General features: G+C 60.3%; 448 protein-coding genes, 9 tRNA genes, 1 other RNA gene, 4 pseudogenes and 1 riboswitch (2 of these 463 running past the window's edge). Of the genes and pseudogenes, 194 read left to right on the forward strand and 268 right to left on the reverse strand.

Going from position 1 to position 445,204, the window contains the following annotated elements; all coding sequences use genetic code 11:
- The 6 genes from ACR0DO_RS01665 to ACR0DO_RS01690 form a co-directional block, all read right to left on the reverse strand.
- A protein-coding gene (locus ACR0DO_RS01665; RefSeq protein ID WP_480556328.1) for a potassium channel family protein crosses the window boundary here: on the reverse strand, positions 1-487 show its 5' portion. 284 nt of this gene lie to the left of the window's left edge; the window shows 487 of its 771 coding nt (coding positions 1-487); the start codon lies at positions 485-487; its stop codon lies off the left edge, out of view.
- 112 nt (positions 488-599) lie between these two features.
- Positions 600-1,109 carry a CarD family transcriptional regulator gene (locus ACR0DO_RS01670; protein ID WP_170381457.1) on the reverse strand — a complete coding sequence of 170 codons (510 nt, stop codon included), beginning with the start codon at positions 1,107-1,109 and terminating at the stop codon, positions 600-602.
- Positions 1,110-1,393: 284 nt separating this feature from the next.
- A complete protein-coding gene (gene fdxA, locus ACR0DO_RS01675) occupies positions 1,394-1,732 on the reverse strand; it encodes a ferredoxin FdxA (RefSeq protein ID WP_170324594.1) in 339 nt (112 codons plus the stop codon).
- Between the two features lie 66 nt (positions 1,733-1,798).
- Positions 1,799-2,164 (reverse strand): RNA-binding S4 domain-containing protein, encoded by a 366-nt coding sequence (locus ACR0DO_RS01680; protein ID WP_480556330.1) that lies wholly within the window; start codon positions 2,162-2,164, stop codon positions 1,799-1,801.
- Between the two features lie 6 nt (positions 2,165-2,170).
- Positions 2,171-4,966: a helicase-related protein gene (locus tag ACR0DO_RS01685; protein WP_480556331.1), complete on the reverse strand. Its 2,796-nt coding sequence runs from the start codon at positions 4,964-4,966 to the stop codon at positions 2,171-2,173.
- A gap of 22 nt (positions 4,967-4,988) precedes the next feature.
- On the reverse strand, positions 4,989-5,597 hold the full coding sequence (locus ACR0DO_RS01690; protein WP_170441925.1) for a tetratricopeptide repeat protein: 609 nt from the start codon (positions 5,595-5,597) through the stop codon (positions 4,989-4,991).
- A gap of 30 nt (positions 5,598-5,627) precedes the next feature.
- Between ACR0DO_RS01690 and ACR0DO_RS01695 the strand changes: the two genes are divergently transcribed.
- The 3 genes from ACR0DO_RS01695 to ACR0DO_RS01705 all read left to right on the forward strand — a co-directional run bounded on the left by ACR0DO_RS01695 (position 5,628) and on the right by ACR0DO_RS01705 (position 8,798).
- Positions 5,628-5,918, forward strand: a complete 291-nt coding sequence (locus tag ACR0DO_RS01695; RefSeq protein ID WP_170441922.1) for an SCP2 sterol-binding domain-containing protein — start codon at positions 5,628-5,630, stop codon at positions 5,916-5,918.
- The gene (locus tag ACR0DO_RS01700; RefSeq protein WP_480556332.1) at positions 5,918-6,895 is read left to right on the forward strand and encodes an alpha/beta fold hydrolase; all 978 of its coding nucleotides are present in this window, start codon (positions 5,918-5,920) and stop codon (positions 6,893-6,895) included. The genes ACR0DO_RS01695 and ACR0DO_RS01700 overlap by 1 nt, the downstream gene beginning before the upstream one ends.
- Before the next feature lie 82 nt (positions 6,896-6,977).
- Positions 6,978-8,798 carry a M3 family oligoendopeptidase gene (locus ACR0DO_RS01705; RefSeq protein WP_480556333.1) on the forward strand — a complete coding sequence of 607 codons (1,821 nt, stop codon included), beginning with the start codon at positions 6,978-6,980 and terminating at the stop codon, positions 8,796-8,798.
- Positions 8,799-8,855: 57 nt separating this feature from the next.
- On the opposite strand, the gene ACR0DO_RS01710 is transcribed toward ACR0DO_RS01705, so the two are convergent.
- The 4 genes from ACR0DO_RS01710 to ACR0DO_RS01725 form a co-directional block, all read right to left on the reverse strand.
- Positions 8,856-9,527 (reverse strand): Crp/Fnr family transcriptional regulator, encoded by a 672-nt coding sequence (locus ACR0DO_RS01710; RefSeq protein WP_480556335.1) that lies wholly within the window; start codon positions 9,525-9,527, stop codon positions 8,856-8,858.
- A gap of 554 nt (positions 9,528-10,081) precedes the next feature.
- Positions 10,082-10,957: a DMT family transporter gene (locus tag ACR0DO_RS01715; protein WP_480556337.1), complete on the reverse strand. Its 876-nt coding sequence runs from the start codon at positions 10,955-10,957 to the stop codon at positions 10,082-10,084.
- Positions 10,958-10,970: 13 nt separating this feature from the next.
- The gene (locus ACR0DO_RS01720) at positions 10,971-11,240 is read right to left on the reverse strand and encodes a DksA/TraR family C4-type zinc finger protein (RefSeq protein ID WP_480556338.1); all 270 of its coding nucleotides are present in this window, start codon (positions 11,238-11,240) and stop codon (positions 10,971-10,973) included.
- Between the two features lie 59 nt (positions 11,241-11,299).
- On the reverse strand, positions 11,300-12,274 hold the full coding sequence (locus tag ACR0DO_RS01725; RefSeq protein ID WP_480556339.1) for a Gfo/Idh/MocA family protein: 975 nt from the start codon (positions 12,272-12,274) through the stop codon (positions 11,300-11,302).
- 153 nt (positions 12,275-12,427) lie between these two features.
- Between ACR0DO_RS01725 and ACR0DO_RS01730 the strand changes: the two genes are divergently transcribed.
- Together ACR0DO_RS01730 and ACR0DO_RS01735 are read left to right on the forward strand one after the other, a co-directional pair.
- Positions 12,428-13,606 carry a dipeptidase gene (locus tag ACR0DO_RS01730; protein ID WP_480556340.1) on the forward strand — a complete coding sequence of 393 codons (1,179 nt, stop codon included), beginning with the start codon at positions 12,428-12,430 and terminating at the stop codon, positions 13,604-13,606.
- 206 nt (positions 13,607-13,812) lie between these two features.
- Positions 13,813-14,892, forward strand: a complete 1,080-nt coding sequence (locus tag ACR0DO_RS01735) for a fasciclin domain-containing protein (protein WP_480556342.1) — start codon at positions 13,813-13,815, stop codon at positions 14,890-14,892.
- Positions 14,893-14,939: 47 nt separating this feature from the next.
- Here the strand turns inward: ACR0DO_RS01735 and rpoH are convergent, their stop codons facing one another.
- A complete protein-coding gene (gene rpoH, locus ACR0DO_RS01740; protein ID WP_170441897.1) occupies positions 14,940-15,836 on the reverse strand; it encodes an RNA polymerase sigma factor RpoH in 897 nt (298 codons plus the stop codon).
- A 146-nt stretch (positions 15,837-15,982) separates the two neighbouring features.
- Complete coding sequence (locus tag ACR0DO_RS01745; RefSeq protein ID WP_480556344.1) at positions 15,983-17,017, reverse strand: RluA family pseudouridine synthase; 1,035 nt, start codon at positions 17,015-17,017, stop codon at positions 15,983-15,985.
- Here ACR0DO_RS01745 and ACR0DO_RS01750 point away from each other — a divergent pair.
- Positions 17,016-17,321, forward strand: coding sequence for a DUF6476 family protein (locus ACR0DO_RS01750; RefSeq protein ID WP_480556346.1), 306 nt, complete (start codon positions 17,016-17,018; stop codon positions 17,319-17,321). The genes ACR0DO_RS01745 and ACR0DO_RS01750 overlap by 2 nt on opposite strands.
- A gap of 3 nt (positions 17,322-17,324) precedes the next feature.
- Here the strand turns inward: ACR0DO_RS01750 and ACR0DO_RS01755 are convergent, their stop codons facing one another.
- The 6 genes from ACR0DO_RS01755 to ACR0DO_RS01780 form a co-directional block, all read right to left on the reverse strand.
- A complete protein-coding gene (locus ACR0DO_RS01755; protein WP_480556348.1) occupies positions 17,325-18,308 on the reverse strand; it encodes a hypothetical protein in 984 nt (327 codons plus the stop codon).
- A gap of 31 nt (positions 18,309-18,339) precedes the next feature.
- Positions 18,340-19,338, reverse strand: coding sequence for a glycosyltransferase family 2 protein (locus ACR0DO_RS01760; RefSeq protein WP_480556350.1), 999 nt, complete (start codon positions 19,336-19,338; stop codon positions 18,340-18,342).
- Between the two features lie 137 nt (positions 19,339-19,475).
- A complete protein-coding gene (locus tag ACR0DO_RS01765; protein ID WP_480556351.1) occupies positions 19,476-21,464 on the reverse strand; it encodes a hypothetical protein in 1,989 nt (662 codons plus the stop codon).
- Entirely contained in the window at positions 21,461-22,396 is a 936-nt protein-coding gene (locus tag ACR0DO_RS01770) for a hypothetical protein (RefSeq protein WP_480556352.1), read from the reverse strand. The genes ACR0DO_RS01765 and ACR0DO_RS01770 overlap by 4 nt, the downstream gene beginning before the upstream one ends.
- 5 nt (positions 22,397-22,401) lie before the next feature.
- Positions 22,402-23,385: a glycosyltransferase family 2 protein gene (locus ACR0DO_RS01775; RefSeq protein ID WP_480556353.1), complete on the reverse strand. Its 984-nt coding sequence runs from the start codon at positions 23,383-23,385 to the stop codon at positions 22,402-22,404.
- Positions 23,386-23,533: 148 nt separating this feature from the next.
- Positions 23,534-23,620 (reverse strand) — tRNA-Leu (locus tag ACR0DO_RS01780).
- Between the two features lie 141 nt (positions 23,621-23,761).
- Here ACR0DO_RS01780 and ACR0DO_RS01785 point away from each other — a divergent pair.
- Together ACR0DO_RS01785 and lipB are read left to right on the forward strand one after the other, a co-directional pair.
- Positions 23,762-24,421 carry a DsbA family oxidoreductase gene (locus tag ACR0DO_RS01785; RefSeq protein WP_480556354.1) on the forward strand — a complete coding sequence of 220 codons (660 nt, stop codon included), beginning with the start codon at positions 23,762-23,764 and terminating at the stop codon, positions 24,419-24,421.
- Positions 24,422-24,460: 39 nt separating this feature from the next.
- A complete protein-coding gene (lipB, locus tag ACR0DO_RS01790) occupies positions 24,461-25,117 on the forward strand; it encodes a lipoyl(octanoyl) transferase LipB (protein ID WP_480556356.1) in 657 nt (218 codons plus the stop codon).
- Positions 25,118-25,405: 288 nt separating this feature from the next.
- Here the strand turns inward: lipB and ACR0DO_RS01795 are convergent, their stop codons facing one another.
- Positions 25,406-26,338: a cation diffusion facilitator family transporter gene (locus tag ACR0DO_RS01795; protein WP_480556959.1), complete on the reverse strand. Its 933-nt coding sequence runs from the start codon at positions 26,336-26,338 to the stop codon at positions 25,406-25,408.
- A gap of 81 nt (positions 26,339-26,419) precedes the next feature.
- On the opposite strand from ACR0DO_RS01795, the gene ACR0DO_RS01800 reads away from it, so the two are divergent.
- A complete protein-coding gene (locus ACR0DO_RS01800; protein WP_480556358.1) occupies positions 26,420-26,845 on the forward strand; it encodes a MerR family transcriptional regulator in 426 nt (141 codons plus the stop codon).
- Here the strand turns inward: ACR0DO_RS01800 and ACR0DO_RS01805 are convergent, their stop codons facing one another.
- Positions 26,846-27,265, reverse strand: a complete 420-nt coding sequence (locus ACR0DO_RS01805; RefSeq protein WP_480556360.1) for an HIT family protein — start codon at positions 27,263-27,265, stop codon at positions 26,846-26,848. It abuts the gene before it with no gap.
- A gap of 304 nt (positions 27,266-27,569) precedes the next feature.
- On the opposite strand from ACR0DO_RS01805, the gene ctaD reads away from it, so the two are divergent.
- From ctaD to ACR0DO_RS01820, 3 genes are all read left to right on the forward strand, one after another.
- The gene (ctaD, locus tag ACR0DO_RS01810; protein WP_170441858.1) at positions 27,570-29,228 is read left to right on the forward strand and encodes a cytochrome c oxidase subunit I; all 1,659 of its coding nucleotides are present in this window, start codon (positions 27,570-27,572) and stop codon (positions 29,226-29,228) included.
- 141 nt (positions 29,229-29,369) lie between these two features.
- Complete coding sequence (locus ACR0DO_RS01815; RefSeq protein WP_480556361.1) at positions 29,370-29,969, forward strand: DsbA family protein; 600 nt, start codon at positions 29,370-29,372, stop codon at positions 29,967-29,969.
- Positions 29,970-30,013: 44 nt separating this feature from the next.
- Complete coding sequence (locus tag ACR0DO_RS01820; protein WP_170441852.1) at positions 30,014-30,505, forward strand: DUF2244 domain-containing protein; 492 nt, start codon at positions 30,014-30,016, stop codon at positions 30,503-30,505.
- A gap of 25 nt (positions 30,506-30,530) precedes the next feature.
- Here ACR0DO_RS01820 and ACR0DO_RS01825 read toward each other — a convergent pair whose 3' ends face one another.
- Positions 30,531-31,016 (reverse strand): GatB/YqeY domain-containing protein, encoded by a 486-nt coding sequence (locus tag ACR0DO_RS01825; RefSeq protein WP_170441849.1) that lies wholly within the window; start codon positions 31,014-31,016, stop codon positions 30,531-30,533.
- Positions 31,017-31,199: 183 nt separating this feature from the next.
- Here ACR0DO_RS01825 and carA point away from each other — a divergent pair, with 183 nt between their 5' ends.
- Positions 31,200-32,366 (forward strand): glutamine-hydrolyzing carbamoyl-phosphate synthase small subunit, encoded by a 1,167-nt coding sequence (carA, locus tag ACR0DO_RS01830; RefSeq protein WP_480556362.1) that lies wholly within the window; start codon positions 31,200-31,202, stop codon positions 32,364-32,366.
- 84 nt (positions 32,367-32,450) lie between these two features.
- Positions 32,451-34,325 (forward strand): glycosyltransferase, encoded by a 1,875-nt coding sequence (locus tag ACR0DO_RS01835; RefSeq protein ID WP_480556363.1) that lies wholly within the window; start codon positions 32,451-32,453, stop codon positions 34,323-34,325.
- 3 nt (positions 34,326-34,328) lie between these two features.
- On the opposite strand, the gene ACR0DO_RS01840 is transcribed toward ACR0DO_RS01835, so the two are convergent.
- On the reverse strand, positions 34,329-34,976 hold the full coding sequence (locus ACR0DO_RS01840) for a GntR family transcriptional regulator (protein WP_170441840.1): 648 nt from the start codon (positions 34,974-34,976) through the stop codon (positions 34,329-34,331).
- A gap of 100 nt (positions 34,977-35,076) precedes the next feature.
- Here ACR0DO_RS01840 and ACR0DO_RS01845 point away from each other — a divergent pair, with 100 nt between their 5' ends.
- The 3 genes from ACR0DO_RS01845 (at position 35,077) to ACR0DO_RS01855 (ending at position 37,331) form a co-directional block, all read left to right on the forward strand.
- Entirely contained in the window at positions 35,077-35,721 is a 645-nt protein-coding gene (locus ACR0DO_RS01845) for a pyrimidine 5'-nucleotidase (RefSeq protein ID WP_480556364.1), read from the forward strand.
- An 88-nt stretch (positions 35,722-35,809) separates the two neighbouring features.
- Positions 35,810-36,058, forward strand: coding sequence for a hypothetical protein (locus ACR0DO_RS01850; protein WP_170441834.1), 249 nt, complete (start codon positions 35,810-35,812; stop codon positions 36,056-36,058).
- 76 nt (positions 36,059-36,134) lie between these two features.
- A complete protein-coding gene (locus tag ACR0DO_RS01855) occupies positions 36,135-37,331 on the forward strand; it encodes a UbiH/UbiF family hydroxylase (protein ID WP_480556365.1) in 1,197 nt (398 codons plus the stop codon).
- A gap of 22 nt (positions 37,332-37,353) precedes the next feature.
- On the opposite strand, the gene ACR0DO_RS01860 is transcribed toward ACR0DO_RS01855, so the two are convergent.
- Positions 37,354-38,481: an aminotransferase class V-fold PLP-dependent enzyme gene (locus ACR0DO_RS01860; protein WP_480556366.1), complete on the reverse strand. Its 1,128-nt coding sequence runs from the start codon at positions 38,479-38,481 to the stop codon at positions 37,354-37,356.
- 232 nt (positions 38,482-38,713) lie between these two features.
- Here ACR0DO_RS01860 and ACR0DO_RS01865 point away from each other — a divergent pair.
- Both ACR0DO_RS01865 and ACR0DO_RS01870 read left to right on the forward strand, forming a co-directional pair.
- Positions 38,714-38,866, forward strand: a pseudogene (locus ACR0DO_RS01865) (GntR family transcriptional regulator); the annotation flags it as partial.
- 27 nt (positions 38,867-38,893) lie between these two features.
- A complete protein-coding gene (locus tag ACR0DO_RS01870) occupies positions 38,894-39,415 on the forward strand; it encodes a GntR family transcriptional regulator (RefSeq protein WP_480556960.1) in 522 nt (173 codons plus the stop codon).
- A gap of 6 nt (positions 39,416-39,421) precedes the next feature.
- Here the strand turns inward: ACR0DO_RS01870 and ACR0DO_RS01875 are convergent, their stop codons facing one another.
- Both ACR0DO_RS01875 and ACR0DO_RS01880 read right to left on the reverse strand, forming a co-directional pair.
- Positions 39,422-39,880: an Lrp/AsnC family transcriptional regulator gene (locus ACR0DO_RS01875; protein ID WP_170397816.1), complete on the reverse strand. Its 459-nt coding sequence runs from the start codon at positions 39,878-39,880 to the stop codon at positions 39,422-39,424.
- The gene (locus tag ACR0DO_RS01880; RefSeq protein ID WP_170441822.1) at positions 39,877-40,332 is read right to left on the reverse strand and encodes an Lrp/AsnC family transcriptional regulator; all 456 of its coding nucleotides are present in this window, start codon (positions 40,330-40,332) and stop codon (positions 39,877-39,879) included. The genes ACR0DO_RS01875 and ACR0DO_RS01880 overlap by 4 nt, the downstream gene beginning before the upstream one ends.
- A gap of 131 nt (positions 40,333-40,463) precedes the next feature.
- Here ACR0DO_RS01880 and ilvC point away from each other — a divergent pair, with 131 nt between their 5' ends.
- Together ilvC and ACR0DO_RS01890 are read left to right on the forward strand one after the other, a co-directional pair.
- The gene (ilvC, locus tag ACR0DO_RS01885) at positions 40,464-41,486 is read left to right on the forward strand and encodes a ketol-acid reductoisomerase (RefSeq protein WP_170441820.1); all 1,023 of its coding nucleotides are present in this window, start codon (positions 40,464-40,466) and stop codon (positions 41,484-41,486) included.
- A 78-nt stretch (positions 41,487-41,564) separates the two neighbouring features.
- Complete coding sequence (locus ACR0DO_RS01890) at positions 41,565-42,467, forward strand: DMT family transporter (protein WP_480556367.1); 903 nt, start codon at positions 41,565-41,567, stop codon at positions 42,465-42,467.
- Here ACR0DO_RS01890 and glmM read toward each other — a convergent pair.
- From glmM to ACR0DO_RS01930, 8 genes are all read right to left on the reverse strand, one after another.
- Positions 42,464-43,807, reverse strand: a complete 1,344-nt coding sequence (gene glmM / locus ACR0DO_RS01895; RefSeq protein WP_480556368.1) for a phosphoglucosamine mutase — start codon at positions 43,805-43,807, stop codon at positions 42,464-42,466. The two genes, ACR0DO_RS01890 and glmM, sit on opposite strands and share 4 nt — an antisense overlap.
- 34 nt (positions 43,808-43,841) lie before the next feature.
- Positions 43,842-44,840, reverse strand: a complete 999-nt coding sequence (gene folP / locus ACR0DO_RS01900; RefSeq protein WP_480556369.1) for a dihydropteroate synthase — start codon at positions 44,838-44,840, stop codon at positions 43,842-43,844.
- Positions 44,837-45,757 (reverse strand): dihydroneopterin aldolase, encoded by a 921-nt coding sequence (locus tag ACR0DO_RS01905; RefSeq protein ID WP_170441807.1) that lies wholly within the window; start codon positions 45,755-45,757, stop codon positions 44,837-44,839. Before ACR0DO_RS01905 ends, folP begins: the two co-directional genes overlap by 4 nt.
- A 258-nt stretch (positions 45,758-46,015) precedes the next feature.
- Positions 46,016-46,657: a cell wall hydrolase gene (locus ACR0DO_RS01910; protein WP_480556370.1), complete on the reverse strand. Its 642-nt coding sequence runs from the start codon at positions 46,655-46,657 to the stop codon at positions 46,016-46,018.
- Between the two features lie 186 nt (positions 46,658-46,843).
- A complete protein-coding gene (locus ACR0DO_RS01915; RefSeq protein ID WP_170441804.1) occupies positions 46,844-49,384 on the reverse strand; it encodes a pyruvate, phosphate dikinase in 2,541 nt (846 codons plus the stop codon).
- Between the two features lie 64 nt (positions 49,385-49,448).
- Positions 49,449-51,560 carry a glycine--tRNA ligase subunit beta gene (gene glyS, locus ACR0DO_RS01920; protein WP_480556371.1) on the reverse strand — a complete coding sequence of 704 codons (2,112 nt, stop codon included), beginning with the start codon at positions 51,558-51,560 and terminating at the stop codon, positions 49,449-49,451.
- Between the two features lie 9 nt (positions 51,561-51,569).
- Positions 51,570-52,784, reverse strand: a complete 1,215-nt coding sequence (gene gltS, locus ACR0DO_RS01925; RefSeq protein ID WP_480556372.1) for a sodium/glutamate symporter — start codon at positions 52,782-52,784, stop codon at positions 51,570-51,572.
- Positions 52,785-52,791: 7 nt separating this feature from the next.
- Positions 52,792-53,313 carry a DUF6446 family protein gene (locus ACR0DO_RS01930; protein WP_480556373.1) on the reverse strand — a complete coding sequence of 174 codons (522 nt, stop codon included), beginning with the start codon at positions 53,311-53,313 and terminating at the stop codon, positions 52,792-52,794.
- A gap of 97 nt (positions 53,314-53,410) precedes the next feature.
- Between ACR0DO_RS01930 and ACR0DO_RS01935 the strand changes: the two genes are divergently transcribed.
- Positions 53,411-54,037, forward strand: coding sequence for a MarC family protein (locus tag ACR0DO_RS01935; protein ID WP_480556374.1), 627 nt, complete (start codon positions 53,411-53,413; stop codon positions 54,035-54,037).
- A gap of 8 nt (positions 54,038-54,045) precedes the next feature.
- On the opposite strand, the gene ACR0DO_RS01940 is transcribed toward ACR0DO_RS01935, so the two are convergent.
- Entirely contained in the window at positions 54,046-54,975 is a 930-nt protein-coding gene (locus ACR0DO_RS01940; RefSeq protein ID WP_480427121.1) for a glycine--tRNA ligase subunit alpha, read from the reverse strand.
- A 205-nt stretch (positions 54,976-55,180) separates the two neighbouring features.
- Here ACR0DO_RS01940 and ACR0DO_RS01945 point away from each other — a divergent pair, with 205 nt between their 5' ends.
- Positions 55,181-56,920, forward strand: a complete 1,740-nt coding sequence (locus ACR0DO_RS01945; protein ID WP_480556376.1) for a serine protease — start codon at positions 55,181-55,183, stop codon at positions 56,918-56,920.
- A gap of 51 nt (positions 56,921-56,971) precedes the next feature.
- Here ACR0DO_RS01945 and ACR0DO_RS01950 read toward each other — a convergent pair.
- The 5 genes and pseudogenes from ACR0DO_RS01950 to metZ all read right to left on the reverse strand — a co-directional run bounded on the left by ACR0DO_RS01950 (position 56,972) and on the right by metZ (position 63,685).
- Positions 56,972-58,545: pseudogene (locus tag ACR0DO_RS01950) on the reverse strand (thiamine pyrophosphate-binding protein).
- A complete protein-coding gene (locus ACR0DO_RS01955) occupies positions 58,545-59,993 on the reverse strand; it encodes a TrkH family potassium uptake protein (RefSeq protein WP_170441781.1) in 1,449 nt (482 codons plus the stop codon). Before ACR0DO_RS01955 ends, ACR0DO_RS01950 begins: the two are co-directional and overlap by 1 nt.
- A 50-nt stretch (positions 59,994-60,043) precedes the next feature.
- Positions 60,044-60,943 (reverse strand): hypothetical protein, encoded by a 900-nt coding sequence (locus ACR0DO_RS01960; protein ID WP_480556378.1) that lies wholly within the window; start codon positions 60,941-60,943, stop codon positions 60,044-60,046.
- 277 nt (positions 60,944-61,220) lie between these two features.
- Positions 61,221-62,324 carry a GTP cyclohydrolase FolE2 gene (gene folE2, locus ACR0DO_RS01965; RefSeq protein WP_480556379.1) on the reverse strand — a complete coding sequence of 368 codons (1,104 nt, stop codon included), beginning with the start codon at positions 62,322-62,324 and terminating at the stop codon, positions 61,221-61,223.
- 170 nt (positions 62,325-62,494) lie between these two features.
- A complete protein-coding gene (metZ, locus tag ACR0DO_RS01970) occupies positions 62,495-63,685 on the reverse strand; it encodes an O-succinylhomoserine sulfhydrylase (protein WP_480556380.1) in 1,191 nt (396 codons plus the stop codon).
- Between the two features lie 65 nt (positions 63,686-63,750).
- Positions 63,751-63,828: riboswitch (SAM riboswitch) on the reverse strand.
- Between the two features lie 402 nt (positions 63,829-64,230).
- Here metZ and ACR0DO_RS01975 point away from each other — a divergent pair.
- The gene (locus tag ACR0DO_RS01975; RefSeq protein ID WP_480556381.1) at positions 64,231-64,920 is read left to right on the forward strand and encodes a glutathione S-transferase N-terminal domain-containing protein; all 690 of its coding nucleotides are present in this window, start codon (positions 64,231-64,233) and stop codon (positions 64,918-64,920) included.
- 51 nt (positions 64,921-64,971) lie between these two features.
- Here the strand turns inward: ACR0DO_RS01975 and ACR0DO_RS01980 are convergent, their stop codons facing one another.
- Both ACR0DO_RS01980 and ACR0DO_RS01985 read right to left on the reverse strand, forming a co-directional pair.
- A complete protein-coding gene (locus tag ACR0DO_RS01980; protein ID WP_480556382.1) occupies positions 64,972-65,913 on the reverse strand; it encodes a hypothetical protein in 942 nt (313 codons plus the stop codon).
- Between the two features lie 94 nt (positions 65,914-66,007).
- Positions 66,008-66,388, reverse strand: coding sequence for an OB-fold nucleic acid binding domain-containing protein (locus ACR0DO_RS01985; protein ID WP_480556383.1), 381 nt, complete (start codon positions 66,386-66,388; stop codon positions 66,008-66,010).
- Between the two features lie 127 nt (positions 66,389-66,515).
- Here ACR0DO_RS01985 and ACR0DO_RS01990 point away from each other — a divergent pair, with 127 nt between their 5' ends.
- Both ACR0DO_RS01990 and ACR0DO_RS01995 read left to right on the forward strand, forming a co-directional pair.
- Entirely contained in the window at positions 66,516-66,839 is a 324-nt protein-coding gene (locus ACR0DO_RS01990) for a 2Fe-2S iron-sulfur cluster-binding protein (RefSeq protein WP_170324526.1), read from the forward strand.
- Positions 66,839-67,585: an FG-GAP repeat domain-containing protein gene (locus ACR0DO_RS01995; RefSeq protein ID WP_480556385.1), complete on the forward strand. Its 747-nt coding sequence runs from the start codon at positions 66,839-66,841 to the stop codon at positions 67,583-67,585. Before ACR0DO_RS01990 ends, ACR0DO_RS01995 begins: the two co-directional genes overlap by 1 nt.
- A 91-nt stretch (positions 67,586-67,676) precedes the next feature.
- Here the strand turns inward: ACR0DO_RS01995 and purD are convergent, their stop codons facing one another.
- Positions 67,677-68,939 (reverse strand): phosphoribosylamine--glycine ligase, encoded by a 1,263-nt coding sequence (gene purD / locus ACR0DO_RS02000; protein WP_480556387.1) that lies wholly within the window; start codon positions 68,937-68,939, stop codon positions 67,677-67,679.
- Positions 68,940-69,014: 75 nt separating this feature from the next.
- Between purD and xseA the strand changes: the two genes are divergently transcribed.
- Complete coding sequence (gene xseA / locus ACR0DO_RS02005; protein WP_480556388.1) at positions 69,015-70,508, forward strand: exodeoxyribonuclease VII large subunit; 1,494 nt, start codon at positions 69,015-69,017, stop codon at positions 70,506-70,508.
- Between the two features lie 7 nt (positions 70,509-70,515).
- Here xseA and ACR0DO_RS02010 read toward each other — a convergent pair whose 3' ends face one another.
- A complete protein-coding gene (locus tag ACR0DO_RS02010; protein ID WP_170441748.1) occupies positions 70,516-70,911 on the reverse strand; it encodes a hypothetical protein in 396 nt (131 codons plus the stop codon).
- Positions 70,912-71,037: 126 nt separating this feature from the next.
- Between ACR0DO_RS02010 and ACR0DO_RS02015 the strand changes: the two genes are divergently transcribed.
- The 5 genes from ACR0DO_RS02015 to ACR0DO_RS02035 all read left to right on the forward strand — a co-directional run bounded on the left by ACR0DO_RS02015 (position 71,038) and on the right by ACR0DO_RS02035 (position 75,321).
- The gene (locus ACR0DO_RS02015) at positions 71,038-71,676 is read left to right on the forward strand and encodes a lysoplasmalogenase family protein (protein ID WP_480556389.1); all 639 of its coding nucleotides are present in this window, start codon (positions 71,038-71,040) and stop codon (positions 71,674-71,676) included.
- 58 nt (positions 71,677-71,734) lie between these two features.
- A complete protein-coding gene (ftsY, locus tag ACR0DO_RS02020) occupies positions 71,735-72,886 on the forward strand; it encodes a signal recognition particle-docking protein FtsY (protein ID WP_480556391.1) in 1,152 nt (383 codons plus the stop codon).
- 88 nt (positions 72,887-72,974) lie between these two features.
- Positions 72,975-73,877 (forward strand): EamA family transporter, encoded by a 903-nt coding sequence (locus ACR0DO_RS02025; protein WP_480556393.1) that lies wholly within the window; start codon positions 72,975-72,977, stop codon positions 73,875-73,877.
- A gap of 16 nt (positions 73,878-73,893) precedes the next feature.
- The gene (locus tag ACR0DO_RS02030) at positions 73,894-74,499 is read left to right on the forward strand and encodes an inner membrane-spanning protein YciB (RefSeq protein WP_480556394.1); all 606 of its coding nucleotides are present in this window, start codon (positions 73,894-73,896) and stop codon (positions 74,497-74,499) included.
- Between the two features lie 153 nt (positions 74,500-74,652).
- Entirely contained in the window at positions 74,653-75,321 is a 669-nt protein-coding gene (locus ACR0DO_RS02035; RefSeq protein WP_170670979.1) for a Crp/Fnr family transcriptional regulator, read from the forward strand.
- A 212-nt stretch (positions 75,322-75,533) separates the two neighbouring features.
- Here ACR0DO_RS02035 and ACR0DO_RS02040 read toward each other — a convergent pair whose 3' ends face one another.
- The 6 genes from ACR0DO_RS02040 to rpiA form a co-directional block, all read right to left on the reverse strand.
- A complete protein-coding gene (locus ACR0DO_RS02040; protein ID WP_480556961.1) occupies positions 75,534-76,970 on the reverse strand; it encodes a DegQ family serine endoprotease in 1,437 nt (478 codons plus the stop codon).
- A 185-nt stretch (positions 76,971-77,155) separates the two neighbouring features.
- Positions 77,156-77,350, reverse strand: coding sequence for a DUF2065 domain-containing protein (locus ACR0DO_RS02045; protein WP_170441727.1), 195 nt, complete (start codon positions 77,348-77,350; stop codon positions 77,156-77,158).
- Positions 77,350-78,246 carry a protease modulator HflC gene (hflC, locus tag ACR0DO_RS02050; RefSeq protein ID WP_170441724.1) on the reverse strand — a complete coding sequence of 299 codons (897 nt, stop codon included), beginning with the start codon at positions 78,244-78,246 and terminating at the stop codon, positions 77,350-77,352. Before hflC ends, ACR0DO_RS02045 begins: the two co-directional genes overlap by 1 nt.
- Positions 78,246-79,388: an FtsH protease activity modulator HflK gene (hflK, locus tag ACR0DO_RS02055; protein WP_170441720.1), complete on the reverse strand. Its 1,143-nt coding sequence runs from the start codon at positions 79,386-79,388 to the stop codon at positions 78,246-78,248. The genes hflC and hflK overlap by 1 nt, the downstream gene beginning before the upstream one ends.
- 72 nt (positions 79,389-79,460) lie before the next feature.
- A complete protein-coding gene (gor, locus tag ACR0DO_RS02060) occupies positions 79,461-80,819 on the reverse strand; it encodes a glutathione-disulfide reductase (RefSeq protein ID WP_480556397.1) in 1,359 nt (452 codons plus the stop codon).
- Positions 80,820-80,967: 148 nt separating this feature from the next.
- A complete protein-coding gene (rpiA, locus tag ACR0DO_RS02065) occupies positions 80,968-81,753 on the reverse strand; it encodes a ribose-5-phosphate isomerase RpiA (protein WP_480556398.1) in 786 nt (261 codons plus the stop codon).
- 167 nt (positions 81,754-81,920) lie between these two features.
- On the opposite strand from rpiA, the gene ACR0DO_RS02070 reads away from it, so the two are divergent.
- Genes ACR0DO_RS02070 through ACR0DO_RS02080 form a run of 3 tightly spaced genes read left to right on the forward strand, consistent with a single transcriptional unit; the run spans position 81,921 to position 84,430 of the window.
- On the forward strand, positions 81,921-82,622 hold the full coding sequence (locus ACR0DO_RS02070) for a glutathione S-transferase family protein (protein WP_480556963.1): 702 nt from the start codon (positions 81,921-81,923) through the stop codon (positions 82,620-82,622).
- 1 nt (position 82,623) lies between these two features.
- On the forward strand, positions 82,624-83,997 hold the full coding sequence (locus tag ACR0DO_RS02075) for an L-serine ammonia-lyase (RefSeq protein WP_480556399.1): 1,374 nt from the start codon (positions 82,624-82,626) through the stop codon (positions 83,995-83,997).
- A 22-nt stretch (positions 83,998-84,019) separates the two neighbouring features.
- A complete protein-coding gene (locus ACR0DO_RS02080; RefSeq protein ID WP_480556400.1) occupies positions 84,020-84,430 on the forward strand; it encodes a GFA family protein in 411 nt (136 codons plus the stop codon).
- Here the strand turns inward: ACR0DO_RS02080 and ACR0DO_RS02085 are convergent.
- On the reverse strand, positions 84,427-85,101 hold the full coding sequence (locus tag ACR0DO_RS02085; RefSeq protein WP_480556401.1) for a thiamine diphosphokinase: 675 nt from the start codon (positions 85,099-85,101) through the stop codon (positions 84,427-84,429). The genes ACR0DO_RS02080 and ACR0DO_RS02085 overlap by 4 nt on opposite strands.
- A 235-nt stretch (positions 85,102-85,336) precedes the next feature.
- On the opposite strand from ACR0DO_RS02085, the gene ACR0DO_RS02090 reads away from it, so the two are divergent.
- Positions 85,337-86,857, forward strand: a complete 1,521-nt coding sequence (locus tag ACR0DO_RS02090; protein ID WP_480556403.1) for a hypothetical protein — start codon at positions 85,337-85,339, stop codon at positions 86,855-86,857.
- A 177-nt stretch (positions 86,858-87,034) separates the two neighbouring features.
- Positions 87,035-87,496, forward strand: coding sequence for an N-acetyltransferase family protein (locus ACR0DO_RS02095; protein WP_480556405.1), 462 nt, complete (start codon positions 87,035-87,037; stop codon positions 87,494-87,496).
- A 126-nt stretch (positions 87,497-87,622) separates the two neighbouring features.
- On the opposite strand, the gene ACR0DO_RS02100 is transcribed toward ACR0DO_RS02095, so the two are convergent.
- The 5 genes from ACR0DO_RS02100 to nthA all read right to left on the reverse strand — a co-directional run bounded on the left by ACR0DO_RS02100 (position 87,623) and on the right by nthA (position 90,996).
- Positions 87,623-87,865, reverse strand: coding sequence for a DUF2842 domain-containing protein (locus tag ACR0DO_RS02100; protein WP_170397687.1), 243 nt, complete (start codon positions 87,863-87,865; stop codon positions 87,623-87,625).
- Entirely contained in the window at positions 87,865-89,160 is a 1,296-nt protein-coding gene (locus ACR0DO_RS02105) for an adenylosuccinate synthase (RefSeq protein ID WP_170330931.1), read from the reverse strand. The genes ACR0DO_RS02100 and ACR0DO_RS02105 overlap by 1 nt, the downstream gene beginning before the upstream one ends.
- A gap of 212 nt (positions 89,161-89,372) precedes the next feature.
- A complete protein-coding gene (locus ACR0DO_RS02110) occupies positions 89,373-89,711 on the reverse strand; it encodes a nitrile hydratase accessory protein (protein ID WP_480556407.1) in 339 nt (112 codons plus the stop codon).
- Positions 89,708-90,385: a nitrile hydratase subunit beta gene (nthB, locus tag ACR0DO_RS02115; protein WP_480556409.1), complete on the reverse strand. Its 678-nt coding sequence runs from the start codon at positions 90,383-90,385 to the stop codon at positions 89,708-89,710. The genes ACR0DO_RS02110 and nthB overlap by 4 nt, the downstream gene beginning before the upstream one ends.
- Complete coding sequence (gene nthA, locus ACR0DO_RS02120; protein ID WP_480556410.1) at positions 90,382-90,996, reverse strand: nitrile hydratase subunit alpha; 615 nt, start codon at positions 90,994-90,996, stop codon at positions 90,382-90,384. The genes nthB and nthA overlap by 4 nt, the downstream gene beginning before the upstream one ends.
- 151 nt (positions 90,997-91,147) lie before the next feature.
- Here nthA and secG point away from each other — a divergent pair, with 151 nt between their 5' ends.
- The 10 genes from secG (at position 91,148) to ACR0DO_RS02170 (ending at position 99,382) form a co-directional block, all read left to right on the forward strand.
- Positions 91,148-91,513, forward strand: a complete 366-nt coding sequence (secG, locus tag ACR0DO_RS02125; protein WP_170325501.1) for a preprotein translocase subunit SecG — start codon at positions 91,148-91,150, stop codon at positions 91,511-91,513.
- Between the two features lie 159 nt (positions 91,514-91,672).
- Positions 91,673-93,316, forward strand: a complete 1,644-nt coding sequence (locus tag ACR0DO_RS02130) for a CTP synthase (RefSeq protein ID WP_480556411.1) — start codon at positions 91,673-91,675, stop codon at positions 93,314-93,316.
- Between the two features lie 103 nt (positions 93,317-93,419).
- Positions 93,420-94,193, forward strand: a complete 774-nt coding sequence (locus ACR0DO_RS02135) for an isocitrate lyase/PEP mutase family protein (protein ID WP_480556413.1) — start codon at positions 93,420-93,422, stop codon at positions 94,191-94,193.
- A 122-nt stretch (positions 94,194-94,315) separates the two neighbouring features.
- The gene (locus ACR0DO_RS02140) at positions 94,316-94,765 is read left to right on the forward strand and encodes a tellurite resistance TerB family protein (RefSeq protein ID WP_170442938.1); all 450 of its coding nucleotides are present in this window, start codon (positions 94,316-94,318) and stop codon (positions 94,763-94,765) included.
- A 20-nt stretch (positions 94,766-94,785) separates the two neighbouring features.
- Positions 94,786-95,223 carry a tellurite resistance TerB family protein gene (locus ACR0DO_RS02145; protein ID WP_170441677.1) on the forward strand — a complete coding sequence of 146 codons (438 nt, stop codon included), beginning with the start codon at positions 94,786-94,788 and terminating at the stop codon, positions 95,221-95,223.
- A 5-nt stretch (positions 95,224-95,228) separates the two neighbouring features.
- On the forward strand, positions 95,229-95,951 hold the full coding sequence (locus ACR0DO_RS02150; protein WP_480556416.1) for a phosphate/phosphite/phosphonate ABC transporter substrate-binding protein: 723 nt from the start codon (positions 95,229-95,231) through the stop codon (positions 95,949-95,951).
- 146 nt (positions 95,952-96,097) lie between these two features.
- A complete protein-coding gene (locus ACR0DO_RS02155) occupies positions 96,098-96,874 on the forward strand; it encodes an ATP-binding cassette domain-containing protein (RefSeq protein ID WP_170441672.1) in 777 nt (258 codons plus the stop codon).
- Positions 96,875-96,907: 33 nt separating this feature from the next.
- Positions 96,908-97,621 carry a transporter substrate-binding domain-containing protein gene (locus ACR0DO_RS02160; RefSeq protein ID WP_170670951.1) on the forward strand — a complete coding sequence of 238 codons (714 nt, stop codon included), beginning with the start codon at positions 96,908-96,910 and terminating at the stop codon, positions 97,619-97,621.
- Between the two features lie 70 nt (positions 97,622-97,691).
- Entirely contained in the window at positions 97,692-98,579 is an 888-nt protein-coding gene (locus tag ACR0DO_RS02165) for an ABC transporter permease (RefSeq protein ID WP_170442937.1), read from the forward strand.
- The gene (locus ACR0DO_RS02170) at positions 98,576-99,382 is read left to right on the forward strand and encodes an ABC transporter permease subunit (RefSeq protein ID WP_170441666.1); all 807 of its coding nucleotides are present in this window, start codon (positions 98,576-98,578) and stop codon (positions 99,380-99,382) included. The genes ACR0DO_RS02165 and ACR0DO_RS02170 overlap by 4 nt, the downstream gene beginning before the upstream one ends.
- Positions 99,383-99,484: 102 nt before the next feature.
- Here ACR0DO_RS02170 and ACR0DO_RS02175 read toward each other — a convergent pair.
- Together ACR0DO_RS02175 and ACR0DO_RS02180 are read right to left on the reverse strand one after the other, a co-directional pair.
- Positions 99,485-99,561 (reverse strand) — tRNA-His (locus ACR0DO_RS02175).
- A 47-nt stretch (positions 99,562-99,608) separates the two neighbouring features.
- Positions 99,609-100,091 (reverse strand): GNAT family N-acetyltransferase, encoded by a 483-nt coding sequence (locus ACR0DO_RS02180; RefSeq protein WP_480556417.1) that lies wholly within the window; start codon positions 100,089-100,091, stop codon positions 99,609-99,611.
- 77 nt (positions 100,092-100,168) lie between these two features.
- On the opposite strand from ACR0DO_RS02180, the gene ACR0DO_RS02185 reads away from it, so the two are divergent.
- The gene (locus ACR0DO_RS02185; protein WP_170670945.1) at positions 100,169-100,357 is read left to right on the forward strand and encodes a DUF6324 family protein; all 189 of its coding nucleotides are present in this window, start codon (positions 100,169-100,171) and stop codon (positions 100,355-100,357) included.
- A 4-nt stretch (positions 100,358-100,361) separates the two neighbouring features.
- On the opposite strand, the gene ACR0DO_RS02190 is transcribed toward ACR0DO_RS02185, so the two are convergent.
- Positions 100,362-100,793 (reverse strand): MmcB family DNA repair protein, encoded by a 432-nt coding sequence (locus ACR0DO_RS02190; protein ID WP_480556418.1) that lies wholly within the window; start codon positions 100,791-100,793, stop codon positions 100,362-100,364.
- 114 nt (positions 100,794-100,907) lie between these two features.
- Between ACR0DO_RS02190 and ACR0DO_RS02195 the strand changes: the two genes are divergently transcribed.
- Positions 100,908-101,228, forward strand: coding sequence for an ArsR/SmtB family transcription factor (locus ACR0DO_RS02195; RefSeq protein ID WP_480556419.1), 321 nt, complete (start codon positions 100,908-100,910; stop codon positions 101,226-101,228).
- Complete coding sequence (locus tag ACR0DO_RS02200; protein WP_480556420.1) at positions 101,225-101,650, forward strand: SRPBCC family protein; 426 nt, start codon at positions 101,225-101,227, stop codon at positions 101,648-101,650. Before ACR0DO_RS02195 ends, ACR0DO_RS02200 begins: the two co-directional genes overlap by 4 nt.
- 166 nt (positions 101,651-101,816) lie before the next feature.
- On the opposite strand, the gene ACR0DO_RS02205 is transcribed toward ACR0DO_RS02200, so the two are convergent.
- From ACR0DO_RS02205 to ACR0DO_RS02230, 6 genes are all read right to left on the reverse strand, one after another.
- Positions 101,817-103,241, reverse strand: a complete 1,425-nt coding sequence (locus tag ACR0DO_RS02205; RefSeq protein ID WP_480556422.1) for a PIG-L family deacetylase — start codon at positions 103,239-103,241, stop codon at positions 101,817-101,819.
- A 145-nt stretch (positions 103,242-103,386) separates the two neighbouring features.
- Positions 103,387-103,683 carry a hypothetical protein gene (locus ACR0DO_RS02210; protein WP_170670936.1) on the reverse strand — a complete coding sequence of 99 codons (297 nt, stop codon included), beginning with the start codon at positions 103,681-103,683 and terminating at the stop codon, positions 103,387-103,389.
- Between the two features lie 59 nt (positions 103,684-103,742).
- Positions 103,743-104,225 (reverse strand): transcription antitermination factor NusB, encoded by a 483-nt coding sequence (gene nusB, locus ACR0DO_RS02215; protein ID WP_480556423.1) that lies wholly within the window; start codon positions 104,223-104,225, stop codon positions 103,743-103,745.
- Positions 104,222-104,773 carry a 6,7-dimethyl-8-ribityllumazine synthase gene (locus ACR0DO_RS02220; protein WP_480556424.1) on the reverse strand — a complete coding sequence of 184 codons (552 nt, stop codon included), beginning with the start codon at positions 104,771-104,773 and terminating at the stop codon, positions 104,222-104,224. Before ACR0DO_RS02220 ends, nusB begins: the two co-directional genes overlap by 4 nt.
- A gap of 2 nt (positions 104,774-104,775) precedes the next feature.
- Positions 104,776-105,897 (reverse strand): 3,4-dihydroxy-2-butanone-4-phosphate synthase, encoded by a 1,122-nt coding sequence (gene ribB / locus ACR0DO_RS02225; RefSeq protein WP_480556426.1) that lies wholly within the window; start codon positions 105,895-105,897, stop codon positions 104,776-104,778.
- A 110-nt stretch (positions 105,898-106,007) separates the two neighbouring features.
- Complete coding sequence (locus tag ACR0DO_RS02230) at positions 106,008-106,595, reverse strand: riboflavin synthase (RefSeq protein WP_480556427.1); 588 nt, start codon at positions 106,593-106,595, stop codon at positions 106,008-106,010.
- Between the two features lie 137 nt (positions 106,596-106,732).
- On the opposite strand from ACR0DO_RS02230, the gene ACR0DO_RS02235 reads away from it, so the two are divergent.
- From ACR0DO_RS02235 to ACR0DO_RS02245, 3 genes are all read left to right on the forward strand, one after another.
- Complete coding sequence (locus ACR0DO_RS02235; protein WP_480556428.1) at positions 106,733-108,031, forward strand: capsule biosynthesis protein; 1,299 nt, start codon at positions 106,733-106,735, stop codon at positions 108,029-108,031.
- A 124-nt stretch (positions 108,032-108,155) separates the two neighbouring features.
- Positions 108,156-109,253: a polysaccharide biosynthesis/export family protein gene (locus ACR0DO_RS02240; protein WP_480556429.1), complete on the forward strand. Its 1,098-nt coding sequence runs from the start codon at positions 108,156-108,158 to the stop codon at positions 109,251-109,253.
- On the forward strand, positions 109,253-111,253 hold the full coding sequence (locus ACR0DO_RS02245; protein WP_480556431.1) for a capsular polysaccharide biosynthesis protein: 2,001 nt from the start codon (positions 109,253-109,255) through the stop codon (positions 111,251-111,253). The genes ACR0DO_RS02240 and ACR0DO_RS02245 overlap by 1 nt, the downstream gene beginning before the upstream one ends.
- Here ACR0DO_RS02245 and ribD read toward each other — a convergent pair.
- The 6 genes from ribD to ACR0DO_RS02275 form a co-directional block, all read right to left on the reverse strand.
- Entirely contained in the window at positions 111,250-112,350 is a 1,101-nt protein-coding gene (ribD, locus tag ACR0DO_RS02250; protein WP_480556432.1) for a bifunctional diaminohydroxyphosphoribosylaminopyrimidine deaminase/5-amino-6-(5-phosphoribosylamino)uracil reductase RibD, read from the reverse strand. The two genes, ACR0DO_RS02245 and ribD, sit on opposite strands and share 4 nt — an antisense overlap.
- Positions 112,347-112,817: a transcriptional regulator NrdR gene (nrdR, locus tag ACR0DO_RS02255; RefSeq protein ID WP_170324479.1), complete on the reverse strand. Its 471-nt coding sequence runs from the start codon at positions 112,815-112,817 to the stop codon at positions 112,347-112,349. The genes ribD and nrdR overlap by 4 nt, the downstream gene beginning before the upstream one ends.
- Before the next feature lie 121 nt (positions 112,818-112,938).
- Positions 112,939-113,352, reverse strand: a complete 414-nt coding sequence (locus tag ACR0DO_RS02260) for a secondary thiamine-phosphate synthase enzyme YjbQ (RefSeq protein ID WP_480556434.1) — start codon at positions 113,350-113,352, stop codon at positions 112,939-112,941.
- Positions 113,353-113,371: 19 nt separating this feature from the next.
- A complete protein-coding gene (locus ACR0DO_RS02265; protein ID WP_480442588.1) occupies positions 113,372-113,761 on the reverse strand; it encodes a hypothetical protein in 390 nt (129 codons plus the stop codon).
- A 90-nt stretch (positions 113,762-113,851) separates the two neighbouring features.
- Positions 113,852-114,400, reverse strand: a complete 549-nt coding sequence (locus tag ACR0DO_RS02270; RefSeq protein ID WP_480556436.1) for a DUF4166 domain-containing protein — start codon at positions 114,398-114,400, stop codon at positions 113,852-113,854.
- Positions 114,401-114,838, reverse strand: a complete 438-nt coding sequence (locus ACR0DO_RS02275; RefSeq protein WP_480556437.1) for a thiol-disulfide oxidoreductase DCC family protein — start codon at positions 114,836-114,838, stop codon at positions 114,401-114,403.
- Positions 114,839-115,162: 324 nt separating this feature from the next.
- Here ACR0DO_RS02275 and ACR0DO_RS02280 point away from each other — a divergent pair, with 324 nt between their 5' ends.
- Positions 115,163-116,182 carry a helix-turn-helix domain-containing protein gene (locus ACR0DO_RS02280; RefSeq protein WP_480556439.1) on the forward strand — a complete coding sequence of 340 codons (1,020 nt, stop codon included), beginning with the start codon at positions 115,163-115,165 and terminating at the stop codon, positions 116,180-116,182.
- Positions 116,183-116,367: 185 nt separating this feature from the next.
- On the opposite strand, the gene rpoD is transcribed toward ACR0DO_RS02280, so the two are convergent.
- From rpoD to ACR0DO_RS02300, 4 genes are all read right to left on the reverse strand, one after another.
- On the reverse strand, positions 116,368-118,356 hold the full coding sequence (rpoD, locus tag ACR0DO_RS02285; RefSeq protein WP_170441606.1) for an RNA polymerase sigma factor RpoD: 1,989 nt from the start codon (positions 118,354-118,356) through the stop codon (positions 116,368-116,370).
- A 114-nt stretch (positions 118,357-118,470) separates the two neighbouring features.
- On the reverse strand, positions 118,471-120,420 hold the full coding sequence (dnaG, locus tag ACR0DO_RS02290) for a DNA primase (RefSeq protein WP_480556441.1): 1,950 nt from the start codon (positions 120,418-120,420) through the stop codon (positions 118,471-118,473).
- A gap of 80 nt (positions 120,421-120,500) precedes the next feature.
- Positions 120,501-120,797 carry a hypothetical protein gene (locus ACR0DO_RS02295; RefSeq protein ID WP_480556443.1) on the reverse strand — a complete coding sequence of 99 codons (297 nt, stop codon included), beginning with the start codon at positions 120,795-120,797 and terminating at the stop codon, positions 120,501-120,503.
- 132 nt (positions 120,798-120,929) lie between these two features.
- Positions 120,930-122,360 (reverse strand): Glu/Leu/Phe/Val family dehydrogenase, encoded by a 1,431-nt coding sequence (locus ACR0DO_RS02300; protein ID WP_480556445.1) that lies wholly within the window; start codon positions 122,358-122,360, stop codon positions 120,930-120,932.
- A gap of 334 nt (positions 122,361-122,694) precedes the next feature.
- On the opposite strand from ACR0DO_RS02300, the gene ACR0DO_RS02305 reads away from it, so the two are divergent.
- The 3 genes from ACR0DO_RS02305 to ACR0DO_RS02315 are packed head-to-tail and all read left to right on the forward strand — an operon-like array spanning position 122,695 to position 125,579.
- Positions 122,695-124,431 carry a pilus assembly protein TadG-related protein gene (locus tag ACR0DO_RS02305; protein WP_480556447.1) on the forward strand — a complete coding sequence of 579 codons (1,737 nt, stop codon included), beginning with the start codon at positions 122,695-122,697 and terminating at the stop codon, positions 124,429-124,431.
- The gene (locus tag ACR0DO_RS02310; protein ID WP_480556449.1) at positions 124,428-124,958 is read left to right on the forward strand and encodes a TadE/TadG family type IV pilus assembly protein; all 531 of its coding nucleotides are present in this window, start codon (positions 124,428-124,430) and stop codon (positions 124,956-124,958) included. Before ACR0DO_RS02305 ends, ACR0DO_RS02310 begins: the two co-directional genes overlap by 4 nt.
- On the forward strand, positions 124,959-125,579 hold the full coding sequence (locus tag ACR0DO_RS02315; RefSeq protein WP_480556451.1) for a TadE/TadG family type IV pilus assembly protein: 621 nt from the start codon (positions 124,959-124,961) through the stop codon (positions 125,577-125,579).
- On the opposite strand, the gene ACR0DO_RS02320 is transcribed toward ACR0DO_RS02315, so the two are convergent.
- On the reverse strand, positions 125,527-126,021 hold the full coding sequence (locus ACR0DO_RS02320; protein ID WP_480556453.1) for a hypothetical protein: 495 nt from the start codon (positions 126,019-126,021) through the stop codon (positions 125,527-125,529). The genes ACR0DO_RS02315 and ACR0DO_RS02320 overlap by 53 nt on opposite strands.
- A 156-nt stretch (positions 126,022-126,177) precedes the next feature.
- Between ACR0DO_RS02320 and ACR0DO_RS02325 the strand changes: the two genes are divergently transcribed.
- Positions 126,178-127,089 (forward strand): pirin family protein, encoded by a 912-nt coding sequence (locus ACR0DO_RS02325; protein ID WP_480556454.1) that lies wholly within the window; start codon positions 126,178-126,180, stop codon positions 127,087-127,089.
- A 5-nt stretch (positions 127,090-127,094) separates the two neighbouring features.
- Here ACR0DO_RS02325 and ACR0DO_RS02330 read toward each other — a convergent pair whose 3' ends face one another.
- Positions 127,095-127,682, reverse strand: coding sequence for a TetR/AcrR family transcriptional regulator (locus ACR0DO_RS02330; RefSeq protein WP_480556456.1), 588 nt, complete (start codon positions 127,680-127,682; stop codon positions 127,095-127,097).
- 99 nt (positions 127,683-127,781) lie between these two features.
- Here ACR0DO_RS02330 and ACR0DO_RS02335 point away from each other — a divergent pair, with 99 nt between their 5' ends.
- The 6 genes from ACR0DO_RS02335 to ACR0DO_RS02360 all read left to right on the forward strand — a co-directional run bounded on the left by ACR0DO_RS02335 (position 127,782) and on the right by ACR0DO_RS02360 (position 132,605).
- Positions 127,782-128,030, forward strand: a complete 249-nt coding sequence (locus tag ACR0DO_RS02335) for a hypothetical protein (RefSeq protein ID WP_480556457.1) — start codon at positions 127,782-127,784, stop codon at positions 128,028-128,030.
- 128 nt (positions 128,031-128,158) lie between these two features.
- Positions 128,159-129,445, forward strand: coding sequence for a homoserine dehydrogenase (locus ACR0DO_RS02340; protein WP_480556459.1), 1,287 nt, complete (start codon positions 128,159-128,161; stop codon positions 129,443-129,445).
- A gap of 69 nt (positions 129,446-129,514) precedes the next feature.
- Positions 129,515-130,498, forward strand: a complete 984-nt coding sequence (glpX, locus tag ACR0DO_RS02345) for a class II fructose-bisphosphatase (protein ID WP_170441569.1) — start codon at positions 129,515-129,517, stop codon at positions 130,496-130,498.
- 94 nt (positions 130,499-130,592) lie between these two features.
- Positions 130,593-132,335, forward strand: coding sequence for a single-stranded-DNA-specific exonuclease RecJ (gene recJ / locus ACR0DO_RS02350; RefSeq protein WP_480556460.1), 1,743 nt, complete (start codon positions 130,593-130,595; stop codon positions 132,333-132,335).
- Positions 132,336-132,433: 98 nt separating this feature from the next.
- Positions 132,434-132,508, forward strand: a tRNA-Glu gene (locus tag ACR0DO_RS02355).
- A 22-nt stretch (positions 132,509-132,530) separates the two neighbouring features.
- Positions 132,531-132,605, forward strand: a tRNA-Glu gene (locus ACR0DO_RS02360).
- Between the two features lie 8 nt (positions 132,606-132,613).
- Here the strand turns inward: ACR0DO_RS02360 and ACR0DO_RS02365 are convergent.
- Genes ACR0DO_RS02365 through ACR0DO_RS02395 form a run of 7 tightly spaced genes read right to left on the reverse strand, consistent with a single transcriptional unit; the run spans position 132,614 to position 140,000 of the window.
- Positions 132,614-134,455 (reverse strand): V-type ATP synthase subunit A, encoded by a 1,842-nt coding sequence (locus tag ACR0DO_RS02365; protein ID WP_480556461.1) that lies wholly within the window; start codon positions 134,453-134,455, stop codon positions 132,614-132,616.
- Positions 134,452-135,144, reverse strand: a complete 693-nt coding sequence (locus ACR0DO_RS02370) for a hypothetical protein (RefSeq protein ID WP_480556463.1) — start codon at positions 135,142-135,144, stop codon at positions 134,452-134,454. Before ACR0DO_RS02370 ends, ACR0DO_RS02365 begins: the two co-directional genes overlap by 4 nt.
- Position 135,145: 1 nt before the next feature.
- Positions 135,146-135,823 (reverse strand): hypothetical protein, encoded by a 678-nt coding sequence (locus tag ACR0DO_RS02375; RefSeq protein ID WP_480556464.1) that lies wholly within the window; start codon positions 135,821-135,823, stop codon positions 135,146-135,148.
- A complete protein-coding gene (locus ACR0DO_RS02380) occupies positions 135,823-136,266 on the reverse strand; it encodes an ATP synthase subunit C (RefSeq protein WP_170441555.1) in 444 nt (147 codons plus the stop codon). Before ACR0DO_RS02380 ends, ACR0DO_RS02375 begins: the two co-directional genes overlap by 1 nt.
- Positions 136,263-138,059 (reverse strand): V-type ATP synthase subunit I, encoded by a 1,797-nt coding sequence (locus ACR0DO_RS02385; protein WP_480556466.1) that lies wholly within the window; start codon positions 138,057-138,059, stop codon positions 136,263-136,265. Before ACR0DO_RS02385 ends, ACR0DO_RS02380 begins: the two co-directional genes overlap by 4 nt.
- Positions 138,056-138,661, reverse strand: a complete 606-nt coding sequence (locus tag ACR0DO_RS02390) for a V-type ATP synthase subunit D (RefSeq protein ID WP_480556467.1) — start codon at positions 138,659-138,661, stop codon at positions 138,056-138,058. Before ACR0DO_RS02390 ends, ACR0DO_RS02385 begins: the two co-directional genes overlap by 4 nt.
- Positions 138,639-140,000, reverse strand: a complete 1,362-nt coding sequence (locus ACR0DO_RS02395; RefSeq protein WP_480556468.1) for a V-type ATP synthase subunit B — start codon at positions 139,998-140,000, stop codon at positions 138,639-138,641. Before ACR0DO_RS02395 ends, ACR0DO_RS02390 begins: the two co-directional genes overlap by 23 nt.
- Before the next feature lie 243 nt (positions 140,001-140,243).
- Here ACR0DO_RS02395 and ACR0DO_RS02400 point away from each other — a divergent pair, with 243 nt between their 5' ends.
- The 8 genes from ACR0DO_RS02400 (at position 140,244) to ACR0DO_RS02435 (ending at position 147,808) form a co-directional block, all read left to right on the forward strand.
- On the forward strand, positions 140,244-141,983 hold the full coding sequence (locus ACR0DO_RS02400; RefSeq protein WP_170441544.1) for an ABC transporter substrate-binding protein: 1,740 nt from the start codon (positions 140,244-140,246) through the stop codon (positions 141,981-141,983).
- Positions 141,984-142,067: 84 nt separating this feature from the next.
- Complete coding sequence (locus ACR0DO_RS02405) at positions 142,068-143,117, forward strand: ABC transporter ATP-binding protein (protein ID WP_480556470.1); 1,050 nt, start codon at positions 142,068-142,070, stop codon at positions 143,115-143,117.
- 1 nt (position 143,118) lies between these two features.
- Entirely contained in the window at positions 143,119-144,192 is a 1,074-nt protein-coding gene (locus tag ACR0DO_RS02410; RefSeq protein WP_480556472.1) for an ABC transporter ATP-binding protein, read from the forward strand.
- Entirely contained in the window at positions 144,192-145,055 is an 864-nt protein-coding gene (locus ACR0DO_RS02415) for a carbohydrate ABC transporter permease (RefSeq protein ID WP_170670891.1), read from the forward strand. Before ACR0DO_RS02410 ends, ACR0DO_RS02415 begins: the two co-directional genes overlap by 1 nt.
- Positions 145,052-145,849, forward strand: a complete 798-nt coding sequence (locus tag ACR0DO_RS02420) for a carbohydrate ABC transporter permease (RefSeq protein WP_170346512.1) — start codon at positions 145,052-145,054, stop codon at positions 145,847-145,849. Before ACR0DO_RS02415 ends, ACR0DO_RS02420 begins: the two co-directional genes overlap by 4 nt.
- Before the next feature lie 8 nt (positions 145,850-145,857).
- Complete coding sequence (locus ACR0DO_RS02425; protein ID WP_170441532.1) at positions 145,858-146,262, forward strand: DUF2160 domain-containing protein; 405 nt, start codon at positions 145,858-145,860, stop codon at positions 146,260-146,262.
- Between the two features lie 66 nt (positions 146,263-146,328).
- Positions 146,329-146,724 (forward strand): BlaI/MecI/CopY family transcriptional regulator, encoded by a 396-nt coding sequence (locus ACR0DO_RS02430; protein ID WP_480556473.1) that lies wholly within the window; start codon positions 146,329-146,331, stop codon positions 146,722-146,724.
- Positions 146,711-147,808 (forward strand): M56 family metallopeptidase, encoded by a 1,098-nt coding sequence (locus ACR0DO_RS02435; protein WP_480556475.1) that lies wholly within the window; start codon positions 146,711-146,713, stop codon positions 147,806-147,808. Before ACR0DO_RS02430 ends, ACR0DO_RS02435 begins: the two co-directional genes overlap by 14 nt.
- Positions 147,809-147,813: 5 nt before the next feature.
- On the opposite strand, the gene ACR0DO_RS02440 is transcribed toward ACR0DO_RS02435, so the two are convergent.
- A complete protein-coding gene (locus ACR0DO_RS02440) occupies positions 147,814-149,217 on the reverse strand; it encodes an MATE family efflux transporter (protein WP_480556476.1) in 1,404 nt (467 codons plus the stop codon).
- Positions 149,218-149,316: 99 nt separating this feature from the next.
- Complete coding sequence (locus ACR0DO_RS02445) at positions 149,317-149,919, reverse strand: TetR/AcrR family transcriptional regulator (RefSeq protein ID WP_480556478.1); 603 nt, start codon at positions 149,917-149,919, stop codon at positions 149,317-149,319.
- Positions 149,920-150,031: 112 nt separating this feature from the next.
- Between ACR0DO_RS02445 and ACR0DO_RS02450 the strand changes: the two genes are divergently transcribed.
- A complete protein-coding gene (locus tag ACR0DO_RS02450) occupies positions 150,032-150,733 on the forward strand; it encodes a PspA/IM30 family protein (RefSeq protein WP_480556479.1) in 702 nt (233 codons plus the stop codon).
- Positions 150,734-150,781: 48 nt separating this feature from the next.
- Positions 150,782-151,072, forward strand: coding sequence for a YiaA/YiaB family inner membrane protein (locus tag ACR0DO_RS02455; protein ID WP_480556480.1), 291 nt, complete (start codon positions 150,782-150,784; stop codon positions 151,070-151,072).
- On the opposite strand, the gene ACR0DO_RS02460 is transcribed toward ACR0DO_RS02455, so the two are convergent.
- Genes ACR0DO_RS02460 through ACR0DO_RS02480 form a run of 5 tightly spaced genes read right to left on the reverse strand, consistent with a single transcriptional unit; the run spans position 151,069 to position 156,122 of the window.
- The gene (locus ACR0DO_RS02460; protein WP_480556481.1) at positions 151,069-152,043 is read right to left on the reverse strand and encodes a nitroreductase family protein; all 975 of its coding nucleotides are present in this window, start codon (positions 152,041-152,043) and stop codon (positions 151,069-151,071) included. The genes ACR0DO_RS02455 and ACR0DO_RS02460 overlap by 4 nt on opposite strands.
- Entirely contained in the window at positions 152,043-153,149 is a 1,107-nt protein-coding gene (locus ACR0DO_RS02465; protein ID WP_480556483.1) for a GNAT family N-acetyltransferase, read from the reverse strand. The genes ACR0DO_RS02460 and ACR0DO_RS02465 overlap by 1 nt, the downstream gene beginning before the upstream one ends.
- A complete protein-coding gene (locus ACR0DO_RS02470) occupies positions 153,146-154,330 on the reverse strand; it encodes a hypothetical protein (protein WP_480556484.1) in 1,185 nt (394 codons plus the stop codon). Before ACR0DO_RS02470 ends, ACR0DO_RS02465 begins: the two co-directional genes overlap by 4 nt.
- Positions 154,327-155,202 (reverse strand): ThiF family adenylyltransferase, encoded by an 876-nt coding sequence (locus ACR0DO_RS02475; protein ID WP_480556486.1) that lies wholly within the window; start codon positions 155,200-155,202, stop codon positions 154,327-154,329. Before ACR0DO_RS02475 ends, ACR0DO_RS02470 begins: the two co-directional genes overlap by 4 nt.
- Positions 155,199-156,122, reverse strand: a complete 924-nt coding sequence (locus tag ACR0DO_RS02480) for a hypothetical protein (RefSeq protein ID WP_480556488.1) — start codon at positions 156,120-156,122, stop codon at positions 155,199-155,201. The genes ACR0DO_RS02475 and ACR0DO_RS02480 overlap by 4 nt, the downstream gene beginning before the upstream one ends.
- A 225-nt stretch (positions 156,123-156,347) precedes the next feature.
- Between ACR0DO_RS02480 and ACR0DO_RS02485 the strand changes: the two genes are divergently transcribed.
- The gene (locus ACR0DO_RS02485) at positions 156,348-156,812 is read left to right on the forward strand and encodes a putative molybdenum carrier protein (protein WP_480556489.1); all 465 of its coding nucleotides are present in this window, start codon (positions 156,348-156,350) and stop codon (positions 156,810-156,812) included.
- A gap of 139 nt (positions 156,813-156,951) precedes the next feature.
- Here ACR0DO_RS02485 and ACR0DO_RS02490 read toward each other — a convergent pair whose 3' ends face one another.
- From ACR0DO_RS02490 to ACR0DO_RS02510, 5 genes are all read right to left on the reverse strand, one after another.
- The gene (locus ACR0DO_RS02490; RefSeq protein WP_480556491.1) at positions 156,952-157,404 is read right to left on the reverse strand and encodes a hypothetical protein; all 453 of its coding nucleotides are present in this window, start codon (positions 157,402-157,404) and stop codon (positions 156,952-156,954) included.
- On the reverse strand, positions 157,401-159,464 hold the full coding sequence (locus ACR0DO_RS02495) for a glycosyltransferase (protein WP_480556493.1): 2,064 nt from the start codon (positions 159,462-159,464) through the stop codon (positions 157,401-157,403). Before ACR0DO_RS02495 ends, ACR0DO_RS02490 begins: the two co-directional genes overlap by 4 nt.
- Complete coding sequence (locus tag ACR0DO_RS02500; protein ID WP_480556495.1) at positions 159,461-160,543, reverse strand: glycosyltransferase; 1,083 nt, start codon at positions 160,541-160,543, stop codon at positions 159,461-159,463. The genes ACR0DO_RS02495 and ACR0DO_RS02500 overlap by 4 nt, the downstream gene beginning before the upstream one ends.
- Positions 160,544-160,548: 5 nt before the next feature.
- Positions 160,549-160,860, reverse strand: coding sequence for a hypothetical protein (locus ACR0DO_RS02505; protein ID WP_170441490.1), 312 nt, complete (start codon positions 160,858-160,860; stop codon positions 160,549-160,551).
- 82 nt (positions 160,861-160,942) lie between these two features.
- Complete coding sequence (locus tag ACR0DO_RS02510; RefSeq protein ID WP_480556497.1) at positions 160,943-162,748, reverse strand: hypothetical protein; 1,806 nt, start codon at positions 162,746-162,748, stop codon at positions 160,943-160,945.
- Between the two features lie 341 nt (positions 162,749-163,089).
- Here ACR0DO_RS02510 and ACR0DO_RS02515 point away from each other — a divergent pair, with 341 nt between their 5' ends.
- Positions 163,090-164,049, forward strand: coding sequence for a radical SAM protein (locus tag ACR0DO_RS02515; protein WP_170441484.1), 960 nt, complete (start codon positions 163,090-163,092; stop codon positions 164,047-164,049).
- A 20-nt stretch (positions 164,050-164,069) separates the two neighbouring features.
- On the opposite strand, the gene ACR0DO_RS02520 is transcribed toward ACR0DO_RS02515, so the two are convergent.
- Positions 164,070-165,560: a radical SAM/SPASM domain-containing protein gene (locus ACR0DO_RS02520; RefSeq protein WP_480556499.1), complete on the reverse strand. Its 1,491-nt coding sequence runs from the start codon at positions 165,558-165,560 to the stop codon at positions 164,070-164,072.
- A 436-nt stretch (positions 165,561-165,996) separates the two neighbouring features.
- Positions 165,997-166,086: transfer RNA gene (locus ACR0DO_RS02525), tRNA-Ser, on the reverse strand.
- Positions 166,087-166,288: 202 nt separating this feature from the next.
- On the opposite strand from ACR0DO_RS02525, the gene ACR0DO_RS02530 reads away from it, so the two are divergent.
- The 8 genes from ACR0DO_RS02530 to ACR0DO_RS02565 all read left to right on the forward strand — a co-directional run bounded on the left by ACR0DO_RS02530 (position 166,289) and on the right by ACR0DO_RS02565 (position 173,739).
- Entirely contained in the window at positions 166,289-167,464 is a 1,176-nt protein-coding gene (locus ACR0DO_RS02530) for an SPOR domain-containing protein (RefSeq protein ID WP_480556501.1), read from the forward strand.
- 17 nt (positions 167,465-167,481) lie between these two features.
- Positions 167,482-168,648: a D-alanyl-D-alanine carboxypeptidase family protein gene (locus tag ACR0DO_RS02535; protein ID WP_480556503.1), complete on the forward strand. Its 1,167-nt coding sequence runs from the start codon at positions 167,482-167,484 to the stop codon at positions 168,646-168,648.
- Positions 168,645-169,268, forward strand: a complete 624-nt coding sequence (tmk, locus tag ACR0DO_RS02540; RefSeq protein ID WP_480556505.1) for a dTMP kinase — start codon at positions 168,645-168,647, stop codon at positions 169,266-169,268. The genes ACR0DO_RS02535 and tmk overlap by 4 nt, the downstream gene beginning before the upstream one ends.
- A 10-nt stretch (positions 169,269-169,278) precedes the next feature.
- On the forward strand, positions 169,279-170,397 hold the full coding sequence (locus ACR0DO_RS02545; protein ID WP_480556507.1) for a DNA polymerase III subunit delta': 1,119 nt from the start codon (positions 169,279-169,281) through the stop codon (positions 170,395-170,397).
- Positions 170,394-171,200: a TatD family hydrolase gene (locus ACR0DO_RS02550; RefSeq protein WP_480556509.1), complete on the forward strand. Its 807-nt coding sequence runs from the start codon at positions 170,394-170,396 to the stop codon at positions 171,198-171,200. The genes ACR0DO_RS02545 and ACR0DO_RS02550 overlap by 4 nt, the downstream gene beginning before the upstream one ends.
- Positions 171,197-171,994 (forward strand): MBL fold metallo-hydrolase, encoded by a 798-nt coding sequence (locus tag ACR0DO_RS02555; RefSeq protein ID WP_480556511.1) that lies wholly within the window; start codon positions 171,197-171,199, stop codon positions 171,992-171,994. The genes ACR0DO_RS02550 and ACR0DO_RS02555 overlap by 4 nt, the downstream gene beginning before the upstream one ends.
- Before the next feature lie 42 nt (positions 171,995-172,036).
- A complete protein-coding gene (locus tag ACR0DO_RS02560) occupies positions 172,037-172,969 on the forward strand; it encodes an AEC family transporter (protein ID WP_480556513.1) in 933 nt (310 codons plus the stop codon).
- Between the two features lie 71 nt (positions 172,970-173,040).
- The gene (locus ACR0DO_RS02565) at positions 173,041-173,739 is read left to right on the forward strand and encodes a CbiX/SirB N-terminal domain-containing protein (protein ID WP_480556515.1); all 699 of its coding nucleotides are present in this window, start codon (positions 173,041-173,043) and stop codon (positions 173,737-173,739) included.
- Positions 173,740-173,794: 55 nt separating this feature from the next.
- Here ACR0DO_RS02565 and ACR0DO_RS02570 read toward each other — a convergent pair whose 3' ends face one another.
- The 5 genes from ACR0DO_RS02570 to ACR0DO_RS02590 all read right to left on the reverse strand — a co-directional run bounded on the left by ACR0DO_RS02570 (position 173,795) and on the right by ACR0DO_RS02590 (position 178,172).
- Positions 173,795-174,784, reverse strand: a complete 990-nt coding sequence (locus ACR0DO_RS02570) for a GGDEF domain-containing protein (protein ID WP_480556517.1) — start codon at positions 174,782-174,784, stop codon at positions 173,795-173,797.
- Positions 174,781-175,368: a heme NO-binding domain-containing protein gene (locus ACR0DO_RS02575; RefSeq protein ID WP_480556519.1), complete on the reverse strand. Its 588-nt coding sequence runs from the start codon at positions 175,366-175,368 to the stop codon at positions 174,781-174,783. The genes ACR0DO_RS02570 and ACR0DO_RS02575 overlap by 4 nt, the downstream gene beginning before the upstream one ends.
- A 121-nt stretch (positions 175,369-175,489) precedes the next feature.
- The gene (locus ACR0DO_RS02580; protein WP_170441435.1) at positions 175,490-177,049 is read right to left on the reverse strand and encodes a trimethylamine methyltransferase family protein; all 1,560 of its coding nucleotides are present in this window, start codon (positions 177,047-177,049) and stop codon (positions 175,490-175,492) included.
- A 120-nt stretch (positions 177,050-177,169) separates the two neighbouring features.
- Positions 177,170-177,862, reverse strand: a complete 693-nt coding sequence (locus ACR0DO_RS02585) for an HAD family hydrolase (RefSeq protein WP_480556521.1) — start codon at positions 177,860-177,862, stop codon at positions 177,170-177,172.
- A gap of 25 nt (positions 177,863-177,887) precedes the next feature.
- The gene (locus tag ACR0DO_RS02590) at positions 177,888-178,172 is read right to left on the reverse strand and encodes a DUF3572 domain-containing protein (RefSeq protein WP_170441429.1); all 285 of its coding nucleotides are present in this window, start codon (positions 178,170-178,172) and stop codon (positions 177,888-177,890) included.
- 87 nt (positions 178,173-178,259) lie between these two features.
- Here ACR0DO_RS02590 and ACR0DO_RS02595 point away from each other — a divergent pair, with 87 nt between their 5' ends.
- The gene (locus tag ACR0DO_RS02595; RefSeq protein WP_480556523.1) at positions 178,260-179,660 is read left to right on the forward strand and encodes a diguanylate cyclase; all 1,401 of its coding nucleotides are present in this window, start codon (positions 178,260-178,262) and stop codon (positions 179,658-179,660) included.
- 5 nt (positions 179,661-179,665) lie between these two features.
- Here ACR0DO_RS02595 and ACR0DO_RS02600 read toward each other — a convergent pair whose 3' ends face one another.
- The 4 genes from ACR0DO_RS02600 to ACR0DO_RS02615 are packed head-to-tail and all read right to left on the reverse strand — an operon-like array spanning position 179,666 to position 181,564.
- Positions 179,666-180,139 (reverse strand): periplasmic heavy metal sensor, encoded by a 474-nt coding sequence (locus tag ACR0DO_RS02600; RefSeq protein ID WP_480556525.1) that lies wholly within the window; start codon positions 180,137-180,139, stop codon positions 179,666-179,668.
- Positions 180,136-180,486 (reverse strand): hypothetical protein, encoded by a 351-nt coding sequence (locus ACR0DO_RS02605; RefSeq protein ID WP_480556527.1) that lies wholly within the window; start codon positions 180,484-180,486, stop codon positions 180,136-180,138. Before ACR0DO_RS02605 ends, ACR0DO_RS02600 begins: the two co-directional genes overlap by 4 nt.
- Positions 180,479-181,090, reverse strand: a complete 612-nt coding sequence (locus tag ACR0DO_RS02610; protein WP_480556529.1) for an RNA polymerase sigma factor — start codon at positions 181,088-181,090, stop codon at positions 180,479-180,481. Before ACR0DO_RS02610 ends, ACR0DO_RS02605 begins: the two co-directional genes overlap by 8 nt.
- A gap of 6 nt (positions 181,091-181,096) precedes the next feature.
- Positions 181,097-181,564, reverse strand: a complete 468-nt coding sequence (locus ACR0DO_RS02615) for an EF-hand domain-containing protein (RefSeq protein ID WP_480556531.1) — start codon at positions 181,562-181,564, stop codon at positions 181,097-181,099.
- A gap of 200 nt (positions 181,565-181,764) precedes the next feature.
- Here ACR0DO_RS02615 and ACR0DO_RS02620 point away from each other — a divergent pair, with 200 nt between their 5' ends.
- Together ACR0DO_RS02620 and ACR0DO_RS02625 are read left to right on the forward strand one after the other, a co-directional pair.
- Complete coding sequence (locus tag ACR0DO_RS02620) at positions 181,765-182,160, forward strand: DUF983 domain-containing protein (protein WP_170441408.1); 396 nt, start codon at positions 181,765-181,767, stop codon at positions 182,158-182,160.
- A gap of 28 nt (positions 182,161-182,188) precedes the next feature.
- Positions 182,189-182,890, forward strand: a complete 702-nt coding sequence (locus tag ACR0DO_RS02625) for an NUDIX hydrolase (protein WP_480556964.1) — start codon at positions 182,189-182,191, stop codon at positions 182,888-182,890.
- A gap of 3 nt (positions 182,891-182,893) precedes the next feature.
- On the opposite strand, the gene ACR0DO_RS02630 is transcribed toward ACR0DO_RS02625, so the two are convergent.
- The 35 genes from ACR0DO_RS02630 to ACR0DO_RS02800 form a co-directional block, all read right to left on the reverse strand.
- Positions 182,894-184,561: a ribonuclease J gene (locus tag ACR0DO_RS02630; protein WP_480556533.1), complete on the reverse strand. Its 1,668-nt coding sequence runs from the start codon at positions 184,559-184,561 to the stop codon at positions 182,894-182,896.
- On the reverse strand, positions 184,558-185,337 hold the full coding sequence (locus ACR0DO_RS02635; protein ID WP_170441402.1) for a type III pantothenate kinase: 780 nt from the start codon (positions 185,335-185,337) through the stop codon (positions 184,558-184,560). The genes ACR0DO_RS02630 and ACR0DO_RS02635 overlap by 4 nt, the downstream gene beginning before the upstream one ends.
- Before the next feature lie 11 nt (positions 185,338-185,348).
- Positions 185,349-186,098 (reverse strand): biotin--[acetyl-CoA-carboxylase] ligase, encoded by a 750-nt coding sequence (locus tag ACR0DO_RS02640; protein ID WP_170670854.1) that lies wholly within the window; start codon positions 186,096-186,098, stop codon positions 185,349-185,351.
- Between the two features lie 54 nt (positions 186,099-186,152).
- Positions 186,153-187,595 (reverse strand): NADH-quinone oxidoreductase subunit NuoN, encoded by a 1,443-nt coding sequence (gene nuoN, locus ACR0DO_RS02645; RefSeq protein WP_480556536.1) that lies wholly within the window; start codon positions 187,593-187,595, stop codon positions 186,153-186,155.
- Positions 187,596-187,610: 15 nt separating this feature from the next.
- Positions 187,611-189,155, reverse strand: coding sequence for an NADH-quinone oxidoreductase subunit M (locus tag ACR0DO_RS02650; RefSeq protein WP_480556538.1), 1,545 nt, complete (start codon positions 189,153-189,155; stop codon positions 187,611-187,613).
- Positions 189,155-191,335, reverse strand: coding sequence for an NADH-quinone oxidoreductase subunit L (gene nuoL / locus ACR0DO_RS02655; RefSeq protein ID WP_480556540.1), 2,181 nt, complete (start codon positions 191,333-191,335; stop codon positions 189,155-189,157). The genes ACR0DO_RS02650 and nuoL overlap by 1 nt, the downstream gene beginning before the upstream one ends.
- Before the next feature lie 6 nt (positions 191,336-191,341).
- Positions 191,342-191,647 carry an NADH-quinone oxidoreductase subunit NuoK gene (gene nuoK / locus ACR0DO_RS02660; protein ID WP_005984024.1) on the reverse strand — a complete coding sequence of 102 codons (306 nt, stop codon included), beginning with the start codon at positions 191,645-191,647 and terminating at the stop codon, positions 191,342-191,344.
- The gene (locus ACR0DO_RS02665) at positions 191,644-192,183 is read right to left on the reverse strand and encodes a hypothetical protein (RefSeq protein ID WP_480556542.1); all 540 of its coding nucleotides are present in this window, start codon (positions 192,181-192,183) and stop codon (positions 191,644-191,646) included. The genes nuoK and ACR0DO_RS02665 overlap by 4 nt, the downstream gene beginning before the upstream one ends.
- Positions 192,183-192,785, reverse strand: coding sequence for an NADH-quinone oxidoreductase subunit J (locus ACR0DO_RS02670; RefSeq protein ID WP_170441385.1), 603 nt, complete (start codon positions 192,783-192,785; stop codon positions 192,183-192,185). The genes ACR0DO_RS02665 and ACR0DO_RS02670 overlap by 1 nt, the downstream gene beginning before the upstream one ends.
- Positions 192,782-193,192, reverse strand: a complete 411-nt coding sequence (locus ACR0DO_RS02675; protein WP_480556544.1) for a carboxymuconolactone decarboxylase family protein — start codon at positions 193,190-193,192, stop codon at positions 192,782-192,784. Before ACR0DO_RS02675 ends, ACR0DO_RS02670 begins: the two co-directional genes overlap by 4 nt.
- The gene (gene nuoI / locus ACR0DO_RS02680; RefSeq protein WP_170400323.1) at positions 193,189-193,683 is read right to left on the reverse strand and encodes an NADH-quinone oxidoreductase subunit NuoI; all 495 of its coding nucleotides are present in this window, start codon (positions 193,681-193,683) and stop codon (positions 193,189-193,191) included. Before nuoI ends, ACR0DO_RS02675 begins: the two co-directional genes overlap by 4 nt.
- Before the next feature lie 2 nt (positions 193,684-193,685).
- Positions 193,686-194,723, reverse strand: coding sequence for an NADH-quinone oxidoreductase subunit NuoH (gene nuoH / locus ACR0DO_RS02685; protein WP_480556546.1), 1,038 nt, complete (start codon positions 194,721-194,723; stop codon positions 193,686-193,688).
- A gap of 204 nt (positions 194,724-194,927) precedes the next feature.
- Positions 194,928-196,949: an NADH-quinone oxidoreductase subunit NuoG gene (gene nuoG, locus ACR0DO_RS02690; RefSeq protein WP_480556548.1), complete on the reverse strand. Its 2,022-nt coding sequence runs from the start codon at positions 196,947-196,949 to the stop codon at positions 194,928-194,930.
- Positions 196,950-196,956: 7 nt separating this feature from the next.
- The gene (locus ACR0DO_RS02695; protein WP_480556550.1) at positions 196,957-197,394 is read right to left on the reverse strand and encodes a DUF5333 family protein; all 438 of its coding nucleotides are present in this window, start codon (positions 197,392-197,394) and stop codon (positions 196,957-196,959) included.
- 3 nt (positions 197,395-197,397) lie between these two features.
- Complete coding sequence (locus ACR0DO_RS02700) at positions 197,398-197,802, reverse strand: DUF5333 domain-containing protein (protein ID WP_480556552.1); 405 nt, start codon at positions 197,800-197,802, stop codon at positions 197,398-197,400.
- A 98-nt stretch (positions 197,803-197,900) separates the two neighbouring features.
- Positions 197,901-198,296 carry a hypothetical protein gene (locus ACR0DO_RS02705; protein ID WP_480556554.1) on the reverse strand — a complete coding sequence of 132 codons (396 nt, stop codon included), beginning with the start codon at positions 198,294-198,296 and terminating at the stop codon, positions 197,901-197,903.
- Positions 198,296-198,712 (reverse strand): MAPEG family protein, encoded by a 417-nt coding sequence (locus ACR0DO_RS02710; protein ID WP_480556556.1) that lies wholly within the window; start codon positions 198,710-198,712, stop codon positions 198,296-198,298. The genes ACR0DO_RS02705 and ACR0DO_RS02710 overlap by 1 nt, the downstream gene beginning before the upstream one ends.
- 51 nt (positions 198,713-198,763) lie before the next feature.
- Entirely contained in the window at positions 198,764-199,042 is a 279-nt protein-coding gene (locus ACR0DO_RS02715; RefSeq protein ID WP_480556558.1) for a hypothetical protein, read from the reverse strand.
- A gap of 1 nt (position 199,043) precedes the next feature.
- Positions 199,044-200,342, reverse strand: coding sequence for an NADH-quinone oxidoreductase subunit NuoF (gene nuoF, locus ACR0DO_RS02720; RefSeq protein ID WP_421599401.1), 1,299 nt, complete (start codon positions 200,340-200,342; stop codon positions 199,044-199,046).
- 9 nt (positions 200,343-200,351) lie between these two features.
- Positions 200,352-200,573 (reverse strand): DUF5337 domain-containing protein, encoded by a 222-nt coding sequence (locus tag ACR0DO_RS02725; RefSeq protein WP_170441366.1) that lies wholly within the window; start codon positions 200,571-200,573, stop codon positions 200,352-200,354.
- A 33-nt stretch (positions 200,574-200,606) separates the two neighbouring features.
- Positions 200,607-201,725, reverse strand: a complete 1,119-nt coding sequence (gene nuoE, locus ACR0DO_RS02730) for an NADH-quinone oxidoreductase subunit NuoE (RefSeq protein ID WP_480556560.1) — start codon at positions 201,723-201,725, stop codon at positions 200,607-200,609.
- On the reverse strand, positions 201,725-202,093 hold the full coding sequence (locus tag ACR0DO_RS02735; protein WP_170441361.1) for a hypothetical protein: 369 nt from the start codon (positions 202,091-202,093) through the stop codon (positions 201,725-201,727). The genes nuoE and ACR0DO_RS02735 overlap by 1 nt, the downstream gene beginning before the upstream one ends.
- Positions 202,090-203,313 (reverse strand): NADH-quinone oxidoreductase subunit D, encoded by a 1,224-nt coding sequence (locus ACR0DO_RS02740; protein ID WP_170441359.1) that lies wholly within the window; start codon positions 203,311-203,313, stop codon positions 202,090-202,092. The genes ACR0DO_RS02735 and ACR0DO_RS02740 overlap by 4 nt, the downstream gene beginning before the upstream one ends.
- Entirely contained in the window at positions 203,313-203,441 is a 129-nt protein-coding gene (locus ACR0DO_RS02745; RefSeq protein WP_480442603.1) for a hypothetical protein, read from the reverse strand. The genes ACR0DO_RS02740 and ACR0DO_RS02745 overlap by 1 nt, the downstream gene beginning before the upstream one ends.
- A 1-nt stretch (position 203,442) precedes the next feature.
- Complete coding sequence (locus ACR0DO_RS02750) at positions 203,443-203,616, reverse strand: hypothetical protein (protein WP_170433422.1); 174 nt, start codon at positions 203,614-203,616, stop codon at positions 203,443-203,445.
- A complete protein-coding gene (locus ACR0DO_RS02755; protein ID WP_480556562.1) occupies positions 203,616-204,221 on the reverse strand; it encodes an NADH-quinone oxidoreductase subunit C in 606 nt (201 codons plus the stop codon). The genes ACR0DO_RS02750 and ACR0DO_RS02755 overlap by 1 nt, the downstream gene beginning before the upstream one ends.
- 11 nt (positions 204,222-204,232) lie before the next feature.
- On the reverse strand, positions 204,233-204,766 hold the full coding sequence (locus ACR0DO_RS02760; RefSeq protein ID WP_010442777.1) for a NuoB/complex I 20 kDa subunit family protein: 534 nt from the start codon (positions 204,764-204,766) through the stop codon (positions 204,233-204,235).
- Positions 204,757-205,122 carry an NADH-quinone oxidoreductase subunit A gene (locus ACR0DO_RS02765; protein ID WP_170325678.1) on the reverse strand — a complete coding sequence of 122 codons (366 nt, stop codon included), beginning with the start codon at positions 205,120-205,122 and terminating at the stop codon, positions 204,757-204,759. The genes ACR0DO_RS02760 and ACR0DO_RS02765 overlap by 10 nt, the downstream gene beginning before the upstream one ends.
- A gap of 188 nt (positions 205,123-205,310) precedes the next feature.
- Positions 205,311-206,099, reverse strand: a complete 789-nt coding sequence (locus tag ACR0DO_RS02770; RefSeq protein WP_480556564.1) for a crotonase/enoyl-CoA hydratase family protein — start codon at positions 206,097-206,099, stop codon at positions 205,311-205,313.
- Between the two features lie 6 nt (positions 206,100-206,105).
- Positions 206,106-206,960, reverse strand: coding sequence for a hydroxymethylglutaryl-CoA lyase (locus ACR0DO_RS02775; RefSeq protein ID WP_480556566.1), 855 nt, complete (start codon positions 206,958-206,960; stop codon positions 206,106-206,108).
- A 72-nt stretch (positions 206,961-207,032) separates the two neighbouring features.
- Positions 207,033-208,961, reverse strand: a complete 1,929-nt coding sequence (locus ACR0DO_RS02780; RefSeq protein WP_480556568.1) for an acetyl/propionyl/methylcrotonyl-CoA carboxylase subunit alpha — start codon at positions 208,959-208,961, stop codon at positions 207,033-207,035.
- Positions 208,954-209,457, reverse strand: a complete 504-nt coding sequence (locus tag ACR0DO_RS02785; protein WP_480556570.1) for an O-acetyl-ADP-ribose deacetylase — start codon at positions 209,455-209,457, stop codon at positions 208,954-208,956. Before ACR0DO_RS02785 ends, ACR0DO_RS02780 begins: the two co-directional genes overlap by 8 nt.
- Positions 209,458-209,459: 2 nt before the next feature.
- Entirely contained in the window at positions 209,460-211,064 is a 1,605-nt protein-coding gene (locus tag ACR0DO_RS02790; RefSeq protein ID WP_480556572.1) for a carboxyl transferase domain-containing protein, read from the reverse strand.
- Positions 211,061-211,639 (reverse strand): hypothetical protein, encoded by a 579-nt coding sequence (locus ACR0DO_RS02795; RefSeq protein WP_480556574.1) that lies wholly within the window; start codon positions 211,637-211,639, stop codon positions 211,061-211,063. The genes ACR0DO_RS02790 and ACR0DO_RS02795 overlap by 4 nt, the downstream gene beginning before the upstream one ends.
- A complete protein-coding gene (locus ACR0DO_RS02800; RefSeq protein WP_480556576.1) occupies positions 211,636-213,162 on the reverse strand; it encodes an AMP-binding protein in 1,527 nt (508 codons plus the stop codon). The genes ACR0DO_RS02795 and ACR0DO_RS02800 overlap by 4 nt, the downstream gene beginning before the upstream one ends.
- 136 nt (positions 213,163-213,298) lie before the next feature.
- Between ACR0DO_RS02800 and ACR0DO_RS02805 the strand changes: the two genes are divergently transcribed.
- Positions 213,299-213,901 carry an OmpW family outer membrane protein gene (locus ACR0DO_RS02805; RefSeq protein WP_170441329.1) on the forward strand — a complete coding sequence of 201 codons (603 nt, stop codon included), beginning with the start codon at positions 213,299-213,301 and terminating at the stop codon, positions 213,899-213,901.
- A gap of 50 nt (positions 213,902-213,951) precedes the next feature.
- Here the strand turns inward: ACR0DO_RS02805 and ACR0DO_RS02810 are convergent, their stop codons facing one another.
- The 3 genes from ACR0DO_RS02810 to ACR0DO_RS02820 all read right to left on the reverse strand — a co-directional run bounded on the left by ACR0DO_RS02810 (position 213,952) and on the right by ACR0DO_RS02820 (position 217,182).
- Entirely contained in the window at positions 213,952-215,115 is a 1,164-nt protein-coding gene (locus ACR0DO_RS02810) for an isovaleryl-CoA dehydrogenase (protein ID WP_480556578.1), read from the reverse strand.
- Between the two features lie 165 nt (positions 215,116-215,280).
- Entirely contained in the window at positions 215,281-216,471 is a 1,191-nt protein-coding gene (locus ACR0DO_RS02815) for a DegT/DnrJ/EryC1/StrS family aminotransferase (RefSeq protein ID WP_480556580.1), read from the reverse strand.
- A gap of 39 nt (positions 216,472-216,510) precedes the next feature.
- Positions 216,511-217,182 carry an HAD-IA family hydrolase gene (locus tag ACR0DO_RS02820; protein WP_170670815.1) on the reverse strand — a complete coding sequence of 224 codons (672 nt, stop codon included), beginning with the start codon at positions 217,180-217,182 and terminating at the stop codon, positions 216,511-216,513.
- A gap of 134 nt (positions 217,183-217,316) precedes the next feature.
- On the opposite strand from ACR0DO_RS02820, the gene glmU reads away from it, so the two are divergent.
- From glmU to ACR0DO_RS02840, 4 genes are read left to right on the forward strand one after another with little or no spacing between them, the layout of a single operon-like run.
- A complete protein-coding gene (gene glmU / locus ACR0DO_RS02825) occupies positions 217,317-218,669 on the forward strand; it encodes a bifunctional UDP-N-acetylglucosamine diphosphorylase/glucosamine-1-phosphate N-acetyltransferase GlmU (protein ID WP_480556582.1) in 1,353 nt (450 codons plus the stop codon).
- A gap of 3 nt (positions 218,670-218,672) precedes the next feature.
- Positions 218,673-220,493: a glutamine--fructose-6-phosphate transaminase (isomerizing) gene (gene glmS, locus ACR0DO_RS02830; protein ID WP_170441312.1), complete on the forward strand. Its 1,821-nt coding sequence runs from the start codon at positions 218,673-218,675 to the stop codon at positions 220,491-220,493.
- Positions 220,494-220,496: 3 nt separating this feature from the next.
- Positions 220,497-221,036, forward strand: coding sequence for a pyridoxamine 5'-phosphate oxidase family protein (locus ACR0DO_RS02835; RefSeq protein WP_170441309.1), 540 nt, complete (start codon positions 220,497-220,499; stop codon positions 221,034-221,036).
- 4 nt (positions 221,037-221,040) lie between these two features.
- Positions 221,041-221,727: a DNA alkylation repair protein gene (locus tag ACR0DO_RS02840; RefSeq protein ID WP_480556585.1), complete on the forward strand. Its 687-nt coding sequence runs from the start codon at positions 221,041-221,043 to the stop codon at positions 221,725-221,727.
- On the opposite strand, the gene ACR0DO_RS02845 is transcribed toward ACR0DO_RS02840, so the two are convergent.
- Positions 221,715-222,080, reverse strand: coding sequence for a hypothetical protein (locus ACR0DO_RS02845; RefSeq protein WP_480556587.1), 366 nt, complete (start codon positions 222,078-222,080; stop codon positions 221,715-221,717). The genes ACR0DO_RS02840 and ACR0DO_RS02845 overlap by 13 nt on opposite strands.
- 141 nt (positions 222,081-222,221) lie before the next feature.
- On the opposite strand from ACR0DO_RS02845, the gene moaA reads away from it, so the two are divergent.
- Together moaA and ACR0DO_RS02855 are read left to right on the forward strand one after the other, a co-directional pair.
- Positions 222,222-223,229, forward strand: coding sequence for a GTP 3',8-cyclase MoaA (gene moaA, locus ACR0DO_RS02850; protein WP_480556589.1), 1,008 nt, complete (start codon positions 222,222-222,224; stop codon positions 223,227-223,229).
- A gap of 1 nt (position 223,230) precedes the next feature.
- Positions 223,231-224,553, forward strand: a complete 1,323-nt coding sequence (locus ACR0DO_RS02855; RefSeq protein WP_480556591.1) for a 3-deoxy-D-manno-octulosonic acid transferase — start codon at positions 223,231-223,233, stop codon at positions 224,551-224,553.
- A gap of 42 nt (positions 224,554-224,595) precedes the next feature.
- Here ACR0DO_RS02855 and ACR0DO_RS02860 read toward each other — a convergent pair whose 3' ends face one another.
- The 7 genes from ACR0DO_RS02860 to ACR0DO_RS02890 form a co-directional block, all read right to left on the reverse strand.
- Positions 224,596-225,759, reverse strand: coding sequence for a M20 aminoacylase family protein (locus tag ACR0DO_RS02860; RefSeq protein ID WP_480556593.1), 1,164 nt, complete (start codon positions 225,757-225,759; stop codon positions 224,596-224,598).
- 55 nt (positions 225,760-225,814) lie between these two features.
- Positions 225,815-226,957, reverse strand: a complete 1,143-nt coding sequence (locus tag ACR0DO_RS02865; protein WP_480556595.1) for an MFS transporter — start codon at positions 226,955-226,957, stop codon at positions 225,815-225,817.
- 69 nt (positions 226,958-227,026) lie between these two features.
- A complete protein-coding gene (locus ACR0DO_RS02870) occupies positions 227,027-228,304 on the reverse strand; it encodes a DUF3422 family protein (protein WP_480556597.1) in 1,278 nt (425 codons plus the stop codon).
- 107 nt (positions 228,305-228,411) lie between these two features.
- Positions 228,412-228,768 carry a VOC family protein gene (locus ACR0DO_RS02875; RefSeq protein ID WP_480556599.1) on the reverse strand — a complete coding sequence of 119 codons (357 nt, stop codon included), beginning with the start codon at positions 228,766-228,768 and terminating at the stop codon, positions 228,412-228,414.
- A gap of 178 nt (positions 228,769-228,946) precedes the next feature.
- Complete coding sequence (locus ACR0DO_RS02880) at positions 228,947-230,401, reverse strand: NAD(P)(+) transhydrogenase (Re/Si-specific) subunit beta (protein WP_480556601.1); 1,455 nt, start codon at positions 230,399-230,401, stop codon at positions 228,947-228,949.
- Between the two features lie 13 nt (positions 230,402-230,414).
- The gene (locus tag ACR0DO_RS02885; protein ID WP_480556603.1) at positions 230,415-231,986 is read right to left on the reverse strand and encodes a Re/Si-specific NAD(P)(+) transhydrogenase subunit alpha; all 1,572 of its coding nucleotides are present in this window, start codon (positions 231,984-231,986) and stop codon (positions 230,415-230,417) included.
- A gap of 129 nt (positions 231,987-232,115) precedes the next feature.
- Entirely contained in the window at positions 232,116-232,565 is a 450-nt protein-coding gene (locus tag ACR0DO_RS02890) for a methyltransferase family protein (RefSeq protein ID WP_170441286.1), read from the reverse strand.
- A 172-nt stretch (positions 232,566-232,737) separates the two neighbouring features.
- Here ACR0DO_RS02890 and kynU point away from each other — a divergent pair, with 172 nt between their 5' ends.
- Positions 232,738-233,931, forward strand: a complete 1,194-nt coding sequence (kynU, locus tag ACR0DO_RS02895; RefSeq protein ID WP_480556605.1) for a kynureninase — start codon at positions 232,738-232,740, stop codon at positions 233,929-233,931.
- Here the strand turns inward: kynU and ACR0DO_RS02900 are convergent.
- The gene (locus tag ACR0DO_RS02900; protein ID WP_480556607.1) at positions 233,924-234,502 is read right to left on the reverse strand and encodes a TetR/AcrR family transcriptional regulator; all 579 of its coding nucleotides are present in this window, start codon (positions 234,500-234,502) and stop codon (positions 233,924-233,926) included. The genes kynU and ACR0DO_RS02900 overlap by 8 nt on opposite strands.
- Positions 234,503-234,602: 100 nt before the next feature.
- Here ACR0DO_RS02900 and ACR0DO_RS02905 point away from each other — a divergent pair, with 100 nt between their 5' ends.
- Entirely contained in the window at positions 234,603-235,067 is a 465-nt protein-coding gene (locus tag ACR0DO_RS02905) for a (2Fe-2S)-binding protein (RefSeq protein WP_480556609.1), read from the forward strand.
- Positions 235,068-235,070: 3 nt separating this feature from the next.
- Positions 235,071-237,311 carry a xanthine dehydrogenase family protein molybdopterin-binding subunit gene (locus ACR0DO_RS02910; protein ID WP_480556611.1) on the forward strand — a complete coding sequence of 747 codons (2,241 nt, stop codon included), beginning with the start codon at positions 235,071-235,073 and terminating at the stop codon, positions 237,309-237,311.
- Between the two features lie 46 nt (positions 237,312-237,357).
- Here the strand turns inward: ACR0DO_RS02910 and ACR0DO_RS02915 are convergent, their stop codons facing one another.
- From ACR0DO_RS02915 to ACR0DO_RS02925, 3 genes are all read right to left on the reverse strand, one after another.
- Positions 237,358-238,137 (reverse strand): gamma-glutamyl-gamma-aminobutyrate hydrolase family protein, encoded by a 780-nt coding sequence (locus ACR0DO_RS02915; protein ID WP_480556612.1) that lies wholly within the window; start codon positions 238,135-238,137, stop codon positions 237,358-237,360.
- 209 nt (positions 238,138-238,346) lie between these two features.
- Positions 238,347-238,772 carry a GlcG/HbpS family heme-binding protein gene (locus ACR0DO_RS02920; RefSeq protein ID WP_480556614.1) on the reverse strand — a complete coding sequence of 142 codons (426 nt, stop codon included), beginning with the start codon at positions 238,770-238,772 and terminating at the stop codon, positions 238,347-238,349.
- A gap of 24 nt (positions 238,773-238,796) precedes the next feature.
- The gene (locus tag ACR0DO_RS02925) at positions 238,797-240,968 is read right to left on the reverse strand and encodes a malate synthase G (protein ID WP_480556616.1); all 2,172 of its coding nucleotides are present in this window, start codon (positions 240,966-240,968) and stop codon (positions 238,797-238,799) included.
- Positions 240,969-241,172: 204 nt separating this feature from the next.
- Between ACR0DO_RS02925 and pepN the strand changes: the two genes are divergently transcribed.
- The 5 genes from pepN to ACR0DO_RS02950 all read left to right on the forward strand — a co-directional run bounded on the left by pepN (position 241,173) and on the right by ACR0DO_RS02950 (position 247,681).
- Positions 241,173-243,725 (forward strand): aminopeptidase N, encoded by a 2,553-nt coding sequence (pepN, locus tag ACR0DO_RS02930; RefSeq protein ID WP_480556618.1) that lies wholly within the window; start codon positions 241,173-241,175, stop codon positions 243,723-243,725.
- Positions 243,722-244,150 carry a hypothetical protein gene (locus ACR0DO_RS02935; RefSeq protein WP_480556620.1) on the forward strand — a complete coding sequence of 143 codons (429 nt, stop codon included), beginning with the start codon at positions 243,722-243,724 and terminating at the stop codon, positions 244,148-244,150. The genes pepN and ACR0DO_RS02935 overlap by 4 nt, the downstream gene beginning before the upstream one ends.
- 197 nt (positions 244,151-244,347) lie before the next feature.
- Positions 244,348-245,541 carry a hypothetical protein gene (locus tag ACR0DO_RS02940; RefSeq protein WP_480556622.1) on the forward strand — a complete coding sequence of 398 codons (1,194 nt, stop codon included), beginning with the start codon at positions 244,348-244,350 and terminating at the stop codon, positions 245,539-245,541.
- Positions 245,542-245,611: 70 nt separating this feature from the next.
- On the forward strand, positions 245,612-247,123 hold the full coding sequence (gene gatB / locus ACR0DO_RS02945; protein ID WP_480556624.1) for an Asp-tRNA(Asn)/Glu-tRNA(Gln) amidotransferase subunit GatB: 1,512 nt from the start codon (positions 245,612-245,614) through the stop codon (positions 247,121-247,123).
- A 141-nt stretch (positions 247,124-247,264) separates the two neighbouring features.
- Positions 247,265-247,681, forward strand: coding sequence for a DUF4177 domain-containing protein (locus ACR0DO_RS02950; RefSeq protein ID WP_480556626.1), 417 nt, complete (start codon positions 247,265-247,267; stop codon positions 247,679-247,681).
- Between the two features lie 6 nt (positions 247,682-247,687).
- Here the strand turns inward: ACR0DO_RS02950 and ACR0DO_RS02955 are convergent, their stop codons facing one another.
- Together ACR0DO_RS02955 and ACR0DO_RS02960 are read right to left on the reverse strand one after the other, a co-directional pair.
- Positions 247,688-248,371, reverse strand: a complete 684-nt coding sequence (locus ACR0DO_RS02955) for a M23 family metallopeptidase (RefSeq protein ID WP_480556628.1) — start codon at positions 248,369-248,371, stop codon at positions 247,688-247,690.
- Positions 248,372-248,456: 85 nt separating this feature from the next.
- On the reverse strand, positions 248,457-248,711 hold the full coding sequence (locus tag ACR0DO_RS02960) for a BolA family protein (protein WP_480556630.1): 255 nt from the start codon (positions 248,709-248,711) through the stop codon (positions 248,457-248,459).
- Positions 248,712-248,818: 107 nt separating this feature from the next.
- Between ACR0DO_RS02960 and ACR0DO_RS02965 the strand changes: the two genes are divergently transcribed.
- The 7 genes from ACR0DO_RS02965 to ACR0DO_RS02995 all read left to right on the forward strand — a co-directional run bounded on the left by ACR0DO_RS02965 (position 248,819) and on the right by ACR0DO_RS02995 (position 256,353).
- Complete coding sequence (locus ACR0DO_RS02965) at positions 248,819-249,445, forward strand: J domain-containing protein (RefSeq protein WP_480556632.1); 627 nt, start codon at positions 248,819-248,821, stop codon at positions 249,443-249,445.
- A 133-nt stretch (positions 249,446-249,578) separates the two neighbouring features.
- Positions 249,579-250,121, forward strand: coding sequence for an NYN domain-containing protein (locus ACR0DO_RS02970; RefSeq protein ID WP_480556965.1), 543 nt, complete (start codon positions 249,579-249,581; stop codon positions 250,119-250,121).
- Positions 250,122-250,306: 185 nt separating this feature from the next.
- Positions 250,307-251,293 carry a cobaltochelatase subunit CobS gene (gene cobS / locus ACR0DO_RS02975; RefSeq protein ID WP_170325720.1) on the forward strand — a complete coding sequence of 329 codons (987 nt, stop codon included), beginning with the start codon at positions 250,307-250,309 and terminating at the stop codon, positions 251,291-251,293.
- Between the two features lie 3 nt (positions 251,294-251,296).
- Positions 251,297-252,025 (forward strand): sulfotransferase family 2 domain-containing protein, encoded by a 729-nt coding sequence (locus tag ACR0DO_RS02980; protein ID WP_480556634.1) that lies wholly within the window; start codon positions 251,297-251,299, stop codon positions 252,023-252,025.
- A 194-nt stretch (positions 252,026-252,219) separates the two neighbouring features.
- Positions 252,220-254,097, forward strand: a complete 1,878-nt coding sequence (cobT, locus tag ACR0DO_RS02985; protein ID WP_480556636.1) for a cobaltochelatase subunit CobT — start codon at positions 252,220-252,222, stop codon at positions 254,095-254,097.
- A 73-nt stretch (positions 254,098-254,170) separates the two neighbouring features.
- A complete protein-coding gene (locus tag ACR0DO_RS02990) occupies positions 254,171-255,952 on the forward strand; it encodes an aminopeptidase P family protein (RefSeq protein ID WP_480556638.1) in 1,782 nt (593 codons plus the stop codon).
- Between the two features lie 59 nt (positions 255,953-256,011).
- Positions 256,012-256,353, forward strand: coding sequence for a DUF427 domain-containing protein (locus ACR0DO_RS02995; protein WP_480556640.1), 342 nt, complete (start codon positions 256,012-256,014; stop codon positions 256,351-256,353).
- Between the two features lie 101 nt (positions 256,354-256,454).
- On the opposite strand, the gene ACR0DO_RS03000 is transcribed toward ACR0DO_RS02995, so the two are convergent.
- Positions 256,455-258,080, reverse strand: coding sequence for a PQQ-dependent sugar dehydrogenase (locus ACR0DO_RS03000; protein ID WP_480556642.1), 1,626 nt, complete (start codon positions 258,078-258,080; stop codon positions 256,455-256,457).
- A 246-nt stretch (positions 258,081-258,326) separates the two neighbouring features.
- Here ACR0DO_RS03000 and ACR0DO_RS03005 point away from each other — a divergent pair, with 246 nt between their 5' ends.
- On the forward strand, positions 258,327-259,691 hold the full coding sequence (locus ACR0DO_RS03005; protein ID WP_480556644.1) for a DUF3179 domain-containing protein: 1,365 nt from the start codon (positions 258,327-258,329) through the stop codon (positions 259,689-259,691).
- Here ACR0DO_RS03005 and ACR0DO_RS03010 read toward each other — a convergent pair.
- From ACR0DO_RS03010 to ACR0DO_RS03095, 18 genes are all read right to left on the reverse strand, one after another.
- Positions 259,688-261,373 carry a chloride channel protein gene (locus tag ACR0DO_RS03010; RefSeq protein WP_480556646.1) on the reverse strand — a complete coding sequence of 562 codons (1,686 nt, stop codon included), beginning with the start codon at positions 261,371-261,373 and terminating at the stop codon, positions 259,688-259,690. The genes ACR0DO_RS03005 and ACR0DO_RS03010 overlap by 4 nt on opposite strands.
- A 100-nt stretch (positions 261,374-261,473) precedes the next feature.
- Positions 261,474-263,123: a DNA repair protein RecN gene (recN, locus tag ACR0DO_RS03015; RefSeq protein ID WP_480556648.1), complete on the reverse strand. Its 1,650-nt coding sequence runs from the start codon at positions 263,121-263,123 to the stop codon at positions 261,474-261,476.
- 35 nt (positions 263,124-263,158) lie between these two features.
- Positions 263,159-264,001, reverse strand: a complete 843-nt coding sequence (locus ACR0DO_RS03020; RefSeq protein WP_480556650.1) for an outer membrane protein assembly factor BamD — start codon at positions 263,999-264,001, stop codon at positions 263,159-263,161.
- A 127-nt stretch (positions 264,002-264,128) separates the two neighbouring features.
- Positions 264,129-265,049, reverse strand: coding sequence for a UDP-3-O-acyl-N-acetylglucosamine deacetylase (gene lpxC / locus ACR0DO_RS03025; RefSeq protein ID WP_170441210.1), 921 nt, complete (start codon positions 265,047-265,049; stop codon positions 264,129-264,131).
- 213 nt (positions 265,050-265,262) lie between these two features.
- On the reverse strand, positions 265,263-266,897 hold the full coding sequence (gene ftsZ, locus ACR0DO_RS03030) for a cell division protein FtsZ (RefSeq protein ID WP_480556652.1): 1,635 nt from the start codon (positions 266,895-266,897) through the stop codon (positions 265,263-265,265).
- 48 nt (positions 266,898-266,945) lie between these two features.
- Positions 266,946-267,122: a hypothetical protein gene (locus ACR0DO_RS03035; protein WP_480556654.1), complete on the reverse strand. Its 177-nt coding sequence runs from the start codon at positions 267,120-267,122 to the stop codon at positions 266,946-266,948.
- Between the two features lie 124 nt (positions 267,123-267,246).
- Complete coding sequence (locus tag ACR0DO_RS03040) at positions 267,247-267,663, reverse strand: hypothetical protein (protein ID WP_480556656.1); 417 nt, start codon at positions 267,661-267,663, stop codon at positions 267,247-267,249.
- On the reverse strand, positions 267,650-268,984 hold the full coding sequence (ftsA, locus tag ACR0DO_RS03045) for a cell division protein FtsA (protein WP_480556658.1): 1,335 nt from the start codon (positions 268,982-268,984) through the stop codon (positions 267,650-267,652). Before ftsA ends, ACR0DO_RS03040 begins: the two co-directional genes overlap by 14 nt.
- 8 nt (positions 268,985-268,992) lie before the next feature.
- Positions 268,993-269,994 carry a cell division protein FtsQ/DivIB gene (locus ACR0DO_RS03050; RefSeq protein WP_480556660.1) on the reverse strand — a complete coding sequence of 334 codons (1,002 nt, stop codon included), beginning with the start codon at positions 269,992-269,994 and terminating at the stop codon, positions 268,993-268,995.
- Positions 269,982-270,899 carry a D-alanine--D-alanine ligase gene (locus ACR0DO_RS03055; protein WP_480556662.1) on the reverse strand — a complete coding sequence of 306 codons (918 nt, stop codon included), beginning with the start codon at positions 270,897-270,899 and terminating at the stop codon, positions 269,982-269,984. The genes ACR0DO_RS03050 and ACR0DO_RS03055 overlap by 13 nt, the downstream gene beginning before the upstream one ends.
- 108 nt (positions 270,900-271,007) lie before the next feature.
- Positions 271,008-271,934: a UDP-N-acetylmuramate dehydrogenase gene (murB, locus tag ACR0DO_RS03060; protein ID WP_480556664.1), complete on the reverse strand. Its 927-nt coding sequence runs from the start codon at positions 271,932-271,934 to the stop codon at positions 271,008-271,010.
- Entirely contained in the window at positions 271,931-272,224 is a 294-nt protein-coding gene (locus ACR0DO_RS03065) for a hypothetical protein (protein ID WP_421599343.1), read from the reverse strand. The genes murB and ACR0DO_RS03065 overlap by 4 nt, the downstream gene beginning before the upstream one ends.
- A 24-nt stretch (positions 272,225-272,248) precedes the next feature.
- Positions 272,249-272,515, reverse strand: a complete 267-nt coding sequence (locus tag ACR0DO_RS03070; RefSeq protein ID WP_480556666.1) for a DUF2484 family protein — start codon at positions 272,513-272,515, stop codon at positions 272,249-272,251.
- Positions 272,512-272,757, reverse strand: coding sequence for a DUF2484 family protein (locus ACR0DO_RS03075; protein WP_480556668.1), 246 nt, complete (start codon positions 272,755-272,757; stop codon positions 272,512-272,514). Before ACR0DO_RS03075 ends, ACR0DO_RS03070 begins: the two co-directional genes overlap by 4 nt.
- A gap of 66 nt (positions 272,758-272,823) precedes the next feature.
- Entirely contained in the window at positions 272,824-274,233 is a 1,410-nt protein-coding gene (gene murC / locus ACR0DO_RS03080; RefSeq protein ID WP_480556670.1) for a UDP-N-acetylmuramate--L-alanine ligase, read from the reverse strand.
- Positions 274,230-275,327: a UDP-N-acetylglucosamine--N-acetylmuramyl-(pentapeptide) pyrophosphoryl-undecaprenol N-acetylglucosamine transferase gene (locus ACR0DO_RS03085; RefSeq protein WP_480556672.1), complete on the reverse strand. Its 1,098-nt coding sequence runs from the start codon at positions 275,325-275,327 to the stop codon at positions 274,230-274,232. The genes murC and ACR0DO_RS03085 overlap by 4 nt, the downstream gene beginning before the upstream one ends.
- A complete protein-coding gene (gene ftsW / locus ACR0DO_RS03090) occupies positions 275,327-276,490 on the reverse strand; it encodes a putative lipid II flippase FtsW (RefSeq protein ID WP_170325742.1) in 1,164 nt (387 codons plus the stop codon). The genes ACR0DO_RS03085 and ftsW overlap by 1 nt, the downstream gene beginning before the upstream one ends.
- Positions 276,491-276,658: 168 nt before the next feature.
- Positions 276,659-276,952 (reverse strand): antibiotic biosynthesis monooxygenase family protein, encoded by a 294-nt coding sequence (locus tag ACR0DO_RS03095; protein WP_480556966.1) that lies wholly within the window; start codon positions 276,950-276,952, stop codon positions 276,659-276,661.
- A 126-nt stretch (positions 276,953-277,078) separates the two neighbouring features.
- Here ACR0DO_RS03095 and ACR0DO_RS03100 point away from each other — a divergent pair, with 126 nt between their 5' ends.
- Positions 277,079-278,257 (forward strand): BaiN/RdsA family NAD(P)/FAD-dependent oxidoreductase, encoded by a 1,179-nt coding sequence (locus ACR0DO_RS03100; RefSeq protein ID WP_480556674.1) that lies wholly within the window; start codon positions 277,079-277,081, stop codon positions 278,255-278,257.
- Here the strand turns inward: ACR0DO_RS03100 and ACR0DO_RS03105 are convergent.
- From ACR0DO_RS03105 to mraZ, 10 genes are all read right to left on the reverse strand, one after another.
- Positions 278,254-278,628 carry a glycine zipper family protein gene (locus ACR0DO_RS03105; RefSeq protein ID WP_480442620.1) on the reverse strand — a complete coding sequence of 125 codons (375 nt, stop codon included), beginning with the start codon at positions 278,626-278,628 and terminating at the stop codon, positions 278,254-278,256. The two genes, ACR0DO_RS03100 and ACR0DO_RS03105, sit on opposite strands and share 4 nt — an antisense overlap.
- 105 nt (positions 278,629-278,733) lie before the next feature.
- Positions 278,734-280,134, reverse strand: a complete 1,401-nt coding sequence (gene murD, locus ACR0DO_RS03110) for a UDP-N-acetylmuramoyl-L-alanine--D-glutamate ligase (RefSeq protein WP_480556967.1) — start codon at positions 280,132-280,134, stop codon at positions 278,734-278,736.
- Between the two features lie 149 nt (positions 280,135-280,283).
- Complete coding sequence (gene mraY, locus ACR0DO_RS03115) at positions 280,284-281,366, reverse strand: phospho-N-acetylmuramoyl-pentapeptide-transferase (protein ID WP_170441181.1); 1,083 nt, start codon at positions 281,364-281,366, stop codon at positions 280,284-280,286.
- A gap of 24 nt (positions 281,367-281,390) precedes the next feature.
- Positions 281,391-282,785, reverse strand: coding sequence for a UDP-N-acetylmuramoyl-tripeptide--D-alanyl-D-alanine ligase (locus ACR0DO_RS03120; RefSeq protein WP_480556676.1), 1,395 nt, complete (start codon positions 282,783-282,785; stop codon positions 281,391-281,393).
- Entirely contained in the window at positions 282,782-284,263 is a 1,482-nt protein-coding gene (locus ACR0DO_RS03125; protein WP_480556678.1) for a UDP-N-acetylmuramoyl-L-alanyl-D-glutamate--2,6-diaminopimelate ligase, read from the reverse strand. Before ACR0DO_RS03125 ends, ACR0DO_RS03120 begins: the two co-directional genes overlap by 4 nt.
- A 32-nt stretch (positions 284,264-284,295) precedes the next feature.
- Positions 284,296-284,601, reverse strand: a complete 306-nt coding sequence (locus tag ACR0DO_RS03130) for a hypothetical protein (RefSeq protein WP_480556679.1) — start codon at positions 284,599-284,601, stop codon at positions 284,296-284,298.
- 21 nt (positions 284,602-284,622) lie between these two features.
- On the reverse strand, positions 284,623-286,410 hold the full coding sequence (locus tag ACR0DO_RS03135) for a peptidoglycan D,D-transpeptidase FtsI family protein (protein ID WP_170441173.1): 1,788 nt from the start codon (positions 286,408-286,410) through the stop codon (positions 284,623-284,625).
- Complete coding sequence (gene ftsL, locus ACR0DO_RS03140) at positions 286,407-286,775, reverse strand: cell division protein FtsL (protein ID WP_170441172.1); 369 nt, start codon at positions 286,773-286,775, stop codon at positions 286,407-286,409. Before ftsL ends, ACR0DO_RS03135 begins: the two co-directional genes overlap by 4 nt.
- Positions 286,772-287,764, reverse strand: a complete 993-nt coding sequence (gene rsmH, locus ACR0DO_RS03145; RefSeq protein WP_480556681.1) for a 16S rRNA (cytosine(1402)-N(4))-methyltransferase RsmH — start codon at positions 287,762-287,764, stop codon at positions 286,772-286,774. The genes ftsL and rsmH overlap by 4 nt, the downstream gene beginning before the upstream one ends.
- Positions 287,765-287,768: 4 nt before the next feature.
- Entirely contained in the window at positions 287,769-288,272 is a 504-nt protein-coding gene (gene mraZ / locus ACR0DO_RS03150) for a division/cell wall cluster transcriptional repressor MraZ (RefSeq protein WP_170441167.1), read from the reverse strand.
- Between the two features lie 905 nt (positions 288,273-289,177).
- On the opposite strand from mraZ, the gene ACR0DO_RS03155 reads away from it, so the two are divergent.
- Positions 289,178-289,402, forward strand: coding sequence for a DUF1127 domain-containing protein (locus ACR0DO_RS03155; protein WP_480556682.1), 225 nt, complete (start codon positions 289,178-289,180; stop codon positions 289,400-289,402).
- A 408-nt stretch (positions 289,403-289,810) separates the two neighbouring features.
- Here ACR0DO_RS03155 and ACR0DO_RS03160 read toward each other — a convergent pair whose 3' ends face one another.
- Positions 289,811-292,357: an ATP-dependent helicase gene (locus ACR0DO_RS03160; RefSeq protein ID WP_480556684.1), complete on the reverse strand. Its 2,547-nt coding sequence runs from the start codon at positions 292,355-292,357 to the stop codon at positions 289,811-289,813.
- Positions 292,358-292,536: 179 nt separating this feature from the next.
- On the opposite strand from ACR0DO_RS03160, the gene ACR0DO_RS03165 reads away from it, so the two are divergent.
- The 4 genes from ACR0DO_RS03165 to ACR0DO_RS03180 all read left to right on the forward strand — a co-directional run bounded on the left by ACR0DO_RS03165 (position 292,537) and on the right by ACR0DO_RS03180 (position 299,552).
- Positions 292,537-294,330 (forward strand): sensor domain-containing diguanylate cyclase, encoded by a 1,794-nt coding sequence (locus ACR0DO_RS03165; protein ID WP_480556685.1) that lies wholly within the window; start codon positions 292,537-292,539, stop codon positions 294,328-294,330.
- A 39-nt stretch (positions 294,331-294,369) separates the two neighbouring features.
- On the forward strand, positions 294,370-295,527 hold the full coding sequence (locus tag ACR0DO_RS03170) for an alpha-hydroxy acid oxidase (RefSeq protein WP_480556686.1): 1,158 nt from the start codon (positions 294,370-294,372) through the stop codon (positions 295,525-295,527).
- A gap of 124 nt (positions 295,528-295,651) precedes the next feature.
- Entirely contained in the window at positions 295,652-299,089 is a 3,438-nt protein-coding gene (locus tag ACR0DO_RS03175) for a pyruvate carboxylase (protein WP_480556688.1), read from the forward strand.
- 79 nt (positions 299,090-299,168) lie between these two features.
- On the forward strand, positions 299,169-299,552 hold the full coding sequence (locus ACR0DO_RS03180; protein ID WP_480556690.1) for an MAPEG family protein: 384 nt from the start codon (positions 299,169-299,171) through the stop codon (positions 299,550-299,552).
- Between the two features lie 15 nt (positions 299,553-299,567).
- Here the strand turns inward: ACR0DO_RS03180 and ACR0DO_RS03185 are convergent, their stop codons facing one another.
- Positions 299,568-299,720, reverse strand: a complete 153-nt coding sequence (locus tag ACR0DO_RS03185; protein ID WP_480556692.1) for a hypothetical protein — start codon at positions 299,718-299,720, stop codon at positions 299,568-299,570.
- A 148-nt stretch (positions 299,721-299,868) separates the two neighbouring features.
- Here ACR0DO_RS03185 and ACR0DO_RS03190 point away from each other — a divergent pair.
- The 3 genes from ACR0DO_RS03190 to ACR0DO_RS03200 all read left to right on the forward strand — a co-directional run bounded on the left by ACR0DO_RS03190 (position 299,869) and on the right by ACR0DO_RS03200 (position 301,004).
- A tRNA-Gly gene (locus tag ACR0DO_RS03190) sits at positions 299,869-299,943 on the forward strand.
- 34 nt (positions 299,944-299,977) lie between these two features.
- Positions 299,978-300,052, forward strand: a tRNA-Gly gene (locus ACR0DO_RS03195).
- Positions 300,053-300,137: 85 nt separating this feature from the next.
- A complete protein-coding gene (locus tag ACR0DO_RS03200) occupies positions 300,138-301,004 on the forward strand; it encodes a GNAT family N-acetyltransferase (protein ID WP_480556693.1) in 867 nt (288 codons plus the stop codon).
- On the opposite strand, the gene ACR0DO_RS03205 is transcribed toward ACR0DO_RS03200, so the two are convergent.
- Entirely contained in the window at positions 301,001-301,240 is a 240-nt protein-coding gene (locus ACR0DO_RS03205) for an Lrp/AsnC family transcriptional regulator (RefSeq protein WP_074735480.1), read from the reverse strand. The genes ACR0DO_RS03200 and ACR0DO_RS03205 overlap by 4 nt on opposite strands.
- Positions 301,241-301,394: 154 nt before the next feature.
- On the opposite strand from ACR0DO_RS03205, the gene hisB reads away from it, so the two are divergent.
- Both hisB and hisH read left to right on the forward strand, forming a co-directional pair.
- A complete protein-coding gene (hisB, locus tag ACR0DO_RS03210; RefSeq protein ID WP_170325762.1) occupies positions 301,395-301,982 on the forward strand; it encodes an imidazoleglycerol-phosphate dehydratase HisB in 588 nt (195 codons plus the stop codon).
- The gene (gene hisH, locus ACR0DO_RS03215; protein ID WP_480556695.1) at positions 301,983-302,621 is read left to right on the forward strand and encodes an imidazole glycerol phosphate synthase subunit HisH; all 639 of its coding nucleotides are present in this window, start codon (positions 301,983-301,985) and stop codon (positions 302,619-302,621) included. It abuts the gene before it with no gap.
- A gap of 3 nt (positions 302,622-302,624) precedes the next feature.
- On the opposite strand, the gene ACR0DO_RS03220 is transcribed toward hisH, so the two are convergent.
- Positions 302,625-303,023: a DUF2147 domain-containing protein gene (locus ACR0DO_RS03220; protein WP_480556697.1), complete on the reverse strand. Its 399-nt coding sequence runs from the start codon at positions 303,021-303,023 to the stop codon at positions 302,625-302,627.
- 134 nt (positions 303,024-303,157) lie between these two features.
- Between ACR0DO_RS03220 and hisA the strand changes: the two genes are divergently transcribed.
- A complete protein-coding gene (hisA, locus tag ACR0DO_RS03225; protein WP_170441145.1) occupies positions 303,158-303,880 on the forward strand; it encodes a 1-(5-phosphoribosyl)-5-[(5-phosphoribosylamino)methylideneamino]imidazole-4-carboxamide isomerase in 723 nt (240 codons plus the stop codon).
- Between the two features lie 17 nt (positions 303,881-303,897).
- On the opposite strand, the gene ACR0DO_RS03230 is transcribed toward hisA, so the two are convergent.
- Together ACR0DO_RS03230 and ACR0DO_RS03235 are read right to left on the reverse strand one after the other, a co-directional pair.
- On the reverse strand, positions 303,898-304,269 hold the full coding sequence (locus ACR0DO_RS03230) for a hypothetical protein (protein ID WP_480556698.1): 372 nt from the start codon (positions 304,267-304,269) through the stop codon (positions 303,898-303,900).
- 117 nt (positions 304,270-304,386) lie between these two features.
- Entirely contained in the window at positions 304,387-304,779 is a 393-nt protein-coding gene (locus ACR0DO_RS03235; RefSeq protein WP_480556700.1) for a DUF302 domain-containing protein, read from the reverse strand.
- 766 nt (positions 304,780-305,545) lie between these two features.
- Here ACR0DO_RS03235 and ACR0DO_RS03240 point away from each other — a divergent pair.
- The 4 genes from ACR0DO_RS03240 to ACR0DO_RS03255 all read left to right on the forward strand — a co-directional run bounded on the left by ACR0DO_RS03240 (position 305,546) and on the right by ACR0DO_RS03255 (position 308,577).
- Positions 305,546-306,757, forward strand: a complete 1,212-nt coding sequence (locus ACR0DO_RS03240) for a polyamine aminopropyltransferase (protein ID WP_480556701.1) — start codon at positions 305,546-305,548, stop codon at positions 306,755-306,757.
- Positions 306,758-306,861: 104 nt separating this feature from the next.
- The gene (gene hisF, locus ACR0DO_RS03245) at positions 306,862-307,623 is read left to right on the forward strand and encodes an imidazole glycerol phosphate synthase subunit HisF (RefSeq protein ID WP_480556702.1); all 762 of its coding nucleotides are present in this window, start codon (positions 306,862-306,864) and stop codon (positions 307,621-307,623) included.
- The gene (locus ACR0DO_RS03250) at positions 307,620-307,937 is read left to right on the forward strand and encodes a phosphoribosyl-ATP diphosphatase (protein WP_480556704.1); all 318 of its coding nucleotides are present in this window, start codon (positions 307,620-307,622) and stop codon (positions 307,935-307,937) included. Before hisF ends, ACR0DO_RS03250 begins: the two co-directional genes overlap by 4 nt.
- A gap of 73 nt (positions 307,938-308,010) precedes the next feature.
- Positions 308,011-308,577 carry a hypothetical protein gene (locus ACR0DO_RS03255; RefSeq protein WP_480556705.1) on the forward strand — a complete coding sequence of 189 codons (567 nt, stop codon included), beginning with the start codon at positions 308,011-308,013 and terminating at the stop codon, positions 308,575-308,577.
- Here ACR0DO_RS03255 and ACR0DO_RS03260 read toward each other — a convergent pair.
- From ACR0DO_RS03260 to rlmB, 4 genes are all read right to left on the reverse strand, one after another.
- Positions 308,574-309,044, reverse strand: a complete 471-nt coding sequence (locus ACR0DO_RS03260) for a CoA-binding protein (protein ID WP_480556706.1) — start codon at positions 309,042-309,044, stop codon at positions 308,574-308,576. The two genes, ACR0DO_RS03255 and ACR0DO_RS03260, sit on opposite strands and share 4 nt — an antisense overlap.
- Before the next feature lie 198 nt (positions 309,045-309,242).
- Positions 309,243-309,653, reverse strand: coding sequence for a YHS domain-containing (seleno)protein (locus tag ACR0DO_RS03265; protein ID WP_480556707.1), 411 nt, complete (start codon positions 309,651-309,653; stop codon positions 309,243-309,245).
- A 148-nt stretch (positions 309,654-309,801) separates the two neighbouring features.
- Positions 309,802-310,116 carry a hypothetical protein gene (locus tag ACR0DO_RS03270; protein ID WP_170670745.1) on the reverse strand — a complete coding sequence of 105 codons (315 nt, stop codon included), beginning with the start codon at positions 310,114-310,116 and terminating at the stop codon, positions 309,802-309,804.
- A complete protein-coding gene (gene rlmB / locus ACR0DO_RS03275; RefSeq protein WP_480556709.1) occupies positions 310,097-310,870 on the reverse strand; it encodes a 23S rRNA (guanosine(2251)-2'-O)-methyltransferase RlmB in 774 nt (257 codons plus the stop codon). The genes ACR0DO_RS03270 and rlmB overlap by 20 nt, the downstream gene beginning before the upstream one ends.
- Before the next feature lie 116 nt (positions 310,871-310,986).
- Here rlmB and ACR0DO_RS03280 point away from each other — a divergent pair.
- Positions 310,987-311,070: transfer RNA gene (locus ACR0DO_RS03280), tRNA-Tyr, on the forward strand.
- Positions 311,071-311,104: 34 nt separating this feature from the next.
- Here ACR0DO_RS03280 and ACR0DO_RS03285 read toward each other — a convergent pair.
- From ACR0DO_RS03285 to ACR0DO_RS03300, 4 genes are all read right to left on the reverse strand, one after another.
- Positions 311,105-312,223 (reverse strand): alanine racemase, encoded by a 1,119-nt coding sequence (locus ACR0DO_RS03285; RefSeq protein WP_480556711.1) that lies wholly within the window; start codon positions 312,221-312,223, stop codon positions 311,105-311,107.
- On the reverse strand, positions 312,220-313,467 hold the full coding sequence (locus ACR0DO_RS03290) for a D-arabinono-1,4-lactone oxidase (protein ID WP_480556713.1): 1,248 nt from the start codon (positions 313,465-313,467) through the stop codon (positions 312,220-312,222). The genes ACR0DO_RS03285 and ACR0DO_RS03290 overlap by 4 nt, the downstream gene beginning before the upstream one ends.
- An 87-nt stretch (positions 313,468-313,554) precedes the next feature.
- The gene (locus tag ACR0DO_RS03295) at positions 313,555-314,076 is read right to left on the reverse strand and encodes a DUF2478 domain-containing protein (RefSeq protein ID WP_480556968.1); all 522 of its coding nucleotides are present in this window, start codon (positions 314,074-314,076) and stop codon (positions 313,555-313,557) included.
- Between the two features lie 70 nt (positions 314,077-314,146).
- Positions 314,147-314,812: an NnrU family protein gene (locus ACR0DO_RS03300; protein WP_480556715.1), complete on the reverse strand. Its 666-nt coding sequence runs from the start codon at positions 314,810-314,812 to the stop codon at positions 314,147-314,149.
- Positions 314,813-314,962: 150 nt separating this feature from the next.
- On the opposite strand from ACR0DO_RS03300, the gene ACR0DO_RS03305 reads away from it, so the two are divergent.
- Both ACR0DO_RS03305 and ACR0DO_RS03310 read left to right on the forward strand, forming a co-directional pair.
- Positions 314,963-315,625, forward strand: a complete 663-nt coding sequence (locus ACR0DO_RS03305) for a DNA-3-methyladenine glycosylase I (RefSeq protein WP_480556717.1) — start codon at positions 314,963-314,965, stop codon at positions 315,623-315,625.
- 59 nt (positions 315,626-315,684) lie between these two features.
- The gene (locus tag ACR0DO_RS03310) at positions 315,685-316,353 is read left to right on the forward strand and encodes a hypothetical protein (RefSeq protein ID WP_480556719.1); all 669 of its coding nucleotides are present in this window, start codon (positions 315,685-315,687) and stop codon (positions 316,351-316,353) included.
- Positions 316,354-316,356: 3 nt separating this feature from the next.
- Here ACR0DO_RS03310 and ACR0DO_RS03315 read toward each other — a convergent pair whose 3' ends face one another.
- The gene (locus ACR0DO_RS03315) at positions 316,357-316,761 is read right to left on the reverse strand and encodes a c-type cytochrome (protein ID WP_170441115.1); all 405 of its coding nucleotides are present in this window, start codon (positions 316,759-316,761) and stop codon (positions 316,357-316,359) included.
- Positions 316,762-316,853: 92 nt separating this feature from the next.
- Here ACR0DO_RS03315 and ACR0DO_RS03320 point away from each other — a divergent pair, with 92 nt between their 5' ends.
- On the forward strand, positions 316,854-317,291 hold the full coding sequence (locus ACR0DO_RS03320) for a DMT family transporter (RefSeq protein ID WP_170441113.1): 438 nt from the start codon (positions 316,854-316,856) through the stop codon (positions 317,289-317,291).
- Here the strand turns inward: ACR0DO_RS03320 and ACR0DO_RS03325 are convergent.
- The 4 genes from ACR0DO_RS03325 to proS form a co-directional block, all read right to left on the reverse strand.
- A complete protein-coding gene (locus ACR0DO_RS03325) occupies positions 317,275-317,961 on the reverse strand; it encodes an ABC transporter ATP-binding protein (protein ID WP_480556721.1) in 687 nt (228 codons plus the stop codon). The two genes, ACR0DO_RS03320 and ACR0DO_RS03325, sit on opposite strands and share 17 nt — an antisense overlap.
- Complete coding sequence (locus ACR0DO_RS03330; RefSeq protein WP_480556723.1) at positions 317,954-319,249, reverse strand: lipoprotein-releasing ABC transporter permease subunit; 1,296 nt, start codon at positions 319,247-319,249, stop codon at positions 317,954-317,956. Before ACR0DO_RS03330 ends, ACR0DO_RS03325 begins: the two co-directional genes overlap by 8 nt.
- Positions 319,250-320,094: 845 nt before the next feature.
- Positions 320,095-321,015 carry a glycosyltransferase family 2 protein gene (locus ACR0DO_RS03335; protein ID WP_480556725.1) on the reverse strand — a complete coding sequence of 307 codons (921 nt, stop codon included), beginning with the start codon at positions 321,013-321,015 and terminating at the stop codon, positions 320,095-320,097.
- A 1-nt stretch (position 321,016) separates the two neighbouring features.
- Positions 321,017-322,363 carry a proline--tRNA ligase gene (proS, locus tag ACR0DO_RS03340; RefSeq protein ID WP_480556727.1) on the reverse strand — a complete coding sequence of 449 codons (1,347 nt, stop codon included), beginning with the start codon at positions 322,361-322,363 and terminating at the stop codon, positions 321,017-321,019.
- A 167-nt stretch (positions 322,364-322,530) separates the two neighbouring features.
- On the opposite strand from proS, the gene ACR0DO_RS03345 reads away from it, so the two are divergent.
- The 5 genes from ACR0DO_RS03345 (at position 322,531) to ACR0DO_RS03365 (ending at position 328,317) form a co-directional block, all read left to right on the forward strand.
- Positions 322,531-323,895, forward strand: coding sequence for an FAD-dependent oxidoreductase (locus ACR0DO_RS03345; protein WP_480556729.1), 1,365 nt, complete (start codon positions 322,531-322,533; stop codon positions 323,893-323,895).
- Complete coding sequence (locus tag ACR0DO_RS03350) at positions 323,895-324,869, forward strand: isopenicillin N synthase family dioxygenase (RefSeq protein WP_480556731.1); 975 nt, start codon at positions 323,895-323,897, stop codon at positions 324,867-324,869. Before ACR0DO_RS03345 ends, ACR0DO_RS03350 begins: the two co-directional genes overlap by 1 nt.
- 90 nt (positions 324,870-324,959) lie before the next feature.
- Complete coding sequence (locus ACR0DO_RS03355; RefSeq protein WP_170670710.1) at positions 324,960-326,033, forward strand: AI-2E family transporter; 1,074 nt, start codon at positions 324,960-324,962, stop codon at positions 326,031-326,033.
- Positions 326,034-326,723, forward strand: a complete 690-nt coding sequence (locus ACR0DO_RS03360) for an HdaA/DnaA family protein (protein ID WP_170441096.1) — start codon at positions 326,034-326,036, stop codon at positions 326,721-326,723.
- 49 nt (positions 326,724-326,772) lie between these two features.
- A complete protein-coding gene (locus ACR0DO_RS03365; RefSeq protein WP_480556733.1) occupies positions 326,773-328,317 on the forward strand; it encodes a Ppx/GppA family phosphatase in 1,545 nt (514 codons plus the stop codon).
- Positions 328,318-328,320: 3 nt separating this feature from the next.
- On the opposite strand, the gene ACR0DO_RS03370 is transcribed toward ACR0DO_RS03365, so the two are convergent.
- From ACR0DO_RS03370 to scpA, 6 genes are all read right to left on the reverse strand, one after another.
- Complete coding sequence (locus ACR0DO_RS03370) at positions 328,321-328,695, reverse strand: hypothetical protein (RefSeq protein ID WP_480556735.1); 375 nt, start codon at positions 328,693-328,695, stop codon at positions 328,321-328,323.
- A gap of 38 nt (positions 328,696-328,733) precedes the next feature.
- Positions 328,734-329,711, reverse strand: a complete 978-nt coding sequence (locus ACR0DO_RS03375) for an endonuclease/exonuclease/phosphatase family protein (RefSeq protein WP_480556969.1) — start codon at positions 329,709-329,711, stop codon at positions 328,734-328,736.
- Between the two features lie 4 nt (positions 329,712-329,715).
- Positions 329,716-330,396 (reverse strand): TerB family tellurite resistance protein, encoded by a 681-nt coding sequence (locus ACR0DO_RS03380; RefSeq protein ID WP_170441090.1) that lies wholly within the window; start codon positions 330,394-330,396, stop codon positions 329,716-329,718.
- A gap of 42 nt (positions 330,397-330,438) precedes the next feature.
- Positions 330,439-330,930, reverse strand: a complete 492-nt coding sequence (locus ACR0DO_RS03385; RefSeq protein WP_480556737.1) for an N-acetyltransferase family protein — start codon at positions 330,928-330,930, stop codon at positions 330,439-330,441.
- Positions 330,927-331,529, reverse strand: coding sequence for a VOC family protein (locus tag ACR0DO_RS03390; RefSeq protein ID WP_480556738.1), 603 nt, complete (start codon positions 331,527-331,529; stop codon positions 330,927-330,929). Before ACR0DO_RS03390 ends, ACR0DO_RS03385 begins: the two co-directional genes overlap by 4 nt.
- A gap of 105 nt (positions 331,530-331,634) precedes the next feature.
- Entirely contained in the window at positions 331,635-333,761 is a 2,127-nt protein-coding gene (scpA, locus tag ACR0DO_RS03395; RefSeq protein WP_480556739.1) for a methylmalonyl-CoA mutase, read from the reverse strand.
- A 168-nt stretch (positions 333,762-333,929) separates the two neighbouring features.
- Between scpA and ACR0DO_RS03400 the strand changes: the two genes are divergently transcribed.
- Entirely contained in the window at positions 333,930-334,376 is a 447-nt protein-coding gene (locus tag ACR0DO_RS03400; RefSeq protein ID WP_480556740.1) for a DUF4174 domain-containing protein, read from the forward strand.
- A 76-nt stretch (positions 334,377-334,452) separates the two neighbouring features.
- On the opposite strand, the gene ACR0DO_RS03405 is transcribed toward ACR0DO_RS03400, so the two are convergent.
- Together ACR0DO_RS03405 and ACR0DO_RS03410 are read right to left on the reverse strand one after the other, a co-directional pair.
- The gene (locus ACR0DO_RS03405) at positions 334,453-336,498 is read right to left on the reverse strand and encodes an acetyl-CoA carboxylase biotin carboxylase subunit (RefSeq protein ID WP_480556741.1); all 2,046 of its coding nucleotides are present in this window, start codon (positions 336,496-336,498) and stop codon (positions 334,453-334,455) included.
- Positions 336,499-336,612: 114 nt separating this feature from the next.
- Positions 336,613-336,816, reverse strand: coding sequence for a hypothetical protein (locus tag ACR0DO_RS03410; protein ID WP_170441077.1), 204 nt, complete (start codon positions 336,814-336,816; stop codon positions 336,613-336,615).
- A gap of 701 nt (positions 336,817-337,517) precedes the next feature.
- Between ACR0DO_RS03410 and ACR0DO_RS03415 the strand changes: the two genes are divergently transcribed.
- Positions 337,518-338,618: a DcaP family trimeric outer membrane transporter gene (locus ACR0DO_RS03415; RefSeq protein ID WP_480556742.1), complete on the forward strand. Its 1,101-nt coding sequence runs from the start codon at positions 337,518-337,520 to the stop codon at positions 338,616-338,618.
- Positions 338,619-338,705: 87 nt separating this feature from the next.
- Here ACR0DO_RS03415 and ACR0DO_RS03420 read toward each other — a convergent pair whose 3' ends face one another.
- The 3 genes from ACR0DO_RS03420 to ACR0DO_RS03430 form a co-directional block, all read right to left on the reverse strand.
- Positions 338,706-339,059 (reverse strand): hypothetical protein, encoded by a 354-nt coding sequence (locus ACR0DO_RS03420; RefSeq protein ID WP_170441073.1) that lies wholly within the window; start codon positions 339,057-339,059, stop codon positions 338,706-338,708.
- 133 nt (positions 339,060-339,192) lie between these two features.
- The gene (locus tag ACR0DO_RS03425) at positions 339,193-339,678 is read right to left on the reverse strand and encodes a DUF6497 family protein (RefSeq protein ID WP_480556743.1); all 486 of its coding nucleotides are present in this window, start codon (positions 339,676-339,678) and stop codon (positions 339,193-339,195) included.
- A 97-nt stretch (positions 339,679-339,775) separates the two neighbouring features.
- The gene (locus ACR0DO_RS03430; protein ID WP_170441070.1) at positions 339,776-341,308 is read right to left on the reverse strand and encodes an acyl-CoA carboxylase subunit beta; all 1,533 of its coding nucleotides are present in this window, start codon (positions 341,306-341,308) and stop codon (positions 339,776-339,778) included.
- A gap of 183 nt (positions 341,309-341,491) precedes the next feature.
- On the opposite strand from ACR0DO_RS03430, the gene ACR0DO_RS03435 reads away from it, so the two are divergent.
- Together ACR0DO_RS03435 and ACR0DO_RS03440 are read left to right on the forward strand one after the other, a co-directional pair.
- On the forward strand, positions 341,492-342,697 hold the full coding sequence (locus tag ACR0DO_RS03435; RefSeq protein ID WP_480556744.1) for a multidrug effflux MFS transporter: 1,206 nt from the start codon (positions 341,492-341,494) through the stop codon (positions 342,695-342,697).
- Between the two features lie 65 nt (positions 342,698-342,762).
- Positions 342,763-344,160 (forward strand): helix-turn-helix transcriptional regulator, encoded by a 1,398-nt coding sequence (locus ACR0DO_RS03440; RefSeq protein ID WP_170441065.1) that lies wholly within the window; start codon positions 342,763-342,765, stop codon positions 344,158-344,160.
- Between the two features lie 75 nt (positions 344,161-344,235).
- On the opposite strand, the gene ACR0DO_RS03445 is transcribed toward ACR0DO_RS03440, so the two are convergent.
- From ACR0DO_RS03445 to ACR0DO_RS03470, 6 genes are all read right to left on the reverse strand, one after another.
- Positions 344,236-344,475: an HP1242/YdcH family protein gene (locus ACR0DO_RS03445; protein WP_170441064.1), complete on the reverse strand. Its 240-nt coding sequence runs from the start codon at positions 344,473-344,475 to the stop codon at positions 344,236-344,238.
- Between the two features lie 77 nt (positions 344,476-344,552).
- Positions 344,553-346,211 carry a choline dehydrogenase gene (gene betA / locus ACR0DO_RS03450; protein WP_480556745.1) on the reverse strand — a complete coding sequence of 553 codons (1,659 nt, stop codon included), beginning with the start codon at positions 346,209-346,211 and terminating at the stop codon, positions 344,553-344,555.
- Positions 346,212-346,284: 73 nt separating this feature from the next.
- Entirely contained in the window at positions 346,285-347,793 is a 1,509-nt protein-coding gene (gene betC / locus ACR0DO_RS03455) for a choline-sulfatase (RefSeq protein ID WP_480556746.1), read from the reverse strand.
- Positions 347,790-348,362: a choline-binding transcriptional repressor BetI gene (betI, locus tag ACR0DO_RS03460; RefSeq protein WP_170441058.1), complete on the reverse strand. Its 573-nt coding sequence runs from the start codon at positions 348,360-348,362 to the stop codon at positions 347,790-347,792. Before betI ends, betC begins: the two co-directional genes overlap by 4 nt.
- Before the next feature lie 89 nt (positions 348,363-348,451).
- Positions 348,452-349,360 (reverse strand): DMT family transporter, encoded by a 909-nt coding sequence (locus ACR0DO_RS03465; RefSeq protein WP_480556747.1) that lies wholly within the window; start codon positions 349,358-349,360, stop codon positions 348,452-348,454.
- Positions 349,361-349,400: 40 nt separating this feature from the next.
- Positions 349,401-350,000 carry a LysE/ArgO family amino acid transporter gene (locus ACR0DO_RS03470; RefSeq protein WP_170670677.1) on the reverse strand — a complete coding sequence of 200 codons (600 nt, stop codon included), beginning with the start codon at positions 349,998-350,000 and terminating at the stop codon, positions 349,401-349,403.
- 87 nt (positions 350,001-350,087) lie between these two features.
- On the opposite strand from ACR0DO_RS03470, the gene ACR0DO_RS03475 reads away from it, so the two are divergent.
- Positions 350,088-350,978: a LysR family transcriptional regulator ArgP gene (locus ACR0DO_RS03475; protein ID WP_480556748.1), complete on the forward strand. Its 891-nt coding sequence runs from the start codon at positions 350,088-350,090 to the stop codon at positions 350,976-350,978.
- A gap of 9 nt (positions 350,979-350,987) precedes the next feature.
- On the opposite strand, the gene ACR0DO_RS03480 is transcribed toward ACR0DO_RS03475, so the two are convergent.
- Positions 350,988-352,253: a permease gene (locus tag ACR0DO_RS03480; protein WP_480556749.1), complete on the reverse strand. Its 1,266-nt coding sequence runs from the start codon at positions 352,251-352,253 to the stop codon at positions 350,988-350,990.
- 140 nt (positions 352,254-352,393) lie between these two features.
- The gene (locus ACR0DO_RS03485) at positions 352,394-353,134 is read right to left on the reverse strand and encodes a YebC/PmpR family DNA-binding transcriptional regulator (RefSeq protein ID WP_170670671.1); all 741 of its coding nucleotides are present in this window, start codon (positions 353,132-353,134) and stop codon (positions 352,394-352,396) included.
- A 110-nt stretch (positions 353,135-353,244) separates the two neighbouring features.
- Here ACR0DO_RS03485 and ACR0DO_RS03490 point away from each other — a divergent pair, with 110 nt between their 5' ends.
- From ACR0DO_RS03490 to ACR0DO_RS03505, 4 genes are all read left to right on the forward strand, one after another.
- Complete coding sequence (locus tag ACR0DO_RS03490) at positions 353,245-355,017, forward strand: SLC13 family permease (RefSeq protein ID WP_480556750.1); 1,773 nt, start codon at positions 353,245-353,247, stop codon at positions 355,015-355,017.
- 16 nt (positions 355,018-355,033) lie between these two features.
- Positions 355,034-355,768 carry a glutamine amidotransferase gene (locus ACR0DO_RS03495; RefSeq protein ID WP_480556751.1) on the forward strand — a complete coding sequence of 245 codons (735 nt, stop codon included), beginning with the start codon at positions 355,034-355,036 and terminating at the stop codon, positions 355,766-355,768.
- A 72-nt stretch (positions 355,769-355,840) separates the two neighbouring features.
- The gene (locus ACR0DO_RS03500; RefSeq protein ID WP_480556752.1) at positions 355,841-356,698 is read left to right on the forward strand and encodes a bile acid:sodium symporter family protein; all 858 of its coding nucleotides are present in this window, start codon (positions 355,841-355,843) and stop codon (positions 356,696-356,698) included.
- An 11-nt stretch (positions 356,699-356,709) separates the two neighbouring features.
- Positions 356,710-358,371, forward strand: coding sequence for an FAD-binding dehydrogenase (locus ACR0DO_RS03505; protein ID WP_480556753.1), 1,662 nt, complete (start codon positions 356,710-356,712; stop codon positions 358,369-358,371).
- Here ACR0DO_RS03505 and ACR0DO_RS03510 read toward each other — a convergent pair whose 3' ends face one another.
- The 3 genes from ACR0DO_RS03510 to ACR0DO_RS03520 all read right to left on the reverse strand — a co-directional run bounded on the left by ACR0DO_RS03510 (position 358,372) and on the right by ACR0DO_RS03520 (position 361,889).
- Positions 358,372-359,118, reverse strand: coding sequence for a YbaY family lipoprotein (locus ACR0DO_RS03510; protein ID WP_480556754.1), 747 nt, complete (start codon positions 359,116-359,118; stop codon positions 358,372-358,374).
- 96 nt (positions 359,119-359,214) lie between these two features.
- Entirely contained in the window at positions 359,215-360,993 is a 1,779-nt protein-coding gene (locus ACR0DO_RS03515; RefSeq protein ID WP_480556755.1) for an SLC13 family permease, read from the reverse strand.
- Between the two features lie 80 nt (positions 360,994-361,073).
- Complete coding sequence (locus ACR0DO_RS03520) at positions 361,074-361,889, reverse strand: TIGR00282 family metallophosphoesterase (RefSeq protein WP_480556756.1); 816 nt, start codon at positions 361,887-361,889, stop codon at positions 361,074-361,076.
- A gap of 89 nt (positions 361,890-361,978) precedes the next feature.
- On the opposite strand from ACR0DO_RS03520, the gene ACR0DO_RS03525 reads away from it, so the two are divergent.
- The gene (locus ACR0DO_RS03525) at positions 361,979-362,212 is read left to right on the forward strand and encodes a putative hemolysin (RefSeq protein WP_480556757.1); all 234 of its coding nucleotides are present in this window, start codon (positions 361,979-361,981) and stop codon (positions 362,210-362,212) included.
- A 5-nt stretch (positions 362,213-362,217) separates the two neighbouring features.
- Here the strand turns inward: ACR0DO_RS03525 and ACR0DO_RS03530 are convergent, their stop codons facing one another.
- Together ACR0DO_RS03530 and mgtE are read right to left on the reverse strand one after the other, a co-directional pair.
- Complete coding sequence (locus tag ACR0DO_RS03530) at positions 362,218-362,781, reverse strand: 5-formyltetrahydrofolate cyclo-ligase (RefSeq protein WP_480556758.1); 564 nt, start codon at positions 362,779-362,781, stop codon at positions 362,218-362,220.
- On the reverse strand, positions 362,778-364,172 hold the full coding sequence (gene mgtE / locus ACR0DO_RS03535) for a magnesium transporter (protein ID WP_480556759.1): 1,395 nt from the start codon (positions 364,170-364,172) through the stop codon (positions 362,778-362,780). The genes ACR0DO_RS03530 and mgtE overlap by 4 nt, the downstream gene beginning before the upstream one ends.
- Before the next feature lie 139 nt (positions 364,173-364,311).
- Here mgtE and guaD point away from each other — a divergent pair, with 139 nt between their 5' ends.
- Positions 364,312-365,601: a guanine deaminase gene (gene guaD, locus ACR0DO_RS03540; protein ID WP_480556760.1), complete on the forward strand. Its 1,290-nt coding sequence runs from the start codon at positions 364,312-364,314 to the stop codon at positions 365,599-365,601.
- Here guaD and ACR0DO_RS03545 read toward each other — a convergent pair.
- From ACR0DO_RS03545 to ACR0DO_RS03555, 3 genes are all read right to left on the reverse strand, one after another.
- Positions 365,598-366,932, reverse strand: a complete 1,335-nt coding sequence (locus ACR0DO_RS03545) for an 8-oxoguanine deaminase (protein WP_480556761.1) — start codon at positions 366,930-366,932, stop codon at positions 365,598-365,600. The two genes, guaD and ACR0DO_RS03545, sit on opposite strands and share 4 nt — an antisense overlap.
- 116 nt (positions 366,933-367,048) lie before the next feature.
- A complete protein-coding gene (gene hisN, locus ACR0DO_RS03550; RefSeq protein ID WP_480556762.1) occupies positions 367,049-367,840 on the reverse strand; it encodes a histidinol-phosphatase in 792 nt (263 codons plus the stop codon).
- Between the two features lie 45 nt (positions 367,841-367,885).
- A complete protein-coding gene (locus ACR0DO_RS03555) occupies positions 367,886-368,257 on the reverse strand; it encodes a helix-turn-helix domain-containing protein (RefSeq protein WP_480556763.1) in 372 nt (123 codons plus the stop codon).
- Positions 368,258-368,585: 328 nt separating this feature from the next.
- Here ACR0DO_RS03555 and ACR0DO_RS03560 point away from each other — a divergent pair, with 328 nt between their 5' ends.
- Complete coding sequence (locus ACR0DO_RS03560) at positions 368,586-369,542, forward strand: NADPH:quinone oxidoreductase family protein (protein WP_480556764.1); 957 nt, start codon at positions 368,586-368,588, stop codon at positions 369,540-369,542.
- Here ACR0DO_RS03560 and ACR0DO_RS03565 read toward each other — a convergent pair.
- Positions 369,539-370,420, reverse strand: a complete 882-nt coding sequence (locus ACR0DO_RS03565; protein WP_170441017.1) for a LysR family transcriptional regulator — start codon at positions 370,418-370,420, stop codon at positions 369,539-369,541. The genes ACR0DO_RS03560 and ACR0DO_RS03565 overlap by 4 nt on opposite strands.
- Positions 370,421-370,547: 127 nt before the next feature.
- On the opposite strand from ACR0DO_RS03565, the gene ACR0DO_RS03570 reads away from it, so the two are divergent.
- Complete coding sequence (locus ACR0DO_RS03570) at positions 370,548-370,757, forward strand: YjiS-like domain-containing protein (protein WP_170441015.1); 210 nt, start codon at positions 370,548-370,550, stop codon at positions 370,755-370,757.
- Positions 370,758-370,940: 183 nt separating this feature from the next.
- Positions 370,941-371,678 (forward strand): Bax inhibitor-1/YccA family protein, encoded by a 738-nt coding sequence (locus ACR0DO_RS03575; RefSeq protein ID WP_170441013.1) that lies wholly within the window; start codon positions 370,941-370,943, stop codon positions 371,676-371,678.
- Between the two features lie 147 nt (positions 371,679-371,825).
- Here ACR0DO_RS03575 and ACR0DO_RS03580 read toward each other — a convergent pair whose 3' ends face one another.
- Together ACR0DO_RS03580 and rpmG are read right to left on the reverse strand one after the other, a co-directional pair.
- On the reverse strand, positions 371,826-372,308 hold the full coding sequence (locus ACR0DO_RS03580; RefSeq protein WP_170670655.1) for a hypothetical protein: 483 nt from the start codon (positions 372,306-372,308) through the stop codon (positions 371,826-371,828).
- A gap of 230 nt (positions 372,309-372,538) precedes the next feature.
- Entirely contained in the window at positions 372,539-372,706 is a 168-nt protein-coding gene (rpmG, locus tag ACR0DO_RS03585) for a 50S ribosomal protein L33 (RefSeq protein ID WP_005630270.1), read from the reverse strand.
- 646 nt (positions 372,707-373,352) lie between these two features.
- Here rpmG and ACR0DO_RS03590 point away from each other — a divergent pair.
- Positions 373,353-373,685, forward strand: coding sequence for a GYD domain-containing protein (locus ACR0DO_RS03590; protein ID WP_170441009.1), 333 nt, complete (start codon positions 373,353-373,355; stop codon positions 373,683-373,685).
- Positions 373,686-373,694: 9 nt separating this feature from the next.
- Here the strand turns inward: ACR0DO_RS03590 and rnpB are convergent.
- The 5 genes from rnpB to gatC all read right to left on the reverse strand — a co-directional run bounded on the left by rnpB (position 373,695) and on the right by gatC (position 377,418).
- Positions 373,695-374,092, reverse strand: an RNA gene (rnpB, locus tag ACR0DO_RS03595) — RNase P RNA component class A.
- A 123-nt stretch (positions 374,093-374,215) separates the two neighbouring features.
- On the reverse strand, positions 374,216-374,902 hold the full coding sequence (locus ACR0DO_RS03600) for an N-acetylmuramoyl-L-alanine amidase (RefSeq protein ID WP_480556765.1): 687 nt from the start codon (positions 374,900-374,902) through the stop codon (positions 374,216-374,218).
- Positions 374,886-375,599, reverse strand: coding sequence for a hypothetical protein (locus tag ACR0DO_RS03605; RefSeq protein WP_170670651.1), 714 nt, complete (start codon positions 375,597-375,599; stop codon positions 374,886-374,888). The genes ACR0DO_RS03600 and ACR0DO_RS03605 overlap by 17 nt, the downstream gene beginning before the upstream one ends.
- A 40-nt stretch (positions 375,600-375,639) precedes the next feature.
- The gene (gatA, locus tag ACR0DO_RS03610; protein WP_480556766.1) at positions 375,640-377,127 is read right to left on the reverse strand and encodes an Asp-tRNA(Asn)/Glu-tRNA(Gln) amidotransferase subunit GatA; all 1,488 of its coding nucleotides are present in this window, start codon (positions 377,125-377,127) and stop codon (positions 375,640-375,642) included.
- 3 nt (positions 377,128-377,130) lie between these two features.
- Positions 377,131-377,418, reverse strand: coding sequence for an Asp-tRNA(Asn)/Glu-tRNA(Gln) amidotransferase subunit GatC (gene gatC / locus ACR0DO_RS03615; protein ID WP_170325838.1), 288 nt, complete (start codon positions 377,416-377,418; stop codon positions 377,131-377,133).
- Between the two features lie 228 nt (positions 377,419-377,646).
- Between gatC and ACR0DO_RS03620 the strand changes: the two genes are divergently transcribed.
- Both ACR0DO_RS03620 and ACR0DO_RS03625 read left to right on the forward strand, forming a co-directional pair.
- Entirely contained in the window at positions 377,647-377,805 is a 159-nt protein-coding gene (locus ACR0DO_RS03620; RefSeq protein WP_170441001.1) for a hypothetical protein, read from the forward strand.
- Between the two features lie 144 nt (positions 377,806-377,949).
- Positions 377,950-378,513, forward strand: a complete 564-nt coding sequence (locus tag ACR0DO_RS03625; RefSeq protein WP_480556767.1) for a DUF4202 domain-containing protein — start codon at positions 377,950-377,952, stop codon at positions 378,511-378,513.
- Positions 378,514-378,516: 3 nt separating this feature from the next.
- Here the strand turns inward: ACR0DO_RS03625 and ACR0DO_RS03630 are convergent, their stop codons facing one another.
- The gene (locus ACR0DO_RS03630) at positions 378,517-379,173 is read right to left on the reverse strand and encodes a ceramidase domain-containing protein (RefSeq protein ID WP_480556768.1); all 657 of its coding nucleotides are present in this window, start codon (positions 379,171-379,173) and stop codon (positions 378,517-378,519) included.
- 60 nt (positions 379,174-379,233) lie between these two features.
- Between ACR0DO_RS03630 and ACR0DO_RS03635 the strand changes: the two genes are divergently transcribed.
- Entirely contained in the window at positions 379,234-379,926 is a 693-nt protein-coding gene (locus ACR0DO_RS03635) for a metal-dependent hydrolase (RefSeq protein ID WP_480556769.1), read from the forward strand.
- On the opposite strand, the gene ACR0DO_RS03640 is transcribed toward ACR0DO_RS03635, so the two are convergent.
- Positions 379,916-380,377 (reverse strand): nucleoside deaminase, encoded by a 462-nt coding sequence (locus tag ACR0DO_RS03640; protein WP_480556770.1) that lies wholly within the window; start codon positions 380,375-380,377, stop codon positions 379,916-379,918. The two genes, ACR0DO_RS03635 and ACR0DO_RS03640, sit on opposite strands and share 11 nt — an antisense overlap.
- A 61-nt stretch (positions 380,378-380,438) precedes the next feature.
- Between ACR0DO_RS03640 and ACR0DO_RS03645 the strand changes: the two genes are divergently transcribed.
- The 15 genes from ACR0DO_RS03645 to ACR0DO_RS03715 all read left to right on the forward strand — a co-directional run bounded on the left by ACR0DO_RS03645 (position 380,439) and on the right by ACR0DO_RS03715 (position 397,293).
- A complete protein-coding gene (locus ACR0DO_RS03645; protein ID WP_480556771.1) occupies positions 380,439-381,248 on the forward strand; it encodes a pseudouridine synthase in 810 nt (269 codons plus the stop codon).
- Between the two features lie 174 nt (positions 381,249-381,422).
- Complete coding sequence (locus ACR0DO_RS03650; RefSeq protein ID WP_480556772.1) at positions 381,423-382,337, forward strand: 5-bromo-4-chloroindolyl phosphate hydrolysis family protein; 915 nt, start codon at positions 381,423-381,425, stop codon at positions 382,335-382,337.
- 30 nt (positions 382,338-382,367) lie between these two features.
- A complete protein-coding gene (locus ACR0DO_RS03655) occupies positions 382,368-383,558 on the forward strand; it encodes a toxic anion resistance protein (RefSeq protein ID WP_421599237.1) in 1,191 nt (396 codons plus the stop codon).
- 43 nt (positions 383,559-383,601) lie between these two features.
- Positions 383,602-384,528: a DUF2927 domain-containing protein gene (locus ACR0DO_RS03660; RefSeq protein ID WP_480556773.1), complete on the forward strand. Its 927-nt coding sequence runs from the start codon at positions 383,602-383,604 to the stop codon at positions 384,526-384,528.
- A 21-nt stretch (positions 384,529-384,549) separates the two neighbouring features.
- On the forward strand, positions 384,550-385,695 hold the full coding sequence (locus tag ACR0DO_RS03665) for an SPFH domain-containing protein (protein WP_480556774.1): 1,146 nt from the start codon (positions 384,550-384,552) through the stop codon (positions 385,693-385,695).
- A 35-nt stretch (positions 385,696-385,730) separates the two neighbouring features.
- Positions 385,731-386,822: a TFIIB-type zinc finger domain-containing protein gene (locus tag ACR0DO_RS03670; protein WP_480556775.1), complete on the forward strand. Its 1,092-nt coding sequence runs from the start codon at positions 385,731-385,733 to the stop codon at positions 386,820-386,822.
- A gap of 91 nt (positions 386,823-386,913) precedes the next feature.
- Positions 386,914-387,582, forward strand: coding sequence for a nitroreductase (locus ACR0DO_RS03675; RefSeq protein ID WP_480556776.1), 669 nt, complete (start codon positions 386,914-386,916; stop codon positions 387,580-387,582).
- A 25-nt stretch (positions 387,583-387,607) separates the two neighbouring features.
- Positions 387,608-388,045: a D-aminoacyl-tRNA deacylase gene (dtd, locus tag ACR0DO_RS03680; protein WP_480556777.1), complete on the forward strand. Its 438-nt coding sequence runs from the start codon at positions 387,608-387,610 to the stop codon at positions 388,043-388,045.
- Positions 388,045-389,148: a glycerate kinase type-2 family protein gene (locus ACR0DO_RS03685; RefSeq protein WP_480556778.1), complete on the forward strand. Its 1,104-nt coding sequence runs from the start codon at positions 388,045-388,047 to the stop codon at positions 389,146-389,148. The genes dtd and ACR0DO_RS03685 overlap by 1 nt, the downstream gene beginning before the upstream one ends.
- A gap of 51 nt (positions 389,149-389,199) precedes the next feature.
- Positions 389,200-391,191 carry a CocE/NonD family hydrolase gene (locus ACR0DO_RS03690; protein WP_480556779.1) on the forward strand — a complete coding sequence of 664 codons (1,992 nt, stop codon included), beginning with the start codon at positions 389,200-389,202 and terminating at the stop codon, positions 391,189-391,191.
- 120 nt (positions 391,192-391,311) lie between these two features.
- Complete coding sequence (locus ACR0DO_RS03695; RefSeq protein ID WP_480556780.1) at positions 391,312-392,895, forward strand: ABC transporter substrate-binding protein; 1,584 nt, start codon at positions 391,312-391,314, stop codon at positions 392,893-392,895.
- Between the two features lie 15 nt (positions 392,896-392,910).
- The gene (locus ACR0DO_RS03700; protein ID WP_480556781.1) at positions 392,911-393,867 is read left to right on the forward strand and encodes an ABC transporter permease; all 957 of its coding nucleotides are present in this window, start codon (positions 392,911-392,913) and stop codon (positions 393,865-393,867) included.
- Positions 393,867-394,682 carry an ABC transporter permease gene (locus ACR0DO_RS03705; RefSeq protein WP_480556782.1) on the forward strand — a complete coding sequence of 272 codons (816 nt, stop codon included), beginning with the start codon at positions 393,867-393,869 and terminating at the stop codon, positions 394,680-394,682. Before ACR0DO_RS03700 ends, ACR0DO_RS03705 begins: the two co-directional genes overlap by 1 nt.
- The gene (locus tag ACR0DO_RS03710) at positions 394,679-396,316 is read left to right on the forward strand and encodes an ABC transporter ATP-binding protein (protein WP_480556783.1); all 1,638 of its coding nucleotides are present in this window, start codon (positions 394,679-394,681) and stop codon (positions 396,314-396,316) included. Before ACR0DO_RS03705 ends, ACR0DO_RS03710 begins: the two co-directional genes overlap by 4 nt.
- Positions 396,317-396,456: 140 nt before the next feature.
- Entirely contained in the window at positions 396,457-397,293 is an 837-nt protein-coding gene (locus ACR0DO_RS03715) for an alkaline phosphatase family protein (protein ID WP_480556784.1), read from the forward strand.
- 4 nt (positions 397,294-397,297) lie between these two features.
- Here the strand turns inward: ACR0DO_RS03715 and ACR0DO_RS03720 are convergent, their stop codons facing one another.
- From ACR0DO_RS03720 to ACR0DO_RS03755, 8 genes are all read right to left on the reverse strand, one after another.
- A complete protein-coding gene (locus ACR0DO_RS03720; RefSeq protein WP_480556785.1) occupies positions 397,298-398,221 on the reverse strand; it encodes an alpha/beta hydrolase in 924 nt (307 codons plus the stop codon).
- A gap of 13 nt (positions 398,222-398,234) precedes the next feature.
- A complete protein-coding gene (locus tag ACR0DO_RS03725; protein WP_480556786.1) occupies positions 398,235-400,124 on the reverse strand; it encodes an acyl-CoA synthetase in 1,890 nt (629 codons plus the stop codon).
- 157 nt (positions 400,125-400,281) lie between these two features.
- A complete protein-coding gene (locus ACR0DO_RS03730) occupies positions 400,282-402,102 on the reverse strand; it encodes an ABC transporter transmembrane domain-containing protein (RefSeq protein ID WP_480556787.1) in 1,821 nt (606 codons plus the stop codon).
- A 128-nt stretch (positions 402,103-402,230) separates the two neighbouring features.
- A tRNA-Gly gene (locus ACR0DO_RS03735) sits at positions 402,231-402,305 on the reverse strand.
- A gap of 96 nt (positions 402,306-402,401) precedes the next feature.
- Positions 402,402-403,538, reverse strand: a complete 1,137-nt coding sequence (gene nagA, locus ACR0DO_RS03740; RefSeq protein WP_480556788.1) for an N-acetylglucosamine-6-phosphate deacetylase — start codon at positions 403,536-403,538, stop codon at positions 402,402-402,404.
- Positions 403,535-404,563 (reverse strand): SIS domain-containing protein, encoded by a 1,029-nt coding sequence (locus tag ACR0DO_RS03745; RefSeq protein ID WP_480556789.1) that lies wholly within the window; start codon positions 404,561-404,563, stop codon positions 403,535-403,537. The genes nagA and ACR0DO_RS03745 overlap by 4 nt, the downstream gene beginning before the upstream one ends.
- 19 nt (positions 404,564-404,582) lie before the next feature.
- Positions 404,583-405,332, reverse strand: coding sequence for a GntR family transcriptional regulator (locus ACR0DO_RS03750; protein WP_170440953.1), 750 nt, complete (start codon positions 405,330-405,332; stop codon positions 404,583-404,585).
- On the reverse strand, positions 405,319-406,194 hold the full coding sequence (locus tag ACR0DO_RS03755) for a glucosamine kinase nucleotide-binding domain-containing protein (protein ID WP_480556790.1): 876 nt from the start codon (positions 406,192-406,194) through the stop codon (positions 405,319-405,321). The genes ACR0DO_RS03750 and ACR0DO_RS03755 overlap by 14 nt, the downstream gene beginning before the upstream one ends.
- Before the next feature lie 170 nt (positions 406,195-406,364).
- Here ACR0DO_RS03755 and ACR0DO_RS03760 point away from each other — a divergent pair, with 170 nt between their 5' ends.
- From ACR0DO_RS03760 to ACR0DO_RS03790, 7 genes are all read left to right on the forward strand, one after another.
- On the forward strand, positions 406,365-407,249 hold the full coding sequence (locus ACR0DO_RS03760; RefSeq protein WP_480556791.1) for an N-acetylmuramic acid 6-phosphate etherase: 885 nt from the start codon (positions 406,365-406,367) through the stop codon (positions 407,247-407,249).
- A 26-nt stretch (positions 407,250-407,275) separates the two neighbouring features.
- Positions 407,276-408,529: an ABC transporter substrate-binding protein gene (locus ACR0DO_RS03765; RefSeq protein WP_480556792.1), complete on the forward strand. Its 1,254-nt coding sequence runs from the start codon at positions 407,276-407,278 to the stop codon at positions 408,527-408,529.
- 65 nt (positions 408,530-408,594) lie between these two features.
- On the forward strand, positions 408,595-409,509 hold the full coding sequence (locus tag ACR0DO_RS03770; protein WP_480556793.1) for a carbohydrate ABC transporter permease: 915 nt from the start codon (positions 408,595-408,597) through the stop codon (positions 409,507-409,509).
- A 10-nt stretch (positions 409,510-409,519) separates the two neighbouring features.
- The gene (locus ACR0DO_RS03775; RefSeq protein WP_480556794.1) at positions 409,520-410,359 is read left to right on the forward strand and encodes a carbohydrate ABC transporter permease; all 840 of its coding nucleotides are present in this window, start codon (positions 409,520-409,522) and stop codon (positions 410,357-410,359) included.
- Positions 410,356-411,390 (forward strand): Gfo/Idh/MocA family protein, encoded by a 1,035-nt coding sequence (locus ACR0DO_RS03780; RefSeq protein WP_480556795.1) that lies wholly within the window; start codon positions 410,356-410,358, stop codon positions 411,388-411,390. The genes ACR0DO_RS03775 and ACR0DO_RS03780 overlap by 4 nt, the downstream gene beginning before the upstream one ends.
- Positions 411,387-412,379: an ABC transporter ATP-binding protein gene (locus ACR0DO_RS03785; RefSeq protein ID WP_480556796.1), complete on the forward strand. Its 993-nt coding sequence runs from the start codon at positions 411,387-411,389 to the stop codon at positions 412,377-412,379. Before ACR0DO_RS03780 ends, ACR0DO_RS03785 begins: the two co-directional genes overlap by 4 nt.
- Before the next feature lie 198 nt (positions 412,380-412,577).
- Positions 412,578-414,467, forward strand: coding sequence for a PhoX family protein (locus tag ACR0DO_RS03790; RefSeq protein ID WP_480556797.1), 1,890 nt, complete (start codon positions 412,578-412,580; stop codon positions 414,465-414,467).
- Between the two features lie 43 nt (positions 414,468-414,510).
- On the opposite strand, the gene ACR0DO_RS03795 is transcribed toward ACR0DO_RS03790, so the two are convergent.
- Both ACR0DO_RS03795 and ACR0DO_RS03800 read right to left on the reverse strand, forming a co-directional pair.
- Entirely contained in the window at positions 414,511-415,074 is a 564-nt protein-coding gene (locus ACR0DO_RS03795) for a tetratricopeptide repeat protein (RefSeq protein ID WP_480556798.1), read from the reverse strand.
- Positions 415,075-415,104: 30 nt separating this feature from the next.
- Complete coding sequence (locus ACR0DO_RS03800) at positions 415,105-415,593, reverse strand: Lrp/AsnC family transcriptional regulator (protein ID WP_480556799.1); 489 nt, start codon at positions 415,591-415,593, stop codon at positions 415,105-415,107.
- A gap of 102 nt (positions 415,594-415,695) precedes the next feature.
- Between ACR0DO_RS03800 and putA the strand changes: the two genes are divergently transcribed.
- Both putA and ACR0DO_RS03810 read left to right on the forward strand, forming a co-directional pair.
- Entirely contained in the window at positions 415,696-419,097 is a 3,402-nt protein-coding gene (gene putA / locus ACR0DO_RS03805; protein WP_480556800.1) for a bifunctional proline dehydrogenase/L-glutamate gamma-semialdehyde dehydrogenase PutA, read from the forward strand.
- A 42-nt stretch (positions 419,098-419,139) separates the two neighbouring features.
- Positions 419,140-419,883, forward strand: coding sequence for a rhomboid family intramembrane serine protease (locus tag ACR0DO_RS03810; protein WP_480556801.1), 744 nt, complete (start codon positions 419,140-419,142; stop codon positions 419,881-419,883).
- Positions 419,884-419,886: 3 nt separating this feature from the next.
- On the opposite strand, the gene ACR0DO_RS03815 is transcribed toward ACR0DO_RS03810, so the two are convergent.
- A complete protein-coding gene (locus tag ACR0DO_RS03815) occupies positions 419,887-420,717 on the reverse strand; it encodes an IclR family transcriptional regulator (RefSeq protein WP_480556802.1) in 831 nt (276 codons plus the stop codon).
- A 191-nt stretch (positions 420,718-420,908) separates the two neighbouring features.
- Here ACR0DO_RS03815 and bhcA point away from each other — a divergent pair, with 191 nt between their 5' ends.
- The 4 genes and pseudogenes from bhcA to bhcD all read left to right on the forward strand — a co-directional run bounded on the left by bhcA (position 420,909) and on the right by bhcD (position 425,263).
- A complete protein-coding gene (bhcA, locus tag ACR0DO_RS03820) occupies positions 420,909-422,099 on the forward strand; it encodes an L-aspartate--glyoxylate aminotransferase BhcA (protein WP_480556803.1) in 1,191 nt (396 codons plus the stop codon).
- Positions 422,100-422,109: 10 nt separating this feature from the next.
- Positions 422,110-423,084, forward strand: coding sequence for a beta-hydroxyaspartate dehydratase BhcB (bhcB, locus tag ACR0DO_RS03825; RefSeq protein ID WP_480556804.1), 975 nt, complete (start codon positions 422,110-422,112; stop codon positions 423,082-423,084).
- Positions 423,085-423,094: 10 nt separating this feature from the next.
- A pseudogene (bhcC, locus tag ACR0DO_RS03830) lies at positions 423,095-424,258 on the forward strand (3-hydroxy-D-aspartate aldolase BhcC).
- A gap of 39 nt (positions 424,259-424,297) precedes the next feature.
- On the forward strand, positions 424,298-425,263 hold the full coding sequence (bhcD, locus tag ACR0DO_RS03835; RefSeq protein WP_480556970.1) for an iminosuccinate reductase BhcD: 966 nt from the start codon (positions 424,298-424,300) through the stop codon (positions 425,261-425,263).
- Positions 425,264-425,318: 55 nt separating this feature from the next.
- Here bhcD and ACR0DO_RS03840 read toward each other — a convergent pair whose 3' ends face one another.
- On the reverse strand, positions 425,319-426,104 hold the full coding sequence (locus ACR0DO_RS03840) for an inositol monophosphatase family protein (RefSeq protein WP_170440918.1): 786 nt from the start codon (positions 426,102-426,104) through the stop codon (positions 425,319-425,321).
- Positions 426,105-426,200: 96 nt separating this feature from the next.
- Positions 426,201-427,106 (reverse strand): LysR family transcriptional regulator, encoded by a 906-nt coding sequence (locus ACR0DO_RS03845; RefSeq protein WP_480556971.1) that lies wholly within the window; start codon positions 427,104-427,106, stop codon positions 426,201-426,203.
- Positions 427,107-427,200: 94 nt separating this feature from the next.
- Between ACR0DO_RS03845 and metF the strand changes: the two genes are divergently transcribed.
- The 3 genes and pseudogenes from metF to ACR0DO_RS03860 all read left to right on the forward strand — a co-directional run bounded on the left by metF (position 427,201) and on the right by ACR0DO_RS03860 (position 428,938).
- Positions 427,201-428,067 carry a methylenetetrahydrofolate reductase [NAD(P)H] gene (metF, locus tag ACR0DO_RS03850; RefSeq protein ID WP_170440913.1) on the forward strand — a complete coding sequence of 289 codons (867 nt, stop codon included), beginning with the start codon at positions 427,201-427,203 and terminating at the stop codon, positions 428,065-428,067.
- A gap of 217 nt (positions 428,068-428,284) precedes the next feature.
- A pseudogene (locus ACR0DO_RS03855) lies at positions 428,285-428,461 on the forward strand (DnaJ domain-containing protein); the annotation flags it as partial.
- Between the two features lie 75 nt (positions 428,462-428,536).
- Positions 428,537-428,938, forward strand: a complete 402-nt coding sequence (locus ACR0DO_RS03860) for a hypothetical protein (protein WP_480556975.1) — start codon at positions 428,537-428,539, stop codon at positions 428,936-428,938.
- A 54-nt stretch (positions 428,939-428,992) separates the two neighbouring features.
- Here ACR0DO_RS03860 and ACR0DO_RS03865 read toward each other — a convergent pair whose 3' ends face one another.
- On the reverse strand, positions 428,993-429,511 hold the full coding sequence (locus ACR0DO_RS03865; RefSeq protein ID WP_170440909.1) for a YHS domain-containing (seleno)protein: 519 nt from the start codon (positions 429,509-429,511) through the stop codon (positions 428,993-428,995).
- Positions 429,512-429,741: 230 nt separating this feature from the next.
- Here ACR0DO_RS03865 and yghU point away from each other — a divergent pair, with 230 nt between their 5' ends.
- On the forward strand, positions 429,742-430,620 hold the full coding sequence (yghU, locus tag ACR0DO_RS03870) for a glutathione-dependent disulfide-bond oxidoreductase (protein WP_480556805.1): 879 nt from the start codon (positions 429,742-429,744) through the stop codon (positions 430,618-430,620).
- Positions 430,621-430,660: 40 nt separating this feature from the next.
- Here the strand turns inward: yghU and ACR0DO_RS03875 are convergent, their stop codons facing one another.
- Complete coding sequence (locus ACR0DO_RS03875; RefSeq protein WP_480556806.1) at positions 430,661-431,449, reverse strand: SseB family protein; 789 nt, start codon at positions 431,447-431,449, stop codon at positions 430,661-430,663.
- Positions 431,442-432,029 (reverse strand): uracil-DNA glycosylase family protein, encoded by a 588-nt coding sequence (locus tag ACR0DO_RS03880; RefSeq protein ID WP_480556807.1) that lies wholly within the window; start codon positions 432,027-432,029, stop codon positions 431,442-431,444. The genes ACR0DO_RS03875 and ACR0DO_RS03880 overlap by 8 nt, the downstream gene beginning before the upstream one ends.
- 228 nt (positions 432,030-432,257) lie before the next feature.
- On the opposite strand from ACR0DO_RS03880, the gene ACR0DO_RS03885 reads away from it, so the two are divergent.
- Genes ACR0DO_RS03885 through ACR0DO_RS03900 form a run of 4 tightly spaced genes read left to right on the forward strand, consistent with a single transcriptional unit; the run spans position 432,258 to position 436,819 of the window.
- A complete protein-coding gene (locus ACR0DO_RS03885; RefSeq protein WP_421599197.1) occupies positions 432,258-432,917 on the forward strand; it encodes an ABC transporter ATP-binding protein in 660 nt (219 codons plus the stop codon).
- On the forward strand, positions 432,895-434,469 hold the full coding sequence (locus ACR0DO_RS03890) for a KpsE/RkpR family capsule polysaccharide export protein (RefSeq protein WP_480556808.1): 1,575 nt from the start codon (positions 432,895-432,897) through the stop codon (positions 434,467-434,469). Before ACR0DO_RS03885 ends, ACR0DO_RS03890 begins: the two co-directional genes overlap by 23 nt.
- A gap of 5 nt (positions 434,470-434,474) precedes the next feature.
- Entirely contained in the window at positions 434,475-435,308 is an 834-nt protein-coding gene (gene kdsA / locus ACR0DO_RS03895) for a 3-deoxy-8-phosphooctulonate synthase (protein WP_480556809.1), read from the forward strand.
- A gap of 14 nt (positions 435,309-435,322) precedes the next feature.
- Positions 435,323-436,819 carry a phosphomannomutase/phosphoglucomutase gene (locus tag ACR0DO_RS03900; RefSeq protein WP_480556810.1) on the forward strand — a complete coding sequence of 499 codons (1,497 nt, stop codon included), beginning with the start codon at positions 435,323-435,325 and terminating at the stop codon, positions 436,817-436,819.
- A gap of 35 nt (positions 436,820-436,854) precedes the next feature.
- Here the strand turns inward: ACR0DO_RS03900 and ACR0DO_RS03905 are convergent, their stop codons facing one another.
- Positions 436,855-438,813 carry an AsmA family protein gene (locus tag ACR0DO_RS03905; RefSeq protein WP_480556811.1) on the reverse strand — a complete coding sequence of 653 codons (1,959 nt, stop codon included), beginning with the start codon at positions 438,811-438,813 and terminating at the stop codon, positions 436,855-436,857.
- A gap of 96 nt (positions 438,814-438,909) precedes the next feature.
- On the opposite strand from ACR0DO_RS03905, the gene rimO reads away from it, so the two are divergent.
- Both rimO and ACR0DO_RS03915 read left to right on the forward strand, forming a co-directional pair.
- Entirely contained in the window at positions 438,910-440,298 is a 1,389-nt protein-coding gene (rimO, locus tag ACR0DO_RS03910; protein ID WP_480556812.1) for a 30S ribosomal protein S12 methylthiotransferase RimO, read from the forward strand.
- Between the two features lie 104 nt (positions 440,299-440,402).
- A complete protein-coding gene (locus ACR0DO_RS03915; RefSeq protein ID WP_480556813.1) occupies positions 440,403-440,789 on the forward strand; it encodes a hypothetical protein in 387 nt (128 codons plus the stop codon).
- Between the two features lie 17 nt (positions 440,790-440,806).
- Here ACR0DO_RS03915 and ACR0DO_RS03920 read toward each other — a convergent pair whose 3' ends face one another.
- Both ACR0DO_RS03920 and ACR0DO_RS03925 read right to left on the reverse strand, forming a co-directional pair.
- Positions 440,807-441,163, reverse strand: a complete 357-nt coding sequence (locus ACR0DO_RS03920) for a diacylglycerol kinase (protein ID WP_480556814.1) — start codon at positions 441,161-441,163, stop codon at positions 440,807-440,809.
- A gap of 132 nt (positions 441,164-441,295) precedes the next feature.
- On the reverse strand, positions 441,296-441,484 hold the full coding sequence (locus tag ACR0DO_RS03925; RefSeq protein ID WP_170347886.1) for a hypothetical protein: 189 nt from the start codon (positions 441,482-441,484) through the stop codon (positions 441,296-441,298).
- 229 nt (positions 441,485-441,713) lie between these two features.
- Between ACR0DO_RS03925 and ACR0DO_RS03930 the strand changes: the two genes are divergently transcribed.
- On the forward strand, positions 441,714-441,956 hold the full coding sequence (locus ACR0DO_RS03930) for a CDGSH iron-sulfur domain-containing protein (protein WP_480556815.1): 243 nt from the start codon (positions 441,714-441,716) through the stop codon (positions 441,954-441,956).
- Here the strand turns inward: ACR0DO_RS03930 and ACR0DO_RS03935 are convergent, their stop codons facing one another.
- The 5 genes from ACR0DO_RS03935 to ACR0DO_RS03955 form a co-directional block, all read right to left on the reverse strand.
- Positions 441,957-442,217 (reverse strand): DUF6455 family protein, encoded by a 261-nt coding sequence (locus ACR0DO_RS03935; RefSeq protein ID WP_170670569.1) that lies wholly within the window; start codon positions 442,215-442,217, stop codon positions 441,957-441,959.
- The gene (locus tag ACR0DO_RS03940) at positions 442,214-442,486 is read right to left on the reverse strand and encodes a DUF6455 family protein (protein WP_170440882.1); all 273 of its coding nucleotides are present in this window, start codon (positions 442,484-442,486) and stop codon (positions 442,214-442,216) included. Before ACR0DO_RS03940 ends, ACR0DO_RS03935 begins: the two co-directional genes overlap by 4 nt.
- 15 nt (positions 442,487-442,501) lie before the next feature.
- A complete protein-coding gene (locus ACR0DO_RS03945; protein WP_170440880.1) occupies positions 442,502-442,753 on the reverse strand; it encodes a DUF6455 family protein in 252 nt (83 codons plus the stop codon).
- 69 nt (positions 442,754-442,822) lie between these two features.
- Positions 442,823-443,191: a YigZ family protein gene (locus tag ACR0DO_RS03950; RefSeq protein WP_480556816.1), complete on the reverse strand. Its 369-nt coding sequence runs from the start codon at positions 443,189-443,191 to the stop codon at positions 442,823-442,825.
- Positions 443,188-443,895 carry a M48 family metallopeptidase gene (locus ACR0DO_RS03955; RefSeq protein WP_480556817.1) on the reverse strand — a complete coding sequence of 236 codons (708 nt, stop codon included), beginning with the start codon at positions 443,893-443,895 and terminating at the stop codon, positions 443,188-443,190. The genes ACR0DO_RS03950 and ACR0DO_RS03955 overlap by 4 nt, the downstream gene beginning before the upstream one ends.
- 122 nt (positions 443,896-444,017) lie before the next feature.
- Between ACR0DO_RS03955 and ACR0DO_RS03960 the strand changes: the two genes are divergently transcribed.
- Entirely contained in the window at positions 444,018-444,266 is a 249-nt protein-coding gene (locus ACR0DO_RS03960) for a hypothetical protein (protein ID WP_170442915.1), read from the forward strand.
- Here the strand turns inward: ACR0DO_RS03960 and ACR0DO_RS03965 are convergent.
- On the reverse strand, positions 444,254-444,529 hold the full coding sequence (locus ACR0DO_RS03965) for a DUF167 domain-containing protein (RefSeq protein ID WP_480556818.1): 276 nt from the start codon (positions 444,527-444,529) through the stop codon (positions 444,254-444,256). The genes ACR0DO_RS03960 and ACR0DO_RS03965 overlap by 13 nt on opposite strands.
- Before the next feature lie 137 nt (positions 444,530-444,666).
- Between ACR0DO_RS03965 and ACR0DO_RS03970 the strand changes: the two genes are divergently transcribed.
- Positions 444,667-445,204, forward strand: partial view of a nitroreductase family protein gene (locus ACR0DO_RS03970; protein WP_480556819.1) — the 5' portion only. Its footprint extends 41 nt past the window's final position; 538 of the gene's 579 nt are visible here — the first part of the coding sequence; the start codon lies at positions 444,667-444,669; its stop codon lies off the right edge, out of view.

A 445,204-nucleotide genomic window follows, 5' to 3' on the forward strand; every position in this document is an offset into this window, starting at 1 on the left:
TGTCGGGGATGAAGAACACCAAAACCGCCGTAGACGTCGCGAACACGAACACCATCAGGTTGATTGCCGCGATGACCGCGTCTTCATGTGTCCGGAAAAACTGACTGTCGCGCCGCAGGTCGCGCAGCAGGTGGTACGAGTGTATCAACCGCAAGGCGCGCAGAATCCGCACGAAGGCCAGATTTCCGGGCAAGAACGGCTCCAGCAGCAACGAGGCGATCACGACGATATCGGCAAGCGTGTAGACCTTGCGCAGCAGTTTCCAGCGGTCCTTTGCAATCCACATCCGGGCCAGAAAATCCAGCAGGATCAAAAAACCGACGCATAGGCTGGCGATGGTGATCCCCGGGCCGTGCGGGATGTTTGCCGTGGCCACAAAAAACACAATCGAGGCCCCGTCGAACAGGATCAGACCATAGCGGAACCAGACCGAAACCGGCTCGTGCGCGACGTACAGAAACTTTACGGTTTGCTTTATCCCGGTCATGTATCCGCCTCTGGTTACAGGAAAATTAGCGGCAAACGCGGAATTCACCAAGACCAGAGACGAAAAAGGCCGCCCCCGGCAGGAGCGGCCCGAAACTCAAGGTTGGCAGCGATCAGGCAGCGCGCGAGGTCAGAACCTCATCCACCTGCTTGGCGGCCGAAACCTCACCAGCGCCGGATACGGCGGCCACTTCGCGGGTCAGGCGTTCAAGCGCGGCTTCGTACAGCTGACGCTCAGAATAGCTCTGCTCGCGCTGATCGTCGGTGCGGTGCAGGTCGCGGACCACTTCGGCGATCGAGATCAGATCACCCGAGTTGATCTTTTGTTCGTACTCCTGCGCCCGGCGGGACCACATGGCGCGCTTGACCTTGGCCTTGCCCTTCAGGGTCTTCATCGCCTGACTGATAACATCGGGCGAGCTGAGCGACCGCAGACCGGACTCGGTGACCTTGTTGGTCGGCACCCGCAGGGTCATCTTGTCTTTTTCAAAGGAGATGACGAACAGCTCGAGCGAATATCCCGCGACTTCCTGCTCTTCGATCGAGATGATCTGGCCCACGCCATGCGCGGGGTAAACAACATAGTCGTTCGGGCGGAACTCAAGCTTTTTCGACTTAGACATACAGGTTCATCCTTGGTTACAGAGCGAGATACGGAACGACAAAACACCCACGCCGGAGCCTTTTTCAGCTCCGCCAGGCGGCTGGTTTGTCATAAAATCAGAACTCCAAAGCAGTCATACTTACGGAGCACATCCCCATCTCATTCAACGTTCAGATTACGATTATATCACAAAATTACGGCATCTGAAAGGTCACGCCCTTTTTCTGCCTTGAAACCCTATGTTTTTCAAGGCGATGCACGCTGCTTCTACACCTGAACGAACGAGTTCAGAGAGCGAATCGCTCAGCCACCTTCGCCGGGCGCTTCCGAGAAATACTTCTCCATCTTGCCCTCTTCACCGTCGCGTTCCTCGGCTTCGGGCAGCGGGTCTTTCTTGGTCACGATCACCGGCCATTGTTCCGAGTATTTCCGGTTGAACTCGACCCACTGATCCATGCCCGGCTCGGTGTCGGGGCGGATGGCGTCGGCGGGGCATTCGGGTTCGCATACACCGCAGTCGATGCATTCGTCGGGGTGAATGACCAGCGTGTTCTCACCTTCGTAGAAACAGTCGACCGGGCACACCTCGACACAGTCGGTGTATTTGCAGGCGATGCAGTTTTCAGTGACGACGTATGTCATGGTCGGATTCCCGTTTGCGCTTTGGGCGATTAGCTAATCCAGTATTGCACTGTCTTCAAGGGAAGATCAGCCCTCTTTGGTACGAGAAAGATCAAGCGCGCGCCGATCTTTCTTGGTCGGACGACCTTTTCCCTCGAAACCCGGATTTTTGGGCGGTGCGTCCCGTTTTTCCGTCATATCAACATATAACGTCTGTGCCTCGGGCGCAGGGCCGCGGCGCTCGCCAAGCTTTTCGATCCGAACCACCCGCACGATGCGGCCCTGCGGGAAGGTCAGAACGTCTCCGGGTCCTACCGCCTGCGCCGGTTTCAGGACCCGGTTTCCGTTAAGCCGGACATGGCCGCCGCTGACCTGTTTGGCAGCCAGGCTGCGGGTCTTGAAGAACCGCGCCTGCCACAGCCATTTGTCGATCCGCAGCTTGGCCTCGGCCATCGGCGCTTAGTTACCGTCCTTCAAACCCATCAACGCAGCTGCGAACGGGTTATCAGGATCGATCGCCTTTTCCTTCTTAGGCGGACGAGACGAGAAGGACTTGGCGCCTTGCGGTTTCCCACCCTTCTTGCCCTGCGTTTTGCCGCGACCGTCCTGAGGTTTGCCGCGCGGCTTGCCTTTGCCCTGTCCCTGCCGCTGTTCACGGCGCGGGCCACGGCCTTGCTGACGCTGACGACCCCAGGTGAAGGTGTAGAATACTTCGACCTCGGGTTCCTCTGATGCCAGAGCCTCGGTGCTTTCGGTGGCCTCGGCTGGCGCCTCGGCGGGTGTGGCGGCCTCTTCGGTTACCGCCTCAGTCACCGGGGTTTCTTCGGCGGCGGGTTGCTCGGTCGCGTCGGGGATGGGTTGTTCTGCCGGGGCAGATTTTACCTTTTCACGCTCGCCGCGCTCGGCGCTGTAGCCCAAACCTTTCATCAGGTCGGCAAACTGTTCCAGCGTCATGCCGGTGATCGAGAGCATATCCGGCTTGGCTTCGAACCCGCCGCGGCTGTCTTCGGCGCGCAGCATGTCGGCCAGACGTTCCAGCATGTCGATCCGGATCGAACGGTCGCCCGCATCGCGGTAGCCGCACATGGTGTCGTAGCCCTCGGGCGCGTCCTTGGCGACCGGTACGGTGACCAGACCCGGAGGCGGCGCGTCGGGGAATTCCTGCAGGCCGTTGGCCAGCGCCCACAGCACCAGACGCAGACGCGTCGGCGCGGGTTTCAGCAGCAACGGCATGAAGATGGTGAACTGACCGAACCGAATACCATGCTTGCGCAGCGCGCCGCGGGCGTCCTGATCCAGATCCTTGACCTCTTGCGCAACGCCGGCACGGGGCAGAACGCCCAGCGCCTCGACCATGCGGAAGGCAAACCCTTTGGCGAGGCCGGACAGCTCTTCGTCGCGCGACAGGTTCAGCAGCGGTTCGAACAGCGCAGCAACCTTGCGGTCGATAAAGTGCTGCAGGCGACGCTGCACTTTCTGTTCGACATCCGGCCCTGCGGCCTCGTCCACAAAAACCTCGACCATCGGCTTGAGAGGCTCGGCCCCGGCAACCAGTTTGCCGACGGCGTATTCGCCCCACATCAGGCCACCCTGATCGGTGAAATCAATTTCGGTATCGGGCGCGTTGTAGAAGCGATCGGCGCGCAGATGGAATTGCGGCGCGAGCGCTTGCAGGGAGGCCGTTTTCAGAGCTTTCGCCTCGGTTCCTTGCGCGCTTTTGTCCGGAATGAACCGGAACCCTTCCAGACGACCGACGAATTCACCTTCGACGGTCACTTCACCCTTGTCATTTACTTCGGCCAAAAGGGCCTCCTTCTGTTTGAGCCGGCGCAGCAACACAGATGTGCGCCGGTCCACAAATCTTTGCGTCAGTCGGTCATGTAATGCGTCCGACAGCCTGTCTTCTACAGTGCGCGTTTCGTCACGCCAATGTGATTCGTCACGCACCCAGCCGTTTCGCTGCGCAACATATGTCCAAGTGCGAATATATGCCAACCTTTTGGAGAGTGCATCAATATCCCCATCGGTGCGGTCAATCCGCCGGATTTGCCGCGCCATGAAATTATCCGGGATCGAGCCGCGTTCATGCAGGTGGCCATAGATCACTTCGAGCAGGCTGGCGTGTTCGGCATGGCTGATACCGCGAAAATCGGGGATTCTGCACACATCCCAAAGTAAACGGATGGATTGCGGGTCGCTGGCACGGGCTGCGACCTCGGTCACTTGCGACAGCGATTTCAGCACGTTCAGATCATCCGCAGGCCGGGCCTTGATCAGATGTTCATCATTTGGGCTGACTTCAAGCGAGTCGATCAGCGCCTCAACCGTGCCAAACCGAAGGGCAGCATTCCGCCAGTTCAGCTTTTTCATCGGCGTGAACCGGCTGTCCATGATGGCCTGCGCCACGCCGTCCTCCAGTGGCGGGGCTTCTCCGGTCACGCCGAAGGTGCCGTCAGACATCCCACGCCCTGCACGCCCGGCGATCTGGGCCAGTTCGTTAGGGGCCAGAGGGCGCATCCGGCGACCGTCGAACTTGGTCAGCGACGAGAACGCCACGTGGTTCACGTCCAGATTCAGCCCCATACCGATGGCATCGGTGGCCACCAGATAGTCAACTTCACCGTTTTGATACAGTTCGACCTGTGCATTCCGCGTGCGCGGGCTGAGCGCGCCCATTACCACGGCCGCCCCTCCCTTTTGACGGCGCAGCAACTCGGCAATTGCATAGACACTGTCGACCGAGAACCCGACGATGGCGCTGCGGGGCGGCATCCGACTGATCTTTTTCGACCCCGCATAAACCAGCTGAGACATGCGTTCGCGCCGGACGAACTGTGCCTCGGGCACCAGCGCGGCGATGGGGCCACGCATCGTGTCCGCGCCAAGGAACAGCGTTTCACTTGTGCCGCGTGACCGCAACAGCCGGTCAGTGAAGACATGACCGCGTTCGGGATCGGCGCAAAGCTGAATTTCGTCGATGGCTACAAAATCCGCGCCCATACCCTCGGGCATCGCTTCGACCGTGCAGACCCAGTACTGGGTACGCGGCGGCACGATCCGCTCTTCTCCCGTGACCAGTGCCACAACGGATGGGCCGCGAATTGCGACGATCTTGTCATAGACCTCACGCGCCAGCAGCCGCAGCGGCAGGCCGATCACACCGGTCCGATACCCCAGCATCCGCTCAATCGCGTAATGAGTTTTACCTGTGTTGGTCGGGCCGAGTACGGCCACAATTCGGGATGACCCGCTCACCTTTGCCCCCTGCCCCGGCTCTTTAGAGGGCCGAACCCTCGACCTGAGGCTTCAGTCGATTCACCGCATTGGTTACTTCTTCATGATGCGGATGTATAGACAGCGCGCGCTCATAAGCGTCCAGCGCCTTGTCGGGCTGTTCGATAATCTCGAAGATCAGGCCAAGGCCATAGATCGCCTCGTAATTATTCGGGTTCAGCGTCAGCGCGTGTTCCAGATCGGCTGCGGCCATGCCAAAGCGATCCACCCCGAAAAACGCCGAGGCCCGCAGATGCCAGCCTTCAGCAAAGCCGGGCGCGTGGTCGGTCAGCGCGGTCAGATGTTCGATGGCGGCCAGAGTATCGCCGTCCTCAAGCGCCTCGCGCCCGCGCTCCAACAGCAAATCCGCAGAGGCCGAGCCGGATTGCGCCCACAGCGCCTTGAGCTGTCGATCCAATCCAATCGCCTGTTCCGGTGTCGCCAGCGCCAGTTGTTGCAGCAGCGCCGCCTCATCCCGCAGGTCCGCCTGTTGCGCGGCGGAACTGGTGGAAAACATGACCGTGACAAAAAGTGCCGCGACGGTACGTTTGAGATTGATGTTTGCAATGCCCATAACAATGTTCAGTGTAGCGTTGCGACCGGGGATGTCCATTCACGGCGCAGAAACAATATGAGGAACACCATGAGCGAAACTCTTGAAAAAGCCGCAGCGGCGCTGAACGAAAAACTGACCGGCGGCGATTTTGACGCTTCGGCCAAGTTTGCCATCGCTGATCTGGGCGCTATCGTTCTGGATGCAAACGGCGCGCGCGTCAGCGACGAAGAGGCCGACGTAACTCTGAGCGCCGATGCGGACACGTTTGAACAGATCCTCAGCGGCGACCTGAACCCCACCGGTGCGTTCATGTCGGGCAAGCTGAGTGTGGACGGAGACATGGGTGTTGCCATGAAACTCGCGTCGGTGCTGGCCTGATGCAGGTCTCGTCGGCCCCTTTCTATGAAGACGTGGCCGGCGGACCCGCCGGTGGTGCTGCCCATTGGGTGACAACCACGGACAATATCCGCATCCGCGTGGGCCACTGGCGCCCCGAAGGCGAGACAAACGGCACGGTGATGATATTCCCGGGCCGTACAGAATATATCGAGAAATACGGTGATGCTGCCGCTGAATTCGTTGGTCGAGGCTTTGCGTGTCTGGCCGTCGATTGGCGCGGTCAGGGGCTGGCAGATCGTCTGCTGGATGACCCGCGCGTCGGGCATGTCGAACAGTTCACCGACTATCAGCACGATGTGAAGGCCACGCTTGACCTTGCCGAAAAGCTGGAACTGCCGAAACCCTGGTATGTGGTTGGCCACTCGATGGGCGGCGCAATCGGTCTGCGCGCGGTTCTGGAACGGGATTGCTTTGCCGCCTGCGCCTTTACCGGCCCGATGTGGGGCATCTTCTTCACTCCGATCATGAAACCGCTCAGCCGGTTGACCGCCTATTGGGGGCCGCGCATCGGCTTGGGGGAAAAGACGCCCCCGACCACTTCGCTGGAAAGCTATGTTGCCTCGCAGCCCTTTGACGGCAATGTGCTGACGCGTGATCCGGCGATGTATCAGATGATGAAGGATCAACTGACGGCGCACCCCGATCTAGCGCTTGGCGCGCCATCCACGATCTGGCTGCGCGAGGCGCTGGACGAATGCGCCTGGCTGATGGAGCAGACCGCCCCTGCCACTCCCGCGCTGACCTTCCTCGGCAGTCACGAACAAATCGTTGACCGCAAAGCCATTCGCGCGCGGATGGCGGACTGGCCCGACGGTACGCTGGTCGAAATCCCCAACGGCGAACACGAGGTGCTGATGGAAGCGCCCGAGGTGCGCGGCCCCGTCTATGACCAGTTGGCAGCGCATTTTCTGGCTGCACAATCGGACGCTGCACCCGCACCTGCCCTGTCGAACTGAAGAAAACCTCACGCAAAGGCGGCTTGTGATCCGGGCCGCCCACGCCTAGATGTTTGCGAAAGCAGATATCCCGAGGTGATCCATGCGCGACCTTCCCTTTCCCGTCCGTGACGCAAACGCAGCCGGAGGCGCCGGCAATCTTGGCAACCTGCCGGAATGGGATCTGACCGATCTTTACAGCTCGGAAGAAGCGCCGGAACTGGACCGCGATCTGGACTGGCTTGAGGGCGAATGCGCCGCCTTTGCCGCCGATTACGAAGGCAAGCTGGCTGATCTGGATGCTGCTGGCCTTCTGACCTGCGTCCAGCGCAACGAAAAGATCAACTCGATTGCCGGGCGCATCATGTCGTTCGCGGGTCTGCGCTATTACCAGCTGACCACCGATGCCGAGCGCGCCAAGTTCCTGTCGGATATGCAGGAAAAGATTACCGTTTTCACCACGCCGCTGGTGTTCTTCACGTTGGAAATCAACCGCATCGACGATGACGCGCTGAAAGCCCATTTCGACACCAATGCAGATTTGGCGCGGTACGAGCCTGTGTTCCGCCGCATCCGCGCGATGAAGCCCTATCAACTGTCCGACGAGCTGGAAAAATTCCTGCATGATCTGGGTGTAGTCGGCGACGCATGGGAACGTTTGTTCGACGAAACCATTGCCGGACTTACCTTTGAGGTCGACGGCGAAGAGCTGAATATCGAAGGCACCCTGAACCTGCTGACGGAACAGGATCGCAGCAAACGTGAAGCTGCCTCGCGCGAGTTGGCTGCTGTGTTTCAGGACAACATCAAGACCTTCGCCCGTGTCCACAACACCCAGGCCAAGGAAAAGGAAATCGTCGACCGCTGGCGCAACATGCCGACCGCTCAGACCGGTCGCCACCTGTCGAACGACGTCGAACCCGAGGTGGTCGAAGCCCTGCGCGAGGCCGTCGTGGCCGCCTACCCCAAGCTCAGCCATCGTTATTACGAGTTGAAACGCAAATGGCTGGGGCTGGACGTGATGCAGGTCTGGGACCGCAACGCGCCGCTGCCGATGGAAGACACACGCATTGTCGGCTGGGAAGAAGCTGAAAAGACGGTAATGGACGCGTATAACGCCTTTGATCCTCGCATGGGTGAGATTGCGGCCCCGTTCTTCTCGAAAGGCTGGATCGATGCTGCGGTGAAACCGGGCAAGGCTCCGGGCGCGTTCGCGCATCCGACCGTGACCGACGTGCACCCCTACGTGATGCTCAACTATCTGGGCAAACCGCGCGACGTGATGACCCTGGCGCACGAGCTGGGCCACGGCGTTCATCAGGTACTGGCCGCCGGTCAGGGCGAGATGCTGTCCTCAACCCCGCTGACACTGGCCGAAACCGCCTCGGTTTTTGGCGAGATGCTGACCTTCCGCAAGATGCTGGATCAGGTCGAAACCCCGGAACAGCGCAAGGTTCTGCTGGCCGGTAAAGTCGAGGACATGATCAACACGGTGGTCCGCCAGATCGCCTTTTATGACTTTGAATGCAAACTGCACGCCGCCCGCCGCGAAGGCGAGCTGACCCCGGACGACATCAACGCCCTGTGGATGAGCGTTCAGGCCGAAAGCCTTGGCCCGGCATTCGAATTCATGGAAGGGTATGAGACCTTCTGGGCCTATATCCCGCACTTTGTCCACTCGCCCTTCTACGTCTATGCCTATGCGTTTGGAGACGGCTTAGTGAACGCGCTGTATTCGGTTTACGAAAGCGGATCAAAAGGGTTCGAGGACAAGTATTTCGAGATGCTGCGCGCGGGTGGATCGAAACACCATAAGGAGCTGCTGGCACCGTTCGGGCTGGACGCAAGTGATCCCAAGTTCTGGGACAAGGGCCTGTCGATGATCTCGGGCTTCATCGACGAGTTGGAAGCGATGGAAGAATAATCCCTCGATTCTCAAGCAAATCTACGACGCGCCCGTATACGCTTCGGGCGCGTTTTGTTATGCGACAACGCTTCTGAGCCGCTCGAGATCATGAATGATGACGGATTTGTATTCACTCTCAACGCCGATATGGCGCAGCTTGCCAAACGCACGTGACAGGCTTTCTGGCTTCATCCCAAGCATCGAGGCCAGAACGACCTTATCGAACGGCAACTCAAGCCTGCTTTGACCGCCCTGTTTACCGGACAACCGAACCAGAAAATTGCACAAGCGTTCATAGCCGGTCAGAACCTTCAGTTCTTCCACCTCGTGCATCATCTCATGCAAATGGGATGACGCCGCCGACAGCACAGCCACGGCGATTTCGTGCATTGCGTTGTGACAGGCGCACACAGCCGAGATATCAAGAAACAGAATTTCGCAATCCGAGACGGCCTCGACATTGGCTGCACTTGGCGCACCACGCAGCGCCCAGATTTCATCAAAGCTCTGCCCGCTTGTAAGCATCGCCAACATTGCCTCGTGGCCCGACGGCGAAACCCGGTAGAGCTTGACCCACCCCTCCAAAACGATCTTCAAAGTTCGACACGGTTCATCCTGCAAACAGATCGTTTGGCCTCGAGTAAAAGACTTCTTTTGAGCGCGAGATAACAGGCATTTGCGCACTTTCGGCGACAATTGCTCTAACAAGGGGCTGGACTGTTGGTAGTCTTGGCTAAAGTCAAACATGGCGGCTTCCGGCTGAGAACAAAACCGTGCTAGCGGAAACAAAAAAACATTAGTTTGATATGGATCAATTTTTAACCAATTGTAATCTTAAGATAAATTCACAATCCGGAATGTAACCCCATAAAAATTGAGCGATAAATGAACCCAAAAAAACAGCTATATCAGTTGACTACCCTTTGACCTCTGCCGGTTTTTTCGACCCCAGAATCGTGCTGCGCCATCACTTTTCTGTAGACCGCCTGGGTACAACATAACGCCCAATAAGACTAGTCACCGCTTCTCGGGAATCGGCATTTCACACTCGGCGCAATGGGCCAGAGTTTCCCCTACGAGGCGGTTTTGTGACCGCACCGGAGCTATTCCCCGGACATGGACGCCTGTGCCTGTTCACGTACCGCACCCACCCGCCGGCCATGGGCTACTCTTCTGAGCTCGAAGTATCACAAGAAACTGCTGGCGCCGATTGAGCTGAACACAAGCGATCCCAAATTCCGGGCCACGGCCCGTCGATGATATCGGGTATCATCGACGGGCTGGGTGTAGTGGAAAGGGGATCACTTTTGGCTTTTGGTCGTCAGGAATACGGCGGCCACGATCAACACGGCTCCGAGGGCTGCAATCGGTGTGATGGCCGCCCCCAGAAACAGGGCCGAGTTGATGAAGGTGAACACGACGGATGCAGCAAACATCAACGTCGCGGTCAGCGTCGACACCCGCGCGGCGGCCTCATACCAAAGATAGTAGGCCAGCGCGGTTGGCAGCACCCCCAACAAAAGCAGGAAAACCATGTCATCGACCGTTGGCACCTGCATTGAGAACAGGGCCAGAGGCAGCAGCAACACGCCCGAGCACGAGAAGATGCCGAACAGGAAATTCAACCGTTCCCCCGTCGATTCCGAGTTGCGCATCGCCCGGCTGCTGGAGATCAGAAACACCGCCCAGCTAAGCCCCGCTCCGATTTCCAGAAGATCGCCGAACAAGGGTTCTCCGCCCCCCTGAAAATCTTGGTAGACGGTCAGAAAAACACCCAGAATGGCCAAGCCGGTGGCCAGAACGTCAGTGCGAGTGACCGAGGTGTCCGCAAAGAAATACAGGAACACCAGAACAAAAAACGGTGCTGTGTTCTCTAGCACCATCGCATTTGCGGCACCGGTATGCTCGAGCCCGATATGGAACAGGATATAGTTGACTACGGTGGACAAAACAGCCAGTCGAAAGTTCCAGTCCCCCAGCCGGATCGACACAGAAACCCGCATCACCCGTAACATGCAATAGATCGCCAGGGCCGCGATAAACAGGCGCGTAACGGCGATTTGCAGCCCACCCAGATCGCTGGTCAGATACCGGACAATGACGCTGTGCGTGCCCCACAGGAATGCAGCGAGAAACCCAAGAACCAGACCGTTTTGCAGCAGGTTGGCTTTCGGCATCCCTCTGCCCCGGTTATTTCAACTGACTGTCTTTGGAGCCGCGCCGATTGATACCTGCGCGGCTTTTGTAGGACCCGTCACGCTCTTGCTGGCAATCGAGGCACAGCTTGACGCCCGGCAAGGCCAGCCGCCGTTTCTCTGGGATCGGCTCTTCGCATTCGGCGCAATGGGTCAGGCTGTCCCCGACGGGGCGCTTTTGCGCCTGCATCCGGGCCAGTTCGTCCGAAATGGACGCTTCAATCTGTTCACTCACCGCGCCATCGCGCGCCCAACCGCCTGCCATGGGCCTCTCTCCTGATCAGGTGCCCGCCAGATTAGCCCGGCTGCGCGGGACGTGGCAAGTCAGACGGGCACGGCCCCTTCCAGAACCCGATCAATCATTTCTTGCGTCCCGCGCGAGAATTCCAAGGGGCACGGATACTCTGCCCCTTCGCGTATCGAACGGCCGAATGCTTCGACCTGCAGCTTGTAGTGATCGTCGCCCGGAAAGCGTGTGACCTGAACCTCAAGCCCCGGGCGGTGCAACTCGACCCGCGCTTCGCCAAAGACCCGCGCGTTGAATGGCGCGCTCAGCCGGATCACACCGCCTTCGCCGTGAAACACCATTTCCTGATGCGGGTGCATCCGAATCGAGACATAACTGGAATAGGTGAAATCCGGGAACTGCGCGCGGATCTCGGTAAAAGTGTCGATCCCGTCTTCCCACCGGATCGCGGAGTCGGCCTGCACCGGTTCCTGTCCTGTCGCAAAGCGTGCGCCGCCGATCACATAGACCCCGATATCCCGCAACGCACCGCCACCGGTTTCCACGCGGTTGCGGATATTTCCGGTATCCGCGCGATTGTCAAAACTGAACGCACCGGTCACATGCACCAGCTTACCGATGGCCCCGTCTTCGATCAGCTTTCGCACCAGCTGCCACTGCGGGTGATGCACGATCATGTAGGCTTCGGCCGCCAGCAACCCGGTCTCATCCCGCTTTTTGATCAGCGGCGCGAACTCGGTCGCAGTCATGACCATGGGCTTTTCGCACAGCACATGCTTGCCCGCGTCCAGCGCCTTGAGGGCCCATTCCACATGCAGGTGATTGGGCAGCGGGATGTAGACGGCTTCGATCTGAGGATCGGCCAGCAAAGCCTCATAGCTGTCATAGATCGTCAGGTCGGGGCAAAAAGCTTGGAACGGTTCGGCCTTGTCCGCGCTTGACGTCGCCAGCCCTGCCAGACGTGCTCCATTGGCCGCATGGATCGCCGGCGCCATGAATTGGCGCGCAAACTTGGCGGCGCCCAGAACACCCCATTGAACTGGTTGTTGCATATGTCCCTCCGACATGGATGAATAAGGGTGCAATTCGATGGTTATCGCTAACAACCCTTTTTCCGCCCTTCTAGCAACCCGCCGACGTTAAGTCAGGCTTTTATCTGCACCGAACCGCCCTAATCTGCCCTCATCAGTCGAGAGGGAGTGAGAATGAAGAGGGTCTTCAAATGGATAGGCGGGCTGCTTGTGCTTGCCGTGATCATCGGTGCGGTGGTGTTTTTTGGGTTTCTACCGCCCTACATCGAAGCAAAGCGCAACAATGTGATCGATCATACCCCGTTTGACGTATCCGGTGACGCCGCCGCTTTGCACGAGACCCTGATTGTCGGCGACCTGCACGCAGACCCGCTGTTGTGGAGCCGTGATCTGACCGAGCGCGGCACACGGGGCCAAGTCGATATCCCCCGCCTGATCGAAGGCAACGTCGCCTTGCAGGTCTTTACCGCCGTGACCAAATCCCCCGCCGGACAGAACTATGAGGCCAACTCGGCCGAGGCGTTCGACAACATCACCCTTTTGGCAATCGGTCAGCTTTGGCCCTTGCGCACCTGGGATAGCCTGAAAGAACGCGCCGTCTATCAGGCCGAAAAGTTGCACCAATTCGAGGCAGCCTCGGATGGGCGCTTGAAGGTTGTCAAAACCCAGGCCGATCTGGACGCTGTTTTGTCCGCACGTGCAGCAGGTCAACCGGTTATCGGTGGCATTCTTGGCATCGAAGGCGCACACGCGCTGGAAGGCGACCTGAGCAATCTGGACACGCTGTTCGATGCCGGGCACCGCGTCTTCGGCCTGCACCACTTTTTCGACAATGAACTGGGCGGCTCGCTGCATGGGTTTGGCGACACTGGCTTGACCGATTTCGGCCGTCAGGTCGTCACCGAACTGGCTCAGCGCCCCGTGGTTATCGACCTTGCGCATTCCAGCCCACAGGTCGCCCGGGAAGTGATCGCCATGACCGACGTTCCCCTGATTGTCAGCCACGGCGGCCTGCGCGGGTTCTGCCCCGTCAAGCGTAACTTTCCGGACGACCTGATGCAGGAAATCGCCGCAACCGGGGGCGTCATCGGCATGGGATATTGGGCGGATGTGACCTGCGGCGACATCACTCCGACGGGTATCGCCAGGATGATCAAGGCCGCAATCGAGACCGTGGGCGAGGATCACGTATCGCTGGGATCGGACTATGACGGCTCGGTCGAGACGGCGTTTGATACCTCGGAACTGGCCGCTTTGACATCGGCCTTGCTGGCGCAGGGTCTGACCGAAACGCAGGTTCGCAAGGTGATGGGTGAGAATATGGTGCGCGTCTTCAGGCAACAATTGCACTAAGTGAAACCTGCACCATAACCGCATGATTTCACTGTTGGGTTTACCGCTTTATTGGGCGGCTTCACGCCCGATTCAAATCGCGACATCCGAATTTCGTGATCCATTTTCCGACCACCCCCGTACCAATTGTATCGCCGGTGGGAAGTTGTGCCCTTGCAGGCCCTTCCCCAACCAATGGCGACAAACAGGGTGGGAGATGAACCGAAATGCCAGACATGACAGATGGACCAACGATCACGGAACGCGTTATTCAAATTAGCGGAGACCCGGGGACATTCGACAACAACGGAGGCGATTTCGACATCCTCCGCGAAGCCGTTATCGCTGCAGGACTTGCTGGAACATTGGACAGCGACGCGGTTGACCTGACCGTATTCGCACCAACCGATGCCGCCTTCGTGGCCTTGGCTCAGGCCTTGGGCTATGGCGGCTCGGATGAGGCCGGAGCGCTAGGGCACATCGTGAAGGCACTGACACTGCTGGGCGGCGGTGATCCCCTGCCCCTGCTGACCAACATCCTCAAATATCACGTCGTCGACGGATCATTCACCAAAGAAGCCGTTGTCGGCCTTGGGGACGGCGCCCAGATCGAAACCTTATTGGGAACAAGTCTGGAACTGAACCTGCTGAGCAACCCTCCAAGCCTCGAAGACGCGGACCCCGGCATTGCGGACCCGGGGCTGATTGCCTTCGACGTCGAGGCCTCGAACGGGATCATCCACGTCCTTGACGGCGTGCTGCTGCCAGTCTCGGTCACCGGCATTCTGGGGCAGAAGAATACGGATTTCATCATTGGCGACGACTCGGATGAGTTTCACTTTACCGGGCGCGGTCAGGATTTTGTCCATGGCGGCGGTGGCAATGACTTCATCATCGCCGGGCGCGGCAACGATGTTGCCTTGGGCGGCAGCGGACATGACATCATGTTCGGCGGGCGCGGCAAGGATATCCTGCGCGGTGACGAAGGCGATGATTCCATCTTTGGCGGTCGCGGCAAGGATTTGATCGATGGCGGAGCCGGAAATGATTTTCTGATCGGCGGACGCGGGCACGACACCTTCTTCTTTGACGATGGCGACGGAGAGGACCTCATCCTCGACTTCAAAGTCGGCAAGGACAAGATCGACCTCAGCGCCTATGACGGCATTCACAGCTTCGAGGACATCGAAGACCACATCTCGGGCGGGTTCTACAGCACAACGATCGAGTTGGCGGATGGCGACAGCATAGACCTGATTGGCGTTCGGGCCGGACAGTTGTCCGAAAGCGATTTTGTCTTCGCGTAACAAAAAAGCCCGCCATTCAAGGCGGGCTGTCTCAGCTTGGGCAGGTCTCAGACCGTGCCCAGCATTCCTTTTTCACGCGCCAGTTCACGCATCTTTTTCTGCAGCTTCTCGAAGGCACGCACCTCGATCTGGCGAATGCGCTCGCGGCTTACATTGTACTGCGTGCTCAGCTCTTCCAGCGTGACGGGCTGATCCATCAGACGGCGCTGAGTCAGGATGTCTTTTTCCCGATCATTCAACACGTCCAGCGCAGCCGCCAGCAACTCGCGCCGCGCATCCAGTTCGTCGCGCGCCTCGTAATCGCCGGCCTGGTCGGCATCTTCGTCCTCAAGCCAGTCCTGCCACTGCATCGTGCCTTCGCCCTCGGACCCAACGGTCGCGTTCAGCGAGGCATCGCCGCCGGACATCCGGCGGTTCATGCTGATGACTTCTTCTTCGGTCACGCCCAGATCTTCGGCGATCTGTTTGACGTTCTCTGGGCGCAGATCACCCTCTTCCAGAGCACCGATGCGGGCCTTGGCTTTGCGCAGGTTAAAGAACAGCTTTTTCTGCGCCGATGTCGTGCCCAGTTTCACCATCGACCATGACCGCAGGACGTACTCCTGGATCGAGGCACGAATCCACCACATTGCATAGGTCGCCAACCGGAAGCCCTTTTCCGGGTCGAACTTTTTGACCGCCTGCATCAGCCCCACATTGGCCTCGGAAATCACCTCGGCCTGAGGCAAACCATAGCCGCGATAGCCCATGGCGATCTTGGCAGCCAATCGCAGATGCGAAGTGACCATTTTATGCGCGGCTTCAGTATCTTGCTCTTCAACCCAACGCTTGGCCAGCATGTATTCTTCTTCCGGCTCCAACAGCGGGAACTTGCGAATTTCCTGCATATAGCGGTTCAGACCGCCTTCCGGCGTCGGCGCGGGGAGATTTGCGTAATTTGCCATGTTTCATGTCCCTCCGACAAATGTTTAAGTCGTTAACATAGGATATGGGAATCCGTACCGACTCGTTCAAGAGGTACCGTTAACAGTTTGAAATTAACGTTCGATAAAGGAAATCTAAGAAAGCCTTATTCACGCAACTTTGCGCATTATGTCAGCGGCACGCGCAACTGTTCAATCAGTTTTTGCACGTCGTCCGGCAGCTCGGCCTCAAAACGCAGGTTTTCACCCGTTACCGGGTGTTCAAAGCCCAAAACGGCAGCATGAAGCGCCTGGCGCGGAAAGGCGCGGACAGCCTCGGCGGTCGCAACACTGAACGCTTTGGCTGCCAATTTTCGCTTCCCCCCATAAACCGGGTCTCCCACCAGACCATGCCCCGCATGGGCCATGTGAACACGAATCTGGTGCGTGCGGCCGGTTTCCAGCCAGCATTCGATCAACGCCAGGCCGGCCGGGTTGCCAAACGCCTCAACCACGCGTCCTCGCGTCACGGCATGGCGGCCACCGTGAAACAGCACCGCCTGTCGTTGCCGGTCGGTTTTGTGCCGGGCCAATTGCGTGGTCAGGCGCATGATGTTGCCGGGCTCAAAGCTGACGCCCTTCACGCCGCGCAGACGGGGGTCGTTGGCATCGGGCACGCCGTAGCAGATGGCTCGGTAATACCGCTCGACCGTGTGCGCCTCGAACTGGGCCGCAAGCCCGTGATGCGCTGCGTCCGATTTGGCAACGACCAGAAGACCGCTGGTTTCCTTGTCGATGCGGTGCACGATGCCGGGGCGTTTCACCCCGCCGACGCCGGACAGGTCATCGCCGCAGTGGTGCAGCAGTGCATTCACCAGCGTCCCGTTCGGCGAACCTGGCGCGGGATGCACAACCATGCCCGCCGGTTTGTTGATGACGATCAGGTCGGCGTCCTCGAAGACGACCTCCAGCGGGATGTCTTCAGGGCCGATATGGCTGTCTTCTGCTTCACCCACGGTGATCGTCACTGCGGCGCCTTCGGCAACTTTGGCCTTGGGATCGCGCGCCTGCGCCCCGTTAATCAGCACCGCGCCTTCGTCAATCAACCTGGTCAGCCGCGTACGCGACAGGTTTTCCTCGGCTGGCACATCGCGCGAAAGCGCCTTATCAAGGCGTGGCGGCGGATCGGCCGCAATCTGAAACTCAATCTGACGGGTGCCCATGACTGTCCCTTCCGAACCCCAAGAACCGCAGGAAACGCCACAGCTTCGCCTGCTGTGGAGAATGGTCATGCTGCTGACCGCGGTGATGATTGGCGGGGTTCTAGTGACATTCGCACTGATTGTCATCCGGCTATCGGACAGGACCCCCACCCTGCCCGATCAGGTCGAGCTGCCCGATGGCGCCACGGCACAGGCCGTGACCATCGGCAACAATTGGTATGCGGTGGTGACGAACGACAACCGCATTCTGATCTTTGACAAGACAACCGGCCGCCAGCGTCAGGAAATTACCGTCCAGCCCTGACGCTCAGTTTTCCAACGCCATGCGGAACACGATTTCGGACGCGCGACGCAGCGCGTCATATTCCTGCGCCGTGTCGCGGCGGAATTTCTGATCGTCTTCGCTCAGCTCAACTGGGTCGAACAACTGAGGCCGCTCGGGGAAAAACTCCTGCTGGAATGGCACATCGTGGCGGGCAACGAATTCGTCCAGCCAGGCCCGTTCATCCGGTTCCAAAACGTCGAACCGTCGGATCATGACCGGTTCTTCGACCACGCGCCTACGCAGACGACGGCTTGCCTGCCGGCCCAGCGCCCGTGTCACAATGCCAAAGGCCTCGCTGGCGGCCCGTGACTGAGACGGGTTCGAGGGCCGGTCAGTCACCCCGCCATCGGGCAAAGACACGCCGATATGCGACATGAAATCATCAACGACATTCCCCTGCACCATCTGAGAACGATCATACAGGAGCGGTGAAACGGCGACCCCCGGAAACGCCTGACGGATTCGATCCAATTTCGCCGAGAAACTGTAGATACCGGGGTCAGCCTTGATCCTGTCCAACAAGTTGAGGACATAGTCGGTTGCACTGCCCCCCAACCGGCCGTTCTTGGCGCGTTGCTTGTAATCCGCCTCAAGAAAATCAGAATACCTGCGGCAATAGTAGGTGATCCGCAACTCGCGCGAGGGGATTTCCGCAAAGACCTGCGCCAGCTTGGTCAGATCACAGTTATAGAACATCTCGGACGACACCAGACAGGCCTGATCTCTGTGCGCCTCGTATTCGACGGCCATAGCCTCGCGAAACATGTCCATCGGCTGATTGGTCTGGTTCATGTGGAAGGCAATGATGTTGTGGCTTATCGCAAGACGCCCCTGCCCTTCATGGCGGCGCCGTCCGGTTTCCATATAGCGCAGCCCCACATCAGCAAGCAGAGCCCTGTTCTGCTGCACAAAGCCCTGAAGCGCGGTCGTGCCGGTCTTGGGCATACCCAAATGCAGCCAGAGCATCAGATGCCTCCTGTTTCAGATGTGGTCCCGCTCATTCGTTTAGACTGGCCGCAAAATCCGTGGTCATCCGCTGCATCAGCTCCTGCATCTCGGGCTGTTCGCGCAGTTGCACAATCTTCTGTCTGTGCAGGTCACAGGACATGTGGTGCAACCGGGCTGTCTCGGGGTCCGCAAGCAATTCGTAATACTGCTCGCGCTTGCGGTCGAGGATGGCATCGATTGAACCGTCTTCCTCGACGTTGTGGTTCATCATGTCCCAATACTCCATGCCAAGGCTTTCCCCCGTATGGTGGGCACGACCGCGCAGTTTCTTGACCAGATAGCTTTCGCAGGATTTCAGCGCATAGTGGTTGATCTGCACCAGATCATAGCCAATGGAATCCCGCGCAGAACGCCAGCTGCCGGTAAAGTACCGGTCCGGCATCAACTGCCCCGATCCGTTGTACCAATGGCATTCCTCCATGGACTCGACCGTGGGTCGCTTTGGTCGGTGAACCCCCAGCGTGTCCCAAAGCTCGCGCCGGAACATCGTCTTGAAACCCCAAGCCTGCGGCGGGCGAGATTTTTGCTGCAGCGCCGCGCGCCGGAACTGATCCGACAGGAACCGGTCTTCGTACCGCACGACACCCGCATTCCCGAACAGACGCCATGTCATCGATATCATTTTGGCATCCGGCACTGCATCAGTCAGCGCCCGCAGCGTGCTGTCCCCGGTCTTGACGTTGATATGTTCGTCGGCATCGATGACAACCACCCAGTCTTGGGGCCGCGCGATCTCCATCTTCAGGAATTTCCGGTAGGCCCGTTTTTGCGGGTTGCTCTGGCGGCGTGCATTGTTGTCGACATGGGTCAGGATGCCCCTTTCGTCCAGCCGCTGCAGCAACGCATCCGTGCCATCGGTGCAGTCATTGGTCATCACGACAATCTGGTCGATACCGATCGCGCGGCAATGGGCTACCCATTCCAGCACAAAGGGACCCTCGTTCTTCATCGGGGTCACGCTGATGTATCGGGGATCGTGGTCAGACACTTACTCGCCTCGTGTTTTACCGCTTATTGAACCTGCGCCCATATTCCTGCGGTTTTCGCTCGGGCCACAGACTAGGCTTACCCGGCGCAACAGCCAAGAGGTATCCAGCATCGTTTTGAACGCCTGTGCCATTCTCATCAGGTCCGGGCCAACTGGTTTGCAAAACGCTTGAACGGCGGAAACAGGTCATTCGCCTTTTGCAGATAGGGCCGCGCCTTGCCCTTTTTGCCGCGCCGCAGGTATATCTGCCCGGCTTCACCCTGAATGACCGCCGAATTGTCATCGAGGTCAGCCGCCTGAATGATCTGGTTTTGCCCTTGCTCGGCGGCCTCATTCCGTTCCAGAAACTTCCCCATCGCAAAGACCAGAAACGGGTTTCCGGGATCGCAGGCCAAGGCCTCGGCCAGTGTCATCCGGGCGCGGGGCAAATCGCCATCCGCCTCATACAGCGTCGACAGCCTTTTGTGATAAAGCGGATTTTCCGGCCAGCCCGATGTGATTTTTCGCATTTCATCAATGGCCTGGGGCAAGCTGACGGCGCCCAAATGCCAATGCAGCATAGTTCTGCCCCCCAGAACCCCCGGATCATCAGCGGTGATACCGTCGAGGGTGTCGAACCCCTCGCTCAAACGCTCCATCCGGGCGCGATCATCATGAATTCGGCGGGCTTTTTGATCCAGGGCCAGATCAGCCCAATCCATCAAGACGAAATCGAAATTGCAGGGCTGCCGGACCAGAACCTTGTGCTGCACCAGATACAGATTGTTGAATGGTGGAAAGCGCCGCCGCCGAACCTGTCTCTGAACCTGCCAGTCCGTCGGTGGAAACAGGCGGGCGGAAATCTGATCGCGGTACAACATTCGGGACGCCAGCACCGTCACATCGGGGCGCAAGGGCTTGCCCCAGAATGCCCGCGCCAAGTACCGGCTGGCCGACCACCGTTTCTTTTGCGCCCCCAGCGTGGCCGCGCGCAACGCAAGCAAGACCGCGTAGTCCTCGGACCACAGGTTTTTGTTGTCCAACCCGCGTGCGGCTAGCTTTTCGCAGTCTTTCCACTTGGACAGGTAGAAACAGTTTATCGCCTGCAAAAGCGGCATGAAGGCATTGTCGGCCCCGGCTTCCAGAATAGGTTGGGCCAGTTCGTAGGCTTTTTCTATTTCATCCTGCGCGGACAGGTACTGCGCCGCCTTGGCATAGATATGGGCCGCCTCAGACGGGTTCAGAAAGGCAGTGGGACCTTTGGAAACGCGGTCAACCACGCGATGATTGGCTACAGAGATTTCTTCTTCAGCCAAGACATCCTTGAACACCAAACGTTGCCGCCCCGAAATTCGAGCAGCGGCCATTGAAAACGCCGATATGTACGGCGCCACCACCTGCTCGGCCCGTGACATCGTATACAACTCAAGAAAGTCGCGCTGCGCCCGCGTCATGTCCGAAACATCCGCGATGTCCGACATCTGCAACAATTCAGGGTAACGCTTCTGGAACCGGGCGATCAGTTCGAGTTGATCCGAGAACATGATGGCCGTTTGCCCGGTGGTTTTACTCAGATGCGCCTCGTACAACTCTTCCGGTTCGATCTTTGCGGGCCAGGTCGTGTGCTTCCAGGGCAATCCGTTCAGAATGTCTCCGCGGCGGATGTGATAGGCCGACACGCCCTGCCCCGACAACTTTTCATCCGCGCGGGCCATAATGGCGCGGATCTCGTCCGTGAAACCGATCTGATGGATGAACTCCCGGTATCGCGGGCGGATCGCCTCGATATCCTCCCACGGGAAGGCCAGCACCTCGAACCCTTCCTCGACCAGAACCGAGCGGCCCGCGTTGAGATGCGCAATCAGACGATCCGGGGTTTTGTCCCCCTGAAAGGCCCAGATCGGCAGGGCCTTTTGGGCAAGCCGATCGAATTCCTTGCCGCTGAGAAAGCACGCATCCATCCAGTCCCGCGCGAACAACTCCTGTGGCTGATCCAGCTCGGGCGCGTCCGATCCTTGCGGAAACCAGTTTACCTTGTAGGTAGTGCCAAAATCCTCGGCCAGACGGATGCAGGTCAGCATCATCAGCAGGCGCGCGCCCATGCGGTCTTTGCGCTGTCCGATGAACACCCCTTTTGCAGGCATCATTGAGAGCTTTCGGCCAAAGCAGCGCGACGCAACGCCCGGAACCTCTGGCGGGCCTGTCGGACCAGTTGGGGGTGACGCTCACCTGCCTGCGCCGCGATGGCGCGCATGACCATCGGCAGGCCGCGGCGCGCGCGCATCATCCGATAAAACTCCTCTGGCTGCAGCGAACCGTCCATCGCCTTCAGCATCACCGGCTTGAGGATATCCAGCTTGCGCAGCATCGGGGCCGCAAAGTGGTTCGAAAACCACGTCTTGAGCAATACCACGTTTTCGCCCTGCAGCCGCGTGACCTGCTGCCGGTCGAGGTCGAAAAACGGGTCATAAAACACATAGGCCTTGCCCGCCTTCTTCACCGTCTGCGCCGCGTCGCCCAAGGGCAGGTCCCAGTCCTGCACCTGACCAAAGCGATACCGGGTCTCCCACGGCACCAGACGTTCATCCAGCGTAGTCTGCGGGTTAAACGCGATCACGTTTGCACCAGGCACCAGTTCGGAAAAAGCCAGCGCCCCAAACCCGCCCATCGAGGCACCGGCAAAGACGACCTGATCGAACGCGTCAAAAAACCCCTCGGCCGCGCGGTTCTGGAAATACGAGATGATCTCGGGGTCGCGGTACCACGCCTTGGTGCGCGCAAAGACCCCCATATGGGACCAGCCTTCATCGCGGAAGAACTTCCAGCCCCAGGGTTCGCGCGCAAAGGACAGGTCGTTGGCATTGGCGATATTGTCGAAACTGACGACCAGTTGTGACGCAGAGCGTTGATGGAAAAGCACCGAATGGCGTTCGAGCTTTTGCAGGAACCCGGCGCCGTCACCACCGGGGTAGAGTTCGACGAACCACGGTGGCGCGGGATCGGTCAGAATACGCTCGTACCCCGTCTTGCGGTCGGGGTGTTCTGGTTTCAGCTGTTCTTTCGAAAGGTCGTCTGCCATGATCCTCAGATGAGATTATCCGCCAGCCACATCCGGAAATCCACCCAATCCGGGCGCATTTTGATTTCGGCGATTTTGGCGCGGTGCCAGTCGCAGGCCTGCCTGTGCAAGTCGCTCAGCACCGGATCTGCCTTCAACTCTTCCAGCAGCGGTGCTGCACGCCGCGCAATCGGCTGAATCGAGGCGTCGGCCTCTTTGTTGGCGTTCATGTCCTGCCAATAGGACTGCCCCTGATCCACCTTGATATGATTGGTTCGGCCCCGGTCACGCTTGATCAGAAAGCCATCCAGCGACCGGACCGAATAGTGGTGAAGCCGCCCAAGCGAATGGTCGAACCCACGCCAGGCCCGCCACCCCACCTTTTCCGCCGGGAACAGATTACCGCCGGCGTCGGACCAGGCGACCTCGCCTTCCTTGCCCTCTTCTATGCCCTTCGGACGATGCGGTCCGAAGCGGGTGAACTTGCCGTTGTTGCGGAAAAGGGTTTTCAGACCGTAGGCCCTGCCCGAGTGATAGGGAAACTCCTGATCCCCCATCTCGAAGGCTTCGGTCACCGGCCGGTCTTCAAAGCTGATATTCCCCGAGCTTCCAAACAGCTTCCACGCGAATGAGATCGCATCCACCGGCTGACCCGCGCGGGTTTCGACCTCAGAAATCAAAGCGTCAAAGCTGTTGTCGCCATGGCGGATGTTCCAGAACTCATCCACGTCCAGACACAGCAGCCAATCGGCTTCCTTGACCTTGGGCTGACGCCGCGCCCGCCGCAACATCTGATGTTGCGGGTTGCCACCCTCTTTCACCTCGTTCGAGACATGGGTGGCCAGCCCCAATTCCTGCAATCGGCGGGCAATATCATCGGTGCCGTCGTCGCAGTTATTGGTAAAGATCACAAAGTGATCGACCCCCAGCGTTTTGTGGAACGCGACCCATTCCAGCATATAAGGGCCTTCGTTTTTCATCGTGGTGAATACGGTAATGGCCTGCGACATCAACACTTCCCGATCTGTATTGATGTTCGTCATACACAACCCGGCAGACATGGGCGAGACAGGAAATCGCGATATCGATAATCCGACGTAAACTGGTGCACCTCTACCCCATCCCGAACGGGCCAATCGCCGGAATGTCTGATGAGAATGGTGCGGTCGAGAAGACTCGAACTTCCACGGGAGTTACCCCACAGCGACCTCAACGCTGCGCGTCTACCAATTCCGCCACGACCGCACTGCCAGTGACTTGGTAGAGGGGCGTATAGACGTAGATGATCGGGATGTGAAGAGGCAAAAAACGCGCCGGTTTGAATTCCCCGCCCGCGCCCATATCTATAGCTTCACATCACCCCATCACCTTGTCAGGAGTCCGGACATGACCACCCCCGATCCTCGCCCCGTCGTTCAGATCGACATTGTTTCGGACATCGTCTGCCCCTGGTGCATTGTTGGATTTAGACAGCTTGATCTGGCGCTAAAGCAGGAAAACGTGCTGGCGCATCTCAGGTGGCATCCGTTCGAACTGAACCCCACCATGCCGCCCGAAGGTCAGAACCTGCGCGCGCATATCATGGAGAAATATGGAACGACCGCCGAACAAAGCCAGCAGGCTCGGGATCGACTGACGCAGCTGGGCGCAGAACTGGGGTTCGCATTCAACTTCGACGATGACAGCAGAATGGTGAACACCTTTGCGGCGCACCAATTGCTGGACTGGGCCGAGTTTCAGGGCCGTCAACATCCGCTGAAACTGGCGCTGTTTCGGGCGTATTTCACCGACCAGAAAGACGTGTCGGATAGTGACGTCCTGCTTGATGCGGTTACAGCCGCCGGACTGGACGCCGGCGCCGCGCGATCGGCGCTCGAATCCGGTGCACATGCCGCCAAAGTGCGCCAAAAGCAGGAGTTCTGGACCAGTCGAGGCATCTCGGGCGTTCCGTCAATGGTGTTTGGTGGCAAATATCTTGTGACCGGAGCGCAGGGTACAGACACCTATGCCCAGATTCTGCAACGCTGCCTGACCGAGGCCGCCTGACCCCTTTTCCTTGCCGCATCCGCGCGATATGGAACCGTCATGGAATGGAAGATCACCGACGGGTTAACCGACTATACCGAGGCCGTCGCCTTCATGGAGGCGCGGGTGGCTGCAATCGCTGCAGGCGAGGCGGACGAATGCGTTTGGCTACTGGAACATCCGCCGCTCTATACCGCCGGAACCTCGGCCCGGATCGAGGACCTGACCGACCCTGACCGCTTCCCGGTTTATGAGGCCAAACGTGGCGGGGAATACACCTATCACGGCCCCGGCCAGCGCGTGGCCTATGTCATGCTGGACCTGAACAAGCGCGGCAAGGACGTGCGGGGTTTTGTCAAACAGCTGGAAAACTGGGTCATCGCTGCGTTGGCGGAATTCAACGTGCAGGGTGAAATTCGCGACGGCCGCGTCGGTGTCTGGGTGCGCCGGGATGACAAGCCTCTGACCGTCACCGGCCAGCCCGCCGAAGACAAGATCGCCGCCATCGGTCTGCGCCTGCGCAAATGGATCAGCTTTCACGGCATCTCGATCAATGTCGAACCGGATCTCGAGCATTTCTCGGGCATCGTCCCATGCGGTATCACCGAACACGGCGTCACGTCACTGGTCGATTTGGGCTTGCCGGTGACAATGGCGGATGTCGATGTCGCCTTGAAAAAAACCTTCTCGGATTGCTTCCAGCCGGTCAAAGCCTGACCCGGCAACGAATCGCTGACAGCCAAAATCGCGAGTAACAATCCCTTCCCGCTGGGATTTTTGTTTCCGAACCTGAACGCAATCCACCATTTTGCCCAAAAGTTTTGGGTTTTATTCGGTGAAAGCTCACTCCGGAGAATACAAATCGCGCGTTAACGGGTACTCTATTCTTACCGTTCTAGAGTGAGTGGTGTGTTAAACCGGTGATCCCGGACAATCCGGGTTTTCGGAAAAGTGTTTGGTTACGAGTCTGCCGTTCCGACCCCAAATCGGAACGGCAATTCCTTTTCAGACCTGACGCAAATCGTGATGCCCAAATCGGGGCGGTGCCGTGCAGGCCTGTTCCGCCCGTTCCAGTTCCAGCGTCACGTGGCCAATCCCGAACCCGGATTTCAGCGCTTCCTTCACAGCCAGCCGTATGTCATCCGCATCCGTCCAGTGCAGGGCACCGATCTCGAGATGCGCGGTCAGGGCTGGCTCGCGCTCCTGCATGCTCCAGAGGTGAATGTGGTGAACGCCGGCAACGCCGTCTTTCGCCTCGATGGCGGCGGCGACATCTTCGGGGATCAGATCTGATGGCGCACCCAGCATCAGAACCCGGATGGTTTCTCCGATCTCGGATTTGACGTGCCACAGGATGTAGATCGCGATCAGGATCGTGACCGCCGGATCGACCCAGGTCCAGCCGAACAGGATCACGGCGGCGCCCGCAATGATGACGGCAACCGACCCCAACGCGTCGGCCACGTTGTGAATGAAGGCTGCGCGAATGTTCATGCTGTCCTTCGCCATCGTATAGGTCAGCGCGGCGGTTATCAGGTCGACGATCAAAGCAAGGGCTGCGATCCAGACCACCATCCATCCATTGACGGGTTCGGGCTGGAAAAACCGCATGATGCCTTCGTACATCAGGTAGACCGACAGCATGACCAGCGTCGTATAGTTGATCAGCGCCGCGACCACCTCGGCGCGCCCATATCCAAAGCTCATGCGCGGATCGGCGGGGCGGCGGGCGATCTTGCGGGCAAAGAACGCGATGATCAGCGCGATGGCGTCCGAGAAATTGTGCAGCGCATCGGCGATCAGCGCCAAAGACCCCGAGAGTATTCCGCCAATGACCTGCGCAAAGGTCAACAGCATGTTGACCGCTATCGCGCCGGCAACGCGCTTGTCGCCTGTCGTGGGGTCAATGTGAGTGTGCCCGTGGTGATCGTGTGGCATCTTACCGGTGTTCCTTGCTTCGGTTGCCCACCCCATGTAATTCCTCTAGCCACTAGAGGTTCAAGGGGCGAAATAGGAAAAATGTACTCGATCGGAGAGCTTTCACGCCGCGCCGGTGTCAAGGTGCCCACAATTCGGTTTTACGAGGACAAGGGCTTGCTGCCCAAACCGCACCGAACAGCCGGGAACCAGAGGCGATATGATGATGCCGCCCTGAACCGCCTAAGATTCATTCGCCACGGGCGCGATCTCGGCCTGCCGTTGGCCGATGTCGAAGCGTTGCTGTCTTTAGAGGGCGCGCGTGGCTCCGATCTGGATCGGGCGCACGAAATCGCTGAACGGCAGTTGATTGACCTGCGGGACCGGATCACGCAGCTGCGCAGGCTCGAAGCTGAACTGACCCGTATCGCCGCAGCCTGCGATGGTGGGCACGACCATGTTTGCGCCGTACTCCACGCGTTTGGTGACCACGGCGCATGTCTGGGGCCGCATGATAGCAAAGACTGATCAGACCAGCGCCGCTTTGATCTTTTCCGCGTGCTGCGCGATCAGATCGAAGTCGCCCATCTGGCCGGGCGCTCGCAGCGACACGCCCTCGTAACGAGGCAGGATGTGGAAATGCAGGTGGAAGACCTCTTGCCCGCCCGCGGCCTCGTTGAATTGCTGGACGGTGACTCCGTCGGCGTCAAAGGCCTTGACCACTGCATTCGTCAGTTTCTGCGTTGTTGAAACCACTGCGGCCAACTGTTCGGGCGACGCATCCAGCAGGTTTCGGCAGGGTGTTTTGGGGATCACCAGCAGATGCCCGTCCGACCGCGGCATGATATCCATGAAGGCCAGCGTATCGTCATCCTCGTACACGCGGGTCGAGGGGATCTCTCCGCGCAGGATCTTGGCGAAGATGTTGTCGGGATCGTAGGCGGCCATATCAAGTCTCCGATTTCGGGTATTGAGCGTAGTTCTGCGGCCCCCACCCCCCTGGGTCAAGGCGGAACTCTGCCAAGCCGCGCGAATGATCGTTTGCCGCCCCTTGAAATAACAGAACCAATCGCCAGATATGCCCTGTTCATGGCCAGGATTTCGCGGGTTTTCCTCCGACCCGCGACAATTAATCTTGATCCAGATCAAACTCGGCCATTGAAGGCGCCTCTTTCGCATTCTAAAACCAGCAATAATACCGCGCGCCGGAGAGGTCTGGCTGCGCGGTCAGTTGCAACAGGAGGCACCTATAATGGCAGACGCAGCCATTCATGGTCACGACCATGAAGACCAGCGCAGCTTTTTCCAGCGCTGGTTCATGTCGACCAACCACAAGGACATCGGGATTCTCTACCTGATCGTTTCGGCATTGGCCGGTCTGATCTCGGTTCTGATGACCGTTTACATGCGGCTCGAGCTGATGCACCCCGGTGTTCAGTACATGTGCCTGGAAGGCTTCATGGCCGACCCATGTACCCCCAACGGGCATCTGTGGAACGTGATGATCACCTATCACGGTGTTCTGATGATGTTCTTCGTTGTCATTCCCGCCCTGTTCGGCGGATTTGGCAACTATTTCATGCCGTTGCAGATCGGCGCGCCGGATATGGCGTTCCCGCGGATGAACAACCTGTCCTTCTGGCTGTACGTCGCCGGTACCTCGCTGGGCGTGGCCTCGCTGCTTAGCCCCGGTGGGAATGACCAGCTCGGCTCGGGCGTTGGTTGGGTTCTTTACCCGCCGCTGTCCACGACCGAGGGCGGCATGTCCATGGACCTTGCGATCTTTGCCGTACACGTATCGGGCGCCTCCTCGATCCTCGGCGCGATCAACATGATCACCACCTTCCTGAACATGCGTGCCCCCGGCATGACCCTGTTCAAGGTGCCGCTGTTCAGCTGGTCGATCTTCGTCACTTCGTGGCTGATTCTGCTGTCGCTTCCGGTTCTGGCGGGCGCAATCACCATGCTGCTGATGGACCGCAACTTTGGCTTCACCTTCTTTGATCCGGCCGGCGGCGGCGACCCGATCCTGTATCAGCACATCCTGTGGTTCTTCGGCCACCCGGAAGTGTATATCGTGATCCTGCCCGGCTTCGGCATCATCAGCCACGTCATTGCGACCTTCTCGCGCAAGCCGATCTTCGGGTATCTGCCAATGGTCTGGGCGATCATCGCAATCGGTGTTCTGGGCTTCGTCGTGTGGGCGCACCACATGTATACCGTTGGTATGTCGCTGCGTCAGCAGGCCTACTTCATGCTGGCCACGATGGTCATCGCGGTGCCCACAGGCGTTAAGGTGTTCTCGTGGATCGCGACCATGTGGGGCGGGTCCATCGAGTTCAAGACACCGATGCTGTTCGCCTTCGGCTTCCTGTTCCTGTTCACCGTTGGCGGTGTGACCGGTGTGGTTCTGTCGCAGGCCGGTATCGACCGCGCCTATCACGACACCTACTACGTGGTTGCTCACTTCCACTATGTGATGTCGCTGGGTGCCGTCTTTGCGATCTTTGCGGGTGTGTACTTCTACTTCTCGAAGATGACCGGTCGTCAGTACTCGGAATTCTGGGGCAAGGTTCACTTCTGGCTGTTCTTTATCGGCGCCAACCTGACCTTCTTCCCCCAGCACTTCCTGGGCCGTCAGGGCATGCCCCGCCGCTATATTGATTACCCCGAGGCATTCGCCCAGTGGAACTTTGTGTCGTCGATTGGTGCGTTCATCTCGTTTGCCTCGTTCCTGCTGTTCTTCGGCATCGTGATCTACGCCCTGCTGCGCGGCGCGAAAGAGACCCGTCCGAACCCGTGGAACGAATACGCGGATACGCTGGAATGGACCCTGCCCTCGCCGCCGCCCGAGCACACGTTCGAGCAGCTGCCCAAGCAGGAAGACTGGGACAAGGGCCACGCGCACTGATCCCCGCCAAACCCAAAGAAACCCCGCCATTTCGGCGGGGTTTTTTCGTTGCCGCGCCGGGTGGCAACCCCAAAGTCGCCAGAACCGCCAAAATCGGCTATCCTGTCAGAGTTTGGACATCCGGCAACCCGGGGGTATCACATGCCCGAAATTGATTTTTGGTATTCTATAGGCAGTACATACAGCTTCCTGACGATCATGCGTCTGGACGACTGGTGCTCGGAACACAGCGTCTCGGTGAAATGGCGACCGTTCAATGTGCGCAGCGTAATGAAGGACCAGCAAAACATCCCGTTTGCCGGCAAGCCGGTGAAATCCGCATATATGTGGCGGGATATCGAGCGCCGGGCTGCAAAGTACCGCATCCACGCCAACTTGCCCGCGCCCTACCCGATCTCGGACCTGGCGCTGGCCAATCAGGTCGCCTTGCTGGGCATGGGCGATGGCTGGGGCAAGAATTTCACCCAGACACTGTATCGCATCTGGTTCGAGGAAAGTAACGAAGCTGGCAGCGAATCCGCCATCTCCGAAGCACTGCACAGGTGCCAGCAGGACCCGCGTCTGGTGCTGGCCCGCGCCCGCAGCCCCGATACCGTCGCAGCACTTGAGGCCGAAACGGAACATGCCGCGAAACTCGGAGTTTTCGGAGCCCCCAGCCTTGTCGTCAACGGCGAAGTTTTCTGGGGCGATGATCGGCTGGACGACGCGCTGTCATGGTCGCGCGTCGGCCATGTGACCTGATCATTTCCCTTCGACACGCACCCTTGTTGCGCTAGCTTTCAACCATGCCATACCGATGGAATCAGACCTCTGAAACCGAACAGGAGCTGCGCCTTTGGCCGCATAACTCGTTGCCGCGGCGCGGGGCGATGATCGTGATCCTGTCGGTGTTTCTGTTTGGGCTGATTCCGCTGCTGGCGGTGCTGGGATCGGTGATCCTGTGGGGCCTGCTGCCCTTCCTGTTGCTGACCGTTCTGGGCCTGTGGCTGGCCATCCTGACCAACTATCGCGCCCGCAGCGTGTTCGAGATTCTGACCCTGACCGGCACCAAGGCGCATCTGATCCACCATGACCCACGTTCGGGCCAGCAAGAATGGACCTGCAACCGCTATTGGGCCCGGCCCGAGATGCACAAACACGGCGGACCCGTTCCAAACTATGTCACGCTGACCGGAGATGGGCGCGAAGTGGAAATTGGAGCGTTCCTGTCCGAGGACGAGCGTATCGCGCTATACGACGACCTGATACAAAAACTGCGCGAACCGGTCGCGCAGTAAATGCAGTCACAACATTTGAATGTTATCAGCAGCCGCCGTTCGACGCGGCGCAGAGGTGGTCCTTGACCATCGGGCCGACCTTGCCGAAATCCATCTGGCCGGTGTAGCGGGTCTTGAGCTCGCCCATGACCTTGCCCATGTCGCGGATCGAACCCGCTCCGGTGGCAGTAATCGCCGTCTGAATGGCTTTGGAGACCTCGTCGTCATCCAACTGCTTGGGCAGGAATTCCTCGATAACCTCGACCTCGCGCAGTTCCCGCTCGGCTAGGTCCAGCCGTCCACCCTCTTCATAGGCGCGGGCGCTTTCCTTGCGCTGCTTGGTCATTTTTCCAAGGATTTCAAGAACCTCGGCGTCGCCACAACCCTTGGCCTCTTCATTGTCAGAGGCGCGCGAAGCGATATCGCGGTCTTTGATTGCAGCGTTAATCAACCGCAGCGTCGACAAACGCTCGGCATCTTTGTCTTTCATTGCTTGCTTCAGGGCAGAGTTCACCCGTGATCGCATATCCATATGATCTGTCCATCCCCATGGAAAAGGAACCCCGACCATATCGAAACAAAAAGCGCGATACAACCAGAAGTGAATATTGCTAACCCCTTGATTTCTCACAATAGCGCAAAATTTCAACAGACTTGACCCAGCGCCGCAACCCCCTTAGTTATGCGCCGATTTACCCAGCAGGAGAGTCGCCCGATGGCCCAGAACGCCCCGTCCAAGCCCACCGCATGTCTGGCATTGGCCGACGGTACACTGTTCTACGGGATGGGCTTCGGCGCCACCGGTCAGACTGTGGCCGAGCTGTGCTTTAACACGGCCATGACCGGCTATCAGGAAATCATGACCGATCCATCCTACGCCGGGCAGATCGTCACCTTCACCTTCCCGCATATCGGCAATGTCGGCGTGAACCCCGAGGATGACGAAACCGGTGATCCTGTTGCCGCCGGGATGGTGGTCAAATGGGACCCGACCGAACCGTCGAACTGGCGTTCGGCCGAAGAGCTGAAGACCTGGCTGACCCGTCGTGGCCGCATCGCTATCGGCGGTGTGGATACCCGCCGCCTGACCCGTGCCATCCGTCAGCAAGGCGCGCCGCATGTGGCGCTGGCCCATGACCCCGAGGGTAATTTCGACATTGAGGCTCTGGTCGCTGCCGCACGCGGCTTTGCGGGGCTGGAAGGTATGGATCTCGCCAAAGAGGTCACCTGCGCACAAAGCTATCGCTGGGACGAGATGCGGTGGGCCTGGCCCGATGGCTATACCCGTCAGGACGCCCCGGTACACAAGGTTGTTGCCGTGGATTTCGGCGCCAAGCGCAACATTCTGCGCTGCCTCGCCTCGGCTGGTTGTGACGTAACCGTGCTGCCCGCCACCGCGACAGCGGCGGAAGTGCTGGCTCACAATCCAGATGGCGTCTTTCTGTCCAACGGTCCTGGCGACCCGGCGGCCACTGGTGAATACGCCGTTCCGATGATCAAAGAGGTTCTGGACACAACCGACCTGCCCGTCTTTGGCATCTGCCTTGGCCACCAGATGCTGGCGTTGGCCTTGGGTGGTCAGACCGTCAAGATGAACCACGGCCACCACGGCGCCAACCACCCGGTCAAGGATATGGAGACAGGCAAGGTCGAGATCACCTCGATGAACCACGGTTTCGCGGTGGACGCGCAGTCTCTGCCCGAGGGCGTGGTTGAGACCCACCGGTCGCTGTTTGACGGCTCGAACTGCGGCATCCGCATGACCGACCGCCCGGTCTATTCGGTGCAGCACCACCCCGAGGCCTCGCCCGGCCCGCAGGACAGTTTCTACCTGTTCGAACGCTTTGCCGACGCGATGGCGGACAAGAAAGCCACCGCATAAACAGCGTTTTGATCAGAGTTAACCCGCTGTTAACCTTAATTGAGCAACCCTGACGCCTGCTAATCGCGTCAGGGTTGTTTCGTTATGGTCGAACTGAACCTGCAGCATTTCGCGCACGCCGCGCCGATACCTGCTCAGGAACGCAAGCCTTTGGGGGCTTGTCTTGTCGACCGTGGCCTGATCACAAAAGCACAGCTGGACGAGGCACTGTTTCTGCAATCCTGGCAGCGGGCGCCACTAGGTGAAATCCTGGTGGCCGAGGGCTGGGTCAACCGGCAGGACGTGCTTAACGCTTTGTCTGAGCAAACCGGCCTGCAGGTCGCCGATCTGGACAGCTTACCCCCACCCTCCGATCTGTGCCGGATCAAGCCTGTTGACTTCTGGCTGGCACATAATGTCATCCCATGGCGGCAGTTGGGGCCCATTCTGTTGGTCTGCACGGCGCGGCCCGATCTGTTCCCGGACGTGCAAACCGAACTGGGGGATACCGGCTACACAATCATCCCCGTGCTCGCCGTCGCAGATCAGATCGACGACGCAATCGCGCGCATGTTCTCTGCCCCTCTGGCCGAGGCAGCCGAAGCCCGAGTGGTCCTTGACCAGAGTTGCCGGTCCTGGACGCCGCGATCCCGTGTTGGGCCTGCGATCGCGCTTGTGGGCCTCATGACATTGTTTGGCGCCTTTCCAAGGACTGGGTTTGCCGTTCTGGTTGCGGCTGCCGTGATCAGCCTGATCCTGTTTCTGTGTCTGCGTCTGGCTGGCTTGCTGAACTACATCTGGAATCACCGGACGCGCCCTGGCAAAACACCGCCCCCCAGCCCGCCAAGGGCATTACCCCGCGTATCCATCATGGTGCCGCTCTATAAAGAAAGAGAGATTGCCGGCGCCCTGATCCGCAGGCTGCGGCGGCTGACTTACCCCAAGGCGCTGCTGGATGTCATTCTGGTGCTGGAAGAATCCGACGAGGTGACGCGGTCCACATTGGCGCAAGTCCAATTGCCCAACTGGATTAGAACCGTCGAGGTGCCCGCCCTGAACGGTCTGACCACCAAACCCCGTGCAATGAACTATGCGCTGGATTTCTGCCGCGGCGATATTCTGGGTGTCTGGGATGCCGAAGACGCGCCACAACCAGACCAGATCGAACGGGTCGTCCATCACTTTGCGCGGGCGGACGAGGATGTGGTCTGCCTGCAGGGCGTTCTGGATTATTACAACCCACGCACCAACTGGCGATCACGCTGCTTTACCATCGAATATAACAGCTGGTTTCGGGTGATCCTGCAGGGCATCGCGCGACTTCGGCTGGTTGTGCCCTTGGGAGGAACCACGTTCTTTTTCCGCCGTGACAAGCTGTTGGAACTGGGCGGGTGGGATGCCCACAACGTCACCGAAGATGCCGATCTGGGCGTGCGGCTCAGCCGAGCCGGGTACCGTACGGAAATGGTCGATACCGCCACGTTTGAAGAGGCGAATTTTCGCGCCTGGCCTTGGGTGCGGCAGCGCTCTCGCTGGCTCAAGGGGTTCATGGTCACTTACCTTGTTCACATGCGGTCACCATTGCGATTGCTGAGCGATCTCGGCCCCTGGCGATTTCTCGGCCTGCAAGCGTTCTTTCTTGGGACCGTCGGGCAGTTCCTGCTGGCTCCGGTCCTGTGGCTGTTCTGGTTGACGACCTTTGGCCTGCCCAGCCCGCTTGATCCGATCCTCTCCGGAGCCGGACTTACCGCGTTGTTCGGCCTGTTTTTGCTTGCAGAGGCCGTCAATACTCTGATCGGAGTAATCGCAGTGTCCGCACGCGAACGGCGTTTTCTGCTCCCTTGGGTGCCGACAATGCCGCTGTATTTTCCGCTGGGCGTTCTGGCTGCGTACAAGGCGCTGTGGGAATTGCTGCTTGATCCGTTCTTCTGGGACAAAACACAACACGGCCAAGCCAGCGAAGAGGGCCTGCCGCACTGACGGTCAGCTCTCGCGACGGATGGCATCCTGTTTCAGGCGCGTTGTGAAGGCGACCGAAATGTGATCCTTGAGGGCTCGTCCAGCCGCCTCTTCATCGCGGGCTGCGATTGCCTCGACGATCCCTTTGTGTTCGCTCTGCGCGATTTCGCCCCGGCCCTGCGCCGCCAGCGACGTCGTGGCCATCAGCGCCATTGTACGATGCACAAGGTCCAATTGCTGCACCAGATAACGGTTGTGCGAGGCCAGATGAATCTGTTCGTGGAACCGCCGGTTCGCCCGTGACAAGGCCACCGGGTCATCGACAAGCGCGTCATCAGCGGCAACCATATCCTGCAACACCTTGACTTCTTCTTCGGTGGCGTGCTTGGCCGCCAGTTTCGCGGCAAGCCCCTCCAGCTCACGCCGCACCACGTAAAGCTCGGCCATCTGGTTGTGATCCAGCGAGGCGACAATTAATGACCGCCCGTCGCGTTCCAGCAGGGATTGCGTTTCCAGCCGTTGCAGCGCCTCGCGGATCGGCGTGCGCGACACTCCGAACCGCTCAGCCAACTCGCTTTCGACCAGGCGGTCGCCGGGCTTGTAAACGCCCAAGTCAATCGCTTCGAGAATTAAGCTGTAGGCGTCTTTGTTGGGCTGTCTGGATTGGGGCATTGGGTGGTATGTCTCCTCGTTCGAACATGTCTATCCGTCAGTTGCCCCCCGGATCAAGAGCAGCATTGAAAACCGATGCCCCGCACCCTAAACCAAAACCATGGTCAAACCTGCCTTTTCCCATGTCACCCAATGGGTGTTCGATCTGGACAACACGCTCTATCCGCCTCACATGCGCCTGTTCGACCAGATCGAGGTGCTGATGACGGATTACGTAGTCCAGGCCATCGGCGTCGACCGGGCCGAGGCGGATCGGCTACGCTCGCACTATTGGCGGCAATACGGCACCACATTGGCCGGGCTGATGGCCGAGCACGATCTTGACCCCGATCCTTACCTGCACGCGGTTCATCAGGTAGACATGAGCCACATGGACCCCGACGCAGAACTGGCCGATCATATCCGGTCCTTGCCCGGCCGCCGCATCGTCTATACCAACGGCAGCGCGCCCTATGCCGAACGCGTTCTGGACGCGCGCGGACTTAGCGGCCTGTTCGACGCGATCTATGGCGTCGAACACGCAGGTTATAAGCCAAAGCCGGAAAAAGCCGCATTCGAGGCAATCTTTATCCAGGATGGAATCGACACGGCCAAGGCCGCGATGTTCGAGGATGACCCGCGCAATCTGGCCGCCCCTCACGCGATGGGAATGCGCACGGTTCACGTCGCGCCCGAGCCGCACGAAGCTGACCATATCCACCACTACACCGACGATCTGACCGCGTTTCTGGCCCGCCTGCGATAGGCCGTCACACTGCGACGATCTGCACATTTTGCAGGTGCAGCATCGCCCCCTATATGCGCCTCAGCGACGAACAGAACTGGAGATTCCCATGAGCGCGATCGAGATGCCTCGGCGCCTGCCCATTTGGCAGCGCCTGTTGTTTGCAATCCCCGTTTTCGGCTGGCTGGCAAAGGATGCGGCCAATGGTGAGGCCGAAGACTGGTACTACACCGCTGCCGCGATCGTCAGCATGTGGGGTTGCTCGGCCCTGCTGTTTGGCCTACCGGGGCTTTATATTCCGGCCGTGATGATGGTGCCGGTGATGTTCTTCATCCTCATCCTGATCTCACGCGGCTGACATACGGGACAGGATGTCACTTGGCACCCGCCTTGGAACCGAACTAGTTTCTACCCAAGACTCGGAGACCAAGGCCATGACAGACAGCTGTGACATCCTGATTTCCGGCGGAGGTATCGCCGGACTGACCGCTGCGGCGGCTTTTGGAACCGCCGGGTTCGACGTTGTCTGCGTCGACCCTACTCCGCCCATCACCGAGCGTGACGTGGACGGGTCGGACCTGCGGACGACTGCGTTTCTGCAGCCGGCGCATGGGCTCTTGGAACAATGCGGGCTGTGGCAGCGGCTGGATGAACACGCCGCCCCCCTGCAGATCATGCGTATCGTCGATGCGGGTGGAGACGTGCCAGAGCCCCGCGTCGTACGCGACTTCAACGCCGCTGACATTTCGGACCAGCCCTTTGGCTGGAACCTGCCCAACTGGCTGCTGCGGCGTGAAATGGTGGCCCGTCTGGCCGAGTTGCCCAATGTCGATTTCCGCCCCGGTACTGCCACCGTCAGCCTGTTCACCCGCACCGCCGAAGCGCGTGTGAGCCTGAGTGATGGCAGCCGTATCCGCTGCAAACTGGTGGTCGCCGCAGATGGCCGCAATTCACCTATGCGCGAGGCGGCGGGGATCAACGTGCACACCACGCGGTATGGTCAAAAGGCGCTGGCCTTTGCCGTGACGCATCCGGTTCCGCATGACAATGTCTCGACCGAGATTCACCGTTCGGGCGGACCGTTCACCCTGGTCCCCCTGCCCGATTGGCAGGGTCAGCCGTCGTCGGCGATTGTCTGGATGGAGCGCGGCCCGCGTGCAGTTGAACTGCTGAACACCGAACCCGAGGCGTTCGAGGCACTGATGACCGAACGGTCCTGCGGTTTGTTCGGGCCGTTGAAACTGGCCTCGCGCCGGACCATCTGGCCGATCATCAGTCAATCGGCGGAACGGCTGTCGGGCGAGCGCATCGCCCTTATGGCTGAGGCCGCCCATGTTGTGCCGCCCATCGGCGCACAGGGGTTGAACATGTCATTGGGTGATTTGCGCAGCCTGCTGGATCTGGCGCAGGCCCGCCCCGAAGGTCTGGGTGACGCGCAGATGCTGGACGCCTACCACAAGGCCCGTCACACCGAGATCGAAATGCGGGTCAAAGGCATCGACCTTCTGAACCGCGCCTCGATGATCGAGGCACGTCCGCTGCGCGATGCGCGGGCGATGGGGTTGAACGCGCTCTATTCCCTACCGCCCGTGCGCAAGACCTTGATGCAGATGGGCCTCGGCGTGCGCTGAGGCCCCCAGTTCACTCAGACGATCACAGCACCTGATCCAGCACACGCTTGAGCCGCGCAATTGTACCGTCTACATCGTACAGCTTGTCCAACCCGAACAGGCCCAGACGGAAAGTGCTGAATCCTTCGGGTTCGTCACATTGCAGCGGTACGCCAGCGGCGATCTGCATTCCCAGCGCGGCGAATTTCTTACCGTTTTGAACCTCGGGGTCCGAGGTATAGCTGACCACAACGCCCGGCGCTCCGAACCCATCGGCCGCCACTGACACAATGCCCTTGTCCTTCAGCATTGCCCGCACGCCGTTGCCCAAAGCCCATTGCGCTTCACGCAGCTTTTCGAAGCCGTAATCGCGGGTCTCGGCCATTGTGTCCCGGAACGCTTGCAGCGCGTCGGTCGGCATGGTGGCATGATAGGCATGACCGCCATTCTCATAGGCTTGCATGATCTGACGCCATTTCTTCAGATCCACGGCAAAACTGTCGGATGTGGTCTCTTCCAACCGTGCCTCAGCCCGTTCGGACAGCATAACCAATCCAGCACAGGGCGACGCGCTCCACCCTTTCTGCGGGGCCGAGATCAGGACGTCCACGCCCGTTGCCTTCATATCGACCCAGGCGCAGCCCGAGGCGATGCAGTCCAGCACCATCAGCGCGCCAACCTCATGCGCGGCCGCGGCCATAGCCGTCACGTAGTCATCCGGCAGAATCAGACCCGCCGCGGTTTCGACATGCGGCGCGAACACCACATCCGGGCGCTGCTCACGAATAGTTGACACCACCTCTTCGATCGGCGCTGGCGCAAACGGGGACGGGTTGGAGTTGCCAGTTTGCCGCGCCTTGAGCACTGTAGCCGACGCCGTCAAATCTGCGGATTCAATGATCTGGCTCCAACGGTAGGAAAACCACCCGTTCCGCACCACCAGAACGTTGGCATTGCGCGCGAATTGGCGGGCCACAGCCTCCATTGCATAGGTCCCACCGCCCGGAATTATGGCAATGCCTTCCGCACCATAGACATCTTTCAGCATCGTTGAAATATCGCGCATGACGGTCTGAAACCGGGCTGACATGTGGTTCAGGGAACGGTCGGTGAATACAACCGAGAATTCCTCGAGCCCATTGGGATCAATGCTATCCAAAAGCGCCGGCATGATTTGTCCTTTCAAACAGTACTGGGGCAAAGTGAATCTTCTGCCGAAATTGGTAAAGCAGTTTTCTTGCGCCGACAATTGACGCGACGGAACCTTATTTCCCCGTGAAAAAATCAACGGAAACTGCACCATAAGCCCCCTACTTGACGCCAAATAGTGTCAGCCCCTCTTTACACCCAGAGGTGTTTCTGAACAGATACACACACTTTGAAGAAGAAAGGTATTGCTTCTCGTGAATGCTCAAAAGCGGATCAGTTTTCAGGTTGTACGGGACGAAGTTAAACGCCGCATTGAAAGCCGGATCTGGCCCCAGGGATCTTTGCTGCCAACAGAAACGCAGCTAGCCGAAGAATTCAATTGCGCGCGCGCGACCGTAAACCGCGCTTTGCGGGAATTAGCCGATCAGGGGTTCGTGGAGCGTAAGCGCAAAAGCGGAACACGGGTCAAAAAAGAACCCAGCAAACACGCGAAACTGGAACTCTCGCTGGCGCGGCAGGTCGTCGAAAACCAGAATTCAACCTATCGCTATGCGCTGGTCGAGCGGAAAGTCGTACCCAGCCCCGGGTGGCTGGCGTCACAGCTCAGCGTTTCTCCGGACGCGCGTGTGCTGCACGTGATCTGTATGCACTATGCCGACAACCGCCCCTTTCAACTGGAAGAGCGCTGGATCAACATCAACACCGTGCCTGAAGTCGAACATGCCGACCTCAATTCACAGGGCCCGCATGAATGGCTGCTGAATGTCGCCCCCTTCACCGAGGCTGAGATTGCCTTTTGCGCGATTTCCGCCGACGGGCGTCTGGCCGAATTCATGGGCACCACTGCCGGCACCTCGATGATTCAGCTTGAGCGTACGACCTGGAAAGATGGTGAGCCGATGACCTTCGCGCGCATGACCCACCATCCCGGATATTGCATTCGCACCAGATACTAATCCCGGTTAACCGATCGGACCTGGCAACCGCTCTTCGCTGAGAAGGACGTTGGCTTCGACGTCCCCGGCGCCGGGCAGGGTCATGATCCGCCGCCGCAGGACGCGTTCAAAGTCGGACAGATCGCGGGCAACAACCCGCAGGCGATAATCGTACAGGCCAAGAACATGCTCGACCGTCTGAACCTCGGGGATGGCGCTGACCGCGCGCTCGAAGTCTTCCAGACTGATCTGGCCCTTGCGTGCCAGCTTGACACCCAGAAAAACCGTCACGCCGAACCCCAGCGCCTCGGCATTCAGACGCAGGCGGCGGCCCCTGATGACTCCTGCCGTTTCCAGCCGCCTGATACGCCGCCAGGTCGCAGGCTGGGACAATCCCAGCTTACGCCCCAAAGCTCCGGCACTTTGTGTGGCATCCTGCACCAGCGCACGTAGGATCTGGCGGTCGGTTTCATCAAGCTCAATCATACGGGCAGAACCTCGTTTCGCTTTAACCGTGCGATATGCATCAACGCCTCGATATCGGCGATATGCGGCAGGGTCAGAATGCGGTCACGGTAGATTTTCTGATAATGAGACATGTCGCGCGCCAAAACCGAAAGACGCACATCTACACGCCCCAGAAAGGTCTGAATCTCGATCACTTCGGACACCTCCCGCGCGGCGGCCGTGAACTCATCGAAGGCGCGCGGCTGGGTCTTGTCCAGCGTCACGCGCAGCGAGACCTCGACGGCATATCCAAGCGCAGCCCAGTCAATCACGGCCTCCTGCCCCTGAATGACGCCTGAGGCCTGCATCTTCTCGACGCGGCGCCAGCACACGCCCTGGCTGATCCCGCACCGTTCTGCCAGTTCGGCCATCGAAAGGGTCGGCTCGGCTTGCAGATGGCGCAGAATGCGCCGGTCCATATCGTCAAGCATGAATTACTCACTACTCCAACTTTTTGCGAATAACTTTTCACCTTTTTGACAAATACTCAATGCTTCAACGCTCGCCAACCAAGTCGCACCGAACTAAAAGCACAGCAACCGTAACAGAAAGGACCGGAATCATGCGCGTCTATTACGATCGCGATTGCGACATCAACCTGATCAAAGACAAAAAAGTGGCCATCCTGGGCTATGGCTCGCAAGGCCACGCCCACGCGCTGAACCTGCGCGACTCGGGTGCGAAAAACCTGGTTGTCGCTCTGCGCGAAGGCTCGGCATCCGCCAAGAAAGCCGAAGCCGAAGGCCTGCAGGTCATGGGTATCGCCGAAGCGGCGGCCTGGTGCGACGTCATCATGTTCACCATGCCCGACGAACTGCAGGCAGAGACCTACAAGAAATACGTGCATGACAACATCAAGCCCGGCTCGGCCATTGCCTTCGCCCACGGTCTGAACGTCCACTTTGGCCTGATCGAGCCGAAAGAAGGCGTCGACGTCATCATGATGGCCCCCAAAGGCCCCGGCCACACCGTGCGTGGTGAATATGTCAAAGGCGGCGGCGTGCCCTGTCTGGTCGCTGTCGACAGCGACGCAACTGGCAAAGCGCTTGAAATCGGCCTGTCCTATTGCTCGGCCATCGGTGGCGGCCGCTCGGGCATCATCGAGACCAATTTCCGCGAAGAATGCGAAACCGACCTGTTCGGCGAGCAGGCCGTTCTGTGCGGCGGTATCGTTGAGCTGATCCGCTGCGGCTTCGAAACGCTGGTCGAGGCAGGCTATGCACCTGAAATGGCCTATTTCGAGTGTCTGCACGAGACCAAGCTGATCGTTGATCTGATCTATGAAGGCGGCATCGCCAACATGGACTACTCGATCTCGAACACTGCGGAATATGGCCAGTACGTCACCGGCCCGCGCATTCTGCCCTACGAGCAGACCAAGAAGGCGATGAAAGAGACCCTTTCGGACATCCAAACCGGCAAGTTCGTGCGTGACTTCATGCTGGAGAACGCCGTTGGTCAGCCGACCATCAAAGCGGCCCGCCGCCACAACGACGAGCATCAGATCGAGCAGGTTGGTAAGAAACTGCGCGACATGATGCCGTGGATTTCTGCTGGCAAGCTGGTCGATCAGGAAAAGAACTGATCCTGACTGTTCAAAGCGAAAGGGCGGCCAAACGGCCGCCCTTTTTCGTCACAACCGCTTTCGGCCCCAAGGCGCAACATGATTGACCAACCCACATCCCGCGATTGGAGCGGCGTTATTACTCTGGGCCTCATCTGGGGCGGGACGTTCATGGTTGTCGCCATGGCGCTAGAGGGATACGGGCCGGTCACCGTTGCCACCGCACGCACCACGTTGGGGGCGCTGACCTTGCTGGGGATGATGGCGCTGACCGGGCGCAAGCTGCCGTCGGGCGACCCGAAGCTTTGGGGTTACATCGCCATCATTGGCCTGTTGTCCACAGCGCTGCCCTTCTTGCTGCTCAGCTGGGGGCAGCAATATGTGGCCTCGGCCTTTGCGGGACTGTCGATGGCAGCTATTCCGCTGATGGTATTGCCGCTGGCGCATTTCTTTTCCGATGAACCGTTGAACCTGCGTAGACTCCTTGGGGTCTCGCTGGGATTTTGCGGTGCATTGGTGCTGATCGGTCCAGGGCTGGCTCAGATCGGACAAGGGGCGGAACCCGTGGCCCAACTTGCCTGTATCGGGGCGGCCCTGTGCTATTCCTGCGCGTCGATCTTTACCCGGCGCTGCCCGCCGGTTGATCCGGTGGTGCTGGCTGCGCTGTCACTGGTCGTTGGCGCGGCGCTTTTGCTGCCGATCATGCTGGTGACCGAGGGCCTTCCCCGCTGGGAGGGCGCACGCCCCGGTCTGGCGATCATAGCGCTGGGCCTTTTACCCACCGCCTTTGCCACTTTGCTGCGCGTTTCGATCATTCGCAGCGCCGGATCCGTATTTCTGACGCTGGTCAATTACCAGGTACCGATCTGGTCGATGATCTTTGGCGCCTGGATTCTGTCCGAAGCCCTGCCCCTGCGGTTCTACATCGCGCTGATCATGATCCTGACCGGGCTGGCCATCAGCCAGTGGTTCAGCCTGCGCAAGATGCTGACCGGCCGTTAACCGGCGACGGCTTCGACCTCGGCCACGATGCCATCCACAACCTGCGTCAACAGGGTATCGTCCTCACATTCCGCCATCACACGGATCAGGGGTTCTGTTCCCGACTTGCGGATCAGAAGACGTCCGTGTCCGTTAAGGCGCGCCTCTGCATCGGCGATGGCAGCCTGTACGCTGGCAGTTTCCAAAGGTGTCTGCCCCTCGCCGTAACGCACGTTCTTAAGAAGCTGTGGAACGGTTTCGAACTGAACCGACAGTTCGGATGCCTTGCGGCCTGAATGCACCATCTCGGCCAGAAAATGCAGACCGGCCATCAAACCGTCACCGGTGGTGGCATAGTCGCTCATGACGATGTGACCCGACTGCTCACCGCCCAGATTGAACCCGCCTTCGCGCATCCGTTCGACGACATAGCGGTCGCCAACCGCCGTCCGCTCCAGCCGCAGCCCTTGCGCGGCAAGGTGCCGTTCCAGCCCGAGGTTAGACATGACCGTGGCAACCAGCGCGCCGCCAGCAAGGCGGTCCGCGTTCGCCCAGCTGGTCGCTAGCAGCGCCATAAGCTGATCTCCGTCGGCCACCTGCCCGTGCTCATCAACCATCACGACGCGGTCGGCATCACCGTCCAGGCAAATCCCCACGTCCGCGCCATGGGCCACGACCGTCTCGACCGCCAGCTGAGGTTTGGTCGAACCGCAGTTCAGATTGATATTCTTACCGTTTGGCGCAATCCCGACCGGAATGACCTCGGCGCCCAGTTCCCACAGAACCTCGGGCGCGGTGCGGTGTGCGGCGCCATTGGCGCAATCGACAACCACTTTCAGCCCATCCAGACGCAGGTCGCGGGACAGCGAGGACTTGACCCGCTCACCATAGCGGAACCGCGCATCATCCACCCGACGCGCGCGACCGATATTTTGCGCCTGCGCAGGGCTGACGCCCTCTTCGATCAGACGTTCGATTTCCAGCTCTGCCTGATCGGACAGCTTGTAGCCGTCGGGGCCAAAGAACTTGATGCCGTTATCCTCGGCCGGGTTGTGACTGGCCGAAATCATCACGCCCAGGTCCGCCCGCATCGACCGGGTCATCAAACCCACCGCCGGCGTCGGCACCGGACCCAGCAACAGCACGTTCATCCCGGTCGAGGTCAGCCCCGCCGTCAGCGCGTTTTCCAACATATATCCGGACAGGCGCGTGTCCTTGCCGATCACCACCCGGTGCGCTTCAGAATGATCCTTCCGAAAATACCGCCCGACAGCAGCCCCAATGCGCAGGGCCATCTCGGCCGTTATCGGATGGGTATTGGCGGTGCCCCGCACTCCGTCGGTTCCGAACAGCTTGCGCATGGTGTCACTCCGTTATTTCTTGCCTGCGACCGGATTACCGGACGGCAGCCCACAGACGCAAGGCCTGAGCGGTCTCGGGCACGTCATGAACGCGCAGGATTTGCACGCCTTGGGACAATCCTGCCAAAGCAACGGCGATTGATCCCGGCGCGCGGGCGTCCTTGCGCGGTTCCTGGCCGATTTGCCCAATGAGCCCCTTGCGCGACACGCCCAGCAGGATCGGACAGCCGATCCCGTGGAACAGGCTGAGATTTTGCAGAAGGGTCAGATTGTGCGCCTGCGTCTTGCCAAACCCAATGCCCGGATCAATCACGATCTGGGCGCGGTTCAGGCCCAGTTGCTCTAACTGCGCCACCATCCCGTCAAGGAAATCGTACACATCCAACAGCACGTCATCATATTGCGGATCGTCCTGCATCGTGGCCGGATCGCCCTGCATGTGCATTACACAGACCGGGGCATCAACCTGGGCGCAAAACGGCGCAAGCTGCGGATCAAAGGTAAAGCCTGAGACGTCATTGATCAGCCCCGCCCCCGCATCCCACGCCGCCCGCGCAACGCTGGCCTTGCGGGTGTCGATTGAAATCAGCGCCTGCGTATTGGCACGGATGGCCTCGATAACAGGTTGGGTACGCGCGATTTCTTCGTCTTCCGGCACGTACGAGGCCCCCGGACGCGTCGACTCGCCACCGATATCCAGAATGCTGGCCCCATGCGCCACCATCTGTTCCGCTGCGGCTGCGGCTGCCTTGACCGAGTTGTGCACGCCGCCATCGGAAAAGCTGTCCGGTGTCGCGTTCAGGATACCCATGGTCTGCGGTCGGTCCATCGCCAGTCCGGCGATCTCGGCGCGCGGCCCGGTCAGGCGTGCAAGCACGTCGTCGGTGATGTCCTGTGCGGAAACAACCGCCGGGGTTTCGGTTCGGGATAGCCGTACGGCATGCGTGAACCACAAAGTCTGACCGGCAAGAGGCACCGCGCCCGATGGGCGGGCCGGGCCATGTTGCGCCAACGGTCGGTAGTATTCGGTCACAGTTGCGCCTGATCCACGGGAATGGCGCGCAGAGGCGTCTTCGGCGCGGTCGGCAAGGCACCGCCGATCACCATCATTTCGCTGGCTTCAAACGTGGCTGCGAACCACGCCGCCAGGGCAACGGCGTCCGAAGGCGCGGCAGAGGGGCCGTCAACCGCATCCAACACGATCTTGGACGGGGCCCAGACGCAGATCTGACCGTTCTTCATCGCCCAATCCAATTCTGTCCGCGTCGACACCACCACACAGCGATGATCCCGCGCGGCCAGAACCCAGGCGTTCTGTTCAATCGCCAACAGGTCGATCCGGCGCTGCGTCATCGCGTGGCCAGTCTGCGGCATATCCATATCCGCAGCCCCCACGCACAGGATCAGAGGACGCTGGCGGTTCTCCAACTGGTCAATCCATCCGGTCAGATTGGACGAGGCAATCGCCTCATTCGACAGGAATACCAACCGCGGATGGGGTCGTTCTTCCTCAACCAAATCGTGGTGGATTGTATCCTTGCCACGCACGATCTCGACGCCCAGAGCGCCGGGGCCACGGTCCAGCTTTTCAATGCGAACAAAGGCTCTTACGGCCTGAGGTTCCAGCAAGATACGCTCGGCCACACGATCCGCCAGAGTTTCCAGCAGGTTCAGGCGCTCGGCGGCCAGTTCGTGGGCAATCGCCTCGGTCACGCGGTCGTAGGACAGGATGCGATCCACGTCGTCGTCAATAGGATCGGTCAGCGGTCGCACCTCGACCACGATGTTGAAGCAGATGCGCTGTGTCGTGCCGCGCTCGGCCTGAAAGGCACCGATCTCGACCTCGACAATATGGTCCCTGAGCGAGATGCGATCCAGCGGACCGCGCGTGGCGGTCGCTTCGGACCGCTCGGACGGATGCGCAAAGGCAAGACGGATTTCAGAGCTCATGCAAAGGACCTTTTCGGGCTTGGTGGGCTGATCAGCCAACACTATAGGATGCGCGGGCGTATAACACCGCCTCAAACGCCATTCCAGATACCGAATGCGGCGTCAGGGAAAGCGGCCCGGATCATTCAACCCAATACGCCCTGTCCCGGCAATTGACACTTGGTCGGTCTGATCGAACACCGGCGGGCCCGGCCCTTGGACCCACAATCGGCCAAGTACGACACCCCGCGCCACTTTTCTGGCAGCGCGGGGCGCCCTTTAGTTGCTCGCTGTTCGGTAGTTGTGCCTGTAGAAGATATGCACACCAATCCGCGCTGTTTCCTTATAGACGCGCGACCACGACGGGTTCACAGCGGTGGTGTGGTAATGCGTGGCGCCTTCGGTCAGTTCCTTGGCGACACCATCAATTGCAGCCCGCGCGACCTTGGATACACGCTCATAGGCTTTTTTCTCGCGGATCACTTCCTTGTGGCCGTCACAGGTATAGGTGAACTGGCATTGGTATTTCTTGCCGGTTCCCTGCTTGATCACGCCGCACAGCGAATTCGGAAACCGGCTGCTTTTGACGCGGTTCAGAATGACCTCGGCCACGGCGAACTGACCGCGCACGCTTTCGCCGCGCGCTTCAAAGTACAGCGCCTCGGCCAGACATTTAAAGCCTTCATCCCCGGTGGCCTTGGGCTGTTGGTCCAGCCAGGCCTTCGAATAAGAGACTTTTACTGGCTCAAGCTCTTTGCGGGGCTTGAACAGATTCAGATAGTCGCGAAAGTTCTGCCCGGGCAGTTCGCTCCGGGTGACAAGTTCGCGTTTGGCAGTATCGGTGGCTTCCCTTTCAGCGAAAGACACACTCGGCAACAGGGTTGCCGCCATTGTGGCAGCAGCCAGTATGTATCGTAGCATCAGATAACCTCGCACAGGCACAAATCGCGCCGTACCCTCCCCCGGCGGGCGCGACGAGGCATTTAGCGCAGTCCGGCCGAGACGTCCAGATCAGAAGAAAACGCAAGTGGAAAATCGCCCGTGAGGAAAACTAATTCCAGCACAAGGTTGCCTGAAAACCACTAATCCTAGGGCAAAAGGCGAGTGTCAACCCCCAAGTCTGGACGAAATCGCCAGTTGAGCGGAAGCCAGCCGAGCGACAGGCACCCGAAACGGAGAGCATGACACATAGTCAAACCCCAGATCACGGCAAATGGCGATTGATTCGGGGTTACCACCGTGTTCGCCGCATACGGACAGGGTGACATCCGGCTGCGCCTGCCGCCCCCGTTCGGCCCCGAGTTTCAGCAATTCCCCCACCCCGTCCGGGTCGAGTACATGGAACGGATCCTCGACAAACACGCCCTGACGCACATAGGCCGACATGAACCGGCCCGCATCGTCTCGGGACAGGCCATAGGTCATCTGGGTCAGGTCGTTGGTGCCGAAACTCAGGAACGAGGTCTGCGGTGCGATCTCATCCGCCCGCAGGCAGGCACGCGGGGTTTCGACCATGACGCCCAACCTGTACTCGAACTCCTGCCCGCGTTCGTTCGCCACTGCGGCCGCGACCGAGTCGATGCGGGATTTGACCAGTTCCACCTCACGCTTGGCGGAAACCAGAGGGATCATCACCTCGGGCACCACGGGGGCGCCGTCCTTGCTGGCCTCAAGCGTTGCCTCAAAGATGGCGCGGGCCTGCATGTCGTAGATTTCGGGCACAGTCACTCCCAGACGCACCCCACGCAGACCCAGCATTGGGTTGTATTCGGTCATCGCCGCCACGCGCCGCTCAACATCCGAAACCGGTAGGTCCAGAGCCTCTGCCAGTTCGCGCTGTCCGCTGCGCGTGGTCGGCAGGAATTCGTGCAGAGGCGGGTCGAACAGGCGAATACAGACTGGCTGTCCTTCCATGATCCGGAACAGCTGTACGAAATCCTCGCGCTGCATCGGCAGCAGGCGTTCCAGCACCGCTGCGCGGCCCGAAGATGTTTGTGCGAAAATCATCTCGCGCATCACGATCAGACGGCCGGGGTCAAAGAACATATGCTCGGTCCGGCACAGACCGATCCCCTGCGCCAGAAAGTTCCGCGCCGTCTGCGCATCGGCGGGCGTGTCGGCATTGGCACGGATGGCAATGTCACGCTCATCATCGGCCCAGCCCATCAGCGTCTGGAAACAATCATCCAGCGCGGCCTCAAGCATGGCGGGCTGCCCCGCCAGCACCTGCCCCGAGCTTCCGTCAATCGTCAGCGTATCGCCGGTTTTGAACACACGACCATCCGGCGCGGTCAGCAACCTTTTCTTGGTCTGGAACCGCATCTCGGACGCACCAACGATACAAGGCAGCCCCAACCCGCGGCCAATCACGGCGGCGTGGCTGGTCATGCCGCCCTTTTCAGTCAGCACCGCCACGGCCGCGTGCATCCCGCGCACGTCTTCCGGAGAGGTCTCGCGACGCACCAGAATACAGGGCTCACCGCGCGCGGCACTGGCTTGCGCCTCGGCAGCGGTGAAAACGATCTTACCCGTCGCGGCGCCTGGGCTGGCGGCGATACCGGTGGTCAGAACATCGCGACGCGCTTCGGGGTGAACCTGCCGGTGCAGCATTTCGTTCAGAGAATGAGGGTCGACCCGCATCACCGCCTCTTGCGGCAGAATGATGCCATCTTCGGCCAACCGGACCGCGATCCGCAGCGCGGCCCGCGCACTGCGCTGTACCCGCACGCCGTCCAAGATGTGGACATGGCCGTTTTCGATCACGAACTCGACCTGCATTTCCTCGCGCAGCTTGGTGCGCATCAAAGCGGCATGGGACTTAAGGTTGGCAAAGGCCTCGGGCGCCACTTCTTCAAGCGACTTGCCGCGCGGGTCCTTTTCCAGATAGAGCGCCGCCACGCCCTCACCCAGCGCATCCCGCCCCTGACTCTGGCTCAGGTATCGGCCTGTGATCTGCGGCAATCCTGTGGTCGAGTCGATCAGTTGCAGAACACCCGATCCGCATTCGCCCTGACCGACACCGGGGATCATTTCCTGAATCACCAGCCCCAGCCCCGCATCTGCAGGCGCGCCCTTGGCCTGGCGCAGCAAACGGGCCGATGTTCCATCCCACGCCCGCGCCATCGATCGCAGCACGGCAATCAACTGCTCGCCCCGGTCCTGCGGGAACGCCTCGTCGGTTTCATCCTCATAGGCCCGCAGCGACAGGCGCAGCCCTTCGCTGCCATCCGCGTCGATATCATCGAACACATCCGCGTCCAAACGGGCCACATGGATGGCAAAGCTTTGCACAAAGCGCAGATACAGCGCGGCGGCGGCCTCGGCCCCCATCGAATCCGACAGGTCCACATAACGCGCGTCGTTCATGCCGATATTCAGAATCGCGCCGGGGCCACCCCAATCGGGGTCCTCGGAACTGGGCCGCACACAAAGCAGTGCGGCCTGATCGAACTGTTCAAGAATGGCCGCGATGTCGGGCACATGCCCTTCCGCAATCCGTTGGACCGCATCAAAGGACAGCGCCACCGTCCGCGGCACCGGCAGGTCCAGACGGACCAGGCGTTGCAGACATTTTGCCCGCCCCCCGTGCGAGACGGTGGTCACGGGCGCTGTTGACGTGATCAGAGTGGTATGCGGATTATTCTGCACTGCGGCACCTTTTGATTTGCACGCAGCATAAGCCCCTGCACCAATGGCGCAAGGGCGTTCTGGCTTAGCCTTCGATCTTGCTGAGGTCAGCCACGCTGGAGCAGACCTGACGGATTTGGCTCAGCAGGTTCAGGCGGTTGCGGCGCAGGATGTCGTTGTCGGTATTGACCTGAACATCTTCGAAAAACGCATCCACCGGACCACGCAGCGCTGCCATTGCGGACATGGCCGACGGGAAATCTTCGGCCTTTAAGGCGGTGTCGATCTCTTTTTGCGCCCCGTCCAAAGCGGTAAACAGCGCCTTTTCGCTGTCCGTCTCTGCAAACTTCACATCCGCACCATAGGAGTATTCGACGCCGTCCTTCTCCTCGGCCTGCGTCAGGATGTTGTTGGCGCGCTTGAACCCTTGCACGAGGTTTTCCCCGTCCTCAGTCGCAATCACCGCGTTCAGAGCACGGGCGCGTTTGACCAGCAGGTTGAGGTCGTCATTACCGTCCATCGCGATACAGGCGTCGATGATGTCATGGCGAATGCCCTCATCGCGGAGGAAGACTTTGAGGCGGTCGTGGAAGAAGGAGAGGAGGTCGGCGACAACAAAAATGGCCTCCTCTTCAATATGATCTACAGAACACAGTTGACGACTTACGCCCGACGTGATGTGCTGTTTGGCCATCTCGCTCAGCGCCAAACGAACGTCGCTCTCCAAAATCAACCGAATGACTCCCAACGCCGCGCGGCGCAGGGCAAACGGGTCTTTCGACCCGGTGGGCTTTTCATCAATCGCCCAGAATCCGGTCAGCGTATCCAGCTTGTCCGCTAGCGCCACAGCCACGGAAACCGGCGCGGTCGGCACGTCGTCGGACGGACCCAGCGGCGAGTAATGCTCCTCACTCGCCTGCCCCACTTCAGCAGGCATTTCAGCGGCCTCGGCGTAGTAGCGGCCCATGAGCCCCTGCAGCTCGGGGAATTCGAACACCATCTCGGACGACAAATCCGCCTTGCATGCCTGCGCGGCCATCATCGCCAGCGCCGGATCGGCCCCCACCGCCGGGGCCAGTTCATGCGCAAGCGTCGCGATACGGTTCACCCGCTCACCCTGCGAGCCCAGCTTGGCATGGAACGTCACCGACTCCAGCTTTTCCACCCACGGCTCGAACCCGTCGGATTTGACGGTGCGCAGGTCGTTCTCCCAGAAGAACTTCGCATCGGCCAGACGCGCCGACAGAACCTTTTGGTTCCCCGCCAGAATGGTCGCGCCATTGTCGGCGGTTTCGCGGTTGGCGACGGTGATGAACCGCTCAATCCGACCGGTCTTGGGATTGCGGACCGAGAAGAATTTCTGGTGCTCTTTCATCGAGGTCTGCAGCACCTCGGGTGGCAGGTTCAGGAATTCGTCGTCGATCTGCCCCATCAGCACCACGGGCCATTCGACCAGACCCGCGACCTCGGCCAGCAGGCCCTTGTCCTCAACCACTTCCAGCCCAGCGGCAAAGGCCATGTTCTGCGCGTCGTTCCAGATGTGTTCAGCCCGGTCGGCGGGGTTCAGCACTACAAAGGCGCGTTTCAGCTTGGCGGCGTAATCATCGAACGACGTGACCGCAAACCGGTCGGGCGCCATGAAACGGTGACCCGCGGTAGTGTCGCCGGATGTGATGCCATCAACCTCAAGCGGCACAACCTGCACGCCCGCCTCATCGGTCAGGATACACAGGATCGAGTGCAGCGGACGCACCCAGCGCAGCGGGCCACTGCCCCAGCGCATGGACTTGGGCCACGGGAAATTGCGGATGGTGGCCTCAAGCACTTCGGCCACGATTTCGGCCGCCGGGCGCCCGGCTTTCTCGATGGTGGCAAAGTAGACCGCGCCTTTGGGCGTGTCGCGCTCTTCCAACTGATCACGGGTCAGGCCAGCGCCACGCAGGAAACCTTCGATGGCCTTGTCCGGCGCGCCCACCTTGGGGCCTTTGCGTTCCTCGCGGATAGTGGGACTCTCGGACAGCAGGCCTTCGATCGCCAGGGTCAGACGACGCGGCGTCGTCAGGGCGGCGGCCCCGGCATAGGTCAGGCCAGCCTCGACCAAACCATCGGTGATCCGCTTTTTCAGGTCCTCGCCCGCGCGGGTTTGCATACGGGCGGGGATTTCTTCGGAAAACAGTTCGATCAACAGGTCGGGCATACTCGGTCCTTAGAAATTGACGATCGTCTGAATGACGATGGCATTGGCGATGTCCACAAAGAAGGCGGATACAAGGGGCAGCACGATAAAGGCAATAGGTGACGGACCATATCGCTTGGTAACTGCGGTCATATTGGCAATTGCGGTCGGCGTCGCACCCAGGGCAAAGCCGCCGAACCCGGCAGACAGAACGGCGGCGCGGTAGTTCCCACCCATCACCGGGAACAGCACCCAGATCACAAATGCCACGGCAAACAGTGTCTGGGCGGCCATGATGACAACGATGGCCAGGCCAAGCTCTGCAATGGTCCAAAGCTGCAGGCTCATCAGCGACATGGCCAGAAACGCGCCCAGCGAAAACTCGGAAATCAGCGCCAGTGAGGGCGTTCGCGAAACCGGCCGCGCTTTGGGGGCCAATACTGCGCGCAGGTTGGCGATGACGATACCCATGATGAGGCAAGGTACGAACAAAGGAAGTTTCAGCCCGGTGGCGACGATTGCCTCGTTCAGAAGAACACCGAAGATGATCGCCAGATTCAGGTAGAGCAACACGCGCATGATGGTCAGGTGATCGATCCTGGTTTCGGCCCCGGCCGCATCATCCGGCAAACCGACCGTGTGCTCTTCGTCCGGGCGATCCGGGGTCAGGTTCCTGCCTTCAACCAGCAAGCGGGCAATCGGCCCGCCCACCAGCGCAGCCAGAACAAGACCAAGCGTCGCCACAGCCACGCCCAACTCGGTCGCGCCCTCAAGCCCGGTGACCGCGCCGACGTCGGGGGCCCAGGCGATAGCTGTGCCGTGCCCGCCGATCAAAGAGGCAGAACCAAAGAGAACCCCTGCCTGAGCCGGATATCCAAAGGCAATAGCCCCGACAGCCCCAACGGCATTCTGCGCAACGATTGTCACCAGGGTCAAAATGAGAAGCAGGAACAATGGCTTGCCGCCGGAAATCAGATCGGCCAGCCGCGCGTTCAATCCGATCCCGGCAAAGAACACAATCAGCAGGAAATCGCGCGAGGCCAGGTCGAAAACCAGCTCAAACCCCGCCATGAGATAGAGAAACAGCAAAACAAAAGAAGCCAGCAACCCGCCGGTGACAGGCTCCGGGATATTGAACTGACGCAAAAGAGCGACCCGCGCGTTGATCTCGGCCCCGATCAGGTAGACCGCAATGCCAAGCGTGGCGGTCAGAAAACCGGGAATGTGGATCGCTGCATCGGTCATGACACTCTCAGCTTTCGGGCCGGGGCGGACATTCCTCGCCGACAACCGTTCCGTCATAGGCCTTTTCACCGCAATTGTTCAGCGCGTGCCAGACATAGCCCCTTCCGTCCGTGGTGATCGCAACGATGCGGTCGACGCCGTAATGAATGTTCTTGGCCCCCATGAACGCCTGGGCCTGCCCCGACTTAAGGGCCTCGGCGATGGCCACAGCATCGTAGCAGCCAAACCAACCCGGCGCGGTCAACGGTTCGGGGTTTTCCACCCGCTGGAACGTCGCCAGGTCCTCGGCCGTCAAATCGGTTTTAAAACACGCCCGGTACCGGATCGGAGAGCTGTCGGCGTCAATCGCCTGAAACGCCGAATACGGGATCGGCTGCGGGTCTTCTGTTCCTTCGGCCCATAAGGACACATCCGCACCCGGCTGAGGTTCGACATCGTAATAGAACCCATAGACCTGAAGGTAATACATGCCAACACCGGCCACGGCCGCGGACAAGACGAGGATGAGTGCAAGCAGTTTTCCGGTCATCTTTTCGACATCCTGATCACGCGACCTCTTTCAACTTTATGGGAAATGAGCCAGTTTCCAGATTGATACAGGCCGGAACGAGGTTTTTGGAATGGACATGACCCTTGCCGTTGGGTTCTTCGGCGCGCTGTTTGCGATCATGAACCCGATCACCAACCTGCCCGTTTTCCTGAGCGTCACCGACGGCCTGACCCCTGCCGACCAGCGCAAGGTGGCTGCAAAGACGGCGACGTACTGCCTGATCCTCGGCGGTGCTTTCGCGGCCATTGGCAACCAGACGCTGGGTCTGTTCGGGATCAGCGTGGATGATCTGCGTGTCGCGGGTGGTCTGGTCGTTCTGATGATCGGCTTGAACATGCTGAGCGGTAAAGAAAGCACCACGCATCACGGAACCGAGGGGGAAAAGCAAGCCTACCCCGAACCCGCCACGGTTGCCTTCTACCCGCTGGCCTTTCCCATTCTGGTTGGTCCCGGCACGATCACGACGCTGATCCTGTACGCGCACCACATTTCCAAGCCGATGGACACCATTATCTACGCAGGCGTCTTTCTGGCTGTGCTGTTCTTGTTGTTCATCACATTCTGGAACGCGTCTGCCTTGGCCAAGCGATTGTCGGCCAATGCCCGCGTGATCATGAGCCGCTTTATGGGCATGATCCTGTCGGCCATCGCAATCGGTATGATTGCAGATGGCCTGAAAGTGCTGTTGCCCGGATTGGCCTGAGCGCCCCATCAGGCCTCGAACCCGGCGGCCTCGGTCAGCAGGAACGCATCCGCACATTGCTTGGCCAGCGCCCGAACCCGGCCGATATAAGCTTGCCGCTCGGTCACCGAGATCACGCCCCGCGCGTCCAGCAGGTTGAACACATGGCTGGCCTTGATGCACTGGTCATAGGCGGGGTGCGCCATGACGATGCGTTTGCCGGTTTTGGGGTCGTCATGTTCCTGCGCCAGAATGGCGGCGCATTCGGCCTCGGCCTCTTCGAAATGGCGCAGCAGAACTTCGGTGTTGGCCACGTCAAAGTTCCAGCGGGCGTATTCCTCTTCGGTTTGCTTGAAGATGTCGCCATAGCTCAGCGGGCTGGGTGACTGAGGATCGTTGAACGGCATGTCCATCACATGATCGATGCCCAGCACATACATCGCCAGGCGTTCCAGACCATAGGTCAACTCGCCCGAGACCGGCGCGCAGTCATGGCCACCGACCTGTTGGAAATATGTAAACTGGCTGACTTCCATTCCGTCACACCAAACCTCCCAGCCCAGACCCCAGGCACCCAGAGTCGGGCTTTCCCAGTCATCCTCGACAAACCGGATGTCGTGCAGATTCATGTCGATACCGATGGCTTCCAGAGAGCCCAGATACAGCTCCTGCAGATCGGGCGGGCTGGGTTTGATCAGCACCTGATATTGATAATAGTGCTGCAACCGGTTCGGGTTCTCGCCATAGCGCCCGTCGGTCGGGCGACGCGACGGTTGCACATAGGCCGCAGCCCATGCCTTTGACCCCAAAGCGCGCAAAGTGGTCGCCGGGTGGAACGTCCCTGCCCCAACCTCCATGTCGTAAGGCTGCAAGATGGCGCAGCCTTTCGAGGCCCAATAGGTCTGGAGACGCAGGATAATTTCCTGAAAAGAACGTGGTGCGCTGGACGGTTCGGTCATGACATTCCCTTTGGGCACATCTGCGCCCGGTTCCGGTCGGTTTTGTCCTTCCTATGCAAGGGGCCAAGGGGCGTCAACGGGCCAATGGGGCCCGGCTGTCACTGCACAGCCACACTGGAAATTCCCCGTTCTCCGGGCATGGCTTTCCGCGGGTCAAATCGCTTAGTCTGCGGCAAAGCCAAAACACTGCGGATACGGGCCGACAATGACACGAGTAATCACTGCAATTTTGTTTCTATTTCTCTTTGGCACGCGCGCCGTTTTTGCACAGCAGGAGGCAGGCGTCTGGGTACAGGTCGAAGCCCGACCGACGCTGCGACAGGCGCAGGAACGCGCACAAGCCTATGCAAACGTTCTGCCTGACGTGAACGGGTTCCGCCTGAACTCTGGCTGGTATGCCATTGTTATCGGGCCTTATTTACGCAATGACGCTGAACAGGTTCTGCGCGTTTACCGGGCCGAGGGGCAAATCCCCGCCGACAGCTACATCGCGTTCTCGAATTCTCTGGCTCAGCAATTCTGGCCCGTTGGTTCAAGCTCTCAGGGTCAAGGCGCGGTGACCCCGCCGGTCGAGCCCACACCGCAGCCCGACCCATCCACCGCCGGGCTGGCCCCTCAGCCTTCGGATGAGACGCGGTCGCAGGCGCTGCAATCCGAACGCGTTCTGACCGCGCAGGAACGCAAGGATCTGCAAACCGCCCTGCAGGCCGCGGGGTTCTATAACTCGACCATCGATGGCGCGTTTGGTGCGGGCACCCGCCGTTCGATGGGGGACTGGCAGCGGTTCAACGGCTATGAGCCCACCGGAGTTCTGACCACGGCGCAGCGCACGGCTCTGATGGACGACTATAACGCCCCGCTGATCAGTGTCGGCATGGCGCGCCATTCCGACACGCAGGCGGGCATCGATCTGGACCTGCCGCTGGGCGTCATCAGCTTTGACCGCTACGAGGCCCCCTTTGCGCATTTCACAGGCACCAGCGATCTGAACGCCAAGGCCTTGCTGATCAGCCAACAGGGCAGCAAATCCACCCTGCGGGCGCTGTATGAAGTGATGCAATCGCTGGAGATTGTGCCTTTGGACGGTCCGCGGCAGCTGCGCGGGGACCGTTTCACGCTGGAGGGTCGCGGCAACGGGATCGTGTCCTACACCGAAGCAGCGCTGAAAGGCGACCAGATCAAGGGCTTTACGTTGGTCTGGCCCGAAGGTGATGAGGCCCGCCGCGCACGGGTTCTGGCTGCGATTAAGGCCAGCTTCACCACAAATGACGCCGTACTTGACGCCGGTGCGGGCGCGGATGCCGATCAGCGGATCGATCTGGTCTCGGGCCTGCAAGTGCGCAAGCCGCGCCTGTCCCGATCCGGGTTCTTCACCGATGCAAACGGCACGGTTCTGACCGTGTCCGAGGCCACGGAAAGCTGCACCCGGATCACGCTGAACGACGATCAGGAGGTTCAGGTGGCCTGGGCAGATACCGATCTTGGCGTGGCCGTGCTGCGCCCTCGACGCAGCCTTGTGCCGATCGGCATCGCCGAGTTCAGCGCCGACAAACCGCGCATTCAGTCCGAGGTCGCGGTGTCGGGTTTCTCATATGAAGGCGCGCTGGGTGCACCAACGCTGACCTACGGCCAGATCACCGATGTGCGGGGCCTGGATGGTGAGGACGGCGTGAAACGCCTTGCATTGGCGGCGCAACCCGGCGACGCGGGCGGCCCGGTTTTTGACGATAACGGACAGGTTGTCGGTATGCTGCTGCCCACCCCGTCCGAGGGGCGCACCCTGCCCGCTTCGGTCAGTCTGGCGGCAACTGCAGACCGCTTGAATGAAGCTTTGGAAAAGGCCGGTGTATCTGGTCAGCCCGGCCAATCAACCGCCGAGGTTTCACCCAATGAGCTCAGCAGACGGGCCAACGGAATGACCGTGCTGGTGCATTGCTGGGACTAAACTGATCTACAAAACGAAAGACGCCGCCCCTTCGGGCGGCGTTTTTTCTTGCTAGGCGATGTCCGGGGTCACCCGGATCAGTGTCGGAACCGGGGCATGAAACGCGGCTCGTACGGCTGCCTGCATCTCTTCCAGACTACCCGGAACGGCGGACAAGGCCCCAAAGGCCTCGGCCAGTTTGCAGAAATCAGGGTTGCGCGCCACCACAGCGCTGGGGGCAATCTGGCCACGGACCATGCTGTCTTCGATCTCTTTCAGCTTGCCGTTGTCCCAAAGGATGATCGGCAGAGACAGGCCCAACTCAACCGCTGCGCCCAGCTCCATCATTGTGTAGTGGAAACCGTAATCCCCCGCGATGACGGCGGTGGGTTTGCCCCGGCGCGCGACCGCGCCCCCGATCCCGGCAGGCAGCGCATAGCCCAGCGTGCCGAACCCGGTCGGATGGTGCCAATGATAGGGGTAAGCCATACCCCAGGCCTCTTTCGCGACATAGGCGAACTGGGTCATGTCAGAATAGATCATCGTGTCGGCCGGCATTGCGTCGCGCAAGGCGTCCAGCACCGGCACGATCCCAGGACGTTCGGCATCGGCTTGCGCCCGCCAGCGTTTGCGGGCCTCGGCGACCTCTTCCAACGTCCAGCCCGTTGCCGGTTTAACGGCGTCAATCGACGCCCACAGGGCATGGGCAAAGCTCTCACCATCTAATTGCAGCTTGATCCCCGCGCGGTGATGGTCGGACAGAACCTGCGGGTCCAGATCGACCCGCACCAGATGAGAGGTATGCCCCAGCGTGTCGCGCCACAGGTCAACCTCACCCAGCTCTGCCCCCACCGCAACCACCAGATCGGCGGACCCGATGACATCGGCGCTGCCCGGGCGCGGCAGCGTGGCGCCGAAATCCAGCGCATAGCCAAGCCCTGCCATCCCGCGACCGGCATAGGTGGTGAAACATGCGGCCCCCAACTGTGTCAGAATTTGCCGCCATAAGTTTGACCGCGCCCCTCCGCCCAGAATAAACAGCGGTCGGCGCGAGATATTCAGCAAGGACATGAGCGGCGCCAGATCAGGCGGCACCACCTTGGACCGCAAACCGGCTGATTGGGAAATGGCGCCGGATCGGCCTCGGCCTCAAGCTGGGCAATTGGCACCTGAATATGCTTGGGGCGCGGGCGGCAGAGTTCGAATTCCTCAAAGGCACGCTCGACCAGACCATAAGCCGCCTGAGCCGTATTGGCCTGACGGGACCAATCCGTCACGGTTTCGGCGGCACCGCGTTGATCCTTCATCTGGTGCAACTGGCCCTGTACGGCGTCCGTCTCGTCCAGACAGGATGACAGCACCAGCATCGGCACTGAATCCGAGTAGGCCTGCCCCATTGGCGTCATGATGTTGCACAGCCCCGGCCCGGTGATCACATACGCCACGCCCGGCCTGCCGGTTGCACGGGCATAGCCGTCGGCCATAAACCCTGCCCCCTGTTCATGACGGGCCAGAACATGCGTGATACCCGCCTCTTCGATGCCCCGATACATTTCCTGGTTGTGAACGCCGGGGATGCCGAAAATCACGTCAACGCCCCGGTCCCTCAACATATGCGAAATCTGGGCGCCCAGAGGTCTTCTCATCAACTTCTCCAGAATTGGGCCGTAAACAGCGCGTAGACGGCCAGCAGTTCCAGCCGCCCGACCAGCATACCAATGGACAGCAACCACTTGGCCGTGTCGTTGAGATTGGCGAAATTGCCCGCCGGGCCGATCTGATCGCCCAGCCCCGGCCCCACATTGGCCAGCGCCGTCGCCGCGCCTGAGACCGACGTTATGAAGTCCAGCCCCGTCAGCGCCAGCGCCCAGGCCAGCACGCCCAGCGACACCACGAAGAACATGAAGAAGCTCATGACCGAGGTCAGAACATCCGGCCCGATCGTTCGCCCGTCATAACGCGGCGCAAACACGCCATGCGGCGAGCGGATACGCTGAATCTGGGTTTTGATCGAGGCAAACAACAGTTGATAGCGGAACACCTTGATCGAACAGGCGGTTGAGCCCGCGCAGCCTCCGATCAGACCGATCAGAAAGAACAGCATGACCGGGAAACTTCCCCACAACATGTAATCGACGCTGGCATAGCCGGTGCCCGAGATGATCGAGGTGACGTTGAACAGTGACTCGCGGAAGGCCTGTTCCCAATGGTGCGGAAAGACCCTCAGCAGAAACACGGCCATGATCACGACCAGCACCAGAATCGTAGCCAGAAAGGTGCGTATCTGGCTGTCCTGCCACAAAGAACTTGTATTGCCATTGGCGAACTGGACATAGCGCACGAACGGCAGCGCAGCGAGGATCATGAACACCGAGGCCGCGTATTCCGCCGGGCCCGAAAATGTGCCGAAGGACGCGTCATAGTTGGAAAACCCACCGGTTGAAATTGTCGTCAACGCGTGAACGACGGCATCGAAGAACCCCATCCCGAGACCGGCATAGACCAGTGCACAAACAAAGGTCAGGAAGACATAGATCAGGGAAATCTGGCCCGCGATTTCCTGCGCACGCGGCAGGATTTTCCCCATGGTTTCAAACCCTTCCGAGCGGAAGATTTGCATGCCTCCAACCCGAAGCTCAGGTAGGAACACCATGGCGACAACAATGATGCCGATCCCGCCCAGCCATTGCAGCACGCCACGCCACAGCAGCAGACCCTGTGGCAGGTCATCGAGACCGGAAATAACGGTGGAACCGGTAGTGGTCAGCCCTGACATGGCCTCGAAATAGGCATCGACAAAGCGCAGTTCGGTCTCACCGAACAAGAACGGGATAGCGCCGAAAAGCGGCAGCGCCACCCAGACGCCGGTGGTCAGCAAAAAGGTCTGACGGATCGTCAGACCTTCGCCCACCCCGTTCGAGCAGCTGATGGACAAGACAACGCCCGTCAGCATGGTGATGACACCGCTTTCCAGAAATACGTGCCACTCGCCCCGACCTTCGATGAGATCCGCAAGCATGGGCAGCATCATGGTCGCCCCAAGAATGGCGACCAACAGGCCAATCACATATCCAACCGGGCGCATGTCCGTCATGAGGCGCAGCGTTGTCGCGCCTGCACGACGGTGTCAAGCGGATGTCCCGTTTACTCGTCCGTTTTGCTGGCAGGTGTGGGCATTGCGGGCGGCTTCGAAGGCGCACGCGTCCGGCGTTGAGACGCCGCGGTTTCTGCCTTGGGTGCGACCTGCTTGGCCTCTACCTTAGGGGCCACCGTTTTGGCCACCGGTGCCGCAGGTTTGGCCGCAGGTGCAACCGGCTTGGCGACCTCAGCCTTCGGGGCTGCGGTGTTCGCTGCTTGTACCTTGGGCTCGGCAGGCTTGGCGGCGGCAGGTTTTGCCGGAGCCTTTGGTGCCGCAGTCTTCTTTACGGTCGTGGGGGCCGCCGGTTTAGGCGATGCAGCTTTTGCCGTGGCCTTGGGCGCCGCAGGTTTGGCGGCTGTTTTTGCCGCGACGGGCTTGGGCGCCTGTGCCTTGGGTGCAGGCTTGGCAGCCACAGGCTTTGCCGTCGCCGCATGACTTGCGTGCGTTGCGGGCTTGGGCGCGGCAACTGCCGGTTTGGCCTCTTGCGGTTTTGCTGCGTTTGCGGGCTTTGATGCCGCGGGAGCAGCCGTTGCCTTGGCAGGGGCAGCCGTCTTCTTGGCCGTGGCAACCGCCTTCTTGGCCGTGGCGGCCGTCTTTTTGGCCGCGTCAGGTTTGGGCGATTCGGCCTTTGGCTTCACCGCCGCTTTGGCACGTGCGACCGGCTTGGCCTTCGGCGCCGCCGCCGGTTTGGGCTTGGCTGCGGTCGCTTTGGACTTGAACTCGGGCTTTGCAGCAGCTGGCGCCGGACGTGCGGATGAAGCGTGCAAAGCATGTACCGGCGCAAACGGCAACTCCATGGCCGAAGTGGCCAGAATTTGCATAATCTTCAGTTGGTTGCTAACCGCGTAGCCGGCCATGCGGATGGCCGCCGCCTGAAATTCCAGCGGCTGGGTAATCGGATTCATTAGTCGTTTCTCCTATGAAAGCGATGCAACCTTCAAAGGGAAGAAGCACCCTGCTCCGCCCTGATGTCTGGGGCGGATTGCCAAGGCTCGAAGTCCCGGGGCGTCTCACGTCTCGGCTTCCTCTCAGTGCGGCAATACGGCTGACAAGCGCGCAAACCACGGCTGCAATCCCCTTTACTTTACGTCAAAGAAAATGCGGCCGCAGCTTTTTTCGCTGCGGTGCGGCGAAAGTTCGCCATTTTGTCTAATTTCGAGACTTCAGATGCGCCTTTTTTAGTCACCCGACGTGAAAAAGGGTCGAGAACAGGCGCGGGTCCAGGCTGGCCGACACAAAGGTCGGACCTTCGGTCAGAACAGATACCGCATCATGGCTGTGCAGACTTTCCTGATGGCTGGCCACAACGCGGAAATCTCCGACATGGTGATCGGCCAGAAGCTCGGCGCAGAACAGGCGGGCGGCGTCCTCGACGAAGATCGGGTTGGCTGCGTTCAGTTCGGCAAATGCCTGTTCATCCTCACGCTTGACCATAACCTGCGTTTCTGTCGGCACCGCGCGACGGCAAAGCGCGATCAGGTCCTCGAACCACAGGCAATCGGCCTCACAGTCAACAACGACCGAAATCCGCGCGACGGACCGCTGCGAATGCGGCGTCGCCAACTGACCGCGCGTAGACCGCGCATGTTCGCTCAGCTCCAGCGAGCATGGGCAGGTCGAGGAATAGACATAGTCCAGGTGCATGATCTTCTGGCGCACGCCGTTCTGTTCGACCAGTTCCAGCGCGATGTCGTAATACTGGTATCCTTCCAGACCCGAGCGCAGGCTTTTCACGCGGTCCGGGTAGGAAAACCGCATCTGGATACGCGCATCAAAGCTGTCCAGATCGGTCATATAGTCGTTCAGCGCGGCCTCGATGACCTCAAAGCTGAACGTGCGCTCGGCGTGTTTGTAGAACGAGCGCATGATCCGGGACATGTTGATGCCCTTCTTTTCAGCCTCAAGGCTGACCGTGCCGGTCACGGATGTTTCCAGCGTCAGGTCGTCACCGTGCTTGCGGTGGAACCGGATCGGCAGGCGGAAATTCGATATCCCCACGTGCTGAATCTGCTGTTTCGCCCCGCGGATCAGGCTGGACGGGCCGTTTTGAAGATCGGGCAATGTCGCGCGATAGGCGTCATCGACCTCAAACCCTTCGGGGTATTCCCGCGACAGCGACGGGTAATTCGTCGGAACCAGCCCCGGCACAAGACGCGCAATGGCGGGATCAAGCTGGCTGATCTCGGCCTCGGTCGCGGTTTCGGCCCATTTGCGCAGCGTATTAAGCGCGGCGGCGGCCTCATCATGGTCAGGTGCGTCATCAATGCTGCGGGGGTGCACGTTCATCGATCGGGGCTCCTCGGGTTGGTCGCCGGACTATATACAGCTTCGGCGCGTTTTCCAGTGTAACTGTATACGCGTCGAAACACAGCCCGGATCGAATTTACGTGAGGGACACGCTATTTGTGCCCCTCATCGTCAAGTTCGAAACGGCTGTAACAGGCAAATGGGCGCCGTTATTGTTGAGAAACGTCCAATGCGCGGCTGATATCGGCAAGCAGGTCGCCTGCGTCCTCAAGACCGATGGACAGGCGGATCAGACCGGGCGTGATGCCTAGTTCGTCTTTCTGATCATCGCTCAGCCGCTGATGCGTCGTGGTGGCCGGGTGCGTCGCAATCGACTTGGCATCGCCAAGGTTGTTCGAGATCACCGGGATCGTCAGCGCGTTCAGGAACGCAAATGCCGCGTCCTTCCCGCCCTTGATGTCCAGCGACAGCACCGTACCGCCCTTGCCGCCAAGCTGGGTCTGAACCAGCGCATTCTGCGCGTGGGTTTTCAGCCCCGGATACAGCGTCCGCTCCAGCGCGGCGTGACCCTCCAGTGCCTCGGCCACGGTCTGCGCGGTCTCGGCTTGCGCGTTGACCCGCAGGGCCATGGTTTCCAGACCCTTCAGCATGATCCACGCGCTGAACGGGCTGAGCGCGCCGCCGGTATGTTTCATATACGGTTCGACTGTGCCGCGGATGAACTCCTTGGTGCCGATGATGACCCCGCCAAGCGCACGCCCCTGCCCGTCGATATGCTTGGTCGCGGAATAGACGACCACATCGGCCCCCTGCTCAATCGCGCGCGAAAAGACCGGGGTGGAAAAGACGTTGTCCACCACCACCAGGGCCCCGACCGCATGGGCCAGCTTGGAAACGGCGGCGATGTCGATCACCTCGAGCGTCGGGTTCGACATGGATTCAAAGAACACCGCCTTGGTGTCCGGCCGGATTGCCGCCTTCCACGCGTCCAGATCGGTGCCGTCGACAAAGGTGACCTCGACCCCATAGCGGGTCAGGATGTTTTCCAGAATATAGAGGCACGACCCGAACAGGGCCTTGGCGGACACAACGTGATCGCCCGCCTTCAGGATCGAGGTCAGCGCACCGTTGACCGCCGCCATGCCGGAAGCGGCGGCAAAAGCGTCCTCGCCCCCTTCCAGCGCGGCAATGCGCTGTTCGAACATCGACACGGTCGGGTTGCCGTAACGGGCATAGATGAACTCATCCGGGCCGGTCTCGATGAACCGCGCCTCGGCCTGCTCGGCGTTTTCATAGACGAAGCCCTGCGTCAGAAAGATCGCCTCGGACACTTCATTGTATTGGCTGCGACGAATACCGCCATGGACGGCTTGGGTGCGTTTGTTCCAGCTCTCGCTCATGTCATTCCTCTCGACCCTTGTCTGGCAAGGGCATCAAAAAAACCCCAGACGCGGTCAAGCGAAAGGGGCCTTTCATCCTGACCTTTTAGCGGTGTTGTTTAGCGTGGCCCGCAATCCGGTAACAAATCGCCACGTGGTGTGGTTGCCATTACGCCGCGGTTGCGGATGCGTCAACCCTTGCAACGGCATCGTCACGGTTCTGTAACCGTCCATTCACCAAAGCATCATAGCGTTGCGTCACATCGGCACCACAACATCTTGTGCGAGGCAGAGCAATGCCATCGGCGACACGTTCGCCCTGCACCGCAGCCCGCGATCTCCGCTTGGGACCTTGCAGCAAACGCCCGACATCCGGGGGGCGGCAATCATCATGACCCACGGGTACAAATATCGCCCCGACGATGCTAAACACCCCACGCAGATGCTCTGGCATTGCCAAAGACATCCACGCGCCGCTGGTCACGGCTTTTTGCGCTGCCCCAATCCAAAGCTCTCTTGCCGTTTGCACAGAAAGCCTCATGATCCCTTCAAGCTGAGGAGGCATCATGATCGACCTGTATTTCTGGCCCACGCCGAACGGCTGGAAGGCATCCATCGCGCTGGAAGAGATGGAGCTGCCCTACACCACCTATCTGATCAACATCGGCAAGGGCGATCAGTTCGACCCCGAGTTCCTGAAGATTTCCCCGAACAACCGGATGCCCGCCATCGTCGATCCCGATGGCCCGGATGGCGCGCCGGTCTCGGTGTTCGAAAGCGGCGCGATCCTGATGTATCTGGCCCGCAAGACCGGGCGGTTTTACGGCAAAACCGAGCGCGACCGGATCGCCGTCGAAGAGTGGCTGATGTGGCAGATGGGCGGCATCGGCCCGATGGCTGGTCAGGCGCATCACTTCCTGAAATACGCCCCACAACTGGACCCGCCGCAGGACCTGCCCTACGCACAAGACCGCTATCGCGCCGAGGTCGGACGTCTGTACGGCGTGCTCGACCGGCGGCTGACCGAAAACGAATACGTCGCGGGCGATTTCTATTCCATCGCGGACATATCGATCTGGGGCTGGGCCAGCCTATGGGAGGGCCAGCAGCAGGTACTGGACGACAAACCCCATTTCACCCGCTGGCTTGAGGCCGTCAGCGCCCGCCCGGGTGTTCAGGCCGGACGCGCGCTACACGCCGAATTGCGCGGGGATCATCGGGACAAGCAGTCGCAGAGCAATCTGTTCAAGCGTTGAAACCTTCCCGATGCACAGACTTAGGCGCGCGCACCTTATCGCTGGAAAGGGCTACCGCTGCGCCCCCGGAGGGTTCTCGTTGAATTGCTCAAAGAACCGGGCCAACCCGACCAGCGGCGTGATGTAGGGCAAGTCCACCAAAGCGACCGAAGGGCGCCCCTCTGACCGTTCCAACCTGCTGTACATATGATCTGCACCGTAGTCCTGCAGCCAAAAGCCAAGATCTTCATAGATGTTTCGGCGACTTTTGACTGTGCACGTTTCACAAATCGCGCCTTGCCCGGCGGGCCGCACGTTCAGACGTTCAACGTCCACGCGGGCTTCACCCTCGATCGTATAATAGCTTGAGATCACCTGGCTGGTCTCGCCTTCCTGTTCGATCTTGCATTTATAGAGAAGCTCTTCGCTCTCAGGGTCCCAGGTGTCCGGGTTGACCGTATTTATTATTGAGGAAACCGTGAACAGCCCATCATTGCCCACCGGGCCGGTTTTGTATTTCCCATCAAAACTTTCCGGAGTTGTTTTGAGGACTTGGAACGCCCGGTCCGCTGGCATGTCGTATCGGATACGTGACTTCCATTCGCGCAGCCCGACTGGAACGTTAATTAAGGTCCCGGGCAACCAGTTCAGGCCCAACCACAGGAATATATTGCCAAAGACGACTCCGAATATGAGCCATGCCGTAACTGCACCGCGATTAGCAGTTGGCGCCAGTTCAGGTATCGCTTCTATGACCGGCAGGAACATCAGCCCGAGCCCGAAGACAAACGCGGTCGTCACCGTTTCCCACCACACCCGAGGGTAAACCAGCACGAGGATCAGAATAATTGACGTGCAGATAACGGCGACACCGGCACTTGCACCTGGACTTTCAAGTAATGCGGATGGCCCGAACAATTGCCAACCAATGGCCCATGGCGCGAACAGTGCAATCAGACTGGTGAGTATCAGCCGCCGCAAACGATAAATGCGGTACAAATATTTGTTTTGCATAAATTAACATCCCTGAATTGCGGATTTCAGAATGCACTCAACTTTGGCAAAATCGTGACGGCGCATGAGTTTCACACCACTTGCGCGCAGAGTTTTACCCGGTTGTTGCCGTGCCCCGCACCAGCACATCCAGCATCCCCGAGATATCCTCGATCTCTTCCGCGATCACATGGATGACCGCGTCGGCTTTCTGCATCCGCCCCGTTACGCGCAGTAACCGCCCCGAGATCACCGCGCGCCGGAATTGCTCATAGATTTTACGCCAGACCACCACGTTGACGATGCCGGTCTCATCCTCAAGCGTGACAAAGATCACCCCTTTGGCCGTCCCCGGCCTCTGCCGCAGGATCACCAGCCCGGCCACGGTAACGCGCGCGCCCTCGGGCGGGTCGTCCAGCTGCTCGGCGGGCAGGCAGGCAGGCGGGCGCGGCCAGTCCCGGTTTGAAACCGCGGGGCGAACAGGGGCAATAAGCATAAGAACAAAAATAGAACAAATGGCAGGAAAGTCCAGTCGCGGCGTGATGAGTCGCAAATGAGGCTGGAAAGACCTAAATGCCTTCACTAAGGAAGAATTCGACAATCGAAAAAGGAAGACGCACGCAATGGCAAAGATCACCTATGTCGAGCACAGCGGTACCGAACACACAGTCGAGGTCGCCAATGGGCTGACCGTCATGGAAGGCGCCCGTGACAATAATATTCCCGGCATCGAGGCCGATTGCGGCGGCGCCTGTGCGTGCTCGACCTGCCATGTCTACCTCCACCCCGACTGGGTCGAGAAAGTTCCGGCCAAGGACGACATGGAAGAGGACATGCTGGACTTTGCCTACGAGCCCGACCCTGCCCGCTCGCGCTTGACCTGCCAGATAAAGGTCACGGACGAACTGGACGGTCTGGTCGTACAGATGCCCGAGAAACAGATCTGATGATCTCCAAAGCGCCGCGCCTGCCCGCCCGCCTGTGGCAATGTCGGGCACGCGGCGCGCTGCTGGCGTTGAGCTTGTGGCTGGCGGGAGGAGCACTTGCGATTGCCGAAACAATCACAAGCGCCCGCTTTACAGAACCCACCACACGCTATGCGCACGGGGTCTTGGGCGATAACATCGAGTACGGCGCGCTGGAACTGACGGTCCAAGGCGGCACGCTTACCATCCGACTGCCCTCGGATCGAGTGTTTGAAGACCTGGCGCCAAGGCTGGTAGATATCGACCTGGATGGCACGCTAGAGGTCATCGTCGTCGAATCCCACAATCAGACAGGCGCTCAACTGGCGATCTATGACAGAGGCGGCAAGAAAATCGCCGCCACACCTCACATAGGTACCCGCTTTCGCTGGCTGGCCCCGATTGGCGCGGACGATCTGGACGGCGACGGTTTTGTGGAAATCGCCTATATTGACCGGCCTCATCTGGCCAAGACCCTGCGCATTTGGCGTTTCAAAGATGGTGACCTGGTCGAGGTCGCCTCCCTGCCCGGCCTGACCAACCATCGCATCGGCGAAGACTTCATCACTGGCGGGATCAGAGATTGCGGCTCTGGCCCTGAAATGATCCTGGTCAACGCCAACTGGCAACAGATCGTTAGCGTCAGCCACGATATGGGGTGGAAAACGCGGACCTTGTCCCCGTTTAGCGGCAAGGCAATGAAACAAGCCTTGAACTGCTCACATTAGCCCGCCCGCAGCCCGCACCAGCGGGCTGCCCGGCCCAAGGCCTTTGGCGTTGCATCTTTGATGCAGCGTCAGGGCGCGGGAGCCTCTGGAATCAGAGCGCCCGCCAGCCGATATCGCGACGGAAGAACCCGTCCGGCCAATCGACACCGTCCACCATTGCATAGGCGCGATCCCGCGCCTCCTGCAGTGTCTCGCCCCGCGCGGTGACGTTCAGGACACGACCACCGGAGGCCAATACCTGCCCGTCAGAGGCTTTGGTTCCGGCGTGAAATACCATGTTCCCGCTATCCTCAGGCAAATCCGCCAGCCCATTGATCACGCTGCCCTTTTTATACGACCCCGGATACCCGTTCGCCGCCATCACAACGGTCAGGGCGTGATCGTCCGCCCAGTTCACTTGTGCTTCGCCCAGCCGGCCTTCGGCGGCCGCGTGCATCAGGTCCATCGCCTGCGCGCCCAGACGCATCATCAAAACCTGACATTCTGGATCGCCGAAGCGTACGTTGTATTCCACCAGACGCGGCTGGCCGTCCTTGATCATCAGACCGGCATAAAGAACACCCTGAAACGGCATCCCGCGCCGTTTCATCTCGACCACGGTAGGCTTGATGATCTCTTCCATCGCACGGGCTTCAATCTCGGCGCTCAGAACCGGCGCCGGGGAATAGGCCCCCATGCCGCCGGTATTCAGGCCGGTATCGCCCTCACCCACGCGCTTGTGATCCTGCGCAGTGCCAACGGAAAGGATGTCCTCGCCATCACACAATACAAAAAGCGACGCCTCTTCACCCTCCATGAATTCTTCGATGACAACCTCGGCACCAGCGCCACCAAACGCACCGCCGAACATGTCGTCGATGGCGTCCAGCGCGGTTTGCTCGTCCATCGCCACGATCACGCCTTTGCCGGCCGCCAGACCATCGGCCTTAACCACGATCGGCGCGCCCTGAGCGCGGATGTAGTCTTTCGCCGGTTCGGCCTCGGTGAACCGCGCGTAAGCTGCCGTTGGAGCACCGGACGCATCGCAAATCTCTTTGGTGAAGCTCTTTGAAGCCTCCAATTGCGCCGCCGCAGCCGACGGGCCGAACACCAGCACACCCGCCTCGCGCAGGCGATCCGCCACGCCTGCGGCCAAAGGGGCCTCGGGGCCGATGATCACGAAGTCAATCGCGTTTGCCTCGGCAAAGCTGACAACCGCCCCGCCATTTTCGATATCCAGCGCGGCGCAATCGGCAATCTGCGCGATCCCGGCATTACCCGGAGCCACGATCAGACGGTCACATTTGGGGTTCTGCATCACCGCCCAGGCCAGGCTGTGTTCGCGCCCACCACTGCCGAGAATGAGGATATTCATGACTGCTCTCCGATCTGCTTGGCCTTGCCTTGCGGGCGTTCTAAGCTGGGCAGGCATTTGACACAAGGCGCTGAAATGTCCGACCTGCTTGACGACCCCATTCCCGGCCAAAACACCCCTGAATACACAGTTTCGGACATCTCGGGCGAGGTGAAACGGACGCTCGAAGGCACGTTCGGGCGAATCCGTGTGCGTGGAGAGGTCGGGCGCGTGTTCAAGGCGCGCTCGGGGCATTTGTATTATGACATCAAGGACGACCGAAACGTGCTGGCCTGCACCACGTGGAAGGGTCAGATCTCGGGCCTGTCCGTTGTGCCGGAAGAAGGGCTTGAGGTCGTCGTCACCGGTCGGCTCACTGCTTTCGGCGCGCAATCAAAATATAACCTGAACGTCGATGAGGTGGCGGTTGCCGGACAAGGCGCGCTGATGGCGCTGCTGGAGAAACGCAAGAAGCAGCTTGAGGCCGAAGGGCTGTTTGCACCTGAACGCAAAAAATCGCTGCCTTATCTGCCGCAGATTATCGGCGTTGTGACCTCGCCTTCGGGCGCGGTGATCCGGGATATTCTGCACCGGCTGCGTGATCGTTTCCCGCGCAAGGTTCTGATCTGGCCGGTGGCCGTTCAGGGATCGAACTGCGCCTCCGAGGTCGCCAATGCCATCCAAGGCTTCAATCAACTGTCCCCCGGCGGAGCCCTGCCCCGCCCGGACCTGATCATCGTCGCACGGGGTGGTGGCTCGATAGAAGATCTGTGGGGCTTCAATGAAGAAATCGTCGCGCACGCCGCCGCATCCTCGGATATTCCGCTGATCTCGGCCGTGGGCCACGAAACGGATACAACCCTGATCGACTATGTCTCAGACCGCCGCGCACCGACGCCAACCGCCGCCGCCGAACTGGCCGTACCCGTGCGGATGGAGCTGCTGGCCTGGACCGAAGAACAAGGCGCGCGCCTGTCCCGCGCAGCGACAGATGCGGTGCAACGGCGATCCCAACGGTTGCGCGACTTGTCCCGCGCCTTGCCGCGCCCTGACAGCTTGCTGAACACTCCGCGCCAACGGCTTGATTTGATTGCAGACCGTCTGACGCCAGCACTGGAACGCGGCGTTCAAAACCGCCGCCTGCAAGTGGTGAAAATCTCCGCCCATCTACGCCCTTCGACCTTGCGCAACCTCGTGACAAGCCGTCAGGAAGCGGTGCGCAACCTGTCCTCGCGCCTGTCCCTGCGCCCAATTCAGCGCGAAATCGAGGTGCAACACCAGACCCTCACCCGACTGGCCGAGCGAATGAACGCCGCGCAGTCAACGCGACTGGATCGGATGCGGCAACAGCTGACCGCAACTGACCGGCTGCGAGAAACGCTCAGCTACAAGGCCACTTTGCAGCGCGGCTATGCGGTTGTGCGCGCCGATGATCAGGTGCTGACGACGAAAAAACAGGCCGAGAACCACAGCTCACTCCAAATCGAGTTCGCTGATGGCGTTTTGTCCACCGGTCAGCCCACAGGCCCAAGACCATCCCCCAAGAAAACCACCAAGAAAGACGCACCGGATCAGGGCTCACTCTTCTGAGTGCACCCTACACGCCAACTTCCGGCCCGTAGCAGAGCATCTCTTCTCCGATATCTTCCGCTTCATAGAGTTCGGTCTCCGCCGGATCACCCTCGAACTGCGCGATCAGACCACTCCCTGAACGGGTGAAGACCCAGCATTGCGGCGCCAGACGATCTTCGTAGATGAAACAAATCTGTTCGTCCTGCTCATACCAGACGCCCTCTTTGCAATTGCCATCCAGGAACGACCAGATAACGCGGCGATTGGGCAGATAACGCTCGACCCCGTAAACCTTTCCCTGAAAGCCATAAAACAGGGTTTTTCCGCGCGTATACTCATCGAAATCTGACGCCGTCAGGGCCGGTTGGGCCGAGGCTGAAAACGCGGGCAACAGCAGAAGAATCGCTAGGTATCTGAACATGGTCGCATTGTGTCAGATGCGGTTGCCCGGTGCCATTGCCATTTCCGCGCAACCACCTGCCTCAACGTCACCGGTTGAGGTGACCCGACAACCCATAACATGTTGGGAAAAACAGGGGAGAAATTCATGACAACCGCATTGTTCTGGCTCGCAGCTATCTGTGCTCTGGCCTATCTGCCCCTGTCGCCACGTCCAGCCAGCCCCTTGCGGTCGCTACTCAAAACCCTGTCCGTCGCTCTGCTGGCCGTGATCGCATTACTGGGCGCAGCACCGCTTCCACTGGTTCTGGCGCTGAGCTTGTGCGCCCTTGGCGATGCGCTGTTGTCGCGCGAGACTGACAGCACCTTCATGGCCGGCATCGGAGCTTTCGCTGCAGGACATCTGGCCTATATCGCCCTGTTCCTGACCCACCCCGCCAGCGACCCCGCCTTGATTTTCGACAAGCCCGGGTTTTTCTGGTCGCTCATCATCCTTGGGATCGTTGCCGCCACCTTGTTGGCCCAGCGTGCCGGAGACCTCAAAGGCCCGGTGCTGGGTTATATCCCGATCATTCTGGGGATGGGCATAACCGTTCTGGCCCTGCCCGACACCGGCGCCCTGCGGTGGGCGCTGCCCGCTGCCCTGGCCTTCATCGCATCTGACCTGATCCTTGCGACCGAGAAATTCCTGCTGCCAGCGGACCACCCTGCCCTGAAGATCACGCCTTATCTGGTTTGGCCGCTTTATTGGGGGGCGCAGGCTGGTTTGCTGATCGCGTTTCTCTGACCCTTTGCAACTGCCGCAAATCCGCATTAGGTGAAGGGAACACCTGCGGAGACCAAAAATGGCGTTTTTCTCAAAGCTCAAGGACAAGCTGTTCAAATCCTCGTCCCGCCTCGAACAGGGGCTGGAGGCTATTGTTGAGGATGGTGGAGAGGAAACAACCGCCCCTGACCCCATCATCCCCGAGCCCGAGCCGCAGCCGGAACCCGTACCGGAAGTTCCGCAACCGGTTCCCGAAGTCCCGGAACCCGCGCCAGTACCGCAACCGGTCGAGGTGCCAGAACCCGCACCCGTCGATCCGCCCCCGCCCGAGGCTGCGCCCTCCAAGGGCGTGTTGGGCCGTCTGTTCGGTCGCAGCGAAGCCAAAACCGCCGTGCGCCGCACACTGGACGACGACATGCTGGAACAGCTCGAAGAGCTGCTGATCGCCTCGGACATGGGCGTCGATACCGCCCTGCGTGTCACCGCAAACATGGCCGAGGGGCGCTATGGCCGCAAACTCTCGACCCAGGAAATCAAACAGCTTCTGGCACAGGAAGTCGCCCGCGTGATGGAGCCGGTGGCCAAACCCCTGCCCATCTACCCCAAACGCCCGCAGGTGGTGCTGGTGGTCGGTGTGAACGGATCGGGCAAGACGACCACGATCGGCAAGCTGGCCAGCCAGTTCAAATCGGCCGGCAAAAAAGTCGTGATCGCCGCCGGAGACACCTTCCGCGCCGCCGCTGTTGAACAGCTGCAGGTTTGGGGTGAACGCGCCGGCGTCCCGGTCCTGACCGCCCCCGAAGGGTCCGACCCCGCCAGCCTCGCCTTTGATGCGCTGACCAAGGCGCAGCAAGAGGGCGCCGACCTACTGATGATCGACACCGCAGGCCGCCTGCAAAACCGCGCCGACCTGATGGAGGAACTGGCGAAAATCGTCCGCGTCATCCGCAAGGTGGACGAAACTGCGCCGCACAACACTCTGCTGGTGCTGGACGCCACCACCGGTCAAAACGCGCTGAGTCAGGTGGAAACCTTCCGCAACCTGGCCGATGTCTCGGGTCTGGTCATGACCAAACTCGACGGCACCGCCAAGGGCGGCGTGCTGGTCGCGCTGGCAGACAAGTTCGGTCTGCCCATCCACGCCATCGGCGTCGGAGAACAGATCGACGACCTCGCCCCCTTCGACCCGGAAGAATTCGCTGCCGCCCTCACCGGTCTGGACCAAAGCTGATCCGCCTCTTCATCTGGCTAAAAATACCTTCCGGGGGTCTGGGGGTGGAAAACCCCCAGCCTCTCCACCCAGCACAAAGATCTGACACTTGAGCAACTGGCTGATCTCACTCGAAGGCACCGAAGCAGGTCACCAACTCGCGCTGGGGTTGGCCCTGATGGCAGCCTTCCTGCATGCGGTCTTTGGCGCCCTGCAAAAGGGCCGCCATGATCCGTGGATGTCGCGCGGTGCCATCGACGCCAGCTATTGCCTGCTGGCCGCACCTTTCGCCTTCTTCGTGGTACCGTGGCCCGAGCCTTATATGTGGCCGATCTTTGCAACGGTGTGGGTAATCCACATCGCTTATAAAATCCTGCAGGCCATGGCCTATACCAAGGGCTCATACACGGTTGTCTACCCGGTTGTCCGCGGCACCGGCCCCCTTTTTACCGTCATCGGCGCCTATCTGCTGTTCGGAGAGACCTTCACTGGCACCCAATGGTTCGGCGTGGCCGTCCTGCTGGCCGGAATCTTCGGGTTGGCCGCCTATAATTTCCGGTTTCTCGAAACCAACCGCGAAACACTGGGCATCGCACTGGTACTGGCCGTCGCGACCGGCCTGTTCGTGGCGCTCTATACCACCTATGACGCTTACGGCATTCGCGCCACCGCCGACCCTTTCACCTTTCTGGCCTGGTTCTTCATGATCGACGGGGCGGCAATGCCGATCTACGCCTTTCTCAGATGGCGCGCGATGATCCACCGCCCGGCAGTCGGCCCGCTGATGTTGCGCGGCTTGGCAGGCGGTATCATCGCCCCCCTGTCTTTCGGGGCGATCATGCTGGCCACAAGGCTCGACAAGGTCGGCGAGGCCGCCGTCCTGCGTGAAACCTCAACGGTGTTTGCCGCGCTGATCGGCTGGCTGGTCCTGAAGGAAACCGTCGGGCCAAGACGGATCGCGCTGATGGCATTGATTGCACTCGGCGCCGTAATAGTTGAAATGGGCGGGTAAGCAGCAGGAAACCGTTATGACAGGCAAAAAAGAGATCAACCCGTTTCTGAAACAGGTGCTGGAGCTCGGCCCCCCGCTGGCCTTCTTCTTAATCTACCTGCGTCTGCGCGATGACAGCTTCCTGATCGGCGGCACTGAATATTCCGGCTTTATCGTTGCCACCATCCTGTTTGTGCCGCTCATGCTGGGCGCTATGGGCGTTCTCTGGTACCTGACGGGCAAGCTCAGCCGGATTCAGATTTTCACCGCTTTCATGGTCATTTTCTTCGGCGGCCTGACCGCCTGGTTCAATGACGAGCGGTTCTTCAAGATGAAGACCACGCTGGTCTACGGCTTCTTTTCGATCATGCTGGGCATCGGCCTGCTGCAGGGCAAATCCTACCTCGCCTATGTCCTGGACGAGATGCTGCCGATGCAACACGAGGGGTGGATGATCCTGACCCGGCGCCTGTGCGGCTGTTTCGCGGTACTGGCTGTGGCCAACGAATTCGTCTGGCGCACGATGTCGACCGACCTCTGGGTCAAGATTGAAACCTTCGGCTTCCCCATCGCGCTGATGGTATTTCTGATGTTGCAATTCAATCTGCTGCAAAGCTACATGGATGATCCTGACCACCAATAGGGGAACAGGGACGATGCCTTTTCGCCTCAGGCGGTAACGCATTTCTGCGCTGTTCCCGGACGTAACGCCGGACCATACCGACAAAAATCCTTGGCTAAACGGCAAAGCTGTGGAAAGTTGTGACACCACTCACAGCCGGAGCACCAGAAACTCATGACGGCTTTTCCAGACAGCGGCTTTCTGTCCGAGGCATCAGACAGACTCAAAGCCATGCTCTCCGCGCAGGCGACCGAAATTTCTCTGGAGCGTGGCGAGGTTCTGTTCGAGCAAGGCGATGAAGGCGACGCCCTTTATGCCATCCTCGAAGGTACGCTCGAAGTGTCCTTTCTGGCCATGAGCGGCCGCAAACTGTCACTGACCCTGATGCGGCCCGGAGAGATTTTTGGCGAGATCGCCCTGTTCGACAGTGGCCCCCGCACCGCCACTATCGCAGCCGCTGAACAGTCCCGCGTGTTGCGGGTCCGGCACGGCGATGTGATGGCTCAGATCCGGCAGCACCCCGACCTGGCTGTGGACCTGATCCGTCTGGCCGGCCTGCGGATGCGGTGGATGGGATCACAACTGAACGAGCAGGTTTTTCTGCCGATGCCGATCCGTCTGGCCCGCAAACTGCTGCACCTGTCCGAACTGCAGGATGACCCGTCCACCCGGATCACCCTGTCCCAAAGCGAACTGGCCGAGTTCGTTGGCGCCACGCGGGAAGCGGTGTCCAAGACCATCTCTACCTGGAAGCGCGACAACGTGGTTGAGGCGTCGCGCGGCGGGCTGATGATTCAAGACTTCGCAGCCTTGCGGGAATTGGCCGAATCCGACCTGATCTGACCCCTGTGACCTGCTTCACAGACCATGGGTAGCATTAAGCCTATCGTCATAATTGTTACCGTAGGAGGTCAGAGAATCATCCCCGATATCTGTCCACTGACCTCTCCCTGTATCAGGGCCACGCGCCTTCCCCGGTGCGTGGCTCATACCTCCCAGCACAAATAAGGCCGGAGCATCTGCTCCGGCCTTTTTGATTGTTTTCATGCTGTGGGTTACTCCCCCAGGCTCAGCGCCACAAAGCGGGGTTCGCCGCCACGGCGCACCAGCAACAGCAGAGATTTACGCCCCGCCTCGCGCGCCTCGTCCATGCGCGCCTCAAGGTCTTCGATCGAGCTGACCTTCTGCTGACCGGCCTCGGTGATCAGGTCACCAGCACGCAAACCCTTGGAAAAGGCTTCAGATGCTTCGTCAACGGCGGTCACCACCAGCCCATCAGCATCCGCATCCAGACCCATATCCGTGCGCAACGCATCGGTCAGCGGCGATATGGTCAAGCCCAGAATGTCGGCGTTTTCCTCGGCCGGAACCTCCGGCGTGTCCTCATCACCGTCCTCGGCACGCTCTGCGTCCTCACGGCGGCCCAGCGTCACCAGAACGGTCTGGGTACCGCCTTCGCGGTGGACCACAACGCGAACCGATTTGCCGACGGTGGTTTCGCCGACCTGACGGACCAGACCGCGGGTGTCTTCGACCTCGACACCGTCAAAGCTGAGGATCACGTCACCGGCCAGCAAACCGGCCTCTTTCGCCGGACCATCCGGCACGTCGCTGATCAGCGCGCCGCCGGGCTTATCGAGGCCCATCGCCTCAGCCATGTCCTCGGTCACGTCTTGAATGCGCACGCCCAGCCAGCCGCGGCGGGTTTCGCCGAATTCACGCAGTTGGTCGACAACCTTGACCACCACGTTCGACGCCATTGAGAAGCCAATCCCGATCGAGCCACCGTTGGGCGACAGAATCGCGGTGTTCACGCCGATCACTTCGCCATCCATGTTGAACAGCGGACCACCCGAGTTGCCCCGGTTAATCGCCGCGTCAGTCTGGATATAGTCGTCATAAGACCCGCTCAGCGCCCGGTTGCGGGCCGAAACGATCCCAGCCGAGACCGAGAAGCCCTGCCCCAGCGGGTTGCCCATGGCGATCACCCAATCGCCAACGCGCGCAATGTCGCTATCGCCAAACTTCACATATTGCAGCGGGCCTGTCGCCTCGACCTTGAGCAGAGCGATATCGGTTTTCTCATCCGTGCCGATCACTTTGGCAGGCAGTTCCTTTTTTGGCTGCCCGTCGCCCGGGAAGAATTCCACAAGGATTTCATCGGCTTCAGCGATGACGTGATTGTTGGTGACGATATAACCGTCCTCGGAAATCACGAAGCCCGATCCCAGCGCATTGCTGCGACGTGGACGGTTGTCGTCATCGCCGTTGCGGTCCTGAAACTCACGAAAGAAATCCTCGAACGGAGAACCCTCGGGTACGATCCCCTGCGGGCCGGTCTGTCCTTCAATCAGAGTTGTGGTGGTGATGTTGACCACCGCCGGGCTGATCTGTTCGGCCAACGGTGCAAGACTTTCACCCCGCGCCTGCGCGGCGACGGTCTGGGCCAGAACAAGCAACATCCCCGCAAAAGCCAGCCACATCAGCCGCATGAAACCAACACTATCGTCCTGCCGGACGGAAATACTTCGTGCTTGTGCCTGCACTTGGGAACTCCTTGTCGACAATTCTTCTGTGGCCGCCCCTCGGCAACCTTTCTTAGCAACCAATGTAGTCAGTTTGTTCAGACCCGCAACTCGGGATCGCGGGGAAATCACCGGCAAGTGAAATCGCCGTCTTAAAACCCGACCTGATACGCGCCCCACAGCAGCACCAGCCCACTGACCACGCAAAGCAGCCCCACCAGCCGTCGCGCCTGTTCCGGCAGTGACCGCAGCGCCTCGAGCATACGTTCAATAAGCGAAGGGGCCAGCGCGTACGCCAGCCCCTCGACAATCAATACCAGCCCAAGGGCCAGAAGAATCATACCCATTATTCAGAAGGCGCAGCAACCGGGGCTGACCGTCCGGTAGGAGAGCCGAGGTAGTTGAAGAACTCGGAATCCGGGCTCAGGATCAACGAGCTGTTACTACCCTGCAAGGCATTCTCATACGCTGTCAGAGAGCGATAAAACTCAAAGAACTCCGGGTCCGCACCGTAGGCTTCAGCAAAGATTGCGTTGCGTTCGGCATCAGCCTCACCGCGAATGATCTCGGCCTCGCGGTTGGCGTCTGACACCAGTTCAACCACGGTCCGGTCGGCCTGCGCGCGGACACGCTGCGCAGCCTCGTTACCACGGGCACGTTCGTCGGTGGCCTCACGTTCCCGTTCGGCCTTCATCCGGTCAAAGGTCGCCTCGAGGTTCGCTTGCGGCAGGTCGGTCGCCTTCAAACGCACGTCGATCACGTTGACGCCCAGCGCCTGCGCTTCGGCAATCGCGCTGTTACGGATACGCAGCATGAGCGCGGCACGGTCCGAGCTGAGGATATCGCGCGACGACACCGAACCCAGCACTTCGCGGGTTTCCGCGCGCAGGATGCGGTCCAGACGATCCTCTGCCACCGGAATACCACCGACGCCAACGGCCTGACGGAAGCGGTTCAGATCAGAAATCCGGTAGCGCGCGAAGGCGTCGACCACCAGACGGCGGTCGTCCAGAGGCGTCACCTCAAGCGGTTGAACGTCAATCGACAGGATGCGGTCATCATAGCGGACGACTTCCTGGATCACCGGGATTTTGAAGGCCAGACCTGGCTCTTCCTTCACCGCGACCACACGGCCGAATTGCAGAACCAGCGCACGCTCACGCTCGTCCACGATAAAGATCGAGGACAGGCCAACCACGCCGAGAATCACGACGAAGATGAGGATAAGGGGTGACTTACGCATCAGTTGCTCTCCTCGGCCTGATTGCGGCGCAGTTCGTTCAGCGGCAGATAGGGCACGACGCCCTGCCCCTGACCTGTCGAGTTCTCGTCCAGAATGATCTTGTCCACGTCACCCAGAACCTGCTCCATCCGTTCCAGATACAGGCGTTTGCGGGTCACATCAGGCGCTTTGGCGTATTCTTCCAGAACCGCGCTGAAACGGCTGGCCTCACCCTGAGCGCTGTTGATCTGCTGGGCGCGATAGGCTTCGGCCTCTTCCAGAACCTGCGCGGCTTCACCACGGGCTTCCGCGAGAACGCGGTTGGCATAGGCGTCGGCCACGTTCTGCAGACGGTCACGCTCCTGCGCGGCGGCCTGAACGTCACGGAACGCGGCGATCACATCCTGCGGCGGGTCGGCTTTGTCGAAGTTCACACGCACGATGTTGATCCCGGAATCGTAGCTATCCATTGTGGACTGGATCAATTCCTGAAGGCGATCCGCGATGATGCCACGATCCCGGTTCAGGATCGGGGCCAGTTCGCTTTGCGCAATGATCTCACGCATGGCCGATTCCGACACGGCGCGGATCGTCTGGCGCGGGTCACGCAGGTTGAACAGGAATTTGGCCGGATCGTTGATGTTCCAAACGACCTGATAGTCGATATCGACCACGTTTTCGTCGCCGGTCAGCATCAGGCCATCGTCGCTGCCGCGCGTGCCGCCCATGTCTTCGGTCTGTTCACGGGTGACCGGGATAACCTCAGCCGTCACGAAGGGCCACGGGGCAAAGTTCAGACCCGGATTGCCGACGGCCGAGAATTCACCCAGAAACAGCTCAACCGACTGTTCTTCGGGCTTGACGGTATAGAAGCTGGCCGCACCCCAGAGCACGGCGGCAACAACCACACCGATCAGCAAGGTGCCTTTGGTAAAGATGGGACCACCCCCACCAGCGCCCTGACCGCCACCACGGCCCGAACCGCCACGGCCGCCCATCAGGACGCGCAGCTGTTCCTGGCCTTTCTTCATCAGCTCATCGATCTCGGGGATCTGCGGGCCGTCGCCTTCGGGAGGCTTGCGCCCGTCCCCGTTGTTACCCCGATTTCCTCCACCGCCAGAAGAGCCTCCGCCCCCCCAGGGGCCACCGCTGTTGCCCGCCATATGTATCTATTCCCTTGTGTTGGACCGTGTGATCACGGTTTCCCTTGTAACTTGTGTGCGCGCAGTTGCAAATCAAGCAGTGCGCACAGGTTGCCGCAGTGTAACCAGTTCCTCGGCCATGACCGGGTGAACGGCAACAGTGCGGTCGAAATCTTCCTTGGTCGCGCCCATTTTGACGGCGATTCCAGCCAGTTGGATCATCTCACCTGCGCCCGGCGCAACGATGTGACAGCCCAGCACCTTACGAGTCGCCTGGCTGACGATCAGCTTCATCAGTACGCGTTGTGTGCCGCCGGCAAACGCCTTCTGCATCGGTTTGAACGAGGTCGCGTAAACCTCAATCGGTTCCTGTGCCGCAGCGTCTTCCTCACTGAGACCCACGGTGCCGAACTCCGGCTGTGTGAAGATCGCGGTCGGGATCAGCTCATGATCCACCGGCGTCGGGTTGCCTTTGAAGACCGTCTCGACGAACGCCATGCCCTCGCGGATCGCAACCGGGGTCAGGTTCACTCGGTCGGTCACGTCGCCGATGGCATAGATCGAGGGCACACCGGTCTGGCTGTATTCGTCCACCACGATCTCGCCCTTGCGACCGCGTTCGACACCGACGGCCTCAAGGCCCAGATTGTCGGCGTTCGGTGCACGACCGGTGGCGTACATGACCACATCGAAGACCCGTTCGGTTCCGTTGGTCGCTTTGACCCAAATCTTGTCGCCCTGCTTTTTCATCTCAAGCACGTTTGTGCCGAGGTGCAGATCGATGCCGTTCTGGCACATCTCTTCACTGATCAGCCCGCGTGCTTCTTCATCGAAGCCGCGCAGAATTTGCGCACCACGATAGAACTGAGTGGTCTTCACACCCATCCCGTTCATGATCCCGGCGAACTCGCTAGCGATGTAGCCGCCACCGACGATCAGGATGCTTTCGGGCAGTTTCTCCAGATGGAAGATTTCGTTCGACGTGATGGCTAATTCCGAGCCAGGAAACTCAGGCACAACGGGGCGGCCGCCGGTGGCGATCAGAATGTGCTTGGCCGTCTTGCGGGTTCCATCGGCCAATTCGACAGTATGCGCATCCACAATATGTGCACGTTGATCAAAGCTCTCGACACCGTTGTTCTTGAGGATGTTGCGATAAATGCCCTCCAGCCGGTCCAGTTCCGTCACCAGCTTGCCGTGAAACGTGTTCCAATCCAACGCACCAGGCTGAATGTCCCATCCATAAGCCTGTGCATCACCGACCATGCCTGAGAATTCGCTGGCAAACACCATCAGCTTTTTCGGCACACATCCCCGGATGACGCAGGTCCCGCCATAGCGGTCCTCTTCCGCCAGCGCCACCTTGGCACCGTTTTCACCAGCCGCCACACGCGCCGCGCGAACCCCGCCCGAGCCGCCTCCGATGACGAACAGATCATAGTCAAAGCTCATCCTGAGTTCCTTTATACCGTCAGGCCAAAATTCGATGATTATCTGGGGTCGAAAGACGCGCTGCCAACCCTTGTCGGTGTGTAAACTTCACTTAAGGCACTGCCACCATGTGTGTTTCACGCTTCTGCACTCGCGCCAGTCGCCGGTCTCAATCCGCCAGATCCGAGAACAGGTTGTCTCCACCTTCAATCAGTTGGTCCAGTTCCGTGGTGCCCGCGTTGATATCGCGCAGCTCGACCCGTCCATCGCCGTGGCCGATCACAACTTTGTCACAGATGTCGATGAACAGCCCGTTTTCGACCACTCCGGGCACCTGATTGAGCACCAGCGCCAGTTGGCGCACGTTACCGATACGCTGCAGATGCAGGTCAAGAATGTGGTTGCCTTCGTCGGTCACAAAAGGCGCTTCGCCGTTCATCCGCAGCATCGCCGAGTTGCCCAGAACATCCATCGTGTCCAGCGCCTCTTCGATCAGGGTCCGCGTGGTCTGCCAGCCAAAGGGGATCACCTCGACCGGCAGGGGGAAGGCGCCCAGCGTTTCAACCTCTTTACCCGCGTCTGCAATTACCACCATCTGGTCGCTGGCCGTGGCGACGATCTTTTCCTGCAGATGCGCACCACCGCCGCCCTTGATCAGGTTCAGCTCGCCGTCGAACTCGTCCGCGCCGTCAATGGTCAGGTCAAGCCATCCAGCCTGATCCAGCGAGACCACCTCGATCCCGACCTCGCGAGCCAGTTGCGCGGTGCGGATTGAGGTCGGCACCCCTTTGACCCGCAGCCCCTCGGTCTGCACCCGCTCACCCAGACGGCGCACCATCCAGGCGGCAGTGGATCCGGTACCCAACCCAACGCGCATCCCGTCCTGAACCATATCGGCGGCACGGCGCGCGGCGACATATTTGGCCTTGTTAATGGGGGACATATCTCGGGTCATGGCAGCGTTTCCCTGTATTGCTGCAGGGTTTATACGGAATGCAACCGCCGACTGCGAGAGCCAATTCGCCCCACCGCCGCGCAAACATCTATCGAAAATACGCGTTTCCGATTGGAAACGTCGCAATCGAGGCTTTCGCGGTGGCCCCGGCGATATACATAGATTTCATGACCGCGCCCTATCGCCTGCATTATGCCCCCGACAACGCCTCTCTGGTGATCAGACTGGCGCTGGAAGAGATGGGCCTGCCCTATGAAACCGTGCTGGTGGACCGCCGCCGGAACGAGCAGGACAGTGCGGCCTACCGGCAGTTGAACCCGAACGAACTGATTCCGGTGCTGGACACACCGCAGGGGCCGATCTTTGAAACGGCGGCCATCCTGTTGTGGCTGGCCGACACGCATGGGCAACTGGGCCCGTCCCCCGAAGCCCCTGATCGGGCGGCATTTCTGAAGTGGCTGTTCTTTGCATCGAACACGCTGCACGCGGACCTGCGCATTCTGTTCTACGCCGAGAAATATATCGACGCCACGCAGGCCGAGACCCTGCGCAACGGCATCCGCCCGCGCCTGCGCCGACATCTGCAGGTATTGGAAGCCGAGGCAAAAGACGCGCCAACCTGGCTGCACCCTGAACAGCCCTCGGTGCTGACCTACTATCTGGCCTGTCAGATGCGGTGGATGGCGCTGTACCCTGCCAGCGCCAACCGCAGCTGGTATCAGCTGTCGGATACCCCTCATCTGCAAGCGATCCTGACACAGCTTGAAACCCGTCCCGCAACCCAGTCCGCCATCGCCGCCGAAGGGTTGGGGGTTACACCATTCACATCCCCGAGTTACGCTACTCCTCAAGAAGGCTCAGCTACCTGACATGTTTCTATCTGTCTTCGATATGTTCAAAGTGGGCATCGGCCCGTCTTCGTCTCATACCATGGGGCCGATGGTTGCGGCCGCCCGGTTTCTGGACCTGATGCGCGCCTCGCCGTTCGAATTCGCGGGGCTGCGTGGATCACTGCACGGCTCACTGGCCTTTACCGGAGTTGGCCATGCGACCGACCGCGCCACCATCCTCGGGCTGGCCGGTTTCGTGCCCGACACCTATGACAACGACAAGGCCGAGGCCGCACTGGCCGCGATCGCCAAGACCCATACGGTCACGCCCGAAGGCCTGCCGACACTGAATTTCGACCCCAAGACCGACCTGATCTTTGACTATGATCACAATCTGCCCGGCCACGCCAACGGCATGATCCTGATGGCAACCGATGCGCAGGGCGACGTGATCCTGCGGCAGGTCTATTACTCGGTCGGCGGCGGCTTTGTCCTGACCGAAGAGGAACTGGCCGAGGGCAAGGACACCAATGACGGCCCACCCGTGCCCTACCCGTTCCACTCGGCGGCGGAAATGTTGGAAATGGCGAATGCCAGCGGCAAAAGCATCGCCCAGATGAAGCGCGAGAACGAAGTCGCGCGCGGCTGCCCCATCAGTTTCGCGAAGGGTACTGCGCGCCTTTGGGAAGTCATGAACAATTGCATCGAACGCGGCCTGAAGACCGACGGCATCCTGCCCGGCGGTCTGAACGTGCGCCGTCGCGCCAAAGGCATTCACGAAGCTCTGCTGGCCGAGCGGGGCATGAACCTGAACGCACCGCACACCATCAACGACTGGATGAGCGTCTACGCCATGGCCGTAAACGAGGAAAACGCCGCCGGAGGTCAGGTCGTCACTGCGCCAACCAATGGCGCGGCGGGCACGCTGCCTGCGGTACTGCGCTATTACCTCGACCACGTGCCGGGGGCCTCGGAAAGCCATGTCGAAGATTTCCTGCTGACCGCTGCAGCCATCGGCGGTCTGGTCAAGTACAACGCTTCGATCTCGGGCGCCGAGGCAGGGTGTCAGGCCGAGGTCGGCAGCGCCTCGGCAATGGCCGCAGCCGGTCTGTGCGCCGTGATGGGCGGCACGCCTGAACAGGTGGAAAACGCCGCCGAGATCGCACTGGAGCATCATCTGGGCATGACCTGCGACCCGGTCAAAGGTCTGGTGCAAGTGCCCTGCATCGAACGCAACGGGCTGGCGGCAATCAAAGCGGTGTCGGCTGCGTCGCTGGCGCTGCGCGGCGACGGCCAGCATTTCGTGCCGCTGGATGCGGCCATCGAAACCATGCGCCAGACCGGGCATGATATGCACGAAAGGTACAAGGAAACGTCTCTGGGCGGTCTGGCGGTGAACGTACCCAACTGCTGACGTCACAACCAAAGGGGATACTATGCGGGGTCATTGTCTGTGCGGCACCATCCGGTACAAGGTCGACCCTCCGGTCCTGTCCTGCGTCACCTGCCATTGCGACAGTTGCAGGCGGCAGTGTGCCGCTCCGATGACCACCTATTTCGGCGTGCGCGACGGCCAGTGGCGCTGGACCGGTGACGCGCCGAAAACCTTCAACTCCTCGCCCGGGGTCGAGCGCAGCTTTTGCCCGAACTGCGGCACGCCGATCTCGTTCCGATCACAATCCATGTCGGATGTGTTGCACCTGTATGTGGCGACGCTGGAGAATCCGAACCAGTTGGAACCCACGCTGCACGTGGCGCATGAGGAAAAACTGCGGTGGCTGAAATTGGGCGACGGCCTGCCCACCTGCATCGGGCCTGACTACACCAAGGTACAGCCGCTGCCCTAGGCGCGGGCGGGCCACCCCTCGGTCCGATCTGACAGAAACGCCTGCATGACATGATCCAAAGCGTCGCGGGGCACCATCACCAACAGGCCGGGTCTATCTACAGTCAATTCCACATCAGACAACGCCCGGTTGGACGTGCCAACGCGGCCGTTCGGTTCCAGCACCAGATCGTCGATCGGCCATTCCAGCCCTTTGCTGCGGCCGGTTACGCGCTGAAATGGAAACAATGAAACCACATCCCCGGGGGTGAGGTTCAGCCCGATCCGCGGCGGCGCGTGGAAAACGACCTCGTGCTCTCCCAACAGGATGCACGGCCGATCCTGCAATCGAACCAGCGTGTTAAGAACCGCCATCTGGTGATCCAGACGACCGCCGAGAAACCCGACCCCCAATACAAGGGGCGCATCTATGCTGCGCAGAGCCTTGTCGAAATCCGTGCTGTCTTGTTCTCGTATCGGAAACAAACGGTCCGTGGGAATTCGGTCAAGATAGGCGCCGCTCAGCGAATCAAAGTCACCGATCACCACGCCCGGCATCCGTCCCGAATCCATCAATGGAATCGCCCCACCATCCGCGGCCACGACCGTATTGACGCGAATCAGCGTCTGATTCAGGTCCTCAGGGCCGATTTCACCGCCTCCAACCAGCGCAATTGGCGCCTCAGACCGCACAATTTGATTATTTTTTCGAAGATTGGACATTTTTTCCGGATTTGGACACATTGAGACCACAAAATGATAGGTTCATGCTGAGAGTTTCGAGCCATAGGTGTGCCCGGCGTCGGGTGAATGGCTCTTGTAGTTTGTAGAGGACGTGCGTCTGATGGTACAGAATAACAAGGTTTTAACCGTCTCTTATGGAACCTTCTCGTGCACTTTGGAAGGATTTGACGATTCCTTTGAGACGATGAAAGCGATTACCGAGTACTTTCGCGATCTTGCCGCCGACGATCGTTATTTCGGTTCTGAACCTCCGCAGCCTGATACAGAAATGCTGACAAAAATCGCGCAGCGTGACGAGCGCCGCAAGGTCGAAGCTCGTCAAAGCGACGCTGGCCTGTTGATCCGCGCCACGGACGAACCCGCCCCCAGCGCGCCGGATTTGAACGTTATCAAAACACCTCCCCCCCGGCCCCCCGTTTTCGTCGATGCCAAAGCCGAAGCCGTCGAAGACACGCCAGCCCCCGCTGAAGACAGCATTGCTGCCAAACTGCAACGCATCCGGGCGGTTGTTTCCCATTCCGAGGAAAACTCGGTCATCTACACCGAGGATGAAGAGACGACCCTAATGAAAAGCACAGCCGGTCCGTCAGATGCGGTCGCGGCGGCTTTTGCTGCCGGTTCTCTGAACCCGGCGGACTTTGAAACTCTCGAAGAGGCGGACGCGATGGACGAAACGTCCGAGGCTGAACCGGAAATGCCTCAGATCGAAGAGGTCGAGGAATTCGCCGCTCCGGCCCTGGATATCGAACACGAAGCCCAGGATCAGGAAGCCGAGACCCAGGTCGCCGCAATCGAGGAAGAGGCCGAAGACGAGGTCGCCTCGGCCGATATCCTGTTCTCGGATATCGACGAAACTGACGAGAACGAGCCCGAAGGTGATGAGGTCACCAACATCCTCAGCGATGCCAGTGCTGACGAAGACGCCAACGCGACAGATCCTGAAGGCATCATGACCGAAGAGGACGAGATTCACCTGCTGGATGAGATCTCCAGCCTGGAATCCATCTTGGCCGGTCGCGCCGAAACGACAGAGGCCGAAGCATCGGACCTGGACCACGATGTGTCGCGCCTGATGGACAAGGTCGGCGAACATCTGGACGACCCGGACACAAGCAACAAGCGCGAAGCTTATACCCAGTTGCGCGCGGCGGTTGCCGTCACCGAAGCCGAACGCAGCGAAAAAGGTGACGCCGATCAGTACGACGATGATCAGGACTACCGTGGCGATCTCTCCTCGGTTGTCAGCCCGCGCCGTCCGGAAGTTCAGGTGACCAGCGCCCGCCCTGCCAGTGACGAGGCGGCGCCGCTCAAACTGGTGGCCGAGCAGCGTATCGACAACCAGAGCGAAGATGCCGGACCGGTGACCCCCCGCCGTGTAACATCCGAGGCCGAGGGTGAAGAGGCTGCCACGGAAGAAAGCGGATTTGCCCTGTTCGCTCAGGAACAAGGCGCGCAATCGCTGCCGGACCTGCTTGAGGCAGCAGCGGCCTATCTGTCCTTCATCGAAGGTCAGGAGCAATTCTCGCGTCCGCAGTTGATGAACAAGATCCGCTCGCTCAAGCAGGATGAATTCAATCGTGAGGAAAGCCTGCGTTCGTTCGGTCAGTTGCTGCGGGACGGCAAGATCGAAAAAGCAGGCGGCGGGCGGTTCGCTGCTTCGACCCAGATCGGCTTCCGCCCGGATGACGAGCGCGCCGCCGGGTAACCTCGCGTGCAAATCAGTTGACGATGGGCCGAAGGTTTCTTCGGCCCATTTTTTATGCACACAGGCATCGCCACTCTCCTTTTGCAGGTTGGCTCACTATGCTGCGGCGCAGAAAAATGGTAAGGTCGGGCGTAAGGTGACCGTTCTTTCCGATCCCGTTCAAACAAAGGCCCCGCCGTGTATGAACTGCCAATTCGACGCCTTCGGGTATATGATAAATCCAAAATAGAAAGCCATTTCAACAACCTGGGCATCGAAGCTCTGACCTCGCGTTTTGGTGCTCCGGTCAGTGCCGCATATGTTCAGACCTATCTGTCCGGGATGTTTGACAATGCCGCTTTGATCTTCGGCGCCTTTCCGGATTCCTGTTTGCGCGGCGTTGGCGAACTGCGTGTGTTGTCAGACGGTCAGACGCATGTGGCCGAGGCCGCCTTTACGGTCGAAACCGCGTGGCAGGATCGCGGTATCGGGGATGCCTTACTGTCGCGGATCATTACTGCGGCCAGGAACCGTGGAATTCGCGAAGTGCACATGCTGTGCCTGGCCACCAACCAGAAAATGCGCCGTCTGGCCGAAAAACACGACGCTGATCTGAAACTGGTGACCGGGCAGATTCAGGCTACTTTGAACGCGCCCTGACCAACCCCGCTCAGCGTTGCCGAGGAGATTTCAGGCGAGTACCACGCAATGGCCCGCGCCATCCTAAGTTGGCCCGGGCCGGACCGGACTCCGGGGTAAATTGCCCCAAACAGTTGCTCCGCCCTGTTATTCCGACGGCTGATCCGGGTCTTCCTTGCCAACGCCTTTGAACACGAACTTGAACGGCAGCGCCCAGACAATGCCCAAAGCGACATAGACCAGCAGCTCCAGCCAGATTGGCGGGCGGTCGAGCCAGTTCACGATTGTCACCACAGCCACGATATAGACCGGCAACCCAATCAACAGCAGCACCAGCGACCAGCGGCGCCGGGCCTTGTAGCTGAGGCCAGTCTTTCCGTCGTCGCTCATCAGTCAGCAAACGGGTCGGTCACCAGAATGGTGTCGTCCCGCTCCGGGCTGGTGGACAAAAGGGCTACGGGGCATTCGATCAGTTCTTCGACGCGGCGCACATATTTGATCGCGTTGGCGGGCAGATCGGCCCAGCTGCGCGCGCCCTCGGTGGATTCGCTCCACCCCGGCATTTCTTCGTAGATCGGCGTGCAGCGCGCCTGTTGGTCGGCCGCGGTGGGCAGATAATCCAGACGTTCACCGTCCAGTTCATAGCCCGTGCAGATCTTCAGCGTCTCGAACCCGTCCAGAACGTCCAGCTTGGTCAGAGAGATGCCGTTCACGCCGCTGGTTGCACATGTCTGGCGCACTAGGCAGGCATCGAACCAACCACAACGGCGCTTGCGCCCGGTGGTGGTGCCGAACTCATGCCCACGCTCACCAAGGCGTTGGCCGTCCGCATCGTCCAGCTCGGTCGGGAACGGACCCTCACCCACACGGGTGGTGTAGGCTTTGACAATGCCCAGAACAAAATCGATCGATCCCGGACCGATGCCGACACCCGTTGCCGCCTGACCGGCGATCACGTTGGACGAGGTCACAAAGGGATAGGTGCCGAAATCGATATCCAGCAACGCGCCCTGCGCCCCTTCGAACAGGATGCGTTTGCCGGCCTTGCGCTTTTCGTTCAGCACTTTCCAAACAGGCGCGGCGAAGGGCAGGATTTCCGATGCGATCTCTTTCAGTTGCGCAATCAGCGCGTCCCGGTCTACCGGCTCGATCCCCAGACCTTTGCGCAGCGGGTCATGGTGCTGCAGCGCACGATCCACACGGGCCTCAAGCGTGGCCTCGTCGGCCAGATCGGCAACGCGCACGGAACGGCGACCAACCTTGTCCTCGTAGGCCGGGCCAATACCGCGACCTGTGGTTCCGATCTTGGTGCCTTTGCTGGCAGCCTCCTCGCGTGCGCGATCCAATTCGCCATGAATCGGCAGGATCAGCGGCGTGTTCTCGGCGATCATCAGCGTCTCGGGCGAGATATCGACGCCCTGCGCACGGATGGTCGCGATTTCCTTGATCAGGTGCCACGGGTCCAACACAACGCCGTTGCCAATGACGCTCAGCTTGCCGCCCCGCACAACGCCCGAGGGCAGCGCGTGCAGCTTGTAGACCTCACCATCAATGACCAAAGTATGCCCGGCATTGTGCCCGCCCTGAAAACGCGCGATCACGTCTGCCCGCTCGCTGAGCCAGTCGACGATCTTGCCTTTTCCTTCGTCACCCCACTGGGCGCCGACAACAACCACATTGGCCATATCCGGTCCTTTTGCGCTGAATTACCAAACTCGGCTCGTATAACGAGGACAAAGCGACAGGGAAACCGGTAATTCGCCGCAGATGAGAACCACGCTGCGCGCGATGCGTCCGGCGGGGATATTTTGGGCCAGATGAAGCGCGGATTCCTTGTTCATCCGGCTCCCAATATCCCGGGGGAGTCGCCCGGAACGGGCGGCGGGGGCAGCGCGCCCTACTCGCTTACGGCCAAACGCACTGGCTGACCATGAGGCGTTGTCAGGTAAGCCTTTTCCCACGCATTCCTATACTGGGTGACTTCGCCAGAGACCGCCGAGCCTTGCTCGTCCAGCAACTGCTCGAGAGTTTCCAGCCACGCGTGGAAATAATCGTTGCCACCATCGAGGTCGCGATCCAGCCCGTGGCGCTTCAGCGTCTGCGAAAACCGCAGGGCCCAGTCCGCCCAATCGAAACGCCCAGCCTCGTTCAATGCCACAGTCACCGCGAACACCTGAGCGTGCCAGGGTTCGGCAAAAACCGGTTCGGGCGCAGAATAGGCGGGGCAATCGCTCATGCTGGCACCAGATAGCTTTGCCAGAGGTCCAGAACGACCTCGTCCTTGGGGTTTTCCGGGTCCGCCCACAATTCCGAAGCAGGAAAAACCACCGTATAGAGCGGCTCTGGAGCCTCGCCAAACCCATGCGCGTTGGAGTCCGGCAGCACATGTGTGCCATGCAGTCGCATGACCTTGCCCGTAGCACCGGATGCGTAAATCGGCAGGCGCGTGTGGCCGCCGTCAACCAGTCGATTGGCGGCCGGATGCACGGTACGTACAGTCTGCCCTACCTTGTACTGTGCGGGGATATCTGACGGACGATCTGCCGCCCCCCCGCTGGCCAATACACCAGCAACGGCTTCAGCCTTCAATGCGCGGCTTGCCAGCGGGTGCGTGCCGTTACTCGCTTGGCCGCGCAAATCCTTTTCGGTCAGCACGCCGGTTTCGACCAACAAATCGGCCAGAGCTGAAATCCACTTCTCGTAATATGAAAACCGCGTGTAATCCTGGGGGGACAATCGTTCGCGCGCGTGACGTTTTACATCGATATTCCACTGACCCAACGAGTCCGCGGCCACCGTCACTGCCAGCGCTCGAGCGTGCCAATCTTCTGAAAAGATCGGAACGTCATCGGATTCGGGGTAAACAGGTCCATCACCGAAACGTCCGCCCATATCATGTACGCGGGTCATGTCGGCACCTTTGGCAATCCGGTGCCGATCATGCTATCGCGGGTGACCAGAGCGGCCAAATCCTCTTCGCTGAGGCCACCCGTCGCCTGTGGGCGCATCGGGAGAACAAGGTACCGCACCTCAGCAGTCGAATCCCAGACACGAACCGAAGTCGTTTCAGGCAAGCTCAACCCGAAGTCTGCCAGCACTTTGCGCGGCTCACGCACGGCCCTGGCGCGGTAGGCGTCGGATTTGTACCAACCTGGTGGAATACCGAGCAGCGGCCATGGGTAGCAGCTACACAAGGTGCACACGACCATATTGTGCTGTTCGGGCGTATTCTCGACCACTACCATGTGTTCGCCCTGGCGCCCATAATAACCCAGATCAGCGACAACTGGCGTGGCATCTTTGAGTAGAGCGGCCTTGAAGTCCGGATCGATCCACGCCTTTGCAACCACACGCGCACCGTTCTGCGGGCCGATTTTGTTCTGATAGGTATCAATGATCTCATCCAAAGCGGCCGGGTCGATCAGCCCCTTGCGGGTCAGAATCGTTTCAAGTGCCTTGACCCGCAGCGCAGGATCGGGCGGTAACAAGGCGTGCGGGTGGTCGGGATTATCATGCGGCATGGGACGCAGCCTGCGTCACCTTTTGCCCAACTGTCCAGTCTCTTTGCCGTGATGCCGCATATCAGGGATCTTGATGGCAACTCCTCCCTTGCCCCCGAGATCAAACTTGCATAAGTACCACGCGATACACGCCACGCTGTACAGGACCACCATGGAAAACGTCGTTCTCATCATCCATCTTCTCTTGGCTCTGGGCCTGATCGCCGTTGTCCTGATGCAGCGGTCCGAAGGCGGTGGCCTGGGTATGGGCGGTGGTGGCGGTGGCGCCATGACCGGCCGCGCAGCAGCGACGGCTCTGGGCAAGGTGACCTGGATTCTGGCGGCGTGTTTTATCGTCACCTCGATCACGCTGACCATTCTGGCCGCCCAGAAATCTTCGGGCAGCTCGGTAATCGACCGTCTGGGCGTTCCGGCCCCTGCCGCGACCGAGGAAAGCACTCCGGCCGTTCCGTCGACCGATGATCTTCTGCCTCCGGCTCAGGGTGACAACGCGCCGCTGATCCCGCAGGCCGACTGATCCACTACACTTAGAAATCTAAAAGACAGCTGCAACAGCATCTTGCGGTTCTCTTGCGCTATGCGCGCGAATCCTTTATACGTGAAGTCCCGTGATGCTGCGGTTTTTTCAAGCCGTCGGGCAGCTGATTTTGACGTCTCACGGGAGCAGCCGAAAAACATGGCGCGTTTTATTTTCATCACTGGTGGTGTGGTTTCGTCCTTGGGTAAAGGACTGGCTTCGGCGGCTCTGGGCGCGCTGTTGCAGGCCCGGGGATATTCGGTGCGTCTGCGTAAGCTTGACCCCTACCTGAACGTCGATCCGGGCACGATGTCACCATTTGAACATGGCGAAGTGTTCGTCACCGATGACGGTGCCGAGACCGATCTGGACCTTGGCCATTATGAGCGTTTCACCGGTGTTGCCGCGCGCAAGACCGACTCGGTCAGCTCGGGGCGCATCTATTCCAATGTGCTGGAGAAGGAACGCCGCGGAGACTACCTCGGCAAGACCATTCAGGTGATCCCGCACGTCACCAACGAGATCAAGGATTTCATCGCCATTGGCGAGGATGAGGTCGATTTCATGCTGTGTGAAATCGGCGGCACCGTGGGCGATATCGAGGGCCTGCCCTTCTTCGAAGCCATCCGTCAGTTCAGCCAGGACAAACCGCGCGGCCAGTGCCTGTTCATGCACCTGACGCTGCTGCCCTACATCAAGGCGTCCGGTGAGCTGAAAACCAAGCCGACCCAGCACTCGGTGAAAGAGCTGCGCTCGATCGGTCTGGCACCGGATATTCTGGTCTGCCGGTCCGAAGGCCCGATCCCGAAGAAAGAGCGTGAAAAGCTGGCCCTGTTCTGTAACGTGCGACCCGATAGCGTGATCGCCGCGCAAGACCTGAGCACCATTTACGACGCCCCGCTGGCCTATCACCGCGAAGGTCTGGATCAGGCGGTTCTGGACGCGTTCCAGATCAGCCCTGCGCCGAAGCCCGATCTGGCCAAATGGGAAGACGTCAGCGACCGCATCCACAATGCCGAGGGCGAGGTAAAGGTCGCCATCGTCGGCAAATACACCCAGCTGGAAGACGCCTATAAGTCGATTGCCGAGGCGCTGACCCATGGCGGCATGGCCAACCGTGTCAAGGTCAAGATCGAATGGGTCGATGCCGAGGTCTTCGATACCGAGGACGCCGCTCCCTATCTGGAAGGCTTCCATGCCATCCTCGTCCCCGGCGGGTTCGGCGAGCGCGGCACCGAAGGCAAGATCAAGGCAGCGCAATACGCGCGTGAGCACAAGGTGCCCTATCTGGGCATCTGTCTGGGCATGCAGATGGCGGTGATCGAAGCCGCCCGCAATGCAGCAGGCATTGCCGAGGCCGGGTCCGAGGAATTCGACCACGAAGCCGGGAAAAAGCGTTTTGAACCGGTGGTTTACCACCTGAAAGAGTGGGTGCAGGGCAACCACCGGGTTGAACGCAAAGTGGGCGATGACAAGGGCGGCACCATGCGTCTGGGCGCCTATGACGCGGTTCTGGCCGAGGGTTCGAAAGTGGCTGAGGTCTACGGCGGAACTCAGATCGAGGAACGCCACCGTCACCGCTATGAGGTGGACATCAAGTACCGCGAAAAGCTTGAGAAAGCCGGCCTGAACTTCTCGGGCATGTCGCCCGACGGCCGTCTGCCGGAAATCGTCGAATGGTCGGATCATCCGTGGTTCATTGGTGTGCAATACCACCCAGAACTCAAATCCAAACCGTTTGACCCGCACCCGCTGTTCCGCGACTTTGTGCGTGCTGCGAAAGAAAGCTCGCGTCTGGTCTGATCGCGGACCGGACACCGCATTGTGACGGCGGGCGCAAAAAAACCTATACGCGCCCGCCCTTTCCACGGTTAACTGTCCTCGACCCAGTGACAGGAGGCCGGCCATGACCAATCAGACCACCAAAGCGGAAGCATTCGCAGCCCTACACAAAAAGGGCGAACCGGTCATTCTTTACAACATCTGGGACGCAGGCAGCGCCGGGGCCGTGCGCGATGCGGGGGCCAAGGCGATTGCCACCGGTAGTGCTCCGGTTGCGATGGCGCAGGGGTTCGGCGATGGTCAGAACATCCCGATGGAAACCGCGCTGGACAACGCCCGCCGGATCGTCGCCGCTGTTGACCTGCCGGTGACACTGGATTTCGAAGGGGCCTATGCCGAGGATGTACTGGGCGTCGCCGCCAACGCCCAACGCGCGCTGGAGACCGGCGTTGTCGGCTTCAACTTCGAAGATCAGATCGTCGGCACCAGCGACCTCTATGATATTGAAACGCAGGAAGCGCGGGTTAGCGCCATGCGCGAAGGCTGCGATGCAGCCGGTATCCCGGCCTTCATCAACGCCCGCACGGATATTTTTCTGAAAGCCAAGCCTGAAACCCACTCTGACGCTATGCTGGACGAGGCGATTGCCCGGGCCAAAGCCTATGCCGATGCCGGAGCCAGCGGGTTCTTTGCGCCGGGCCTGAAAGACGAAGCCATGATCGCTCGTCTATGCGAATCGACCGCCCTGCCGGTCAACATCATCGCCCTGCCCGGCACCCCTGACACGGCCACACTGGCCGGGTTGGGCGTGGCACGGATCAGCTATGGTCCGGTCCCCTATCGGCAGATGCTGGGATGGCTTCAGGAGCAGGCAAAACAGGCCATTCAGGCCGGTTGATCCCTTCGCCCAAGTGTCGCGTTCAGCGTGTTTTTGCCGCTTTGACAAAACTGCCCGGCATTCGCAGCAATGGCGGGTAGTCGGTGCTTGGCGGGCTACAAAATATGGAATATCCTCGCGGCATGTTGAAGAAGTTCTTACAGGCTTTTCGCCCACCGCAACACGACAACCTGCCCGACCCGGACGCCGAACTGGCGCTGGGTGCGCTGATGGTGCGCGTGGCGCAGGCGGATCGGGATTACAAGCTTGAGGAAATCAGCCTGATCGACCGTATTCTTGCCCGGCTGTATCAGCATAACGCGATCGAGGCCGCCAAGGTCCGCGCCACCTGTGAGAGGCTGCACGCCGCCGCACCAGAAACCGACACGTTCGGCAAGCTGATCCGCGAAACCACCGATCTGCACGAACGTCTGGCCGCGCTGGACGCCTTGTGGGAGGTCGTGCTGGCCGATGGCAATTCCGACGAAGGCGAGATGAATATCGTGGAAGAGGCGCGCATTGCCATGGGGCTGAGTTTCAACGACAGCCAGACCGCGCGCGAACGGGTGCAAAGGCGCTTGGAAGAGCGTTAGACCCTCTCTATATCTAACACATGTTCAGTGATTTTCTGGCCCGGCTGACACAGCCCGCCCCCGACCCGCTTGCCGATGACGACGCCCGCCTTGCCCTGACGGCCCTGCTGGTGCGCATTGCGCGGTCTGACAACGATTATGCCGATACCGAAATGGCCCGAATCGACAAGATTTCGGCCGAACGCTATGGCCTGTCCCCGTTCGAGGCCGCCGCCCTGCGCGCCCGGGCCGAAGATCTTGAGGCCGAGGCGCCTGACACCGTCCGCTTTACCCGCGCGATCAAGGAAGCCATTGCCTATGACGACCGGCTCGCCGTTGTGCAGGCGATGTGGTCGGTTGCGCTGGCCGACGGGCAACGCACCGGCGAGGAGGATTCGCTTTTGCGGCTGGTGGTCAGCCTGCTGGGCGTTAGCGACGTCGATTCCGCTCTGGCCCGCCAAAAGGCCGCCAAATCGTGATTGCGATGCTGGGCATGTATGACATGCCCGCGCTGCAACCGGTGAATGACCGGTTCTGGACATTGATTCGGGGCCACCTTGGCTATGGTCCCGATCACCTGACCCGCGATGCGGATGTTTGGGATGTCTGGCTGAATCCCGAACTGACATTTGCTCAAACCTGCGGGATGCCCTATCGCACCCAGCTGCATGGCAAAGTGCAACTGGTCGGAACGCCCGACTACGGGTTGGCAGGCTGCCCGCCGGGCTATTACCGATCCATTTTTGTTTCCCGTCGGGATGACCCCCGCGATCTTGGTCAGCTGGCGAAGGGCACCTTTGCCTATAACGAAAAGCTGTCACAATCGGGCTGGGCGGCACCGATGGTTCATCTTGAAGCGCACGACCAGCAGCCCAATGCCATCATCGCAACCGGCGGCCACACGCAATCGGCAAACGCAGTCGCAGAAGGTAAGGCAGAGTTCGCGGCTCTGGACGCGCTGACTTGGGAGCTGCTCAAAGCACACACCAGCCTTGGGGCAGTACTGCGCGAGGTCGCCACCACACTTCCGACACCCGCCCTGCCTTATATCACCGCCACGGACCAGGACGCCGCTGCAATCGCCCGTGCCGTTTGCGCCGCGATTGGCGATCTGACACAGCCGGATTGCGAATTGCTGCACCTTCGCGGCCTGATCGACATCCCGGCGGGTGACTACCTGTCGGTCCCTAATCCATCTCAGGTTTAGACAACCGGGCTTGCTTGCTGACCGATTTGGTCAATACCTATGGTCAATTTGGCCGTTTCAGCCCCCGATGATGTCAATTGCGCATTGCATTGCCCCGATTTTTAAGCCCTAGTACCGCACCAACACCGACAACACATGGGCCATCCGTGACAGATTCCACTCCCGTCATCGAAATCACCAATCTCCACAAAAGTTTCGGCAATCTGGAAGTGCTGAAGGGCGTCGATATTACAGCAAGACGCGGGGACGTTGTTTCGCTGATCGGGTCGTCCGGTTCAGGCAAATCCACCCTGCTGCGTTGCTGCAACCTACTGGAAGACAGCCAACAGGGCGAGATTCTGTTCAAGGGCGAGCCGGTGCGCTGGTCCGGCAACGCACACCACCGCCGCCCCGCCGACCCGAAACAGGTAATGCGTATCCGCACCAATCTGTCGATGGTGTTTCAGCAGTTCAACCTTTGGTCCCACATGACCATTCTGCAAAACGTGATGGAGGCCCCCGTCACCGTACTGGGCCGCGACCCGAAAGAGGTTGAAGACAGCGCCCGCAAATACCTGGAAAAAGTTGGCATCGGCGACAAATGTGACGTCTATCCGGCGCAGCTCTCCGGTGGTCAGCAACAGCGCGCCGCCATCGCCCGCGGCCTGTGCATGGAGCCCGAGGCGCTGCTGTTCGACGAACCGACCTCGGCGCTGGACCCCGAGCTTGAGCAGGAAGTCATCAAGGTGATCAAGGATCTGGCTGCCGAAGGCCGTACCATGATCATCGTGACCCACGACATGAAAATGGCTGCTGATATCTCCAGCCACGTCGTGTTCCTGCATCAGGGCCTGATCGAAGAAGAGGGCCTGCCGGAAGATATCTTTACCTCCCCCGAATCCGAGCGACTTCGGGGCTTCCTATCCGCCACAAAGGCGGCTTAACTTCAGATCAGAAAACAAACAGGGGAGTATCCAATGAAAAAACTGATTCTGACTACTGCGGCTCTGGCTTTGACCGCCGGCATGGCCATGGCGGACACCATCCGTCTGGGCACCGAAGGAGCCTATGCGCCGTGGAACTTCGTCAACGACGCAGGCGAAATCGACGGGTTCGAGCGCGAACTGGGCGATGAGCTGTGCAAGCGCGCCAATCTGGACTGCGAATGGGTCAAGAACGACTGGGACTCGATCATTCCGAACCTAGTATCGGGCAACTACGACGCCATCATCGCAGGCATGTCGATCACCGACGAGCGTGACGAAGTCATCGACTTCACTCAGAACTACACGCCGCCGGATCCGTCGGCCTATCTGGCTATGTCCGATGACGTTGATCTTGCCGGTGGCGTGATCGCGGCACAGACCGGCACCATTCAGGCAGGCTATGTCGCAGATTCCGGCGCGACTTTGGTCGAGTTCGCAAACCCCGAGGAAACCCTCGCAGCCGTGCGCAATGGCGAAGCGGATGCGGTTCTGGCGGACAAGTCCTTCCTTGCACCCTTCTCCGAAGACGGTTCGGGCCTGCTCTTTGTTGGCGACGAAGTACCGCTGGGCGGTGGCGTCGGCATGGGTATCCGTGAATCCGACGGTGAGCTGAAAGAAAAGTTCAACGCAGCCATCCAGTCCATGAAGGACGACGGCAGCCTGAACGAGCTGATCACCAAGTGGGAAGTGTCCTCGACCTTCTGATAAACTCTGCGGCGTGCCTGCCCCTAGGGCGCGCCGCCTCCTGAGCCCTTGCCAGTCAAAGAGGCCCGCCATTTTCTCGTTCTGTACTGATCCCGAAACGCTCGGCACGTTCCGTTGGTTTTCCTGCTATCTGACCAACGGTGTGCATTGGGTGTTCTACCTGTCCTTCTTCAAGGTCCTGCTGCTGCTTGCAATCACCGCTCCGGTTGCATTGGGCTTTGGCTTTTTAGGAGCCATGGCGGCCCGGTCGCATTTCCCACCGCTCAGCCTGCTGGGCAAGGGCTATATCGCCATCGTACGTGGCGTGCCGGACATCGCCTTCTTCATGTTCTTCGTGATCGCGCTGGATCAGGCGTTCGAATGGACCCGTCACAAAATCCTGTGCCCGGAATGGACTGATCCTATCCGGCAAGGCAATGACTTTATCGTCTGTCAGGCCGCCAAGCTGCCGCTGGGCAGCGCGCCGGAATGGGTGCACGAAACCTACGGTTTCTTTCTGGCTGTTGTCACATTCTCTATCGTTTTCGGCGCCTTCGCGGCCAACGTCCTGTTCGGCGGTATGCGCGCCGTGCCGCACGCCCAGCTGGAAACGGCCGAGGCCTACGGTATGACCCGCCGCCAGACTTTCTGGCGCATCCTGGTGCCGCAAATGTGGGTCTATGCCCTGCCCGGCCTGTCGAACCTGTGGATGGTACTGATCAAGGCCACGCCGCTGCTGTTCCTGCTGGGCATCGAAGACATCGTTTATTGGGCGCGCGAACTGGGTGGCTACAAGAACCCGAAATTTACCCAATACCCGCATGGCGACTGGCGCATGTGGTATTTCCTCGCCCTGTTGGTGTTCTACCTGGGCATGACCCGCGTATCAGAGATTGGCCTTGAACGCCTGATGCGCCGCCTGTCTCACGGTCAGGCGACCTCGGGCGGAGAGCTGCTGCGCAAGGAGACCACCGCATGAGCTGCTTGCAAACGATTCAAGACTACGGCCTGCGCTCGATCGGTATTGGCGAGCGTATTCTGCCCCGAAGCGATTTCACCCTGTGCGAGCATTTCACGCTGATCGGCTCGGGGATGATCTGGAACATCTATTTCGGTGTCATGGCACTGATGACCGGGTTTTTTCTGGCCACGGCGCTGGCATTGGGCAAGGCATCCACGAACAAATGGCTGCGCAAACCGTCGGAATGGTTCATCTTTCTGTTCCGGGGCTCGCCACTGTTCATCCAGTTCTTCTTTGCCTACTTCCTGTTCCTGTCGCTGAAGCAGAGCTTTCCGTTCCTCGACGCGCTCACCTCCGCCTGGCTGGGTGCGCTGATCGTGCTGTTCTTCAATACCGCAGCCTATTCGGGTGAGATCTTCTATGGCGCGCTGCGGTCGATCCCGAAAGGCGATATCGAGGCTGCGGATGCCTACGGCATGACCGGCTGGTCCCGGTTCCGTCGCATCATCTGGCCCACCATGCTGCGGCTGGCATGGCCCGCATACACGAACGAGGCGATCTTCCTGTTCCACGCCACCACGCTGGTCTTCTTCTCGGCCTTCCCGGTCTGGCAGCAGCGCGGAGACGCGCTGTATTACGCGGGCTATTTCGCGGACAAGACGTTCAACCCGTTCATCCCCTACCCGATTCTGGCCTTCTACTTCATCCTGCTGACTTTGGTGGTCATTTGGGGGTTTGGCATGGTCAACAAGCGGCTGAACCGACACTTGCCCGTAGCAAAGCGGAGCAAAATGAGGCTGAGGCTGAACCTGGCGCGCTGATCACAGGCGCGCCAGTCGTCCATTCGACCTACGAAATCCGAAAAACGAAACAGCTGACAAATGCGCGTTGTTCGCGTTGTATCTGATGCTGTTTGAGAGAGATGGTACCGCCTCCCTGGCTTGAACAGGGGACCTCTGGATCCACAATCCAGCGCTCTAACCAACTGAGCTAAGGCGGCACTCGTGAGGGGCGATGTACCGAACGTACCGGGGGAATGCAAGAGGATTAAAGCCGAATTTTCCAGCTTTGTTCGACAAGATCGACCCCAAAGGAATGCACCGGTTTGCTGTCCAACAACTGCCACCCGTTCGCCCTATACAACGCACCGGCCGCCCTGTGGCTTTCATGGGTCCACAGCCGCATTTCCGTGTAGCCGACACTGCGTGCAAAGCCCGTGCAGGTGTTCAACATCCGCTTTCCCAACCCCTGCCCCCGAACTTCAGGCAGCAGCAGGAAAAGCCGCAGTTTTGCGGTTTGATCATCCAGCGCGACGCAAAAGATACTGCCCAGCCTTTGTCCGGTGCGCTCAGCAATCCAGCCCCGCTCGCGCGTCGAATCGTGATCGGCGGTAAAATCGTCCAGAACGCGCCGAACCAGAGCCCCAAACGAGGCGTCGAACCCTTCATCCCGCGTGTAAAGCCTGTGGTGCTGCTCTATCAGCCAAGGCGCATCTGTGGCGCGAAAAGATCTGATCCGGACATTCTCCATGACGTATCTGACCGCAAAGGCAGCTTGATTCTCAACCCTTTGCGCGCTAGCACGAACGCTCAGTCCCGGAGGCGAACATGGGCATCAACACCGAACGCGACATTCAGGCCAACCTGCAGATCGGTCCCACCGATCAGGGTATGATACGGCTGTTCATCGAGGCAGATGGCATCGAGATCCCGATGGATTTCGATCCTGAAGAAGCCGAGGAAATCGCGGACGAAATCCGCGCGGCCGTGCAGGCCGCCCGGGCGGTCAAAAGCTGATCCTTCAGATTCGGGGATCCCGCAGTGTCTGCAACCTGCGAGCAGCGTCACAGGCAAATTTCTGAACCATCTTCTTGCGCCGCGCCGGAGCAAGCTTGTCTTCCGGCGCCATACGCACAATCTCGGCATCATAGGCGTCAGCGATGATCAGGCCGGTTTCCACAGGCAGCAGCTCGGTCGGAAAGTCGGTGTCGACAGCCCAGAAAAACCGGTCGCACCACTCAAGATAGCCCTGCCATTTGGAATCCGACTGATAATCCGCACGGCTGGATTTGCATTCGACCACCCACAGTTCACCCTTGGGGCCCAGCCCCATGACATCGACGCGCAATCCCCGGGCCGGCACGAATTCTTCAACCGAAACAAAGCCATGCGTCAGCAGGTGGCGGGCGACGCCACGCGCCAGTCGTTGTCCGGGTTGCAGATCAAGTGTCATTTAAAAAAATTTGAACAATTCGTGAACAAAAATCAAGAGTGAGTTCGCGCTTGACATGATACCTTTTGGTTTCACATTATATGATACCAAAAGGTATTTCTTAAGGCGAAGCACATGCAGTCACAAACTCAAACCGCATTTCGCGCACTTGCCGACCCGACCCGCCGGGACATCGTGCAGTTGCTGGCCGCGCAGGATATGACCATCGCGCAGCTGACCGAGCGGTTCGACATGACCCGCGCAGCCGTCAAAAAGCACCTGACCGTTTTGTCGGATGGTGGGTTGATCACGGTCGAAGCGCGCGGGCGAGAACGGATAAATCGATTGGAACCCAAGGGAATGGCCCCTGTTCTGGACTGGCTCAGCTTTTTCGACCAGTTCTGGGACGAACGCTTGAACAACCTGAAAGAAGCCATTGAAAGGAAAGACAGATGACTAAAGCCATTCTGCAAAAAACAATCTTTCTGCGGGCCGAACCGGAAATCGTCTGGGCCTATCTGACCGACCCCGACCGGCTGGCCGAGTGGTTTCACAAACCCGAACGTCCTCTGGCAGCGGGCCAAAAGCTCGAGATGTTCGGGACCACCAGCGGCGATTTGCTGATCTGGGGCGAAGTACGCGTCGCCCGCCCACCGGAATATCTGGAGTACACATTCACCGTCAAACCCATGGGCGACGCCGTCAGTGTGGTCAAATGGACGCTGGAACCGGTCGCCGGGGGCACCCGACTGGCCCTGCAACACGAGGGCCTGCCGCAAGGTGCTGATGCTTTTGGCCTGATCCTGTCACTGGACAAGGGCTGGGACGAACACTTTGGCCAGATGCGCACCGCTTTGCACGAAACTGTTGATGCCTGACCCCTTGTGCAAACCCGCCGCAACCCCTAGGTAGGCGCTTGGCGGGTTCTGCCCTTCTTGTGACTGGTAGCATTCTGGTGGCCTTAAGCAATTCCGAGGGGGCTGGCTCTGTTCAGGTCCTGGCCTGATTACCTGGCGCCCACCTGTACATACAGGTCCTCGGGAATCACACCGCACGGTTGACTGGTGGTCCCGCCACATCCCCCCGCTGATCCTCGTCCGAAAGATCCTGTTTGACGAACCCCTCGTCCGACAGGGCGAAATCATACAGGTTCCGCCCCTTCCACTGCGGCAAGTATTCGTCGAACAGCCGGTTCTTCTGCTCGGGCCAGGACGGTACAACGAGGTCGGCACCGGCCAGCCCGACGCCAAAGCTTAGAACACTTGCGTCCTGATACCGTCGTGCCGCCTGCAGGACCGCATGATGCAGCAAGACATGTTCGATATGACCGTATTCTCCCACGTTGTTGTGGGTGATAATTGTTGACGGCTTGACCTGCTGCATCAGGGCGAAGGCCGATCCACTCAGCAGCCCGAACAGAGGGTGGCGGCCCAAAGGGCGCAGTACTTCAGGAGGGTTGTCCGCCGGCTGCGACGGCATCTTGATAAAGCGCCGCAACCTCCTGTGGTCGTTTTCGACAGCAAAGGGAAACTGAACTCTCCGGGCCCCGACCGCATCGCATACACGCTGCATGGCCGCCTCGCGCGTGTTGGTATCACGGCGGTTGGGCGCGGGTCGAAAGAAGCTGGCGACCGTTACATCCGCCTTGCCCTTCAGGCGTGACAGGGTCGAGCCGCAAAACAATGTCTCGTCATCCTGATGGCACACGCAAAGCAATATCCGTTGGCCCATCAGGCTTTCGAGACTGGCATTGCCCGTGGCAATATCCGCCCCGATCGTCAACACATCGTAGTTGGCGCTCTGGATATCCTGAAACCGCGAAGAGGTAACCCGGCGGGCCCGCCCCTCTGTGATCATTTTCTCGGAACTGGCCTGGACATGGCCGTTCTTATTGTCGCCCTGCAACAGGTAGCACCGCCTCGCCAGCCCTGGCCAAATGGCTTCGACCTCTGCGATTCTGGTTTTCTTCAGCGCATCCAGGTGCACCAGGTCAATCGGACCAAATGGCTGCTCTGCTGCGGCTTGACGTAAACCTTCGATGGCATCTGACATGTATAGTTTGACACGCCCAGGAAACCTGTCTTCCAGCCACTTGAAGACAATCGGAACGTAGATGTCCACCGGCGGCCAAGACGCCCTTAACCGCTGCCCAAGATCAATCCCGATGAACTTGAGCGCAGGATTGGAGTGCAGCGCCAGCAAGGCTGCATGCCCCCCGGCAACGCCGACCTCGACAAAACAGGAACTCTCCTGCGCCAACAGGTGCAGAGCCCGCCGCTTGGGTTCCATCCCGGGCACCAGATCGCCCAGATGGAAATCTTGCTGCATGTGACCGTAGCAAACGTTTCCATTGATAGCGACAGATTCACCTGCCCGCTTTAACCCATCAGCAATGGCAAGGTTAAGGTTCTCAAGATCCTCGCGAAAGGCCCGAGAGGCGATGACCTCTTCGTAAGAACTGGTGCTCACAGTGTATGCTCTTTTGCTGCCGGTTGACGTGTTTGACCGACATCAGATGGCAACATGTTCTGACATTCAAGCGGTTTGCACGCGATCGCTGTGAAAAGGCAGGTAACGCGAACTGATCCTTAACCCGGCTGCGCTGAAACCTGTATCAGCGATTTTCCACCTTGACCGTCGCGGGCTGGAATTTGACGGCCACCGGCGTGCCGCGGCGCGGACCCTGCGGTTTCTCGGCCATGCTCATGATCGCATAGGCAAATTGCACACCAGCAAAAACGATCCCGTTCATGAACCAGATCATGCCAAGCGCGATCAGGCCCATTTCCGAGCTTGTGATCAGATGGCGCAGGTTGGCGACATTCAGGGCCAGAAGAACACCGACAAACACCGCCGAAATCACGAACCCCCAGGCAACCTGAGTGATATACAGCCGGATCAGTTTGGGCATGGCGACTCTCCTTGCGCTATGACATTCAGTTTAGCGCATGTAAGTCCCGCGTAAAGGCGTCAGAACGCCTCGGGCTGAGCCTCGCGCGCCATGTGATCCAGAACGGCGTTGACGAATTTCGGTTCCTTGCCTTCGGGGAAGAAGGCGCGGGCCACGTCGACGAATTCGGTGATCACCACTTTGGGCGGCGTGTCGCTCTGGGTCAGTTCCGCCCCTGCCGCGCGGAAAGTGGCGCGCAGGGTCGGGTCGATGCGTGCGATGGGCCATTTGGCAACCAACGCACGGTCAGTCATCTGGTCAATCGGGGCCTGATAGTTCACAGCGTCCTCAACCAGTTTGCGGAAGACGCGGGTATCGCCGTCCAGCATTTCCTCGCCCTCATAGACGGCGCCAAACCGGTGATCCAGAAACTCGTTCACAACCTGTTCGGTCGTCTGGCCCGACTGCTCCATCTGGAACAGCGCCTGCACGGCGTAAAGCCGGGCGGCGGATTTCATCAGGCGTTTCCGGTTGGCCGGTTTCGGCGCGTCTGTCTGGGTCATGCTGTCGTGGGTCCGTTGCTGTCGCCCGCCACAAGGATGGACTCGGACGGGGGCTTGAAGCCGACGCCCTTTTTCGAAGCGCCCCACTTACGGCTGAGTGCGATCAGATGCAAGGCCGCAGCGGCTGCTCCGCCGCCTTTATTCATCTTTTCGGGATTTGCGCGGACTTCGGCCTGATCGTCATTTTCCACGGTCAGGATGCCGTTGCCGATCAGCAGTCCCTGCAGACCCATCAGCTGAATGGCACGGCTGGAGTCGTTGCAAACGGTTTCATAATGCGTGGTCTCACCCCGGATCACGCAGCCCAGCGCAACATAACCGTCGTAGTTACACTGGCGGTCGGCCATGGCGATGGCGGTCGGGATTTCGAGCGCGCCGGGAACCTCGACCACGTCGCAGGTGCCGCCAGCGGCCTCGATCTCGGCCTTGGCACCGGCCACCATGTTATCGGCGATGGTGCGATAGAACGGGGCCACCACCAGCAGCAGTTTCACCGGTTTATCGAATGTCGGGGTCGGCAGGACGCCATGTTTGTCTTGTTCAGCCACGATCAGTCTTCCTTGAGGATTGAGCGGGTGCCGACGATGGACAGTCCAAACGCGTCGAGCCCCAGATATACGGTTTCAGGCGAGTCGGTCAGCAGCACCAGTTCCTGAATACCCATCTTGGACAGGATCTGCGCGCCCAGGCCAGTTTGCTTGATGGTGCGGGGGCCTTCGTCCTCAGCCGCATAAAGCGAGTTGCGCGGCTGGCGGAACAGGCAGACAACGCCGCGGCCTTCCTCGGCGATCTTTTCCATCGCGCGGGGCAATTCGCGCGAGGATTTAGGGCCAAGGCCCAGAATGTCCGGCGCTTCATGCAGAGCGTGGGTGCGGGTCAGGACCGGCTCGGGCGTCGTAATATCGCCCTTGATCATGACGACGTGCTCGATGCCGTGGGTCTGGTCGGTGAACAGGCGCATCTCCCACTCGCCGCCGTATTCGGACGTCACGGTTTCGCGCGAGGTTTCGACCACCAGATTGTCGTTGCGCGAGCGGTAGGTGATCAGGTCGCTGATCGTGCCGATCTTCATGTCGTGCTCTTTGGCGAATTCCACCAGATCGGGCAGACGCGCCATGGTGCCGTCGGGTTTCATGATCTCACAGATCACGCCCGAGGGGTTCAGCCCGGCCAGACGCGAGATATCCACGGCGGCCTCGGTATGTCCCGCGCGCACCAGAACCCCACCCCGCTTGGCACGCAGAGGGAAGATATGGCCGGGAGTGGCGATATGGGCCATCGTGTTTTGTTCGTTGATCGCAGTCGCGACGGTCAGGGCTCGGTCGGCGGCAGAGATGCCGGTCGACACGCCCTCACGCGCCTCAATCGACACGGTGAACGCGGTTTCGTGGCGGGACGAGTTGTTCACCGCCATCATCGGCAGGCCCAAAGTTTCCACACGCTCAGCGGTCATCGGCAGACAGATCAGCCCACGCCCATGGGTGGCCATGAAATTGATCGCCTCGGCATCGGCGAATTCCGCGGCAATCACCAGATCGCCCTCATTCTCGCGATCTTCGTGGTCGACCAGAATATACATCCGGCCTTTGCGCGCCTCTTCGATGATCTCTTCGATCGGGCTGATCGCGGCGCGCAGTTGCGCTTCGACGGGTCCGGGGGTTTCAAAGCTCATGAGGCAGCCTTTCGCAGAGCATGTTTGAACGGGTGGATAGACCACGACGCGCCCAAAGGCCAGCCCGCAGACGGCAAGGCCCGGTCAGGACGCGACGTTGCTCTGGTGCTTCAGGACATCTCGGCCAGACGCGCGACATAGCGGGCCAGCGTGTCAATCTCAAGGTTCACCTTGTCGCCGACCGAGACATCACCCCAGGTCGTGACCTCTTTGGTATGCGGGATAAAGTTGATCCCGAAGTCGCAGCCATCCACATCGTTGACGGTCAGAGAGGTGCCGTTCAGCGCAACCGATCCCTTGGGCGCGATGAACCGGGCCAGTTCCTTGGGCGCGCGCAGGGTAACGCGCGTGCTGTCGCCTTCGTCCTGAACAGCGACCACTTCGGCCACGCCGTCCACGTGACCCGACACGATATGCCCGCCAAGTTCGTCACCAACCTTCAGGGCGCGTTCAAGGTTTACACGTTTGCCGACCTGCCAGCTGTCCAGATTGGTTTTCGATACCGTCTCGGCGCTGATCTGAACGTCATACCAGTCATCGCCCAGTGCAATGACGGTCAGGCAGACCCCATCGCTGGCAATCGAGGCCCCGATATCGATACCCGCCGTGTCATACTCCGTCTTGATCCGGGCCCGCAGATCGCCCTGTTGATCCAGCTCGGTGACGGTGCCCACATCGGTGACGATCCCTGTAAACATTCCGCTAACCCTTATTCCTGACGTGGTCCAATGTTCCCCGCCGAGGTAAGCCCAACCAGCCTTACGGGCAAGCCCCACCTTGCCGCGAAAACCCGAAACGGGCATAATTTCATCAACAAACGGCCAGAGCAGCATTGATGTCACCCCCCGAAACAAACCTGAAACGCCGTGTCTTCCTGTTTCTGCAGGGGCCGCATGGCCCGTTCTTCAGCGGGCTTGGCAGGATGCTGCGATCCACCGGGGCTGAGGTCTGGCGCGTTGGCTTCAATGCCGGCGATCAGGTCTTCTGGTTCGACAAATCATCCTACATCCCCTTTCGCGACGCACCCGAGCACTGGCCGGACCGGCTGTCGGACCTGATCGACGAACGGGGTGTCACGGATATTGTCCTCTATGGCGATACACGTCCGGTTCATGCCCAAGCCGTGAAGGTCGCAAAGGCCAAGGACGTCACTGTCCATGTCTTCGAGGAAGGCTATTTGCGCCCTTGGTGGGTGACGTATGAGCGGTTCGGTTCGAACGGCAACTCGCGCCTGATGTCGCTGAATGTCGGGCAGATGCAGCAGGCACTGGATCAATCCGCTTTGCAGGTGCCACCGCCGCCGTCCCATTGGGGGGATATGCGGCAGCATATCTTCTACGGTGCGCTGTATCACTGGTTCGTGCTGTTCCTGAACCAGCGCTACCGTAACTTTAGGCGGCACCGAGACTTGCCGGTTTCAAAGGAATTCAGGCTGTATTTCAAACGCTTGGCCCTGATGCCGTTTCATCGAATTCAACGCCGCTGGGCAACGGCAAGGGTGCTGGGCAACGGTCACCCCTACCACTTGGTTCTGTTGCAACTGGGGCATGACAGCTCGGTTCAGGCGCACTCGAATTATTCCTGCATGTCGGACTTTCTAAAGGACGTTTTTCAGGGCTTTGCTGACGGCGCCCCGGCGCATCACCGGCTGGTGATCAAGGAACACCCGCTTGAAAATCACCGCGAGCCCCTGCACCGCCGCGTGCGTCAGTTGGCAAAGGCGCATGGTATCGCGGATCGTGTGCACTATGTGCCCGGCGGAAAGCTCGCAAAGCTTCTGAATGGAGCCAATTCAGCCGTCACGGTCAACTCAACCGCGGGTCAGCAGGTTCTGTGGCGCGGCATCCCTCTGCGCATTTTCGGCAGGTCGGTCTATGACAAGCCCGAGTTCGTGTCACGCCAGCCGCTGGATGCGTTTTTTACCGACCCCATGCCGCCGGACCAAGCGGCCTATCAAAGCTATCGCCAGTTCCTGCTGAAAACCAGCCAACTGCCCGGGGGCTTCTATTCGCACCGAGGTCGGCGGCAATTGCTGCGGGGCGTGGCGGACATGATGCTTGATGCCAAGGACCCCTATCAATCGGTCCTGTCCCACAAAGAGGCGCTGACGCCACAGTTGAACGTGGTTGAGTGAAATCGACCGCTTGGCGCTAGAAGTTGTCGTGCGAACCGGGTAGCCTGCGCCAAACAAAAGACTAAACAAAGACGACTGAGGATAACCGGCAGTGCAGCGCTTTCCAATCCGATGGATACGGGGGATGTCCCTTGTGGCCGTAATTGGCCTGTTGGCCGCGTGCCAGCTTCCCAAAGCGGGTCCCAACAAATCCGAAATTCTGTCGGGTTCGACCGCGAATGGCGGCAATGCCTTTGTGGTCGAGGTCGACGACCGGGTTGCACGCGCGACGTCAGCTGTCCCAAAATACGGGTTTTCTGCCGCCTTCAGCAGCGCGCCGAACCTGACCGCCGACACGGTGCGGGCCGGCGACGTTCTGGGCCTGACGATCTGGGAAAACGTCGATGATGGCCTGCTGTCAGGCGAACTCAGCGCAGCCACCGCGCTTGAGCAGGTACAGGTGGACAGCGACGGTTTCATCTTTGTGCCTTATGCCGGACGCATCCGTGCCGCTGGCAACACGCCCGAGCAACTGCGCCAGTTGATCACCAGCAAATTGCAGGACCAGACCCCCGACCCACAAGTCGAAGTGCGCCGCACCGCAGGCAACGGGTCAACTGTTTCGCTGTCTGGGGAAATCGGTGCACCCGGCGTTTATCCGATCGAACGACCCAGCAGAACCTTGCTTGGAATGCTTTCTCAAGCTGGAGGGGTCGCCGTTGGTTCGGACATCGCGCTTGTGACACTGATCCGCGGCAACGATCGCGGAACCGTCTGGTATGACGATCTGTTCCAAAACCCCAAGCTGGACGTCGCGCTGCGCGGCGGTGATCGCATTCTGGTCGAGGCGGACAGCAGATCCTACATCGCACTGGGTGCCACCGGCCAATCCCGCGTGGCATTCGACACGCAAGACCTTTCCGCGCTTGAGGCTCTGGCGCAGGTGGGCGGGCTGCAATCGCTGTCCTCGGACCCGACCGGTATCTTCATTCTGCGCAGGGAACGGCAGGACATCGCCCGCTCGGTCATGGGCCGTCAGGACTTGCAGGGCGACCAACGCATGATCTACCTGCTGAACCTCACCGCCCCCAACGGGTTGTTCATTGCCCGCGATTTCGTCATTCGGGACGATGACACAATTTACGTCACCGAAGCGCCATATGCACAGTGGAGCAAGTCGATCTCTCTGATCGCGGGTGGCCTGACGCCGCTTGCAAATGTCACCACACTGACGGGCGGCTGATGCAATCCGACGCAACAGCCGGGATTCAGCGTACCCGGCTGTATGTCTATAACGGCGGCTTCCTGACCCAGCGCCGCATCCGGCGCATCCTCAACCTCTCTGGTTATGACATTCGTCTTGGCCTTCCCAGCGAAGGCGATGTCGTCGGCGTTTGGGGCAACAGCCCGACGGCCCATCGCGGCGAAAACATCGCCACCGGACGCAATGCCCCAATCCTGCGGGTCGAGGATGCTTTTTTGCGTTCGCTGCATCCGGGGCGGGCTGGAGAACCCCCGCTGGGCCTGCTGCTCGACCGGTCAGGCATGCATTTCGACCCGGCGCGGCCCTCAGATCTTGAGACTTTGCTGGCCACCCATCCGCTGGACGATACCGCGCTGCTGAACCGGGCCAGATATGGCATCAAACGGGTGCGCGAACTGCACCTGAGCAAGTATTCAGCCGTCGACCCTATCCTGCCGCCACCCGACCCCGGCTATGTTCTGGTGGTCGATCAGGCGCATGACGACGCCTCGGTGATTGCCAGCAAGGGCAACCACGCGCGGTTTCGCGAGATGCTGGTCATGGCGCAAGAGGAAAACCCCGGCGCCCGCATTCTGATCAAGACGCATCCGGAAACCGTCGCCGGGCACCGAGGCGGATATTTCTCGGAACAGGACCTGTCCGACAGGGTCTCGATCATCGACACGCCCGTCAGTCCCTGGACCTTGCTTGAGGGTGCGACGGGCGTCTACACCCTGTCCTCGCAATTCGGGTTCGAGGCCATCATGGCCGGGCACAAACCGCGTGTCTTTGGCCAGCCTTTTTATGCTGGCTGGGGCCTGACACAGGACGAAGAACACTTTCCACGCCGCCAGCGCAATCTGACCCGGCCACAGTTGTTTGCGGCGACGATGATCCTCTATCCCACATGGTATGACCCGTGCGGGGACCGGCTGTGCGAACTGGAAACCGTTCTGGACACGCTCGAGGCACAAACGCGGGCGTGGCGGCAGGATCACAAGGGGTGGACCGCGTCCGGAATGCGCCTGTGGAAACGCAAGCACCTGCAACAGATGTTCGGGCGCGAGAAAAAGATCAGGTTCACGTCTGAACCGCCAGAGGCGTCCGACCGCCCGCATATGGTCTGGGCCAGCCATTCTCGTGGGGCCGAAGACGCCATCAGGATCGAGGATGGTTTTCTGCGGTCTAGAGGGTTGGGCGCCAGTCTGGTGCCGCCCCTGTCGCTGGCAACTGATGATCTGGGCATCTATTACGACCCGACACATCCCAGCAGGCTGGAAGAGCTGATCGCCACGCGCGAGACCCTGCGTCCGGATCAGGAAATGCGAGCCGAACGTCTGGTGGCGCAGATCCTTGCGGGCCAGCTCAGCAAATACAACACCGGCGGCGAAGCCCCTGATCTGCCCGAGGGGCACCGCATACTGGTGCCAGGTCAGGTTCACGACGACGCCTCGATCCTGTTGGGCACCACCACGGTGCGCACCAATACCGACCTGCTGCGCGCAGCGCGCGAGGCGAACCCGAATGCGATCCTGATCTACAAGCCTCATCCCGATGTCGAAGCCGGGTTGCGCGACGGAGAGATCGAAGACGAAGGCCTTGCCGACGTGATCGCCAGCAACACCGATCCGGCCACCTTGCTGTTGCAGGTACAGGAGGTCTGGACCATGACCTCTCTGCTAGGGTTTGAGGCCCTGTTGCGCGGGGTGGGCGTCACCACGCTTGGCGCGCCTTTCTATGCTGGCTGGGGCCTGACGCAGGATCTGGGAACAATTCCGGTGCGGCGGGGTGCGCGACCGTCAATGCTGGGGTTGGTTTATGCCGCCCTGATCGACTATCCGCGCTATCTGGACCCGGTTACCGGACTACCATGCCCCGTCGAGGTCGCAGTGCAACGCCTGACCGAAGGGTATGAGCGTAAAGGCGGCCCGCCCTTAAGGCTGTTATCTAAACTACAGGGCGCGTTTGCCACGCAGGCGCATCTGTGGCGCCGCCGCTAGCGCAGCGACCGCGCCCAACGGTGCAGAACGTCCGGCCCAATGGCGCGGGCTTCGATCAACTCGAACCGCGGCGCCGCGTCCAGCGTTTCCAACCCGAGCGATCCGATGGCCGACAGCCCCTCGGCCCCGATCGTCAGACCTGCGCTGAAGCCTACCAGTTCATCCACAAGATCATCGGCCAACAAGGACGCGGCGAGCGCCGATCCACCTTCGCAGAACACCCGCGTCAGCCCTGCCTGTCCCAGTTGCTGCAACAAGTCGGCAGCATCGATATGATGTTCCTGCAGGGCGCAGGGGATCAGACGTGCGCCCAACCCTTGCCAGGCGCGGGCGCGCTCGGGATCCGGGGACGGGCCATGACACAGCCAGACCGGTATCTGCGACGCCGTGCGGGCCAGGTGCCCCATCAGCGGGATGTCCAGGTGGCGTGAAACGACGACCCGTACCGGCTGCGCCTCGATCCCCAGATCGCGGACCGTCAGCGACGGGTCATCCGCCCGCGCTGTCCCGGCCCCAACCATCACTGCATCATGACGTGCACGCATCGCGTGGACCGCCCGTCGCGCCTTTGGCCCGGTGATCCACTGGCTGTGACCGCTCGAAGTCGCGATGCGCCCGTCGAAGCTGCTGGCCAGTTTGAGCGTCACAAATGGCCGCCCCTGTTCCGTCTTCAGAAAGAACCCAGCGTGGTCCCGCGCGGCCTGCTCGGCCAGAACACCGGTGGTGACCTCGACCCCGGCCTCGCGCAGCATGGCAAAGCCCTGCCCCGCCACGCGCGGATCACTGTCTTCGATTGCCGAAACGACACGCGACACTCCGGCCTTGATAAGCGCCTCGGCACAAGGGGGTGTCTGGCCGTGATGGGAACAGGGCTCCAACGAGATATAAGCGGTCGCCCCGCGCGCAGCCTCACCAGCCTGTGCCAGCGCCTGAGTTTCGCCATGCGGGCGGCCACCGGGTTGTGTCCAGCCGCGCCCCACGATCCGACCGTCGCGCACGATTACGCAGCCCACAGCCGGGTTGGGCCAACACGTGCCCTGACCGCGCTGACCCAATGACAAGGCCAGCGCCATATATCGCTTATCAGTTTCGCTCACTCGTCCGTCGAAGGCTGCGGCGGTCGCAGTTCGTGGACAAACTCCTCGAAATCATCGGCCGCCTGGAAATTCTTATATACGCTTGCAAAGCGAACATAAGCCACGGTGTCGATCCGCGCCAGAGCTTCCATGACGATCTCGCCGATCTTGCTGGAGGGGATGTCGGTCTCACCCATGCTTTCCAGACGCCGAACGATGCCAGAGATCATCTGGTCGATCCGATCCGGCTCAATCGGGCGTTTCTGCATCGAAATCCGGATCGAGCGTTCCAGCTTGTCCCGGTCGAAATCCTCGCGTTTTCCATTGGTTTTGATCACCACCAGATCGCGCAGCTGCACGCGTTCATAGGTGGTGAACCGCCCCCCACATGCGGGACAAAACCGGCGTCGGCGGATCGCAACATGATCCTCTGCCGGGCGTGAATCTTTGACCTGAGTGTCGATATTTCCGCAAAACGGGCAGCGCATCCGCCGTCTCCTCGTCCCTTGTTCGGCCTCTTTTTGTAAGCAATGCCGCTTACTTATCCACAACTATAGGGTAGCCGCTAGGATTTGGGTAGTCGGAATTTATCACCGCTATATCGTGAATCTACGCGAAATGCGCCGCAACCTTTCGATGGTGCGGCGCGGCGCGATGTTCGAACAGGTAAACCCCCTGCCACGTACCCAAAACCGGTCGCCCGGACGCAACCGGGATCGTCAGCGACACCGGCAAAAGCGCGGCTTTGATATGGGCAGGCATATCGTCCGGGCCTTCATAAGTGTGGCGCAGATACGCCATCGCCGGATGATCCGACGGCGGTACAAGCCGGTCGAAAAAGGCGTGTAGATCCGTCTGCACTTCGGGATCTGCGTTTTCCTGAATGACCAGAGAACAAGAGGTGTGCCGCACGAACAGGGTCAGCAACCCATGACCCCCAACCGAACTCAGCCACCGATGCACGTCCGGGGTAAATTCGTAAAGGCCCGGACCCCGCGTCGAAATCGTAAACTCGGTCTGCATCAGGCGGCCAGCCCCCCTATCAGCGATCGAAGGGGCGCACGTTGCACCGGCCATTGGCAGCCGAAACGGACATGCTGTACCCCGGCTGGAACCCTGCCGAGAAGATACCACTGCTTTGCTGCGAAGCCCCGCCGGGCGGAGTGAGCGAGAACTGCACCGCCGTTTTGCGGCCTGTCGCCTCGCTGGGGCCGTATCCGCGTTTGACATAGATACGCTGCTGCCAGCCTGCCCCTAAGGTTCTGCGCGCAAAATCAGCCGCGGCACACCAATACCCGTCCACGTCGGTGCGCCCTCTGGGGATCACTTCAAATTCCGTGCTGCTTAGCGCAACCGTCTGGTACCCCAGGCGACCGTTGAAGGCCGAGGCCGGAGTACTCAGTACAAGCGCTGCAAATACTGCGTAAGTCATGACCTTTTTCATAATCATACTCTTTCCTGTTTCGAGGTAGGTATTGACCTAGCTTACTTTAAAATCAGACAAAGCCGCTTCACGATGAATTCAGTCCGGACGCTGCGGTTCGTGAACCGGCGCCAGCCAGCCGCGATACCGGATCAGCAGTCCCAACACCGGCATATCAGCCGACACGTCAAAACAAAAATGCCCTGTTTCGTCCTGCCATTCCACGGTTGAAGAGCGCGGCAGCAAAAAGGCGGGACAGCGCAGACCCAACACGCTGAGACGTCGGATGTGGATCAGCAGGCAACCGTCAGAGATTTCGGGCACCAGCCAAAAGGACAACCACCCCATTTGTTCACGAACACATGCAGCACCGTGATCAAAAGTCAGACGGGACCGCGTGATGTGACCGTCAAAATCCCGTGTCCATCGCCACTCATGCCCGTCCCGTTCGATTCTGATCTGCACCGGAATGTCTTCGGCATCGCGGGGAAAACGCCCAAGACGCAAGGCCAGCGCAACCAGCCACCCCCTGCCCCCAACAATGCTGCACCGTCCAGCGTACCGGCCCGGCGCCTCGTGCAGGCGCCGTATGGCCGCGGGCACGTCAGCCCCGGCAGGCAGGGATTGCAGGAAGGGATCGGGATGCACTCAGAACCCCTCGGGCAGGAACCGCGCACGCAGCGCGGGGTCCGGGACCATACAGGTCTTCGTGCGCCCGAAGATCTTGTATCTGTTGCGCGCAATCGAGTGATAAAGCGGGTCCTTGATCCATCCGGGCAGGAACCGACACAGGGACAGAACCGGCCAGCCCCCCGGCAAGTTCTTCATCGCGGCGGCAAAAGCATCCAGACGTTGATGCACTCTGCCATTCACGATGACCAGATTGGTTTCGAAATCCTGCGTTGGCAGGCCAAGCTCGCGGTATAGCCGTTGGCCTAGTGGCGATTGCGCCGTTGCGAACCTGAAGCGCTGCGCTTTGTCCCGCGCCAGCATAAAGTGAAAGAACCCCGAGCACAGGACACATTCCCTATCAAATACAATGGCATCCTGCATGTCCTTGAGGTTTGCAAAAACAGGGGTCGGCATGTCTTTCGGGTCCGATGGCTCTCGGGCTCAACCCTTTCACCCCGACCCTGGCCGGACAATGCGACAAGAGGACATCCGGCCAATCGCAGATCGAAAGAACGTGCCGGGGAGCCACCGGTCGGGGGGTGGTCCAGGGCTCTGCCTCCCATCCCCGGCAAGGCGCTGACCCGACAACAGACCAAAAATAATGAATATCCACCCAAGGGTCTTGTTTTCATGCGCCAAAACCTTTCGAATTCCAGACAACAGACATTTGCTTTGGACAGAGGCCGCGCATCCCGTCGCTTTGGCGCGTGAGTGCATTGAAATACGGTGGAAAATGTCATGGAAGTTGATATCGCCCGCATCCAGCTGCTAACCCAAGCGCTTGATAAAAGAACGAATGGCACCGAAGTGTCAGACCACATCCTTGAAAAATGCAACCTGACCCGGGAAACCATCGCTCCGCCGGCAACCGCCTATACCGCCCAGCAGGAAGCCATGTTCGTACGCTATGCCTGCGACGCGTTGGGGGACATCACCTTTGCGGCTCAGACAGGGCTGCAGTTCAAATCCGCCTCAAGCCTGACTGCCTATATCAGCAAATACTCGCGGGACCTGCGGCAGGTGATGGAGAATACATCCCGGTTTCACAAGATCATTGACCCTGCGTTGATGTTCAGCCTCCGGCTTGCCGGAAATTTCGCCACCATCGAGGCCGATTGGAAAGACGCCAGTTTTGCCCGGTACCACCGCAGGACCGAGTTCCTGCTGTTCACCGGGTTGGCCCGGATGCGCGCCTTGACGCAAACAAATTTCTTTCCGATCGAAATCAGGTTTCAGCACGAGGTAGGCGACAAAAAGGAAAACTTTCAAAAGCTTGCGGGGTGTCCCGTTGTTTTCGGTGCCGAACGGCTTGAGATCGCAGTCGCACCTTCGGCGCTGGATTTGCCGGTTCCGACTTATGACCCGAACCTGCGAGCGCATCTTCTGGAATACGGAGAACGCGTATTGGCCGAGCGGCGTTCACCCAAGCAAAAGCTGCGCGCGCAGGTCGAAGGGCTGATCACCCGGTCCCTGCCCGGCACGGTCATCAATGCCGACGAAGCCGCTGCCAATCTAGGGATGAGCCCACGCACCTTTGCCCGGCGACTCAAAGATGAGGGGGTGAGCTATCGCGATATCGTCGATGATCTGCGCTGCGATCTGGCGCAGACCTTCATCACCAACGGGATGCCCCTGTCCGAGATCGCCTTTTCGCTGGGCTATTCGGATCAGCCCGCATTTTCGACCGCCTTCAAGCGCTGGACCGGCCAGGCCCCCAGCGCCTTTCGCGGCCGTCTGGATTTTCCGAAAAGCCCCTAAAGCGAGTGGCCGGGGGTCATCGGCGTTGCCACCTCACCCCGGCCTGTCCCATGAGTGGACACAAAGGATATAAAGACGTCTTGAGTCTGAGACTTGTGAGTTGCCGCCAAATTGATCGTTGAACTGGTCAACCTGAAGAGACCGGTCGTAAGAAAAAAGGCGCCTCATCTGAGGCGCCTTTGACTTTACTGATCCAGGAAGGATCGCAGCTTTCGCGATCGGCTGGGGTGCTTGAGCTTGCGCAGCGCCTTCGCCTCGATCTGACGGATACGTTCGCGGGTCACGCTGAACTGCTGGCCGACCTCCTCCAGCGTATGGTCGGTATTCATGCCAATGCCGAACCGCATCCGCAAAACCCGCTCCTCACGCGGGGTGAGCGAAGCCAGAACGCGCGTCGTGGTTTCCTTGAGGTTTTCCTGAATGGCACTGTCCAGCGGCAGCACGGCATTCTTGTCCTCGATGAAATCGCCCAGCTGGCTGTCTTCCTCGTCGCCAATCGGCGTTTCCAGAGAGATCGGCTCTTTGGCGATTTTCATCACCTTGCGAACCTTCTCAAGCGGCATCTGCAGCTTTTCGGCCAGTTCTTCCGGCGTCGGCTCGCGGCCGATCTCGTGCAGCATCTGGCGACCGGTCCGGACCAGCTTGTTGATCGTTTCGATCATGTGAACCGGGATACGGATCGTGCGCGCCTGATCCGCGATCGAGCGCGTGATCGCCTGACGGATCCACCACGTTGCATAGGTCGAGAACTTGTAGCCGCGGCGATATTCGAACTTGTCGACCGCCTTCATCAGGCCGATGTTACCTTCCTGAATAAGATCAAGGAATTGCAGGCCACGGTTCGTGTACTTTTTGGCGATCGAGATCACCAGACGCAGGTTGGCCTCGACCATTTCCTTCTTGGCCTGCCGCGCCTCTTTCTCGCCCTTCTGAACCTGCTGAACGATGCGGCGGAATTCGCTGATGTCCAGACCGACATATTGACCGACCTGAGCCATGTCGTTGCGCAGTTCCTCAACCTTGGCGGTCGAGCGTTCGATGAACATCTGCCAGCCCCGGCCCGGCTTTTCAGCCATTTCGGCCAACCAGTTCGGGTCCAGTTCGCGACCACGATAGGCGTCAATGAACTCACGACGGTTGATCCGAGCCTGGTCGGCCAGTTTCACCATCGCGCTGTCCAGCGACATGATGCGACGGTTGATGCCATAAAGCTGGTCGATCAACGCCTCGATCCGGTTGTTGTGCAGGTGCAGCCCGTTCACCAGTTCGACAATCTCAGCGCGCAGCTTCTGATAGGTCTCTTCGTCCTTTTCGCTGAACGATCCATCCTCGTTCAGCGTGGCCGAGATCCGGCTGTCCTGCATTTCCGACAACATCGAGAAGTCGGTCGAGATACGTTCCAGCGTGGTCAGAACCTGATCTTTCAGGGCCGCTTCCATCGCAGCCAGCGACATGTTGGCCTGATCGTCGTCGTCATCATCATCGTCATTGGCAATCGGATTGCCATCGGCGTCCAGCTCCGGGCCGGTTTCCTTAGCAGGCTTGGACGCCTGCACCGCCGAAGTGTCGACAACAGGTTCTTCGACATCGCCGTCTTCGTCCATCTGGTTGCCAAAGGTGGCCTCCAGATCGATGACGTCGCGCAGCAGAATATCTTCGGACAGCAATTCGTCGTGCCAGATGGTGATCGCCTGGAAGGTCAGCGGGCTTTCGCACAGACCGGCGATCATGGTGTTGCGACCGGCCTCGATCCGCTTTGCGATGGCGATCTCGCCCTCGCGGCTCAGCAGTTCAACCGAACCCATCTCGCGCAGATACATGCGGACCGGGTCGTCGGTGCGATCCAGCTTTTCGGTGGCGGCCCCGGCCAACGCAACCTCGCGATTGCTATCGGTGGTGGTCAGTTCGGTCGAGCCTTTATTCTCTTCCTCTTCAGCCTCTTCATCTTCGATGATGTTGATGCCCATCTCGGACAGCATCGACATAACGTCTTCGATCTGTTCCGAGCTGACCTGATCCGGCGGCAGAACCTGATTGAGCTGGTCGTAGGTGATATACCCTTTCTCACGGGCCTCGGCGATCATCTTCTTGACCTGGGCCTGGCTCATGTCCAGCGAGATTTCCTGTTCCTGCTCGTCGGATTTGCGATCTTCGGTCGTGTCTTTGGCGGCCATTCAATGCTCCTGCAGGGATGGGTGATTCGTTTGTACCGAATCATTAGCGCGTAGAAGTGATTCGGCCACCCGTTTACCTGTTTTTCTTTTCCAGTGCCTTACGAAAACACCAGTTTAGCGGCGTTTCCGTTCAAAATTGATCCCGGACGTGATTGCCTTGAACGCGTCTTTCTCGTCGCGGTTGATTCGCGCGCCATTGTCGGCGATGTCGAAAACGGCCCTGTCCTCGTTCTGGCTGCGGCTTGTGCGGTTGCGCTCTTCGGCGGCCTGGGCCAGCCGGTATGTCAGCGCCTCATCGGCCAGATCGGACAGTTCCTCTGCAGCTTCGGCAATCTCAGCATCCAACCCCCTGAGAGCTTTGATCTTTGCGAGTTCCTCGGCCAGCGTCATCTCGGCCTTTTCAACGTCGCCCGGTTTGTGCACACAGGGGATTACTGCGACATGGCGAAGGGCCAGCAGGTTTTCAAGGGCTTCCGGCCCCAAAGTTTCAGCAATGTGGTCCTGCAGGTGATCCGGGTCATCAATCGCATGGCGCAGAATGGCATGGCGCAGGGACGCGTGATCGGGGTCACGGCACTCCATCTCTTCCAACTGGTGCTCGAATTGCACGACGACCTGCGGGTTCAACGCCGCGATTGCCAGAATCGCCGCTTCACGCAGTTGAATTTCCGCCCCCTCGGATGACGCCAGGAATGAAGCGCGCGCACCGGGTGTTGCCGGCTGTTTCTGCGGCTGCCACTTGCCGCGCGGCTGCCATGGGCGGTTCTGAGGTTGCCGCTGCGGGCGGAACAGCTGCCAGCGCAGGTCTTTGATTTCCTGCCCGTAATGCGAGCGGATCGAGGGATCACGGATCAGCTTGATCTTGTCGCGTAGCACCTTGTCCAGTGCCGCCTTGCGCTCGGGGCTGTCGAACACCTTGCCCTCGGTTTCGCGCTGCCACAGCAGCTTGACCATTGGGATGGCCCCGTCCAGCACGGCCTGCACCGCGCCCGCCCCTTCGGCCCGCAACAGATCATCCGGGTCCTTGCCCTCGGGCATCAGAGCAAAGCGAAGGGATTTTCCTGCCTCCAGCAGCGGCAAGGCCAGATCGACGGCGCGCATCGCGGCGCGCAGGCCCGCTGTGTCGCCATCCAGCGCGATGATCGGCTCGTCCGAGATACGCCAGAGCAGTTGCAACTGATGCTCGGTAATCGCGGTGCCCAACGGCGCGACCGAAGCCCCAAACCCGGCCTCGGCCAGCGCGATCACGTCCATATATCCTTCGGCCACGATCAGAGGCTGCCCCTTCCCCGCCGCCTGCCGCGCAGGGCCATGATTGTAGAGGCTGCGACCTTTATCAAAAAGATCGGTCTCGGGTGAGTTCAGGTATTTCGCGTTGTCGTTGGGGTCCATCGCCCGACCGCCAAAAGCGATGCACCGCCCGCGCGGGTCGCGGATCGGGTACATGATCCGGTTGCGGAACGTGTCATAGGGCTTTTTGCCCTTGTTCGAAGGCTTCGCCAACCCGGCCCCGAGGATCAAATCCTCGGCCACGTTTTTGCCACGCAGATGATCCCACAGCGCCTGCCAGCCGTCCGGGGCAAATCCGATCTCCCACCGTTCCAACGCCTGTGCGCCCAACCCGCGGCGGGTCAGGTAGTCACGCGCAGCGCCCCCTGCCCCGGTCTTGAACTGCAGACGGAAGAACTGCACCGCCTGCTCCATCACTTCGGCCAATTGCGAGCGTCGGTCCTGCTTCTCCTGCGCTTTTGGGTCACGTGCAGGCATCGGCATTCCGGCCTCACGGGCCAGAATCTCAACCGCTTCTATGAACGAGACGTTCTCGGTCTCTTTCACAAAGCTGATCGCGTCGCCTTTGGCGTGGCAGCCGAAGCAGTAATAAAACCCCTTTTGGTCATCCACATGGAACGAGGCCGTCTTTTCATGGTGAAACGGGCACGGCGCCCACATGTCGCCCTTGCCCTGATTGGACTTGCGCGCATCCCACATGACTTTGCGCCCAACGACCTGAGACAGGCTCAGCCGGGTGCGCAGCTCATCAAGGAAACCGGGGGGCAGGGACATGGGTCAAACCTGACAGAAATGAAAACGCGCGCCAAGGGGATGACGCGCGGTTGTCCACAGGGAAATGTCGGTCCTGTGGATTATTGCTGCAGGCATAGTTCCAGCCACGCGGCGCCAAGGTCTTTTTTGCGGACGTCACGCATCTTTTGTTCATAGACCCAGGGCGTGATCAGAGGAATCGCATTGTTGTAGTTGTCGGGCCATGTCGGGCTGGTATCAGCCACCGCCTGCGGAACGTCGCGTTCCTTTACCTTATCCAGGCGCGCTTGCTGAATCGCCGCAACGACATCGGCCTGATGCTGGCAGCTTTGTTCTTTGGTTTCCTGAGCAGCCACAGGTGTGGCCAGAAACAGGGCCGCGATGGCGGTACGCAACATGGGGGTCTCCCGGAATCGTTTCTTTCGCGGCAGCTTACCCTTGGCAGGGCTTGCCCGCCATTGTCGTTTTGCACCTCTCGCTATCGTGTTGCGCTGGGGCGACCGATCAGACCCGCCCGCCCCAGCTAGAACTCAAAGCCCCTTGGCGCGATAGCTTTTCGAAACGCGGTCGATGGCCACGATATAGGCCGCCGTCCGCAAGTCCTCGACATCGTCGCGGCTGTGCCACACCTCACGCATGGACTGATAGGCAATGCGCATGGTGTCATCCAGACCCGAACGCACCAGCTCCAGTTCATCCGCGCCGCGAAGGTACTTGGCCTTGAAGTCCGGAGACATCGACCACGCATCGCCCAGGTAACGGTCCAGCCGCTCCAGTTCGCTGACGATCAACTCGTGCCGCGCCTCTTCCTGACGGCGCTGCATCCGGCCAAAGCGGATATGGCTCAGGTTTTTGACCCATTCGAAGTAGGACACCGTCACACCGCCCGCATTCGCGTACATGTCCGGGATGATCACTGTGCCTTTCTTGCGCAGAATCTCATCCGCGCCCGCTGTCACAGGACCATTCGCTGCCTCGATGATCAGCGGCGCCTTGATCCGCTCGGCATTGGACAGGTTGATCACACCCTCAAGCGCCGCCGGGATGAGGATATCGCAATCCGCCTCAAGAACCTCGGTCCCCTCGGCCGAATGCGTTGCGTCCGGGTAATTGCTGACGCCGCCATGCTTCACGATCCACTGCCGGACGGATTCAACATCGATCCCGTCGGGATTGTACAGCGCACCATCCCATTCAATGATGCCAACGATCCGCGAGCCGTCCTCCTCGCTCAGGAACTTGGCCGCGTGGTAGCCCACGTTGCCCAACCCTTGAACAATGATGCGTTTGCCATCCAGCTTGCCCGACAGGCCCGCCTTCTGCACATCCTCGGGGTGGCGGAAAAATTCACGCAACGCGTATTGAATGCCCCGCCCGGTCGCCTCGACCCGTCCCGAGATACCCCCCGCATTCAGCGGCTTGCCCGTCACACTGGCGCGCGCGTTGATATCGGTCGTGTTCATGCGGGCGTATTGGTCTGCCATCCAGGCCATCTCACGCTCGCCCGTGCCCATATCCGGCGCAGGCACGTTCTGAGACGGGTTGATCAGGTCGCGCTTGGCCAGTTCATAGGCGAACCGCCGGGTGATCTGCTCAAGCTCATGCTCTTCATATTGGCGGGGATCGATGCACAGACCCCCCTTCGAGCCGCCAAACGGCGTTTCGACCAGAGCACATTTGTAAGTCATCAGCGCCGCCAGCGCCTCGACCTCGTCCTGGTTCACCGCCAGGGCGTAGCGAATGCCGCCCTTCACCGGTTCCATGTGCTCGGAATGAACCGAACGATAGCCGGTAAAGGTATGAATTTCACCCCGCAGGCGCACACCGAAGCGCACGGTGTAGGTGGCATTGCAAACCCGGATCTTTTCCTCCAGCCCCGGAGGCAAATCCATCAGGGACGCTGCCCTGTTGAACATGAGATCCACACTCTCTCGAAAGCTGGGTTCTGTGATGGCCGTCATATAATCCTCCGTGCCAGCGAACGACTTACGTTCTGACGTTTTGTCGCACCCACTGTGTAAACGATCAATATTTAAGCGAAAATAAAACCGACAAATCCCGAGGGACGTTTTCCGAGCCCCCCCTGAGTCGCCAACCCCGGATCGCCCTGTCGGAATTGTCGCCCATACGACAACAGAAGCACCTAACGCACTCAAATTATCCCGCTTTTTCCGGCAAACCGGTCAAGACGGCGGCTTTTTCGCCTAAATCCCGCCACGTTTCGGCGTTAATTTTTGAAAGTTAATATTTCCTTGGCAGTTTGGATGTCTGCTCAGCGAGGTCGTCAAAATGATAATGCGCGTTTTTAGAAACGGCTCTAAGAAATTCAAGAGCTTCACTCCTTCGGCTCGTCGTTTCGCCCGGGACGAAGATGGTGGCGTGTTCACGATCTTCGTGCTGACCGGCTTCATCATAATCATCACGCTGACTGGCATGGGCGTGGACATGATGCACTTTGAGCGCGACAGGGCGAACCTGCAGGCGACACTGGACCGTGCAGTTCTGGCGGCCGCCGACCTGGATCAGGAACTGCCCCCGGCGGAAGTCGTCAAAGACTATTTCAAAAAGTCCGGCGTCAAAGGCCGGTTGACGAAAGAACCTGCCGTTACGCCGGGTTTTGGCTCAAGACGGGTGACGGCCGAGGCGGAAGCGGTCGTCAAAACGGCCTTCATGTACTTCGCGGGCATCCCCGAGCTTAGGGCTTCGGTTACCAGCACAGCGGAAGAATCCGTGGGCGCGATCGAGATTTCGCTGGTTCTCGACATGTCCGGGTCGATGGACGATCCGTCTGCCGAGGCTGGGAAAGACAAGATTCAGGTTCTGCGGGAAGCGGCCAAGGAATTTGTGACGACGATGTACGAAAAGGAAAATCCCGAGAAGATTTCGATCTCGATTGTTCCTTACGCCACACAAGTAAATGCCGGCGAGAACATTCTTGGCAAATTCACAGGTGTATCCAATGAGCATAACTACTCTCACTGCGTGAACTTCACGGGTAGTCAATTCAAAGAACACAACGTGAAGCCCGCAACGGTGCTTGAACGTACGGCCCATTTCGACCGGTACAGATCGAACAACGCTGCCTACCAGTGGGAACACAACCGTAGACCAACCTGCCCCACCCGAGCCGGCAGTGAGATCACTCCGGTGACAAACGACATTTCGGAACTTCATGGCCAGATTGACGCGCTGACTGCGAGCGGCAACACGTCAATTGACATTGGAATGAAATGGGCCGCGGCGCTGGTGGATCCCGCTTTCCAGCCCATCATCTCCAAATTGGCAAATCAGAAAAAAGACCCGGACTCGGACGCAGAGGATGCACCGACGGTCGTCCCGAAAGAATTCGCGAACCGGCCCAAGGAATACACGTCTGATGTTCAAAAGATCATCATCGTCATGACCGACGGATACAACACCAGTCAGTGGAAACTGAGAAGTTCGTTGCGCAGCGGGAATTCCCCCGTTTGGTACAATCCCAACTACTCGCAACAGGAATCCAGGTACAATTGGGACACTCGCAGATGGGAAACGGTGACGGTTCAAGGCGAGTACAGCGTCCGCATGTCAACAAATCCGAACCGGTACTACTGGTCTCGTCAGGAACGGTGGAACATGGATCACCGCTATGGGGACATGGACAGTGAGGACGGTACCGCCGTTCGCCTGACTTACCCAGAGCTTTTCGCTCTCACATCGCTCCGCTGGAACGCACTGAACAACTTTTATCCGTGGGACGGCAGCGCGCTCAGCGACTGGTATTCAAATGCCTATTCGTCGGTTTCAAGAAGTACCAAGAACACGCGTACAAATGACATTTGCTCTGCCATCAAAAACCAAGGGGTGCTGGTTTACGGCATTGCTTTCGAGGCGCCTGACGCAGGTCTGACCACGATCGAAAACTGCGCCACCAAGCCCAGCATGGTTTATGAGGTCAACAGCACCGGCAATCTGGGTGATGAGAACCTTACGCTCGAAGAGGCATTCCGCTCCATTGCCTCGTCGATCAAACGACTGAGGCTGACACAATGATCCGCAAGCTTCTAAAGAAACTCGTTCGGTTCAAGCGGTCTGAAGACGGGTCGCTGACCGTTGAGTTTGTCTTGATCTTTCCGGCCTATCTCTTCTTCATCATGGGCGCTGTCGAATACTCGATGGTCACGATTCAGCAGTCGTTGCTGGAACGCTCAATAGACATCGTCGTGCGTGATATTCGCCTGGGAACCGATTCCGTGATCACTCACGACACGATCAAGGAAGATATCTGCGACAGAGCGGGAATTATCCCAAGCTGTTCCCGCAACCTCAGGCTGGAAATGATCCTTCAGGACGCCTTTACCGGCTTGGATTTCCCAGTGGAACCGGATTGCGTCAACAGAGAGGAAGAGGCCAAACCGGCCCGGAACTTCGAAGCGGGTGCGTCAAACGCACTGATGATACTTCGCGCCTGTGCCAAAGTTGATCCAATTTTCCCGACCACCGCGATGGGGCGCGCTTTGCAAAGCGACGATGGCTTGGTCACGCTAACGGCGATCACCGCCTTTGTTCAGGAGCCTTAAATGACACGTTATTTTTTAAGTTTCCGGCAATTTCTGGCCCGGTTCGCCCGCAGCGAACATGGCGGCCTCGCATTCGAGGGAATTGTGGTTTTCCCAATTTTCGTCTGGTCGATCACGCTTGGGTACACGTTCTTTGACGGGTTCCGCCAAAATACCGCCAACCTAAAAGCTGCGTACACTGTAGGTGACCTTATCTCGCGTGAAACGGACGAGTTGACCGACACCTATGCACAATCCATGTACACCGTTATGCGGCGGATGGTGAACAACAACTCGACGCTGAAGATGCGTTTGTCATTCATCATGTATCAAGAAGACGATGACCGTCACTACGTGCATTGGTCCACAACCTGCGGGTTTGTCGGCACATGGGACAACTCCAACATCGACAGAATAAAAGAAAATTTGCCCCCGATGTCGGATCTGGACACTTTGATCCTTGTTGAAACGCTGAACGACTATAACCCGTTGTTCAAAACCGGTTGGTTGACCAAAGATCATGAATTCACCAACTTCGTATTCACCCGACCGCGCTTTACTGATCTGGTGAAAGCGCCCGATATTTCGCCTATTTTCTGTCAAGGGGATGCAGGGCCTGTGGATGTAGCAACAACGAGCTAAGCACATCCGTCATGAATTTGGTTTCGGCGGCAGCAGTCATGCCGCCGACGCCCACCCGGCGTCCCACACGCCACCATAGTCCGGGCGCCCAGCTGTTTTCTCCGCCAACGCGTGTTTTCAACAGAAACCCGTTCGAAGGTTTAAACGCAAAGACCCCTCGGTCAACTGCCTCGATATCCTCTACTTTCGCGATCAGGTGCCCTGCCCCGGTGCGGAGTTCAGATTGCGTCAGCTCGATCCAGTCATTTGTTGCGTGCCACATGCGATATGCCAGCCAGAACGCGGCGCCGCCAACAACCAGCAGAAAAACCAGCCAAAGGGGTTCGGGCGGCTGCGCCAGTGCCACCGACAGGACCAGAATGCCGACGATGCTCAGCATCCCGACGCCAAGCCAACGTCTGGCGGGTGACGGCTTAATAGTGGCCAGAATGTCTTGTTGCATATGAACCCCTGTCGTTTTCCTGTGGGTTTAGCGGCTTTCGGCGGGGAAAAACAGGGGGTCGGCTACTGCTGATTTTTGCACATTTCCCGTTCTTTTCTGCCGATTGACGCTGTCGTGGCCGAAAATACATGGTGACCAAAGCTTCAGGAGGCCACTATGTCCCTACGACCCGTTCTGGAAACCCGGAAAGCCATCTCAGCAATCGAGGGCGCTGGCGTAAAGCTACACCGCGCGTTCGGGTTCCAGGACCCGTCCGAGCTTGACCCGTTTCTGCTGTTCGATGACTTCCGGAACGAACGTCCTCAGGACTATCAGGCCGGGTTTCCGTGGCACCCTCATCGCGGGATCGAGACGATCACCTATGTGCTGGCCGGATCGGTCGAACATTCGGATTCGCTGGGCAACACCGGCACGCTTGGCGCCGGAGACGTTCAGTGGATGACCGCAGGATCCGGAATTCTGCATCAGGAAATGCCGGCCGGCAACGCGTCAGGCCAGATGCATGGGTTCCAATTGTGGGGCAACCTGCCCCAAGCGCAAAAGATGACCGCGCCGCGCTATCAAGACGTCCAGAGCAAGGACATCCCGGAGATCACCGATGACGACGGCACCACCGTGCGCGTGATCGTAGGTCAGTTCTGGGGCAAGACCGGCCCGGTCGACGGCATCGCTGCCGACCCGCAATATCTGGACGTCCATGTTCCGGCGGGGGTCAAAAAGACGTTTAAGATCGATACGTACCGCCGCGCCTTTGCCTATGTATTCGAAGGTCAGGCTGCCTTTGCCGATGCCTCGCAACCCTCTGGCATCCTGCTGGAAAAGGAAGTCGCCGGGCAAGAGGTCAATATCCGCGACATGTCCGGCGACCGGACGCTGGTCCGGTTTGGTACCGGGGATGAAATCACGGTTCAGGCCGGGCCTGAAGGTGTGCGGTTCCTGCTGATCTCAGGCGCGCCGATCAACGAGCCGGTCGCCTGGCACGGACCCATCGTTATGAATACGCGAACCGAGCTTGAGCAAGCCTTTCGAGAGCTGCGCAACGGCACCTTCATTCGCCCTGCGCATTAAGCCAATCAGGCCGAAACCGACCGGCGGACCATGTCCCAATAGACTTGTTCGACCTCATCCAGCGACAGACGTCCGCCGGCGCGATACCACGTCATCACACCGTTCAGCATCGCGATCACCGCCAATGTCGCGATCTTGGTGTCGGCGATATCAAACACCCCGGCCGCCTGCCCCGCGCGCAGGATCGCCTCAAGCGCGTCTTCATAGCGGCGGCGCAGCGCTTCGATCTCTGTAAAATTCTCGGGCGTCAGGTTGCGCAGTTCCATATAGGCGATGAACACCTCATCCGGGCGCTGGAGGTGAAAGCGGATGTGGAACCCGACAAACTGCCGCAAAGCCTCGGACGCATCGCCCGGCTGATCCAACGCGTCATAGGCTGCCAGCAAGTCCTGCATGTGTTCGTGCATCAAACGGAACAGCAAGCTCTGCTTGTCGGGCGTGTAGTTATACAACGCCCCCGCCTGCACGCCGACCTCACCCGCAATCTGACGCATTGAGACGGCGGCATAGCCGTGACGGGCAAACAGCCCCAGCGCTGCCTTTCGGATACGTGGGCCGGTGATATCGGAATGTGAACCTTGCGTACGTGCCATTCCCGCAGCGTATCTGAACGTTTGTTCAGATAGAACCCCGCTTGAACCAACGCCATAAAAGGTGCATCACGTTTGCAATCGATCTTGAAAGGGTTCTGAATGAAGCCCCTGCCTTTGCTGATCCTGCTGCTCGCCTGTGTCGGATGCGCCGATTTTCCGGAACTGGAGGGGCGTGAGCAGCCCGACGTCAGATCGGCCCGCTATCCTACGCTTATCCCCATTCAGGAAAGCCTCGGCCCGCCAGTTGACCCGGTGAACGAGGCCGCCGAGGTCGAAGAGGATCTTGTTGCCCGGCGTGAAGCGCTGGAGAAAAAGGCACAAGACCTTCAGGCTGCGGAAATCAACTGACCCTCAACGATTCAAGGCCCGCCCCGGGCCGCGACGCATTGCACCCTAGCGCCGAACCCGCTAAGGCAGCGCTGAACGGGCGGCAGGCCCGATACGATGAAGTTTTCGAGCGGAAAGGAACCCACGGGATGACACAGGCGCTGCGGCTTGGAATTGCGGGCTTGGGAACGGTTGGCGTGGGTGTCGTGAAGATCGTCCGCCGCCATGCAGACCTGTTGCGGGCGCGTACGGGGCGGTCTGTGGAAATCGTCGCCGTGTCGGCGCGCGATGCCGGCAAAGACCGTGGCGTGAACCTTTCCGACTATGCCTGGGAAACCGATCCGGTGGCGCTGGCAAAACGTGATGATATCGACGTGTTTGTCGAGTTGATCGGCGGCGAGAACGGCCCCGCCAAAGCCTCGGTCGAGGCAGCACTGGCCACCGGCAAAGACGTTGTCACCGCGAACAAGGCGTTGCTGGCGATCCACGGCCAGGACCTCGCCGAAAAGGCCGAGGCCGCAGGCCGCGTGATCCGGTTCGAGGCCGCCGTGGCAGGCGGCATCCCGGTCATCAAATCCCTGACCGAAGGGCTGGCCGGAAACGAGATCACCCGCGTCATGGGCGTGATGAACGGCACCTGCAACTATATCCTGACCCGGATGCAGTCGCAGGAGCTGGGCTATAACGCCCTGTTCGAGGAATGCGCGCAACTTGGATATCTGGAGGCTGACCCGAACCTCGACGTCGGCGGCATTGATGCTGCACACAAACTGGCGCTGCTGTCCTCGATCGCGTTCGGGACCAAGCCGAATTTCGACGGCATTCAGATCGAAGGCATTCAGCAGATCAGCCTGGACGACATCCATCAGGCCGACGACATGGGCTATCGCATCAAGCTGCTGGGCGTTGCGCAACGCTCGGCGCGTGGTCTGGAACAGCGGATGCAGCCGTGCCTAGTGCCCAGCAGTTCGCCCCTTGGGCAACTGGAAGGCGGAACCAACATGGTGGTGATCGAAGGTGACGCGGTCGAGCAGGTTGTTCTGCGCGGCCCCGGTGCGGGCGAAGGCCCCACGGCCAGCGCCGTGATGGGCGATGTCTGCGATCTGGCGCGCGGACTGCATATCCCGACCTTTGGCCGCCCCGCGACCTCACTGCAAGATGCCCAGCCTGCCGTGACCGGCCTGCCCGCGCCCTATTATCTGCGTCTTGCCCTGTTCGACAAACCCGGTGCGCTGGCCAAGGTGGCGGCCATTCTGGGCGATGCGGGCGTTTCGATCGACCGGATGCGCCAATACGGCCATTCCGAAAGCACCGCGCCAGTTCTGATCGTGACCCACAAGACCACGCGCGCCACGCTGGACGTGGCCCTGGAAGGGCTGCGCGAGACCGACGTGGTGGCCGGAGAACCCGTTGCATTGCGGATTGAAGAGGTTTGACCCTTGCGGCCTGCATGAAACGCAGGCTATCCCGAACAAAACGCCTTTACTGACCTGAGGATACCGAACATGAGTGCTGCCAAAGTAGATTTCAACGACCGACTGCTGTCTCTGGGCCTTGCGCGGGTGGCAGAACAGGCTGCACTGGCGTCGGCCTCTCTGGTCGGTCGCGGTGACGAAAAAGCCGCCGATCAGGCCGCCGTGAACGCGATGCGCGAACAGCTGAACCTGCTGGATATCGCGGGCGTGGTCGTCATCGGTGAAGGTGAGCGCGACGAAGCGCCGATGCTGTATATCGGCGAAGAGGTCGGCACCGGCGAAGGCCCCGGCGTGGACATCGCGCTGGACCCGCTGGAAGGCACCACGCTGACCGCCAAGGACATGCCCAACGCGCTGACCGTGATTGCCATGGGCCCGCGCGGCTCAATGCTGCACGCGCCCGACGTCTACATGGACAAGCTGGCCGTTGGTCCGGGCTTTCCTGAAGGTGTCGTCAATCTGGACATGAGCCCCCGCGAGCGTGTCGAAGCGCTGGCCAAAGCCAAGGGCTGTGAACCTGCCGACATCACCGTTTGCATTCTGGAACGCCCGCGTCACGAGGCGATGATCGCCGAGGTGCGCGAAACCGGTGCTTCGATCCGCCTGATCACCGATGGTGACGTGGCCGGCGTCATGCACTGCGCCGAAAGCGAAGAGACCGGCATCGACATGTATATGGGCCAGGGCGGCGCGCCCGAGGGCGTTCTGGCCGCAGCTGCGCTGAAATGCATGGGCGGTCAGATCTTTGGCCGCTTGCTGTTCCGCAACGATGACGAACGTGGCCGCGCCGCCAAGGCGGGCATCACCGATCTGGACCGCGTCTATGCACGCGACGAGATGGTCACCGCAGACGTGATCTTTGCCGCAACCGGCGTGACCGGTGGCTCGCTGCTGCCGCGTATCAAGCGCGAACCCGGTTGGGTGGAAACCACCACTCTGCTGATGCGCTCGAAAACCGGGTCGGTGCGTCGCATGACCTACCGCACGCCGATGTGGTCACACGACAACGCCTAACCGCTTGCGTCGCCGCCTTCGGCGAGAGTATTTGTAAAAAGATGAAGAGGCCGGGCCCAGTTGGTGTCCGGCCTTGACCTATGGAGGCAGGGATTTGAGTTTTCTGGGGGTTGAGCAGTCCCTGAACGGACGGCGTTGGGTTGGCCCTTCGGCCGAGACCGACCGGGCCACCGAGATGCTGGTGCAGCAGGCGGGTCTGCCTCGTGCCGTATGTCAGGTTCTGGCACGGCGCGGCGTTCCCGCGATGGAAGCCGACGGGTTTCTTGAGCCCAAGTTGAAAGAGCTGCTGCCCGACCCGCGGTCGATGAAAGACATGGAAACCGCCGCAACGCGGTTTCTGACGGCGGCACGGAACAAACAACGGATCGCGGTCTTTGCGGATTATGACGTGGACGGAGGCAGCTCGGCCGCGTTGCTGCTGGTCTGGTTGCGTCAGATGGGCATGCAGGCGACGCTTTATGTTCCCGACCGGATCGACGAAGGATATGGCCCGAACGTCCCGGCCATGCAGGAACTGGCGGCTAACCACGACCTGATCATCTGCGTCGACTGCGGGACGCTCAGCCACGAGCCCATCGCGGCCGCCAAGGGCGCGGACGTCATCGTGTTGGACCACCACCTGGGCGCTGAGACCCTGCCCGATTGCGTCGCCGTGGTGAACCCGAACCGGCAGGACGAAAGCGGCGATCTTGGGTATCTCTGCGCGGCTGGTGTTGTGTTTTTGATGCTGGTCGAGGCCGGGCGGCAGCTACGAGAGGCAGGTGTCAAAGGCCCCGACTTGATTTCCCTGCTGGACCTTGTGGCGCTGGCGACCGTGGCCGATGTCGCGCCGCTGATCGGCGCGAACCGAGCACTGGTGCGTCAGGGGTTGAAGGTCATGGCGCAGCGGCAACGACCTGGTCTGGTGGCCCTGTCCGATGTGGCGCGCATGGACTCGGCGCCCAACAGTTACCACCTGGGCTTTCTGCTTGGTCCGCGCGTGAATGCGGGGGGGCGGATTGGGCAGGCCGATCTGGGGGCGCGGTTGCTGAGCACGGAGTCGATGCACGAGGCCGAGGCGCTGTCGCAGCGGCTGGATGAACTGAACACCGAGCGTCGCGATATTGAAAACGCAGTGCGCGCGGCCGCGCTGGAACAGGCCGAGGAACGGGGATTGGACGCGCCCTTGGTCTGGGCGGCGGGCGAAGGCTGGCATCCAGGCGTGGTTGGCATCGTGGCATCGCGCTTGAAGGAAAACGCGAACCGCCCGGCGATTGTCATCGGCTTTGACGGGGATGAGGGCAAAGGCTCGGGCCGATCAGTATCTGGCGTTGACCTCGGAGCGTCAATCCAGCGGCTGGCGTCCGAGGGGCTGCTGGTCAAAGGCGGAGGCCACAAGATGGCGGCGGGTCTGACAGTGATGCGGGATCAGTTGGAACCGGCAATGGCGCGTTTGACCGAGTTGCTGGCCAAACAAGGCGCAGGCGAAGGCGGACCAGCCGACCTGAAACTGGACGGCGCCCTGATGCCGGGCGCGGCCACGATTGATCTGATCGAACAGATCGAAAAGGCGGGTCCGTTCGGGGCCAGCGCCCCTGCCCCGCGCTACGCCCTGCCCGACCTGCAGGTGCGCTTTGCCAAACGCGTTGGCGAGTCTCATCTGAAACTGTCTCTGGCCGACGGTGTTGGGGGCGGCCTGGACGCCATCGCCTTTGGGGCGTTTGACGGGCCGATGGGTGAAAAGCTGTCCAACCACGGCGGCGCACGGTTCCATTTCGCCGGGCGGCTTGAGGTGAACACATGGGGCGGACGGCAGAGCGTGCAGCTCAGGCTCGAGGATGCGGCGCAAGCAAATTAAACCCGATTTCAGGCCCGTGAAAAAACTTTCCCACGCTTGCGTTTTTCGGCTTGCGGGGGTGCAAGGTAAACCGTAAAAGGCCCTCCACAAGCCAGCGTGGCCCGTTCGTCTATCGGTTAGGACGCCAGGTTTTCAACCTGGAAAGAGGGGTTCGATTCCCCTACGGGCTGCCACTTGTGCTTGTTTGGACCAAATGGCCCGTTCGTCTATCGGTTAGGACGCCAGGTTTTCAACCTGGAAAGAGGGGTTCGATTCCCCTACGGGCTGCCATTTCCTGCTTACACCCCGAGCTTGTCGCGGCACAGATCAGTGATCTGCCCCCAGATCGATTTGAATTCCGGTGTGTTTTCTGCTGCATAGTGAAAGTTCTTCATCAGCCCGGTCAGCTGTGTGAACACCTGCCGCACCTCAGCCTTGTCCGCGAATGACGCCGTCGATTGGGTCACGTCATAGACCAGCTTGAAGGTCATCTTCTGACGCTCTAGCGGAACCGTGGCATCGACCTTGTCGAAGGCGTCCTGCTGCAGATAGACCATGTCCACGAACAGCGCCTTTTGCTGGGTCACGAAATCTTCGATGGTGACACCCTCTTCACCGGTCACCTGCATCATCTGATCAACCTGCTCACCTTTTTCGATCAAATCCAGCAGATCGCGCACCTTGCCGGTCCAGCCGGGCTCAGCGTTCTTGTCGTACCAGTCCGAAAGCTGATCGGTATAGCGCGACCAGCTAAGCATCGGATCGACCGCCGGGTAGAACCGCTTGTAGGCACGTTCCGAAGACAGACCGAGGAAGCATTTCACCGTGGACAGCGTCGACTGCGTGACCGGCTCATCAAAGTTACCACCCGCAGGCGAGACCGTGCCGATCAGGGTCAGGCTGCCCAGATCGCCATCGTTGGTTTTCATCGCACCGGCGCGCTCGTACAGGCCCTTGATCGAGCTTTCCAGATAGGCGGGAAAACCTTCCTCGCCGGGGATTTCCTCAAGTTTGCCAGAGGTTTCACGCATCGCCTGCGCCCAGCGGCTGGTGCTGTCTGCGATCAACAGCACGTCATAGCCCATCTGGCGGTAATACTCGCCCAGCGTGATGCCGGTGAAGATCGACGCCTCGCGCGCGGCAACCGGCATCGAGGACGTGTTGCAGATGATGATGGTCCGGTCCATCAGGCTGCCGCCGGTGGTCGGGTCGGTCATTTTGGGGAATTCGTGAATCGTCTCGACCACCTCACCCGCGCGTTCACCGCAGGCCACGACGATCACGATATCCACCTTTGCGTTCCGCGCGATCAGGTTTTGCAGCACTGTCTTACCCGCCCCGAACGGCCCCGGAATACAGGCCGTCCCCCCGCGTGCGATTGGGAAGAACGTGTCGATCAGGCGCTGAGACGTCAAAACCGGTTCAGTTGGATAAAGCCGCTCGGACGACGCGCGTTTCAGGATGCTTTCCGGCAACGGGCGCCGCACCGGCCATTTCTGTGAGAGGGTCAGTGTGTGTTCGCCCCCCTGCTCATCCTCAAGGCGCGCAACGATATCGTGGATCGTAGCGGCGCCCTTTTGCACCCAAACCACCTTGTAATCGCCCACCCAGTTAAACGGCAGCATGATTTTATGGTTGAAATGACCCTCGGGCACGGTTCCGATACTGTCGCCCGCCGTGACCGTATCGCCGACCTTGACCGAAGGCGTGAACGACCATTTGGCCTGCGTGTCCAGCGGGGCCACGTCCGCCCCCCGCGGCAGAAAGGTACCGAATTCGGCTGCCACCTTGGGCAGCGGCGATTGCAGACCGTCGAACACCTGCCCCAGCAAACCCGGTGCCAGCTCAACCGACAGCAACTGCCCCGATTGTTCGACCGGGTCGCCCACAGCCACGCCGTCGGTACTTTCGTATACTTGCACGTCGGCGATGTCGCCGCGTACCCGCAGCACTTCGGCCTTCAAACGCTCCTGACGGCCACCAGGACCGGGACGTGTCGGAAGGATAAACACAACCTCGTTCTTGACCAACTGCCCAGGCCGCCCCGAAGCATCGTGATTGGCCTGAATCTGCACCAGCCCCTCCTGTACCGAGACAACACGGGCGGTGGCGGTCTGCGTGGTGGGGGTTGGGGCTGTCATGCGCTTGCTCCATCAAAGTCTAGCCCGGCAACACCGGCCATCGCCTGTTGTGCCAGACGTTCAAATCGTGTGGCCGCGTCCTGCGCATTGCTTTGCGCCCAGCGATCGAAAATGTTCCAGATCAGCACGTAAATCGCCACGGCTTCGAAATCGAACAGGTGGCGGGCGGCGTGCTTTTTCAGCTGCGTATGGCTGACCGACAAGAGCAAACGCTCCAGCCCCAGCGGATCTTCCGCATCCAGCAACTGTTTGGCCTCTTTGATCCAGGGCATCGGCCCGTCCAGCTTGAAGATCGGGTCGCTCCAGTTGGCGGGGATGTGGCGGCTCCATCGCCCCATTCCAAAGGTAGCCGTGGGCGGGCTGCCCCCTTGCTGGCGCAGACGCAGCGCAGCGACAGCCGTGCGAAGGTCCAGCCGTTCCGCAAATACCTTTCGCAAGGTAGGCTGCGGAATGTCTTCCAGTGCCTCTTTGCACCGTTCAATGGCCTGAGCGTCCGTGACGTCCATGTCATAATCGCTCCAATTCAGAGCGTGCTCCAACACCTTCAAAACACGCGCATCTTCAGATGTCAGCGCGGTCAACCGGCGATCCAGACGCAACCGCGACAGCGGCGGCTGTTTGGCAACAAACAACCGTTCCGAGCCCGGCAAGCTGCTGATCAGCGCGATATAGGCGTCGGGGTCCGACATGCTACCGGATCACCCCTTCCAACACCGCGCGGAAACGAGGCTGCAGATGCTCCATCAACAGCGAGGCGACGGCCTTGTTGGTCAGGTCCAGCACCACACCCTGATCCTCAGCCCGAACGCGGATACCGTCCTGCGCATCGTCCGAGGCGTGCAGTTCGACCTGCTCACGCAACATATCTGCGGTCAGTCCCAGCACGTATTTGGTCAGCTTGCCGGATTGAATGTCATCAGCGTTCTGCTTGATGTCTTCCTGCGTTGCGACCTTGGCGGGCAGAATGACCTGCACCTTGCCGTCCAGCTTGGCTTCAGTTGAGGCACGTCCCACCACCTCAAGGATCATTTGCTTCAGCAACTCCGGATCACCCATTTCCTTGGTGACCAGACGTTCGACATCTTCGCGAAACCGATCCGTCAGGCCCGCTTTCATGGTCAAAACCGCGTCTCGCATGGCGGTATTCAGCGCCTCTTCACCCGCCGCACGGTAATTGTCGGATTCGCTGCGGGCCTTTTTCTGATACGCATCCGCTTCGCGTTTGGCATCAGCCAGAATCTTCGCGGCCTCGGCCTTTGCCTCCGCGCGCAGTTTCTCGGCATCCGCCTGCCCGGCCGCCACCCCATCACTGCGCAGCTTGTCGATCAGAGCATCGACACCGTGCGAAATCATCCCATCCTGTGCCATTAGCTGATCCCCGCGCTGATGACGAGGGCAAAGACAAAGGCAAAGACGCCAAAACCTTCGATGATCGCGGCGGGTGCCAGCGACAGACCGAAGATTTCAGGCTTCTCCTTAGTCGCGTTGATCGCTGCCGCACAGGCCCGGCCCTGCCAGATGCCGCAATACATCAGCGCGATGCCCGACAGGATACCGATCCCGAACAGCCCGCCCGCGTTATCCGGCGTCACGTCGCGGTTCAGCGTGAACATGATGACGATGCCATAGATCACCATGGTCGACGGAAAGGCAGAAACACCGACGAACCGGCCATAGCCGCCCTCGGTTTCGGTCATGGCGCCGATACTGGCCATCCCCGCAATCGAGCAGCCGATGGCGCTTGCGGCCGCGCCCAGCGCCATGGGCGCGTAAATCCCCAGCCAACCCAATGTCAGAACAAGCTCATTCATTCCTGAACCTCCTTGCGGGCGAACGGGCGAAAGACGATGCCTTCATCCGGCAGACCCCATTTAAAGAATTCGATGTAATTGAGACGCAATCCGTGGACGACGCCGCTCATCAACGCGAGGGCGAAGTTGAGGATATGGCCGATGATCAGGATCAAAAGACCGAACAGGATGCCCGGCCCTTTCAACGCGTGGATCACCGACATGGCCAGATCATTGAAGGTAATCGCCAGCGATGCCGAGGCCAGCCCCAGCGCGAACAGGCGCATGTAACTCAGCACGTCTCCGAATGCGCCCATGGCCCCGGCAAGGCCCTGAACCCCGTCGATCAGGCGCCAAATCCAGTCGGTGGGCTTCTTGATCACACGCTCGCTGGAGAACAGCAGGATCGCCACCGCGCCCACAATCAGAATTGCCGCCCCCGGTGTCGGGGAATCCCCCTTCATGTAGCTGAGCCACAGGACAAACCCACCAATCAGCGCCGCGATCCAACCCAGATTGGCGATGGCTTTCCTTTGCCCCCACGCTGCCCGCGCGGCCAGAGCATTGGCCAGCACCAGATGCAGAACACCGACGACAATCGACACCATCATCATGGCCCCGAAATTGTTCATATCCAGCAGCTTGAGCCTGGCCCAGATTGACCCATCGGGCGGAGAAACTCCGAAATAGCTGCCGACCAGAATGCCGTAGATGATCGTCGCGCCCGAGATGATCAGACCATACAGCCGCCATGATCTTTGCCCGACCGTTCTGCCCATCCGCTTCCAGAACAGCAGCAGACCCAGCAGGATGACAGCCCCATAGCCCGCGTCGGCCACGATCATCGCGAAGAAGAACGCAAACGACACGGCGACGATAATGCTTGGGTCCCAATCCTTGTAGCCGGGCACTTGATAAAATAGCGCCAAGTCAACGGCAGCACTGCGTTTTTCCGGTTGCTCCAACAACGTGGGTGGGGCGTCATCCGGCCCCGGTTCTTCGATCAGAACGGCTGCATCCTTGGCTTTGGCCATCTCGATTACGGCATCAATGCGATCCTCGGGCACCCAGCCTTGCAGGGCGAACATCGCCTCTTCGTCGCGGACCTTCTGGGTCGCATGTGCCAGCTCTGCTGCGCTTTCGGCCACCGAAAGGTTGCGCCGCATCAGCGTCAGATACCGGGTCTGAGCAACCCGTTCAGCCTCAAGCGCTTCGATGGCGATCTCGGCTTCTTCCAGTTGCGCCTCCAACTCGTGAATGGGCAGCGATCCGGTATGAGTGCGCGGAACCGGTAGGATGTCGTCAGCGGGTTCTTCCGGAGCAATCAGGACGGCGTAGATGAACCGGTGATCCTGCTCCAGAATGGCCCAGGGCAGCGTCAGACCAGGCAGCGCATCGCGGTGCTTTACCGGCAGTTGGTAGAACCACAGTCGATTGCCCGCCAGCACGTCATCGGGCGGGAAGTCCAGATCCCCCCACGGCCGCACCTGAGTGATCCGATGGGCCAGAAAATCCCGCCGGTCAGTCATATCCCGCGTACGCTGCATCAGGCCCAGCACGCCCTTGACGAACTGGTCCATGTCAAAATCCAGGTCCCGTTGTATCTGGCGGCGTGGTTCGGGCACATCTGTCAGGAAACGCAATGCCTTATAGGCGTCTCTTGCGCCACGTTCGCTGATCTTTTCGGGTTCAGCCGGAGGCGGAGCCAGCGGCAGCACGTGCATACAACCCAAGTCCTGTAACGCCTCAAGCGTCTGGGTCTTCTGCCCGGCGCGTCCGACCAACGACAGTTTCTTGAGACGCGCGACACTCATGACACCGCCTGTTGCGCGTGTTTGCGCTTGGAGATTTTCGAGCGCACGACAGACTGCATCTGCTCATCGCTCAAATAGATGCGGATTTTCTTGATATTGGCCTTGGCGCGTGGGATCAGGACCTTTTCAAACAGGTTGACGCGTTGGGTGATCGTGGCGACGGCCTTGTCGAAAATCTTCACCCGCTCCTCTGCCACTTTGACCCGCAGGCGTGCCTCGATCATGTCATGCAGCAACTGCGCCGCCGCATCGACCCAATGTGGTTTGGCCAGCAGTGAATAGGGTCGGACAGCAACCTCGATCCGGTCGAGCGCGGGCATTTTCACACCCACGACGTTGACCTCTTTGACCTTGTAGTCCTTGAGTTCGACCAGCCCGTCCAGATCGATGCCCTGTTGCGCCAGCATCGGCAGCTTGGCCCCGACCTGCTGGGCCAGTTCCTTCACCTCTTCCTCAAGCCGCCGCACATCCTCGCGCGCTTTGGCACGTTCCGCCATCAACTGCTGACGCTTCAGGTCCAGCGACGGCAGGAACCGCTCATAGCATTTCAGCTGCGTCTGCTGGCGGGCCAGCGACGATTTATTCAGCTGCAACCGCGCCATTTGTATCCTTCGGGAAATACTTGTCGACCAGAGCCTGCTTCATCAGCAGTTGTTCAGGCTGGAAGCACTCAGCCAGCGTTTTCCATCCCAGATCCAGCGCGTCCTCCAGCGGGATCGAGACGTTGATGTCCATGAACCGCTTGCGGAACAGCGCGCCGAATTTCAGTAACTGGTGATCATAATCCGACAAATCAAACGCCATCGCCTGTTTCTGTGCAGCATCACGGCTTTCGGAATAAAACCGGATCATCGTGTTCATGATCTGCCCGTGATCTTCGCGCGTGGTCTTGCCGATCACGTTCTGCTTGAGGCGCGACAGGCTGCCGAATGGGTCGATCACGCCCGAGTGCAGATAGAACTGCCCTTCAGTGATATAGCCGGTGTTGTCCGGAACCGGATGGGTCACGTCATTGCCGGGCATCGTCGTCACGGTCAACACCGTCACCGATCCGCCCTTGGCGTAATCACAGGCTTTCTCGTACCGCCGCGCCAGTTGCGAGTAGAGATCGCCCATATAGCCGCGCTGCGAAGGCACCCGTTCCTGACTGATACCCACCTCTTTCATAGCGTCTGCAAAGGCCGTCATGTCGGTCATCAGGACCAGCACGCGCTTGCCCTCTTCCACCGCGAATTTCTCGGCCACGGCCAGCGCCATGTCCGGCACCAGCAGGCGTTCGACCAAGGGGTCCATCGCCTGATTGACGAACATCACCGTGCGCGAGAACACGCCCGCATCCTCGAAAGACGTCCGGAACGTGTGGTAGTCGTCAAAGATCAGCCCCAGCCCGCCAAACACCACGATGTCGGCGTCGGCCTGAATGCCGATTCGGCTGAGGAAGGCGTTGAATGGCTCACCCGACACCGAAAAGATCGGGATTTTCTGGCTTTCGACCAATGTGTTGAACACATCGATCATCGGCACATCGGTACGGATCATCTTGTTGGGCACCGCACGTTCGGCCGGGTTCACGGTCGGCCCGCCAATATCAATCCGCGGCTCGGACGACAGGTCCGGCCCGCCATCAATCGCCACCCCCGCCCCATCGAACACGCGGCCCAGAATGTTGGCCGAATAAGGCGTCTGCATCGGATGACCAAGGAAGGTTGCAGTGGCTTCGGTCGAGATCCCCTTGGTGCCGGAAAACACCTGCAAGGTCACCACGTCGTGGTCGATGAAGATCGCCTGCGCCAGGGTTTTATGCCCATCGACCGTCTCGATCACCGCCAAGTCATTGAACCGAACTGCTGCATCAGCAGACCCGTCCAACGGCACCCTGACCTTGATCGTATCCCCGACAATTTCCAGTACACGCGTGTATTTCAACAGACTCTGGGACATTGCCTATCCTCATACGTCCAAGTGAATTTCGCCAATCGGCGCCACGTCAATCAGCGGCATTTTTTGTAATCGCGAGTGCAGCTTACAACGAATTCACAAATTGACAACCGAGGATACATTGCCGTCGCGGCCCCCTACAGAAACTCAATTACTAAAAATTTAGTTTGACACATACGCAAGAAATCGCTGATGCTGTCCGGCATCCGGTTCGCGCCGGAAACCATAATCTTTGGGAGGAGACAGATGCGGAGACATCTACTTTCCGCAGTGGCGGCGGCTGCCGTCATTGCGGGGCACGGGTCCGCTTGGGCCGACGAAGCCGCAGCACAACGCTGGATCGACGACGAGTTCCAGCCATCGACCCTGTCGAAAGACGAACAGATGGCCGAAATGCAGTGGTTCATCGAAGCTGCACAACCTTACGCTGGCATGGAAATCAACGTCCTGTCCGAAGGCATCCCGACCCACTCGTACGAATCCGAGGTTCTGACCAAGGCGTTCGAGGAAATCACCGGCATCAAGGTCAACCACCAGATCCTTGGCGAAGGCGAAGTGGTTCAGGCCGTTCAGACGCAGCTGCAGACCGGCCGGAACCTGTATGACGGTTATGTCAATGACAGTGACCTGATTGGCACGCATTCGCGCCTGCAACTGGCCTATCCGCTAACCGACATGATGGGGGGTGACTGGGCGGCGACAACCTCGCCGACGCTGGATCTGGATGACTTCATGGGTATCCAGTTCACCACCGGCCCGGACGGCAAGCTGTACCAGCTGCCGGATCAGCAGTTCGCGAACCTGTACTGGTTCCGCAAGGACTGGTTCGATGACGAAGCCAACAAGGCCGCGTTCAAAGAGAAATACGGCTATGACTTGGGCGTTCCGGTCAACTGGTCAGCCTATGAGGACATCGCCGAATTCTTCACCAACGATGTGAAGGAAATCGATGGCGTCGCGATCTATGGCCACATGGATTACGGCAAGCGCGCGCCTGACCTGGGCTGGCGCATGACTGACGCGTGGTTGTCGATGGCCGGTGCCGGTGACGTGGGCGAGCCGAACGGCGTCCCGGTCGACGAATGGGGCATCCGCATGGAAGCGGGCACCTGCAACCCTGTTGGTGCGTCCGTCTCGCGCGGTGGTGCTGCAAACGGCCCGGCTGCGGTCTATGCGATCCGCAAATGGGATGAGTGGTTGCGGAACTATGCGCCTCCGGGTGCGGCGTCTTATGACTTCTACCAGTCGCTGCCGGCGCTCAGCCAGGGCAACGTGGCCCAGCAAATCTTCTGGTACACCGCCTTTACCGCCGACATGGTCAAGCCGAAGTCCGAAGGCAACAACACCGTGGATGACGAAGGCACGCCGCTGTGGCGGATGGCGCCCAGCCCGCATGGCCCCTACTGGGAAGAAGGTCAGAAAGTCGGTTATCAGGACGTGGGCTCCTGGACCTTCTTGAAATCGACCCCGGCGGATCGCGCTCAGGCTGCGTGGCTATACGCTCAGTTCGTGACGTCCAAGACTGTCGATGTGAAGAAATCCCATGTGGGTCTGACCTTCATCCGCGACAGCTCGGTCAACCACGAGTCGTTCACCGAACGCGCGCCCAAGCTGGGTGGTCTGGTCGAGTTCTACCGCTCGCCTGACCGTGTGGCATGGTCGCCGACCGGCATCAACGTTCCGGATTATCCGAAGCTGGCCCAGATCTGGTGGCAGCAGATCGGTGACGTGAACTCGGGCGCCTTCACCCCGCAAGAGGCGATGGACCGTCTGGCCGAAGAGATGGACATCACCATGGCCCGTATGCAGGCCGCGGATGAAAGCGCCGGTGTCTACGGTGGCTGTGGCCCGCGTCTGAACGAACCGCAGGATCCTGCCTTCTGGCTGGAAAAAGCGGGTTCGCCCAAGGCCAAGCTGGAGAACGAAAAGCCGCAGGGCCAAACCGTCAACTATGACGAACTGGTTCAGCGCTGGCAGTCTCAGTAACGCCGTGAAAACCGGGGGTGCCGTTTGCGGCATCCCCGCCCCAAAAGACCAGTGCGATGCACTGAAGGACCGGAACCCACGGACATGATCGAACTACAAAACGCCACCAAACGGGTTGGCAATGTCATCCATATCAAGCCCACGAACCTGACGCTGCAGACCGGCCACTTCAATGTGCTGCTGGGCGCGACGGGATCGGGCAAGACCTCTCTGATCAAGATGATGGCCGGGCTGGACCCGATCGCCTCGGGCAAGGTTCTGATGGATGGGCAGGACGTGACCCGGCTGAACACGCAAAAGCGGCAGATCAGCCTGGTGCACCAGTTCTTTGTGAACTACCCACATATGACCGTATTCGACAACATTGCTTCGCCGCTGCGCGTTGCCGGCATGGCGCAATCCGAGGTCGAAGGCCGCGTCGAAGAGGCCGCAGACCTGCTGCAATTGCGCCCGATGTTGCACCGCCGCCCGCATGAGCTGTCGGGTGGTCAACAACAACGAACCGCGCTGGCCCGCGCCATAGCCAAGGAAAGCCGTGCGGTGTTTCTGGACGAACCGCTGGCGAACCTCGACTACAAGCTGCGCGAGGAACTGCGTGAGCAACTGCCGGACCTGTTCGCAGGCCGCGGGGCTGTGGTGGTCTATGCCACATCCGAACCCGAAGAGGCCCTGCTGCTGGGCGGCTACACCGCGCTGATGGAAGACGGCCGCGTCACTCAGTTCGGACCTACCGCCGACATCTATCGCAACCCTGAAAACATCGCTGCGGCGCGCGTGTTCTCGGACCCGCCGATCAACGTGGCCCGCATTACTGTTTCAGGCGCGCAGGCGCAACTTGCTGGCGGCGGCGGCTGGGCTGTCGCCGACATGGCCGACGGAGATTACATGGTCGCCGTGCGACCCCATCGGGTGACGCCGTTCCGCACCACGGATGCCGATGTAGAACTGACCGGGCGGGTGATCGTGACCGAGCTGTCGGGCTCGGATTCCAGCGCGCATTTCCAGCATGGCGAGGACGCATGGGTATCGCTGGCTGCGGGTGTGCATCCCTATCAGGTGGGCGAGGACCACAGCTTTTACATGAACCCGGCACATTGCCGGTACTTCGGCCAAGACGGCCAAAGGGTGGCCTGACATGGCACAAATCAAGCTTTCAAACCTGCGACACAGCTACATGCCTATGCCGAAAGGCCCCGAGGATTATGCGCTGAAGGAAATCGACGTGACATGGCGCGATGGCGGCGCTTACGCGCTGCTAGGGCCGTCGGGTTGCGGCAAGTCCACTCTGCTGAACATCATCTCGGGCCTGCTGACGCCGTCCGAGGGGCAAATTCTGTTTGACGGTCAGGACGTCACCGCCCTGCCCCCAGATCAACGCAACATCGCACAGGTGTTCCAGTTCCCGGTGATCTACGACACCATGACCGTGGGCGAGAACCTGGCGTTTCCGCTGAAAAACCGGGGCGTCGACCCCGCAACGATCAAGCGTCGCGTCGATGAGATTGCCGAGATGCTGGACGTCACGGATATGCTGAACACCCGCGCCTCGGGTCTAAGCCCGGACAACAAGCAGAAGATCTCGATGGGGCGCGGTCTGGTCCGCGACGACGTGAACGCGGTGATGTTCGATGAGCCGCTGACCGTGATTGATCCGCACCTGAAATGGAAACTGCGGTCCAAGCTGAAAGAGCTGCACCAGCGCGTTAAAGCCACGATGATCTACGTGACCCACGACCAGACCGAGGCGTTGACCTTTGCCGATGAGGTCGTGGTGATGCAGGAAGGCGAAGTGGTTCAGATCGGCACCCCGGTTGAGCTGTTCGAACGCCCGCAGCACACGTTTGTCGGCCACTTCATCGGCTCACCCGGAATGAACGTTCTGCCCTGCGAGGCCAAGGGCGACCGGGCAGTATTCGAAGGCCACGAGGTTATGCTGGAAGGCCCCGCCCATGGGGACGGAGGCCGCACTGATTTGGGCATCCGCCCTGAATATGTGGGCTTTGGCGAAACCGGCATCCCGGCGCATGTAACCAAGGTGTCAGACATTGGTCGCCACTACGTGGTCAGTGCCATGGTCGGTAATACCGCCCTTAAGGCCGTGACCGAACACAGCGTGCCCGAACCGGGCTCGCAGGTCTTCCTGCAATTCAAACCAGAACAATCCCGCGTCTACCGCGACGGCTGGATTGCAACCGAGGAGTGCAGCTGATGAGAACCGAAAACCAAAAAGCCTGGTTCTTTGTCCTGCCCGTTCTGGCGCTGGTCGCATTCAATGCGCTGGTGCCGATGATGACGGTGGTCAACTACTCGGTGCAGGAAACCTTCGGCAACAACCAGTTCTTCTGGGAAGGGCTTGGCTGGTTCGAACAAATCCTGCGCTCGGATCGTTTTCAGGCCGCTCTGGGTCGGCAATTCCTGTTCACCTTTCTGATCCTGCTGATCGAGGTGCCGCTGGGCATTATCGTCGCCCTGTCCATGCCGCGCAAAGGCTTCTGGGTGCCGGTCTGTCTGGTGCTGATGGCGCTGCCGATGTTGATCCCGTGGAACGTGGTTGGGTCGATGTGGAACATCTTCACCCTGCCCAAGATCGGCCTGATGGGATATTTCCTGAATGACGTTCTGGGCATCAACTATGACATGACGCAACAGCCTCTGTCCGCCTGGATCACCGTCATCGTGATGGATGTCTGGCACTGGACCTCGCTGGTGGTGCTGCTGTGCTATGCGGGCCTCGTGTCGATCCCGGATGCCTATTATCAAGCCGCCAAGATCGACGGGGCAAGCCCCTGGTCGGTGTTCCGCTATATCCAACTGCCCAAGATGAAAACCGTTCTGACCATCGCCGTTCTGCTGCGGTTCATGGACAGTTTCAACATCTATACCGAGCCCTTCGTTCTGACCGGCGGTGGCCCCGGCAACTCAACCACCCTGCTGTCGATCGACCTTGTGAAGATCGCGCTGGGACAGTTCGACCTTGGCCCTGCGGCCGCGATGAGCCTGATCTATTTCGCCATCACGCTGCTGGTCAGCTGGGTCTTCTACACTCTGATGACAAAGGATGACGCGCAATGAAGAAGCGGTCCCTTATCCCGATCCTCTATATCGCGTTCCTGATGCTGCCGATCTATTGGCTGGTGGCGATGTCCTTCAAGACCACGAACGAGATCCTGTCGGGCTTTTCCCTGTTCCCCCAGACCTTTACCCTAGAGAACTACATCACCATCTTCACCGACCCGACATGGTACTGGGGCTATATCAACTCGATCACCTATGTGACGCTGAACACGGTGCTTTCGGTCTGTGTCGCCCTGCCCGCCGCCTATGCGTTCTCGCGCTATCGGTTTCTGGGCGACAAGCAGTTGTTCTTCTGGCTGCTGACCAACCGGATGGCCCCGGCTGCGGTATTTGCCCTGCCGTTCTTCCAGCTTTATTCCTCGATCGGTCTGTTCGACACCTATCTGGCCGTGGCGCTGGCGCACACGCTGTTCAACGTGCCGCTGGCGGTGTGGATTTTGGAAGGCTTCATGCGCGGCATCCCAAAGGAACTGGACGAAACGGCCTATGTCGACGGCTATTCCTTCCCGCGCTTTTTCGTGACGATCTTCCTGCCCAACATCAAGGCAGGCGTCGGCGTGGCGGCCTTCTTCTGCTTCATGTTCTCATGGGTGGAAATGCTGCTGGCCAAGACGCTCACCGCGGTCGAAGCCAAACCTATCGCCGCCGTGATGACCCGCACCGCGTCCAGCGCTGGGTATGAGCTGGGCCTGCTGGCCGCAGCCGGGACACTGACCATCATCCCCGGCGCCATCGTCATCTGGTTTGTCCGCAACTACATCGCGCGCGGTTTCGCGATGGGTCGTGTGTGAGGTTCGATATGCGTAAATTCCTTCTCACCCTCCCCTTCCTGCCCTCGACGGCCTTTGCTCAGGCGCAGGCCGGATGGGGCAGTGTCGGCCAGCAAGAGGAAAAGGGGTTCTCCTGGACCGATCCCCTGTGGCCGGATTTCTGGATGGCCTGGACCCCGGCGACACTGGCCGTGTTCGTAGGCATCTTTTCGGCCATCGCCCTGATCGGCGTGCTTGAAGGCTTCAAGTATCGCGACGGGATTGAACGGCGCGGTGTCCTGGGCCTGACGACCACGCTGGGCGACCGCCTTTTCATCACCCTGCTGGGCTCGGCCTATATCTTTCTTGCCTGGCTTGGACTGGTGGGCCAGCCCGTCTGGATCCCCCTATTCCTGTCGATCGGCTGGGGCATCTTCGTCTTCTGGAAAGTTTGAGCTTTGCGAAACAGCGAAAGGATGCTTGTCTGTCAGGCATACTAAAAAATGCGACACGAAAGACCGATGCGAAAAAAGAAAACAAAAAACCTGCTGACCGAAGTGGAACTTGAGTTCATGAACGAACTCTGGGCCCTGGGTCGGGGCTCGGTCCGTGACGTGCTTGATCGCCTGCCGCCAGAGCGCAACCTGGCTTATACGTCCGGTGCAACCATCCTGCGGATTCTCGACGACAAAGGGTTTGTCGAAAGCCACAAGGACGGAAAGACGCTGATCTATACGCCGCTTCTGGAAAAGGACAGATATCAGGCACGGTCGCTGCAGAACCTGTCGCGGACCCTGTTCGACGACACACCTGCCACGCTGGTCGCGCGTCTGGTTGACGATGCGGGTCTCAGCGAAGCCGATCTGGAGGAAATTCGGGCACTGGTAGAGAGGAGACTGCAAAATGACAGCGGTTAAACCGGTTCTCGACGCGTATCTGGAATGGAATCTTGTCCTCGGCCTGGCTGCAATACTCTGGCTGGCTGCGCGGGGGCTTCTGTCCCGGACATCACTCAGCCACGGGTTTGTGGCGCAGTTGCGGGCGCTCAAGGCGCTTTGCTTGTGTATCGTCATAAGCCCCTTGCTGGCACTGGGTGTATCTGCGCTGGCCGCTTTTACTCAGGCCAAAAGCACCTTGGCGATCGGAGACATCGCCGTGGCGGCCTATCTGCGCGGTGACATCGCCATGCCCGCCACCCAGTTCGAGGCGCTGCTGAACACGCGGCAACGCTGGGTCGAGGTGTTATTCAGTGGTGAGCATTCGATTGTGTCCGCGATCCTTGTGATGATGGCGCTTGCATCGCTGATCTATGCCCTGCGCGTGTTCCGCGACGGTCTGGCGATCCGCGAGACGGTCAACACCAGCTTCTTGTGGCGCCGGTCGGCAAAGGTGGATATCCGCCTGTCCGACCGCATCTCCGTCCCCTTCGCGGTCCGGGGTCTGCGCCGGCGTCACGTCGTGTTGCCCAGCCACTTGCTGGACACCCCGCGTGAGCTGCGCTTTGCCCTTGCGCATGAGCTTCAGCACGTGCGCGCCGGGGATGTTGAGTGGGAGCTCGGGTTCGAATTGCTGCGGCCCCTGCTGTTCTGGAACCCTGCCTATCTGGTGCTGAAATACCAATTCGACCGCCTGCGTGAACTGGCCTGTGATCAGTCGGTCGTGGCCCGCAAGAACATCGATGCCCATGACTATACCAAATGCCTGCTGGACTACTGCGCCCGTACCGTCACGCGCGGCAGCCCGCGTGTTCTCAACGTGGCTCTGGTCACTGGCGGCAAGGCAAAACGTGTTCTGCGCCAACGGGTGATTGCGCTGGCGGATGCGCCCGCGATGCAATCGTCGATGCCGCTGATGTTCCTCGGCCTGATCATCCTGTTTGCACTTATCCTTGGGCTGGCCGCCGCATCAGTCCAACAGGCCGAGGATTGGAGCCATGATCGCCTGATGCTGTCGACCGTGGTCAACCTCGAACGGTTGGAAGCGCGCAATCAGGGCAACTGACCCGCTTACCAGCCGCGACGCCCAAACAAGGCCTGCAACCGGGTCTGCCCAGCGAACGGGTCGGCAGGTTGTGGTGCCACCAGGTTCGCAACAACCCGCCGAACCAGAACCCAACAGATCACCGCAAAGATGACCCCTCCCAACGCCTGACCCAGCAGCACGCCGGGTGCGCCAGCGATATAGGCCCCGACCACCGCAAACGGCCAGGTGCCCAGCGAGTGCCGCCCCCAATTCACCAATGTCGAATAAATCGGGTAGCCAAGATTGTTGAAACTGGCATTCGCGACAAAGATCACGCCGTTGAAGAACGAGGCCAGCGCAAGCGGCCCGCAGAACAGATAGATCAGCGCCCGTGTCTGCCCCTGCGCCTGAAACAGGTCGGCAATCGGCGCGCGCAGCAGGAACAGAGTGGCCGCCATCAGGCAGACATACACGGCCGTGAATTTAACACCGGCCAGAAAGGTCGCTTTCACGCGGTCATACTGCGCCGCGCCGAAGTTCTGCCCGACAATTGGGCCAATGGCCCCAGACAAGGCGAACACAACCGAAAACGCCACCGGCATCAGTCGCCCGATCACCGCCATACCGGCCACGGCATCCGTTCCGAACTGCGCAATTTCACGGATGATAATGGCGTTGCCGATGGGCGTGGCGATATTGGTCAGCACTGCGGGCACGGCAATCGCCCTTACGGGTCGGACATCCTCCGCCAACTGTCGCAGCGAAGGTCGCCCGAAACCACGATGCACGCGCACCGCCGGTCTGACCGCCGCAATCAGCATGCAAACCCGCGCAATGACCGAAGCGATAGCCGCCCCGTCCAGCCCCAGCCCGACGGCAAAGATCAGGACCGGGTCCAGCACAGCGTTGACCACTCCACCGTAAATCGTAGCCTGCATCGAGCGCCGCGCATCCCCATAGGCACGCAACACCGCCATGCCGGTCATCGCAACCGCCATCACCCACATTGTCGGCAGAATGATCGAGACATATCGGGCGGCCAATCGCAGCACCTCGCCCTCGGCGCCAAGCAGAGACAGGCAAAATGTCAGGTTGAGCAGAACGGCCACAGAGACGACCAACCCGACCAGAGCGCCCAGAACCGCCACGCTGGTTCCGAAGTGACGGGCCTGCTCGTGCCGCCCGGCCCCCAACTCTCGCGCCACCAAAGCGCCCGCTGCGATCGACAGGCCGACATTGATCGAATTGGTGAAAAACAACAGCGTCCCGGCATAGCCGACCGCTGCGGCCAACGCATCGTTACCCAGCATCGAAATGAAGATCATGTCGACGAAATCCACCGCGAAAATCGCCATCAGGCCAATGCTGGTGGTCAGTGACATGCGGGTGACGTGGCCCATCAGGCTGCCCGTCAGAAAGACTGCTCTACCTTCGGATTGTGTTGCCATTTATTAGTTCAGCCCCTACCCCTAAGGCCAATTTGCCCGCGTTTCCGTCGGTGATGCAACGGCAATCTCGGGGCGTTTTTTTTTGATGCGGTTGATGCTCTAGTATTGCTTGTCCGCCTGATACCCGCGCAGGAACTGCTGGACAAATCCAGACAGCTCCGTCCGAACGGCATCGGTATCCAACGCGACAAACCGACCTTCAAGCGACAGCTTGACAATGCCATGAACCGCCGAGAACACGGTACGCGCGCGCAAGCCCAGTGTGGCGTCATCCAGCCCCGGGCTTAACTGCGACAGCGGGTGCATGACCTCGGCAATCAGACCTGCGTGTTCCTCCAGATGCCACTCGGGTACCGGTACGTCTGGCGGCATCCTGTGATCAAACAGAGCAGCCCAGAGGTTCGGGTTCTCGGTGCCGAATTCAAGATAGGCCAGTGCAAGCGCCAACAGCTTTTCCTCAGACGCCTCTTTTGAGGCCGAAGCGTCCTGCAGAGACGTATGCAAACGCGCCAGCGTGCGCGAATTCACCGCCAGAATCAAAAGGTCCAGATCCTCGTAGGCGTTATACAGGCTACCCAGCGCGCATCCCGCATCTTTGGTGACATCTCTGGCCCGCAATGCCGCCAACCCGTGCGCCTTTATCCTTTTCTCTGCTGCATTCAGAAGATTTTCTTTCAGAATTTCTCTTTTGTTTTTAGCCACTTAATTCTCCGCTACATCAAAAATTGAACATCGTTCATTTTTAGCGTTGAACAATGTTCAGAATCAACGCATAGTCACCTCATGAACAATGTTCATAAACGAGGAGCCCAAGATGTTCAAACTGTTTGCCACTTTGTTACGAGGTCAGGCCTATGAGGCGGCAACCGTTGTCGCGGACCGCCACGCCCTACCCATTCTGCGCCAGCAAATCAGGGATTGCGCCCATGCCGTTCAGATGTCTCGCAAGGCGGTCGCCGTCGCGATGGCTCAGAACGAGCAGGAAAAGAAACAGCATGACCGGCTGACCCAGCAAATCGCCGACCTTGAGGTCCGCACGCTGGATGCCCTGCAACAGAACCGCGACGACCTGGCCCGTGACGCCGCCGACGCCATCACCCACCTTGAAGCCGAGCGCGACGTGTCCACCCAGGCACAGGCCCGGTTCGATACGGAAATCGCCCGGCTGCGCACTGTCTTGCGTGAGGCCGAAACCCGGCTGCGGCAACTGCAGCGTGGTCAGCGGCTGGCTACGGCGACAGACAAAACGCAGCGCCTGCAGCAGGTGGCCCCCGACAGCGGTCTGTCAACACTGCGTGAGGCCGAAGACACCCTGCAACGCCTGCAGGAACGGCAAAGCGAAATGGACGCCACCGCCCGTGCCATGACCGAGTTGGAAACCACCGGATCCGCCGAAAACGTACGTGATCGACTGGCCGAGGCAGGCTGCGGCAAACCCCTGCGTTCCAACGCGGATGAGGTTCTGGAGCGGCTGAAAAAGAAGGCCCAGAAATCCGCAAAGTCGAAATCGAGCTAACATCGAAAACCAAATTTAACGCACTGAAAAACTGAAAGGAATAGTCCAATGAATACCGAAGAAAACCTGAACCTGCCCCAGTCGAACGCATGGAACATGTTCACCATCGCCTCATTTATTGTTGCGGCGGCGATGATGACGGGCGGCATTTATTTCCTCGAGGCCAGCTTTGCCGCAAAAGGGTTCTACTCGATGTCCGCGTTGATGCTGGTACACACCACCGTCTCGATCACCAAAACACTGCGCGACCGCGAAGAATCCCAGCGCCTGCACAACCGAATCGAAGAGGCCAAGACCGAGAAACTTCTGAAGGAAGTGGGCGACAATATCGCCGCCTAAACGATCACATCGCGCAGGGAAAGGCGCGCGCGGCTGGGGGTGGCTTTGTTGGCGACCCCCAGCCGCAATGCATTGAACAGCACCCGGTCGCCGGGGACGCCGAACCGATCCGAAACCGCCGCGCGCGTATCAGGATCATCCGCCAGCGCCGCCGCTGGCCAGCCAACCAACCCACGGGCCGTGGCCTGCAACCATGTCCGGTAAAACGCCCGCCCGGCATCGACCATCGACCCGCCCACAGGCCAGTGAAACAAGGCAATCGCGCTTGCGGCCCTGCCACGCGCGGCCTCGCCCGAAAGCTGCGGACCAAGGCCCAGAACAGAGAACAGGTCATAGACCTTGCCGCCAAGCACGACCGGTACCAGCTTGGCGGTGATTGCATCCATGACCAAAACATCCCGGTTCAGACCATCGGCATCGTATCTCGGATCATCCTTGCGCAGCCGCATCCATTGCAGCAACTCAGCACGGAAGGGTTTTGGCCGCATGATCCGGGCCGAGGCGATATCGATCTGTTTGGCCAACCAGTCGATCTGTGCCGCAGCCGTCACCAGCGTCATATGCGCATCTGCCCAATTATCGAGGGCAGCTTTCGGGACAGGTGAAAAACCCGCCCGATGGGTCAGGCGCCCGGGCATTTCTGCCGCCAGCGCGGCATCATCAGGGGCAGCCACGCCTTCGGGAACGACCCGGGCGATTGAGCGCAAGCGAGTGCCCCCTGTGCCTTCGGTCAGAGTCACGCTGGCACCCGCCCCACGCGCGGCCAGCGCCAGAACAGTACCTTCGACCGCCGCTCCACACGAAACCTCTAGGTCACGATCCGTCGGATCACCAACGGGCAGACGCCGGGACAGGTCGGCCAGAATGTCGATGCCTCCGTCGCGTAGCGCCCAGCGCGCCGGTTGCGTGTTATGGGCCGACGGCGCCAGCATCGCCTGCGCCACAACGGCTTCAAATTCCGCCCGGTCCATCACGACAACTCCTTGGAAAACAGGTGCAACCGATGCAACGGCACCGCCCCGGCCTTTTCGGTTTGCCGCAGGCTGGCAGTGTTTTCATCGGCGATCCATGTGCCGCCGACCGTCTTATACCCTGCCGCAATCATGTCGCGCGTCATCTCGCTGAGCATCAGGGGATTGACCGAACGGCCCTGAAATTCTGGCATCACGCCCTGAAAGATCACCACAGCGCGGTCTCTGCGGGCTTTGTACCGCAGGTAATGCCATGGCAGCGACAGGCGCATCCGGGACCCGACCCGGCGCAGCAACGGGTTGAGGTCTGGGATCGCGATCACCGCTCCGGCGGGTTTGCCCTGATAGTGCACCACCTTGGAAATACGCGGGTCCATGATCCATTTCAGGTCTTTGGCCTGAAAATGGAACTCTTCGGCCGTGACCGGAACGAACATCGGGTTGTCTTTGAAGCTGCGGTTCAGGATCGCGCGGGCATCTTCAAGCCGTTCGGCAATGGTCGCGCGGGTGACGGGGGCGAAGGAAAACCCCTGGTCCAACAAGTGCGCGCGCTGAGTGTCGGGTAATACCTGCGGCGCAGGCGTCACATCCAGACGGCGCTCGAACGTTGTCATGGGAAAATGTGGCTCATACCCGTTCGCCTTCAGCAATCCCGGCAGGTGTGGTGCCCCCCAGATCTGATCGGTGAAGGGCGCCTGATCGAACCCGCTGGTCATGATCCCGGCCTGTTGCATCGCGGTCAGGTTGAAGTTGCCGGTCAGCCGCGTCATGCCTTTTCCGCGGGCCCAGTTTTCCGCAGCCCGCAGCAGGGCGGTTGCAGCCTCGGCATCGTTTGCGCAATCGAAGAAGCCAAAGCATCCCCGGGCCTCGTGATGCAGATCATTCGATGCCCAGTGCAGATGCGCGGTGATCCGACCAACCGGTTTGCCTTGCCGTAAAGCGGTGAAATAGGTGAATTCGGAGGCGTCCGAAAACAACGGATTGCCGACCGAGAGAAACCGCTTCAGATCCGCCTTCATAGGCGACACGTATGGGGCATCCGGCCCGTAAGCGTGAAACGGAGCGGCAAAGAAACTCGGGAAATCCCGCTCAAGGAGTTCGATCATGATTGCCCCTCGGCCACCAGAACTGAGGCCATCCGCTGGACCGCATGCAGGGCCGCGCCCGTGCTGTCCAGTCCCGCAATGTCAGGGCTGCTGAGCATCACCAGCCGCAGGGGATCAGCCGACAGCAACACGGCGTGCGTGGCGTCAAACCGTGAGAACAGCCAATTGATCTGTTCGTCCCCTGTGCTTCCCAACTGTTGCACCGGCACTTCGCTGAACCGGGACCGCAGGTCGCCAAGGTTCATGCCCGACAAATCGACCTCTTCCACCAGCACCGCATCCGGAGCGCCCGCAGCGCGGCGCAGCAAGGCCAAGCTGGCCTGCGGCCCCTGCCCCTTTGCTTCGGCGATCTCACGCAGGGCGACCAGTTGGCGGTCCTCGATACGCAAGGCAATCGCGGCCTGCCATATCGCCAGCAAGATCAACGTGGACACGACGACCGCCATGACCTGCACCCCGGCACGCATGTCCAGCGACACAAGTCCGGATAGGGTCAGGGTCAACAGCCCGGTTACCAAAAACACGATCCCGAAACTGCGCAGGATATCCCGGGCCCTCAGCCCCGAACGGTTCATCCCGATCGACAGCCAGCACAGCACTAGAACGGCCACGCCGCCCAGCCTGACCGGGGCATCGACCACTGCCTCGCGCATGTAATCCGTTGCCAGAAACGGCAGGATCAACAGGAAGGACAGGCTTATTCTGTTGACGGTTCTGTTCTCGGTCGGGGACAGGCTGTCCCTGTCGCGGCGCAGCACGAAAATGGCAACCCCGCTTAAACCCAGCAACTGGAACAACAGCAACCCGGTCAGTCGCCAGACCTCGAGGCTGCTGAATTGCAACAGCCCCAACAGCCCAAGAATGACCGCACCCCAGGCGCAGGTCAGCTTCAGGATCGGAGGCGCATGCCGGCGCAGCAAGCCCTCGGCGAGAACCAAGGCAGCCAAGGGTAACAACGCCGCGCAACACGCCGCAGTCGCAGAGAAAAACCAGCCCCATCCACCCCAATGGCCGATCCGGGACAGCATCAATACCAACAGCACCCACAGGCAAAACCGAAATCGTCTGGCGATTTCCGGCCTTTGCACGAGGTCGTCCAGATGCAGCAATACAACCATTGCGCCCAGCGCGGCGCAGACTGACACCCACGTGTCTGCCAGAAATGCCGCCGTATCGGTCATGACGCCAGCAACCTGTTCATCTGTCTCCGAACCAGCGGCCGCATCAGGGCTGCCATAAAACCCGGCAAGGGACGCTCGACCTTGCCGGTATGAGGGTTCAGGAACCAGCCGCGATAATCGGCGCCATGCGGGCGCCCCAGAACGGCCTGCAGCGCCTCACCGCCCATCAGCGTCCCTGCCATGATCACCATGGGCGCAAAGGACATCCGGCTGCGGGTGCCGGCAATGACCTCACCCGCCAGGGCCAGATCCACGTGATGCCGGGACGAGGAATGGGTCAGCACATATTCAGCTTCGGCAGCCGCAGCCGCATCACGCATTTCCGGCGTCAATGCGTTCCAGAGGGTGCCTTGCGTGGGGTAGTCCAGACGTTCTTCCGGCATCGGGTCACCCGGTCCGGTGACGTAAACCGATGGTAAGGGCGAGGCATAAGCGTCGATTACCTGCCGCCTGTTGATCCGCGCCGTACGATACAGAAGCAGACTGGCGCCCAGATCGTCCGTGCCGTTAATGACCACATCTGCGGTATGGACCAAACGGTCCACGTGGTCCGGCCAGTCTGCGCCCAGCACTTCGATTTCAGCCTCGGGGTTGATTTGCAAACACTGGTCCCGGGTCGCCATCGCCTTGTCCTGGTCGACCGTTCCCAGCGTCGCGAACAATTGCCGGTTCAGGTTCGAAACCTCGAAACTGTCCAGATCGGCAAGGATCAAACGACCTACCCCGGCACGGATCAGGGTCATGATCGCACTGCCCCCCATCCCGCCGGTGCCACAGACAAAAACGCAGGCGTTGCGCAGCACATCCTGTTCGGCTTGCGAAACAAAGCCCAGATTGCGCGTGGTGAATTCCTGATACGAAAACGTGCTCATTTACCCTGCTCCCTAGCGCGCAGAATGCCGAAATCCCGCTGCGTGTCCGCCCATTGCCACAACGGCATGGCCAGACGCTGCAACACGGCCGCGAAAACAGCCAGCGCAACGGCTGCGAAGGACCCACGCGGAACCTCACGCCCGACATAAGACAGCGCAGTTGGCGTATCCATCTGCCCCAATTGCAAAACGTCGTCGCCCCGGTTGTAGTCCAGCTGATCCCGGCAATAGTCGTTCACGACCTGATCCCTGTGTTTGGGCGCGTCGGCGAAGGTCTTCTTCAGATGATCCGAACCGCCCGTATAGGCGTTGGTGATCACGAAACGGTCTTCGTCGAACCCGGCCTCGGAGCCGACACCAAAGACATGACGATGATGCCGCATGATATCCCGCGCCAACAGCAGATGCAGAAGGCTGCGCCGGTTTTGCGCGCCGCCCTCGGGCGCCGGAAAGACCCGCGCGAACCCGCTGCCGACCAGCCCCACGACCGCAGGCACCTGCGTCACGTTCGAAATCCACAGCGGCCGCATCCCATTGCGGAACAGCATCAAGACACAGGTCAGCCCATACAGCACCCAACTGAGCCCCTGACTGCGCAGATCAGGATCGACCATCACCAATCCCAGATGCAGCACTTCCTCGGACCGGTGCCCCAGATCGACCTCCATCAGCGCCAGAGCGTTAAAGGCCACCGGCGTCTGATCGTCCCGGCGCGAAACCAGCGTGATCACCGACTGTCCCAGCCTGTCGCGGTCGCCCGCAAAGACCCCATAGGTCAACTCTCCGGCAGGCAGCGTTTTCGAGGCCACCTGACGCAGGTCCGCGACCAGCTTGTCCAACTCATCCGGAGACATCCACAGACCCGGACGTTCGACAATACGAACCCGATACCCGCCCGAGGCGTTCAGACGAACATCCATATATCGCTGCGACGCAGCCCTGATGATGGCGCTTAGCAAATCCTGTTCCCGATTTTTTCTGCTCTTTTTCAGATACGAGTTTTATTGTGACAAAACTAAGGTTTGGGGCGTGCTATTTCACGTCACTTATGAATGAGGTAACGTCCATAAGACGCAAGTCCTGAATTCCACCAGTTCCCCGGGACGCAAAGGCCGGTTAAGCTCTGCTCAGAAAAGGCATCAGCAATGAAAATCGTCTCGGGTGGGCAAACCGGCGCGGATATGGCGGCATTGGAATTCGCCCGGCACAACGGGCTGGATTATGGCGGTTGGGTTCCAAAGGGCCGCACGAATGAAGCGGGCCGGATTCCTGAACATTTCACCGGGCTGTCCGAGACGGACTCAGAGAAGGTTGTTGAAAGAACCCGGTGCAACGTCGCCTCAAGCGATGCCACGCTTATCTTTGTTGATGGGTCGACAAGCCCGGGAACGCAACAAACCATCGCTTTCGCAGAAGACGCCGGAAAACCGCATTTGGTGGTCGATGTCAGGGACGGAACCGCGACCTGCGCACGGAAGGTCCGGGAGTGGCTGCAATCCACCCCCGCCTCGGTTCTGAATATCGCGGGCCACCGAGCATCCGAGGCGCCGCTGATCGGACCACAGGCCCGCGCGATACTGGACCAAAATCTGGATCTGTTTGGAGCCTAACCCGCGATTACCGTAGTAGGCGCGGCCCCATCCATCCCTGGCGGCAAAAGGCAAGTCGACCACCATACGCCAGCTGAGTAACCAACGGCACCCAGTGGCCGGGGCGATGCACCGTAAAGCCCGCACTGCCCTGCCCGCTTTAACTCCCGTTATTCTGACGAGACCATAGACCGATTTCGTCCCCGTCTATGATGATCGCAAGGTCCCAGAACTTTCTGATTTCCGCTTCGGCGGCCAGCGCTGCCGCCGGTTCGTCCGGGACACGCTCGACACGAAAACCGAACTGTTCGAACCCGCTGTACTCGACGCGGCTTAGAATGACCGGAAAGACCTCTCGTTCCAGTGCGGCGGCGGCAAGGCGTCTTGCGACATTGTGCGCAGCCTCCAGAGGTTTCAGAACCCGAATACCGATATACGTGGGGCCGCCCTTATCGCGTTCCCACAGGGCAGTGGATGGTGTCAGGTCCATTTCGGGGAACACAACTTTCCCATACGGCTTGGATTTGCGGTTGTCGGTGATCAACGCATCCAGTTGAACCGGCCGCTTTGGCGACGTCCTGCCAAGAATTTCGAACCAAGAGATGTCTGTCATTTTCCGTGCCTGACCTCTGCAATGATTTCAGCTGCTTTCGACGCTCCTGCTTCGGGTAATTCAATCCTGTCCAATGCAGACCGGTAGAGTTCCACCTCATCGTGATCCAGGCAATCCGACACTGTCCGTTCCAGTTTCATGAGGTCTTTTTCGGTGATGATCGCGCAAAGGTCGCGGTCGGCCAATGCCCGGGCGCGCCGCTCCTGATTGTCCAGATAAGGGGCTGATTGCGGGATCAGGATCGCGGGGATTTTGTTGTATAGTATCTCTAGGACGGAATTATACCCCGCCGCCGAAATGACCAGATCCGCAGCCAGACACAGGGATGTGGCCTCGAATGTCTGGACCACGCGGGTATTCGTCCACCCGAACGTGGCGGGCTGAACCTTGCTGCCGGGCCATGTCACGACAAGATGCAGACAGTCCGTCCGATCCTCTAGCATCCCCGATATCGCCTGCAGCTGCGCCGACCGGTCAGACGCCACACCGCCGCCCAACATGCTGACGACCAGTTGCTTGAAGTCCCGTCCGAATCGTTCTGCCAATCGCTCTCTCAGCCCGTCGCGTTCATCGGCGGACTGAACCACCTGACGAAAGATCGGGCCGACATAGTGGACGTGATCGCCATAGCTGTAGGCGTCGTTCAGTTCTTCAAAGGCTTCCGAAGGGACGATGACCCGGTTGAACACCCCTTCTCGGCGCAGCATGGTCTGCCGGGATCGACCGTCCGGCCAAAGGCCCCGCCGAACCCAAACCGCTGACAAGTTCCGCTCAAGGATCACACGATAGACGGAATCGAAGACATGGCCGCCGTCAAAGACCAGGCTGTCATTTTCCTGCAACACAGCGCGAAGCCGGCGGTATGTCAGGATATCATTGCCGTCGGGATTGTCTGTCATGTCGATCCGCGAAACCAGCGGAATGCAATCGATACCTTCGCGGCGGACAAGCGGCACGCAACTGGGAAAGGCTGCAAAAACCGACGACATGTCGTCGGGCAGCGCGTTTGCAATCACGGCGCACCGCTGGGCGTGCCCCAATCCAACGCCGTTTGTTGGGAAGAACAAGGTTCTCTGCGCGCTTCGAACAGGTTCGCATGCTTCGGGGGTCAGACCTGCGGCGCTTTCCAGACGGGAAATGTCCACCGTATGAAGCCACTGAGACATTCTTGCCTGTTCAGCAATTTGCGAGGTGTTGCCAAGTACCTTTCCCGTCAGATACCCATCCAGCGAAAACGGAGTTTTGGGTCCAAGCAAGACGGGCGCGCCAGAAGACACCAGAGCTTCGTCATCGGTGCAGTCTATTGCAACACCCCCGGCCGCGATCAACTCGACCGCAAAAGCCGCCATACGAACACCGGCAATGCCGTGGCCGAACATCACTAAGATGTCCGTCGAGTTTGCCAGAGTCAGCGACGAAAGATCGGTATACAGGTTGGTCGGCAAATCATGAAACGGCGAGGCGTTGATCACCTCGTTCTGCGCCCCGCTGACAACCAGCCGCAGATTATAACCGCCCCGGTTACTCATCCGGGACAAGCAGGGCAACGTCTCGGGGTTGTCCAGTTCCATGGAGCCCAAAACGACCGTGACATTCGGCATCTCACGCGTGGGCCTGGGCGTGGTGCGAACCTCGGCCACCAGAGGGCTGATCGCCGAGGGCAAAACCGAACGCGGCTGAAAATCCGTCAGGTCGATCACCGTGGCTTCGCGACCGAGTGCATAGGCCAGACGCGCCTTTGCACCGACATAGCTTTGCTGGGTCAGGAACCGTCCCGTCGCGATCACTGGCACATCCGGGCCAAGCTGCTTGTGCCGAAGGGACGCAAGAAGCAGATCATCGATATCCTCGGCACCAAGCACGAATATGGTCTCGGCCTTATGTTCTGCCGGGTCGACAAGAAATCTGGCCGCCTCGTAAACTCTGCCCCGTCCTGCGTTTTCCGGCAGATACTCGGCATCGATGCAGGCGGTGAACCCGCGCGCGGCAAGTTGTTCGGCAAAGATCAATTGCGCATCGAAGGATCGTAAGGAACGCGAACCGGCCTCAATGAAAATCATCCCGATACCTCGCTGTCTGCGGAAATGACATTGGCCAGCTGTGCCTTGAAATTCTCGGCGGAATAGCGCGCCAGCGCCGATTGCGACCTGGCAACCTGTTCATGATACCGGTGCGGCTGCGCAATAAGGTCGGAAATGATCCCGTCCACCTCTGCCGGGCGGCAACTGAGCACTGCGTCACCAAAGGTTTCGCCTATGTCGGAATTGGTAAGAACCACTTTGCCCGCAGCCAGCGCCTCGGCGATGACGCGGCCGAAACTTTCTTGCCAGGTCGGCGCTGTGAAATAGACAAAGAAATCAATCATTTCAAAAAACTCGTCTACGCGAATGGCATTGAAGGGCAGCAAGGTCCAATGCGGGCGCAGAACACGCGCATCCAGCAATGCGTCGGCCCCCAGAATCACGTTGCTTTGCGCATGTTCGGGAAAACACCTGTCGAGATCGGCAAGAACCGGAAATTTCTCAAAACCGGGCCGGGAATGCCTTCCGCGGCGGTCAACGGGCATGTCGCAGGGGGCCGCTATCTCGGTTTCGCAGATGTTGAACCAGTCAGCATCCAGAACCTCCCATTGCCGGGCTACACGGGACCCGGTCAACCAATCGGTTACGGTTTTCCGATTGTACGGCGAAATCGGCGCAAGCGTTTTCCTGAGCGAAAGCGCCGAGGCCTCAATCTGGTTCAGGCAGGATAAAACGTCGAACCCTTCTTCGCCGCCCGGACGCAGAAAGTTCTCATGCGTGACCACGATCAGGTTCCGCGCAAAGACCCTTGTGTTCAATGAATCCTGGAACTTTAAGAATGCCGGATTGTGCAAGATCACATAATCCGCACTGACCCGAGGCGCATCCCAAATCAGTGGAATGTTCAGCTCGTCAAGCACACACCGCAGCACCGGTGCAATATACTTATCCTCGCCAAATGTCCTTGAGGTTACCGCATGAACCTCAAGCTCTCCGAACTGCTCGGCCACACGAAGCTCGGCGGCGACGGCCGCTGACGTGCCGCCAGAAAACCGTGGTTCAATGATATAGGCGATCTTCGGGCGCGAAGGACAACTGAGGGCGTCGAACACGGGCATTGGGCCTAGTGCTGCAGCGAACTTGCGCGCGAGTTCGTCCCCGTCCGGGCGTCAGGCGAAGAAGCGGTATAGCCGAAGTCCAGGCCGCCGGCGGATGCGGCATCGTAAAAGTCGCGCAATTCCCGCGACAGTTCGTCTTCGCCGGTCAGCAACTCGGGATTTCTCTCAAGGTATGACCTGAGCGCCCTTGTGTCGTTGGTTGATAATAGCTGATCAATAGCGATCAGATGTTCAAGCGTGATCTCAGCACGCGCGCCCTCGGTCGACGCTAGGAATAGTAGCGCAGTTACAATGCCGACGAGTCTGCTATCAGTCATTTAAAAAAAACCTTATCAATACTAGTTAACCATACTCACCCTTTGATTCAGTGTTTTGCACTTAATTCCAAGAATAGCGTCTTTAGTTCGTTGTTGCCCGAAGTTTTTTCAGAACCTGACTTCTAAGTTGATTGACCGGGTTGTTTGCCGTCGCGCGGAGGCTGTTTCTTTTGGTCGTGCGCTTGACCGGGGAACTGCTAAAGCCGTCTCCGGCCAGATATAACTCCACCACCCCGCTTGGTGTTTTTGTTTTTGCCCCGGTGAAGTCGCGCAGCAAAGCACCCGCGTCTTTTGCCAGGGCTGCGGCTTTGGCGGCGTCCTGCCTGTGGTAGAACCGAACGTTGGACTGCGACACCCGGAAGCCTACACGCGCCGTCGCATTGAGTTCATGACCCGTGGTTGTCAGGTCGGCGACAACCGAATCCACGGCATCCTGCGGCAGCCTGTTGGGTGCATACAGCCTGAACGCCGCCCCTCCTGCGATGGAACTTGCTTGCGGTGGTTCGACGTCAGCACCGGGCAGCGTCACAAGCCTCACTGTACCTGATGGTTCTGCCCGCCGCGTCAACTTGGGAGTCTGCAGCGCCTCCGGACCAACTCCGGGGCCTCCAAGGTGCGCCGAGGGGTCCAATGCGACAGTCGTCAAAGCGTTTTCAATCGGATCGATCGATACGGGCAAATCCGGCTGGATGGCCCGAACCTGTTCCGACAATGATCTGGCCTCGGCCGCAGGCGGCAACAGCGCAGGTTGTCTGTATAAGACAGGCTGAGCCGCAAGTTCAGGTGGCCGCGCCGGTGGAGTGAACACATCCGCCGCAATGTCCAAAGGATCAAATCCAGTCGCCGCGACCGCCGCCAGAGCGATTGCGGGGTCAAAAAACTCTGGTGCGATTTCATATGGCAGGAAACTCGGGTTCGCCTCTCGGGTTGGCAGATAGCCGGGACCACCCACCGGTAGGAATGGCTGCTCTAGCGCGGGAACGTAGGCCAAAACGCTTGGAGCGACACTTGGTGTTGTCAGTTCGGGCGGCTGTGCCGCCTCTGGCAAATCCGGCACCGGGGGCGTCACCGAAGCGGAACTGTCCAGATCTTCCACCTCTGTCAAACTGCTGTCCGGGGTATCTGCCCCCGGCGCGAGGCCGACCAGATCCGTTGAAATGACTGTCTCACCCAGCGCGGCCGTCGGCAGATCAGGTTGCGATGGAACAAAATCCTCACCCTGTAGCGGAGAGGCTATCTCGACGTCAGCAGTGACCGGCCCTGCCGTTTCATCCGGACCTGATCCCGAAAGAACCCAAAACACCGAAGATGATGCGATTGCACCAATGGCGCAGCCAACGGCGATAAACCCCAGCCTGACCTTGCGGCGCGCGCGTTGCTGATCTTCCAGTTTTTGAAAAACCTTTTTGGACAGGCGATAGTCGATCTCTTCATGTGAAAGCCGCAAACTCAGCCCTGCATCTGGATCGGCGGAACTGCTTTTACTTCTGCGGGATTTGAAAAAAACCTCGGCTATTTCGCCAGCGTCGGCTGTTTTACTGCCATCAGGCGCCTCGGGCCCGGCTTCCTCCGACTCACCCGTGTACTTCACACTTACCGTAATTCTTTTCTTTCTGGCTTCTTCAAGCTGGTCCGACCACGGCATTAGCCCAACCGGAGAAGGTTCACCTGTGGTTGATTGCGCCTGGCTGCGGTCGGTCGCTTTGGGTGCTTCTGTCTTTTTACCCTGCTGATCCTGCGCGGCGCGCTCGGTCTCTTGCTCTATCCGCGCTTTTTCAAGGACCTTCTGCCATTCAGGGGATTGAACAAAATCATAGATACCCGGCGCCTGAGCAACGCGTTTCTTGGCAACTTCTGGTCGAGCCTTCCGGCCGCTCGCCTTCGTCATGATTACCCCCGACTGGCCGGTAGAATAACCTCTAGGCTGTTGTAGCCCGGTCAAACAGAACACAGGCCGGCGCGTCAAAAATGCAAAAAAATATGGTTTAGAGTATAAAAAATTGACCACTCGCTGACAAGTCAGCCGACACCGTCGGGTCGATTGTGACCACTTTCGCGTTAAGGACAGGATCGCTGTCCCCTGCCCCGCTGAACCGGGGTTTCAGCAATATTTTTTGTCCCATCGTCAATTTCAAGCTACGCTGAGGCGATTGCCAAGCGCCACATGAACGCTGTTGCTGAGTTTTCGGTGGATGTTTGGGTAACCTGAATGAAAACACCTGGATTTAGATGGAAGATATTCAAAACGAACTCGACGCATTTACCCTGATCGATCATTCCGATCCCGTTCATGCCAAAATCGTCGTGGTGGACTGGATGCTGGGGAACGCGTGCAGCTATGCTTGCAGCTATTGCCCCAAAGCGTTGCATGACGGCACGGTCCGATGGCAAAAGACCAAGGACGTCCTGCATTTATATCACCAGATGAAACGCCACTATGTGGACGAGCGGGACAAGATTGTCTGGCTTCAGTTCACCGGCGGCGAACCCACGATGCATCCCCGCATCATTGATTTGCTGCAGCAGGCGTCAGAAATTGATTTCAAAGTCAGCCTGATCAGCAATGCGTCGCGGACACCCCGGTTCTGGGAAAAGATAAGCGGGTGTCTGAACAGCGTCATCCTGACCTACCACGCCGAGTTCGCGGAGCTGGATCATTTCATCCGTGTGGCGAAAATGATGGAGGACCGCATCAGCGTCCATATCAACGTCACGATGCACCCGGACCGCTTTGACCAGACCTTTGAAGACGCCCAGGAACTGCGCGCGGCGCTGCCGGCGGCTTCGATCTCGTTAAAACCCTTACGGCAGGAATTCGGGGCAAAGCTGTACGATTACACCGATGACCAGATGCGGGTGCTTTCGAAAGGGCTGCCCTCGAAATACGCTCCGGTCGGTGAAAAGCCACGCTCTCTGATGCGCGCAACCACACGGTCCGGGCAGTGCGAGACATTGCCCCCGAATGAGTTCATTCTCAGGGGCAAGAACCGATGGCGTGGGTACAACTGCAATGTCGGGCTCGAATCCCTGCGGGTCCGAGGGAATGGCGAAGTCTATCGGGGTGTCTGCGGCGTCGGCGGAGTAATCGGATATCTGGGCGAGGACGTTGACCTGCCCCGCGACCCGATCCGATGCACAAACGACTCCTGTTCCTGTCTGGCTGACATCCTGATCCGAAAAGAGCTGTAAGCCCGCACCGGGGCAACCTGTCAGATCGAGTTGAGGCTGCCGAGATCCACACCGCCCCACGCCATGCGCGGATCGGCCAGAACATCAAGCAGGTCTTTGTGCTCGGGGTGGTCGGACGAGCACACATCCTGGGTTTTGAACTCCTGCGGGGTGACATGCCCCCAATTGCGCAGCCGCAGGAAATAAACACCATCAGCGTTCATTTCATTGGCAAGATCCACGAAGGCTGGCATCTCTTTGTAATTTGCAGTTTGCACAACAAAGTCCAGGCGCAATGTATCGATGTCTCCGCGTGCATTCAGTTCACCGAGGAAGCGCAGGTTCTTCCTTAACGCGGTGAAATCGCCACCACGGCGGAGCACACTGTACGTGTCGGCCTGCGCCGCATCGATCGACACCCAGACCGACGAAACCTTGTCCCAAAGTCCCAGATCGTTCCATGCCCTTTCATTGGCCAGCAACCCGTTGGTATGAAGCTGGATACGCCGCCCGGGCGGACCCGACTGCGTCAACCGCCCCAGAAGATGACGAAAGTGCCTGCTGCCAAACGGATCGCCTGATCCGGTCACCTTGATTTTCGTGGCCTTGCTGACCAGCGGCAAAAGGTGGTCTTCAAACACCTTGTTCAAGCGCTCTGTTTCTTTGTGCGGCAGGTTGATCAGCTGCGTCCTGCAACTGGGGCAGGAGATGTTGCAGGACCGGTCATGAGACAGGATGACCCGATCCGGGCCTTCTTCCAGTTCAAGCTTCAGGCTTTGCGTTTCCGGGGTGCGGGCCGGAAGCCTGCGACCGGCGATCTGCGGACAATGCCAGCGGCTGCAATGTGAAAAATCACCGTCACGGACGGACCGTCTGATTTCGCGGGCCCGGTCTGAATTCCAGAATCCGCCCTCATCTGCGGTTTCAAGACGGCCAATTGGAACCGGCTGCCATGCCGAGCAGCAAAAATGAACCTCACCGTTGACCCGCGTTTCCATTTCCCGAAATGGTGCGACACATGTGCGCGTCCGCAGCCAGCGGTCGGCTTCGGTTTCAAGATCCGCCGACGTTTCGCGGGCAGCATCAATAAGCCGTTGCGCCATAAGGTCATGGTGATCGCGGCTGACGACCTCGCGTCCTAGCATTTCGGTTGCCTGCCACCGTCCCTGCCGAAGCTCGAGCAACCCGGCAACCAACAGCGTCAAAATCTCATGCTCTGTCGCGTTTTCCGAAACCTGTGCGACGAACCGATCGATCCGGGCCTGACTGTTGTCTTGTTGTATGGCTTCTGCGCATTCGGTCACCAGGTCTGATGCATGTGCACCGGGACCTTCAAGAAGCCTGCGCCGCCTAAGATAGGTCGCGTTCTTTTCCGACAGCGTCTCGATGATCGCTGCACAGTCGGCATCGTCTGTGTCGTTAAGCAATTTGGTGTTGTTGCGCGTTGTAGGCATTGCGCCTGCCATAGTGACATACCGCGACACCAAATCAAGTACGCGCTTGAATGCCGCAACCGCCACGCGGTCGACCATATGGATTTCCACTCCCAAAGCCCGCAAGCCACCGAACTTATGCAGTTCCGGTTTGAACGTGGAGATCCCCCGGAGTTGCACAACCGAAGGGCCGGGCCGTCTATCTGAAAGCACCCGCAAGCGACGCGGGCGTCCGTAGTCTCACCATGATGGAACCGACAGCCGATCCACGACATGCCCAGTAAAAGCCGATCATTGCATGGTATCTTCAAGGCCGGTTTGCACTGGGCACGCAACGGGCTCGATTCCTGCACTCCTGCCGGTGAGATTCCGGTAAAGGAAATCGTGACCAGAATTGCAGGGTCGATCCGGGCACGGACCGGTCATGCCGGCATCAGATTGACGCAAGGCAGCCGCCGCGGTCCGTGATTCACTGCTGAAATGCAAATGGTGACAAACTTAAAGGGATGTGGCCGACCTGTAAGTCGTTGATAAGTGGCGGGGAGACAGGGATTCGAACCCTGGGGACGCTCTCACGCCCAACGGTTTTCAAGACCGCCGCATTCGACCACTCTGCCACCTCCCCGCGTGAGGCCGGGTCTAAGGCCAAGTTGAAACGGTGGCAAGAGCAAATAGGGAAATCTCGCCGAAGCGCGTGCAGTGGTCTTTCCATGACACTTTGCCCACGTTATGCTTTGCGGGAAAGACCGTAGCAGTCCGGCAAAACAGAACCGGCGACCGGCGGCGGGGCTCAGGAAACGAGGCCCCTTCAGGCAAGGGATGACAAAATGAAACGAGCGAGTGAGACACGCGCAAAACCGCGATCGCTGGCGGTACTTGGCGTGGCATTGGCAGTTCTGGCCGGGTGTGAAGAGGGTTTGTCTCCGGAGGGGACCTCGACGGAAGCCCCTGCGGATGACGCGCAGACCGATGAAAAGGTCGAACTGTTCCCGGACTACTCAAAAACCACTGGTGAAACCGTTGAGGCACCGGACGTGTTCAACGTGGTTGAGGCCGGTCTTTGGGATGGTCGCCCGTCGCTGGGCGGTATCTGGGTGGCCCACCCCGACGTCAACCAGCCTGAGCGCGTGGTGATCAAGAACACGACCAACAACAAATCCATCACCGGCGCCCTGTTCCGGCGGGAAAGAAGCCAGCCCGGACCAACATTGCAGTTGTCCTCGGCGGCGGCTGAAAAGCTGGGCATCCTTGCCGGGGCGCCGACCAAGGTCGAGGTCGTCGCCCTGCGGCGCAAACCTGTCGAAGAAAAAGAGCCGGAAGCGGAAGAGACCCCGGAAATCGAAGCGGCTGAAAACACGCCTGCTGCCGAAGACGCCAAGCCCCAGGACGAAGCAATCGACACCGCAGCGGCTGAAACTGAAAAGCCCGCCAAGCGCAAGTGGTGGCAAAAGAAGGAAACGGTTGCCGCGGCTGGCGCGACCGGAGCAGCCGCCGCGGCGGCAGCCGACACTGCAGCCGAGGCAGCGGAACAAGTGGTGGAAACGGCCGCCGAGGCAAACCCGACCCCCACCCTGTCGGACCCGGAGGTTACCGCGCCCGAAGAAAAGCCCACCAAACGGAAGTGGTGGCAGAAGAAAAAAACCGACACGATCACCGAAACGCCGCTGGACCCCATCGCAGGCGCTGCCGCTGCTATTGAGGCCGCCGAGCCGACCCCGGCCAGCACAACCGCCGCCGTAGCAACGGCTCAGCAAAAGACCCCGCGCTCGCTGCCCAAACCGTATGTTCAGGTCGGAACTTTCAATGTCGAGGCCAACGCCAAAAGCGCGGTTTCAAAGATTGAGCGCAACGGCATGTCCGCCGATATTCGCGAACTGAAGACCGACGACAAAACGGTCTGGCGCGTGCTGGTTGGCCCGGCAAATACCCGCGCGGAACGCAACGCGATCCAGCGCGACGTCAAGGATCTTGGCTTTACCGACGCGTTTAACGTCAAAAACTGAAACAAAGGAGGCCCCCCGTGCTGTCCTCACTGCGATCATCTGTTTTGACCCTCGGGCTGGCGCTGTTTGCGCTGCCCGCCCATGCTTTTGACACACAGGCCCGCGCGGCCTATGTGATGGACCAGACAACGGGCACCGTGCTTCTGTCCAAAGAGGCGGATCAACCGCTTCCGCCGGCGTCGATGTCCAAACTGATGACGCTCTATGTCGCGTTCGAGGCGCTGCGCGATGGCCGGCTGACGCTGGACGAAACCCTGCCGGTTTCCGAACACGCGATGAGCTATGGCGGCTCGACCATGTTCCTGAACACGCAGGACCGGGTCCGGGTCGAGGATCTGTTGCGCGGCATCATCGTGCTGTCGGGCAACGACGCCTGCGTGGTGATCGCCGAGGCGCTCAGCCCCGATGGGACCGAAGCCGGGTTTGCCCGCTACATGACCCAACGCGCCAAGCAGATGGGCATGGACAACTCGAACTTCTCCAACTCGAACGGCTGGCCCGCAGCGGGTCACATGATGTCAGTGCATGACCTAGCCGTACTGGCGGACCGGCTGATTTCCGATTTCCCGGAATACTACCCTCTGTTTGCCGAAGAAGTGTTTGAATTCGATGGCCGTGCGCCGTCGAACAAGCGCAACCGCAACCCGCTGCTGAAACTGGGGATCGGTGCCGACGGCCTGAAAACCGGCCACACGCAAGAGGCCGGGTATGGCCTTGTCGGCTCGGCCAAGCAGGGGGACCGCCGGGTGATCTTCGTTCTCACCGGCCTCGACAGCACCGGCAAGCGGGCAGAGGAGGCTGAGGCCGTGGTTAACTGGTCGTTTCGAAATTTTGTCGAGAGGACAGTTGCCAACGCGGACACGCCGATAGCCCAGGCCAAGATCTGGATGGGGGCAAAAAAGACCGTCGATCTGGTTCCCGAAGAGGACCTGTCGCTGTTATTCCCGGTGCTGGGCGACAAGAATATCGAAGCCGAAGTGGTCTATAACGGCCCCGTAAACGCTCCGGTGGAAAAGGGTCAGCAACTGGCCGAGCTGGTGATCAAACCCGAAGGCCTGCCGGAAATTCGGCGCCCGCTGGTAGCGGCCGAAGCCGTTCCGAGCGGAGGGTTCGTGGTGCGTATGCTGACCGTGGGCGGTATCGTCCTGACCGATGTAATCGGCAATCCTCTGGACGCATTGTGACGGGATCCGGATTGTTTCTGACCTTCGAAGGCATTGACGGATCAGGCAAATCCTCGCAGGCGCGAATGCTTGCGGATCACCTGCGCGATCTGGGCCATGAGGTTGTGTTGACGCGCGAACCCGGCGGATCACCCGGGGCCGAGGAAATCCGGCGACTTGTTCTGGAGGGCGACCCCGACCGCTGGTCGGCCGAGACCGAACTGCTGCTTTTCACCGCTGCGCGGCGGGACCATCTGGAGCGCACCATCGAACCGGCGCTGGCGGCGGGCAAAGTGGTGATTTGCGATCGTTTCGCGGACAGCACCCGCATGTATCAGGGCCTGTCGCGCGGGAACCTGCGCGCGGTGGTTGACCAGTTGCACAGCCTGATGATCGGGCGCGAACCTGACCTGACCCTGCTGATCGACATGGACCCGCAAACCGGCCTGACCCGCGCCAAAGGCCGTCAGGGCACCGAGGAACGGTTCGAAGATTTCGGTATCGACCTGCAGGAAAAGATGCGCGCAGGCTTTCTGGCACTGGCGGAAGAGTTCCAAGACCGTTTCCGGGTGATCGACGGCAACCGGGACATGGACAGCGTTGCCCAGGATGTGACAGAAATCGTCCTGCAAACACTGTGACAGACGATAGATGAGCGACGACACCCCTACCCCGGATCAGGCCCCCGGTGCTCCGCACCCGCGTGAAACCCAGCACCTGTTTGGCCAGACCGAGGCCGAGCAGGCGTTTCTGAGCGCCTACACCTCGGACCGGCTGCACCACGGCTGGCTTCTGACCGGTCCGCGCGGGGTGGGCAAGGCAACGCTTGCTTGGCGGATCGCCCGGTTTCTATTGGCGACGCCTCCGGCTGAGGATGAGCTGTTTGGCGCCCCACCGCCGCCCGAGTCGCTGGCGATTGACCCCGAACACCCCGTCGCGCACCGCATCCTGGCTGGCGCCGAGCCGGGACTGGCCGCCATCACCCGCTCGGTGAACGATCAGGGGCGTCTACGGAATGAGATCGTGGTGGACGACATCCGTAAGCTGGGGAAATTCTTCGGCCTGTCCTCTGCCGATGGCGGACGGCGCGTCGTGATCGTGGATTCGGCGGATGAGATGAATGTCAGCGCGGCCAATGCCTTGCTGAAGATGCTCGAAGAACCGCCCGCGCGCACGACACTGCTGCTGATCTCGCACCAACCGTCGCGCCTGCTGCCAACAATCCGGTCGCGCTGTCGCACCTTGCGTCTGTCTCCCCTAGGCCCCGAGGATATGCAGGCTGCGCTCACGCAAACCGGTGCCGAACTGCCCGCCAAAGCTGACCATTTGGCTGCGCTGGCCGCCGGGTCCGTGGGGGATGCGGTTCGGCTGATCAATCTGGGCGGGCTGGAGATTTACGCCGAACTGATCGCCATTCTCGGCACCCTGCCCCGGATGGACCGTCAGCGCGCGTTGGCCTTGGCCGAGGCCGCCGCCCAGCGCGGCGCGGCAGACCGGTTCGAGCTGCTGCTGACCCTGATCGACGTCGCCTTGTCCCGCCTCGCCCTGACCGGTGCAACCGGTGCACCACCCGCGCCAGAGGCCGCCCCGAATGAGGCCGAAACACTGGCGCGCCTGTCCACCTCACCGCATCAAGCCCGCCAATGGGCAGAGGTCGCGGCGACAATCACAGCCCGCGCGCGACATGGTCAGGCGGTGAACCTTGACCCTGCCGCTCTGGTCCTAGATACGGTGTTCAAGATACAGGAAACCGCCGGTCAGAGCAGATGAGCGACACCCCCCAGATCACCGACAGCCATTGCCATCTGGACTTCCCCGATTTCGAGGGGCAACTGGACCAGATCATCGCCAACGCCGCCAAGGCGGGCGTGACCCGCATGGTCACGATCTGCACCCGCCTGCGCAACGAACCCACCGTCCGCGCCATTGCCGAGGCCCACGCGCCCGTCTTCTATGCCGCCGGCACGCACCCCATGAGCGCGGCGGATGAACCGATGGCGACCGTGGACGAACTGGTTGCTCTGGCGCGGCACCCCAAATTCGTGGGCATTGGCGAAACCGGTCTGGATTACCACTACACCGCTGACAGCGCCGATGTGCAGAAACAATCGCTGCGCGTCCATATCGAGGCCGCTCAACGCACCGGCCTGCCGCTGATCATTCACGCCCGCGCCGCCGACGATGACATGGCGCGCATTCTGGCTGAGGAACACCGCAACGCGCCCTATTCCTGCGTCATGCACTGCTTTTCGTCCTCAGCAGAACTGGCCAAGGCCGCGCTGGATCTGGGCTTCTACCTGTCGATGTCCGGCATCGCCGTCTTCCCCAAAAGCCAGGAACTACGTGATATCTTCGCCGCCGCCCCGGTCGACCGCGTTCTGGTGGAAACCGACGCACCCTATCTGGCCCCACCGCCATACCGCGGCAAACGCAACGAACCGGCCTATACCGCCCATACCGCCCGCAAAGGGGCCGAGGTGTTTGGTATGGATTACGCTGATTTCGCGGCCCAAACGCAGGCCAATTTCGACCGGCTGTTCACCAAAGCCGCAACCTACAAGGCAGCCGCATGACCGAGCTGCGCTGCACCATCCTGGGTTGCGGCTCTTCCGGCGGTGTACCCCGGCTGGGTGGGCATTGGGGCGCGTGTGACCCCGACAACCCCAGAAACATCCGCCGCCGATGCTCCATGCTGGTGGAACGCGACGGGCCCGAGGGCACAACATCCGTCCTGATCGACACCACGCCGGACATGCGCAGCCAGTTGCTGAGCACCGGAACCGGGCGGCTGGATGGCGTGGTCTATACCCATTCACATGCTGACCACGTGCACGGTATCGACGATCTGCGCATGATCGTCTTCAACATGAAGACGCGCGTTCCCGTTTGGGCGGATGGCGACACCCAAAACGACCTGTTGGGGCGGTTCGGCTACGCGTTCATTCAACCCGCAACCTCTCCTTACCCGCCGATTTTGGACCTGAAGGCCATTGATGGCCCGTTCGAAATCGACGGTCCGGGCGGAGCGATCCCGTTTCACCCGTTCAAGGTCAACCACGGCACGATCGATTCGCTGGGGTTCAAAATGGGCAAACTGGTCTACCTGCCGGACGTGGCCGAATTCTACGACGACTCCTGGCCCTTGCTGGGAGATTTGGACTGTCTGATCATCGACGCCCTGCGCCGGTCTCCGCACCCCACCCACGCGCATCTGGAAAAGACGCTGGGATGGATTGACCAGTTGAAACCCAAACGCGCAGTTTTGACCAACATGCATATCGACCTCGACTATGCCACGGTCGAATCTGAGACCGCCGATCACATCACCCCGGCCTATGACGGCATGGTGATCCGTCAGGCCCTGTAAAGCGCTGCTGTTGCGGCCTGCGATATCCCTCGGGGTGGCAAGATGCTGCAAAACCTGATCGACGTCATTCTGCCGGTATTTCTGGTGATCGGAGCGGGATATGCCGCGACATCCTCGGGGTACTTCAAAGAGGCCCATGTGGACGGGTTGATGAAGTTCACCCAAGGCTTCGCAATTCCCTGCCTGCTGTTTCTGGCCATCGCGCATCTGGACCTGAGCTCCAGCTTCGATCCCCGGTTATTGGCCAGCTTTTATACTGCGGCGGCGCTGTGTTTCACCGCGGGCCTGTTCGGCGCCCGCCTGATCTTTCGCCGCGAGTGGGAGGACTGCGTCGCCATCGGGTTCTGCTGCCTGTTCTCGAATTCAGTGTTACTGGGTCTGCCGATTACCGAACGCGCCTATGGACCCGGAAACCTGTCCGGCAACTATGCGATCATCGCCTTCCACGCCCCGTTTTGCTATGCCGTCGGCATCACCGTGATGGAGGTGGTCCGCAATCGCGGCAACGGCGGCACGCTTATGGTGCGGTCGGTCCTGACAGCGATGTTCCGCAACGCCCTGATCCTTGGCATCGCGCTGGGATTTGTCGTCAACCTGTCCGGGATAGGCGTACCCTCTGTGGTGGACGAGGCGCTTGGCCTCATAACCCGCGCCGCCCTGCCCGGTGCGTTGTTTGCATTGGGTGGTGTGCTGGTCAAATACAGGCCCGAAGGCGACCTGCGCACGATTGCCTATGTCTGCGCCATTTCACTGATGCTGCACCCCAGCCTCATGTGGCTGTTCGGAACATCGGCTGGCCTGCCGCAGGACCTTTTCCGCTCGGGCGTGCTGAACGCGGCAATGGCTCCGGGGTTTAACGCCTATATCTTCGCCAATATGTATGGCCGGGCCAAACGGGTCGCGGCCTCGTCCGTGCTGGTCGGGACAGCGGTTTCCATCCTGTCCGTCTGGTTTTGGCTGACAGTTTTGGGCTGAAATTGGAACGGCTTGGATTGACTTTGATGCGGCAGGGAACACCTATCGTGAAAGCAGACAGGAACAAGTAAATGCCCCACGCCCTTATCGTCGCTCATGGCCAACCGTCTGACCCAATCCCGGCAGAACAGGCGTTGGCCGCCTATGCCGCCGAGGTGAATGCCTCGTGTGATGGCGTGACTGTGCATTCTGCCACTCTGGCCGCACCGGGCATTTTCGAACAGCGCGTGGCAGAGCTGACCGATGACGCCGTGATCTATCCGCTATTCATGGCCAAGGGCTGGTTTGTAACCAGCGCCCTGCCCAAACGTCTGGCCGGGCGAAACCTGCGCATTCTCGATCCGTTGGGGGTGGACCCCGACCTGCCGGACCTGGTTGCGGCGGCACTGCGTGACACGCTGAACGAAAACCATTGGGCCGCAGAAGAGACCGATCTGGTGCTGGCTGCCCACGGATCCGGCCGCAGCCGCAATCCATCTGCCGTGGCCCGCACCTTTGCCAACGATCTGGCGCAGCACCTGCCGTTCAAATCGATGCGTCTGGGGTTTGTCGAAGAACCGCCCTCAATTGCCGAGGCTGCAGCTAGCCTGTCCACTCAGGCGTTGTGCTTGCCGTATTTCGCCTGCAACGGCGGCCATGTGCTTGACGATGTCCCGCAAGAATTGAACGCGGCAGCCTTCAAAGGTCGGGTGACGCCCGTGGTTGGAGAACTGCCCCGGATCAAGCACCATATTGCAGCCACTCTGTCCCGCCTGCTCCACAAGGCCTGACTGACCGAAAAACCGAGGGCCTGACACAGACTGGATCGACCCGAGGCGATACTTCCTACCGCTGCCCTACAAGCGCAGAATAAAGGCAATGGCGGGACCTCCCTTTCCTCTTGGCTTCGTACAGGGCCAAGTCTGCCGCATTCAGAATTTCGGCGGCTTTAGGGGGCTTGAACTGAGTGGACAACGCAGTTCCGATGCTGGCGGAAATCCGGCAGGTGTTCTTCTCGAACGCCATCGGCGTTTGCAACCGGTCGATCAGGCGCGCTGCAATTGCCGAAAGAACAACTTCGTCGGACAGGCCCTTGAATATAATGACGAACTCGTCCCCACCGATTCGCGCGACCGTGTCGTCATTGCGGGTCTCTTCCACCATGATCCGGGCGGCCTGCTGCAGCACATAATCCCCCGCAGCGTGCCCGTATTGATCGTTGACCGACTTGAAGAAATCCAGATCCAGATGCATCAGGGCGAACGGTGAATTCCCGGAAATCAGGTGACCCAGCAACACATCCATCGCCCGGCGGTTCTTTAGCCCGGTCAGCATGTCGGTAAAGGCTTGCTCCTCAGCCGCCAGCATCGCCCCTTGCAGCCGCAGGTTCAGTGACCGCGAGGCCTCCATCGCTGCGGATTTGGCCTCGACCAGGTACAGCAGTTCGATGGCAAGGTCGGTGCCCGAGAAATCCGCACTGGTCAGGGCATAATCGCGCACTGCATCCAGAATCGAAATGCCAAAGGACAGATTGATGACCGCACCTTTTCCCTGCGGTAAAGGGGCGATCAACCCTTTAAGGGCCGTGCGCGGCGTATCATGAAGCTTGAGGTGCAGCTTGGCCCCGGCCAGGGACATCAGCGCCGACAGCGTTGTCACAGCACGCGGCCGCACCAGCTCGAAGACGTCCAGAAAATCTTTCCCGACCATCGGTTGATCGGGACGCAGTTTTTGCAATGTCGGCCCCACACGAATGATCTGCCCGTCTTCGTCCGCAAGAACAAACATCGGGCACAGCGTCTCTAGTAGGGTTGCCAGATCACGCGAGTCCATCATGATTTCCGCGCCCCCAGATCGAAATGACGCCCTTCGGCAAATGCGCTTTCCACAAGAACAATTGAAATGACCTCAGCCTCGCCCTCCTGCCCGTCATGAGACAGCATCGCCAAGGCGCCGTAATCATCGGCCATGGCGCGCAGGACCCCGACCATCACGCTGGAATAGCCGGGCAGACCCGTATGGCAGAACAACTGATATTCCGTTGGCGCCATCTCTCTCAGCTCCAGCGCGGGTAGGTTGAGGTCGGAAACGGCCAGCCGAACCCGGTCGGACAGATCGTCAAGCGAATGCAGGAACTCGACATAACTGACACCGCCAAAGCGCAGCAGCCGCCGTAAATCCTCCATTTTGGGATGAGAAACCAGGTAGGTTCCCAGATCCTCGAGGATTTCGGCGCGCGGGCGGTTCAGGTCAACACGCAGCGCATCCAGAACCCGAACGGTCATGTCATCGTCATAGACCAGCATGGCCTCGAACTCGACAAAGCCCAGTTCGGCGGCCTCGGTTACGCGCAGCCAGCACGATTGTCCGTAAGTCGCGCATACAAAAGACTGTACCGCCCGATTGATCAGACCATGCATGAGATGCCCCAGATTGGTTTCTGCACCAATCTGGCCTGACAATCCTTAACAAAACCCCAAGATGACTGGCGAGATACCAACAATCTGATCAAGTCTAATGATCGAAACCATTGACAGAAAACTAGAAATCCGTCGGCGCCCCGCCTTCGGCCTTCCGGCGGGTGACAAATTCGGCCAGTTCTTCGCGGATACCTTCATCCATCGGCGGAGGCTCAAAGCTGGTGACGATTTCCTTGAACATGTGATGCGCCCGTTCGGCCGTCCAGATGCCACCCGCAACGTTCCAGCCTTCATAGTTTCTCCAATCGCTGAGGAACGGCTGGTAAAACGCCGTGGTGTAACGATCCTGCGTGTGCTGAACGCCAAAGAAATGGCCGTCATTGCCAACCGCACGGATCGCCTCCAGCGCGATCTCGTCCGGCCCCGTCGCCGTGACCTCAGGTTGCATATAACGTTGGATTTGCTGCAGGATTTCGCAGTCCATTATGAATTTTTCCGGGCTGGCGATCAGCCCACCCTCAAGCCATCCGGCCGCGTGATAGACCATGTTGGTGCCCGACTGGACGGCCGCCCACAGAGAGTTCGATGTCTCCCACACCGACTGCCCGTCGGGAACGTTGGCCGCGCAGACCCCTGACGACCGCATCGGCAAGCCGTAGTACCGCGCCATCTGCCCGGTCATTTGGGTCGAGCGCATATATTCCGGCGTGCCAAAGGCCGGTGCCCCCGACTTCATGTCCACATTCGACGTGAACGTCCCGATCACGCAAGGAATTCCCGGGCGCACATATTGGAACAGGGCAATCGCACACAGCGCCTCGGCCAGCGATTGCGCCACGGCCCCCGCCATCGTCACCGGCGCCATCGCCCCTGCCAAGGTGAACGGTGTCACCACAATCGCCTGCCCCCGCCGCGCCAATCTTAGGCAGCCGTCAATCATCGGATGATCATGCTTCAGCGGCGAGGTCGAGTTGATGTTGGTATACATCCGCGGTGATGCTTCGAACTCTTCATGGCTCAGGCCGCCCGCGATTCTGACCATCTCCATCACGTCTTCGACGCGCTCCTTGCCCAGCGAATAGGCGTGCATCGCTTTGTCCGTCAGGGTCAGCTTGTCATAAAGGACGTCCAGATGCCGGATGCTGGCGTGGATATCGACCGGCTCAACCGGGTAGCCCCCAGCGAAGTGGATGCAGTTGAAATACTGCGTCAGTTTCAGCAAATTCCGACACATCTCACGATTGCCGGGAACCTTGGTGCCGATCTCCATGTCCCAGTAGTTCGGCGGAGACGACACGTTGCCGAACACCATGGTCCGGCCACCGATTTCAATCCTCCGGTCGGGGTTGCGCGGCGTGATGGTAAAGCGCGATGGCGCCTTGGCCACCATCTCCATCACAAAATCCCGACCCATGCGGACATTGTCGCCATCGATGGTACATCCGGCCTCGCGAAGAATGCCGATGGCCTCTTCGTTGTAGAACTCGATCCCGATCTCTTCGAGGATACGCATGGCCCCTTCGTGGATCGCCTCAATACCGGCCTGATCCAGCGGCTCGGTCGGATTGTCTATATTGACCGGAGGGTTCCACGGCATCTGGTCGATGACCGCGCTGCCCCTGCGTTCGGCGGCACCGGCCCGTCCCCCACTACGACGCCTACGCCTTTTCGTGTCAGCCATTTGATCCTCCGGAACTTGCGTACCCCCATGCAAGCCCCGAAGGCGGGTGTCTGGCCGCTCTGTCTGCGACAGTCTATGTCGGTTTCTTGTCCCGAAACGCCGAAATTGACTGCGGCGCGATCAGATTTTGGCCAGCCAGTCCGGAATATGCCCGATATCCGGCAACACAACATCCGCCATCGGCGCCAGTGCTTCGGCCGGAGCCAGCCCCGTGAGAACACCAATCGTGGTCATCCCGGCAGCGCGCCCGGCTTGCAGATCATGCAAGCTGTCCCCAACCATGGCGACTTGTTCCGGCTCCACGCCGACATGAGCCGCAAAGGCCAGCAACTGCCCGGGACCGGGTTTGAAACCGTGGCCACTGTCATAACCCGCGACAAAATCGAAATGCTCGTGAATTCCAACCGAGGCCAAATGCTGCAGTGCCGGTGCTTCGCTGTCATTGGTCGCCACTCCCAACTTGAACCCGGCCTGCCGCAACCCTTCCAGAAAAGGAACCAACGGAATGGCCTGAGCCTGCGGCGCTGCGGCGGCTTCGGCATTCAACACATCGATCAGTTCCTCTCTAGAAGAGTCCTGAATATGCTGGGCGAGCAGATCGGCTATCTCTTCGACTGTAGCTGCTATAACGATGCTGTCTTCTGAATATGTGGCCGTCTCAAGATCAAATCCGATGATCCTACCCAGTTCGGCGGCGCGCGTATGATCGCCACCGGCCAGACGCAGCACCATGTTGCGTCCAAACGCGCCCCAGGTATTGGCAAAATCAAACAGGGTTCCATCCTTGTCAAACAGGATCGCGTCGATGGGCATTGAATGCTCCTGCAAGGTTGTTGGATCAGGTCCAGTGGACGTCGGCACCACCAGACAACACCGCCCGCGCCTGACCGGGATGATCATAAGGCACGGAGTTGGCGTCACAGAAAGCGATCACCCACGAATCGTCAAGCATAAGAAACTCCAGAACCGATCCTAGGAACTCCGATTCGCCCGCCCGGTCACGCAGATCCTGCGCCGACGCACCGGTAGACCCCAGAAAGATCGGCAGCAATTCGTCGTTACCGACCAGCCAGCCCAAGACATTGAGCGCCAGCGTTTCTGCAGATTGGGCGGAGATTGACATAAAATTGCCCCCGATCAGGTCGTGGAAAGGGTTTGTTAACCAGACTCATAAACACTTTAACAACGCATGCAATCAATGGTGACTGATATGTCCGTGCAGGGAACCATCCTTGTCCTCGACGGGACCTCAACCAATCGCATCATGCTGAAAGTTCAACTGACGGCAGCATGGTACCACGTCGTACAAGGCGAACGGCTTCAGGGCCTCGCCGGGCTGTTGCGGCGCGCCAAACCCGATCTGGTGCTGACGTCTCAGACCTTGCCGGATGGCACCGCGACGGATGTCAAAAGGCTGGTTCAGGCTGATCCGGACCTGATCGGGGTGCCGGTGGTGGCGATCGCGCCGCAAAACGACAAGGCCGCCCGGTTGCAAGCCTTGGCGGATGGGTTGGACGATGTTCTGGTGCACCCGTTCAAAGACACGTTCCTGTTGGCAAGAGTGCGCAGCCTGTTGCGGGCTCGGGCCGAAACACAGGATCTGCACGTCGAATCCGGTTCGCACCCTATGGGCTTTGCGGAGCCCGGTGCCACGCCCTTCATGCCCCCTAAAGCGGCGCGTGTGGCCATTCTGACGCAATCCGCACGGACCGGAGCGCTGTGGCAGAATGCCCTGTCGAAACGCACGCGGCACAGCTTGTCCGCGCATACCTCAACAAACCTGCACGGCGTTTTGTCCGGACCGGTGCCGGACGCCATCATCTTTGAAATCAGCGCAAACCCATCGGGTCTGAACCTGCTGGCAGATCTGAAATCCCGCAGCACCACCCGACATACGGTTCTGATCGGGGTTCTTGGGGAAGAGAATGCCGCGCTGGCCTCGGAGGCGCTGGACCGGGGCGCCGACGCGATCTGCATGGACGGGTTCTGCGCGGAAGAGGCGCTGTTGCGTCTGGACAGCCAGATCAAGCGCAAGACGCGGCTGGACCAAATGCGTGCCTCGCTACGGCGTGGGCTGGTCGAGTCTTGGGTGGACCCTCTGACCGGGTTGCACAATCGCCGCTATGCGATGCGTGCGATGGATCAGATCGCCCATCAATCCAGCCGCACCGGAAAAGGGTTTGCCGTGATGCTGGCCGATCTGGACCACTTCAAGGCCATCAACGACAAGTTTGGCCATACCGGAGGGGATCTGGTTCTGACCGAGGCGGCCAAACGGTTGAAGCAGGCCGTCGGTTCGGCCGGTTTCATTGCCCGGATCGGCGGAGAAGAGTTCATGATCGGCCTGTCGGAGACCACGCAGGCTCAGGCTCTCAAACTGGCCCGCAGCCTGTGTGACTGCATCCGCCAGGAACCTTTCGACCTGCCGGACACCCCTGCCCCCATCCCGGTTACGATCAGCATCGGGCTGATCGCAACCCATGCCAAGGTCACCTCACCGTCGCATCAGCCTGCGGGGCTGGAGGGATTGATCAAATCGGCCGACATCGCGCTATACGCCGCCAAGACAGCCGGGCGCGATCAGGTTCGGGTCCGGCAAAGCGCGGCCTGATCTGGTCAGTCCTTGTGCTTACGCCCGTAACGTTTGCGCTGCACTACCTCTTGCAGCCGGTCCGCGTAGACCTGACGTTCGGCATCCGTCATCGCGGTGACCCGCACCAGCCATTCCTCCTGCAATGCGCCTTGCAACTCGGCCATGGCCTGCGCCTGTTGCTCCAGCAAAGCCTGCACAACCGATGGGTCAAATGGCTCTGCCCGCAAGGCGGCCTCCAGCGCAGCAAAATCCTGAGACCGGAGTTTCGCCCCTTTGACATGCCGCTCGGACAGTTCTCCGCGCAGGGCTTTCCGATCCTCTTTCGGCAGCGCCCGATAAATCGCGGGTCCAAACCCGGGAGGCGGCTTGCCGCGATCCCCGCCCTTGACGCGGTAAACCGTGCCTAGGGCAACCCCGACGATCAACAGGTTCAGCGCCAGCGATATGGTCAGCAGAACCGTTACCCACCGTCTTTTGGGCTTGGCATTATCGCTCATTCGGCGTCCTCCAGAAATGTTGTGTCCAGACCAAGATCAGCGACCACAAAGCTGGTCTCCTGCGGGTAGATTATCGTCGCGGGGTCGGGCAGAAAGCCCGGTGCTGACAAGCCGATCCAAACACCCGCCGCGCTGGCCGCAACCAGACCGCCCATGCTCTGCCAACCACCGATCCCGTCCAGTATCCGCGCCCAGACCGGGCGCGACTGTACTGCGGGTTTCAGCCGATCGAGACGCACCGTTTCGGCATCCGTCAGGATACGGACCGCCAGATCATCGGGCAATTCGGGTCGGGTCTGCCGTGCCTGGGCAAACAACTGGTCAAGTTCCGTGTCGTTCTCAGCCATCTTCGTACCCCAGCTCATCTTGCCGCCCGGCCAGTATCGCGGCCAAGGCGCGTTTTCCGCGCGCGGTCAGACTTTCCACCGCTTCCGTCGAAACACCCATGATCCCGGCGATTTCCGGGTTGGGTAACTCCTCGATATGCCGCAAGATCACCGCCTGCCTCTGGCGGTCCGGCAATTGCGATAACGCCGCCTGCAAGGCGTCCTTGCGCGCCGCGTCCTGCATCCGATCCGCTGCACTGAGGTCGCCGTCCTCGGGTTCCGGCACATCGTCCAGACGGTCCGGCCGTTTCTTGCGCTGTATGTCCACACACAGGTTCAGCGTTACACGGTACAGCCAGGTTGACACCCTGGCCTGACCCGGCACCCAATTCGGAGCCATCTGCCACAGCCGCATCATCGCATCCTGCGTCACGTCTTCGGCCTCGGCCCGGTTGCCCAGCATCCGCATAGCCACCGACAAACACCGCGGTGCCAGCCGATCCGTCAACGCGCGTGCGGCTGCGGCATCGCCCTTGGCGAACTGCCGCAGCAACGCATCGTCCGACGTGTCCGCGGCGCACGATGCGCCACGAACTTCGTGCAGGGGGGAGGTCAGATCCTCCATCCTTCATCAATTGTCGTCAGAGCCCGCCTTGCCGTGCTTCTTGTGCTTCCGGCCCATCCGCTCTTTTGCATCGGCATATTCCTGTTCCGAAATCGTTCCGCTGTTATCCGCGTCGATACGGTCAAACATCTTGCCAGCGCGGCGCGGTTTGGGCAACTCGTCCTCGCTCAAAAAACCGTCCTTGTTGGCGTCGTGTCTTTCGAACATCTTGGTCACGCGGTCATCGGCTTTCTTTTGCGCCGCAGCCTGCATTTCCTCGACGCTCAACTGACCATCGCCATTCGTGTCGGCCTCGGTGAATCGTTGCGCCCGGTGGGCCTCCATCTCTTCCTGGGTCAGTTGGCCATCACCATTGGCGTCCAGTTCCTGAAAGCTCGCGGGTACGCGATCCTTCGGCCCTGCCGCCAGAACCGAGGTGCCTGTGACTGCAACGGCCGAGATCAGGATGGCCGGAATGAATTTCGCGCTTTTCATATCGTTTTCCCTTTGCTTTGCGGCCCCATCGCCGCTGCTCACATAGGTTCAAACGGGTCGGCGCGCGGGTTCCGTCGCAAAAATCAGATTTTTTTTGACAGCCAGTTACAGCCGACCTAAGTCACAAAGCGCCGCACCCCCCTTTTCTGCGGGACAAAACAAGCGCATTATCCTGCGCATTCGAACGCGCGAGTTTCAAAATGACAGATCAGACGATCGACACCACTACCGAGGATGACCGCCCCACACGGCCCGCATTAATCAAGGGCTTTCGTGGCCGTTGCCCGAAATGCGGCGAAGGCAAGCTGCTACGCGGCTACCTGAAGGTCAACGATAGCTGCAGCAATTGCGGGCAGGAGCTGTTTCACCACCGCGCGGATGACGGCCCGGCCTATCTGACCATTCTGCTGGTCGGTCACCTGCTGGCTCCGGCGCTGCACGTGACCTATGTCGAGTTCCGCCCCGAACCCATGACCATGTTCCTGATCTTTGCCATCGGATGCACTGCGCTGTCGCTATTCCTGCTGCCCCGGCTGAAAGGCGCTGTAGTCGCCTATCAATGGGCGCGCCGGATGCACGGGTTTGAAAAAGCGTAATGCCCCGCGCGGACAGGTCGATCAGCGGATGACAGAAGACAAGTCAGCGATACGGAACGCGGCGACGGTCATCGTCCTGCGGGACCGCTTGACCGAACCATCGATCCTGATGGGGCAGCGCGGCGCAAAGGCCGTCTTCATGCCCAACAAGTTCGTGTTTCCCGGAGGGGCAGTTGATGCGGCGGATGAAGAAATTCCTCTTGCCGCGCCCATGCCCGAGCTTTGCCGCGAACGGTTGGACGAAAAATCCGAACCGGGGCTGCAGACCGCGCTGGCTGCTGCGGCGATCCGCGAACTATGGGAAGAAACCGGACTGATCCTGGGCGAACCCGGCACTTGGAACGACGCGGTGCCCGAGGATTGGCAGGGCTTTGCCTCCATGGGCTTCCGCCCCTCGGCTGACGCCCTGCAATTCGTGTTCCGGGCGGTGACGCCTCCGGGCCGCCCGCGCCGGTTCGACGCGCGGTTCTTTCTGGTCGATGCCGACGCGATTCAGGGCGATCTGGACGACTTCAGCCGTGCCTCGGATGAGCTGTCCCACCTGCAATGGGTTCCGCTCGACCGCGCGCGTGATCTGGACCTGCCGTTCATCACCGAGGTGGTTCTGGCCGAAATCGCAGCCCGGGTTTCAAACCCCGAGCCGCCTGCGACCGTGCCCCTCTACCTGCATACCGAGGAACAGAGCCTGTTCCTGCAGCTCAAAGGCTATCCGATGCCTGACGCGGATTAGGCGTCACTTCATCCGGCTGATCACTGTGGTCACTTCGGGCTTTTTGCCGATCTCGGCCTTGGCCGTCTGACGCACGATGCGGCGCATGGCTTCTTCCAGCTTGTCATCGTCGCGCAGGGTTTTGGCATCGGCGCGCATCAGGAACTGGTTCAGATCCTCTTCCAGCACCTCGACCAGCGCGGCCTTGGAGGTTCCGATTTCGGGCAGGCCCATCGTGTCGCACCACGGCTCACCCAGGGGTTCGTCCTCTTCATCCAGAATGACCGTCACCGTCACATGCCCGTTCAGCGCCATGCGGATACGATCGCGCACGATCCCGTCCAGCGCGCCAACCTTGACGGTGCCGTCCAGATAGGTGCGGCCGGTTTCGATATAGTCGGCCACCTTGGGTTCATTGCCGGTCAGGTCCAGCATCGTGCCGTTCACAGCCAGAATGCCAGTGCGCCCACCAGATTCGGCCAGTTTGGCATGTTCGCGCAGATGACGGTGTTCGCCATGCATCGGGATCACCATCTGCGGGTCAATCAGTGCATGCACCCTTTCAAGATCAGGGCGGTTGGCGTGGCCGGACACGTGGTACAGGCCCGAGCTGTCATCCACCACGTCCACGCCCTTTTCGCTGAGCTGGTTGATAATGAAGATCACGCCACGTTCGTTGCCGGGGATGGTCTTGGATGAAAACAGGAACAGGTCGCCCTCTTTCAGTTCGATCCCGCGATACTTGCCACGCGCCAGTTGCGCGCTGGCGGCGCGGCGCTCACCCTGGCTGCCGGTCACGATCAGCATCAGGTTCTGGCGCGGCAGGTCCACCGCCTCTTCGGCACTGACGACCTTGGGAAAATCCGACAGGATGCCGGTTTCAGTGGCTGCTTCAATCATCCGACGCATGGCACGGCCCAGCAACACGACCGAACGCCCGGCCCGCGCGCCCGCCTCGGCCAGCGTTTTCACCCGCGCCACGTTCGAGGCAAAGGTGGTCGCAACCACCATGCCTTCGGCGCTTTCCAACAGCTTGGTGATCTCGGGGCCAACTTCGGATTCCGAGCGGCCAGCATGGGGCGAGAACACATTGGTGCTGTCACAGACCAAAGCCTTTACACCGGGTTTGGCAACCTCGGCCCACAGATCGGGGTCGAACGGTTCACCGACCACGGGCTGTGTATCCAGCTTGAAATCCCCGGAATGCACGATTCGGCCTTCCGGCGTGTCGATCACCAGCGCGGCGCTTTCGGGAATGGAGTGCGAAACCGGCAGGAAGCCGACCTTGAACGGACCAACCAAAATCTGCTCAGGCCAGGCCGAGGCCGTCTGCACAGCATCTTCGGGATGGCCATGTTCTTCCATCTTACGGCGCGCGATATTGGCTGTGAACGCGCGCGCATAAATCGGCGCGCCCAGTGCTTCATAGCAATGCGCAACCGCGCCCACGTGATCTTCGTGCGCGTGGGTGACGAACACGGCATCCAGCCGGTCGGCACGTTCCTGCAGCCACGAGATATCCGCATGGATCAAATCAACCCCCGGCGTCGTGTCCATATCCGGAAAGGTCACCCCCAGATCGACGAGGATCAGCCGCTCTTGCCCCGGTTTGCCATAGCCATAGACATAGGCGTTCATGCCAATTTCGCCGGCACCGCCCAGCGGCAGATAGATCAGTCGTTCACTGCTCATGTCGAGCCATTATCCTTGTTATAGCGATGGATCACGGTCAGACCGTGCATCGTCAGATCGTCTTCGATCGCGTCAAACCCGACATCCGCCTGATCGAACAAAGGCGCAAGCCCGCCGGTGCCGACCACTTTCATCGGCATCCCGTATTCCTCTTTGATCCGGGCAATCAGCCCCTCGATCAAGCCGGAATAGCCCCAATACACGCCAGACTGAATGCAGCCAACCGTATTTGTACCAATCACCTTTTCAGGCCGGGTGATGTCGATATGCGGCAGGGCCGCCGCCCCTTGGTGCAGCGCCTCGAGGCTGAGGTTCACGCCGGGCGCAATGATGCCGCCGAGATAGGCCCCGTCCGACGCGACCACGTCAAAGTTGGTGGCGGTGCCAAAATCGACAACCACCACGTCGCCGCCGTGACGGTCAAACGCGCCAACCGCATTGGCCAGACGGTCGGGTCCGGGTATCGTGCCCTCGTCGATGCGCGGTGCCACGGGCAGCAGGCATTCCGGCTTGCCCACAACCAGCGGGCGGCAGCCAAAGAAACGATCGGCAAAGATGCGCAGGTTGAAAACCACGCGCGGCACGGTCGAGGCGATCACCACATCGGTGATGTCCGCGTCGATCCCATAGTGTTTTACCAGCGTCGAATACCAGGTGAAATAGGCGTCCGCCGTGCGGGAATGGTGGGTCGAGGTGCGCAGGGTGCACAGAAACTTCTCGCCATCCCAGATCGAGAAAACGGTGTTGGTGTTGCCGCAGTCAATCGCCAGAAGCATCTGCGTCTCCTTCAGAAAAACACATCCGCCGCCGGAATGCTGACGCGGCCCTTGGCGGTCTTTAGGACAAGGTTGCCATTCGAGTCCACGGTTTCAAAGGTTCCCACCGTTTCCGAGGTCGAGGTCCGTGCGGTGATCACCTCGCCCAACTTGGCGGCGCGCGACAGCCAGGCGGTGCGGATCGGTTCGAACCCGTAGGTCGCGAACTGGGTTTCATACCGCGCATAGGCCGAGGCCAGTTCGGTCAGAAAATCCTCGGGGATAACGGCGGCACCGGTCTCTGACAGCAACGAGACGGGACGAACGGCGCTTTGTTCGACGGCATAGGCCGGGGGCGCCTCAGAGAGGTTCACTCCGATGCCGATGGCCAGATGAGACAGTTCACGCCCCTGCCCGGTGCTTTCCAACAGGATACCGGCCAGCTTGCCGCCGTTCAGCAGCACATCGTTGGGCCATTTCAAGGACAGCCCTGCCGCCCGGCCAGTCACCGCAACACAAGCGTCGAACAAAGCCAGCGCCGCGACAAAGCTGCGCAACGCAGCCTGTTCCGGATTACCCTGCGGGCGCATCAACAAGGTCGCTGCCAGATTGCCTTTGGGGTTGGCCCAAGTGCGGCCCCGCCGCCCGCGTGCAGCGGTCTGGTGATGCGCCATGATCCAGACCGGACCCGGCGCCGTCGGGGCAAGCCGGGCAGCCTCGTTCAGGGTGCTGTCGACCTCCTGCACGATGTGCAGACCGTATCCTTGCGGCCAATCGGTCATGGCAAAAAGGCCCGGTCCGTTGACCGAGCCCCCTGCAATTGGATGTTAGGCAAATCAGTTGACAAGCGTTGCCGCCGCAGCTGCCGCCGCGCCCTCAATGCCGAACTGATAGAACACGCCAACCAGCATCAGCGCGGCCGAGCCCATCAGAGCGACCCACAGTACCGGCGTGGACCGTGTTTCGATTGGATCTTCGTTCTCTTCCCCGAAATACATGTAGAACACGATCCGCAGGTAATAGAACGCACCGATCACGGAAGCGATGGCCGAGACGATGACCAGCCCGGTCAGCCCTGCACTGATGCCCGCCTGCCAGACGCCGAACTTGGCGAAAAAGCCCAGCATCGGCGGCACGCCCGCAAGGCTGAACATCAGGATCAGCACGGCCAGAGCCTTGCCCGGATCGCGCTTGGAATACTGACGCAGCGCATCGATATCAGTGACGGGTTTGCCATCACGCTCCATCATCAGGATGAAGGCAAAGGTGCCGATATTCATGGTCACGTAGATCGCCAGATACATCAGCATCGCCTTGATGCCCATTTCCGTACCCGCCGCCAGACCGATCAGCGCATAGCCCATATGGGCAATCGACGAAAACGCCATCAGCCGCTTGATGTTACGCTGCCCAATCGCGGCAACTGCACCCAGCAGCATCGACAGGACAGACAGCAGCACGATCACCTGCTGCCAATCCTTGACCACGCCGCCAAAGGCGTCGTGCATCAGGCGGGCAAACAGCGCCATCGCCGCCACCTTCGGCGCGGTGGCAAAGAAGGCGGTGATCGGCGTGGGCGAGCCTTCGTACACGTCCGGTGTCCACATGTGGAACGGCACAGCCGAGACCTTGAACGCCAGACCCGAGATCAGGAAGATCAGGCCGAACAGCAGGCCGACCGAGATGTCTCCGTGATGAACGGTCTGGATGATGCCCGAGAACAGGGTGGTTCCAGTAAAGCCATAGACCAGCGACGCGCCATACAGCAGCAGGCCCGAGCTGAGCGCGCCAAGCACGAAATACTTCAGACCCGCTTCGGTCGACTTCGCGCTGTCGCGGCGCAGGGCGGCCACGACGTAGAGCGACAGCGACTGCAGCTCCAGCCCCATATACAGGGACATCAGGTCGCCGGCGCTGACCATCATCATCATGCCCACGGCGGCCAAGGCCACCAGCAGCGGGTATTCGAACCGCAGCAACCCGCGGCGCGACATGTAATCCTGGCTCATCACCAGAACAGCGGCGGCGGACAGCAGGACCGCAACCTTGGCAAAACGCGAGAATCCGTCGTCGATGAACATGCCGTCGAAGGCCACGTTGACGCCATCGCCATTGGTGGCAATCCAAATGGCCAGCAGCGCCATCAGGCCGGCCGTTGACCAAACCAGAACTGGCGCCAGCGCGTCTTTCGCAGTGTAGACAGCCCCGATCAGAGCGGCCATCGCATATACGGCCAGAACGATCTCTGGCAGGATTATTGTCAGATCAGCCTGGATCATGTCTCCAAAGCCTCCTTAATGCGAAGCGGCCGCCTGGGTCACGGCCTCAGCCGCGGCCAGAGCCGTGTCATAGTTCGAAATCAGTGCAGCGGTCGAGTTGCCGATCACATCGGTCACCAGCGACGGGTAGACGCCCAGCAGGATCGTCATCACGATCAGCGGCGCGAAGATCAGCCGTTCGCGCGAGCTCATGTCCGTCATCGCCTTGAGGCTTTCTTTGATCAGGTCGCCAAAGACCACGCGGCGATACAGCCACAGCGCGTAAGCCGCCGAGAAGATCACACCGGTCGCCGCGACTGCGGTTACCCAGGTGTTGACCTGGAACGCGCCCATTAGGGTCAGGAACTCACCGATAAACCCAGAAGTGCCCGGCAGGCCGACATTGGCCATGGTGAACAGCATGAAGACCAGCGCATAGGCGGGCATCCGGATCACCAGACCTCCGTACGCGTCGATATCGCGGGTGTGCATCCGGTCATAGATCACACCGACACACAGGAAGAGTGCCGCCGAGATAAACCCGTGGCTGAGCATCTGAAAGATCGCGCCGTCGATACCCTGCTGGTTCGCCGCAAAGATACCCATGGTCACAAAGCCCATATGCGCGACCGAGGAATAGGCGATCAGCTTTTTCATATCCTCCTGCACCAGCGCCACCAACGAGGTGTAGACCACGGCGATGGCCGACATCCAAAGCACCAGATCGGTCATCACCGCCGAGCCGACAGGGAACATCGGCAAGCTGAACCGCAGGAAGCCATAGCCGCCCATCTTCAGCAGGATCGCCGCCAGCACGACCGAGCCAGCTGTCGGCGCCTGAACGTGTGCGTCCGGCAACCAGGTGTGCACCGGCCACATCGGCATTTTCACCGCGAATGAGGCGAAGAACGCCAGGAACATCAGCGTCTGCATGCCGCCGACGACATAGATGCCCAGCACGCTGAAGCTTTCCGACGAGAACTGATGGCTCATCAACGCTTCGATATCCGTGGTGCCCGCATCCGCATACATCGCAACCATCGCCACCAGCATCAGCACCGAGCCGAGGAAGGTATAGAGGAAGAACTTGAAGCTGGCGTAGATGCGATCCTTGCCGCCCCAGATGCCGATGATCAGGAACATCGGGATCAGGCCTGCCTCGAAGAACAGGTAGAATAGCACCAGATCCAGCGCCATGAAAACGCCCAGCATCAGCGTTTCCAAGAGCAGGAAGGCGATCATGTATTCCTTGACGCGATCTGTAACCTGCCAGCTGGCCAGAATGGTCAGCGGCATGATGAAGGTGGTCAGCAGCACGAACAGAACGCTGATGCCATCCACACCCATCTTGTATTTCAAACCCAGCAGCCACTCACCCTCTTCCACCATCTGGAAGCCGGTGTTGGACGGGTCAAACCCTGTGTAGATGCCGATCGAGACCAGGAACGTCACCGTGGTCGCCACCAGCGCAACCCATTTCGCATTGCGCTGCGCAGCCACATCATCGCCATGCAGGAACAGGGCCAGAATACCTGCCGCCACTGCGGGGATGAAGGTGACGATGGAGAGGATATTATCCATTAGTGTGCGCCTCCGCCGATCGACATCCAGGTGACCAGGGCGGCGATGCCCAGAACCATCCAGAAGGCGTAAGTAAAGATGTAGCCCGTCTGCGCCTTGCCTGCGAGGCGGGTGAAGAAGGGAACAACGCCCATGGCGACACCGTTCAGGAAGCCGTCGATGGTGTTGCCATCGCCGCGTTTCCACAGGAACCGGCCAAGCGCCACGGTGGGTTTGACGAAGATCGCATCGTAGATTTCGTCAAAGTACCACTTGTTCAGCAGGAACAGGTACAGCGGTCGCTGGTTCTGAGCCAGACGCCCCGGCAGGGACGGGTTCACGATATAGAACCAGTAGGCCATGACAAAACCCAGCACCATCGCAACAAAGGGCGAAACCTTGACCCATTTCGGGGCCGCGTGCGCGTCGTCCAGAATGTGGTTCTCCGGCCCGATATAAAGCGCACCTTCGCCCGGCTTGCCCGCAAAGACATAGTGGTGATCCCCACCATGCGCAGCCTCGTCGCCGTGGTCAGCGTCAGCATGTGCGGCCTCGTCGCCATGACCGTCATCCGCATGAGTATCCGACGCGTGGTCGTCCTCGGCATGAGACGTATCGGCATGCGCATCCGCCTGACCGTGATCGCCAGCTTCGGCGTGCTCGGACGCTTCGGCCACCGGAATGCCATAGAACTTGCCGACCTTGTCCGCGTGACCAAAGAAGTTGCCGTACCAGATCATGCCGGCAAAGACCGCGCCCAAAGACAGCACACCCAAAGGCACGAGCATGGTCAACGGGCTTTCATGCGCGTGATCATGCGTATGCTGATCGCCTCGCGGCGTACCGTAGAAGGTCAGGAAGATCAGACGCCAACTGTAGAACGAAGTGAACGCAGCCGCGACCACCAGCAGCCAGAAGCCATAGGCTGAGCCGCCTGCATAGGCACTCTCGATGATGGCATCCTTGGACAGGAACCCGGCGAACCCGATGGTCGTCAGCGGAATACCCACACCGGTGATGGCCAGCGTCCCGATCATCATCGCCCAGAAGGTATAGGGGATCTTTTTCCGCAGACCGCCGTATTCGGTCATCTCCTGCTCGTGATGCATGGCGTGGATCACCGAACCGGCGCCAAGGAACAGCAGGGCCTTGAAGAACGCGTGCGTGAACAGGTGGAACATCGCGGCCGAATACATGCCAACACCTGCCGCCACGAACATGTAGCCCAACTGCGAACAGGTCGAATAGGCGATGACGCGCTTGATGTCGGTCTGAACCAGCCCCACCGTTGCGGCAAAGAACGCGGTCGAAGCACCCAGCACGGTGATGAACCCGGTGGCACCCGGCGCGAACTCCATCAGCGGCGACATGCGGCAGACCAGGAATACACCAGCGGTCACCATGGTCGCGGCGTGGATCAGCGCCGAAACGGGTGTCGGGCCTTCCATCGCGTCCGGCAACCATGTGTGCAGGATCAACTGCGCCGATTTACCCATCGCACCGATGAACAGCAGCACACAGATCACCTCGATGGCGGTCCACTCACCCCACAGGAAGTGCAGCTGCGTTTCCGCCAGTTCCGGTGCCGACGCGAAGATGTCCGAGAAGTTAATGCTGTCGGTCAGGAAGAACAGCGCAAAGATGCCCAAAGCAAAGCCGAAGTCACCGACGCGGTTGACGATAAACGCCTTCATCGCCGCCGCATTAGCCGAGGGCTTGCGATAGTAGAACCCGATCAGCAAGTAGGACGCGACACCCACACCTTCCCAGCCAAAGAACATCTGTACCAGATTGTCCGCTGTCACCAGCATCAACATGGCGAAGGTGAAGAAGGACAGATAGGCAAAGAAGCGCGGCTTGTAGCTCTCGCCCTCACGCCACTGCGGGTCGTGATCCATGTAGCCGAAAGAATAGAGGTGCACGAGCGCCGAGACGGTCGTCACCACGATCAGCATGATCGCGGTCAGCCGGTCCAGACGTACCGCCCAGCTTGTCGACAGCGAGCCGCTCTCGATCCAACGCATGACCTCGATCTGCTGGGTGTGGCCGTCGAAGGTGAAGAACACGATCCACGACAGCAGACAGGCCAGAAACAGCAGGCCGGTGGCGGTCCACATGGCGGCTTTCTCGCCAATAAAGCGCCAGCCAAAGCCGCAGATCAGTGCGCCCACAAGCGGGGCAAAGAGGATGGTGGTTTCCATGTTCCCTTACCCCTTCATCATGTTGACGTCTTCAACCGCGATGGTGCCGCGGTTGCGGAAGAAGCAGACCAGAATGGCCAGACCAATCGCCGCCTCGGCCGCCGCAACGGTCAGCACGAACAGCGTGAACACCTGCCCGACCAGATCGCCGAGAAAGCTGGAAAACGCCACGAGGTTGATATTCACCGCCAAGAGCATCAGTTCGATGCTCATCAGCAGGATGATGACGTTCTTGCGGTTCAGGAAGAGACCGAAGATGCCGATGACGAACAGCGTCGCCGCGACCGTAAGATAATGTTCAAGTCCGATCATAGCTTCGCTCCTGGCGAGTCGGGGTAGTAGAGTCTGCAGCCGCAGGTGTAGTCGATGCGCTTGTGGTCTTTAGTTCGAGCAAAGAACTTCTGGATGCTCTTGGTGAAGGTATATTGGTGCTCGACTGAAATATGCTCCAATTCGGATACCGTTGTCTCCGAGGTCAACCCGATTGGGCCGTCTGGCTTCTGTATCAAATCGATAGAGGTTGGAACGAGTCCGGCAATTCCGGAGTTGTAGTATTCCCCTTCGATAACGATGCCTTCTCCGCTCGTGCAATCTTGAAAGAACAGGTTCTCACGTGGACTACACCCTTCACCACTCTTTATGCGCTGACCAATACGGCCATTTCCAATGTCAACAACGGCTTCTCCGCTAAAGTAGTTCCATTTGCCCCGTCCGGCTTTCTCAAAGCTGCAATCAGCTTGGACGGACTTAAGCTTCCATCCCTCGTTGACGGGCGCTGACGAGCAAGCCATTGCCGCGTCACTCACCACACAGATGATGAGCGCAAGTGCTATAGTGGAGTTGCGCATCACAACCCCTGCCCCGGTTTCACGTCCTTCAACTCCATCGCTTTGGCCGGGTCGCGCATCATCTGGCCGACGATGTCCTGACGCTTGATGTCTTTGCGATGGCGCAGGGTCAGCACGATGGCACCGATCATGGCCACCAGCAGGATCAGGCCCGCCAGTTGGAACAGAAGGAAGTATTGATCATAAAGAATGACGCCGAGCGCCTCGGTGTTGTGGCGGTCTGCCGGAACCGGCTGCGCCAGATTGGCCGCCGCGCCCTGCGCGCTGTCCCATGCGCCAAAGGCCATGACGAACTGCATCAGGATCACCAGACCGATCAGCAGGGCCAGCGGCATATAGCGCGCCATCTCGGCCTTGAGCTCGGCAAAATCCACGTCCAGCATCATCACAACAAACAGGAACAGAACCGCGACGGCGCCGACATAGACGATGATCAGCAGCATCGCCACGAACTCGGCCCCCAGCAGCACGAACAGCCCCGCCGAAGACAGGAACGCCAAAATCAGCCACAGTACCGAGTGCACCGGCTGGCGGCTGATCACCGTGAACAGCCCGCCGGTGATGGCGCTGATGGCAAACAGATAGAAGGCAAAGACGGTCATTGATCCTCATCCTCGTTGTCGCCCATGACCTCTTGCGCCAGATCCAGCGCGCGGGTCATGGCCGGGATGCCGGCAAAGACCGACATCTGACCGATCGTTTCCACGATCTCTTGTTTCTTGGCGCCAGCTTCCAGCGCATGACGCACGGTCTGGCGCACCGCTGCATCCGCCTGAGCACCCTGACAGGTCAGCCCGGCCAGCGTTAGCAACAGGCGCGTCTTGGCATCCAGCCCATCCTTGTTGACTGTGTTGCCGAACATCATCTCCATGACCTCTTTCGGCATGGTCGGCCACAGCGCCTCGAACCCTTTGGGCGAAAAGCTTTCCATCGCCGGGTTCATCGCCTTGGCCATGTCCTGAGCCTGCTTCATCATCAGCTCAAACGGATTTGTCGGCGTGTCACTCATCGGTACGGCGCGTCCATTTCCAGATTGCGGGCGATCTCGGCTTCCCAGCGTTCGCCGTTATCCAGCAACTTCTGCTTGTCGTAGAACAGCTCTTCGCGGGTTTCGGTGGCGAATTCGAAGTTGGGGCCTTCGACGATGGCATCAACCGGGCAGGCCTCTTGGCAGAAGCCGCAATAGATGCACTTGGTCATGTCGATGTCATAGCGCGTGGTGCGGCGGCTGCCGTCTTCGCGCGGTTCGGCGTCGATGGTGATGGCCTGCGCAGGGCAAACCGCCTCGCACAGTTTGCAGGCGATGCAGCGTTCCTCACCGTTCGGATAGCGGCGCAGGGCGTGTTCGCCCCGGAAACGCGGCGACAGCGGGCCTTTCTCATGCGGATAGTTGATGGTGGCTTTAGGGGCGAAAAAGTACTTCATTCCAAGTTTAAAGCCGACCCAAAAGTCCTGCAGAAGAAAGTACTTGGCAGCGCGGGTATAGTCGATTTGCGTCATGATCAGCCTCCTACGCTCCACCGGGCGAAGATGCCCCAGAACCATTCGAATTTCGCCGCAAAGGCCACGAACACCACCCAGGCCAGCGAGAACGGCAGGAACACTTTCCAGCCCAACCGCATCAGCTGGTCATAGCGGTAGCGGGGCGTGATTGCCTTGACCATCGCGAAGATGAAGAAGAAGAACGCCATCTTGCCGACCATCCACAGGACACCATCCGGCAGACCCGGGATCGGGGACAGCCAGCCGCCGAAGAACAGCAGCGAAATCAGGGCGCACATGAGGAAGATCGCGATATATTCACCGGCCATGAACAGCAGGAACATCGTGGCGGAGTATTCCACCTGATACCCGGCCACCAGCTCCGATTCCGCCTCGGGCAGGTCAAAGGGCGGGCGGTTGGTCTCGGCCAGCGCCGAGATGAAGAACAGGAAGACCATCGGGAAGTGCGGCAGCCAGTACCAGCCAAAGAAGCCATAGCCGGTATCCTGCGCGCCCACGATGGAACCAAAATTCATTGATCCAGTCGAGATGATCACACCGATGATGATCAGACCAATAGACACTTCGTATGAGATCATCTGCGCCGCGGACCGCAGAGACCCAAGGAACGGGTACTTCGAGTTCGATGCCCAACCGCCCATAATCACGCCATAAACCTCAAGCGAGGACACGGCAAAAATATACAGAATCGCCACGTTCAGGTCTGACAGAACCCAGCCGTCGTTGAACGGGATCACCGCCCAGGCGATCAGCGACAGAACAAAGCTGGTCATCGGGGCCAGAATGAACACGGCGCGATCTGCCCCGGCAGGGATCACGACCTCTTTCACGACGTATTTCAGCGCGTCGGCCACCGATTGCAAAATGCCATAGACGCCAACCACGTTGGGTCCGCGACGCATCTGAACAGCCGCCCAGATCTTGCGGTCGCCATAGACAAGAAACAACAGCGAGATCATCACGAACGCAACAACAGCAAGCACTTGCGCCAGAATGATGATGGCTATTCCGCCTGGGGTGTTAAAGAATTCAGCCATTGGTCCTCACACCGTGGGTATTCCGTTTTCCGCGAGCGATGCAAAGGCCATATGCCTGCGCAAACTGCGGCTGGGTCGGCGCGTTGGTGTAAACAGCATCTGCCGCCATTGCGCCACCCTTAATCTTGGGTTTCACACACAAATCAGGCGCGGCGTACTGCCACCCGGCAGTCGCGCTTGAATGTGATATGAAACAGGTTTGGTTCATTCCGCTGCGATCTTCTCGGATTTGCGGGCCTGTGCCTGCGCCGAAAGCTCGGCCATCAGCTGCGAAGCGCGCGCGATCGGGTTGGTCAGGTAGAAATCCTTGACCGCCAAACGGAAGGTTGCTTTGCCCAGAGGGCCTGCATCCAGCGCTTGAACCTCGTTCTCGCCCACTTCGTCGATACGGGCCAGATGCGGAACCGCTTCGATCAGCACGGTGCGCAGTTGCGCCAGCGAGTCGAAAGGCAGCGTTGCGCCCAGCTCCGCCGACAGGGCACGCAGAATGGCCCAGTTTTCCTTGGCCTCACCCGGTGCAAACCCGGCGCGCATCGCCAGTTGCGGGCGCCCTTCGGTATTCACGAACAGGCCGTTTTCCTCGGTATAGGCCGCGCCCGGCAGGATCACGTCGGCGCGGTGCGCGCCCCGGTCACCATGGCTGCCCTGATAGATCACAAAGGCACCGTCACCGATTTCGACCTCATCCGCGCCGAGGTTGTAGATGACATCCGCCGCGCTAACCGCGTCCATGCCGCTTTCGTTGGTGGCATCCACATCCATTGCGCCAACACGCGAAGCGGCGGTGTGCAGGACAATCAGACCACTTTCTGTATTGGTTGCAATGGCTTGCGCGGCGGCCAGAACGGCAGCGCCGTCCGCCTCTTGCAATGCGCCCTGCCCGACGACGACCAGAGAGCGTTTGCCCTTGATTGCATCATCGCCGCCCATGTCGACGACTTTCTGCAGCGCCGCGCGGTCGTCACCCATGTGGTGATACTCATAAGTCAGGTCCACCGCCGGACCAACCAGAGCCACCTCGGCCCCATGTGCCCAAGCCTTGCGGATACGGGCGTTCAGAACCGGAGCCTCGTCACGCGGGTTGGTGCCGATCAGCAGGATGCGTTCGGCGCCGTCGATGTCCTCGATGGCTGCGGTCCCGGCATAGGCACCCCGATTGCCCGCAGGCAGCTTGGCGCCATCGGTACGGCATTCGACAACACCGCCCTGCCCTTCGATCATCTGCTTCAGCGCAAATGCGGCCTCAACCGGTGCCAGATCACCGACGATCCCCGCCGGTTTCTCGGCGCCTTTCAGCGCCTCGGCGGCCTTCGTCAGCGCCTCGGGCCACGAGGCCGGACGCAGTTTGCCGTTTTCGCGCACGTAAGGCTTGTCCAGTCGCTGACGGCGCAGCCCGTCCCAGACAAAGCGGGTCTTGTCGCTGATCCATTCCTCGTTCACGCCATCATGGTTGCGCGGCAGGAAACGCATCACTTCGCGCCCCTTGGTATCCACGCGGATGTTCGAGCCCAGAGCATCCATCACATCGATGCTCTCGGTCTTGGTCAGTTCCCACGGGCGCGCGGTAAAGGCGTAGGGCTTCGAGGTCAGCGCGCCTACCGGGCACAGGTCGATGATGTTGCCCTGCATGTTCGAATCGAGCGTCTGGTTCAGATACGAGGTGATCTCGGCATCCTCGCCCCGCCCGGTCTGACCCATCTGGGAGATCCCGGCGACCTCGGTGGTAAAGCGCACACAACGGGTACAGCTGATGCAACGGGTCATCGCGGTGCCAACGAGCGGCCCCAGATCCAGATCATCCACCGCCCGCTTGGCTTCCTTGAAGCGCGACCCCGACAGACCATAGGCCATCGCCTGATCCTGCAGGTCGCACTCGCCGCCCTGGTCGCAGATCGGGCAATCCAGCGGGTGGTTGATCAGCAGAAACTCCATCACCCCTTCGCGGGCCTTCTTGACCATGGGCGAGTTCGTCTTGACCACCGGCGGCTGACCTTCCGGCCCCGGGCGCAAGTCACGCACCTGCATCGCGCACGAGGCTGCAGGTTTCGGCGGACCGCCCACGACCTCAACCAGACACATCCGGCAGTTCCCGGCGATCGACAGACGTTCGTGATAGCAAAAACGCGGCACTTCGACCCCGGCCTCTTCACAGGCCTGGATCAGGGTCATCGCACCATCGACTTCGATTTCCTGCCCGTCGATATTCACTTTGCGGAGATCAGACATAGTGACGTTACCCTTTCAGAAAAGCGCCAATCGAGGTTTCATTGGAAATTTCGAGCCGACCGGCTGCACAGAAAGTCTCAGGCTCTCCAATTACGATCCCGCGTTTTTGTATGTACGCGATTGCATCATCCTGAACCCGCTTACGCGGCAGATTTCGAGCGAGATACTTAAAATCGCTCGCACGGTATCCTTCTGCCTCGTATTTCTCGGCCAGCGCCTCGCTCGTTTTGTAAACCTTCGAACGGTCGAGGGTCAGAGAACGACATTCGCTTGCTATTTGATCCGCCATCGCATTCGCAAAAGCGAAGTCGTAAACATCTGATGGCAGCTCGCCACGAAACTCGGCTCGGGAAACGGAAGAGCTGTCGGTCGTGGTCGCACAGGCACTAAGTGCCAACAGCAACCCGACACCGATTGCGCCAGTTTTCAGAGTTTCAATACCCATCCGTCAATTTGCCCTCAAGTACACGCCAATGGCGCTGTTTCTTTCGATTTCCTTCCGACCCAACGTGCAGAAGGAATTCGGATTTTCATACGTGACGCCGTTCTGAGCCAGATACGCCTCGCCCTTGGCGCGCATCCGGTCCTTTTCGGCATCGGAATCCACATAGGCCCGGATTTCATCGTCCGAGTACCCCAGGCTGTTGGCCTTGGATTTCAACCCCCACATCACACCAATCGCTTTCAGTCGCCGCCCGCTGATCGAGGGGCAATACTCTGAAATCTCGTTTGCAATGGCGATGTAGTAGAGTTCGTTGTCGATCTCTTTGACTTCGCGCAAGGGCGGTTTTGCTTCGGCAAGGGTCGGCAGGGTCAGCACCGAGATCAATGCAAGCGCTCTGATACCAGACATGACAATTCCTTTCGTCTTGGGAAACCCAAGACGAAAGGCGACCGAGGCGCTATGCAATAACACCCGCCGCATCATGGCCTGATATGCAAAAACACGCGTCATGGCCGCTGGCAGGTTCCTGCAAATGTCAGTTTGTCATCGCTGATGCGCAGGTTCTGCGGCTCGGTATCCGGACCAACCTTCCACGCGATTTTAGAAGAGCCAAAATTCTTGATGCAGAACTTGGTCCCTTCAAACCGACCGGCCTCGCGCGCGCCGTCAAGTGAGGCAGAGACGCCGTTGACCACTACCGTAAAGTCAGCCGGCGACACTTTCTTGTTGACGGGTTTTACCTTGGCCCGGAATGCGTGACCATCGAACCGGACCTGATTTTCAGAAGGCGTGACGACTCCGCAGGCTGAAACAAACGCCAGCGCGGCAACCATACCCAGCATGATGCCGTTGTTTTTGAGATGCCTTAGTCCGAACATCCGATGTTCCTCCAGCCCCACCATCAGAACGCTGCCACCAACGCCATGAGACCCATGACGAACATGCAGGCCCAGCCGACGACATAAAGAACCGATCGTAAGCCGCTGTGAGGTTTGCCGATTCCGCGCATATGCACGACCAGCATCGCCAGACGCGCCAACAGCGCGACCGAGGCAAGCAGGTTCACCCAAACCGGGCCAACACCCATCAGGATCGCTGCAATTGTAACCGTCAGATAGGCAGGCAGCGTCTCGGTCCCGTTCAGGTACGCGCGGTTCAGGCGGTACGCCTTGTCGGCATAGTCCTGCTCGGGCGTCGCCCCCGGAGCGAGCCCCTTGCCCTGCTTGGCCAAGGCCGAGAACGGGGAAAGAAACAGTACGACAAGGGTGAAAATCACCAGCGACGCGACTGCATGACCGTATTCTGCGAATGCTTCCATCACTTCATCTTCCCCGGATACCCGTCAAACAGCCCATCGTTCCGATTACGCTCAATTGACATTTGACAACCTCTTTGCTGCCTTCTGGGCCTGCCACAAAAGCATCAGCCCTAGTGCCACGATCATCGCCGCAAATATCGGCAAATTTAGAGACACCCCATATCCAAGGCCCGCGAAAAGGAAAGACAGGCCAAATCCAAGTACCAGAGGGCTGACGCCCAGAGAAATCGAAACAAGCCGTGTTGCTCCGTTGGCTCGTAACAAAGTCACCAGACCAAAAACGATCAAGCAAAAGCCCAGGACCGAAAGATATGATGCAAGAACCGCCATCCTACTCTGCCGCCATCGCGCCCATGCGGCCCGATTTCTGCGCCTTGATACGATCTTCGATTTCCTCGCGGAAATTGCGAATCAAGCCCTGGATCGGCCAGGCCGCCGCGTCGCCAAGGGCGCAAATCGTGTGGCCTTCAACCTGTTTGGTCACATCAAACAGCATGTCGATCTCTTCCGGTTCCGCCTCACCGCGCACCAGACGGTCCATCACACGCATCATCCAGCCGGTGCCTTCGCGGCAAGGCGTACACTGGCCGCAGCTTTCGTGTTTGTAGAACTTCGACAGCCGCCAGATTGCCTTGATGATATCGGTGGACTTGTCCATCACGATCACCGCCGCCGTTCCAAGCCCCGAGCCGAGATCGTTGCGCAGATAGTCGAAATCCATGATCGCATCGCGCATGTTCTCTCCGCGTACACAAGGCACCGAAGACCCGCCGGGGATCACCGCCAGCAGGTTGTCCCAGCCGCCGCGAATGCCGCCGCAATGGGTTTCGATCAGCTCTTCAAAGGAAATCGACATCGCCTCTTCAACGACGCAGGGGTTGTTGACGTGACCCGAGATCGCAAACAGCTTGGTGCCCGCGTTGTTCTGACGGCCAAAGCCCGCGAACCAATCCGCGCCCCGGCGCAGGATGGTCGGCACAACCGCGATGGATTCCACATTGTTCACCGTGGTCGGGCAACCATAAAGCCCCGCACCCGCCGGGAACGGAGGCTTCATCCGCGGCATACCCTTCTTGCCCTCAAGGCTTTCGATCAGGGCGGTTTCTTCGCCGCAGATATAGGCGCCTGCCCCGTGATGCAGGAACAGGTCGAAATCCCAGCCCGAGCCAGCGGCGTTCTTGCCCAACAGACCGGCGTCATACGCCTCATCAATCGCGGCCTGCAACGCCTCGCGCTCACGGATGTACTCACCGCGCAGGTAGATATAGCAGGTATGCGCATTCATCGCGAAAGACGCGATCAAGCACCCCTCGATCAGCGTGTGCGGATCATGGCGCATGATCTCGCGGTCTTTACAGGTGCCGGGCTCGGATTCGTCTGCGTTCACAACCAGATAAGCCGGGCGCCCATCGCTTTCCTTAGGCATGAACGACCATTTCAGCCCGGTCGGGAACCCCGCACCGCCACGACCACGCAGGCCCGAGTCCTTCATCGTCTGAATGATCCAGTCGCGCCCGTTGCCGATCAGGCCAGCAGTGCCGTCCCAATGCCCGCGAGCCTGCGCCCCCCGCAAGCTGCGTTCATGCATCCCGTAGATGTTGGTAAAGATCCGGTCCTGATCCTTCAGCATCGCTTACCCTCAGCTCTCCTGACGCATTCGCCAGAGTTGAAATATGTTGACGCCCGCATAGATAAATCCTGCCAGAGCGGCGAGATCGAACAGCAGCGCATGGCGCGCCGTCAGTTCCAATGCGGGGCCGATGAACATGTTCATGGCAAGCCAGATCACCATAGTCACCGCGATGACTATGCCGATATGTCGACCCTTACGGGCTATGGCCTGTTCCTTGTCCTTGTCCATGTCACCTAAGGCGCCCAGGCTGGGCACCGTCGTTTAGTCTTCGTAAGTGCCGTCTTCCTTAGCACGTTTGGCGAATTCGGTTTCCTCACCCGCCGCAAGCTTGGCCGCCTGTTCAATCCAGCCATCGCGTTCGATCCGGCCTTTGAACTTCAGGCGCGCATCCACCCAGGCCACATGCTCGGGCGTCCAGGCTGCGATCTGGTCATAGTGGTAGAAACCCAGCTCGTTCAGCGTCTCTTCCAGCTTTGGCCCGACACCTTTCAGCATCTTGAGGTCATCCGCCTTGCCATCCCGCGCTGCGGTCAGCGTCTCGGGCTGGTCTTCCTTGGCCCCTTCCGGTTCAGGCTTGGCTTTCGCCTCCGCGGCCTGTTTCACGGCCGGCTTCGGCGTTTCAGGTGCTTTCGGAGGTTTCGCCGACGCCGAGGCACCGGCCTGCTTGCCATCCTTGCCCAGCCAAGGGGTCAGGATCGGAACTTCGGTCCCGTCGATGCGCTTGACCGTGTCACTCAGATCCGTCGCCAATTCGACGCTTGCATTGTACTGAGGCTTGCCCGCTTCATATTCAGTCAGGCTGCTGAGGCCTTTCAGCGGTTCTGCCGCATAGCGACCGTTCTGCGGACCCGGCGTCGGCACTTTGCCTGCCACCAGATCGTCGACGATCTTGCCAAAGCTCTCAGCGGTCAGGTCTTCGTAGTAATCCTTGCCGATCTGAGCCATCGGCGCGTTGGTGCAGGACCCGAGGCATTCCACCTCTTCCCAGCTCAGCTTGCCGTCGGCGGACAGCTCATGCGGCTTGGCCGCGATCTTTTCCTTGCAGACCGCGATCAGGTCCTCGGCCCCGCAGATCATGCACGACGTCGTACCGCAAACCTGAATATGCGCCACAGACCCAACCGGTTGCAGTTGGAACATGAAATAGAACGAGGCGACCTCAAGCACGCGGATATAGGCCATGCCCAGCATATCGGCAACGGATTCAATAGCAGGGCGGCTCAGCCAGCCCTCCTGCTCCTGCGCACGCCACAGCAGCGGGATCACCGCACTGGCCTGACGGCCCTCGGGGTATTTTGTAACCTGTGCTTCGGCCCATTGCTGGTTGGCAGCGGTAAAGGCAAAGCTCTCGGGTTGTTCGGGATGAAGACGGCGCAGCATCAGGCGGCTCCTTCGGTTATTCGGGCGACGAATGTGACCGCAAAAGCAACCACAGACAAAGCGCCGGCAATCAGGTGTTTCGAGACGCCCTTTTGGGCCCGGTGATAAATACGCGCGTCAACAAAGGCCATCACCGCACAAGCGGCAAAGAAAGCAAGCATGACATTGAGGTCCTGATAGAAGGCCGCAAAAACCCCGATCAGCGCAAACGCCAGATAACGATCCGCCATCACGCGCGGCAATTGCTCGGCGTGATGTCCCGTCTGCTTCAGGCCCAGGGCGGGATTTGCCCAGAACAGGCAGCCGAGCAACAGCAGAAACGCTCCACCGATCCCGGCGCATATCATGGCGAAGAGCATAAGGCTCACCGATCAATCTCCCCAAACACAACGTCCATGGTGCCGATGATGGCGGCGACGTCGGCCAGTTGGTGCCCTCCGGCAACGTGGTCCATGGCTTGCAGGTGCAGGAAACCCGGCGCGCGTAGTTTGGCGCGGTAGGGTTTGTTGGTGCCGTCGGCGACCAGATAGACGCCGAACTCGCCCTTGGGGGCCTCGACGGCGGCGTAAACTTCGCCTGCGGGGACGTGGAAGCCTTCGGTGTACAGCTTGAAGTGATGGATCAGACTTTCCATCGAGGTTTTCATGTCCGAGCGTTTCGGCGGGGTGATCTTACCGCGGGCCAGAACGTCGCCGGGGCATTCGCGGATTTTGGCGATGGCCTGACGGATGATCAGCAGCGACTGGCGCATCTCTTCCATGCGGACGAGGTAGCGGTCATAGCAATCACCGTTCTTGCCGACCGGAATCTGGAATTCGAACTCGTCATAGCATTCATAGGGCTGCGCGCGGCGCAGGTCCCATGCCAAGCCCGATCCACGGACCATCACGCCCGAGAACCCGTATTTCTGGATGTCATCCTCGGTCACGATGCCAATATCGGCGTTGCGCTGTTTGAAGATACGGTTTTCGGTCAGCAGGCCGTCGATATCATCGAGAACGGCGGGGAATTCGTGGCTCCACGCCTCGATATCGTCCAGCAGTTCCGGCGGCAGGTCCTGATGGACGCCACCGGGGCGGAAATAGGCGGCGTGCAGGCGGGCACCGCAGGCACGCTCATAGAACACCATCAGCTTTTCGCGCTCTTCAAAGCCCCAGAGCGGCGGGGTCAGCGCGCCAACGTCCATCGCCTGCGTGGTCACGTTCAGCAGGTGGTTCAGGATGCGGCCGATCTCGGAATATAGCACCCGGATCAGAGAGCCCCGGCGCGGCACTTCCACACCGGTCAGTTTTTCGATGGCCAGACACCAGGCATGTTCCTGGTTCATCGGTGCCACATAGTCCAGACGGTCGAAATACGGCAGGTTCTGCAGATACGTCCGGCTTTCCATCAGTTTTTCGGTGCCGCGGTGCAGCAGGCCGATATGCGGGTCGCAACGCTCGACAATCTCGCCGTCCAACTCAAGCACAAGACGCAAAACGCCGTGTGCCGCAGGGTGTTGCGGGCCGAAGTTGATGTTGAAATTGCGGATCTTCTGTTCTCCGCTCAGCGCGTCCGTGCTGCCGTCATCGTATCTTGAGCCGTCCATCAACGCCCTCGTTTCTTCTTCGCTTCGGCCCGAACCCGGACCTTTTCCGCCTCGGCCGCCTTGACTGCGGCCCCCGCCAGCAGGACCCCCAACGCACCCAACGCGATCAGTTCCCCCAGCAGCATCATCTCAGCGGCGCTCCAGTTCCTGTAATTTCAGCCCAACCCACCAAAGCAACGCAATCGTGCCGAAAGGGATCAGACAAAGAAGGCACCAGTATTTGTTGATCCCGAAAAACGGCAAAATCTTCACCATCGGGATGATGGTTAGTGCCGAAAGGATCAACCACCAGATGCCACCCATTACTCACTCTCCTGTTTCTCATCCCCCGGCAGAATGTAATTCGCGCCTTCCCATGGGGACATGAAATCGAATTGTCGGTATTCCTGCACCAGACTGACCGGTTCGTAGACCACACGCTTTTGCGCCTCATCATAACGCACCTCGGTGTAACCGGTGGTGGGAAAATCCTTGCGCAGCGGATGGCCGCGGAAACCATAGTCGGTCAGGATGCGCCGCAAGTCCGGGTGACCCGAGAACAGGATGCCGAACATGTCGAACACCTCACGCTCGAACCAGTTGGCCGAGGGGTGAACGTCCACGATCGACGGCACCATGTCTTCCTCGCGGATCGAGACCCGCAGACGGATACGTTGGTTCTGGTACATCGACAGGAAGTGGTACACCACGTCGAACCGCTTGGCACGTTCGGGGTAGTCAACACCGGTGATATCCACCAGGGTCGAGAACTTGCAGTTCTGGTCGGTCCGCAGAAATTCCACGAATTCCACGATATTCGACGGGGCCACATCGACGTTCAGCTCGCCATAGGTCACATCCCAGGACAGAACGCAATCGGCCCGTTTCAATTCCAGCTGGGCGCCGAGTTCCTTGAGTGCTTCGCTCATCTGCCCTCTCCTCAGCGTACGATGGTGCCGGTGCGGCGGATTTTGCGTTGCAGCTGCATCAGACCGTACAGCAGCGCCTCAGCGGTCGGAGGGCAGCCGGGCACATAGATGTCCACCGGAACAACCCGGTCGCAGCCGCGCACAACGGAATAGGAATAGTGGTAATAGCCACCGCCATTCGCACAGGACCCCATCGAGATCACATAGCGCGGCTCGGGCATCTGGTCATAGACCTTGCGCAGCGCCGGGGCCATCTTGTTGGTCAGGGTTCCGGCCACGATCATCACGTCCGACTGACGCGGGGACGCACGCGGCGCGATGCCGAACCGTTCGGCATCATAACGCGGCATCGAGGTGTGCATCATCTCAACCGCGCAGCAGGCCAGACCGAATGTCATCCAGTGCAGCGAGCCGGTGCGCGCCCAGTTGATGATGTCCTCGGTCGAGGTCAGCAGGAAGCCTTTGTCCTGCAGCTCGGCATTCAGGGCCTGGGTGGCGACTTCTTTATCGACGCCAGCGGTATTTGCACCAGTCATCACTCCCATTCCAGGGCCCCTTTCTTCCATTCATAGGCAAAGCCGATGGTCAGCACCGCCAGGAACACCATCATGGACCAGAAGCCCACATCGCTGATGTCCTTGAAGCCCACGGCCCATGGGAACAGGAAGGCGATTTCCAGATCGAAGATAATGAAGAGAATCGAAACCAGATAGAATCGGACGTCGAATTTCATCCGCGCATCGTCGAAGGCGTTGAAACCGCACTCATATGCGCTGACCTTTTCGGGGTCGGGATTGCGGACTGCCAGTACCACAGCGGCCAGAATCAGTACGATTCCAAGGCCCACGGCAACGGCCAGAAACACCAGAATCGGGAGGTACTCCCGCAGCAGGTCTTCCACGAATAGCTCCTTTCCTGCGCATACCCCCCAGGGACGCGCCGTCAATTGGCGTGTTGACTGGACATTCTCTATCCCTGTGGGGTCAGAGGGTCAACCGAACAGAAACGCGCAGGGGCCTAATATTCCACTTGCCCTCACAATTGGAAAACCCGGCCTTTAAGCGAATCCGTTTTTGCACTAACCGGGCGCTAAACCTGAGTATTCCATGCAGGTTTCCGTTTGTCGAAAAAGGCGCTGATGCCTTCGCGCGCCTCGTCGGTTTCCCACCGTTCGACCAGCGACCGGATCGTCTGATCGATCACGTCGTCGTCGATGCGTGGACCCAACGCTTGCACTAGATCCTTGGCCGAGGCCACCGCCCCCGGCGCGCAGGACAGGTAGGGCTGAACTTCGGCCTCGACGGCATCACCAAGATCGGCGGCGGGAACGATTTTGGCCAAAAGGCCAAGGCCCACGGCCTCAGCCGCATCGAACACCCGGGCCGACATGAACACGCGCCGCGCCCGAGCCGCGCCCATGCGGGCGATGACATAGGGGCCAATGGTTGCCGGGATGAGGCCCAGCCGGGTTTCGGTCAGCGCCATCTTTATCCCGTCCACACCCACGGCCACGTCACAAACCGCAGCCAGTCCGATGCCGCCACCAAAAGCGTTGCCCTGAAGCGCCCCGATCAGAGGTTTGGGCATCGTGTTCAGCGCCTGCAGCATCTCGGCCAGCTTACGCGCCTCGGCAAAGCGCGTCTCGGGGTCGGCGGCCATCTGGTCCTGCATCCAGCCCAGATCCCCACCGGCACAAAAGCTTTTCCCTGCGCCGGTAAGGACCACGACCCGTACCGTGTCGTCCGCCCCCAACTGTGCCGCCGCCTGCGTCAGCTCGGAAATCATCAGCGCCGACATCGCGTTGTGCTTTTCCGGACGGTCGAGCGTCAGAGTCGCTACCCCCCGCGCGTCCTGCGTGACCGAGATCGTTTCGAACATCACCCTTTACTCCGCTCGCATTGCTCGGGCCATCTGGGCAGCCTCTTCGACTGCAGCCTGATCAATCCCGGCCTGATATCCCAGCCGCTCCAGATGCGCGACGACGGCTTCGGTCGCGACGTTGCCGGACGCACCCGGCGCGTAGGGACAACCGCCCAACCCACCAACAGCCGAGTCGAAGGTTCGAACGCCCAGCGCCAGCGCGGCGTCGATATTGTCGATGGCGCGGCCATTGGTGTCATGGAAATGGCCCGCCAACCGGGTGACCGGCACCCGCTCCCGCACCGCCAACAGCATATGCGCGATGGTATCCGGCGTCCCCTGTCCGATCGTGTCGCCCAACGAGACCTCATAGCAGCCCAGCGCGAACAGATGATCCGCAACCTCAGCCACCTTCTCGGGCGGGGTTGGCCCGTCATAGGGGCAGTCAGTCACGCACGACACATACCCACGCACCGGCAGATCAATATGCCGCGCGGCCTCAAGGATCGGAGTGAACCGTTCGATGGACTCGGCAATCGTGGCATTAATGTTGGCTTTCGAGAATCCCTCGGAGGCCGAGGCAAACACCGCGATCTCATCCGCCTTGGCTGCCAGCGCGTCTTCATACCCGCGCATGTTTGGCGTCAGCGCGGCATAGCGCACTCCGTCCGCCCGTTGGATACCGGCCAGCACATCGGCACTGCCCGCCATCTGCGGCACCCATTTGGGCGAGACGAAACTGGCCACTTCGATCCGATTGAACCCGGCGCGGCTGAGGCTGTCGATCAAGGCCACTTTATCGGCCACAGGAATTTCACGCTGTTCGTTTTGCAGACCATCGCGTGGACCTACTTCGAAAATCTCGACCCGCTCATCCATTGCAGCGCTCCTCCCGGTTTCGTTTCCAACATGTTGACCTGACTGTGCCACGCGATGCGGCGCAGGAACAGGCTACTCCTCTTCCAACCGGACCAGGGTGGCTCCGGCCTCAACCTGCGAACCGTCTTCGGCCAGCACTTCGGCAACGATCCCATCCCGAGCGGCCAGCAGCGAATGCTCCATCTTCATGGCCTCCAGAATGGCCAGCCGATCCCCTTCTTTCACCGCCTGCCCGACCGAGGCAAACACGGCTTTCACCAACCCGGGCATCGGGGCCTCAATCACATTGGTATCACCAGCAGCGCTGCTGTCACGGTCCAGTGGGTCGACGATTTCAAAAGCCCGCCCATAGTTTTCAAACACGGTGATCCGTGATCCCGACACCGACACGCGCGGCATGGGCGCACCGCCAATCGACCAGCCCTCAGCGCTGCGTTCCGCGATGAGGGTTTCCTCAGCCACCTGCCATATCTGACGGTTTGGACCTTCGACCTGAACATCCAGATCAATCAGCTCGTCGGCCATCAACTGCACGGCACGATGCAACGGTGCCCACAGGGAAAATCCAGTCTCATCAGAGGTCTCGGCCAACCCCAGCGCCGTCATCGCAGCGGCCACACATGTCGCAGCAGTGGCCGCTGCATCCTGCGTCAACGCATGCAAATCCCGACCGATCAGCCCGGTATCCACATCGCCCTCGGCAAACCCCTGATGCCGGGTCAGCGCGCCCAGAAAGGCCAGGTTGGTCACGGTGCCCGCCACTTCGGTCCGCTGCAGGGCGCGGTGAAGCTGCTCTAACGCGACCGCGCGGGTTGGGCCGTGGACGATGACCTTTGCGATCATCGGGTCATACCACGGGCTGATCGTGTCCCCCGTACGCACGCCGCTGTCGGCCCGACAGGCGGTGGGGAATTGCAGATGCGTCAGGGTGCCGGTTGCGGGCAGGAACCCCTTGGGTACGTCTTCTGCGTACAGCCGCGCTTCGAAGGCATGGCCATTGATGGACAAGTCGTCCTGCTGCTTGGGCAGTGTCTCACCCGCGGCGACCCGCAACTGCCATTCGACCAGATCGACTCCGGTGATTGCCTCGGTCACCGGATGTTCGACCTGCAGGCGGGTGTTCATCTCCATGAACCAGAACCGATCCGGGCGCAGCCCGTCCGAGGCATCGACGATGAACTCAACCGTCCCCGCCCCCTTGTAGCCAATCGCCTCGGCGGCGCGGACACCCGCCTGCCCCATCGCCTCGCGCATCTCAGCCGTCATGCCGGGGGCCGGAGCCTCTTCGATCACTTTCTGGTGCCGCCGTTGCAGCGAGCAATCGCGTTCGAACAGATGCACGGCATGGGTGCCGTCTCCGAACACCTGCACCTCGATATGGCGGGGTTTGGCGACGAACTTCTCAACCAGCACGGCGTCGTTGCCAAAAGCAGTACGGGCCTCGCTGCGGGCGCTGTCCAAACCCGAGGCGAAATCCTCGGGCCGTTCGACCAGCCGCATCCCCTTGCCGCCACCGCCCGCGACGGCCTTGATCAGCACCGGATAGCCGATGGTGTCCGCTGCCCCGGCCAGATGCTCGGGGTCCTGATTATCGCCGTGATAGCCGGGCACAACGGGCACGCCCGCCTGCTCCATCAGCACTTTGGCGGCGTCTTTCAGACCCATCTTCCGGATCGCATCCGCCGAGGGGCCGATAAAGACCAGCCCTGCAGCGTCAACCGCATCCACGAAATCGGGGTTCTCGGACAGAAACCCATACCCCGGATGGATCGCCTGAGCGCCGGTATTCAAGGCAGCCTGAATGATCACATCACCTTTCAGGTAACTCTCCGCCGGAGCGGCGCCACCAATGTGCACGGCCTCATCCGCCATCTGCACATGTTTGGCCGAGACATCCGCGTCCGAGTAAACAGCCACGCAGGCCACGCCCATCTTTTGGGCGGTTTCCATGACCCGGCAAGCAATCTCGCCCCGGTTGGCAATCAGGATTTTGTTAAACATTGTCTCGTTTCCAATTGCGGACTGCATTGCCTAGATGCCTTTCTGTTCGCGCATCAAGCGCCACAAGCTTCACCTCAAGGTGACTTCTCACGACCGAGGCAACAGCAATCTCGGCCGCTTGTTCATGCGGGAAACCATACGCCCCGGTTGAAATTGCCGGAAACGCGATACTCAGGCAGCCATGCTCCACCGCCAATCGCAGACAATTCGAGTAGCACCGCGATAAAAGCTCAGCTTCGTTCGCCTCACCGTTTCGCCAGATCGGGCCAACCGTATGGATCACAATACGCGAAGGAAGATTGTAAGCCCCAGTGACCTTGGCCTCTCCGGTTTCGCATCCCCCAAGTCCACGACATTCCTCGAGAAGCTGCGGACCTGCGGCGCGGTGAATTGCGCCGTCCACTCCGCCGCCGCCCAGCAATGAGCGGTTGGCCGCGTTTACAATTGCATCTACCTGCAATTGAGTGATGTCAGATTTTACGATCACAAGCCCCATGATCACATCCTGAACACGCCGAAACGTGTCTCCTCGATCGGGGCATTCAGCGCGGCGTTCAGCGACAGTGCCAGCACATCGCGGCTTTTGCGCGGGTCGATGATGCCGTCATCCCAAAGGCGGGCCGAAGCATAGAGCGGATGGGATTGTTCCTCGAACATATCCAGCGTCGGGCGCTTGAACTCGGCCTCTTCGGTGGCCGACCAGGTGCCGCCCTGCCGTTCGATCCCGTCGCGCTTGACGGTGGCCAGAACGCCTGCGGCCTGCTCTCCGCCCATGACTGAAATCCGCGAATTTGGCCATGTCCACAGGAACCGGGGCTGATAGGCCCGGCCTGCCATGCCGTAATTCCCGGCCCCAAAGGACCCTCCGACCAGCATTGTAACCTTGGGCACCGAGGTCGTGGCCACGGCGGTCACCATTTTGGCCCCATGCCGCGCGATGCCTTCGTTTTCATATTTCCGGCCCACCATGAAACCGGTGATGTTCTGCAAAAAGACCAGCGGGATGCGGCGCTGAGAACAAAGTTCCACGAAATGCGCGCCCTTCTGCGCCGACTCGGAAAACAGCACGCCGTTATTGGCGATGATCCCGACGGGGCAGCCTTTGACATGGGCGAAGCCGGTCACCAGCGTCTCACCGAACCGGGGCTTGAATTCGTCGAACCGAGAGCCATCGACGAGCCGCGCAATCACCTCACGAATGTCATACGGCGTGCGCAGATCAGCCGGGACCACTCCGAGGATTTCCTCGGGGTCATAGGCCGGGTATTCGGGGCTGGCCCAATCCACGGTCTGTGGCTGGCGCAGGTTCAGCGACCCGACGGCGCGACGGGCCAAGGCCAGCGCATGGGCATCATCCTCGGCCAGGTAATCCGCCACGCCGGACAGGCGGGTATGGACGTCGCCACCGCCCAAGTCCTCGGCGCTGACAACCTCTCCGGTCGCGGCCTTGACCAAGGGCGGCCCGGCCAGAAAGATCGTGCCCTGTTCCTTCACGATGATGGTCACGTCCGACATTGCGGGCACATAGGCCCCGCCAGCCGTGCATGAGCCCATCACCACGGCGATCTGAGGGATGCCCTTCGCGCTCATCCGCGCCTGATTATAGAAGATGCGGCCAAAGTGGTCGCGGTCGGGGAAGACCTCATCCTGATTGGGCAGGTTGGCGCCGCCGCTATCGACCAGATAGATGCAGGGCAGATGGTTTTCCTCGGCGATCTCCTGCGCCCGGAGGTGTTTCTTGACGGTCATCGGATAGTATGTGCCGCCCTTCACGGTGGCGTCGTTGCACACCACCATGACCTCACGCCCCTGCACCCGGCCAATGCCCGCGATCACTCCCGCCGCCGGGGCCGCATCGCCATACATTCCATGCGCCGCCGTCGCGCCAATCTCAAGGAACGGAGACCCCGGGTCCAGCAGGTTCGCCACCCGCCGACGCGGCAGCATCTTGCCCCGAGATTCATGCCGCGCGCGGGATTTCTCACCCCCGCCCATACGGGCCGCCTCTGCAGCGGCAGAGATTTGCGCCAGCGCGTCCAGATGGGCGGTTCGATTTGCTTTGAAGCCCTCAGAGGCGGGCATGGCTTTGGATGTGAGTTTCATGCGCGCAGCATCCTTTTTAGTTTCGCGGGCAATTGTCGGCGTGCTCGACCGGTTTTGAAGATCGTCGGCAGCTTTCTGTCGAACCAATAGCGCCAAGGGTGGTTTACTGGGGTCTTTTCGCCCAGAAGCTCAAGCATCGCAGCAACATGTTCTCGGTCATAAAACCATAGCAGGCGCCCAGAATAACTTAGTTGGAAATATGCGTCCTGAGGCCAACGGATCTTGGTTTTTCGAGGCGTATGGCAGTTGTCGCAGATAGACGTTCCAAGCAAAGAACTGAGGAGATTCCGATACATGCCTATTGGATACAGAGCATTTGACGAATGAATATCCGAACCACCGAGGCCGATATAGGCCAAGGTGTGTTCACGATGCCAGTTCGAATAGTTACGCTTGGGCTGGTCAGGTTTTACAACCATTACGTCCTTCCCAAGCGTTTCGCCAACAGAGTTCTTTGCCCTGACTTCTAACTGTGCAGGTACAAATCGCGCAGGCTGTTGGCAGTTCGGGCATTCGATTGCCACGGTCTTTGGGAAGTTTGCAGTATCGCATTCGAAATCAAAGGAGGATATCATTGTCCGACCTCCCCCGCCGCCCGCGCCTTCAATTCCTTGCGGATCACCTTGCCCGTCACCGTCATCGGCAACTCCTCCAAAAACGCCACCTCGCGCGGATAGGAATACTGCGCCAGACGGTCCTTGACCCAATCCTGCAGTTCCGCGCCCGTCGCCTCGGCCCCCGGTTTCAACACCACATAGGCCTTCACGATCTCGGTCCGCAGCGGGTCGGGTTTGCCGACCACGCCAACCGTCGCGACATCTGGATGGGTCAGCAGGCAATCTTCAATCTCGGCGGGGCCTATGCGGTAGCCGGCCGAGGTGATCACGTCGTCATCGCGACCGACGAACCGCAGATAGTCGCCCTCCCACACGCCGCGGTCGCCGGTGATCAGCCAATCGCCGCGGAATTTCTCGGCCGTTGCCTCGGGCCGGTTCCAGTATTCCAACAGCATCGAGGCCGAGCCGCGCCGGATGGCCACGTCACCCTCTTCGTCAGTCGGCTGGCCGCCGTCATCGATCACCGCCACCTCATGCCCCGGCACCGGCTTGCCGATACAGCCGGGCCGCACCGGAAAGTCCTCGGCGCAGGAGGACACGACCATGTTGCATTCGGTCTGGCCGTAGAATTCGTTGATCGTCAAACCGAACGCCTTTTGCCCCCAGGCCAGCATTTCGGCCCCCAGTGGTTCACCACCCGACGCAACCGAGCGCAGGCCGGGTATGCTCTGATCCGCCGCCTTCAGCATCCGCAGAGCCGTGGGCGGAAAGAACACGTTGCGCACGCCGCCGCGCGCAATCACATCGGCGCAGGCTTCGGGGGTGAATTTCTCAAGCCGCGCCGCGACCACCGGGATGCCCAGCGCCAAACCGGGCATCAGCACGTCGAACAGCCCTCCGATCCAGGCCCAGTCGGCGGGCGTCCAAAGGCAGTCGCCCTCGCGTAGGTGGTTGTGGCTGATCGAAACGCCCGGCAGGTGACCGGTCAGAACCCTGTGCCCGTGCAAGGCCCCTTTGGGGCTGCCGGTAGTGCCCGAGGTATAGATCAACACCGCCGGGTCCTCGGGGCCGGTTTCGGCAAAGGGCAGCGGATCATCGGACGGCGCAATCTGATCAACCCGGATTGGCTGCGCCAGATCGCCCAGCAATGCGGCGCCTTCCTCATCTGTCAGCACCACCTGCGCCCCTGCATCCCCAACACGAGAGGCCAGCGCGTCATGCTTGAACAGCTTGAACAGAGGCACCGAAATCGCCCCGAGCTTCCAGATCGCCAGATGGGCCGCGGCGCACCACGGCGATTGGCTGAGCAGCACGCCCACGCGGTCACCTGGCTGCACCTGGTTCCGCAACGCCCGTGCAATCCCGTCGGTCATGCGCCCGAGCTGACCATAAGAGACGGCGGCGCACCCACCCGCCGTCAGATCAAGGATGGCGACACTGTCGCCGGGCTGCGCCAGGCATTGCCGCGCCATGTTGAGGCTGGCGGGAATCTCCCAGCCCCCCGATTGCCGCATACCCGGTATGACGCTAGCGGGACACATGCATAAAACCTGTTGTTTTCATGATATTTTTTGACCACCCGCACTGTGTCAGGCTCGCAGTAATTTGATGCAGATCAGAGTTGGCGGTGTCGTTGTCCGGCAAAACCGATCCATCAGCAAATCCAAAGGCCATAAAATGACCAAAACACTCGCCGCTTTGACACTCTCCACCGCGCTTGTCGCGCTTGCCGCCCCCGCAATGGCCCAGAACCAAGGTGACTGGACCGTTGGTGTCGGTGTTGGCTACCTTGACCCGAAATCCGACAACGGCACCCTGTCCGGTGGCCTCGACGTCGAAGTAGATTCGGACACGCGCCCGATCTTCACCGTGGAATACTTCGTCCGCGACAATTTGGGTATCGAACTTCTGGCTGCCACTCCGTTCAAACACGACATCACTCTGAACGGCAGCATCGATGCAGGCAGCGTCAAGCACCTGCCGCCCACCCTGTCGCTGAACTACCACTTCCCGACCAACAGCGTTTGGAAACCGTATGTCGGCGCAGGTCTGAACTACACGATCTTCTTCGACGAAGAACTGCCCGGGCTCGAGCTTGACAACTCCTTTGGCATCGCACTGCAGGCCGGTCTGGACTACATGGTCACCGAAAAGGGTGCCGTACGTCTGAACGTCCGCTGGTTCGACATCGACTCGGATGTCTCGCTGGGTGGCACCGACATCGGTACCGCCGAAATCGATCCTTGGCTGGTCGGCGTATCCTACGTCCATAGCTTCTGATCCTTTGAAAGAACGCCCCGCAGCTCCCTCGTCTGCGGGGCGTTTTTCCGTCACAGCATTTCGCTCATCAATTCCCGCCCGATCAGCATCCGGCGGATTTCACTGGTCCCTGCGCCGATCTCCATCAGCTTGGCGTCGCGGAAAATCCGGCTGACCGCGGAATCCGCCAGAAACCCGGCCCCACCCATTGCCTGCACCGCCTGATGCGCCTGTACCATCGCCTGCTCCGAGGCATAGAGGCAGCACGCCGCCGCGTCCTGACGGGTCACGTCGCCCCGGTCACAAGCCTTCGCAACCTCATAGACATAGGCCCGCGCCGAATTCATCGCGGTATACATGTCGGCGATCTTGCCCTGCATCAGTTGAAAGCTGCCGATCGGTTTGCCGAACTGCTTGCGCTCGGCCAGATAGGGCATGATCTCGTCCAGACAGGCTGCCATGATACCTGTACCGATCCCGGCCAGAACCACGCGTTCGTAATCCAGCCCCGACATCAGCACCGCGACCCCTTTGCCCTCTTCGCCCAGAACGTTTTCGAACGGCACTTCGACATCTTCGAAAATCAACTCGGCCGTGTTCGATCCGCGCATACCCAGCTTGTCGAAATGGGGCGAGGTCGAAAAACCTTTCATCTCTTTTTCGATCAGAAAGGCTGTAATCCCTTTGGACCCCGCCTCCGGGTCCGTCTTGGCGTAGACGACCAGAGTATCCGCGTCCGGCCCGTTGGTGATCCAATATTTGTTGCCGTTCAACCGATAGTGGTCGTTACGCTTTTCCGCGCGCAGTTTCATCGACACCACGTCGGATCCCGCCGATGCTTCGGACATCGCCAAGGCGCCCACATGATCGCCTGAGATCAGGCGCGGCAGATACTTCGCTTTCTGCTCATCGGTCCCATTCAGCTTGATCTGGTTGACGCACAGATTTGAATGCGCCCCGTAAGACAGCGAAACCGAGGCCGAGGCCCGCGCGACTTCCTCCACCGCAACGGTATGGGCCAGGTACGACATCCCTGCCCCGCCGTATTCCTCAGACACTGTGATCCCGAGCATCCCCAAATCGCCCATCTCTTTCCACAACTCGTTGGGAAAAGCATTGGATTTGTCGACCTCAGCCGCGATCGGCTTAACCCGATCCTGCGCCCAGCGGTGCACCATCTCGCGCAGAGCATTCACGTCTTCGCCCAGATCAAATTGCATTGTGGCCGAGAACATACGCGATCTCCTCCTTCGCATAAATGAACACATGTTCAATAAACTGATAGCAGCCGGATTGCATCTGGTCAACGACCCTGATCGGCACGATCCCCCAAAACGCAGACAGCCGCCCCAAGGGGCGGCTGTCAAAAAGAGCGTGCACCGCAGGCGCACTCGATTGGATCAGGATTGGTAGACCACACTAACCTCGGATCGGATGATGCGCGCGATCAGGCGGCAATCCTCCAGCGAAAAGGTCAGAGGCACGCGCATGTCCATGATACCGGCCAGTATGCGATCACTGGCCGGCATTGGCACGCTGTCCGCATAACGCCAACTGTCATAGCGAGAGGTAAACCCGCTCGGCTCGGCCCCACCGAACCATTTGAGCTCCACCCCACGCGCCGCACAGTGACGGATCACCTCGGCAATGCGCTCCGGCGACCAGTCGAGCAACAGGAACTGGATCGACGAACCGACATATGCTTCCTCTTCGGGACGCTCGACGATGGTCAGACCCGGAGTTCCGCGCAGCCCCGCCGCAATCTCGTCATACCGTTCATTCCAACGCTGCACCTGACGGTCCAGATCCCGCAGCTGCGGGCGCAGAATGGCGGCGCGCAGGTTGTCCATACGGCCGGATACATTCGGCGTGGTGTACTTGATCCGCTCAAACACCTCCGGCCCCGGCGCGGCCAGGTGGCGTTCATAGAGCATATAGGACCCCGACAGCATCGTCGCCTTGGCCGCCAGTTCTTCGTCATCGGTGATCAGCAACCCGCCTTCACCGGAATTGACATGCTTGTAGGTCTGACAGGAATAGCACCCGATCGCCCCCTGCCGCCCCGAAAGCTGCCCGCGCCACGCCGCACCCATCGTGTGGGCGCAATCCTCGATCACGATAACGCCAGCCGCATCGCAGATCTGCATCAGCCGATCCATGTCGCACAAATGCCCGCGCATATGGCTGAGCATCAGGACCTTCGCCTGATCCAGCTTTGCCTCAAGGTCATCCAGATCAATGGTCAGGCTCTCAGTCACGCCCACAAAGACCGGCTGCGCCCCGACCGAGGCAATCGCCCCCGGCACCGGCGCCAGCGTAAAGGCATTGGTCAGAACCGGATCACCGGGCTGCACGCCAACTGCCCGCAGCGCCGTCGCCAGAGCATAGCCGCCGGAGGACACCGCCAGACAGTACTTCGCTCCCATTTGCGCCGCGAATTCCTGCTCCAGCAGGGCGGTCTCGCCCAGTTCTCCGGGGACGACGTTGTAACGGTGCAGGCGTCCGTGGCGCAGGACAGCCATTGCGGCCTCGATCGCCTCTTCGGGGATGGGTTCCTGCTGGGTAAAGCTGCCAGTGAAAATCTCAGTCATAGGCTTTTTCTGATGCCGCACGGGCTGAGGGTCAAGAGATCACGCCGCCGCACCGATTAGCCCTTCGACCACCGCATGCAGATCGTCGAAGTGATGCAGCAATGCTTCGGGCTCCAGCGCAGCCATATCATCGCCAGATGGGCCGAACGTGACAAGAACCGAGGGCACACCAGCAGCGCGGGCGGTGTTGCGGTCGGTATCGGAATCCCCGATCAGCACACACAAATCCGGGTGCCCGCCCGCCCGACGCGCGGCCTCGCGCAGGGGTTCCGGGTCCGGCTTGCGCACCGGCAACGTGTCCGCGCCGACCAAAGAGGCAAACGCATCCCGCACCCCCATTTGCGTCAGCAGCTGATGCGCCAAAGCCTCGGGCTTGTTGGTGCAGATGCCCACGCCGTAACCGGCAGACCGCAAAACCTCGACCGCGTCCAGCGCACCGGGATAGAATTGGGTGTGGGTGTCGATGGCCTGCGAATACGCCTCAAGTAGCGTTGGGTAATAGGCGTGGACCGTATCCTCGTCATAGGCCCCCACCCGCTTGAGCCCGTGCGTCAGCATCATCCGCCCGCCCCGCAACGCAACCGCCGCGTCCTGCCCGTGCACCAGCACATCGCCATGCCCCATCTGGCGAAAACAGTGGTTCGCCGCAGCCAGCAGATCGCCGGATGTATCGGCCAGAGTTCCGTCCAGATCGAAGATAACTGTGCGCATTGTGCCTCCTGCCTCGGCGGTTTTTTGCCGTGTCGTGTTGCAAACGGCAATCTTGTTTGATGGCTGAACCGCTTGCGCCTTTGACCTCAGCGGATAAAACGGACGGCAACAAAACACAAAGAGAAATCGATTTCATGAGCACTGCCCTTGTCATCCTTGCCGCCGGAAAAGGCACCAGGATGTATTCGGATATCCCCAAAGTTCTGCACCCCATCGCCCAAGTCCCGATGCTGGTCCACGCCATGCGCGCCGGTGCAGTGCTTTCGCCCGAGCGCACCGTGATCGTCACCGGCCATGGAGCCGAGGCCGTGGCAAAGGTCGCCGCGAACGAGGACGACACCGCGCAGATCGCCGTACAGGAAGAACAATTGGGTACCGCCCATGCCGTCGCACAAGCCCGCGACGCACTGAAGGGATTCGAAGGCGATGTGGTGGTCCTGTACGGCGACACCCCGTTTTTGCAGCCCGACACGCTGGAACGCATGATCGCGGCCCGGGCGGAAAACGATCTGGTCATTCTGGGGTTCGAGGCTGCCGATCCCGCGCGTTATGGCCGTCTGGTGATGAATGGCGACAGCCTGGAACGGATCGTCGAATTCAAAGACGCCTCGGATCAGGAACGCGCCATAACCTTGTGTAACTCGGGCCTTTTGGCGTGTGACGCTGAGACACTGTTTTCCCTGATCGACGCGGTGGGCAATGACAACGCAGCAGGTGAATACTACCTGCCCGACGTGGTTGAAATTGCCCGCAATCGCGATCTGAAGGTCACGGCCGTCGCCTGTGATGAGGCGCAGACGCTGGGCGTGAACTCGCGCGTTGATCTGGCCGCTGCGGATGCTGTGTTTCAGGCCAATGCCCGTACCGCCCTGTTGGAATTGGGCGTCACACTGATGGCCCCCGAAACCGTCTATCTGGCCGCCGACACCATCATCGGCCGCGATACGGTGATCGAACCAAACGTGGTCTTCGGCCCCGGAGTCACCGTCGAAAGCGGTGCAACGATCCGGGCGTTTTCGCATCTGGAAGGCTGCCATGTCAGCCGTGGCGCCGTCGTCGGCCCCTATGCCCGCCTGCGCCCCGGCGCGGAACTGGCCGAGAACACCCGCATCGGCAATTTTGTCGAGATCAAGAACGCTGAAATCGCGGAAGGCGCCAAGGTCAATCATCTCAGCTATATCGGCGACGCCTCGGTTGGGGCGGCAACCAATATCGGCGCAGGCACGATCACCTGCAACTATGACGGCGTGATGAAGCACCGCACCACGATTGGCGAGAATGTCTTTATCGGCTCGAACACCATGCTGGTTGCACCGGTCACGCTGGGGGACGGCGCGATGACGGCAACTGGAACCGTTGTAACTCGTGACGTGGAACCCGACGCGCTGGCCGTGGCCCGTGCCAAGCAGGACAACAAGCCGGGCTACGCACTTAAATTGTTTGACATGTTGAAGGCGAAGAAGGCTCGCCGCGACAAAGGAGCCTGATCCATGTGTGGAATCGTAGGTGTTCTGGGCGAACACGAAGCCGCCCCCATTCTGGTCGAAGCCCTGAAACGGTTGGAATACCGCGGCTATGACAGTGCGGGTATTGCCACGGTCAATAACGGCGCGCTTGGGCGCCGCCGGGCGGTGGGTAAGCTGGTCAACCTCAGCGATCTGCTGGTGCATGACCCGCTGCCGGGCAAATCCGGCATCGGGCATACCCGCTGGGCCACGCACGGCGCGCCCTCGGTTACCAACGCACACCCCCACAAGGCCGGTCCGGTCGCCGTGGTACATAACGGCATCGTCGAAAACTACCGCGAGCTACGAGCGGAACTGGCCGAACATGGCGTGGATTTCGTGACCGAGACCGACACCGAAACCGTGGCTCTGATGGCCGAGCATTACCTGAACACCGGCCTGCCCCCGGTTGAGGCCGCATTCAAGACCATCAACCGCCTTAAGGGCGCTTTTGCGCTGGCCTTCCTGTTCGACGGACAGGACGACCTGATTGTTGCGGCCCGCAAGGGCTCACCCCTGGCCATCGGGCATGGAGTTGGTGAGATGTTCGTGGGCTCGGACGCAATTGCACTGGCACCGCTGACCGACCGCATCACCTATCTTGAGGAAGGCGACCGCGCGGTCCTGACCCGCACCTCGCTTGAGATCCGCAACGAGGCCGGAGAGCTGGCGAACCGCGAAACCCGCCAGATCAAGCTGGATCAGACGCGGGCCGACAAGGCCGGCCACAAACACTTTATGGCCAAGGAAATCGCCGAGCAACCCGTGGTGGTGGCCGAAGCGATCCGGTCATACCTGCCCACCGGCGGGAATGAGGTCGTTCTGCCGGGTGATCTGGACTTCACCAAGCTCGACCGTCTGACCATGGTGGCCTGCGGCACCGCCTTCTATGCCTGTCTGACCGCGAAATACTGGTTTGAACAACTGGCCAAGATGCCGGTCGAGGTCGATATCGCCAGCGAGTTCCGCTATCGCGAACCGCCGATCCCGGGTCGGACTGCGGCGCTGTTCGTCAGCCAGTCGGGGGAAACCGCCGACACGCTGGCCGCGCTGCGCTATTGCGAGGGCAAGGCCGACAAGATCGTGTCGGTGGTCAATGTTCCCGAAAGCTCGATCGCGCGGGAAAGCGATCTTGCCCTGCCCATCCACGCGGGGGTCGAGATCGGTGTGGCCTCGACCAAGGCGTTCACCTGTCAGCTCAGCGTGTTGCTGATGCTGGCGCTGAAGGCCGCTGCGGACCGGGGAACGCTGAGCGACGAGGAACTGGCCGATCACGCCGCCGCACTGCGCGGGCTGCCGACGGCGCTCAACACCGCGCTGGATCAGAACCAGGCCATCAGGAAATCTGCCCAGCGCCTGTCCGAGGCGCGTGACGTGCTGTTTCTGGGCCGCGGCCTGATGTATCCGCTGGCGATGGAAGGCGCGCTGAAACTCAAGGAAATCAGCTACATCCACGCCGAAGGTTATGCGTCGGGTGAACTGAAACACGGCCCCATCGCCCTGATCGACAAACACATGCCGGTGGTCGTCATGGCCCCGCGCGATGCGGTGTTCGACAAGACCGTTTCGAACATGCAGGAAGTCATGGCGCGCAAGGGCAAGGTCATTCTGGTCTCGGACGATGACGGCATTGCCGAGGCCAAGGACGGCGTCTGGAGCACCATTCGCATGCCCCACATCCACACCAGCCTCGCCCCGATCCTGTATTCAGTTCCGGCGCAGCTGCTGGCCTATCATACAGCGGTGGCAAAAGGCACGGACGTGGACCAGCCGCGCAATCTGGCGAAATCCGTCACGGTGGAGTGAAACATGGCCAAAAAATTTCCGGAGCTGGACGACGCCCAGCAGAAGTTCATCGCAGATCAGCACCTCTTTTTCGTCGGCACCGCTGCGCCTGACGGGCGGGTGAATATCTCGCCCAAGGGGATGGACTCGCTGCGCGTTCTGGGGCCGAACCGGATTGTCTGGATGAACCTGACAGGCAGCGGCAATGAAACCGCCGGGCATTTGCTGGAAACCAATCGCATGACGCTGATGTGGTGTTCCTTCACCACCCGCCCTCTGATCCTGCGCACCTATGGGACCGCGCGCACCTTGCATGTAGGCGACGCTGGCTGGGACGAACTGGCCGGCCTGTTCCCCGATCACCGCAGCGCGCGGCAGATTTATGATCTCGATATCGATCTGGTCCAGACCTCCTGCGGCTATGCGGTGCCGTTCATGGAGTATCAGTCCGACCGGGACACCATGCAGAAATGGGTGGACGGCAAGTCCGACGACGACATCCGCGCCTATTGGGTGGAAAAGAACCAGCAGACCATCGACGGCAAACCAACCCGCGCCGACTAATCTGATGCTGGACACCTATCTGGATCAGATCAAAGCCCATGCGGATGCCGAACGCGCCGAGCAGATGGCGGCCTATCACAAGGCTGACCGCCCTTACCTTGGCGTCGGAAACCCGGTGCTGAATGACCTGACCAAAGCCTGGCGTCAGGAACTGGACGTGCCTGCGCGCGTCGAACTGGCAGATGCGCTCTGGCAGACCAACATCCACGAAGGCCGTCTGGCCGCCGCCAAACTGCTAACACAGGCGCGCATTCGCCCAGATGAGGCGGTTTGGGATCTATTGCAAAGCTGGCTGCCCGATTTCGACGCCTGGGCTGTGGCCGATCACGCCTGCATGGCCATACAGAAACGTCTGTCAGCCGATCCGTCCCGGCTGGATCAGGTCGAACACTGGACGACGTCCGACCATATGTGGACGCGGCGCGCGGCACTGGTGGCCACGCTGCCCTGGACCAAACAGAACTACCCCAAACCCGACGATCTGGCGCGGCGAGACCGTATCCTCGGTTGGGCGGCGGGCTATGTGCCCGACCGCGATTGGTTTATCCAGAAGGTCATTGCATGGTGGCTGCGTGAACTGTCGAAACACGACCCGGATCGCGTGGTCGCCTTTCTGGCCTCACATGGCGAGGCAATGAAACCCTTTGCCCGCCGCGAGGCCGGAAAGTTTCTGAAAGATCAGTTGGAATAGACCTCAAGTTCAACCAACTCGTCGAACGGCAACAACAAGGCTCGCATTGCATCCAACGACAATCGGCTTCCGCCACCCTCGGGCCCTGGTGCGGGAACCAGAGTGATATAGGCCTGCGACCCGGTTTTCGGCACAACCACGCGACCGGTGAATTCGGTATCAACCAGCGGCGTCTGCAGCCAACGGCCCGGCGTCGTCGGGTCGCCCAGCCCGGCAATGGTGGTCTTTGCCCCGACCCAACCCGCGGCAGTGGCGGGTAAGGGCTCCGGCTCAACCGGCGTTTCGGCCACAACCTCTTCTGCTTCGGCAGGCTTTTCGTCGCCCCCGAAAACGCGGTCTGTCGTCGACCGCACGGTGTCGCATCCTGCAACCAGAACGCACAAAGTCAAAAGCGTATACCTCATGCCGACAACCTACCGCCCTGCGCGCATCTGTACCAGCGCAAAGGAAACTTCGCCCTTGTCGCAGGCATGCCCCGGCTTTACCTATGTCGCATGACTGCGCCTCTCATCGACCCGTTCGCCCGTGCGATCACCTATCTCCGCGTCTCCGTCACGGACCGCTGCGATTTCCGCTGCGTGTACTGCATGTCCGAGGACATGAAATTCCTGCCGAAGAAAGACCTGCTGACGCTGGAAGAGCTGGACCGCATGTGCACCACCTTCGTGAAGATGGGGGTCGAGAAACTACGCATCACCGGTGGCGAACCGCTTGTGCGCCGCAATATCATGACATTTTTCAACAGCATGACCCGCCATCTGGACAGCGGCGCGTTGAAAGAGCTGACGCTGACCACCAATGGGTCTCAGTTGCATCGCTTTGCCGATGACCTTTATGCGGCGGGCGTGCGGCGGGTGAATATCTCGCTGGACACGCTGGACGAGGACAAGTTTGCCCAGATCACCCGCTGGGGCCGCCTGAAACAGGTGCTGAACGGCATCGACGCGGCGCAAAAGGCCGGACTGCGGATCAAGATCAACGCGGTGGCCCTGAAAGGCTTCAACGAAGAAGAACTGCCCACAATCACGAAATGGTGTGCCGAGCGCGACATGGACCTGACCTGGATCGAGGTTATGCCCATGGGCGACATCGGAAACGAGGATCGGCTGGACCAGTACTGGTCGCTGAAGGACGTGCGCAAGGAATATGAAAACCACTATTCGGTGACCGATCTGGCCGAACGGACCGGTGGGCCTGCGCGCTATGTACGGCTGGAGGAGACCGGGCAAAAGATCGGCTTTATCACGCCGCTGTCGCATAACTTCTGCGAAAGCTGTAACCGCGTGCGCCTGACCTGCACCGGTGAGCTTTTCATGTGCCTCGGCCAAGAGGACATGGCCGACCTGCGCGGCGCCCTGCGCGACCACCCCGACACCGAGCAACCGCTCGAGGATGCGATCCGCGCGGCGATCAACCTCAAGCCAAAGGGTCACGATTTCGACTATTCCCGTCAGGCGGTAGACGGCCAGATGAGCCGTCACATGAGCCACACGGGCGGCTGACATGCCGGATCAACCGGGTCGGCCGACGCTGCTGTATCACCTGTATTGCGGCCTGACCTCAGTTGCAGGCCCTCTGGTCTGGCGTACGGTGCGGAAAAAGCTGCAGGCGGCCGACGTTCCCGTAATCCGCCAACAAGAACGTCTGGGCCATGCCGGTCAGCTCCGCCCCGACGGGCGCCTGATCTGGTTCCACGCGGCCAGCGTCGGTGAAACCCTGTCGGTGATCAGCCTGATCAAACGGCTGGGCGAGCGTCTACCCGATGCCGCGTTTCTGATCACCTCGGGCACCCCCACCTCAGCTGCGCTGATCGAGAAACGCATGCCACCACGCACGCGCCACCAATACCCACCCCTCGACATACCCGGCCCCGTCCGACGTTTTCTGGATCACTGGCGCCCCGACGCCGGTATCTTTGTCGAAAGCGAAATCTGGCCCCACCTGATTGTCGAAGGCGCGGCCCGTGGCATCCCTCTGGCGCTGCTCAACGCCCGCCTGTCGGATAAATCCGTCAAAGGCTGGAAAAAACGCCCCGACACGGCACGCTTCATTCTCGACCACTTCCGCCTGTTCCTGACGCAGAACGACAAGACGGCGGCAAACCTGATCGACATGGGCGCACGCGCGGAACGCGTACAGCCCGGTACGAACCTCAAGGCGATGTCCGACCCGCTGCCCGTGGACCAAACCACGCTGTCCGACATTCGCACCCAGATTGGAAACCGCCCTGTCTGGATTGCCAGTTCCACCCATGCGGGCGAAGAGGAAATCGTTCTGGCCGCCCATGCGGCGCTGCTCGAACGCTGGCCCGATCTGCTTTTGTTGCTGATCCCCCGCCACCCCGAGCGCCGCAACGACGTCGCCGCGTTGATCGAACAAGCTGGACAAAACGCAGCGTTCCGGTCAGCCGGAGATCAGATCACCGAGGAAACACAAATCTACGTGGCGGACACTCTGGGTGAGACCGGCACATGGTACGCCCTCTGCCCCATCGTGTTTCTGGGCGGGTCGCTGAAACAGATCGGCGGCCACAACCCGTTCGAACCCGCACAGGCCGGAGCCGCCGTGATCACCGGTCCGGGCTATTTCAACTTTGCCGAAACCTTTGCCCCGCTGATCGCAACAGGTGGAGCGCTGCAAGTCCAATCCGCCACCGACCTGGCCGCAGCCGTCGCAACCTGGCTGTCGGATCAAAACGCCCTGGATACGGCGCGCGAGGCTGCAAAATCCTGTGTGAACACCCAAAAAACCGCGCTGGATGCCATCGTCGAAACGCTCTGCACCCAACTCAGCCTGTCTGACCGGGATCCATCTTCATCTGTCTAAAAATATCTCGGGGGTGCGGGGGCAGAGCCCCCGCGCTGACCCTCAAGCCGCAGGCATCCGCTGTTCCACGATTCCGGCCCACCAACTGCACCCGGCAGGGATGGCCTCATCATTGAAATTGTATTCGGGATGGTGCACCGCCGCCGTATCGCCATTGCCGACCAGAATATACGCCCCCGGACGTTCCTCGAGCATGAAGGCAAAATCCTCGCCGCCCATGATCAACGGCGCCTCGTCACAGTTGCCGGAAATGGATCGTGCGACATCTGCGGCGAAACCGGTCTGCTCGTCGCTGTTCACCATCACCGGATAGCCCCGGTAATACGTCACTTCGGCGACCCCGCCAAAGGTCGCGGCCACACCGCTGCAGATTTCTTTTATACGTTTCTCTGCCATATCCCGCATCTCCGAACTCATCGTGCGAACGGTCCCTTTCAATTGAACCGTCTGCGGGATCACGTTGAAGGCCGTGGACGAAGTCTCAAATGATGTCACCGAAACCACCACCTGATCCACCGGATCGGCATTGCGCGCGGCGACCGTCTGCAAAGCCAGCACCGCCTGCGCGGCCATCACAGTGGAATCGATCGTCTCATGTGGTTTGGCGGCGTGCCCGCCCTTGCCTTCGAATGTGATGTCGAACTGATCGGTGGCGGCAAAAAACGCGCCAGGACGAATGGCAAAGCTGCCCACGGGGCGGCCGGGCCAATTGTGCATCCCGTAAACCTCCTGAATGCCCCAGCGGTCCATCATACCGTCTTCGCACATCTCGCGGCCGCCGCCGCCGCCCTCTTCCGCCGGCTGAAAGATCACAACAACAGTGCCGTCGAAGTTCCGGGTTTCCGACAGGTATTTCGCCGCCCCCAGCAACATCGCCGTGTGTCCATCATGGCCACAAGCGTGCATCGCCCCCTCGGTTTTGGAGGCATAGTCCAGCCCCGTTGCCTCAAGGATGGGCAGCGCATCCATATCCGCCCGCAGGCCGATGACCTTGCCGCTGGTATCGACCTTCCCCTTGATGACACCGACAACCCCTGTGCGGCCAATGCCGGTCACGACCTCATCACAGCCGAACTCTTTCAGCTTGTCCGCGACTAGGGCGCTGGTGCGATGGGTTTCAAACAGGATCTCGGGATGTTCATGAATGTCGCGGCGCCATTCTGTGATTTCCCCCTGCAGTTCGGCAAAGCGGTTCTTGATCGGCATGGTCATCTCCCATCTTGTTTTTTTGACCGGGGTACATCCCGGTTTAATCGTGGCGTCAATCCAAAGGCGCAGGCCGCAGCGCGCCGGACAACAGGGCAATCAGAACGGCCAAAGGCAGCAAGGCCGTGAACGCCAGTCGTAATGTAAGCATCTCGGCCAGAAACCCAATAAGCGGCGGGCCAATCAACAGCCCTCCGTAGCCGAGCGTCGCCACACTTGCGATGGCCTGCCCCGGTGGGACGTGCGGATCATTGGCGGCCCGGCTGAAGGCCAACGGCATGATCACGGCATATCCAGCACCCATCAAGGCAAAGCCTGCCAGCGCCAACCCAGCCTCGCCTGCCGAGACAACACCCAGCACGCCGAACGCCGCGCAAACGCCGCCGAAACGGGCAGTAGCAACGGGGCCAAAGCGCGCAATTACAAAGCCGCCGGCCAACCGGACAGCGACCATTGTCACCGAAAATACGGCGTAGCCAAGGGCTGCGATGCTCTCGGTTGCTCCGGTCACGTCGCGCAGGAATATCGCGCTCCAGTCCGCTACGGCACCTTCGCCCAATGCACCGCACAGAGCGGTGAAACCCACGAAGATCAGCGCGCCCGAGGGTAATGCAAAAACCGCCCCTCCATGCGCCGCGGCCTTGCGGGACGACCAGCGCACCCAGGACAAAGCCAGTGCCAGGGCCACAACGACACCACCGACCAGCAAGAAGTGCTGCATCACCGTCAGCCCCATCTGCACTGCCCCATACCCACTGAGCGCGCCCAGCCCGGCCCCAAGGCTCCACATCGCGTGGAACGAGGACATGACAGGCTTGCGATAGGCCTGTTCCACCTCGGCCGCCCAGGCGTTCATCGCCACATCCATCGAGCCATGGAAGGCCCCGAACACAAACAGGAACGCCGCCAGCGTCCAGAAACCACCCGCCATGGCCAGCAGGATCAGTGACAGGGTGTAGAGAACCGCGACAATCCGCGTCAGGGCCACCGCTCCGAACCTGTCGGTCAATCGCCCGGTCACCGGAAAGGAACACACCGCCCCCGCCGCCATGAACAAAAGGCCATAGCCCAGCGCCTCATGCGTCAGGTCGAGCCGATCGCGCACGGCGGGGATACGAGACGCCCAGATGCCGAACAGCGCACCGTTGAGGATGAACATGGCAGCCACGGCCCGCCACGCGGCCACAAGTCCGATCACCGGGTTTCCTTCGCAGACAGCGTCACTCGCCCCTGTTCTACAGGCTGAGGGCGGATTGGCAAATGCCGTTCATTCCAGCCGCTTGCGAACCTGCCGGATAAAGAACCAGACCGCCAGCACCACCGGGATCGTCACCGCCGCCGTCAGCATCCCCTTGCTCATCCCCGCCTTGGTCAACGGGTACAGCACATAGCTGACCAGCGAGACGGCGTAGTAGCTGATGGCCACGACCGAGAGCCCCTCGACCGTGTGCTGCAGCCGCAGGGCCAGATCGGCGCGGCGATCCATGCTTTCCAACAGCGCCTGATTTTGCGCGCTGCGCTCCACATCGACCCGCGTGCGCAACAGTTCTCCGGCCCGAATGGCCCGGTCGGACAGCGCCTGCAAACGACGTTCCGTGGACTTCACGGTGCGTATTGCAGGGTCGTAGCGACGCATCATGAAATCGGCAAAGCTCTGACGGCCCTCGAACCGCTCTTCCCGCAGAACTTCAATCCGCTGGTTCACGATCGCCTCATAAGCGCCCGTTGCCCCGAACCGGAACGAACACTGGGCCGAAAGGGTCTCAAGCTCGGTCGAGGTAGACAGCAGATCAGGCAGCAATTCGTCGGGATGGGCCGAATTGTCGGTCATCTGCCCCATCAACCCGGTCAGCCTGCTGTCCAACTCGCCGATACGGGGCGTCAGTTGTTTGACCCGGGCGAAACCCAGCATCGACATCGCCTTGTAGGTCTCGATCTCACACAGGCGCTGGATGATACGACCGGTCCTGCGCCGCCCGGTGCCCTTGGTCACAAACAGCGCAAAGCGCATGTGACCAGCCGGGTCGATGCGGAAATCGCAGGCACAGATGGCAGCGTCGTCCAGCACCCGCGCCACGGCCAGGCTTTCGGGCTCGAACCAATCCGCCAGCGACGCCTGAACCGCGTCATCCTCCTTCCGTTCGACCACGCGGATCATAACCGAGGTCACCCGTTGGCCCGGGCTGGACATCAACCAATCAGGCGGGAAGACCTCGAAATCAGCGGGGTTAAAGGCGCGGTCACTGACGTTCTGCGTGATCGCGGTGTAGGTAACAAACTCAGTATGCTGTTCCCATTTCAACCAATGACGGCCAATCTGCCCCGCATAATGGGTGGCCTGAGGCTGCGGGTGCTGTGCGCCATGCCGATCCAATAGGTTGATCAGATGAGCCAAGTCCTCATCCCGATCCCGCGCTGCCGCAGCCTCGGGCTTTTTGATCGCAAGAAAAGCCACGGTGCACGGCGTTCCTGCGACCGGAAAAGGGCGCGCGTGCAGCTCATTGGCCAGCGCATAGCGCAGCGGATGGTCGTCGATGGGCGTCATACAGGGCTCCGTTTCATCCGGGCACTATACGGGACATCGGAAATACATCAATTCTCTTTTTATTTCATATACTTACATGGATACAGCGGTATACATATCCCGCTATGTCATTGATTTGGCTGCCACAGCTCGATCGGATTGCCCTCAGGATCATGAATGCGGGCAAACTTTCCGACATCGCTGTCCCACTCGGCACGGGTTTCAACCGTGATCCCAGCTGCTTGCAACTGCGTGATCATCGCAGCCATATCATCGACGCGAAAATTGATCATCCATTGCTGTTCGGCCCGCCCGAAATACTCGGTATCCTGCGCGAAAGGGGCAAACACCGTGTAGCCCTCGCGCTGCTTCCAGGGCACCGGATCGTAGTGATTGACGCCAAGGTGCTTTTCGTACCAGGCACTCAGGGCTTCGGGATCACGCGCGCGAAAGAACACGCCGCCTATTCCATTCACTTTCTGCATCACCGACCTCCCCGGGTTGCGTTTGCCAACAGTACCCCGCTTGCTTCATCTGGCCAAAAACATCTTGGGGGGCTGCCTGGGGTTCGAGCATCCGATGGCGGCGGGGCAAAGCCCCATTCCAAAGAAAAAAGAAAAGGGCGCCCGAAGGCGCCCTTTGCAATTTGGTTAACCCTGTTGATCAGTCGATCATCGGCAGCAGTTTGTCCAGCGACTGCTTGGCGTCGCCGTAGAACATGCGGGTGTTTTCCTTGAAGAACAGCGGGTTTTCGATGCCCGAATACCCTGTGCCCTGACCGCGTTTCGAAACAAACACCTGCTTGGCCTTCCAGCATTCCAGAACCGGCATGCCGGCGATGGGGCTGTTGGGGTCTTCTTGCGCTGCAGGGTTCACGATGTCATTCGAACCGATCACGATGGCCACATCCGTATCCGGGAAGTCGTCGTTGATCTCATCCATCTCAAGCACGATGTCATACGGCACCTTCGCCTCGGCCAGCAGCACGTTCATGTGACCTGGCAGACGACCCGCAACGGGGTGGATCGCAAAGCGCACCTCTTTGCCCTTGGCGCGCAGCTTACGGACCAGTTCGCTGACCGATTGCTGCGCCTGCGCCACCGCCATGCCGTAGCCGGGGATGATGATCACGCTGTCGGCGTCGTTCAGAGCCGCAGCAACACCATCGGCGTCGATGGCCACCTGCTCACCCTCAACGGCCATCTGCTCGCCCTGTGGGCCGCCAAAGCCGCCAAGGATCACGCTGACAAAGTGACGGTTCATCGCCTTACACATGATGTAGGACAGGATCGCACCCGACGAACCCACCAGCGCACCAACCACGATCAACAGGTCGTTGCCCAGCGAGAAGCCGATAGCGGCAGCCGCCCAGCCCGAGTAGCTGTTCAGCATCGACACAACCACCGGCATATCGGCACCGCCGATGCCCATGATCAGGTGATAGCCGATGAACAGCGCCGCCAGCGTCATCAGGAACAGTGGGAAGAAGCCGCCCGAAGCGGTGTACCAGATCAGACAGATCAGCGAGAGACCCGCCGCTGCCGCGTTCAGCGCATGACCGCCGGGCAGCTTGGTCGCCGCCGAGGTCACCTTGCCCGCCAACTTGCCATAGGCCACGACCGAGCCGGTAAAGGTGATCGCACCGATGAAGACGCCCAGGAACAGTTCGACATGCAGGATCGAGAGTTCCGCAGGGGTTTTCTTGGCAATCAGTTGGGCAAACCCTCCAAGACCGGAATACAGCACCTCTTTCGATGCATCCTCGACCGCCATCACTTCGGCGACGTTCAGAACTTCGAAATGCGCGTTGTAGCCAACAAACACAGCCGCCAGACCGACCAGCGAGTGCATCGCGGCCACCAACTGCGGCATCTCGGTCATCTGGACGCGCTGCGCCACATATTGACCGATAAAGCCACCGCCAGCGATCAGCAGCAGAGACAGCAGCCACAGGCCCGAACCCGGACCGACCAGCGTGGCAAAGACCGCCAGCGCCATACCGACGATGCCGTACCAGACCGCACGCTTGGCGCTTTCTTGGTTCGACAGACCGCCGAGTGAAAGGATGAACAGAACAGCCGCAACGACATAGGCGGCAGTAGTGAAGCCAAATTCCATGTGCCCGGCCTCCTTAAGATTTCTGGAACATGGCAAGCATGCGCCGGGTTACGAGGAAGCCGCCGAAGATGTTGATCCCGGCCATGAAGACGGACAGCGCCGCCAGCAGAATAACCAGGAACGAGCCCGATCCGATCTGCATCAGCGCCCCAACGATGATGATCGACGAGATCGCGTTGGTGATCGCCATCAACGGCGTGTGCAGGCTGTGCGAGACGTTCCAGATCACCTGGAAGCCCACAAAGATCGCCAGCACGAAGACGATGAAATGCTGCATGAAGCTGGCCGGAGCAACCAGCCCCACCAGCAACATCAGCGCACCGCCGACCCCCAGCAGCGTGAACTGCTGCTTGGTCTGCGCCTTGAAGGCCGCAATCTCCTGCGCCCGCTTCTCTTCCGGGGTCAGTTCCTTGACCTCGGCCTTGGGCTGCGCCGCAATCGCCTGCACCTTGGGCGGTGGCGGCGGGAAGGTGATCTCGCCCTCATGGGTCACGGTCGAGCCGCGGATCACGTCATCTTCCATGTCGTGGTTGATCTGGCCGTCCTTCTCGGGCGTCAGATCTGTCATCATGTGACGGATATTGGTCGCGTACAAAGAGGAAGACTGCGCCGCCATCCGGCTGGGGAAGTCGGTATAGCCGATGATGGTCACGCCATTGTCGGTCACGACCTTCTCGTCCGGCACGGTGCCTTCGACGTTACCGCCGCGTTCGGCAGCGAGATCAACGATGACCGAGCCCGGCTTCATCGCCTTGACCATATCCTCAAGCCACAGCTTCGGCGCCGGGCGGTTGGGGATCAGGGCGGTGGTGATCACGATGTCCATCTCGGGCGCCAGTTCGCGGAACTTGGCAAGCTGTGCCTCGCGGAATTCCTCGGACTGGACCGAGGCATAACCGCCGGTGGCCGCACCGTCCTGCTGTTCCTCTTCGAAGTCCAGATAGACGAACTCGGCCCCCATGGATTCGACCTGCTCGGCCACCTCCGGGCGCACGTCGAACGCGTAGGTGATTGCACCCAGCGAGGTCGACGTCCCGATGGCCGCCAGACCGGCCACACCCGCGCCAACAATCAGAACCTTCGCAGGCGGCACCTTGCCGGCCGCCGTGACCTGACCGGTGAAGAAACGGCCAAAGTTGTTGCCCGCCTCGATCACCGCGCGATAACCGGCGATATTGGCCATCGAAGACAGCGCGTCCATCTTCTGGGCGCGAGAAATACGCGGCACCATCTCCATCGCGATCACGTTGGCGCCTTTGGACTTGGCCAGTTCCATCCCTTCTTCATTCCCCGCCGGGTTGAAGAAGGAAATCAGCGTCTTGCCTTTGGTCAGACGCTTTAGCTCGGTCTCAGTCGGGATCCGAACTTTGGCGATGATGTCAGAGTTTTTCCACAGCGAAGCGGCGGTTTTTACGATCTCGACGCCTGCGGCCTCATAGGCCTCATCCGAAAAACCGGCAGCGGCACCCGCCCCTTTTTCGATGGCGCAGTCATAGCCCAGTTTCTGCAACTGCACAGCAGAATCCGGGGTCATCGCGACCCGGTTTTCACCGTCCAGTATTTCTTTTGGTGTGCCTATTTTCACTGGCAGTCCCCCTAATTCTCACTCGATCCGAGCGTGTGGTCGGTTATGTTTGTTAAGCAAACATGTATCTTGCGCAACATTGTTTCGCAAGCGCAGCAATCGTTACGTGGTGTCATGACCCTGGTCATTCTAAATCCACCGACGGGTCTTACGTTCATACCGGGCGAAGTCCGCGCGAAACGTACGGCGCAGGCGGTCTTCTTCGGGCAGTATAAAGCGGCGTTCCAGCACCCATACGAAGACAGGAACCAAAACCAGAGACAGCACCGCATCGAACCGCAGAACCAGACCGGCAAGGATCAGGACATCACCCACGTAGATCGGATTGCGGCTGCGGGTGTAGATGCCCGTTTGCACCAAAGACGAGGGCGTTTCATGCGGAATGACCGTTGTCTTGTGTCGGCGGAATTCGACAATTGCCAGAACCGCGAACAGGATACCGCCTCCGATCAGGATGCCGCTCAGCAGGTCTGTCAGGCCGCTGTCCAGAGACAGCCCCAGCGACAAATGGCGCGCCTGCAGCCAGGCCAGCACAGCAAACCCAACAAGCCAGACAGGCGGTATGTCGATCCGGCGCATGTTCATTCCCCGCAATTGACGATGCGTAAAGATGTGTCGCTTCTGAGCGCTTTCCTATCGCTTTCGGAACAGATTGGCAAAAGCTCAGTATGTCGCATCAATGGACAGGCAATTGCGGATCGGATAGGCCGAAGACAACTGCCGAACCGTGACACAAATTGATGAGCCTCAAATGACAGATTTTGCCGCGACCAAAGCCATGTTCGATCTGCCCGAGGGCGTCATTTACCTTGACGGCAACTCGCTGGGCCCGCTGCCGCGTGCCGCCAGCGATCGGGTGAATGACATGCTGGTCAACGAATGGGGTCAGATGCTGATCACCGGCTGGAACAAGGCCGGGTGGATGGCGCTGCCGACCGGGCTGGGCGACCGCATCGGTCGGTTGATCGGCGCCGAGCCCGGTACGGTCGTGACCGGCGACACGCTGTCGATCAAAGTGTATCAGGCCGTAGCCTCGGCCCTTGAACTGAGCCCGGACCGCAAGGTTGTGCTGTCGGACAGCGGCAACTTCCCCTCGGACCTGTATATGGTGGATGGCCTGTTGCGCTCGCTTGGGCCGGATTACGACTTGCGTGTTGTCGCGCCCGAGGACGTGGCCGCCCACATCACCGAAGACGTCGCCGTTCTGATGCTGACCGAGGTCGACTACCGCAGCGGACGGATGCACGACATGAAGGCGCTGACCGAACTGGCCCATGCCAATGGGGCGGTGACTGTGTGGGATCTGGCCCATTCGGCAGGTGCTATCCCGGTGGACCTGTCCGGTTGCAATGCCGATTTCGCGGTGGGCTGCACGTACAAGTACCTCAATGGCGGCCCCGGCGCGCCTGCCTTCATCTACGTCGCGCCTCGTGTGGCTGACCGTGTGCGCCCCGCCCTGTCCGGCTGGCTGGGGCATGAAGCCCCCTTTGCCTTTGATCTGGACTACCGCCCCGGCAGCGGAATCGAGAGGATGCGGGTCGGCACCCCTCCAATCATCCAGATGACCGCTTTGTCGGCAGCGATGGATATCTGGGACATGGCAGACATGGCGGATGTGCGCGCCAAGTCCATCGACCTGACCGAGCTGTTCATCGCCCGCGTCGAGGCCACCTGCCCCGAGCTGCAACTGGCCAGCCCGCGTGATCCGAACAAGCGCGGCAGTCAGGTCTCGTTCCGGTTTTCCGACGGATATGCCGCGATGCAGGCCCTGATCGCCCGCGGCGTGATCGGAGATTTCCGGTCACCCGATATCATGCGGTTCGGCTTCACGCCGCTTTACATCGACGAACAGGATGTGGAAGGTGCGGTCGAAATCCTGACCGACATCATGCAGAACCGTTTGTGGGATACCCCGGAGTACAAGGTACGGCAGCGGGTTACCTGACCTCAAGCCCCGCGCCGATCAGCGCCGCAACCTGCGCCACCTGCTGTTCATAGACCTCGGCCCCGGCCCCGATCAGCTTGAGCCCCTTGAGCGTGGCTGTGATCGTCCGGCCGGTCTCGGCCGCTTCGGCCAACAGGCGCACCCGTCCGGCTTGCGCCTGTTGCGTCAACCATTCGGCGTAAAGGCCCGCCATCCTAGCCTCTCCTTCCGAGATGACCTCGGCCGCCATGGATTTGGTATTGTCCAGCATCTCAAGCCCGTGAGGCGAGGCCAGTATCGCCGCCATCCCGGCAGTCTGCGCGCGTATCGCCCGTGTCAGGACATCCGGCACCGCCCCCGGAGTCGCCAGAGCCTCGGCCACTGCCGCGCTTTTCTCGGCATAGTAAACCTCGGTCAATTTGCTGACGATCGCCTCTTTGTTCTTGAAGTGCAGATACACGGCTGGCCGGGACACTCCCGCGCCACGCGCTATGTCATCCATCGAGGTTTTTCGAAATCCATAAGTAGCAAAGGCCTGAAAAGCGGAATTCAGGATCGCCTTTTGCCGTGAATCGTCAACTGTTTCCGTCATGCTTGAACTGGTGACATTTTTTGTTCATTTTGTCAATTGACACACTGACACTTTACGCCAATTATGTCACGGAACCAGCCACAGCTAGACGAGGTGCGCCATGGCGACCGCCCTGAAGATCAATGGAAAACAACATCAGGTTGACCTGCCCGATGACGTCCCCCTGCTTTGGGTATTGCGGGATGAGGTCGGCCTGACCGGAACCAAGTTTGGCTGCGGCGTGGCCGCCTGCGGAGCTTGCACCGTACATATCGATGGCGAGGCTGTGCGATCCTGCCAGGTGACGCTGTCGGATGTCTGGGGCGATGTAACCACGATCGAAGGCATCGGCTCGCCCGACGCGATGAACGCGCTGCAACAAGCCTGGGTCGATCATCAGGTGGCGCAGTGCGGCTACTGCCAGTCAGGCCAGATCATGCAGGCCGCTGCGCTGTTGGCGGAAAGCCCCGCCCCCTCGGACGCCGAAATTGACGAAGCCATGCAAGGTAACCTGTGCCGCTGTGGCACCTACCCCCGTATCCGCGCCGCGATCCATGACGCGGCTGGCAAACTGAAGGAGGCGTAACCGATGGCTTCTGTTGGAAAAATCCTGCGTCGCACCTTCCTGATAGGGTCCGCCGCGATTGTCGGCGGCGTAGCGTTCGGCGCCTATTACGTGGGCCGCCCCGCCGCAAACCCGCTGAAACCCGGCGAGGGTCAGGCGGCGCTAAGCCCGTTTGTTCTGATCGACCAGAACGGCGTGACCCTCTTCGCTCCCCGTGCCGAGATGGGACAGGGCGTCAAAACCACTTGGGCTGCGCTGATTGCCGAGGAACTGGACGTCGATCTGGACCAGATCACCGTCCTGCACGGCCCGGCGGCAGCGGCCTACTACAACTCGGCCCTGATGGGGGAAAGCCTGCCCAACAAGGGCTATGACATCTCGGACTTCCAGCACAATCTGGGCGAGGCGCTGGGTGTGCTTGGCAAGGCGCTGAGCCTTCAGGTCACCGGTGGATCGACCTCGATGAAAGACGGATTCGAGCGGATGCGCCAGGCCGGAGCTTCGGCCCGCGAGACGTTGAAACAGGCCGCGGCGGATCGGTTAGGCGTTGATCGCAGCGAACTGAAAACCGCCTCGGGCCACGTCATTGCCCCGAACGGGGACCAGATTCCCTATACCGAGCTGGCCATTGACGTTGCAAAGCTTGAGCCGATCGAAGCGCCTTTGCGTGGTCCGTCCGAGTGGCGCTATCTGGGCCAGACCCAGCCGCGTCTGGATATGGTCGAAAAGGTGACCGGGACGGCTGAATTTGGCGTCGATGTCCGCCTGCCGGGCATGAAATTTGCTGCCGTGCGCATGAACCCCAAACTGGGCGGTGCAATGAACGGTTTCGACGACAGCACTGCACAGTCCATGCCGGGGGTCGAGAAGATTGTCGATCTGGGCACCGGCGTTGCGGTGATCGCCAACAATACATGGCTGGCCAATCAGGCGGTTGAAGCCATCGACGTGGATTGGGGTGACGCCCCCTACCCGCCCGACACGGACGGTATCTTTGCCAAGATTGCCGACGCGTTCGACGAGGCCCCGAATTCGACCATGCGCGACGACGGCGATGTCGACGTGACGCCCGAGAGCGCGACCGAGATCACGGCAGAGTATCGCCTGCCCTATCTGGCTCACGCCACGATGGAGCCGATGAACGCCACCGCGCTTTATACCGGCGACGCGCTGGAACTGTGGTGCGGCAATCAGGCCCCGACCCTGATCCGCTTCCGTGTGGCGAACACTGCTGGCCTCGACACCGAAGCCGTTCAAATCCACACCACCTATCTGGGCGGCGGCTTTGGCCGACGCGGTGAGTTGGACTTTGGCGAGATCGCCACCAAGGTCGCCATGGCGATGCCCGGCACCCCGGTCCAGACCACGTGGAGCCGCGAAGAGGACATGCGCCATGACTACTTCCGCCCCGGCGCCATCGCCCGGATGCGCGGCGCGGTGCAGAACGGCAAGGCGGTTCTGATCGACGGCAAGGTGGCGGCGCAATCCTGCACCCAGCAGGCGGTGACGCGGTATACCGGAATGCCCGGCGCAGGTCCCGACAAAGTGCTGGTCGAAGGCTTTTTCAACCAACCCTACGCGGTGCCGAACTACCGGATGAGCGGTCACATCGCCAAGCTGGACGTCCCCGTGGGGTTCTGGCGCTCGGTCGGCAACAGCCATAACGGGTTCTTCCATGAAACCTTCATGGATGAGATGGCGCACGCCGCCGGTCAGGACCCGCTGGAATTCCGGTTGGACCTGATGAAATCCGAGCACGCGCCTTCGGCGGGCTGCCTGGAAGCTGTAAAGGAAATGTCGGGCTGGACAGGTCAGACACCAGATGGCGTCGGGCGCGGCGTGGCCTTCACCTACAGCTTCGGCACCCCGGTCGCTCAGGTGATCGAAGTGGTCGACGAAGACGGTACCATCCGCATCAACAAGGCGTGGATCGCCTGCGACATGGGGCTGGCTCTGGACCCCGAAAACGTCAAGGCGCAGATGTTCGGCGGCATGATGTACGGTCTGTCGGCAGCCTGCTACGGCGAGATCACCTTTGCCGAGGGCGAGGTCGAGCAATTCAACTTCCCCGACTATGACGCGCTGCGTATGCACACCGCGCCGCAGGTCGAAGTGCGTGTACTGGAAACAAACCGCCACATGGGTGGCGCGGGTGAGCCGGGTACACCACCGTCCATGCCTGCCCTTGGCAATGCTCTGTTCGACCTGACAGGGAAACGCGCCCGCACCCTACCGTTGGTCAACCAGTTCAACCTGCTGGTCTGATCACGCTGCGCCGGTCCGGTCCCTCTCTTACGGGCCGGCGCGAAATTCACGCCGTTTGCTGCATCAACCCGGCGTCCGATCCCGTTGCCCAGGCACGTACGGCTGCACCGAACGCTTCGAAAAGGGGGCGGGAAACCGGATCATTGATGGCATCCCACTCGGGGTGCCATTGCACCGACAGGGTAAACCCGGGCGCATCCTTGATATAGATCGCCTCGGGCGTGCCATCAGGCGCGTGCCCGTCGATCACGACGCGCTGCCCGACGGTTTTGATGCCCTGCCCGTGCAGCGTGTTGGTCATCACCTCGGGCGCGCCGAACAGCTGGTGAAACACACCACCGTCGTTCAAGGACACCACATGGCGCAGGGCAAACTTTTCCTCAAGCGTCCCGTCCGGCGGCATCCGGTGGTTCATCCGGCCCGGTAGGTCGCGGATTTCGGGGTAAAGCGTCCCGCCCATCGCCACATTGACCTCTTGGAACCCACGGCAAATGCCCATGAACGGCTGGCCGCGTTCCACACAGGCCCGGACCAGAGGCAGGGTGATCGCATCCCGCGCACGATCAAACTCACCATGCGCTTCGGTGGCGTCTTCGCCATATTCCTCGGGATGCACATTCGGACGCCCGCCGGTCAGCAGGAAGCCGTCGCAGACCTCAAGCAACTCCTCGACCGTGACGTAACGCGGATCAGAGGGGATCAGCAGTGGAAGGCAGTGCGAAACATTGGCCACGGCCTCGGAATTCATCGTACCACCCGCGTGTGTCGGGTATTCATCGTTCATGAGGTAAGAGTTGCCGATGATACCGACGACAGGCCGAGACATTCCGTATTCCTTGCTGTTTATTTGATTAACAGGAAAGCTATCCGCAGCAATGAAATCGTGCAACAGAACGCGCCCTGCATGACAGCGCAAGGACGTGTTCAATCACGCACGCTGTGTTCTGATTGATACGGTAAGTTCAGCCCACAGCTATGCTTTTGATGGCTTTACGGGAAGTTTTCCCGCAAACCGCCAGCGACAACCGGTCGAGATCAGATTTCTCCGGTCAGGCCTGCCGCCTCAATCCCGGTCATTCCCGCGGTCGCATCATTGTCCGAGGTATCTCCGGTTACACCAACCCCCCCGATGATCTCGTCCTTGCGGTCCCGCAGAAGAATGCCGCCTGGAACTGGCACGACCTGGCCGCCGTAAACGCCGTTCACAGCGGCCATGAAATAGGCCTGCGCCTCGGCCCGCTGCATTTGCGCCGTACCCGCCATGCCCAGCATGACCGAGCCATAGGCTTTGCCATGCGCAATCGCGAAACGACCGGGGGCCGCGCCGTCTTCGCGCTCAAACGCAATGACGTGGCCACCTGCGTCCAGAACGACGACGGACAGAGGTTTCAATTCCATCTCGCGGCCTTTTTCCAGTGTTTTTCGAATGATCGTGCGGGCTTTGCGCAGAGAAATTGCCATGATGTGTCCTCTCGTTCGTTGAGATTATAGGCTGGCTTTCAGTTCCAGACGGCGAGCGTGCAGGACCGGCTCGGTATAACCCGAGGGCTGGATACGGCCCTTGAACACCAGATCGCAGGCGGCCTGAAAGGCGATGCCGTCGAAGCCGGGCGCCATCGGAGAATAGTCGGGATCGTTTTTATTCTGGCGATCCACCACAACGGCCATTTTGCGCATTGCCGCCATGACCTGTTCTTCCGAGACAACATCATGATGCAACCAATTGGCCAGCGCCTGAGACGAAATCCGGCAGGTCGCGCGGTCTTCCATCAGGCCGATATCATTGATATCAGGCACTTTCGAGCACCCCACCCCCTGATCGACCCACCGCACGACATAGCCAAGAATGCCTTGCGCGTTGTTCTCGATCTCGCGCGTGATCTCATCATCGCCAAGGTTGCGGCCGCCCAGCAGCGGTATCGTCAGCAGGTCCTCCAGCGTGCCTCGGGCACCACCGGCGGCCAATTCGTCCTGACGGGCTAGAACGTCGACCTTGTGGTAGTGCGTCGCGTGCAGAGTCGCGGCGGTCGGCGACGGCACCCAGGCGCAGGTGGCACCCGATTGCGGGTGGCCGATCTTGGCGTCCAGCATATCCCCCATCCGGTCCGGCATTGCCCACATGCCTTTGCCGATCTGCGCCTTGCCTTTCAGACCGCAGGCCAGACCGATATCGACGTTACGATCCTCATAAGACGCAATCCACGGCGTGTTCTTGATGTCGCCCTTGGGCAGCATCGGGCCTGCTTCCATCGAGGTGTGAATCTCATCCCCGGTCCGATCCAGGAAACCGGTGTTGATGAACGCCACGCGGGATTTTGCGGCTCGGATACATTCTTTGAGGTTGACCGAAGTGCGGCGTTCTTCATCCATGATGCCCAGCTTTACGGTGTTGCGCGGCAGGCCGAGGATGTCTTCGACCATGTCGAAAATCTCAACCGAGAACGCCACCTCTTCCGGCCCGTGCATCTTGGGCTTCACCACATAGACCGACCCGGTGACCGAGTTTCCGCCCTCGCGCTGCAGGTCATGCATTGCGATCAGGGTGGTGCAGAGCGCATCCATCAGGCCCTCGCCGATTTCATTGCCTTCGGCATCCAGAACGGCTGGGTTGGTCATCAGGTGGCCCACATTTCGCACCAGCATCAGCGAGCGGCCTTTCAGCACGGCTTGGTCGCCGGTGGGAGTGGTGTAACCCACATCACCCGCCAATTTGCGGGTGAAGGTGTTGCCGCCCTTGGTGACCTCTTCTGTCAGATCGCCTTTCATCAAGCCCAGCCAGTTGTCGTAGGCCACCACCTTGTCCTCGGCATCGACACAAGCGACCGAGTCTTCGCAGTCCATGATCGTCGACAGGGCGGATTCCAGCCGTACGTCCGCGATGCCTGCAGGGTCAGACGCGCCAATAATGCTGGACGGGTCGATCACTACTTCAGCGTGGAGGCCATTCTTCTCTAACAAGATCGAAGACGGCGAAGCCGGATCGCCTTTATAACCTACAAAACGCCCCGCCCCATGCATTTGCGATCCATATATGTACGCTTTTTCACCATCGTCCATTGTGACGACCAGGTCCCCCTTCTCGACGGAAAAACCTACAACACCTGTCCAATCGTCAATCGCTGGTGTGCAGAAGAAGCCAAGATGGTGTTTGGCCCACGCAATAACACGCGCGCCACGTTCTGCGTCATAGCCTTTGCCGGCGGGCAGATCGCCCATCGCGTCAGTGCCGTAAAGCGCATCATACAGGCTGCCCCAGCGCGCGTTGGCTGCGTTCAGCGCAAAACGGGCGTTGGTGATCGGCAAGACCAATTGCGGACCGGGAATCAGTGCGATCTCGGGGTCGACATTGGCGGTTTCGATCTGAAAATCCGCACCTTCATCGACCAGATACCCAATCTCGCGCAGGAAAGCCTGATAGGCGGCGGTGTCATGCGCCTGCCCCTTGCGTCCCAGATGCCAGCCATCGACCTGCCCCTGGATCTTTTCCCGCTTGGCCAGCAAAGCGCGGTTCTTGGGGCCCAACTCGGCGACCATCCGCGACAGACCATCCCAGAACGTTTCAGCCGTGACACCGCTTCCCGGCAGGGCCTTGCCTTCGATAAACTCGGCCAGAACCGTATCAACCTGAAGTCCGCTGCGTGCCTGTCTGCTGCTCATTTGGTGTCTCTCCGCCATTGTGCGCCATTGTATGCCGCCTGCATTTAAGCCGAATGTTCCCGACAGGCAACTTTCGACGCCACGTTCGAACCCTTCGGCCCTGCGCGAAGGTGCTTCAAAAACGACAAGGCAGTGAAGCCGCGGTTGCAGCCCATTGGCGAAGCCCCTAACGTCGCGCCCGAACCAACTGATGCGAGGCCCCCAATGCGCGACGCTGCCCCCACGACAATCTACCTGAAAGACTACACGCCGTTCGGCTATCTGGTGGACAGCGTACACCTGACATTCGATCTGGCCGCAAACGCCACCCGTGTCACCTCGCGCATTGCCTTCCGGCCGAACCCCGAGGCGACCGACCGTGCCTTTTTCCTGCATGGCGAAGACGTGACCCTGATCCGCGCGGCCATTGACGGTAAAGAAATCTCGCCCGAGGTCACCGACAAGGGCCTGACAGCAAACGCCCCCGACGCGCCCTTTGTCTGGGAGGCCGTGGTCGAGATCGATCCCGCCAACAACACCGCGCTTGAAGGACTGTATATGTCGAACGGCATGTATTGCACCCAGTGTGAGGCCGAGGGATTCCGCAAGATCACCTATTACCCCGACCGCCCGGATGTGATGTCCACCTTCACCGTGCGCATCAACGGCGACCTTCCGGTGCTGCTGTCCAACGGCAACCCCACAGGCAAGGGCGAAGGCTGGGCCGAATGGACAGACCCGTGGCCCAAGCCGGCCTATCTGTTTGCGCTGGTCGCCGGAGACCTCATCGCCCACCCCGGCCGGTTCACCACCATGTCCGGTCGCGACGTGGAGCTAAACCTGTGGGTCCGCCCCGGCGACGAGGGCAAATGCGCCTTCGGCATGGAAGCCCTGAAGAAGTCGATGAAATGGGATGAGGACGTTTATGGTCGTGAGTACGATTTGGACGTGTTCAACATCGTGGCCGTGGACGATTTCAATATGGGCGCGATGGAGAATAAGGGGCTGAACATCTTCAACTCGTCGGCTGTTCTGGCCAGCCCCGAGACCTCGACCGATGCCAATTTCGAACGGATCGAGGCGATCATCGCGCATGAGTATTTCCACAACTGGACCGGCAACCGTATCACCTGCCGCGACTGGTTCCAGCTGTGCCTGAAAGAGGGCCTGACCGTGTTCCGCGACGCGCAGTTTACATCCGACATGCGCTCGGCCTCGGTGAAACGCATCCAGGACGCCATCGACTTGCGCGCCCGGCAATTCCCCGAGGATAACGGGCCGCTCTCGCACCCTGTCCGACCGGAAAGCTTTCAGGAAATCAACAACTTCTATACCGCCACCGTATATGAAAAAGGCGCCGAGTTGATCGGGATGCTGAAACGGTTGGTGGGGGATGCAGCCTATGCGCAGGCGCTGGACCTTTATTTCGACCGCCATGACGGGCAGGCCTGCACCATCGAAGACTGGATCAAAGTGTTCGAGGATACGACGGGCCGCGATCTGACTCAGTTCAAACGATGGTACAGTCAGTCAGGCACGCCGCGCGTGTCCGTGGCCGAGGAGTACGCGGACGGCACTTACACCCTGACCCTGTCGCAGCGCACCGAGCCGACCCCCGGTCAGCCCGAGAAACTGCCGCAAGTGATCCCGGTCGCCGTCGGCCTGCTGGGCGCCAACGGGGATGAGGTCCGCGCGACCGAGGTTCTGGAACTGACCGAAGCCGAGCAGAGCTTTGAGTTCTCCGGTCTGGCCGCCAAGCCGGTGGCATCGATCCTGCGCGATTTTTCCGCGCCGGTCATTCTGGCGCACGACCACACGGATGCCGAGCGCGCCTTTCTGCTGGCCCACGACACCGACCCGTTCAACCGCTGGCAGGCCGGACGGTCGCTGGCCGAGGACACACTGCTGCGCATGATCCGCGAAGACAGCGCGCCCGGCACCGACTATCTGGACGGCATTCTGGCCGTGCTGCGCGACGGTGATCTGGAACCGGCCTATCGCGCGCTGATGCTGGGCTTGCCGACACAATCCGAACTGGCCGCGGCGCTGTTCGAAGCCGGAGAAACCCCCGACCCGATGGCAATCTGGCGGGCTGTGGAAACCCTGCGGCAGGCGACAGCGCAACATGTGCAGGACCTGCTGCCCCTGCTGCATAGTGAGACCCTGATCGAAGCGCCGTTCAGCCCCGATGCAGATCAGGCGGGTAAACGCGTGCTTGGTGGGGCCGCGCTGTATCTGACATCGCGGCTGGATGGTGGCGCCAAAGCCACCGAGGACTACGCGGCTGCCAACAACATGACGTATCAGTTGACCGCCCTGTCGTGCCTGTTGCGGGCCGGAACGGGCCAGCAGGAGCTGGCGACGTTCTATGACCAGTGGCAGCATGATCGGCTGGTGATGGACAAGTGGTTCGGCCTTCAGGTGACCACAGCGGCCCCCGAGACCACAGCCGGCATTGCGCGCGCGCTGACCGAGCACGCCGATTTCAACTGGAAAAACCCCAACCGCTTCCGCGCGGTCATGGGGGCATTGGCCATGAACCACGCCGGTTTCCACTATGCAGACGGGGCCGGGTATGCGTTGCTGGCGGACTGGTTGATCCGGCTCGACCCGGTGAACCCGCAAACTACGGCGCGGATGTGCACGGCTTTCCAGACTTGGAAACGCTATGATGCCGACCGTCAGACCCTGATCCGAGCCCAGCTGACCCGTATCGCCGACACGCCGGACCTGTCGCGGGATACGACGGAAATGGTGACCCGTATCCTCGGCGCATGACTCCGTTTACCTTCACGCGCCACAACCGGACGCCGCGTACGATTTTGATCCTGATCTGCGTCTACGCGGCGCTGGCAGCCTTGCTGATCCTGTTCGATGCGGCATGGTGGCTGGTCGGGCTGCTGGCCCTGTCCACCCTGCCCGCCGTTTGGGACGTCGTGCGGGGTACACGCGCAGGCATGACGCTGGATCACGACCGGATAAAGTGGTTCACGGGCAACCGCGAGGGAGAGGCCCTTCTGGCGGATATCGATCATATCCGGTTCGACACCCGCTGGGATTTCTCGGTTCGTGTCTCTCTGGTTTTGGCATCGGGCAAGCGGATTCGGCTGCCCGACGAATCCACACCACCCCACAAAGACCTCGAAATCACCCTGCAACAGGCCGGTTTCCGGGTCGTGCGGCATCATTTCAACGTTTTCTGAAACATTGTGCCCTAAAGGGAACCATTCCACCGGGTCAGACCCCACGCCCCGCAAAAAGCTTGAATTTGAGGTGAATTTCAGTCAAAATTTCAAGCCAGCCTACCCTTTTTGTTTTGGTTTCGAGTTTTACCATGTTTCGGTTTTTCAGGGCACGTCATGCCCGTTCTTCTTTACCTTTCCGTCATATCACGCAGGACATGCGCGTGGCAGATTGCGCCGAAACGGCTGGTCTGCCGGACACGGGCCAACTGAATATTCCGCTGGCACGCGCCCGCGCCGAGGACCTGATCGGTCGCGAAACCATTGAACTTGGGCGCACGCTGGCCAGACAGGACCGCTGGGCCGAACTGTCCCGACAGATGCGCGCCGCAGACGAATCCCGCACGACCGCGCCCGACGGGATGCCTATTGCGGATTTGCTGGCCTTTGGCGCCCGGTCCGATGTTGTTCTGGCGGTCGAACACGCCCTGTCCGACGGGGCGGCCCTGTCCGAATATGACCTGCTGGGCGGTATCTCTGAACTGGAAGACGAAATGCGCGCGCATCCCGACGATCCGATGATCGTTCTGGTGGTCGCCCTGGCGCATATCGACCTGGCCTGGGCATGGCGCGGAACTGCGACGGATGCCAACTTGCCTCCGCTGCACCGGTCGCGCTGTGCCGCTCATTTCGACCGCGCCGCGGCCCTATTGCCGAAATGCCGCGCAGCCGCGCCGGACAGCCCATTGGTGGCCGCAGCCGGTTGCGCCCTGATGGCCGGTCAGCGGAAAACCGACCTGCGCGTAGCCGAAGAATACGAACGGCTGATCACGCTGGACCCACACAACCAACGCCACATGCGGGCAATGGGTACCCATCTTCTGCCGCGCTGGTTCGGCAGCTACGAAAAGCTTGAAATCCAGGCCCTGCGCAACGCGGCCCGCACCTGCGATATATGGGGCGCTGGCGGGTATACATGGGTACAGTTTGACGCCATCGCATTGGATGAAGAGGCCTGCGCACGGCTGGACGTCGAATATTTCCTGGAAGGCCTGCACGACATTCTGCATCGCCGCCCGGATCAGCAAACCGTCAACATGCTGTCGGCCTATTGCGCCACCACGATCCAGGGCGGGCGGGGCCTGAACGACAAGGCCGATCTGGTGCGCGCGCAGATTCACGAGGCCGCCAACTGGCTGATCCGCGACCACATGACCGAACTGCATCCGCTGATCTGGGCGCATGCTGCGAGCGGGTTCAATAACTCGGTCCGCATCAACTCAGCCGAACGGTTTGCGGCCCGCGGCCAGCGCCAGGCCCTGCGCGCCATCGGTGATCTGTTTCGCGAGGAACTGCGTAGCGGTATGGACGTGACCTTCACACCGTCCGGTCTGCGCCTGTCCGAGCACTGATTCCCCCTTGCCCCTAGCCCCTGCCGGGCCTAATACGCAGGCTTAGACTTCTGCGGAAATGAGGCGCGCCATGCTCGACCTGACATACGAAATGCCCAAAGTTAAAACCATTGCCGGGGCCAAGCACGATTGGGAACTGGTGATTGGGATGGAGGTGCACGCTCAGGTCTCATCCAATGCCAAGCTGTTTTCAGGCGCGTCGACCAAATTCGGGGCCGAGCCGAACTCGAACGTGGCCTTTGTGGATGCCGCGATGCCGGGGATGCTGCCGGTGATCAACGAATATTGCGTCGAACAGGCGGTGCGCACCGGGCTGGGCCTGAAGGCGGATATCAACCTGAAATCGGCCTTTGACCGCAAGAACTATTTCTATCCTGACCTGCCGCAGGGCTATCAGATTTCCCAGCTGTATCACCCCATCGTGGGCGAAGGCGAAGTGCTGGTCGAGATGGGCGATGGCACCGCGCGCATGGTCCGCATTGAACGCATCCACATGGAGCAGGACGCGGGCAAATCGATCCACGACATGGACCCGCATATATCCTTCGTCGACCTGAACCGGACCGGCGTCTGCCTGATGGAGATCGTCAGCCGCCCCGATATCCGTGGCCCGGAAGAGGCTGCCGCCTATATCGCCAAGCTGCGCCAGATCATGCGCTATCTGGGCACCTGCGACGGCAACATGCAGAACGGTAACCTGCGGGCGGACGTGAACGTCTCGATCTGTTTGCCGGGCGCGTATGAGAAGTATCAGGAAACACAGGACTTCTCGCATCTGGGCACCCGCTGCGAGATCAAGAACATGAACTCGATGCGGTTCATCCAACAAGCGATCGAGGTTGAGGCCCGCCGTCAGATCGCCATCGTCGAAGGTGGCGGGACCGTCGATCAGGAAACCCGTCTGTATGACCCGGACAAAGGCGAGACCCGCTCGATGCGGTCCAAGGAAGAAGCGCATGATTATCGCTACTTCCCCGACCCCGATCTGCTTCCGCTGGAGATCGAGCAGGCGTGGGTGGATGACATTGCCGCCAAGCTGCCCGAACTGCCCGACGACAAGAAGGCGCGTTTCATCAGCGAATTCGGTCTGACCGATTATGATGCGTCGGTGCTGACCGCCGAGGTGGAATCGGCCGCCTATTTCGAAGAGGTCGCCAAAGGCCGCAACGGCAAACTGGCCGCGAATTGGGTGATCAACGAACTGTTCGGCCGCCTGAAGAAAGAAGACCACGACATCACCGACAGCCCGGTGTCTCCGGCGCAGTTGGGTGCAATCATCGACTTGATTTCGTCCGGCGCCATCTCGGGCAAAATCGCCAAGGACCTGTTCGAGATCGTCTACACCGAAGGCGGTGACCCGGCACAGATCGTCGAAGAGCGCGGCATGAAGCAGGTCACCGACACCGGCGCCATTGAGGCCGCCCTAGACGAGATCATCGCCGCCAACCCGGCACAGGTCGAAAAAGCCAAGGTGAACCCGAAACTGGCCGGCTGGTTCGTTGGTCAGGTGATGAAAGCCACCGGCGGCAAGGCCAACCCCAAGGCGGTCAACGAACTGGTCAGCCAAAAGCTGGGTTCGTAAATCGATCTGGATACGAAATGCTGACGGCGGGGTTTGCGCAAAACCCCGCCGTTTTTCTTTTCCGCCTCTTTCCGCACGATGATGACTTTCCCAAAATCTCCAGCATGTTAGATTGCCGGGACCCGACAGCAGGAAAATCCGATGCAGCGCTACGAATACAAAGTTGTCCCCGCCCCGCAAAAAGGCATCAAGGCCAAAGGTGAGAAAACCGCAGAAGGCCGGTTTGCCGCATCGGTCGAACAGGTGCTGAACCAGATGGGCCAGGACGGCTGGGAGTACCAGCGCGCCGAGTTGCTGCCTAGCGAGGAACGCGCAGGCCTGACCGGTTCGACGGTGAACTGGCGCAATGTCCTGGTTTTCCGCCGAGCGGCCGAGGCCACTAATGCATCATCCCAGATCCCGCCCGAGGCCGGTGAAAGCGTGTCGCAAGCAAAGCCAATTCCAGGACCAGATGCCGTTGAGGCCCCCGCCCCTATTGCGGAAGAGGCCAAGGAGCCCCCGTTATCGCTGAAAGGGGCCGAGAGAAAGACGGAATCCGGGGAAGAACCTCAGAGCTAACAGGCGTCAACACGGGACCGGCGCAACAATCCGCCCCTTTGGAAGCGGCTTTGCGGGGTCGTAGCAGGACAAGCGCCCCGGCCCATCTCGCCAGAACAGGTTCGGATCTACGTGGCACGTTGGCCAGTGATCGCAACGCCTGACCGCGAAGTGAACGTGGGGCGTTTTTCCGATGCTTGGACGGTTCGCCTTTTGGACATAAGCAACCACTTGGCCCGCCTGGACGCGCTGGCCGCGCCTTAGCCCAGAGACCGGCACCACATGAACCATCTCAAGGAACATTTTCTGTTTGGCCTGCCCCGGTCTGGACCGAACCGAGACATCCATGCTAATCCCAACAACTCCACCGTATACCGCGTTGTCTTGCTCGATATACTTGATCCGCCCGTTGACGGGCGAAATCACCGGTGAGCCGGCACGTTTACAAAAATCCATCCCCTCATGACTGGTAATTGTGCGGCTGGGCTCGACGACCTTGTATTTTTGCCCATTGCGCAAACGCGTCTTACCATAGTCCAGGCACAGCCCCCCCGTCCGTCGAAATCGGTTGGACACGCCGTGAACGACCGGTTTGCCATCCGGTGAGACCAGAACAAGCTCCTGCGATGCAGACGAAGATGGAAGCTGAAGCAATAGGCAAACTGCCAGCAGAACCCTGAACGCAAAAGATCTTTCTACAAAACGTCGCATTCCTTAACTTGAAAAGCGACGCAGTCTTCTGTCAACGGTTTTCTGATTTGGTGCTTCGCAGCATAAACCAACGAATTTCTGTAGCTTATTCCCCGATATCCAGCGCCAAGGCGTGAATACGCGGCACGATATCACCCAATGCCTTGTGGACCGCGCGGTGGCGGACAACGCGGGATTGGCCTGCGAACGCGCTGGCCCGGATGCGGACGTTGAAATGGCTTTCACCGCCGTCCCGATACCCCGCGTGGCCGCGGTGGCTTTCGCTGTCGTCGATGACTTCAAGCTCACGCGGATCAAATGCCGCCTGCAGGCGGGCTCGGATTTCGTCGGTCACAGTCATTTTTTCGCTCAGCGGTAAAAATTTTACCGCCCCCCTCTTCTACTTTCGGCTGCTTAGATTAAACTGCTGCCTCCGAGTCGAGAAGATGCGTTCTTAAGGATCACAGCATGACGAAATCAGACCCTTTCGGATTCGATATGTCCGTCTCCAGCGCCAAGAAAAAGAACCCGCGCGGGCGTCGGGGGATGTCGGGTGCGTCTGAGACCTCGGTGCGTATCTGCGACCATGAAGGCTGCGAAGAGGCGGGCAAGTTCCGTGCGCCCAAAGCACCGGATGTTCTGGATGATTTCTTCTGGTTCTGCCAGCAGCACGTGCGTGAATATAACCAGAAATGGAACTTCTTTGACGGCACCACCGAGGCCGAGTTGAACGCGCAGCGCTCCAAGGACAAAGTGTGGGAGCGTGAGACCAAACCCATGGGTGACCCCGAGGCGCGCGCCTGGGCACGCCTGGGCATCGAGGACCCGCATCAGGTGCTGGGTGCAAACAGCACGCAGAACAAGGGGCGCACCTCGGGTGGCGGCGGCCGCCGCCTGCCCCCCACCGAGCGCCGCGCCATCGAAATTCTCGAGGCCAAGGACAGCTGGACCAAAGCCGAAGTGCGCAAGGCCTACAAAAAGCTGATCAAGGTGCTGCATCCGGACATGAACGGCGGCGACCGGTCTCAGGAAGAACAGCTGCAAGAGGTCGTCTGGGCCTGGGATCAGATCAAGGACAGCCGGAATTTCAAATAAGGTTTCGGCCTTTCTGCTCAGAACCACCTGCAAATTCAATATCCTGCGATGAGTTCTGCCTGGAATCCCCGGAAAGGGTCATCCATATTTGCGGCGATTGGATATCTGAATTCACCGAGGTCCGACCTTGCGCGTGCCCCTTAGCCTGTTTGTGCTTTCGCTCTGCGGATTGGCCGCCGCCATTGTCCACCCCACGAGGCCTGAGTGGCTTTTGCTGGCCTCATCCTGTGCGTTTGCAAGTCTGATATTGCTGCTGCGGAGTTGGTGGGAGTCTCGCGATTCCGGCGACTGGATCATCCTTGACGGCTCTAATGTGATGCACTGGAGAAATGGCGAGCCCAGTCTTGAAACGCTGCGCGAGGTTCTTTCGGCATTGAAAACCGCTGGCTTGCGGCCTGCGGTCGTATTTGACGCCAACGCAGGGTACAAGATCGCAAATCGCTATATGAGTGATCGCGATTTCGCCCGATCACTCGACCTGCCGGTCAATCGCGTAATGATTGCGCCAAAGGGCACCCCGGCCGATCCTTTGATCTTGCGTGCAGCGGTGGATCTCAACGCACGTGTGGTCGCAAATGATCGCTATCGGGATTGGGCCACTGACCGTGCCGAATTAAAGCAAGATAGTCTGATCCAGGGTGGCTTTGAAAGGGGTGAACTGTGGTTGTCACTGTAAGGGGCGGTTGTTGGTCTGGTTAAAGGCTGAAGTCATTCGAACCGATGTCATCTCAGATTTAGTTTCAATGAAACATCTGATCCGCTTCTAGCCTGCGTCTCTTTCCCTTGCCCTTGCCCGCAATATGTTGCACCACACACGGGTTCAAACCCGGCAATACGGGCCAAAGGATAAGGACCAGGCGAATGGCTGACGGATCGATCGACATCAACGCAAAACCCACCGAGGACATCTCGGTTCGTGACGTGTTCGGCATTGATACCGACATGGCGGTCAAAGGCTTTGCCGAAGCAAGCGATCGCGTTCCCGCCATCGACCACACCTACAAGTTCGACCCCGAAACCACGCTGGCGATTCTAGCAGGTTTTGCCCACAACCGTCGTGTGATGATTCAGGGCTATCACGGCACCGGTAAATCGACCCATATCGAACAGGTTGCCGCCCGTCTGAACTGGCCTGCCGTCCGCGTGAACCTGGACAGCCACATCAGCCGGATCGATCTGATCGGCAAGGACGCCATCAAGCTGCGCGACGGCAAGCAGGTCACCGAATTCCACGAAGGCATCCTGCCCTGGGCCCTGCGCAACCCTGTCGCCATCGTGTTCGACGAATATGACGCAGGCCGCGCCGACGTGATGTTCGTGATCCAGCGTGTGCTGGAGCATGACGGCAAGCTGACCCTGCTTGACCAGAACGAGATCATCACGCCGAACCCGAACTTCCGCCTGTTCGCCACCGCAAACACCGTGGGTCTGGGTGACACGACCGGCCTGTATCACGGCACGCAACAGATCAACCAGGCACAGATGGACCGGTGGTCGCTGGTCTCGACGCTGAACTACCTCAGCCATGATGCCGAGACGATGATCGTTCTGTCCAAGGCGCCGCACTACAACACCGAAAAGGGCCGCAAGACCGTCAGCCAGATGGTCACCGTTGCCGACCTGACCCGGACTGCCTTCATGAATGGTGACCTGTCCACGGTGATGAGCCCCCGGACCGTGATCAACTGGGCGCAAAACGCCGAGATTTTCCGCGACGTGGGTTACGCCTTCCGCCTGTCCTTCCTGAACAAATGTGATGAGCTGGAGCGCCAGACGGTAGCTGAGTTCTACCAGCGTTGCTTTGACGAGGAACTGCCCGAAAGCGCAGCAAGTGCAAGTCTGGGCTAAGACGTGCATTTCGCCAAGCAAAAGTGCGTGTTCATTCACGTTCCGAAAACCGGAGGGAACTTCTTTACCCGATGCTTCCTTCGGTTTTCCGACGACGCGATCGTAACCAGCGGGCATCAGGACGGCACCGACCGGTTTGAACTGAATGGCGAAGCGACCAAGTCCAAGCACCAGACTCTGGCAGAATACAGCGACCTGATTGGACCGGCCTTTTCCGGCTATACAGCTTATGCTTTTGCCCGCCCTCCGATCGATCGGATGATCTCACTGTACTACTCGCCCCACCGCTGGATGCGTGAACAGGAAGACGGCGGCTTTGGCCTAGACGCCCGCAACGAACCCATCGACTTGCAGGAATTCGAGGCGCTTGTGTCGACCAACCATTCCATCTCGAATCTGCTGGACACCCAGAATATCCCCGCCCGATTGATGCTCAACACCAGCGCCCTGCATGCGTCCGGAGCCCGTGTTTCCCTGCTGGATTTTGCGAAACTGCAAAGCGGGTTGAAAAAGTTTGGGCGGAAAAACGGGTTCGATCTGTCCGACATACCCGCCAAAAAGGTAAACTCCAGCGCCGTCAACAATCCGGTTGCACTGAATGCCGGACAAATGGACCGTTTGGCGGAAACGGTTCTGGATTCGCACCACGGCAAGGATCAGGAGTTCTTTCCTGCGACTGGTCTGAAAGGTGCGCTGGACGGGGTTTCCAGGTGGTTCAACCTGTACGCGTAGGCGCCAACGCGTTCAGATGAACGAACGGGCCGCCGCCAGGACAGAACGGCGGCTTGCGCGCTGGATCTCTGAATGCACCGAGGTTCTGCCGTAAGCACCGCGCTGGTTTCATGGGAAAACGGGGGTGGACCTATGGCCAAGGCTCCGGAATGGCTCTAGGTTGCCCGAACAGAACAAGTCCGGACCTGCCGCCGATGAGCAAACCCAACGACAACCCCGCCGATCCGTTCAAGAAGGCCCTGGCCGAGGCCACCAAGGTGATGGCCGACGACCCGGAACTGAACGTCTCTTATACGGTCGATCCGTCGGGACTGACGGGCGAGTCAATGCGCCTGCCGCAGGTCAGCCGCCGTATGACCCGCGAAGAGGTTCTGCTGGCGCGCGGGACGGCGGATGCGCTGGCGTTGCAGCGCCGGTATCATGATGACGCGACCCATGCGCGCTATGCGCCTCCGGGCGATATGGCGCGAGACCTCTATGAGGCGATGGAGGTTGCCCGGTGCGAGGCGATGGGCGCGCGGGACATGCCCGGCACGGCCAGCAATATTGACGTCAAGATCGGGCATGAGGCGCTGCGCCGGGGCTATGATCAGTGCAAACAGCCCGCGGATGCACCGCTGGCGGTTGCGGCGGGCTATCTGATCCGCCATCTGGCCACCGGACGTGACCTGCCGCCTGCCGCCGAGAACATCATGAACCTGTGGCGCGGGTTTATCGAGGAACAGGCCGGCGGGACGCTGGAAAACCTGGATGACATCCTCGCGGACCAGGCCGAATTTGCCAAGTTCGCGCGGCAGATGATCAAGGATCTGGGCTATGGCGACCAGTTGGGCGACGACCCCGATGAACTGGACGACGAGCAGGAAGATCAGGCCGAGGACGACGCCGAAGAACAGCCCGATCCCGACAGCACCGGTCAGGACGATCAGGACGAACAGGACGCTGACGCCAACCCGGAACAGACGCAGGAAGAACAGCAGGACCAGTCTCAGGCTCAGGTCTCGATGGACGAGATGGCCGATGACGAGATGGGCGAAGAGGCCGAGATGCCCGAAGGCGAGGCTCCGCTGGAACCGCCTGCCCCGGCACCCGCGTCCGAGGCCGATCCGGAATACAAGGTGTACCTGAACACCTATGACGAAGAAATCGCCGCCGAGGATCTGGCCGAACCGGCCGAGTTGGAACGGTTGCGCGCTTATCTGGATCAACAGCTGGAGCCACTAAAGGGTGCGGTCAGCCGGTTGGCCAACAAGCTGCAGCGCCGCCTGCAGGCGCAACAAAACCGCAGTTGGGAGTTCGACCGCGAGGAAGGTATTCTGGATGCCGGCCGTCTGGCCCGTGTGGTGGCAAACCCGACCACTCCGCTGAGCTTCAAGGTCGAGAAGGACACCGAGTTCCGCGATACGGTGGTGACGCTGCTGCTGGACAACTCGGGGTCGATGCGGGGTCGTCCGATCTCGATCGCGGCAATCTGTGCCGACGTTCTGGCACGGACGCTGGAACGCTGCAATGTGAAGGTCGAGATTCTGGGCTTTACCACGCGTGCCTGGAAAGGCGGTCAGGCGCGCGAGGCGTGGCTGAACGATGGCCGCCCGCAGCAGCCCGGACGTCTGAACGACCTGCGCCACATCATCTATAAGGGCGCGGATGCACCGTGGCGGCGGGCGCGGCCCAATCTGGGTCTGATGATGAAAGAGGGTCTGCTGAAGGAAAATATCGACGGTGAGGCCCTGGAGTGGGCGCATCGCCGGATGCTGGCCCGGCGCGAACAGCGCAAGATCCTGATGGTGATCTCGGACGGCGCTCCGGTCGACGATTCAACGCTCAGCGTCAACCCAGCGAATTATCTGGAGAAACACCTGCGCGACGTGATTGCCATGGTCGAAAAGCGCAAGATGGTGGAACTTCTGGCCATCGGGATCGGCCACGACGTGACCCGCTATTATGACCGTGCGGTGACAATCACGGACGTGGAACAGTTGGCAGGCGCAATGACCGAGCAGCTGGCGGCACTGTTTGACAGCGACCCGCGGGCTCGGGCGCGGGTGATGGGAATGAAGAAGGCCAGCTGAGGCTGGCCTTGCCTCCGGCGGGAGTGTTTTCCAAAAAGATGAATGGGCAAGCCCTGTTTGGGAGATTTATGACATGTTTCAGTCCTTTGAGGTGACCGCGCGTCCGGAACAGGGGCCGCCACGGTTGGCTGCGTTGCGCCAAGAGATTGCGCGAGAGGGGCTGGACGGGTTCCTGATCCCACGCGCGGATGCGCATCAGGGCGAATATGTGGCCCCTCGGGACGAGCGACTGGCCTGGCTGACCGGCTTCACCGGATCGGCGGGGTTTTGTGCCGTTTTGACCGACATCGCGGGTGTATTCGTGGATGGCCGTTATCGGACGCAGGTGAAGGCGCAGGTTGCTGCGGAATATACGCCCGTGCCGTGGCCCGAAGTCAGTCTCAGCGCGTGGCTGAAAGAGCAGTTGCCAGACGGTGGCAAGGTGGGCTTTGATCCCTGGCTTCACGCCGCTGGTCAGATCGAGAGCGCCCAGAAAGAACTGGCGGGCACCGGGATCGAACTGCTGCGGTGTGACAATCTGGTGGACCGGGTGTGGGACAATCAACCCGCCCCGCCGATGAACCCGGTCAAGGCGCACCCGATTGAGTTTGCCGGTGAATCGGCGAACAGCAAGATCACCCGCCTGGCCGAAGCGCTGCGCGACGCCGACTGCACTGCGGCTGTAATCACATTGCCGGATTCGATCATGTGGCTGCTGAACATTCGCGGCTCGGATATCGGGTATAACCCGGTGGCGCACGGCTTTGCCATTTTGAACGCCGACGGGATGGTGGACCTGTTCATGGCCGACGAGAAGTTGACGGTGGCTTTGGGCGAACAGGTGCGGATCCATGCGCCGGACAGGTTTCTGAGCGCTATCAAAGCGCTGGACGGGCAGGTTCAGGTCGACTTGGGTACTTTGCCTCAGGCGGTTGCGGATGTGTTGCAGGAGCGGATGGTGGATAACGGCGATCCTTGCGCTCTGCCCAAGGCCTGCAAGAACACCGCCGAAATCGCTGGCAGCGCCGAGGCGCACTTGCGGGACGCGGTGGCGGTGATCGAAACTCTGTGCTGGCTGGATGCCCAGCCACCCGGCACGCTGACCGAAACTCAGGTCGTCACGCGGCTTGAGGAAAACCGCCGCAAGGATAATGCGCTGCAGGATATCTCATTCGATACCATCGCGGGTACCGGACCCAATGGTGCGATCATGCATTACCGCGTGACTGAAGAGACCGACAGCCGCCTTGAAGACGGGCAGATACTGGTGCTGGACAGCGGCGGGCAATATCTGGACGGCACCACGGACATCACCCGCACCATCGCCATCGGTGATGCGGGCGACGAGGAAAAATCCTGTTTCACCCGCGTGTTGAAGGGCATGATTAACCTGTCCATGCTGCGCTGGCCGGTTGGGCTGGCCGGGCGCGACATCGAAGGCATCGCGCGTGCGCCGCTTTGGGCTGCGGGGCAGGATTTCAACCACGGTGTCGGCCATGGCGTTGGCGCGTATCTGAGCGTTCACGAGGGTCCTCAGCGTCTGTCGAAGGTCAGCCATGTTCCGCTGCAACCGGGCATGATCCTGTCGAATGAGCCGGGATATTACCGCGAAGGCGCCTTCGGCATCCGCATCGAAAACCTTGTCGTCGTGCAAGAGGCCCCGGCCCTGCCCGGCGGAGACGACGAGCGCGCCATGCTGAACTGGCGTACATTGACCTATGTGCCCATCGACAGGCGGCTGATTGTGGTCGACATGTTGACAACGGCAGAGCGCGACTGGCTGAACGCCTATCACCGCGACGTTGCGGAAAAGATCCGGCCAAGGCTGGGCGATGACGCTCAACTGTGGTTGGATGCCGCAACCGCGCCGGTTTGACACCGGACTGTTACATATACCGGGCAGAGGAGTGGCCCAGAAGAGACGAGGAAAAAGAAATGGTAGAGATCACGATCCGCAAGGCACCGGGCAAATGGAGCGTTCGTTCGGGCGGCGCTGTACTGGGTGAAAGCACTGGTGCCCTGGAATTGTCGGAAGGGGACCTGACCCCGGTGATCTATTTTCCCCGCTCGGACATCGCGATGGCGTTTCTGGATATGACCGACAAGATCGCGCATTGCCCGCATAAAGGCGATGCGACGCATTTCTCGATCGTCAACAAATCCTCGGTGACCGAGAACGCGGCGTGGAGCTATGAGAACCCGTTGCCCGCCATGGCCGAGATCAAGGGCTATGTGGCCTTCTATCCGGCCGAGTCGGTGAAGGTTGAGCAAATTTAGGCCATCCGGTTCTGGCCGCACAGCCTGTTTCCAATAGAAAAAAAGCACAGGCCCGGACGCCTGTGCTTTTCTTGTTTCAGGGTATGGAGTCGGGCCGCTTTTCACTCGGCCTGCCGACGCAGCGAGACCAGGATGTCCACGATCGCGTCGATCACCTCGGGGTCATCCAAGGCTGGGTCCGGCATGGACGTTTCCCCGGCCACGGATTGCGGATTGCCGAGGAAGGCAACAAGCTGGCTGCGGTCCCACTCTCCGCCCACGGCAGAAAGAGATCGCGAGTAGTCGAAATCCGCCAGACCCGCGACCTTGCGCCCATAGACTTCACCCAAAGACGGGGCTCCGGCACTGGGCAGCACACCGAAACCATGACACTCAGCGCAGCCTTCCAGCGCGGTTTCGACCGCCTCGGCCGTGTGTTTGGACAGGTCGAGGTTCCCGATTTTCGAAACGGCGAACTGATAGCTGGGATCAAACTCGCCAACAGTCAGGTGCAGTACCTTTTTCTGATCCGTCCACAGAACAATCGCGTCACCATGTTGATGCACATATCGAATACGAAAACCCAGCGGGATGTGTTCGTTAAACAGGATGCTGTCGCCCTTCGTGCGGATGCGGAACAGGCTGTTGCCTGCCAGTGAACCGGCGATCAGATCGCCATCCCAGGCGGGATGGAAATCGTCAATTGGGGCCAGCGAGCTGATGGCGACCGATGGCAACCAGGAATAAGCTGGCAATTCGAACTCAGGGTGGCGCCCGTAGTCCAGAGTGTCGGGCAGCGGCAGCCGGTTATACCGTGTGCCCAGCGACACCTTCGGCCAGCCGTAATCTTTGCCTTCGCGGATAAGGTTCAACTCATCCCCGCCGCGTCGGCCATGTTCAACCGCCCACAGCTTACCCTCGGCGTCAAAGGCAATGCCCTGCGTGTTCGAATGACCCTGGCTGACAATGCGGTTCTCGCCGGTTTCAAGGTCAATCGCGATCACCTTGCCATACATCTGCTCGGGGTCCTGAGACAGTGGCACCGGCGCATAAATCCCGTCCTGCGCATAGTCACCGGCCGCAAGATAAAGCGTGCCGTCTGCATCTACACGAAAACGTCCCCCGGCCATGTGCCCCTGAATGGCGCGACCGTTCGGGTTGGGCGCCAGGCAAGGCTCAGTTGAAAACACAAGGCTCCAGTCATCCGCGCCGATCGACGCGTCCGCTGAGGCAGCGCCATCCAAGTCCGCCCGTGCGATCGAGGTGCGGTAGCAGTTGTCACCTTCAACCCATTCGGTGAACGAAACGAGCAACTCATCGTCCACAACGTCCACATCGTTATAGCGAAAGAAAAAATGGGCGAAGTTGTAGTTCGGATTCGCGGCCTCGAAATCCAGCATGGCCTTCCACCCGTTCGGCGGAGGGGCAATGTCCAGTTTGCGAGCCTCATCCCCGCCTACTTCGAAAAACCCGCCTTCATGCGTCATCAAAAGCAAGTCGTTGCCCAGGCTGGCCAGGGCCCCGCCGCCTCCGGCGCGTTCAACGGGAACGTCCAGCGCGCGCATGTTCAGAGCGGTGAAAATGGTCTCGACCTGGGTGGTCTGATCGTCGGACCAGACTGGCGCGGTATGGGTCACGCCCACGGGGCGTTTGCGCAGCTTCTCAACCTCAAGAACCAGCAGGACAACCGCTGCAGCCAGGGCCACCATGAGGACCGGGCTGGTCATAAGCCGTTTCACAAATTTCATTCCCTGACCTCATGTTTTTTTCGTTGGCTGATGCGCGAAAAGGTGCTGCTCTTGCACATAGAAACTGGATTTTCAGGCAGTATCAACCCGGCTGACCGTTTCCAACTGCCGAGATCGGCGAATGTGGTTCACGGGTCCTTTTGGCAACTGCAGATGCCGGAAATGGTCATGCCAGCTCACGCGGCTGTTGAGTGCATGTGAGCAGCGGACCGTGCAGAATACGCGCAGCCACCGCCGGAGGATGCCATGTCGATCACACGCCGCCATTTCGCAGGATTGTTAGGAGCTGCCGCGTTGCCCAGCGCGCTTTGGGCCCAGCAGGACCCGGTGCTAGGGGCCGTCAGGACCACGCTTTTCGGCAGCAACGCGGAATTCGAACAAGGCATGGCCTTTCTGGTGCAACGTGGCAACCCCGACGTTGTTCCCGCCCTGATGACCGGGATGCGCTTTGGCCGGCGACGCAGTGACGAGATCGCCAAGGTCATGCAAACTCTGACCGGTGAAAGCATCGGCACCGATTGGTTCGACTGGATGTTGTGGCAGGAACAAAATCCGCAACTGGTCCCCCACCCTTCTCTTATTCCATTCAAACGCGAGGTGCTGCTGGGCATCGACCAGAACTTCGACGATTTCCTGCGCCCGGAATACCTGCAGCGGGACAAGATGAAAATCCGGCTTGAAGAAATCGCCTGGGGTGGCGTGCGCAAGGACGGCATCCCGTCACTGGACAACCCGACGCTGATACCGGCCGCGCAGGCCGATTACCTGAAGGAGGACGATCTGGTCTTTGGCGTTTCGATCAACGGGGATGAGCGCGCCTATCCGCTGCGCATCATGGGCTGGCACGAGATGTTCAACGAGGTGATCGGCGGCGTGCCGGTGGCGTTGGCCTATTGCACGCTGTGCGGCTCGGGCATTTTGTTCGAAACGCAGGTCGCCGGACGGCGAAAACCGTTGGTCTTCGGCTCATCAGGGTTCCTGTACCGGTCAAACAAGCTGATGTTTGACCGCGAGACGCATTCGCTGTGGAACCAGTACACCGGCAAACCTGTCGTGGGTCCGCTGGTGGGCAGCGGGATAGAACTGAAACAGCGTCCGGTGGTGATCACCACATGGCAAAGCTGGAAAGCCTCGCACCCCGGTACGCAAGTCCTGTCGCTGAACACCGGGCATCGGCGCAACTATGGCTCGGGGGTAGTGTATCGCGAGTATTTCGCCTCGCCCGAGTTGATGTTTCCCGCGCTGGTTGATCAATCCTCGCATCGGCAGAAGGACTATGTCTTTGCCATCCGCCAGTTTGGCGCAGCGCGGGCCTGGCCGCTACAGGCGTTCAGCAGAACCCGCGTGATCAATGACGCAATTGGCAACCGGCCTCTGGTTCTGATCGGCAATTCCGACAAGCGCACCGTCCGCGCCTATGAGCGGAAATCGCACCAGTTCAAAGCCTCGGATGGCGGGCTTGTGGATCAGAATGGCCAGAAGTGGACCCTGACCGAAGAGGCCCTGATCGGACCGGACGGCACCCGGCTGCCGCGGGTCGCAGGGCATGTTTCGTACTGGTTCGCCTGGGACAATTACCTGGGCGATGCGGCAAGCGTGTATCGCGGTTAGGAATGCTCTTCGGCCGCCGTGGCCGCCAACGCGCGGTTATAAGCCTTCAGCGCATCAATATGATAAAGCGCCCCCACCGGGTTTTCACTGCCATCCTCTTCCACGGTCACAACCGGAATGCAGGGAACGTCGTCGCGGTCGAAATAGGGCATTGCCGCCTCCAGCGTGGCATTGGCTTGTACGCAAAGACCCTGTTCGATCAGCTCCATCGCTTTTTCCCTGGTAATTGACGTCGCATCTCCAATGGGCCGCATCACCGCCCCGGCGCGCAGCATCGCCAGCAGATAGGCTTGCGGCCCGGCGGCCAAATGCACGTCACGACGCTCTAGCTGGGTCAGGAAGAATGACCGGTCAACAAGGCGCGAAGCCAGCGCCGTGGACATCGAGACCGAGACCATCACCGCCAGACCGATTTGCCAGTCTCCGGTCAGTTCAAAGACGATCATTGTGGTTGATATCGGCGCGCCCAGCACGGCGGCGGCCACGGCACCCATCCCGGCAAAAGCATACAGCGTATGTGTTCCGGACACATCCGGCAGCAGCCCGGTGGCGATCAGGCCAAAGGCCAGCCCGGTCAGCGCCCCGATCATCAGCGAAGGCGAAAACACCCCACCCCCCATACGTCCACCCATGGTGATCGCCAGTGCCACAGTCTTGATCACCGCAAACAGGATCGCGACCGTCAGGGTCAGGTCGCCGGTCAAAGCCCGGATGGTGGTCTCGTACCCGACGCCGATGATGTGGGGGAACCAGATCGCCAGCAGGCCCAGCATCGCGCCGGACACTGCCGGACGCAGCCAGCGCGGCAGGGACAGGCGGCTTTGGATATGGCTGCCGATATCCTCGGCAAAGAAGATCGAGCGCATCAACAACAGTGACACCAGCCCACAGATCAGGCCCAGGATCAGGAACGCGGGCAGTTCCACATAGAACTGCAGTGATCCCGGTGTTTCCAGAATGAACTCGGTCACATCGCCATATTCCAGCCGGTTGATCACCGTTCCCGCAACTGACGCGATGACGATGGGCGCGAAAGCGTGCACGGCAAAGTGGCGCAATACGACCTCAAGCGCGAACAATGCCCCGGCGATGGGCGAGTTGAAGCTGGCCGAAACCGCAGCCGCAACGGCGCAACCCAGCAGGTCGCGCCCGGTGATGCCATCGGCATGGATACGATCACTGACCCAGGTCGAGATCACCCCGGCCATATGCACCACCGGCCCCTCTCGGCCAGACGACCCGCCGGTGCTGAGCGTGATCAGCGAGGCAAAGAACGAGGCAATCCCCGCCTTGCCCTCGACCCGGCCATTTGTCAGCGCGGCGCCCTCAATCACGTCCGCGACTGAGCGCACCCGCCCGTCATCGGTGAATTTGTGCAGGATTACCCCCACGATCAGGCCGCCGATGATCGGGATGATCAGGATCAGAAACCAGGGCAGTTTCTCGGCATGGCTGTGCAGCAGCAGGATGTCTTCGGTATCATAGACATAGGCCTGCAGCGCCCGGATCGCCTTGCGGAATCCCAGCGCCATGAACCCTGCTGCGACCCCGATGGCCAGCGCAATGAACCAGAACTGGATCTGGCTGGGGCCGCGCCGCCGCATCACCCGCCACGCATCCTTCATCGCGGCCAAGGCCTGATTGAGCTGGTTGCGCAGAACGGTGCGGGTCGATTGGGTCATTGGCCCTCGGGGATCAAGTCTTATCCCTTACTAAGCCACGGAGCGTTTTGATAAAAGTGGGATCGCGACGGTTTGGGAACCGGAAAGCGGCAGAATTGTCTCAGGCGTCCAACAGGGCGCGGGCGGCAGCGCGGGCCTCATCCGTGATGGTATCGCCTGCCACCATGCGGGCGATTTCGTCCACACGGTCGGGATCGGCCAGCGGGATCACGGTGGACAATGTCTGCCCATTGGCGACCTGTTTCTGCACCCGCCAGTGATGCGCCGCGCGGGCCGCAACCTGTGGCGAGTGCGTCACCACCAGCACCTGCCCGCCTTGCGCCAAAGACGCCAGACGGCGCCCCACCGCATCGGCCGTCGCCCCGCCGACACCGCGGTCGATTTCATCAAAAATCATCGTCCGGGCGCTGTCGTCGCCGGTAAGACAGACCTTGAGCGCCAACAGGAATCGGCTGAGTTCACCGCCCGAGGCGATCTTGTTAAGCGGCCCGGACGGTACGCCGGGGTTGGTGGCGACGGTAAAGGCCACCGCGTCGGTGCCTTCAGGGCCGGGATCAGCGGCAGTGATTTCGGTCTGAAACACCGCGCGTTCCATTTTCAACGGTGCGAGTTCCGCCATCACCGCAGCGTCCAACTGCCCGGCAGCCTGCTGCCGCGTGGCGCGGAGCGTGGCGGCGGCGCTGTCATAAGCGGCCTGAGCGGCCTCAACCGCGGCCCGTTGATCCGCCAGATCCGCATCTCCCGCGTCCAGCCGGTTCAACCGGTCACGCAGAGTATCAGCAAACGCCCCCAGATCGTCCGGGGCCACATCATGCTTCCGCGCCAGCGCGCGGATGGCGAACAGGCGCTCTTCAGCGGCTTCAAGCTCGGCCGGGTTGAAATCCAGCGCCTGAAGGCAAGAATTCACGCCGTCCTGCGCCTCACCCAATTCGATCAGGGCGCGGCCAAGCGCGGCGATGGGCTCCTCAAGCTGCCCGCCTGCGTTGTCGGACACGCCTTCCAACCAGCGGACTGCGTCGGACATGGCCCCTTCGGCCCCGTCCCCGCCCAGCAGGTCAAAAGCGCGGGCGACATCGTCACGAATGCGTTCGGCCCCCTGCATCATCCGGCGACGGGCGTCCAGTTCGGCATCCTCACCCGGCTGCGGGTCCAGCTTGTCCAGTTCCGCAACGGCGTGACGCAGGAATTCCTCTTCGGCGCGCATGGCGGCGAGGGACGCCTCGGTCTCTGCCAGAGCCTTACGCATACGCGACATCTCGGTCCACGCCGCACGCACAACGGCGAGGCGCGCCCCCACCCCGGCATAGTCATCCAGCATGGTCCGGTGCCCGCGCGGGTTCAGCAACCCGCGATCATCATGCTGGCCGTGCAGCTCGATCAAAGTCTCGGACAGCGCCCGCAGCACCTCGCCGGAACACCTCCGGTCATTGACCCAAGCGGTCTTGCGCCCCTCGGCCGTATTTACCCGACGCAGGATCAGTTCCTCGCCGCCGGGCAGGCCAGCTTCGGCCAGAACCGCATGGGCGGCGTGATCGGGGCCAAGTTGGAACTCGGCGACCACCTCACCCTGAGCCGCCCCCTGACGGACCAGTTCGGCCCGTCCGCGCCACCCCAGCACGAAACCCAAAGAATCCAGCAGGATCGATTTGCCCGCACCAGTCTCCCCCGTCAACGCATTCAGGCCCGGCTGAAACGTCAGTTCCAGCCGGTCAATGATCAGCATGTCGCGGATATCAAGGGCGCGCAGCATCGGGTCTCAGCGTCCCACGCCTGTAGCCATGACGATTACAACCACTCACCTTTGATCGTCTGGCGGTAGATCTGGCTGAGCCAGTTGTTGCCGCGGCTCTTCAACTCCAACCCGCGCGAGGTCAGCAGCTTGTAGCCCACATCGTACCACTCGGACGACTGATAGTTGTAACCCAGAATTGCACCGGCCGACTGTGCCTCGTCCACCAGACCCAGCGACAGATACGCTTCGATCAGACGATATAGTGCCTCGGCAGTGTGGGTGGTGGTCTGGAAATCCTCGACCACGACGCGGAACCGGTTGATGGCCGCCGTATAGTGATCCTGACGCAGGTAATAACGCCCGATCTCCATTTCCTTGCCAGCAAGGTGGTCAAAGGCCAGATCGAATTTCAGAACCGCCGAAGTCGCGTATTCACTGTCAGGATAAACCTCGATCACCGTCCGCAACGATTGCAGCGCCTGGAACGTCAGGCCCTGATCGCGACCGACCTCGTCGATCTGGTCATAGTAGCTGAGCGCCAGAAGATACTGTGCGTAAGCTGCGTCTTCGTCCGTCGGGTAGAAGTCGATATAGCGCTGCGCGGCGGCGCGGCTTTCTTCGTAATTCTTGTCCGTATGGAACGAAAACGCCTGCATAATCAGCGCGCGTTTTGCCCAATCGGAATAAGGATACAGGCGCTCCACTTCCGAAAAATACCACGCCGCATCATCCGAGCGATTCTGCGACAGCTCATATTCGCCACGCGTGAAAATCTGTTCCGGCGTAAAGCCTTCCAGGTTCTGATTGCGGTCTGCGCCGGTGTCGCCGCAAGCCGTCAAAACTGCTGCCAGAAGTATCGCGCCCGCGATTCTGACTGCCGCTTTGGTGCCAACCATTCCGCCTATCCTTGTCGTATTGCTTATCGGGGTAAGCCCCGGATTGGGCTTCGGTTTAGCACATATAATTCCGGGGCAAAACGCCTTAGTACGCCCGCTGGCGGAATTGTCGACCGAGGTGAATTAATCAGGCAACTTCGGGGATTTCGTCCCAGACAAGGCCCTGCCCCGGCAGGCGCGCGGCCTGTTCCGGGGTGCACAGCACCGGGCGCACCGCGCCGGGTGTTTCGAACAGTTTGCGCAACAGTGTGTTGGTCATGGCATGGCCGGATTTATCACCGGTGAAATGGCCCAGAATCGGACCGCCCGCCAGATAGAGGTCACCCAGAGCGTCCAGCATCTTGTGACGCACCGCCTCATCCGCGTGGCGGAACCCGCCCGGGGTCAGCACTTCGTCACCCTGTACGACAACGGCGTTTTCCAGCGTTCCACCCAAGGCAAGGCCATTTTCACGCATCGCTTCAACATCGGTACGACGGCAGAAGGTGCGGCAATCGCTGAGCTCACGCGCGAACGAACCGTTGCGCATGTCCAGCCGCTTGGCCTGGCTGCCAATCGCGCCGTCTTCGAAATCGATGTGGAAGTCGATAATCAGCCCGTCCGCCGGTGCAATCGAAGCGCTGGCGCCTTCGCGCGACGCGGTCACAGGTTTGAGAACTTCAAACGCCAGAACCGGGCTGGCCTGGCGGCGCACGCCCTTGGCCATGATGCCGCGCACGAAATCGATCGACGAGCCGTCCATGATCGGAACCTCGGGGCCATCAATCTCGATCAGCGCGTTATGCACGCCACATCCGGCCAGCGCGGCCATGATATGCTCGACAGTCGACACCGAGACGCTGGCCTCGTTCACCAGACGGGTGCAGAGCGGCGTCCGCTCGACCACGTCATAGATCGCGGGGATCAGCGCATTGCCCAGCTCGATATCCGTCCGTTTGAACCAGATGCCGTGACCGGCGGCTGCCGGTTTCAGGACCATCGTCGCAGGCTTGCCGCTGTGCAGCCCGACGCCTGTAAACGTGATCGGAGATTTGAGCGTATGTTGCAAGGTGAACCTCGGTGAGTGGTTTCCGGCCTTTTCGGTCCGTGTTGGACACTCAACTAAGGAAGGTCGCGTCAAGGCTCAACTCACTCTTTGCAACTGAATGAAACATGAATGTAACAGATCGGCAAAAGCCTGCTTACACATGGTCAAACTCATGTATTCAAAAAGAAAAGGGCCGCCAAATGGCGACCCTTTTTAGTTATTTTGTTACCGACTTCAGTTGGCCTGACGGCGCAGGAAGGCGGGGATTTCGATCCGGTCCTGCTCGGGGTCGGCCTCGTCATGCGCAGGTGCCGTAGCGTCAGCTTGGCGCATCGGAGGCTGCTGACGCACCGGTTGGGCCGGGGTATCTGCAGCATGACCGGTCATCCGGTCGATCAGGCGGTTAAAGCCAAACCGGGGACGGTCCTGCGCATCTGCCTGAGGCACCGGGGCTTGGGCCTGGGCCGGTTGCTGGGCCTGCGGACGGGGCGCGGGATGGCCACGTTCAGCTGCCGGGATGTTCTGAACTGCAGCCTGCAGACGCTGCAGCGCCTCGGGCGACGGTGTGCCTGCTGCGGCCTGAGGTTGCGGCGCAACAAAGCTCTCGGGCGCGGGTTCAACCGGTTCCGGGGTCGGCTCGAATTCGGCTACACGCGGCTGATAGGCCGGGGGCGGCAGGCCGTCATCGTCCTGCTCTGCGCGCGGCTGGAATTGCGGCTGAGCCGATTCCTCGGCAGTTTCGAACAGCGAAGGTTCGCGGTTCACTTCGGGCTGCGGCGCGGGCTCGGCCACTTCAGCCGCTGCAGCGGGGGTCTCTTCCTGCAGCGGCTCTTCTGCTGAAACGGTGCGGGTCAGCGGCGTCGACATGGACCGGCGCGCAACCGGTACGTCTTCGGTTTTCTCGCTGGCGTCGATGCCGGTGGCCACCACCGAAACACGCATACCGCCTTCCATTGCCGTATCCAGAGTCGAACCAACGATGATGTTGGCCTCGGGGTCCACTTCCTCGCGGATGCGGTTGGCGGCTTCGTCCAGTTCGAACAGGGTCAGATCGTGCGAACCGGTGATGTTGATCAGCACACCCTTGGCGCCCTTGAGGCTGATTTCGTCCAGCAGCGGGTTGGCAATTGCCTTCTCGGCCGCCTGAACCGCGCGATCCTCGCCGGTGGCCTCACCGGTACCCATCATCGCCTTGCCCATCTCGTCCATCACGGCGCGAACGTCGGCAAAGTCGAGGTTGATCAGGCCCGGACGAACCATCAGGTCGGTCACGCCCTTAACGCCCTGATACAGAACGTCATCTGCCATCGAGAACGCCTCGGTGAACGTGGTTTTCTCATTGGCCAGACGGAACAGGTTCTGGTTCGGGATGATGATCAGTGTGTCAACGACCTTTTGCAGCGATTCGACGCCGTCTTCGGCCTGACGCATCCGCTTGGCACCTTCGAACTGGAAGGGCTTGGTCACGACACCAACGGTCAGAACGCCCAACTCGCGGGCCGCCTGCGCGATGATCGGAGCCGCACCGGTACCGGTACCGCCGCCCATGCCGGCGGTGATAAAGCACATATGTGCGCCAGCCAGGTGATCTACGATCTGCTCGATGCTTTCTTCGGCGGCAGCGGCCCCCACGGCGGGCCGTGCACCGGCACCCAGACCTTCGGTGACCTTCACGCCCAACTGCACCCGCGCCGAGGACTGGCTTTGCTGTAGCGCCTGCGCGTCGGTGTTCGCGACCACGAAATCGACGCCGTCCAGCTGTTTTTCAATCATGTTATTGACAGCGTTGCCGCCTGCACCGCCAACGCCAAATACTGTAATCCGAGGCTTCAGTTCGTCGTGCCCGGGCATCGAAAGATTCAATGTCATGCTCTGTCCGCCTGTTTTATTGACCCGCCAAAGCGGTGTTTTTCTTACCTATCCGCTTACAATCCTATCGACCCAAACCGCAAAGGTCACGCCAAAAATCGTCAAATTCCACAAAATATGGAGGAAATAAGGCAGCCACCAGCGGTATTTCGCATTGAACGCCAGATGTTGCGGAATGAACTCAATCCACCACAAAGCAAGCAACACATGCGCCGCAGCCGACATGCACGTCACTTGGGGTTTCTACCGGTTTTCAAGATGCGGAAAACTGCTCAGGTCCTGCCGCGGGGCCTCTGACGGGCCTTGTGGATATCTTGCGGGATAAAACACCGGGCCGCAACCCATTTCTTTAGCTAATTGGGGCACTTGGGCAATTCAGGCCGTCCTCGGTGATGCTGCGCACCTCTTGAATTTCGCGGCGGCTGAAACTGGCCAGGCGCACCATCAGGCGGTCTTCGTGCAAAAAGGGCCACCAGCAAACCGGCACGCCATCCGGATCGTCATCGTACAAAAAGCAAATCTGGCCATTCGGCGTAGTAATTTGCCCATAAACGCAGCCCCGCCCCTCCATCCGCCAAACGGACAAAGTGGGGCTCAGGAATTCCTCGGTGCCCACCAGAAAGCCGCTGGGGTAGTCATGGAATGTGACTGTCTTGCCCTGCACTGCGGTCAGAAAAGCTTCGGGTGTGATCCGGGTCTGGGCCTGCGCAGCAAACGGGGCCAAAGCGACCAGCGCCGCAACCCCTGCCTGCTTACCAATTGTCACGGAACCAGCGCATCGCGCGTTTGAAGGGGCGCGCGGCATAGGTGTCGACCGGGATTTCAAAGTCCCACCATTCGTCCTGCGGATGCGCCGCAAACAGGCTGAGCCCCACGGCCGACGAGAACCCCGGCCCGGTCGCCGATTGCGGCAGGCCGTGAACGCGCAGTGGTCGGCCCAGACGGACGCGCTGGCCAAGAATCCGGGTCGCGAGGCCGTCCAGCCCCATGATCTGACTGCCGCCACCGGTCAGCACGATCTGCTGGCTGGGCATATGCTCGAACCCGGCGGCATCCAGGCGCACGCGCACCTCTTCGAGAATTTCTTCCACACGCGGGCGCATGATACCGATCAGCTCGGCCCGGCTGACGGTACGGCGGTCATGTTCCCAATCGCCGGTATCGCCACCAATGTCGATCAGATCGCGGTCATCGGCACCTGTTGCGTGAACACCGCCGTTGAAGGTCTTGATCCGCTCGGCCACCGCAGCCGGAACGCCCAGCCCCATCGAGATATCTGCGGTCACGTGATCCCCACCCATACGGACGCAATCGGCGTAGATCATGTGTTTCTTCATGAAGATCGACACGCTGGTCGTGCCGCCGCCCATATCGATACAAGCCGCGCCCAGCTCCTGCTCATCCTCAACCAGCGCAGAAATCCCGGACACGTAAGCCGAGTTTGCAATCCCCGCCAGTTCCAGATCACACCGTTTGATGCAGCGTACGATGTTCTGGATCGCGACCGCATCGACGGTCAGCATGTGCATATCGACCGCAAGGCTCTGCCCCATCTGCCCGCGCGGATCGATCAGGCCCGAGCGGTTGTCCAGTGCAAAATTCACCGGCTGGGCGTGCAGCACCTCGCGCCCGACCCCATAGTCCGGCACGTCGCAGGCATTCAGCACCCGGCCGACCTCGGCCTCGGAAACCACCTGACCTTCCAGATCGACCTGTGCATCCAGACCGTACGAACGCGGGTTCGCGCCCGAGAAGCTGGCAATCACGTGATCCACCCGGATATCCGCCATCTTCTGCGCTGCTTGCAATGCGGTACGAATGGCGCGCTCGGTTTCCTGCATGGCGGTGACTTCGCCAAACTGTACGCCGCGCGACCGCGTGGTCGCGGCACCGATCACCCGGAATCCGGTCTGACCAGCCAGTGATCCGATGCTGTTATCCTCGCTCAGCCGACCGGTGCCGTCGAACCGCAGCACAAGGCAGGCAATCTTGGAACTGCCAACATCCAGAATGGCGACAACACCGCGTTGCATCGCCTGTCTGCGCATCTGTCGCACGGCCCGTTGGGACTGATAAAGATCGGTCATCATGGTCGTTACTGCCCGTTACCCACTGTCACTTTTGTATTCCACCAGTCTTCGCTGGCGGCTTTGGTCATTCTGATGGTCGGACGCTGGCCCAGGCGCATGTCCACCACCGCAACATCGCGTTCCAAAAGGTCCTGCACTTCGTTCACCGCCAGCACGCGTTCAAGCGCACGCACAGGGCGTTCGGTCGGCAGCATGATGCGCTGGCCGCGATCCAGAACCAGGTCCCAGCGACGCTCGCCGATCCGCACCAGGCCACGCACCCGGGTGCCCAGACTGCGCGCGGTTGTCACCAGTTGCAGCGCTTCGCCCACATGCGCATCGGCCCCCTTGCCCGCGATCAGCGGCAGGTGAGAGTGATCCTTGCGCGACGCGATCCGCTCAACATGCGCGCCGGTTTCATCCAGCAATTCGATCCCGCTGCGTGTGCGCCAGACGATGACCGGCTTCCGTTCCACCACATCGACCTGCAGGATGCCGCCGGGGCGAACACGGACCGAGGCGGACTTGACCGGATCCAGCCCGGTGATCGTGTCCCGGATCTGCTCCACATCCAGATCCCAGGAACTCATCGGGAAATCCAGCGGCACAACCTCGCGGATATCTTCGGACAGGTTGGTTCCTGCGCCATCAATGGCCATCAGGTTGACCATGAATTCAGGGCGCTGCTGGATCGAGGTCTTGATGTCGTTGACATAGGCCACCACGGCCTCGCGCCGGTCTTCGGCGCTGAAGTACAGCCCGACGGCAGCGCAGACTGCCGCAATCGGCAGCCCGACCTTCAACCCGCGCCGAACGCCCGGCGTCAGCATCCAGCGCTGCAGGCGATAGCTCATCCGCGACGGCGCCGGATCGAACCGTTGTGATTTGCGCCCGAACAGCTTTGCACCGCGCAGGCGCAGTTTCGGCTCGGCCTCGTGGCGGTCACCCGACGCGAAATCGGCATCCGGCCCGGCCAGAGGTTTCGAGCGGTGGATCACCGGCGCGCGGGTGGCTCTCAGCGGTTGCATGAGGCGTCCTCCACCATCCACGCGCAGAGCTGGCCAAACGTCATACCGCGATACTCGGCTTGTTCCGGCACCAGCGAGGTCGGCGTCATGCCGGGCTGCGTATTGGTTTCCAGCAGGAACAGCCCTTCGGCGCCCTTGCTGTCATCCCAGCGGAAATCTGTGCGGGAAACGCCCTTGCACCCCAGCGCATCATGGGCGCGCAGCGCATAGTCCATACACAGATCAAAGATGTCCTGCGGGATATCAGCGGGCAGAACATGCCACGAGCCGCCGGGCTTGTACTTGGCGTCGTAATCGTACCATCCGCCATCGGTCATGATCTCGGTCACGGTCAGGGCGCGGTCGGCCATCACGGTCACGGTCAGTTCGCGGCCTGCGACGTACTTCTCGACCATGATTTGGTCGGGCATGTCCTCGGACAGTTTCGGCGGGCCGTTGGCGCCCTCATGCACGATATAGATGCCGACGCTGGAGCCTTCGTTGTTCGGCTTGGCCACGTAGGGCGGCTCCATCACGTGAACCTCGACCACCTCGACCTTGGGCACGATCACGCTGGGCACGATGGGCAGACCCTCGGTCTGGTAAATCTCTTTGCTGCGCTGCTTGTCCATCGCCAAAGCCGAGGCCAGCACGCCGGAATGCGTGTACGGAATGCGCATCCATTCCAGCAGACCCTGCACACAGCCATCCTCGCCCCAGCGGCCATGCAGAGCGTTGAAAACCACATCCGGCTTGATGTCCAAAAGGCGCGCATAGAGGTCGGGACCCGCGTCCAGCTCAACCACTTCAAAGCCTTCTCCCCGTAGGGCGGCTGCGCATTCGCGCCCGCTGCTGAGAGACACCTCGCGCTCCGCCGAGGGGCCGCCCATCAATACCGCCACTTTGGGGTTTGTCCTGCTCGACATACCCAATGTGCGCCTCAATGTCCCCGGACCTTATGTGGTGGTCCGTACTGCGTTTATGCCTTTGATCCGCCGCCTGAAATTGCCTGTTATGGTCTGACGGATGTGGCTTTATTCTTTCAGCGGATCACCGACCCGCATGATTTCCCACTCTAACGTTATGCCGCTTGTTTCGTAAACCTTTTTTCGCACCTCTTCCCCCAGACCCTCGAGGTCGGCGGCCGTGGCGGTGCCGGTATTGATCAGGAAATTTGAATGCTTCGGGCTCATCTGCGCGCCGCCCAACGTCGCGCCGCGCATCCCGGCATCGTCGATCACCTTCCACGCCTTGAGGTCATGCACATCATCCGCCCTGCCGGTCGACGAAAACCCGGCGGGGTTGCGAAAGGTCGACCCGGCGCTGCGGTCTTTGGTGGGCTGGGTCTCGTCACGCTTCTGCAATTGCGCCGTCATGCGGTCGTGCAACTCCTGCGGATCACCCGAGGGGCCTTCGAACGTGGCCGAAACCAGCACAGCGCCTTCCGGCAGATCGGATTGGCGGTAGCGGAAATTAAGGTCCTCTGGGGTCAGGTCCACCACCTCGCCCTGTCGCGTGACAATGGTGGCCTTGCGCAACACATCCGCTGTGTAGCTGCCATAGCAGCCTGCATTCATCCGCACTGCGCCACCGACCGAGCCGGGAATGGTGCGCAAAAAGGTCAGGTCCACACCCGCATCCGCCGCCTTGCGCGCCACATGAGCGTCCAGCGCGGCGGCCCCTGCGGTGACGGTGTTGCCATCGACCTCAATCCCGTTGAACCCGCGCCCCAGCCGGATCACCACAGCGCGCAGACCGCCATCGCGTACGATCAGGTTCGATCCAACGCCCATGGGGAAGACCGGAACCTCTGCAGGCAGGTCGCGTAGAAAACCTTGCAGGTCTTCAATATCGGCGGGCTGAAACAGGTAATCCGCCGGACCGCCGACACGCAGCCAGGTCAGGTCGTTCAACGGTCGGGCCTGCGTCAGACGCCCCCGGACGTCAGTCGGATTGATCATGTGTTTGCCCGTGCCGCCAGGCTGCGCCCTCCGACGCCGCCCATTATGACCGCCAAAAGGAACGGCAGGACCGCTCCGGTCAACCAGATGAAGGGGCCAAAGGCCTGTTCCTCTTCGCCGGTGTTGACGCCTGCCAGCATCACGATCAGACCCAGCGAGACGGCAGCGGTCAGCCCGATCAGCCACAGCAGCCCCTTGAGGCCAATCCAGCGCCCGGCAACAAAGCCCGCCGCGGCCCCGAGGACCAGCGCGATCAGCGGCAAATAAGCGAATGTGGCGACGTCGACCATGGCGAAGACTCCTGAATGCGGTCGTTACTTGTTGGCCGCCTTCATGCCCTGCATTTTCGCCTTTGTCCAACGGGTCAGGTAAATTATCGGCCAGCGCAGCACCGACATGCCCATCGCCAGAACCAGCAACCCGATCCACGGGCCGTTCTGCAAGGTGACATAGCCCAATATCGGGATACCGACCGCAATCAGGATATAGGCGCGCGTCCAGTGATTGTCGTTGCTGGGAAGCATCGCCAACACGTTCGCGGCAATCCCCCACAATGCGGCAAGAGCGATGGACCAGTTCATTCCTGCACCTCCCTGCCCGTCCAGCGGCGCCAGTAATACCGGATCGGGTTGCGGAACATGGAGGCAAAACCGGCGAACGCCAGTACCGAGAGGTGCCAGCCGTAATCATGGCCCAACCAGACAATCAGCACGGGTGCAGAGATAAGCAGCACGATGCCCGGAGGAAATTGCAATCGCATCGGCAGCATGGCCACGGCTGTCGCAGCCACGACCCATAGGGATGCGAACACAACTGAATACACCTGTTGACCCTCCGAGGACGTTGCGACGCTACACTTTAAAGTTGCGTCTCCCGAAAGTCCATTGCGTCAAACAGCCTGTTTTTGCTGCAACCGCGCCGGCAAACCATTGGCCCAGGTGCTGATCGTGCCAGCGCCTAGGCACACGACCATGTCGCCGGGGCGGGCCTGTTCGCGCACCAGGCGCTCAAGATCGTTCTCGTCCAACAGCGCGCGGGCGTGGCGGTGGCCGTGGCGGATCAGGCCCTGCACCAGATCATCGCGGGATGCGCCCTCGATCGGGTCTTCCCCGGCGGCGAAGATATCGGCGATGGCCACCACGTCTGCATCGTTGAAGCAGGTGCAGAAATCATCGAACAGGTTGGACAGGCGAGAGTAGCGGTGCGGCTGGTGCACAGCGATGACGCGGCCCTCGGTCGCCTGACGTGCGGCTTTCAGCACGGCGTTGATTTCAACCGGATGGTGGCCGTAATCGTCGATGATAGTGACGCCATCGACTTCGCCCACCTTGGTGAACCGGCGGTTTACGCCGCCGAAATTGGCCAGCGCATCGCGAATTTCCGAGGCTTTCATGCCCAGATGACGGGCTACGGCTGCGGCCGACAGCGCATTCGAGACGTTGTGATCCCCCGGCATCGGCAGGGTACATCCTTCAATCACCGTATCTTCGTATTGCAGGTGGATGTCGAAATGGGCAACGCCGCCCTTGTAGGTCAGGTTCACGGCCCGCACATCGGCCTGTGCGTTGAACCCATAGGTCCGCACGCGGCGGTCGGTGATGCGGCCCACCAGCGTCTGCACTTCGGCATGGTCGGTGCAGCACACGGCCAGACCATAAAAAGGCAGGTTCGAGAGGAACTCATAGAACCCGTCACGCAGTTTGTCGAAATCGCCCCAATGCTCCATATGCTCGGGGTCGATATTGGTGACGATAGCGATGGTTGCGGGCAGACGATTGAACGAGCCGTCGCTCTCGTCGGCCTCGACCACCATCCATTCGCCCTGCCCCATCCGCGCGTTCGAGCCATAGGCGTGAATGATACCGCCGTTGATCACGGTCGGGTCAAAGTCACCCGCCACCATCAGCTCGGCCATCATCGTGGTGGTGGTGGTCTTACCGTGGGTTCCGGCGATGGCGATGTTGGATTTCAGGCGCATCAGTTCCGCCAGCATGTCGGCACGGCGCACCACCGGCAGGCCTTGCGCGCGGGCGCCGTCCAGTTCCGGGTTGCCTGGCTTGATCGCGGTCGACACCACAACAACGGCGGCGTTTTCCAGATTTTCGGCCCGCTGACCAACAAAAATTTCGACGCCCAAACCAGCCAGACGATCAGTGATCTTGGAGGCCTTCAGATCAGACCCCTGCACCCTGTAGCCCAGGTTCAGCAGCACCTCGGCAATCCCGGACATCCCGATCCCACCGATCCCCACGAAGTGAATCGGCCCTACGTCTTGCGGCAGTTTGGTTGCGGGATTCATGCGGTCTCCTTCTGCGCCAAGTCTTCGACAAGGTGCACCAGACGCTCGGTCGCATCCGGCGCGCCGGTCGAGAGGGCGGCATGGGCCATCTTTTGCGCGGCTTCGGGGTTTGTCAGAACTGCGGTGATTTGCTCGGTCAGCGCGGAAACGTCAAGCAGGTTTTCCGGGATCATAATCGCCCCACCGGCCTGCACCAGGCCACGCGCGTTGGCGGTTTGGTGGTCGCCAGCGGCCGCGGCAAACGGGATCAAGATCGAAGGCCGCCCGATCACCGAGATATCGGCGACGCTGGACGCACCCGAACGTGAAATGACAAGCTGCGCGTCGGACATACGCCGAGGAACGTCCTGAAAGAACGGTTTGACCTCGGCCCGGATGCCGTGATCGGCGTAAAAGGCGGTGACCCGCTCTCCGTCCTCGTCGCGGGCCTGATGGGCGACACGAATATGATCGCGCAGCGCTTCGGGCAAGGCAGCAATCGCACCCGGCACCATATCGCTGAGAATGCGCGCACCTTGCGAGCCACCCATCACCAGGATCGACATCGGGTAGTCGCCGGGCGGGATATACCCGGCCGCCGCACGTTCCAACACTGCCGCGCGAACGGGGTTGCCGGTATGGACGCCCTTGGCCCCGTCGGGCAGGTCAGTCGGCCAGATACCGCAGGCCACCTGTGACACGCGGGTTGCGAACAGCTGGTTCACCCGACCCAGAATGCCGTTCTGCTCGTGGATCATGCGCGGGATTTTTAGCATCGTCGCCGCGCCCAGCGCCGGGATCGAGGGGTAGCCGCCAAAGCCCACCACCACATCCGGGCGGTCGCGCATCATCTGGACGGCCATGCCAGTCACACCGGCGGCAATCTTCGGCCCAACCAGTGCTTTTGCCGCCAAACCGCCGCGGGCAAAAGTGGCCGACGACGCCTCGACAATCTCGGTCGAGTGCGGAAAACCGCTGGTATAGCGCGCACCGCGCGCGTCAGTGGACAGGCGCACACGCCAGCCCTTTTGCAGCATTGCCTCGGCCAGGGCCTGCGCCGGGAACATGTGGCCCCCGGTGCCGCCCGCCGCAATCAGTAGATAGGGTTTGGTCATCAACCTCGTCCGCGCAGAATATCGCCAAGCTCGCCCTGTGGGCGGGTCCGGGTGAACGCCAATAGCATCCCAACCGCAATGCCGCCCGCAATCAGCGACGACCCGCCATAGCTGACAAACGGCAGCGTCATGCCCTTCGCGGGCAGCAGGCGTACCGCGACGCCCATGTTGATCATCGCCTGAACGCCGAACATACAGGCCAGACCGGTACCCGCCAGACGGATGAACATGTCACGTTCCTTCATCAGACGCAGCAAAGAGCGCACCACGATGATCGAATACAGCGCGATGATGATCAACACCAGGATCAGGCCGAATTCCTCGGCCGCGACAGCGATGATGAAATCCGTATGCGCATCGGGCAGAGACCACTTCACCTGTCCTTCACCCACGCCAACGCCAAACAGGCCACCTTCGCGGATGGCGTTGGTTGCGTAACCGATCTGAGTGGTCGGATCGACCTCCTGGTTCAGAAAGCCATCAATCCGGCGCGCAAAGTGTTCCGAATTGGAATAGGCGAACATACCGCCCAGCACCACCGCACCGGCCATGCCCACCAGCAGCAGCATCGGCGCGCCGGCCACGAAATACATCACACCCCAACCGAACAGGATCAGACAGGCCTGACCGAAATCGGGCTGCAGCACCAGCATCCCTACGATAGCCATACACAGCGCAAAGGACCACAACCGCCCCGGAGGGCCATTGATCTCTTGCGACGCGGCCAGCAGCCATGCGGCCACGACCACAAAGCCGGGCTTCAGAAACTCGGACGGCTGCAGCGATGCAAAGCCCAGCGAGTACCACCGCACCGCACCCTTGCCGAAATCGGTGCCGAAGACCGGCAGAAAGGCCAGCGCCACAAACGCGCCCAGAAAGCCCAGCACCGCCAGACGCCGCACCAGCGTCGGCGACATCATCGAGGTCAGCAGCATCGCAATCAACGCCAGCCCGCCGAACAGCGCCTGACGCTCGACATAGTGGAACGGATCGAACCCGTTGCGGCCTGCCAGCGGCGGCGATGAGGCCAGCCCCAGCAACAACCCGATGACAAACAGGATCAGCACGCAGGACATCGTCCAGCGATCAATTGTCCGCCACCACTTTGGTAGAATCGGTTCGCCGCGCTGGTCCTGGACCGCGCCATACACCATCTCAGTCATGAGATACCGCCACTCTCTGCCTCGTTAACGCCCCGTTTTCGGGGTCTGATTGAGACTCTACAGGCATTTTGGCGCTTGGGCTAGTGGAATGACGGGCCGGTTGCGGAAATTAGCGCCCTGCGGGCAACGGCTTGGACTCGAGTTCCCGCTCGCGCGTTTTCAGATCGCCTAGGCAACAAGATCATAATGTTTGATCGTTCTGGATTCGACCAATTCAGCCTCGGCCGGATCAATATGCGGGCTTTCATAGTCATCACCAACGAAGGCCTTCAGCGCATCCAAACTGCGCCAAATCATCACAAAGCTGAACTCGCGCGGGGTGTCGGGCCGCGCGGCACCCGGCAGAACCTGAACAATGCCGTCGGTGTTTTGCATCAATGGGATTGCGGTTTCGTGGAAGAACTTCGAGAATTCCGCCTCTTTGCCGGGCCGAACGGTGACTTGGAATACGCGCATGATCATCGGGGCGCCCTCCTTTGCAATGGGCATATTTCGGTTCCTTGACGATAGGAGTTTACCACATAGCCCATACGTCCTTTAAACAGGCTTCCACTTGCCATCCTCGCCATTTCACGCCATGCGCTGCCCATGACCTACGACACGATCATCCTTGGCGCCGGTGCGGCCGGCATGATGTGCGCCGCCCATTGCGGTGGGCGCGTTTTGGTGATCGACCACGCCAAGGCTGCGGGTGAGAAAATCCGCATCTCGGGCGGTGGGCGCTGCAACTTTACCAACATGTACGCGGGGCCGACTAACTTCCTGTCGCAGAACCCGCATTTCTGCAAATCCGCGCTGGCACGCTACACGCAATGGGATTTCGTCGATCTGGTCGGGCGCCACGGCATCGCGTGGCATGAGAAAACGCTAGGGCAGTTGTTCTGCGATGGGTCCTCGAAACAGATCATCCAGATGCTGCTGGACGAGATGGAACGCGCCGGGGCCGAGCTGTGGGTGCGGACCGAGGTGAAGGGCCTGCGCAAGACCGAGGCCGGGTTCGCGCTGGAGGTTGACCGCGAGGGTCAACGTCTCAGCCTGAGTTGCCGTAATCTGGTGCTGGCCACGGGGGGCAAGTCGATCCCCAAGATGGGCGCAACCGGGCTGGCTTATGATATCGCCAAGCAGTTTGGCCTGCCGATGACCGAGACACGCGCGGCGCTGGTACCGTTCACCTTTTCAGATGGAAAGTTCAAGGACCTCTCCGGCGTCTCCCTGCCTGCGCGCCTGTCGAATGACCACACCAGCTTTGACGAGGCGCTGCTGTTCACCCATCGCGGCCTCAGCGGGCCGTCGGCGCTGCAACTCTCGTCCTACTGGTATGAGGGCGAGGCGATCCGGGTCAACCTGATCCCCGATCTGCCCCTGTTCGATCTGCTGCGCGATCAGCGGCAAAGCAGCGGACGCAAAGCACTGACAACGGAACTGGCCCGCCACCTGCCCGCGCGGCTGGTGGACTATCTGAGCCAGCACATTCCGATGCTGGGTAATCTGGCTGACCAGTCCGACACCGCACTGACCGAGCTGATCTCGGCACTGTCCAACTGGCAGCTGACGCCCTCGGGCACCGAAGGCTATCGCACCGCCGAGGTCACGCTGGGCGGGATCGACACGGATGGCCTGTCGTCAAAAACGATGGAGGCCAGGGATGTCCCCGGCCTCTATGCGATTGGTGAAGCGGTGGATGTCACCGGCTGGCTGGGCGGCTACAATTTCCAGTGGGCGTGGTCCTCGGGCCACGCCGCCGGAACGGCCATCGCGACCCGTTAGCCTACGACGTTGTATCCACGGCCGCGCATACAGTTGCGCACGATGACTTCTTTGTTCTGGTTCTTCGCATAGACATCTGCACCGGCGCCGATAAGCGCACCTGCCGCCGCCGCGCGGCCCAGATTGTCACTGCTGTCCTGAATAATCGCCGTTGTCGCGGCAGCACCCGCTGCACCAATTGCCGCATTTCCGGCAGTGGTTCCATCCACGCTGGCCTGTGACGCAGCAAGCTGCTGACATTGCTGCAAATCAAAGTTGTAGTTCGGACCGACCGGACCGTCGACAACCGGCTGGTAGTTCGCGCCGGTATTGGTGCAGGCACCCGCAACCAAAACAGCAGGCAGGATCAGAGAAAACTTACGAAATGGCATAGTCATGACCTCGTGTTGAATTTGCCCGGAGCCAAACGTAATTGTCATGGCGCGTCAAGCTGATAGCACTGCAGCTTGGCCCAACCGGCGGTCTATTGCAAATGACTACCCCGCGAGCCGCGTCAGAACCTCTTGCGTGAAATCGTCTCCGCGCTGTTCAAAGTTGTCATACTGGTCGAAACTGGCCGCAGCCGGAGCCAACAATACGGTCTCACCCGGCTGTGCATCTGCCATCGCCTGCGTGACGGCCTCTGCCATTGTGGTGCAAACTTGCGCCTCGGCCTCAAGTTGCAGCGCGAAATTCGCGGCTTCGCGCCCGATCACATAGGCCTTGAGCACCTGATCCGCCGCGCCGTTCAGTGCAGCCAGACCTCCTTCTTTCTCAAGCCCTCCGCAAATCCAGCGGATCTTGTCGAACGCCGACAACGCCTTCAGCGCGCTGTCCACGTTGGTTGCCTTGGAATCGTTCACATAGGTCACACCGCCCGCCTCAGCGATGATCTGGCTGCGATGCGGCAATCCGGGATAGCTGTGCAGCGCGTCCTCGATCACGCGCGGTGCCAACCCCAGCGCACGACAAGCGGCATAGGCCGCACATGCATTCTGGTGGTTATGCGCGCCGGGCAGGCCCTTGATCTGACGCAGGTCGATCGACCCGGCCTGTCGCCCCTTGCGGTATTCCGACAGGAACCCCTTGCGCGCAAAAACCTGCCAGCCTGGCCCTGTCAGTTTGCGCGCCACCGAGACGCGGATCACGCGATCATCCGCTGCCCCTTCGGCCAACTGCCCCGCCAGAAACGCGCCTTCCTTTTCGTCAATCCCGATCACCGCACGATCCGGGCCACCTTCGGAAAACAGGCGCCGTTTGGCTGCGAAATAGCCCCCCATCCCGCCGTGCCGGTCCAGATGATCCGGCGACAGATTGGTGAATACCGCCACATCCGGCGTCAACGACCGGGCAAGTTCAGTCTGATAACTGCTCAACTCCAGCACCACGACCGAGCCATCCCCGCCCGGGTCGATATCCAGCACGCCGCGCCCGATATTCCCCGCCAACTGCGCCTCGCGCCCGGCTTCGGTCAAGATATGGTGGATCAGGGCTGCCGTGGTCGATTTGCCGTTCGATCCGGTCACCGCGATCACACGCGGAGGGGTGTCATAGTTGCTCCATTCCGGGCCCGCAAAAGACCGGAAGAACAGCCCGATATCATTGTCCACCGGCACCCCCGCCGCAAGCGCTGCGGCAACAACCGGGTTCGGCTCGGGATAGAGATGCGGGATTCCTGGCGAAACAATTAGCGACGCGATATCGTCAAACGCCCCGTGACGATGCAGATCAAGGCAGGTAAACCCCTCGGCCTCGGCCGTTTCACGCGCCGCCGGGTTGTCATCCCAACAGACGGGTTCGGCCTTGCCCGCCCGCAACGCACGCGCTGTGGCCAGACCCGATCGGCCAAGCCCCAGAACCGCAACCCTCTGCCCTGAAAACCCTTTGACCGGGATCATGTCGCGTACCTTCTTCTGACGTCCAATTGGCGTCACACTGCGCAGAAGAAATCACCGATGGCAAGAGCGGCAAAAGGCTCGCGCGTCAGCGCGAGCCGGGCCCAACAGGTGGCAGGTGGACCGCAGGTCCGCCGAACCTGGCGGGAGCTTTACCGGACCTTCAAAGTCGCCAGACCGATCATCGCCAGGATCAGCGAGATGATCCAGAACCGGATCACGATGGTCGGCTCGGCCCAGCCCTTTTTCTCATAGTGGTGATGGATCGGCGCCATCAGGAACACCCGGCGTCCGGTGCGTTTGAAATAAAGCACCTGAATGATCACACTCAGCGCCTCAACCACAAACAAACCACCGACCACGGCCAGAACCAGCTCGTGCTTGGTGGCCACAGCAATCGCGCCCAGCGCACCGCCCAGGGCCAGCGATCCGGTATCGCCCATGAACACGGCCGCAGGCGGAGCATTATACCACAAAAAGCCCAACCCGCCCCCGAACAACGCCGCTGTAAAGATCAGGATTTCTCCGGTTCCCGGCACATAGTGCACGTCCAGATACTCGGTAAAGTCGACCCGGCCAACCGCATATGCGATCACCCCAAGGGTCGAGGCCGCGATCATCGCTGGCATGATTGCCAGCCCGTCCAGACCATCGGTCAGGTTCACCGCATTGGCCGCCCCAACGATTACAACAATCGCAAACGGAATGTAGAACACACCCAGATTGACCAGCGTATCCTTGAGCACCGGCACGGCCAACTGGTACTGCAGCGCCTCGGGATGGTGCAATGTCGCCCAGAGCGAGGCCAGAACCGCAATAATTACCCCCAGCGCCAGCCGCATTTTGCCGGACACCCCCTTGGTATTCTGTTTCGAGACCTTGGCGTAATCGTCCGCAAAGCCAATCGCCGCATAGGCCAGCGTCACGAACAGCACCATCCAGACATAAGGGTTGTCCCACCGCGCCCAGATCAGCGTCGATGTCACCAGCGCCCCCACGATCAACAAACCGCCCATGGTCGGCGTTCCGGCCTTGGAAAAATGCCCCTCGGGACCGTCATCCCGGATCGGCTGCCCCTTGCCCTGCTTGCGGCGCAGCACGTTGATCAGCGGCTTGCCGAAGATGAACCCGAAGATCAGCGCCGTCAAAAAGGCTCCGCCCGCACGGAAGGTGATATAGCGGAAGAGGTTAAAGAAATCCCCTCCATCCGACAGGGCGGTCAACCAATAGAGCATTACAATACCTTTCCTAGGCGGCAATCATGGTTCAAGCGCGCTCCCTTGCCCCATTTTCCGCAAACCGTCAACAATCTGGGCCAGAGCCATGCTGAGCGACCCCTTGGCCAGCACCGTATCGCCTGCGCGGATCAGATCCGGCAGGCGTTCGGCCATCTCGGCGCTGGTTTCGAACCAGAGCCCGCGTTTTTCCTGGGGCAAGGCGTCGTGAAGTGCCCTCATCAAGGGACCGATGCAGTGAACCTGATCCACACGCATCATCGCCGCGACATCGGCCATTCCCGCGTGCATGGCAATTTCCTGCCCGCCCAACTCTTTCATATCGCCCAGAAACGCGATCCGGCGCACGCCGTGCGATGCCGCCAGCACATCCAGCGCGGCCTCCATCGAGGTGGGATTGGCATTGTAGCTGTCATCCAGCAACTCGATCTGCCCACCTGTTACCAAAGGCAGCGTTTCCCGCACGCCCCGCCCTTTGACCGGAGACCATTGGCGCAACCCGGCTATGGCGTCGTCCAGATCGACGCCCATCTCAACACAGGCCGCCAAAGCCCCCAGCGCGTTCATGGCAAAATGCGTTCCTGCGGACTGAACATCATACGTGATGGTCGCATCGCCTACGGTCGCCCCGGCATGGACCGAGTCCGCACTTTGCGTCACCTCTGTCAGATTGTAGTCCGCAGCTTTGCGGCCAAAATCCACGATCCCGGCCCCATGTTCCTGCGCGGTCTGGCGCAGGATGTCGGCGTGATTAATATCGGCATTCATGATGGCCGCGCCGCCGGCCTCAAGCCCTTCGAAGATCGCGGCCTTTTCATGGGCGATGCCGGCAACCGACTCGAAAGCCTCAAGATGCACCGCCGCAACGGTCGTCACCAATGCCACATGCGGGCGAGCCTGCCGCGCCAGCGGGGCAATCTCGCCCGGATGGTTCATGCCGATCTCGATCACCGCGAATTTGGTGTCCCGCGGCATCCGCGCCAGCGTCAGGGGTACACCCCAATGATTGTTGTAGCTGGCCACGCTGGCATGGGTTTTTCCCTGCGCCTCCAGAATGCAGGCCAGCATTTCCTTGGTCGAGGTTTTGCCAACACTGCCGGTCACACCGATCACGCGCGCGCCCGTCCGGGCGCGACCCGCCTGCCCCAACGCCTCAAGCCCGGTCTGCACGTCATCGACGATTAGCAAAGGCGCGTCTTCAGATACGCCCTCAGGGATACGGGACACCAGTGCTGCGCCCGCGCCCTTCTCCAAGGCCTGCGCCACAAAGTCGTGCCCGTCCCGCGCAGCCTTGAGCGCCACGAACAGGTCTCCGGGCTGGAGGGTTCTGGTGTCGATTGACACGCCGTTCACCGCCCAATCGGTGGTAGCGTGTCCGCCGGTGGCCTCGGCGGCCTCGGCCGCAGTCCAAAGCGTCATGCCACCCTCCCATCCAGCGCCGCAACGCTGATGCTGGCCTGCTCCACGTCATCGAAGGGCAGAACCTGATCACCGACGATCTGGCCGGTCTCATGACCCTTTCCAGCGATCAACAAGGCATCGCCCGGTTGCAGAGCATCAATGCCGCGCAAGATGGCCTCGGCCCGGTCGCCGACCTCGGTGGCCTCGGGCGCGCCCAGCAAAACAGCGGCGCGGATGGAGGCCGGATCTTCGCTGCGCGGGTTGTCATCGGTGACAAAAACAACGTCTGCATTCTCGGCGGCGGCCTGCCCCATCAACGGGCGCTTGGTTGCGTCCCGATCCCCGCCCGCACCAACGATGGCAATCAGACGGCCCATAACATGCGGCCGCATCGCCTTGAGCGCCGTCGCCACCGCATCCGGGGTGTGGGCGTAATCGACAAACACCGCCGCACCATTTTCACGCGTGGCGGCCAGTTGCATACGCCCCCGCACAGTTGTCAGATGCGGCAGGGTTTCGAACACCCGCTCGGGTTCCTCACCGGCAGCGATGACCAGACCACAGGCCAACAGAATATTCTCGGCCTGAAACCCTCCGATCAGATTCAGACGGCTCTGGAACACCTTGCCCTGCCACGTAAAACGCAGGTCCTGCCCGGTGGAATCGAAACGCTGGTTCGTCAGGCACAGATCGGCATCGGTCGATCCGACGGTCAGAACCGATTGCCCGCGCGCCTCGGCGACCTTGCGGATCTCAGCGCCCTTGGGGTCGTCCATGTTGATGACCACAGTGCCATCTTGCGGCAGAACTCGATCGAACAGCCCGGCCTTGGCGGCGAAATAGGCCTCGAAGGTTTCGTGATAATCCAGATGATCCTGCGTGAAGTTCGAAAATCCCGCGGCGGCCAGATGCACGCCATCCAAACGGCGCTGCTCCAACCCGTGCGAGGACGCCTCCATCGCGGCATGGGTCACGCCGTTCTCAGCCGCTTCGGCCAGGCAGCGGTGTAAGGTGATCGGCTCGGGCGTGGTGTGTGCCAGCGGTGCGGTCCAAGCACCTTCGACCCCCGTGGTGCCGAGGTTTACCGCTGCGTGACCAAGCTCCATCCAGACCTGGCGTACAAAAGTCGAGACCGAGGTTTTTCCGTTGGTTCCGGTAACAGCCACAATCGTCTGCGGCTGAGCGCCAAACCACAGCGCAGCGCATCCCGCCAACGCCTGACGCGGGTCTTCAACCACGATCAATGCTGCGCCCGACGCTGCCAATTCTCCTGCAGCGACCTCGGCCCCTTCGGCATCGGTCAGAATCGCCGCAGCGCCCATACGCAGGGCGAACTGGATGAACTCTGCGCCATGAACGCGGGTGCCGGGAAGGGCTGCAAAGAGGTAACCGTCCTTGACCTCACGGCTGTCGACTGCCAGCCCGGTGATCTCAGGGTTTGCACCACCCCGTGCGGTCAGGGCCAGTTGGCTGAGTTTCTTTTTCCGTATGCCCATAACCACCTCTTATCTGGATGTCTGAGACTGATTCAGTAATGGGTCCGCAGGTCTTGCACATTGTCCAGAATGTTCAACATAAACTTGCGTTCTTTGTCGCTGCCGTTCCATTCGGTAGCAATCTCTCTCAATCTATCAATGATATGCTCATCGTCGTCAGCAAGGTATATAGAAAGAGCCTTCAACCAATCCTGCCTGTTACGCACCTGCCCCATCTTCGCTTCGCTATTCGCAATGCGTTTGGCTCTTTGCTCAAAATAGGAAGCGGATGAAGCCCAATAGTCATTCAGGTCGCCGCAATATTCAGGATCGTATTCTGGCTTGTCGCGATCGCTCATCCGCGGCGTCCCTTTTCACAGCTAATTTGAGGTCAGGGTTATAGCAGCGCGTGCCTCAGGCTCAAGCCGGGGTCGCAGGCCCAGCAAAGGGGCAATGCGACCGATCAGTTCCGCGGCTACAGGAACCGCCGTCCACCCCGCCGTGCGGCGCTTTTCGCCGTAGGCTACGATGGACGGTTCATCCAGCGTGACGATCAGCACATATTTCGGATCATAAGCCGGGAAGATCGTCGCAAAGGTCGCGATCACCTTGTCATCGTAATAGCCACCGCGCGGCTTTGGCTTATCCGCCGTGCCGGTCTTGCCAGCCACATCATAGCCCGCGACATCGCCAAAGCTGGCCGTGCCGTCCGTGACCACTTTGCGCAGCATTTTCTGCGCCTGTGTGGCTGCGCTGTCCGACAAGACGCGCGGGCCGTACTGGGGGCCATTCTTGCGCAGGATAGTCGGGCTGACATAGTGCCCGCCATTGGCAATCGCCGCATATCCAGCAGCCAGATGCATCGGGCTGGTCGACAGCCCGTGGCCATAGGAAATGGTCACTGTGCTGAGCTCACCCCATTTCTTGGGCTTGAGCGGTTCACCGCCCGCGGCTTCGACAATCTCGAACGGCGTCGGGTCGAACATGCCCAGCGATTTCAGGAAGTTCTGCTGCCGTTTCGCACCGATCTGCAGCGCCAGCCGGCCGGTGCCCCGGTTCGAGCTGTGGACGATCACGTCTGCCACGCTGATCTTGCCGTAGTTCTTGCCGTTGAACTCACCAATCGGGAACCGCCCGATCCGCATCGGGCCGGAGGTATCGATGATGGTTTCGGAGTTCACCAGCCCCAACTGCACGGCCTGCGCGGCGGTGAAGATCTTGAACACCGAACCCAATTCGTACACGCCCTGCACATAGCGGTTAAACAAGGGGCTGTCCGACGGATCAAACCCCGAAGTCGGCGGACGCGGGCGATCATTCGGATCAAAAGACGGCAACGACGCGGCCGAGACCACCTCGCCCGTATGCGCGTTCATCAGTACCGCCGAGGCCCCCTTGGCGTTCATGATCTTCATGCCGCCATACAGAACCTGCTCGACCGCCGCCTGAACAGTCAGGTCCAGCGAAAGTTGCAGGGGCTTGTTGCCATTGGCCGGATCACGCAGATAGTCATCGAACTGTTTTTCAACACCAGCCACACCGATCACCTCGGCCGCACTGACGCCCTCACGACCGAACCCCGAGCCACCCAGAATATGCGCAGCCAGACGGCCATTCGGGTACAACCGCATCTCACGCGGGCCAAACAGAATGCCAGGATCGCCAATGTCATGCACCGCCTGCTTTTGTTCCGGCGAGATGCGTTTCTTGATCCACAGGAACTTGCGATTGCCGGTGAAGTCCTTGACCAGACGTTCTTTCTCCAGATCAGGGAAAATCGCCACCAGTTGTTCGGCAGCGGCGACCGGATCAATCATCAATGGCGGCTGCGCGTAGACCGAATATGTGTCCAGATTGGTCGCCAGAATGCGCCCTTCCCGGTCGACGATATTGGCCCGCTGCATCGCAATCGCGGCTCCGGGGGCGCTGGCCAGCGGCTCCTGCGCCTCGGACGTGGCCAGCATGCCCATGCGGAAACCCACCACCGAGAAAGCGCAGAAAAAGAACAGGCCCAGCACCAGCAAGCGCCCTTCGGCGCGGGCGCGGGCGCGGTCTTTCATATCTTCGTGACGCTGGCGGATGTTCTCGCGCTCAATCGCCTTGGGGTTCTCGCCCCGGGCGCGCGCGTCGAGGATTCGGGCCAGAGGGCGCAGGGGCGTGCGGGTCATGGGATCTGCACCTCGCCCAGAGCCTGAATATTGGTGATGGCCTGCAACTCGATCGGGTCGACGATGGGCAGGTCCGGGTCCTCGGCATAGGAAATCTGGTCGGCGCGGCCGAATTGCTCGGCCCGCAGCGGCAGCAGGCCCAGACGTTCAAAATTCAGGTCAGCCAGTTCGCGCAACCGGTCGGGTCGGTTCAGATAGGCCCATTCCGCGTTCAGAACGGCCAGCCGCACCTGCGCCATGCCGATCTGGCGCTGCAGCTTTTGCGTTTCCTTCACAACCTGCTGGGTGCGGTAGTTCTCCTGATACGCCCAAAGCGCCAGTCCGAACACGGCCAGAGCGGTCAACACATACAAAACACTCTTCATTTCGCCCTTCCCCCAAGTTGCGGCATCCCAATGGCGCGAGATTCAATTTCCCCCGCCGGAGCCTCAGTTCGTACCGCCACGCGCAGCTTGGCCGAGCGCGCGCGCGGGTTTTCCTGCAATTCCTGTTCGTCCGGACCCACGGCCTTGCGGGTCTTGAGCGTGAATTGCGGCAGTTCCTGTTCCATTTCGGGCGCGTAACGGTTGGCCCGACCCGTCTTGCCAGCCCGAGACTGAAAGAACCGTTTGACCATGCGGTCTTCGATGGAATGGAACGTCACAACCGCCAGCTGACCGCCTGGCTTCAGCGCCCGCTCGGCGGCCATAAGCCCCTGGAAAAGCTCTTCATATTCCGCATTCACCGCGATCCGCAGCCCCTGAAAGCTGCGCGTTGCGGGGTGCGACTGCCCCGGCTTTGGACGCGGCAGGCAGGATTCGATGATCTCGACCAGCCGCAGAGTCGTGGTGATCGGCTCTTCAGTCCGCGCCTTCACGATGGCCTTGGCGATGCGGCGGCTGGCGCGCTCCTCACCGTAATGAAACAGGATATCGGCCAACTGCGCCTCGGTCGCGGTGTTGACCAGATCGGCGGCACTTTCCCCCTCCTGGCTCATCCGCATGTCCAATGGGCCATCCTTCATAAAGGAAAACCCGCGTTCGGCCTGATCCAACTGCATCGACGATACACCGAGGTCCAGCACCACCCCGTCCAAGCCCTGCGCATATTGATCCATGCGCGAGAACACACCCGACTGCATCACCAGCCGGTCGCCATAATCGCCTGCCCAATCGGAAGCCATTTCAAAAGCCAGCGGGTCGCGGTCCACGCCGATGACCTTGTCGGCCCCGGCGTCCAACAGGCCGCGCGTATAACCGCCCGCCCCAAACGTCCCGTCCAGCCAGACACCCGTGACCGGTGCCACGGCGGCCAGCAACGGGCGCAACAGAACAGGGATATGAGGTTTGTCGGAAGGGGTTTCAGCGCCGGCCATGCCGCTACGCGTCCCCGACGCCATCTAGATAGACCAGAGGATCAAAGTCCTCGGGCTGTTCGTCCAGCCAATCCTCGGCGGCGGCCAACTCTTCGGATTCGTATGTCTCTGGCTTCCAAATCTGGAACGTGTCGCCGGCGGCAATAAAGAACGCCTCACCCTCAAGCCCGATCTTGTTGCGCAGCTTGGCGGGCAGCACCAAGCGCCCGGTTTCGTCCACCGTGGTCGGGAAGGACTGACCATGAAACATGCGTTGCAGCATCTTCCGTTGCATCGAGCCACGCGGCAAAGCGTCAATCTTGTCGTCGACCTCTTCGATTGCCTGCATGGTATAGCATTCAAGGAATTTGCGGCGGTGGTCGCCGTAGACAATCACCAGTTCAGGCGTGTCTCCGGGCTGCCAATTGGGGTCAGAGGCCTCAAGCACACGGCGAAACGAGGCCGGGATTGAGACCCTGCCCTTCGTATCAACCTTATGCTGGCTTTCGCCTCTAAACCTGCGCGCCAAGACGACTGTCCCTTTCGCTTGCGCCCCACCTAAATTTCACGCCCCCCGGATGTAAAACGGCGGGTTGATCTGCTGCCACTGATCAACCCGCCGCATTGACCCGCTGTGCGGGATGTCCAGCTGCGCGCGCCACCTGGGGGGATGTCTGCTCGCCCGCGCGCCGGATCTCTTGATTGATGAAAGCGAGATGCCTGTATGAAACCTGTTTTTGTTGGTTCGGGGTCGTTTGGCGCCCCATGTGCCTCGTCCTCATCGGATGTATAAGGGATGACATGGGAATTTATGGAAATCAACAATAAATTTCACCGACTCACCAAAGAACCCACAACATAACCAAGCTGAAATCAAATGAAAACCATGCAACTTGCACCACAAATATGCGCTGCGTAAAAATAAAACACTACATATAGTACAATCAGGTTAACGCCCATTTTGTCCCATGCTTTCCCAGAAATTTTCAAAGTTCTTGAGATTCTCGCATCCGACCACCGACCCAAACGCCAATCCCTCCGCGAATCACCCGGGACAACGCATTATCCGACGTCCGACCCAAAGCCTCTCAACCCCCGCCCATGAATTCCCATAGGCCCGCGACATCCACCGAAAGGGCTTGCCGCCACATAGCGATTTCAGAACGCACAAATTTCACAAGAAGGCGCACAAAGAAGCAGCAGCCGCAAACCCTCCCCACCGTTCAGACCCAAGCGAAGGCCGTTGACGCGATGGTGAAACCCTTACTTTAAAGCTCTTTAGGTATCCCAACGCCCAACACGTTGATATCTATGCAATTGCCGCATAGCAGCATTGACGACGTGAGCTATTGTGCAATTGCAGCATTTGCCTATTTTCAGTCTCAAGCAAGCGCCGGGACACACCGGCAATGACAAGAACTATCGGGTACGCAAATGGCCGCAGTAACACATCAGACCGCGCTGAAAGGCGCACCAGCAACTGGCCTGGCTTCATTGGTTGAGGCTGCAAAGACCCGGTTCGTCCGGTATCGCGTCTACCGCCAGACAGTTAACGAACTGTCCGAGCTGACAAATCGCGAACTGGCCGATTTGGGCCTGCACCGCTCGATGATCCGCCGCTTGGCAATGCAAGCGGCCGAAGAACACGTCGCGCATTAAGCGCGCACCGAAATAACCAGGATCAGGTCCTTCCTCCTCCCTTTAGGACCTGTATTACAGCGGCGACATCTCTCCTCCTCCCTGATGTCGCCGCACCCTATACCGGCCCTGAACGCCGGAAACTGACACACCGGGTATTCCTCCTCCCTTTCCCGGTGTTGAAAGCGCGCGGCGACGTCTCTCCTCCTCCCTGACGTCGCCGCGTCTTCCTCATACCGGGATCAAACCCGGGTTCGGATACATCGGGGCTCTCCTCCTCCCTGCCCTGATGTTGAAAAGAACGGCGGTTCCCCTCCTCCTCCCTGGGAACCGCCGTTTTTACGTTTTCAGACAGGAAAAGGCGCCACGGCCAAAGCCGGGCGCCCCTCAAAAGAATCGAGCATGTGCCGTCAGGCACATTCCATTTGGCTAAAACGGCACGTCGTCCTTGGCCGACAGGAATCGCGAGACCACCTTTTTTGTGCCCGCCTTGTCGAAATCAACTTCGACCTTGTCCCCTTCGATGCCGATCACCGCGCCATAGCCAAATTTCTGGTGAAACACGCGCTCACCCAAAGTGAAACTGGCCAACGCCGTGGCGTCGATCACCGTGTTTCGGCTCTCCCGCGGTTGCGATGTACCATATTGCCCCTGCCGCGCCTGCATCCGCTTCCAGCCGGGTGAGTTGTAGACATTCGCCTCAGCCGCGCGCGTTTCGATGCTGGCCGTCGGCTGACCTCCTCCATAGAGACCCGGAGGCGTCAGCACCTCCACATGATCCTCGGGCAATTCGTCGATGAATCGCGACGGCATGGAATTCTGCCACTGCCCGAACACCCGCCGGTTGGCGGCAAAGGAAATCGTACAGACCTCTTCTGCGCGGGTGATCCCCACATAAGCCAGCCGCCGTTCCTCTTCGAGGCCCTTGATCCCCTGCTCGTCCATTGAACGCTGCGAGGGGAACAAGCCATCCTCCCACCCCGGCAGGAATACGGCTGGAAACTCCAGCCCCTTCGCCGCATGCAGGGTCATGATCGAGACCTTGGCCCCGTCGCCGTCCTGCTCGTTGTCCATCACCAGGCTGACATGCTCCAGAAACCCTTGAAGGTTCTCGAAATTGTCCAGCTGATTGACCAATTCCTTGAGGTTTTCCAACCGCCCCGGCGCTTCGGGCGTCTTTTCGTTCTGCCAATGCCCAGTGTAACCGGATTCGTCCAAAACGATCTGCGCCAGTTCGATATGGGTATGTTCGGGCGCGCCATAGCGGATGGGCGAGACGCCATCATCAATCACCGTATCATCATCGACCTCAATCCGAGGCCCACGCGTCATCGCATTCCAACGCGCCAGCCCGTCGATCAACTCGCGCAGGGCCTTGCCGCCCTTGCCCTTGATCAGCCCGTTCTCAACCGCAATCCGCGCGCCCTCGACCAGAGACACGCCGTTTTCCCGCGCCACCACCTGAATGGTCTGCTGCGCCTTGTCGCCCAGCCCGCGTTTGGGCGTGTTTACGATCCGCTCGAAGGCCAGATCATCCTCGGGGCTGACCACCAACCGGAAATAGGCCATGGCATCGCGAATCTCCATCCGCTCATAGAACCGAGGGCCGCCGATCACCTTGTAAGGTAGACCGATGGTCAGAAACCGATCCTCAAACGCCCGCATCTGATGCGAGGCACGGACCAGAATCGCAATCTCATCGAGGTTCATCGGCCTCACGCCGCGCGTGCCGCCCTGCATCGCGTCAATCTCTTCGCCGATCCAGCGGGCCTCTTCCTCGCCATCCCAATGGCCGATCAGCCGAACCTTTTCACCCTCTTTCGCGTCAGTCCACAGCTCTTTGCCCAAACGGCTTTCATTGCCGCGGATCACATTCGACGCGGCAGCCAGAATATGCGGGGTCGAGCGGTAATTCTGCTCCAGCCGCACCACATACGCTCCGGGAAAGTCCTTTTCGAACCGCAGAATATTGCCCACTTCGGCCCCGCGCCAGCCATAGATCGACTGGTCGTCATCCCCCACACAACAGATGTTCTTGTGCGCCCCGGCCAGCAGTCGCAGCCACAGGTATTGGGCGACGTTGGTATCCTGATACTCGTCCACCAGAATATAGCGGAACCAGCGTTGGTATTGCTCCAGAACGTCCTGATGGGTCTGGAAAATCGTGACCATGTGCAGAAGCAGGTCACCAAAATCCACCGCGTTCAACTCCAACAGGCGGCGCTGATACGCGGCATAAAGCTCAATACCCTTATTGTTATACGCCCCCGCATCCGCAGCGGGTACCTTATCGGGTGTCAGCGCACGGTTCTTCCAATCGTCAATGATCCCGGCCAGCATCCGCGCAGGCCAGCGTTTGTCGTCGATATTGGCCGCCTGAATCAGCTGCTTCAACAGCCGCAACTGATCGTCGGTGTCCAGAATGGTGAAGTTCGATTTCAGGTGACTCGTCCGATTGACAACCTGAGCTTGCGAAACATCCGGCCCTTGCGGTTGGGGAACGGGTCCAAGATCGTAATTTGACGCTTCTTGCATCCCCAATGGGTCAATAGGCCCATCAGAGACGTCCGCAGCCGGCGGCACGTGACCATCTCCGATCAGCTCCGCATGACGGCGCAGCAGCTTGACGCAGATCGCATGGAATGTACCCAGCCACGGCATCCCCTCGGCGGGTTGCCCCAACAGGCGCCCAACGCGATTTTTCATCTCGCGCGCGGCCTTGTTGGTGAAGGTCACCGACAGAATCTCATTCGGGCGCGCCCGCCCTGTACTCAGCAGATGCGCGATGCGTGCGGTCAGCGCCTTGGTTTTGCCCGTCCCCGCCCCGGCCAACATCAGAACCGGACCGTCCAGCCGTTCAACCGCCTCGCGTTGCGCCGGGTTCAGTTCATCCAGATAGGGCGTGGGTCGCGTGGCCATAGCCCGCGCGGACAGTGATGCGCCCTCAAAGGCGTCCATTTCGTCGTTACTGCTCATCCCCCCAAACTACGCCGGATGCGCGCCGAGGGAAAGAGTTTGTTCACCCCTTGTTCGCACAGTTTTTCACCCCCTTTATCGCCAATTCTAACCAATAGGCTTCGCTGCGCCACGCTCGCGTTAACCCACTGTCAAAGCTTGCATCCGATGCTGAGGTCAAAGCTGTGGGAGCGCGGATCATGAAAAACACTAACGGATCGGACATGGTGTCCCGTCTGAAACTTGCTGGTATCCTTCTGACGATGGGAGGCCTCACGGCCCTGTCAGGTTGGGGAATTTACGCGATTCCCGCGCCGGTGGTCGACCGGATGCTGGAATCCGACCTGCGCCACGCCGCAGCGCAGATGAACCGGCAGGTGGTTTCTCACCTCGAGGAGGTTGACGCCACCTTTCGCACCGGCAAGCTGGACGCCCACGATGAAGAGTTTCTGGAATTGCTGCCCGCAACCTCGGACATCTACCGCTTCAAACTCTTCAACGATGCAGGGCGGGTGATCTGGTCGACCCGCGCCACGGACGTGGGTTCGGTCAACAGCGACTCCTATTTCAGCGACGTGCTGGGCCGGGGAAACATCGTATACAAACATGAAGAAAAACCCCTGACCGAAGTGGACGATTTCGACGGCAACCTGCTGGAGTTCACCGGGCCGCAGACCCGCCACGTGGCCGAAATCTATACCCCTGTCATCCGCGAAGGCCGCTTTGTCGGTGCAATCGAGTTTTATTCGGACATCACGCAGGTGCGGAATCTGTTCATCAATCGGGTTCGCCTGTTGCTGACCGTGCTCAGCGGCATTGCCCTGCTTGCCCTGTCGACGGTGACACTGGTCATTTTCCGCGCCAACCGGCGACAGGTGCGCAACCTGCGGGGCCGCGCCGCAAAAGAGCGTGAACTGATGGACGACCAACTGCGCCTTGCGCGTGAGGTCCGCTTGCTGGGCGAGTTGAACGAATGGTTGCAATCCAGCCGCTCGCTGGATGAGCTGTTCGACATGGTCTCGCGCTTCATGACCCATATCCTGCCCGAGGCCGAAGGCAGTGTGTATGTCTATTCCAATTCACGCGATGTGCTGGATGGCTGTGCCAGCTGGAATGGCGGCACGCACAAATCGCATATCCATCCGGAAGGGTGCTGGGGTCTGCGGCGGGGGCGCACCTATGAATATGGCGCGTCCGAGATCGACTTTGTCTGCGAACATGCCGAACCGCATGATGGTCGGCCCTATTTCTGCTTTCCCATTCTGGCCCACGGGGAAACGGTTGGTCTTTTACATCTGCGGGCGCATGAGGGTTGTGACGAAGTGTTTCATTCCAGCAAGAAGCTGGCCCAGCTTTGCGCCGAACAGATCAGCATGGCGATCGCGAATGTCCGGATGCGCGATCAACTGCATGACCAGTCGGTGCGCGACCCGCTGACCGGGTTGTTCAACCGCCGGCACATGACCGAAACGCTGCGCAAATCCATCAGCCGCAGCCAACAGACAGGCGCCTCGCTGAGCCTGATTGCGGTGGATGTCGACCATTTCAAAAAGTTCAACGACACCCACGGGCATGATGCGGGCGACATGGTGCTGCGCGCGGTCGGATCGGCCCTGGAACAGGGCTGCGACCGGGACGAGGTCGCCTGCCGCATCGGCGGAGAGGAGTTCATGCTGATCCTGCCGGACAACACGCCCGACGATGCCATGACCCGCGCCGAACAATTGCGGCAGGCTGTCGAGGCTGTCTCGGTGCGGTATGGCGAAAAATCCTTGCCGCGCATAACGATTTCCGTGGGCGTCGCCCACTACCCGGCGCATGGCACCATGCCGCAGGACCTGATGCGTGCAGCGGATGACGCGCTGTATATGGCCAAAGACAAGGGCCGGAATCAGGTGCAGGTCGCCAAAGGTGCAGCCTCGGTCCCTTCGACGGTGGCAGATGCAAAGCACAAACGGGCGTCCAAATCCGCGCCACCGTCCTCAGCCGCTTGAAAACCTTGCAGAATCGCTGCGCAGGTTGGATCAATTCATATGGACCTGCACAGCTCATTCCCCGGCCTTGCCGACCTGAAGCGCCGCGCAAAGCGCAGGATTCCTTTCTTCGTCTGGGAATATCTGGCAAGCGGCACAGGCACCGAGACCACACTGCACCGCAACCGGGCCGCGCTGGATCAGATGCAGTTTCTGCCCTCGATCCTGCATGGCCCCATCGAATTTAATACCGGCACGCGTTTTCTGGGGCAGGATTTTCCCCTGCCCTTCGGCATCGCGCCCATCGGAATGGCCGGTCTGATCTGGCCGGACGCGGAAGGGCTGCTGGCACGTGCCGCCGCAGAGGCGGGACTGCCCTACACGCTCTCGACGGTCGCCAGCCAGAGCCCCGAGGATCTGGCCCCTCATCTTGGGCGGCACGCCTGGTTTCAGCTGTACCCGCCGAAAGACCCGGACATTCGCACCGACATGCTGAATCGCGCCAGATCCGCCGGGTTCTCGACTCTTGTGCTGACCGTTGACGTCCCGGTCGCCTCGCGGCGGGAACGGCAAACGCGGTCCGGCCTGACCAATCCTCCGCGACTGAACCCGCGCCTGCTGGCCCAGATCGCCCTGCGTCCAGCCTGGGCCTTGGGCATGGCGCAAAATGGGATGCCCCGGATGCGGACATTGGACAAGTATATTGACGGGGACAGTGCCCTGCCGCCGACCGCCCATGCTGGCTACCTGCTGCGCACTTCACCAGACATGGAGTATGTCAATTGGTTGCGGGACGCATGGGACGGACCGTTCATCATAAAGGGCGTGATGCGCCCCGAAGATGCCGAACGGCTGCAAAAGGCCGGTGTTGATGCCATTTGGGTCTCGAATCACGGTGGACGGCAGTTTGACGGAGCGCCTGCAAGTATCAATGCGCTACCTTTGATCCGTGAGGCGACAAACCTGCCCCTGATCTTCGACAGCGGTGTCGAAGGCGGCCTGGACATTCTGCGCGCACTGGCACTGGGCGCGGACTTTGTCATGCTCGGGCGCGGATTCCTGTATGGTATCAGCGCCTTGGGCGCAAAAGGACCCGCGCATGTCATCGACATCCTGCGTCAGGACATGCTCGCCAATATGGGCCAAATGGGTCTTTCAAACCTGCAGGAAATCCCGACGGCAATCGCAAACATTGATGCTGCAGTGCAGCGAGTGTAAGACAATCACGCCAAAAGGCGGCGTTTGCGAGCGATAACATGCCGGTTCTACCCAGAAGGACTGATATACGAGCGCGTATTGTCCGCCTACTAACACGGCCAAACCATAAAGACCGGGACCGAAAATGACCGACTTCAAAAAGATCCTGATCGCCAACAGGGGCGAGATTGCCATTCGCGTGATGCGTGCAGCCAATGAGATGGGCAAACGCACCGTCGCTGTGTTCGCCGAAGAAGACAAGCTGGGCTTGCATCGTTTCAAGGCGGATGAGGCATATCGCATTGGCGAAGGCATGGGCCCGGTTGCGGCATATCTCAGCATTGATGAAATCATCCGCGTGGCCAAGGAATGCGGTGCGGATGCGATCCACCCCGGCTACGGCCTGCTGTCCGAAAACCCCGATTTCGTCGATGCCTGTGTGCAGAACGGCATCACTTTCATCGGCCCCAAGGCGGAAACCATGCGCGCCCTGGGCGACAAAGCCAGTGCACGCCGTGTCGCCGTTCAGGCAGACGTGCCGGTCATCCCGGCGACCGAAGTGCTGGGCGATGACATGGACGCGATCCGGGCCGAAGCCAAGGAAATCGGCTATCCGCTGATGCTGAAGGCCAGCTGGGGCGGCGGCGGGCGCGGTATGCGCCCAATCCACTCGGAAGATGAGCTGGAAGAAAAGGTTCTGGAAGGCCGCCGCGAGGCCGAGGCCGCATTCGGCAACGGCGAGGGCTATCTGGAAAAGATGATCACCCGTGCCCGCCACGTTGAGGTTCAGATCCTCGGCGACAAGCATGGTGAGATCTATCACCTCTTTGAACGCGACTGCTCGGTCCAGCGCCGGAACCAGAAGGTCGTCGAACGCGCCCCTGCCCCGTATCTGTCCGAAGAACAGCGCACCGAGATTTGTGAGCTGGGCCGCAAGATCTGCGCCCATGTGAACTATGAATGCGCCGGCACGGTCGAATTCCTGATGGATATGGAAACCGGCAAGTTCTACTTCATCGAAGTGAACCCCCGCGTGCAGGTGGAACACACCGTCACCGAAGAGGTCACCGGCATCGACATCGTTCAGGCTCAAATCCTGATCGCCGAGGGCAAAACCCTGGCAGAGGCCACCGGTGCCGCAAGCCAAGCCGATGTGCACCTGAACGGCCACGCGCTGCAGACCCGGATCACCACCGAGGACCCGCAGAACAACTTCATCCCTGATTATGGCCGTATCACCGCCTATCGCTCGGCCACTGGCATGGGCATCCGTCTGGACGGCGGCACGGCTTATGCGGGCGGGGTGATCACGCGGTACTATGACTCGCTGCTGACCAAGGTGACCGCCAAGGCGCCAACGCCCGATGCAGCGATTGCCCGGATGGACCGCGCCCTGCGCGAGTTCCGTATTCGCGGCGTCAGCACCAATATCGACTTTGTCATTAATTTGCTGAAGCACCCGACCTTCCTGTCGAACGAATACACAACCAAGTTCATCGACACGACACCGGACCTGTTCACCTTCAAGCGCCGCCGCGACCGGGGTACCAAGGTTCTGACCTATATCGCGGATATCACCGTGAACGGTCACCCTGAAACCAAGGACCGCCCGGAACCGCGCGCCGATCTGAAAGAGGCCAAGCCCCCCGCACTGAAGGGCGAACCCAAAATGGGCACCCGCAACCTGCTGGAGCAGAAAGGCCCGCAGGCTGTCGCAGACTGGATGAAAGCCCAGCGGCAGTTGCTGATCACCGACACCACCATGCGTGACGGTCACCAGTCGTTGCTGGCGACCCGGATGCGATCGATCGACATGATCAAGGTGGCCCCCAGCTATGCCGCCAACCTGCCGCAACTGTTCTCGGTCGAATGCTGGGGCGGTGCGACTTTCGACGTGGCCTATCGGTTCTTGCAGGAATGCCCGTGGCAGCGTCTGCGCGACCTGCGCGAAGCGATGCCGAACCTGATGACCCAGATGCTGCTGCGCGGGGCAAACGGCGTTGGCTATACCAACTATCCCGACAACGTGGTGCGTGAATTCGTGCGTCAGGCGTCGCAAAACATCGACGTGTTCCGCGTGTTCGACTCGTTGAACTGGGTTGAAAACATGCGCGTGGCCATGGATGCGGTCGTGGAAAACGGCAAGATCTGTGAGGGCACCGTCTGCTATACCGGCGACATTCTGGACCCGGATCGCTCTAAATACGACCTGAAATATTATGTCGGCATGGCGAAAGAGCTGCGCGACGCAGGCGCCCATGTTCTGGGCCTGAAAGATATGGCGGGTCTGCTGAAACCAGCTTCGGCCCGCATCCTGATCCGAGCGCTGAAGGAAGAGGTCGGCCTGCCGATCCATTTCCACACCCACGACACCGCCGGCATCGCCAGCGCCACCATTCTGGCCGCGTCCGAGGCGGGCGTGGACGCGGTGGATTGCGCGATGGACAGCTTCTCGGGCAACACCTCGCAGGCGACGCTGGGCACCGTGGTCGAGGCCCTGCGCCATACCGAGCGTGATACCGGTCTGGACATCAAGGCGATCCGCGAGATCAGCGATTACTTCGAGGCCGTCCGCGGCCAGTACGCGGCGTTTGAATCCAGCCTGCAAGCTCCGGCCTCGGAAGTGTATCTGCACGAAATGCCCGGCGGTCAGTTCACCAACCTCAAGGCGCAGGCGCGTTCCTTGGGTCTGGAGGAACGCTGGCACGAGGTCGCGCAGATGTATGCCGACGTGAACCAGATGTTCGGTGACATCGTCAAGGTGACGCCGTCGTCCAAAGTGGTCGGTGACATGGCGCTGATGATGGTCAGCCAGGGCCTGACCCGCGAAGACGTGGAAAGCCCCTCGACCGATGTGGCCTTCCCCGACTCGGTGGTCGACATGATGCGCGGCAACCTGGGTCAGCCTCCGGGCGGGTTCCCTGACACCATCATCAAGAAGGTGCTGAAGGATGAGGCCCCGAACACCGAACGCCCCGGCAAGGATGTTCCTGCGGTCGATCTGGAGGCCACCCGCGCCGATCTGTCCAAGCAGTTGGAAGGCAAAGAGGTCGATGACGAGGACCTGAACGGCTACCTCATGTATCCCAAGGTGTTTCTGGATTACATGGGCCGCCACCGCACCTATGGTCCGGTTCGCACCCTGCCCACCCGCACCTTCTTCTACGGGATGGAGCCGGGCGAAGAGATCACCGCCGAGATCGATCCCGGCAAGACGCTGGAAATCCGCTGCCAGGCCATCGGTGAGACCGATGAAAAGGGCGAGGTCAAAGTGTTCTTTGAACTCAACGGCCAACCCCGTGTGATCCGGGTGCCCAACCGCCTGGTGACATCGTCTACCCAGGCGCGGCCCAAGGCCGAAGCCGGCAACGCCAACCACGTTGGTGCACCGATGCCGGGCGTTGTGGCCACTGTCGCCGTGACCGCCGGCCAGGAGGTCAAAGAGGGCGATCTGCTGCTGACCATCGAAGCGATGAAAATGGAAACCGGCATCCACGCGGAACGCGATGCCACGGTCAAAGCTGTTCACATTCAACCCGGTGGGCAGATTGACGCAAAGGACCTGCTGGTCGAACTGGAATAACCGGTTTAGCTTTCTGGGCTAACAGGGGCCGCTCGGGGAACCGGGCGGCCTTTTTTCGACCCGAGAAGGATAAACGCCCATGCTGTCAATCACACCAGTCTATGCCGCATTGCTGGCAATCTTGTTTGTCGCGCTCAGCGTCAAGGTCATCAGTCAGCGGCGCAGCGACAAGATTTCCTACGGCGACGGCGGTAGTTCGGCGATGCTCAAGGTGATGCGGACGCATTCCAACTTTGTCGAATACACCCCCTTTGCCCTGCTGTTGATCGCGATGGTCGAACTACAAGGCGCAGGTGGGCTGCTGCTGAACTTGCTAGGCCTGACATTGCTGAGCGGCCGCCTGTTGCACGCCTATGGATTCGGACGCAGCCCGCAGATCGTCATTCTGCGCCAGATCGGGATGCTCCTGACCTTCACAGCGATTCTGGTGGCCGCTATCGCGAATATCGTTCTGGCGCTGTGATCTAGTCGGCGGGGTCTACCCCGCCAGTACCCGCGTTTCGACCTGCGGCGCATCCCTCAGGACAGGCTCAACCTCACCCAGCCTGTCCTTCTCCGGCATACAAAGCGCCGATGTCAGCACGATTAGTGCCGCCAGCAGGGCCATCTTCATATCTGCTATCCGTGTCATGTCCTCTCCTCGAACCCTCTTGTTTTATGCTGCTCTAAGTGTTGAACGGCGCACGCGCGGGATTCCGTCGAAAGATTTTTCCGCCTTTTTGTGTTTTTCCGCTTGCAGCCCCGCGTGGGAATTTATACATCCCTCCTCACTCAACGGCGCGGGCGTAGCTCAGGGGTAGAGCATAACCTTGCCAAGGTTAGGGTCGGGCGTTCGAATCGCCTCGCCCGCTCCATTGAGAGGTCTTCGGACCAGCATATGTATCTGATGCGGGCGTAGCTCAGGGGTAGAGCATAACCTTGCCAAGGTTAGGGTCGGGCGTTCGAATCGCCTCGCCCGCTCCAGATACCAACCTCCCTCAACACTCTGGTTCTTTTGCCACCGTTGCGCCATTCTGGCAGTGATTTCAATCATGCACGGAATTGGCCCATGTCGGACTATGTCATTCGCCCTCTCACCGCCGCCGAGGTTGAACACGCCGTGGACTGGGCGGGCCGTGAGGGTTGGAATCCGGGCGTCCATGACGCCGCGTGCTTTCGCCCGACGGACCCGGATGGGTTTCTGGGCGGGTTTCTGGATGGTGAGATGATCGCGTCTGTTTCAGCGGTGAACTACGACGACGCGTTTTCATTCCTGGGGTTCTACATCGTGAAGCCCGAGTTTCGGCACCACGGCCACGGGCTTGAGATCGCAGGCCACGCGCTGGCCCATTGCACGGGACGCAACATGGGGCTGGATGGCGTGGTCGAGCAGCAGGACAATTACCGAAAGTCCGGCTTTACCTTTGCCTATAACAATTATCGCTTTGCGGGCACGAAAACCCGGATGCTGGCCAAGTTGGACACTGGACCAAACGATCACGTTACCGATGTGACTAACGCGTCAGACGATTTGAAGGCCTACGACCGCCACCTGTTTCCTGCGCCGCGTGATCTGTTTCTGGAGAGCTGGCTGAGCGCCTATAGCCATGTGTCAAAGCTCTATACCGATAACGGCAGGATCCGGGGATATGCAACCCTGCGTCCTTGTCTGACCGGGTATAAGGTTGGGCCGTTATTTGCGGATACGCCCGATATTGCGCGGGCTTTGCTGGGCGCGCTTTTGGTTGCGATCCCCGAGGATCACAACGAACACGAGATTTTTGTGGACATGCCGCAACCCAACCCCGCAGCCTTCGCATTGGCAAAGGAGCTGGAGCTGGACAAGGTGTTTGAAACGGCGCGGATGTATTCCGATCACGAGCCGGACATCGACCTGAGCCGTATTTTCGGCGTAACCACGTTTGAACTGGGTTAGAACGCCTTGAACGTCATCGTGGTCAGCGACCGTTCGATATTGGGAATCACCAGCAGGTTTTCATTGATGAAATGCCCCACATCATCGGTTTCGGGGATGTAGAGCTTCAGCAGCAGGTCATATTCACCACTGGTCGAATACAGTTCGGAATGGATTTCGCGCAAGGCGATTTCCTCGGCTACCTTGTAGGTGGTGCCGGGTTTGCAGCGGATTTGGATGAAAACGCAGGTGGACATGGGCCGGGCCTTGTTGATTGAGCTGCCTGCAGGCTGGCACGGGCCGCGACCGGGCGCAATCCCCTGCAACAGTTTGCGGCGAATGCGACGGGCGGTCTGGAAAACCCCGCCCTTCCCCGTCTATAAGCGCGCCTGTAGCAAAAGGAATTCGCCCATGCGCAGCGCAAAGATCAGCCGTCAGACCGCCGAGACCGAGATCTCGGTCGAGGTCAATCTGGACGGCACCGGCACCTATGACAATCAGACCGGCGTTGGCTTCTTTGACCACATGCTGGACCAGCTTGCGCGCCATTCGCTGATCGACATGACGATCCGCGCCAAGGGCGATTATCACATCGACGACCACCACACCGTCGAGGATACGGGGATTGCGCTGGGTCAGGCTTTGACGCAGGCTTTGGGCGACAAGAAAGGCATCCGTCGCTATGGCGAATGCCACTTGCCCATGGACGACGCGCAGGTGCGTTGTGCTCTGGATCTGTCGGCGCGCCCGTTCCTGATCTGGAACGTGGACCTGCCGACCCAGAAGATCGGCACATTCGACACCGAACTGGTGCGCGAGTTCTTTCAGGCGCTGTCCACCCACGGCGGCATCACCCTGCATATCGACCAGTTGCACGGCTTCAACAGCCACCACATTGCCGAGGCTGCCTTCAAGGCCGTCGCCCGCGCCCTACGGCTGGCGGTGGAAACCGACCCGCGCAAGGCGGATGCGATTCCGTCGACCAAAGGCGCGCTGTAAATGCTGACCGCTATCATTGATTACGAGAGCGGTAACCTGCACTCGGCCGAAAAGGCATTTCAACGCATGGCGCGCGAGGTGGGCGCGGGCGAGGTTGCCGTGACCTCGGACGCGGATGTCGTCGCACGGGCGGACCGGTTGGTGCTGCCCGGCGACGGTGCCTTTCCGGCCTGCGCTGCCGAGCTGCGCGGCCACAAGGGCATCTATGACGCGATGGTCGAGGCGGTCGAACAGAAAGGCCGGCCGTTTCTGGGTATCTGCGTCGGGATGCAGCTGATGGCCTCAAAGGGTCACGAATACACCGACACGGACGGTCTGGGCTGGGTTGCCGGTGACGTAGTGCGGATCGAACCTTCGGACCGGGCGCTGAAAGTCCCGCATATGGGCTGGAACGATCTGGTTTTGGAAAGCGAACATCCCGTTTTCGACGGCGTGAAATCGGGTGATCACGCCTATTTCGTCCACTCCTACCATTTCCGCGTCAGCGATCCTGCGCAGCGGTTGGCCTATGTGGACTATGGGCAAGAGGTCACGGCCGTGATCGGCCGCGACACGATGGTTGGGATGCAGTTCCACCCGGAAAAAAGCCAGGACGTGGGCCTGCGCATGATCGGGAACTTCCTGACCTGGGCTCCGTAAAGCTTACTGAATGCGCGTCCAAGTCTGTCCGCGACAGACCAAACCACCCGCGACACACCCCTTGACAGTCAGCTCGTTCTGGCTGTCGAGGGTCATTTTCGAGTTGTAGGTCTTGTCGCGTTCCGGATCCCAGATTTTGCCATTGGCATAGGTTCCGTCGCCTTCAGGCTCCATATCCCAGATCATCTGCTTGCCCAGATTCTCATAGGCCAATTGCTGATTGCCGTTGCCATCAAAGGCACTGTCAATCGTGCCACAGATTGCGCTACCGCACGGCGCGATCGAGACATGCAAATAGCCGCCTTCGTCACCTGGCTGCGTCTTCCAAAGGCCATCGACCGGATCAGCGAAAGACGCCGTTGCCAATACTGCAAAGCCTGCCGCAAGAGTAATTTTCTTCATGATTTCCTCCCTGTTTTGCCGTCAGTCTGACGGGCGGAACCCAACTGGGCAAGAATGACTTAGCGTCGCGTTGCATCCCCTGCCCTGCTTGTGCGATATCCCGCGCGTGTAACACTGATATAGGGCCGCCGATCATGATCCTTTACCCCGCCATCGACCTCAAAGACGGCCAGGCCGTGCGCCTGCTGCGCGGAGAAATGGACAAGGCAACCGTGTTCAACGAAGACCCTGCCGCGCAAGCCCGCGCATTCGTCGAGGCGGGCTGCGAATGGCTGCACCTTGTCGACCTGAACGGAGCTTTCGCGGGTGAGCCGGTGAACGCAGCCCCGGTCGAAGCCATCCTGAAAGCCTGCGACGTCCCCGCCCAGTTGGGTGGCGGAATCCGCGATATGGCCACGATCGAGACCTGGATCGGCAAGGGGCTGGCCCGCGTGATTCTGGGCACCGTCGCGGTGGAAAACCCCGATCTGGTGCGTGAGGCCGCGCGAGAATTCCCCGGCAAGGTCGCGGTGGGCATCGACGCCCGTAACGGTATGGTCGCCACCAAGGGCTGGGCCGAGGAAACCGATGTGCAGGTCACCGATCTGGCCCGCAGCTTCGAGGACGCAGGCGTTGCCGCCATCATCTATACCGACATCAACCGCGACGGCGCGATGCAGGGTCCGAATATAGAAGCCACCGCCGATCTGGCCCGCGCCGTATCGATCCCGGTGATCGCTTCGGGTGGCGTCAGCTCATTGGACGATCTGATAGCGCTGCGCGATTGCGGTGTGGACCTGAACGGTGCGATTTCCGGCCGCGCGCTTTATGACGGCGCGATTGACCTGAAAGAGGCCTTGTCCACTCTGAGCAAATAGAGCCGTTCAGCAGCGAGTTACTGTATTGTCCATTTGTTCCTGGGCTGCCCGTCTTTGTACGGCTGCAGTTCCTTTTCGCTTATGCGAACGAATTGAAAGCACCCCACCCAATCGCCGGTCTCTTCACACCACATGTCGCCATCGACATACCATTTGCCTTCATACTTATTGCCACCAGAGTTACCGGCAAGCTTGCCCTTTTTACGGCCTTTGCTGTAGGCCTGCGCCCATTGGGTTTGGTTATCCTGATTCGAAATACCGTAAATCGTCGAGCCCGGAATGGTCGCCAATATTTCCTTTTGTGTCATGAAATCCTGGGCCTGCGCGGCGCCTGATACAGTCACAAAAAACGCTCCAGCAATCCACATCATATGCAATGAAGGTTTCATGGAGACCTCCTCCCTAAATTTCTGAAATGCGGGGAATTTACCATAACCCTGGCAATCAAACAAATTGCCGAGGGGAAGATGTGCCAGCAGTCAATGCTTCCGGCACATCCGTTTTTGTTATTGCGCCGCAACCGCCGTCAGCTTGGCCAACGCACCGCGCATCTTTTCGATGACGGGGGAGTTTTCGACGGCGTCCAGCTCGTCCATCGTTTCTTTCGGATCCTCATAAGCCAGCCAGACCTGACCGTTCTCATCCTCGTAGGCTTGCACTTTCAGCGGCAGGAACAGGCCGGCACGCGGGTCGATCTGCATGGCCGGTGTGCCCAGCGCCGGGTTGCCGAAAATCAGAACCTGATTGGCCGGAATGGTCAGCCCGACCTTCTCGGCCCCCGCCGCGTGGTCGATACGCGCAAAGACCGTTGCGCCCGCGTTGCCAACAGCCGCCTCAAGCGCGTCCAACGCCTCGGACACCGATTTGGCGGTGTTTACCTTGATGATGTCGTCTGCCATAGCGGTGACAGCTCCTCCAATTACAAAAACGGTTGTCAAAAAGAGTTTACGCATCTCATTGATCTCCTGATGAATTTGGGGACAGTGTCCACAGGTTTGAGCGATGTGGCAATCACATCTCCGGCATCGGCGGGGCTTTGCCGGTTCCGGCCTTCGCCATAACTGCCGCAACCTGCGCACCCGTCAATCGATCTCAAATCGTGAACAATTCCACACAAACGCGGCGAGTTTGCACTGATCAGCCGCAAAATGGTCGAGATTAGTCAATACGGCTGGACCGCTATCTTATACCGGAGTCTCACCCGCGCCCTTTTCGAACGCATCGCAGCCGACAGAGAATTGGCGCTATTACGCTCCGGTCATCAGTTTTGCGCGTCAATTTTCGTCAGCGCCAGCTTGCTGTTCTTTGTTCAACCGCTGTTTGCCAAGTTTGTGTTGCCCAAAATCGGCGGGACTCCGGCGGTCTGGACCACCGCCATGCTGTTTTTCCAGCTGATGCTGATTCTCGGATATCTGTATGCCCATATGCTGACCCGCTGGTTTACCCTGCGGTGGCAACTTGTGACACATCTGGCCCTGTGGCTGCTGGCGCTTGGCTTTCTGCCCCTGGCCACACAAGAAGGCTGGAGGTTCGATTCCTCGCAATCCATCGCACTGCAAACGCTATTGCTGTTTGCGGCGGGCGTTGGGGTTCCATTTGCGGTGCTGTCCGCAAACGCGCCATTGCTGCAGGCGTGGTATTCCCGGTCCGGCGGGCCATCAGCCAATGACCCCTATTTCCTATATGCGGCCACCAGCCGAGCACCTGACGACGTTCTACCTTGCCCTTTCGGTCGGTGGTGCCTGTGGCGGGTTGTTCAACTCGATCATCGCACCTGCCGTGTTTGACCGAGAGATCGAGTTCGCCCTGACCCTGCTTGCCGCCGGGGGGCTGTTCCTGATCCAGTCCGGCAGTTTCAACCTTCGTCAGGCTCTGCTTGGCGCTGCGGCGGCCGCTCCGCTTGCTTTCGTGATCTGGAAACTGAACCAAGGTGACGCGACGGACGCAAATACGCTGCCCACGGTTATTTCAGCTATTCTGGTCGCTGGAGTGCTGCTTTGCTTCAGAAAAAGACCGACGCAGATGGCGGCGGCTCTTTTGATTTTGTTGGCGCCGACCTTGGTTCCAACAACCGATGTGCATTTCCGTGACCGCAGCTTTTTCGGAACACACGCGGTTTATGATCGTGACGGTTTTCGGGTCTACAAAAACGGCACTACGATTCATGGCGGGCAAAGGCTGACCGCCCCCGGTATCCGTCCGGTTGGATCATCCTATTATCATCCGGACGGGCCGATGGCCGAAGTTCTGACCTCGGAATACGGGCGGACCGCAGACAAGATTGGCATTGTCGGCCTGGGGACCGGCGCGCTGGCTTGTTATCGACAGCCACACCAAACGTGGGAATTCTTCGAGATCGATGAGACCGTCGATCGGATCGCCCGCGATCCGGAGTTGTTCACCTACATGTCAGACTGCGCCCCTGAAGCGACCACCCATTTGGGGGATGCGCGGATCGTATTGGCACATCAGAAATTCGCCCTCGATATCATGGTGCTGGACGCCTATAGCTCGGACGCCATTCCGCTGCATCTGATCACTTTGGAAGCGATCCAGACTTATATGAGCCAGTTGAACCGGGACGGAACTTTGGTCTTCCACATCTCGAACAAGTACTACAATCCGGCCCCGCAACTGGCACGGGCCTCTGAAACGCTTTGTCTGCACGCGGCGATCAAGTGGGGGACGGTCGGTGAAGAGGCCCAGAAACAGGGTGCCGCAAACTCGCTTGTCGCCATCCTGAGTCGTGATGAAAACCGCATCGCTGGGTTCACCGGCACCGAAGCTTGGCATCCCATGATCGCTGATGGTCAGAACGCCTGGACTGACGACAAGGCCAATCTGCTGTCGGCGCTCAGGATGTTGGCTCAGAACTAGGGGCAGGCTGCGCCACAGGCGTTGTGGCGCAGCAAATTCAAATCTCTCGGCACTGGCATCGGCGGGGCTTTGCCGGTAGAGGTGCGGCAACAAAGGACGCCGACATGCTGAAAACCCGCATCATTCCCTGTCTGGATGTCGCCGATGGCCGCGTGGTCAAGGGCGTGAATTTCGTTGGCCTGCGCGATGCGGGCGACCCGGTGGAATCGGCCAAGGCCTATGACACCGCCGGTGCGGACGAGATCTGTTTTTTGGACATCCACGCCACCCATGAAAATCGGGGTACTATGTTCGATGTGGTGCAGCGCACGGCGGAACAGTGCTTTGTCCCTCTGACCGTGGGCGGTGGCGTGCGCACCAAGGACGACGTGCGCGCCCTGCTGCTGGCGGGCGCCGACAAGGTCAGCTTCAACTCGGCCGCCGTGGCCAATCCCGATGTGATTGCGGAATCGGCGGATCAGTTCGGCAGCCAATGCATCGTCTGCGCCATTGACGCCAAGACTGTCAGCCCCGGCAAGTGGGAGATTTTCACCCACGGCGGCCGCAAACCCACCGGTATCGACGCGGTGGAGTTCGCCAAAACCGTCGTCGCCAAAGGCGCGGGTGAGATTCTGCTAACCTCGATGGACCGAGACGGCACCAAGGCAGGGTTCAACCTGCCCCTGACCCGTGCGATTTCCGATGCCGTGGACGTGCCGGTAATCGCCTCGGGTGGCGTCGGCAATCTGGATCATCTGGTCGAGGGTGTGACCGAAGGCGGCGCCTGCGCCGTGCTTGCCGCCTCGATCTTCCATTTCGGCGAATACACCATCCGCGAGGCCAAGGAACATATGGCCGCCGCAGGCATCCCTATGAGGCTGACATGAGCATTCTGCACGATCTGGCCGCCACCATCGAGGCCCGCAAGGGGGCTGATCCGGATTCAAGCTGGACCGCCAAGCTGCTGGCCAAAGGCCCCGAGAAATGTGCCGAGAAATTCGGCGAAGAGGCAGTTGAAGCCATCATCGAAGCCGTCAAGAACGATAAGGACGGGCTGACGTCCGAGGCTGCGGATGTGCTCTATCACCTGCTGGTGATGCTGGCCGCGCGGGACGTGGCGCTGGATGATGTTCTGGCCGAACTGGCACGCCGCCAGGGCCTCAGCGGCATTGCTGAAAAAGCCGCGCGCCCCAAAGGCTAAGCGACAGGGTTTCGTCACCCCGCCCTACCCTTTATGATCAGGCCTCACGGTCCACAGATCGAAGGGCATGAGAATGATCCGAGCTTTGGCCATTGTTCTGGCCCTTGTGACACTTGGCGCGTGTTCGACGCCTCCGCCCTCCTCCGGGGATGAGGTGCAGCGGCTGGCGACCGAAATCCGCAGCCTTGGCCCCGATATCGACCCGGAAGAGGCCGACCGCGCCGCCCGCATCGCCTATTCCTATACCGCGCAATTGGTTCAGGAGTATGAGATCACCGATCCTCCGCTGATCCACAACGCCAAGGTCAACAAGGGCCTGCGCCCGCGCGGGTTATGCTGGCACTGGGCCGAGGATATCGAGCGGCGACTGAAGCAGGAGAACTTCCAGACACTGGACCTGCACCGCGCCATTGCCAACGCAGACAACCCGTTCAGAATCGACCACAGCACCGCTATTATCAGCCGCAAGGGTGAGACGATGTATGACGGCGTTGTGCTGGACCCGTGGCGCTATGGCGGGGTGTTGTTCTGGTCACCCTTGGTTGAAGACACGAAATACGAATGGGTGCCGCGCGAGGTCGTGCTACAAAAGCGCCGGGTGGAACAATACGGTGAGCTTTTACCCTATGCTGGCGGCTAGATTTTGGACGAGATCACGCCGGTAGCAAATCCACCCATGCGCAACTCTCCGAACAGGCGCTGATACTCGATCTTGGGGCAGCGGTTCATGATCACATCCACGCCGCGCGCCTGCGCTTTGGCGGCGGCGTCAGGGTTTTCGACACCGATTTGCATCCAGACCGTACGCAGGTTCGGGAATGCAGCCAGCGCCTCATCGACAATCGGCGGTACCGCTTCTGAGCGGCGGAAGATATCGACCATGTCCACCGGTTCGGAAATCTCGGACAATGAGGCCCGGACGGTCTGACCAAACAGTTCGGTCCCGGCGTGGCCCGGATTGACCGGAATGACCGTGTATCCCTTCAACGACAGATACCGCGCCACGTAATAGCTGGGCCGCACCGGGTTCATGGAAACGCCGACAACAGCGATCACTTTGGTCCGCTGCAGGATGTCTTTCAGAAAATCGTCGGAATGGTCGCTCATGCGGGCACCCTAATCCGGGTGCCGCAAAGAAAAAAGCGCCCAGGTCGAACCTGAGCGCCAGTTGTTGGAACGAGGGACAGTGAAATGACCCGCGGCAGTTCCGTTCCGCGGTCACTGTGACATTTAGGCATAAGTTGAGATAAAAAAAGAGGGTGCGCGCATTTTTGTGATGACACGTCACAAAAAGCGGAACTCCGCCTATTGCTCGTACAGAACAACGGGCCAGTGCGCCTCGGCCATGCGGATGTATTCGGCCGTCGCTTCACGCCACATCTCTTCGATCTTAGGCGAGTGGGTCAGGTACAGACGGCCATCAACCACCTGCCAAGCCATCGGGTCCGTACCGACCAGTGTCCCATTGGCCATGGCGTATGCACAATAGCCCCCAAACTGGGGGGCAAAGGCGCGCGGGTCACGCTCGAACGCCTCACGGTTCTCATCCGAGGCAAAGTGCCATTCGGCCCCTTTCCACACCACCGCGTATTCCGGCTGACCGCGAACCGGAGTGCCGCCTGCGAAATAGGACACCGGATCATACCCAGCCATGGCCGCACCATTGGCCTCATAGTACACGGGCATCTCTTGCGCCATCGCAGCAGGAGCAATCATAGCGGCGGTCATCGCGCCAAAAAGAAAACGTCGGGTCAGCATAGCGGTATTCGGATTTCAGACATCAGGGTCTCAAGATGCAATTTTTACGGCCCAGTGAAACCCCATTTAACGGGGTTGTGATCACCTGTGTCGCCCACACGTCACGTCAGTCGAAGATATCCTCGATGACGTCCCATGCCTCATCGAACACGCGCGAGAACATAGTCTTCTTCTTTTTCGGCTTCTTTTTTCTGTGGTATCCCGCCGCGTGTGCGGCGTCGCGCTTTGCCTTGCCCTCGGACAGTTTGCGCTTGGGCACCATTTTGAGGTCATGCAACGGCGCACCGCAGCTTGAGCAGCTCAGCTCGTGACGCTGCTTGCCCTTCAGAACCAGCGCGGCGCGGGTCCCGCAATAGCAGCAGGTGGCGATTTTGGACGGGCCGGAAATGGGACTCTCCTGTCTATCTGTGCCTTGAGGCATATAGGGCGATTGCGGCCGCATTTGAGACGTTGAGCGAACCAAATCCGCCCGCTGCGTCGATTTTCACCAACCGGTCAACGGTTTCCTTGGTTTTCTGCCGCAAACCCGGCCCCTCGGCCCCCAAGACCAACGCAACAGGCTGATCCAGTTTTCCACCCAAAGCCGCTTCGATGGTGTCGTCGGCCTCACCATCCAAGCCCAGCACCAGAAAACCCATATTCTGCAATTCGACAATCGCGTCCGCCAGGTTACGAACCCGCATATAGGGTTGCCGTTCCAGCGCACCGCTGGCTGTCTTGGCCAACGCACCGGTTTCCGGAGCCGAGTGGTGCCGCGTGCCGATCACCGCACTCGCCCCAAGAACCTCGGCCGAGCGCAGAATCGCCCCGACATTGTGCGGGTCAGTCACGCGATCCAGAAGAATCACGCGGGGATGTTCGCGCCCGATGCAATTCTCGGCCAGACCGCCCCAGTCCAGCGGCTTGACCTCAAGTGCCGCACCCTGATGGACGGACCCCGGATCAATTGGGGCCGAGAATTTGCGCGGATCGACCATTTCGGCCTCGATCCCTGCAAATTCAATCGCTTCGGCCAGTTTATCTTGTGCATTTCGCGTTACGATCAGGCGCAGTTTCTGCCGTTTGGGGTTCATCAGCGCATCACGCACGGCGTGCAGACCGAACAGCCAGACGGTTTCCGCAGCGGCGGCTTTGCGCGCCTGTTCCTTTTCAACGACCCACTTGGGTTTCTTCATTTCTTGGGCCTCCGGGCCGGGAATTCGGTTTCCTGCGTCAAAGCGGTATTTTCCTGTTGACGCTCCTTTAAGGCGCTAGTAATCACGCCTCCACGTCAGGTGCAACGCCTGACAGTGGGCGACAGGCCGCAAGGTGTGGCAGGGGACTGTAACTCCCTCGCGGAGACGCACGCCTGGTTCGATTCCAGGGTCGCCCACCATCTTCCTCAGATGGTGACAAAGTGCAACGGGTCGTTAATTCGGCAGGCATTCCCATTCATCAACCACCTGATTGCCCCGAACCGCCAGCATGGTTTCGAACTGGTTCAGCACCGCCTCGCTTTGCGTCGGGCGCAGCAGGGCAATTTCGCCGGGCGCGACTATGGCCGCGCGTGGCCCCGTCCAGACCTCCTGATTGCTGGAGCGGCCGAAGATGGTGGAATAGTGGAACCCCTTGGGAAAGACGGGTTGTGCCAGAAAGTGCCCGCCGAACACGGCGATATCCGTTTTGGTTCGCCCTAGAAAATCCAAACCGGGCAGCGGATTACCCGGCATCGCCTTAAGAACCGGCGTGGCAATGAAGGCCGCAGGCTGGAACTCATGTGTTGTGGGGTGATCGAAATCGCCTGGCTTGACCAGAACCGATCCAAAGGCAACCTCGGTGGCGCCGCTGTTAGCCGTATAAGACTGAAAGGTCAGGCTGCCACCGGTGTTCAGGCACAGCCCTTCCCCACCCTTGGGCAAGCTGGAAACCGCGCGCCGGAAAGCATCCGCGCTGGATCGAACCGCGCGTTTTCTCAAAAATCCCGGCAGCTTGGCCAGATGCGCCTCGTACCCCATCATGCCCGACAGGCGTGCGTTGGGGTTGGCGTCGATTTCCAGCGCAATGTCCGCGATTTGTCCCGGCTGAAACCCTCCGCGATGCAGGCCTATATCCACCTCAAGCGACAAGCGGAGGGCAGACTGCCTATCCGCTGCAAGCGCCATATAGTCCCGCAACCGCTCCGGCGTGTCGATCAGCCACTGAACGCGCGCTGCGGCATCCGGGCACGCGGCCAGAACCCGCGCGGCCGAACTGACAGGCAGCGGCTTACCGATCAGGTGGTCCGTCTTGGGCTCGGTCCGCAATAGTGCCAACAGCATCGGCTCGGAAAAAGTCATCAGGCCCGAGGTCGAAATCCGCCCCCGGATATGATCCAGCAACGGCAGGCAGGGCAAAGACTTGGCGACCAGCCGGCGATCCAACCCGGCGTCTGAGCCGCTGACGGCAAGGGCGCAGTTCGCATCCAACCGATCCAGATCGACCACGGTGACCGGCTTGTCTACTCCATACGCGTGCAGCGTGTCGGACAGGGTTTGCAGGTATTCAGTCATGGCCGAAACAGCTTGCCCAAGGCGGGTGTCAGAAACTTGCCGCCGGGATCAAGCTGTTCCCGTAACGCACAGAAGCGGTCGAAATCCGGGTACATGCCCGACAGATCCTTGTAGGTCAGACTGTGCATCTTCCCCCAATGCGGGCGTCCCCCCGCCTCGGCAAACAAGGGCTCCAGCGCATCAAAATATCGGCGGTGATCTTCATTCGCATCCGTGTGCACGGCAATCGAAATCCGCGGCCCGCCCTGAAACGGAGACAGGCAGGCCGTGTCCCCTGCGGTCTGGCGCACTTCGATCGGGAAATAGATATCCTTATGATCGCGGTGCAGGCGGGTGATGACCTCTTGCAGCACGTCTCCGGCCACATCCGGCGGCAGGTGATATTCCATCTCGTTGAACCGTATATGCCGGTCGCTGCACAACACCCGCCAGCTTTCGCCCACATAGTCTTCGTCCGAGTGTGCCAGGGTCAGCAGCTTCAGCAGCATACTGCGCAACCCGCTACTCAGCTTGCCGGCATTCCGAGCGAGCTTCAGAACCTTGACGGCGATCATGTCCAGATCACGCGGCGCCGTCCCTTCGGGGGCGTCGGACAGGTTGTGGCGGATTTCGACAGCCTTGCCGGTGAAGGGAATATAAAAGAACTCGAAATTCCGGTTCTCGGCCCAGTTCCGGTGCATGTTGGCGAGGCTGTCTTGCAGATCGGCCAATCGCACCCGGCGGCGCAAGTTGTATTTCGGCACGCCCGAGATTTGCGCCTCGGTCAGAACACCCAGCATCCCCAGCGTGACCTGCGCCATCTCAAGCGGGATGTCGTCGGTGGTCACGACGTCTCCGCCTGCGGTGACCAGTTTCGCAGCAGTGATTTCAGCGGCAAGACATGGCAGCGTGCGCCCGGTCCCGTGTGTCGCGGTCGAGGCCGCACCGGCCAGCGATTGCGCGTTGATGTCGCCTAGGTTGCGAAAGGCCAGCCCCTGCGCGGCCAGCGCCGGAGACAGATCCCGCAAACGCGCATTTGCGCTTACCCAAATCCGGTCACCGTCCCTGTCGCCCAGCGTCGGCACGTCCAGTTCGGACAGGTCCAGAATCCGGTCCCCACCCGCAACGATGGGCGTAAACGAATGCCCCGCCCCCACAACGCGCAAGCTGGACGATTCCGCCATCACCTGCTGCAGTTCGGCAATCGTGCTGGGGCGCGTGACCGTTGTCTCTGCGCGTTGGTTTCCGGCCCAGTTGGTCCACATGTACTGTCTCCTCCGAGGTCGGAGGATTGCAGCACATGCAGGTTGAAACAAGTCAGGTTTACAGCGCGTTACCCAACGAAACTTACGTCAGGCTGCGGCCGCGCGCTGCGCTGTGACGCGGTCAAACCATTCGGTAACGGCCTCGACGCTTGGCTCAATTTGTTCAGCCGCGTCGCCGGTGAACTCCTGGAACTTTTCAGTGTTCAGACCGTTCACGCCGACCAATACCGGGATATCCTGCGCCAGCGCCTCGGCGATCACCGGGCGGAAACCGCGCCCATCAGCCTCGTGCTTGCCGAACTTGTTGATGATTAGCAGTTGCGGCGCTTCCTCCAACGAGTTGGTGACATATCCCACCGCCTGTTCCAGCGCCGCCGGGTCCAACCGGCAGCCGCGCGCGTGTTCACCCAAGGACTGCGAGATACGTATGACCTCTCCGTCCGGCAGCACGCGCACGTCCATGTCGCATTTGCTGCTGTCGGCGCACTCGGTGTTGGTTTGAACCACACCGGCCAGATGGGCTCCGGCGGCCTGCAGATGCTCGGCAACGGCGCTTAGCAGACGGTCGGTGGCGCCGCGTTCAGTGGTGGTGACATAGGCCAGATACATTCTGAGACCCTCGTATTTAAACTGTGACATTCCAGATAGCACGCATGACCCTGCCCGGCCACTCCCCGCGTTACGGTAGCGGAGACAGGCCGATCACAGGTGCGTGCAGGTGAAGAAGAACCGCAAAAGCGGCAAGTGAAACCAGCCCAACCCACAGGCTGGGCCAGGGGTGCGGAGCCCGCAGCGAAAACCGCGCGGTATTGCGGGACAGGCGCGTCCATTCGATCCCCATCTCACGTTCCTTGCGACGGTCGATCAGGGCCATGCCCAGCGCGGCAAATCCTGCGAACAGACCAAACAGGATGACATGGGACAGGCTGCCATTAGCCAGCAGATGCGCCAGCGCCCACAGCATCAGCGCCGCCAGCAAAGGGTGGCGCGTTGTGCGCAGGATGCCCGGGTTTTCCGGGTCGAACGGGCGGTGCCCCAAGCCCCCGAAGGAAAACGGGTTCTGGATCGACATCCCCGCCACGGCCAGCCAGCACACGACCGGCATCACCAGCAGCGGCACCCAGCGCAAAACGGGGAACGGTGGGATAATCTCGACATAAGGCGCCTGCGCGGCGGCGACGATCAGCCAGCCGAGGACCAACAAGGACAGAACCGAATAGGCGGCGAAATACGTCCTGCGTCCCATCACCTCGATCAACCGGCCGCGCATTGCGGGCAGCGCCGGAATCATGTGCGTCAGCAGAAATGTGACAAGTGCAGCAAGGAAAAAGCCCCAACCCAGCATGGTAGTCTCCGTAAGTGGTGCCCCGGTTTAGGCCCCGGCGGCGCGGAGGTCTTTGTCCGAAGTCAAGTTGAACGCACAAGCGCCATTCCACTGAGAACCAGTGCTTGCAACCCGGCAGCGAACACGCGACCCTGCCGTCGGAGGACCCCGATGCACGATTTCGACGACATATACTCTATGGCCGCCGACCGCCACGGCGGGCCTGACGCCTTAGAGGCGAAACTGAGCAAACCCAAAAGCTTGGCCGAATTGGCCGCCCTGCCGGATGACCGCTGGCTTTCGATCATCACCAAATGCATCTTTCAGGCCGGGTTCAACTGGAAGGTCATCGAAAACAAGTGGGACGGGTTCGAGACCGCCTTTGACGGCTTCGATGTAGGCCGCTGCGCTTTCATGGATGATGAGAAGTTCGACGCCCTGCTGCAGGACACCCGCATCGTGCGCAATGGGACCAAGATTGCCACCGTCCGGGACAACGCGGCGTTTCTGCTGGAACTGCGGCAGGAAGGCGGGGTCGGTCAGGTTCTGGGCGGCTGGCCCTCGACCGACTATATCGGCCTGCTGGCGATGCTGGGCAAACGCGGATCACGGCTTGGCGGGGCCTCGGCCCAATACGCCATGCGCTTTGCCGGGCGGGACAGTTTCATCCTGTCGCGCGATGTCACCGCACGGTTGATTGCCGAAGGCGTGGTCGACAAGGCCCCCAGTTCGAAAAAGGCGATGATGGCCGTGCAGGACGCCTTCAACACATGGATGGACCAATCCGGACGGTCGCTGACGGAAATAAGCCGCGTATTGGCGATGAGCCTGTGAAAACCGGTTGCAGCGAGGGCGCTTCACATTAGGCTTTGAATATGGCCTGGCGCATTTTGATGACGTTTCTTTTCCTGCTCGCCTCCTGCGGTCGCCCGCTGACGGATCAGGAGCGCGCATTCGCCGGTGCCGTTCAGGGCGAGACATTGAATCTGGACCGCGTGCGTCTGGTCGAAGGCGCCCCAGTCGCGCCGATCACCTTCTACCGCAAGGAACGCCCGCGCCTCGCCTGCCGCGAACGTATCCTGCCGCCCCCGGCCGAAGGTATCGTGACCGCCAAGCCCGCCGCAGTGGCCGTTTTCAACAAGATCTACTTCACGCGCGACTGGTATCTTGAGGACTACATGTCCGACTTCCCCGAACAGATGAATCTGATCGCGGCGATGCTGCTGGCGCATGAGCTTACCCATGTCTGGCAATGGCAGAACCGGGAAACCACCGGCTATCATCCGCTGCGGGCCGCGGCCGAACATGGCGGCAATAACGACCCGTATCTGTTCGATATCGAAACCTCGTCCGATTTCCTGTCCTACGGGTTCGAACAGCAGGGCGCGATTGTCGAAGAATATGTCTGCTGCCGGGCGCTGGACCCAATGGCGCCCCGCACCGAGCGCCTGCACGACATGCTTGGGGTGCATTTCGATCTGTCACCCTTGCCGGACCAACCGCGCGAGCGCGACATCGTAATCCCCTGGGGCGGTGCCAAAATCGAAGGTATCTGCCGGTAGGGCCTATTGACCCTGCAAAGTCTGCAGATACGCGACCAAATCCACAATCGGCTGGCTGGTCAGGATCGGTTGCCCCTCGGGCGTTTTCATCGAGGTGTCCTGACCGTCGAAATAAGGCCCATAGACCGGCATCGGGCTGCCATGGCTGACCAGCGGGTCGCGCCCGTCGATCCGCGCCACGACGCGGGCGGTTGGAAACACTCCGTCTTCTCCGGCCAGTTTGGTCAGGTCGGCCGGTTGAATGACCAGTACCCCGGCCATTGGGCCGTGTCCGGTGGCGTCGATCCCATGACACGTCGCGCAGTAGTGCTGATAAAGCTCGGCCCCCATCTCGGCATCCTGAGCGCCAGCTTGTGTTGCCAGTGCCAGCAGGCCTATTGAAACTGCATTCCGTATCGGTCCGATCATCGCATCCTCCTGCCCCGATTGACATTTACAGGCTTGCCCGACGGTCGGCTTGCCGCAATGATCCAGATCAACGCAGCAAGAGGATACGGGCAATGACACAATACGCAGCCATCATGCTGGCCGCCGGGATTGGCGTGCCGATCCTTGCGGCATTGAACGCGGCCTTGGGTCGTATCATCGGGTCACCAACCACCGCCGCCGTGGTCCTGTTTGCCATCGCCTTCGGCGCATCCGCGGTGTTGATGCTGCTGTTTCCGGGGTTCGGAGCGCTGTCCAAAGTTGCGCAGGCGCCGAAACACCTGTTGCTGGCTGGCGTCTTGATTGCCTTCTACGTGCTGTCCATCACCCATGTCGCGCCGCATTTCGGCGTCGGTAACGCGGTGTTTTTCGTGCTGCTGGGGCAGTTGATCAGCACCGCCGCCATCGATCACTACGGCTTGTTCGGAGCACAGGTCACTCCGCTGACATGGATACGCGCAGGCGGGATCGCCGTGATGGCTGCAGGGGTCGCCATCACTCAACTGGCCTAAGCACACCCCCGTCCAGCCGCAGCTTGCGATCCATCCGCGCCGCAAGATCCATGTTGTGCGTGGCGATCAGCGCCGACAGCCCCTCGTCCCGGACCAGCGCCATCAGCGCATCGAACACCTGATCCGAGGTCTCGGGGTCCAGATTGCCTGTAGGCTCATCCGCCAGCAGGACGCGCGGTTTGTTGGCCAGCGCCCGGCAGAAAGCCACCCGCTGCTGCTCACCCCCCGACAGCGCGGCCGGGCGGTGATCCGCGCGCGGAGCCACACCGACGCGGTCCAGCAGCGACATCGCCCTGTCCTGCGCCGCCTTTTCGGACACACCATTCGCTAGTTGCGGCAGGGTAATATTCTCCAACGCGGTGAATTCGGGTAGCAGATGGTGGAACTGATACACAAAACCCACATCCCGCCGCCGCAGGGCGGTCCGGGTCCGGTCGCCCTTGCCCGTCGCGCTCTGGCCAGCGATCTCGACCGAGCCTTCATCGGGCGTGTCCAGCAGACCCGCGATATGCAGCAAGGTAGATTTACCCGCACCCGAGGGCGCAACCAGCGCCACCGCCTCACCCGCGCGCAGATTCAGATCGGCGCCACGCAGCACCTGAACTTCGCCCGGCGTGCCCTTCAGATAGGTCTTGGTCAGACCGCTCAGCCGCATCGTCACATCATTCATAGCGCAGCGCCTCAACCGGGTTCAGCCGCGCCGCGCGGCGGGCGGGGAAATAGGTGACAAGGAAGGACAGGCCCAGCGACAGCCCAATGGCCTTGAGAACATCCGACAGATGCAGCTCGGCCGGCAGGGAATAGATACCGCGAATGGACGGGTCCCAGACACCGCCCCCCATGACGAAGTTCACAAAGCTGAAAATCGGATCGATATAGATCGCAAACAGACACCCCAGAACCACCCCCATCACCGTGCCGATTATCCCGGTGAACGCACCGCAGATGAAGAAAACCCGCAGGATGGACCCTTCGCTCAGACCGATGGTGCGCAGGATGCCGATATCGCGGCCCTTGTTCTTCACCAGCATGATCAGGCCCGAAACGATATTCATCGCCGCGATAAGCACGAGGATCGACAGGATGATGAACATCACATTGTCCTCGACCTCAAGCGCACGCAGGAACCCGCCCGAGGCATCCTGCCATGTCCAGATCTGGCTGCGCTCGCCCGCCGCCTCAAGGATCGGGATCAGGATCGGGGTCAGTTCTTCGGGGCGTTCGACCATCACTTCGATCTCATCGGCGACGCCTTCGCGGTTGAAAAAACTCTGCGCCTGCTCGAACGGCATGTAGACCCGCGTGCGGTCGATGTCATAGCGCCCGGCTGAGAACACATAGACCACCCGATAGGTACTGATGCGCGGCGAGGTGCCGAAAGCCGTTTTCACTCCGTTAGGCGAGGTCAGCTTGACCGTATCCCCCACCGTCGCGCCAATGCTGCGCGCCACGCCGGAACCGATGGCAATGACAAACTCGTCATTGCGGAACTCGGACAGATCACCCGCCGCCTGCTCGCTTTCCGCGATGCCCGGCAGGTCCAGCAGATCGTCAGGCTGGATACCGAACACCTCGACCCCGCTGCTGCGCTCGCGATTGGTGATCAGCACCTGGCCTTTGACCAGCGGCGCCGCACGCACCACACCCGGCACCTGCGCGATGCGGTCGGCCACGCCGTCGAAATCCGCGATCGTACGATCCAGCCGCCCCTGCGCATCTAGGCTGCCTGCCGAATAGACCGTAACATGGGCGTTGGCCCCCAAAATGGTGCCCACGAATTCGGACCGGAATCCCGACCGCACGGCGAGCGTGGCGATCAGAGCGAACACGGCCAGGGTGATCCCGATCAGCGATATCCACGTCATCACGCTGACGCCGCCCTCGGCCTTGCGCGCGCGCAGGTATCGCCAGGCGATCTTCCATTCGAATGGGGCAAAGGGCGGGGGCGTCTTGGCCATGTCTGCTCCGGTTTTATTGCTCGGCGCGACCCTTTCGGCATTTCACCGGATGGTCAAGCTGGTTATGCGCGCCCTACATCGGGATGGGCGGCCTTGCGACCAACTCGGACGGAAGCGCGGGGCGAATCATCTCTGAAACCGGATCGCCTGCTCTGGCAAAAGGAGATGGCAGCGCCGAAGGCTACACCCTTGGTTGTGACGCCGTTCACAGACAAACCCTGATTGTTTCAGCTATGAAGTCAATACGACTGTTGCGTGAGTTACTGATCTCAAAATGCAACATTTATTAAGCAATATTATTTCGTCTTTTGCTTATTTTGAGAAACTTTGTCACCCTGAGAGTACGGGGATACCATTTTAAAGAGCGGGGGTCGCTCATGTTTGTAAAGAGTAACGCGGAAATGTTGGACCCTATTTTGGTCCGAAACGCATCATCAGAACTGGATTGTGAAACCGCGGCGCTGTTGCGCGCCACGATGCGCCCACTATTCGACACTGCACCGAGTTGGGCAAGTCTGACGGATATCCTGAAAAACAAAGGCTATCGCCTGGTATTTCGTCAAGGGCGCTTGTGCATCACGGATAGCACTACCGACGAAAAGGTCTGCGGGCTGAACTTTCTTGGCTTTGATTTCAGGGACCTGGTAAGACGTCTGGGCCGTCCGATCGTTGTGCCACGCGGCAACAGCGCGGACGGAGACGTTCTGGCCGAACGGCCGGGACCGCAACGCACCTAGAACCCGACCGGGCGGCACAAGGGTTTTCACAGCCCGGGTGCCCAGCGGTTTTACGTCCATGCCTATTGCGCAATCCTTGACGCGGATGTCTACGGACGTCCCTCGGGATCAGTCCGCAAAGTAATCCCATTTGCGCCATGGCTGAAGTCTGCGCCTCAACGTCACTTTCAGACTATGCAGAGCAGCATTGCGCAATTGCGGCCGGTTCCGGGACTGGCGCAGCAGGTTCACGCAGAACCCAAGCGGCAACTGGCCGATCCGGAACCAATTCAGCATTTCGTCTTCGGAATACGTCCGCCCGCCAAAGAACGGAGCGTAGTTCTTGCGCCAGCTCTTTGTCATTTCCAGCGCCGTTTTCATCTGATCCGCAGAAACGCCGCCGGGATGGAAAACCGCGATTGGAACCGACAGCATCTGGTATTCGCACCCGGCAAACAACATGCGAAGCACGAGGTCATAGTCAGCCACAATTCTAAGATCCAGATCGTGACCGCCGAAACGCTCAAACACGTCGCGCCGGATCAGCATGGAATTGTGGCAAAACGGAATGCGTTGCAAAATCGAATGAACCTTGCGCTCTCGCGACAGACGCTTGCTTCCATCCTTTTCGACAAAGATGGTTCGTCCAAAGCAGAAGTCGGGACGCCCCGAACCAATCTCCTCGCGCGCCTTTTGCAGACAATCCGGCGCGGTCAGCAGATCATCTGAATTGAGGAACACCACGTACTCGCCCTGGGAAATCTCCACCGCCCGGTTCATGGCGTCGTAAAGACTTTTGTCCGGCAAGCTTTGAAAGCGGATCGGGACAAAGCTTGGGCGCGCCTCGATCTCGGCGATCAACTCTTTCAACAGGTCAACCGTTCCATCGGTGGACGCGCCGTCCCAAATGACATGCTCGACAATCGCGTCGCCTTGATCCTGGGCGGCCTCCAGCGCCGCTCGTATCGCCTCGACGCGCCCCTCATCAATGAGGTTGCGCGTTACGGTAATGACGGAAACCGTAGGCAGAGCTTTGTCCGACCCAGCCATATCAGGCGCTGTGTGCCAGCTGGTAGATTTCAGCGATCTTGGTCACTGCGGCTTCGGGGCTCAGTTCCTCGCTTTCGCCGGTGCGGCGGCTGGTCAGTTCGACCACACCGTTTTTCAGACCGCGCGGGCCGACGGTGATGCGCCATGGCAGGCCGATCAGGTCCATGGTGGCGAACTTGCCCCCTGCCCGTTCGTTACGGTCATCATACAGCGGCTCCAGCCCAAGCGCGGTCAGCGCGCCATAGAGTTTCTCGCACGCCGCATCCGCTTCGTCGTCGCCTTGCTTGAGGTTGACGATACCGCAATGGAACGGCGTCACGCCTTCGGGCCAGATGATGCCCTTGTCGTCATGGCTGGCCTCGATGATGGCGCCGATCAGGCGGCTGACACCGATGCCGTGGCTGCCCATGTGGACCGGCGTCGGCTTGCCATCGGGGCCTTGCACGGTCGCGCCCATTGCCTCGGAATACTTGGTGCCGAAATAGAAGATTTGGCCGACCTCAATCCCGCGGGCCACGCGGCGGCGGTCTTCGGGGATTTGGTTGAACAGCGCATCATCATGGGTTTCATCCGTGCGGGCGTATTTCGAGGTGAACTCCTCCAGAATGGCCTGACACTGTTCGCGGTTGTCATAGTCGATCTGACGGTCACCAAAGGTCAGATCGGTGACGGCGCTGTCATAGAAAACCTCGGATTCACCGGTATCGGCCAGCACCAGGAATTCATGCGTATTGTCGCCGCCGATGGGGCCGGAATCGGCGCGCATCGGAATCGCCTGCAGGCCCATCCGCTCATAGGTGCGCAGATAAGTGACCAGATGGCGGTTATAGGCGTGCAGCGCGTCCTCTTTGGTCAGGTCGAAATTGTAGCCGTCCTTCATGTAGAACTCGCGCCCCCGCATCACGCCGAAACGCGGGCGGATTTCGTCGCGGAACTTCCACTGGATCTGGTACAGGGTCAGCGGCAGGTCCTTGTAGCTGTTGACGTGACCGCGGAAGATGTCGGTGACCAGTTCCTCGGCTGTGGGCGTGAAAAGCATATCCCGGTCGTGCCGATCTTTCATGCGCAGCATTTCCTGACCGTAATCATCATAGCGCCCGGATTCGCGCCACAGGTCCGCCGATTGGATGATAGGCATCTGAATCGCAATATGGCCAGCGCGCGCTTGCTCCTCATGGATGATGTTTTCCAGCTTGCGCAGAACTTTGAAGCCCAGCGGCAGCCACGAATAAATCCCGGCAGACGCCTGTTTGATCATCCCGGCGCGCAGCATCAGCCGGTGGCTGACGATCTGAGCCTCGGACGGGTTTTCCTTGAGAACGGGCAGAAAGTAACGGCTGAGGCGCATATTGTAACCTTAAAGGTGAGATTTCACTTGAAAGGTGATTATTCCAAAGCCCCGCCGGGGGCAATCGGCCATTGGCAATTTTGCGACCTCAGGTCAGTCGGTTTTCTGATTGACCCGCCAGTTGGCGTTTTCAATTGTGACAAGAATGCAAAATCCAAGAGGTGCCGATGCAGACCATTCAGGAACCCGCCCGTCAGATCCCCGTTGTCCACCAGACTGACGTTCTGGTCGTTGGCTCTGGCCCCGCTGGGCTGGCCGCCGCCTTGGCCGCGGCGCGTGCCGGGGCCGAGGTGTCTCTGGTTGAACGCTTCGGCTGTATGGGCGGCAACATCACCGCCGTGGGCGTCGAGGGGTTCGCCTGGTACCGTCATGAACAGACGGTTGAGGCTGGCGGTATCGGTATGGAGTTCGAGACCCGCGCCAAGGACATGGGCGCGGCGGTGCCGGAAAGCCAGTCGCTCAGCTATGAGCTGGACAGCGAAGGCTTCAAGCTGGTCGCCGACAAGCTGGTCGAAGAGGCGGGGGTTCACCCGATGCTGCACCGTCAGTTCGTCGCTCCGATTATGGAGGGCGACCGGATCACCGGCATCATCACCGAATCCAAAGCCGGGCGCGAGGCGATCCTGGCCAAGGTCGTGATCGACGCCACCGGAGACGCAGATGTGGCCCACCGCGCGGGCGCCCCCACCCACAAGACCGCCCGCGAAGAAATGATGGCCGCTTCGGTCATGTTCCATCTGGCAGGCGTCGACAAGCGTGCCTTCATGGAGGGTGTCAAGGCCGACCCCCAGACCTACAAAGACTGGGGCGGTGGTGGTGAATGGAACATCGAAACCTCGGGCAAAGAGGACGACATGTTCTCGCCCTTCGTGCACAAACCCTTCCAGCAGGCCATCGATCAGGGTCTGATCCCGCCGCATCTGAACACCATCGCGGGCACATGGGGGGCGATGCATGACACGGGTGAGCTGACCTATATGAACCTCATCCATCTGGCCGAGATCGACGGCACCGACCCCGACAGCCTGACGATGGGTGAGATCGAGGGCCGCCGTCAGACCATGCTGGCCATCGAGGCGCTGCGGCGCTTCATGCCCGGTTGCGCGAACGCACGTCTTAGAAACTTCGGAATGACCATCGGAATCCGCGACACCCGCAAGATCGACGCGGTGTATAACATGACCGAAGACGATGCCCGCCATCAGGGCCGGTTCGAGGATACGATCGGCATATACCCCGAATTTATCGACGGCTATGGCATCCTGATCCTGCCCACAACCGGGCGTTATATGCAGGTGCCCTACCGCTCGATGTTGCCCAAAGGCATCGAGGGCCTGCTGGTCGCCGGGCGGTCACACGGTGCGGACAAGGTGGCCCATGCCGCCACCCGCAACATGGCCTGCTGCGCCGTCATGGGACAGGGTGCTGGAATCGCGGCGGCGCTATCATTGAAAAGCAATCAGGATGTGCACGAGTTGAACCTTGCTCCGGTCCATGCCGAGCTGGACCGTCAGGGTGTGAGGATTCACTGATGGACCATATCCCTACGATCGACATCGCCCCGCTGCATGATCCTGCTCATGTTGACTATGACCGGACCGTTCAGCGGGTGATGGAGGCCTGCACCGAGATCGGCTTTCTGTCGATCACCGGGACAGGCGTTCCCCAGGAAACGGTCTCTGAGGTGCGCAACTGCGTGCAGGCCATCTTTGGGATCAACGAAAGCGCCAAATGGGATCAGGCAATCACCCGCGAAAACTATCGTGGGTATATCCCGATGGGGTTCTTCACGCCCAATGACGGCTCGGGCGAGGCTGACAAATACGAAGGCTACAAGCTGCACTACGAGACCGCCGCAGACGCGGCCATTCGTGAGGATTGCGCGCTCTACGGTCCGAATGTCTGGCCGCGCGCGGTGCCCGAAGCTGGCGCCGTGATCCTTGACTATTGGGCACAGCTGGATCGCGTGGCGGACATGCTGTTGGGCGCACTTGAGGCAGGGTTGGGTTTACCCGACCGTCAATTGCGCGATGCGTTCCGTGATCCGATGACCAACATGACGTTGCTGCACTACCCGCCGCAGGCACCGGACGAAGGCGGCTATGGCATACACCCGCACAAGGACACCGATGCGCTGACCATCATTGCCCCCGATCCCGTGGGCGGGCTTGAGGTTCAGACCCGCGGCGGAGGCTGGATAACCCCCGCCTGCCCGCCGGGCGGGTTCATCGTCAATATCGGCGACATGCTGGAACTATGGTCGGGTGGCCGTGTGAAATCCACGCCGCACCGGGTGGTCAACCGCTCGGGCCGGGAACGTTATTCCTTTCCCTATTTCGCCGTGCCCCGTCATGATGTGGTGGTTGCGCCATTGCTGCCCCCTCTGCCCGGCTTTGACCGCCCGCCTGTGCATTGCGGTCACTGGTCGGCCGAAATCTGGCGCACCAACTGGCCCGACGAAACGGCAGACGAGGCAACTCCGGAGTTGGGTACGCTCAGCGATTGAAACGCCGGTTTCCCCGAGGCATGAAGCGCTTGCATCAAGACGCTGCATAAGCGAAGAACACCAGCAAGAGCCGACAACAAGGGGACAGCCATGGCTTTGCCGGTGAAGGATCAGCTCAGGTACTGGGGGATTGCGGCCGCGGTTTTTGTGCTGCTGATGTGGGCACTTGGCGACGTCTTGCTGCCCTTCGTCATCGGTGGAGCGATTGCCTATTTCCTTGATCCGATCGCGGACCGGCTGGAAAACCTGGGCCTGTCGCGCATGGCGGCCACCGGGATCATCACCATTGTCGGCGTTCTGGGCTTTGTCCTGATGATCCTGATGGTGGTCCCGGCTTTGATCACTCAGTTGATCGATCTGGTCGAAGTCCTGCCCAGCCTGTTCAAAGAGCTGCGCGGCTTTATCGAAAAACGCTTCCCGTCTCTGCTGGACAGCAATTCCAGCTCGCATCAGGCGCTGGTATCGCTGGGTGAAACCCTGCAGTCGAAAACCGGTGATTTGCTGCAATCGGTCGTCGCATCGCTTGGCTCTGCCATCAACGTCGCGGTTCTGTTGGTGATCGCGCCGGTCGTGGCGGTTTACCTGCTGATGGACTGGGACCGTATGATCGCCCGCATCGGAGAGCTGTTGCCCCGCGATCACGCCCCCACGATCAAACGTCTGGCCGGTGAAATCGATGCCGTGCTGGCGTCTTTCGTGCGCGGCATGGGGACCGTCTGTCTGATCCTTGGAACCTATTACGCGGTGGCGCTGATGATCGTTGGCCTGCAATTCGGCCTGATCGTTGGCTTCATTGCCGGGCTGGTCACCTTCATCCCTTATTTGGGTGCCCTGATCGGCGGCACGCTGGCCATTGGCCTCGCGCTGTTCCAGTTCTGGGGGGATTGGGTCCATATCGGGTTGGTCGCAGGCATTTTTGCCCTGGGCCAGGTGACCGAAGGCAACTTCCTGACCCCCAAACTGGTCGGCAGTTCGGTGGGTCTGCATCCTGTCTGGTTGCTGTTGGCCTTGTCGGTGTTCGGCGCGCTGTTCGGTTTCGTGGGTATGCTGGTCGCGGTTCCTGTCGCTGCGGCGCTGGGGGTCGTGGCCCGGTTCCTGACCTCGCTCTATCTGGAAAGCCGCTTGTATACCGGCCTTGAAGGGCTGAAGCAGGAAGACGAATAAATGCCCCGACAACTGAGCTTTGATCTACCGGCCAAAACTGCCCTGGGCCGCGAGGATTTCTTTGTCTCGCCCGCCAATGCGCTGGCCGTTGCGATGATTTCGGCCACATCCTGGCCCGGAAACAAGCTGGTGCTCAGCGGCCCGGCCGGGGCTGGCAAGACCCATCTGGCCCATGTCTGGGCGGCCGAAACCGGAGGCCGGATCATTCACGCCCGTGACTTGCGGTATGACGACGTGCCTGCCCTGGCCCAAACCCCGGTTGCGGTCGAAGACGTGCCGATGATCGCGGATGATCCCGAGCAACAAAAGACCCTGTTCCACCTGCACAATCTGGTTCTGGCCGAAGGTCACGCCCTGCTGATGACCGGGCGGCTGCCCCCAAAACTGTGGCAATTACCGCTGCCCGATCTGCAAAGCCGCATCGAAGGCGCGCATCACGTCGCGCTTGACCCGCCCGACGATGCGCTGCTGGGGGCCGTTCTTGCCAAGCTGTTCATTGATCGGCAGCTGAACCCCGGCCCCGAGGTCATCGCCTATCTGGTCAAACACATGGACCGCCGCTTTGAAACAGCCGCCGAGGTTGTAGCGCGACTGGATCAAATTGCCCTCTCGGAAAAGCGCGAAATAACGCGCACTCTGGCAGTCAGAGTATTGAATTCGGACGGAAACGATGTCGAACCAGACAATTGACCCACACCCGGTGATTTCGCAAACTGTGACCGGAGCATCTGGAACAGACATGGATCAGACCGTCGAAACCGACATTCCGGACTGGGGGCCTTTCGGAAAGCCATTGTTTGACAACCCCGAGGCCCGCGCCCTGTCGCGTGTGGGTGTTGTCGATGTTGGGTCGAACTCGGTCCGGATGGTGATTTTTGACGGGGCCGCGCGGTCTCCGGCCTATTTCTACAACGAAAAGGTCATGTGCGAATTGGGGGCGGGTCTGTCCGAGACCGGTCGTCTGAACCCGCGCGGACGGGTGCGCGCGTTGGCCGCGCTGCGCCGGTTCCGGCGTCTGGCCGACGATCTGGGACTGCCGGGTCTGCATGTCGTCGCAACCGCCGCCGTGCGTGAGGCCAAGGACGGCCCGGATTTCTGCGATGAGGTCAAATCCGAAACCGGCCTGACCGTTGCAGTCATCGATGGCGGGGAAGAGGCGCGGCTGTCCGCGCAGGGCGTGCTGCTGGGCTGGCCCGGTGCCTACGGGCTGATCTGCGACATCGGCGGTTCTTCGATGGAACTGGCCGAAATCGGTGAAGGCGACGTGGGTCGCCGTGTGACATCGCCCCTAGGCCCGCTGAAACTGCGTGACATCAAAGGCGGACGGCGGGCGCGCAAGGCCCACATCAAGGCCACTATGGAAGAGTTGCGCGACCAGATGGGCAAGCAACGCGACCGTCTGTTCCTTGTCGGAGGCAGTTGGCGCGCCTTTGCACGGCTGGATATGCTGCGCCGGGGTTACCCGCTGAACGTTCTGCATGAATACCGCATGACCACCAAGCAGGTTCATCAGACCATCAAGTTCATCGAAAAGGGCGATCCGGACGAAATGCGCAGCCTGGCTGGCGTTTCCAGTTCCCGTATGGCGCTGATCCCCTATGCGATGGATGTGCTGGCGCGCCTGATCCGAACGTTCAAACCCAAGGACATTGCGATCTCAAGCTATGGCATCCGCGAAGGGTTGCTGTATGAACAGATGCCGCAAGCCCTGCGCGACCGCGACCCGCTGATCGAGGCCAGCCGGTTTTCCGAGGCCAAGGACGCCCGCCTGCCGGGGTTTGGCAAACACCTTTATGACTTTGTGATGCCGCTGTTCAAATCAGCCCCTGAGGCCCGCGTGCGTCTGGTCAAGGCCGCCTGCCTGTTGCATGACGTCAGCTGGCGCGCCCATCCCGATTATCGGGCCGAGGTCTGCTTTGACTATGTCACCCGCGCCAATCTGGGTGGGCTGAAGCACTCGGAACGGGTCTTTATCGGTCTCGCCCTGCAGCACCGGTATCGCAACAAGCGCGAGGGCAACAGGTTCGAGCCGCTTTACAAGCTGCTGGACGAGAAGGATCAGAAACAGGCAGAGATTCTGGGCAAGGCCATGCGCTTTGGCGCCATGCTCTGGATGCAGAATGACGCCCCCATGGGCACCCTGCGCCTCTACCCCAAAAAACACCAGCTTGACCTGCTGCTGCCGAAATCGGCAGGCCCCCTGTTCAACGAAGTGGCCGAAGCGCGACTGACGTCTCTGGCAAATGCACTGAGTTCGGACACCCGCATCATCATCCGGGACTAAGGGTCAGATTTCTGTTCCCTCGTCCATTTCCTCTTCGGTGTTTTCCGGGGTGTCGGGTTGGTCCTGCTGGGGCTTTTTGCGGATGATGATATCCCCGTTGGGCAGAATCTCGGGCGGTTCATAAGCGCTCCAATCCTCGATTTCGCCTGCCAGGTCCGCCAGAGCGGGCCCCATCTGTTCAAAGAACGACTGCATCGCCGGACCGAACTGGGTGACCAGGCCCTGCAGGTCTTCAAGCGCGGGCTCCATTTCCTGGCGCAACCCCTCAAAGAACAACTCGGCACCCTGCTCCATCAGGGATTTCCCCGTGTCTTCCTCGGCATGGGTAGGCACCGCCAGAGCCGCTGTTACCGCACAGATCGGAAAAAGATGTTTCATGTGCTAAAATATAGGCCGTGACGCCCCATGATGAAAGGTCAGAGGTCGATATCCAGCGTGACCGGGAAATGATCGGACGCCGTCAACAGCGCCTGTTGCAGGTCCGGCAAGGCCCGCAGGCCGGTATCCCTGAGCGGGTGCCAGATTCGCCAGGCAGGACGTCGGATGCGCAAATTTTCACTGATCATGATGTAGTCCAGCAACGCCTCAAGGTAGTTCCCGCCCTGACGGGCAAACCGGGCGGTGGACGGGGTCGGGTCGGCCCCTTTCGCGTGCGGGTCGAACAAGCCGGCCTGCAGCAAAATCTCGACCGATGAGCGCCCGAACAGGTGTTCGAACTCATCCAGCCCCGGCCCGTCGTTCAGATCACCCAGAAGTATGACCTGCTCTGCGTCCGAAACATGTGCCCGGACCCGGCGGGACAGCCAAACGGCCTGGGCCAACTGTTTGCGCCGGTTCGCGATGGAAATACGGATCGCCTCATTCCGTGACCCGGCGCCGTGTGGAGCCTTGGATTTCAGGTGCGCTCCGATCAGCCGGACTTGTGCCCCGGCCTTGGTTTGCATCGCCAGCTCCATCGGAGGCTTGGAAAATCGCACATGATCTTCGGTCGCGTCGATATCGAGGTCGATATGAAACACCCCGTCAAAGCGCGGCGCCGCCCGGTCACCCGGAGCCGGATCGTGCTGCACAGTTAGCGAATTGGGGTCATAAAGCAGGGCAAGTTCCTGATGAGTGTCGTTGGCAAATCCCATCACCGCGTGCGAGGTGCGCAGATCGAAGGCTTCGGCAAAACTCTGCAATGCGCGGATGGTGTCCTGTGACTTGCCGGAGTTCGGCGCCTCGACAATCAGGATCGCGTCCGCGTCAATTGCGGTCAGAACCTTGGCAATGGCCTCGACCTGCTGCGCTTTGGTGACGTTGTGGCGGCCGGACCAGCTATCATTCACGATCAGTTTGTCGTTGCGGTCGAACAGGTTGGCGAACCATTCGATGTTGTAGGTCGCCAGTCGCATCGGTTCAGGCCCGCGCGCCGTTGATCTCATCCCATGCGCGATTGATGTCGATCATCTTCTTTTCGGCCAGACGAATGGCCTCTTCGGGCACGCCACGGGCCATCATCGCATCGGGGTGCGTGTCGCGTACCAGTTGCCGCCAGACCTTGCGGATATCAGGCAGCGGCATATCACGGGGCACGCCCAGAACAGTGTATGGATCCTTCGGCGCGTCGGGCACAAAGCGCGCCCGCAACGCCAGAAACTGCGCCTCGGACTGGCCGAAAATGCGGCTGACTTCTTCCAGGAACTCGTTTTCGTTGGGGTGATAGAACCCGTCGGCCATTGCGATGTGAAACAGCCCCTCCATCAGATCGCAGAGCGTGGTGCTGTCATCGGCAAACATGCGGGCAATCTTGCGGGCATAATCCTGATAGCCGGCAACATCCGTGCGGGCCATGTCGAACACACGGGCCGCGCCGGCCTCATCCTCGCGCGCGATCTGGAAAACGTCGCGAAAGGCTGTCACCTCGTCCCGCGTCACCTGCCCGTCGGCCTTGGCCATCTTCGCGCCCAGCGCGACCACGGCAATCGCAAACGCGACCGAGCGTTCGGGCGGTGTGCGCAGTTTCTCAAAAACGGCCGTCAGGCTTTCGCCTTGGGCAAGCGCGCTCAGCGCGTCGGATATGCGGGTCCAGATCGACATGAGCGCACCCTAGCGCCCCAAATCGAAACTGTCAGGTGCAACCTATTCGTCAGACGCAAGAATTTTCTGCATCAGCACAAGATCCAGCCGCTTGCCCCATTTGAACCCGACCTCGGGAATGACCCCGACCTGCGTGTACCCAAGCGCAGCGTGAAATGCGACCGCCCCCGGATTGGCCGAGGAAATACCGGCGACCAGCACATGCACGCCCTCGGCCCGCGCCACGCCTTCAAGCGCGGACATCAAGGCCCGCCCGGCGCCCTGCCCGCGCGATTCTGGGGCCAGTTGGATGGTATGCTCGCGGCAATGGGCATAGCCCGGACCGTTGCGAAATGGGGCGTAAGTGGCAAAGCCCTGAACCTGACCATCCCCTTCGGCCACCAGATAGGCAGGACCGCGGGTTTCAATGTCCGTGGCAATGGTATCCACGCTGCACTCGTTGGTGGTGAAGGTCACCAGCGTATCGCGAATGATCGCGTTGGTGATTTCTGCGATTGAAGGGGCGTCTGAAGCCTGCGCCGGCCTTACGATCATTCCAACACACGCGGGCCATGCGGCGTTTCGAACTCGGCCCGCAGTGCGGCTGGCCCGGTGTCAAACACTACGGCTTCCAAATCGCCCAGCAGCCGGGCCAGTTCCAGCGCATCGGGGTGAAAAACCACAAGACGCCGCAGGCGGCACCCGCTGTCCTGCAGCATTTGCGCCGGATGCAGATCGCCGTGCCATTGAATGAGGGCGGGAAACAGGTTGTCGAATGGCAGCCGTCCGTTGGGCGGCACCGCCATTTGCCACCGCAATGCGCCGCGGGTCAGGTCGATAGGGTGCCCCACGCCATCGGGGAACATGGTCAACGAGGCCTCGATATCCGGAACCCGGCAAATCCAGTTGGTCAGGCGCGGCGCGCCAGCGAAGCGATCCAGATCAAACCACCGTGTGCGCTCCACCTTCGGGGCCTGAGGATCAATTGCGATGGCCTCCAGATACAAACCGTCCCGCAGGCCCAGCAGACGGTTATGGGTGCCAAAGACGTCGTGTTTGCCGCCATCCTGCAGTGACACACCCAGGGCTTGCTCAACATGGGCCGAGGCGTCCTCGAGCGTTTCGCCCGCGACGGCCAGATGATCCAGTAACATGCTCAGCCTCCTACGAATTGCGACCAGACCCGTAAGGGGCCTGGCCGCATGTTTCCGTCAAAGGCACAGGATCACAAGATTTTTCGTCGAAAATCTTGGGCGATCTCAGCCTTTGGCCTCACCGATCAGACGCAGGATGTCCTGCGCGGCCTCGGGGATATTGGTGCCCGGCCCGAAGATCGCCTTGACGCCGTGATCATAGAGGAACTGGTAATCCTGCTGTGGGATCACGCCGCCACAGATCACGATGATGTCCTCAGCACCCGCTTTCTTGAGTTCCTCGACCAACTGCGGCGCCAGAGTCTTGTGCCCCGCTGCCTGCGAAGAAATCCCGATCACGTGAACATCGTTATCCACCGCATCCTGAGCGGCCTCGGCAGGGGTCTGGAACAGAGGGCCGACGTCCACGTCAAAGCCGATATCGGCAAAGGCGGTGGCGATTACCTTGGCGCCCCGGTCATGCCCATCCTGGCCCATCTTGACGACCAGCAGTCGGGGACGACGACCCTCGGCCTCGGCAAATTCTTCGATGGATTTCTGGATGGCGGCAAACCCTTCATCGCCCTCATAGGCTGCACCATAGACACCAGCCAGTGTCTTTACCTCGGCGCGGTGACGGCCGAACTCTTTTTCCATTGCCATGCTGATCTCTCCTACGGATGCGCGGGCACGGGCGGCCTCGACCGCGGCAGCCAGCAGGTTTCCGCCCTCTTGGGCGGTCTTGGTCAATGCGTCCAGCGCCTGTTGGCATGTAGCCTCATCACGGGTGGCGCGGATACGTTCCAATCGCGCAACTTGAGCCTCGCGCACGGCGACGTTGTCGACGTCCAGGATGTCGATCGGGTCTTCCTGTTCCTTGCGGTACTTGTTGACGCCGACGATCACCTCATCACCCCGGTCGATCATGGCCTGACGGCGGGCCGCGCTTTCCTCGATCCGCAGCTTGGGCATTCCGCTGGCCACGGCCTTGGTCATACCGCCCATCTCCTCGACCTCTTCCATCAAGGCCCAGGCTTTTTCGATCAACTCACTGGTCAGGCTCTCGACATAGTAGGATCCCGCCAGCGGATCGACCACATCGGTCACGCCGGTTTCCTCCTGCAGCACCAACTGCGTGTTCCGCGCGATACGGGCCGAGAAATCGGTGGGCAGCGCAATCGCCTCGTCCAGAGCGTTGGTGTGCAGCGACTGGGTGCCGCCCAGAACCGCGCTCATCGCTTCATAGGCGGTGCGGATCACGTTGTTATAAGGGTCTTGTTCCTGCAGCGACACGCCCGAAGTCTGGCAGTGGGTGCGCAGCATCTTGGACCGCTCGGATTTCGCGCCGAAATCTGTCATCACCCGGTGCCACAACGTACGGGCCGCACGCAGCTTGGCGATTTCCATGAAGAAGTTCATGCCGATGGCAAAGAAGAACGACAAACGGCCTGCGAACTTGTCGACGTCCATCCCGGCTTCGGTCGCGGCACGCACGTATTCGCGCCCATCGGCCAACGTATAGGCCAGCTCTTGCACCAGGTTCGCCCCGGCCTCTTGCATGTGGTAGCCCGAGATCGAGATCGAGTTGAACTTGGGCATCTCGTTCGACGTGTATTCGATGATGTCCGAGATGATCTTCATCGACGGTTCGGGCGGGTAGATATAGGTGTTGCGCACCATGAACTCTTTCAGAATGTCATTCTGAATGGTGCCGGACAGCACGGATTTGTCGTGCCCCTGCTCTTCGCCCGCCACAATGAAATTCGCCAGAATCGGGATCACCGCGCCGTTCATCGTCATCGAGACCGAGACCTTGTTCAGCGGAATGCCGTCGAACAGGATTTTCATATCCTCGACACTGTCGATGGCCACACCGGCCTTGCCCACATCGCCGACCACACGGGGATGGTCGCTGTCATAACCCCGATGCGTGGCCAGATCGAAAGCCACGGAAACACCTTGCTGACCGGCAGCCAGATTGCGGCGGTAAAAGGCGTTCGATTCCTCAGCCGTCGAAAAGCCCGCATACTGGCGGATCGTCCAGGGACGCCCGGCATACATCGTCGCTTTCACCCCGCGCGTGAACGGTCCGAACCCGGGCAGAGAGCCCATATGCGGCAGGTCGGCGGTATCGTCCTGCGTATAAAGCGGTTTGACGTCGATGCCTTCCAGTGTTTCACGGGTCAGGTCTTCCAGCGGACGACCGCGCAGCTCTTTTTCGGCCAGCGCCTGCCAGCCTTTCGTATCGGTCATAGCGATTTCCTTTTCTCAATTCGGGTCGCGACAGGGCATCCCGTCTGCGATGTGATGTTCCGGGCGGCCGATCCGGTCGCAATCAGACGCGATATTTTGAACGTCTGGCGCATTTCACCGGTCGCATTCGTCGGCGCAGGGGCTATATTCAATTCAACAGGAGGCCCCATGACACGAACGCTTGCCCTTGTTTTCTCGGCACTATTCCCGCTGGCAGCGATGGCCGCCGACGGGTCTGCACCGGCAGAGGACGAATTTGTCCGCCCTGCAGGCGACAGCGAACTCAGCGAGTTTCTCTGGGTCAACCGGCCCATCGTTGTCTTTGCCGACACGCCCGCCGACCCGCGTTTCCAGCAACAGATCGACATGCTAGTCGAAGGCGAAGCAGCCATGCGCGACCGTGACGTGGTTGTATTGATCGACACCGATCCGGCGGCGCGATCACCGATCCGGTCGCAATTGCGGCCACGTGGGTTCCAGATGGTGTTTGTCGACAAGGACGGCGTCGTCAAACTGCGCAAACCGTCGCCATGGAGCGTGCGCGAGATCGGCCGGTCCATCGACAAGACCCCCCTGCGCCAGCGCGAGATCCGCGAACGGCGCGAGGGCGGCTGATGGCTTTCGCCACATCCCCGCCCCCCGGCGCGATGCGCCGGAGAGCACTGGATATATGACAAAAGCGCAGCCATGATCACTCGAACTCGATGATCACGTCGTCAACGGCAAGGCTGTCGCCCGCACCTGCGTTGATCTTGGCGACCTTGCCCTTCTTCTCGGCGCGCAGGATGTTTTCCATCTTCATCGCCTCGATGGTGCACAGCGCCTGCCCTTCCTGTACTTCCTGCCCCACTTCGACGTCGACCTTCACGATCAGACCCGGCATCGGGCAAAGCAGCATTTTCGAAGTATCGGGCGGCAGTTTCTCGGGCATCATGCGGGCCAGTTCGGCCTGACGCGGAGTGCGCACATGCACCTTGATATCCGCGCCACGGTTGCGGATGCGGAACCCCCCCGAAACCTTGCCAACCTTCAGGACAAGCGGGCTGCCATCGACATCCAGAACAGCCAGTTGATCACCCGGTGTCCAGTCGGACGCGACGCGCGAGGGGGTGCCATCCGCGAAGGTCACGGTCGAACCATCCTTGTCCGCGTCGATGGCAACGGCGAACTCCTGCCCCTGCACGGTCACAACCCAATCCGTACCAACCTTGCGTTCATGATTGTCCATCCGACCCGATACGCGGGTGCGGCGAATCTCGGCAACTCGATGCATGGCCGCGCATGAGGCCGCGATGCGGCGCAGGTCACCCTCAGGCAATTCCACACCTTCGAACCCGTCCGGGTATTCCTCGGCGATGAAGGCGGTGGTCATGTCGCCCTTGATGAAAATCGGGTGATCCATCACTGCCGACAGGAAGGGCAGGTTATGGCCGATACCTTCGACCTCAAAACTGTCCAGCGCCACGCGCATCGCCTCGATCGCCTGTTCACGGGTCGGGGCCCAGGTGCACAGCTTGGCGATCATAGGGTCGTAATACATGCTGATCTCGCCGCCCTCGTAGACGCCGGTATCATTGCGCACGGCTGCCGGACCCTCGGGCGCATCGCCCTGCCATTTGCCGTTGACCAGCATCGGACCAGCGGCAGTTTCCTGCGGCGGGCGATAGCGGGTCAGGCGGCCAATCGAAGGCAGGAAGCCGCGATACGGGTCCTCAGCATATAGGCGGTTTTCGATGGCCCAGCCGGTCAGGGTCACATCGTCCTGCGTGATGGTCAGCTTTTCACCAGCGGCGACGCGGATCATCTGTTCCACCAGATCGACGCCGGTGATCAACTCGGTTACAGGGTGCTCCACCTGCAGGCGGGTGTTCATTTCGAGGAAGTAGAAGTTCTTCTCACCATCCACGATGAACTCGACCGTCCCGGCGCTGGCATAGTTCACGGCCTTGGCCAAGGCGACCGCCTGCTCACCCATGGCCTTACGGGTTTCGGGATCGAGGAAGGGCGACGGGGCCTCTTCCACCACCTTCTGATTGCGGCGCTGGATCGAGCATTCGCGCTCGCCCAGATAGATGCCGTTGCCATGGCTGTCGCACAGAACCTGAATTTCGATGTGGCGCGGCTGTGTTACGAATTTCTCGATAAAGATCCGGTCGTCACCAAAGGAATTCGCGGCCTCGTTTTTCGAGGACTGGAAGCCCTCGCGCGCTTCTTCGTCGTTCCACGCGATCCGCATGCCCTTGCCGCCGCCGCCGGCGCTGGCCTTGATCATGACGGGGTAGCCGATCTGCTGACTGATCTTGACCGCCTCGTCTGCGTCTTCGATCAGCCCCATGTAGCCGGGCACCGTCGAAACGCCCGCATCCTGTGCGATCTTCTTCGAGGTGATCTTGTCACCCATGCTTTCAATCGCACCAACCGGGGGGCCGACGAACGCCACGCCTTCGGCCTCAAGCGCCTCGGCGAATTTCGAGTTTTCGGACAGAAACCCATAGCCCGGATGCACCGCCTGCGCGCCGCTTTGACGGATGGCATCCATCACCTTGTCGATCACGATGTAAGACTGGTTCGCAGGCGGCGGGCCGATGTGCACCGCCTCATCCGCCATCGACACGTGCAACGCGTTTCTGTCCGCATCCGAATAAATGGCAACGGTGCCGATACCCATTTTGCGGGCGGTCTTGATGACCCGGCAGGCGATCTCGCCCCGGTTGGCGATCAGGATCTTGTTGAACATGGAACGTCCTTTGTCTTGGTGTTCTGGAAACGCAAAACGCCGCCGCGGGGCTTGAACCCCACGACGGCGTGTTGCGCGATGGCGGTCGGGGCGACGGGCGCCCCGTAGTATACGTTAGTAGCAGTTTCCCTGCGTCTTGCAGTAAAGCACGTTGCCTGCTGCGCCGACCACAGCGCCGAGCAGCGGGTCGGCACTGACGACTGCCGCACCCACGGCCCCTGCACCACCGCCAAGCAGCGCCTGTTCACCGGTGGAATCACCACAGGCGGCCAAGCCCGCGCAGGTTGCCACGACAAGGAAGAATTTTGAGATTCGCATACGCTCTGCCCCTTTTGGTTTCTTGATGCGTCGGGGCGCAGATGGCGTATGCGGGGGCTGTTATTCAATAACAGGCCCCGCAAATCTGCATTTTGCGCAGAATTATGCCGCTTTAAGCGCAACGATCGCTCAAAGAAAAACGCGGGCGAGGTATTGTGAGTTTCACAAACCTGCCCGCGGAAGGAAGGGGTACGGAATAGTAGGTGCTTGTGCGGCGCAGGCAAAGTAGAGCCGCACGGCCCGTTCACATTGCACGCCACAATAAGGGCCGCAAACAAAGTATTGTTTCCAAGCGAGATTCCGGCTGGAATTCGCCCATACGGCGAATTCTCGCGCAGAATTGCGCCGACACCCTGCCCCATCAGGCGCGCGTTTCCATCCGTCTGCACAGTCACATTGACGTTACAACGCTCACTATTGGGGGGCGTTTCTGCACGTGCATCATCACGGCGGGACACAATCCGTCGCTGCGAATCTCCGTTCGCAGACGTATAGTTAACCGATCTGTTCACCATACTGTGAAAATTCCGGCACTTTCGCACAACTTTGCTTGAGAAATCGGGCCGGTTTCGTCCCGTTCTCGTGATTTCCCACACTGGATTTTGCGTGAAACCTTGCCCGTGCACTTCTGCACACAAGGAATCATCCGCATGATTATAAAGAGAAAAAAGGCACCTCTGCTTGTTGCCTCCGCGTTGAGTGTGACCAGCACGCTGGCCGTTGCCCAGGACGCCGAGACCCAGGCAGAGCTGGATGCGCTGCGCGCCCGCATCGAGGCGCTGGAATCCACAGGGCCAGGTACCACACCCGGGGAATTCAGAATCGGCAATACCACTCTGGACGTCTATGGCTATGTCAAAGCCGACTTCTTCTACGACTTCGATTTCGATCAGGGCGACACCGCCTTCGTGAACGTCATCGGTGAACCCTCGGCTGCCACCGACGGTACCTTCGGCGCCACCGTACGACAGTCTCGCGTCGGTTTGCTGACCACCACACCCAGCGCTATTGGCGACATCGGCGGTCAACTGGAAGTTGACCTTTTTGCGTCGAACGGCACTGCCGAATTTCGACTGCGTCATGCCAATATCCGAATCGGAGACAATTGGCTGATCGGCCAGTACTGGACCAACTTCCAGCCGCTGGACACCTATCCGACCTCGGTCGAATTCAACGGCCCCGTTGGCATCGCTTTCGCCCGTGTTCCGCAGGTCCGCTACTCCAACAGTTTCGGGGCCAACACGTCCTTCGCCGTTTCGGTCGAAGAAAACGTCAGCGGGTCGAACTCGGATGACCCGGTGCTGACCGCCTCGGCGGAATACAATGACGGCACCTATATCGCCCGCGCGGCGGCTCTCTATGGCAAGGCCGAAGGTGGTGGAGTTGAGGTGGATCAGACCGGCTTTACCCTGTCCGGATCGGTGCGCCCGTGGCAAGGCGGGCTGTTTCAGGTCAACTATGTCAACGGCGAGGCCCTTGGCCCCTACCTGATCGGCCTTGGTGATCCGGTTGTCGGCGGTCGGGCCAACGACGTGGACGGCTACACCATCGAATTCCGGCAGGACCTTGGGGAAAAGTGGAATGTCGGCATCGCCTACGGCAAGGAAGACTATGACCTGCCCACCTCGACCGGCACATTGTCCTTTACCGAGCTGGAGACGATCCACGTCAATGCCTTCTATCAGGCCACCGAGAACCTGACGCTGAGCGCCGAGTACATCTATGGTGAGCGGAACGACGAACCCACGGGCCGGACCTTCGACGGCAACCGTGTTCAGGTCGCCGCGCAGCTTAATTTCTGAACGCGCAGAACCGCCCTGCCCGCGACCGGGCAGGGTTTTTTCCGAAGCTTTCCCCGGATGGATATGTGCGACAACGGCCTGCACGGTTCAGCGTACCCCGTCGAAGATATCGGGAAACGACACCCGCGCTGCATCCACATCGATCACCAGCAATGCGTCATAGCTGGCCGGATCAAACGGGTCTTCGGCCGGGATGACTTCGCGCTCGAACAGCCAGCTCAGGCGGCCGGCGTCCAGATTGCCACGCTCGAACGGCTGATCACCAAAGTTCTGCCACAGCGCTTCCATGAACGCGGCGTCCGCACGACGGTCGGCCGGTTTGCGATCGCGGAACCGCTCGCGCCGCGTAATCGGCGTGACGCCCTTGGGGTTGGCCCGGCGAATGGTGAACTGGAAATCCGTCCCCGCAAGACGTCCGGGAAATCCGCGATGCTTCAGCATGTCGGCACCTCGCTGTTCACAGGTATCAGGGAAACAGAATCGCCCCTCAAAGCAGACGGGATCATATCGCGCACCTCCAAAGCCGCATTGGTGTTCAGAAACGCTCTGAGGTGGTGAAAACGGGGTTTCATGGTCAGAGCCCCTCCCAGATACATTGGGATTGCTCCAGCCGATAGGCTTCAAAAAACTGCGTGGCGTCAGGCGCCGATCGTCCAAACTCGACAGGCCGGTCAGACAGCGAGATCACGACACGCGCCGGATCAAGCTCGTGACGCACCACATAGGCAACCGCGAGGGTCTGGCACAGGTGTTCCATGTCGTTCGAGGCGACGTCATAACCGATGCGGCCAGCAGTGTAGCCGATCTTGGGCGCTACGAAACGGAACCTGACCCACAACTCGCCCGGGTTGTTGTCCAGCAGCACGTCGCTTAAATGCACGGGCTGTCCCGACGGAACCGGCAACAGGTTTTCGGCTTGCGCAACAACGGCGGATGACCATCCCAGAAGCAACAGAAAAAAGGCGCGACCCCAGCCCCGATTGACGCGGGCTCCTCTCTCCGGGGTCGCGCGCGCATGGCTTGTGGCCCGCGCTTTTCTATGTCTGATACGGTCAGTCATCTATCAGCTTTAGTCTCAAAGTCAAACTTCGATCCGGCAATTGCGCCATGATCCGCCGACCGGGGAATCCCTGGCGGGCAGATCATTCGGACACCCCTTACAGCGGGATATTGTCGTGCTTTTTCCACGGGTTTTTCAGCTGCTTGTTACGCAGGCTGGCAAACGCGCGGGACACACGGCGGCGGGTGGATTGCGGCATGATCACCTCGTCGATGAAGCCACGTTCGGCGGCGACGAAGGGGTTGGCAAACCGGTCCTCGTAATCCTGCGTATGCTGCGCGATCTTTTCCGCATCGCCCAGGTCGGCACGGTGGATGATCTCGGTTGCGCCCTTGGCACCCATCACCGCAATCTCGGCGGTTGGCCACGCATAGTTGAAATCGCCGCGCAGGTGCTTGGAGGCCATAACATCATACGCACCGCCATAGGCCTTGCGGGTGATCACGGTGACTTTCGGAACGGTGGCCTCGCCATAGGCGAACAGCAGCTTTGCGCCATGCTTGATCACGCCGCCATATTCCTGCGAAGTCCCCGGCAGGAAGCCCGGCACGTCAACCAACGTCAGGATCGGAATCTCGAAACAGTCACAGAAACGCACGAACCGCGCCGCCTTGCGCGAGCTGTCGATGTCCAGACACCCGGCCAGAACCATCGGCTGGTTGGCCACAACGCCCACGGTCTGCCCTTCCAGACGGATGAAACCGGTGATGATGTTCTTGGCGTAGTCTTCCTGAATTTCGTAGAAGTCGCCCTCGTCCGCCACTTTGGTGATGAGTTCCTTCATATCGTAGGGCGTGTTCGGGTTGTCCGGGATCAATGTATCCAGCGAAGTTTCCACCCGGTCCGTTTCATCAAAAAACGGGCGTACAGGCGGTTTCTCGCGGTTGTTGAGCGGCAGGAAATCGACCAGACGACGCACCTCGGCCATCGCCTCAACATCGTTTTCGAACGCGCCATCCGCGACCGAGGATTTCTTGGTATGGGTCGAGGCGCCGCCCAGTTCCTCGGCGGTGACAACCTCGTTGGTGACGGTTTTCACAACGTCGGGGCCGGTCACGAACATGTAGGACGTGTCTTTGACCATGAAGATAAAGTCGGTCATCGCCGGGCTGTAAACAGCGCCACCAGCACAAGGCCCCATGATCACGCTGATCTGCGGCACCACGCCCGAGGCCATGATGTTGCGCTGGAACACTTCGGCATACCCCGCCAACGAGGCAACACCTTCCTGGATTCGCGCCCCGCCCGAGTCGTTGATTCCAATGACCGGCGCGCCGTTCTGGATCGCCATATCCATAATCTTGCAGATTTTCTGCGCATGGGTTTCCGACAGCGAACCACCAAACACGGTGAAATCCTGACTGAACACATAGACCATCCGGCCGTTGATCGTGCCCCAGCCGGTAACCACGCCATCGCCCGCAGTCTTTTGTTTTTCCATCCCGAAATCGGTACAACGGTGGCTGACGAACATGTCGAACTCTTCAAAGCTGCCTTCGTCCAGCAGCAGCTCGATCCGCTCGCGCGCGGTCAGCTTGCCACGCCCGTGCTGCGCGTCGATACGCTTTTGCCCACCGCCCAGCCGGGCATCGTTGCGGCGATCTTCAAGCTCGGTAAGGATATCTTTCATGGCGCTCATTCCCTGTGAGATTTCGCGCGACACTATACGCATACGCTTCAGGTCCAAAGCATCTTTCGGCAAATTTGCAAACTTACCGCAACAAACTTATGGAAAACTGTAAATTTGCTAAGTTTCACAGTGAGACGCAGTCTTGGATAGCATTCCCTGAAACGGTCACTATACCTGTGAACCATGCAGTTCAGTTCATCCCGGGCGCATCGCTCGCCCCCCACGATATCCACGTTGGTTTTACTTTCTGGGCTGTCCGCGCTCAGCCTGAACTTGTTCTTGCCCAGCCTGCCGAACATGGCGCTGCATTTTCAGACCGACTACAAGGTGATGCAGTTGTCGATTGCGCTGTACCTTCTGGTCAATGCAGTGCTGCAGATCCTGATCGGCCCGATCGCGGACAAGGCCGGGCGTCGACCTGTCATGCTGTGGGGGCTGGCGCTGTTCCTGATCGCCACGCTGGGCTGCGTCTACGCTCCGAACATCGAGGTGTTTCTGGCCTTTCGGATGTGTCAGGCCATCGTGGTCGTGGGCATGGTGCTCAGCCGGGCAGCGGTGCGCGATCTGTATGATCAGGATCAGGCGGCCTCGATGATCGGCTATGTCACGATGGGCATGGCCATTGTCCCCATGATCGGCCCCGCCATAGGCGGCGTGCTGGAAGAGAGCTTTGGCTGGAAGGCCAATTTCTGGCTGCCCTTCGCATTGGGTGCGATGACACTGGCACTGACCTATGTCGACTTTGGCGAGACCTCGGCCAAAAGCGGCAAGACGCTGATACAGCAATTCCGCGAATACCCGGAACTGCTGCGCTCACCCCGGTTCTGGGGCTATTCGCTGTCCTCCGCATTGTCCTCGGGAGCCTTCTTCGCCTATCTGGGCGGTGCACCCTTTATCGGCACCGAACTCTTTGGCCTCAGCGCGGCGCAGGTCGGCATCTATTTCGGCGCGCCAGCCGTTGGGTACTTTTTCGGCAATTTCTTCAGCGGGCGTTATTCGGTCCGGTTTGGCGTGAACCGAATGGTGTTCTGGGGCTGCTGGCTAAATGCGATTGGGGTTGCCATTTCGGCCCTTCTGTTTCTGGCAGGCTTTGGCACCGCGCTCAGCTTTTTCGGCTTCATGACCTTCGTGGGCATCGGCAACGGCATGACGATCCCCAACGCCACTTCGGGCGCGTTGTCCGTACGCCCTCATCTGGCCGCCACCGCCTCGGGCCTGAGCGGCGCAATCATGCTGGGCGGCGGCGCTGGCCTCAGCGCCCTTGCCGGAGCCTTACTGACCCGCGAAACCGGCGCGATGCCACTGCTATGGCTTATGCTGGCCACATCAGCCTTGGCAATCTGCGCCATCGCTTCGGTAATCCGGCGCGAACGGCAATTGGGCCTGTAACACCGCTTGCACCGATCGGTTTGCAAAGTTAGCTTGCAGCAATAGAAAAGTTGCAAAGGCACACCATGGCCACCCAAAAGCTTTATGCCGGTGCGAAACTGCGCGAAATGCGCACGCGCCTGACCCTGACGCAAAAGGAATTCGCCACGAAACTGGGGGTTTCGCTGCCGTACCTAAACCAGATGGAGAACAACAACCGACCGATCTCGACCACGGTTGTTCTGGCGTTGGCGCAGGAATTCGGCATGGACGTGACCGAACTGAGCACTGGCGACAGCGAACGCCTAGTCTCGGACATGCGCGAGGCACTGGCGGACCCGGTGTTCGACGACATGCCACCGCTGGCCGACCTGCGCCTGACGGCCTCGAACGCCCCCGCGCTGGCCCGCGCGTTCATTGCATTACACCGCACGTACCGCCAAACGCACGAACGACTGGCTTCGCTGGACGAGGCCCTGGGCCGTGAAGACGCGCAGATTCAAGCCAGCCCATGGGAGGAAGTGCGCGACTTCTTCCACTACTGCGACAATTACATCGACGCGGTCGACCGCGCTGCCGAGCGTTTCTCGCCCCGCGCCGAAGAGGCCGGCGGCATTCGCGCCGCGGCGATCAACAGCCTGGGCGAGCGCGGCATTCGGGTGCAGTTCGTCGACATTCCCGAAACCAGGAAATACGACGCCGACAGCAAAACGCTGAAACTCTCGTCGCGCACGGCCCCGCAGACACAGGTGTTTCAACTACTGCTGCAGGTGGCGCTGATCAGCCAGGACAAGCTGCTCGACGCGACGCTGGACTTCGCCAAGTTCCAAAGCGAAGAGGCCCGCGCCATCGCCAAGATCGGTCTGGCCAACTATTTCGCGGGCGCCTCGCTGATGCCGTATGACGCTTTTTTGGGCGCCGCGCAGGAATACCGCCACGATCTGGAACTGCTCAGCAACCGGTTTGGCGCGTCGATCGAACAGGTGGCACACAGGCTTTCGACCCTGCAACGTCCCGGTGCCAAGGGTATCCCGTTTTTCTTCGTACGCGTCGATCAGGCAGGTACAATCACCAAACGCCACTCGGCCACGCGCCTGCAATTCGCCCGGTTCGGCGGCGCCTGCCCCCTGTGGAACGTTCACCGCGCCTTTGAAACCCCCGGCCATTTCCTGCGGCAATTGGCGGAAACACCGGATGGCGTCCGCTATATCTCGCTGGCACGGGATGTATCGAAATCGGGCGGCTCCTTCGGTGCGCCTGTGCGCCGCTATGCCATCGCCCTTGGGTGCGAGGTTCGCCATGCCGAGGCGCTGGTCTATGCCGACAACCTCGATATCAACAACGCAAGCGCCTACGAACCCATCGGCATTTCCTGCCGTATCTGCGAGCGGCAAAACTGCCACCAGCGCTCGGTCCCGCCTCTGGAACGCCGCCTGTCCATCGACGCCCATACCCGCGGCACCCTGCCCTATGAGGTCACCTGATCTTCACCTAGCCTGAAAATACCTTAGGGGAGTCGCGGCCTGCCGCGACGGGGGCAGAGCCCCCGCCCGTAAGCCTTATGCCTTCGATAAGATCGACCAGATCTCATCTTTCAGGACAGCGCGCTTCTTGCGCAGCTCGCCTTCGGCCAGATCTTCCATCGGCTCGATATTGGTTTCCGCACGGTGTACGACGCGGTTGACCTCGTGATATTCATCCGCCAGCCGGGCGAAATGCGCATCCGATTGCTTGAGCTGGCTCATCAGTTCGACTTTGTCCGGAAACTCTTCGGCCAGTTCATGCGGGGTGTGGGACATTCCTGTTCGCTCCTAAACATGTTGTTACGATTCAGGTCTATAGATATTTCGCACACCCCGCTTTGACGCGGATCAAATCACCGCTGCGCGGTCGCCCATGCCGGGTGAATCCACGGGCGGTCATTGGCCTTTGGCAAGGCCTCTTTGCCCAGCAGATGATCGGACATCTTCTCACCCACCATGATCGACGGCGCGTTGAGGTTGCCGTTGGTGATCTGCGGAAAGATCGAACTGTCGGCGACCCGCAGCCCGTCCACACCGATGACACGCCCTTCGGGGTCAACAACCGCGTTCTTGTCGTCCGCCCGGCCCATCCGGCAAGTGCCGCAGGGGTGATAGGCGCTTTCGGCATGTTCAGCGATGAAGCCGTTCAGCTCTTCATCGCTTTGCACATCCGCACCCGGCTGGATTTCCTTGCCTGCAAAGGGTTTGAACGCTTCCTGCCCGAAAATCTCGCGGGTCAGGCGGATACACTTGCGGAAGTCTTCCCAGTCCTTTTCGTGGCTCATGTAGTTGAAGCGGATCACCGGTGCGTCCTCGGGTTTGTCCGAACGCAGCGTGACCGCCCCGCGCGAGGGCGAGCGCATCGGTCCCACATGGGCCTGGAACCCGTGCCCTTCCGCCGCGGCCTGCCCGTCGTAACGCACAGCCATGGGCAGGAAGTGGTATTGGATGTCCGGGTACTCGACCCCCGGATTCGAACGGATGAAGGCCGCGCTTTCGAACTGGTTCGACGCCCCGAGGCCGGTTTTCGTGAACAGCCACTGCGCCCCGATCAGGCCCTTGCTGACCAGATTCCAATGTTTATACAACGTGATCGGCTGCAACGAGGCCTGCTGGATATACAGCTCAAGATGGTCTTGCAGGTTCGCGCCCACACCGGGACGATCCGCGACAACTTCGATCCCGTGCTCGGCCAGATGCGCCGCCGGGCCGATCCCCGACAGCATCAGCAGCTTGGGTGAGTTGATCGAGGACGCGGCCAGAACCACCTCGCGCCGAGCGCGGATGACTTCCTTATTGCCGCTACGGATCAGCTCAACGCCGGTCGCACGGCCGTTTTCCATGACCACGCGCGACGCCAATCCACGCACGACTTCGCAATTGCCCCCCTTGAGGGCAGGTTTCAGATAGGCATTCGCCGCAGACCAGCGCCGTCCCTTCCAGACGGTCTGTTCCATCGGGCCAAAGCCCTCCTGTTTCTCTCCGTTATAATCGCCGGTAACCTCATAACCCGCCTGCTGGCCCGCATCGACAAAGGCCTGGAACAGAGGGTTCTCACGCGGGCCGCGCGAAACATGCAGCGGGCCGTCCTTGCCACGCCATTCGGGATCGCCGCCGTGGCCGCCGTCGTGCCATGTTTCCATGCGCTTGAAGTAGGGCAGCACATCCGCATAGGACCAACCATCCGCACCCATGTCGGACCACGTGTCAAAATCGCACGCGTGGCCACGCACATAAACCATCCCGTTGATCGAGGACGACCCACCAATCACCTTGCCACGCGGACAGGCCAGACGGCGGTTGTTCAGATGTTTCTCGGGTTCGGACTGATAGCCCCAGTCGTAGCGCGCCATGTTCATCGGATAGCTCAGCGCGGCCGGCATCTGGATGAACGGCCCGACATCGGTTCCGCCATGTTCGATCACCAGAACCGAAGCCCCGGCCTTGCTCAGACGATATGCCATCGCGCAGCCTGCGGACCCTGCGCCAACGATGACGAAATCTGCTTCCATATTCAGGTCTCCATAATCTGCCGAACCGCGTTTGGAACCGTTCGGCAGGAGTATTTTTCAAAAGGTGAAGAGGTTATTCGCCGCGCGGGAAACGCTGGCTGTCCTCGACGGTGTTGAGGTCCATGTGATTGCGCATGTAGCGTTCGGACGCTTTCTGCAACGGCTGGTAATCCCATGGGTAGTAACCGCCCTGCCGCAGCGCCTCGTACACGACCCAGCGGCGGGCCTGGCTGGCGCGCACTTCGGCGTCGAACTGATCCAGGTCCCAGCGCGCCTCGGATTTCGCGCGCAGCGTTTCCAGCGTTCCGGCATGGGCGGGATCTTCGGCAAGGTTGACCTGCTCTTGCGGGTCGACCTCAAGGTCGAACAGCTGATCGGGGTCCAGCGCGCAGCGGTTGTATTTCCACTTGCCATAGCGCAGCGAGACCAGCGGGGCATAGGACGCCTCGGCTGCGTATTCCATTGCTACCGGCGCGGTCCGCTCAGTCCCTTGTGCCAATGGCACGAGGTCTTCGCCATCGGTCCATGGTGCAATCTCGGCCATGTCCACGCCCGCCAACGTGCCCAGCGTCGGGGTCACGTCGATTGTCGAGACCGGCGTATCGATGCGTCCCACAGGCATATCCGGTGCCGAGATCATCAGCGGCACGCGCGACGAGCCTTCGAAGAAGGTCATCTTGAACCACAACCCGCGCTCACCCAGCATATCGCCGTGGTCCGAGACAAAGAGGATGATCGCCTCTTGCCGCGTGGTTTCCAGAACCTCGAGAATCTCACCGATCTTGTCGTCCAGATACGAGATGTTGGCGAAATACGCGCGGCGGGACCGGCGGATATCTTCCTCGGAGATGTCAAAGCTGCGCCAGTCGTTGGCGTCGAAGATACGCTTGGAATGCGGGTCCTGATTGTCATAGCCCAGGTCAGAGACCTCGGGCAGCAGGTGTTCACAATCCTCATAGAGGTCCCAGTATTTCCTGCGGGCCACATAGGGATCGTGCGGGTGGGTAAAGCTGACGGTCACGCACCACGGACGCTCATCCTTGCCACGCGCCAGGTCGTACAGCTTGGCCTTGGCGTTGTAGGCGACCTCATCGTCGTATTCCATCTGGTTGGAAATCTCGGCCACGCCAGCGCCGGTCACCGACCCCATGTTGTGATACCACCAATCGATGCGCTCACCCGGCTTGCGGTAGTCGGGCGTCCAGCCGAAATCGGCGGGATAGATGTCGGTGGTCAGGCGATCCTCGAACCCGTGCAACTGATCTGGGCCGACAAAATGCATCTTGCCTGACAGGCACGTGTAGTACCCGGCACGGCGCAGATGGTGCGCATAGGTGGGGATATCGCTGTTGAACTCAGCCGCGTTGTCATAGACGCCGGTGCGCGAGGGCAACTGGCCGGACATGAAACTGGCCCGACCCGGCGCGCACAACGGCGAGGCCGTGTAGGCATTGGCAAACCGCGTCGACCGCTTTGCCAGTTTCTTCAGGTTCGGAGCATGCAGCCAATCTGCGGGACCGTCGGGAAAGAGGGTACCGTTGAGCTGATCCACCATCAGGATCAGAATGTTGGGTTTTGTCATTTTTCAGCCTCAAGCAGAATATTGAGAACCCGCATCGCATGGTTCACGGCCAGTTGGGGTTCTTCCGGGGCGCTGAGCGCAGCGTGGATATACAGCCCATCGATCAGGGCGATCATGTTCCCGGCCGCTTCGACCGGGTCGCTTATCAATGGACGCAGGGCTTCGATCAGGTTGGACCGAAGGCGCGACTGATAGATCTGCCACAGACGCAGGGCGTCTTCGTTGGTCTGGGCCAGAACATAAAACGTCATCCACGCGGCGATGACGTCGGGCGTAAAGCACGAAGGTGCAAAGCAGGCGCGGATGATAGCCTGCGCCCGCTCCTGCGGCGCGGCTGTTTTCAGCTCGCCCCGCGCCTCGGCACCAAAATCGGACAGGATGCGCCGCATGGCGGCCAGAAATATCTGATCCTTGCCGCCGAAATAGTGATGCGCCAGCGCGCTGGACATCCCGGCCCGCTTGGCGATTTGGCTGACGGTCACATCAAGGGACTTTTTCGATCCAAGTTCGGCAATTGTCGCACGAACGATCGCGTCGCGACGGATTGGCTCCATTCCGAGTTTTGGCATAGCTGTCCCCTCCCAACGTTACATGGGAAAACGCTACGAGGTTTTTATTGACTCGTCAATTAATAACCAGTTTCATGTGCTGAATTGAGCTAAATCTTTGGCGCAATACTGGGGGTCGTCAGGTTGCTGCGGTTCAGAACCGCCTCTCGCCAGGCGATGAAACTGACCGCTGACAGGATCAATGTACCACCCGCGACAACCCAGATGTCGATGCCTTCATGAAAGACCAGCGCGCCGACCAATGTTGCCCAGATCAGTTGCAGGAATGTGACCGGCTGCGTCACAGCCACCGGCGCGGCTTTCAGCGCAATCGTCATGAAATAGTGACCGGCGGTAGCAAAGCTGGCGACCAGAAACAGAACGCCCAGATCGCGCAGGCTGGGCGGCGTCCAGACAGCCACCGCAAAGGGGATCAGGGCAATCGTCACCCAGATAGACATATGCGCCACGACAACCGAAGGCGGCAGGTCCCGCACAAGCGCTTTGGCAATCAGGTAAGACGCACCAAGCGCCAGGGACGTGCCCAGCATCGTCAGATGGCCTGCTGAAACCTCGCGAAATCCGGGTCGCAGAATGATGATGACGCCGATTATCGCCACACAGATCGCGGCAATCCGGCGAAAGGCCAGCTTCTCACCCAGAAACAGCGCCGCACCCAAGGTAACGTAGACGGGCGTCATGTAGTTCATCGCCGTAACCTCGGCCAAGGGAATTTGCGTCATCGAGAAAAACCACAGCATCACCGCCACGGCGTGTACGATTCCGCGCACACCGAACAGGGTCAGATGCCGCCGTGTCAGGTGCGTTGTCAGGACGAGTTTCAGGGCGGGCAGCAGAAAGACCAGACCAAAGACAAACCGAAAAAACGCCGCCTGAATCGGGTCCATCGTCGAGCCCAGCGACTTGACCAGCGCGGTCATGACCACAAAGGACACCCCGGCGGCGAACATCCAGAACATGCCCACCAACGGGCGATATGTGGGCGCAAGAGTTGTCATGTTAACGGTAGAACACCGAAACCCCGGTTGGGGCAACCCTTCACATAACCACAAGTTTGTAAGCGATCCCCAGCATGACCACGCCAATCACCACGTCCAGAACCTGCCAGGCCCGTGGTCTGGCAAAGACAGGGGACAGGATGCCTGCCCCGTATCCTAGTGAAAAGAAGAACACAAAGCTGGACAGCATCGCCCCCAGCGCAAAGGCCAAGCGGTCGTCATATTGGGCCGAGATCGACCCGATCAGCACAACCGTATCCAGATAGACATGCGGGTTCAGCCAGGTGAAGGCCAGAACCGTCAGCAGAACCGACTTCAGGCTGGCGCGCTGCCCTTCGGACACATCCATCACCGCGCCTCCACGCCAGGCCGATTGCAGGCTGCGCAGCCCGTACCATGTCAGGAAGATCGCCCCGCCATAGCGCATGACCGTTTCGAACCAGGGCGCTGCCGAGGCCAGCGCGCCAAAGCCTGCAACACCGGCGGCGATCAGGAGGGCATCCGAGACCGCACAGGTCAGGCACAAGGGCAGCACATGTTCGCGCCGCAGCCCCTGACGCAGTACAAAGGCGTTCTGCGCTCCGATGGCGAGGATCAGGCTGAAGCCCAGTGCAAAGCCCGCAATCAGGGATGTAGACATGTGACCTCCTGTGGTTTCGAGGCATTGACTACGCGTATTGCCGCCCTCTATCAAATTAAAGATGTTGATCCCAATTAAGTCTGGCTAATGCTGCTTGATCCCAACCACCTGTCGGCGCTGTCTTCCATTTTGCGCCATGGCAGCTTTGAAGCCGCTGCTGCCGAGCTGGCCGTGACGCCTTCGGCCATATCGCAACGGATCAAGGCGCTGGAGGATCGCGTTGGCGCAGCCCTGATCCATCGCGGTACGCCTTGCACAGGCACTCAGGCCGGGTTGCGGATTGCGCAACATGCCGAGGATATCGGGCTGCTTGAGGCGAAACTGGCCCGGGAACTGACCCTGGATCAGGCAAGTGGTCCGGCCCGCGTTCGGGTGGCGGTTCCTGCCGATGTTCTGGCGACGTGGTTCATCGATGCGATGGCACAGGCCGATGGGTTGCTGTTCGATCTGGTGGTCGATGATCAGGACCACTCGGCAGAGTGGCTTCGACGCGGAGAGGTCAGCGCTGCCATCACAGTGGGCAGCCAATTAGTGGCGGGCTGCGATGCCTCGGACCTGGGGGCGCTGCGCTATATTGCGACCGCAAGCCCAAGCTATATGCGCCAGTGGTTTGCCGATGGGGTGAACGCGCGCACGCTGACCCGGGCACCCAGCTTGACCTTCAACCGCAAGGACGGGCTGCAGAAGTCTTGGATCACCGAACAGACGGGCCAGAGGATTGCGCCGCCCTCGCATTTTCTGCCCTCACCGCAAGGGTTCGTGGACGCGGCGATTGCCGGGATGGGCTGGGGCATGAACCCAATCGGGCTGGCACGGCAGGCGTTGGAGGACGGTCGGTTGGTTCCGTTGCTGCCTGATGCACCGCTGGACGTACCGCTGACATGGCAGGTGGGCCGCGTCTTGTCCCCTGCGCTGGCGCCGCTGACCCATGCGGTCAAACGGGTTGCGGCCCGGGCGTTGCTGTCCATTCGGCGCTGATGGGCCGTGTCATGCCGCCTTGGACTTCTTTGTGTTCGGCAAAACCACCCGATAGCAGGTGATGGCGGCAAACAGGCTGACAAGGACGATGAAGAAAACGGCCCAAGCGACCTCGTGCATATGCGCAATGGCTGCCAGTGCGGCTGACAGGATGACCGCTGTGATCCGACAGATACTCTTGATCGCAGCCGCCCCTTTGACGCGCTGATCCTTGGGGGCCACGTCGAGGAAGTACAGTTTTCGCGCCCCGCTGATGCCGGTCACGGCCACAGTCACGATGAACAAGGCCACCGCATGAAGATGCACTGCGTGATCCACCCCCAGAAAATGCACCGCCAACAGCGCGCCTCCGGTCAGGGCCACCATCAGGTTGCCCACCACCATCACGGCCCGGTGTGATTTCATATTCACCAACTGCCACAAGGGGGCCGAGACCAGATACCCCGACGCCGATGAGATGATCATGGCGGTCAGACCCTTGGCCGACGCGTGATGTGCCTCGGCCGCGATCAGGGCAAAGAACGGCACCGACAGCGACACCACGACCAACGGAATGCGCATGACCATGTAGCGGCGAAACCAGGCCTGATCGAACATGGCGATGATGTCGGTGAAGTTTTCCGAGAATTTCCGTTTCCGCACAGGCGGGGCGTCCCCCTTGACCTCTGTCTTCCCCGAGATCTCGGACATGGCCAGAATGCATAGGCCTGACAGAACGAAGAATGTGACCGAAACAGCAATCACTGCGGTATGGCGCGAAAAGGGCGGGTTTTCCTTGGTGATCTCATGCAGCAGCACGGCCAACCCAATGGCACCCAACCCGCCAATGCCAAGCTGCAGGTAATGCAACACCATCCGCGACTTGGATTGCACGTGGTCGCCGATCAGATCGGTATACATCAATGACTGGATCTCTTCGATCAGGCCAATCAGGAAAAACGCCGCGACAAAGGCCATGCCGATGGCGGGAACCACTCCGGTCGATGCCACGACCACCGCCATGACAAGGCAGGCGCCGATCGCGATTTCAGTCAGGGCAATCCCGCGTTTCTTCTGCTGGCGGGCCGCAATCGGTTGCGCCAGAAACACGTCCGAGATCATGCTGCCCACCATCCGGACCGATACCAATGCCCCCGCAATGAACATCGGCAGTTCCAGCGACACCGCCAAAAACGGCAGCACCACGGACGGGCTGCCCAGCGTCCACGCGACCTGAGACAGAATGCTCTGCCCGGCAAGAACCGAAATGTTCCGATTGGGTATGGCGTCGGTCATACGATCACTTGCTTTATCTGCCCCACGGGAAAACTGCCTGCCAGCCTATAGGGTTCCGGGCAACCGGCCAAGAAGCACATGAACGGAAAAAGAAAACCCGACCAGTGGCCGGGTTTTCAATGACTGCTATTTGGCGCGGATCAGAGCTGCGCCATGACCTCGTCCGTGGCCTCGAAGTTGGTGGTGACGCGCTGGACGTCATCATCGTCTTCCAAAGCATCGACCAGCTTCATCAGCTTTTGCATGTCGTCCAGACCCAGCTCGGTCGTGGTGGTGGGTTTCCAGACCAGCTTGGTCGACTCGGTTTCGCCCAGCGCGGCTTCCAGCGCGTTCGACACGTCGTTCAGATCGGTGTCGGCACACCAGATGATGTGCCCTTCGTCCGAGCTTTCGACGTCTTCGGCACCCGCCTCGATGGCGGCTTCGAACACGGTGTCGGCATCACCAGCAGCGGCGGTGTAGACTACCTCACCTTTGCGTTCGAACATGAACCCGACCGAGCCGGTCTCGCCCAGGTTGCCGCCGTTCTTGGAAAAGGTCGAGCGCACAGTCGAGGCCGTCCGGTTGCGGTTGTCAGTCATCGTCTCGACGATCACGGCAACGCCGTTCGGGCCATAGCCCTCATACCGGATTTCTTCATATTCATCGCCTTCGCCAGCGACCGATTTCTTGATCGCGCGGTCGATCACGTCCTTGGGGACCGAGTTCGACTTGGCCTCTTTCACCGCCAGACGCAGGCGCGGGTTCTTGTCGGGATCGGGGTCGCCCATCTTGGCGGCGACGGTGATCTCTTTCGACAGCTTGGAAAACAGTTTGGACCGCGCGGCGTCCTGACGTCCCTTGCGGTGCTGGATGTTGGCCCATTTGGAATGGCCTGCCATGGTGCGTCCTCATGATAGTAATTGCGTGTTCGGCGCTCATATAGACGTTTGCAGGGCATGGGATCAAGAGAGCGGCTTGTCCAAGACCGTCTTGCAGGTATGGTGGCGGCATGACGACAGACCAGATCATTCTTTTTGCCCTTTTCGCCACTGTATTCGGAATGCTTCTCTGGGGGCGCTTTCGCTATGATCTTGTGGCCTTTTCCGCGCTGCTGATTGGTGTTGTTCTGGGGGTGGTCCCGGTGGATGACGCTTTTGCCGGGTTCGGGCACCCCGCAACCATAATCGTGGCGCTGGTGCTTGTGGTTTCGGCCGGGTTGGTCCGATCCGGCGCTGTGTTCCTGATCACCCGCACTCTGGTCGATGCCTCGCGGGGGCTGGGCGCGCATATTGCACTGATGGGCGGGATCGGCGCCGTTCTGTCGGCGTTCATGAACAACGTCGCCGCCCTGGCGCTGCTGATGCCGGTCGATATCCAAACCGCACGCAAGGCGGGTCGCTCGGTCGGCCTGACCCTGATGCCGCTAAGCTTTGCCACCATTCTGGGTGGCATGGCGACGCTGATCGGCACACCTCCGAACATCATCATCGCATCAATCCGGCAAGAGACCTTGGGCGAGCCGTTCAAGATGTTCGATTTCGCCCCGGTCGGAGGGCTGGCGGCCATTGCCGGGCTGGCTTTCGTCTCGCTGGTCGGGTGGCGTTTGATCCCGAACCGGGGCCCGCAGGAAGAAACGTCCGAGGCGCTGGCCGAGTACATCGCCGAGCTGACCGTCCCCCCGGAATCGCCGCATATCGGCAAACGGGTCAGTGAGCTTTATGAGGCCGCAGAGAAGTCCGACGTCGCCATCATCGGCCTGATCCGGGACGGCAAGCGGCGCTATGGCCGGTCCGCCCATGCCACGCTGAAACAGGGCGATGCGCTGGTGCTTGAGGCACGACCCGAGGCACTGGACGAGTTTCGCGCCGCGCTGAACCTCGACTTCTCGGACACACGCCGTCAGGAGTTGCTGACCGCCGAAGGCGACGGGCTGGAGGTGATCGAAGTCGTTGCAACTGAAAGCGCCCGCATTACCGGACGCACCGCGCAAGGGCTGGGTCTGGCGTGGCGGCAAAGCACCGTGCTGATGGGTATTTCGCGCCAGGGCCGCCGCATCACCGAACAGGTCCGCAAGACCGAGGTTGAGGCGGGTGACATCCTTCTACTGCTGTGCCCCCGCGACCGCAGTGCGGATGTGACCGAATGGCTGCGCTGCCTGCCTCTGGCGCAGCGGGGTCTGAACGTCACTGCGAACGACAAGGCATGGTTGGCCATCGGGCTGTTCGCCGCCGCCGTGCTGGCGGCCAGTGTCGGGCTGATCTACCTGCCAATTGCGCTGGGGCTGGTCGTTGTGGTCTATGTGCTGACCAAGATCATGCCGATTGCCGATCTCTACAATCATATCGAATGGCCGGTGGTCGTTCTTCTGGGGTCAATGATCCCTCTGGGCAGCGCGTTGGAGACCTCGGGCGGTACCGAGCTGATTGCCAACGCTCTGGTGCAGCTGACCGACGGCCTACCCGCCTGGGCCATTCTGACGGTGCTGATGATCGTGACGATGACCCTGTCCGATGTGCTGAACAACACCGCTACTGCCATTGTTGCGGCCCCCGTGGGTATCCAGATGGCCCGCACGCTAGAGGTTTCGCCCGACCCGTTCCTGATGACGGTCGCCGTTGCGGCCTCGGCCGCGTTCCTCACCCCCATCGGGCACAAGAACAATACGCTGGTCCTTGGCCCCGGCGGCTATCGTTTTGGCGACTACTGGCGCATGGGGCTGCCGCTGGAAATCCTCATCGTCGCGGTTTCCATCCCCGCCATTCTTGTCTTCTGGCCGCTTTGACGGATAAAGGCATGCCATGAAACGATTTCTGATCCTGCAACTGCGCCCCGAAACCGAAGCGTCGGACGCCGAATACGCCTCGATCCTCGACAAGACCGGCCTGTCGCCGGATCAGACCCACCGCATTCGCCTGGATTGTGAGGATCTGCCCGCAGGATTGAATGTAACCGACTATGCCGGAGTGATCGTTGGCGGCGGTCCCGGTTGCGTCAGTGACGACCCGGCCACGAAATCCCCAATGGATGCCCGTATCGAAGCGGCCATCATGGGTCTGATGCCTCAGATCACCGCGAAGGATCACCCGTTCATGGGCTGCTGCTATGGGCTTGGCATTCTCGCCGCACATTTGGACGGAGATGTCAGCAAGGACCAGTACGGAGAGCCCGTCGGCCCCTCGACCTGTCACCTGACCGACGACGGCGCGCGCGATCCGCTGACCGCCGGGCTGGATCAGACCTTCGACGCTTTCGTCGGCCATAAAGAGGCCGTGCAGACCCTGCCCGACGGGTGCGTTCACCTTGTGGCCTCGGACCCCTGCCCATTTCAGATGATCCGCTGGGGCCAAAACGTCTATGCCACGCAATTCCACCCCGAGGCCAACGCGCGGGACTTTGAAGAGCGTATCAATATCTACAAGCACCACGGCTATTTCCCGCCCGAAGACGCCCAGCGTCTGATCGATATCTGCCACGCCGCAGACGTCACCCAACCCGGCGCAATCCTGCGCCGCTTTGCCCAGCGCTATATGTGACCCAACGGCGCGGTTGCCTGAAACTTCGACCCTCGCATAGGCTGGTCCGAACGGCTTTGGGAGGAGTTGTTCTTGGATCTGCTTATCAATGTCGGCCTGCCGCTGTCGCTGGCCATTATCATGCTGTCTCTGGGCGTTGGGCTGCACGTCGCCGATTTCCGCCGCGTTCTGACCCGGGGCTACCCGTTCGCCATCGGTGCGCTGAGTCAGGTGGTACTGCTGCCGATTGCGGCCTTCATCACCGTCAAGCTGTTTGCCCTGCCGCCCGAGATCGCGGTGGGTTTCATGCTGCTCAGCTTTTGCCCCGGAGGTGTAACCAGCAACATCCTGACCAAATTGGCAAAAGGCGATGTTGCGCTGTCGGTCAGTCTGACTGCGGTTATCAGTCTTTTATCGTTGGTGACGGTTCCAATTCTCGCGGCATGGTCGATCGCCCATTTCATGGGTGAAGATGCACCCGAGGTTTCGATCACCGGTCTGGCCGTTGCCCTGTTTCTGATCACAACCCTGCCCGTAGCCATCGGCGTTAGCCTGCGCCATTTCGCGCCCGCCTTTGCAGAACGGATTGACGCCCCCTTGTCCAAAGTGGCCACCGTCCTTTTTGTCCTGATCGTCCTCGCAGCGCTGGCCGGCAACTGGCAGCTGTTCATTGAAAACCTTGGGATCATGGGGGCCGGGCTGGTCACCTTGAACATCGCTCTGCTGGCCATCGGGCTGGGGTTGGCGCGTGCAGCGAAACTGTCGTGGAATGAGAGTAAGACGGTCTCAATCGAAACCGGCATCCAGAACTCGACACTGGGGATCACTCTGGCGGCGCTGATCACGGGAACAGATAGCGGGTTCAGCCCGCTTGCCCTGCCCTCGGCCGTTTACGGTATCATGATGTATGTCGTGGCGCTGCCGTATATCGGCTGGCTCCGCAGCCGCTGAAAGGACAAGACATGACCAACAACACTGCTGATGCCATCGTCGTGGGGGCCGGGCTGGCCGGTCTGGCCGCCGCGGCCGAGTTGGGGGATCGCGGCAAGAAGGTGATCGTGCTGGATCAGGAACCCGAGCGTTTTCTGGGCGGGCAAGCGTTCTGGAGCCTCGGCGGGCTGTTCATGGTCGACACTCCGGAACAGCGGCGCATGGGGATCAAGGACAGCCACGATCTGGCCTTGCGCGACTGGATGGGCAGCGCGCAGTTCGACCGCGACGAAGACGTCTGGCCCCGCAAATGGGCCGAAGCCTATGTGGAATTCGCCGCCGGAGAGATGCGCCCCTGGCTGCATGAGATGGGCCTGCGCTGGTTCCCCATCGTCGGCTGGGCTGAACGAGGCGGGTCGTATGCAGACGCTCACGGCAACTCGGTCCCGCGGTTTCACATCACATGGGGCACTGGTCCGGGCGTCCTGAAACACTTCATCCGCCGCGTGCAGGACCATGTCAGCGCCGGGTTGATCGAGCTGAAATTCCGCCATCAGGTCAGCCATATCATCATGCAGAACGGCGGCACCAAAGGCGTGTCAGGCGAAGTTCTGGCCGATGACACGGCCCCTCATGGTGCCAAGACCAACCGCGATGAGGTCGGCGAGTTTGAGGTCTATGCGCCCTCGGTCATCGTCACCTCGGGCGGGATTGGTGGCAATTTCGAGATGGTGCGCAAGAACTGGCCCCGCGACCGGCTGGGCGAGCCGCCCAAGGACATGGTGGCAGGAGTCCCGTTCCACGTCGATGGCCGCATGATCGGCATCAGCGAAAAGGCTGGCGGCCACGTCATCAACGGCGACCGGATGTGGCATTACACCGAAGGCGTGCGCAACTGGAATCCGATCTGGCCCTCGCATGGCATTCGTATCCTGCCCGGCCCAAGCTCCATGTGGTTCGATGCGCGTGGCAACCGGCTGAAACCGCCCTGTATGCCGGGGTTCGACACGCTGGGTACGCTGAAGGAAATCCTGAAAACCGGGTATGAATACAGCTGGTTTGTGCTGACCCAGAAGGTGATCAAGAAGGAATTCGCCCTGTCCGGCTCGGAACAGAACCCCGACATGACCGATGGCGGCTGGCGCGAAGTACTGTTTCAACGCGTCCTGACCGGATCAAAGGCCACCGCGCCGGTCGAGGCGTTCAAGGACCACGGTGAGGATTTCATCGTCGCCAATACGCTGACCGAACTGGTCAGCGGGATGAACCAGCTAGGCGGTGGTCTGATCGACGAATCTCATCTGCGGGCCCAGATCGAGGCACGGGATAGTCAGGTCGACAACCCCTTTACCAAAGACGCGCAGATGGCGGCCATTCTGGCTGCGCGCAACTATCGCGGCGACAAGCTGATCCGCACCGCCAAGCCGCACAAATTCCTTGATCCGGCCAACGGCCCGCTGATCGCGGTGAAGCTGCACGTGCTGACCCGCAAGACGCTGGGCGGGCTGCAAACCAATCTCGACAGCCAGATGATCGGCGCAGACGGTCAGGTTGTTCCCGGCCTGTTCGCGGCCGGAGAGGTCGCAGGATTCGGCGGCGGTGGCTACCATGGCTACAACGCGCTCGAAGGGTCCTTCCTGGGCGGCTGCATCTTCTCGGGCCGCAATGCGGGGCGGTCACGGGCCGTTGCGTGATTACGGCGTGCGCATGAACTTGAGCACCGGCTCGCCTGCCGCATCCAACAGTACCAGGCTGTCCCCCGCCATCGCATAGCTGGATACGCCTTGCAGGGCGGCAAAGAACTGGTCTTCGACCGCCTCCAGTTCGGGCGGGCAGGCCATCAGCGTGGCAGCAATGTTGTCCGGAAACTCAAGCGCGTTGCCCGACAATTCGGCTTGCCCCGTAAAACGGTTGCACCCGCCCGTGCCGCTGAACGCGCCGCCTTGGGCAAAATCAAGCTGTGGCGGGCGTTCGGTGTTCAGCACGTCGCCGTTGATACCAATCGCGGTCCAGTTGGAGTTCTCAAGCGTGGCAGCGCCCTGGCCGCCCACCTGCACCAGAACAAGGTCGGTCTTATCCCCGCCCCCGTTGGTCAGCACCGGATGCACCGTATCGGTGGTGAACAGCAATTGCCCGTCGCGATGAATCGAGGCTTGAACCGCATAGGTCATGCCGTCGCGGATCAGCGCGTCGTCAAAGGTCAGTTCGAACGCGGCCGGCACACCGGTCAGTGCGTATCGTTGGGCGGCCAGCGTGACAGCGGGCGCATCGGCCAGTGAGATGTCCTGCAACTCGACATACAATGTTGCATCTTCGGGCACCGCGATCCGCTCGCGATAGGTCGCCGTTCCCGTGACCGTTCCGGCATGGCTTTGGCCGCCGATAATGGTCAGCGCGATTGCGACGGCGACAATGGCCTGGCCGAGCTTTGGAAAAGGCATAATCCGATCCTTTCACATTCTTCTTTGTTGAAAACATCGTGGCCGGATCGGCATTTACAAGGGCAGCAAGCGCAGATCGGCGATTCCGCGCCGCCTTTACAATGGCCAGATGAATGGGATCAGCAAGGATGCCAGCAATCCGACCGTCAGGTTCAGCGGCACTCCGACTTTCAGGAAATCGGTAAACCGGTAGCCCCCCGGCCCATAGACCATCATGTTGGTCTGGTATCCGATGGGCGTTGCGAACGAGGCCGACGCCGCCACCATGACCGCCACCACCAGCGGACGCGGGTCGATCCCGACCGCCTGCGCCAGACCGATGGCAATCGGCGTCACCACCACGGCCACCGCGTTGTTCGACACCAGTTCAGTCAGCACCGAGGTCAGCAGATAGACGGCCCAAATGATCAGGAAGGGCGGCAGCACGCTCAGACCCGGAGCGATCGCTTCGACAATCAGCGAAACGGCCCCGGATTTGTCCAGCGCCGCACCGATGGCCAGCATCGAAAAGATCAGCGCCAGCAGACGGCCCTCGACAAAGGAAAATGCCTCATCCGCGTCGATGCAGCGGGTCAGCAGCACCACCGCGACCGCCAGAACCGACAGCAGCAGGATCGGCGCCACACCCATCGCGGCCAGCACGACGATTCCGACCAGCGCGCCGATGGCAATCGGCGCATGGCTGCGCCGGAACGCACGGGCCGAGGGCTGGGTGACGTCGACCATGTCCATGTCAGATGCCAGCTTTTGGATATCCGCGGGCGAGCCTTCCAGCAGCAGCGTATCGCCGACCCGCACCACCAGATCATCCAGCTGACGCCCGATATTCTGGTTCCGCCGATGCACCGCCAGCACATAGACACCATACCGGCGGCGCAAGCGCAGTGCGCCGAGCGTTCGGCCGACCATGCGGCAACCCGGTGTGATCAGCACCTCAACGGTCTTGGTTTCAACCGCCGAAACCTGATCGACGCGCTTGAGTTCCTTGTTGCTTTGCAGGCTCAGCAGCTCGGTCATCTCGGTGCGCAGAACGACGCGGTCACCAAGCTTCAGCTCAACCCCTTTCAGGTTGCGCCGCAGCGACTCGTCGCCCCGGATAACGTCAATCAGACGCACGCCAGGACGTTTGAACAGCTGCACCCCTGTCACCTCGCGCCCGATCAGGTTGCTTTCGGGGGGAATGACGGCCTCGGTGAAGAACTTCATCTTGGACCGGTCGGACAGCAGCGTTGCCATGCTGTCGCGGTCCGGCAACAGGCGCGGCGCGACGAAACGCAGATAGACCATGCCATAGATCACCAGAGCGATGCCCAGCGGCGTGACCTCGAGGATCGAAAACGCCTTCATACCCTGCGCCCGCGCAACACCATCCACCAGCAGGTTGGTCGAGGTTCCGATCAGCGTGAGCGTGCCGCCCAGAATTGCCGCGTAGCTCAGCGGGATCAGCAGTTTCGAGGCCGGAACATTCAGCGTGCGCGCAATCTGCACAAAGACCGGGATCATTACCACAACGACCGGCGTGTTCGACACCACCGCTGAGGCCAGTACGACAAATGCCATCAACAGACCGATGGCAAATCGCGGATTCACCTGCGCCTGCTTTTGCGCGGTCGAGGTAAACGCATCCAGCGCCCCCGTCCGCACGAGGGCGCCCATGATGATGAACATCGCCGCGATGGTCCAAGGCGCCGGGTTGGACAGCACGGCCAGCGCGCTCTGGTACGGCAGGATGCCGGTCACCAGCATGATGGCCACGCCACCGATGGCGACCACTTCGGTCGGGTAAACCTCGCGCAGGAACATGACGAACATGCCTGCAACGACCATCAGCGCCACGATCGCGCTGCCCGTTTCTGTCAGTTGAAGGAATTGCATTCTTGGTTTTGTGTCCGAACCTTGGCCTGGCTTGCGCGCCCGTCGGGCAGTTTCCCGCATTGCGCGCGGCAGAGCAAGCCTTACTGCGGCCCAGCTTGTTGCAGGCGCCCGCCAACGCGCACCATCTGCACAGATTTCGCCTGACCGTCGCGGTCGTCGGTCTCGACGAACACACCGCTCAGCGTAGCCTCGCCATTGGCCGGAGTGAACCGCGCCTTGGGCATCCCGGTGATGAAGCGGCGCATCGGTTCGACCTTGTCCATGCCGATCACCGAGTCATAGTCCCCGCACATGCCGGCGTCGGTCAGATAGGCCGTACCGCCCGGCAAGATCTGCGCGTCTGCCGTGGGCACATGGGTATGCGTCCCCACCACAAGGCTGGCGCGTTTGTCGCAGTAATGCCCCATTGCCATCTTCTCGGACGTCGCCTCGCAGTGCATATCGACGATGATGGCCTGCGCCTGCCCGCCGCGCGGGTGCGATTTCAGGATCGGTTCAATGGCCGAGAACGGATCATCGAAGGGCCGCTTCATGAAGACCTGTCCTAGCACCTGCACGACCAGCACCTTGCGGCCTCCGGGTGCGTTGAACAAGCGATGCCCCCGCCCCGGCGCGCCTTTGGCGAAGTTCACCGGACGCACGATGCGCGACTCTTTCTCGATGAACTGCAACATGTCTTTCTGGTCGAACGCGTGATCGCCCAGCGTCAGACAATCCGCACCGGCGTCCAGCAGCAGCTTGGCGTGATCCCCGGTCAGACCCATCCCGTTCGAGGCGTTCTCGCCATTGACCACTACAAAATCCAGCCGCCATTCATCACGCAGACGCGGCAGATGTTGCTGTACGGCCGTGCGCCCCGCGCGGCCCATGACGTCACCCAGAAAAAGTATCCTCATCCAACCTGTCCTAAGTGTGGTAATGGCCAAGCACAAGTGGTTAAGCTGCCTGCATAATCCGCCAAAGCCCTTTCAACAGGAGATTCTTGATGCCTCGCCCCCTTATTGCCGCTCTTGGCCTGATCGCACTCGCCGCTTGCGATGAGGTACCCACATCGGAATCATCCACCGAACTGGCAAACCCAGCGGCCACCTTCTGCGTGGAAAGCGGTGCAAGATACGAAATTCGCGACGGCGACAACGGGCAATCAGGCGTCTGCATTCTGCCCGATGGGCGCGAAGTCGATGCCTGGGAATATTTCCGCGAAAACAGCCCGACCTGAGGCAATCAGGCCGAAAAGGTCAGCACACGGCTTTCCGTGATCACCATATCCAGCGGCTGATCGGTGGGCTCCAGGGGCAGCCCTTCGGCCTCTTGCTCGTCAAAGGCAAACCCGATGGCCAATGTCGGGCGCTTGGCGCGCAGCCCTTCCAGCGTGCGGTCATAGAACCCGCCGCCATAGCCCAATCGTCCGCCCTGCGCATCGAAGGCGACCAGCGGAACGATTAAAATCTCCGGGTCGAAGTAATCATCAAGCTCGGGCACTTTGGCACCGAAAGGTCCGTCTTTCAGCGCGCCCTCGGGCGTCCAGCGGGAAAACTTCAGCGGCTGCCCGGCAGCTTGGATCACCGGCACACCAACAGGGCCATAAGCCGAGGCCTCGGCCATTGCAGCCAGCGGATCAATTTCGGTCCGGATCGGCATGTAGCCAGACAGAGGCACGCCCCGGTGCCCGGCCAGAACTTCGGACAGGCGCCCGGCGGCTCCGGGTAGACGGGTGTCAAACGCAGCCTTGCGGCGCGCAAAAGCCGCCTTGCGCGCGGCGGCTTTGATGTCGGTCAGATCGGTCACAGTAGCACCACGCTGGCAAGCCCCAGAAAAATAAAGAACCCCATGACATCCGTCGTGGTCGTCACAAAGGTCCCCGACGCCAGCGCAGGGTCAACACCCATGCGGTCCAGCACCACCGGTACTACCGTACCTGCAAAGCCTGCGATGACCATGTTCACGACCAAGGCCGATCCGATCACGACACCCAACATCGGAGAATCGAACCACATCATCCCCACCGTCCCCAGCACGATGGCAAAACACAGCCCGTTCAGCATCCCCACCAACAACTCACGGCGGATCACGCGCATGACGTTGGCGTTGGTCAGGTCGCGCGTCGCCAGTGCACGCACCGCAACCGTCAGCGATTGCGTCCCTGCATTGCCGCCCATCGACGCCACGATCGGCATCAGAATCGCCAGCGCTACCAACTGATCAATCGCCGCCTCGAACTGTGAAATCACCAGCGAGGCACAGATCGCCGTACACAGGTTCACCGCCAGCCACGGAAGGCGCCGCCGGCTGGTCGCCGCCACGCTGTCCGAGATTGAGCTTTCGTCGCTAACCCCCGCCAGACGCAGGATATCTTCCTCATGCTCTTCATCCAGAACAACCATGGCGTCGTCGATGGTGATCACACCAACCAGCCGCCCATCCGCATCGACCACCGGGGCCGAGATCAGGTGGTACTGATTGAAGGCATAGGCCACGTCTTCCTCGTCCTGATCAACGGGAATGGTGTGAAACTCTTCCTCAGCGATGTCGTGCAGCGGCACCTCGCGCCGTGTGGCCATCAGCTTGCCCAGCGTGACCTGCGCCACGGGCTTCAGCCGCGGATCGACCAGAACAACGTGATAGAACTGCTCGGGCAGATCATCATTGGCGCGCATGAAGTCGATGGCTTGCCCCACCGCCCAATGCTCGGGCGCCATGACCACCTCGCGCTGCATGAGACGGCCGGCCGAGTTCTCGGGGTAGGACAGCGCCTGTTCCGCTGCGATCCGCTCGGAATCTTCCAGCGCATCAAGGATCGCCTCCTGCTGCGGCTCTTCAAGGTCTTCCAGCAGGTCGACAACGTCGTCGCTTTCCATCTCGCGCACGGCGTCGGCCAGAACGTCGGGCTTCAGGATGCCGATGATCTCTTCGCGCACCGCCTCATCGAGCTCCGAGAGGATGTCGCCGTCAAACTCCTTGTCATACAGACGGATCAGGCGGGCACGGTCATACGGATTGATCTGTTCCAGAAGGTCGGCGATGTCGGCCGGGTGCAGCGGCTCCATCAGCTCGACCAGCTTTTCGCGGTCTTCCACATCGACCGCGTATAAAATGGCCGCTACGGTCTTGCGATCCAGCGCATAGACATCCTCATCGCTGTGCGCGTCATTTACGGGTTCATCAAAGCCTGTTGTCATGTCTGCCCCGTATCATTCGGTCATTGGCCCCTAATTAGAAGAAGCTGCTACCGGAAAACAATGACAATGCGGCGATTTACCGACAAGTTTCGCCCGCCTATGCTGTTTCGCAGTCCCATACAGGCGGAGATGAAGGAAAATGGCGCAAAAAACGCTGCTGAAAGGACGTGTCCTGAGTTTCACCGGTTCACCTTTCGAGGGTGAGCCGGTCGACGCCGTCAAAATCAGCGAGGCGGTTCTGGTCGAAGACGGCCGCATTGCCGCCGTGGCGGATGCTGACAGCCTGCGCGCCGCCCATCCGGACGCTGCCGTAGTCGACTACGGTCAGCGCGTCATCATGGCAGGTTTCGTAGATGCCCATGTGCACTATCCGCAGACCGCCATGATCGCCAGCTGGGGCAAGCGCCTGATCGACTGGCTGAACACCTATACGTTCCCCGAAGAGATGAAGTTCGGCGACCCGGCCTATGCGTCCGAGATCGCCAACCGGTATCTGGACCTGACCGCCGCGCACGGCACCACGACGATGTGCAGTTTCTGCACCATCCACCCCGAAAGCGTCGATGCCTTCTTTACCGCCGCGCAAGCGCGCAATCAGCGTGTGGTCGCCGGTAAAACCTGCATGGACCGCAACGCGCCCGAGGGGCTGCGGGACACGGCCCGGACAGCATATGACCAATCCGAAGCGCTGCTTGCAAAATGGCACGGGATCGACCGGCTGTCTTACGCCATCACTCCGCGCTTTTCCCCCACCTCCACGCCCGAACAGCTTGAGGCGATGGGCGCTCTCTGGGCCGAGCACCCGCATTGCCTGATGCAAACCCACCTGAGCGAACAGACCGACGAGATCGCCTGGGTCCGCGAGCTGTTCCCCGAGGCGCGCGATTATCTGGATACCTACGAGAAATTCGGCCTGCTGGGATCTCATGGCGTCTATGGCCACGTCATCCACCTGGAATCGCGCGAACGCGACCGGCTGCGCGAGGTCGACGCGGCGCTGATCCATTGTCCGACCTCGAACACGTTCATCGGCTCGGGCCTGTTCGACATGACCGGGCTGATGCGGGACGGCCACCGCGTCGGGCTTGCGACGGATACCGGTGGCGGGTCCAGTTTCTCGATGCTGCGCACGATGGCCGCCGCCTATGAGATCGGGCAGCTGCGGGGCGCACCCCTGCACGCCGCGCAACTGCTGTGGCTGGGCACCGTGGGATCGGCGCGCACATTACGGATGGACGATTGCATCGGCAATGTCGCACCGGGGATGGAGGCCGACCTGATCGTCCTCGATCTCGCATCGACCCCGGCCATCGCCCAGCGCGAAGCCTGTGCCGACGACTTATGGGAGGCCATCTTCCCCACCATCATGATGGGTGACGACAGGGCGATTTCCGAAGTCTGGATCGCCGGTGAACGCGTCAGCCACTAGGGCTGCAGCGCGCGCGCCAACTGGTTCTGCCGCGCGATCACACGGGGCATGTCCAATGTGGTGACATGCCCGTCGCGCACGATCTGACGGCCTTCAACAAACAGATGTTTCACATTCATTGGCCCGGCCAGCAGCAACGCCGCCGGGTCCCAACTGCCTGCGCTTTCAATGCCACGCGTATCCCAGATGGCAATGTCGGCGCGCTTGCCGGGTTCCAGCCGTCCGCAATCGGGTCGGTTCAGAACGTCGGCGCCGCCACGCGTTGCGATCTCCAGCGCTTCGCGGGAAGACATCGCATCCGCACCGTTCGCCACACGTTGCAGCAACATGGCCTGACGCGCCTCGAGGATCAGGTTGCCATTGTCGTTGCTGGCTGACCCATCCGCCCCCAGTCCAACCGACACGCCCCGATCACGCATCGCACGAACTGGTGCGATGCCCGAACCCAGACGGCAATTGGAACAGGGGCAATGCGCGACACCGGTCCCGGTTCTGGCGAACAGATCGATCTCGGCCCCGTCCAGCTTGACGCAATGGGCGTGCCAGACATCCGCTCCGGTCCAGCCCAGCTCCTCGGCATATTGCCCCGGACGACAGCCGAACTGCGCCTGTGAATAGGCGATATCTTCGTCATTCTCCGCCAGATGGGTGTGCAGCATCACGCCCTTGTCCCGCGCCAGAATCGCAGCATCCCGCATCAGATCACGGCTGACCGAGAACGGGGAACACGGCGCCAGCCCGACACGGCACATCGCGCCCTCGGAAGGGTCGTGAAACGCATCTACGACCCGGATCATATCCTCGAGGATCGCGGCCTCGTCTTCGACCAGCGAATCCGGCGGCAGGCCACCATCGCTTTCGCCAATGCTCATGGCGCCGCGGGTGGGGTGAAACCGCAGGCCGATCTCGGACGCCGCCGCAATCGTGTCATCCAGCCGTGCACCGTTCGGGTACAGATAAAGGTGGTCAGAACTGAGCGTGCATCCGGACAAGGCCAGTTCGGCCAGGCCGATCTGGGCCGAAACAAACATCTCTTCCGGCCCAAAGCGGGACCAGATGGGATAGAGCGTCTTCAACCAGCCAAACAGCAGCGCATCCTGCCCGCCGGGCACCGCGCGGGTCAGGGTCTGATAAAGATGGTGATGGGTGTTCACCAAGCCCGGTGTCACGACACACCCGGCGGCATCGTGAACCTCACCGGTGGTTGTCAGGCCGCGGCCAATCTGTTCGATCTGCCCGCCTCGGATCAGGATATCCGCGCCAGAGAGTTCACGGCGCGAATCGTCCATCGTCAGGATGGTGTCTGCATTCTTAATCAGGAATTCGGTCATTCCGCCCCCCTTGCTTTACACCCGTTTCGTGCAAGAAGAGCGTTGGCTGGCGGAAAACGGGTACAAGAACCAGCCGGGCAAACCCTAGCCGACCGTTTCAGACCCGGCAATCACTTTCAGTGTTGGCGCAAGATCTCCAGCGCCGCCGCGTGCAACGTGGTATTCGCGGCCGCCAGCACGCGCCCGCCCTCATGCACCAGGCCACCCTGCCAATCAGTGACAACACCGCCAGCCGCTTCGATCACCGCAATCGGCGCCTGAATGTCATAGGCATTCAGGCCAGCCTCGATCACCAGATCGACCTGCCCCGCAGCCAGCAGAGCATAGGCATAACAATCCATGCCATAGCGCGTCAGACGCACCTGTTGCGCCACGGCCTCGAACCCGGCGCGGTCTTCGGGGGTTCCGACCTCGGGGAAAGTGGTGAACAGTACCGCCTGGTCCAGGCCGGAGGTCAGGCGGGTCTTCAATGGGACCGTGCCGGTTGGGCCGGTCACCCGCGCGATATCAGCCGACCCCACAAAACGCTCGCCAATATAGGGTTGGTCAATGACGCCCAGAACCGGACCGTCCGGTGTGCTCAGCGCGATCAGCACGCCCCAAGTGGGTGTTCCGCAGATGAAACCGCGCGTACCGTCGATCGGGTCCAGCACCCAAGTCCGGCCGCTGATGCCCTGAACCTGGCCGAACTCTTCCCCAAAGATACCGTCATCGGGCCGGTGTTTTGCCAGAACCGCGCGCATGGCCTGCTCGGCAGCCCGATCGGCAACCGTTACCGGATCAAAGCCCTCGGCCAGTTTGTTGTCGGTCTCAAGATTGGATTGCCTGAAAAATGGAAGAATGGCCGCGCGTGCAGCGTCGGCCATTTCCTCGGCAACATCCAGATCGCTCAAAATGGTCTCTTGCATGCGCTACCCGTGCGGCCCGCGCGTGCCAGAGTCAAGCCCGTTCGCTCAGGCGACGTCGCTCAGCACCCGGGCCAGTTCAAACAGACGTCGGCGTTGATTTTCAGGGATCGCATAGTAGGAACGCACCAGATCCAGAGCTTCCTTGTCCCCCATCAGATCGGCCGGAACCGATTTCTTGCCGGATGCTTCTTTTTCGGCCTCTTCCAAACCTTCAAAGAAAAAGCTGACAGGCACATCCAATGCCTCGGCGATGTCCCACAGGCGGGATGCGCTGATCCGGTTGGCACCCGTTTCATATTTCTGAATTTGTTGAAACTTAATACCAACTTGCTGCGCCAACTGCTGCTGGGTCATGCCAATCAGCCAGCGGCGATGCCGGACGCGCTTGCCCACATGGACATCGACGTGATGGGTCATTGGTATTCTCCTCTAAACTACACACACAACCGATTTGAGTGCGCGACATGCCTTTTTAACGCAACAGTAGCGAGCCGCCCTTAACTACTTCCTAATCAGGAACATGCCCCCAAATCAGCACCTCAGACAATATTGCGCTTTTTCGGTATTTTTTCAAGAAGGTTGAATCTGTTTCGCAGAGCAGATGTTTAAAGTTGTGCCGCGCCAGTCCGGCACACGTCCCTGCCGCAGGGTAAGTCTGACGCGGCTGCCACACTCAATCCCCGGCTAAGAGATTGACAAACCCCAAGCAGCACGAACCTATGCGCCTAACCACAGGAGCACACTCATGCTGGCCTATCGAATTCCAACCCAGGGCGCGGCCGCCCGGCTTTGCGATATTGACATCCCGCAGCCTCTGGAAGGTCAGGTGCGGGTCGCTATCAAGGCCTGCGGTCTGAACTTTGCCGACCTGCTGATGCAGAAGGGTACGTATCAGGACACGCCGCCCGCCCCCTTCACACAGGGCATGGAAATCGCCGGAGTGGTCGATGCAGTCGGTCCCGGTGTGTCACATCTGAAAGCGGGAGACCGGATCGCGGTCTATTCCGGTCAGGGCGGTTTGGCCGAATTCGGAGTGTTCGACGCGGACCGCGCGATTCCCCTGCCCGAATCGATGAGCTTCGAAGACGCAGCGGCCATCCAGATCGCCTATGGCACCAGCCACATCGCACTGGACCACCGCGCCCGCCTGCAACCCGGCGAGACCCTGTTGGTCACGGGCGCGGCAGGTGGTGTCGGCCTGACAGCGGTCGAGATCGGCAAACTGATGGGCGCGACCGTGATCGCTCAGGCCCGGGGCGCGGATAAGCTGGCCGTGGCGCAGGCCGCCGGGGCGGACCACCTGATCGACGCATCCGAGGATCTGCGCACGCGGGTCAAACAGCTTGGCGGCGCGGATGTCGCGTATGACGCAATCGGCGGCGACGTGTTCAAGGCCGCTTTCCGCGCCACCAACCCTGAAGGGCGCCTGCTACCCATCGGTTTTGCGGGTGGAGAGGTTCCGCAGATTCCGGCCAACCACCTGCTGGTCAAGAACCTGACGGTGATCGGATTCTATATCGGGGGGTACCTGACCTTCCGGCCTCAGATCGTACGGAACAGCTTTGAAACCCTGTTTCGCTGGCACGCCGAGGGTAAAATCAAACCCCATATCAGCCACCTGCTGCCCTTGACGGACGCCGAGAAAGGCCTGCAACTGCTGCGAGACCGTACGGCGACCGGCAAGGTCGTAATCGCCCCTTAGCCGACAACCGCCTTCAGGGGGCTACTGCCGAGCATACGGAAATTTTGCCGAACGAGATCGGTCAACGCCTCGACCACGGGGCCACGTCCGGGCTCTCCGCCGTACAGGTTGATCATATGCGCAGGCAGATCTGGCAGCACACCGCCATCGTCGATCTGCACCAGATGCGCCGCCTCGGTGCCGTCCAGCATTGCGTGAATCGCCAGATCGGCGGACACGGTGGCCTCGATGGTGCGGTCGTTTTCGGTTTCCACCGACAGCTCCCACGGTAGGCCTGCCTCATCCAGCGCTGCGATCATTTGCGGCCGGAACATGCACCGACGCCCCACCGCAATTGGAATCGGCCGTTTGCGCCAGGCCGACCCGCCGGGCGCGCCAATCCAGCGCAGCGGCAGTTCCGCGACGGTTTCAGCACCATCACCCCTGTTTGCTTCGGTCGTCAGAATCAGGTCGCACTCGCCACGCTTGAGCATGTCTTTCAGCTGCAGCGAGTAGGAAGACACCAACTGCACCCGCACCCGTGGAAAATCCGCATTGAACCGCTGCAACACCCGGGGAATCGCCGGGTACACAATGTCATGCGGCACGCCCAGCACCACCTCACCCTCGAACGCCTGATCGGTGAGTTTCGAGATCACCTCATCATTCAGCGCGATCATGCGGCGGGCATAGGCCAGCAGCTGCTCGCCGGACGCGGTCAGCGCGATTGTCCGACCGCTGCGGTCCAGCAGTTCGAGGCCCAGCAGCTCTTCCAGCCGTTTCAGCTGCATCGATACCGCAGATTGCGTCAGGTGCAGGAACCCGGCAGCGCGTGTCACGCCGCCCTGATCCGCCACCGCCACGAATGACCGCAAGGTCGTAATGTCCAGATTTCGCATGTTCACGAATCCTTATGTGTCACTTCATAAACATTCATTTTCAAAATGTGCCCTATCGCGTCATATAAATCAAGGAACTTGATGAGACCACAGAAACTCATCGAGGATCACGGAAAGGACAATAATTATGACCCAACTTGCGATTAACAGACACTGCCCGCCCCGCCGCCGCTTTGGCCTGACCCTGCTGTGGGATGCGCTTTCCCTGCGCCGCCAGCGATGCACCCTGGCAAGGCTGGACGCCCGGGCTTTGGAAGATATCGGGATCACGCGTGAACAGGCCGAGGCCGAGGCGGCCCGCCCAATCTGGGATGCGCCGGAATTCTGGCAAAAATGACTCCGACACTCATCTTTTCGCAATGAATGGCGACCCGTACCCGCAGGTCGCCATTTTTGTTTCGTGTTTTAGCCGGATTCCGCCTCTAAACCCTTGAAACGTGACCCGCAGTTGCCGATATTTGCGAGGAACGGGGTCCGCTTTTCGGACCACGACAAGAATGATGTGAAGGGAGACCCTTTAATGGCACAATTTGACACGATCCGGACGGCGGCCGGCGCGCGCGCTGCCCAGATTGACGAGGGCCTGCGCGCCCACATGAACAAAGTCTACGGCACGATGTCCGTAGGCATGCTGATTACATTTGCAGTGGCATGGGCCGTCGGCTCGAACCCGCAGTTGCTGTCGGTGTTCCGTGACCCGGTTACATTGAGCCCGAACATCCTCGGCTGGATCGTGATGTTCGCGCCGCTGGGAATGGTGTTTCTGTTTAGCGGCATGATCAACCGGCTGTCCGCTGCGGGGGCTCAGACCTTTTTCTACGGCTTTGCCGCAGTCATGGGACTTTCGATCAGCTGGATTTTTGCCGCCTTTACCGGCTTTTCCATCGCTCAGGTCTTTCTGGTAACTGCGATCGCCTTTGCCGGGCTTTCACTGTGGGGCTACACCACAAAGAAAGACATTTCCGGTTGGGGCTCGTTCCTGATCATGGGTGTGATCGGCCTGATCGTGGCGTCCATCATCCAGATGATCTGGCCGATTCCGGGCTTGGGTGCTGTGATTCCGTTCATTGGCGTTCTGATCTTTGCCGGCCTGACCGCATATGACACGCAGAACATCAAGACAACCTACCTGCAGATGGCCCATGCCGGCGACCAGGAATGGCTTGGAAAAGCGGCAATCATGGGTGCGCTGAGCCTGTATCTGGACTTCATCAACATGTTCATGTTCCTGCTGCAGCTGCTGGGTAACCGCGAATAACAGCGCTCAGAACTTTTACGTCTGGGGCGGGTCCGAAAGGCTCCGCCCCTTTTCTTTGCGCGTGTGTTTCTCAACGAACGGGCGGCGCAAAAGAAAAGCCTCTGCCGACTTCGGCAGAGGCTGTTTCAGAATTCGCGTGAAGCGGTTTTAGCTACAGTTCAGCGCCACGGCAAAACCCGAACTACGCTCGGAAGAGCCCTTACGATACACTTCACCCGCTGGCAGGCAGCCGGTGAACTGCTCGGCATCACGGCCAAACGTTGCACCGACCTTGTTATCAACGCGGGTGCTGTTGTTCGCGGTGCGCAGCACACCGTACAGAGTACCATTCACGTTGACCGTGCTCAGGAACAGGTTGGTGTCGGACCCGGTCAGAACCACCGAGTCGGTGTCGCTGCGTCCACCGTTGTCGATTGCGACACGCGCGACTTTCTCTGCTTCGGTTTGGTCGGTCACCACGGGAACAGCGGGCAGCACAGCCAGTTCAGCCGGTACATTCGTCGCAGGCGGCAGGAAGGCAGCCGCACCCGGCACATCCGAGATCGAGCGGGGCTCACCATCGATCCCCGTGAACCCGACGCCTTCGCGGTTATAGGGGTCTTCGCAGGCCGCAAGGGCCAGCACAGTCATTGTGGATAACAAGATTTTTTTCATGACGGCCAACATTTTGGAACGATTTGTTGAAGCGTAGAGGCAAGCCCCGGCAAAAAGCAACCCACTGCGGACCCGATTGCCCTGCCCGCTGATGCTTCGTTGCAACGGCGCGAGGGGCCATGAAGCCCTGCCCCCGGAATGACCCGCAAAGAAAAAGGGCTCTGCCGTGGCAGAACCCTTTGAAACTGTCCAAGCTGGACGGCAGATTACTTGATCTTGCCTTCCTTGTACTCGACATGTTTCCGAGCGACCGGATCGTATTTACGAACGGTCATTTTCTCGGTCATGGTGCGTGCGTTTTTCTTGGTCACATAGAAGTGGCCCGTGCCCGCGGTCGAGTTCAGACGGATCTTGATTGTCGTCGGCTTCGCCATGGTTATCTCCTGCGTCCGAAAAGGCAGGGGCCTTTCGGTTGAATTCCTATGAGCGTGCGCTTTTACCCGGTCGCGCGGCTGAGTCAACCGGAATCCGTCCGTAAAGCTCACAAATCATGAGGTCGGTGCCCGCCATGGTTTGGTTGGTTCACGGTTCTGTGATATGGTCGCGCGATTACACCCGACAAAAGAAGCCGATAACAGGCTCGGACCCCGAGGCGCCAGGTCCAGGCGAGACGCTCTGCCAGCAGAGTTTTTTATGATCACTTGGGGGGCATGACAGGTGAAGGCATCGACGAGATGGCGAGGTGGCATGTCTTCGGTTTCCCCGATGGGTTGGAATTGGAACCGGGAGGAACATGCAGAGCGTGCCCGGTCCCGACTATCGCTTCCGTGGCAGCCCACCGAACATCTTTTCTCCTGCCAAACACGTTTGAAGGCTATCGCGCGGAAAAGGGCGGCAGAACCGCCAGCCCGTCCTTTACCCCCAGACAGCATGGCGTGCTTCCGGTACCGGATCGGCATCTGACGCCACGGACGCTTGACTGATCGCGACCGCAGCAGATCGCGGCCGGCTGATACTTGCAAGAGGGCTAAAGGACCAGCCTGATTAAAGGTCCTGCATCAACTTTTACAGGAGTTAGACATGCCTATTTTCATTACCTACGCGTCCTATTCACAGGATGGAGTCAAGGGGATGCTGAAAAAGCCTGTGGACCGTACGGCACCTGTCAGGGCTTTGCTGAAAAAGGTCGGCGGCAAGCTTTTGGGTTTCTATATGACGACGGGCGAAAATGACGTGGTGGTCATCAGCGAAGCACCGGACGGCACAGATGCCGTAGCAGTTGGAATGGCGGTTGCGGCATCAGGCGCGGTGTCAAAAGTTCATACGGTACGCGCCTGGAAGGCGAAGGATTTTGTCTCGGTCACCAAGAAAGCCGCGAAACTGACCGGCGCCTATGCGCCACCGGGCAAGTGATCGGAAAAAACGCGCGGAGGGCCTGTAAGCCGGATCTTGTTCCAGGGTTGCCCCCTTCGATGACCATTCCTCTAGGCCGTGCATTGCTGCGCGGCTCAAGCTGCCAACCCGGTCCCTCTCGGCCAAGACGCGCTTAGCGGTGGTATCGGCTGACGCCGACCTGTCCGCGCGGGGACCCTATTTGGCATTGCTCCCGGTGGGGCTTGCCGTGCCGCCGCTGTTGCCAGCGGCGCGGTGGGCTCTTACCCCACCGTTTCACCCTTACCGTTGACCGAAGTCGCGGGCGGTCTGATTTCTGTGGCGCTTTCCGTCGGGTTGCCCCGCCCGGGCGTTACCCGGCACCGTTGTCTTGTGGAGTCCGGACTTTCCTCTCGGGCTTGCACCCCAGCGGCCATCCGGTCCTCCGCGCAGTGCGGTGGGTATGCTTTGGGTTGGGTGGCGTCAAGTGGTAAGGGTGTGAAGGGGCCAGCCCCTTCTTGGCCTGCGGCCAATTCAACCCCGGGATATTTTTGGACAGATGAAGCTGCGGATCAGGTCCAGAGGGCAGAATGACCAAGTGGAGTGAAATCAGCAGGCTGTAGCGGTCCTTTGCCCCAGGGACGATACCGAAGGCGAACAGCCGCCAGCAAGGTGTCATCGTCCACATCAGCGCTGAACCCTGCCGCGCATGCCACGGTTCGGAACAGGTCAGTCGACGCGTCTTGCGGGCCGTCGTCAATTCCGCGTCGGGCGGCCAATCCGTTTCGCTCTAACCGAAGCCAATCAAAACGGGGGCCGGGATCGTATTTGCGACCGGGCGCCATGTCGGAATGCCCGATCACACCGCTTGGCTTTATGGCCCAGCGCGTCATGATCTGACGCAGCAGCCGTTCGAGCAACGCCATCTGAGGTTCTGAGAAAGGGTGCGTACCGGGATTGTCCAGCTCAATCCCAATGGAGCGGGAGTTGATGTCGCTCTGGCCGTGCCATTCGCCTGCGCCTGCATGCCAGGCGCGGTGTTCCTCGTGTACCATCTGCCAAAGCGTGCCATCCCTGCCGATCAGGTAGTGGGCCGAGACCTCATGTTCGGGATTGCACAAGCGATCCAGCGCCGCCTGCGCGCTGTCCATCGCGGTATAGTGGAAGACCACCAAAGACGGAGTCAGCCCGTCCCTGCGCTCACCAAAATTCGGGGACGGGTGCCAGATGGGTGTCTGTGGTTCAGTTGTTGACGGCACTGCGGAACGTGCTTGGGTCCCAACCGCAGGCGAAACCGTCGCCATCAGGGTCCAGGCCTTTGCGATCCTTCTGCGGTCCGCCGTTGGACAGGAAATCGATCTGCGCCTGATCGGCCGACGGGTAGCGGGCGCAGTTGCGCTGTGCCTTGGCCTGCAGGTTGAACCCGGCACGGCTGTAGAGCTGGGTTCCCACCGGGTTCGAGGTGTTCAGCGCATATTGCACAATATTGGGTTGGCCGTCCGAACCACGGGCCGGAACGGCTGTTGGTGCAACAACCTCATAGGTCTGACGGTTCTGTTCGATCCGCGCTGCATCGGATTCGATGGTTCGGCGATCCGAAACCGCGTCGAAGTCCTGTTCGTCCGAGATCCCGTTGTTGATGGGATCTTCGACCGGTGACGCGGGCGGTACATATGTGGGTTGCCCCGACGTGCTGGCCAAGGCAGCTGCGGTTGCCGAGGCAAGGTCAGCGTTTTCGCCGGTTGGCAGAGGAGCGTCAGCGCCGGGCGCGCCCAATTGTTGCTCGGTCACCTCGGCGGGGCCAAGCAGAGGATTTCCGGTGTATCCCTGCCCTGCCAACTGCGCCTCGCGCTGCGCCTGGTAGGTGGGCGTGTTGAAATCAGGGCCACCCACTGGTGCCACCGTATCACAGGCGGCCACCAACCCGATTGCGGGGATCAGAAGCGTAAAGCGCATCCAGCTGCTCCGTCTTGTATTGTCTTGCCTGACCCGAGGCTTACCACCATTTACCCGGCTTGGCCACAAACCCGGCCGCGTTCTCAAGCGCGTAGGCCGTGTTGAGCAGATCGCCCTCTTCCCACGGACGTCCAATCAGCTGCAGACCAAGCGGCAGGCCCTGCTTGTCCAGACCGGCAGGCACCGAAACACCCGGCAGGCCGGCAAGGTTTACCGTCACGGTGAAGACGTCGTTGAGGTACATCTGAACCGGATCAGCCTCGGCCATCTCGCCCAGACCAAAGGACGCCGACGGTGTGGCCGGGGTCAGAATCGCGTCAATGCCTGCGGCGAAGACATCCTCGAAGTCTTTCTTGATCAGCGTGCGGACGCGGCGTGCGCGGTTGTAATAGGCGTCGTAGAAGCCAGCAGACAGCACATAGGTGCCGATCATGACACGGCGCTGCACCTCGTGACCGAAGCCCTCGGCGCGGGTTTTCTCGTACATCTCGGTGATGCCGTCCCCCTGCGCCAGCGTGGCGCGGCGGCCATAGCGGACACCGTCATAGCGGGCGAGGTTCGAGGACGCCTCGGCCGGGGCAATCACGTAATACGCAGGCAGCGCGTATTTGGTGTGCGGCAGCGAGATATCGACGATCTCGGCACCTGCGGCTTTCAGCATCTCGGCACCATCGGCCCAGAGCTTTTCGATCTCACCCGGCATACCGTCCATGCGGTATTCCTTGGGGATACCGATCTTCTTGCCCTTGATGTCGCCAGTCAGCATCGCTTCGAAATTCGGCACGGCCAGTTCGGCGCTGGTCGAATCCTTGGGGTCGTGACCGCACATGGTTTCCAGCATGATCGCCGCGTCGCGCACGTTCTTGGTCATCGGTCCGGCCTGATCCAGCGAGGAGGCAAAGGCGACGATGCCCCAGCGCGAGCAGCGGCCATAGGTCGGCTTGATGCCGGTGATGCCGGTGAAGGCGGCAGGCTGGCGGATCGAGCCGCCGGTGTCAGTACCGGTTGCGGCCAGACACAGGTCAGCGGCCACAGCCGAGGCTGAACCACCCGACGAGCCGCCCGGGGTCAACTGCGCATCATCGTTGCCTCGGCGCCACGGGCTGACCGCGTTGCCATAGACAGAGGTTTCGTTGGACGAGCCCATGGCGAATTCGTCCATGTTCAGCTTGCCCAGCATAACTGCGCCCGCATCGGCCAGTTGCTGCGACACGGTGGATTCGTATTCCGGCTTGAAGCCTTCCAGAATCTTCGAGGCAGCCTGCGACGGCACGCCCTTGGTGCAGAACAGATCCTTGATGCCGATCGGCAGACCACACATGGCAGGCGCGTCGCCACCCTTGATCCGCTCATCCGCAGCCTTGGCGCGTTCCAGCGCGATCTCGGGCGTTTTGTGGACAAAAGCGTTCAGCGCATCGGCGTCATCGATGGCCTTCAGGCAGGATTCGGTCAGCTCGACCGAGGTCACGTCACCCTTGCGCAGCGCGTCGCGGGCCTCGGCCAGGCCCAGTTTGTTCAGATCGCTCATGTCTTACTCCACCACTTTGGGGACTGCGAAAAAGCCCTCGCGCGCGTCGGGGGCGTTGGCCAGAACCTTGTCCTGCTGGTTGCCGTCGGTGACCACATCCTCACGGCGTTTCAGGCGCATAGGCTCAACCGAAACCATCGGCTCGACGCCTTCGACATCCACTTCGTTCAGTTGCTCGATGAACCCAAGGATGGTGTTGAACTCGGACGCCAGCGCGGGCAGCGCGTCATCCTCGACCTTGATCCGGGCCAGTTTGGCCACCTTGGCGGCGGTGCTTTGGTCAATCGACATCGGAAAACCTCATATGCGTTAGGGGGCATTTACCTGTCTGGGGGCCGGGTCGCAAGACCGCCGAGGGGTCGATCAGCCGCGTTTCGGCCTGCGCATGGCAACTGCCATTCAATTTTGCATATCCCCTATACGCAAAAGTAAACCGAATAGTTCATTTTCGGCATTGAAAAACTGTACTAAACGGTTCATTTCATGATGTATGGCACAGCCACTAACCGGAGAAAGACAATGAAAACGTTCATGACCGCATTCGTATTGGCGACCACTGTTCTTGCAGCACAGGCGCAGGCCTTTGGCCCCACCATGAACACCCTGACGCGCGACCTGACCTTCCCGGAAACCGTCTCGCAGCCCGTCACGCAGGATCAGACCAAGCTGGGCAAATGACATCCCCCCTCTCCGGGTCGGGTATCCGACGCCCGGCCCGGAAAAACTGCAATTGACTGCTGCGCTTATTGCGTCCAACCGCTAGGGTGATCAAAGTGATCCGCCGGACCAAGCATCGGGGCCGGTAAGCCAACGGAGCAGTAGATGAGCGCGCGCAAACAAGCAGTTCTGGACGCAATTGATGCGGCCAATACCCAAGACCCCAACCTTGATGACGGCCAGCCGGTCGAGCTGCTGTACGGCCAGCGCATGAGCGCTGAGCTGGACCGGCTTTTCCCGGACGCCTCAGATGTGCTGCAAATTGCGGCTCGGGGTCAGCATGTCGAGCGCTGGAAACTGGCACGCAGCGAATACCCCGAGGGCCGCGCCGGATATCTGGCCTGGCGCAAGGCGCAGGGCGTCCATCACGCCGAGGTTGTCATGGCGATGATGGAACAGGCCGGTTACGGCGCGGATGAGATCGAAGCCGCCGGGCGGATGCTGCGCAAACAGGGCATCAAGCGGGATGACGACGTTCAGGCATTGGAAGATGTGATCTGCTTCGTGTTCCTGAAATGGTATTTTGCCCCCTTCGCCGAGAAGCACTCAGCCGAGAAGATCCAGAGCATCGTTGAAAAGACAGCCCGCAAGATGTCAGCCGAGGGCCGGGCGCGGGTCCTGTCCGAATTCGACCTGCCCGAACACCTGGCCTCTGCGTTTCAAACCTGAGTTTCAGGGCTGAGACGCGCGGGTCATGTGCCTGCGATAGACCTCGATCATCCAGCCCAGCATGGTGGCGTTCAGGATATGCCACATGAAATGCGTGCCCAGCGGAAGCTGGGCGCAAAGGGGTTCGTCCAAAGCGCGAAAGGTGATCGAGGCGATCAGGATGGCCGCCCCGATCGCAAGACCACGGGCCGTGTCCGGCACACGTTTGCGCAGCAGAAACGCGTAGATCAGAATCAGCAGCGGCACCGGAGCGTAGCCAGCCGATCCGCCCAGACCCGGAATGAACTGGAACAGAGGGACAGTGGCTGCGGCATAGGGCACGAACAGAAGGGTGACGATCAGGGCATAGCCTGGCCGCATGTGCCAGACATCCCGATTGATGGCGAAGATATAGACCAGAATATACAGCAGAATCGGCGCGACATCGGCCATCGCGGCCCAGACCTGCGCATGGGTATGGAACAGGTAACTGCCCACTCCGATCACCGCGAGGATGATCACCAGGCCAATTGCCAGAGGTACCCCCTGCCCGCGCACACGCCGCCACATGACAAAAGCCGCGATCAGAAACGCCGCGTTTGTCACGGCGTTGATCGGCTCGGCCCAATAGGCGGGCGACAGGCGCTCGCAATAGCCGTCAATTTCCTGAAACCAGTCCATGAACTTTTACATAACCGATGCTAGGTTGATGCCAAGAGCTTGTTTTGGGAGGACGTTTTCATGAACATCATTTGGCTGGGGCACGGCAGTTTCCGCATCGAAACCGAAGGGCAGGTTCTGCTGATCGACCCCTGGCTGACCGGCAACCCGGTGCTGGAGGACCATCATCACCACACTGCGCTGGACGGGGCGACGCATATTCTGCTGACCCACACGCATTTCGACCATGTGGCTGATGTTGTTTCGCTGGCCAAGCACCTGAAAGTGCCCGTGGTCGGCCAATACGATCTGATGGGGTATTGGGCCGAGGCGGAAAGCATCGAAACCATCGGCTTCAATAAGGGTGGCACGGTGAACCTGAACGGGGTGATGGTGTCGATGGTGCCCGCCTCGCACAGCTCAACCTTCTCAACCCCTGATGGCCTGCGCACGGGCGGCAGCGAGGTTGGTTTCATGATCGCGTCCGAGGGGCATATGCTCTATGTCTCGGGCGACACAGACATCATGGCCGATATGGACTGGATGGGAGACTATTACAAACCCGATATCGGCATTCTGTCAGCGGGTGGCCATTTCACTATGGACATGAAAGCGACGGCCTATGCGGCCAAGCGGTACTTCAACTTCAAAACCGTGATTCCCTGCCACTACAAGACCTTCCCGATTCTGGAACAGTCCGCTCAGGCGTTGATCGACGGGCTACCGGGTGTGGATGTGATCGAGCCCGAATTGATGAAACCGATCACTCTCTAGGATCACGCCGCGCGGCAAAGAAGGCTTTCAGCAGGTCGGCGGCCTCCTGTCCTGCGATGCCGTCATAGATCTCGGGGACATGGTGTGCCTGTTTATGGGTGAACACCCGCGCGCCATGGGCCACGCCGCCGGATTTCGGATCGGCGGCGCCATAATAAATGCGCCGGATACGCGCCGCGGCCAATGCCGCCGCACACATTGCGCAGGGTTCCAGCGTCACATAGAGGTCATGGTCAGGCAACCGTTCAGACCCGGCCTCGGCGCAGGCGGCGCGCAGGGCCAGAATCTCGGCATGGGCGGTGGGGTCGTTCAACTCACGCGTCCGGTTTCCAGCTGTGGCCACAACGCGACCGTCAGGCGCGACGATGACGGCGCCCACCGGAACCTCTCCGCGATCTGCCGCTGCGCGCGCTTCAACCAGCGCCTTGTCCATATGCGATCTGAACTCCATGCCTCTGACTGCATCAGAAACCTGTCTTTCGCAAGCGGGCGGGATGCGCTATGGGCTGCGGATGACCAAAACCCCTCCTCCCGGCGACCGGATCGCCAAAGTGCTTGCCCGCGCAGGTGTTGCCTCGCGCCGTGAAGCGGAACGCATGATCGAAGCCGGTCGTGTGACCGTGAATGGCAAGACCATCGATAGCCCTGCCCTGAACGTCACCGGCAAAGACAAGATCACCGTTGACGGCAAGCCGGTGTCCGAACCCGAACCCTCGCGCCTGTGGCTGTATCACAAGCCGCCCGGTCTGGTGACGACGACGCGCGACGAAAAGGGCCGCGCGACCATCTTCGACAATCTGCCCGAAGACATGCCCCGCGTCATGAGCGTTGGTCGGCTCGACCTCAATTCCGAAGGGTTGCTGCTGCTGACCAATGATGGCGGCATCAAGCGCAAGCTCGAATTGCCCTCGACCGGATGGTTGCGGAAATACCGCGTGCGTGTGAACGGGCGGCCCAAGGACGAGGATTTTGCCCCTCTGCGCAAGGGCCTTGTGGTCGATGGCGAGCGGTTTTTGCCTATGGACGTCTCGCTGGACCGCCAACAGGGCGCGAATGCCTGGCTGACCATCGGCCTTCGCGAAGGCAAGAACCGCGAAATTCGCCGCGCGATGGAAGATATCGGCTATGCCGTGAACCGCCTGCTGCGTGTGTCCTATGGCCCGTTCCAACTGGGCAGCCTGAAACAAGGCGAGGTCGAGGAAATCCGCCGCCGCGTGATGCGCGATCAGCTGGGGCTGGATGCGGAACCTGAAGCCAAGCCGAAACGCCCCGCACGACCGCAACGAAAACGGGCGCCAATCGGCAAGAAAACTCGCAAGTGACGCGGGTTTGCCAACCTTCCCCCTAGCGCCAAGCCCTCGTATCGCCTAAATTTTCCGTGAGCGTTGCTTATGGGGGGCGTCATGTCAGGGACCGGAGTGCAAAAACTGGCCTATGCGGCCTTGTTGGTGCTGTTGTTCGGTGTCTGCACCGGCGTACTGGGGGGCCTTTAGCGCATGTCACAGCGGTATGGCGGAAAATTCAGCCCTCAAGGCGGTGGGTCCGACGACGACAAACCGCCGCGCGGGCAATTCCACGGCGCAAGGGTCGAACCGGCAGGCGCACGGGTAAATATTCTGTTCTTGCCCGCCATACCACTGGTGTTTCTGTCGCTGAACGACGGCGCGGTCGGGATGACGATCGGGCTGATCGCAGCAGGCCTTCTGACCGGTGCCGCCTTTCTTCTGCGCGAGGGCTTGCGCGCCGAGGCCGCCTTTAACGCGCGCCGCACCGCCCGCCGCCCGGCCTTTCCCCGCAAGATTTTCGCAAGTGTACTGACCGGCCTGGGTACTGCTCTGGCAGCGTATCGGTCCGAGTATCTGGACGCCGAGACCGCTGCGCAGGCCAGTCTGGTGGCTCCGATCCTGTTTGGCGCGGTGGCCACGGTGCTGCATTCGGTGTCCTTCGGACTGGACCCGATGAAAGACAAGGGCACGGAGGGGATCGACACCTTTCAGCAGGACCGCGTGGCCCGAGTGGTCGAGGACGCCGAAACCCATCTGTCCGAGATGACCGATGCCATCAAACGCGCCGGTGACCGCCGGGTCGAAGCGCGGGTCGAACGGTTTCAGGACACCGCCCGCGATCTGTTCCGCACGGTCGAGGAAGACCCGCGCGATCTGGCAGGCGCCCGCAAATACCTGACCGTTTACCTGCAGGGTGCGCGCGACGCGACAGTGAAGTTCGCCGACGTCTTTGCCCGCACACGCGACGCGCAGGCGCTGGCCGACTACACCGCCCTGCTGGACGATCTGGAACAGAATTTCGCGGCCCGCACCCGCAAGATGCTTTTGGATGACCGCAGTGATCTGACGGTTGAAATTGACGTGTTGCGCGAACGTCTGCAACGCGAAGGCGTCCGGTTGGACTGACCGGACAGTTATTTGAGAAAGGATTACCCCATGTCCGATGCGATCAAGAACAAGGCGGTCGAGGCCGAAACACTGGTTCAGGAAGTCACTGCTGTGGCCCTGCCCGAGCCCGTGGCCGAAGTTGTTTCGCTGGAGGAGGCCGACGAACCCGTCAGCGCCGAAATCCGCAAGCGGATGGATGAGATCGACATGGACAACACCAACTCGATTGTGTCCTTCGGCTCATCCGCTCAGGCGGAACTGCAGGAAATCAGCCAGGCGATGCTGGCCGATGTGCGCAATAAGGATGTCGGCCCCGCCGGGGACAGCCTGCGCAACATCGTGACCACAATCCGTGGTTTCTCGGTCAGCGAATTGGACGTGCGCCGCGAGCGCAGCTGGTGGGAAAAACTACTTGGCCGCGCAGCGCCTTTCGCCAAGTTCACCGCGCAGTACGAAAACGTTCAGGGCCAGATCGACCGTATCACCGACGACCTACTGGGCCATGAACACACGCTGTTGAAAGACATCAAGTCGCTGGACCTGCTCTATGAAAAGACGCTTGGGTTCTATGACGAACTGGCGCTTTACATCGCGGCGGGTGAGGAAAAGCTGACCGAGCTGGACAGCCACGACATCCCTGAAAAAGAGGCCGAAGTTCAGGCCGCGCCCGAAGACCAGCAGGTCATGAAAGCGCAGGAGCTGCGCGACATGCGCGCCGCGCGCGACGATCTGGAACGTCGGGTCCATGACCTGAAACTAACCCGTCAGGTGACGATGCAATCGCTGCCCTCGATCCGTCTGGTGCAGGAGAATGACAAGTCTCTGGTAACCAAGATAAACTCGACGCTGGTGAACACCGTGCCGCTGTGGGAAACCCAGCTGGCGCAAGCTGTCACCATCCAGCGCAGCGCCGAGGCCGCCGCCGCCGTGCGCGATGCCAATGACCTGACCAACGAATTGCTGACCTCGAACGCCGCCAATTTGCGCGAGTCCAACAAGATGATCCGCGAGGAGATGGAGCGCGGCGTGTTCGATATCGAAGCGGTCAAACAGGCCAACGCCGACCTGATCGGTACAATCAATGAAAGCCTTGCCATCGCGGACGAAGGCAAGGCCAAGCGCGCCGCTGCCGAACAGGAACTGCAGAAGATGGAGGCCGAGTTGCGCGACACGCTGGCCTCGGCAAAGGCGCGTCAGGACGGGATCGGCGACACTGCCGGAACGGCGGTTCCGGGCTGACGGCGGGTCGCGCGTGCGGGTATCGGGATATCTGAAACGCCTGTTGGGTTTGGTATCGCTGTTGGTTTTGGCCAATTGCGATGAAACCTTGACGTCTTCGGTTGTCCCGCAACCGCGCCCCACGGCGCCCGCGCCTGCACCCAATGCCTATGTCCCGCCGTCCGCGGCCAGTCAGGATCTGGCGAGGTTTTATCAGCGGGTCGAACGCGATCTGCTGACCCGTGACATGTTGCGAGTGGATGGCGGCGGCCCTGACACCCCCTACGATGCCGACGATCTGGCGCGTAATTTTGAGGACATCGCCTTTTACAGCGAATACCCAGACCACGCTGTAACCACGCGCCTTCAACGAACGGATGGACAATTGAGCCGGTGGGGTGGCCCAGTCCGCATTCAAACCGAGTTCGCCCCTTCCGTTTCACCTGAAGCGCGAGGAAAAGACGCGGCCGAGGTTGAAGCTTTCGCCGAGCGGCTAGCGAGGTTGACGGGCCATCCAATCTCGGTCGTCAACCGCAAAGCCAATTTCCATGTGTTCTTTGCTGGTAAAGATGACAGTTCTTATGTGGTAAAGCGTCTGAAACAACTGATCCCCGGTATAAGTACGCCTTCGCTTGATCTGGTTGCCAACCCGCGCGCCAATATCGACTGCCTTGTTTTTGCATCTCCGACGAAGGGATCGCCTTATAGGTTTGTGCGTGCAGTCACGCTTATCCGCGCAGAATTGCCGGACCTTACGCGCCAAAGCTGTATTCACGAGGAAATTGCACAGGGGCTTGGGCTGTCCAATGACAGCCCTACGGCACGGCCTTCGATTTTCAACGACAATGATGAGTTTGCGCGACTGACCAGCCATGACGAGAAGCTTCTGACAATGTTGTACGATCCGCGCCTTGAACCCGGAGTAACAGCCGAAGATGCCCGTCCCGTGGTACGGATAATCGCACGCGAATTGATGGGCCAGAAGCTCTGAGCCCAAGGAAAGGAGACCCCAATGGGTATTTTCGATTTTCTGACCGGAGAATTCATCGACGTCATTCACTGGGTCGACGACACACGCGACACCATGGTCTGGCGCTTCGAACGTGAGGGGCACGAGATCAAATACGGCGCCAAGCTGACCGTGCGCGAAGGTCAGGCGGCCGTGTTCGTGCATGAGGGGCAGTTGGCGGATGTTTTCACGCCGGGTCTCTATATGCTTGAAACCAACAACATGCCGATCATGACGACCCTGCAGCATTGGGATCACGGCTTTCAGTCTCCGTTCAAGTCCGAGATCTATTTCGTCAACACGACCCGGTTCAATAACCTCAAATGGGGCACCAAGAATCCGATCATGCTGCGCGATCCCGAATTCGGGCCGACCCGTATCCGGGCCTTCGGCACCTATACAGTGCGCGTGAAGGATGCCGCAAAGTTCCTGATCGAAATCGTTGGCACCGATGGCGAATTCACCATGGACGAGATCAGCTTTCAGATCCGCAACATCATCGTGCAGGAATTCAGCCGCGTGATCGCCGGGTCGGGCATTCCGGTTCTGGACATGGCCGCCAACACCGCCGATCTGGGCAAGCTGATCGCCGCCGAAGTGTCGCCGGTGCTGGAAAGCTATGGGCTGGAGATGCCCGAGTTCTACATCGAGAACATCTCGCTTCCGCCTGCGGTCGAAGCGGCGCTGGACAAGCGCACGTCGATGGGGCTGGCCGGTGATCTGGGCAAGTTCACTCAGTACTCCGCAGCCGAGGCGATGACCGCCGCGGCCAACAACCCCGGTCAGGGCGGCGGTATGGGTGCGGGTCTTGGCATGGGTATGGGCATGGCGATGGCCAGCCAGATGGCAAACATGGCAGCGGGTCAACCCAGCGGCCCGTGGGGCAGTTCCGCCCCCGCTGCCCCGCAACCGGCTGCGCATGTGGCGCCGCCGCCGCCTCCGGTCGAGCATGTGTGGCATATCGCGGTGGATGGCCAGACCAGCGGGCCGTTTTCGAAGGCCAAGATGGGACGGATGGCGACAGACGGGGAAATTACCCGCGACACCCATGTCTGGACCGCCGGTCAAGACGGCTGGAAAAAGGCCGGAGACGTGCAGGAACTGGCGCAGTTGTTCACCATTCTGCCGCCGCCGCCGCCCGGCGCCTGACCTTTCACACGTCCGCGCAAGAATAAGGCCGCACGATGACCGAAGAACATCGATTTCCCTGCGAGCAATGCGGTGCAGATTACCGGTTCAACCCAGGTGATGGCAGCCTGACCTGCGACCATTGCGGGCATTCCGAGGCGATTGGCGCTGGCCCCTGGGGCGGTGCCAGCCTGAAGGAGCTGGATTTCGATGCGGCCATTGCGGACCGCCTGCCCGACAGCGAGATCGAGGAAACGCGTGTTCTGTCCTGCCCAAACTGCGCGGCTCAGGTCGAGTTCGACCCCGCCACCCACGCCGCTGAATGCCCGTTCTGCGCAACGCCGGTGGTCACGGATACCGGTGTCAATCGGCATATAAAACCGCGTGGGGTGCTGCCCTTTGCCATAGATGAACGAGCAGCGCACAAGGCGATGGGGGACTGGCTGGGGCGGCTGTGGTTTGCGCCGAACGGGTTGCAGGAATATGCCCGCAAAGGTCGCAAGATGCAGGGCATTTACGTGCCGTACTGGACGTTTGATGCGGATACGCAATCCAGCTATCGCGGCGAGCGTGGCACCGTCTACTATGAAACCCGGACCATCATGCGCGACGGCAAGCGCGTGCAGCAGCAGGTGCCCAAGGTGCGGTGGTCTCCGAAATCCGGGCGGGTAAAGCGGTTCTTTGACGACGTGCTGGTATTGGCTTCGCGGTCCTTGCCCAAAAGCTACACTGACGCGCTGGAACCCTGGGACCTTCCGGCGCTGGAGCCTTATCAGCCGGAATATCTGGCAGGCTTCCGGGCCGAAGCCTACACAGTCGAATTGCAGGAAGGCTACACCGAGGCGCGCGGTTACATGGCGCGGGTGATCGAGCGGGATGTGCGCTTTGACATTGGTGGCGACCGCCAGCGGATACACGCGATCGATACCGATGTACGCAACGTGACCTTCAAGCATATCCTGCTGCCGGTCTGGATGGCAGCCTACAAGTATCGCGGCCAGACCTATCGCTTTGTCGTGAACGGCCGTACCGGCCGCGTTCAGGGTGAGCGCCCATGGTCCGCCATCAAGATCACCATAGCCGTTGTTCTGGGCCTGCTTGTGGCCGCTGGTGTCGGGTATTTGATGGCGACCGGACAGCAGGGCTGAAGCGGTTACCAAGCCTGCAATTGTTAGCGCTTGAACTTCGCGCGATCAGACGCCATTCTGCGCCGCGTCAACGCCGAGCGGGGAGGCCTGTGTGACACTATCCGATCTGACTCAACTACTGACAGCACGGCATTCCTGCAGGGCCTTCCTTCCCGATCCGGTGCCGAAGCGGCAGATCGAAAAAATCCTGACCAGTGCCACCCGTGTTCCCAGTTGGTGCAATGCCCAACCCTGGCACGTTATCCTCACCAGCGGCGAAGAAACCGACCGATTTCGAGAAGCGCTGCAGAAAGAGGCCACGACCGGCACCCCTGCCCCGGACCTGCCCTTTCCGACCTCGTATTCGGGGGTCTATCAGGACCGCCGCCGGACTTGCGGCTGGGCCTTGTATGAGGCGGTGGGCGTGGAACGCGGCGACCGCGCGGCCTCGGGCCGGCAGATGATGGAGAATTTCTCGCTGTTCGGCGCACCGCATTGCGCGATCATAACCAGCCCGAAGGAACTTGGGGCCTATGGCGCGCTGGATTGCGGCGGGTTCGTTACCGCGTTTTCACTGGCCGCACAGGCACTTGGCGTGGCCACTATCCCACAAGCGGCGGTCGCCACGTACAGCCCGTTTCTGCGCCGCTATTTCGACATCCCGGACGACCAGATGATTTTATGCGCGATTTCCTTTGGCTATGCGGATAAAGATCACCCCGCCAATGGCTTTCGTACCGACCGCGCCGACCTGAGCGAGATTGTCGAATGGCTCGGGTAACAAACGCACCAGGCGGAGAGTAGATTTGCGCGCAGTCCTACAAAGAGTTTCACGCGCCAGCGTATCGGTCGGCGGTCAGGTCATCGGCCAGACCGGACCGGGGCTGATGATCCTGGTCTGCGCAATGCAGGGCGATGATGAGGCAAAAGCGGATCAACTGGCCGCCAAGGTCTCGAAACTGCGCATCTTCAAAGATGACGCCGGGAAAATGAACCGCTCGGTGAAAGATATCGAAGGCTCGGCGTTGGTGATCAGCCAGTTCACGCTGGCCGCCGATACGTCGCGCGGCAACAGGCCCGGCTTTTCCGAAGCAGCGGCGCCAGACCTTGGCAAACGTCTTTATGAAGTGTTCGCCCAGCGCCTTAAGGCGCATGGCGTGCCGGTCGAGACCGGTGAGTTCGGGGCGGATATGGCGGTAGAACTGGTCAATGACGGACCGGTCACGATTTGGGTGGAAAGCTGATGGACAGAAAAGAACAGGCAATTCGCATCTGGCAGGCCGGTGTTGATGCCGTGGGCGGCCACGCCGCGACCAGCAAAGTGCTGCACGATATCCCCGCACCCGATCAAATCCTGGCCGTGGGCAAACCCGCTGCCGCGATGGCCCTCGCCGCTTTGGAGCATTTTGGCCCACGCCCGACGCTGGTTGTCACCAAGGACGACCACGGGCGCGACCTGCCGGATCATGTGACAGTGATCGAGGCGTCCCATCCGGTTCCCGACAGCCGCAGCCTTCAGGGCGGTCAGGCCCTGCGCGAAGCGGTCCAAGCGATGCAGCCCGGCTCGCATCTGCTGTTGCTGGTGTCCGGCGGGGCGTCTTCACTGGCCGAGGATTTGCTACCCGGAAAAACGCTGTCCGATCTGGAGCAGTTGAACAAACAGCTGTTGGCCGAGGGGCTGGACATAACGGCCATGAACGCCGAGCGCCGCAAGCTGTCGCGGATCAAAGGCGGCGGGCTTCTGTCTCATTTTCAAGGAAAAAAGGCGACTGTACTGGCGATCTCGGATGTGCCCGGGGATGACCTGAATGTTGTGGGGTCGGGGATCGGGGCACTGCCGGACAGCTATGGCTTTGAGGCAAGCACGCAGATCGTGGCCTCGAATGCTCATGCCCGCGCGGCCGCTGCGGATTTGGCAAAAGGCGAAGGCCTGACGGTTCTCACCAACGAAGAATGTCTGCACGATGACTTTTTGAACGTCGCCGAAGCGCTGGGCACGCGCATCCGCGCCATGCCCAGCGGCGTCATGGTTTTCGGCGGAGAGCCTACGGTTGTTCTGCCCGAAAACCCGGGGCGCGGGGGGCGTAATCAGGGGTTGGCGCTGGCCCTGGCCCGCGAGATTGCGGAATCCGAGGGAATTACCGTCGTTGTCGGCGGAACCGATGGCACGGACGGTCCAACCGATGCGGCCGGCGCTGTCATCGACGGCACCACCTGGGGCGAAGGCGCAGAACATGCGTTGCAGCAGGCGGATAGCGGCAGTTATCTTGATCGCGTCGGTGCATTGCTGGTGACAGGGCCGACGGGAACGAATGTAATGGATCTGCTTGTCGCAATCCGCGAATGATCTGACGATTTTGACCGAAATTGGTTTGCAGTCCCCGCCGACAGTGTGCGGATGACACCGCCTGCCAACGCGCTACGCACAATCGAAGACAACCCCGACGTCGGCATTGAGATGCCCGATGGCTGCCGCTTGTCTGCACGCATCTGGCGTCCGACGGATGCAACGGAACACCCTGTCCCTGCTATTCTGGAATTTCTGCCCTATCGCAAGCGTGACGGAACGACCGTGCGCGATGCGCTGACCCACCCTTGGTTTGCGGAACGGGGCTATGCCTGCATTCGTGTCGACATGCGCGGCAATGGCGACAGCGAAGGGCTGATGGAGGACGAATATACCCGGCAAGAGCTGGACGATGCCGTCGCGACGATCCATTGGCTGGTGCAGCAACCGTGGTGTACCGGCATGGTCGGGATGATGGGGATCAGCTGGGGTGGGTTCAACGCGCTGCAAGTGGCAGCGCTGCAACCCGATCCATTGAAGGCGATCATCACCCTATGTTCCACCGCCGACCGCTATGCGGACGATATCCACTATAAAGGTGGCTGCCTGCTGAACGAGAACTTGGGCTGGGGCGCGACGATGTGGTCGTACTCCTCCCGTCCTCCGGACCCGGATCTGCGTCCGAATTGGCGCGAACTGTGGCTAGAGCGGCTGGAGCATGAGCCGTTTTTGCCCTCGGTCTGGCTGCGTCATCAGCGGCGGGACGCGTATTGGCAGCACGGCTCGGTTTGCGAGGATTTCAACGCGATTCAGGTGGCGACTCTGGCGATCGGCGGCTGGGGGGATGCCTGCAAGAACACCGTGCCTTTGCTGGTTGAGCAACTGACAGCCCCGGTCAAAGGGATCGTGGGGCCTTGGGTGCACAAGTACCCTCATTTCGCAGTACCCGAACCAAGAATCGGATTCTTGCAAGAAGCTCTGCGCTGGTGGGATCACTGGCTGAAAGGCATCGATACGGGCGTCGACAAAGATCCGGCCTACCGGTCCTACCTGATGGATGGTGTGCGACCACAGCGCTGGTACAATGAACGGCCGGGGCGCTGGATTGCCGAGGCCGAGCGGGCCACGTCTCATCTACCAGCCCTGACGCTGGGTCTGTCGGATGAGGGCCTTGGACAGAACGGAACACTGGACGTTCGGGTGAGGTCACCGCAGACCTGCGGCATGGAAAGCGGAGAATACTGCGCCATCTGGCTGGGCCCCGACATGCCCGGAGATCAGCGCACTGATGATGCGCTTTCGGCCTGTTTCGATGGCGCACCGCTGGCTGGGGACATAGACATCGTCGGCGCGCCACGCATTCGCCTGCGCCTGAGTGCCGACCGCCCGCAGGCGCAGATTGCCGTTCGGCTGAACCATGTGCACCCGGATGGGGCCTCGACACGCATTACCTATGGCGTGCTGAACCTGACGCATCGCGACAGCCACGCCGAGCCAACACCGCTGACGCCGGGCGCCGCTTATGAGGTTTCGCTGGATCTGGACCACATCGCCTACCGTGTACCCAAGGGGCACAGACTGCGGGTCGCAATCTCCAGCGCCTATTGGCCGCTGATCTGGCCGTCGCCCGAATGCACCGAACTGCACCTGACGCAAGGTGACATCACCATACCGCAGCGCCCGTCCGGTGATGACGAGTATGCGTTTCCACCGCCCGCGTCGGCGCCGCCGCTGGGGCAGACGTCCTTGCGCGCACCGCACAATTCGCGGCGGGTGGAAACGGACATGAACTCGGGCGAAACCCACCTGATCATCGAGGATGACTTTGGTCTGGTTGCCAACAATGACCACGGCCTGATCCACGGCGGAATGGCGCATGAACGCTGGACGATCCACCCGGATGATCCCCTCTCGGCCCGGGGATGTTGCAAATGGACGCAAGAAATCAGCCGGAACGGTATCGACCTGCGCACAGAAACGTCATGCGAGATGTGGGCGGATCAGAATTCCTTTTTCCTAAGGGCTCGTATAGATGCCTTTCAAGACGACAAACTGGTATCAACCAAGCAACTGGAGGATGCCATACCTCGTGATCAAATGTGATGCGGGACGCTCAAGTGTCAGACATTTGTTCTTGCCCGCCCGACCGAATTCCGCCTACTTTGACTCACGCGTCAATAAAAAGCCCAAAAGGGCAACAATCCAATCAACCGGGAGACCATGATGAACGAACAAATCACTCACATGACCAAACAGGTCACAGCCGGCAAGCTCACCCGCCGCGAATTCATGGGGAAGGCTGCGGCTTTGGGTGTTTCTGCGGCCATGGCCAGCACCATGTTTGCAGACGCCGCACGCGCGGCTGGCCCGAAAAAGGGCGGCGACCTGAAGATCGGCTCGGTAGGTGGCGAATCGACGAACTCTCTGGACCCGGCGACCTACGCCAGCCAGGTGCCTGCTCTCAATGGTCGCCAGTTTGGTGACACCCTGGTGGTCGTAGCGCCGGACGGCTCGATTGAATCACGTCTGGCCGAAAGCGTGGAAGCCAGCGCTGACGCCAAGGTGTGGAACTTTAAAATCCGCCCTGGTGTCGAATTCCACAACGGCAAGACACTGACCAGCGAAGACGTGCTGAAAACCATGCAGCGCCATTCGGACGAAAACTCGAAATCCGGTGCCCTGGGCATCATGAAAGAGATCGAGTCGATGAAGACGGACGGCGACGTGTTCTCGGTCACGTTGAACAGCCCGAATGCTGATTTGCCGTACCTCATGGCAGACTATCACCTGATCATTCAGCCGGACGGTGGCCTCGACAATCCGGGCGCGGGTATCGGCACAGGGCCATACAAGATGGAAGTAAACGAGCCGGGTGTGCGTCACGTTTACACGAAGTTCGACAATTACTGGGCGGATGACGGCCATTTTGACAGTGTCGAAATTATTGCCATCAACGATGCAACCGCACGTACCGCGGCGCTTCAGTCCGGTCAGGTTCACCTTATCAACCGGGTTGAGCCCAAGGTGGCCAATCTTCTGGGCCGCGCTCCGGGTCTGACCGTACAGCCCACGACGGGTCGCGGTCATTACGTATTCATCATGCATTCGGATACCGCCCCGTTCGACAATCTCGATCTGCGGCTGGCTCTGAAATATGCGATCAACCGCGAAGAGCTGGTTGAAAAGATCCTGCAGGGTTATGGGTCTGTTGGCAACGACATGCCGGTCAATGCGGCCTATCCGCTGTTTGACGATACAATCCCGCAACGCCAGTTTGATCTTGAAAAGGCAGCCGAGCATTACAAGAAGTCCGGCCACGACGGATCACCGATCGTTCTGCGTACCTCGGATGTCGCATTCCCGGGCGCGGTGGACGCTGCGGCGCTGTTCCAGCAAACGGCAAATCAGGCCGGTATCCCACTTGTCATCGAACGTGTTCCGGGTGATGGCTACTGGTCCGAGGTCTGGAATGTCCAACCGTTCTGCGCCTCTTACTGGACGGGCCGTCCGGTACAGGATCAGATGTACACCACCGCGTACCTCTCGACCGCCGACTGGAACGACACACGTTGGAAACGGCCCGAGTTTGACGACATGCTGAATCAGGCAAAAGGTGAGCTCGACACCGCCAAGCGGAAAGAGATCTACTCTCAGATGGGTCGACTGCTTAACGAAGAAGGCGGCCTGATTTGCCCGATGTTCAACCAGTTCATTGACGGTGTCAGCGACCAACTGGCTGGTTGGGAGCCGGATCCGTATGATGAACTGATGGGCGGCCAGGCCTCACGCAAAATGTGGTTCGCCTGATACGGGCGCTGGATCATGCATCCCATCATCAAACTGGTTTCCCAGCGCCTTGCGCTGGGACTCCTCTTGCTCTTTGGTGCATCGGCTCTGATTTTCGGCCTCACCGAAGCTCTTCCCGGGGACGCTGCCCAAGCTGTCCTTGGTCAATCCGCAACCCCCGAATCTTTGGCCAACCTGCGCGAAGAGATGGGCCTCAACCGCCCTGCCCTGACCCGTTACTTCGAGTGGCTGGGCGGCATTCTTCAGGGTGATCTGGGTCAGTCCCTGACCAACAAACTCGATATCGCGGAAAGCATTGGAAAACGGCTGGGGAACACGCTGTTTCTGGCCTGTGTTGCAGCCATCGTATCGGTTCCACTTGCCATCTTTCTGGGTTTGCTGGCCGTCCGGTACCGCGACCGCTGGCCCGATAAATTAATCTCTGCTGTCACGCTTACAACTGTTTCGATCCCCGAATTCCTGATCGGCTACCTGGTGATCTACTTCATCTCGGTGAAACTGGGCTGGTTTTCTTCGCTCGCTATGATCAATGATTCAATGTCTTTCGGAGAAAAGCTCTATACCATCGCCCTGCCCGCGTTCGTGCTGACACTGGTGGTTCTGGCGCAGATGATGCGGATGACCCGCGCCGCGATCCTGAACCTGATGCAGTCGGCCTATATCGAAACGGCCGAGCTGAAGGGCCTGTCGAACTTTCAGGTCATTGCACGCCATGCGTTTCCCAACGCAATCTCGCCCATCGTCAACGTCGTGATGCTGAACCTGGCCTATCTGGTCGTGGGCGTCGTCGTGGTTGAGGTGGTGTTCGTGTACCCCGGCATGGGGCAATATCTGGTGGACTCGGTGACGAAACGCGACGTGCCGGTTGTTCTGGCCTGCGGCGTCGTCTTTGCCGCCGTCTATATCGGGCTGAATATGGTTGCCGATATCGTGTCCATCCTTGCCAACCCAAGACTGAGGCATCCGAAATGATGAAGAATATTCCTATTTCGGCAATGATCGGTCTGTTTTTCACCGGGCTGTACTTTTTCATCGCGTTCGCGGCACCACTGATCGCCCCCTACGGTATGGCCGAAGTGGTCGGCGATGTGTGGGAACCGTCCAGCGCCGAGCATTTGCTGGGCACTGACAATATCGGGCGCGATCTGTTGACCCGTATGATCTATGGCGGCCGCACAACGATCTTCATCGCTGCAGCGGCCACGATCCTCAGCTTTGTCACCGGCACCTCGCTGGGCCTGCTGGCGGCTGTGCTTGGCGGTTGGGCCGATCAGGTTCTCAGCCGGGCGGTTGATCTGGTCATGTCGATCCCGACTCTGATCCTGGCGCTGGTTATCCTGGCGATTGTTCCGGTGACCGTTCCGATCCTGATCCTGGTGATGGGCCTGCTGGACGCCACGCGCCCCTACCGCCTGTCCCGGTCCGTCGCTGTGGACATCAACGTGATGGACTACGTTGAGGCCGCAAAGCTGCGTGGTGAAGGTCGGACATGGATCATCTTCCGCGAAATCCTACCCAACGCCCTGTCGCCTCTGGTAGCTGAGTTCGGTCTGCGGTTCATCTTCATGGTTCTGTTTATCTCGACCCTGTCCTTCCTGGGTCTGGGTGTTCAGCCGCCGCTGGCGGACTGGGGCGGCATCGTGAAGGAAAACAAGGACGGCATCGTCTATGGCATCGGCGCGGCGCTGTACCCCGCTGTGGCCATTGCGACGCTGGCCATCTCGGTCAACCTTGTAGCTGACTGGGTCCTGAACCGTACCACATCGCTGAAAGGAGGCCGGGGATGAGTGATACCCTTCTCAAGGTCCGCGACCTCAAGATCGGCGCGACCGTCTATCCGCCGGGCGAAAAGCCCCATGACATCGAAATCGTGCACGGGGTCAGCTTTGACCTCGAGCGCGGCAAGGTGCTGGGTCTGATCGGCGAATCCGGCGCCGGTAAATCCACCATCGGTCTGGCCTCAATGGCCTATGGCCGGGGTGGTGTAAAAATCACCGGCGGCGAGGTTTGGGTAAACGGGCGCGATATCCTCAAGACGTCTCATGGGGATATCCGCAAGCTGCGCGGGGGAGAGGTCACTTATGTGTCCCAATCCGCTGCCGCTTCGTTCAACCCCGCCAAGAAGATCATGGATCAGGTGGTCGAAGCGGCTGTCGAACAGAAGAAATTCACCCGCAAAGAGGCCGAAGCCCGCGCGCGTGAACTGTTCGCCAAGCTGGGTCTGCCCGACCCGGACAATATCGGCAGCCGCTACCCGCACCAGGTTTCCGGCGGTCAGCTACAGCGTTGCATGACGGCGCTGGCGCTGTGCCCCGAGCCTGATCTGGTGGTGTTTGACGAACCCACGACGGCCTTGGACGTGACCACTCAGATCGACGTTCTGATGGCCATCAAGGAAGCCATCGCAGACACCGGCGTTGCCGCGCTCTACATCACCCATGACCTGGCGGTTGTGGCGCAGGTGAGCGACGACATCATGGTTCTGCGGATGGGCAATACGGTCGAATACGGCAACACCGATCAGATCATCAACAACCCGCAGGAAGACTACACCAAGGCGCTGGTCTCGGTACGGTCGATCGAGCACGAAGAGAAGAAGCCCACACCAGAACCGGTGCTGAGCGTTGACGGTATCACCGCGCGCTACAAGGGTCTGAATTTCGACGTGCTGCACAACGTCAATGTCGAGCTTCATCCGGGGCAGACGCTGGCGGTTGTGGGCGAATCCGGCTCGGGCAAGTCGACGCTGGCACGGGTGATCACCGGCCTGCTGCCGCCGCGCGATGGTGAGATCACCTTTAACGGGCGCAAGCTGAGCCCCGATCTGAAGGGCCGTTCGCTGGAAGACCTGCGCGAGCTGCAGATGATCTATCAGATGGCTGACACCGCGATGAACCCGCGTCAGACTGTCGGCACGATCATCGGTCGCCCGTTGGAGTTTTACTTCAACATGCGCGGGTCCGAAAAACGCAAACGTGTCATCGAGCTGCTGGATGAGATCGAGCTGGGCGAAAAGTTCATCGATCGCTATCCTGCGGAACTGTCCGGTGGCCAGAAACAGCGTGTCTGTATTGCGCGGTCGCTGGCGGCAAAGCCCAAGATGATCATCTGTGATGAGGTCACCTCGGCGCTGGACCCGCTGGTTGCGGACGGCATTCTGAAACTGCTGCTGGATCTGCAGCAGATCGAGGACGTGGCCTATCTGTTCATCACCCACGATCTGGCGACTGTCCGCGCGATCAGCGACAGCATCGCGGTGATGTATCAGGGCCGTGTGGCGCGGTACGGGTCGAAGAGCGAGGTGCTGAGCCCACCGTTCGACGACTATACCGACCTGCTGCTCAGCTCGGTGCCCGAGATGCATCTGGGTTGGCTGGAAGAGGTTGTCGCCCATCGCAAAATGGAAAGCGCGGGGAACTGATCCCTGCCAAAAGAAACTTCGAAATCCCGGCGCTTGTCACAAACAGGTGTCGGGATTTTGCTATTCGGGGCGCGAATGGGCAGCCCGTGCACGGCGAATCCCCTAGGCTCGCCTGAAGTGTTAAAGAAAAGGGTCAGACTATGGACCGCAAAATCCTTCTCATCATTCTGGACGGCGTCCCGTGGCGCAACTTTCGCCGGTTGTTCGGCAACCTCGAAGGCTGGGTCGACAGTGGCGAGGCGCAGGTTTGGAAGCTGCGCTCGGTGCTGCCATCGATCTCGGCCAGTTGCTATGCCTCGATCCATACCGGCGTCACACCGCAGGAACATGGCTGCACCGGCAATGGCAATGTCTTCCGCCTGAGCCACAAGGACGTGTTCAGCCAGATACGTGAGGCAGGCGGCGTAACCGGCGCGGTCACCCACAGCTATTGGTCGCAGTTCTTCAACCGCCACCCGTTCGATTACGTCCGCGATGTCGAATATGACGAGCCCGACAGCAAGACGATCAACCACGGTCGCTTTCACACCATGACCGGCTATAGCAAAGCCAACCAGATGACGCCGTGTGACGTGGACCTGTTTGCCTCGCTGACGAATCTGTGCCTGCGGTTCGGGCTGGATTACGGCATCCTTCACACCTGCACGCTGGACAGTATGGGCCATCGGTTTTTTCACGATTGTCAGGAAATGGACCACGCCTGTTTCGTGATGGACGAGATGCTGGCACCCTTCATCCCCCGCTGGCGGCAGTTGGGCTACGAGGTTATCGTCACCGCCGACCACGGCCAGGATGAGCGCGGGCACCATGGCGGTCGCAGCCCGTTACAGCAGGAAACCGCGCTGTATTATTTCGGCGACGCCAAAGGCCCCGAGGCGGACGCTGTGATCGACCAGCTACAGCTGGCCCCCACGATCCTGAACCGCATGGGCGCACCGGTTGCGGAAACGATGAAGGCCGCGCCGTTCCTGAAATAAGGGATCAGTCGTAGGGCCAAACCTCCTGGCCCAGTGCCTCGATGGCGATCGAAATCCGCTCGAAACTGTCTGCGGCGCGCTTTACCGAGGTTCGCGCCCGCAGATAGCCATGCACAAGGCCGGGTTCGTTGATCCAATACGCCCGCCCGCCGGCTGCAGCGATCTGCTCGCAATAGATCGCCCCATCATCGCGCAACGGATCGCAATCCGCCGTCACGACCACGGTCGGCGGCAAGCCCGAGAAATCGGTATCGTGCAGAGGCGCAAATGTCGGGTCGTTTTGCGGAACCGTGCCGCCACAGCGGACTTTCTCGTAGAACTTGATTTCGTCCAGCGTCAAAAGCGGCGCGTGTGCGTGTTCGATGTAGGAGCCAACTGATATGTCTCCGCCCAATCCGGGATAGACCAGGACCTGCCCCAGCACATCCGCAAGCCGCCCACGGCCATAATGCGCGACCGCGGCGGCGAGGTTCCCCCCCGCGCTGTCCCCGGCCAGAACCAGTGGGTCGCTGAATTCTGTTGCTGCCCAGTTGGTGGTAGTCCAGCTGTCCTCGAACTGCGCGGGATGCACTTTCTCAGGACACAGGCGGTAATCCACGGCAACCACCCGATACCCGGTCTGTGCGCAAATCTCGGCGCAGACGTCGTCGTGGCTGTCCAGCCCGCCAACAACAAAACCGCCGCCGTGAAAATAGACGACGGTTCGCGTTGGATCACCGGCTGTGTAGATCCGGACAGGCACGCCATCGGCGGACCTGTCCTGCACATCCAGGCCCACAGGCCGGGGTTGGCGAAAGTCCTGACACATCTCGTTGTAGACGCGACGCTGATCCTCGATTGTCAGATCGACCGCGTCGTCAGGATAGCTTTCAGCCGTTCGTCTTATGAACGCCCAGGTTTCTTCATCGATCAGACGTTCATAATCCATTGTCCCTCCGCAGTCAGGCAGCCCACTCCCATGGCCGGGTAAACGATCCCAGCACCTTACCGACATCGTCCTCCGAGGAGCCGTTGGCGTCAAGTTGCGCGACAAGTCCGCGCTTCTTGTCGTCGATCACCGAGACGACGCGTGCATCCAACCCGGCCTTTTCAAGCGCGCCGTTATAGATGCGGGTGATCGCCTGTTTGCGAAGCTCGGGTTTGAACACCTTGCCCACGGCGGTTTTCGGTAGCTCATCCAGAATGGTCATGTGCTTGGGCTGTGCTGCGCGCTCATGAACATGCACACCGCAATACTCCATCAGCTCTTTCTCGGTCACGCTGGCGCCATCGACCAGTTCGACAAAGGCACAAGGCACCTCGCCCGAATAGGCATCGGGCTGACCAATAGCACCGGCAAAAGCGACGGCATCGTGCCCCAGCAGAGCCTCTTCAATCTCGGCCGGGTCGATATTGTGACCGCCGCGAATGATCAGGTCCTTGGCGCGGCCTGTGATCCACAGATAGCCATCCTCGTCAAACCGCCCCAGATCGCCGGTGCGCAGGTATTTATCGAAGTGGTAAAGGTCGACGTTCTTATCGGCCTCGGTATAGGTGTTGCCCGCATAGACACCGGGGTTCGAGATACAGATTTCGCCGATCTCATCCGCGCCGCATTCCTTGGGGCCATCCGGTCCGCCCTGCAGGATTTTCACATCCGTATAGGGGAACGGAATCCCGATCGAGCCGATTTTCTTTTCGCCATCCACCGGGTTGCACGAGACCAGACAGGTCGCTTCGGTCAGGCCATAGCCTTCAACGATGGTCACGCCGGTCGCTTCTTCAAAACGGCGGAACAGTTCAACCGGCAGAGGGGCCGAGCCGGAAAACGCTGTTTTCACTGTCGAGATGTCCGCGTCCACCGGGCGCTGCATCTTGGCGGCAATCGCGGTGGGCACGGTGATGATGAAGGACACTTTCCAGCGTTCGATCAGCTTCCAGAAATTGTCGAACACGCCGTCGCCGCGATACCCCGCAGGCGTCGGGAACACCACATGCGCGCCCGAGGACACGGCAGCCATCACGATCACATGCACAGCGAATACGTGGAACATCGGCAGCGGGCACATGATGACGTCTTCATCCGAGAACAGCAGCGTATTGCCCAGCCAGCCGTTGTAGATCAGGCCGGAATACTTGTGCTGTGCCACCTTGGGCATACCCGTGGTGCCGCCGGTATGGAAATAGCAGGCGACGCGATCTTCCTTGCTGTCCTGGAAGGTCAGGGTTGCGGGCTGCTTGGCCAGTTCCTGATTGAAGTTCTTGTAGTCTGCGTGGGCCAGATGCTCCTTGTCGCCCATCTTTGGGCGCAGGAATGGCACCAGCCAGGATTTCGGAGGTGTCAGGTATCGGTTGAGGTCAATCTCAAGAATGGTGTTGACTTTGGGCGCGTGGCGCACCGCCTCTTCGACCTTTTGCGCAACGTCGGTCTTGGGGAAGGACTTCAGCGTCACCACCACCTTGGCCCCGGTCTCGCGCAGGATCGCGGCGATCTGTTCGGGCTCCAGCAACGGGTTGATCGGGTTGACGATCCCGGCCACCGCGCCGCCCATCATGGTGATCAGCGTTTCGTTACAATTCGGCAGCACATAGGCCACCACGTCTTTTTCGCCGATGCCCAGCGACCGGAACAGGTTGGCGGCCTGATTGACCTTGCCCAACAGTTCGGACCAGGTCAGCGTCTCGGCCTTGTCGGTCGGGCCGGACAACAGCTGAAAGCTGATCGCATTGCTGTTGGGGAATTTCTCTGCAGTACGTGACAGCAACTGGTGAAAGGTGACCGGAACATCGCGGTCCTCCCACGACATTTCCTGCTCCATCCTTGCCTTGTCTTCCAAACCCACAAAGGCCATGTGGTTCCTCCCTTATCTCTCCCGTGTCCGGCACGGGTTTTGTATCCACCGCCAAGATGGAAGCAAAACCGCGCAGGTTCAAGAAAGGCCTTAGCTGTGAAGGCATCAAAGGGGTAGAATGACGCTGCGGACTTAGTTGTATTGCCCCAGCGTCACCTTATTCGGCGGCCATACCGTCGGTGAATTGCAGGCGCGCCAGACGGGCATACAGGCCGTCCTGCGCCACCAGATCGTCATGGGTGCCCTGCGCCACGATGCGTCCGGCCTCCATCACCACGATCCGGTCGGCCTTTTTTACCGTCGCCAAACGGTGCGCCACGATCAGCGTGGTACGGCCAGCGCGCATCTGATCAACAGCGCCCTGCACCGCCCGTTCGCTTTCCGCATCCAGCGCCGAGGTCGCCTCGTCCAGCAGCAGAACCGGCGCGTCGCGCAGGATCGCGCGGGCGATGGCGATGCGCTGTTTCTGGCCGCCCGACAGCATCACGCCGCGTTCGCCGACAAAACTGTCATAGCCTTCGGGCAGCGCAGAGATGAAGTCATGCGCGGCGGCGGCGTGGGCAGCGGCTTCGACCTCAGCATCCGAGGCGTCCAAACGGCCAAAGCGGATGTTCTCACGGGCCGAGGTGGCAAAGATGATCGGATCCTGCGGCACCAACGCCATGTGGCGGCGGAAGTCGGCCCGGTCGATGTCACGCAAATCAACGCCGTCCAACATGACCTGCCCCGAGGCCGGGTCATAGAACCGCTGGATCATCTGGATGACGGTTGTCTTGCCCGCCCCAGAAGGACCGACAAAAGCCACCGTCTCACCCGGATTGACCTGCAGCGACAGGTGTTCCAGCGCCACCACATCAGGGCGCGAGGGATAGCGGAAGGTCACGTCGTCAAAACGAATCTCACCGCGCACAGGTGATGGCAGCGCGATCGGTTTGGCCGGATCGTTGACTGTGTCCTGCGCGTTCAGCAGCTCGACCAGACGCTCGGTCGCGCCAGCGGCGCGCTGCAGCTCGCTCCAGATTTCCGACAGGGCCGCGACCGATCCCGCCATGATGATCGAATAGATCACGAACTGGATCAGCACACCTTCGGTCATCACGCCGTTGCGGACGTCATTCGCGCCCATCCACAGCACGCCGACAATGCCGGTGAACACCAGGAAAATCACGATGACTGTCAGAACCGCACGGGTCTGGATGCGGCGCAGCGATACGACATAAGAGGTCTCGGTCATGTCATCGAACTGCTTGCGGCTGGCCTGTTCGTGGGTGAAGGCCTGCACGGTCTGCACCGCACTCAGCGCCTCTCCTGCGTTGCCGGACGACGCCGCGATCCAATCCTGATTTTCACGGCTGATCACACGCAGACGGCGCCCCAATAGCAGAATCGGCACCACCACGATCGGGATCAGCAGCATCACCATCCCGGTCAGCTTGGCCGAGGTCAGCAGCATCAATACCAAACCGCCAAGGAACAACAGCATGTTGCGCAGGGCGATAGAGACGGACGAGCCCAGCACCGACTGGATCAATGTCGTGTCGGTGGTGATCCGGCTCAGGACCTCTCCGGTCATGATGCGTTCGTAAAACTCGGGGCTCATGCCGATGACGCGATCGAACACGGCCTTGCGGATATCAGCCACCACGCGTTCGCCCAGACGGGTCACCAGCGCATAGCGCAGGCCGGTGCCCACGGCCAAAACCGCGGCAATGCCCAGTGCGGCCAGAAAGTACCAATCCAGCAACTCGCCATCTTCGATACGGAAATTGTCGACCACGCGGCGCACGGCCAGCGGCAGCGTCAGGGTCATGCTGGCGGTCAGGACCAGCGCCAGCGTCGCACCGATCATCAGCAACCGGTACGGCAGCATGAACGGCCAGAGTGACGCCAGAACGCCAATCTTCCTGGAACCGGCGCGCTCTTCGCTGGCGCCTGGCGCGGATTGCTGTGCCGGACTGGCTGAGGCTCTTCTTGCCATGCTTGGTCCTTAACTCATGTTCGCATTCATTCGCCCGCTTCTTGGCGGCAGTGCACCGCCGGGTCAAGCTTCGCAACGCGAATTGATCCCTTCTCAGGGCCATTTGACGCAGAAATTCGGGGCTGACTTGGAGCGGGCGGCGGGAATCGAACCCGCTTCATCAGCTTGGAAGGCTGAGGTAATAGCCAGTATACGACGCCCGCTCAGCGCAGGTCGGTTTAAGCGATGCGCCTGACGCCGTCAAGCGCCGTTCGACGGTAGATTCCGATTTCTGCCGACGACCACAAGTGACCGCTCCGCTAGCCTTGCGCGGGAAGCCAATTACATGAGTCGAGACCGGACGAAATCCGGATCGTCGACGCATATTGCAAAGGCTGCGCGGTTGTTTGGCCGATCAAGGACGCCGGATAGGTTGTCGCGGCTGCCAGCGCCTCGTGCAACGGCACACCGACCTGAGTGACCAGATTGTGGATGGCCGTGGTCAGGTCCAGATCAGCCCCGGCCAGGGTTCCATCCGCAAGCGTCAGACGCCCGTCGGTGCGCGCGATCCGGCGGCCCTCCAACTCGAACGCAGTCTGGTCGGTTCCTGCGACGGCCATGGCATCGCTAACCAGAAAGACCTGACCGGGCGCGGTTTTGGCGGCCCATGCGGCGCGCATCACCTCGGGGTGAACATGGATACCATCGGCGATCAGCCCCGCTGACAAACCACCATTGGCCAACGCCGCCCCAACCAGACCCGGCTCGCGGCTGCCCAACTGGCTCATGGCGTTGAACAAGTGCGTCACACAGCGCGCACCCGCGGCGGCATAGCGCTGGCACGTCGCAAAATCCGCATTGGTATGGCCCAGTGACACCAGAATACCAGCCTCGAACAAAGCCTTCACTTGTTGCTCGGAAACAGATTCGGGCGCGAGGGTCACCTTTAGGCACGGCAATTCACTCGCCGCCGCGATCAGAGCCGTCAGATCAGCCTCCTCCATCGGGCGGACCAACGCCGCGTCATGGGCCCCCTTGCGTGCAACGGACAGGTGCGGCCCCTCTAGATGCAGCCCGGCCACGCCCGGAACACCGGCGCGTACGGCCTGTATTGTGGCCTCGATGGCGGCCTGCGTTTTCTCGGGCGTGTCGGTGATCAGGGTCGGCAGCAAAGATGCCACGCCCAAACGGCGATGCGCATCGGCAATTCGTCGGATCGTTTCAACCGACGGGTCATCGTTGAACATCACCCCATCGCCGCCATTGACCTGCAGATCAACATATCCGGGGCACAGGATATCTCCGTTCAGGTCGATGACCTGACCTTGGTTTTTCGCCTGCTCTTCAGACTCAAGCGCCGCCAGCGCGCCATCATGAAAAACCACCGCCTGACCGAAATGCAGGCGCCCGCCATCGAACAGCGCCCCGTTGCGAAATGTCACTGAACCTGCGGTCATACCGTCTCTGTCACCTTTCTCAGATGGCGCGGTGCGTCCGGGTCGATTCCGCGGGCACAGGCCAGAGCTTCGACCATACTGTAGAATGAGGTGATGGTGGCAATAGGGTCGGTCAGCCAGTGATCGGTTCTTGTCACCGGCAGGCTCTGTGCGCGGGTTACCCTATCGGTCGCCGCGAACACCGCAGCCCCTTTGACGGCCAGAGCATCGGCGGCTTCGGCTGTTGTCTTTTCCGCCGCGTCCGCTGCGGCGAAGACGATGGTGGGGAAGCCCTCTTCCACAATCGAGACCGGCCCATGCAGAACCTCGGCCGCCGAATAGCTTTCGGCGTGGATCTGACAGGTTTCCTTGATCTTCAGCGCGGCCTCATTGGACATGGCAAAGGACGGGCCGCGGCCCAGCGTGAACAGCGACCGTCCGGTGATCGCCTCGGCCACTGCCGACCAGTCGCACTGCGCGGCCTGCGCCAAATGGCCCGGCAGGGATCGGATCGCGCCGGACAACTCGCTGTCGCCCTTGATCTCTGCCAGCAGCCACAACCCGGTTACAAGCGAAGTGACAAAGGTCTTGGTCGCTGCCACACTCAGTTCCGGCCCGGCGTGAAGGGGCAGCACCGCATCCGTGACCCCGGCCAATCGCGAGCTTTCGTCATTGGTGATGGCCACAGTCACCCCACCCCCGGATTTCAGCGACCGTGTCATTCCGACGATATCCGGGCTTTGACCGGACTGCGACACCGACACGCACAACGCCCCCCTGGCCCGCAGATCCACACCATAGATCGAACTGACCGACGGCCCGACCGACGCCGCAGGCAGGTTCAGCAGCAATTCGGCGGCGTATTTCAGATACAGGCAGGCATGATCGGACGACCCCCGCGCCACCGTGATCAGGAACCGGGGATCGGCGTCTCTGACCAACGCAGCCGCGCCCTTGATGTTGGTCGCGCCCTGGCTCAGCAGCCGGTCAACCGCATCGGGGATTTCCAGAATCTCCTGACGCATTTTCGAGCTGTGTTCAGACATGTTTTTCCGGCCTTTCCAACTATAACCGCAACTCGGCGACAAAGTCATAGGCGTCACCGCGATAAAGCGACCGGGTCAATTCCGCGACCCGACCATTCTTGAGGAATGAAATGCGTTCGATATTCAACCCGGCAGCCCCTTCGGGCACGTCCAGCAACTCGGCCTCACGCGCCGCCAGATTGAGCGCCGAGATTTTCTGCACCGCACGCACCGGCCGCCGGCCCAGACTGTCCAGCACTTCATAGAGTGAGGTCGTCACCTCGATCGGGTTCGGCAGGATATCCAGCGGCAATGCGGCGCGTTCCAGCGCCAGCGGGCGACCATCCGCCTCGCGCAGGCGGTAGATGCGGGAAATCTGTTCTCCGTCTTTCAGGCTCAGCGCCTCGACCTCTTCCGGGGTTGGCGCAAAAACGCCGCGCTCCAGCCATTTCGAGGTCGTCCGCATTCCCCGGCTGGACATGTCCTCGGTGAAGGATGTCAGATGCGTCAGCGATTGCTCAACCCGCGGCACACGTTCGCGAATGAACGAACCCGATCCCTGCCGCTGTTCGATCACGCCCTCCTGAACCAGTTCCTGAATCGCCTTGCGCACGGTGACCCGCGACAGATCGGTGATCTCGACCAGTTCCCGTTCCGAGGGCAGTGACGCGTTCGGGGCCAGCACGCCAGTATCGATCCCCTCTTGCAGCCTGCGCCGCAATTGGACATAGCGCGGCCCTTTTTCGGGGCTCAGCCAACGGTCGGCGCGCAGAAAGTCAGAGATGCTCATGGCGTATCTCCTTCGCCATGGCCAATGCGCCGGCCAGGGGCTCGCCTTGCGGGGCGCGAATGGCGGATTGCATCGCTTTCGGCAGGTAGGCCGCATACTGCCCTGCGATCCCGCCAGTCAGGCAGATTGCCCTGCCCGATTGCCAGCCCAGCCGCTTTGCGGTTTCAGCGATGTAGCCCGCCCCGGCCCGCAGGATTTGCGCGGCAACAGAGTCGCCCGCCTGCGCGGCAGACGTCACCGCAGGTGCAAGCGCGCCAAACTGCGCGGGCGTCGCAGCCCCGGCGAAAGCCACGATACCCGCCGGACCGTTCAGATCGGCCAGCAGCTTTTGCGTCAAGCCGGTCTGAACCTGTGTACCGTCAAACGCGCACAGTGCCTCAGACAAGGCCCGGCGCCCGACCCACTGGGCCGAGGCCTCATCCCCCAGAACCGCGCCCCAGCCCCCGGCAAACCGCATCGCACCTTCCAACTGAACCGCAAGAAAGGACCCGGTGCCGCAATGCACGATCAACCCATCCTGCGCGCCCAACGCACCACGCACGGCGGCGGGGCGGTCATCCTCGATTCGCGCGCAGGTCAAACCCAGCGCATCGCGCAAGCGCCCCGCAATCACGGCATCGGTAACGCCCGCAAGACCGATGAATGCAGGCCAGTCGCGCAGGTCCGCGACCTCCACGCAGGCCCGCCGGGACAAGGCTTCAAGCCCAGCCCGAATCTGGGCCAGCGCCGCGTCAAAATTGGTCGAAACATTGGCGGAACCCGTTTCAACGCAATGCATCACGCCATTGACCTCACAGGCCACACGACAACGCGTTCCGCCACCATCCACCGCCAACACGGCGCTATTTCGAGACTCGGTCATGACAATACCATTATAATACCTTTTGAAATTGGAAAAGCCTAAATTCCGCAGCAATCTTGAATTCACGCCCTGTTTTTGTTGAAAGCACCCAATTTTCCTCACGACAAAAGAAAAATATGGACAGGTGGTATTAGATAGGTATCGTATAGCGAACACACGAGGGGATTCTCTTGACGCTGCCGCCGACCGAACAATTGCACCCTGACGCCTTACAGCTGACCCAAGGCAACCTGGTCAGTGCCGCACGCGCACTGGCCGAGGGGCAGATCGCGGCGGCCACCGCCGTCCGGGGCGCACTGGACAACATCGCCCGCGGCGCCGAGGCCATGGCGGCAACGATCCGCGCCGACGGGGTGCTGCATTTCGTGGCCGCCGGATCGTCAGGCCTGATGGCTGCGGCCGACGCGCAAGAGTTGGGCGGTACATTCTCAATCCCCCCTGCCCGCCTGCGCATTCACATGGCCGGAGGCTTGCCGACCGGCGTCCAGATGCCGGGCGGAGCCGAAGACGCCACAGACGGTCTGGAGAAGGCGATGGGAGAAGTGACCGCTCGCGACACGGTGATCGCGGTGTCGGCCAGCGGCTCCACGCCTTACACGGTGGCAGCCGTGAAGGTCGCCCGCGTGCGCAACGCCACGGTGATCGGCATCGCCAACAACGCAGGTAGTCCACTGTTGCAGGATGCAAACATTCCGATCCTTCTGGCCACACCGCCCGAGCTGATCTCGGGCTCGACCCGCATGGGTGCGGGAACGGCTCAGAAGATCGCGCTGAACATGCTTTCGTCGCTGATGGCGGTCGAGTTAGGCCATGTGCACGCCGGGATGATGGTCAATCTGCACGCCGATAACGACAAGCTGCGGGCGCGTGCAACGGGGATCGTCGCCCGGATCGCGGATGTGGATGCCATTACTGCACAGCAGGCGCTGGATGCAGCAAACGGCGAGGTAAAACCCGCCATCCTGATCGCCGCGCAGGGCCTGGCTCTGACGCAGGCCCACACGCGGTTGCAGGCCTGCAAGGGGATTCTGACCGCCGCACTGGCGCAAAACTGACAACGACAAACAAACGGGAGAAAACAATGACACACAAAAGCCTGAAGCTGGCCTTGCTGGGTACGACCCTGATGGCCACAAGCGCCCTTGCCGAGGACGTGACGCTGACCATCGAAAGCTGGCGCAATGATGACCTGACCCTGTGGCAGGACCAGATCATCCCCGCTTTCGAGGCAAAGCACCCCGGCATCAAACTGGTGTTCTCTCCGTTTGCTCCAACAGAATACGACGCGGCACTGAACGCCAAGCTCGAAGCTGGCTCGGCAGGGGACATCATCACATGCCGGCCCTTTGATCGCTCACTTGGGCTCTATGACGCCGGGCATTTGTCCGACTTGTCCGGCCTGGGGGCCATGTCGAACTTCTCGGACGTCGCCAAATCGGCCTGGCAGACGGATGATGGATCCGCTACGTTCTGCGTTCCGATGGCGTCGGTGATCCACGGGTTCATCTACAACAAAGACGCCTTCGATGAGCTGGGAGTTGCCGTCCCAACGACCGAGGACGAATTCTTTGCCGCGCTCGATGCGTTCAAGGAAGACGGAACTTACATTCCCATGGCGATGGGCACCACCGATCAGTGGGAAGCGGCTACCATGGGATATAACAATATCGGCCCGAACTACTGGAAAGGCGAAGAAGGTCGTCTTGCGCTGATCGAGGGCTCGCAAAAATTGACCGACCCTCAATGGGTTGAACCCTATGAGACGCTGGGCAGGTGGAAAGACTATTTGGGCGATGGTTTCGAGGCGCAGACCTATCCTGACAGTCAGAACCTGTTCACCCTTGGCCGTGCGGCCATCTACCCTGCGGGCAGTTGGGAGATCTCAGGATTTAACAACTTGGCCGACTTTGAAATGGGCGCTTTCAAGCCTCCGGTCCGCAACGCGGGTGACACCTGCTATATCTCGGACCACACCGATATAGGAATCGGCATGAACGCCGCAACAGCTCACCCAGACGCCGCAGCCACATTCCTCTCATGGGTCGCAAGCCCTGAATTTGCCGAAATTTTCGGCAATGCTCTGCCCGGCTTCTTCCCGCTGTCAAATGCGCCGGTCGAATTGCAGGACCCGCTGGCGAAGGAATTTGTAGGTTGGCGGGACGATTGTGAATCGACCATCCGCTCGACCTACCAAATCCTGTCGCGCGGCGAGCCCAATCTGGAACTTGAGACGTGGAACGCTTCGGCCAATGTGGTTCGGGGCGCCGAGAGCCCTGCCGACGCCGGTCAGCGCCTGCAGGAAGGTCTGTCCAGCTGGTACGCTCCGCACCAGTAACCTGATCCCTACCCGGGCGGAGATGCCCGCCCGGGTACACCCGACACCCCTTTGAAAGCAGTCCAATGAACCGCCTCCGCTTCCGCTGGCATATCGTCGTGTTTCTGGCCCCGGCCGTGCTGGTTTATACGGCAGTGATGATCTTTCCGCTGTTCAATACACTGCGTCTGGCACTGTATTCCGAGGTGGATCAAAGCCGCGTGTTCGTCGGGTTGCAGAACTTTCGAACCCTGTTTTTCGACCCCATCTGGTCCGAGCAGTTCTGGAACGCCCTGGGCAACAACTTCTGGTTCTTCCTGATTCACATGCTGGTGCAGAACCCCATCGGCATTGCCTTGGCCGCGCTACTGAGCCATCCGCGCCTTCGCTTCGCTGCGCTGTATCGCTCGGCGATTTTCATTCCAACGATCCTAAGCTTTGTGATCGTGGGTTTCGCGTGGAAGCTGATCCTGTCGCCGATATGGGGCATCGCGCCTTCGATGCTGGACGCCATCGGATTGAAATCCCTGTTCGCACCGTGGCTGGGGAAAGAGGAATACGCGCTCACCACGCTGGCGCTGATTTCGGTCTGGCAGTTCGTGGGCATCCCGATGATGCTGATCTATGCCGCCCTGCTGACCATCCCCGAGGAAATCCTTGAGGCCGGAGAGATTGACGGCATCACTGGGGCCTCGGCCTTCTGGAAGATCAAGCTGCCGCTGATCCTGCCCTCGATCGGCATCATCTCGATCCTGACCTTCGTGGGCAACTTCAACGCCTTCGACCTGATCTATGCCGCGCAAGGCGCGCTGGCGGGGCCGGATTTCTCAACCGATATTCTGGGCACCTTCATGTACCGCACGTTCTTTGGCTTCCAGCTGCAACTGGGCGACCCGCATATGGGATCGGCCATCGCCGGGGCCATGTTCGCGATTATCCTTGTGGGCGTCTGTATTTACCTGTTCGGCATCCAGACCCGGATGCGCCGGTATCAACTGTGAGGGGCCAGCGATGAACAAGGCACGCCGAAACCCGCTGAATACCGCCGCGATGCACGGGGCGCTGATCCTTTACACGCTGATCGCCCTGTTCCCGGTCTTTGTGATCCTGATCAACAGTTTCAAATCCCGCAGGGCGATCTTTCGCGAGCCACTGGCCCTGCCAAATGCCGACAGTTTCTCCATGATTGGCTACGAGACGGTGATGAAGCAGGGGGATTTCTTCCTCTACTTCCAGAACTCGATGATCGTCACCGTGGCGTCGCTGTTCTTTATCCTGCTGTTCGGGGCCATGGCGGCCTATGCGCTGTCGGAGTACCAGTTCAAAGGCAACCTGCTGATGGGTCTGTATCTGGCGCTGGGGATTATGATCCCGATCCGCATCGGCACCGTAGCGATCCTTGAGATGATGGTGGCCACCGGGTTGGTGAACACGCTCTGGGCATTGATCCTTGTTTATACGGCGCAGGGGCTGCCGCTGGCGGTGTTTATCCTGTCCGAGTTTATGCGGCAGGTCAGTGACGATCTGAAGAACGCAGGCCGCATCGACGGGCTGTCGGAATACACGATCTTTTTCCGGCTGGTGCTGCCTCTGGTCCGGCCCGCGATGGCGACCGTGGCCGTGTTCAACATGATCCCGATCTGGAATGACCTCTGGTTCCCGCTGATCCTTGCGCCCGCCGAAGAAACCAAAACGCTGACACTGGGCAGTCAGGTCTTTATCGGTCAATTCGTCACCGACTGGAACGCTGTTCTGTCGGCGCTGTCGATGGCGATCCTGCCGGTGCTGGTGCTCTATGTCATATTCTCGCGCCAGCTGATCCGCGGTATCACATCCGGAGCTGTCAAATGACCCGTGTTCTGATCGCTGGCCTTGGCAATATGGGGCTCAGCCACGCGCTGGCCCATCACCACCACCCCGACGCGCAGATCGTGGGGCTGGTGAATCGGTCCGGCCGCGTGGATCACCCCGAACTGGGCCAATACCCTGCCTATTCGGATTTTCACACCGCACTGGCGGAGACCAATCCCGATCTGGTGGTCATCGCCACCTATTCCGACAGCCACGCCGACTATGCCTGCGCCGCGATGGAGGCCGGCGCGCATGTTTTCGTGGAAAAACCGCTGGCCACCAACGTGGCCGATGCGCGGCGGGTGGTTGAAACCGCCTCAAGGCTGAACCGCAAACTGGTCGTAGGCTATATCCTGCGTCACCATCCTTCATGGGTGCGCCTGATCGCCGAAGCGCGCGATCTGGGCGGGCCTTATGTGTTCCGCCTGAACCTGAACCAGCAATCCTCGGGGGCGGAGTGGGAGACGCATAAGGCGCTGATGCAGACGACTTCGCCCATCGTCGATTGCGGCGTGCATTATGTGGATGTGATGTGTCAGATCACCGATGCGCAGCCAGTCCGCGTGCACGGCATGGGCCTGCGCCTGTCCGATGAGATCGCCGAGGACATGTATAATTACGGCCAGTTTCAGGTGATCTTCGACGATGGCTCGGTCGGCTGGTACGAGGCCGGATGGGGCCCGATGATGTCCGAAACCGCGTTTTTCGTGAAAGACATCGTCTCGCCCAACGGATCGGTCTCGATCACTGACGGCAACAAGGGCGCGTCAGCGGATATCGACGGCCACACAAAGGTCGGCGGGCTGCTGATTCACACCCCCGACGGCGACCGCACGGTCGAGATGCCCGATGAGCCCGGCCATCAGGAACTGTGTGACGCCGAACAAGCCTATATGCTGCGCGCCATCGTGGACGATATCGACCTGACGCGTCATATGAATGACGCTGTTCAATCCCTTGCCATTTGTCTGGCCGCCGATGAAAGCATCCGCTCCGGCCAGCCCGTTTCCCTGCAGGAACCCGCATCATGACCGCTCTGACCCTGACCAATGTGAACAAGTCCTTTGGCGATGTGCATGTCCTGAAAGACATCACGCTTGAAGTTGAAGAAGGTGAGTTCGTCGTCTTCGTCGGCCCCTCGGGCTGTGGCAAGTCCACCCTGCTGCGCGTGATTGCGGGGTTGGAGGATGCGTCCTCGGGCGAGATCAATATCGACGGCCAACAGGTCAATCTGGTGCCGCCGTCGAAACGCGGGATCGCGATGGTGTTTCAAAGCTACGCGCTTTACCCCCACTTGAACGTGCGCGGGAACATGACGCTTGCACTGAAACAGGAAAAGCAACCCAAGGCGGTGATCGAGGAGCGGGTTGCCACCGCCAGCCGGATGTTAAACCTTGAGGACTATCTGGACCGCTACCCCTCCGAGCTGTCCGGCGGCCAGCGCCAGCGCGTTGCCATCGGTCGGGCCATCGTGCGCGAGCCGAAACTGTTCCTGTTTGACGAGCCTCTCTCGAACCTCGACGCCGCCTTGCGGATGAACACGCGGATCGAAATCGCCAACCTGCACCGCGCGCTGGATGCCTCAATGATCTATGTCACCCATGACCAGACCGAGGCGATGACGCTGGCCGACAAGATCGTGGTTCTGCGCGACGGGCGGGTGGAGCAGACCGGCACCCCGATGGAGTTGTATAACAACCCCGTCAACCAGTTCGTTGCGGGCTTCCTTGGATCGCCGTCGATGAATTTCCTGCCCGAAAAATTGCTGGGGGATGGTCAGAACACGATCGGCATCCGCCCCGAAGACCTGTTCCTGTCCGATGACGGCCCACTGGCCGCACGGGTCAGTCACGTGGAAAAACTGGGCGGAGATACCAATGTCATCGCAAAAATACACGACCACGCGGTAACGGCACGGCTGTTCGGCCAGCACGCGATTTCCGAGGGGCAGGAGCTGCGCTTTGCCTATGCCACTGACAAGGCCTATCGGTTCGACCCGGCGGGTCGGCGTTTGCGTTAAAGGTCGCGGGCGTCCGGGTTTTTGCCCGCGTCACTTTGAATCGCTGTACGGATTTCCCTACTTTCTGACCGTGGGGCCTTTCACCTCGTCCAAAACCGTGAAATTTCGGAAATCGGGCTTATCTTCGTTGTTAGCACCCTGTCACAATGAAGCTCTAAATGCGTTTCACCCACTTTTTCAGACGGCCAGGAGCTATTCATGAAAAACGCTGACCCTACCACTCTGTCCGCCGACGACTGGGACGAGTTGCACTTCCCCCGCCCCGAGGAAAACGATTTTGACCGCATTGTCGAACGCGCCATTTCACGGCGTGGTTTCATGGGCGGTGTGCTGGCTTTTGGTTCGGGCGCTGCGGCCATGGGCGCGGGCCTGATGGGGTCCACTTCGGCGCAGGCACAAACCACCTCGCGCTTTGTGTTCACTCCGATAGCCGCGCAGACCGATGGCACCGTGCACGTACCGGAAGGGTATGAATGGAAAATGCTGATGCGCTGGGGCGACCCGCTGTTTTCCGACGCGGACGGTTATGATCTGACCGACGGTGGAGCGGTCGAGAAATCTGACCGCGTGTTTGGTGAAAACACCGACGGGATGGAGATCTTTTCGTTCCAGGGTCACGAGCTGATCGCGATCAACCACGAATTCCCGAACCGAAATATCAACCTGCCCGCCGCGCAGAACGGCGTTCCGGTCAATGCCGGCGACGTTCTGAAGATGCAGAACCTGCAGGGCGTCACCGTGATGGAAATCACCGAAGGTCCGGACGGCTGGTCAGTTGTCAAAGACAGCCCCTTCAACCGCCGCATCCACCACAATACGCCCATGAAGATCGTCGGCCCCGCAGCCGGTCATGACCTCCTGAAGACCGGGGCCGACCCGACCGGCACCGCCTCGCTGGGGACCATGAACAACTGTGGTGCGGGCAAGACGCCGTGGGGCACTTACCTGACCTGCGAGGAAAACTTTAACGGTTATTTCGGCTCGTCCGACGAAAACGCGACCTATGACCAGAAGGTCGCGGATGGCATGGCCCGGTATGGCATCTCGACCGCAAGCTGGAACGGATACGAATTCTTCGACCCGCGGTTCGACACCTCGAAAAACCCGAACGAGCCGCACCGCGCCGGTTGGATTGTGGAAATCGACCCGACCAAGCCCGACAGCACACCGGTCAAGCACACCGGCCTGGGCCGCTTCAAGCACGAAAACGCCGAGGTGGCGCTGGCCGCCGATGGTCGCGTGGTCGTCTATATGGGCGATGATGAGCGGGGCGAGTACCTGTACAAGTTCGTTTCGGACGGCACCTATCAGCCGGGCGGCGAGACCGAGAGCCTGTTGAATGACGGCACGCTTTTTGTGGCCAAGTTCAACGAGGACACAACCGGTGAATGGCTGCCGCTGACGCCGGAAACCACCGGCATGGACAAGGCCGAAATCTGCATCTTCACCCGTATGGCGGCGTCCAAGGCGGGCGGCACCACCATGGATCGTCCGGAATGGGTTGCCTCCAGCCCGGTCGCGGTCGAGGCCTATTGCTGCCTGACCAACAACAAGAACCGCGGCGTCAAGCCGAATGCCGGTGGTGACGATACTTCGGTCAACGGACCAAACCCGCGCGAGGCCAACAAATACGGCCAGATCGTGCGCTGGCGTCCGGCCAATGACGATCACGCAGCCGAAGCCTTCGACTGGGATTTGTATGTCATGGCCGGGAACCCGACCGTGCATACGGACGCTTATGCAGGTTCGCCGAATGTGAACGCGGGTAACCTGTTCAACTCGCCCGACGGCATGGTCATCGACTCGACCGGTCTGATCTGGATCCAAACCGACGGCAATGACAACAACGAGGAAGATTTCGCAGGTCACGGCAACAACCAGATGTTGGTTGGTGACCCGGCTACTGGTGAAATAGCACGCTTCATGACCGGCCCAAACGGCTGTGAGGTCACCGGTCTGGCCTGGTCCAGCGACCTGCGCACCATGTTTGTCGGCATTCAGCATCCGGGCAGAAACTGGCCTGATGGCGGAACGCCACGGTCTTCGGTGATTACGATCAAGCGCGCCGACAACGGGCTGATTGGTTAAGTCATAAGCCCCCCGGTCTTGCCGGTGCGGGGGGCGCTTTCCGTCAGATATCCTGACCCGGCGGCTCCAGTGGCCCTCCCGGAGCCAATAGATGGCGTTCCGAAAGCCAAGGGTTCAGGTCCAGCGCGTGGTTTAAAGCCTCCCGCGCCTCATCCAATCTTTGCAATCCCAACAACGTCAATGCGCGCCCGCTGATCGCGGCCACATGGTTTGGCGACAGCTCTATCGCCCTGTCCAGATCGGGCAAGGCGGCTTCGAAATCCTGCCCAAGATAAAACGCAAAGGCGCGCTGGTTGTACCCTTCGGCGTAAGACGGGCAGTAAGCGATCAACTTGTCAAACTCCTCAATCGCACCCAACAAATCCGAGGCCCTGAGACGCGCCATTCCCCGATCCAGCGTGGCTTGCGCGCTTTGGTCCGGCGCGTCTGTCCAGAACTCCCACAACTGGCCTGACAAGGCACGGGCGGCCTGTTCGGTCTCGGCCTGCTGGATTTGCGCAATCACCCCGCTGACATCGGCGCTGTGATCCGGCGCAACGGGGCAGTCCGCCGCCTGAACGGCCGTGGACGTGAATAGTACGAGGCAAGCAACAGAGATCTGGTTCATGATCCAATGGTGAGGCCACCGGACCGTTCGTCAACCCATCCCTTCGATGGCCCCGGAAACGCCGGTCTCTTTCACCGCCTCCATCGCAACGAAGGTCGAGGTATTCGCCACATGCGGCAGGGACGAGATTTTCTCGGCCAGAACCGCGCGGTATTCCGACATCGAGCCCGTACGGATTTTCAGCAGATAGTCGAAATTCGACGCGATCATATGGGCTTGTTCGATCTCGGCCACCTTGCGGACTGCCGCGTTGAACTCGGCCAGGGCCTTCTCACGGGTGTCGGTCAGACGCACCTCGACAAAGGCGACATGATCCAGCCCAAGGCGGATCGGATCCAGCAGGGCGCGGTATCCGGTGATGATCCCTTCGGCCTCAAGCCTTTTCACACGGGCTTGCGTCGGGGACTTTGACAGCCCGATGCGCCGCGCCAGATCAGCGACCGAGATACGCCCGTCCTCGGCCAGAATCGTCAGGATCGACCGGTCAAACCGGTCCAGATCAAGGCGGTTCGTTTGCATCGCAACTCCTCTGGAATTCAGATCATTTGCCCTCTGAAATCACAAATTAAGGCGATTGTCCCGAAAAATCGACGTTATACTCTCCAAAAGCCCGGAGGATACATGACACACAGCCTGCGCACCCATATTGACGGCCAGACCTATGCCGATCAGTCCGAAATACTGGATACCCTGATCGCACAGGCAAAGCTGAGCGAACCCGACCGCGCCGCGATCTGTGCCGCTGCGGCCCAGTTGGTGCGCGACATCCGGTCCAGCACCTCGCCCGGCATGATGGAAGTCTTCCTTGCCGAATACGGCCTGTCCACCGACGAAGGCGTCGCGCTGATGTGTCTGGCCGAGGCGCTGTTGCGGGTGCCCGACGCCGAAACCATCGACGCACTGATCGAGGACAAGATCGCACCGTCCGATTGGGGCAAACATCTGGGCCAGTCGTCCTCGTCGCTGGTCAATGCGTCGACCTGGGCGCTGATGCTGACGGGCAAGGTTCTGGACGAGGGCAAAACCTCTCCGGTCAGCGCCCTGCGTGGCGCGATCAAACGTCTGGGTGAACCGGTGATCCGCACCGCCGTGGGCCGCGCTATGAAAGAGATGGGGCGGCAATTCGTTCTGGGCGAAACCATCCAATCCGCCATGGACCGCGCCCGCGGGATGGAGGACAAGGGCTACACCTATTCCTACGATATGCTGGGTGAGGCCGCCCGAACCGAAGCCGATGCCGCGCGCTATCACCTGTCCTATTCCCGCGCCATTGCAGCCATTGCGGACGCCTGCCCTCATGACGACATCCGCGCGAATCCCGGAATTTCCGTGAAATTGTCGGCGCTTCATCCGCGCTATGAAATCGCGCAGGAACAGCGGGTGATGGAGGAACTTACGCCCCGCTTGCGCGCCCTGTGCCTGCTGGCCAAGGCCGCCGGAATGGGGCTGAACGTGGACGCCGAAGAAGCCGACCGTCTGTCGCTGTCCCTGCAGGTGATCGAAGAAGTGATGGCCGAGCCCGCTCTGGCCGGGTGGGACGGGTTCGGGATCGTGGTGCAGGCTTACGGCCCGCGCGCCGGGATCGTGCTGGATACGCTCTATGAGATGGCCGAACGCCACGATCGGAAGCTGATGGTGCGGCTGGTCAAGGGGGCCTATTGGGATACCGAAATCAAGCGCGCGCAGGTCGAGGGCGTCGATGGCTTTCCCGTGTTCACCCGCAAGGCGGCAACCGATATTTCGTACATCGCCAATGCCCGCAAACTGCTCGGCATGACCGACCGGATTTACCCGCAATTCGCCACCCACAACGCCCATACGGTCAGTGCGATCCTGCATATGGCCGAGGATCAGCCGTTCGAATTCCAACGCCTGCACGGCATGGGCGAAACCCTGCACCAGATCGTCAAGGATCAAAGCAAGACGCGCTGCCGGATTTACGCACCGGTGGGCGCACACCGGGACCTTCTGGCCTATCTCGTACGGCGCCTGCTGGAAAACGGCGCGAACTCCTCGTTCGTGAACCAGATCGTGGATGAAGCCGTGCCACCGGAAGAGGTGGCCGCTGACCCCTTCGCCACCATTCACGAGCCGAAATCCCCTCTGCCAACCGGCCCCGAGCTGTTTCAGCCGGAGCGTCCGAATTCGAAAGGATTCGATCTGCAGCACACGCCGACGCTCGACCAGATCGACGCGGCCCGGGACGCATTCCGCGCCCATCACTGGTATGCGCAACCGCTGTTGTCCGAAGAGGCACAGCCGGATGAGGATCAGCCCGTCATCAACCCCGCCCAACCACAAGACCGGCCCGGTTTGGTTGCCCCAGCAAGCGCGCGGGATGTGGAACTGGCCTTGGCCTCGGCCTGCCCGTGGCAGGCAAACGCTGAAGATCGGGCACGCATCCTGAACGCCGCCGCTGATTTGTATGAAGTGCATTTTGGCGAACTGTTCGCCCTGTTGGCCCGCGAGGCTGGCAAGTCCATACCCGACGCAGTGGCCGAGCTGCGCGAGGCGGTGGATTTCCTGCGCTACTATGCGGCCAACATCCCGCAGGCGGAACCTGCGGGGACATTCACCTGCATCAGCCCGTGGAACTTTCCGCTGGCAATCTTCACCGGCCAGATTTCCGCGGCCCTGGCCACCGGCAACGCCGTTCTGGCCAAGCCCGCGCCACAGACCCCTCTGATCGCGCATCGGGCCGTGCAATTGCTGCACGAGGCTGGCGTACCCCGCGACGTGCTGCAATTGCTACCGGGCGGTCCATCCGTTGGGGCCGCGCTGACCTCGGACCCGCGCGTGTCGGGGGTGGCGTTCACCGGCTCGACCGCGACAGCGTTGAAAATCCGTGCAGCCATGGCAGACAACCTGCGGCCGGGCACGCCCCTGATCGCGGAAACCGGCGGGCTGAATGCGATGATCGTGGACAGCACCGCTCTGCCCGAACAGGCCGTTCAATCCATTATCGAAAGCGCGTTTCAGTCGGCGGGGCAGCGGTGTTCTGCCCTGCGCTGCCTATACGTGCAGGAAGATATTGCCGACGATCTGCTGACCATGCTGACCGGCGCGATGGAGGCGTTGCAGGTCGGGGACCCATGGATGCTGACCACCGATTGCGGCCCGGTGATTGATCAGGACGCGTGGCAGGGCATTGCGGATCACGTCGCGCAGGCGCGCAGCGAGGGGCGGGTTCTGAAGGAACTGGCCACACCGCCCGAGGGCACCTTCATTGCCCCCACCCTGATCGAACTGCCAGGCATTGCGGCGCTGGAACGCGAGGTCTTTGGCCCCGTGCTGCATGTGGCCCGCTTCAAAGCATCCGAGATTGATCAGGTCATCGCCGATATCAACGCCACCGGCTATGGGCTGACCTTTGGCCTGCACACCCGTATCGACGACCGCGTGCAGCACATCACCGAGGCCATCCATGCGGGCAACATCTACGTCAACCGCAACCAGATCGGAGCCATCGTCGGCTCTCAGCCCTTTGGCGGCGAAGGTTTGTCGGGCACCGGACCCAAAGCGGGCGGGTCGAACTATATGGCACGTTTCTGCGCGCCGGATCGTCAGACCAGCAAGGCCGAATGGGAAACCACCATGGGTGACCTGCCCGCCCCGCAGGGCCGGCCCGCCGCCACCCGCACCCAATCCCTGCCCGGCCCGACCGGAGAATCCAACCGGCTGAGCGAAACCCCTCGTGCGCCCCTGCTGTGCATGGGGCCGGGGGCGGAGGCGGCGCAAGCACAGGCCGAGGCTGTCAAAGCTCTAGGTGGCACGGCGATCCGCGCAACCGGAATGGTTGACCTGCACCGGCTGGAAAATGCTGCCGGATTCTCGGGCGTGCTCTGGTGGGGGAACGATGACACCGCACGCGAGATCGAACGCCACCTGGCCCGCCGCGATGGCCCGATTCTGCCGCTGATCCCCGGCCAGCCAGACCGCGCGCGCGTGTTGGGCGAGCGTCACGTCTGCGTCGACACCACCGCTGCGGGCGGCAACGCGGCGTTGTTGGGAGGTGCGGCGTAACCGGACCTTGACGCTGGGCCGGGAAAAGCCCAGCGTCGCCACATGTTTCCGATCCGCGACCATAACCCTTCGGGGCGCACGCCATATGTCGTCTACCTTCTGATGGCGGCCAATATCCTGATTTTCCTCAGCTATGTGGGGATCATGAGCAACGATCAGCTCATGAACCGGTTCTATTTCGACTACGCGGTCATCCCGACGCGGATCACCGACGGGTTTGCGCTGGAAACGCTTGTAACCTCGATGTTCCTGCACGGCGGCTGGATGCATCTGGCGGGCAACATGCTGTTTCTGTGGATCTTCGGGGACAACCTCGAAGACGAGATGGGTCACCTGCCCTTCCTGCTGTTCTATCTGGTCGCCGGCGTGGGCGCGGGCCTGATTCATGTCGTCACGGCCCCGGACTCGGTTGTGCCGACCATCGGTGCATCCGGTGCAATCGCCGGGGTCATGGGGGGCTACCTTCTGCTGTTCCCCAAGGCCCGTGTGGATGTCCTGCTGATCCTGATCGTCTATTTTCGGGTCTTCACGATTCCGGCCTTCATCATGCTGGGCATCTGGCTGGGCCTTCAGTTCATGGGCAGCCTCGCCAGCAACCCGGACGAAGGCGGCGTTGCCTATTGGGCGCATACGGGCGGGTTCCTTGTCGGCCTGATCCTGTGCATCCCGCTTTGGCTGAAACGCGGCGGGACAGCATATTGGAACCGCACCCACGGCCATCCGCCCCATCCCGAGCACAAATACAAGCTGTCGCAATCCCGCATTCCACGCGTCCCGCGCAAATAGAGGTCAACCCTCAGTCTGATCCGGCATCCGACCGCCACTGAGGCGCGTGATTTCCTGCGCGGCATCTCTGACCAGAGCACCAAGCTCCGGTGCCCTGTGCGCGTGGAAACGGACAGACGGCCCCGAGACGGAAACCCCCGCACAAGGTTCGGCGCGGTCGTTGTAGATGGCGGCGCCTATGCAGGACATGCCTTCGTACCGTTCCTCGTGGTCATACGACCACCCCCGGGCGCGGGTCTTGTCCAAATCCGCCATCAGGTCCGATCCGGGCGTCAGCGTGTGGTCCGTAAAACGTTCCGGATCGACAGAACCGAGGGCTTTGCTGGCCGCATCCGGGTTCATCGCAGCCAGTATCGCCTTGCCCGTGCCCGACGCATACATCGGCGTGCGCGCACCGGGCGGAAAGAAGGCCCGGATCGGGTTCAGCGTTTCGACCTGACCGACAAAAACCACCTCGGCGCCATCCGGCACCGCCAGATTGGCGGTCTCGCCACTCTCCTGCATCAGACGCCGCAGGATCGGACGACCGATCTCAATCACACTGTTACGACGCAGGAAAGAGGCTCCGGTCCGGTAGGCCTCGATCCCGATCATCCATTCCTGCCGCTCGTCATCGAAGGTGGCGAACCCGTGCTTCTGCAAGGTGGCCAGAATTCGGTGCGTGGTCGCCGTCGGCACGCCCACTTCGCGCGCCAGATCGCTGAGCGCGGCGCGTTCCATCCGCGCCACGGTGGTCAGAACGCCAAGCGCCCGATCCAGTGACTGCATGGTCCCGGCCGAGCTTTCCTTGAACAGCGATTTCGGCCGACCGCGCTGCCTTTTCTGAGTCTCCATCTTGGGCGCTCTCCTCTGCTCTCAACGTTTTTTTCGAAATCTCCATTTTCAACCTCGGAAATTGAAAAACGGAAAAGCCATCTAATTCATGTGCTTATCAATTTAATTGCAAAAATGAAAATATTTTTCAAGAAAATTGCACGCGCGGGCAGTTTCCCCGACACTGATTTCCATCTTGGAGGAATTTAGTGATGTCCACTCAGAACCCCGTTTTCATACCCGGCCCGACAAACATCCCGGATCGCCTGCGACTGGCGATGCAGGTTCAGACACAGGACCACCGCGCGCCGGATTTTGTCGAGACTTTTGCCCCGGTACTCGACGAGTCCAAAAAGGTGTTCGGGACAGCATCGGGTCAGGTGATCACCTTTCCCGCCAGTGGAACCGGCGGGTGGGAAGCGGCAGTGACCAATACGCTCAGCCCCGGTGATGCGGTTCTGGTGGCCCGCTATGGCATGTTCAGCCATCGCTGGATCGACCTGTGTCAGCGGCATGGGCTGGACGTGCGTATCATCGAATGCCCGTGGGGCAGCGGAGCACCGGCGGACAAGTTCGCCGAAGCGTTGGACGCTGACAAAAACCACGAGATCAAGGCGGTTCTGGTGACACATAACGAGACCGCCACCGGGGTGCGCTCAGACATTGCGGCGGTGCGCAAAGCTATGGATGCCAGCGCCCACCGGGCGATGCTGTTCGTGGATTGCGTCAGCTCTCTGGCCTCGATGCCGTTTGAGTTCGATGCCTGGGGCGTTGATATCGCCGTGTCGGGTTCGCAAAAGGGCTTCATGCTGGCGACCGGCATGGCGATCCTGTGCGTCAGTCCCAAGGCGCTGGCGGCGATGGAGGCGGCCAAACTGCCGCGCACTTTCTTCGACTTCCGCGACATGACGGATGCCAACGCCTCGGGCGGCTTTCCCTATACCCCGCCGCTGCAACTGATCTACGGGATGCGCGAAGCCCTGAAGATGCTGTTCGAGGAAGGGCTGGACGATGTTTATGCCCGCCATTTCCGGCTGGCCGAAGGCGTGCGTAAGGCCACCGCCGCCTGGGGGCTGGATCTGGTGGCACAGTCGCCCGATCTCTACTCGGACACGGTCAGCGCGATCTATGTGCCCGAGGGCTTCGACAGCAATGCCCTGACCGATCATGCCTTCAACGCCTATGGCGTCAGCTTTGGCATCGGGCTGGGTGAGATGAACGGCAAGGCCTTCCGCATCGGCCATCTGGGCAGCCTGACGGATGTGATGGTGCTGTCCGGCCTCGCCACGATCGAAATGGCAATGGCCGATTTGGATTACCCGATCGAGCTGGGCAGCGGTGTCGCGGCGGCGCAGGAGTTCTTTCGCGCAGGCCACGCCAACCCGATGCAATCCGCGGCGTAAGGGGGTCAATATGCTTGACGACATGATCACAGCCGATTGCCTGACCCTTGCCGACATGCACGAGGCGCATGAGCGGATCAAACCGCATATCAACCGTACCCCGGTGCTGCGGTCGGATTATCTGGATGATCTGACCGGCGCGCAGCTTTTCTTCAAATGCGAGAACTTTCAGGAGGCCGGAGCTTTCAAGGTGCGCGGCGCCTGCAACGCGGTCTTCGGCCTGAATGACGAGGCCGCCGAGCGCGGGGTCTGCACTCATTCTTCTGGCAACCACGCGCTGAGCCTGTCGTATGCCGCCGGTCGCCGGGGCATTCCCTGCAACGTGGTGATGCCGCGCACGGCGCCACAAGCCAAAAAGGACGCGGTGCGCCGCTATGGCGGGATCATCACAGAATGCGAGCCCTCGACCACCTCGCGCGAGGCGGTTTTTGCCGAGGTGCAGGAAAGCACGGGCGGCGAGTTCGTGCATCCCTATAACGACCCGCGCGTGATCGCGGGGCAAGCGACTTGCTCGGCGGAACTGTTGGAACAGACCAGCGGGTTGGACGCGGTGGTCGCCCCTATCGGCGGCGGCGGCATGATCTCGGGCACCTGCCTGACCCTGTCGAATCTGGCGCCCGAGGTGCAGATCCATGCCGCCGAACCGGAACAGGCCGACGATGCCTATCGCAGCTTCAAGGCCGGTCATATCATCGCCGATGACGCGCCGGTCACCATCGCCGACGGGCTGAAAGTGCCGCTGAAAGAGAACACCTGGCACTTTGTCTCGAACTTCGTGACCGACATCCACACCGCCGGCGAAGACGAGATCATCGCCGCGATGAAGACCATCTGGAAGCACCTGCGCATCGTGATGGAACCCAGCAGCGCGGTGCCGCTGGCGACGATCCTGAAGCACCCCGAGGTGTTCAGTGGAAAGCGCGTCGGCGTGATCATCACCGGCGGCAATTTGGATCTGGACAAACTGCCCTGGACTTTGGGTTGAGGAGGAAAACATGAACAAGCCCGCAAACATCAACCAACTTGAGGTCGGCTTCGACATCCCCGCCGCCATCGGCATGGACGCGTCCGAGATACAGACACCGGCTCTGGTGCTGGATCTGGATGCGCTGGAGCGCAACATCAAGAAGATGGGCGATTACGCCAAGGCCCACGGCATGCGCCACCGGGTGCATGGCAAGATGCACAAATCCGTCGATGTGGCCAAGCTGCAGGTCGAACTGGGTGGAGCATGCGGCATCTGCTGCCAGAAAGTCTCTGAGGCCGAGGTCTTTGCGCGTGGCGGCATCAAGGATGTGCTTGTATCCAATCAGGTGCGCGATCCCGCCAAGATAGACCGGCTGGCGCGCATGCCCAAGCTGGGCGCACGGACGATCTGCTGTGTCGATGACATCGACAATGTGGCCGATCTGTCCGAGACCGCACAACGCCACGGCACCCAGATCGAATGTCTGGTCGAAATCGATTGTGGTGCGGGCCGCTGCGGCGTGACCACCACCCCCGAAGTGATCGCCATCTCCAAGGCCATCGACGCGGCTCCGGGGCTGAAGTTTGCGGGCATCCAGGCCTATCAGGGCGCGATGCAGCACATGGACCTGTACGAGGATCGAAAGGCCAAGATCGACATCGCTGTGGCGCAGGTGAAAGACGCTGTGGACGGTTTGAAGGCTGAAGGGCTGGTCTGTGATATTGTCGGCGGTGGCGGCACCGGGTCTTATTACTTCGAGAGCACCTCGGGCGTGTATAACGAACTGCAATGCGGCTCTTACGCCTTCATGGATGCCGATTATGGCCGCATCCTTGATGAAAACGGCAACCGTATCGACCGGGGGGAATGGGAGAACGCCTTTTTCATCCTCACCAGCGTCATGAGTCACGCTAAAGCCGACAAGGCCATTGTAGACGCAGGTCTCAAGGCCCAATCCGTAGACAGCGGCTTGCCAGTGGTCTTTGGCCGCACGGATGTGGAATACGTCAAATGTTCGGATTAGCATGGCGTCGTGGCCGACCCGGATGGCGCTCTCAAGGTCAATGACAAGCTGCATCTGGTGCCCGGCCACTGTGACCCGACCGCCAATGTGCATGACTGGTATGTAGGCGTGCGCAACGGCAAGGTTGAAACTCTCTGGCCCGTCTCCGCGCGCGGCAAGGCGTTCTGAGCGGGGGAAAGGATCATGAAAGATATGACGGACAAACCTTTGCTGATCGTCGGAGAGGAGCTGTGCCAGAAACTGGTCGGCCGTGCCGAAGCATTCGACGCGGTACAGGACGTCTTTGCCGCCATGGCGCGCGGCGACGCCTATAACTTCCCGGTCATCCGCGAAGCCATTGGCTATGCTGATGCGCTTTACGGCTTCAAGTCCGGCTTTGACCGCGCGGGTCAGGTGCTGGGCGTCAAGTCCGGCGGCTACTGGCCGGGGAACACAGAGAAAGGGCTGACCAATCACCAATCCACCGTTTTTCTGTTCGACCCCGATACCGGGCGGCTGTCGGCGCTTGTCGGCGGCAACTACCTGACCGCCGTGCGCACGGCTGCGTCCTCGGCGGTGTCGATCGCCCATCTGGCGCGCAAGGACGCCAAGGTGCTGGGCATGGTCGGCGCGGGTCATCAATCCACTTTCCAGCTGCGCGCCGCTGCCGAGCAGCGCGACTTCGAGAAGGTGGTAGCCTGGAACCCCCACCCCGAGATGCTGCCCCGTCTGGGCGCGGTCGCGGCCGAGCTGGGCCTGGACTTCGAGGCCGTCACACAGGAGGAACTGGGCGCACAGGCGGACGTTATCATCACCATCACCTCAGCCTTCGAACCGCTGCTGATGAGGGATTGGATCAGACCCGGCACCCATCTGGCCTGCATGGGTACCGACACCAAGGGCAAGCAAGAGGTCGAGGCGGCACTGGTGGCCCACGCGACTGTCTTCACCGACGAGGTCGCCCAGTCCATCTCTCTCGGCGAGGCGCAGCACGCGGTTGCTGACGGGAGGTTGACCGAAGATCAGATCACCCCCATCGGCGCCGTCATCAACCGCGACCATCCGGGGCGGAGATCAGACGAAGAAATCACCCTCTTCGACGGAACGGGCGTTGGCCTGCAAGACCTCGCCGTGGCATCTGTCGCCGCGAAACTCGCGGACGAGGCCGGCCTGGCTGAACGCGCGGTCCTGTAAAACGAAAAAGCGCGCCTCGAACGGGGCGCGCTTGCTTAATCGGTATATCAGGTGATTAGCCCCGGATCACCTTGGCAAACTGGTCAAAGATCGGTTCGTTCGAACAGATCACCTCACCATCCTCCAGCACGCTGCCTTCGGGATTCAGGGCCTGCACAAAGCCACCCGCCTCTTTCACGATGATAATCCCGGCAGCCACATCCCAGGCGTTCAAACGACGTTCCCAGAACCCTTCGTAGCGGCCAGCAGCCACATAAGCCATGTCCAGCGCTGCTGCGCCCCAGCGGCGCACGCCAGCGCAGGCAGGCATCAGACGGGCCAAATCCTGCAGCGTTGCAGGCAGATCAGAACGGCCACCAAAGGGCAGCCCGGTCGAAAAGATCGACTCGATCATGCGGTGACGGCCCGAGACACGGATGCGGGTATCGTTCATCCACGCGCCTTCACCCTTTTCGGCAAAGAACATCTCGTCCTTGGCGGCGTCATAGATAACACCGGCGACGATCTTGCCCTTGTGCTCCAGCGCGATCGAGATTGCCCAGTGCGGCAGGCCGTGCAGGAAGTTGGTGGTACCGTCCAGCGGGTCCACGATCCAGCGGCGGGTCGGGTCCTCGCCGGCGATGGTGCCGCCCTCTTCGGCCAACCAGCCATAGGTCGGACGCGCGCCCAGCAGCTCCTCTTTCAGGATCTCCTCGGCTGCAATATCGGCCTTGGAGACAAAGTCGCCCGCGCCTTTCATCGACACCTGAAGGTTCTCGACTTCACGAAAATCCTTGACCAATGAACGCCCCGCTTTGCGCGCGGCCTTGATCATGATGTTGAGGTTTGCACTGCCAACCATTGTCCAAAGGCTCCTGTCCGGTCAAACCGCGCGTATACTGGGGCAACGCGCCCTTGCCAAGAGGAATGATGCGCATAACAGACCCGCGTTTCGCGCTTATTGTGACTGCAGCTTGCGCGCCTCGGTTCCGGCCAGTTCGATCAGTTCCTGCACATAGGGTTTTTCCAGGTCTTCGGTGCGGACCGCAGCGTAAAGCCTGCGGGTGATCCCATCCTTGGTCAGCGGGCGGGTGACGTAGTCCGAGTTATACTTCACCTCACGCACGACCCAATCGGGCAACACAGACACACCGCGGTTCGACGCCACCAACAGAAGGATCACAGCGGTCAGTTCGACCTGTCGGATCACAGCCGGTTCGACCCGCGCAGGGATCAGCAACTGGCTGAAGATGTCCAGACGTGTACGTTCGACCGGATAAGTAATCAGGGTCTGCCCCCGGAAATCCTCGGCCTCGATGTAATCCTTCTGCGCCAGCGGGTGTGACGACGCCGCCACGAAAACCGCGTCATAGTCGAACAGCTCGATGAACTCGACGCCCGGCAGGTCTTCGGGGTCGGATGAGACAACCAGATCGACCTCTTCCTTCTGCAACGCGGGCAAGGCGTCGAACGCCAGACCCGGACGAATATCGACATCCACATCGCCCCAGGATTTGCGGAACGATTCCAACACCGGGAACAGCCACTCGAAACAGGCATGGCATTCGATGGCGATATGCATCCGGCCCGTGCGCCCGTCACGCAGGGATGAAAACTCCTGTTGCGTCGCCTCGACCTGCGGCAGGATCTGTTCCGCCAGCCGCAACAGGCGCAGCCCTGCTGCCGACAGCTTCATCGGCTTGGACCGGCGCAGGAACAGTTCGACCCCGGCCTGATCCTCCAAACCCTTGATCTGATGGCTTAAGGCCGACTGCGTGATGTTCAGCTGGTCCGCCGCACGGGCCAGCCCGCCGCATTCATGGATGGCCTTGATCGTACGCAGGTGCCGGAATTCGATGTGCATTGAAATGAGACTCATGTTGTTCTTGAGTAATATGAGTTTGTCTCACAATGCGGGAACTGGCACAAGGGGCTCAGATTGGACCTGTGAGGCAGATATGACGACACCTGAGATTTCATTCGAGTTCTTCCCGCCGCAAACGCTCGAGGCGTCGTTCCGCCTTTGGGATACGGTTCAAACCTTGGCACCGCTTGAGCCACGCTTTGTCTCGGTCACCTATGGCGCTGGCGGCACCACGCGCGAGTTGACGCGCGATGCGGTGACGACGCTGCACAAATCGTCCGGCCTGCCGGTCGCCGCGCATCTGACCTGCGTTGATGCCTCGCGTCAGGAAACGCTGGAAATCGCCGACACTTTCGCACGTGCCGGGGTTGAAAACATCGTCGCCTTGCGTGGCGACCCGCCCAAAGGTCACGACCGCTTCACGCCCCACCCCGACGGGTTTGCCAATTCAGTCGAACTGATCGAAGCCTTGTCCGAAACCGAAATGTTCAGCATCCGCGTCGGCGCTTATCCCGACAAGCACCCAGAAGCACAGGATTTCTCGGCGGATGTGGACTGGCTCAAGGCCAAGCTGGACGCCGGCGCGGACGAAGCGCTGACCCAGTTCTTCTTTGAGGCCGAAACGTTTTTCCGCTTCCGCGATGCTTGTGAAAAGGCCGGTATCGACAAGCCCATCGTGCCCGGCATCCTGCCGATCGAGAACTGGAAAGGCGCCCGCAAATTCGCCCGCCGCTGCGGGACACATATCCCTGACTGGATCGAACACGCCTTTGAAAAGGCGATTCGCGATGATCGGGAGGATCTGCTGGCCACCGCTCTGTGCACCGAACTGTGTTCCGACCTGATTGAGGGCGGCGTGGACAAGCTGCATTTCTACACGCTGAACCGGCCCGAACTGACCCGCGATGTGTGCTTTGCACTGGGCATCACACCGCGGGCCGAGCTGCAGAACGTCGCCTGAACCTTCCCGTTGGTCACTTTCGCCCGAAGCCTGCAAAGGCTCCGGGCTTTTTCGTTTGTTTGACGCGTGTTTTGGTGGCTACAGCATATGCGTGGACAATAATCTTCCCTTGGGTCAACTGTCCCCTGATATGCAATAAATTTCCGCTAAAATTTGACAAAACCCCGCGCCTCTTCAAACTGAGGTTGTTGTGTTTGTTTAATGAGTTGATTTGGGAATGGAGCCTGTCGAAAAGATAAATGCACGCGCTGACGCGCTGGCGGCTCTGGGATTAGACCAGACAGCAAGGTCCGACGATATTCGGGATGCCTGGCGCCACATTGCATTTCATGCTCACCCCGATCACAGAAACGGCGACTGTACCCATTTCGCCCGTGCCAAAGAGGCATACGACTTTTTGCGCCGCGAGGGTCTGACCACCAAAGGGAAAACTGCCGGCACGCCCCGACGACCGAAGCTGCGCAAACGTGTGATCGAACTGGAAACCACCGATATCGACGCCTGCCGCATGTTGCTGAACACCGCACTGGCGCACAGCCCGGACGGTGACGGACCAAACCCGGATTCTCAGGGCAATTCCGATGCGGACCATGTCCCCGATGCGGTTGGGTTCTATGGCCGCCACCTGACCTATTTCGTTCCGACCCCGGTTCAGGAAGGATCGAACCGTGTGGCGCTGCCGACCTCGTTCCTGGCTTCGGCCCGACGAATGGAAACCGAAGTGCTGAGCTTTCAATCCAAGGATACCGGTGCAGGCGAGGTTATGATCCCGGAAACGATCACGGCTCGCAAATTCCCCGGCGCCAAAAGCGTACGCATCAAGTTCGACGCAGATCAGCAGATGCGCGACGATTTCTGGCTGGCGGGCTGACAGTGAAAAAACCCGGCCTGGTAAGAGCCGGGTTTGTTCTTGCCGCGTAGCGGTTTAGTTCGCGACCGGGCCTTCCGAGGTAAATTTGGGGATCACGCTGGTCGATGCGGCATCAGCCTCGATTCCCGGCCAGTTACCTTCGGCCAGATTGATGTTGCCGGGGATATCCTCTTCGAAGAAACCAACAACAACATCGGTGATGTTCAGATACAGCTTGTCGTCAACGATGCGCCACAGGTTCGGGTTCGCCGGAACCTTGCCGCCCCGCGACACACCGTAGGCGCAGTGCCCGTCATAGGCAGGGGCGTAGTAAGCCGGGTTTTCAAGGAACTTGTCGCGGTTTTCTTCGGTCGAGAACGCCCAGGTCGCGCCGTTATAGTCCGCCGTGATATCCGCATGACCCCGCACCGCCTCGGGCTGGGACTGGCCGACCGGTGCCTGATCCAGATTGCGGTAGGCAACCACGTCATAACCCGACACGGCAAACCCAGTGCCGTCCACATACTGATCCCCGGCAAAAGCGGGAACGGCAAGGGTCAGAGCAGTCACAAGAGTCAGGGCAAAGCGTTTCATATGGTCAATCCTTTTGTCCTTTGGGTTTGGCGTTGCTGAAAGAATAGGTATTTTCGCCCCGATGGGCAGTCCCGCTCGCGCCGCTGTGAGGTCGGATGAAGAAACGTGAGAGGTTCGACCCCGTTTGTTACAAAACCTCTTTGACATCCGGGGTTGGACTCGGGGCTTTGCAACATTAGCTGTTGTGGCGGACGGACAATTCACCCGAACTTTGCTGAGAAAGACAACAGATGACCGAGCAATCCCCATATACGCCCCCCAAAGTCTGGACCTGGGACAGCGAAAGCGGCGGCCAGTTTGCCAATATCAACCGCCCCATCGCCGGTGCCACCCACGACAAGGACCTGCCGGTCGGGCGCCATCCCCTGCAGCTCTACTCCTTGGCGACCCCCAATGGCGTCAAAGTCACCGTGATGCTCGAGGAACTGCTGGCGCTGGGTCACGAAGGCGCCGAGTATAATGCCTGGCTGATCAATATCGGCGACGGTGACCAGTTCGGCTCGGGCTTTGTCGAGGCGAACCCGAACTCGAAAATCCCCGCGCTTTGGGATCGCTCGGGCGGCGCGCCTGTGCGCGTGTTCGAAAGCGCCTCGATCCTGTTCCATTTGGCCGAGAAGTTCGACGCCTTCCTACCGCAATCCGGCCCCGAGCGTACCGAGGTGATGAACTGGGTCTTTTGGCAGATGGGCAGCGCGCCGTATCTGGGCGGCGGGTTCGGTCATTTCTACGCCTACGCGCCCGAGAAATGGGAATACCCGATCAACCGTTTCGCCATGGAGGCCAAGCGCCAGCTGGACGTTCTGGACCGTCAACTGGCCGAGAGCACCTATGTCGCAGGCGAAGACTATACCATCGCCGACATGGCAATCTGGCCCTGGTACGGTCAGTTGGTTCTGGGGCGTCTCTACAGCGCGGCCGAGTTCCTGGATGTCGAATCCTATAAAAACGTGATGCGTTGGGCCAAGGCCGTCGATGCGCGCCCTGCCGTTCAGCGCGGCCGCATGGTCAACCGCGCGTTTGGTGAGCCGCATACGCAGCTGCACGAGCGCCACGACGCCAGCGACTTTGAAACCCGCACGCAGGACAAGTTGGAAGCTGCAGCGGAATAGCAACGCATGGCCCCGCGACCTGACGGTTCGCGGGGTCTGCTTATTTCAGCACTGGCGGCTTATCCGGGTCACTGCCCGGTGTGATGTGTTGAACAACCCTTTGTTCGGGCTGCGGCAGATCGAACTTCAGACCAACCCGCGCCAAGGCGGCTGCAGCAGCGTCATGTGGGCTGAAAAACCCGACATCCATCGCCCCAGCCTCAATCCCGGAAAAAGTCAGCGCCTCAGAAGCCGCTTTGGCCAGTGCAGGCTCAGCCCCCTCAACCGCGCCGACAAAGCCCAGCAGATGCCCCGCGCCCCCATCCTCTGATTTGGTTCCGACCAGAAACGCGGCCTCGGCTAGGCCTGCGGCTGTGGCCAGCTTTGCGTCCAACGCTTTCAACAAGTCATCCGGCAGGCCGGTCGGAGGCAGGAACTCGGCCAAGCGTTGCTGCACCTCTTCCGGTGCGTGTTCCAAAGTGGTGGCCAACCAGCCCAGCGCCTCGGCCGGGATCAGCATCGAGGACGGCGCGACCTCAAGGTTCAGCCCCAGACCGATCCCCTGCCCCGCCAGCATCCCGGACAAAACCCGCCCCGAAAGCGCGACATAGGGTACCGGGCGCTCTGCGAAACGGGCCAGCCGGTCCTCGCGGTCGAAGGCCAGAACGAACCGGCCATCGGCCACGTCGAACAGCTCCGGCGTGATATTTTCATCCTGCGCTTCTTCAGCCAAAAGCAGGAACAACTCGCTGTCGGCAAGCCGTTCAAAGAAACGCAGCCGCGCCGCGTCGTCCTGCGGGTTGGCCTCCATCGCGGCGTGTGCGGCATCAAGGGCGGTCGTGTCAGTCATTCAGAACCTCTTGCACCCGTGCGCGCAGAACCGGCAGCAGCTCGGCCTCGAACCACGGGTTTTTCTTCAACCATGCCGTATTGCGCCAGGACGGATGAGGCAAGGGAAAGACCTGCGGCGCATGGTCTTGCCAGCCCCGTACCGTGTCCGTCACCGAACCGCGCGCGCCAAGGTGGTACTTATGCGCATGTCCGCCCACCAGAACGGTCAGCGGCACTTGCCCCAGTTCGTCCATCACCCGATTGTGCCATGTCCGCCCGCAGATCGGCGGTGGCGGCAGATCGGCCTTGCGCGCGTTGTATCCCGGAAAACAGAACGCCATCGGAACGATCGACACGCGGGCGCGGTCGTAGAAAACGGCCTCATCAATCCCCAGCCAGTCGCGCAGGCGATCACCCGACGGGTCGGTGAACGGACGACCCGAGGCATGAACCCGCGCACCCGGCGCCTGCCCCGCGACCAGCAACGGCGTGCCGTTCCGAAACCAGACCACCGGGCGCGGTTCATGCGCCGTCTGCGTGGCCCGAAATCTGTCTGCGCAGATACGGCAGGCTTCAATCTCTTTCTGCAGTGAATTCATCGGATCGCAAGTTTTCCTGCATCAAACTGGTTGACGGTCGAAGTGAAAGATAGTCAACGCGTTGCGGCAGTCCAACCGATGCATTAGTCACAGTACCGAATGGTCGCTTTCACGCGCATTGATCATTTGTTTCATATTTCGACATAATGTAGCCAATAAGGAGCGGTAAATTTTCCGTTCCCTCACCGGCCCGATCGGTGCAACAAACGCAAGAGCAGCAGGCCTTGAATGCTTGAGTTCGAGAATGTCAGCAAGTCCTTCTGGACCGGGACGCGCCGCAAGGTGATCCTGGACCGGGTCTCGTTCCGGATCGAGCTTGGGCGCTCGATCGGCATTCTGGCCCCCAACGGCACCGGCAAGACGACCCTGATCAACATGATGGCCGGGCTGGAAAAACCAGACGAAGGCGTGATCCGCAAATCCTGCCGGATCTCGTTTCCGATGGGGTTCTCGGGCGGTGTGGCCAAGAAGCTCTCTGCGTTGGAGAATGCCCGCTACATCGCGAAAATCTATGGCATGGACCCCGATTACATCGAGGCGTACTGCAAGTGGCTATGCGGTCTGGGTGAATATTTCGACCAACCGCTTGGAACCTATTCGTCCGGTATGCGGGCGCGCTTTACCTTTGCTCTGATGTTGGCGCTGGACTTCGACATGTACCTGATTGACGAAGGGATGCCGGCGACAACGGATGTAGAGTTCAATAGAAAGGCAGGCGACATCCTGAAAGAAAGGTTGCGCACGACAACTTTGGTGATCGTATCGCACAGCCCTTCTGTTCTTGAGAAGTTTGCACAGCAGGCCGCCGTACTTCTGGACGGTCAGCTTTACATGTTCGAAACCTTGGAAGAGGCACGACAGCTATATGACTACCAAACCCAAGGCTAAGAAATACCGCTGGCGGCGCAATCGTCAGGGCGCAGACGCGGCGGACGCACGGGCCGATGCCATTTCGCGCATCAGAAAGGCAACGCAACCGTCCGAGGCCGCAAATGACGCGCAGCCCGCGACCGATATCGATGCGATCAAACGCGAAGGTCTGACCGGGCGGCAATTGCGCGTAGCCCGGCGTCTGGCGCAGAAAAACGATCTGGCGGCAACGTCGGATTACGATGCGGTGCGCCTGCTGCGCCAAAAGGGCATTGACCCGTTTGAGCGGGCCAATCTGCTGGATCTGGCGGCCGAAAAGAAAGACGCGGAAGATCAGGCCAAGGACAAAATCACCATCCAGTTGCCGCAGACGGTCAAGGAAACACCGCAAACCCTGCCCGGACCCGAACTAAGCCCCGCAGAGCGGCGCAATCTGGAAATCGGCGAAATTCAAAAGGACATCGCCCGGCGTCGCAGACGCAAGCTGTTTGCGCTGTTCGCACGGTTGGCAGTGTTTGTTCTGCTGCCGACCGCGATTGTCGGCGTTTATTTCTATCGGGTCGCGACACCGATGTACGCAAGCGACTCGGCCTTTTCGATCCTGCAGGCAGATGGGGGTGGTGCGTCCTTTGGCGGGTTCCTGGCGGGCACTCAATACGCCACTGCGCAGGATTCGGTCGCCACGCAGGAATTTCTGGAATCAAAAGACGCGCTGGTTCGGCTTGAGGACGACACCAATTTCTCGGAAATCTTCAAGCAGGAGTGGATAGACCCGATCCAGCGCCTGCCTCAGGACGCGACCCTTGAGGATACCTATAAGCTGTTCAAGCGGATGATCACCATCGGGTATGACCCAAGTGATGGGATCATTCGTATGGAAGTTGCGGCCCCAAGCCCGGAAATATCGGTCGAGCTGTCGACCCTTCTGCTTTCCTATGCCGAGGAAACAATCAACGGTCTGACGGAACTGAAGCGCGAAGACCAGATGCGCGATGCCCGGGCCGGGTTTGAACTGGCGCAGGAAGAACGCAGAAAAGCGCAGGAAGAACTGATCGAACTGCAACTGCAGGGCGCGGTACTGGACCCCGAGAACGTCCTTGCCGGTCTGCGGGCGCGGATCAACGCAATCGAAATCGAGCTGCAGGAAAAGGAACTGCAACTGGCTGCGCTGTTGGACAACCTGCGCCCGAACCAGGCCAAGGTGGACGGTGTGCGCGCTGATATCCAAAGACTCGAAGTCGTACTGGCAGAGCTGAACGAAGAAATGCTGGACGTCTCAGCGGGCGAAAACTCGCTGGCAAGGTTGAGCGTGCGGATTCAGATGGCGCAGGCCGACCTGGTGGCGCGGGATTTGATGCTGCAAACCGCGATGGAGCAGATGGAAACCACGCGGACCGAGGCCAACCGCAAAGTGCGGTATCTGACGGTATCGGTGAACCCGGTCGCCAGCGAAGATCCGACCTATCCGCGCAAGTTCGAAAATACGATTTTGGCTTTCCTGTTGTTTGCTGGTATCTACCTGATGATCTCGCTTACCGCGTCGGTCCTTCGTGAACAGGTATCCTCGTAAGACACATGAAACATGTAAAAATCTCCGATCTCACGGTCGGCAATGATCTGCCTCTGACGATCATTGCAGGCCCCTGCCAGCTTGAAACCGCAGATCATGCCCAGATGATCGCCGGAAAAATGAAAGAGGCCTGCGATGCCGCCGGTGCGCAGTATGTCTTCAAGGCCTCGTATGACAAGGCGAACCGGACGTCCCTGTCCGGCAAAAGGGGTATGGGGATCGACGCCGGGCTGAAGGTTCTGGACGACATCCGCAAGGCGATGGGCATTCCGGTTCTGACCGACGTCCACACCGAAGCGCAATGCGCCGTCGCCGCCGATGCGGTGGATGTACTGCAAATCCCGGCTTTCCTGTGCCGCCAGACCGACATGCTGCTGGCTGCGGGTAACACCGGTACAGCCGTCAACGTCAAGAAGGGCCAGTTTCTTGCCCCTTGGGAAATGGGCAATATCGTTGACAAAATCGAAAGCACCGGAAACCAGAACATCCTGCTGACCGAACGTGGAACATCCTTTGGTTACAATACGCTTGTGGCCGATATGCGCGGTCTGCCTCAAATGGCAAAAACGGGCTACCCTGTCGTGATGGACGCGACCCATTCGGTGCAGCAACCCGGGGGCAAAGGGGGCTCATCTGGTGGCCAGCGTGAGTTTGCTCCGGTCATGGCCCGTGCCGCAGTATCACTGGGTGTCGGCGCTGTATTCATCGAAACGCATCAGGACCCGGACTCGGCGCCATCTGACGGGCCAAACATGATCCCTCTCGATCAAATGTCTCAATTGATTGACACATTGATGCGCTTTGATGCATTGGCCAAAGCCAATCCCATCCAGATTTAGTCAAGAGCGATAGTATGACCAAACCCATCCCCGAGGTGACCCCGAACACCTGGAGCTTTCTGCGCGACGCGATGATCAAACCCACCGGGTTTCGCGAATACGACGCCCGCTGGAAATACCCCGAAGAGATCAACCTGCCCGGTATGACGGCTCTGGGTCTGGGTCTGGGCACCCAGATGCGCAAACGCGGGATCGAGCCTGTGATCGCGGTCGGCAACGACTATCGCGACTATTCGCTGGCGATCAAAAATGCGCTCATCCTGGGGCTGATGCAGGCAGGTATTCAGGTCAAGGATATCGGCCCGGCGCTCAGCCCGATGGCCTATTTCGCCCAGTTCCATCTGGACGTGCCTGCAGTGGCGATGGTCACGGCCAGCCACAACCCGAACGGCTGGACCGGCGTGAAGATGGGCTTTGACCGTCCGCTGACCCACGGCCCCGACGAGATGTCGGAGCTGCGCGATATCGTTCTGAACGGCGAAGGTGTTCCGCACGACGGCGGCTCGTACGAGTTCGTCGATGGTGTAAAAGAGGCCTATATCGACGATCTGGTCGGGGATTTCAAAATGTCCCGTCCGCTCAAGGTCGTCTGCGCCACCGGCAATGGCACAGCCTCGGCGTTCGCGCCGGAAATCTTCGAACGGATGGGCGTCGAAGCTGTGCCCAGCCACAACCGGCTGGACTACACCTTCCCCAACTACAACCCAAACCCCGAAGCCATGGAGATGTTGCACGACATGGCTGACACCGTGAAATCCAGCGGTGCGGATATGGCGCTGGGGTTTGATGGCGACGGCGACCGTTGCGGTGTTGTGGATGATGAGGGCGAGGAGATTTTCGCCGACAAGGTCGGTGTGATCATGGCCCGTGATCTGGCCAAGCTGTACCCCAACGCGACCTTCGTGGCCGACGTGAAATCGACCGGCCTGTTCGCCAGCGACCCCGAGTTGCAGGCCCACGGCGTCAAGGCGGATTACTGGAAAACCGGCCACAGCCACATGAAGCGCCGGGTCAAAGAGATCAACGCGCTGGCCGGGTTCGAAAAATCGGGCCATTACTTTCTGGCTGAACCGATTGGGCGCGGCTATGACTGCGGCATGCGGGTGGCGGTTGAAATCTGCAAGTTGATGGACCGCAATCCGGACCAAAGCATGTCGGACCTGCGCAAGGCTCTGCCGAAAACATGGTCGACCCCGACCATGTCGCCCTATGCCGCCGACACCGAGAAATACGACATTCTCAAACGTCTGGTCGACAAACTGGTCGCCAAGGCCGACGCGGGCGAGGAATTCGCCGGTCGTGCGATCAAAGAGGTGGTCACCGTCAACGGCGCGCGGGTCATTCTGGACAATGGCAGCTGGGGCCTGGTGCGTGCGTCCTCGAACACACCGAACCTTGTTGTGGTTTGCGAAAGCAGCGACAGCGAAGACGAAATGCGGGCCATTTTCGCAGATATCGACGCCGTGATCCGGACCGAACCCGGCGTTGGCGACTACGACCAGACCATCTGATCTGCCTAGAAATTGGGGCGCCTAAGGCGCCCGTTTCAGTCTGCGCCCAACAGTTTGAGCAGGCCTTTTTTGGCCTCTTCTTCCAGCTTGTTTTTCAAAGCGTCCTCAGCGCTTTCAGTGTCGGTTACCGCAGTTCCCAGCTCATCGCTGACCTTATCCAAAACCTTTTGCTTTGCGTCATCTTCCAGGTCTTTGAGTTTCCCTTCGGCAGCGGCCTCGATCACCTTACTCAGGTCTGGCTTGATAGACGGATCGCTCCACGGCCCGACAATCCGAACCGGCACCGACAGCCCCTGACCGGAATTGGCACGCAGAGCGACGGGCGTGAACAGATAGTCAATCGTTTGCGCCCCGATGTTGACCTGCCCGGTTCCGTCCGCACGGAAATTATCCAGCGACATCAGCAGGTCGTTATTGGTCAGAACCCCCTGGTCGATGTTGAAACTGGCCGTCAGACTGTTGAACACGGTCGTCCCTCCGGCGCCCTTGCCCCGCCCCATCAGACGGCCGAGGTCAAAGCCGGCGATGACGCCCTGCCCAACATTCAGATTACCCTTGCCACTTAGGGATCGCATGATCTGGTCCTCGGTCTGGCCGACGCCCAGAAACTCGAACTCTCCCGAAGCGGCACCTGTCAGGCGATTGATCCCGGCCATGGTGGATAGGGCTTGCTGCAGATCAATGCCCTGGGCGTTCAGCTTACCGCCAACGGACAGACCGTTTCTGTTATTGGCAACCACCTGCCCGGTCACCTGACCTGCAAACAATGTGGCGGGGTCCATCCGCAAAACGGCACGGGACCGGTCAAGGCTGAGCGTCAGATCGCTGGACCCCAGTGTCAGCTCGGGGACGGCAATGGACGAGGCCGTCAGACGAATCTCTCCGTTCGCCAATGCAAGGGCCGAAGCATCGATCGGATCTGTCGACCATCCGCTGTCAGGTGCCGACGCGGAGGCCGTGTCGGAACCACCCCCGGACGAAGCGGGCGCATCGTTGTAGCGGGACAGGTCGATATCTCCGCCCTTCAGCCGCGCGGTGATTTTGGGCGGGTCCGAAATCTCGATATCGGCCTCGCCGGTGAACCGGTTGTGATCCAGCTGCGCCACCAGATTGCGCAAAGATATCCGGCCCTCACTTGTATAGGTCATATGACCCGACACATCTGCGGCACGCCCCAGCCCCAGCGGGACCCCGACACCGGCCTGACCGAATGCGACCAGCATCTTTTCCGTGCTTTTGGTCTTAACCTCCAGATTGCCGTCCATCTCACCTGCAAGGTTGACGCGACCATCGAATCCGACCTCTCCGCCCGGCGCGGTCAGCGCCAGTTGCAGCGGCGTCACAGCGCCCGAGGCATAGGCAGACAGGTCTGGGATTTTCAGGTCCACGTTCACCTTGCCGCCCGGAACCGTCATCTGCGCCTGCATCACCATGGGCGAAGTCGGCCCAGGCCAACTGGCGGAAAGATCAACATCCGAGAAGTCGTAGGTCGTTGTGCCATTCTCGATATAGATCAGCCGCGCGTTGGTCAGCTCCAGACGATCCAGTGTCACCGCCCCCTGCGACGACGCCTCGGCAGGTGTGCCGCCGCCAGAGGTCGGCTGAGGGCCAGCGGCGCTCGATTCCCAGTTCCCGCGCCCGTCTGACAGCTCCAGCCGCAAGACCGGCTTTTCAGCGACCACGCGTCGTATCCGAAAATCGCCATTCCACAAAGCTGCGGCATCCACCCCAACGGCCAGGCTTTCGGCACTCAGCATCGGTTCCGAGCCCGCCCAAGATGCATTGCCAAAGGTGACCGGACCGGTCTCGACCCCCAGAACAGGCCAGAAGGACAGGTTCACGTCTCCGGACAAGGTCAGCTCACGGCCGGTCTCACTTTTGACCTGTTCGGCCAGGATCGCGGCCAGCTTGTCGCCCGGCATCAGCAACAACGCGCCGATGACAAGGCCGAATGCGACCACGAAAAGGAAGAGTATGCGCAACAGCCACTTCATTTTTCTGCTCTCCGCTTATTGGGCATGCGTTAAAAAGATCATTCAAAGCCTGACCGCCATTTGCAAGGGGAAGCGTTCCCCACTATATGCCGCGCCATGACCACGAACCCGCCAAACCTCCGCCCCGACCTGGCACCCGCTGCCCGGATCACCGACACGCCGCGTCAGAACCAGCCCACCATTGGGATGGTGTCCTTGGGCTGCCCGAAGGCGCTGGTTGACAGCGAACGGATTCTGACCCGCCTGCGGGCTGAAGGGTACGGCATTTCACCGGACTATTCCGGGGCCGATGCCGTGATTGTGAACACCTGCGGGTTCCTCGACAGTGCCAAGGCTGAATCTTTGGATGCCATCGGAGAGGCGCTGGTGGAAAACGGCAAGGTCATCGTGACCGGCTGTTTGGGGGCGGAACCGGATTACATTCGCGAGCATCATCCGCGCATCATGGCGGTCACGGGTCCACATCAGTACGAACAGGTGCTGGATGCGGTACACACCGCCGTTCCCCCCGACCCGGACCCGTTTGTGGACTTGCTACCTGCGGCCAGCGTGCAGCTGACCCCGCGTCACTACAGTTACCTCAAGATTTCCGAGGGCTGTAACCACAAGTGCAAGTTCTGCATCATCCCTGACATGCGCGGAAAACTGGCCAGCCGTCCGGCCCATGCCGTCCTGCGTGAAGCCGAAAAGCTGGTCGACAATGGCGTGCGCGAATTGCTGGTGATCTCGCAGGACACCTCGGCCTATGGGCTGGATCGCAAATACGACCTGAACCCGTGGAAAGACCGCGAGGTGCGCAGCCATATCACCGATCTGGCGCGCGAGTTGGGGCAGCTCGATGCCTGGGTGCGCCTGCACTACGTCTATCCCTATCCGCATGTGCGTGAGTTAATCCCGCTGATGGCAGATGCGGGCTGCAATGTGCTGCCCTATCTGGACATCCCGTTCCAGCACGCCCACCCGGACGTTCTGAAACGCATGGCCCGCCCGGCCGCGGCCGCCAAAACGCTGGACGAGATTGCCGCGTGGCGTGCGACCTGCCCCGACATCACCCTACGGTCGACCTTCATCGTCGGCTATCCCGGCGAGACCGAGGCTGAATTCCAGACCCTGCTGGATTGGATGGACGAGGCGCGGCTGGATCGCGTCGGCTGCTTCCAATACGAAAACGTGGATGGTGCGCGGTCGAACGACCTGCCGGATCACGTTCCTGCGGAAGTGAAACAAGAGCGCTGGGAACGGTTCATGGAAAAGGCGCAGGCGATCTCCGAGGCCAAACTGGCCGCCAAGGTCGGCCAGACGATCGACGTGATCGTGGACGAGGTCGATGACGAGGCCGCCACCTGCCGTACCAAGGCGGACGCCCCCGAGATCGACGGCAACCTGTTCATCGACGAAGGTTTTGAGGCCCTCAATCCCGGCGACATCGTCCGGGTCGAGGTCGACGAGGCTGGCGAATACGATCTGTGGGGCAAGCTGGTCTGACCCGGTCACCCGATCTCGGCAAAGCGTGAGCCGAGTTTATTGGCCTTTGCCGCGCGATTCGTGGATCATGACAGGACATTCCGCCTTGAGTGAAGGAGGGTTCAATGTCCTGTCCGCGCCCCTTTGGCCTGAAATGTATCGCCCTGATCCTGGCCACCCAGCTTTATGCCGTGCCTGCTGTTGCCGAAAGCATCAGCTCGGGCGGGTTCATTGCAATTGGCTCAAAATCGCTGAGCCTGCATCTGCGCAGCAAGCACCATGTTCACCGGTATTACGGCGCGCCCAATGTTTATTACCCCAAGGCCAAGGCTCATCATCACAAGACGAAACCCAAGGCCTACTATCAAAAGACCAGGCCCAAAGTGTATTACCTGAAACCGAAAAAACGGCACCACCGTAGGGCGCGCGGGTTCTCCAATAAGCACGCCACGCCATACCACATTCCGCGAAACTACGGCATTCAGCGCAAAGGTTACCGCTTTGGCTGGTAGGAATGCTACGGTTTGCCTCAGAGCAGGCTGACAATCCCGACAACCCAGGCCACCCCGGTGGCCACGGCCGTCAACGCAACGGCTGCGCTGGCCGCATCCTTGGCCTGACCGGCAAGTTCACTGTGATCGGTCGAGGTGTGGTCAACGGCACGCTCAATCGCGGTGTTCAGCAACTCGGCCACCAAGACAAGCAGCCCCAGGACCAATATCAACGCACGAATTCCGTCGTCGAGCGGCACCCAAAGCGCCAATGCAGCGGACAAGAGGTTCGCCCACACCCACGAGCGGAACGAGTATTCTGTGTGCCATGTGGCGACGACGCCCTGCCAGCTCCAGCGGGTGCGGTCCTTGAGGCGGGTAAAAAAGGTTTTCATCTGCCCTCGATTTTTGGTCGCTGAAACTGAAACCGGAATAGTGACCGGCAGACAAGAAAAAACCGCCCCGGAGGCGGCCATGACGGTGATATTTTTGCGGGCGGCTTCGCAGAAAAGCCGCCCGCGGAATTCTTACTGAGCGACCGGGTTACAGACGGTCTGACCCGCTTCGGTCGTGGCCAGCTCGGTTCCTGCCGGGCAGCTCGGCGTACCGAATTTGTCATACTCAGGCGTGATGTAAACCGGCGCCGGCTCTTCCTGCTGAGAGCAAGCAGCCAAAACAAGGGCAAATGCACCAACGGCAGCAAATTTAAGTTTCATGTCCGTCATTCCTCTATTAATTTCCTGATATTGCCCAAGAATTCGGGGCCAAGCATAGGATAGGACCTTGATGGTATTTTTGCAACGAAATCAATCACGCATTCGTGAGTAAAGGCGGAACCACGCTGGTAACCCCCTCAGAAACAGCGGATTTATGAGCAAAAGCTACCGTTTCCCCCGTTTCGGCCTACACTGTTCAGGTGACAACAGCCAAAGACGGAGTAGCCCCATGTCAGATAGCCCCACCATCGCGCAAAAAGGTCCCTTCCCGGTCGAGGTAACCGAAGGGAAAAGCTATTTCTGGTGTGCATGCGGCCTATCCAAACGGCAACCGTTTTGCGACGGCTCACACAAGGGCACCCGGTTCGAACCGGTCAAATACACTGCAGACAGCAGCAAGAAGGTCTTTTTCTGTGGGTGCAAACACAGCGCAAAATCGCCGCTGTGTGACGGGACTCATTCGAAGGTCTGATCAGGCCTTCAGTGCGTTCATCTGTTCGGCATTGGCGCAGAATTCCGGGGCCGCGTGGGCCTCGGACTGTTGTTCAGACAGCCAGATTGCGCATTGACCACTGCAATGCGATGCCCGGCAGCGGGTCACCATTTCGGCATAGCGATCCGGCGTCAGCCGACCTTCGGCCATTGCTTCGGTCAGTGAGATATTCATGCATCGCGCAACAGATCGGGTGAGCCAAAAATGTGTCTCGACATCCCCCAAAGCTGACCGTGTCATGCGTTTTCCTTCTCTAGCCTTGTTTTCAGCGCTGCAAACCGCTGCCGGTTTTTGCAGGTATGCGGAGCACCGGTCACAGCTTCCTGTTGATCCAGCCAGTCGGGGCACCGGTTGGCCCAGCCGCAGCCCCGGCAATATTGAATCATCTCGGCCCAGTCCTGTTGGGTCAGGTGCCCTGTATGGTGCGCCGTGACCATGTCCGCTCCGGTTGCCTGTCCCATACGCAGGACAAGGCGCAAATGGGTCATGATCTCTCCGAGATGCAGCATCGAACTCTCCGGTCGCTAAGGGGCAAGTCTGCAAAGCAAGTCCTGGTTGCGGCAATATTCCGGCGTCCGGGCCACCGCGGTGGGCTGGTCCAGAAAACGCTGGCAATGGCCGGGATTCGGGCAGTCCGTGCAGTTCAAAACAGCGTCGGACAACTGGTCGATCGACACTTCACCGCCGATCGCCGCCTCTTGCAAATCGACCCCCAGTTTGGACGCCATCCGGTCCACCAGACCGGCATGGAGTTTCAGAACTTCTTGGCTGGGCATCAAAGACCCCTTCCTGTTTCGCGTCCAGAACAGGATAGCGCAACGCCCCAAATTGGCCTTTGACTCAGGTCAAGACCCAATCCCGATGTGATCCAGATAGGCACGGGTGGCGTCCTGTACGCGGCGGAATCGGTCCCCGCCCAGCTTTTTTCCGCCGTACCAGCGGGTTACGATCACCACGTGGTTTTCCATCCCGGCGCGTTCCAGCATACGCAGGATTACCATGCCCGCACCACTTTCGCCGTCATCCGCCTTAAGCGCACCCGTGGGCAAAACAGCCGCCCAGGTATTGTGCGTGGCCTTGGCATAGGCCTTGTCCGACTTGAGCTCCTGCAGCACCGCGTCCACACCCGCACGTGTGCTGACAGTCGCGCCCGAGACGGCGTATTTCGACCCCCGATCCGTCAGGATCACGCCCAGCCGTGTCAGTGGTGTCATGGGGTCAAACCCAATTGCCGCGCGGTATCCAGCACGATCTGCACCCGATCCGCATTGGGCGGATGGGTGCCCAGAAACTGATCCCCCGGATCGGGAAGGCGGTCAAAGTACTTTGCGCCGATCAGTGGGTTGTACCCTGCATTATGGGTGATGATCGTTCCCAACTGATCCGCTTCCAACTCGAACTCTTTGACATATACCTGAATCGCAACCTCAGCGCCCATTTTCTGTGATCGCTCAAGCTGTTTTCCCTTTTCACCATACAGCTTGCCAAGCCTGTCGAAAGCCGCAGCACCGTCCCGCGCATTTTGCGATTGCCGGTCGATGTGGCCCAACACGTGATGCGCCGCCTCGTGCCCCATCACAAAGGCCAGTTCGTCAGCGTTTTCCGCGGATTGGATCATCGCGCGGGTAAAGATAATCACCGGCTGATCCTTGTCGTCCCGGGTCTGAAACGCGTTTGCCGGTGCGCGCGGGTTCAGGTCGACCAGAATCGTGAAATCACAGTTGCTGACCCTGGCCTGACGCAAGCATTCGGCGCGGGCCTCTTTGCCAACTGCGCGGCTGATCTGCTGGAAAGTTGCCGCGTCGACCTGAAACTCACCCGAATCCTGCGACCATTCCGCCGCCGGTTGCACACGCAGAGCACCGGCGCTGCACGCCGCCAGCACCAGAGGAAACAGCAAATAGGTCAGACGGCGCATTCATATTCCTTTGAAACGGAAATCCCGTTTGAAAAACCATAGCGCGGCCCGCACGGGACTGCCACCGCGCGATTGCAAGGGAACGGGTTGCATTGCCGCGCAACGCCCTGCACTCTCGCCACATGTTTTCGATTGAGCATGAATTCGACTCGACAGTCATTACTCTGGTGGACGAAGGCGAAAAGCCTTTGCAAGAGGATGTCGTCATCAACAGCTTCGCCGAATGTGTGACGCTTGAGCAATTGGACCCTCGTACGGACCAAATTCAAAGGATAACGCTGTCGCCCGAACAGGTACGCGATCTGGCCGCCGCGCTGGACCTGCCCGAGGGCGTGTATCAGATCCACGAAAAACCGGATCAGGACGCATAGACAAACAGCTTATCCCGCGTGGACTGCCCCTGTTTCAGGGTCAGCTCGGATGGGGCCACGCCCATAGCGACGGCCAGTATCCGGCGCACCGCGTCATTTGCTTTGCCGTTTTCGGGCGGAGCGGTCACGGTTATGCGGATTGTGCCGTTATCCACCACAATACTGTCCTTCGCCGCTTTGGGCGTCACCCGGACCGGAATCGCCGCGCCGGGGGTGGCAAGGCCGCTTAAATCCGGCACGTCGCGCAGTTTTGGTTTCGCCATCTTATTCCTCTTGCTCGCAAACACTCTTGCACGAGCGTTCGGGGAATGAAATTGATCCCGCATCTCCAGCTTTTTGCACTTGAAACGCGCCAGAGGCTCAACCAGATACAGACTGCCCATGTAAAGGAAGTTAACATATGTCCTTGAAGAACCCGGCCGCCCTGGAATTTCTGCAATCGCGCCGGTCGCGCCCCGCGAAGACACTGGTTGCTCCGGCGCCGACACGTGAAGAACTGCTGCCCCTGTTGACCGCAGCCGCCCGCAGCCCGGATCACGGCAAGTTGGAGCCGTGGCGTTTTATCGTTCTCGAGAAGGGCGCTATGGACCGTCTGTCATCGCTGACACAGGACTGCGGCGAGAGATTGGGCAAAGCCCCCGAGGACATCGCGAAGGCCCGCAGCCAGTTCGACATGGGCCATCTGGCCGTGGCAGTGATCGAGGTCCAGACGCCGTCGGACAAAGTCCCGGCCATCGAACAGACGTATTCCGCAGGGGCCGTATGTCTGGCGCTTCTGAATGCGGCCCTTGCGGCCGGTTGGGGCGCGAACTGGCTATCCGGCTGGCAGGTTCATGACGCCGCGTTCTGCCGTCAGGCGTTTGGGCTGCAGGACAACGAACGCGTGGCCGGCCTGATCCATATCGCCACCGAAGGCAAAACCCCACCTGAACGCCCCC

This window comes from Ruegeria sp. AM9 (assembly GCF_056540565.1).

Excerpts from the sequence above, each read along its gene's own strand:
- ACR0DO_RS01670 (WP_170381457.1), bottom strand. The coding sequence starts at position 1,109 with ATGTCTAAGTCGAAAAAGCTTGAGTTCCGCCCGAACGACTATGTTGTT.
- fdxA (WP_170324594.1), bottom strand. The coding sequence starts at position 1,732 with ATGACATACGTCGTCACTGAAAACTGCATCGCCTGCAAATACACCGAC.
- ACR0DO_RS01680 (WP_480556330.1), bottom strand. The coding sequence starts at position 2,164 with ATGGCCGAGGCCAAGCTGCGGATCGACAAATGGCTGTGGCAGGCGCGG.
- ACR0DO_RS01690 (WP_170441925.1), bottom strand. The coding sequence starts at position 5,597 with ATGGACATCCCCGGTCGCAACGCTACACTGAACATTGTTATGGGCATT.
- ACR0DO_RS01695 (WP_170441922.1), top strand. The coding sequence starts at position 5,628 with ATGAGCGAAACTCTTGAAAAAGCCGCAGCGGCGCTGAACGAAAAACTG.
- ACR0DO_RS01700 (WP_480556332.1), top strand. The coding sequence starts at position 5,918 with ATGCAGGTCTCGTCGGCCCCTTTCTATGAAGACGTGGCCGGCGGACCC.
- ACR0DO_RS01705 (WP_480556333.1), top strand. The coding sequence starts at position 6,978 with ATGCGCGACCTTCCCTTTCCCGTCCGTGACGCAAACGCAGCCGGAGGC.
- ACR0DO_RS01710 (WP_480556335.1), bottom strand. The coding sequence starts at position 9,527 with ATGTTTGACTTTAGCCAAGACTACCAACAGTCCAGCCCCTTGTTAGAG.
- ACR0DO_RS01715 (WP_480556337.1), bottom strand. The coding sequence starts at position 10,957 with ATGCCGAAAGCCAACCTGCTGCAAAACGGTCTGGTTCTTGGGTTTCTC.
- ACR0DO_RS01720 (WP_480556338.1), bottom strand. The coding sequence starts at position 11,240 with ATGGCAGGCGGTTGGGCGCGCGATGGCGCGGTGAGTGAACAGATTGAA.
- ACR0DO_RS01725 (WP_480556339.1), bottom strand. The coding sequence starts at position 12,274 with ATGCAACAACCAGTTCAATGGGGTGTTCTGGGCGCCGCCAAGTTTGCG.
- ACR0DO_RS01730 (WP_480556340.1), top strand. The coding sequence starts at position 12,428 with ATGAAGAGGGTCTTCAAATGGATAGGCGGGCTGCTTGTGCTTGCCGTG.
- ACR0DO_RS01735 (WP_480556342.1), top strand. The coding sequence starts at position 13,813 with ATGCCAGACATGACAGATGGACCAACGATCACGGAACGCGTTATTCAA.
- rpoH (WP_170441897.1), bottom strand. The coding sequence starts at position 15,836 with ATGGCAAATTACGCAAATCTCCCCGCGCCGACGCCGGAAGGCGGTCTG.
- ACR0DO_RS01750 (WP_480556346.1), top strand. The coding sequence starts at position 17,016 with ATGACTGTCCCTTCCGAACCCCAAGAACCGCAGGAAACGCCACAGCTT.
- ACR0DO_RS01745 (WP_480556344.1), bottom strand. The coding sequence starts at position 17,017 with ATGGGCACCCGTCAGATTGAGTTTCAGATTGCGGCCGATCCGCCGCCA.
- ACR0DO_RS01755 (WP_480556348.1), bottom strand. The coding sequence starts at position 18,308 with ATGCTCTGGCTGCATTTGGGTATGCCCAAGACCGGCACGACCGCGCTT.
- ACR0DO_RS01765 (WP_480556351.1), bottom strand. The coding sequence starts at position 21,464 with ATGATGCCTGCAAAAGGGGTGTTCATCGGACAGCGCAAAGACCGCATG.
- ACR0DO_RS01770 (WP_480556352.1), bottom strand. The coding sequence starts at position 22,396 with ATGGCAGACGACCTTTCGAAAGAACAGCTGAAACCAGAACACCCCGAC.
- ACR0DO_RS01775 (WP_480556353.1), bottom strand. The coding sequence starts at position 23,385 with ATGTCGCAGGCCATTACCGTATTCACCACGATGAAAAACGAAGGCCCT.
- ACR0DO_RS01785 (WP_480556354.1), top strand. The coding sequence starts at position 23,762 with ATGACCACCCCCGATCCTCGCCCCGTCGTTCAGATCGACATTGTTTCG.
- lipB (WP_480556356.1), top strand. The coding sequence starts at position 24,461 with ATGGAATGGAAGATCACCGACGGGTTAACCGACTATACCGAGGCCGTC.
- ACR0DO_RS01795 (WP_480556959.1), bottom strand. The coding sequence starts at position 26,338 with ATGCCACACGATCACCACGGGCACACTCACATTGACCCCACGACAGGC.
- ACR0DO_RS01800 (WP_480556358.1), top strand. The coding sequence starts at position 26,420 with ATGTACTCGATCGGAGAGCTTTCACGCCGCGCCGGTGTCAAGGTGCCC.
- ACR0DO_RS01805 (WP_480556360.1), bottom strand. The coding sequence starts at position 27,265 with ATGGCCGCCTACGATCCCGACAACATCTTCGCCAAGATCCTGCGCGGA.
- ctaD (WP_170441858.1), top strand. The coding sequence starts at position 27,570 with ATGGCAGACGCAGCCATTCATGGTCACGACCATGAAGACCAGCGCAGC.
- ACR0DO_RS01815 (WP_480556361.1), top strand. The coding sequence starts at position 29,370 with ATGCCCGAAATTGATTTTTGGTATTCTATAGGCAGTACATACAGCTTC.
- ACR0DO_RS01820 (WP_170441852.1), top strand. The coding sequence starts at position 30,014 with ATGCCATACCGATGGAATCAGACCTCTGAAACCGAACAGGAGCTGCGC.
- ACR0DO_RS01825 (WP_170441849.1), bottom strand. The coding sequence starts at position 31,016 with ATGGATATGCGATCACGGGTGAACTCTGCCCTGAAGCAAGCAATGAAA.
- carA (WP_480556362.1), top strand. The coding sequence starts at position 31,200 with ATGGCCCAGAACGCCCCGTCCAAGCCCACCGCATGTCTGGCATTGGCC.
- ACR0DO_RS01835 (WP_480556363.1), top strand. The coding sequence starts at position 32,451 with ATGGTCGAACTGAACCTGCAGCATTTCGCGCACGCCGCGCCGATACCT.
- ACR0DO_RS01840 (WP_170441840.1), bottom strand. The coding sequence starts at position 34,976 with ATGCCCCAATCCAGACAGCCCAACAAAGACGCCTACAGCTTAATTCTC.
- ACR0DO_RS01845 (WP_480556364.1), top strand. The coding sequence starts at position 35,077 with ATGGTCAAACCTGCCTTTTCCCATGTCACCCAATGGGTGTTCGATCTG.
- ACR0DO_RS01850 (WP_170441834.1), top strand. The coding sequence starts at position 35,810 with ATGAGCGCGATCGAGATGCCTCGGCGCCTGCCCATTTGGCAGCGCCTG.
- ACR0DO_RS01855 (WP_480556365.1), top strand. The coding sequence starts at position 36,135 with ATGACAGACAGCTGTGACATCCTGATTTCCGGCGGAGGTATCGCCGGA.
- ACR0DO_RS01860 (WP_480556366.1), bottom strand. The coding sequence starts at position 38,481 with ATGCCGGCGCTTTTGGATAGCATTGATCCCAATGGGCTCGAGGAATTC.
- ACR0DO_RS01875 (WP_170397816.1), bottom strand. The coding sequence starts at position 39,880 with ATGATTGAGCTTGATGAAACCGACCGCCAGATCCTACGTGCGCTGGTG.
- ACR0DO_RS01880 (WP_170441822.1), bottom strand. The coding sequence starts at position 40,332 with ATGCTTGACGATATGGACCGGCGCATTCTGCGCCATCTGCAAGCCGAG.
- ilvC (WP_170441820.1), top strand. The coding sequence starts at position 40,464 with ATGCGCGTCTATTACGATCGCGATTGCGACATCAACCTGATCAAAGAC.
- ACR0DO_RS01890 (WP_480556367.1), top strand. The coding sequence starts at position 41,565 with ATGATTGACCAACCCACATCCCGCGATTGGAGCGGCGTTATTACTCTG.
- glmM (WP_480556368.1), bottom strand. The coding sequence starts at position 43,807 with ATGCGCAAGCTGTTCGGAACCGACGGAGTGCGGGGCACCGCCAATACC.
- ACR0DO_RS01905 (WP_170441807.1), bottom strand. The coding sequence starts at position 45,757 with ATGAGCTCTGAAATCCGTCTTGCCTTTGCGCATCCGTCCGAGCGGTCC.
- ACR0DO_RS01910 (WP_480556370.1), bottom strand. The coding sequence starts at position 46,657 with ATGCTACGATACATACTGGCTGCTGCCACAATGGCGGCAACCCTGTTG.
- glyS (WP_480556371.1), bottom strand. The coding sequence starts at position 51,560 with ATGCCCGACCTGTTGATCGAACTGTTTTCCGAAGAAATCCCCGCCCGT.
- gltS (WP_480556372.1), bottom strand. The coding sequence starts at position 52,784 with ATGACCGATGCAGCGATCCACATTCCCGGTTTTCTGACCGCCACGCTT.
- ACR0DO_RS01930 (WP_480556373.1), bottom strand. The coding sequence starts at position 53,313 with ATGACCGGAAAACTGCTTGCACTCATCCTCGTCTTGTCCGCGGCCGTG.
- ACR0DO_RS01935 (WP_480556374.1), top strand. The coding sequence starts at position 53,411 with ATGACCCTTGCCGTTGGGTTCTTCGGCGCGCTGTTTGCGATCATGAAC.
- ACR0DO_RS01940 (WP_480427121.1), bottom strand. The coding sequence starts at position 54,975 with ATGACCGAACCGTCCAGCGCACCACGTTCTTTTCAGGAAATTATCCTG.
- ACR0DO_RS01945 (WP_480556376.1), top strand. The coding sequence starts at position 55,181 with ATGACACGAGTAATCACTGCAATTTTGTTTCTATTTCTCTTTGGCACG.
- ACR0DO_RS01955 (WP_170441781.1), bottom strand. The coding sequence starts at position 59,993 with ATGACGGACATGCGCCCGGTTGGATATGTGATTGGCCTGTTGGTCGCC.
- ACR0DO_RS01960 (WP_480556378.1), bottom strand. The coding sequence starts at position 60,943 with ATGAATCCGATTACCCAGCCGCTGGAATTTCAGGCGGCGGCCATCCGC.
- folE2 (WP_480556379.1), bottom strand. The coding sequence starts at position 62,324 with ATGAACGTGCACCCCCGCAGCATTGATGACGCACCTGACCATGATGAG.
- metZ (WP_480556380.1), bottom strand. The coding sequence starts at position 63,685 with ATGAGCGAGAGCTGGAACAAACGCACCCAAGCCGTCCATGGCGGTATT.
- ACR0DO_RS01975 (WP_480556381.1), top strand. The coding sequence starts at position 64,231 with ATGATCGACCTGTATTTCTGGCCCACGCCGAACGGCTGGAAGGCATCC.
- ACR0DO_RS01980 (WP_480556382.1), bottom strand. The coding sequence starts at position 65,913 with ATGCAAAACAAATATTTGTACCGCATTTATCGTTTGCGGCGGCTGATA.
- ACR0DO_RS01985 (WP_480556383.1), bottom strand. The coding sequence starts at position 66,388 with ATGCTTATTGCCCCTGTTCGCCCCGCGGTTTCAAACCGGGACTGGCCG.
- ACR0DO_RS01990 (WP_170324526.1), top strand. The coding sequence starts at position 66,516 with ATGGCAAAGATCACCTATGTCGAGCACAGCGGTACCGAACACACAGTC.
- ACR0DO_RS01995 (WP_480556385.1), top strand. The coding sequence starts at position 66,839 with ATGATCTCCAAAGCGCCGCGCCTGCCCGCCCGCCTGTGGCAATGTCGG.
- purD (WP_480556387.1), bottom strand. The coding sequence starts at position 68,939 with ATGAATATCCTCATTCTCGGCAGTGGTGGGCGCGAACACAGCCTGGCC.
- xseA (WP_480556388.1), top strand. The coding sequence starts at position 69,015 with ATGTCCGACCTGCTTGACGACCCCATTCCCGGCCAAAACACCCCTGAA.
- ACR0DO_RS02010 (WP_170441748.1), bottom strand. The coding sequence starts at position 70,911 with ATGTTCAGATACCTAGCGATTCTTCTGCTGTTGCCCGCGTTTTCAGCC.
- ACR0DO_RS02015 (WP_480556389.1), top strand. The coding sequence starts at position 71,038 with ATGACAACCGCATTGTTCTGGCTCGCAGCTATCTGTGCTCTGGCCTAT.
- ftsY (WP_480556391.1), top strand. The coding sequence starts at position 71,735 with ATGGCGTTTTTCTCAAAGCTCAAGGACAAGCTGTTCAAATCCTCGTCC.
- ACR0DO_RS02030 (WP_480556394.1), top strand. The coding sequence starts at position 73,894 with ATGACAGGCAAAAAAGAGATCAACCCGTTTCTGAAACAGGTGCTGGAG.
- ACR0DO_RS02035 (WP_170670979.1), top strand. The coding sequence starts at position 74,653 with ATGACGGCTTTTCCAGACAGCGGCTTTCTGTCCGAGGCATCAGACAGA.
- ACR0DO_RS02040 (WP_480556961.1), bottom strand. The coding sequence starts at position 76,970 with ATGCGGCTGATGTGGCTGGCTTTTGCGGGGATGTTGCTTGTTCTGGCC.
- ACR0DO_RS02045 (WP_170441727.1), bottom strand. The coding sequence starts at position 77,350 with ATGGGTATGATTCTTCTGGCCCTTGGGCTGGTATTGATTGTCGAGGGG.
- hflC (WP_170441724.1), bottom strand. The coding sequence starts at position 78,246 with ATGCGTAAGTCACCCCTTATCCTCATCTTCGTCGTGATTCTCGGCGTG.
- hflK (WP_170441720.1), bottom strand. The coding sequence starts at position 79,388 with ATGGCGGGCAACAGCGGTGGCCCCTGGGGGGGCGGAGGCTCTTCTGGC.
- gor (WP_480556397.1), bottom strand. The coding sequence starts at position 80,819 with ATGAGCTTTGACTATGATCTGTTCGTCATCGGAGGCGGCTCGGGCGGG.
- rpiA (WP_480556398.1), bottom strand. The coding sequence starts at position 81,753 with ATGACCCGAGATATGTCCCCCATTAACAAGGCCAAATATGTCGCCGCG.
- ACR0DO_RS02070 (WP_480556963.1), top strand. The coding sequence starts at position 81,921 with ATGACCGCGCCCTATCGCCTGCATTATGCCCCCGACAACGCCTCTCTG.
- ACR0DO_RS02075 (WP_480556399.1), top strand. The coding sequence starts at position 82,624 with ATGTTTCTATCTGTCTTCGATATGTTCAAAGTGGGCATCGGCCCGTCT.
- ACR0DO_RS02080 (WP_480556400.1), top strand. The coding sequence starts at position 84,020 with ATGCGGGGTCATTGTCTGTGCGGCACCATCCGGTACAAGGTCGACCCT.
- ACR0DO_RS02090 (WP_480556403.1), top strand. The coding sequence starts at position 85,337 with ATGAAAGCGATTACCGAGTACTTTCGCGATCTTGCCGCCGACGATCGT.
- ACR0DO_RS02100 (WP_170397687.1), bottom strand. The coding sequence starts at position 87,865 with ATGAGCGACGACGGAAAGACTGGCCTCAGCTACAAGGCCCGGCGCCGC.
- ACR0DO_RS02105 (WP_170330931.1), bottom strand. The coding sequence starts at position 89,160 with ATGGCCAATGTGGTTGTTGTCGGCGCCCAGTGGGGTGACGAAGGAAAA.
- ACR0DO_RS02110 (WP_480556407.1), bottom strand. The coding sequence starts at position 89,711 with ATGAGCGATTGCCCCGCCTATTCTGCGCCCGAACCGGTTTTTGCCGAA.
- nthB (WP_480556409.1), bottom strand. The coding sequence starts at position 90,385 with ATGACCCGCGTACATGATATGGGCGGACGTTTCGGTGATGGACCTGTT.
- nthA (WP_480556410.1), bottom strand. The coding sequence starts at position 90,996 with ATGCCGCATGATAATCCCGACCACCCGCACGCCTTGTTACCGCCCGAT.
- secG (WP_170325501.1), top strand. The coding sequence starts at position 91,148 with ATGGAAAACGTCGTTCTCATCATCCATCTTCTCTTGGCTCTGGGCCTG.
- ACR0DO_RS02130 (WP_480556411.1), top strand. The coding sequence starts at position 91,673 with ATGGCGCGTTTTATTTTCATCACTGGTGGTGTGGTTTCGTCCTTGGGT.
- ACR0DO_RS02135 (WP_480556413.1), top strand. The coding sequence starts at position 93,420 with ATGACCAATCAGACCACCAAAGCGGAAGCATTCGCAGCCCTACACAAA.
- ACR0DO_RS02140 (WP_170442938.1), top strand. The coding sequence starts at position 94,316 with ATGTTGAAGAAGTTCTTACAGGCTTTTCGCCCACCGCAACACGACAAC.
- ACR0DO_RS02145 (WP_170441677.1), top strand. The coding sequence starts at position 94,786 with ATGTTCAGTGATTTTCTGGCCCGGCTGACACAGCCCGCCCCCGACCCG.
- ACR0DO_RS02150 (WP_480556416.1), top strand. The coding sequence starts at position 95,229 with ATGCTGGGCATGTATGACATGCCCGCGCTGCAACCGGTGAATGACCGG.
- ACR0DO_RS02160 (WP_170670951.1), top strand. The coding sequence starts at position 96,908 with ATGAAAAAACTGATTCTGACTACTGCGGCTCTGGCTTTGACCGCCGGC.
- ACR0DO_RS02170 (WP_170441666.1), top strand. The coding sequence starts at position 98,576 with ATGAGCTGCTTGCAAACGATTCAAGACTACGGCCTGCGCTCGATCGGT.
- ACR0DO_RS02180 (WP_480556417.1), bottom strand. The coding sequence starts at position 100,091 with ATGGAGAATGTCCGGATCAGATCTTTTCGCGCCACAGATGCGCCTTGG.
- ACR0DO_RS02185 (WP_170670945.1), top strand. The coding sequence starts at position 100,169 with ATGGGCATCAACACCGAACGCGACATTCAGGCCAACCTGCAGATCGGT.
- ACR0DO_RS02190 (WP_480556418.1), bottom strand. The coding sequence starts at position 100,793 with ATGACACTTGATCTGCAACCCGGACAACGACTGGCGCGTGGCGTCGCC.
- ACR0DO_RS02195 (WP_480556419.1), top strand. The coding sequence starts at position 100,908 with ATGCAGTCACAAACTCAAACCGCATTTCGCGCACTTGCCGACCCGACC.
- ACR0DO_RS02200 (WP_480556420.1), top strand. The coding sequence starts at position 101,225 with ATGACTAAAGCCATTCTGCAAAAAACAATCTTTCTGCGGGCCGAACCG.
- ACR0DO_RS02210 (WP_170670936.1), bottom strand. The coding sequence starts at position 103,683 with ATGCCCAAACTGATCCGGCTGTATATCACTCAGGTTGCCTGGGGGTTC.
- nusB (WP_480556423.1), bottom strand. The coding sequence starts at position 104,225 with ATGACCCAGACAGACGCGCCGAAACCGGCCAACCGGAAACGCCTGATG.
- ribB (WP_480556426.1), bottom strand. The coding sequence starts at position 105,897 with ATGAGCTTTGAAACCCCCGGACCCGTCGAAGCGCAACTGCGCGCCGCG.
- ACR0DO_RS02230 (WP_480556427.1), bottom strand. The coding sequence starts at position 106,595 with ATGTTTACAGGGATCGTCACCGATGTGGGCACCGTCACCGAGCTGGAT.
- ACR0DO_RS02235 (WP_480556428.1), top strand. The coding sequence starts at position 106,733 with ATGTCACCCCCCGAAACAAACCTGAAACGCCGTGTCTTCCTGTTTCTG.
- ACR0DO_RS02240 (WP_480556429.1), top strand. The coding sequence starts at position 108,156 with ATGTCCCTTGTGGCCGTAATTGGCCTGTTGGCCGCGTGCCAGCTTCCC.
- ACR0DO_RS02245 (WP_480556431.1), top strand. The coding sequence starts at position 109,253 with ATGCAATCCGACGCAACAGCCGGGATTCAGCGTACCCGGCTGTATGTC.
- nrdR (WP_170324479.1), bottom strand. The coding sequence starts at position 112,817 with ATGCGCTGCCCGTTTTGCGGAAATATCGACACTCAGGTCAAAGATTCA.
- ACR0DO_RS02260 (WP_480556434.1), bottom strand. The coding sequence starts at position 113,352 with ATGCAGACCGAGTTTACGATTTCGACGCGGGGTCCGGGCCTTTACGAA.
- ACR0DO_RS02265 (WP_480442588.1), bottom strand. The coding sequence starts at position 113,761 with ATGACTTACGCAGTATTTGCAGCGCTTGTACTGAGTACTCCGGCCTCG.
- ACR0DO_RS02275 (WP_480556437.1), bottom strand. The coding sequence starts at position 114,838 with ATGCCGACCCCTGTTTTTGCAAACCTCAAGGACATGCAGGATGCCATT.
- ACR0DO_RS02280 (WP_480556439.1), top strand. The coding sequence starts at position 115,163 with ATGGAAGTTGATATCGCCCGCATCCAGCTGCTAACCCAAGCGCTTGAT.
- rpoD (WP_170441606.1), bottom strand. The coding sequence starts at position 118,356 with ATGGCCGCCAAAGACACGACCGAAGATCGCAAATCCGACGAGCAGGAA.
- dnaG (WP_480556441.1), bottom strand. The coding sequence starts at position 120,420 with ATGTCCCTGCCCCCCGGTTTCCTTGATGAGCTGCGCACCCGGCTGAGC.
- ACR0DO_RS02295 (WP_480556443.1), bottom strand. The coding sequence starts at position 120,797 with ATGTTGCGTACCGCCATCGCGGCCCTGTTTCTGGCCACACCTGTGGCT.
- ACR0DO_RS02300 (WP_480556445.1), bottom strand. The coding sequence starts at position 122,360 with ATGACGGCCATCACAGAACCCAGCTTTCGAGAGAGTGTGGATCTCATG.
- ACR0DO_RS02305 (WP_480556447.1), top strand. The coding sequence starts at position 122,695 with ATGCGCGTTTTTAGAAACGGCTCTAAGAAATTCAAGAGCTTCACTCCT.
- ACR0DO_RS02310 (WP_480556449.1), top strand. The coding sequence starts at position 124,428 with ATGATCCGCAAGCTTCTAAAGAAACTCGTTCGGTTCAAGCGGTCTGAA.
- ACR0DO_RS02315 (WP_480556451.1), top strand. The coding sequence starts at position 124,959 with ATGACACGTTATTTTTTAAGTTTCCGGCAATTTCTGGCCCGGTTCGCC.
- ACR0DO_RS02320 (WP_480556453.1), bottom strand. The coding sequence starts at position 126,021 with ATGCAACAAGACATTCTGGCCACTATTAAGCCGTCACCCGCCAGACGT.
- ACR0DO_RS02325 (WP_480556454.1), top strand. The coding sequence starts at position 126,178 with ATGTCCCTACGACCCGTTCTGGAAACCCGGAAAGCCATCTCAGCAATC.
- ACR0DO_RS02330 (WP_480556456.1), bottom strand. The coding sequence starts at position 127,682 with ATGGCACGTACGCAAGGTTCACATTCCGATATCACCGGCCCACGTATC.
- ACR0DO_RS02335 (WP_480556457.1), top strand. The coding sequence starts at position 127,782 with ATGAAGCCCCTGCCTTTGCTGATCCTGCTGCTCGCCTGTGTCGGATGC.
- ACR0DO_RS02340 (WP_480556459.1), top strand. The coding sequence starts at position 128,159 with ATGACACAGGCGCTGCGGCTTGGAATTGCGGGCTTGGGAACGGTTGGC.
- glpX (WP_170441569.1), top strand. The coding sequence starts at position 129,515 with ATGAGTGCTGCCAAAGTAGATTTCAACGACCGACTGCTGTCTCTGGGC.
- ACR0DO_RS02365 (WP_480556461.1), bottom strand. The coding sequence starts at position 134,455 with ATGACAGCCCCAACCCCCACCACGCAGACCGCCACCGCCCGTGTTGTC.
- ACR0DO_RS02370 (WP_480556463.1), bottom strand. The coding sequence starts at position 135,144 with ATGTCGGACCCCGACGCCTATATCGCGCTGATCAGCAGCTTGCCGGGC.
- ACR0DO_RS02375 (WP_480556464.1), bottom strand. The coding sequence starts at position 135,823 with ATGGCACAGGATGGGATGATTTCGCACGGTGTCGATGCTCTGATCGAC.
- ACR0DO_RS02380 (WP_170441555.1), bottom strand. The coding sequence starts at position 136,266 with ATGAATGAGCTTGTTCTGACATTGGGTTGGCTGGGGATTTACGCGCCC.
- ACR0DO_RS02385 (WP_480556466.1), bottom strand. The coding sequence starts at position 138,059 with ATGAGTGTCGCGCGTCTCAAGAAACTGTCGTTGGTCGGACGCGCCGGG.
- ACR0DO_RS02390 (WP_480556467.1), bottom strand. The coding sequence starts at position 138,661 with ATGGCGCGGTTGCAGCTGAATAAATCGTCGCTGGCCCGCCAGCAGACG.
- ACR0DO_RS02395 (WP_480556468.1), bottom strand. The coding sequence starts at position 140,000 with ATGTCCCAGAGTCTGTTGAAATACACGCGTGTACTGGAAATTGTCGGG.
- ACR0DO_RS02400 (WP_170441544.1), top strand. The coding sequence starts at position 140,244 with ATGCGGAGACATCTACTTTCCGCAGTGGCGGCGGCTGCCGTCATTGCG.
- ACR0DO_RS02405 (WP_480556470.1), top strand. The coding sequence starts at position 142,068 with ATGATCGAACTACAAAACGCCACCAAACGGGTTGGCAATGTCATCCAT.
- ACR0DO_RS02410 (WP_480556472.1), top strand. The coding sequence starts at position 143,119 with ATGGCACAAATCAAGCTTTCAAACCTGCGACACAGCTACATGCCTATG.
- ACR0DO_RS02415 (WP_170670891.1), top strand. The coding sequence starts at position 144,192 with ATGAGAACCGAAAACCAAAAAGCCTGGTTCTTTGTCCTGCCCGTTCTG.
- ACR0DO_RS02420 (WP_170346512.1), top strand. The coding sequence starts at position 145,052 with ATGAAGAAGCGGTCCCTTATCCCGATCCTCTATATCGCGTTCCTGATG.
- ACR0DO_RS02425 (WP_170441532.1), top strand. The coding sequence starts at position 145,858 with ATGCGTAAATTCCTTCTCACCCTCCCCTTCCTGCCCTCGACGGCCTTT.
- ACR0DO_RS02430 (WP_480556473.1), top strand. The coding sequence starts at position 146,329 with ATGCGAAAAAAGAAAACAAAAAACCTGCTGACCGAAGTGGAACTTGAG.
- ACR0DO_RS02435 (WP_480556475.1), top strand. The coding sequence starts at position 146,711 with ATGACAGCGGTTAAACCGGTTCTCGACGCGTATCTGGAATGGAATCTT.
- ACR0DO_RS02440 (WP_480556476.1), bottom strand. The coding sequence starts at position 149,217 with ATGGCAACACAATCCGAAGGTAGAGCAGTCTTTCTGACGGGCAGCCTG.
- ACR0DO_RS02450 (WP_480556479.1), top strand. The coding sequence starts at position 150,032 with ATGTTCAAACTGTTTGCCACTTTGTTACGAGGTCAGGCCTATGAGGCG.
- ACR0DO_RS02455 (WP_480556480.1), top strand. The coding sequence starts at position 150,782 with ATGAATACCGAAGAAAACCTGAACCTGCCCCAGTCGAACGCATGGAAC.
- ACR0DO_RS02460 (WP_480556481.1), bottom strand. The coding sequence starts at position 152,043 with ATGGACCGGGCGGAATTTGAAGCCGTTGTGGCGCAGGCGATGCTGGCG.
- ACR0DO_RS02465 (WP_480556483.1), bottom strand. The coding sequence starts at position 153,149 with ATGATCGAACTCCTTGAGCGGGATTTCCCGAGTTTCTTTGCCGCTCCG.
- ACR0DO_RS02470 (WP_480556484.1), bottom strand. The coding sequence starts at position 154,330 with ATGACCGATACGGCGGCATTTCTGGCAGACACGTGGGTGTCAGTCTGC.
- ACR0DO_RS02475 (WP_480556486.1), bottom strand. The coding sequence starts at position 155,202 with ATGAGCACGTTTTCGTATCAGGAATTCACCACGCGCAATCTGGGCTTT.
- ACR0DO_RS02480 (WP_480556488.1), bottom strand. The coding sequence starts at position 156,122 with ATGGATGTTCGTCTGAACGCCTCGGGCGGGTATCGGGTTCGTATTGTC.
- ACR0DO_RS02485 (WP_480556489.1), top strand. The coding sequence starts at position 156,348 with ATGAAAATCGTCTCGGGTGGGCAAACCGGCGCGGATATGGCGGCATTG.
- ACR0DO_RS02490 (WP_480556491.1), bottom strand. The coding sequence starts at position 157,404 with ATGACAGACATCTCTTGGTTCGAAATTCTTGGCAGGACGTCGCCAAAG.
- ACR0DO_RS02495 (WP_480556493.1), bottom strand. The coding sequence starts at position 159,464 with ATGATTTTCATTGAGGCCGGTTCGCGTTCCTTACGATCCTTCGATGCG.
- ACR0DO_RS02500 (WP_480556495.1), bottom strand. The coding sequence starts at position 160,543 with ATGCCCGTGTTCGACGCCCTCAGTTGTCCTTCGCGCCCGAAGATCGCC.
- ACR0DO_RS02505 (WP_170441490.1), bottom strand. The coding sequence starts at position 160,860 with ATGACTGATAGCAGACTCGTCGGCATTGTAACTGCGCTACTATTCCTA.
- ACR0DO_RS02510 (WP_480556497.1), bottom strand. The coding sequence starts at position 162,748 with ATGACGAAGGCGAGCGGCCGGAAGGCTCGACCAGAAGTTGCCAAGAAA.
- ACR0DO_RS02515 (WP_170441484.1), top strand. The coding sequence starts at position 163,090 with ATGGAAGATATTCAAAACGAACTCGACGCATTTACCCTGATCGATCAT.
- ACR0DO_RS02520 (WP_480556499.1), bottom strand. The coding sequence starts at position 165,560 with ATGGTCGACCGCGTGGCGGTTGCGGCATTCAAGCGCGTACTTGATTTG.
- ACR0DO_RS02530 (WP_480556501.1), top strand. The coding sequence starts at position 166,289 with ATGAAACGAGCGAGTGAGACACGCGCAAAACCGCGATCGCTGGCGGTA.
- ACR0DO_RS02545 (WP_480556507.1), top strand. The coding sequence starts at position 169,279 with ATGAGCGACGACACCCCTACCCCGGATCAGGCCCCCGGTGCTCCGCAC.
- ACR0DO_RS02550 (WP_480556509.1), top strand. The coding sequence starts at position 170,394 with ATGAGCGACACCCCCCAGATCACCGACAGCCATTGCCATCTGGACTTC.
- ACR0DO_RS02555 (WP_480556511.1), top strand. The coding sequence starts at position 171,197 with ATGACCGAGCTGCGCTGCACCATCCTGGGTTGCGGCTCTTCCGGCGGT.
- ACR0DO_RS02560 (WP_480556513.1), top strand. The coding sequence starts at position 172,037 with ATGCTGCAAAACCTGATCGACGTCATTCTGCCGGTATTTCTGGTGATC.
- ACR0DO_RS02565 (WP_480556515.1), top strand. The coding sequence starts at position 173,041 with ATGCCCCACGCCCTTATCGTCGCTCATGGCCAACCGTCTGACCCAATC.
- ACR0DO_RS02570 (WP_480556517.1), bottom strand. The coding sequence starts at position 174,784 with ATGATGGACTCGCGTGATCTGGCAACCCTACTAGAGACGCTGTGCCCG.
- ACR0DO_RS02575 (WP_480556519.1), bottom strand. The coding sequence starts at position 175,368 with ATGCATGGTCTGATCAATCGGGCGGTACAGTCTTTTGTATGCGCGACT.
- ACR0DO_RS02580 (WP_170441435.1), bottom strand. The coding sequence starts at position 177,049 with ATGGCTGACACGAAAAGGCGTAGGCGTCGTAGTGGGGGACGGGCCGGT.
- ACR0DO_RS02585 (WP_480556521.1), bottom strand. The coding sequence starts at position 177,862 with ATGCCCATCGACGCGATCCTGTTTGACAAGGATGGAACCCTGTTTGAT.
- ACR0DO_RS02590 (WP_170441429.1), bottom strand. The coding sequence starts at position 178,172 with ATGTCAATCTCCGCCCAATCTGCAGAAACGCTGGCGCTCAATGTCTTG.
- ACR0DO_RS02595 (WP_480556523.1), top strand. The coding sequence starts at position 178,260 with ATGTCCGTGCAGGGAACCATCCTTGTCCTCGACGGGACCTCAACCAAT.
- ACR0DO_RS02600 (WP_480556525.1), bottom strand. The coding sequence starts at position 180,139 with ATGAGCGATAATGCCAAGCCCAAAAGACGGTGGGTAACGGTTCTGCTG.
- ACR0DO_RS02605 (WP_480556527.1), bottom strand. The coding sequence starts at position 180,486 with ATGGCTGAGAACGACACGGAACTTGACCAGTTGTTTGCCCAGGCACGG.
- ACR0DO_RS02610 (WP_480556529.1), bottom strand. The coding sequence starts at position 181,090 with ATGGAGGATCTGACCTCCCCCCTGCACGAAGTTCGTGGCGCATCGTGC.
- ACR0DO_RS02615 (WP_480556531.1), bottom strand. The coding sequence starts at position 181,564 with ATGAAAAGCGCGAAATTCATTCCGGCCATCCTGATCTCGGCCGTTGCA.
- ACR0DO_RS02620 (WP_170441408.1), top strand. The coding sequence starts at position 181,765 with ATGACAGATCAGACGATCGACACCACTACCGAGGATGACCGCCCCACA.
- ACR0DO_RS02625 (WP_480556964.1), top strand. The coding sequence starts at position 182,189 with ATGACAGAAGACAAGTCAGCGATACGGAACGCGGCGACGGTCATCGTC.
- ACR0DO_RS02630 (WP_480556533.1), bottom strand. The coding sequence starts at position 184,561 with ATGAGCAGTGAACGACTGATCTATCTGCCGCTGGGCGGTGCCGGCGAA.
- ACR0DO_RS02635 (WP_170441402.1), bottom strand. The coding sequence starts at position 185,337 with ATGCTTCTGGCGATTGACTGCGGCAACACCAACACCGTTTTCTCGATC.
- ACR0DO_RS02640 (WP_170670854.1), bottom strand. The coding sequence starts at position 186,098 with ATGACCGATTGGCCGCAAGGATACGGTCTGCACATCGTGCAGGAGGTC.
- nuoN (WP_480556536.1), bottom strand. The coding sequence starts at position 187,595 with ATGATCCAGGCTGATCTGACAATAATCCTGCCAGAGATCGTTCTGGCC.
- ACR0DO_RS02650 (WP_480556538.1), bottom strand. The coding sequence starts at position 189,155 with ATGGATAATATCCTCTCCATCGTCACCTTCATCCCCGCAGTGGCGGCA.
- nuoL (WP_480556540.1), bottom strand. The coding sequence starts at position 191,335 with ATGGAAACCACCATCCTCTTTGCCCCGCTTGTGGGCGCACTGATCTGC.
- nuoK (WP_005984024.1), bottom strand. The coding sequence starts at position 191,647 with ATGATCGGACTTGAACATTATCTTACGGTCGCGGCGACGCTGTTCGTC.
- ACR0DO_RS02665 (WP_480556542.1), bottom strand. The coding sequence starts at position 192,183 with ATGCGCAACTCCACTATAGCACTTGCGCTCATCATCTGTGTGGTGAGT.
- ACR0DO_RS02670 (WP_170441385.1), bottom strand. The coding sequence starts at position 192,785 with ATGACCGTCTTTGCCTTCTATCTGTTTGCCATCAGCGCCATCACCGGC.
- ACR0DO_RS02675 (WP_480556544.1), bottom strand. The coding sequence starts at position 193,192 with ATGAGTGACACGCCGACAAATCCGTTTGAGCTGATGATGAAGCAGGCT.
- nuoI (WP_170400323.1), bottom strand. The coding sequence starts at position 193,683 with ATGACGCAAATCGACTATACCCGCGCTGCCAAGTACTTTCTTCTGCAG.
- nuoH (WP_480556546.1), bottom strand. The coding sequence starts at position 194,723 with ATGGCTGAATTCTTTAACACCCCAGGCGGAATAGCCATCATCATTCTG.
- nuoG (WP_480556548.1), bottom strand. The coding sequence starts at position 196,949 with ATGTCTGATCTCCGCAAAGTGAATATCGACGGGCAGGAAATCGAAGTC.
- ACR0DO_RS02695 (WP_480556550.1), bottom strand. The coding sequence starts at position 197,394 with ATGGGTATTGAAACTCTGAAAACTGGCGCAATCGGTGTCGGGTTGCTG.
- ACR0DO_RS02700 (WP_480556552.1), bottom strand. The coding sequence starts at position 197,802 with ATGTCTGGTATCAGAGCGCTTGCATTGATCTCGGTGCTGACCCTGCCG.
- ACR0DO_RS02705 (WP_480556554.1), bottom strand. The coding sequence starts at position 198,296 with ATGGTGGGGCTGGAGGAACATCGGATGTTCGGACTAAGGCATCTCAAA.
- ACR0DO_RS02710 (WP_480556556.1), bottom strand. The coding sequence starts at position 198,712 with ATGGAAGCATTCGCAGAATACGGTCATGCAGTCGCGTCGCTGGTGATT.
- ACR0DO_RS02715 (WP_480556558.1), bottom strand. The coding sequence starts at position 199,042 with ATGGCGGTTCTTGCATCATATCTTTCGGTCCTGGGCTTTTGCTTGATC.
- nuoF (WP_421599401.1), bottom strand. The coding sequence starts at position 200,342 with ATGCTGAAGGATCAGGACCGGATCTTTACCAACATCTACGGGATGCAT.
- ACR0DO_RS02725 (WP_170441366.1), bottom strand. The coding sequence starts at position 200,573 with ATGGACAAGGACAAGGAACAGGCCATAGCCCGTAAGGGTCGACATATC.
- nuoE (WP_480556560.1), bottom strand. The coding sequence starts at position 201,725 with ATGCTGCGCCGTCTTCATCCCGAACAACCCGAGAGCTTTGCCTTTACC.
- ACR0DO_RS02740 (WP_170441359.1), bottom strand. The coding sequence starts at position 203,313 with ATGGACGGCTCAAGATACGATGACGGCAGCACGGACGCGCTGAGCGGA.
- ACR0DO_RS02745 (WP_480442603.1), bottom strand. The coding sequence starts at position 203,441 with ATGATGCTGCTGGGGGAACTGATCGCGTTGGGTGCGTTGGGGGTCCTG.
- ACR0DO_RS02750 (WP_170433422.1), bottom strand. The coding sequence starts at position 203,616 with ATGGGTGGCATCTGGTGGTTGATCCTTTCGGCACTAACCATCATCCCG.
- ACR0DO_RS02755 (WP_480556562.1), bottom strand. The coding sequence starts at position 204,221 with ATGAGCGAAGCACTCAAGGAACTCGGCGCCCAGCTGGAATTGAAACGG.
- ACR0DO_RS02760 (WP_010442777.1), bottom strand. The coding sequence starts at position 204,766 with ATGGGAGTGATGACTGGTGCAAATACCGCTGGCGTCGATAAAGAAGTC.
- ACR0DO_RS02770 (WP_480556564.1), bottom strand. The coding sequence starts at position 206,099 with ATGTTCGAAACGATCTCGGTCACGCAGGACGCGCGGGGGGTAGCGACT.
- ACR0DO_RS02775 (WP_480556566.1), bottom strand. The coding sequence starts at position 206,960 with ATGGATGAGCGGGTCGAGATTTTCGAAGTAGGTCCACGCGATGGTCTG.
- ACR0DO_RS02780 (WP_480556568.1), bottom strand. The coding sequence starts at position 208,961 with ATGTTTAACAAAATCCTGATTGCCAACCGGGGCGAGATTGCTTGCCGG.
- ACR0DO_RS02785 (WP_480556570.1), bottom strand. The coding sequence starts at position 209,457 with ATGGGGCTTGTGATCGTAAAATCTGACATCACTCAATTGCAGGTAGAT.
- ACR0DO_RS02790 (WP_480556572.1), bottom strand. The coding sequence starts at position 211,064 with ATGAAACTCACATCCAAAGCCATGCCCGCCTCTGAGGGCTTCAAAGCA.
- ACR0DO_RS02795 (WP_480556574.1), bottom strand. The coding sequence starts at position 211,639 with ATGATATCCTCCTTTGATTTCGAATGCGATACTGCAAACTTCCCAAAG.
- ACR0DO_RS02800 (WP_480556576.1), bottom strand. The coding sequence starts at position 213,162 with ATGTGTCCCGCTAGCGTCATACCGGGTATGCGGCAATCGGGGGGCTGG.
- ACR0DO_RS02805 (WP_170441329.1), top strand. The coding sequence starts at position 213,299 with ATGACCAAAACACTCGCCGCTTTGACACTCTCCACCGCGCTTGTCGCG.
- ACR0DO_RS02810 (WP_480556578.1), bottom strand. The coding sequence starts at position 215,115 with ATGTTCTCGGCCACAATGCAATTTGATCTGGGCGAAGACGTGAATGCT.
- ACR0DO_RS02815 (WP_480556580.1), bottom strand. The coding sequence starts at position 216,471 with ATGACTGAGATTTTCACTGGCAGCTTTACCCAGCAGGAACCCATCCCC.
- ACR0DO_RS02820 (WP_170670815.1), bottom strand. The coding sequence starts at position 217,182 with ATGCGCACAGTTATCTTCGATCTGGACGGAACTCTGGCCGATACATCC.
- glmU (WP_480556582.1), top strand. The coding sequence starts at position 217,317 with ATGAGCACTGCCCTTGTCATCCTTGCCGCCGGAAAAGGCACCAGGATG.
- glmS (WP_170441312.1), top strand. The coding sequence starts at position 218,673 with ATGTGTGGAATCGTAGGTGTTCTGGGCGAACACGAAGCCGCCCCCATT.
- ACR0DO_RS02835 (WP_170441309.1), top strand. The coding sequence starts at position 220,497 with ATGGCCAAAAAATTTCCGGAGCTGGACGACGCCCAGCAGAAGTTCATC.
- ACR0DO_RS02840 (WP_480556585.1), top strand. The coding sequence starts at position 221,041 with ATGCTGGACACCTATCTGGATCAGATCAAAGCCCATGCGGATGCCGAA.
- moaA (WP_480556589.1), top strand. The coding sequence starts at position 222,222 with ATGACTGCGCCTCTCATCGACCCGTTCGCCCGTGCGATCACCTATCTC.
- ACR0DO_RS02855 (WP_480556591.1), top strand. The coding sequence starts at position 223,231 with ATGCCGGATCAACCGGGTCGGCCGACGCTGCTGTATCACCTGTATTGC.
- ACR0DO_RS02860 (WP_480556593.1), bottom strand. The coding sequence starts at position 225,759 with ATGCCGATCAAGAACCGCTTTGCCGAACTGCAGGGGGAAATCACAGAA.
- ACR0DO_RS02870 (WP_480556597.1), bottom strand. The coding sequence starts at position 228,304 with ATGACGCCCATCGACGACCATCCGCTGCGCTATGCGCTGGCCAATGAG.
- ACR0DO_RS02875 (WP_480556599.1), bottom strand. The coding sequence starts at position 228,768 with ATGCAGAAAGTGAATGGAATAGGCGGCGTGTTCTTTCGCGCGCGTGAT.
- ACR0DO_RS02880 (WP_480556601.1), bottom strand. The coding sequence starts at position 230,401 with ATGGAATTTGGCTTCACTACTGCCGCCTATGTCGTTGCGGCTGTTCTG.
- ACR0DO_RS02890 (WP_170441286.1), bottom strand. The coding sequence starts at position 232,565 with ATGCGCCGGATCGACATACCGCCTGTCTGGCTTGTTGGGTTTGCTGTG.
- kynU (WP_480556605.1), top strand. The coding sequence starts at position 232,738 with ATGACAGATTTTGCCGCGACCAAAGCCATGTTCGATCTGCCCGAGGGC.
- ACR0DO_RS02900 (WP_480556607.1), bottom strand. The coding sequence starts at position 234,502 with ATGACGGAAACAGTTGACGATTCACGGCAAAAGGCGATCCTGAATTCC.
- ACR0DO_RS02905 (WP_480556609.1), top strand. The coding sequence starts at position 234,603 with ATGGCGACCGCCCTGAAGATCAATGGAAAACAACATCAGGTTGACCTG.
- ACR0DO_RS02910 (WP_480556611.1), top strand. The coding sequence starts at position 235,071 with ATGGCTTCTGTTGGAAAAATCCTGCGTCGCACCTTCCTGATAGGGTCC.
- ACR0DO_RS02915 (WP_480556612.1), bottom strand. The coding sequence starts at position 238,137 with ATGTCTCGGCCTGTCGTCGGTATCATCGGCAACTCTTACCTCATGAAC.
- ACR0DO_RS02920 (WP_480556614.1), bottom strand. The coding sequence starts at position 238,772 with ATGGCAATTTCTCTGCGCAAAGCCCGCACGATCATTCGAAAAACACTG.
- ACR0DO_RS02925 (WP_480556616.1), bottom strand. The coding sequence starts at position 240,968 with ATGAGCAGCAGACAGGCACGCAGCGGACTTCAGGTTGATACGGTTCTG.
- pepN (WP_480556618.1), top strand. The coding sequence starts at position 241,173 with ATGCGCGACGCTGCCCCCACGACAATCTACCTGAAAGACTACACGCCG.
- ACR0DO_RS02935 (WP_480556620.1), top strand. The coding sequence starts at position 243,722 with ATGACTCCGTTTACCTTCACGCGCCACAACCGGACGCCGCGTACGATT.
- ACR0DO_RS02940 (WP_480556622.1), top strand. The coding sequence starts at position 244,348 with ATGCGCGTGGCAGATTGCGCCGAAACGGCTGGTCTGCCGGACACGGGC.
- gatB (WP_480556624.1), top strand. The coding sequence starts at position 245,612 with ATGCTCGACCTGACATACGAAATGCCCAAAGTTAAAACCATTGCCGGG.
- ACR0DO_RS02950 (WP_480556626.1), top strand. The coding sequence starts at position 247,265 with ATGCAGCGCTACGAATACAAAGTTGTCCCCGCCCCGCAAAAAGGCATC.
- ACR0DO_RS02955 (WP_480556628.1), bottom strand. The coding sequence starts at position 248,371 with ATGCGACGTTTTGTAGAAAGATCTTTTGCGTTCAGGGTTCTGCTGGCA.
- ACR0DO_RS02960 (WP_480556630.1), bottom strand. The coding sequence starts at position 248,711 with ATGACTGTGACCGACGAAATCCGAGCCCGCCTGCAGGCGGCATTTGAT.
- ACR0DO_RS02965 (WP_480556632.1), top strand. The coding sequence starts at position 248,819 with ATGACGAAATCAGACCCTTTCGGATTCGATATGTCCGTCTCCAGCGCC.
- cobS (WP_170325720.1), top strand. The coding sequence starts at position 250,307 with ATGGCTGACGGATCGATCGACATCAACGCAAAACCCACCGAGGACATC.
- cobT (WP_480556636.1), top strand. The coding sequence starts at position 252,220 with ATGAGCAAACCCAACGACAACCCCGCCGATCCGTTCAAGAAGGCCCTG.
- ACR0DO_RS02990 (WP_480556638.1), top strand. The coding sequence starts at position 254,171 with ATGTTTCAGTCCTTTGAGGTGACCGCGCGTCCGGAACAGGGGCCGCCA.
- ACR0DO_RS02995 (WP_480556640.1), top strand. The coding sequence starts at position 256,012 with ATGGTAGAGATCACGATCCGCAAGGCACCGGGCAAATGGAGCGTTCGT.
- ACR0DO_RS03000 (WP_480556642.1), bottom strand. The coding sequence starts at position 258,080 with ATGAAATTTGTGAAACGGCTTATGACCAGCCCGGTCCTCATGGTGGCC.
- ACR0DO_RS03005 (WP_480556644.1), top strand. The coding sequence starts at position 258,327 with ATGTCGATCACACGCCGCCATTTCGCAGGATTGTTAGGAGCTGCCGCG.
- ACR0DO_RS03010 (WP_480556646.1), bottom strand. The coding sequence starts at position 261,373 with ATGACCCAATCGACCCGCACCGTTCTGCGCAACCAGCTCAATCAGGCC.
- recN (WP_480556648.1), bottom strand. The coding sequence starts at position 263,123 with ATGCTGCGCGCCCTTGATATCCGCGACATGCTGATCATTGACCGGCTG.
- ACR0DO_RS03020 (WP_480556650.1), bottom strand. The coding sequence starts at position 264,001 with ATGGTTGGCACCAAAGCGGCAGTCAGAATCGCGGGCGCGATACTTCTG.
- ftsZ (WP_480556652.1), bottom strand. The coding sequence starts at position 266,897 with ATGACATTGAATCTTTCGATGCCCGGGCACGACGAACTGAAGCCTCGG.
- ACR0DO_RS03035 (WP_480556654.1), bottom strand. The coding sequence starts at position 267,122 with ATGTCGGCTGCGGCGCATGTGTTGCTTGCTTTGTGGTGGATTGAGTTC.
- ftsA (WP_480556658.1), bottom strand. The coding sequence starts at position 268,984 with ATGACCGATCTTTATCAGTCCCAACGGGCCGTGCGACAGATGCGCAGA.
- ACR0DO_RS03050 (WP_480556660.1), bottom strand. The coding sequence starts at position 269,994 with ATGCAACCGCTGAGAGCCACCCGCGCGCCGGTGATCCACCGCTCGAAA.
- ACR0DO_RS03055 (WP_480556662.1), bottom strand. The coding sequence starts at position 270,899 with ATGTCGAGCAGGACAAACCCCAAAGTGGCGGTATTGATGGGCGGCCCC.
- murB (WP_480556664.1), bottom strand. The coding sequence starts at position 271,934 with ATGATCAATCCGACTGACGTCCGGGGGCGTCTGACGCAGGCCCGACCG.
- ACR0DO_RS03065 (WP_421599343.1), bottom strand. The coding sequence starts at position 272,224 with ATGGTCGACGTCGCCACATTCGCTTATTTGCCGCTGATCGCGCTGGTC.
- ACR0DO_RS03070 (WP_480556666.1), bottom strand. The coding sequence starts at position 272,515 with ATGAACTGGTCCATCGCTCTTGCCGCATTGTGGGGGATTGCCGCGAAC.
- murC (WP_480556670.1), bottom strand. The coding sequence starts at position 274,233 with ATGAATCCCGCAACCAAACTGCCGCAAGACGTAGGGCCGATTCACTTC.
- ACR0DO_RS03085 (WP_480556672.1), bottom strand. The coding sequence starts at position 275,327 with ATGACCAAACCCTATCTACTGATTGCGGCGGGCGGCACCGGGGGCCAC.
- ftsW (WP_170325742.1), bottom strand. The coding sequence starts at position 276,490 with ATGACTGAGATGGTGTATGGCGCGGTCCAGGACCAGCGCGGCGAACCG.
- ACR0DO_RS03095 (WP_480556966.1), bottom strand. The coding sequence starts at position 276,952 with ATGATCATGCGCGTATTCCAAGTCACCGTTCGGCCCGGCAAAGAGGCG.
- ACR0DO_RS03100 (WP_480556674.1), top strand. The coding sequence starts at position 277,079 with ATGACCTACGACACGATCATCCTTGGCGCCGGTGCGGCCGGCATGATG.
- ACR0DO_RS03105 (WP_480442620.1), bottom strand. The coding sequence starts at position 278,628 with ATGCCATTTCGTAAGTTTTCTCTGATCCTGCCTGCTGTTTTGGTTGCG.
- murD (WP_480556967.1), bottom strand. The coding sequence starts at position 280,134 with ATGATCCCGGTCAAAGGGTTTTCAGGGCAGAGGGTTGCGGTTCTGGGG.
- mraY (WP_170441181.1), bottom strand. The coding sequence starts at position 281,366 with ATGCTCTATTGGTTGACCGCCCTGTCGGATGGAGGGGATTTCTTTAAC.
- ACR0DO_RS03120 (WP_480556676.1), bottom strand. The coding sequence starts at position 282,785 with ATGACGCTTTGGACTGCGGCCGAGGCCGCCGAGGCCACCGGCGGACAC.
- ACR0DO_RS03125 (WP_480556678.1), bottom strand. The coding sequence starts at position 284,263 with ATGGGCATACGGAAAAAGAAACTCAGCCAACTGGCCCTGACCGCACGG.
- ACR0DO_RS03130 (WP_480556679.1), bottom strand. The coding sequence starts at position 284,601 with ATGAGCGATCGCGACAAGCCAGAATACGATCCTGAATATTGCGGCGAC.
- ACR0DO_RS03135 (WP_170441173.1), bottom strand. The coding sequence starts at position 286,410 with ATGACCCGCACGCCCCTGCGCCCTCTGGCCCGAATCCTCGACGCGCGC.
- ftsL (WP_170441172.1), bottom strand. The coding sequence starts at position 286,775 with ATGAAGAGTGTTTTGTATGTGTTGACCGCTCTGGCCGTGTTCGGACTG.
- rsmH (WP_480556681.1), bottom strand. The coding sequence starts at position 287,764 with ATGGCCGGCGCTGAAACCCCTTCCGACAAACCTCATATCCCTGTTCTG.
- ACR0DO_RS03155 (WP_480556682.1), top strand. The coding sequence starts at position 289,178 with ATGGCCGCAGTAACACATCAGACCGCGCTGAAAGGCGCACCAGCAACT.
- ACR0DO_RS03160 (WP_480556684.1), bottom strand. The coding sequence starts at position 292,357 with ATGAGCAGTAACGACGAAATGGACGCCTTTGAGGGCGCATCACTGTCC.
- ACR0DO_RS03165 (WP_480556685.1), top strand. The coding sequence starts at position 292,537 with ATGAAAAACACTAACGGATCGGACATGGTGTCCCGTCTGAAACTTGCT.
- ACR0DO_RS03170 (WP_480556686.1), top strand. The coding sequence starts at position 294,370 with ATGGACCTGCACAGCTCATTCCCCGGCCTTGCCGACCTGAAGCGCCGC.
- ACR0DO_RS03175 (WP_480556688.1), top strand. The coding sequence starts at position 295,652 with ATGACCGACTTCAAAAAGATCCTGATCGCCAACAGGGGCGAGATTGCC.
- ACR0DO_RS03180 (WP_480556690.1), top strand. The coding sequence starts at position 299,169 with ATGCTGTCAATCACACCAGTCTATGCCGCATTGCTGGCAATCTTGTTT.
- ACR0DO_RS03185 (WP_480556692.1), bottom strand. The coding sequence starts at position 299,720 with ATGACACGGATAGCAGATATGAAGATGGCCCTGCTGGCGGCACTAATC.
- ACR0DO_RS03200 (WP_480556693.1), top strand. The coding sequence starts at position 300,138 with ATGTCGGACTATGTCATTCGCCCTCTCACCGCCGCCGAGGTTGAACAC.
- ACR0DO_RS03205 (WP_074735480.1), bottom strand. The coding sequence starts at position 301,240 with ATGTCCACCTGCGTTTTCATCCAAATCCGCTGCAAACCCGGCACCACC.
- hisB (WP_170325762.1), top strand. The coding sequence starts at position 301,395 with ATGCGCAGCGCAAAGATCAGCCGTCAGACCGCCGAGACCGAGATCTCG.
- hisH (WP_480556695.1), top strand. The coding sequence starts at position 301,983 with ATGCTGACCGCTATCATTGATTACGAGAGCGGTAACCTGCACTCGGCC.
- ACR0DO_RS03220 (WP_480556697.1), bottom strand. The coding sequence starts at position 303,023 with ATGAAGAAAATTACTCTTGCGGCAGGCTTTGCAGTATTGGCAACGGCG.
- hisA (WP_170441145.1), top strand. The coding sequence starts at position 303,158 with ATGATCCTTTACCCCGCCATCGACCTCAAAGACGGCCAGGCCGTGCGC.
- ACR0DO_RS03230 (WP_480556698.1), bottom strand. The coding sequence starts at position 304,269 with ATGAAACCTTCATTGCATATGATGTGGATTGCTGGAGCGTTTTTTGTG.
- ACR0DO_RS03235 (WP_480556700.1), bottom strand. The coding sequence starts at position 304,779 with ATGGCAGACGACATCATCAAGGTAAACACCGCCAAATCGGTGTCCGAG.
- ACR0DO_RS03240 (WP_480556701.1), top strand. The coding sequence starts at position 305,546 with ATGACCCCTATTTCCTATATGCGGCCACCAGCCGAGCACCTGACGACG.
- hisF (WP_480556702.1), top strand. The coding sequence starts at position 306,862 with ATGCTGAAAACCCGCATCATTCCCTGTCTGGATGTCGCCGATGGCCGC.
- ACR0DO_RS03250 (WP_480556704.1), top strand. The coding sequence starts at position 307,620 with ATGAGCATTCTGCACGATCTGGCCGCCACCATCGAGGCCCGCAAGGGG.
- ACR0DO_RS03255 (WP_480556705.1), top strand. The coding sequence starts at position 308,011 with ATGATCCGAGCTTTGGCCATTGTTCTGGCCCTTGTGACACTTGGCGCG.
- ACR0DO_RS03260 (WP_480556706.1), bottom strand. The coding sequence starts at position 309,044 with ATGAGCGACCATTCCGACGATTTTCTGAAAGACATCCTGCAGCGGACC.
- ACR0DO_RS03265 (WP_480556707.1), bottom strand. The coding sequence starts at position 309,653 with ATGATTGCTCCTGCTGCGATGGCGCAAGAGATGCCCGTGTACTATGAG.
- ACR0DO_RS03270 (WP_170670745.1), bottom strand. The coding sequence starts at position 310,116 with ATGCCTCAAGGCACAGATAGACAGGAGAGTCCCATTTCCGGCCCGTCC.
- rlmB (WP_480556709.1), bottom strand. The coding sequence starts at position 310,870 with ATGAAGAAACCCAAGTGGGTCGTTGAAAAGGAACAGGCGCGCAAAGCC.
- ACR0DO_RS03285 (WP_480556711.1), bottom strand. The coding sequence starts at position 312,223 with ATGACTGAATACCTGCAAACCCTGTCCGACACGCTGCACGCGTATGGA.
- ACR0DO_RS03290 (WP_480556713.1), bottom strand. The coding sequence starts at position 313,467 with ATGTGGACCAACTGGGCCGGAAACCAACGCGCAGAGACAACGGTCACG.
- ACR0DO_RS03295 (WP_480556968.1), bottom strand. The coding sequence starts at position 314,076 with ATGTATCTGGCCTATGTCACCACCACTGAACGCGGCGCCACCGACCGT.
- ACR0DO_RS03300 (WP_480556715.1), bottom strand. The coding sequence starts at position 314,812 with ATGCTGGGTTGGGGCTTTTTCCTTGCTGCACTTGTCACATTTCTGCTG.
- ACR0DO_RS03305 (WP_480556717.1), top strand. The coding sequence starts at position 314,963 with ATGCACGATTTCGACGACATATACTCTATGGCCGCCGACCGCCACGGC.
- ACR0DO_RS03310 (WP_480556719.1), top strand. The coding sequence starts at position 315,685 with ATGACGTTTCTTTTCCTGCTCGCCTCCTGCGGTCGCCCGCTGACGGAT.
- ACR0DO_RS03315 (WP_170441115.1), bottom strand. The coding sequence starts at position 316,761 with ATGATCGGACCGATACGGAATGCAGTTTCAATAGGCCTGCTGGCACTG.
- ACR0DO_RS03320 (WP_170441113.1), top strand. The coding sequence starts at position 316,854 with ATGACACAATACGCAGCCATCATGCTGGCCGCCGGGATTGGCGTGCCG.
- ACR0DO_RS03325 (WP_480556721.1), bottom strand. The coding sequence starts at position 317,961 with ATGAATGATGTGACGATGCGGCTGAGCGGTCTGACCAAGACCTATCTG.
- ACR0DO_RS03330 (WP_480556723.1), bottom strand. The coding sequence starts at position 319,249 with ATGGCCAAGACGCCCCCGCCCTTTGCCCCATTCGAATGGAAGATCGCC.
- ACR0DO_RS03335 (WP_480556725.1), bottom strand. The coding sequence starts at position 321,015 with ATGGCTGGGTCGGACAAAGCTCTGCCTACGGTTTCCGTCATTACCGTA.
- proS (WP_480556727.1), bottom strand. The coding sequence starts at position 322,363 with ATGCGCCTCAGCCGTTACTTTCTGCCCGTTCTCAAGGAAAACCCGTCC.
- ACR0DO_RS03345 (WP_480556729.1), top strand. The coding sequence starts at position 322,531 with ATGCAGACCATTCAGGAACCCGCCCGTCAGATCCCCGTTGTCCACCAG.
- ACR0DO_RS03350 (WP_480556731.1), top strand. The coding sequence starts at position 323,895 with ATGGACCATATCCCTACGATCGACATCGCCCCGCTGCATGATCCTGCT.
- ACR0DO_RS03355 (WP_170670710.1), top strand. The coding sequence starts at position 324,960 with ATGGCTTTGCCGGTGAAGGATCAGCTCAGGTACTGGGGGATTGCGGCC.
- ACR0DO_RS03360 (WP_170441096.1), top strand. The coding sequence starts at position 326,034 with ATGCCCCGACAACTGAGCTTTGATCTACCGGCCAAAACTGCCCTGGGC.
- ACR0DO_RS03365 (WP_480556733.1), top strand. The coding sequence starts at position 326,773 with ATGGATCAGACCGTCGAAACCGACATTCCGGACTGGGGGCCTTTCGGA.
- ACR0DO_RS03370 (WP_480556735.1), bottom strand. The coding sequence starts at position 328,695 with ATGAAACATCTTTTTCCGATCTGTGCGGTAACAGCGGCTCTGGCGGTG.
- ACR0DO_RS03375 (WP_480556969.1), bottom strand. The coding sequence starts at position 329,711 with ATGCGACTGGCGACCTACAACATCGAATGGTTCGCCAACCTGTTCGAC.
- ACR0DO_RS03380 (WP_170441090.1), bottom strand. The coding sequence starts at position 330,396 with ATGTCGATCTGGACCCGCATATCCGACGCGCTGAGCGCGCTTGCCCAA.
- ACR0DO_RS03385 (WP_480556737.1), bottom strand. The coding sequence starts at position 330,930 with ATGATCGTAAGGCCGGCGCAGGCTTCAGACGCCCCTTCAATCGCAGAA.
- ACR0DO_RS03390 (WP_480556738.1), bottom strand. The coding sequence starts at position 331,529 with ATGTTACTGGATCATCTGGCCGTCGCGGGCGAAACGCTCGAGGACGCC.
- scpA (WP_480556739.1), bottom strand. The coding sequence starts at position 333,761 with ATGACCGATACGAAAGGCTGGCAGGCGCTGGCCGAAAAAGAGCTGCGC.
- ACR0DO_RS03400 (WP_480556740.1), top strand. The coding sequence starts at position 333,930 with ATGACACGAACGCTTGCCCTTGTTTTCTCGGCACTATTCCCGCTGGCA.
- ACR0DO_RS03405 (WP_480556741.1), bottom strand. The coding sequence starts at position 336,498 with ATGTTCAACAAGATCCTGATCGCCAACCGGGGCGAGATCGCCTGCCGG.
- ACR0DO_RS03410 (WP_170441077.1), bottom strand. The coding sequence starts at position 336,816 with ATGCGAATCTCAAAATTCTTCCTTGTCGTGGCAACCTGCGCGGGCTTG.
- ACR0DO_RS03420 (WP_170441073.1), bottom strand. The coding sequence starts at position 339,059 with ATGCTGAAGCATCGCGGATTTCCCGGACGTCTTGCGGGGACGGATTTC.
- ACR0DO_RS03425 (WP_480556743.1), bottom strand. The coding sequence starts at position 339,678 with ATGACTGACCGTATCAGACATAGAAAAGCGCGGGCCACAAGCCATGCG.
- ACR0DO_RS03430 (WP_170441070.1), bottom strand. The coding sequence starts at position 341,308 with ATGAAAGATATCCTTACCGAGCTTGAAGATCGCCGCAACGATGCCCGG.
- ACR0DO_RS03435 (WP_480556744.1), top strand. The coding sequence starts at position 341,492 with ATGCAGTTCAGTTCATCCCGGGCGCATCGCTCGCCCCCCACGATATCC.
- ACR0DO_RS03440 (WP_170441065.1), top strand. The coding sequence starts at position 342,763 with ATGGCCACCCAAAAGCTTTATGCCGGTGCGAAACTGCGCGAAATGCGC.
- ACR0DO_RS03445 (WP_170441064.1), bottom strand. The coding sequence starts at position 344,475 with ATGTCCCACACCCCGCATGAACTGGCCGAAGAGTTTCCGGACAAAGTC.
- betA (WP_480556745.1), bottom strand. The coding sequence starts at position 346,211 with ATGGAAGCAGATTTCGTCATCGTTGGCGCAGGGTCCGCAGGCTGCGCG.
- betC (WP_480556746.1), bottom strand. The coding sequence starts at position 347,793 with ATGACAAAACCCAACATTCTGATCCTGATGGTGGATCAGCTCAACGGT.
- betI (WP_170441058.1), bottom strand. The coding sequence starts at position 348,362 with ATGCCAAAACTCGGAATGGAGCCAATCCGTCGCGACGCGATCGTTCGT.
- ACR0DO_RS03465 (WP_480556747.1), bottom strand. The coding sequence starts at position 349,360 with ATGACAACTCTTGCGCCCACATATCGCCCGTTGGTGGGCATGTTCTGG.
- ACR0DO_RS03470 (WP_170670677.1), bottom strand. The coding sequence starts at position 350,000 with ATGTCTACATCCCTGATTGCGGGCTTTGCACTGGGCTTCAGCCTGATC.
- ACR0DO_RS03475 (WP_480556748.1), top strand. The coding sequence starts at position 350,088 with ATGCTGCTTGATCCCAACCACCTGTCGGCGCTGTCTTCCATTTTGCGC.
- ACR0DO_RS03480 (WP_480556749.1), bottom strand. The coding sequence starts at position 352,253 with ATGACCGACGCCATACCCAATCGGAACATTTCGGTTCTTGCCGGGCAG.
- ACR0DO_RS03485 (WP_170670671.1), bottom strand. The coding sequence starts at position 353,134 with ATGGCAGGCCATTCCAAATGGGCCAACATCCAGCACCGCAAGGGACGT.
- ACR0DO_RS03490 (WP_480556750.1), top strand. The coding sequence starts at position 353,245 with ATGACGACAGACCAGATCATTCTTTTTGCCCTTTTCGCCACTGTATTC.
- ACR0DO_RS03495 (WP_480556751.1), top strand. The coding sequence starts at position 355,034 with ATGAAACGATTTCTGATCCTGCAACTGCGCCCCGAAACCGAAGCGTCG.
- ACR0DO_RS03505 (WP_480556753.1), top strand. The coding sequence starts at position 356,710 with ATGACCAACAACACTGCTGATGCCATCGTCGTGGGGGCCGGGCTGGCC.
- ACR0DO_RS03510 (WP_480556754.1), bottom strand. The coding sequence starts at position 359,118 with ATGCCTTTTCCAAAGCTCGGCCAGGCCATTGTCGCCGTCGCAATCGCG.
- ACR0DO_RS03515 (WP_480556755.1), bottom strand. The coding sequence starts at position 360,993 with ATGCAATTCCTTCAACTGACAGAAACGGGCAGCGCGATCGTGGCGCTG.
- ACR0DO_RS03520 (WP_480556756.1), bottom strand. The coding sequence starts at position 361,889 with ATGAGGATACTTTTTCTGGGTGACGTCATGGGCCGCGCGGGGCGCACG.
- ACR0DO_RS03525 (WP_480556757.1), top strand. The coding sequence starts at position 361,979 with ATGCCTCGCCCCCTTATTGCCGCTCTTGGCCTGATCGCACTCGCCGCT.
- mgtE (WP_480556759.1), bottom strand. The coding sequence starts at position 364,172 with ATGACAACAGGCTTTGATGAACCCGTAAATGACGCGCACAGCGATGAG.
- guaD (WP_480556760.1), top strand. The coding sequence starts at position 364,312 with ATGGCGCAAAAAACGCTGCTGAAAGGACGTGTCCTGAGTTTCACCGGT.
- ACR0DO_RS03545 (WP_480556761.1), bottom strand. The coding sequence starts at position 366,932 with ATGACCGAATTCCTGATTAAGAATGCAGACACCATCCTGACGATGGAC.
- hisN (WP_480556762.1), bottom strand. The coding sequence starts at position 367,840 with ATGCAAGAGACCATTTTGAGCGATCTGGATGTTGCCGAGGAAATGGCC.
- ACR0DO_RS03555 (WP_480556763.1), bottom strand. The coding sequence starts at position 368,257 with ATGACCCATCACGTCGATGTCCATGTGGGCAAGCGCGTCCGGCATCGC.
- ACR0DO_RS03560 (WP_480556764.1), top strand. The coding sequence starts at position 368,586 with ATGCTGGCCTATCGAATTCCAACCCAGGGCGCGGCCGCCCGGCTTTGC.
- ACR0DO_RS03565 (WP_170441017.1), bottom strand. The coding sequence starts at position 370,420 with ATGCGAAATCTGGACATTACGACCTTGCGGTCATTCGTGGCGGTGGCG.
- ACR0DO_RS03570 (WP_170441015.1), top strand. The coding sequence starts at position 370,548 with ATGACCCAACTTGCGATTAACAGACACTGCCCGCCCCGCCGCCGCTTT.
- ACR0DO_RS03575 (WP_170441013.1), top strand. The coding sequence starts at position 370,941 with ATGGCACAATTTGACACGATCCGGACGGCGGCCGGCGCGCGCGCTGCC.
- ACR0DO_RS03580 (WP_170670655.1), bottom strand. The coding sequence starts at position 372,308 with ATGACTGTGCTGGCCCTTGCGGCCTGCGAAGACCCCTATAACCGCGAA.
- rpmG (WP_005630270.1), bottom strand. The coding sequence starts at position 372,706 with ATGGCGAAGCCGACGACAATCAAGATCCGTCTGAACTCGACCGCGGGC.
- ACR0DO_RS03590 (WP_170441009.1), top strand. The coding sequence starts at position 373,353 with ATGCCTATTTTCATTACCTACGCGTCCTATTCACAGGATGGAGTCAAG.
- ACR0DO_RS03605 (WP_170670651.1), bottom strand. The coding sequence starts at position 375,599 with ATGCGCTTTACGCTTCTGATCCCCGCAATCGGGTTGGTGGCCGCCTGT.
- gatA (WP_480556766.1), bottom strand. The coding sequence starts at position 377,127 with ATGAGCGATCTGAACAAACTGGGCCTGGCCGAGGCCCGCGACGCGCTG.
- gatC (WP_170325838.1), bottom strand. The coding sequence starts at position 377,418 with ATGTCGATTGACCAAAGCACCGCCGCCAAGGTGGCCAAACTGGCCCGG.
- ACR0DO_RS03620 (WP_170441001.1), top strand. The coding sequence starts at position 377,647 with ATGAAAACGTTCATGACCGCATTCGTATTGGCGACCACTGTTCTTGCA.
- ACR0DO_RS03625 (WP_480556767.1), top strand. The coding sequence starts at position 377,950 with ATGAGCGCGCGCAAACAAGCAGTTCTGGACGCAATTGATGCGGCCAAT.
- ACR0DO_RS03630 (WP_480556768.1), bottom strand. The coding sequence starts at position 379,173 with ATGGACTGGTTTCAGGAAATTGACGGCTATTGCGAGCGCCTGTCGCCC.
- ACR0DO_RS03635 (WP_480556769.1), top strand. The coding sequence starts at position 379,234 with ATGAACATCATTTGGCTGGGGCACGGCAGTTTCCGCATCGAAACCGAA.
- ACR0DO_RS03640 (WP_480556770.1), bottom strand. The coding sequence starts at position 380,377 with ATGGAGTTCAGATCGCATATGGACAAGGCGCTGGTTGAAGCGCGCGCA.
- ACR0DO_RS03645 (WP_480556771.1), top strand. The coding sequence starts at position 380,439 with ATGACCAAAACCCCTCCTCCCGGCGACCGGATCGCCAAAGTGCTTGCC.
- ACR0DO_RS03650 (WP_480556772.1), top strand. The coding sequence starts at position 381,423 with ATGTCACAGCGGTATGGCGGAAAATTCAGCCCTCAAGGCGGTGGGTCC.
- ACR0DO_RS03655 (WP_421599237.1), top strand. The coding sequence starts at position 382,368 with ATGTCCGATGCGATCAAGAACAAGGCGGTCGAGGCCGAAACACTGGTT.
- ACR0DO_RS03665 (WP_480556774.1), top strand. The coding sequence starts at position 384,550 with ATGGGTATTTTCGATTTTCTGACCGGAGAATTCATCGACGTCATTCAC.
- ACR0DO_RS03670 (WP_480556775.1), top strand. The coding sequence starts at position 385,731 with ATGACCGAAGAACATCGATTTCCCTGCGAGCAATGCGGTGCAGATTAC.
- ACR0DO_RS03685 (WP_480556778.1), top strand. The coding sequence starts at position 388,045 with ATGGACAGAAAAGAACAGGCAATTCGCATCTGGCAGGCCGGTGTTGAT.
- ACR0DO_RS03690 (WP_480556779.1), top strand. The coding sequence starts at position 389,200 with ATGACACCGCCTGCCAACGCGCTACGCACAATCGAAGACAACCCCGAC.
- ACR0DO_RS03695 (WP_480556780.1), top strand. The coding sequence starts at position 391,312 with ATGAACGAACAAATCACTCACATGACCAAACAGGTCACAGCCGGCAAG.
- ACR0DO_RS03700 (WP_480556781.1), top strand. The coding sequence starts at position 392,911 with ATGCATCCCATCATCAAACTGGTTTCCCAGCGCCTTGCGCTGGGACTC.
- ACR0DO_RS03705 (WP_480556782.1), top strand. The coding sequence starts at position 393,867 with ATGAAGAATATTCCTATTTCGGCAATGATCGGTCTGTTTTTCACCGGG.
- ACR0DO_RS03710 (WP_480556783.1), top strand. The coding sequence starts at position 394,679 with ATGAGTGATACCCTTCTCAAGGTCCGCGACCTCAAGATCGGCGCGACC.
- ACR0DO_RS03715 (WP_480556784.1), top strand. The coding sequence starts at position 396,457 with ATGGACCGCAAAATCCTTCTCATCATTCTGGACGGCGTCCCGTGGCGC.
- ACR0DO_RS03720 (WP_480556785.1), bottom strand. The coding sequence starts at position 398,221 with ATGGATTATGAACGTCTGATCGATGAAGAAACCTGGGCGTTCATAAGA.
- ACR0DO_RS03725 (WP_480556786.1), bottom strand. The coding sequence starts at position 400,124 with ATGGCCTTTGTGGGTTTGGAAGACAAGGCAAGGATGGAGCAGGAAATG.
- ACR0DO_RS03730 (WP_480556787.1), bottom strand. The coding sequence starts at position 402,102 with ATGGCAAGAAGAGCCTCAGCCAGTCCGGCACAGCAATCCGCGCCAGGC.
- nagA (WP_480556788.1), bottom strand. The coding sequence starts at position 403,538 with ATGACCGCAGGTTCAGTGACATTTCGCAACGGGGCGCTGTTCGATGGC.
- ACR0DO_RS03745 (WP_480556789.1), bottom strand. The coding sequence starts at position 404,563 with ATGTCTGAACACAGCTCGAAAATGCGTCAGGAGATTCTGGAAATCCCC.
- ACR0DO_RS03750 (WP_170440953.1), bottom strand. The coding sequence starts at position 405,332 with ATGAGCATCTCTGACTTTCTGCGCGCCGACCGTTGGCTGAGCCCCGAA.
- ACR0DO_RS03755 (WP_480556790.1), bottom strand. The coding sequence starts at position 406,194 with ATGACCGAGTCTCGAAATAGCGCCGTGTTGGCGGTGGATGGTGGCGGA.
- ACR0DO_RS03765 (WP_480556792.1), top strand. The coding sequence starts at position 407,276 with ATGACACACAAAAGCCTGAAGCTGGCCTTGCTGGGTACGACCCTGATG.
- ACR0DO_RS03770 (WP_480556793.1), top strand. The coding sequence starts at position 408,595 with ATGAACCGCCTCCGCTTCCGCTGGCATATCGTCGTGTTTCTGGCCCCG.
- ACR0DO_RS03775 (WP_480556794.1), top strand. The coding sequence starts at position 409,520 with ATGAACAAGGCACGCCGAAACCCGCTGAATACCGCCGCGATGCACGGG.
- ACR0DO_RS03780 (WP_480556795.1), top strand. The coding sequence starts at position 410,356 with ATGACCCGTGTTCTGATCGCTGGCCTTGGCAATATGGGGCTCAGCCAC.
- ACR0DO_RS03785 (WP_480556796.1), top strand. The coding sequence starts at position 411,387 with ATGACCGCTCTGACCCTGACCAATGTGAACAAGTCCTTTGGCGATGTG.
- ACR0DO_RS03790 (WP_480556797.1), top strand. The coding sequence starts at position 412,578 with ATGAAAAACGCTGACCCTACCACTCTGTCCGCCGACGACTGGGACGAG.
- ACR0DO_RS03795 (WP_480556798.1), bottom strand. The coding sequence starts at position 415,074 with ATGAACCAGATCTCTGTTGCTTGCCTCGTACTATTCACGTCCACGGCC.
- ACR0DO_RS03800 (WP_480556799.1), bottom strand. The coding sequence starts at position 415,593 with ATGCAAACGAACCGCCTTGATCTGGACCGGTTTGACCGGTCGATCCTG.
- putA (WP_480556800.1), top strand. The coding sequence starts at position 415,696 with ATGACACACAGCCTGCGCACCCATATTGACGGCCAGACCTATGCCGAT.
- ACR0DO_RS03810 (WP_480556801.1), top strand. The coding sequence starts at position 419,140 with ATGTTTCCGATCCGCGACCATAACCCTTCGGGGCGCACGCCATATGTC.
- ACR0DO_RS03815 (WP_480556802.1), bottom strand. The coding sequence starts at position 420,717 with ATGGAGACTCAGAAAAGGCAGCGCGGTCGGCCGAAATCGCTGTTCAAG.
- bhcA (WP_480556803.1), top strand. The coding sequence starts at position 420,909 with ATGTCCACTCAGAACCCCGTTTTCATACCCGGCCCGACAAACATCCCG.
- bhcB (WP_480556804.1), top strand. The coding sequence starts at position 422,110 with ATGCTTGACGACATGATCACAGCCGATTGCCTGACCCTTGCCGACATG.
- ACR0DO_RS03840 (WP_170440918.1), bottom strand. The coding sequence starts at position 426,104 with ATGGTTGGCAGTGCAAACCTCAACATCATGATCAAGGCCGCGCGCAAA.
- ACR0DO_RS03845 (WP_480556971.1), bottom strand. The coding sequence starts at position 427,106 with ATGCACATCGAATTCCGGCACCTGCGTACGATCAAGGCCATCCATGAA.
- metF (WP_170440913.1), top strand. The coding sequence starts at position 427,201 with ATGACGACACCTGAGATTTCATTCGAGTTCTTCCCGCCGCAAACGCTC.
- ACR0DO_RS03865 (WP_170440909.1), bottom strand. The coding sequence starts at position 429,511 with ATGAAACGCTTTGCCCTGACTCTTGTGACTGCTCTGACCCTTGCCGTT.
- yghU (WP_480556805.1), top strand. The coding sequence starts at position 429,742 with ATGACCGAGCAATCCCCATATACGCCCCCCAAAGTCTGGACCTGGGAC.
- ACR0DO_RS03875 (WP_480556806.1), bottom strand. The coding sequence starts at position 431,449 with ATGACTGACACGACCGCCCTTGATGCCGCACACGCCGCGATGGAGGCC.
- ACR0DO_RS03880 (WP_480556807.1), bottom strand. The coding sequence starts at position 432,029 with ATGAATTCACTGCAGAAAGAGATTGAAGCCTGCCGTATCTGCGCAGAC.
- ACR0DO_RS03885 (WP_421599197.1), top strand. The coding sequence starts at position 432,258 with ATGCTTGAGTTCGAGAATGTCAGCAAGTCCTTCTGGACCGGGACGCGC.
- ACR0DO_RS03890 (WP_480556808.1), top strand. The coding sequence starts at position 432,895 with ATGACTACCAAACCCAAGGCTAAGAAATACCGCTGGCGGCGCAATCGT.
- kdsA (WP_480556809.1), top strand. The coding sequence starts at position 434,475 with ATGAAACATGTAAAAATCTCCGATCTCACGGTCGGCAATGATCTGCCT.
- ACR0DO_RS03900 (WP_480556810.1), top strand. The coding sequence starts at position 435,323 with ATGACCAAACCCATCCCCGAGGTGACCCCGAACACCTGGAGCTTTCTG.
- ACR0DO_RS03905 (WP_480556811.1), bottom strand. The coding sequence starts at position 438,813 with ATGAAGTGGCTGTTGCGCATACTCTTCCTTTTCGTGGTCGCATTCGGC.
- rimO (WP_480556812.1), top strand. The coding sequence starts at position 438,910 with ATGACCACGAACCCGCCAAACCTCCGCCCCGACCTGGCACCCGCTGCC.
- ACR0DO_RS03915 (WP_480556813.1), top strand. The coding sequence starts at position 440,403 with ATGTCCTGTCCGCGCCCCTTTGGCCTGAAATGTATCGCCCTGATCCTG.
- ACR0DO_RS03920 (WP_480556814.1), bottom strand. The coding sequence starts at position 441,163 with ATGAAAACCTTTTTTACCCGCCTCAAGGACCGCACCCGCTGGAGCTGG.
- ACR0DO_RS03925 (WP_170347886.1), bottom strand. The coding sequence starts at position 441,484 with ATGAAACTTAAATTTGCTGCCGTTGGTGCATTTGCCCTTGTTTTGGCT.
- ACR0DO_RS03930 (WP_480556815.1), top strand. The coding sequence starts at position 441,714 with ATGTCAGATAGCCCCACCATCGCGCAAAAAGGTCCCTTCCCGGTCGAG.
- ACR0DO_RS03935 (WP_170670569.1), bottom strand. The coding sequence starts at position 442,217 with ATGACACGGTCAGCTTTGGGGGATGTCGAGACACATTTTTGGCTCACC.
- ACR0DO_RS03940 (WP_170440882.1), bottom strand. The coding sequence starts at position 442,486 with ATGCTGCATCTCGGAGAGATCATGACCCATTTGCGCCTTGTCCTGCGT.
- ACR0DO_RS03945 (WP_170440880.1), bottom strand. The coding sequence starts at position 442,753 with ATGCCCAGCCAAGAAGTTCTGAAACTCCATGCCGGTCTGGTGGACCGG.
- ACR0DO_RS03950 (WP_480556816.1), bottom strand. The coding sequence starts at position 443,191 with ATGACACCACTGACACGGCTGGGCGTGATCCTGACGGATCGGGGGTCG.
- ACR0DO_RS03955 (WP_480556817.1), bottom strand. The coding sequence starts at position 443,895 with ATGCGCCGTCTGACCTATTTGCTGTTTCCTCTGGTGCTGGCGGCGTGC.
- ACR0DO_RS03960 (WP_170442915.1), top strand. The coding sequence starts at position 444,018 with ATGTTTTCGATTGAGCATGAATTCGACTCGACAGTCATTACTCTGGTG.
- ACR0DO_RS03965 (WP_480556818.1), bottom strand. The coding sequence starts at position 444,529 with ATGGCGAAACCAAAACTGCGCGACGTGCCGGATTTAAGCGGCCTTGCC.